We start from the raw sequence: 461,373 nt of genomic DNA on the forward strand, positions 1-461,373 counted from the left end.
CGCCCTTCTGGCGCAGCGCCTCGGTGAACTTCTGCGAAATGAGCAGCACGCCCGAACGCAGCGCCTCCACGTCGTCGCTCTTCTCCATCGCCGCCAGCGCCCGCTGCACGTCGTCGCGCACGGGGAGCATGGCCAGCAGCACGTCGCGGCCCCCGGTCTGCACCAGGTCCATCTTCTCCCGGAGCGTCCGTTTGCGGTAGTTGTCGAACTCGGCCTGCAACCGCAGATACTTGTCCTGCCATTCGGCCACTACCGCCTCCAGCTCCACGGCCGCCTCGGGTTCGGACGTCTCGCCTCCGACTGCCATTGTGGCAGTCGCATCCTCCGCATCGTCTGCCACATTGGCACACGGCTCGCCGTCGCACGACGGATAACCGTCGCCGGCCGAGAATCCTTCGTCACCGCTAACGGCCTCATTATAAACTTCTTTCTTTTTCATATTTTCGTATTTTTCCGGTTTTTCCGCCCTATACGGCGCAAATTGCATACCAACCGCCCGCCGGAAGCTATCCGATCGCAAAAATCGCCGGACGCCTGTTCAGTTCGGGCAGCGGCCGGCTGCGCCACTCCCCCGCCGTATGCGTCTCGACCCAGCCGCCGGGCGCCGTCAGATCGACGGCCACCGTAAGACGCGTCTCCGCCCCGAGTGTCCGGAGCAGTTGCCCGAAGAGCTTCTCGTTGCGGTAGGGAGCCTCAATGAAGAGCTGCGACTGCCCTTCGCTCAGGGCGCGGCGCTCGAAAAAGCGGATCGCTTTCGCCCGCTCGGGCGGCTTCACGGGCAGGTAGCCGTTGAAGGCGAACGACTGCCCGTTCAGTCCCGAAGCCATCACGGCCAGGATGATCGACGAAGGCCCCACGAGCGGCACGACGCGGATGCCCCGCCTATGGCAGGCCTCGGCGACGAGCGCCCCGGGATCGGCCACGCCCGGCACGCCGGCCTCGGAGATCACCCCCGCCGAACGCCCTTCGGCGATCGGGCGCACCAGTTCCTCCACCTCGCGGCCCGCCACGGTGTGTTCGTTCAGCTCACGGAACTCCAGCCCGTCGATCGGCCGCGCGATGCCGGCCTTCGCCAGGAACCGCCGCGCCGAACGCGTGTTCTCGACGATGAAGTAGTCGAGCGAATCCATCACCGCCCGGTTGGCCGCGGGAAGCACCTCCCACGGCGCCGTTTCGTCCGAAATCGGACAGGGAATCAGATAAAGCGTTCCTTTCGTCGTCATGCGCCGTCACTCCTTGAGATAAATCCGTTTCACCCGGCCCGATACGGAGGTCATCACCTCGTAGGGAATCGTACCGAGCACGCGGGCCATCGCCTCGGGGTCGTTGCCCGCCGCGGGCGAGAAGATCAGCACCTCGTCGCCCTCCGCGACGCCGTGCACATCGGTTATGTCGATCATGCAACTGTCCATGCAGATACGTCCCACGACGGGAGCCGCCTCCCCGCCCACGCGCACCGACCAGCGGCCGCACCCCAGGCGGCGGTCCAGCCCGTCGGCATAGCCCACGGGGATCGTGGCCACGACGCTCGGCCGCGTCAGGCGTCCGGCCCGGCCGTAGCCCACCGTCTCGCCCGCAGCCAGACGCCGGATCTGCACGATCCGCGTTCGGAGCGTCGAGACGGGCCGCAGGGCGTCGTTGTGCCGCCAGCCGAAGCCGTAAAGCCCCAGTCCGAGGCGGCACATGTCATACTGCGCCTCGGGGAAGCGCTCGATGGCCGCCGAATTGGCCGTATGGCGGAGCACCGGGTAAGGCAGCGACGCCGCGACGGCGCCGCTCATGCGGTCGAAACGGGCGATCTGCGCCCGCGTATAGGCATCCTCCTCGGGCATGTCGGCGCAGTTGAGGTGCGAGAACACCGAGGCCACCTTCACCTCCGGCCGGGTCGGCAGCACCTCGCAGAGACGGCCGATCTCCTCCTCCATGAATCCCAGCCGGTGCATGCCCGTATCGAGTTTGAGATGGATCGGATAGCGCGCCTCGCCCGCATGCGACACGGCCGCCGCGAAGTCGTCGAGCGAGCGGAAGCCGTAGATTTCGGGTTCGAGCCGGTTGGCGATCATCAGATCGAAGCTGTCGGCGTCGGCGTTGAGCACGACGATCGGCATGGCGATCCCCCGCTCGCGCAGCAGCACCCCCTCGTCGGCGAAGGCCACGGCCAGGTAGTCCACGCCCTCGTGCTGGAGCATCTGAGCCACCTCGAAATCGCCCGCGCCGTACGACCCCGCCTTGACCATCGCCACCAGCTTCGTCCGCGGCGACAACTGCGCACGGAAATAGTTCAGGTTGTGTATCATAGCATCCAGATCGACCTCCAGCACCGTCGTATGGCTCTTGCGCGCGAGGGCGTGGGCAAGCCGTTCGAAACGGAACTCCCGCGCCCCCTTGAGCAGCACGGCGCGGCCCGCCACGGCGTCGCGTCCGATGCGGGCGATGCACTCGCCCGTCGAGGCGAAGAACTCCCGCTCGCAGGCGAAGAGCGAAGCGTAGCGTTTCAGCTTCGGCCCGATGCCGATGAACGTGTCGATGCCCGCCCGGGCGACCATTCCGGCCACGCGGCCGTACAGTTCGTCGTCCGAAAGCCCGCTTTGGGCGATGTCCGACAGGACGAGCGTCCGGCGGCGCGACAGCGCCACGTTGTGCAGGTAGTCCAGCGCCAGCGCCAGCGAATTGAGGTCGAGGTTGTAGGCGTCGTTGATGAGCACCGAATCGTTGATGCCCTCCTTCACCTCGAGGCGCATCGCCACCTCGGGAGCCGACGAGAAGGCCGGTTCGGGAAAATCCATCGCGGCGCAGAACGCCTCGACGATCTGCGCGTTGCGGCGCGAAGCCTCGTTGCCGACGACCGCCTCCGGCACGCGGGGGAACGCCGCCGCGTCGTAGAGCTTCCGCCCGGCGAAATGCGCGGCGATCATACGCCCCAGCGGCTCGTAATGGCTATGATAGACGATCCGCGAGGCGCCGCGCGCCAGAATCATCTTTTCCAGGCACTTCTGGTCCAGATTGAGGAAATTCTCCTGGTGGGCGTCCCCGATCGAGGTGAAGACGACCACGTCAGGACGGATGATGCGCTCCAGCCGCTCCATCTCCCCCGGCTTCGAAATGCCCGCCTCGAAGATCGCCAGCCGCTCGTCGCCCTCGAGCATCAGCACCGACAGCGGCACGCCCAACTGCGAATTGTAACTCTTCGGCGAACGGTAGCACTTCATCCCCGCGGGCAGTTCCTCGGCGATCCATTCCTTGATGACCGTCTTGCCGTTCGACCCGGTGATGCCCACCACCGTCCCGCGGAACTGCGCCCGGTGGTAGGAGGCCAGCCGCTGCAACGCCTCGATGGCGTTCCGCACCACGACATAGCCGCACCCGGGAGCCGCATCGACGGCGCGCTCGGTCAGGAAGGCGCGGACCCCGCGGGCGCGCATCTCCCCGATGAAATCGTGCGAATCGTGGTTGGCGCCGCACATGGCCACGAACATCGGGCCGGTTCCCAGCTCGCACGTCAGCGAGCGGCTGTCGGTGACGACCGACTGCACCGTGGAGTCCGTACCCGAAAACCCGCCGCCCACGATGGCGGCGATCTGCGATAGCTGATATTCCATAGGAATAGCTGTTTTTATTCCGGCAATCCTGTTTTCATGCGGCGAAAACCGGCAGGCCGTATCCGTCGGTGCCGTCGGTATGTTCCAAAATCCCGGTTCCCGGGGTCTTTCCCGGAACCGTCATGCGGAAAAATGCGTTTCCCCGGCCCGCCCCGCGATTCCGGTTCGTTCCGCGTTTCCGGCCCGTTCCGCGCGACGGCTCCGGAGCGGAGCGCCGCGAAATCACGACAGGTCGAACGTCACGACCGTAATGCCCGCACCGCCCCGGTCGGCATGCTCGTCCGCAGCCGAGACCACCTCGGGAACCGAACGGAGGTAGCGCCGTATCTCCTCCTTCAGTGCGCCCGTGCCCTTGCCGTGGAGGATCGAGACCGAACCGACACCCACCATCAGCGCATCGTCGATGAAGTCACGCACCTCCTCCAGCGCCTCGGCGGCGCGCATCCCGCGCACGTCGATATGGTCCCGGAAACGGAGCTTGCGGGCCGAAATGTCGGCCGACAGGACCGTGCGGGCCGTCGCCGGACGCGTCGCCTCGCGGTATTCGCTGTTCGAAACGACCGTGAGCAGCGTCTTGTCCACCGTCGTCAGAATCTGCCCGAAGGCCACCTGCGCCCGTTTGCCCTTGACCGACTGCACCACGCCGACCATCTCCTGCCCGGCCATGCGCACCTTCGAGCCCTCGACGACTTCGCGCGGCTTCTCCGGCACAGGAACCGCCTCCGCCTTCGTCTCGGCCCCTTCGCGGGCCTTCCGTTCGGCGCGCCGCTGCCGCCGCCGTTCGATGCGCTCGATCTCGCGGGCCACCGCGGCTTCGCGCTCCGCCGAACCGGCCGCATCCACCTTCCCGCGGAAATCGTCCAGTTCGCGCCGCGCCAGCCGCGTCAGCTCCTTTTCGGCCTGTGCCTCGCGGATGGTGCGGATCGTGTTCTCGATCTGCCGGTTGGCGTCGGCGATGAGCTGCTGCGCCTCCTGCTTGGCCCGCTTGAGAATCTCCTGCCGCTCGGCGCGGATTTTCGCCAACTGCTCGGCGTAGGTCTGCTCCAGTTCCTCCACCTTGCGGTCCGTCAGGCGTATGCGGTCGCGCTTCTGCTCCCAGTAGTGCTTGTCGCGGGCGATCTCGCGCAACTGTTTCTCGATATTGATATGGTCCGACCCGGCCTTCTCGCTCGCCGCGCGGATGATCTCCTCCGGAAGCCCGATCTTGCGGGCGATCTCCACGGCGAACGAACTGCCCGGCTTGCCCGTCTCGAGCCGGAAAAGCGGCCGGATACGCTGCACGTCGAAGGTCATCGCGCCGTTGGCGATGCCTTCGGTGTTCGAGGCGTAATACTTGATATTGGCATAGTGGGTCGTGATCACCCCGTAGCACCCCCTGGCCAGCAGCCGCTCGAGGATGGCCTCGGCGATGGCCCCGCCGATCGTGGGTTCCGTGCCCGAGCCGAACTCGTCGATGAGCACCAGCGTACGGTCCGAAGCCCCGGCGAGCATGTGCTTCATGTTGAGCAGGTGCGAAGAGTAGGTCGAAAGGTCGTTGTCGATGGACTGCTCGTCGCCGATGTCGAGGAAGATGCTCCGGAACACGGGCAGCTCCGAGACCTCCGACGCGGGGACGGGAAAACCGCATTGGAACATGTATTGCACGATGCCCGTGGTCTTCAGGCAGACCGACTTGCCGCCGGCGTTGGGGCCCGAAATGACGAGGATGTGCTTGCGGCGGTCGAGCTGCAGGTCGAGCGGCACGATCTCGCGCCCCGCGGCGCGGAGGGTCTGTTGCAGCAGCGGGTGGCGGGCGTTTTTCAGCACCAGCCGGTCGTCGGTCGAGAGGATCGGCCGCACGCATCCGTTCTCCGAGGCCCAGCGCCCCTTGGCACGCAGCATGTCGATCTCGGCCAGGTAGTCGCCCGAGGCGGCGATCAGCTCCGCATCGGGCCGGATCGAGGCCGTGAATTCGGTGAGGATGCGGACGATCTCGCGCCGCTCGGCATACTCCAGTTCGCGCAGTTCGTTGTTGATCTCCACCACCTCCACCGGCTCGATGTAGAAGGTCTTGCCCGTGGCCGACTCGTCGTGTATGAATCCGTTGAGCTTGCGTTTGTTGGCCGCGGCGACGGGAATCACGGCCCGCCCGTCGCGGATCGAGATCTGCGCGTCGGCCTCGACGATGCCCGCTCCCTTGGCCGAAGCCAACACGGCCTGCAACCGCTTGGCGGCCTGCCCTTCCCGCTCGCGGATCGCCCGCCGGATCTCCAGCAGCGCGGGCGACGCATCGTCCCTCACCTCGCCCAGCCGGTCCACGATCCCGTCGATGCGCCGCACGATCTCCGGAAAGGACTCGACGCCGCGCGTCCGGTCGTACAGCGCCGGATAGCGCTCCTCGCGGGCGAGGATGAACGAAACGACGCCGCCCAGAGCGGACAGCGCCCGACGGAGCGTCGCCACCTCCTCCACGTCGAGGAACGATCCCTCGACGCGCAGCTTGGCGATCAAAACGTCCGTATCGGGGTATTCGCCCCCGGGAAATTCGTGCTCCATATCGAGCAGCAGGCGCATCTCGTCGGCGAGCGCCTGCCGCCGCTCGATCTCGCGCGGCGAGGTCGAGAAATCCTCCGCGGCGATCCGTTCGCGGGCGGCGCGCATGGTGCAACGCGCGGCGACCTGCTCGCGGAGCCGGTCGAAACCTATCTTTTGCTCGAAAGAGGCAGGGTAAATCATGGTATCGAAATCTCGTTAAACACCGTCGGCTCCGCTCCCCCGGAACGGCCGAGCCGGTGTGCCGGCGGCCGGGCCGCTATTTCAACTGCCGGAGCGAATCCCGCTCGGCCTTTTCGGCGGCCCTGGCGGCCTTGCGGTCGGCCTTCGCCTTCATCTTTTCGGGATCGCGGCCGAAGAGCGAGAAGTGAACGTAACGTCCGGGATACCGCTGCAAGTCCGCGAGCAGCGACGCCAGATTGCCGCCCGCCGCGGTCAGCGAGTCGTAGAGCGCCGGATCGTTCATCAGCCGGCCCAGCGTACCCTCGCCGTCGTCGATCTTCGCCAGCAGGCCGTCGAACCGCTCCACGGCGTCGGAGAGCTTCCGTGCGAACTCCGCTTCGGAAAGCTGCGCCGTCACGTCGTTCAGATTGCCCACGATGCTGTCCACGCGGGGGGCATTCTCGCCCAGCATGTCGGCGAAGGCCGCGAGACTGCCGACGGCCGATTGCAGGCGTCCCTTCTCGGCGTCGAGAAGCCGGGCCAGATCGCCCGAGGCGGCGTTCAGGTTGCCGAGCGTTCCGGTGATATTTTCCTCATTGGCCTCCAGCAGCCGGTTCACGTTGTCCAGCGTCCGCGAGAGGTCGTCGGTCAGCCGCGATACCCTCTGCTTGAAAAACTCCAGCTCCGAGCCGGCCACGTCCATCAGATCGCGGTTGCGGCCCGAACGGAGCGTATCGCCCTTCGCGAGGCAGACGTCGGAATCACCGTAGGTGATCTCGATCGCCTTCGAACCCATCAGACTGCTGCTGACGATCTTCGCCTCGGAATCCTCGGGAATGCGGTACTGCCGCTTGATCGTGAGTTGCAGCACGACCTTGTCGCTCAGTTGCGGATCGAACGCGATGCCGGTCACCGTGCCGATCTTGACGCCCCGCATCATCACGGGCGACGCCGACTGCACGCCCCCGATCTGATCGTAGGCGGCGTAATAGACCGTATTGCGGCCGAAGATGTCGAAACCTTTCAGAAACCGGATTCCGGCCCACGCGGCGACGATCATCGCCACGGCGAAAATCCCGATCTTAACCTCTCTTTTCATATCCTGACAAATCTTGCTTTCCTCATTTCGCAACGGTTCCGGAACCTGCACGCCCCGGCGGCACGGCTCCGCGTCCGGTCCTTCCCGGTCCGGCTCCGGCAAGCGGACGTCATTTCACGATCCGCGAACCCCGGCAGCCCACCACGAAGGCATCGGGAAAAACCCGCCGCACCTCGCGCAGCCGCCGCTGGGCAGCGGCCCGGTCGTCATACTCCCCCACACAATATTTATAGGGGAACCGACCTTCGGAGGTGTACTGCTTCACCTTCCCGCGGTAGGAGCGGAACTGCGACGAACGCAGCGGCAGCGGCTTCGCGCTGGCCAGCACCTGAATCGTATAACGCAGGGGGTCCGACACCCGACGCGCCGCGGCCTGCTTCGTCCCGCCATCCTTCGCAGCCGCTTTCGCCCCGGCTCCGGAAGCCGCAGCGGCATCTTTTCCGGAGGGTTTCGACGCGGAGCCGCCTCCCGATGCGGCCGCCTCCTTCGCAGCCGTCCCGGAAGCGGCGGCCGAAGCCTCCTCCGGCCGCTCCCGCTCCGTCCGGGCCGCTTCGGCCTCCCCGGCCCGGCGCGTTCGGAGCACGTAGTCCGAATAGTCCCGGATACCCTGATATATATTGCGCGCGATCTCCTGCTGCCCCTTTTCCGACTTCATGTAGGCCATCTCCTGCGAGTTGGTCATGAAACCGATCTCGGTCAGCACGCCCGGCATGTCCGTGGCGTAGAGCACCCGGAGCAACTGCGGCTTCACGCCGCGCGAACGGCGTCCGCTCTTGATGTAGTTGTTCTGTATGCAGCGGGCCAGCGCCATGCTGTACTCGCCGTAGGTGAACTGCAAATTCTGGATGTAGGCCCGGACGATGGCCGCCGTCCGCTCGTCGGACATGTCGATCAGATCCTCCCGGTTGCTCTCGTAGAGGGCGTTCTCGTTGTAACGCTGTTCCTTGGGACTTTCGCCCATGATGAGCGTCTCGACGCCCCGCGCCGCCGCGGCCTTCGCCGCATTCACGTGGATCGACACGAACAGGTCGCCGCCCGCCCCGTTGGCGATGTCGGCACGCGCCTGCAGGTCGTCGGCCAGCGTCGCGCCCAGCGCCTTGTCCGTCTTGCGCGTATAAACGACCTTCACGCCCGGCATTCCCTCCTCGATCAGCCGCCCGAGCTTCAGGGCCACCTTCAGCGTGAGGTCCTTTTCATAGACTCCGCCGTAATGCGCCCCGGGGAATTTTCCGCCGTGGCCGGCGTCGATCACGACGACCTCCACGCCGTGCGCAATATTTCCGGCCCGTAACACGTTCGTAAGGAGCGTCGCAGCCGCGATGGCGAGAAACAGCAGGGACCGAGTGCGCATATTTGACGGTAAATGTGAGCTTTCTGTAAATTTTTGCCTATCTTTGTCGGGCCGAAAATCGCCGCGAGGAGCCCTCCGGGGGCCGTTCCGGGCGGTTTTGCCGACTCGTCGGCAAAGGTATGGATTTTTTTTGTAATTTTGGACAGGTCGAAGGTAAAATATCTCTTGTCGGCGGCGGCGCTCCTGCTTTTCGCCCAGGTCCTGCTGGGTTCGGCGGCGCCCCGTGCCCTGCTGCCGGCGCCTCTGTCCGACACCGCCCGCACCCATCGGATCGCCCCGAACGGCCCGGAGACCGCCGACTCGGCGGCACGCCCCCTGACCCGCCGCGAACGCCGCATGCAGGCGCGCGCCGCACGCGAGGAGGCCCGCCGCGCCGCAGCCTTCAACGCCCTGCCGCAGGAGGAGCGCGACTCGCTTTTCGCGGCGCATATCGACTCGCTGGTGGCCAGCCAGGCCGACTCGCTGTCCGCGGCGGACGGGACTCCGCCCGCCGCGGACAGCCTGCAGCGCGACACGGTCCGCAAACCGCGCGCCGCGAAGGGATTTCTCGACGACCCGCTCGACGGAAAGAGCACCGACTCGCTGGTTTACGACGTGCGCAACAAACTCGTTTACATCTACAACGAAGGCGACGTGACGTACCAGAGCCGCAACCTCAAGGCCGACTACATGCAGATCGACATGAATACGAAGCTGGTGTACGCCTACGGCAAGCCCGACTCGGTGGACGGCGTATGGACGGTCACCAAGCCCGAATTCACCGAAGGGAGCGCCGCGTACCAGATGGATACGATCACCTACAACCTCGATTCGCAGAAGGCCAAGATCAAGGGCGTGGCCACGCAGCAGGGCGACGGCTGGCTGGTGGGCGGCAGCGTGAAGAAGATGCCCGACAACACCTTCAACATCGAACACGGCAAGTACACCACCTGCGAAGAGACCGATCACCCGCACTTCTACCTGGCGATGACCAAGGCGAAGGTCATCCCCGGCAAAAAGGTCGTCACCGGTCCGGCCTATCTGGTCATGGAGGACGTGCCGATCTACTTCCTCGGCATCCCCGAAGGCTTCTTCCCGATCAATATGGGCCCCAAATCGGGCCTGCTGATGCCGACCTACGGCGAGGAGTACTCCAAAGGTTTCTTCCTGCGCGATCTGGGCTACTACTTCACGCTGGGTGAGTACGCCGACCTAGCCGTGCGCGGCGGATTCTACACGCTCGGCTCGTGGGAAGCCTCGGCCGCCTCGCGCTACATCAAGCGCTACAAGTACAGCGGCAGCTTCAACCTCCAGTACTCGAACATCAAGACGGGCGAAAAGGGCGAACCGGACTACATCAAGCAAAGCAATTTCCGCATCCAGTGGACCCACTCGCAGGACGCCAAGGCCAACCCGGGATCGACCTTCTCGGCCTCGGTGAACTTCGCCACCAGCGGCTACAACCGCTATTCGGCCACCAATATCGACGACATTCTCTCGACGCAGACCAACTCGTCGATCTCCTACTCGAAGAACTGGGCCGGAACCCCCTTCTCGCTCTCGGCCAACATGGCCATCTCGCAGAACTCGCAGAACAAGTCCATCTCGGTCACGCTGCCCACGGTGGTTTTCAACGTCTCGCGCCTCTACCCCTTCAAACGCAAGGAGCGCATGGGCAAGGAGCGCTGGTACGAGAAAATCTCGATGCAGTACACGGGCAAGATGACCAACTCGGTGACCACCACCGAATCGGAAATCTTCTCCCAGAAGACGCTCGACAACATGAAGAACGGCATCGAGCACTCGATCCCCGTCTCGGCGTCGTTCAACCTGTTCAACTACATCAACATCTCGCCGTCGTTCAACTACACCGAGAAGTGGTATTTCAAGAAACAGGAATACCAGTGGAACCCCACGACGAACCAGACCGACACGCTCGCCTCGGACTACGGATTCTACCGCCTCTACAACTACACGGCGAGCGTCTCGGCCTCGACGACCCTCTACGGCATGTACGACTTCACGAAGAAGCGCCGCGACCGCAAGATCCAGGCCATCCGCCACACGATCACCCCGTCGATCGGCTTCTCCTTCGCCCCGGACTTCAGCGATCCCCGCTACGGATACTACCTCACGCGGCAGACCGACTCCACGGGCCGCTTCACGACCTATTCGCCCTATGCGGTCAATGCCTACGGCGTTCCCTCGTCGGGAAAGTCCATGTCGATGAACTTCTCGCTGTCGCAGAACCTCGAAATGAAGGTGCTCTCCAAACGCGACACGTCGGGCGTCAAGAAAATCAAGCTCATCGACGAACTGCGCCTGAGCGGATCGTACAACTTCCTGGCCGACTCGATGAAGCTCTCGACGATCTCGCTGTCGTTCCGCACGACGCTCTTCAACAACTTCGGCATCAACCTCTCGGCCACGATCGACCCCTACCGCGTGACGCCCGAGGGCATCCGCTACGACAAACTCTTCTTCCCGGGGCGCATCACCTCCACGGGCTGGTCGTTCGGCTACACCTTCAAATCGCGCGACGACCGTTCGCAGCCGGCCATCAACGACATCACGAGTCTCCCGCCGGACTATGCGAACCCCTTCCACGACCCCTACGGAACGATGGACCCCGTGCTGCGAAGGCAGTACATGGCCCAATCCTACTACGACTTCTCGCTGCCGTGGAACTTCGGCTTCAACTACGCGGTGAACTACTCGATCTCCTATGTCAATAACGGCACGACGGGCTATCGGAAGAACGTCACGCAGACCGTGAGCTTCAACGGTTCGCTCAACCTCACGCCCAAGACCGGCATCACGTTTCAGGGCGGTTACGACATCAAGGCCAACAAGCTCACCACCTCGTCGATTTCCATTTCACGGGACCTCCACTGCTGGCAAATGTCCTTCTCGTGGATTCCCTTCGGCTACCACAAGAGCTGGAGTTTCAACATCGGCGTCAAGGCCGCATCGCTCGCGGACCTGAAATACGACAAGAGCCAGTCCATGTACGACAACATGTACTGACCGCCGGTCCGCCACCTTACACCTCATAATCGGTTTCGGCCCGGCCAGGACGGTGCGGGCCGTGCCGAAAGACGGCCGCAGCCCTTCCGGCACGGAGAACAAAAGGCATCGCCCCTGCCGCATGAAAGCGGCAGGGGCGATGCGACAAGAAAATGCCCGGAAAGAAGCGGCCGCCATCCGGCCGCCCCTCCCCGGCAATCAGCGGCTCTCTCCGGCCAACGCCGCCGGATCGTGCCTGTATCTGAAAACCAGCGCGAAGACAAGGGTCACGACGAGCGCATACCCGGCGAAGATCAGCCACGATTCGGACCATCCCCCCACCATCGCCTCGGGCGTGGACTGCGAATAGACGCAGCGATTGACGACGGCCTGCGCCCCGAGCGTTCCGATCGTCGCCCCGACGCCGTTGGTCATGATCATGAACAGGCCCTGCGCCGAAGAGCGGATCGCCACGTCGGTCTCCTTATTGACGAAGAGCGATCCCGAGATATTGAAGAAGTCGAATGCCACGCCATAGACGATCATCGACAGCACGAACATCCACACGCCCGACCCGGGATTCCCCAGTCCGAACAACCCGAAGCGCAGCACCCAGGCGAACATGGCCATCAGCATCACGTTCTTGATTCCGAAACGCTTCAGGAAGAAGGGAATGAGCAGGATGCAGAGCGTCTCGGAGACCTGCGACAGCGAAATGAGCGCGTTGGCGTGGTTGGCGCCGAAGGTCGAGGCGTACTGCGGAATGTCGCGGAAGCTGGTGATGAACGGGTTGGCGAAACCGTTGGTGATTTGCAGCGAGACGCCCAGCAGCATCGAGAAGACGAAGAAGAGCGCCATGCGCCTCTGTCTGAACAGCGTGAAGGCGCGCAGTCCGAGCGCCTCGACCAGACTCTTCTTGTTCCCCGCACGGCTGACGGGGCATCCGGGCAGCGTCATGGCGTAGAGACCCAGCGCAAGCCCCAGCACGGCGCACTGGACGAACTGCATGCAGGTCGTCTGGAATCCGGCGGCATCGCACACGAGCATCGAGCAGATGAAACCCACCGTGCCCCACACGCGGATCGGCGGAAAGGATTTGACCGTGTCCAGCCCGGCCCCTTCGAGCACGCAGTAGGCCACCGAATTCGAGAGCGCGATGGTCGGCATGTAGAACGCCACGCTCAGCGAATAGAGCGTGAACAGCACCCCGAACGACACCTCCGCGCCCGACGAGAAGGCGTAATATCCGGCCGCGCCCATGAAGAGGGCCGCCAGCAGGTGGCAGACGCCCAGCAACCGCTGCGCCGGAACCCAGCGGTCGGCGACGATGCCGATCACCGCCGGCATGAAGAGCGACACGATGCCCTGCATGGCATAGAAGATGCCGATATGCGACGCCAGGCCGACGCCGACCAGATACGACCCCATCGAGGTCAGATAGGCGCCCCAGATCGCATATTGGAGAAAGTTCATGACGACGAGACGCAGCTTGATTCCCATAACAGGCTGATTTTAGGCTGAATTTATTCTATCCGTTCATTTCCGCCGGAGCGGTGAAAACAAATGTACGAATTTTTTTTCGGAATTTTCTTTGAAATTGCGAAATAAAGTTCTACTTTTGCATCACCAAAACGTCATTGAGCTATGGTGTAATGGTAACACAACAGATTCTGGTCCTGTTATTCTTGGTTCGAATCCAGGTAGCTCAACTCGAAATTCGCGACCTTTCAAGGTTGCGGATTTTCGTTTTTCACTCCGCCCGCATCTCGCACATCCGTCCGCCGGCACGATTTCCGCAACACCGCCGGACGGACGACACGATAATCGCAAAACGGCACGGCCGGCAGCCCCGATTTGCGAAAATCGCACGAAGCCGCTCCGATCGTGTCAAAAACAGGACCCTTTCCGCCATGTCTTTTGCGATTTCCGTCTTGCGCCGAACGAAAATTCCCGCTATATTTGTAATACACAAAACAAGAAGAATTCAACAGTTTCAAAAACTTTTTGTGTAACGCGCGAAGCTTCGCAACGGCAACGCACGGATGGAGAATCCCCGGGAGAGGATTCGAAGGACGAGGTTTGACAACGGTGACGCAACAACGTTTTTCACAGAACCGACTTCGGGGGAGGGCTTACAGGCCCTCCCTTTCCTATTCCGCATCCAGCTCCGACACCACGGCGCGCTGCTCCTTGAAGAAGCGGAGCCGCTGCAACTCCCCGCTCCGTGAGACGAGCGTCGAAAGGCGCCGCATGGCCAGTACCCACTGTTTGATACGTGCGAACATGTCCGGATCGGAGGTCCGCAGCGAATTGACCGAAAAGACCGCCATCCCGCTGCTCTGCACCGCCTGCGAGACGAAATAGCTGTACGTCCCCTCCAGATCGACGTCCGATATGTAAAGGAACACCCGCCGTCCGTCCGGGAACCGGCCCGTGAGGGCGATCTCCTCCAGTTCGTCGAGCATCCGCAGCAGCTCCTCCCTGAGCTCCCGGACACACCCCTCCGAAATCAGACGCATGGCGCGGAACGACCGGATCGCATTGACCCAATGTTTGAAACAACTGTGGTCCAGGACATAGTAGGTCGTGTCGATCTGCCGCACCGCCTGCCGGAGCCGCCGGCTGAGATCGAACACGTGCGGAGGCAACTGCATATCATCGAAACGGTTGTTCGCTCCGTCGAGCATCCCGTGCTGGAAAAAACATTTGAAGAACCGGAACCGCACGAGTCCTTCGTAACCGAGATACAGCGCTGCCGGCAGCGAACTCCCGGCAAGCGAAAACTCCGACTGCTCGTCCGAAGCGATCTCCTCCATCTTACCGATCCAGGACTCCACCTTGCCGGGATAGTCCTCGAGCAGCGTCTGGCCGTCGGAAAAGTCGAGGCGGAAAAGCACGCAGTCCGGATCGTCCGTCCCCATGATGCGGTCGAGCGAGAAACTGAGCCGCGCGGCGACGAGCGCCGCTTCGCCGAACGTGAAGGGCACCTCCCCGCGCATCCGGCGGTAGGCGGCCTCGCGGCCTATGTTGAGGATTTCGGCCACCGTAGCGGCCGGGTTGGAATTTTTGGGCGTATTTTCGAGAACAGCGCCGATCAGCGCCGCATTCAAAGCGTTCACTGGCATTTTTTCGGGTTTAACGTCTCCGGTTTACAAAAATAAAAAATAAATCCGCTACGGACAACGGCCCTGTCGCTTTCGACCTCGAATCCGTCCTTACGGAATACTCCCGCCGAAAACCGAGAAAGCCGCGGTCGTCGTGACCGCGGTTCTCCATTCCTAACGGACGTCGTTACGTCCTATTTTCCGAGCTGCATCTTCTCGATCAGCGCCTTCGTCTCGGGCTTGTGGCCGCGGAAACGCACGTAAAGCTCCATCGGATCTTCCGTACCGCCCTTCGAAAGGATGTTGTCGCGGAACGACGCGGCGACCTCGGGGCTGAAGATGCCCTTCTCCTCGAAGAGCGAGAAGGCATCGGCCTCCAGCACCTCGGCCCACTTGTAACCGTAGTACCCCGAGGCGTACCCTCCGGCGAAGATATGCCCGAAGGCCGGCGACATGGCCGTACCCTCGACCGCGGGCAGCACCTGCGCCGGAGCCATCGCCTCGCGCTCGAAGGCCTCCACGTCGCCCTCGAACGGCTCGGTGAGCGTATGCCACGCCATGTCGGTCAGGCCGAACGACAGTTGCCGCACGTTGGCATAGGCCGCCAGGTAGTTCTGCGCCGCGACGATGCGCTCCACGATCTGCGCGGGAATCTTCTCCCCCGTCTCGTAGTGCCCGGCCCAGAGGTCGAGGAACTCCTTCTGCGTGGCCCAGTTCTCCATGATCTGCGACGGCAGCTCCACGAAGTCGCGCGAAACGTTCGTGCCGGTCAGCGACTCGTAGGAGCCCTCGCCCAGCATGCCGTGGAGCGAATGCCCGAATTCGTGGAGGAAGGTCTCCACCTCGTCGAAGGTCAGCAGCGAGGGCGACTTTTCGGTGGGCTTCGTGAAGTTCATCACCAGCGACACCAGCGGGCGGGTCTCCTTCCCGTCCACGCACTTCGCACCGCGGAATTCGGTCATCCACGCCCCCGAGTTTTTCGACGCGCGGGGGAAGAAGTCGAGGTAGAGGACGGCCATGAAACGCCCCTCGGCGTCCGTCACGTCGTAGGCCGTCACGTCGGGATGATAGACGGCCACGGCCGGATTGGGGGTGAAATGCAGTCCGTAGAGCTTTTCGGCCAGCAGGAAGACACCCTTTTTGACCCGCTCCAGCTCGAAATAGGGCTTGACCGTCTCGGCGTCGAGCGCATACTTCTCGCGCTTGTATTTCTCGCTGTAATAGGCCCAGTCCCACGGCATCAGCGTCCCTTCGAAGCCCTGCGAGGCGGCATAGCCGGCGATCGTGCGGTAATCGGCGTCGGCATACCGCTTCGTCTCGTCGAGCAGCTCCCCGAGGAACGCACGGACGGTCGGCGTGTTCTTGGCCATGCGCTCCTCGAGCACATAGTCCGCATAGCATTCATAGCCCAGCAGGTTGGCCAGCCGGAGGCGCGTATTGGCGATCCGCTTGACGATCTCCGTGTTGTCGAACTTGCCGCCCAGCGCGCACGAACCGTTCGCCCGCCACAGCTTCTCCTTGAGCGCGCGGTTCGAGGAGTAGGTCATGAAGGGCAGGTAGCTGGGGTACTGCAACGTCACGGTCCACCCCTTCTCCCCGCGCGAACGGGCCTCAGCGGCCATCCCTTCGCGGACGAATTCCGGCAGTTCGGAGACTGTCGCCGGATCGGTGATGTTGAGCGTGAAGGCGTTGGTCGCGGCCAGCGAATTGCGGTCGAACTCCAGCGAAAGGGCCGACAGTTCGGTGGTGTACTGCCGGTAGAGCTCCTTGTCGGCGTCCGACAGCGCCGCGCCGTTGCGGGCGAAGCTCTTGTAGGTCTTCTCCAGCAGGCGCCTGTCCTCGGCCGAAAGGCCCCGTCCGGGATGCTCATAGACGGCCTTCACGCGCGCGAACAGTTCGGGATCGAGCGAAATGTCGTTGGACAGCTCCGTCAGGCGGGGCTGGACGCGCATGGCGATCTGCTGCATCTCCTCCGACGTATCGGCGCTCAGCAGGTTGAAGAAGACGCCCGATATCCGGTTCAGCAGCTCGCCCTGGCGCTCCAGCGCCACGATCGTGTTGCCGAAGGTCGGCTTCTTCGGGTTCTTCACGATCGCTTCGATCTCGGCGCGCGAGCAGGCGATCGCGGCGTCGAACGCCGGTTCGTAGTCCGCCGGTTCGATCCGGTCGAACGGCGGCGTGGCATGGGGCGTCTTCCACTCCGCCAGCAGCGGATTCGAGGTGTCCAGTTCGGGCAGATCGGCCCGGGGAATCGAATTGTCGGCGCATCCGGCCGCAAGTGTCGAAAGGGTCATAATCAACAGGGCTTTTTTCATCGTATCCTCAAATAAATAAGAAGGTTTCTTCAACGGGTTGCGAAATCGGAGCCGGGCCGTCATTCCCGGACGGTGCGGGGACTTTCCGCCGCCCCGTCCGCACGCTTGTCCGCAGCTTCCTCCGCACGGAGGGGCTGCGCGCCGGTCCGCACCGCGGCGGCCTTCAGAGGCGTCTTGCCGGAGAGGGCCGCAGGAGAGAGCGTCCCCGCATCCGCATGTTCCGGCACGGCGGCTGCCGGAACCATGCCGGAAACCGGCGCGGGACTTTCCGCCGCGGCGAGCGAATCCGCCGGGTCGGGGCCGTTCCAGAGACCCCGGCTGCGCAGCATCGCCCGCTTGTCGGGGTCCTTGCCGCGAAAGGCGCGGTAGAGGCTCATGCCGTCCTGCTCGCCGCCGCGGGCGAGCACCTTGCGGCGGAAATCGGCGGCAATGCGCCGGTCGAACAGGTCGCCGCTCTCGCGGAACGCCTCGAAGGCGTCCTTGTCCAGCACCTCGGCCCACGTATAGAAATAGTACCCGGCCGAGTAGCCGCCGTCGAAGATGTGGCTGAAATAGGGGTAACGATAACGCGGCTCGATCTGCGGAATCAGCCCCCGCTTCTCGGTCAGCGCCTGCCGCTCGAAGGCCACGGGATCGAACGGCTCGTACTCCCGGACCGAATGGATGTCCATGTCGGAGAGCGCGGCGGCGGTCTGCTCGGTGGTCATGAATCCCTGGTTGAACAGCTCGCTGCGACGGATCTTGTCGATCATCGCCTGCGGAATGACGTCGCCCGTGCGGTAGTGCACGGCGTACTGCCGCAGCACTTCGGGATCGAAGGCCCAGTTCTCCATCAGCTGCGAAGGCAGCTCCACGAAATCGCCCTCGACCTCCGAGAGGCCGCGGTACTTCACGTCGTGGAAGAGGAAATGCAGCGCATGGCCGAATTCGTGGAAGAGCGTCTCCGCCTCGTCGAGCGTCAGCAGCGACGGCGAGCTGCCCACCGGCCGCGTAAAGTTGCAGACGATCGACACCACGGGCGCCACGCGCCTCCCTTCGGCGTCGTAGGTCTGCTCCACGTAGTTGCCACACCACGCACCCTGGCTCTTGCCCTCGCGCGGGAAGAAATCGAAATAGAGCACGCCGAGGTGCGTCTCGTCGGCATCGAGCACCTCGTAGGCCGTCACGTCGGGATGATAGACCGGCACGATGACGGGCCGGAAGGTAATGCCGTACAGCCTGTTGGCCAGGAAGAAGACGCCGCTCCGGACGTTCTCCAGCGAGAAGTAGGGACGCAGCATCGCCTCGTCGAGCGAATACTTCTGACGGCGGAGCTTCTCGGCGTAGTACCACCAGTCCCACGAGGCGAACTCCCCTTCGGGCACGTCCTTGCGGAACAGCTCCTCCAGCTCGCTCAGCTCGCCCTTCGCCCGTTCCAGCGCCGGAGTCCAGACGCCTTCGAGCAGCTCATAGACCGCGTCGGTCGTACCGGCCATCTCGTCGTCCACGACATAGGCCGCATAGGAAGGGTAGCCCAGCAGGTGCGCCTTCTCCGTGCGCAGGCGGATGAAGTCGTTGATCAGCTGTTTGTTGTCGTACTCGTCGCCGTTATTTCCGCGGTTCAGGTAGGCCTTGTAGATCCGCTCGCGCAGCCCCCGGTCGGACGAGTAGGTGAGGAACGGGATGAGGCTGGGTTTGTGGAGCGTGAAGATGCCCGTGTCCTTCTTTTTTCCCCGCTCGCGGGCCTTCTCGCGCGCGAGCTCCTGCACGTCGGAGGGCAGACCGGCCATCTCGTCGGCCGTGAGCTCCATCTCGAAGCGGTTGTTCTCGGCGAGCAGGTTGTTGCCGAACTTCACCGCAGCGAGCGCCAGCTCGCCGTTGATCTCCTTCAGGCGGGCCTTCCGCCCGGCGTCGAGCAGCGCCCCGGCGCGCACGAAGCGCCGGTAGGTCTTCTCCAGCAGGCGCAGCTGCACGTCGTCCAGATCCAGCGCTCCGCGCCGGTCGTACAGCTCCTTCACGCGGGCGAAAAGCCGTTCGTCGAGCAGAATCCGGTCGTAATGCGCCGCCAGCAGCGGCATCGCCCGCTCCTGTAGGGCCTGCAGCTCGGGGGTGTTCTCCGCAGCGCAGAGCATACCGAAAACCAGCTCCGTCCGGGCGAGCATCCCTCCCGCGGCGTCGTACGCTTCGATGACGTTCCCGAACGTCGGGTCGTCGTTGTTCGACGCGATGGCGTCGATCTCGGCATCGTGCAGCGACATGCCCCGCTCGAGGGCGGGCAGGAAGTGTTCGGCACGGATCTTATCGAAGGGAGGCACGCCGTAGGGCGTCTCCCAGGCGGAGAAAAAGGGATTCTCCCCCTCCGTCTTTTCGGATTTGCAGGATACGCAGGCCATAACCAGAAAAAGTGTCAATAATCCAGCGATAGGTTTCATCTGTCGGCTTATTTGTGTAACTTTGCGGCTCGGGATTTCCCGCACGGCGCGTCATGCCCCCGGGAAGCCGTTGCAAAGTTAGTAAATTATAACAGGTATGCAACTTTTTTACGACCCCGACGCCGCACCTCCCCGCCATACGCTGGGCGAGGAGGAGTCGAAGCACTGCGTGCGCGTCCTCCGGCTCGGCCGGGGCGACACGCTCCACCTCACCGACGGCCGGGGCAACCTCTACCGCTGTTGCATCACGGACGACGACCCCAAACATTGTACCGTGCGGATCGACGACGTGCAGTCCGGGTTCGGGAAACTGCCCTACTCGCTGACGATGGCCGTCGCGCCGACCAAGAACACCGAGCGCTTCGAATGGTTTCTCGAAAAGGCCACGGAGGTGGGCATCGACGCGATCGTACCGCTCGGCACCGAACACAGCGAGCGCCGGATATTCAGGACCGAACGGGGCGGGAAGGTCATAACGGCGGCGATGAAGCAGTCGCTCAAGGCCTACCGGCCCGAACTGCGGGAGCTCACGCCCTTCCGCGAGGAGGTGCTGCGCCCCTTCCCCGGACAGCGCTTCATCGCCCACTGCGGCGCGGCGCACGCTCCCGAAGGCAAGGCGTACCTGCCGCAGGCGGTGCAGGCCGGAACGCCTGTCGAGATATTCATCGGCCCCGAAGGGGACTTCTCGCCCGCGGAGATCGACTTCGCCCTGGCCCACGGATTCCGCGAGATCACCCTCGGCGACCAACGGCTGCGCACCGAGACGGCCGCCCTGACAGCCGTCGTGATGGTCTCCGTCGCGAACGGACCGAAACAGACGAATTAATCTTCCGATATGTTTTTTCTCTGCACACTACTCGCGCTGGCGGCCGTAACGGCCATCCTGTTCGCCGCGCCGCTGCGCTGCAAGGCGCCGGCCGCGCTGGCGATCGTCGGCGCCGGCGCCCTGTGGGGCTGTACGCAGGCCGTCGCCACGCTCGCCGGAGTCCCGGAGCGACTGCTGTGGCTGCTCCCAGGCACGCTCTTCGGCGGCGATTCGGGTTCGATGGACTCCCTGTCGGCACTCTTCGTGCTGATCGTCTCCGTCGGTTCGCTGGCCGCGACGGCCTATTCGCGCGGATACCTCGCCCGCTACCTTCCGCTCAAGTCCCCGGCCCACATCTCGCTGCACTACACGGCGCTCGTCGTGCTGTTCTACGCCATGCTGGGCGTCGTGCTCTCCGACGGCGGCTACTCGTTCCTCTTCTTCTGGGAGCTGATGACCGTGGCCTCGTTCCTGCTGATCCTTTTCGACGCCGAACGCCGCGAGGTGCGCCGCGCCGCGCTCTCCTACCTTATCATGATGCACATAGGCTTCGTGCTGCTCGTCGTGGGATTCGTGCGCCTCGAAGCCGTCACCGGCTCGGCCGCGTTCGGCGCGCTGGCCGAATACTTCCGCACGCAGCCCGCGCTGCCGCTGTTCGCCGTCTTCCTCGCCGGCTTCGGCATGAAGGCGGGGCTCTTCCCGATGCATGTCTGGCTGCCGGAGGCGCATCCCGCCGCCCCGTCGCACGTTTCGGCGCTGATGTCGGGCGTGATGATCAAGACGGGCGTCTATGGCATCCTCCGCACGACGGCCGCGCTGGGCGAGCTGCCCGCGCTGCGCACCGCGGGATACATCCTGCTCGCCGCCGGCATCCTCACCGGACTCTGGGGCGTCGTGCTGGCCGCGGCGCAGAACGACGTGAAACGCCTGCTGGCCTACTCCTCGATCGAGAACGTCGGCGTCATCCTCATCGGCATCGGCATCGCCGCGCTGGGCAAGGCCTCGGGCAACCAGTTCGTCGCGCTGGCGGGCATCGCCGGGGCGCTGCTCCACACGGCCAACCACTCGTTTTTCAAGCCGCTCCTCTTCTTCGGCGCGGGCAACATCCTCTCGGCGACGCACACCACCTCGCTCGACAGCCTCGGCGGACTGGGCCGCCACATGCCCCTGACGGCGCTGCTCTTCCTCGCCGGCACGGCGGCCATCTGCGCCCTGCCGCCCCTGAACGGCTTCGTCTCGGAGCTGCTCATCTACCTCGGGCTGTTCGACGGCATCGCCTCGGGCAGCGACACCCTCGCCTCGGCGGCCGCGCTGACGGCGCTGGCCCTCATCGGCGGCGTGGTGGTGCTGGCCTTCACCAAGCTCTACGGCACGGTGTTCCTCGGCTCGCCCCGCACACACGAGGTGGCCGAAGCCTCCGAGGCCGACAACCACCGCATCGCCGCCATGGCGCTGCCGCTGGCGGGCATCCTCTTCGTCGGGTTGTTCCCCCGCGCGGCCGTGGCCGCCGTGACACGCGCCGCGGACTTCTTCCTCCGCACTCCGGCCGACGCCGCCGACTGGCTCCTGTCGCCCTCGCTGGCCGCCGCCGGACGCACGGCCTGGCTACTGGCCGCCGTCGTGGCGCTGCTGCTCTGGCTCCGGCGCCGCCTACTCCGCGGCCGCCGCATCGCCCGCGGCCCCACGTGGGGCTGCGGCTTCACCTCGCCCAACGTGAAGATGCAGTACACGGGCGAATCCTTCTCCGAAGGGTTGCAGTCCATCGCCACCTCCCTGACGCAGAACAGCGGCGAAGGCTCCCCCGTGCCGAAGAGCGAAATCTTCCCCGGCGCGCACTCCTTCGACGTCGGCCACCGCGACCGCATCGGACGGCTCTTCTCGGCCTGGTGGGTCGAACTGCTGCGCCGCATCAACGCCCGCGTCATGCGGCTGCGCACGGGCAAGATCAACCACTACGTCCTCTTCGCGCTGGCCTTCCTGGCGCTGGTATTCCTGTTGTCCGTCCTCAATCTGATCTGACGTATGGCCCTTTTCAACACGCTGCTCCTGCTGCTCGCGGCCCTTGCGATTCCGGGGCTCATCAACCGCACGCGGGCCCGCCTGGCCGGACGCCGGGGCATCCGCTTCACGCAGCACCTCCGCGACTTCCGCCTGCTGCTCCGCAAGGGAGCCGTCTATTCGACGACCGTGTCGCCGCTCTTCCGCGCCGCACCGTCCGTCTGCCTGGGCTCGGCGCTGCTGGCCGCGCTCTTCATCCCCGTGGGCGACCTGCCGCCGCTGCTCTCGTTCGACGGCGACCTGGTGGCCTTCGCCTACCTGCTGGCCCTGGGCCGCACGGCGCTCATCCTCGCGGCGATGGACACCGGCAGTTCGTTCGAAGGGATGGGAGCCAGCCGCGAAGCGCTCTACGGCGCGCTCGCCGAACCGGCGCTGATGCTCGTTTTCGGCACGCTGGCGCTCCTCTCGGGCCACACCTCCTTCGCCGCGCTCTTCACCGGCGACACCGCGGGCGACGCGCAGCAGGCCGTCGTACTGCTGCTCGCGGCCTACCTGCTGCTGAAGCTCGTCTTCACCGAGAGCGGCCGCATCCCGGTGGACGATCCCCGCACGCACCTCGAGCTGACGATGATCCACGAGGTCATGTGCCTCGACTACTGCGGCGTCGATCTGGCCTTCGTCAAGGCGGCCGGATGGCTCAAGACCGCCGCGCTGGCGGTGCTCGCCGCCGATGCGGCGGCGGCAGCCGTCGCCGCACCCCGCTGGTGGATCGCAGCACCGCTCGCCGTGCTGCTGACCGGTCTCTCGGTGGGCGTCGTCGAATCGACGCAGGCCCGCAACAAGCTCGCCCGCAACACCACCTTCATCCTCACCATCGCCGCGCTGGCCGCCCTGGTCTTCTTCACGGGCTACCTGCTGCGGTTCAACATCGCCGTCCAATGATTCTTCCGCTCGTCATACTCTACGTCGTGACGCTCGTCTATCTCCCGATCACCGAGCGTTTCCGCAACTTCGCTTCGCTCATCGGCCTGCAAGGATGGCTGCTGTTCGCCGTCGCGCTGGTGCGCCTGCACGCCATCAACCCCGCCGAACTGGCCTTCATCGCCGTCGAGACCCTCCTGTTCAAGGGCATCCTCGTCCCGTGGATGCTCTTCGCCGTCATCCGCCGCACGAAGATCAACCGCGTGCGCCGCTCCGGCTCGTCGCAGTCGGGGGCGCTGCTGCTGTCGCTCACGGCGCTCGTCGTCAGCGCCTCGATCACCTACTACATCGCCGATTCGGCCGTCGATCTGATCTTCTTCGGCGTGGCGCTCTACTCGCTGCTGAGCGGACTGATCCTCATCACGCTGCGCCAGCGCATCTTCTCGCACATGGTGGGATTCCTCGTCATCGAGAACGGCGTGTTCCTCTTCTCGACGGCCATCGGCGTCGAAATGCCGCTGGTCATCAACTTCGCCATCCTGCTTGACATCCTCATCTCGGTGCTCATGCTGGGCATCTTCTTCACGAAGATCGACGGCAAACTGCACGCCGACGACGCCGATTCGCTCACCAACGTAAAGGACTGACGCCATGATGCTCTTCTACCTGATCGCAAGCATTCTGGCCGCCTCGGCGGCCTTCGCGGCCCGCAACGAGCGGCAGATCGCCGCCGCGGGCGCCGCATTCTACGCCGTTCAGGCCGTCTTCGTCCTCTGCATCTTCGCCGGAGGACTCTACGGCACCGACTCGCTCGGCGTCTTCTCCTTCGACGCCGCCGGCACGCTTTTCCACATCCTGCTCGTCGTGGTCTCGGCCTTCGCCTTCGCCCACTCCGAAGCCTACCTGCACGGCAGCGACCTGAGGCAGACGCGCACCTACTCGGCGCTCCTGATGCTCCTCACCACGGCCATCTCCGGAGCCTATTTCGCCTCGAACCTGGCCGTGACGTGGATCTTCCTCGAAGCCACGACGCTCTGCTCGGCAGGCATCATCTACCACCGCCGCACGGCGCAGACGCTCGAAGCGGCGTGGAAATACGTCTTCGTCTGCTCGACGGGCATCGCCATGGCCTATCTGGGCATCCTGCTGCTGGCCGCCGCCACCAAATGCGAATCGCTCTCCTACGAAGCGGTCGCCGCCGCGGCCGCGGGCGGCAACGCCCTCTACCTGAAGACCGCCTTCCTGCTGATCCTCTGCGGATACAGTTGCAAGGTCGAGCTTTTCCCGCTCTACACCGTGGGCGTCGATGCCAACTTCGCCGCGCCGTCGCCCGCCTCGGCGCTCATCTCCACGGGGCTGGTCAATGCCGGCTTCCTGGCCGTGCTGCGCGTCTATAGGATTCTCGCCGCCACGGAGGTCTTCCCGTGGGTCCGCTCCGTGCTGCTCGTCGTCGGCGTGCTGTCGCTCGCGATCGGCGCGCTCTTCCTGCGCCGCACGAACAACTACAAGCGTTTCCTCTCCTACTCCACGGTCGAGAACATGGGTATCGCGGCCATCGGACTGGGCATCGGCGGCGCGGGCGTCTGGGCCGCCGTGTTCCACGTCGTCTGCCACACGCTCATCAAGAGCAGCCTCTTCCTGCAAATGGCCGTCGTGCGGCAGGTTTACAACGGCTACCGCATCAACCGCATCGGCGACTACATCCACATCAACCGCGTGGGGGCCGTCGGCCTGCTCGCCGGCATGGTCGTCGTGATGGCCTTCCCGCCCTCGCCGCTCTTCGTCTCCGAGCTGGCGATCCTCCGCGAGGTGATCGCCGCCGGCAAATGGTGGCTCGTGGGCGTCATGCTGCTGCTGCTCTGCATCGTCATCTACTCCTTCTGCGTGCGGATGCTCCGGCTCTGCTACCAGCCCAACCAGGACGAGCTGCACCCCTCGAAAGCCGACCGCAAACTCTCGTGGTCGGCCCTCACGCTGCTGCTGGCCGCGATCGTCGTCGGCGTGTGGCAGCCCGCATTCCTCGAACGTCTGATCGCTCAAATCGTATCGCTATGAACTGGTATTCGACCGACAACCGCTCCCTGCACGTCCCGCTGAGCGAGATTCCCGAGGTCGCCTACGCCGAATTCCACGACGAGCTGGCCGCGCGCCTCGCCCGGCCGCAGTACCACGTGGCGCACTATTTCGCCCTTCCCGCGGGCGACCGGATGCGCTTCTTCTGCCTGCTGCTCGACGACGCCCGGAGCCGCGTGCTCATCGCCTCGCACGCCACGGAGTACTACGACGACGGAGCTCTGCCGTCGCTCACGGCCCTGCACCCGCAGATGCACCCCTTCGAACGCGACATCGCGGAGCGCTACGGCATCCGGTTCGACGCCATGCCGTGGCCCAAACCGCTGCGGTTCCCCGCCGACGGCTACGACCGCCGCAGCTCGATCGACAACTACCCCTTCTACACGATGGAGGGACGCTCGCTGCACGAAGTGAACGTCGGACCGATCCACGCCGGAATCATCGAACCGGGGGCCTTCCGCTTCATCTGCAACGGCGAGCAAGTCCTCCACCTCGAAATCGCGCTGGGCTACCAGCACCGCGGCGCGGAAGCCGAGTTCGCCGCCACGGAGAACCGGCTGCGGCAGGCGTGTCTGGCCGAAACCGTCGCGGGCGACAGCGCCGTGGCCCATGCCTCGGCGTTCGCCGCCGCCGTCGAACGCCTCGCGGGATTCCGCGCTCCGGAGCGTCTGGAGACCGAGCGCGGCATCGCCCTCGAACTCGAACGGATGGCCATGCAGATCGCCGACACGGGGGCGCTCTCCATGGACGTCGGCTACCAGCTCGGGCAGGTGGCCTGCGAGGCGTTGCGCACCATGACGATCAACACCACGCAGGCGTGGTGCGGCAACCGCTTCGGCAAGGGCCTCGTCCGCCCCGGCGGCACGGACCATCCGCTCGACGCCGGGACGGCCGGCACGATCCGCCGCAACGTCCGCGAAATCGCCCGCCGCTACGACGAGGTGCGCCGCGACATCAAGTCCTCGCCCTCGCTGCTGGCCCGTTTCGAACAGTGCGGCATCGTGCCGCGCGAGGAGATGCTGCGCATCGGCGGCGTGGGACAGGCGGCCCGCGCGAGCGGCCTTGCGCGCGACGTCCGCGCCTCGCACCCGTGGGGCGTCTATGCCGAAACGCTGCGCCACGAACCCATCGTCAGGACGCAGGGCGACGTGATGGCCCGCCTGATGGTCCGCTGCCGCGAGGTGCTGCAATCGGCCGCCTACATCGACCGCCTGCTCGACGCGTGGGAGCGGCAGACGCCTCCGGCCGTCCCGCAGCCCGACTACACGGTGCCGCTGGCCCCCGAGGCGCTGTCGTTCGGACTGGTCGAAGGATGGCGCGGCGAGACATGCCACGTCGCGGTGACCGACGCCGCGGGGCGCATCGCGGCCTGCCGCATCAAGGACCCGAGCCTGCACAACTGGCTGGCCCTCGCGCTGGCCGTGCGCGGCGAAGGCATCTCCGATTTCCCGATCTGCAACAAGAGTTTCAACCTCTCCTACTGCGGGCACGACCTTTGACGCGGCCCGCCCGGAGAAGAGGCCCGGCAGGGCGCACCGCCACCGCGGACCGTCCGCCGGAACGAACCGAAAAAAAATAGACCGAACATGCTGTTTCCCAAGATACGCGTTCTACGCAGCCACGGCCGGCAGGCCATTCCGGATCTCGACACCGTGGAGCTGACCCCCAAATTCCGGGGACGTCCCGTCCTGACGGCTCCCTGCGACGACCAGACGGCGGAAGCAGTCGGACGCGCCGCGCAGCGGTGTCCCACGGGCGCGCTCTCCGCGCAGCCCTTCGCGCTCGACCTGGGGCGCTGCCTCTTCTGCGGCGAGTGCGCCCGCATCGCGCAAAGCGCGATACGCTTCACGAATGACTACCGCATCGGATCGCCCGTGCGCGAGGGTCTCGTCGTCCGCCCGGGGCAGGAGCGCATCCCGTTCGACGCCGCACAAGTGCGGCCCGAGATCCGCCGGTTTTTCGCCGAAGCGCTCCAGTTGCGCGAAGTCTCGGCCGGCGGCGACGCCTCGGTGGAGATGGAGCTGGGAGCCACGGGCAACGTCAATTTCGACCTCGGCCGCCACGGCATCGGATTCACCGCCTCGCCGCGCCACGCCGACGGCGTGGTCGTCTCGGGACCCGTCACGCGGAACATGGCCGAGGCGCTCGAGATCTGCTACGACGCCGTCGCCGAACCGAAGGTGCTCGTCGCCTGCGGCACGGAGGCCTGCTCGGGCGGGCTGTTCGCCGCGAGCCGCGCCATAGACCGCTCGTTCTTCGACCGTCACCGGGTCGATCTCTGGCTGCCCGGCGCACCGACTCACCCGATGGTCTTCATCGACGGCATCCGCACGCTGCTGGGCAGAAAAAAACGGGAATAAGTCATGGAGCGGACCACTCTTTTCGAACTCTTCCGCAGCTTTTTCAAGATCGGACTGTTCACCTTCGGGGGCGGCTACGCGATGGTTCCGCTCATCGAGGCCGAGATCATCGAACGGCGCCGCTGGCTGCCGCAGGGGGAATTCCTGGACCTGCTGACGCTGGCGCAATCCTCGCCCGGACCCATCGCCGTCAATACGTCGGTCTTCATCGGCTACAAGGTCCGCGGACTGCGGGGCGCCGTGGCGGCCTCGCTGGGGGCCGTGCTGCCGTCGTTCCTCATCATCCTGATCGTGGCGATCTTCTTCGCGGGCATCCGCCACAACCCGGTGGTGGACGCCGCCTTCAAGGGGATGCGCCCGGCCGTCGTGGCGCTGATCGTCGTGCCGGTCTTCTCGCTGGCCCGGGGCATGCACCCGGCGCTCATGGCCGTCGCGGTCCTCGCGGCGCTGGCCGTCTGGGGCCTGGGCTGGTCGCCCGTGCTGCTCATCGCCGCCGGAGCCGCGGCCGGCATCGGATGGACGCTCACAATCGGTAAACGCCTGCACAAATGATCTACCTGCAACTCTTCCTATCGTACCTCAAGATCGGGTTCTTCGGATTCGGCGGCGGCTACGCCATGCTGGCGCTGATCCAGAACGAGGTGGTCGTCCGCCACGCGTGGATGACCAACACCGAATTTACGGATATCGTGGCCGTGAGCCAGATGACCCCCGGCCCCATCGCCATCAACTCGGCGACCTACGTGGGCTACACGGTCGGGGCGCAGGCGGGCGACAACCCGTTCTTCGGCATCCTCGGCTCTGCGATCGCCACCTTCGCCGTCTGCCTGCCGTCGCTGACGGTCATGCTCGTCCTGACACGCTTCTTCCTGCGCCTGAAGGGCAATGCCGTCCTGGCGGGAGCCATGTCGGGCATGAAACCCGTCGTCATCGGCATGATCGCTTCGGCGGCCCTGCTGCTCATGTTCCCCGCCTCGCACGAGGGCGAGAGCTTCATCGACGGCTGGAGCTGGGCGATCTTCGGCCTCTGCATCGTCGCCTCGGCCCGCAAGGTCAATCCCATCCTGCTGATCCTTCTCTCGGCCGCCGCGGGCATCGTGATCTACCATCCTTTCTGCTAACACCCGTCGCCATACTTCCCGAGAGATCGCGATACGTATGCCGTATTGCGGTCGTTGTCATGCATCACAGCCATATCAAAAATATCAATCTATTGCTTAATAAGCAACGCCCATAATAATAAAATATTAACCTTTTTTGCTTGTCAGATATATTTTATATATCTTTACTGCAAACCATTCGGTACAATAGCGCCAAACAGTTCACAACTTAACCCTAATTTTACTTAAAATTTCATTCTTATAAAAAACACTTATTTTTGCGGGTATCGCATTGCTAACAGCCGCAACTCTCGTTACCGGACACATGATCATTATTCCTTATAATGCCAAAGTGCCGGCCAACAACGAATACGGCTCAACAACAGTAACCTGTTATTGCTCCTACAATAATTGCCGGTTCTGGAATTGCAATACTGTTTATCACTGCAACTATCCTATATGCGAAGAGGTATCATCCGATGAAGCCTTCGACAAAGGACAATGTACACTCTATTCAATGTAATCAACAGGCCCGACCTATGTCTATATATCCGAACAAATTGACAATATACCTGTCAATTATATCCATCTTCGCAGGATGTTCTCGCAATTCCGAACTGATCCGGCATACTCCGATTCCTGCCCCCATCCTCTTGGCGCACGAATCGCGGACTGTCGGTACAGATCTGCTTCTGCCGACCAAAATATTCCTTCACAAGGACAAGTTGATCATTTTCGAACAAGTTAAAAACGACATGTTCAAAGTTTTCGATCCGCAGACATTCGAGCACCTCTATTCATTCGGAAACATAGGCCGGGCCAATAACGAAATATCCGTCCGTCCAAACAATGATGCCGTTATCGTGTCGGATCGACAGGTCGAAATATACGACGTCGGAAAACTCAAAACAATCGAGTTCGGGGATTCTTCTGCCTCAATCATAAAAACAATTCCCATTCCGTTCCAAAAAGACGACTATCCGATCAACCGACTCAAGAAAATCAATGATTCGCTATATTATTTTGACCGAATGTATCGGGAAAAGGATCGGAGCGAATTCGTAAAACTGAATATCGCAACACGAGATCGACACTATTTCGGTTACTATCCGAATTGGTGCACGAATCGTCTCTCCGATACGGACAAATACAGGTTGTATTTAAAATCAACCCAATACAATGAAAAACAAGACAAAATAGCAGCTTTCTACTATCTGTATCCAGTTCTTAAAATCATCGACGCTTCCACCGGAATCTGCTCTGCGGAGATTCACATCGACGGTCTGTCGGATTTTTCATTCCGTAATGCCGACAAAGAAAAGATACTTTTCACCGAACCATTCGTCACAGACGACCGCATTTACGTAATGTGGGCCAACATCGTAAAAAACGAAGTCGGAAAAAAAGGGACCGACTTCACCCCTTCCATTTTCGTATTCGACTGGAAAGGGAACCTGACAGCCAATTATCAACTTGACAAACCGGTTATCGCTTTCACCGTCTCGGAGGAACTCGGCAAGATTTACTGTACTTCACTCGAAGAAGGCAACATCATCTACGAATATAATCTTCCACCCTTAGACAACAGTAACTTCGCGCCGCAAACGACAGAACATGTAGAAACGGCCTATTACACGATCGAGTTGCCCGATACTTACGCCACGACGTCAAAGCAACCCGATGCAATCACTCTATTCAAGGGTTATTACGGAAACGTCAATTATTTCGCGCCCCAACGAACTCAGGAAGGATTGACCGAAGGCCGATTCTCGGGAACGGTTTGTATCGGTCTTTTCGAACCCTCGGAGAAAGCAGACCCGAATGCGACGCCATTCGACCACGAGGATGGAACAATCGGGAAAAGCACGTTCTTCGTCAATGACATCGAAACGGAACGACTCATTCAGACGACAACGGTCGAAGAGAATGGAAACATTCAAGCAATTTACCATGCAACATACCGATTTTCAATCGAAAATACTCGCATCCGTCTAACCGTAACACACATGCGAAACGATTTCGAGGAACCCGAGCAAAAACAGATGATACGACATATACTCGAATCGTTCCGGCTAAAGCAACACCTCAATCATTGATTACAAAAATATACGACTATGCAATATAAAACTATTTTATTGGGAATATTGCTTTTAGCGACCAGTTGCACCCGTTTAAAATTGGAAAAAGAGCTTGAACTTTTTACTCAAACAGAAATTCAGCTTCCGAAAAATCTGGCTATTGTACAAAACGGAGCATTCCAGGATTTATCTTTTGACATACCGAAGCATCCCATCAAACTCATAATCTACTACAGTCCCGAAAGTTGTTCATCCTGCCAAGCCGCTCATTTATACAAGTTAGAGCAATTGTTCTGTTATAAATCAGACAAACATCTTTTTACACCAATGATTATTATGTCTCCCGATGAACAACAATACGCATTAACATTAAAATTACTCAAAAGTCAAACAAATTCATTTCCTGTATACCTTGATCGAAAAGACGAATTTCGTCAATTGAACCCCAATTTACCTAAAGATACCCGCTTTCATACATTCCTATTGGATCGGCATAATCATATCGTTCTCATCGGAGATCCGCTTCTTAATACCGACATGTGGAAACTATTCGAATCAACTCTAAACAATATGCTTTCCCATAATGGCGAATATATTCCGGAAAAGTAATATTTCATCAAAATACGACAAACTCAGCATGCCCCAAGCACGAGCGCGCCGCCCGTGAGCAGCAGCAGGAGGAACGCCGCGAGGAAGACCAGGCCCAGAATGGCCAATAGCGTGCCGATACAGCCCCAGCGGCGGTCGTCGCCCGACAGCGGATCGGTCAGCAGAGCGACGATAAGCCCCACGAGGGGCGTGAAGATCAGACTGATGAGAAAGGCCCAGCCGAAACCGATCCTGCGGCTGCTGCCGATGATGCCCACCAGCACAGAGAGCAGGCATCCGCTCAGGATGCCGAATACCACGGTAAGTATGCCCATATCGCAATCGTTTTAGTCGTTTTCAAATCCCGGCGGCAATTCCCGGCCGCCCCTCTTCGCCTGTCAGACGAACGCCCGATGCAGCAACACCCAGAAAAGAAACCGGGCGAACGAGCCGGCAAGCGCCATGAACGCCGTCGTGCGGGGCCGCACGCGGTAGATTCCCAGCGCGATCATGAAGACCACACCGATCACCGGAGCCCAGAAAAACGGCGCGAGCCACACACCGAAACGATCTACGCGCACCTTCTGCTTCTCCAGCGTCTCCGGCCGCACCCCGAACCAGCGCCCGAGCCACTCCCACCGGGCGTACCATCCGAGCCAGTAGGAGGTCATGGCTCCGAGCCAGTTGCCCACCGCCGCCACGACGAGGCACACCGCCGGGTCGGCCTTCGCGGCGAGCATTCCGATCAGCAGCACGTCCGAACTGAGCGGCAGCACCGTCCCTGCCAGAAACGTGCCGAGAAAAAGGCCCAGATAGCCCAGATCGAGCAGCCACTCCATCGCTATCGCACGAAACGGTAATAGGTTCCCAGCGGCAACTGCTTCCCGCCGCGGTCCGTGAAACACAACTCGCCCCACTGCTCCTCGCCGGGCGCGCCGAACGCCTGCCGGACGGTCGTCCGGGCCAGCGTCGGGGAGAGCCCCATCGAGTAGAGGTTGAGTACGAGAAACGCCCCCGCGGGCTCCAGCAGCCGCGCACAATGCTCCAGCATCTCGCAGATACCCTCCTCGAGCACCCATTTCTCGCCGTTCGCGCCGCGTCCGTAGGCCGGCGGGTCGAGGACGATGCCGGCATAGCGGTTGCCGCGGCGCACCTCGCGCTGCACGAATTTCAGCGCGTCCTCCACGATCCAGCGCACCCCGTCCAGCCCGCTCCGCTCCATGTTCTCGCGCGCCCAGGTCACCACCTGCCGCACCGAATCCACGTGCGTCACCTCGGCCCCGGCCGCCCGGGCCGCGAGCGTCGCGCCGCCCGTATAGGCGAACAGGTTCAGCACCTTCGGCGCGCCTTCCGCCCGCTCGCCGCTCCCCGCGGACGCACCGCCGCCGGCCAGCGCCCGGCATCGGTCGTAGATGAAATCCCAGTTGGCGGCCTGCTCGGGAAAAATCCCGACGTGCTTGAACGACGTCAGCGCCAGCCGCATCCGGAGGCGCATCCCCCGGCCGGCATACTCCACCGTCCAGCGGTCGGGCATACCGGGCGCAAGGCGCCATTCGCCGCGCTCCTCGCTGCGTCCGTCGCGTCTGAACGAAGCGTCGGCCCGCCGCCACTCCGCCTCCGGCAGCGACCGCCGCCAGATGGCCTGCGGCTCCGGACGGCGCGTGACGAAGCGGCCGAAACGCTCCAGCTTCTCGAAATCGCCCGTATCAAGCAGTTCGTAATCCCCGAATGCGGGGGTCAGTTGCATTTGCATAGTTTCCGAAAATCAAAAAACACCCTCCGCCCCGCAAGGCGGAAGCTTCCGCCCGCTCTCCGCCCCGGCGGACGGAGGAGGCAAACGGAGGAAGAGAGGGCCGTACCGCGGCATGCGGCCGGACGAGGAAAACGCCCGGCCGCACCGCACCGGCCTATTTCACCACCGGCTTCAGCCGGAACCGGAACGTATAGTCCCCGTAGGGAAGCCTGTACCGCTCTTCGGGCAGGCGGCCCCACGAATCGACGCAGCCCAGTCCCGACTGGCGCAGTTCGAAGTTCACATGCGTCCGGCCGTCCGGCTGAAGCGGTCCGGAGTGCTGCTGCGGCGGAAAATTCGAGACGTCGAGCGCGGCCGTCGAATAGGGCAGCGCCGAAGCCGAGAAGGGTGCGTCGGAGACGATCTCCAGCCCCGATCCCGACGAATCGAGCACCTGCCACCAGCGCACGTCGCACTTCGTGCCCGACTCCTGCGGCCGCACGTACTCGTCGTGGTACTGGTCGGCCACCCGCTGCGCGTACAGTCCCAGGTCGGCCGACGAGAGGCGGTCCGCATAGTTCTCGTGCGCCCCGCGGCCGTAATAGCGGATGCGGTCGTAACGCGCCGGCATCTCCATCGTCATTCCGAACCGGAAGAGGTGCGGAGCCTCCTCCGCCCCGGCCTCCATCCGCTCCTCGACGGTCATCGCGCCCGCACCGTCGATCCGGTACACGAGCGTCAGCGAAGCGCCGGTCCCGGGCAGCGAGTAGCGCGCCGTCACGACGGCCCCGGCCTCCGCCTGCCGCGCCTCGAACGATTCGAGCTTCATCTCCGGATTCTTCCACACGCCCTGCCTGCGGTCGAGCGCGGCCCCGAGGTCGTTCTCCGTCGGTGCGCGCCAGAACTGCGGACGCAGCGAGGCGCCTTCGGCCAGCAGCTCGCGGCCGTCCGTGCAGTAGCGCGAGAGGAACCCGTCGCGCGAGAAGAAGGCCGTCCAGCGGTCGCCCTCGACGCGCGTGCCGCGCTCCCACCGGGACACCCGCACGGTCCCCTCCGAAACCGTATCCGAACCGAAATGCGCTCCGAAATCGTACCCTCGCACGACGAACTGCTGCCGCGCCACCGCGAATCCGGCGTCGAGCAGCGGTTCGGAGTTCTTGAGCCGGTAGGCCACGTTCACCAGCACCTCGCCGGCTCCGGCGGGGAAATCCGCCGCCGAGAAGCCCAGCGCGTATTCGCGGCGCTGCTGCGGCGCCACATCGAGATCGGACACACGCCCCTGCCGGACCGTGCGGCCGTCGGCCACCACCTGCCACTCCAGCTCGCAGTTCTCCAGCGAGCGGAAGAAATTCTCGTTATAGACCCCGACACGGCCCTGCTCCAGCGCGACGGGCTCGGTCCACACCGACTGATACTGCCGCTGCACCTCGCGGGCATGCGGATGCCACGTGCGGTCGGGCGCGACGATGCCGTTGCAGTTGAACGAATTGTCCGTCGCGTCGTAATCGTTGAAGTCGCCGCCGTAACGGAACGACACGCGGCCGTCCGGCTCGTAGTGCGCCAGACCCTGGTCCACGAAGTCCCAGATGAATCCGCCCTGGTAGGCGGGGTATTTGCGCACGAGGTCCCAGTAGAGGTCGAACCCGCCCAGCGAGTTCCCCATGGCGTGCGCGTATTCGCACTGGATGAGCGGTTTGTCCGGATTCGACTCGCAGTACTCCCGGCAGCGCCCGTAATCCCAGTACATCGGGCAGACAATGTCCGTATAGGGCGAACCCTCCTCCGTCTTGTAGCCGATCGCCTGCTCGTACTGCACCGGACGCGACGCGTCATACTCCTTCACCCAGCGGTAGGAGGCCTCGAAATTGGGCCCCATGCCCGCCTCGTTGCCCAGCGACCAGACGATCACCGAGGGATGGTTCTTGTCGCGCAGCACCATCCGGCTGCTGCGCTCCACGTGCGCCTTCGCATAGGCCGGGTTCTTCGCCAGCGTGCTTTCGCCGTATCCCATGCCGTGCGACTCGACGTTGGCCTCGTCCACGACATAGAGCCCGTAACGGTCGCAGAGGTCGTACCACTGCGGGTCGTTCGGGTAGTGACATGTGCGCACCGCGTTGATATTCAACTCCTTCATGATGCGTATATCCTCGATCATCCGCTCACGGCTCACGGCATATCCCTTCAGGGGATCCATCTCGTGACGGTCGGCGCCCTTGATCAGCACGGGCTGCCCGTTCACGAGCAGTTGCCCGCCGCGAATCTCCACCGAGCGGAATCCGACGCACTGCGTGACGGTCTCGGTCACCCGGCGGCCGTCCGACACGGCGATTTCGAGCGTATAGAGGTTCGGCTCCTCGGCCGACCATTTCGCGGGACCGGCCACGTCCAGCTCCGCGGAGGCTGCGCCGTCGCGGGGTTTCAGCGTTCCGGAAGCCACCTCCGCACCCGCCGCGTCGCGCAGCGTCAGCGCGAGGGATTTCACCTGCGGCGTGGTCCGCGTCTCCACGGCCAGCACGGCGTCGCGGTAGTCGGCGTCGAGCGCGGTCGTGATGCGCACGTCCTCGAGGTGCGCCCTGTCGCGCGCCACCAGCTCCACGCTGCGGGCGATGCCCGACAGCCGCCAGAAGTCCTGATCCTCCAGATACGTGCCGTCCGACCAGCGGTAGATCTGCAGCGCGACGAGGTTCTCGCCCGGCCGGAGGTACTTCGTCACGTCGAACTGCGCCGCCAGCTTGCTGTCCTCGCTGTAACCGACGAAGCGGCCGTTGATCCAGACGTAAACGTTCGACGTGGCGGAGCCGATCGAAAGCGTGACCTGCTTTCCGGCCCAGCCGGCCGGCACGTCGAACGTGCGGCGGTAGGAACCCACGTGATTCTCGGTGTCGGGGACGTGCGGCGGATCGTTCCGGAAGTTGCCGCGCCATGCGTAGCCCACATTGACATAGACCGGATCGCCGTATCCGTTCAGCTCCCAGATTCCCGGCACGGGCATCGTGTCCCATGCGCTGTCGTCGTAATCCGTGCGCCAGATGCCGTCGGGCCGCTCCGTCGCGTGGCGCACCCATTTGAAACGCCACACGCCGTCGAGCGACAGCCGCTCGCCCGCCTCGAACGAGGAGCGCATCGGCAGCCGGTTCACGGCATTGACCTCCGGATCGCGCCATTCGGTCCACGTCTGCGCCGCAGCGCCCCATGCAAAGCCCGTCAGGAACCACGCCGTCAGGGCCAGGATTCGTCTTTTCATGACTTTTCGGTTTTATTCGGTTTCAGGTTCGTTCCGTCCGTATCGGAGGTGCAGTCCACGAGGCTCATCTCGCACCGCCGGCAGTCGAAATCGAGCCGGTAGCGGTGCCGGCCGCGTTCGAGCCACAACCCGCCCCGCAGGCGGGGATTTTCGCGCAGGCATTCGCCGATCTCGCGGCGGATGCAGTAGGCCGAGCGCAGCACCGTACGGCCCGCGGTCGTCGGCGCCAGGTCCAGCCCCCGCTCGATCCGCAGCACCCCGTGGTCGCGGTAAAAGGCCTCGGCCAGACGGTTGGTCACGTTCTCCTCGGCCGTGAGGCATTCCGAAGGGTAACGCGCCGCGGGATCCTCGGCGAGAATCCGGTGTTCGGGAACCCGGGCCCGCCGCATCTCCGCGAGCCGTCCGAGCGCCTCGCGGCGCAACCCGGCCACGAGCGACGCGGGGGCGAATCGTTCCGCGCCCCGCACCTCGACCCCGCGCACGGAGAAGATCGTGTCGCCGCTGCGGGCGGCCTGCCGCCGCAGCGCCTCGGCATTGGCCTCCGGATCGTGCGCCGGGCCGAGCTCCACGCGCCGCGACGCCGAGGCCGCGATCCCCTCGCAGTCCGTATAGGTCAGGCGCAGCTCCCCGGCCGAGACCTCCGCGAGCGCCGTGACGGGAATCACCCGCCGCGTGCGGCTGCGCTCGACCCGGAGCGTGAAGGCCCTGTCGTAGTTGCGGAAAACCTCCGCGCCCGGAACGATTCCCTTCATGCGGCGGGGCACGATGCGTCCGCCCTCCGCCGCATTGACGTTCGTGCCGACGAGGCCTCCGGGCGTAACGAAACAGATGCCGTCCCCGGCCGCCAGCGTCCGGCCCTCCGCCGCGTCGAGCCGAAAAGCGCCCCGCTCGACCCGGACGACACGGCCGATGCGCTCGCCCACGGCCTTCGGCGTGTCGAACGACGCCACGCCGGCGCACCGTCCCGCGAAGAAGTATTCGGATTCGCCGCGCGTGAAGCTCTTGGCCGTGTCGGGCGTGAAGTCCGGGACGCTCTCGCCCACGGAGGCCCGTCCGAGACGGGGCCGGGCGGCCAGCGCCTCGTCCGTCGCCCGGCGGTAGAAGGCCACCACGTTGCGGATGTAGTTCACGTCCTTGAGGCGCCCCTCAATCTTGAACGACGTGACGCCCGCATCGAGCAGTTCGCCCAGATGCGCCGACAGATTCATGTCGCGCACCGAGAGCAGGTGCTTCCCCGCGATATAGGTGTGTCCGCGGCCGTCCGTCAGGTCGTAGGTGAGCCGGCAGGGCTGGCTGCATGCGCCGCGGTTGCCGCTGCGTGCGGACATCGACCGCGACAGGAAGCAGCGGCCGCTGTACCCCACGCAGATCGCCCCGTGCACGAAGCACTCCACCTCGGCCCGCGTCGCGCGGCAGATCGCGCGGATTTCGTCGAGCGAAAGGTTCCGCTCCAGAATGACGCGCGCGAACCCCGCCTCGCCCAGGAACCGCGCCCCTTCGGGCGTGCGGTTCGACACCTGCGTCGAGGCATGCAGCTCGACCGGAAGATCCATCCGCCGCAGGGCCATGTCCTGCACGATGAGCGCATCGACCCCCGCGGCGATCAGCTCGCGCGCCTGCCGTTCGGCCTCCTCCAGCTCGTCGTCCCAGAGGAGCGTGTTGAGCGTGGCGTGCACCCGCACGCCGAAGCGGTGGGCATACGCCGCGACGCGGGCGATTTCCTCCGCGGTGTTCCCGGCGGCCTGCCGCGCCCCGAAGCGCGCGCCGCCGATATAGACGGCATCGGCGCCCGCATCGACGGCCACGACGGCCGAGGCGTAATCTTTGGCCGGAGCCAGCAGTTCGACGGTTTTCACAGCGGTGGAATTTTGCACAAAAATACGAAACTATCCGCAATAAACGCCCTCATCCACAAAAATCCATCGCCAACATCCTCGGTAAAAGTCTACGGTCGTTTTTTTGCCCCATATTGCAAAGCCATGGATTCCAGATCCCGGAATTTTGCGGCAAGTTTGCTCATACTATCCTTATCCACCCATGTTTTTGGTTCTCTTTGAGCCATATCCACAAATGCTAGAAACGATAACTTAAATTCATCATATGCATTCTGCAAATCATCTACTAATAGACTTAAATCACTGTTATCCAATGTATTTATACTAATAATCTCATGTATATTTCTTTCAATTTCTTCTCCACATTGATTTAATATCAAAATATCCCAACTGGGACTAACATGAGCCGGGAGAATCATCCGTGTAGGATTCTGCCGCAAATCTATATTCTGACAAAATTCTTCTATCTGTTTGCTATCAGGAATCTTTTTTTCAAATATAGTAGTATATCGTCGAGGATCGTCAATAGAGAACTGCGCTACTTGAATATTTTCAAATAAATATTCTCCCATATTTATCAACCGTTCCATCCGCTTCAACAAAAGTCCATTTATATACCTCATATTACGATACCGCGGTAGAATCACCGTCACAACATATACAATTGTGGCAGAAATAACGGACCAGCAAAGCGAAGACAACCAGCCCGGAATACACAAAGACAGCAATATAACTACTATCGCACACAGTCCAAACAAAAACACACTATCCCATCCTAACAAAAATAAATACTTCCTCATTGTTTATAAAGAATTATCTTTTCTGTTGTTTTTATTTGATTGGTAATTGTTCCACTTTCATCATAATACACATATGTCGTTGTTCCATATCGAATATTATCCGAGTCCGCGTAGGTATAATCTGTTTCTATTTCACTGGACAAAAATCTTTTCCCGGATATATTTACATAATTCACATTTTTTACGCTAATTACCCGACCGATATTATCATATTCATATTCAATATGAGTAGATTCCAATCCATTCTCATCATAAATAATCTGACTGCTAAATTTCTGACTACTCCACGCACAGTTGCACGGCGTACAGTTGCACGACGCATCCGAATCATTTCCCGAAGATGGAATATCGCCGGTTGTAACATCATTTCCAGATTCGATCTTACTTTCGTTTCCGCATGCTTGGATGGCAAGGCTGATAACGGCACCCAAAACAAAGGCCGCAAACAACAAACTCAATTTTTTCAACATAACGCTTCATTAATTTAAATTAAACAAATCTTTCCGCAAAATGGATCGTATGAATGCAAAAAGCGTGGGACAACGTCTGATTCGTTTCTGAGGTATCGCCAAACACCCTTACCCAAATAGACAAAGCCCACGCCATCAGACGCGAGCATCAACCTATTCCCGGGTATTCTTCAATTTGGCGATTTTCAGAAACGAGAATAAAAGCCAACGCTTTTCATATGTCAATCAAACAACGATTCCTTATACCATAGGCATGAATACGTTTCCTTTTTACAAAGATAGTGAAATTCATCGGACCGACAACCGCCGGGGAGTTTTTACCCGATGAAAAAGATACACTTTCACGCATTTTTTGTAATTTTGTTGCTCGTAATGCGAAAACACAAAAAACTTCCGATACCATGCTTACGATCAAGCAAATCCGCGACGACCGCGACGCTGCCGTCCGTAAACTCGCCAAGAAGGGTGTCGACGCCGCACAGGCCATCGACCGGATCCTCGCACTCGACGACCGCCGCAAAGCCATCCAGGTCGAGCTGGACACGACGCTCGCCGCCCAGAACAAGGCCGCCAAGGAGATCGGCGCGCTGATGGGCCAGGGCCGCCGCGACGAGGCCGAGGAGCGCAAGCGCTTCGTGGCCGACCTCAAGGAGAAATCCTCGCGCCTGCAAGCCGAATCGACCGACGTGCAGCAGGAGTTGCAGGCGGCGCTGGTGACGCTCCCGAACTTCCCCGCCGACATCGTGCCCGAAGGCCGGACGGCCGAGGACAACCTCGTGGTGAAGCTCGTGGAGAACTACACCGCCCTGCCCGAGAATCCGCTGCCCCACTGGGAGCTGGCGAAGAAATACGACATCATCGACTTCGATCTGGGCGTGAAGCTCACCGGCGCGGGATTCCCCGTTTACAAGGGCAAGGGCGCACGGTTGCAGCGCGCGCTGATAAACTACTTCCTCGACTGCAACACGCGAGCGGGGTATCTCGAGGTCGAGCCGCCGATCATGGTGAACGAAGCCTCGGGCTTCGGCACGGGCCAACTGCCCGACAAGGAGGGCCAGATGTACCACGCCACGGTCGATAACTTCTACATGATCCCCACGGCCGAAGTTCCCGTGACGAACATCTACCGCGACGTGATCCTCGACGAGAAGGATTTTCCCGTGAAGATGACCGCCTACACGCCCTGCTTCCGCCGCGAAGCCGGTTCCTACGGCAAGGACGTGCGCGGCCTGAACCGCCTGCACCAGTTCGACAAGGTGGAGATCGTGCAACTGTCGCTGCCGGAGCGTTCGTACGAGGCGCTCGACGGCATGGTGGCCCATGTCGAGGGCATCGTCCGCTCGCTCGGCCTGCCGTACCGCATCCTGCGGCTGTGCGGCGGCGACATGTCCTTCACCTCGGCGCTCACCTACGATTTCGAGGTCTACTCCGAGGCGCAGAAGCGCTGGCTGGAAGTCTCCTCGGTCTCCAACTTCGAGTCGTTCCAGGCCAACCGCCTGAAGCTCCGCTACCGCGACGCCGAGAAGAAGATCCGTCTGGCGCACACGCTCAACGGCTCCTCGCTGGCCCTGCCGCGCATCGTGGCCGCGCTGCTCGAAAACTTCCAGACGCCCGAAGGCATCCGCATTCCCGAAGCGCTGGTTCCCTACACGGGATTTGATATTATCGAATAAGTTTCATATATTTGTCGGACACAAACACACACTTTAACAATAAATCTTTACAGCAATGGCTTACAAAATCACCGACACCTGCGTCGCTTGCGGAACCTGCATCGGCGAATGCCCCGTCGAGGCCATCTCGGCCGGCGATATCTACGTGATCGACCCGGACAAGTGCATCGACTGCGGCACGTGCGCAGGCGTCTGCCCGAGCGAGGCGATCTATCGGAGTAACGACGACGACGTAAAATCCGACAACAGCCGCTCCGGGGACCTTCCGGAGCGGCTGTTTTTACGGTCCGCCCCGAAAAACACCGCCATGATCCGCACGATCTGCCTCGCGGCCGCCCTGCTCGCGGCGGCCTGCACCCGCCCGACGGATGACCTGGAACACCGCCTCGACGAGGCGCTGGAGGGCCGCCGCGCCCGGATCGGCGTCGCCGTCCGCACACCCGACGGCCGCACGATCCGCCGCGGAGACGTTCCGCTGCCGCTGCTGAGCGTCTTCAAGGTTCCCGTGGCCCTGGCCGCCCTCGACCGTGCCGCACGCGAACGCATGCCCCTTTCGGCTCCGTTCGACGTAGGTCCCGAACGGCTCGACGGCAATACGTACAGCCCGATGCGCGACTCGCTGCCGCCCGAAGGAGGCACGGTGACGCTCGCCGGCCTGATCCGGTACAGCATTTCGCTGAGCGACAACATCGCCTGCGACCGGCTGCTCGATTTCGCCGGAGGCCCCGCAGCCGTGGAGGAGTACCTCCGCGGGGCGGGCATCGGAGGATTCCGCATCGCGGCCTCCGAACGCACGATGCACCGCGCGACGGAAAACCAGCGCCTCAACACGGCCCCGCCGTCGGCCGTCTGCGAACTCTTCGCCCGCCTGCTGCGGGGCGGACTGCTCCCCGCGGAATACGACGCACTGCTCCGCAGCGCACTGGAGGAGGCCCCGACCGGAGCGAACAAGCTCCGTGCGGGACTGCCCGGCAACGTCCGCCTCGGCCACAAGACCGGCTCCTCAGACCGCACGGCCGAAGGCGTGCGCATCGCCGACAACGACGCGGGCTACGTCCTGCTGCCCGACGGCCGGAGCTACTGTGTCGCGGTCTTCGTCACCGACTCCCGCGAGACGGACGGAACGAATGCCGCCATCGCCGCCGAAATCTCCCGTGCGGCCTACGAATGTTTCACCCGAAACGACCCGTAACGAAATGAACGAACTCGAAAAGATGCGGGCGGGATTCTGGCTACACGCCGTCTGTCCGCCCATCGGCGAGGCCCTGCGCCGGACCGAGGAACTGGTCTTCACACTCAACGCCCTGCCGCCCTCGCGGCGCGAGGAGCGCGAAGCGATTCTGAAACGGCTTTTCGGCCGGGTCGGCCGGAACTGCTGTCTGCACAGCCCGTTCCATTGCGACTTCGGGGAGAGCATCTCCATCGGCGACGACTTCGTGGGGAACTTCGGCCTCACGATCCTCGACGAAGCGCCCGTCACGATCGGCGACCGGGTGCTGATCGGCCCCAACGTGGGCATCTACACCGTGAACCACGCCCTGCTGCCCGACCAGCGGGCCGAAGGGATCATGCGCTCGCTGCCCGTCACGATCGGCAACGACGTCTGGATCGGCGGCCATACGGTCGTAACGCAGGGAGTAGCCATCGGCGACGGCACGGTGATCGGCGCAGGAAGCGTCGTGACGCGCGACATCCCCGCCGGGGTCGTCGCCGTGGGCAACCCCTGCCGCGTCGTGCGGCCCGTCACCGAGGCGGACCGCATCGCTGAAGTCTTTTAGGGCAGGCCGCCTATTCGTACAACAGATACTTCGCCCGCAGTGCGGTAAAACGCGCGACGTCCTCCTGCCAGCGGGCGCGGATCTCCTCGTCGGAAGCTCCGGCGCGGATCATCGGGCGCACCCACCCCACGCCGACGAGCTTCTCGAACATCGGGGTGAAGAACTCCTCGCCCAGCGCCTCCAGATCGCGGTAGGCGTCGATCACATAGCGCAGCGAGAAACCCACCCCGCGCGACTCGCCGAGCGGCATGCCGCTCAGATCGACGCCCCGGCACACGCGCCCTTCGAGCGGCGGGTGCTTGGCCCCGTCCGTCGGACGGGGCGTGAAGGAGAACTCCCGCCCGCGCATATCCGGATGGCCGTAAACCTCGAACGGCCGGTCCGTGCCGCGCCCGAGGCTCACGACCGTCCCCTCGAAGGGGCACAGCGAGGCATAGAGGTAAACGGCGCGCTGCGTCGGCAGGTTGGGCGACGGCGCCACGGGCAGCCGGTATTCGGTGGCATGGGTATAGCCGCGGCACGGGACGACGATCAGATCGCACGGCGCGGCCCAGCCCTCTCCCACGGCCATGCGGGCGATCTCGCCGAGCGTCATGCCGTGCAGCACGGGGATCGGCAGCGCCCCGACGCCCGAACGGTACTTCATGTCGAGCACGGGACCGTCCACTCGCCCGCCGTTGGGATTCGGACGGTCCAGCACGATCACCCTGCGCCCGGCGGCGGCACAGGCGTCCATCATCCGCAGCATGGTGATATGGTAGGTGTAGAACCGCAGCCCCACGTCCTGCATATCGACCACCAGGACGTCGAACGTGCGCATCGTCTCTCCGGAAGGACGGCCCGACCCGCCGTCGTAGAGCGACCGGATCGGAATGCCCGTCCGCGGGTCCTCCGAATCGTCCACACGCTCCCCGGCGTCGGCAGCGCCGCGGAACCCGTGCTCGGGCGAGAAGATGCCCGTCACGCGGAATCCCCTCCCGTGCAGCAGATCGACCAGATGGACCCTCCCGGAGGCGTCGGCGCCCGGCGCACCGGGCATGTCGGCCACGGAGGTCTGATTGGCCAGCACCGCCACGCGGCGCCCTTCGAGCAACGGGAAATAGGCCGTGGTGTCGGTCATCCCGACCCGCGGCTGCGCCAGAACGGCCGGTGCGGCCAGCAGCGCACACACGGCCAGACAACAGAATATCCGACGTTTCATAGGCTTTTACGGATTTTTCGCTCTTCGCTAATACAACGGTCTCCGGGGGACAGCCGCCCGGAGATCAGGGATTCTCCACGAAATGAACCGGATGCCGGTCCCAGTATTTCCGGTAGGTCTCATTCTCCCGGCCGTTCAGATCGAGCTGGTACATCCGGAAGGTCACCGGACGGTTCTTCGGCTGCCACAGCTCCTCGTACGAGTAGCGGTAGGTCATGCCGACGGCCCGCATCACGGCTCCGCTCCGCGGATTGTTCACGTCGTGCGTCGCCGTGACATACGGCGCGCCCGTCCGCTTCAGCCGTGCGATCACCGCCCGGCAGGCCTCGGTGCAGATGCCACGGTTCCAGAACGCCCGTCCGAGGGCGTATCCCAGATCGCGGCTGTCGTCGCCGCTCACATGCACGCAGCCGACAGGCTCCGGCCTTCCTTTCAGGCAGACCGCATAGTAAAGCCCGCCCTGCCGGACCCAGTCGCCGATATACCGCAGGTAGCGCTCCGCCTCCGCCGCATCCCGCAACGAAAACATCGGCAGGAACTCATTGACCTCCGGATCGCCCAAGAAGGCGAGCAGCGCCTCCGCATCCTCCCCGGAAAAACGCCGCAGCAGCAGCCGATCCGTCTCCATGCGATCCGTATCTCCCGCAACCGGCTCCATATTCCTCTTCTTATTACGCCTGCCCGCCGAACTCCATCAGGTAGGCCTTGATGAAGGCGTCCAGGTCGCCGTCCATGACCGCCTCCACGGCCGAGGTCTGCACGCCCGTGCGGTGGTCCTTCACGCGGCGGTCGTCGAAGACGTAGGAGCGTATCTGCGAGCCCCACTCGATCTTCTTCTTCGACGCCTCGAGCGCCTGCTGCGTGGCCATGCGCTTGTCCAGCTCGCGCTGGTAGAGCTTCGACCGGAGGATGCGCATGGCATTCTCGCGGTTCATCAGCTGCGAACGGGTCTCCATGTTCTCGATCAGGAACTCCACCGCCTCGCCCGTGTCGGGGTCCTTGCCGTGGTAACGCAGCCGCACGGCCGTCTCGACCTTATTGACGTTCTGGCCGCCCGCACCCGACGAGCGGAAGGTGTCCCACTCGATGTCGGCCGGGTTGATCCGTATCTCGATCGTATCGTCCACCGCGGGCGAGACGAAGACCGACGCGAAGGTCGTCTGTCGCTTGTTGTTGGCGTTGAAGGGCGACAGGCGCACCATGCGGTGCACGCCGTTCTCGCTCTTGAGGTAGCCGTAGGCGTACTCGCCCTCGAACTCGAGCGTGCAGGACTTCACCCCCACCTCGTCGCCGGCCTGGTAATCCAGCACCTTGACCTTGTAGCCGTGCGCCTCGCCCCAGCGGGTATACATGCGCAGGAGCATCGACGCCCAGTCGAGCGCCTCCGTGCCTCCGGCTCCGGCGTTGATGTCCAGAATCGCCCCCAGCTTGTCCTCGTCGCGGCGCAGCATGTTGCGCATCTCGAGCTGTTCGATACGTTCCAGCGTCCGGGCATACTGCTCGTCGAGTTCGGCCTCCGTCACCACGCCCTCCTTCACGAAGTCGGGCATCAGCTGCAGGTCCTCGACCTCCTTGCACACGGCGTCGTAGTCCTCGACCCACGCCTTGATCCCCGCCACCTTGCGCAACTGCTCGCGCGCCTTGTCGGGATTCTCCCAAAAATCCGGCTCCTGGGTCTTCTCCTCCTCGTTGCGGAGGTCGATGCGTTTCTGCTCGATGCCCAGACACCGCTCCAGCGCCGCACGGCGCCGCTCCATCTCCTTGATCTGCTCTGCAAGTACCATACGTCAGAATTTCATGTTCAGTTTCCGCGACGCGAACTCCAGGATGAAATCCGCCGTTCCCTCGTCGCCGAAGACCGAGGAGTCGATGCAGAGGTGGTAGGTCGCCGCCGCCCCCCAGGTCTTCGAGCTGTAATAATTGTAGTAACCGGCCCTGCGGGCGTCGCCGCGCTCCATCTGCGCACGCGCCTCGTCGGCCGTGCAGCCCGTGCGCGCGCAGATGCGGCGGATGCGATCCGCCTCGGAGGCCGAAATGAAGACATCGACCCGCCGCGGGTGCTCGCGCAGAATGTAATCGGCGCACCGGCCGACGAAGATGCACGACTCGTGCTCGGCCACATCGCGTATCACGTCGCTCTGGATCTTGAACAGCGCGTCGTTCGACAGCACGCTGGTCACCCCGCCGCAGTCGCCCGCGAAGGGCGAGCGCAGGTAGCCGATCATGGTCGAAAGCACGCTGCGCGACTCCTTCTCGTCGGCCTTCTCGAAGAACTCGGCGCACAGGCCGCTCTGCCTGGCCGCCAGCGTCAGCAGCTCCTTGTCGTAGAGCCGGACGCCCAGCCGCCGGGCGATGATCTCCCCGATGTCCTTGCCGCCGCTGCCCAGCTGGCGGCCTATGTTGATTACGAACAGCTCTTTCATGGTCGTCGTTCTGTTTTATTCGTTGGCGGAGCGGGCCGCGATCGCGGCCCGGAATTTCCGCAGTTGATACGTCAGCATGAAGAAGGCCACCACCGTAGCCAGCAGGTCCGACAGGGGCATGGCGCACCACACGCCCCAGCCGCCGCCCCAATCGGTATGGGCCTCGAAGACGCGGGGCAGGAACAGCAGGCCCGGCAGCAGGAAGACCAGCTGGCGCGACAGCGACATGAAGATCGCCTTGCCGGCCATGCCGATACTCTGGAAAAAGTTCGTCGCCACCATCTGGAACCCGATGATCGGGAAGCAGAGGAAGACGATGCGCATGCCGTCCGCGGCCAGCCGCACCAGCTCCTCGTCGGTCGTGAAGAGCGACACGGCCAGATGGGGCATGAACTCCCCGACGACGAAGCCCGAGGAGGTGACGCACACGGCGCATACGATCGTCAGCCGCAGCACCTTGAGCACGCGGTCGTACTGCTGCGCGCCGAAATTGTACCCGGCGATGGGCTGCATGCCCTGGTTGATGCCCATGACGATCATGACGAAGATGAACGCCAGGCGGTTCACGATGCCGTAGGCGCCGATCATCAGATCGCCGCCGTAGGTCTTCAGCCCCTTGTTGATCAGGATGACGATGAAACACGCCGTGAGGTTCATCAGAAAGGGCGACATGCCGATAGCCAGCATGTCGCGGACGAGCCGCCGGCGCAGCCGGTAGATGCCCGGCTGGAAGTGCATCAGCTCGCGGCGGTCCGACAGGATGCGGAACTGCCAGACGAGCGACACGACCTGCGCGATCACCGTGGCGATGGCCGAGCCGCGGATGCCCCAGCCGAAGCCGTAGATGAACAGCGGGTTGAGCGCGGTGTTGATGAGCACCGTGTTGATCGTGGCGTACATCGCCTTGCGGGGATTGCCCGAGGCGCGCAGCACGGCGTTCAGCCCCAGATACATGTGCGTCACGACATTGCCCGCGAGGATCACCGACATGTATTCGCGGGCGTAGCCGATCGTGGCATCGCTCGCGCCGAAGAAGTAGAGTATCGGGTCGAGGAACGCCAGCGCGAGCAGGCCGAAGACGGTTCCGATAATCAGATTGAGCACCAGCACGTTGCCCAGCACCAGGCGGGCCGTGTCGTAGTCGCGCTGTCCCAGACGCATCGACACGAGCGTCGCGGCGCCCACGCCCACGAGCGACCCGAAGGCCGCGGCGAGGTTCATCAGCGGGAAAGTCAGCGCCAGTCCCGAGATGGCCAGAGGTCCCACGCCGTGACCGATGAAGATGCTGTCCACCATGTTGTAGAGCGACGAGGCGGTCATGGCGACCACCGCCGGCACGGCGTATTGCACGAGCAGCTTCCGGATACGCTCGGTCCCGAGCTCCATCGCCGCCGATTTGAGTTCTGTTGTCGGCATAATTCCTCTTTCGTTTTCTCCTTACCGCGGCACGGCCCGGTCGAGCCGGCCGAACCACTCCCCGTAGAGCTCCGGATCGGTCGCCAGCCCCAGCTCCTCGGTGCAGAACGCCTGCGCCGAAGAGGAGTACCACTGCCGCGAGACGTAGATCGTAAGGCACACCTCGCTGGTCTGCTGCGCCGGGGCGACGAGGAAGCTCATGCGGCGGATTTCGCCCGCCACGGGAACCGCGGCTCCGTCATAGGGCAGCACCTGCCGCGCCACGACCAGCCCCGAGCTCCGGTCCGCCGTCTCGACGAAGCACCCCTCGGCGCGCAGGACCCCGAGCAGCAGCGAGAAGGTCTCCTCCGCGCCGACGGTCATGCGGTGGCGCGTCAGCGAGTCGATTTCCTGCGGCGCCGGCATTCCCGAGCCGACGGCCGTGCCCTGACGCGACTGCATGTAGAACGGGGCCGTGCAGCCGCACGCCCCGACCGCTACGACGGCGGCCGCGAGGTATTTGATCCATCCTCCCATTTCCGAACGACTTTCGCATACGGCGGCCGCGGAAATCCCCGGCCGCCCCTTTCCTACTCCAGTTCCCAGTCCGAACCGTCCTTGCGGTCCTTGACGCGGATTCCGGCCGCCGTGAGTCCGTCGCGGATGCGGTCCGACGCGGCCCAGTCCTTCGCGGCCTTCGCCTCCTGCCGCATGGAGAGCAGCATCTCCACCAGCGGCGTCACGTAGTCGCGCCCGGCGGCCGCACCGGCGGCCTTCTCGTCGCGCAGGCCCAGAATGTCGAACGCATAGCGGTGCACGGTGCGCTTCAGCGCGTCGAGGTCGGCCTCCGAGATCGTCTCCCGCCCGTCGGCGATCTGGTTGATCGTCCGCACCCAGTCGAAGAGCGCCGAAATGACCATCGGCGAGTTCAGGTCGTCGTCCATCGCCGCACGGCACCGCTCCTCCAGCTCCGCGGGATTCACCGTCGAAGCGGCCGCAGGGCGGAGCTTCTCCAGCGCCTCGATGCCCTTCATCAGGCGGTCCAGCCCCTTCTCGGCGGCCTGCAAGGCCTCGTTCGAGAAGTCGAGCGTCGAGCGGTAGTGGGCCTGCAGGACGAAGAAGCGGATCGTCATGGGCGAATAGGCCTGCGCGAGCAGCTCGTGCGTCCCCGCGAACAGTTCCCCGAGGGTGATGAAGTTGCCCAGCGACTTGCCCATCTTCTGCCCGTTGATCGTAATCATGTTGTTGTGCACCCAATAGCGTGCCGAATCGTGCCCGAGCGCCGCCGTGGACTGCGCGATCTCGCACTCGTGGTGCGGGAACATCAGGTCCATGCCGCCGCCGTGAATGTCGAACCGCTCGCCCAGGTAGCGCATCGACATGGCCGAGCACTCCATGTGCCAGCCGGGGAATCCTTCGCTCCACGGCGAGGGCCAGCGCATGATGTGTTCGGGCGAGGCCTTCTTCCACAGCGCGAAGTCGTAGGAGTGGCGCTTGTCCGACTGCCCGTCCAGTTCGCGCGTGTTGGCCACGATATCCTCCAGATTGCGGCCCGAGAGGCGGCCGTAGCGGTATTTCCCGTTGTACTTCTCGACGTCGAAATAGACCGACCCGTTCGAGACGTAGGCGAACCCGTCGTCGAGAATGCGCCGGATCAGCTCGATCTGCTCGATGATATGGCCCGAGGCGTAGGGCTCGATCGAGGGCGTCTCGACGTTGAGCGCATCCATCGCCCTGTGGTAGCGCTCCGTGTAGTAGTGCGCCACCTCCATCGGTTCGAGCTGCTCGAGCCGTGCCTTCTTGGCGATCTTGTCCTCGCCCTCGTCAGCGTCGTGCTCCAGATGGCCCACGTCCGTCACGTTGCGCACGTAGCGCACCTTGTAGCCCGAAGCCTTCAGGTAGCGGAACAGGAGGTCGAACGTCACCGCCGGCCGGGCATGCCCCAGGTGGGGATCGCCGTAAACGGTCGGTCCGCAGACATACATGCCGACGCGCCCGGCCACGAGCGGCTCGAAGGTCTCCTTGCGGCGGGTGAGCGTATTGTAAAGTACGAGTTTGGAATCCATAGCGCTTTTTGAAAAAAATCGTTTCGAACGGGTAAAGTTACGACTTTTTCGCCACATATCGGCCATTTCCCGCCGAAAAAATCCCCTGCGGCGGAGTTTTCCGCACGCACCGCGTAATAAGAATTGGAAGTCCGGCGTTAAATAGCTATATTTGCCGAGATAAACCCGTATCATATACTGTATATGACATTTTTCAAACGCTGGAACAACATCGTCGGATGGGCCGTCTTCGCCATCGCCGCGATGGTTTACCTTCTGACGATGGAACCCGTTTCGAGTCTCTGGGACTGCTCGGAGTTCATCGCCACCTCCTACAAACTCGAAGTGGGCCACCCGCCCGGAGCGCCGCTGTTCATGATGCTGGCGCGTCTGGCCACGCTCTTCGCCTTCGGCAACCCCGACTACGTGGGCATCGCCGTCAATACGATGAACTCCCTGGCCAGCGCCTTCTGCATCCTCTTCCTCTTCTGGACGATCACCCACCTGGCGCGGCGCATGATGACCCGCGGCGGCGCCCCCTCGCCCGCACAGACATGGGCCGCGCTGGGCGCCGGAGCCGTCGGCGCGCTGGCCTACACCTTCACCGACACCTTCTGGTTCTCGGCCATCGAGGGCGAGGTCTATGCCCTCTCGTCCATGTTCACGGCCCTCGTGGTCTGGCTCATGCTCAAATGGGAGGAGCAGGCCGACCAGCCCCACGCCTCGCGCTGGATCGTGCTGATCGCCTACCTGATGGGCCTCTCGATCGGCGTGCACATCCTCAACCTGCTGACCATCCCCACGCTGGCGTTCATCTACTACTTCCGCACGACCGACCGCGTGACGTGGCGCGGCGTCGCGTGGACGACGCTCGCGGCCGGGGCCGTGCTCGTGTTCATCAACAACATCATCATCCCCTACACGGTCTGGATCGGCGCGCAGATCGACACGCTGGCGGTCAATACGCTGGGGCTTCCGGTCAATTCGGGCATGGTGGTCTTCGCGCTGGCGCTCATCCTCGGACTGGGCTGGGCCTCGTGGAAGGCCCACCGCCGGGGGCGCGTCGTCCTGAACATCCTGCTGCTCTCGACGACGATGATCCTCGTGGGCTTCTCCTCCTACGCCTCGATGACCATCCGCGCCGCGGCCAACCCGCCGATGAACTCCAACAACCCGAACAATCCGCACGCGCTGCTGGCGGTGCTCAACCGCGACCAGTACGGCAGCCGCCCGCTGCTCTACGGCCCCTACTTCTCGGCGCCTCCCGAGGCGCTCGTGGAGAAGGAGGTCACCTACCTCGACGAGGACGGGCGCTACAAGACGGCGCGTATCCCCTCGCACTACACCCACGCCCCGGAATTCATGCACCTCTTCCCCCGCATGTGGGACGCTAACAAGGACGAACGGGAGTACAAACAGTGGGGCGCCTACCGCACCCGCACCGAGATCGCACGCGACGAAAACGGCGAGGCGGTCCGCGACGAGCAGGGGCGTCCGGTGCGGCAGGAGGTGCTCGACTTCGGCCGCAGGCGCACCTATACGGACTCCTACGGCGACACGCGCGCCGTGACCGAACCCACCTTCGGGGAGAACCTCCACTACTTCTTCAACTACCAGCTCTCGTACATGTACTGGCGCTACTTCCTCTGGAACTTCGTGGGGCGCCAGAGCGACATACAACCCACGCGCACGACGATCACCGACGGCAACTGGCTCTCGGGCATCAAATGGATCGACGAGAAGTACCTCGGACCGCAGGAGAACCTGCCGCGCGAGGTGGCCGGCAACAAGGGCCGCAACACCTACTACTTCCTGCCGTTCCTGCTGGGACTCGTCGGGCTGCTCTACCAGCTCAACCGCGACCCGCGCAACTTCTCGATCGTCATGTGGCTATTCATCATGACGGGTATCGCGCTAGTCTTCTACTTCAACACCTCGCCGGGCGAACCCCGCGAACGCGACTACGTCTATGCCGGCTCGTTCTACGCCTTCTCGATCTGGATCGGCTTCGGCGTGCTGGCCCTGCGCGAACTCTTCGCACGGCTGACCGGGCGCGACACGGCGGCGACCGTCGCCGCAACGGCCGTCTGCATGGCCGTGCCCGCGATTCTGGCGGCCCAGAACTGGGACGACCACGACCGGTCGGGCCGCTACATGGCGCGCGACATCGGCTGGAACTACCTCCAGTCCACGCTGCCCAACTCCATCATCATCAACTACGGCGACAACGACACCTTCCCGCTCTGGAACAATCAGGAGGTCTATGGCGTGCGTCCCGACGTGCGGATCATGAACACCTCCTATCTGGGCGGCGAATGGTACATCGACGAGATGAAGACCCGCGCCAACGACGCTCCGGGCGTGCCCTTCTCGCTGCCCAAGAGCAAATACACCCATACGAACGACTACATCCCGGTATATGACATCGTTGACCATCCGGTGGACATCCGCGAGGTGATCGACTTCGTGCGCAGCGAGGATCCGCGGAGCAAGACCGCGCTCTCCGACGGCACGCCGACCGATTACATTCCCTGCAAGCGCATCGCGCTGCCGGTGAACAAGGAGAACGCCATCGCCTCGGGCATCGTGGCCGAGAAGGACCGCGACCAGATGGTGGACACGGTTTACATCAACCTCAAGAAGAACGCGCTGGCCAAGAACGAGCTGATGCTGCTCGACATGCTGGCCAATTTCGACTGGAAACGCCCGATCTACCTCACGCAGGTCTATATCCTGCAGAACTTCGGACTGATGGACTACCTCCAGTTCGACGGCTACGCCTACCGTTTCGTGCCGATCCTCACCCCGGTACGGAACGCCTACGAAATCGGCCGCATCGACCCCGACTACGCCGCGCCGCTGCTGCGCGACAAGTTCCGCTACGGCAACCTCTCGGACCCGGACATCTACTGCGACTACTTCATCCAGTACAACCTCTCGGCCTCGCACGCCCGGGAAGCCTTCGCCCGCGTGGCCAAGGAGCTGTTGCGGCAGAACCGCGTGGAGGAGGGCGTCGAGCTGCTCGACCTGGGGCTCGAACGGCTCCCGACCTCGCAGATCCGCTTCACGGACGCCAACACCTACCCGTTCCTCGAGGCCTACTACGCCGCTTCGGCGCTCGGTGCGCCGGATGCCGCCGGGAAGGGCGACGCCCTGCTGCGCGAATACGCCCGGACGCTCATCGAGTACATCGAGTACTACCTGCAATTCGAGGGAGCGCAGGGCGACATGATCTCGGGTGCGCTCGACGAGAAGCTCGACCAGTTGGGCGACGTTTACTACCTGGCCAGCTACGCCGGACGCCGCGACGTGGTGGCCGAGCTGAACGACTACTACCGTTCGCTGGGCGTCTCGGAGGAGAACCTGCTCGACGCAGGCGACAAGCCCCACGGCGACACGGTGCAGATAGTGACCGCCGGGGAGTGACCGCCGGGGCGAAACGCCCGGCGGACAGGGCCAGCCGGCCAAGCCGGAAAAAGGTTGCAGCCAAAACTGCAACCTTTTTTCATTACGGCCTTTCTGCACCGCCTGCCGCCGGACGGCCGGTCCGGACGCCGGATGCTCCGGACTCCGGACCGGGCCGAAAACAGGACGGTCCCGGATTCCCGGGACCGTCCTGTCTGTCGTCACCGCCCTCGCGGGCACGGAGCACGCGCACGACTACCGCGCTCCGGAACCGGAGGGACCGCCCTGCGGACCTTCCTCCCCGCCGGAGGCCTTGCCGCGCTTATTGTAGAGGAAACGCTTGATCTTGTGCGTCGGGGTCTTGACGAACTCCTCCTTCTCCTCGACGACCTCCGAGATGCGCGAGAAGCGGCTCACCTTGGCATTCACGAAATCCATGATCTCCTTCTTGAGCTGCTCGGTCTTGGCCTCCCACGCCTCCTTCTGCGTCGCCCACTCCTCGCGCCAGTCGTCGAGCATCGCCTCGATCTCCTCGCGGTTGAAATGCACCAGCGCCACCAGACGCCCCTCGTGCTCGGTGACGATCGAATCGGCGATGCAGACGTGCGAGTTGAGCACGCTCTCGATGTCCTCGGGATAGATGTTCTCTCCGCCCGGGCCGACGATCATGTTCTTCAGGCGGCCTTTGATATAGAGCCACCCGTCCTTGTCGAACTCGCCCAGGTCGCCCGTGCGGAACCAGCCGTCGGGAGTAAACGCTTCGGCCGTGGCTTCGGGATTCTTGTAATAGCCCAGCATGACGCTCGGCGTGAGCGCCACAATCTCGCCCTGGCGCGTCCGGGCATCGACGTTCTCGAGCCGCAGCTCGACGCCCGGCGCCTGCGGTCCGGTCGATCCGAGGCGCACCTGCGCCGGCGCGGCCCCGGCCAGCAGCGGCGCGGTCTCGGTCAGTCCGTAACCGATGGCATAGGGCACGCGGGCCTCCAGAAGGAACTGCTCGGCCCCCCGGTCGAGCTTCGCGCCGCCGATTCCGAGGAAACGCAGCCGGCGCCCGAAGAGCTTCATCAGCTTCTTGCCCGCCACGCGGTGCAGGTAGCGGCGCATGAACCCCACGCGGTAGAGCGTGCGCCAGAAGCCGTTGGAATTGAATTTGGCCAGCACCTGGTGGCGGTAGATCTTTTCGATGATGAGCGGCACGATGAGCATGACCGTGGGCCGTACCGACCGCAGGGCCGGCATCAGCGCCGAGGCCGTGGGCGGACGGTCCAGATAGACCACCCGCGCGCCCATCGAGAAGGGGTAGATCATGCCGATCGAGCATTCGTAGGTATGCGACAGCGGCAGCACCGAGAGAAACGTGTCCTCGCCGCCGATGGGGAAGATCGCGGACGACATGTCCACCTGCGCGCAGAGCGCCCGGTGGGTGAGCATCACCCCCTTGGGCTTCGAGGTCGTGCCCGAGGTGTAGATGATGACGGCCAGATCGTCCGGCGCGGGCACGGCCGTCGTCCCCTCGCCGCGCACACGCTGCGAGATGACGCCGAGGTTTTTCGTGCGCACCACGACGTTCAGCCGCTCGATGGTCCGTTTCGAAAGGCGGGTGAACAGACGGTCGGAGACCAGCAGCGCCCGAGCCTCCGAGTGCTCGATGATCATGTCCAGCTCCTCGCCCGAGAAATCGGGCAGAATGGGCACGGCGACCATCCCCGCGGATGTCACGGCCAGGTAGCAGACGCCCCAGTTGGGCATGTTGCTGCTCAGCAGGGCCACCTTGTCGCCGGGACCGAGCCCCGCTCCGGTAAGCGTCTCCTGCACCCGGGCGATACGGCGGCCCACTTCGGCGTAGGTCAGCTCCTCGCCCTCGTACATGGAAAAGGCGATCCGCGACGCGAACCGCTCCGTGCTCTGACGGACCAGTCCGTACAGTGTATTGATCGTCATGTCAAATTTCGAATTAACGTCGTATGAATAACGCGGAATTTGTGGCGAAATTACTAATTTTCGCCTGAAAATCCCTATTTTTGGGCTAAAATATCAAAATGCTCGACCATCGGAACATCAAACGGCTCGCCGCCGGGGAGGGGTTCGACCTCTGCGGCATCGCGCCGTGCCGCCATCTGGCCGAGAACGAAGCCCGTTTCCGCGAATGGCTGGCGGCGGGCTATCAGTCGTCGCTGGACTATCTGGAACGCAACGCCGACAAGCGGTTCGACCCGCGGCGGCTGGTCGAGCGGGCCCGGACGGCGGTGGTCTGCGCCGTGGCCTACAAGAACCGCGCGAGCGAAGGCTACCCGCCCGGCTGCCGCACCCGCATCGCCTCCTATGCCTGCGCGGCGGATTACCACACGACGATCCGCGACCGCCTCCGCCGGATGCTCGCCGCGCTGAAGGCCGCCCACCCCGCACTCGAGGGGCGCGCCTTCGTCGATACGGCTCCGCTCTGCGAGAAACAACTGGCCGTGGAGGCCGGGCTGGGGTGGATCGGACGGCAGTCGCTGCTCGTCACGCCGCAATACGGATCGTTCGTACTGCTGGGAGAGCTGATCCTGACGGACGAAGCCGACGCCTACGACGCCCCGTTCGAGGGGGAGGGCTGCGGCCGTTGCCGCCGCTGTCTCGAGAGCTGCCCCACGGGGGCTCTCGTCCGCTCTCGGATGCTCGACACGGGGCGCTGCATCGCCTGCCACACCATCGAAAAGGAACCCGGCACGGAGGTGGATCTCCACGGCTGGATATTCGGCTGCGACGCCTGCCAGAGCTGCTGTCCCCACAACCTCCGCGCACCGCTCCACCGCGACCCGGCGTTCGATCCCCTCTTCGATCCCCTCGCCATGGACGAGGCGGCGTGGCTCGCGCTGGACGAAGCGCGCTTCGGGGAGCTTTTCGGCCGCACGCCCCTCACCCGCAGCGGCCTGCGGCGCATCCAGCGAAACATCCGCCGGAAATGATTCCACAACGGCCAGAGCGGAACGGTCCAGGGCTTCCGCCGCTCCCGCCCGGCCTCCGTCAAACGGAAAGCGGACTTTCCCCCTTCGGGAAAGTCCGCTTTCTCATATATCTCCGAACGGCCCTGCGGCCGACCGGTCTTCTCCGGGGTTCCGGGCCCCTTACTTCGTCAGCTCGGTCAGCGCGGCCTTGGCATTCTCGGCGGCCGGGCCGTCGGTCACCTTCCGGAAGGCGGCGATGGCCTGGTCCTTCATCTCCTTGGCGTTGTAGGCGGCGCCCAGCAGGTAGTACATCAGGCTCTTGTCGGCTGCCTCGGTCTGCGCGGCGGCAGCGGCCTCGCCCAGCTCGATCACCTTGGCGTAATCCTTCTTGCCGGCATAGGCCTGCAGACGGATATTCTGCGCCAGCGCGCTCTCGGGATTCTTCTCCAGCATCTTGTCCGCAGCGGCGATGATGCCGTCGTTGTCGCCCGCGGCCTGCAGCTTGGCTACCATGTTGTTGGTATAGAGCGTAATCATCTCCCGGGCCTTGGCGGCATCCTCCGCATACTTGGGATGCGTCTTGGCCGCTACGGCCTCATAGACGTCCATGCCCTTCTCGTACTGGGCCATGTCGCCGCTGGCCATGAACATCTCGCAGTAGCTCATCGCCAGGTTCAAAGCCATGCCCGTATTGTCGGGATCGGCCTTGTAGCCCTTCTCGAAGATGCCGGCGGCCGTCGCATAGTCCTTGCTGTTGAAGGCGTCGCCGCCCTGTATCTGGTAAATCTTGGCCACCCAGCCGTTCGACTTGCCCATCTGGGTCATGTCGCCGTAAAGCTCGGCCAGCTCGGCCGACTTCTCGAAGTTCTTCAGCGCCTCGGCGTAGTTCTTCGTCTTCAGCGAGCCGCCGCCCAGCATGAAGTAGCACTTCGGAAGCGTCGTCTTGGCCGTGGCGACCATCGAAGCGGCGTCGGGATTGTCGAGTCCCTGATCGATCACCTGTTCGAACTTGGCGGCCGCTCCCGCGAAATCCTTGGCGCCGTAAGCGGCGGCCGCTTCGTTGTAAAGCGCCGTGACGTCCTGCGCCGAGAGCGACGCGGCGGCAAACAGCGCGATTGCCGATACAAATAACTTTTTCATGTCGTGTGTTTTTCTTTAAAGTTTTTCAGTTCTTTTCTCGCTCCACACGCCCTGCCTGGTCGGACGCGTCGTTCGCAAAAGTATAAAATTTTTCTTTCTCTTCAAATACTACCCGCGCAAAAGGGCGAAAAACGAAGTCATCAGCTCTTCGCACTCCGCGGCGAGAATCCCCCGCGTCACGGAGGTCCTGGGATGGAGGACCGATTCCGAATAACGGCGGTAGCCCCTCTTCGGATCGTCGGCGCCCCACACCACGCGCCCCGTCTGCGCCCACGCGATCGCCCCGGCGCACATGACGCACGGCTCGACCGTCACGTAGAGCGTGCACTCGGGCAGGTACTTGCCCCCGACGGTCGCCGCAGCGGCCGTCAGGGCCTGCATTTCGGCATGCGCCGTGGGGTCCGAAAGCGTCTCGACGAGGTTGTGCCCCCGCCCCACGACCGCCCCGCGCGAGACGACCACCGCCCCGATCGGGACCTCCTCCGCCGCCAGCGCCTTGCGGGCCTCGTTCAGCGCCAGCCGCATGAATTTTTCGTCCATCGACCGCTGCTCCTCCTCCGTTCCGTTCGTCATATCCTCATTTTTTGGTTTTCCGGCGCGTTATTCCCGTTAAAATTGCTAACTTTGCGGGTTGCGAAGACAAAGGTAACGAATCGGAACAAAAATACAAAATACGATACCATGTACAGAACCCATACGTGCGGCTGCCTGAGAGCCTGCAACGTGAACGAGACCGTGACCCTGGCCGGGTGGGTGCAGAAAGTGCGAAACCTCGGCGCCATGACCTTCATCGACCTGCGCGACCGCTACGGGCTGACGCAGATCACGGTCGAGGAGCATTCGGCGGCGGAGGTGCGCGAAGCGGCTTCGCGCGTGGGCCGCGAATGGGTGCTCCGCGTCACGGGGCGCGTCGTCGAGCGCGAGGCGAAGAACCCCAAGATGCCCACGGGCGACATCGAAGTGGTCGCCGAGCGGATCGAGGTACTCAACGAGGCGCAGACCCCGCCCTTCACCATCGAAGAACAGTCGGACGGCGGCGACGACCTGCGTATGAAATACCGCTACCTCGACCTGCGCCGCCCGCCCCTGCAGCGCAACATGATCCTGCGGCACAAGATGGCGCAGGAGATCCGCCGCTTCCTCGACAGCGAGGGATTCCTCGAGATCGAAACCCCCTATCTGATCAAATCCACGCCCGAAGGGGCGCGCGACTTCGTCGTGCCGAGCCGCATGAACCCCAACCAGTTCTACGCCCTGCCGCAGTCGCCGCAGACGCTCAAGCAACTGCTCATGGTGGCCGGCTACGACCGTTATTTCCAGATCGTGCGCTGCTTCCGCGACGAGGACCTGCGCGCCGACCGCCAGCCCGAGTTCACGCAGATCGACTGCGAGATGTCGTTCGTCGAGCAGGAGGACGTGCTCGAAATCTTCGAGCGCTGGGCCAAGCACATGTTCCGCGAGGTGCTGGGCGTCGAGTTCGCCGAGCCGCTGCGCCGCATGCCGTGGATCGAGGCGATGGAGAAGTACGGTTCGGACAAGCCCGACCTGCGCTTCGGCATGGAGTTCGCCGACCTGACGGAGGCCGCGAAAGGGCACGGGTTCCCCGTCTTCGACGAGGCGGAATACGTCGTCGGATTCGCCGCCCCGGGCTGCGCCTCCTATACGCGCAAGCAGATCGACGCCCTCACCGAGTTCGTCAAGCGGCCGCAGGTGGGCGCCAAGGGGCTGGTCTGGATCCGCGTCGAGGCCGATGCCGTGAAGTCGTCGGCGGACAAGTTCTACACGCCCGACGAGGTGCGCGCGCTGGCCGATCGCTGCGGCGCGAAGACCGGCGACATGGTCTTCATCCTCTGCGGACGGAAGTTCAGGGCGCTGACGCAGCTCTGCGCCCTGCGCCTCGAGGTGGCCCAGCGGCTCGGACTGCGCGACCCGAAGAAGTTCGCCCCGCTGTGGGTCGTGGACTTCCCCATGTTCGAGTGGGACGACGAGACGCAGCGCTTCTACGCCATGCACCACCCCTTCACCTCGCCCAAGCCCGAAGACGTGCAGTACCTCCGGAGCGACCCGGGACGCGTGCGCGCCAACGCCTACGACTTCGTATGCAACGGCACGGAGCTGGGCGGCGGTTCGATCCGTATCCACGACCAGCAGTTGCAGGCGCAGATCTTCGAGTGCCTGGGCTTCACGCCCGAGGCGGCCGAGGAGCAGTTCGGCTTCCTGATGAACGCCTTCAGATACGGCGCGCCCCCTCACGGCGGCCTGGCCTTCGGCTTCGACCGGCTCTGCTCGCTCTTCGGCGGTTCGGACTCGATACGCGACTACATCGCCTTCCCGAAGAACAACGCCGGCCGCGACGTGATGCTCGACGCTCCCTCGGCCGTCGCGCAGGCGCAGCTCGACGAGCTCTGTCTGGAATTGAGGAATCCGGAGGCATAGAGCCGAAGTCGTCCGACACAGGTCCACCGACCGATTGTGTATGCACCCCTGCCGCAGTGGCGGCAGGGGTGCATACATAAAAACGGCTCGGTTCTCGAGACCTACATGGCGGCGATGAGCGAGCCTATCGCTCCTGCCACAACGATTAAAATAATCAGCGCGATACACGACATTACCAATCCGGCGATCGCCAAACCGCGCGGAACCCGGAAAATGCCCACGAACGAGAAAATCAGTCCCAACAGCCACAACACCCAGCCCAAACCGGGCATCCAACTGAAAATCAATCCGAGTAAAGCCAGCACGAAACCGGCGGTTCCCAGTCCATTGGACCGTTTTCCCTCCGATTGGTTGACGATAACAGTCTGTCCTCCACGATCATAAGGATAACTCCCTTCCTTCTTTTCCATAAATGCAGTCGATTTATCCGCCGCCCGCACCCCGGCAGCAAAAAACAAAAAAGAAAGCGTGGTGCCGAAGCCTATTTCAGAATCGTAGGTCGTAGGATACCCTGCAAGATAAAATAAGCGACAGCTCCCACGCCTATACCCGCGAAATACGGATACGACGCGGCAAGATGTTTGCCTATTCCTCTCTTGCAATGAATTTCCTACGTTCACGATTCGGGAACAGACTTACACTCTCCGTGTTTGTCAGTATGTCCGGCAAATATAGGATTATTTTTTGAAAAATCGCTATCTTTGTTCCCGTAAACCGAAAGCACCATGTCCGCACCCCTTGCCGAACGGCTCCGCCCCCGAACGATCGACGAATACATCGGTCAGGAACACCTCGTGGGACGGAACGGCGTGTTCCGCAAGTTCTTCGAGACGGGCAACGTCCCCTCGTTCATCCTCTGGGGTCCGCCGGGCGTGGGCAAGACCACCCTCGCGCGGATCGTCGCCACGCAGCTCGAACGTCCCTTCTTCACCCTCTCGGCCGTGACGTCGGGCGTGAAGGAGGTGCGCGAAGTGATCGAGTCGGCCCGCAAGAGCCGTTTCTTCGACCAGCGGCCCCCGTTCCTGTTCATCGACGAGATACACCGCTTCAACAAGTCGCAGCAGGACTCGCTGCTGGGGGCCGTCGAACAGGGTGTCGTGACGCTCATCGGCGCGACGACCGAGAACCCGTCGTTCGAGGTGATCTCGCCGCTGCTGAGCCGCTGCCAGGTCTACATTCTCCGCCCGATGGAGGACAAGGACCTGCAAACGCTGCTCGACCGGGCGCTGACCGCCGACGCGGAACTCCGGGAGCGGGAAATCGAGGTCCGGGAGACGGGCGCGCTGTTCCGTTTCTCGGGAGGCGACGCACGCAAGCTGCTCAACATCCTCGACATCGTCACAGGCGCCACCGAGGGCAAGGTCACGATCACCGACCGCTATGTCACGGACTGCCTCCAGCAGAACATCGCCCTCTACGACAAGAACGGCGAGCAGCACTACGACATCATCTCGGCCTTCATCAAGTCGGTCCGGGGCAGCGATCCCAACGCGGCGATCTACTACCTCGCGCGGATGCTCGCCGGAGGCGAGGAGCCGCGCTTCATCGCCCGGCGGCTCGTGATCCTCACCTCGGAGGACATCGGACTGGCCAATCCCAACGCCCTGCTGCTGGCCAACGCCTGCTTCGACACGGTGCACAAGATCGGCATGCCCGAGGCGCGCATCACGCTGGCCGAGACGACCATCTACCTGGCCACCAGCCCCAAGAGCAACTCGGCCTACGCGGCCATCAACAAGGCCCTCGCGCTCGTGGAGCACGACACGACCAACCGCCCCGTGCCGCTGCACCTGCGCAACGCCCCGACCAAGCTGATGGACAAGGCCGGCTACGGCAAGGGCTACAAATACGCCCACGACTACGCGGGCAACTTCGCCGAACAGGAGTTTCTGCCCGAAAGCCTCGCGGGCACGAAGTTCTACGAACCCAACACCGGAAACGCCGCCGAAGCGAAGATCGCCGAACGGATGGCGCAGTTGTGGAAAGAGAAATACAAATGAAACGCATAGGGATCATCTCCGACACGCACGGCACGTTCGACGACACGCTGCGGGAGTTCCTCCGCGACGTGGACGAAATCTGGCACGCGGGCGACATCGGTTCGCTCGAGGTCTCGGACCGCATCGCAGCCTTCAAGCCCCTGCGGGCCGTGGCCGGAAACATCGACGACGCGCTCACGCGCCGCATCTACTCCGACTTCAACGTCTTCGACTGCGAAGGCGTGCGGGTGCTGATGACCCACATCGGCGGCTACCCCCGCCGCTACGACCCGCGGGCGCTGGCCCGAATCCGCAGCGTGCACCCCAAACTCTTCGTCTCGGGGCACTCCCATATACTCAAGGTCATGTACGATCCGATCTACGACCTGCTGCACATCAACCCCGGCGCAGCGGGCGAATACGGCTTCCACAAGGTCCGCACGGCCGTGCGCCTTACGATCGACGGCGCGCAGATGCGCGACATGGAGGTCGGCGAGTGGTCCCGGCGGTAGGAAGTCACGCCCCGGGAGGGAAAATCCTTTTCCGCAAAAAGCCGGGAAAATACGCCGAAGCGGCCGTCGCAATGCGCCGGAACGCATTCCGCATACCGTCTCCGGATGCGGCGCTAAACGGTCATGCGCTACACATATCCGCCCGACAACATCCCGACACGCATTATATAATACTGTATATAAGCAATTTAATCGCACATAAGAACATGCACGATCCGGAGAGAATCCGGCTTCAGCCCGGCTACGGGACAATCCGCAAAGGCCACGCACCAAACAAATACGTCCATATAATATTCACATAAGCCCCCGCGTTAGTCTGTCGAAACCAAAAAGACGACGCAACGATGCAACTGAAAATTTCGAAAACGCTCGAGGGGCTTATCGCCCGTTCGGCATTCAACACGACGAAGGCGGGCATCACCCACTCGCTCAAGGATTTTCTCGCGCTGGAGCTGCTCCGCGAGGAGGGCTCGCTCGCCTTTCAGCTTTTGTCAGCACGGCTCCGCGACTGGGAGCTTTACCAGATACGTCTGCGCATCGAGCGCGAAGTCGCCTCCGCCAAGGCGAAGGCGGACGACCGCTCGTCCGAGGAGTTCTACCGCAACTTCTCCGCCGAACTGCTCGCCACGTCGGACGCTCCGCGGAGCGTCACGACGGGTCACGCCCTGCTGTCCATCGCCGGCGACCGCACGACGGCCACCGCACGCGTACTGGAAATGTACGGCATCACGCCGGAGACGATCGCCGAGGAGCTGCGCAAATTCGCCGCAGGCGGCGACTTCCGCACGGAGATCGAGGTGCACCGCCTCGACTTCAACGAGGAGAACCGCCCCGCCGAACAGCGCTCCGCCGCGCATCCGCTCGACAAGTTCGGCGTGAACCTCACGCGGCTGGCCCGCGAAGGGCGCATCGACCCGGTCATCGGACGCGACCGGGAGATCGAGCGCGTGGTGCAGATTCTCTCGCGCCGCAAGAAGAACAACCCCATCCTGATCGGCGAGGCGGGCGTGGGCAAGAGCGCCATCGTCGAGGGGCTGGCGCTGCGCATCGCGCGGGGCGAAGTGCCCTACACCATCGCCGGAAAGACGCTTTTCTCGCTCGACGTCTCGTCGCTCGTGGCGGGCACGAAGTTCCGCGGCGAGTTCGAGGAGCGGATGCAGCAACTGCTCGACGGGCTGCGCCGGGCGCAGGACACGATCGTGTTCATCGACGAGATCCACACCATCGTGGGCGCAGGCTCCACGCAGGGGAGCCTCGACACGGCCAACATCCTCAAGCCGGCCCTCGCCCGGGGCGAGTTGCAGACCATCGGCGCCACGACGCTCGACGAATACCGCGAGAACATCGAGACCGACGCCGCGCTCGAACGCCGCTTCCAGAAGGTGCTCGTCGAGCCGACGACGCCCGAGGTGACGCTCCAGATTCTGCGCAACATCGCTCCCGGCTACGAACGGCACCACAAGGTGCGCTACTCCGACGAGGCCCTGCGCGCCTGCGTGACGCTCACCGGACGCTACGTCGCCGACCGCTACTTTCCCGACAAGGCGATCGACGTGCTGGACGAGGCCGGATCGCGCGCGCACCTGCGCTCGGCCCGGGAGCCGGATTCGCTCCGCTCGATGGAGGCCGAACTCGACGAGGTCCGCCGCGAACGGCGCGAAGCGGTCGAAACGCTGGTTTACGAAAAGGCCGCCGCGGCGCGGATGCGCGAGCTCGCGCTCCGTTCCAAGCTGGACGAGCGCCGCGCCGAATGGCGGCACACGCTCGAACACAACCCCGTGCAGATCACCGAGGAGGACATCCGGCAGGTGCTGACCGACATGACGGGCATTCCGGCCGAACGCATCTCGGACGGGGAGGCCAACCGCCTGCGGAACCTCGGCGACTACCTCGCACGGCGCGTGGTGGGCCAGCAGGAGGCCGTGGAGAAGATCGCACGCACGATCCGCCGCTCGCGCACCGGGCTCAAGGACGAGAACCGCCCGACCGGCGTCTTCCTCTTCGTCGGCCCGACGGGCGTGGGCAAGACGCTGCTGGCCAAGGAGGTTTCGAAGTGGCTCTTCGACGAGCAGCGCGGCCTGATCCGGATCGACATGTCCGAATACGGCGAGAAACACAACGTCTCGCGCCTGATCGGATCGCCGCCGGGGTATGTCGGATACGGCGAGGGCGGCCAGCTCACGGAGGCCGTGCGGCGCCGGCCCTACTCGGTGGTGCTCTTCGACGAGATCGAGAAGGCGCATCCCGAGGTCTTCAACACGATGCTGCAAATTTTCGACGAGGGACACCTCACCGACGGCGCGGGCCGGAGGGTCGATTTCCGCAACACGATCCTCATCATGACCTCCAACGTCGGCTCGCGCGCCGCCGTGCGGCGATCCGCGCAGGTGGGTTACAGCACCCCCTCGAAAAGCTCCTGCACCGCCGCCGCGCCGCAGGGCGAGTACCGCAAGGCGCTGGAAAGCGTCTTCGCGCCGGAGTTCCTCAACCGCATCGACGAGATCGTCGTCTTCCGCACGCTCGACGAGGGCGACGTGGAGCGGATCGTCGAGCTGGAGCTCGAAGGGCTTTTCGCCCGCACCTGCCGGCTGGGCTACAAGGTCAAGATCACCGACGGCGCCAAACGACGCCTGGCGGCGATGGGCTACGAACCGCGCTACGGCGTGCGGTCGCTCAAACGGACGCTGACGGACAACGTCGAGGAGCCGCTCTCGTCGCTCATCCTCGACGGCAAGCTCCGCATGGGCGACACGGTGGTCGTCGAGTCGGACAAGGCCCGCGGCGTGAGGCTGCGCGTCGCCTGACGGGGCGCACGGCGGCAGCCGGCCCCGTTCCGAGCAGACAGTCCCGACGGGTTGTCTGCTCTTTTGCGTCCGGAAGGTGTCCCGAAAGCATTTTTCTCCGCCCCTTTCGGCTCCGCACGAGGTTATTCGGGCCAAAATTCGTACCTTTGCCGCCCCGAACCGAATCGCAACCGAAACATATTATGTACAGATTTTCGCTATACAGGGAGCAGTACCGGCAAAACCTGCGGCTGGCGCTGCCGATCGTGCTGACGCAGGTGGGACAGATTCTCACGCAGGTGGCCGACAACCTCATGGTCGGCCGCTACGGAGGCGACGACCCCACGCCGCTGGCCGCCGTGTCGTTCGGCGGCGCCGTGTTCTTCATCCTCTTCGTCGCCGCCATCGGCATGGCGCTGGGCCTCACGCCCCTCGTGGGGGAGCTTTACGCCCAGAAGGACCGGATCCGCTCGGCCGCCCTGCTCCAGAACGGCATCCTCTTCTACACGCTGCTGGGACTGATCATGGCCGGCGTGCAGTATGCCGTCATCCCGCTGATGTACCACCTCAAACAACCCGTCGAGGTGGTCGAAATGGCCATTCCCTACTACCGGATGCTCGTCTTCAGCATGCCTTTCATGATGCTGTTCTTCTCCTTCAAGCAATTTCTCGAGGGCGTCGGCAACACGAAGGTCGAAATGGTCGTGACGATCCTGGCCAACCTGGCGAACATCGGCTTCAACTCGGTCTTCATCTACGGACGTTTCGGTCTTCCGGAGATGGGCGCCGAGGGCGCCGGACTGGGCACGCTGCTCTCGCGCGTGCTGGCCGCCGCCCTGATCATCGGCTACTTCTGCCGCCACAGGGGCTACCGCCGCTACCTCGACGGATTCTCGCACCGCGTGCTCTCGGCCGAGGTCGTGCGGCGGCTCGTGCACATGGGCCTGCCGATCGCCATGCAGATGTTCCTCGAATCCTCGGCCTTCGTCGGCACGGGAATCATGATGGGCTGGTTCGGCAAGATCGCCATGAGCGCCAACCAGATCGCCATCACGCTGGGCAACTGCGCCTTCATGATCGTCATGTCGATCGGCGCGGCGACGACCATCCGCGTCTCGCACTGCTACGGCGCACGCAACGTCGGCGAACTGACGCTGGCGGCCAAAGCCTCCTATCACCTCGTGCTGGCATGGAACGCCCTCGCGGCGCTGGTGTTCATCTCGCTGCGCCACCTCATCCCGACCTTCTTCACCACGAACGCCGAGGTCATCGCCACGACCTCCTCGCTGCTCGTCTTCGCCGCCCTCTATCAGCTCTCGGACGGCATCCAGAACGTCTCGGTGGGCGTGCTGCGCGGCATCCAGGACGTGAAGGTCATCATGCCCATCGCGCTGGTCTCCTACTGGCTGCTCAACCTCCCGGTGGGCTACCTGCTCGGCTTCACGCTCGGCATGGGCCCCACGGGACTTTATCTGGGCTTCGCCGTGGGGTTGTCGTCGGCCGCCGTGCTGCTCATCCGCCGCATCCGCCGCAGCGTCCGGAAACTCCGTGCGGGCAATTGAAATTTTTTTCGTATCTTTACGCAAATTATGCCTACGATGGATACCGAAAAACCGCATAACAACAGATTCAAACCCGAAATAGGCCGCGGCTGCGCCTTCTGCGACTGCGGCTCCGAAGTCGAAGCGAAGCCCTGCGACGGCTGCTTCAAACTCCACGAGACGGCGTGGCTCGAGGAGTACCCCGTCAATGTCCCGAGCGACATCGTCGAGGTGCGCTTCAAGAACACCCGCCGCTCGTTCTACCAGAATGTCAACAACCTGCCGCTCAAACGGGGCGACATCGTGGCCGTGGAGGCTTCGCCCGGCCACGACATCGGCATCGTCTCGCTCACGGGCGACCTGGTCGCGCGGCAGATGCGCCGCACGGGCTTCAACCCCTACAACGGCGAGTTCAGGAAGATCTACCGCAAGGCCAAGCCCTACGACATCGAACGCTGGCAGGAGGCCATCGCCCTCGAACACGAGACGATGATCGCCTCGCGGCAGATCGCCGCCGACATGGGACTGAACATGAAGATCGGCGACGTGGAGTACCAGGGCGACAAGATCAAGGCCATCTTCTACTATATCGCCGACGAGCGCGTGGACTTCCGCGAGCTGATCAAGGTCTTCGCCGAGCGGTTCCACATACGGATCGAGATGAAGCAGATCGGCGCGCGGCAGGAGGCGGGCCGCATCGGCGGGCTCGGCGCCTGCGGCCGCGAGCTGTGCTGCGCCTCGTGGATGTCGAGCTTCTCGAGCGTCACGACGGGCGCCGCGCGCGTGCAGGACATTTCGCTCAACCCGCAGAAGCTGGCCGGGCAGTGCTCGAAACTCAAGTGCTGCATGATGTACGAATACGACGCCTATGTGGACGCCCGCAAGGAGTTCCCGCGCCTGCGCGAACCCCTGCAGACGATCGACGGCGAGTGGTTCCTCGTCAAGAGCGACGTGCTGGCCGGCACGATGACCTTCTCCTCGTCGAAGGAGGCGATGGTCAATGCCACGACGCTTCCCGTCTCCCGCGTCAGGGAGATTCTCGCCCTGAACCGTCAGGGCAAGAAGCCCGACCGGCTGCAACACGCCGACTCGCTGCGCGACGAGCCCGAGGAGCCGACCTACCGCGCCGAGGAGGACAGCATCACCCGTTTCGACCAGGCCAAACGCCGCAAACGGGGCGGACGCAACCGCGGCCGCGGCGAGAAGACGCCCCAGGGCGAAACGCAGAGCGCCGCTCCGCAGCAGCAGCGCCGCGACGGCGGCGAAAACGCCGGAGAGCGCAGCGACCGCAGCCGTCCCGCACGCGAAGGGGGCCGCGGGGAGCGCCGCAGCCGCCGAGGAGAGCGTCCGCGCAACGGCGAGGAGCGTCCGAACGACGACGCCGGAAACACCCCGCGCAGCGAAGGCCGCGAGCCGAAGGCTGCCGACCGCGACGACAACCGCGCACAGCGCACCGAATCCCGCACGAACGACGCCCCGCGCGATCGGGGTGAGGGCAACCGCTCCCGCCACAACCGCAACCGGCGGCGCGGCGGAGGCAATGCGCCGGGCGGGAGCGGCGGCAATCCGGACGGGGGACGCTCCGGAAAGGGCGACGCCCCGGCCGGCGGAGGAGGCAATAACGGCGGCGGGCGCGACAATGGCGGCGGCACACCGGGCGGCAACGGTCCGGTATCCGGAGGCAACGGCAACAACGGCGGCACGCCGCCGCAGAACGCATAACACCCGCAGGCCGTGAAACGCATCGTCCGGCGTATCGCTTCTCCGGCGGCCGCGATTGCGGCGGTCGCTGCGGCCGGAGGCTGCACGCAGCCCTTCCGGTCGAACGCCGCGGACACCGATCCGGTCTCGTGGAAGGACCCGGCCGGAATCGTGCTGGCGAACGCCGACACGACGTCGCTGCGCGACCTGACCCTGTTCCTGCGCTGCAACGACCGCTTCGGCGAGGATACGCTGACACTGCGCATCGCCACGACGACACCCGATTCGCTGCGCTTCGAGGAGTTTTTCCGCATAACGTCTCCGCGCACGAACGGTCCGGCAGCCATCGCCCGCGAAATCGCCGTACCCTACCGCCGCCGCGTCCGTTTCGCACGGGAGGGCGACTACCGCATGACGATCGCACCGACACGGCCCGTGCGCGGGATCGAAGCCGTCGGGATCGGAACCTCCGACAGCCAATGACAGAATTTCAACCCCGGTCCGCCCGTCAAGGCGGCAGATTCATCCGGTTATGGGAAAAGACAAACTCCGCAAATTCCGCGAAAACCTGACTTTCGACTGTTTCGTACAACCCGAATTCGACGAGGTGTTCCGCCGCGACCACCCGCTCAAGGGACATTGGCACGACTCGTTCTTCCGCAACGACAACCCGATCGTCCTGGAGCTGGGCTGCGGCAAGGGCGAATACACCGTGGCGCTGGCCGAACGCGACCCGTCGCGCAACTACATAGGCATCGACATCAAGGGCGCCCGCATGTGGCGCGGAGCCAAGACCGCGACCGAACGGGGTATGCGGAACGTGGGATTCCTGCGCACGCGCATCGAGTTCATCAACGGGCTCTTCGGCGAAGGGGAGGTCTCGGAGATCTGGATCACCTTCCCCGATCCGCAGCTCAAAACGCGCCGCGCCAAGAAGCGGCTCACCTCGCCGCTCTTCCTCGAATACTACGCCCGCCTGCTCCGGGCCGACGGGACGATCCACCTCAAAACCGACTCCAAGCACCTCTACGCCTACACGAACGAGGTCATCCGCCGCTTCGGTCTGCCCTGCGCGGTCTCGAACCCCGACATCTACGGCTCGGGGTATGCCGACGAGGTGCTTTCGGTGAAAACGGCCTACGAACAGTTGTTCCTCGGCATGGGGCTGCCGATCACCTACACGCGCTTCTCGCTCGGCGGCCGGCGCGAATTCCCTTGGTTCGACTGGGAGGAGGACGAAAAGTCGGAGAAGGACAACGAAGCCGAACGCGGAAACCGCTGACCCGGAACAAAAACGCCGTTTCCGATCTCCGGCCGGCCGCCATGCAGCCGGATTCCCCGTCCGGGGCGGAACCCGTCCGCCTCGCCGATCTTGCCCGACACGATCGAGAAGGTCGCCGCCGGATCCGGAACGCGCTGACGGCAAGGCCTCCAAACGGCGAATCGGCGCCGCCCTGGAACGGGCGGCGCCGATTCGCATTCCGACAGACATGTCCCGCTTCGGACTACTCCAGACCGAGCAGCTCCATGATCCGGCGGGCCAGTTCCGTGTTGTCCATCACGCCGCGGATGGCATCGGCTCCCGCACCGTAGAGATAGACCGGCACGAGCGTTCCGGTATGTCCCTTCGTCGAGAAGCGGTAGTCGATGCCGCTCTCCGCACGGGTGAAATCGGCATTGCCGCTGGGAATCGTCAGACCGCCCGTCTCGTGGTCGGCCGTCACGACGACCAGCGTTCCGGGCGTGCGGTCGGCGAAGTCCATCGCCGCGGCCACCGTCCGGTCGAAATCGCGCATCTCGGCCAGCAGCCGTTCGGCGTCGTTGCCGTGGCATGCGCCGTCGATCAGCGAACCTTCGATCATCAGCAGGAATCCCCCGCCGCGCTCGCCGGCAATCCCTTCGAGCAATTCCATCGCCTTGCGTGACGCGCGCGGCAGGAAATCGCCCCGCTCGGAGACCGCGAATCCGTCGAACTCCTTCTCGTCCACGGCGCAAAGCAACCGCCCCGACGAGACCTCCTCGGCCTCGTCGAGCGACTGCACGACCCGGTATCCGCGCCGGGCGAACGCCTCGGCATAGGTTCCGCCCTCGTCGCAGGGCTTTTGCAGATTCCGCCAGCCGCCGCCCAGCATCACGTCGATCCCCGACGAAAGCATGTCGCGCGTGATGGCCTCCGTCTCCCCGCGGTTTCCGACATGCGCGTAGAACGCCGCGGGTGTCGCATGCTGAAGGTAGGTCACCACGGCCAGGCCCGTGGCCATATCCCGCTCCGCGGCGCGTTCCATCATCGAATGCAGCGCATTCCCTTCGGGATCGAGCCCCAGCACGCTGTTGTTCGTCTTCCCGCCCGTCGCCAGCGCCGTACCGGCCGCCGCCGAATCGGTGACGCGGTTGTTGGCCGAGTAGGTCGAGATGAGCGCCACGCCCTCGGCCCGGTCGAAGGCCGTGGGTTCATAGCCGTTTTCGATCTTGAGCATCGACACCTGCGCCAGCCCCATGCCGTCGCCGATCAGATAAATCACATTGCGCACGCCTTCCGCGGAGGTCTGCGCCGCCAGGCTCCCCGCCGAAAGCAGAAAAGCCGCCAGAAAAAGTATCGTTTTCTTCATAACGGAAACAAAGTTAGCGATATTGAGCGAACTTTTTACTACATTTACGCAACTTTAACCGCATCGTAACTCCTATGGATGTAAAGATCGCACCCGACTGGAAAGAGCTGCTAGCTCCCGAATTCGAGAAACCCTATTTCGTCGCCCTGACCGATTTCGTCCGGCAGGAATACGCCACGCGACGCATCTACCCGCGCGGCAGCAACATCTTCCGGGCTTTCGACAAATGCCCGTTCGACCGTCTGAAGGTGGTCATCATCGGGCAGGACCCCTACCACGGCCCCGGGCAGGCCAACGGCCTCTGCTTCTCGGTGGCGGACGGCATTCCCTTCCCGCCGTCGCTGCAAAATATCTTCAAGGAGGTCTCCGACGACACCGGAACGCCCGTCCCCGCCTCGGGCAACCTCGACCGCTGGGCCGAACAGGGCGTGCTGCTGCTGAACTCCGTGCTGACGGTCCGCGCCCACGAGGCGGCCTCGCACGCAGGCCGCGGCTGGGAGACCTTCACCGACGCCGTGGTCCGCGCCATCGCCGAACGCAAGGAGGGCATCGTCTATATGCTCTGGGGCAGTTACGCCCAGCGCAAGGGCGCCATCGCCGACCCGCAGCGCAACCTCATCCTCAAGGCCGTGCACCCCTCGCCGCTCTCGGTTTACCGGGGATTCTTCGGCTGCCGCCACTTCTCGCGCGCCAACGACTACCTGCGCTCGGCGGGCAAGGAGCCGATCGTCTGGTAGCCCGCTCCGCGACAGGCCGTCCCGCGAAGGGATGCCGCCCGCCGTGCGGTCCGATTCCGGAAACAGCGTCCCGGCGTTTCCGCACCTTCCGACGCCCCCGCATCCGCTCTCCGCGATGCGGGGGCATCGCACAAAGACGGTATCGGTCCCGCCGCAAAAATCCCGGAATCTCGGTATTGCCCGACTTGCGGAAATGCCGTTTCTTTGCATAGAACCAAAAACACATCAGAGACTATGACCGGAATTTTTTACGGCAGCACGACCGGATCGACCGAGGCCGTCGCACAGGACATCGCCAAACAGCTCGGCATCGCGGATGCCGACGTACACAACGTGGCCGACGCTTCGGCCGACGAAACCGACAAATACGACCTGCTGGTCCTCGGCTCCCCGACCTGGGGCAACGGCGACCTGCAGGACGACTGGTACAGGTTCCTCGACCGGCTGAAGACCCGCGACCTGACCGGCAGGAAGGTCGCCCTGTTCGGCTGCGGCGACAGCGGCTCCTACCCCGACACCTTCTGCGACGCCGTAGGGCTGCTCTACGAGGAGCTGCAACCGACCGGATGCATTTTCGTCGGCTCCTACGAACCCGTGGGATACGACGTCACGGACTCGCTCGTCTGCGCCGACGGCAGGTTCGTAGGGCTGGCCATCGACGAAAGCGCCCCGGACAAGACCGAAGAACGCGTCGCGGCATGGTGCCGGCTGCTCAGAACCGAAGAATAGCCATGAGCGCCGAAGAGTTCCACCGCTACGACTCGATGAAGCTGTTCCTGCACCAGATCTACGAGTTCCGGAAGGGCGTGCGCAACCTCGTGCTCTGCACCATGTGCCGCACGTGCGCCTCGCTGCTCGCCGAACGGCTCGAACGTCAGGGCATCGGCTACCTCATTCAGGAGGTGGCGGGCAGCAAGGTGAACCTCTATTTCGGCAACCGCCGCTGCCTCGATGCCGTAGCGACATTCATCCACAAACCGCTCAACCGGCTCTCGCCCGAGGAGGATTTCATGCTCGGCACCATGCTCGGCTACGACATCGCGGGACAGTGCGAACGCTACTGCAAGCGTCTCCGGGAACAGGCATAGGAATCCGGGTATCCGGACACAAGTCCCGGATGCGGACATACATACGCCCCGCCGCGAGGAACGCTCCGTCCGCCGGAGCCTCTCCCGCACGACGAAACGGCCCCGGAGCGAATCGCTCCGGGGCCGTCTTCTCGCTCCGATCCGGGGTTATCCCAGATAGGACTTCAGGAGCTTCGACCGCGACGAATGACGCAGGCGGCGGATCGCCTTCTCCTTGATCTGACGCACGCGCTCGCGCGTGAGGTCGAACTTCTCGCCGATCTCCTCGAGGGTCATCTCCGAGCAGCCGATGCCGAAGAAATACTTGATGATGTCGCGCTCGCGCTCGGTGAGCGTCTCCAGCGCGCGGTCCACCTCCGTCGAAAGCGACTCGTTAATCAGCCCGCGGTCCGCATTGGGCGAATCGGGATTCACCAGCACGTCGAGCAGCGAGTTGTCCTCGCCGTCGGCGAACGGGGCATCTACCGAGACATGACGGCCGGCGACACGCAGCGTGTCGGTCACCTTCTCCTTCGGAAGCTCCAGCTCCGAGGCCAGCTCCTCGGGCGACGGCGTGCGCTCGTGCTCCTGCTCGAAGCGGGCGAACGCCTTGTTGATCTTGTTGAGCGAGCCGACCTGGTTCAGCGGCAGACGCACGATGCGCGACTGCTCGGCCAGAGCCTGTAGAATCGACTGGCGGATCCACCACACAGCGTAGGAAATGAACTTGAAACCGCGGGTTTCGTCGAACTTCTCGGCGGCCTTGATAAGCCCCAGGTTACCCTCGTTGATGAGGTCCGGAAGGCTCAGGCCCTGATTCTGGTATTGTTTGGCGACGGAGACCACGAACCGCAGGTTCGCCTTGGTGAGTTTCTCCAGCGCCTCCTGGTCTCCTTTCTTGATCCGTTGGGCGAGTTCCACCTCCTCCTCGACCGTGATGAGCTCCTCCTTGCCGATCTCCTGCAAGTACTTGTCCAGCGACGCGCTCTCGCGGTTGGTGATGGATTTCGTGATTTTTAACTGACGCATCTTCTTATCTGTACTCCAAAAAAGTTAATCTTCCGCATGAAAAACCCGCCCGGACCGCCGCCGGCTACTCCACAAGCATATAGCTTGCCGAGCGGCCGTTGGGATAGATGCCGTCGATCGAGCGGATCTTCTCGGTCATGCGCTCCATGTCCGAGAGCGAGTAAACCGGCGCGTCGTTGATGTGCGTAATCACGAATCCCTGCTTGACACGGGCACGGGAGAGGATTCCGCCCTGCTTGACGCCGACCACCTGCACGCCGCCCCGAATGTCGAGCTCGCGGCAGAGTTTCGTGCCCGCGTCGGCGAATTTGCCGCCCAAAGCCTCGACCACATCGACGTCCTCCTTGGTGATCAGTTCCGTTTTACCTGCCTTATTACGCAAAGTGACGTCGATTTGTTTCACGTCGCCGTCTCTTTTTACCGACAATTTCACCTTGTCGTTGGGACGGTGGCGTGCGATCTGCTCCTGCAGCGTCGCGGCATCGTTGATTTTCAGACCGTCGATCTCCACGATCACGTCGCCCTTGCGGATGCCCGCCTCCGAAGCCGAGCCGCCCTCGGTCACGCCGGCCACATAGACGCCGCCGATCTCCTTGATGCCGAGTTCCTCGCCCTCGCTGTCGATGAAGTCCTGATCCACGGGACGGAACATGATGCCCAGCATGGCGCGCTGCACGACGCCGTACTCCTTCAGATCGACCACTACCTTGCGCACGATCGACTCCGGAATGGCGAACGAATAGCCGATGTAACTGCCTGTCTGCGATTTGATGAGCGTATTGATGCCCACCAGCTCGCCGTGCGTGTTCACCAGCGCGCCGCCCGAGTTGCCGGGATTCACCGCGGCATCGGTCTGGATGAACGACTCGATGCGGAAATCGTTGGGAATGGCCCCCAGATTACGCGCCTTGGCGCTCACGATGCCGGCCGTGATGGTCGATTGCAGGTCGAAGGGCGAACCGATGGCCAGCACCCACTCGCCCAGCCGCAGCGCATCGGACGAACCGAACGGCAGCGTCGGCAGGTCGTCGGCGTCGATCTTCAGCAGCGCCACGTCCGTCGCCGAATCCGTGCCGACGAGCCTGGCGTCGAACGTCCGCCCGTCGTTGAGCTTCACGCGCAGTTTCGAGGCGCCGTCCACCACGTGGTTGTTCGTCACCACATAGCCGTCCTTCGAAATGATGACGCCCGAGCCTCCGGCCCGCTGTTCGCGGTAACGCGGCCGTCCGTCGCCGTAACCGTAGTCCTGCGGAATGCCGAAGAACTCGAGGAACGGGTCGTAGCCGCGGCGCTGCGGCATCTCGACCTGCTGGATGGCCTCGATATTGACCACGGCCTTCACCGCGTTCTCGGCGGCATACGTCAGGTCGGGATACTTGTCGCTTTGGTACGACGTGAAATGCGTGCCCAGCGCCGGGGTACGCTCCACTTCGCGTTCGATATACTTCACCTCGCCGCCGCGCCCGCCGCTCACGGCCCAGGCCGTCACGCCGCCCGCCGCAGCCGCGACGGCGATAGCTCCCAAAAACAAAAATGCCTTTTTCATAATGAATCGAAATGTTTAGGTTCTAATTATCATTCGGAGGCAACTTCATCCATAAGCGAATCGTTTTTCAAGCCGGGTTTGCAGGACAAACGCACCCGCCCGGCCGGTTAGTATGTCCGTCCGGCACAAAAATCGGGGCATCCCCGACGGACGCCCCGATTCCATTGCCTTACAGACCGTTACAGGCCGAACTCTTTTTTGATGGCATCCACCGCGTCGAGTTTCTCCCAGCCGAAGTACTCGATCTCGCGCTCGGTCTCCGCACCGTTCTCCCAGACCTTCTCCACCCGTTTGTAGGGACGGTTTCCGAAGTGTCCGTAGGAGGCCGTGGCCTCGAAGATCGGGTTTTTCAGCCCGAACCGCTTCACGATGGCCGCCGGACGCAGGTCGAAGAGCCGGCCGACGCGGCGCGCGATCTCGCCGTCGGTCATCCCCGCGATGGCCGCCGGGCGCTCCGAACGGTAGGTATCGACATAGACCGAGAGCGGCTCGGCGATGCCGATGGCGTAGGAAAGTTCCACGAGCACCTCGTCGGCGACGCCCGCCGCCACGAGGTTCTTGGCGATATGCCGCGCGGCGTAGGCCGCCGAACGGTCCACCTTCGAGGAATCCTTGCCCGAGAAGGCGCCGCCGCCGTGCGCGCCCCGGCCGCCGTAGGTATCGACGATGATCTTGCGGCCCGTGAGGCCCGTATCGCCGTGAGGGCCGCCGATGACGAACTTGCCCGTGGGATTCACGTGCAGGATGTAGTCGCCCGTCAGCAGCTCGGAGAGCTTGTCGCCGGCCCGCTCCAGACGCGCCTTGACGCGCGGGATGAGGATCGTGCGCACGTCCTCGCGGATCGTCTCCTGCATCCTGCGCTCGGCCTCCTTCTCCGTGAGGCCCCCGCCCGGAAGGATGAACTCGTCGTGCTGCGTCGAGACGACGATCGTATGCACGCGCAGCGGCTTGCGCGTCCGCTCGTCGTATTCGATGGTCACCTGCGACTTCGAGTCGGGCCGCAGGTAACGCATCACCTCGCCCTCGCGGCGGATCGCCGCCAGCTCCTTGAGAATGACATGCGAGAGGATCAGCGTCGCGGGCATCATCTCGCGCGTCTCGTTGCAGGCGTAGCCGAACATGATCCCCTGGTCGCCGGCCCCCTGCTCCTCCTCGGCCTCGCGCACGACGCCCCGGTTGATGTCGGGCGACTGCTCGTGAATGGCAGACACCACGCCGCACGAGTTGCCGTCGAAGCGGTACTCGCCCTTCGTGTAGCCGATGCGGTTGATGACGCGACGCGCCACGCCCTGCACGTCCACGTACGCCTCCGAGCGCACCTCGCCCGCCACGACCACCAGTCCCGTGGTGCAGAGCGTCTCGCACGCCACCTTCGAGTTGGCATCGTGACGCAGGAATTCGTCCAGGATGGCGTCGGAAATCTGATCGGAGACTTTATCGGGATGCCCCTCGGACACCGATTCCGATGTAAACAAAAAGCCCATTGTTATCCGTTTTTTAGGGTTAAACGTATAAAATGGGAAAAATTGGCTGTTGGAATAAAAAACGTGCTGTTTTAGCGATTTTTTATTGTGGTTGCAAGCAGTCCAAATCTTTCCACATTCCCCCGCCCGACAGACGGGAGGACAAAGGTACGCATTTTTTCCGGAACCGCAAAATCCGGCCGCTGTTTTCCGCGAAAACGGGAATCCGGAGGAACGGGTCCTCCCCCGTTTCCGTCGCCGCGCACCGGCATCCGGACCGGCCATGAAACGCCGCCTGCCGACCGCGCCCGGGTTCGCAGAACGAAAAAGCCACCGCTTCCGCGGTGGCTTTCATCATTCATATCGAGGTGCGCCAAAACTACCGCCCCAGCATCTTCTTCACTTCGGCCGCCACGGTCTCGCCGTTGTAACCGAACTTCTCGTCGAGGACCTTGAAGGGGGCCGAATAGCCGAAATGGTTCAGACCGTGGATCGTCCCCGCATCGCCCACGAGGCCCCGCAGGTTCACCTCGAGCCCCGACGTCATGCCGTAACGCGGCAGTCCCGCAGGCAGCACGCTCTCCTGGTAGGATTTGGGCTGGTCGCGGAAAAGCCCCTCGCTCGGAACGCTCACCACACGCACGGGGATTCCCTCCGCCGCGAGCAGCCCGGCGCCCTCGGCGAGCGTCGAGACCTCCGAACCCGACGCGATGAGCACGGCGGCGGGCTTGGCGGCGTCCATCACCACGTATCCGCCCTTGGCTATCTGCGCGGCCTCCTCGCGGCGGCTCGTGGCGAGCGTCTTCAGACTCCGGATATTCTGACGCGACAGCACGAGCGCCACGGGACGCTGCTCCTCGAGCGCGAGCTTCCACGCCATGACGGTCTCGTCGCCGTCGGCCGGACGCAGCACGAGCATCGACCGCTCGCCGCGGTGGTTGCGCACGTGTTCCATCAGCCGGATCTGCGCCTCCTGCTCGACGGGCTGGTGCGTCGGGCCGTCCTCGCCCACGCGGAACGAGTCGTGCGACCAGACGTAGATGACATGCAGGCGCATCAGCGCCGAGAGGCGGACGGCCGGCTTCATGTAGTCCGAGAAGACGAAGAACGTGCCGCACACCGGAATCACGCCGCCGTGCAGCGCCATGCCGTTCATCACGCACGCCATCGTCAGCTCCGAAACGCCGGCCTGGAAAAACTGCCCCGAGAAATCGCCCTTCACGAAGGCCCGGGTCTTCTTGAGGAACCCGTCCGTCTTGTCCGAATTGGACAGGTCGGCCGACGAGACGATCATGTTCCCTACCTTCTCAGCGTAAACGCCCAGCACCGCGGCCGAAGCCGCGCGCGTCGCCACGTCGGGCTTCACCTCGATCGTCTTGTAGTCGATCTCGGGAAGTTCGCCCGAGAAGAACCGGTCCATCCTGCGCGCCAGCTCCTTATGCTCCGCGCGCCACGACTTCTCGACGGCGGCCTGCTGCGCGGCCCATGCCCGCAGCGCCTCGCGCCGCTCGGCGAACACCTCGCGGCTCTCGTCGAAGACGGCGAACGGATGTTCGGGATCGCCCCCCAGATTGCGGATCGTGGCCCCGATGTCCGCCCCGGCGGCCGTGAGCGGCTGGCCGTGCGTCGAGACCTTGTCCTCGAAGCTCTCTCCGGCGGGCCCCCGGGCCCCCTTGCCCATCACCGTCCGGCCGATGATGAGCGTCGGCCGCTCCGTCTCGCTCTCGGCGGCGACCAGCGCCTCGCGGATCGCGTTGATGTTGTTGCCGTCGATCGAGAGCACGTTCCAGCCCCACGCCTCGTACTTCATGGCGACGTTCTCGGTGTCCACCTCGTCCACCTTGGTCGAGAGCTGCACGTTGTTCGCATCGTAGTACATGACGAAATTCGAAAGCCCCAGATGCCCCGCGATGCGGCCCACGCCCTGCGAAATCTCCTCCTCGACGCTGCCGTCCGAAATGTAGGCATAGGTCCGGTGCGCCGTCCACTCGCCGAAGCGCGCCGCAAGGAACCGTTCGGCGATCGCGGCGCCCAGCGCCATGGCGTGCCCCTGTCCCAGCGGGCCCGAGGTGTTCTCCACGCCGCGCAGCACGTCCACCTCGGGGTGGCCGGGCGTCACGCTGCCCCACTGCCGGAGCGACTGCAAGTCCTCGGTCGTATAGTGTCCGGCCAGCGACAGCGTCGCATAGAGCATCGGCGACATGTGCCCCGGATCGAGGAAGAAGCGGTCGCGGTGCGGATAGGCCATGTTGTCGGGATCGTATCGCAGGAATTCGGCGAAGAGGACCGTGATGAAGTCGGCGCCGCCCATCGCGCCGCCCGGGTGTCCCGATTTCGCCTTTTCGACCATCGCGGCCGACAGGATGCGGACGTTGTCGGCGACGCGCGTAAGTTTGGAATTTGTAGAAGACATGAAGTTAGCGTTTTATAAGTTCTGTATATCTTGTCGGTCCGTTCGGCGGAGCGGCGTCGGGGACCGGCCGGGGTCTCTCCGGCCGGACCGTCCCCGGGGCGTCATCCCACCTGCTTGAGCTCCCGCATGTTCGCCTTCTCGACCTTCTTCCGGGCGTAAGGCAGCGAAACGGTGAATTTCCGCGTGTCGGTCGAAGGCAGCTCGAACATGGTGTCCATCATGATCGCCTCGCAGATCGAACGCAGGCCGCGGGCGCCGAGCTTGAACTCGACGGCCTTGTCCACGATGTAGTCGAGCACCTCCTCGTCGAAGGTAAGCTCCACGCCGTCCAGCTCGAAGAGCCGCACGTACTGCTTGACGATGGCGTTCTTCGGCTCCGTGAGGATCGAACGCAGCGCCGCCTTGTCGAGCGGCTGCATGTAGGTCAGCACCGGAAGACGGCCCACCAGCTCGGGAATCAGCCCGAACGACCGGAGGTCCTGCGGCGTGACGTACTGCATCAGGTTGCCGCGGTCGATCGGATCGGCATTGAGCCGTCCGTAGCCCATGGCGCGCGTATTGAGCCGCTGGGCGATGCGTTTCTCGATCCCGTCGAACGCGCCGCCGCAGATGAAGAGGATGTTGCGCGTATCGACCTGGACGAATTTCTGCTCGGGATGCTTGCGGCCGCCCTGGGGCGGGACGTTCACCACCGTGCCTTCGAGAATCTTGAGCAGCGCCTGCTGCACGCCTTCGCCCGAGACGTCGCGCGTGATGGAGGGGTTGTCGCCCTTGCGGGCGATCTTGTCGATCTCGTCGATGAAGACGATGCCGCGCTCGGCCTGCGCCACGTCGTAGTCGGCCACCTGCAACAGCCGCGAGAGGATGCTCTCGACGTCCTCGCCCACATAGCCCGCCTCCGTGAGGACCGTCGCATCGACGATCGTGAAGGGAACCTTCAGCAGCCGGGCGATCGTGCGGGCCATGAGCGTCTTGCCCGTGCCCGTGGGCCCCACCAGGACGATATTCGACTTGTCGAGCTCCACCTCGTTCTCCTTCGGGGCGTACATGAGCCGCTTGTAGTGGTTGTAAACCGCCACGGACATGTAGCGCTTCGCCGCGTCCTGCCCGATGACGTACTGGTCGAGGAACGCCTTGATCTCGGCCGGTTTGAGCAGCTCCTCCATCCTGAGCGGAGCCGCGGCGGCGCGCTGCCGTCCCGGAACGATGTCGTTGTCGAGCATGATCTTGTAGCCGTTCTCGATGCACTTGTTGCAGATCGAGGCGCCGTTCGCTCCCTGGAACATGATCTCCACCTCCGAGCGCCGGGCGCCGCAGAACGAGCAGTTGTCGCCGCCGCGGGAGGCATTGTTGTTGCCGTTTTTATTCTGTGCCATGCAAGGTTACTTTTCGCGTTTGGAGAGCACTTCGTCGATCAGGCCGTACTCCTTGGCCTCCCTGGCCGACAGCCAGTGGTCGCGGTCGGCGTCCTTCTCGATCTTGCGGATCGAGACACCCGAATGCGCCGCGAGGATCTCATACAGCTCGCGTTTGGTCTTCAGGATTTCGCGGGCCGTGATCTCGATGTCCGAGGCCTGCCCCTGCGCCCCGCCCAGCGGCTGATGGATCATCACCCGCGAGTGCGGCAGCGCCGAACGCTTGCCCTTGGCGCCCGCCGCGAGCAACACGGCGCCCATCGAAGCCGCGAGGCCCGTGCAGATGGTCGCCACGTCGGAGCTGACCAACTGCATCGTGTCGTAGATGCCCAGCCCGGCCGAGACGGACCCGCCGGGCGAGTTGATATAGATCTGGATGTCCTTCTCCGGATCGACCGACTCGAGGAACAGCAACTGCGCCTGAATGATATTGGCCGCATCGTCGTAGATCGGGGCGCCGAGGAAGATGATGCGGTCCATCATCAGACGCGAGAAGACGTCCATCGTGGCGACGTTGAGCTGCCGCTCCTCGATGATCGTCGGCGAGACGTATGCGGCGCTCGCCGAGCGGAAATCGTGCAGCCTGAGCGAGCCGATGCCGCAGTGCAGCCGGGCGTATTTTTCAAATTCGGAAGTCATGTCAATTTCGTTTTCAGTCAAAAAAAGGACTTTGCAAACTTCAAGCCTGCAAAGTCCAAAGATAGGTATTTTTTCGCAGAGTTCCGAGCCTTTTTGCGAATGCAGTCATCATTCCGCCGTTTTATCGCTGTTTTTCCGGCCCGGAAAGAGGGCGGAAACCGCCCTGTCGCCGGGTATCCCCCCCCCGAAAGCACGGCTCCGGCAGCCTGTTTCCGGCCGCGGGAGAGACCGGCGGCCCCGTGCTAAAGCGCCTGCGCCAGCTTGGCGAAATCGTCGGCGGAGACGGACTTCTCCGTCACCTTGACCTTCGACTTCACGTCCTCGACGACCTTCGTCTCGTAGAGCTTCTCGTAAATCTTCTGCCCCTGCTCCTTGTCGGCGAGAATCTTCCCTGCGTAGCCGGCGAGCATGTCCTCGGGAGCCGACGGCATGCCGTACTGCGCGAACTGCGCGGCGGCCAGCGCCTTGGCTTCGGCCTCGGCCTCCTCCTTGCTCACTGAGAGGTTGTCGGCCTTGATGAAGTGCTTCTGGAGGTAATTCCACGTGAACATCTTGAGGAACTGGTCGAAATCCTTCTCGATCTCCTCCATCGTGAACTTGCCCTCGTTGATGGTGTAGAGCCAGCGCTTGAGGAACGCCTCGGGCATCTTCAGGTCGGCCTTCTTGACCAGGTAGTTGCGCACCTCGAGCGTAAAGAGGTAGTCGCTCTCGCGGCGCAGCTCCGACTCGATTTGGGCGTCGATGAACTTCTCGAACTCCTCGGCCGTCTTGACGTTGCCCGCGGGGAAAGCCATCTTGAAGAACTCCTCGTTGAGCTCCGGCTCGGCGAACTTGCGGATCTTGGTGATCTCCAGTTCGAACTCGGGGTTGATGCCCTCCAGCTCGTGCTCCTTGACCTGAAGGCAGGCGGCGCGCTGCGAAGGGTTCTTGTAGAGCTCATTGACGTTCACCTTCGTCTTGAAGCCCACCTTCTTGCCGACGAAGGGCTTGCGCTCCTCCTCCGACATGGAGATCAGCCCCACGTAAGCGTCCTCGACCTTCATTTCGCCGTTGTCGAGCGTCACGGTCAGCGCCTCGTCCGAAGAGACCTTCTCGGCGTCCACCAGACGGCCGAAGCGGCGCAGGAAGTTCGAGCGGTAGTCCTCGTGCATCTTCTTGTCCACCTTGATCTTATGGTAGGTCAGCTTGTCCTTGTCCGAAAGCTCCAGCTTGATCTCGGGAGCCTCGCCGATCTCGAACACGAACTCGAACTCGGTTCCGTTCTCGAAATCGAAGTCGCCCTGCTCCTCGGAAGGGATGACGTCGCCCAGGTAGTCGATGTTCTCCTTCTGGAGGTATTCGAAGACGGAGTTCGACGCCTTGCGGTACGACTGCTCGGCCAGCACGCCCTTGCCGTACATTTTCCTGATGAGGCTCATCGGAACCATGCCCGGACGGAAACCCGGGACGTTGGCCTTGCGCTTGTACTCGCGCAGCGCCTTGTCGACCTCCTGCGCATAATCCTGCTCGCCCACCGTAACCTTGATGAGCGAGGTGTTCTGCTCGCGTTGTTCTCTTACGATATTCATATTGAATCGGTTGTTATTTTGTTTCTTACCTCTCGGAATCGGCCTGCAAAGATACAAAATAAAGAATTAACGGCAATGCGAATCCGACAAATATTTTCCTCCGCCTCTCCGCGCCGCGCACCGGGCGGAAGGCCGCTGCGGGGAATCCCCGCCGGGGGCGACGGCGCGCCGCTACTCCGCGAGCCAGCCGCGCAGCGTGGCGACAGCCTCGCGGCGCATCGAGTCGGGCAGCGTGGCGATCCGCGTGCGGTGACTGCCGCCGGGCTGCACGAAGGCCTTCATGTTGCGCTTGCCGGGCGTCGCGGCCCACGCCGCGCCGGGAGCCGTCCACGGATCGTCGCCGCCGTAAATGAAGATCATCCGCGGGTCGTTCCTCTTCAGGTAGCGGGTGATCTTGCGGCCGAGTTTCTTCGAGAACTTCGTACCCCGCAGTTCCTCGGGCAGAAACAGCCGGCGCAGGTAGTCCCGCGTATCGACCGACGTGTACTCGCGGAACGGCTCGGCATCGTAGGGATAGTAGCCCAGCTCGCGGGCCGCCTGCACGAAGAAGGGCGCCTGCGCGTTGCCGGAGGAGAAGTAGTCGGGTCCGGCATTGGCCACGAGGAAATCGAGCACCTCCTCGTCGGAAGCCTCCGCCGAAGGGAGCTTCTCCGGATCGAATCCCCACTGCCACAGGGAGAACCCCAGCTCCAGGGTGCAGTAGTCGAAAATCTCCTCCACGGGGACCCGGAACGCGTAACCCTTCTGCTCGCAGACCGCGCGGAAACCGGGCATCAGGTCGGCCTTGCGGCGGAAAACCTCCCGCTGAAACTCCCGGACAGCGGCGCGGCTCTCCGCCGTGCCGACCTGCGCGAGGAACGGCGCGAAGCGCTTGTCCTCCACGGCATGGCACACCGGGCCCACGTAGGGCACGTAAATATCCACGTCACCGGGGAAATAGGCCGCATAGAGCATCGTCGTCGTGCCGCCCTTGCTGATGCCCGAGGCGATCCACTTGCCGGGGTACAGCTCGCCGAAGAGCGTCCGGATGCGATGCAGGTCGCAGGCCGAATTCTCGGCCGTCAGGTAGCGCCAGTCCAGCGGCTCGGGAGTCGAGCGGTCGAAATAGCGGTGCTCGACGAAGACGATGTTCGTATCGAAAAGCTCCGACAGCTCGTCGCGGTACTTCTCGGGCAGCGCGAAGTTGGCGTCGTAACCCTGCGTGATGAGCACCGTGGGACGGTCCCATCCGACGTGCATCACCACCACGCGCTGCAGGAAGCTCCCCCGCTCGGGATGGCGCCAGTCGAGCGGCTGCGTCAGCATCACCTCGTACTTCCCGGCGAACTCGCCCGCCGGCAGGGCTTTCGTCTCCTCGACGCCTTCGAGCGCGGCGATGCGCTGCCCGACCCGGCCGCCGTCGGCTCCCGACGCCGCGAGGGAGACCGTCGCGAACAGGAGACACAAAAGAGTCAGTCGTTTCCACATAGTATCGTTCGGATCAAAGGTTTGAACGGACAAAGATAGGTAAAATTCACCGCTTCGCAATACAAATATGCAGCTCCGGCGCGGAACTATGCCGCAAAAAACGTATCTTTGCACGATTATTCTCCATCGCATACATGAACAGAACCGCATATCTGCTCGCCGCCGCGCTGCTGCTGGCTTCCTGCGGCGGCTCCGCGGCCCGCACCGGACGCGCCGGGGACGCGACGCGCACGGCCGCGGCGGCCGAACCCGTCCACTACACCTACCGCGTGAAGGCGGTCCATCCCCATTCGACCTCGGCCTACACGCAGGGGCTGTTCTTCGCCGAAGGACTGCTGTGGGAAGGCATGGGGCAGTACGGGCAGTCGGTCGTGCAGCGGACCGACCTGGCGACGGGACACACGGAGGTGCTCTTCCGGCTCCCCCGCTCGGAGTTCGGCGAAGGCATCGCGCTCGTCGGCGGCGAACTGTTCCAGCTCACCTGGCAGTCGAACACGGCCCACGTTTACGACCCGGAGAAACGCACCGGGCTACGCGACCACCGCTACGCCGGCGAGGGGTGGGGGCTGACGACCGACGGCGAGAAACTCTACATGACCGACGGCACGGCGAATCTCTACACGATCGACCCGGCGACGTTCCGCCGCGAAAGGCGCACGACCGTCACGCTCCGGGGCGAACCCGTGGAGCTGCTCAACGAGCTGGAGTGGATCGACGGCCGCATCTGGGCCAACGTTTACACGACCGACCAGATCGTCATCATCGACCCGGCGACGGGCCGCGTGGAGGGGATCGTCGATCTGCGGGGACTGCTGCCCGACGAAGACCGCACGCCCGGAACCGACGTGCTGAACGGCATCGCCTACGACGCTGCCACGGGCCGCATCTTCCTCACGGGCAAGAACTGGAGCAAACTCTTCGAGATCGAGCTCGTCCGCCAATAGGCCGCACGGATGCGGCCGCGGACGGCCGCCGCTGCGGAGAGCCGATGCGCACGGACGCCGCCGGACAGCGAAAAAAACACGGAAACGGAACATGACAAGCAACAAACTATACGACTGCCTCGACGAGCGCATCCTGCTGCTCGACGGCGGATTCGGCACGATGGTGCAGAGCTACGGCCTCGGCGAGGAGGAGTACCGCGGAGAGCGGTTCCGCCGCTGGGAGGTGCAGCTCAAGGGGTGCAACGACCTGCTTGCGCTGACCCGCCCCGACACGGTGCGCGAGATTCACGAAAAATACCTTCGGGCCGGGGCCGACATCATCACGACCGACTCGTTCAACGCCAACGCCGTGTCGCTGGCCGACTACCGCCTGGAGGGACTGGCCTACGAGATTTCGAAGGCCGCGGCCGCCGTGGCCCGCCGGGCGGCGGACGCCTTCACGGAGCGCAACCCGCTCAAGCCGCGGTTCGTGGCCGGCTCGATGGGCCCGACGAACCGCACCGCCTCGATGTCGGCCGACGTGGCGGACCCCGCGGCGCGCGAAGTGACGTTCCGCCGGCTCGCCGAAGCCTACACGGAGCAGGCGCGGGGCCTGCTGGACGGCGGCGCGGACATCCTGCTGATCGAGACCGTCTTCGACACGCTCAACGCCAAGGCGGCCCTCTACGCCATCGACACCCTCTGCGCCGAACGGGGGCAACGGGTTCCCGTCATGGTCTCCGGCACGCTGGCCGACGCCAGCGGCCGCACCCTCTCGGGACAGACCGTCGAAGCCTTCGCCGTCTCCGTGTCGCACGCGCACCTGCTCTCCGTGGGGCTCAACTGCGCCTACGGAGCCAGACAACTGCTCCCCTACCTCGAACGGCTCGCCGCCGTGGCCGGCGTGCGCGTCTCGGCGCACCCCAACGCCGGCCTGCCGAACGTCATGGGCGGCTACGACGAGACCCCCGCGATGTTCGCCGAGGACGTGGGCGAATACATGCGCCGCGGGCTGGTCAATATCGTGGGAGGCTGCTGCGGCACGACGCCGGCGCACATTTTCGAACTGTCGAAGATCGTCGGCGGCTACGCCCCGCGGCCGCTGCCCGCACCGCGGCACGAAACGGTGCTGAGCGGTCTGGAGCCGCTGCGGATCGTCCCCGAGGCGAACTTCATCAACGTCGGCGAACGCACGAACGTCGCCGGATCGGCCCGCTTCGCCCGCCTCGTGCGCGAAGGCAACTACGAGGAGGCGCTCTCGGTGGCCCGCGCGCAGGTCGAGGCCGGGGCGCAGATCGTGGACGTCTGCATGGACGACGGCCTGATCGACGGTCCGCAGGCCATGCGTACGTTCCTCAACCTGATGGCCTCGGAGCCCGAGATCGCCCGCGTGCCGGTGATGATCGACTCGTCGAAGTGGGAGGTGTTGCAGGCCGGGCTGGAGGCGACGCAGGGCAAGGCCGTGGTGAACTCCATCTCGCTCAAGGAGGGCGAGGCGGAATTTCTGCGCCGCGCCCGGGAGATCCGCCGCTACGGCGCCGCCGCGGTGGTGATGCTTTTCGACGAGCGGGGGCAGGCCGACACCTTCGAGCGCAAGACGGAAGTGGCCGAACGGGCCTACGCGCTGCTCACCGGCGACGGATTCCCGCCCGAAGACATCGTATTCGACCCCAACGTGCTGGCCGTGGCCACGGGAATCCCCGAACACGACGGCTATGCCAAAGCCTTCATCGACGCGACGCGCTGGATCAAGGAGCACCTCCCCCACGCGAAGGTCTCGGGCGGGGTGTCGAACCTCTCGTTCGCCTTCCGCGGCAACAACGCCGTGCGCGAGGCGATGCACTCGGCGTTCCTCTACCACGCCATCCGGGCCGGAATGGACATGGGCATCGTCAATCCGCAGATGCTCCGCGTTTACAGCGAGATCGAACCCGAACTGCTCTGCCGCGTCGAGGACGTGATCCTCTGCCGCCGGGCCGACGCCGCGGAGCGGCTCACGGAGTACGCCCACGAGGTGCAGCAGACGGCCCAGGCACAGCCGCAGGCTCCCGACGCATGGCGTGCGGGGACGCTCGAGGAGCGTATCGGGCACGCGATGCTCAAGGGCGTGGCCGACTACGTGGAACAGGACGCACTGGAGGGTTACGAAACGCTGGGAAGCCCGATGGCGGTGATCGACACGCTGCTGATGCCCGCGATGGAGCGGGTCGGAGCCCTCTTCGGCGAGGGGAAAATGTTCCTGCCGCAGGTAGTGAAGACCGCCCGCGTGATGAAGCGCGCCGTGGCGGCGCTGACGCCCTACATCGAACGAGGAGCGGAACAGACGCCGCACAGCGCCGGCAAGGTGCTCATCGCCACGGTCAAGGGCGACGTGCACGACATCGGCAAGAACATCGTCTCGGTGGTGATGGCCTGCAACGGCTACGAAATCCGCGACCTGGGCGTGATGGTCGAATCGGAACGCATCGTGGACGAAGCCGTGGCATGGGGCGCGCAGTGCATCTGCCTGAGCGGACTGATCACCCCGTCGCTCGACGAAATGGCGCACGTCTGCGAGGAGCTGGAGCGCCGCAGGCTGCGCATTCCGGTCATCATCGGCGGCGCGACGACCTCGGACCTCCACACGGCGGTCCGGATCGCCCCGGTCTATTCGGGCGTCGTGGTCCACTCGGCGAACGCCAGCCGCAACAGCCAGATCCTCGCACGGCTGCTCGGTCCCGGCGGCGAGCGGTATGCCGCCGTCGTGAAGGCCGGGCAGGAGACCCTGCGCGGCGAATACCTCCGGCGGGAGGCCGCGCGCGAACTCATTCCGATCGCCGAGGCGCGCAGGAACGCCCGCCGCACCGCGCCGCACCGTCCCGTGCGGCCGCTCCACCCGGGGCGGATGGTCTTCCCCGACTACGACGTGGCCGACGTCGAACCCTACATCGACTGGAACTTCTTCTTCCCCGCCTGGGGCATGAAGGGCCGCTACCCGGAGATTCTGGACCACCCCGAACAGGGGCCCGAGGCGCGCAGGCTCTTCGACGACGCGCAGGCGCTGCTGGCGCGCATCCGCGACGAACGGCTGCTGACGTTGCAGGCCGTCGCGGGCATCTTCCCCGCCCGTGCGGAGGGCGACGACATCCGGGTGACGGACAGCAAGGGGCGCGAACGGACCCTGGCGATGCTCCGCAACCAGACGCGCGGCGAGGAGAACCGCTCGCTGGCGGACTTCATCGCTCCGGAAGGGGACTGGATCGGCTGTTTCGCCGTGACGGCCGGCATCGGGCTGAAAGAGCTCGCGGAGCGGTTCCGCGCGGAGGGCGACGACTATTCGGCGATCATGGCCAAGCTGCTGGCCGACCGCCTGACGGAGGCTTTCGCCGAGGCCGTGCACGCCTTCGTGCGGCGGCAAATGTGGGGCTACGAACAGGGCGACCCGCTCCCTCCCGGGCAGATCGTCCGCGGCGAATACCGGGGCCGCCGCATGGCCTTCGGCTATCCCGCCTCGCCCGACCACTCGCTCAAACGGGAGGTCTTCGACCTGCTCGCGGTGGAGATCACGACGGGGATGCGCCTGACGGAGAACTGGATGATCTCCCCGGGCGAGGCGCTCTGCGGACTGTTCTTCGCCGACGCGGAGTACTTCTCCGTGGGCCGGATCGACGCAGAACAACTCCTGGACTACGCCCGCCGCAGGGGCATGGAGGCCGGGGAAGTGAAAAAAATCATTCCGAACAACATCCGATGAACGTACCAGAGATCATAAACGAAGCCATCGCCGCCGGACGCACCCGGTTCGCCTTCGAGCTGCTGCCGCCGCTCAAGGGGGACGGGATGCAGAAGATTTTCGCGGCCATCGACCCGCTGATGCCCTTCGACCCGGCCTATATCAACATCACCTACCACCGCGAGGGTATCAAGGAGACCGCGCTCCCGGACGGCGGCATCGAATGGCACGTCGTGCGCCGCCGTCCCGGCACGGTGGGTATCTCGGCCGCCATCCAGCACCGTTACGGCGTGGAGGTGGTCCCGCACCTGATCTGCGGGGGCCTCTCGAAATACGACATCGAGGACACGCTCATCGACATGGATTTCCTCGGGCTGCACAACGTGCTGGCGCTGCGCGGCGACCGGTCGCAGAACGAACGGCGGTTCATGCCCCACCCGCAGGGACACGCCCACGCGGCGGACCTCGTGCGGCAGATCGCGGCGATGAACCGCGGGGAGTTCGTGGACGGCGAAGTGGAGGAGTGCCACCACTCGAAATTCTCGATCGGCGTGGCCGGCTACCCCGAAGTGCATTTCGAGGCCCGCGACGTGACGAGCGACATCCGCCACCTCAGGGAGAAGATCGACGCCGGGGCGGAGTACGTCATAACGCAGATGTTCTTCGACAACAGCCGCTACTTCGACTTCGTGCGCCGCTGCCGCGAGGCGGGCATCGCCGTGCCGATCATCCCGGGCCTCAAGCCGATCTCGACGCTGCGTCACCTGGAGGTGCTGCCCGAAACCTTCGCCGTGACGCTGCCCGAGGAGCTGGTCCGCGAAGCGAAGGCGCACCCGGAGCACGTGCGCGAAGTGGGCGTGGAGTGGACCGTCGCCCAAAGCCGCGAACTGATGGCCGCAGGCGTCCCCGTGCTCCACTACTATACGATGAGCCGCACGACCAACATCCAGCAGATCGTGAAGGCCCTCTTCTGAGAGGGTCCGGCCGCAAAAGAGACGACAGACCAAACCGATACGAAATGACACCCGTCGAATTCCGCCGCCGGCTGCACGCGCATCCCGAACTCTCGTTCCGGGAGGACGGCACGGCGGCATTCATCGCAGAACAGCTCGCAGAGCTGGGCATCGAACACCGCACGATAGCCCGGACGGGCATTCTGGCACGCATCCCGGGACGCAGGACGACGCCGGGCGACCGGCGGGCCGTGGTGCTGCGCGCCGACATCGACGCCCTGCCGATCGCCGAGCGGACCGGATTGGCGTACAGCTCCCGGAACGCAGGAGTGATGCACGCCTGCGGACACGACGTGCACGCGGCGGTGCTCTTCGGCGTCCTGCAACGCCTGGCCGCCGATCCCGACTTCAGCGGCACGCTCCTCGGGCTGTTCCAGCCCGGCGAGGAGTGCAACCCCGGGGGCGCCTCGCTGGTGCTGGCCGAGGACCCGTTCGGGGAGTACGACATCCGGGCGGTGATCGGCGAGCACGTGGAGCCGCAGCTCGAAGTCGGCACGCTGGGATTCCGCGCCGGGAAGTACATGGCCGCGAGCGACGAGCTGCGCCTCCGGGTCCGCGGCACGGGCGGCCACGGCGCGCTGCGCAGCCAGCTCAGGGACCCCGTGGCGGCGGGCGCCGAGCTGCTGACGCGCCTCGTCGCGCTCAACGGCGAGGAGTGCGTGCTTTCGGTGGGCCGCGTGCAGGCCGACGGGGCGACGAACGTCGTGCCCGACGAACTGTACATGGAGGGCACGCTGCGCACCTTCGACGAACGCGAGCGCGAAATCATCCACCGCCGCATCGCCAACATCGCCGCGGACATCGACAAACGCCACGGCGTGCGCACCGACGTCGGGATCGGCCGCGGCTATCCGTGCGTGGTGAACGACGAAATCCTCGTCAAACGGGCCGTGGCGCTGGCCCAAGAGACGGGGCTGAAGGTCGAGATGCTCCCGCTGCGCACCACGGCCGAGGATTTCGGGTTCTACTGCCGCGTCTATCCGTCGCTGTTCTACCGGCTGGGGGTGGGCGCCGCCGCAGGACGCCCTCACACGCCCTCATTTTCCCCCGACGAGGGGGCCATCGACGCGGGCATCGGCTTCATGGGCCGCCTGGCGTTGCAAATACTCAACAGACAATGAAAAAGCAAAACACCCGCCGCACTCAGCGAAGCGCGGCGAAGACGGACCGGACGTCCGTGATACTGAATCTTTTCCGCGAGGCTCCCAACAACAAGTTCTCGCTCAAGCACCTGGCCTCGGCCTCGGGAGGCGCCTCGAAGGAGGGCCGCCGCGAGACGCTCGAAATCCTCGGGCGGCTCTTCGAGGAGGGGATCGTCGAGGAGTGCGCACGGGAGAAGTACCGCCTCACGCAGAAGCACCTGCCCCACTACGAGGGCGTGGCCGACATGACCTCCTCGGGCGCGGTGTACGTGCGGGTCGAAGGGCTCGAAAACGATATTTTCGTCAATCAGCGCAACGCCTCCAACGCCCTCGACGGCGACCGCGTGGAGGTGGCCGTGATGCACCGCGGCCGCGACGGGAAACTCGAAGGCCAGGTCACGCGCATCGTCGAACGCAACCGCAAGCCCTACGTGGGTGTGGCGGAGGTGGGCGCGCACCAGATCTTCGTGCGCGCCGACTCGCGCCGGATGCCCATGGACATCTACCTGTCGAAACGCACGTGCCCCGACATCCGCGACGGCGAGAAGGTCGTGGTGCGCATCGCCGACTGGCAGCCGGGCAGCAAAAGCCCCGTGGGCGAGCTGGTCGAGCGGCTGGGCATGGCCGGCAACAACGATACGGAGATGCACGCCATTCTGGCCGAATACGAACTCCCCTACCGCTTCGAAGAGGAGGTCGAGCGGGCTGCCGGGGCCATCGACGCCCGGATCACGGCCGGGGAGATCGCCTCGCGGCGCGACTTCCGCGACACGGTGACCTTCACCGTGGACCCGGCCGACGCCAAGGACTTCGACGACGCGCTGTCGGTGCGCAGGGTGCGCGACGGCGTGTGGGAGATCGGCGTGCACATCGCCGACGTCACGCACTACGTCCGCCCGCACTCGACGATCGACGACGAAGCCGTAGAGCGCGGCACGTCGGTCTATCTGGTGGACCGCACCGTGCCGATGCTGCCCGAGCGGCTCTCGAACGAACTCTGCTCGCTGCGCCCCAACGAGACGAGTCTCTGTTTCTCGGCGGTCTTCACGCTCGACGAGAACCTCGAGATTCTCGACGAATGGTTCGGCCGCACGGTGATCCACTCCGACCGCCGCTTCACCTACGCCGAGGCGCAGGAGGTGATCGAGACGGGCCGCGGCGACTACGCCGAGGAGATTCTGACGCTCAACCGGCTGGCCCAGGGACTGCGCCGCCAGCGGTTCCGCAACGGCGCGATCTCGTTCGACCGCGAGGAGGTGAAATTCCGGCTCGACGAGAACGGCAGGCCGCTGGGCATCTACTTCAAGGAGCAGAAGGAATCGAACCAGATGATCGAGGAGTTCATGCTGCTGGCCAACCGCCGCGTGGCGGAGTTCTGCAGCCACCGCCGCAGCGAAAAGGGCCGCGCCGTGCCGCGCACGATGGTCTATCGCGTGCACGACACCCCGAGCGAGGAGAAGCTCGACCGGTTCCGGCAGTTCATCCTCCGCTTCGGCCACGTCTTCAAAGCCTCGAAAGGCCGCGCCGTCGCCAGGGAGATGAACAAGCTCTTCGCGCAGATCAAGGGTTCGACCGAGGAGAACGCCGTTTCGACGATGGCCGTGCGCGCCATGGCCAAAGCCTACTACTCGACCGACAACATCGGCCACTACGGACTGGCGTTTCCCTGCTACACGCACTTCACGTCGCCCATCCGCCGCTATCCCGACATGATGGTGCACCGCCTGCTGGCGCACTACCTCGCCGGGGGCAAATCGGCGGACAAGGCCGAAATCGACGCCCTGTGCGAACGGGCGTCGGACCGCGAGGTGATCGCCGCGGAGGCCGAACGCGCCTCGATCAAATACAAGATGGTCGAATTCATGAAGGAGCACATCGGCGAGGAGTTCGAGGGCCACATCTCGGGCCTCACGGAGTGGGGCGTCTATGTGGAGCTGGACGAGACGCACATCGAGGGCATGTCGTTCCTGCGGGACATCGAAGGCGACTACTTCTCCTTCGAGGAGACGACCTACGAGATCGTCGGCCGCGCCACGGGCCGCCGCCTCACGCTGGGCGACGCCGTGCGCATCCGCGTCAAGCGCGCCGACTTGCAGAAGCGGCAGCTCGACTTCGAGCTGCTGCTGCCCGGAGCCCCGGCCCGGCACAAGGGCGGAGACCCCGATTTCCACGGGTCGCGCGGCAGCCACACCGCCGGCGGGAACGGGGCCGGGTCACGCGGCCGGAACGGCAGCGGATCGCACCGCTCGTCGCGCCGGAAAGGGAGGTAGGCCTTCGGCCGGAAAGGCTTGAGGGAACGCCCCGAAGAACGCAGCGCATTCCGGAACCGCACGGCGTATGCCGGACAAATATCCGGATGTCCCGAAAACGGCGATCGCCCCTGCCACAATCGTGTGGCAGGGGCGATCGGTTTCCGGAGGACCCGGCCGCCCGGAGACCCGGCGGGCCTACTCGATCACGGCGGCCCAGCCGCCATTGCGCACCATCTTCACGGGAATCCGCGTCGAGGCATCGACGATGCGGACGCGGCGCCTGTAATCCATGGCCTGGAGATCGGCATTCACGCCGTCCTCGAACGAGGTCATGCGGAACTTGCGGCCCGCGGGCAGGAAATCCAGCGCGATCTCCGTCTCGAAAGGTTCGTTGTTCGTGAATCCGCCGACGTACCACTTCACCCCCTTGCGGCGCGCCACGACGAGCTGTTTGCCGCACACGGCATGCAGGACGCGCAGTTCGTCCCACGTCGTAGGAACCGAGGCGATGAACTCCGCCGAAGGCCGCTCGCGTTCATAGGCCATGGGGCTGTCGGCGAGCATCTGCAACGGAGCCTCGAAGAGCACGTACAGCGCCAACTGGTAGGCCCGGGTTCCCGATCCCATCGGATTGGAGTTGGTCGAACGGTTCTCCTCGGGCTGCGCGGAGAGCATCGCGCCGGGCGTGAAGTCCATCGGCCCCACGGCGTTGCGGATGAACGGCAGCAGGTTGCTGTTCTCGGGCTGGCAGCGCGCCCCCTGCTCCATGCCGAGCACACCCTCGTAATTGACGAGGTTGGGGTAGGTCCGGAAAAGCCCCTTCGGAGTGTAGGAGCCGTGCCAGTCCACCAGCAGGCGGTGTTCCGCGGCGCAGCGCGTCACGCGCTCGTAATAGGAGACCATCCACTGATCGCTGCGGTCCATGAAGTCGATCTTCACGCCCGCAATGCCCCACTCCTCGAGCTGCCCGAAGAGGCGCTCCATGTCGCGCTCGACGGCCAGCCACGTGAGCCAGAGTATGATCCGGACGCCGCGCTGCCCGCCGTAGGCGACCAGCTCCTCGAGGTCGAGGTTCGGATTGGGGCGGAACACGTCGGTCGTAGATGCCGACCACCCCTCGTCCATGATGATATAGGGAATGCCGTACTCGGCGGCGAAGTCGATGTAACGGCGGTAGGACTCCGTATTGCGTCCGGCGCGGAAATCGACGCCCGTAAGACGCATGCCGTTCCACCAGTCCCAGCTCACCAAACCGGGCTGCACCCAGCTCCAGTCCCGCTCGGCGGCCGGTTCGGCCAGCAGCCACACCAGCTCCTGCCGGACGAGATCGGCATCTTCGCGCGCCACGGCGGCCACCCGCCACGGGAACGTGCGTGCACCCTCCGTCCGGGCGATATAGGTCTCCTCCGAAAGGATTTCGAGGCTCCGGTCGTTTTTGGGCCCGTACTCCTTCGGCACGCGCGGGAAGGTCGCCGTGAAGCCTCCCCTGCCGTCGCCGCGGAGGAACATGCAGGGATAGTCGCGCAGATCGGACTCCGCGAGCAGCACCTTGCGGCCCGAAGGCTCGGCCGTCAGCACCGGAAGGTAGGTCATACGGCCGTCGGGACCGAAGGCGGAGAGTTGCCGGAGGGTGTAAGGCTCCTCGTACATCGAGTTGAACCCGCCGACCTCCGAAAGCCACGCCTCGCTGCCCTCGGGCAGCGTGAAGCGCACGCGCTCCTCCATGACGTCGATGCCGCCCGGGAGCGAGGTCACGAAACGGTAGGCCGCGCCCTCGTCGAAGAGGCGGAACTCCAGCGCGTAGCCGCCCGCGAAGTCGAGCCGCACGGCATTGTAGCGATTGCGCACCCCGGCGTTTTTCGTGGGGTTGATCCGTTGCAGCAGCTCGTCGGCCGACGAGCGCGACACACGGCGCAGGCGGGGCCGTTCGCCCAGCGTGCGGTCCGCGAGCCGGAGCGCGAGGCCCTCGCCGCCCAGCACCGCGTCGTCGCCGTCGCGCAGCGTGTAGTCGATCCGGTCGGTCACCTCGACCGTAAGGCGAAGCCGGCCGTCGGGCGACGCGACTTCGATGGGTTTCGCCTGCGCCGCACCGCCCAGAAGCAATGCGCAGCAGACTGACAACAGTTTCTTCATATCGTAAAATTTAGGTAGTCATACGGAATCTCACGCCGCCGGTCCGCACGGCGGCGCCGTCAGCCGCCCCGGCGCCGGGGAACGGTCCGGCAACGGGGTCTCACTCGATCTCGATCGAATTGAGCAGATCGGCCTTGCCTTCGTTCACCAGCTTGAGGATCAACTCGCCGAAGAGCGTGTTCTGCCAGGCGAACCACGCACGGGTGAAGTTCGCGGGATCGTCCTTGTGGAACGACTCGTGCATGAAGCCCGTGCCGGCGTCGGTGGTCATCAGCGACTCGATGCAGCGCTTGATCTCGGCGTCGTCCTGCGACGTGAAGGCCTTCATCATGATACTCATGGGCCACACCATGTCGTATCCTACGTGCGGACCGCCGATGCCCTCGCCCGCCGTGCCGCGGAAGAAATAGGGGTTCGATTCGCTCCAGACGAACCGGCGGGTATTCTGATAAACCGGGTCGTTCACGTCCACGTCGCCCAGATAGGGCATCGCCAGCAGCGACGGCACGTTGGCGTCGTCCATGAGGAAACGGTTGCCGTATCCGTCCACCTCGAAGGCGTAGATCTCGCCGAATTCGGGATGGTCGTAGGTGGCGTATTTCTTCAGGGCCGCCTCCACCTCGTCGGCCAGCGACCGGCACTCGGCGGCCATCTCCGGCCTGCGGTTCACCTCCGAGAGAATCTCGGCGGCCTTGCGCAGCGACGTCACGGCGAAGAAGTTCGACGGCACGAGGAACAGGAAGGTCGTCGCATCGTCCGACGGACGGAACACCGAAGCGATCAACCCCACGGGATTCACCGGATTGCCGTTGCCGACGTTGCACACCGTGTCGAGCTGGCGGTCCGTGACGCGCAGGAAGGTATAGGGTCCCACGCCCTCCTTGCGCTGCTGCTCGCGGAACGTCCGGAGGATATTCTCCATGGCCGTGAGCCAGTGTTCGTCGAAAACCGACGTGTCGCCCGTCCGTTTCCAGTATTCATAGGCCAGGCGGATCGGATAACAGAGCGAGTCGATCTCCCACTTGCGCTCGTAAACCTCGGGGCGCATCTGCGTCCCGTCGGTCTGCCAGTGCGTGTCGGGATCGGGATCGAGCGGATCGAGGAAGGCGTTGGCATAGGGATCCAGCCCGATATACTTGAACTGGCGGCGGATGACGCCCGCGATCATGCGGCGCAGCTTCTCGTCCTTCGGAGCCAGCTGCACGTAGGGCCACACCTGCGCTCCGGAGTCGCGGAGCCACATGGCATGAATGTCGCCCGTATAGATCACCGTGTCGTCCCTGCCCTGCTCGTCCTCGCGGGTCCAGCGCACCGTCGTATCGAGCGTATTGGGGAAGCAGTTCTCGAACATCCACGCCAGCCGGGCGTTGGTGAGCACGCCCTTGACGCGGGCGATTTCGGCCTCTACGGCCTCGGAGGTGAAGAGCCGCTCGGCCTCGGCGGGCCGGTTCGTCACGGCGTATTTCGATGCGGAGGCGGGCAGACGCGTATTGTCGGCCGCCGCAACGGGCACGTCGGCGCGGTTTCCGCATCGTTCATGGGCCGCGGCGGAAACGCCCAGCGACAGCGCGGCGAGCAGAGTGGTTACGGGAAAAAGTTTCATTGTCATAAATCGCATGTTTTGGTTGATGAATCGCAGTACAAAGATCGCAAAACGGATGCAAAGAAAAAAGAATCGGCGGAAAAAGAGTGCGGCGCGGAGCGAAAAAAAAGGGCGGACCCGCGGCCCGCCCCGAACGGAATCGCTTCCGCGGAGGATCAGATGGCGCCCGCGATCAGGAAGATGGCGGCCACCGTCAGAATGGCGTACAACTCGGGGAATGCGGCGAGGATCAGCGTCTTACCCATCACGTCGTGGCCGTTGCCGATGGCTGCGATGCCGTTGGCGCAGATCTTGGCCTGGTAGTACGACGAGAAGAGGCAGACGAGGCCCGTCAGCAGGCCCGCGCCGAAGATGGCCGCACCCTGCAGCATGGTCATCGACTCGGTGAGAAAGCCCTTGATGATGAAGTAGCCCACGAAACCGTAGAGGCCCTGCGAACCCGGAATGGCCGAGAGAATCATGTAGCTACCGAATGCGCCGCCGTTCTTCTTCATGGCGCCGACCGAAGCCTGGCCGGCGATCGAAGTGCCGATACAGCTCGCCGCGCCCGAAAGGCCCACCATCAGCGCTACGCCGATGTAGCCCATAATAATTGCAGTTGTTGTTCCCATAATCGTAAATTGTTTTTAGTTATTGATTTTCCGAATCATCCATTTTGCGCAGGGGCTCGAACGAACGCATCGACATTTCGAAGCCCGCATTCTTGTAAAACTCCACGAACGTCAGACGCATCGGGTGCACGAACGACGAGATGGTGGACATGAAGAGATTGATGCCGTGGCCCACGAGCAGAATCGGGACCATGACGAGCAGCCGCACGACGATGTTCGCCCCCTCGGGCACGAAGCCGTCGGCCAGCGCATTGAAGACCGTGGCGAGGATGCCGCCCGAGAGACCGATGGCGAACAGGCGGATGTACGACAGCACGTCCGAAAGGATACCCGTCAGGTTGTTGTAGGTGTCCCACAGCCCGAGGCCGAAATTGACGAAGGGATTCCTGCCCGGCGAGTTGAAGAAGAGCATCAGCACGGCTCCCGCGCCGAGCGTCGCGTAGAAGGCCGGCGAAGAGGGCGTATAGAAGGGAATCGTCCAGGCGGGATCGAGCATCGGAAGTCCGCCGGCCACGCTCGCGCCCAGCAGCACAAGCAGCCACCCCAGCGAGGCGAGCGAATGGCGGAAGCCCGCGGTCGAGGAGATCATCACGACCTTGAGCAACATGCCGAAGAGAATCTGCACCATGCCGATGGCCAGCGCGATGGAGAAGAACCTGCCCTGAAAATCGAAGAACGGAATCCCGGGGAACCACTCCTTCATGTTGATGCCGAAGAACGATCCGCACAGCAGGCCGAACGCGACGGTCATCGCGCCGCACAGCGTGGCGAACCACGCGGCCTGCCGCATCATGCCGGGCTTCCGGTTCCGCGAAAGCATCCACACGCCCAGCAACGTCAGGATGGCGCCGTAGCCGGCGTCGTTGAGACAGATGCCGAAGAAAAGCATGTAGAAGGGAGCGAAAAAGGGCGTGAGGTCCATCGTTCCGTATTTCGGCCGGGCGTACATGTCGCCCACCAGTTCGAACACGCGGGCGAACCGGTTGTTCTTCAGCTTCACGGGCGTATCGTCCCCGGGCTCGGGATCGCCCTTGAGATAGACCACGCCGGGATAGGCTTCGAGCAGGGCATCCACCCTGTCGGAGGTCTCCTTCTCGGCCCAGCCCTCCATGACCACCAGCCGGCCTTCGGCCTCGGCGTGCGCCGTGGCCTTCACGCGCGCGCCTTGCAGCCGTTCCCGGAGCGACGCGGCGTATCCGACGAGCAGCCGCTCCGATACGGCCACGCGCGAAAATTCGGCGTCGAGGCGCGCCAGTCCGGCCCGGGCCTCCGCGATGCGGCGCTCGGCCTCGCGGATGTCCATGCCGGGCGCCTTCATCTCCTGCGCATCGAGCGGAATCTCCTCGCCCGGAGCCGCCACGACGACGAACCACACGGCAGCGTCCGACCGGCCGATCTCGGCCAGGGCATACTGCGCGGACCATCCGGCCGCATTCTTGTCGAAAAGGTTGCGCTGCGTCGAGAAATAGCGCAGCACCACCCCGTCGGCGGCCAGCGCCCCGACACGCGCCGGGTCGAAAGCCCCCCACGGGCGCAGCTCCTCGGCAGCCTTCTCCAGCCGGCCGATCTCGGCCTGCAGGGCGGCGGCTTCGCGCTGCGCCGCGGCATAACGTGCATACGCCTCCTCGCCCGAAGCGAACGGCGCGGCCTGCGCGTCGAAGCGTCCTGCGTCCGCACGGAACGTCTTCAGGAACTCGGCGGCCCGGGCGCAGCCCTCAATGTCGAGCATCAGTTGGCGATCCTCCTCCGAAGGCTCCCAGCCCGTCGTGGTGATGTCCACCAGCCCCAGTTCGCGCAGCCGCCCGATGAAATCGTCGCTCTGCGCCGCATAGAGCACAAAAGCGTATTTGGACATTTTCGCGATCATAGCATTGCGCCCTCCCCGGCGGCCTGTTGCTTGGTTTTCACGATTTTCTGGGCGGATTTCGAGAGATTCTCCTCATCCTCCATGAAGCGCTTGATCTTCCGGATGGCATCCTCGTAGCCGGGAATCTGCACCTTCTCGTAGAGATTCACCTTCTGCGTGGTCTTGCGGCGCGCGAAGTCCAGCAGCTCCATCTTCCGACTGTAAACCTCGTACTCGATGCCCAGCCGGGCCATGCGTTTGAGCAGGTCGATCCCGGCGGCGAACCACACGGGCGACGAAAAGAGATCGTAGGGCTTTTCCTCGAAAAGCACCTCCCGCAATACGGGCGTACGCACGCCCGCGATCTTCTGCGTGTCGAGCTCCACGTCGTCCACCCGCAGCAGTCCGGCGTCGAATTCGCCCCAGAGCGCGGTCATGTAGTCGTACTCGGCCCTGAGGGCGTCGAGCCGGCGGCGCAGTTCGCCCGCCGCGTCCTTCGCCCGCTTGACCTCGGTACGCAGAGCCGATTCCTTGCTCTTGATCGTCGGGAGAGCCTTCTGCCGCATCTTCAGTTGCTTGCCCAGCTCGCCCAGCGAGGTTTTGTTATACTGAAATTTGATTGCCATAGCTTTCTATTTTTCCGAATCACGCTGCCGCCGCCCGACCGCGCCCGTCACGAGCGTCCCCACGCCGGGACTGACGGCCGCCGTCAGTGCGGACGTGCCGTGCGATCGTCCGGGCAGACCGTCCTCCGTCACGAGAAACGGCCCCCGGGCCGGCACCGGAATGACTGCCGACTGCGCCAGACCACAGGCCCGGCGGTTGCGTCTTCCTCCGCCCGTTCTCCCGTCCATCGCCGTGCCGCGTTGCATCCGCTCAGACGGTCTTCGGCCAGTACTTGGCCACCAGTTCGCTCTTGATCGCCACCTCCTCCTCGGAGAAGTACTCGGCGAAGAGCCTCCACGCCGTGTCGAGCATCTCCGTGATGCCGATATTGACGTCGATGGCCAGCAGTTTCTCCGAATAGTCGCGGGCGAAGTTGAGCGTGCGCTCGTCGTAGTCCGACAGGTCGAAGCCGTTCTCGAGTTTCGTCTTGGCATTGGCCGCATCGGCGTAGAGGCGCACGCAGGCGTTCATCACCTGCGGATGGTCCTCGCGGGTCTTCTTGCCGATGACCAACTGCTTCAGACGCGACAGCGAACGGAACGGGTCCACGATGACCTTGCCCGTATCGGAGTCGTTGCGCAGGAACAACTGGCCCTCGGTGATGTAACCCGTGTTGTCGGGGATGGCGTGCGTGATGTCGCCGCCCGAGAGGGTCGTCACGGCGATGATCGTGATCGAACCGCCGTTGGGCAACTGCACGGCCTTCTCGTAGATCTTCGCCAGATCCGAATAGAGCGAACCGGGCATCGAGTCCTTCGAGGGAATCTGATCCATACGGTTCGAGACGATGGCCAGCGCATCGGCATAGAGGGTCATGTCCGTGAGCAGCACCAGCACCTTCTCGCCCTTGTCCACGGCGAAGTACTCGGCGGCCGTGAGGGCCATGTCCGGCACGAGCAGCCGCTCGACGGGCGGGTTCTCGGTCGTATTGACGAACGAGACGATGCGGTCCAGCGCACCGGCGTTCTCGAAGACCGATTTGAAGTAGAGGAAGTCGTCGTTCGTGAGGCCCATGCCGCCCAGGATGATCTTGTCGGCCTTGGCGCGCAGCGCCACGTTGGCCATCACGGCGTTGTAGGGCTGGTCGGGATCGGCGAAGAAGGGAATCTTCTGCCCCGTGACGATCGTATTGTTCAGGTCGATGCCGGCGATGCCCGTGGCGATCAGCTCCGAAGGCTGGATGCGCTTGAAGGGATTGACCGTCGGGCCTCCGATCTCGCGCTCCTCGCCCTCGACGGTCTCCCCGCCTTCGAGCGGCTCGCCGTAGGCGTTGAAGAAGCGGCCGGCCAGGTTGTCCGAGACGCGCAGCTTCGGGGGCTCGCCGTGGAAGACGACCTCGGAGTCCGTAGCCACTCCCTCGGTCCCGGCGAAGACCTGAAGCGTCACGTTCTCGCCCATAATCTTCACCACCTGCGCCAGCTTGCCGCCCACGGTGGCCAGCTCGTCGTTGCCCACGCCCGAAGCGCGGAGCGTCACGGTCGCCTTGGTGATGTTGTCAATCTTGGTGTATATCTTCTGAAATGCTCGTGTTGTCATGGCTTATTTCGTTTTTGCGTCCACATACGCTTCGATCTGCTTGCGGTAGTCCTCGAATTTCTCGGACTTCCACTCCGAATAGTTCATCTGTCGGAAGAGGTTGATCAACCCCTTGAAGAACTGCGAGCACTCCTCGAAATCGGCGAAGCCGAACGATTTCCGGCAGACGTCCAGCACCATTTCGTACATCATCTTCTGGCGTTCGATCGGACAGTTGGCGTCGATGTCGTCGAAGGCGTCCTGCTGCAGGATCACGAAGTCGATCAGCTCCGACTTCCAGAACCGCTCGTGGTACTCGACCGGTACGCCGTCGTCGCCCAGAATGTTGATCTGGTCGTTGGCCTCCTTGCCGCGCTGCACGATGGTCTTGCCCGCATAGACCCGATCGACCCACTCCTTCTCGATATGCTCGTCGAGGTAGGCGCGGATCTCGGGGTATTCGAGGTATTTCGAGTAGGACTCCAGCGGATCGATGGCCGGGTAGCGCTTCGAGTCGGCGCGTCCCTGCGAGAGGGCGTAGAAACAGCGCGCGGCTTTCTTGGTCGATTCGGTCACAGGCTCCTTGAGGTTGCCGCCCGCGGGCGACACCGTTCCGAGGAAGGTCACCGAACCGGTCCGGCCGTTGTTGAGCGTCACCAGTCCGGCGCGCGAGTAGAAGTTCGAAATGATCGCCGAAAGGTCCATCGGGAAGGCGTCCTGACCGGGCAACTCCTCCAGGCGGTTCGACATTTCGCGCAGCGCCTGCGCCCAGCGCGACGTGGAGTCGGCCATGACGAGCACCTTGAGGCCCATCGCCCGGTAGTACTCTCCGATGGTCATGCCCGTATAGACCGACGCCTCGCGCGCGGCGACGGGCATGTTCGACGTGTTGCAGATGATGATCGTGCGCTCCATGAGCTTGTGCCCCGTGCGGGGATCGACCAGCTCGGGGAACTCCTTGAAGATCTCGACCACCTCGTTGGCGCGCTCGCCGCAGGCCACCATGATGATGATGTCGGCGTCGGCCTGTTTCGAAATGGCGTGCTGGAGCACCGTCTTGCCCGCGCCGAACGGTCCGGGAATGAAGCCCGTGCCGCCCTCGGCCATCGGGTTGAAGGTGTCGATGGCGCGCACGCCCGTCTCCATGACACGCGACGGACGCGGCTTTTCGCGGTAACAGCGCACGGCCTGCTTGACGGGCCACCGCTGCACCATCGTGATGTCGTGGTCGCACCCCTCGGCATCGGTCACGACGGCCACGATGTCGGTCACCCGGTACTTGCCGGCCGCGGCGACGCTCTTCACCGTGTAGGTGTCGGTCATCGCGAAGGGGACCATGATCTTGTGCATGACCCACTGCTCCTTGACCTCGCCCAGCCACGACGCGGCCGTGACCCGGTCGCCGGCGGCGGCCAGCGGCGTGAACTCCCATTCGGCCCCGAAGTCGATGGGGTCGGTGACCGAGCCGCGGGCGATGAACAGTCCGTCCATCTTCTCCAGGTCGTTCTGCAAACCGTCGTAATTGCGCGACAGCAGGCCCGGGGCGAGCGTCGCCTCGAGCATGTGGCCCTCGAACTCGACGCGGTCGCCGATCTTCAGGCCGCGGGTGCTGTCGAAAACCTGCACATAGGCCGCATCGCCTATGACCTTGATGACCTCGGCCATCATTCTGGTATCTCCCGTGTGAACGTAGCAGATCTCGTTCTGCGCCACGGCGCCGTCGGCCTTGACGATCACGATGTTGGAAATGATACCGTTTACGCTTCCCGTTGTTTTCATCGTATCTTTCATTGTTTATTTTCAATCAGTTTCCGCCCGTCGAGCGCCTCGACGAGCCGCGCGAACATTTCGCGTCCGTGCGCCGGGTCGAGCCGCGACCAGCGGGCCACCAGATTCACCCGCACCAGGTAGGAGAGGATGGCGTCGATGTCGAAATAGTCGAACGCGGCCAGCTCCTCGGCCTCCCGCCAGCGGATACGGTCGATCTTGCGCTCCTTCTCGACGAGGTTCGCCTCCTCGTTCACGGCGGCGATCACGGCGTCGATATAGGGAAGCTCGCCCCGCAGCCCGAAATCCGACGCGGAGCTGCGCTGCAACTGTTCGGCCACGTCGCCTCCGCCCACGACCGCCTCCCCGACATTGCGGCCAGCGGCCCGTGCCGAGACGGCTGCGGCGATGTTGCGCAGCGTCCGGTCGAACTCCGACCAGGCGCGCAGGAAGTCGCCCCCGGCGCGTTCGCAGGCGGCGTAATAGGCCCCGAAGAGCGCCCGTTCGAAACGCTGCGCCGTATCCACCTGTTCGGCATCCTCGCCTTCGGGATCGGCGTAGGCGCGCACGACGCGGGCGACGGCTTCGGGCAGGCGCTTCGGGGATTTCAGCTCCGCCGCCAGCTCCTCGCGCGTCAGCAGCCCCAGGGGGTTGTGCGCCGCGCGTCCCGCACGCAGGGCGGCGAGGTTCTCGCAGTCGTAGTAGCCGTAGAGCAGACGCACCTGCTTCGCATCGCGCGCCGACACTCCGTCGAGAATCTCGGCGACGATCGCGCGGGCGTCGAAGCCCTTCGTATCGGCGTCGAGCGCATACTCCCGCAGTCCGGCCACCAGGCAGTAATAATCGCTTCCGAACATGACCCTGCTATGCCTTGAACAACATGCGGGAAACCTTCTCGCGCAGGTACTCCGAAAGGAGCGCCTCGAGGTCGGCGTCGGAGAACGAAATGTAGTAGCCGCCCTCCTTCGGACCCACCTTGAAGCCCGTCTTCACCTGCTTCGACCAGCCCACTTCGACGCCTGCCGAGAGCAGCTCCTTCGCGCAGGCGTCGAACGCCTTGTCGAGCTGCGCACGCTCCGCCTCGGGCAGCAGGGCCGTCAGCTCCACCCTGCCCGACGCGTCGCCCGTCCAGTTCTTCGCCATCGAGAGCAGCATCCCGCGGATGAACTCCGGATCGAGAGCCGTGCGTTTCACCCCTTCGGACGTAGCTTCGGCGACGATCAGCGAAGCGATCTCCGACTTGATCTTCGCAACGGCCTGCCGGCCCGCCAGCGCGACCTCCGTCAGGATGTTCTTTCCCGCATCCTCGGCCTCGGCCCGGGCGCGACTGACGATCTCCGCGGCCTCGCTCCGGGCGTCGGAGACGATCTTTTCGGCTTCCCTGCGGGCGTCGGCCACCAGCTTGTCCGCCTCGGCGCGCCCCTTCTCCAGCCCCTCGTCGTAGAGTTTCCGGGTCAGTTCCTGAAGTTTGTTTTCCATAGCGTTATTTAGTTTTGATTATCGTTTCTCAAATTTCGCACACAAATATATAAAAGATTCCCGGATAACCTCGTTTTCGGGCGATAATTTATCTGATTTTGACAATTTTGCAGAACAAAATGCACCATCGGGGACACAAAACGGCCGGCGGAGAATCCCGCCGGCCGCACAGCGTCTCCCGGGCGCAGGGCTACTCCTCCGCGGCGATCACGACCGCCGTGGGAATCCGCCGCTCGACGATCGCCGCTCCCGCAGGATCGGTCCCCTCGGTGTCGCTCGGCATGTTGAGCACCTTTCCCTCCCTTCCGACGAAGGTCGAGGAGCCGCCGCCGTCGAGATTGACCGCCTCCGTACAGCCCAGCGAAATCAGTTTGTCGGCCAGTTCGGGCAGCGTGAATCCCTTGCTGCCCCGCTTGTTGCGGCCGTCGCACACCAACACGACCAGTTTGCCGTCCGCCGTCGCGCCGATCGCCGTGCGCGGCTGGCGCGAAAGGCCCGAGACACCGCCGTGGTCCAGCACCTCGCGCCAATAGCTCTCCTCGGCGACATTCTTCCCGTCGCGGACCAGCATCGGGCCCGCACCGACAGCCTGCCGCACCTCCCAGCGGCGGCCGCCTTCGGTGAGCGAGCTGGGCGGCGCGGACATGAACGTCCCGGTGCGCTCGTCGTTGCCCAGCGGCGAAGGAAAGGCATAGGGCTGTCCGCCCTCGTCCCGCACGCAATAGGCCCACACCGCCTCGAAAGAGCCGTCGGCCGACTGCCCGAAGGCAGCCCGCACGGGATAGTAAACCGTGGGAGGCTCCGTTTTCCGGTAGAGGTCCTCCTGCGCGGCGAGCGACCGGAGCTCCCCGTCGGCGACCAGCAGGCTCACGGAGGTCGTGCCGCCGAAGAAGCCGCCGTTCACCACGACACAGGGCACGCCCTTGCCCGACGCGGCGAAATCGGCGAAGTACTCCGTCGGTCTCTTGGCCGCGGAGAACTGCGGACAAAAGCGCAGTTTGGGATTGGCTTTCAGATCGGCCACGGCATAAAAGCCGAGACACTGTCCGCCGCCGGAAAGATCGTCCGCAAAAGCCTCGACCGTCAGTCCTGCGGGATAACCGTCCGATCCGGAGGGTTCGTCGCCTCCGTCCGGCTCGTTCCCGCCCGTCCCGCCGTTCCCGGACAGGGGCGGCGGAGTCTGGTGGTCGCCGCCTTCGCACGACACGAAGACGCCACCCGTCAAAACAGCCGCCAGCAACAGGCGGCAAAGCATGTGTTTTCGTTTCATTATCGGTATTCGAATTAGACGGGGTAAATATAATAAAATAATTTTTCGAATCTTTCCGATATTGTAAATAAATTTACTTGAGTTCGCTCCGCGGAAACCGACCGCCGAATCCCGCCCCGACGGCAGCGCGGCGGCAGAACACCGCCGCATACCGCTCTCTCCGGACACGGAACCGGGCCGGGCCGGAGAAACGGGCTCCGGAAGAACGGAACCCGGGCCGGACGGAAATCGGATGAGACCAAGACCGGAGAAAGTCCGGCAGGGCGCGGACGACGATTATAACATAGGTATCGGCACGCATTCGGCGCCCCGCATGACGGAAACGCCCCCGCTTTGCATGAAAGCGGGGGCGTCCGTATCGCAGAAGATGCGGATCAGTAGAATCCGAGGGCCTTGCTGCGGGCCAGCAGGCACGCACCGATAACCCCGGCGCGCTCGCCCAGCGTCGAAAGCTTGATCTGCGTATCCTTATAGACGAGCATCAACGAATACTTATTGACCGCCGTGCGCACGGGCAGCATCAGCGACTCCCCGGCCACAGAGAGCAGGCCGCCGATGACGATCATCTCGGGATTGAACATGTTGATAAGTCCGGCGATGGCCTTGCCCAGCGTATGCCCGACCGATTCGAGAATCTCGATGGCCAGCACGTCCTCCTTCAGCACGGCGTCGAGAATATCCTTCAGGGTGATCTCCTCGCCCTTGTTGAACTTCTCGGAGAGCATCGACACGCTGCCCGAACGCAGCTTCTCCAGGAAAAGGCGGTGCAGCGCCGAACCCGAAGCCCCCGTCTCGAGGCAGCCGCGCTTGCCGCAGCGGCAGATGATCTCGTTGTCGAGCAGCGGGAAATGGCCGAACTCGCCCGAGAAGCCCGACTTGCCGTAAAAGACCTTGCCGTCGAGAATCATGCCCAGCCCCAGGCCCCACGAGGCGTTGATATAGAGCATCGTCTTCTCGCTGTGCGCATCGCCGTACATGTATTCGCCGTAGGTGGCCGCGCGCGTGTCGTTCTCGATATAGACCGTGCAGCCCAGCCGCTCGCCGAGCAGCACCGTCAGCGGCTGCTCCTCGACGAAGAAGTAACTGTAACTGTACCCCGTCTGCGAATTGACGCGGCCCGAAATATTCACGCCGACGGCCAGCACCTTGTCGTGGGGAATCTTGTGCCCGTCGATGAAGCCGCGGATGATGTCGCAGAGCCGGTCGAGCGAATGGGGGTCGTTGTCCATCAGGAAATCGACGGTCGTATCGGCGAGCAACTGCCCCTTGAAATTGACGACCGCGAGCACCACCGAGTCGGTCCGTATCTCCACGCCGACGAAATAACCCGCATAGGGATTCAGGCCGTAGATGTTGGGTCTCCGGCCTCCGGCCGTGCCCTGCTCGCCGAAATTGTGGACGAAGCCCTCCTCGATCAACTCGCCGATGAGTTTCGTCACGGTCGGCACGCTCAGATTGACGGCCCGGCTCAGATCCGTAATGCTCGAATCGCCGCTGAAAATGTACTGCCGGATAATCTGTTGTTTGAGAATCGCGTTTTTGTTGCCTTCCGTAGCCTGCTTCAGAAACGAACTGGTCATATTTCCGTTTTGTTTAATTTGCGTTTTCCATGGTAAAGTTACCAATTAAAATGCAAACAGCCAAAAGAATCCGGCGAAAACGACGGCGAAACGAACCGGACCGGACACCCGGAAAGACTTTTTCCGGCAAATACGGAGGCGGAATCCGGAAAGATTCCGCCGGTCCGGGCAGTTCCGAACCGTATAATTTTATCACGAAGCGCTTTCAGAATAAAATTTATTACAATAATTATTTGCAGAAATAATATTTGTTGCTATTTTTGTTTCCGATTTACCCGGAGCGAGGGCCGAAAAATACCTCTGTCCCGACCGGAACGCCTATTTTTTATAAAGACACCGCGCATGAACCGTAAGGATTTTCACCGGCCCCGACCGGCCGGAACCGCCGCACGCACGGAGACGCCCCTGCCTCCGGCCGGCGCTGCGGAAACGGTCGGAGGCGTTCCGTCCCCGGAACGGAATCACGGAACGGACTCATACCAATCGACACGCAACAACTAACTAAAAAATCATCGGCAGACAGAAAAGACAGAAAAAACGGAACGAAGGCAAAGACGAAAGGGGAGCACGGCTCCCGGACAAGCAAATTCAAACCTATCTATTGACTTATGAGAAATGATTTACAACTGAGATTTTCCGGCCTGCGTCGTGCGACACGGCGTGCGGCGGCATTGTTCGCGGTGCTGCTCATGGGGACCGGAATCACTGTGGCTCAGCAACTTTCCGTATCCGGCCGGGTAACCGGCGCCGAGGGGGGGGGAATTGCGGGAGCTACGGTCGTAGTCAAGGGTGACAACACCCGGGGAACTACGACGGATTCGCAGGGCGCCTACACGCTCGAAGTGAAATCCGGCAACGATATCCTCGTATTCAGTTTCATCGGTTACAAGACCGTAGAAATCCCCGTAAACAACCGGACGACCGTAAACGCCAGCCTGAGCGAAGACGCCACGGAAATGGACGAGGTGGTGGTAGTCGGTTACGGCACGCAGAAGAAACAGTTCCTCGTGGGTTCGGTCTCGTCGGTATCGAACAAGGAGCTGCTCAAGGCCCCGATGACCAACGTGTCGAACATGATGACCGGCAAACTGCCCGGTGTCACGAGTATCCAGCGTTCGGGCCAGCCCGGCAGCGACCAGGCCTCGATCCTGGTCCGCGGCTCCTCCACGTTCAACGATTCGAGCCCGCTCTGTCTGGTGGACGGTGTGGAACGCATGATCAACACGGTCAATCCGAACGACATCGCCTCCATCTCGATTCTCAAGGACGCCGCCACATCGGCGATCTACGGCGTCCGCGGCGCCAACGGCGTCATTCTCATCACGACCAAAAGCGGTTCGGAAGGCGCCACGCAGATCTCCTACGACGGTTCGGTGACCTTCTCCACGAACACCGCGCTTCCCGAATTCCTCAACGCCCAAGACTACATCGGCTGGCACAACAAAGCCCGCGAAATGGACGGGCTCGCTCCCGTGTGGACCGACGAGGTGATCGCCAAGATGAAGGCCGACGGAACCTACGGCGAAACGGACTGGGTGGACCTGCTCTTCAAGAACTACGGCTTCACCCACCAGCACAACATCTCCGCGACGGGCGGCAACGACCGGATCAAGCACTACACGAGCGTCGGACTGATGAATCAGGACGGTATCGTGCCGAACACCTCCTACAAACGGTTCAACATCCGGTCGAACATCGACGCAAAGATCGCCCGCAACCTCAGCTTCTCGATGAACGTGAGCGGATTCCGTGAGAACAAGAATGCGCCGGGATACCCGATCACCAACCAGTACGACTTCAACCCGATCATGCAGGCCTTCTACGCCCTGCCGATCATCGCCCCCACCTACAAGGGACTGCCGCAGGGCTACATGAACGGCTCCTACACCCAGCAGCCGGTGGCCGCCGTGGAGCAGAGCGGTTATATCCGCGACACCCGCTGGCAGTTCGAGGGCAACGCCAAGCTGGAGTACGACTTCGGCAGCATCGAGGCGCTCCAGGGCCTGAAGGCCGGCGTATTCGTCGCCTACGACTACTCCAATTCGACGAACCGCAACTTCAACCGGTCGTTCAACCTCATGTCCTTCTCGTCCTCCACGTTCGAATCGACCCAAGTGACGGCATCGGGAATCAACCTGCTGAGTTCGTTCAGCAAATCCGCGTCGTGGGGCGACAGTTTCACGGTCCGTCCGACGATCACCTACGAGCGCGAGTTCGGCGGCAAGCACAACGTCAGCGCCCTGTTCCTCTACGAGCAGAAGAAGGGTTACTCGGATACGATGACCGGCCGCAAGAACGGCTACTACGCCGACTATCCGGTCGATCTCTCGCTCGGTTCGACCTGGGAAGGCATCGACGTTCCGGTCAGCGGCTCCTTCAGCGATACGGGCATCGCCAGCTTCGCGGGCCGCATCAGCTATGCCTACGACCGGAAATACCTCGCCGAGTTCACCTTCCGTGCCGACGGTTCGTACAAGTTCGCGCCGCATAACCGCTGGGGCTTCTTCCCCTCGGTCGCCCTCGGATGGGTCGTGTCCGAAGAGAATTTCTTCAAAAAGGCGCTGCCCAAGGTGGACTTCCTCAAACTCCGCGCATCGTACGGCGAACTGGGTGCGGACGACACGTCGGCATGGCTCTACATGCAGAGCTACTCGACGACGGCCCCCAGCTTCAGCTATATCGTGGGCGGCACGGGGCATACGGCCTACTACACGAGCAACTACGTCTATGACAACCTCACCTGGTCGCGCACGCACAGTTTCAACGTCGGCTTCGACTTGTCGGTATGGGAAGGCAAGCTGGGCGTGGAGTTCGACTGGTTCTACAAGCTGACGGACCACATCCTCGAACAGGTGGCCGGATCGTACGCTCCGTCGCTGGGCGGCAACGTCCCCTCGTACATGAACTCGGGTAAAATGGACAACCGCGGTTTCGAGCTGGTGCTCAAGCACAACAACCACTTCTCCAGCGGCTGGCGCTACTCGCTGACCGGAAGCCTCTCGTGGGCCCGCAACAAGGTGCTCGCCAAGCATATTTCGGACGACCACCCGATGTACCGCGCCATCCTCGGTCAGCCGATCGGCTCGGTCTACGGCTTCAAGGCGACGGGGCTCTTCCAGACCGAGGAGCAGATCGCCAATGCGCCGACGGCCCCCTCGGGCGAAAAACGGCTGGGCGACCTGATGTACGCCGACATCAACGGCGACGGCAAAATCGACTCGTCGAAGGACTTCGTGAAGATCGGACGCAGCTACACCCCGGAGATGAACTTCTCGCTGAACATGGAGGTAGCCTACAAGAACCTCTACCTGACGGCCCTCTGGCAGGGCGCGGCGCTCTGCTCCTACCAGTTGAGCGCGGCCTATAACAGCGGAACGTTCGACAACACGATGTACACCCGTCCGTTCTACTCCAGCGGCAACGCCCCCTACTATCTGGTGGAAGGCGCCTGGCGCGAAGACAACCGCGACGCCGAATACCCGCGTCTGAGCACGGTGGCCAACGGCAACAACGCATGGCCCTCGTCGTGGTGGGTGAAGAACGGCGCCTACCTGCGTCTGAAGAACCTGCAGATCGGCTACACGCTGCCGCAGCACCTGCTCAACAAGACGGGCATCGAGCGCGTGAACATCTATATCGCCGGCACGAACCTGCTTACGTTCAGCGCCTTCAAATACGTGGACCCCGAGATGCCTTCGGTGAACAACGGCTACTATCCGCAGCAGCGCACCTACAGCATCGGCGTCAATCTTTCCTTCTAAACCGCAAAAGCTACGAATACCATGAAAAAAACGATATTGACAATGGGTCTGGCCGCCGCCTTATGCGGCACGTCCTGCTCCGACGTCATCGACCTGAACCCGGGCGACCGCTTCTCTCCGGCCACGGTCTGGTCCTCGACGACGACCGTGGACAGCTATGTGCTCGGACTCTATTCGATCTTCAGCTCCAGTTGCGAATTCTACGGCACGGGATCGCCCAACCTGACGGATGCCTATTCGGACATACTGAAGAGCGGTTCGTGGGACCAGTACAACCACAGCTACAACCGCTCGCTGTTCCAGGAATCGGCGTTCAACAGCACCAGCGCCGGAGCGTTCGAGTGCTGGAGCACCCACTACGAACGTATCCGCCGCGAAAACGAGTTCCTGCGCGACGCCCCGAAATACCGGGAGAAGTTCGGCGAGAAATGGATGGACACCCGCATCGCCGAGGTGCGTTTCTGCCGCGCCTACGCCTACTACCTGCTCTGCCGCGTCTATGGCGGGGTGATTCTCCGCACGGAGGTCGATGGCCCCGAGCAGAACGACAAGGCCCGCTCGACCGAAGCCGACTGCTGGGATTTCATCATCGAGGAGCTGAAGGACCTCGCTCCGCAGCTTCCGCAGGGGAACAAAACGGAGAACGGAGATAACTGGGACGACGCCAACTACGGCCGCGCCACGCAGCAGGCCGCCTACGGACTGCTGAGCCGCGTCGCCCTCTTCGCGGAGCGCTGGGACGTGGCCGCCCAGGCCGCGCGCGACGTGGAGAAGTGCGGCGGAGCGCTCGACCTGACGGGCTATGCCAACGTCTTCAACGGCGACCTGAAGAGCAACAAGGAGATCCTCTTCGGAGTGGACTTCGAACAAGATGTCATCACGCACCGCTACGACGCGTACGTACGTCCCAGCGGCGATGCCAAGGCGCTGGGAACGTCGGCGCTCTATTCGGTGTTCTTCCCCACGAGCGAACTGGCGGACAGCTACGAAATGGCCGACGGCACGCCCTTCAGTTGGGAAACCCACGGCAGCGATCCCTACACGGGCCGCGAACCGCGCTTCTACGCCACGATTCTCTACAACGGCGCCTCGTGGATGGGCCGCACGATCGAAAGCTACGTGGGCGGCGCCGACGGATTCAAGGAGTACGAGAACTCCAAATCGGCCAACACGACCGTGACGGGCTACTACCTGCGCAAATACCTCAAGGACGGAGACAAGAGCTGGATCACCGCTTATTCGGCCCAGACGTGCATCCTGATCCGCTATGCCGAAGTGCTCCTGAACAAGGCCGAAGCGCTGGCCGAACTGAGCTGGGAACAGAACAGCGTCGAGGCGTTGCAGGCGCTCAACGACGTCCGCGGACGCGTCGGTCTGCCTTCGCGCCAGACCGCCAGCAAGGAGGAGTTCATGGAATTCGTCCGCCACGAGCGCATGGTCGAGCTGGCCGGCGAGGGCTTCCGCTACTGGGATCTGCGCCGCTGGAGGCTGGCCGAGGAGGTCATCAACGGCAAGAACGTGCACGGCGTGAAGATCACCAAGACGGACAGCGGATTCAACTACGAGCACGTGGACGCCGACAACGGCAACAAGCGCATCTTCTACGACCGTTACTACCATTTCGCCATTCCCGAGTCGGAGCGTTCGAAAAACCCGCTCTGCGACAACAACCAAGGATGGGTATAACGACAACCGAACCATAACAAAACAGCAACGACTATGAAACTCCGCAGATATTTTGCCGTCCTGGCAACGGCCGCACTCACCGCCTTCGCCGCGGGATCGTGCGCCGAGCCCGAGGACGAATTTCTCCACACCGACAGCCGGCTCCTCTCCATCGAGGTCCAGCCGGCCGGCGGCGGCGCCGGAATCGCGGGCGTCATCGACGAGACCACGGGCGAAGTTTACTTCCCGATTCCCAAGAAGGAGCGCGAGAAGTACGACATCACCAGCCTCATGGTACGCGCCGAGGTGGAATACGACACCTTCATCACCCCCTCGCTGACGGGGCTGAAGGACCTTTCGGACCGCGACAACCCCTTCACGATCACCCTCACGGCCGGGGACAAGGGGACGCGCACCTACACCTTATGGGCCTTCTACACGCGCCGCTAAAACAAAACCCATCACTAACGAAAAAACTTTGAGACGAATATGAAAACCTTCAAATCATTTGCTTTCGCCGTTGCGCTGGCAGGTCTTACGCTGCCGATGGCAGGCTGTTCGGACGACGACACCGCGCCCAAGGGCGAAGACGTGGAACGCGGCGACAAGGCGTGCCGCATCGAAACCTTCACGCTGAACTTCAGCGACGGCACGACGCTTTCGGGCGACGTCTATGACTACGACAAATCGGTGGACCTCTCCTACACGACCGCCGAATTCGAGATGATGAAGTCCGCAACGGCCACGCTGACGCTTTCGGAGGGCGCGACCGTGTCGCCCGATCCCTCGCAGACGGCGGACTACACGCAGCCTCTGTCGTTCACCGTGACGGCCAAGGACGGCAAGACCGCACGCACCTACACGACCAAACCCGTGGAGAAGGTACTGGAAGGCTATACGAAGGTCGAAGCGGCAACCTCCAAGACCGCGACGGAAATGGGTATCGGAACCGCCGCGGACTACAAGTTCGTCGGCGTGAGCGGCGACAAGCTCGTCGTCGGGAAAAAGGTCTTCGACTACAAGACCTTCGCGCCCGCAGGCGACCTGAACATGACGGGATACGAAGACCAGAAGATGACCGGCATGGCCAACGACGAGGCCGGACACCTGATCGCAGCCGTCAATGCCGACGGTGCGAGCGCCGTGCCGACGACGATCATCTGCTGGAAGGACGGCTGGGACAAGGCTCCGTCGGAGTACATCAAATCGGAGACGAGCTTTATCGGCAAACAGATCTCGGCCAGCGGCAACCTGCTGGAAGGCGCGGGTATCGTTTCCGCGATGAACGGCACGGGCCCCAAAGGCGCGCATTTCGCCTGGGCCCGCCTCGACGGCGCGTCGCATCCGGAGACTCCGTTCTACGGCGTGGAAACCAACGTACCCTCGAACGACGGCAACTGGTCGCAGACGATCTCGGCCTGCTCGGGCGACCCGCTGGGAACCTGGTTCGTCTATGATCCCGAAACAGGCAACGGAGGAAATGCCTACACCTGGACTGCCTGGACGGCCCACAACAACATCAACCTGACTCCGATTCCCGGAGTTCTTCCTTCAGACAAAGGGGCACACGGCTGGGGCAATCTGACGCTGGGTTCCGTACGCGCATTCACATTCAACGGCACGGCCTACGGCGCATATATCACGACCGGATGGCCCGAAACCTACGTCGCAATCGTGGACAACAACGGCGAATACCTGCTCAACCCCAACGACGCCATCATTCCTGTCTCTCACACCGGTTCGGAGCCGATCCCGCAGATCACCTACGTATATAACGAGTCCGAAGGCGCAGGCTATGTCTTCGCGCTCGAAGCGGGCCAGTTCGTGAAGAGCTGGAAGCTGACCGTCGTTTACGAATAGCCGCCCCGCCGGACCGCGCCCGCCCGGGCGGCGGTTACGGACACCGAACATCCGCGTTTTTCCGGCCCGGGGCCGTTCCCGGGCCGGGAAGATGCGGTTCTTTTGAAATCACAGTCATCACACACGAAAATTAGTTCAGGTTTATGAAAATTCGTACATGGATCGCAGCGGCGCTGGCAGGCACGGCCCTCTGCACGGCCTGCTGCGGAGGGGCCGGAAATCCGCCCCGCGCGCCGAAGAGCGGGCTGGCCAAATACCTCTGGTTCGACGCCGAGGCCAACTTCGCGCGCTTCGCCTCGCAGGATTCGATCCGCTACTGGCTCGACCGGGCCGTCGAGACGGGCTTCAACCGCATCGTCGTGGACGTCAAACCCGTCGAGGGCGACGTACTCTACAAGAGCGACTTTATGACCGAGCTGACGGACTTCCGCGGCACGAAGACCGACCGGACATGGGACTACCTGCAATTCTTCCTCGACGAGGCGGCCCGGCGCGATCTCGAAGTCACCGTCTCCACCACGATCTTCCCCGCAGGGCTCACGGCCACGCGGCAGGGCCCGGTCTTCCGCGACGCGGCATTCGACGGCCGCACCTGCATCGAATACATGCCCGACGGCACGCTGCTCGACATCCGCGACGACAAGGCGATCAACGTGGCGTTCCTCAACCCCGCCATGCCCGAGAACCAGGAGTGGGCGCTGCGCTTCATCCGCGAGATTCTCTCCAAGTACCGCTTCGACGGCTATGCGCTCGACTACTGCCGCTACCCCGGCGCCACGGCCGACTTCTCGGAGTTCTCCCGCAGGGAGTTCGAACGCTTCCTCGGCCACGCAGTCGAGCGTTTCCCCGAGGACATATTCACCTACGACGAGGAGGGCAACCGCATTCCCGGAAAATACTACAAGCCGTGGTGGGAGTACCGCGCGAAGGTGGTCCGCGACTTCATCGCCCGCGTCCGTGCCGCGGTGGACGAACTGCAGCCCGACGTGCGGCTCGAATACTGGGCCGGTTCGTGGCTCCACGCCATCTACGCCAACGGACAGAACTGGGGCAGCCCCCGCTCGACATTCTCGGACGAATACCTCGACACGTGGGCCACGCCCGGGTACAAGGAGGCCGGCTTCGCCGACCTGCTCGACGTCTTCATCACGGGAACCTACCTCGAACGCGTCTGGGGAGCCGACGACAACGAGTCGATCGAGTACGGGCTCAACCGCTCGCTGCGCGACGTGGCGGGCGACTGCACGGTTTACGGATCGCTCTACGCGCAGAATCACCTTGACCAATTCGACGATGCGGTGTATCTTTGTCTCAAGAAGACGAAGGGCGTGATGGTCTTCGACATCGTGCAGGTGATCGAACACGACCTCTGGGACTCCATCAAGCGGGGCATCGACCGCGCCGAGGCGGAGATCGCGAACGAAGGAAAATGACACGACCGAACGAAAAACAGGCGAACGAATGACAAGACGAATACTGCCGCTGCTATGTGCAGCGCTGCTGGCAATGCCCTTTACGGCCTGCTCGGAGGAGCATCAGGCCCCGCCCTCGCTCGACCAGGGCGGCGACGACGAAAACGACAAGCCGGTCGATCCCGGCGACGGCCCCGCGAGCGGGAAGGAGAAGATGCTCTGGTTCGACGCCGAGGCCAACTTCCAGCGCTTCTCCACGAAGGAGGGCATCACCGCGATGCTCGACAAGACCGTGGAGGCGGGATTCAACAAGATCGTCGTGGATGTCAAGCCCGTCGAGGGCGACGTGCTCTACGCGAGCGACTTCATGACGCAGGCCACCACGATCGGATCGGTCACCGTCCCCGCCCGCGGCTGGGACTACCTGCAATTCTTCCTCGACGAGGCGCACAAGCGCGGTCTGAAGGTCACCGTCTCCACGACGATCTTCCCGATGGGCATGCCCTCGACGCGGCAGGGGCCCGTCTATCGCGACAGCAAATGGAACGGCAAGACCTGCCTGCAAAACAAGCCCAAGGCGGGCGGCGGCAGCCAACTGACGGACATCAAGGACGATCCGACGAAAGTGGCCGCCTTCCTCAACCCCGTGCTTCCCGAAGTGCGCGAATTCGCCCTGAGCTTCATCCGCGAGATCGTCTCCAAATACGATTTCGATGCCTATGCGCTCGACTACTGCCGCTTCCCGGACAACCAGAGCGACTTCTCGGAGGCGTCGAAACGGGCCTTCGAGGACTACGTCAAGGGCAGCGTCGCGACGTGGCCCGACGACGTGTACACCTACGACGCGAACGGCGGCATCGTCGCAGGCCCCTACTACAAGCAGTGGTGGGAGTTCCGCTCGATGGTCATCCGCGACTTCGTGGCCGCCGTGCGGCAGGAGATCAAGGCCCTCAAACCCGACGTGAAGCTCGAATACTGGGCCGCCTCGTGGTGGGGCGCGCTCTACGCCAACGGCCAGAACTGGGCCAGCACCTCGTTCATGCCGCTCCAGGACATCGAAGCCCCGAATTTCCGCGCATGGTGCTCGAACAACTACAACCGAACGGGTTTCGCCGACCAGCTCGACACATTCCTGCTGGGAACCTACCTGCCGCGCGTTTACGGCCCCGAGGACGGCGAGTCGATCGAGTTCGGCATCAACCGCGCCGAGCGGATGCTCCTCAACGCCTGCACCTACTACGGCACGATCGAGTGCTCGCAGAAGAATTTCGACGTCGAGGAGGCCTGCTACTACTGCCTCAAACGCACGGCGGGACTGATGGTCTTCGACATCGTGCACGTCATCAACAATGACATGTGGGCGGCCATCAAGCGGGGCATCGACCGCGCCGAAGCGGAGGACGCCGCCGCACAGCAATGAACTCACAGACAACTATGCGAACCATGAAAAGACTCTTTCTGATCGCCGCCGCGCTGACGGCGGCGACAACGACCTCCGCCCGGGAATACACCGTCACCTCCCCCGACGGAAAGATCGAGGTGAAGGTATCGACGCAGCCCGAGCTGCGGTGGAGCCTCTCCCGCGCAGGCGAGCGGCTCCTCGAACCGAGCCGCATCGGCCTCACGCTGGCCGGCGAGGCGCCGCTGGGCGTCGCCCCCGCGGTGCGGAGCGTCCGCACCGAAGCCATCGACACGCGTTCGACGGCCGAGGTCCCGACGAAGTTCCGCGAGTTGCACGACCGCTGCAACGAACTGCTGATCGCCTTCCGCGGCGACTGGGCCGTGCGGCTGCGCGTCTATGACAACGGCGCGGCCTACCGCTTCGAGACCGCACGCCGGGGCGAGACGGTCGTCGAGGACGAGACCGCCGAGTTCAACTTCGCCTCCGACAACGACACCTACTGGACCCGCGAGCGGAACCCGGACTTCATCTCCCACTGCGAGGCGTTCTTCGAGCGCAAGCGGCTCTCGGAGCTGGAGCGCTCGGTCTACGCCTACCTGCCCGTCTATTTCGCCACGCCGGGCGGCACGCGCATGGTCGTCACCGAGACCGACCTGGAGGACTACCCCTGCATGTTCCTCTTCGGCGGCGAGGGCCGCAGGCTCCGCGCCGAATTTCCGCCCGTGGTGCTCGAAAGCCGCCTGAAGGAGGGTTCGGACCGCAACGAGGAGTTTCTCCGCAAGGCCGACTACATCGCCGTGACGGAAGGCACGCGCACCTACCCGTGGCGCGTGGTGACCGTCGATGAGGACGACCGCGCGCTGCTGGAGAACTACCTCCCCTACCAACTGGCCTCGAAGGCCGTCGAGGGCGACGCCTCGTGGGTGCGCCCCGGCAAGATCTCGTGGGACTGGTGGAACGGGCTGAACGTCTACGGCGTGGATTTCGAGGCCGGCGTGAACACGGCCACCTACAAGTACTTCATCGACTTCGCCGCCCGCTACGGACTGGAGTACATCCTGCTCGACGAGGGGTGGTCGGTGAGCACGCTCAACATCCGCGAGCCGCGCAAGGAGGTCGATCTGAAGGAGATCGTCCGCTACGGCAACGAAAAGGGCGTGGGCGTGATCCTCTGGACGCTCTGGAACCCGATGAAGAAGGACCTCACGGGCATTCTCGACACCTACCGCGACTGGGGCGTGAAGGGCATCAAGATCGACTTCATGCAGCGCTCCGACCAGGAAATGGTCAATTTCTACGAACAGATCGCCCGCGCGGCCTACGACCGCGGCCTGCTGGTCGATTTCCACGGCTCGTTCAAGCCCGCCGGACTGCAACGCAAATACCCCAACGTGCTGTCGTTCGAAGGCGTCTATGGCATGGAGAACGACAAGTGCTCGAAGGACATCACCCCGGCGCACGACTGCGTGCTGCCCTTCACGCGCATGGTGGCCGGACCGATGGACTACACGCCCGGCGCCACGGTGAACGCCACGGCCGCCGACTTCTCGGTCAGCTGGAGCCATCCGATGAGCCAGGGAACGCGCGCGCACCAGGCGGCGCTGTACGTCATCTACGAAAGCCCGCTCCAGATGCTCTGCGACTCGCCGTCGCACTACCTCCGCACGCCCGAGTTCACGGGCTTCATCGCCGCCGTGCCCACCGTCTGGGACCAGACCGCGGCGCTGCACGCCTCGGCCGGCGAATACGCCGCCGTGGCACGCCGCAACGGCGACCGGTGGTACATCGGCGCCATCACCGACTGGACGGGCCGCGACATGGAGATCGACCTCTCGTTCCTGGGCGAAGGCCGCTACCGCATGCAGTACTTCGCCGACGGCGTGAACGCCGACAGCTATGCGCAGGATTTCCGCACCGGGGAGCGCGAAGTGACCCGGGAGGACAAGCTGAACGTCCGGCTGGCCTCCGGAGGCGGCTGGGCAGCCATTCTGACCCCCGTAAAATGACGCCATGAAACGCAGGATTTTTCTGACCCTTATCCCGGCGCTCGCCGCCTGCTTCGCCCTCGCCGGGGCGGAGCGGACGGCGCAGCGGCCGACGGAGCCGCAGCCCGCCGAGCTGCGCGGCCGCGTGACGGCCGACGGCCGGGGCGTGGAAGGCGTGGCCGTGACCGACGGCCGGACCATCGTCCGGACCGACGCCAAAGGGCGCTACCGCCTCGCATCGGCCTCCGACGCGGAGTTCGTCTATCTGACCCTCCCCGACGGGTACGAAATCCCCGCCGAAGCGGGCGCGGCCGCATTTTACCGGCGCATCACCGGACAGGAGCGGCGGTACGACTTCGCGCTGCGGAGAGCCGGACGCGACATGACGCGCCACCGCCTCGTCCTCGTGGCCGATCCGCAGGTCTATTTCGAAGAGGAGCTCGACAGCGTGCGCCGCGCCTCTGCGGACATCCGCCGCACGGCATCGGACGGGGTGGAGACCTTCGGCGTGGCCTGCGGCGACATCATCGGCGACATCACGCGCCGCCCGACGCTCTTCGGGCCGGTGCGCGACGCGCTGGCCGAAAGCGGCGTGCCGTTCTTCTACGTCTTCGGCAATCACGACATGGATACCGACGTGCGCACGAACGACTACTCCAAACGCTCGTTCAAGGAGCGTTTCGGCCCCACCTACTACGCCTTCGACCGCGGGAAGATCCATTATGTAGTGCTCGACGACGTCTTCTTCCTGGCCCGCAGCTACCTCTACGCCGGTTACCTCGAGGAGCGGCAGCTCCGCTGGCTCGAACAGGACCTCGCCTCCGTGCCGGCCGGCTCGACCGTCGTCGTATGCCTCCACATCCCCACCTGGTCGTGCGCCGCACGGCGGGGCGAATGGGGCAAGGAGCAGACGAATAAGGTGCTCAACAACCGCCGGGCGCTCTACAAGCTGCTCGAGCCCTACCGGGCGCACATCCTCTCGGCGCACGAGCACTACAACGAGAACTACACTCCCGTGCCGCACGTCTTCGAGCATGTCCACGCCCCGCTGAGCACGCTCTTCTGGCAGACGCCGCTGAGCATGGACGGCATTCCGGCCGGATACGCCGTTTACGAAGCCGACGGCGGACGGATCGCGTCGTGGTACTGGAAGGCGGTCGATCACGACCGGGGACGCCAGTTCACGGCCTACGCCGCGGGCGCCGACCGCCACAAGCCCGACGCCGTGACGGTGAACGTATGGAACTACGACCCGGCGTGGAAGGTACGCTGGTACGAGGACGGCCGCTGCCGCGGCGAGATGACCCGCTACACGGGTTACGACGAGTCGATCTGCGACTACGTCGCACGCTACGGCGACCGCTTCAAATACAAATACATCGGCGCCGCACAGACCGAACACCTCTTCTACGCCGTTCCCTCGTCGCCCGACGCCGAGGTACGCGTGGAGGTGACCGACCGGTTCGGCAACGTCTATGAATGGTCCGCCGGGAAGGGGTACACCTCCCGTCCGGCCGCACAAACCGCAAAATAAACACCCGACACAATGCGAAGACAATTTGCGCTGCTCGCCGCGCTGGGGCTGTCGATGCTCCTCGGCACGGGATGCAGTCAGGATACGGCGGTCAGTTCGCCCGACGGCGGGCTGACGCTGCGCGTGGCCGAACGCGACGGCCGCATCGGATACACGCTAAGCCACGGGGAGACGCTCCTCCTCGACTTCTCGACACTCGGATTCGAACTCCGGGACGCCCCGGCGCTGCGCGACGGGCTGACGATCGACGCCACGGCCCGGACATCGTTCGACCAGACCTGGGAGCAGGTCTGGGGCGAAGAGCACTTTGTCCGCAACCGCTACAACGAGCTGCGCGTCACGGTACGCGAACGCGAAGCGCCCGGACGCCGCTTCGACGCGGTGTTCCGCCTGTTCGACGACGGCGTCGGATTCCGCTGCGAATTCCCCGAGCAGCCCGCACTGGGCGAGTTCGTCATCATGGACGAGCTGACCGAATTCCGCTTTCCGCAGGACCACATGGCCTGGTGGATGCCCACGCGCGAGCCCTACTACGAAAGCATCGCGCGCCACACGCCCCTCTCGCGGATGGACACGGTGAACACGCCGCTGACGCTCGAATGCGCCGACGGCACGTACCTCGCCCTGCACGAGGCCGACCTGACGGACTACGCCAAGATGAGCCTTCGCCCCGCCGGCGAGGAGGGCACGACGCTGCGCTGCTGCCTCACGCCGTGGTCGAACGGCGTGAAGGTTTACGCCCGGACGCCGTTCCGCACGCCGTGGCGCACGGTCGTCGTCGGCGACACTCCCGGCGACCTGGCCACCTCGCGCCTGATGCTCAACCTGAACGAACCCTCGAAGATCGAGGACACGTCGTGGATCCGGCCGGGCAAGTACATCGGCATCTGGTGGTCGATGCACCTCTTCCAGGAGACCTGGGCACAGGGGCCCGAACACGGCGCCACGACCGAAAACATGATGCGCTACATCGACTTCGCCGCCGAGAACGGCATCCGGGGCGTGCTGGCCGAGGGATGGAACGTCGGCTGGGACGGCGCATGGACCAAGAACACCGACAGGATCAGTTTCACGCAGCCCTATCCCGACTTCGACATCGCCCGGATCGCCGAATACGCCGCCAGCAAGGGCGTGGAGCTGATCGGCCACCACGAGACGGGCGCCAACACGAAAAACTACGAGGCGCAGATGGAGGAGGCCTTCGCCTTCTACCGCAAATACGGCGTGCGCGTCGTCAAGACGGGCTATGTCAACGTGCTCATGGACGGCAAGGAGCTGCACGACAGCCAGTACGGCGTGCGGCACTACCGCAGGGTGATCGAGACGGCGGCGCGCTACGGCATCTGCATCGACAACCACGAGCCGGTGATGCCGACGGGCCTCGAACGCACGTGGCCCAATCTGATGACGCAGGAGGGCGTCCGCGGGCAGGAGTACAACGCCTGGTCGCCCGACGGCGGCAACCCGCCCGAACACACGACCGTCCTCCCGTTCCTGCGCGGACTGGCCGGACCGATGGACTACACCTTCGGGACGTTCGACTTCTCGAACCCCGTGTCGCCTTTCGCGCGCGTGCAATCGACCGTAGCCCGCGAACTGGCCCACTACGTCGTGATATACAGCCCGTTGCAGATGGCTTCGGACCTGCCGGAGAACTACGCCGGAAAACCCGCCTTCGCCTTCATCCGCGACGTGCCGACCGACTGGGAGCGGACCGTCGTGCCGCAGGCCGTCATCGGCGACTACTGCGTCTTCGCGCGTCAGGAGCGCGACGGGGAGGACTGGTATCTGGGCGCCGTTACGGACGAGGAGCCGCGCACGGTCGAGGTCGCGCTGTCGTTCCTCACGCCCGGACGGAAATACACGGCGCAAATCTACGCCGACGGCGAGGGGGCCGACTGGAAGACGAATCCCTATGCCGTCGAAATCACGGAACGCGAGGTCGGGGCCGACGACAGGCTCACGATCCGCATGGCATCGGGCGGCGGCTGCGCCGTCCGGTTCAAGGCCCAAAAAACCGAATAGGACCATGAAACGAATCACACTGATCGCATGGGCGCTGCTCGCGGTCCTCACGGCCGGCGCCGGGGAGCGGGTCCGCCGCGGCACGGTCCGCTGCGAGGGCCGGGGCGTGGAAGGCGTCGTCGTGACCGACGGCACGCACTGCGTCCGGACCGACGCCCGGGGACGCTTCGCGCTGCCCCGGACGGAGGACGCCCGCTTCGTCTATCTCTCCACGCCCGCCGGCTACGACTCGCCCGTCGAGGAGCACGTCGTGCGGTTCTTTCTCCCCGTGGACGACGCGCGCCGCAGCTACGACTTCGAGCTGCGGCGCGAGGCCGCGGACCGGACGCGCCACGGCTTCGTCGTCGTGGCCGACCCGCAGGTCTTCGCCCGCGGGGAGTTCGCGCTGCTCGCCCGCGCCGCGGACGACATCCGCGCGACGGCCGAAGAGGCGGACAGGCCGTTCCACGGCATCTGCGTCGGCGACCTCATCGCGGGCGACCACACGTTCTACCCGCAGTACAACGAGACGATGGCCCGCACGGGACTGGCGTTCCGCAACGCGATGGGCAACCACGACATGAAGATCTGGGGCCGGTCGTACGAGAGCTCGCTCCGGGCGTTCGAGGACGTGTACGGCCCCAGCCACTACTCCTACAACGTGGGAAAGGTGCATTACGTCGTACTCAACGACAACTTCTTCATCGGCCGCGACTGGTACTACATCGGCTACCTCGAGGAGCGGCAACTGGCCTGGCTGGAACGCGACCTGGCCTGCGTCGCGCCCGGGAGCACGGTCGTCGTGGCGATCCACATCCCGACCGCGTTCCGCGGCAAGGAAGGACAGCCGTTCGACTACGCGAAGGCGGCCAAGACGCTGGCCAACTACAAGGCGCTCCACCGGCTGCTCGAACCCTACCGGGCGCACATCGTCTCGGGACACCTGCACACGACGGCCAACTGCGAGATCGGCGAACGGCTCTACGAACACAACGTCGCGGCGCTGAGCGGCGCGTGGTGGCAGGGCGCGATCTGCACCGACGGGACGCCCGCGGGTTACGCCGTCTTCGAAATCGACGGCGACCGGGTGAGCTGGTACTACAAATCCGTCGGCCTCCCGCGCGAAGTGCAGATGAAGCTCTACGACGGCGGGGACGATCCCGCATTCGCGGGACGGATCGTGGCGAACGTCTGGAACTGCGACGCGGCATGGCGCGTGGAAATGCGCGCCGACGGCGGCGAACCGGTCGCGATGGAGCGCACGACGGCCGCCGATCCCCAGGCGCGCACGCTCTACGCCGACCCGTCGCAACTCGTGCACAAATGGATCACGGTCGTCCCGTCCGACCACTACTACGCGGCACCGCTGCCCGCCGGAACGCGGCACGTCGAAGTGACCGCCCGCGACCGCTTCGGCAACGTCTGGCGCGCCGAAAAGAAAATCGAACAATAAAAAACCGAACACCTATGAAAAAACACCTGTTTACCGCGCTGCTCCTCCTCGCCGCCGCCGGATTCTCGGAGGCCCGGGAGACGCTGCCGCACGAATCCGCCGCCGCGGAAACGCTCCGATTCACTCCGGCGACAGCGCCGGAAATCCGATTCGTGGGACGCGCCGCACGCTCCGACGACGGCGCGCTCTCGTTCGACTGGAGCGGGTCCTACTTCTCATTCCGATTCGAGGGTACGCGGTGCGCCATGCGGGCCGCGGACTCGAAACGGAACTACTACAACGTATTCGTGGACGGCAAACCCCATGGAAAGGTCACCGCAGAGGGACCGGCGAAGACCATCGTGCTGGCCGAAGGACTCCCCCACGGTGTGCACACCGTACTCGTACAGAAACGAACCGAGGGCGAGCAGGGGCGCACGACGCTCTTCGCTGTCGGTTCCGACGGGCCCCTGCTCGAAGCGCCCCAGGCTCCGGGCCGGCACATCGAATTCATCGGCGACTCGCACACCTGCGGATACGGCACGGAGGGCAAATCCCCGAAGGAGCCATTCACGCCCGAGACCGAGAACTGCGACCTGGCGTGGGGTTGCATCATCGCACGCTACTTCGACGCAGACTACACGCTCATCGCACACTCCGGGCAGGGAATCGTACGCAACTGGGGCGACGAGAAGGAGGTCTCCGACTGCACCATGCGCGAGCGCATGATGCGCACCTTCGACATGGAGGAGACGCCCCTCTGGGACTTCGCGCAGTACCGGCCCGACATCGTGGTAATCAAACTCGGATCGAACGACTTCAGCGAGGGAGTCGCCCCCTCGGAGGAGGCTTTCAACGCCTCCTATGCGCAGGCGCTGCGGCAGATCCGCGCGGCCTACGGCGACGTGCCCGTGCTGTGCGTCGCCCCGGCCGAGAACACGACCGTCTATGGCTACCTGCAAACCTTCCTCCGGGAGCAGCAGGACCCCGCGCTGCACTGCACCGTGATGACCCCGGGAATCACCGACTGGGGCAACGACATGGGGGCCAACTTCCACCCCAACCACCGGGGCCACCGGAAGCTGGCTTCGGCCATCATCCCCTACATCGCCACCATAACGGGGTGGGAAATGCCGGAAAAAGTCGTATATTAGAGGCCGGAAAATCAAACCTACGCGATGAAAAACCTGAAAAAACTCCTCCTGCTCGCCGCCCTGACCCTCTCGGCGGCGACGGCAGCGGCCCAGGACCCCGAAACGGACTGGGCGAATTTCGGCCGCTTCGAAGCGGAAAACGCCGCCCTCGCCTCCTCGCCCGAGGTCGTGCTGATGGGCAACTCGATCACCGAAGGGTGGATCCGCCTCCGTCCCGGCTTCTTTGCCGAGAACGGCTACGTGAGCCGCGCCATCAGCGGCCAGACCACCTCGCAGATGCTCGTGCGCTTCCGCGCCGACGTCGTGGAGCTGCACCCGCGGATCGTGGTGATCTGCGCCGGAACGAACGACATCGCCCGGAACACGGGCCGCATTTCGCTCGAACACATTCTGGACAACCTCCAGTCGATGGTCGAACTGGCCCGCGCCAACGGCATCCGGCCGATCCTCTGCTCCGTGCCGCCCGCCGGAGCGTTCGGCTGGCGTCCGGAGCTGAAGCCGGCGCAGGATATCGTCCGCCTCAACGGAATGATCCGCGCCTATGCCGACGCGGAGGGCATCCCCTATGTCGATTACCATACCCCCATGGCCGCGGCCGACGGGTCGATGAACGCCGACTACACGAAAGACGGCGTGCACCCCACCGAAGCGGGCTATGCCGTGATGGAGCGCATCCTGCCGCCCGTCGTCAAGCGGGTGCAGGCCGAAATCGGGAAATAACGGCCCCGGCAGCGGGCATTTTCAGCCCCGGCGAAATGAACGGCCGGGCCCCGAACGAATCGGGGTCCGGCCGTTTTCCGTAGGAACCGGTCCCGGGCGTCAGGTCCGCCAGAACCACCCGCATTTCGAGAATCCGGCCGTGAGGAGCACCATCAGCGCCGTGATGAGCACGCCCCGGAAGAGACTCATCGCACAACCGCTGCCGCCCCACAGCCAGGGCAGCGGAACGACGCAGGCGAGGAGCGTCAGCAGCGGAACGATCACGTAGCCCGCCGCCACGTAGGCCGCCATCGGATTCTGGCCGCAGCGCACGAGCAACCCGGCCCGCGGACGCAGGCACTCGAACCAGACGGTGGCCGCCGTCACCACGAACGAAGCCAGCCCGACGGTCACGAAGAAATAGCTGATCGTGGCGTGGTCCTTCTTGATGCCGCCTTCGAACGCCTCGAACGCCAGCCCCAGCAGAAGCCAGAAGAATCCGGTCGAGACGAGACGCGCGAGCAGCCCTTCGGTCTCCGTCCGCGGACGGCGCAGCAGCAGCCACGCCGCACCTCCCAGCGCGACGGTCAGCAGCAGGTTCGCCGTCAGATGCCGCGTGAAAAGGCCCCACATATTGACCGGCACGGCCAGCAGGACGAGCCCCGCCGCGAGGTACGTGCGGACGGGGTTCGCCGGACGTTCGCCCGCCTCCGGCCGCCGCGCCAGCCAGCGGGCGACCAGATCGCCGGCGATGCTGCCCGGCAGGACGATGCAGAGGTATTTCATGAACTCGGCACGGTAGAGCCACGGCGCGAACGAGGCGTTCCACAACGTCTCGTTCCACGATCCCGGCACCGACGCGCCGATCTTCAGCGCCACGAGCAGCGCCACGACGCCCAACCTCGCCAGCGGACGGCGGCGCGTCGCCCACCAGACAAACGACCCGGCGACCACGACGTTGGCCAGCACCAGAATGATGATATCCGACCGCTCGACCGAAACCGGCACGCCGAGCCGGCGGTAGAGCAGCATCATCGCCACGAGCCACACGGCGCCGCAGGCGTTGAGCAGGTCGTTGCGCCTCTTCGACAAGGCCGGCAGACGGATGAACAGCGCGAAATAGCCGCCCCACACGGCGAGCGTCAGCAGGGCCCGCAGGGCCGGCTGCGGCAGCACCTCGTTGAGCCGCCACATGCTCAGATTGCCCAGCGCGACGGCGAAGAAGGCCAGCAGCACGCCCCGCCGGAGTATTCCCCCGACGATCGCGGCGGGCCGCACGCCCCGGTCCAGCTTCCGTCCGAGCGAGAACGGGAACGCCGCGCCCATCGAGAAGAGGAAGAAGGGAAAGACCAGGTCCACCCACGTGATGCCCGGCAGCGAAGGGTCGAACGTGAAGTCCGGAGGCGGGACCTGCGCATGGAAAAGCCATGCCGGAAGCGCGGGATTCCAGCCGAAGTTGCCCGAGAGAACCATCCCCACGATGGCCAGCCCGCGCAGCAGGTCGATAGCGTATGCACGTCCCTTCATCGGCTACCGGTGTTGGGGGCGCAGCAGGTCCTGCACCACTTTGACGGGAGAGAAGGTCGTGATCGGAACATCGACGAAGACGGTGTTCCACCGCGCCATCGCGCCGTTCCAGAGCCCCGGAAGCTCCTGCGCGCGCAGCAGCCGTCCGCCCGCGGATTTCGACGAGATGAAGCCCGTCGCGGGATCGGTATATCGGCGCAGGTCGAACTTGCGGCCCTTCGAGTCGCGGATGCCGCACACCAGATCGACCGGATTGAAATGCGTGGCCGCCTGCATGAGCGGCTGGTCGGCGGGAGCGATCTGGCTCGACTCGGCGATCTGCAACGACTCCGTGCCGTCGGGATTGGCCACCCAGAAGGGACCGCCGCCCGGCTCGCCCTCGTTGCGGACCATGCCGCAGACACGGATCGGACGGTCGAGCACGGCGCGCAACAGCGCCGAATCGTAGTCGGAGGGGAGCTTCACGCACAACCGCCGCTCGACGAACGCGGCGATCGGGGCCAGCTCGGCGCCCCCGACCTCGAGGGCCTTCAGGTATTCGAACGCCTGCTCCTGCAACCCGAGCAGCACGCCGGCCAGCGCCTTCTTCCAGCGGACCGTGTCGCCCCGGCGGGCGTCGGTGGTCACGTTGTCGATATTCTTGATGAACACCACGTCGGCGTCGATCTCGTTCAGGTTCTCGATCAGCGCGCCGTGCCCCGCGGGACGGAACAGCAGCGAGCCGTCCTCCTGCCGGAAGGGGGTGTTGTCGGGATTCACGGCGATGGTGTCGGTCGAGGGCTTCTGCACCGAGAAGGAGATGTCGTAGCGGACGCCGAAACGTTTCTCGTAGAGGGGGACACGCTCCGCGAGCAGCTCCTCGAATCCGGCCATGTGCTCGGGCGAGACGGTGAAGTGGATGCGCACCCCACCGCCTGACGCGGCATAGGCCGCGCCCTCGGCCAGATGCTCCTCGACGGCCTTGCGGCTCCCCTCGGGATAGGCATGGAAGGTCACCAGCCCCTTGGGTTTGCGGCCGTACTCCAGCCCGTCGTTCACGATGGCGTCCACCTTCGCCCGGTCGTCCGCCCCCGCGGGCAGCACGGCCCGCAGCTCGGGCCAGAAGGCGAACTCTTCGAGGTGCTCCAGCAGCGTATCGACGCCCTTGCCGCGCCGGCCCTCGTTCACGAATTCGAACAGCTCCTTGAACATGCGGGTCGCCGCGCCCGAGGCGGGGACGAATTTCACGACGCCCAGCCGGGCCGCATCGCGTTCGTAACGCGCCACGGCCGCATCGGCCGCCGCCGCGTCGAGCAGCGTCACACCGTCGCCGGGCGACGCGGCCCGCACGACCTTCAGGAAGGGGAATCCCCGTCGGAAATTTTCCAGCTGCGCCTCGACCTGTCCGAGCGTCAGGCCGCGGGCTTCGATCTGTCGTAAGTCTTTTTCGGTAAACATCGGATCGTTCGTTTTTTTAGGTTGTCGTATCGTCGGACCGGGGGCCGCGCGCCGCGGGCGGAGAGCGCCGCGCGGTACGGGAAAAAACCGCCGGAAGCGGAATGGTCCCCCGCGATCATTCAAAGTTACTAAATAATTCCTAACTTTGCACGTATGATCCGAGAATTTCACCACATCAGCCTGCGCGACCGCAACAGTTTCGGCGTCGAGCAGCAGGCCGCACGGCTCGCCGAGTTCGAAACGGCCGACGATCTGCGGGCGATCTTCGCCGGAGGCGCGCCCGCGGAGTGGTGCGTGCTGAGCGGCGGCAACAACATCCTCTTCACCCGGGACTACGACGGGCTGCTGCTGACCCCCGCGGCGCGCGGCATCGCCGTGACGAAGGACGAGGGCGATAGGGTGTACGTCCGGGCCGAGGCGGGCGTCGAATGGGACGACCTGGTGGAGTGGGCCGTCGGGCGGGGACTGTGGGGCATCGAGAACCTCTCGCTCATCCCCGGCAAGGCCGGAGCCGCGCCGGTGCAGAACATCGGAGCCTACGGCTGCGAGGCGAAGGACGTCATCGAACGGGTGGAAATGTTCTGCGTCGAAACGGGCACGATGCTCACGCTCGACGCGGCGCACTGCGGCTTCGGCTACCGCGAGAGCGTCTTCAAGCACACGCTCCGGGGGCGCGTGGTCATCACGGCCGTCGAGCTGCGCCTTTCGCGCACGCCGCAGCCCCGGCTGGACTACGGGGACGTCGCGCGCGAGGTCGAGGCCCGCGGGGGCGTGTCGCTGCGCAACATCCGCGAGGCGATCTCGGCGATCCGCCGCGCGAAACTCCCCGATCCGAAAGTCGCGGGTAACGCGGGCAGCTTCTTCAAGAACCCGGTGGTCGGAGCCTCCGAAGCAGCGCGGTTGCTGGCTGCCTGGCCCGACATGCCGCACTACCCCGCCCCGGACGGCGGCGTGAAGCTGGCCGCCGGATGGCTCATCGACCGCGCGGGGTGGAAAGGCCGCAGCGAAGGGCGCGTCGGCGTGCACGAGCGGCAGGCGCTGGTGCTCGTGAACCGCGGAGGCGCGACGGGCGCCGAAGTGATCGCCTTCGCCCGGCGGATCCAGCGGTCGGTCGTCGAACGGTTCGGCGTGGAAATCTCGACCGAAGTCAATATCCTCTGAACACTCCCGCCGCAGCCGGGCCCGCCCCGCCGGAAAGGGAACGAAACGAAAACATGTCGGAACGATGAATCTGCCGGAAGCCTTTCAACGCTATATCGACGAGAACCGCCTCGTCTCGCACGACGACCGCATCCTGCTGACCGTCTCGGGCGGCGTGGACTCGATGGTCATGCTGTCGCTGTTCACCCGCTGCGGATACTCCGTGGGTGTGGCGCACTGCAACTTCCAACTGCGGGGCGCCGAGAGCGACGAGGACGAGGTGTTAGTCGAAGAGGAGGCCGCCAAATACGGCGTGCCGTTCTACAACAAACGGTTCGAGACGGCCGCGGAGATGGAGCGCACGGGCGAGTCGATGGAGATGGCGGCCCGGCGGCTGCGCTACGCGTGGTTCGACCTTCTGAGCCGCGAACACGGCTATACGGCCGTGGCGATCGCCCACCATGCCGACGACTCGATCGAGACGTTCTTCATCAACCTGCTGCGCGGCACGGGGCTGCGCGGGCTGACGGGCATTTCGGCCCAGATCGGCAAGGTCGTCCGTCCGCTCATGTTCGCCTCGCGCAAGGAGATTCTCGAATACGCCGTCCAGCAGCGCATCCCCTTCCGGGAGGATTCGTCGAACCGCTCGACCAAATACCTGCGCAACAAGATCCGGCTGGGGCTGATTCCCCGCATCCGGGAGATCAACCCCAAATTCACCCTCCTGATGCGCCGCAACCTCGCGCGGCTCACCGACGCGCAGTTGTTCATCAACCACGGCATCGAACGCATCCGCGGAGAGGCCGTCGAGAGCCGCGACGGAATCGACACGATCCGTCCCGAGCGCATCGACCCGGCCTTCCCGCGCGAGTTCGTCATCTACGAGCTGCTCAGCTCGGCCTACGGCTTCAAGGGCGACACGGTCGATGCGCTGTGCCGCGCCCTGGAGCAGAACGCCACGGGAAAGCGCTTCTACGCCCGCGACCGCGTGGCCACGATCGACCGCGGAGCGATCCGCGTGGCTCCGATCGCCCCGGACGACGACTGCCTGACGACCGTCCGCCAGGGCGCCCTGCGCAGCTACTGCGGCAACTCGGCGCTCTACTACGAATACCTCTCCGTTGACGAGGTCAGGACGTTCGACACCCCTCCGAACGTCGCGCTGCTCGATGCCGACAGGCTGAGCTATCCGCTCACGCTGCGCCGCTGGCGCGAGGGCGACCGGTTCATCCCCTTCGGCATGACCGGCAGCAAGAAGGTCAGCGACTTCCTGGTGGACGCCAAGGTGTCGATGCCCGAGAAGCAGCGGCAGTTCGTGCTGCTCTCCGGCGACGAGATCGCATGGCTCGTCGGCCGCCGCATCGACGACCGCTACCGCCTGACGCGCGGCACGGAGAACGTGCTGCGGATCACCAAAGAGATTCTCTGAAAACATGGCAAAAAGCGCACTCAAATTCCGCGACTCGGTCGCCCGGTACGAACAGCTCGCCGCAGAGATCGCGGCCCGGAGGTTCGCTCCCGTTTACCTGCTCATGGGCGAGGAGGGCTACTTCATCGACGCGCTGGCCGAACGGCTCGCCACGACCGTCCTCGACGAGGCGTCGCGGGCCTTCAACCAGATCACCGTCTATGGCCGCGACACCGACGCCGGACAGGTGGTGAACCTCTGCCGGCAGATGCCCATGATGGGACAGTACCAGGTGGTGATCGTCAAGGAGGCGCAACAGTTGCGGGGCATCGAGAAACTCTCGTACTACACGCAGAAGCCCTCGCCCACGACCATTCTCGTCGTCTGCCACAAGGAGAAGAACGCCGACAAGCGTTCGGCCTTCTACAAAGGATGCGCCGCGAACGGCGCGGTGTTCGAATCGGTGCGGCCGCGCGACTACGAGATCGCCTCGTGGTTGCAGCAGTTCGTCAAGGGACGGGGGCTGACGATCGACCAGAAGGCGCTGTCGATGCTCACCGACCACCTGGGGACCGACATCGCCAAGATCTCGAACGAGCTGTGCAAGCTCACCGTCTCGCTGCCCGAGGGGACGAAGCGCATCACCGATGCGGATATCGAGGCCAACATCGGCATCTCGAAGGATTTCAACAACTTCGAGTTGTGCAAGGCCGTCCTCACGCGGGACATGGGCCGCGCGCTGATGATCGCCGACCACTTCGCCCGCAACCCCAAGGACAACCCGCTGCTGCTGACCGTCATGGCGCTGTTCGGGCAGTTCCGCGACCTGTTCGTGGTGAACTACCTGCGGTGGCTCGCACGCCACAAGGGCAAGCCCTTCCCGCCCGATCAGGAACTGATGCGCATCCTGCGCAAGAACAACACGTTCGTCCTCGCCGAAATCAAGCAGAACGCCGCGGCGTGGGACAACCGCAAAGTCTTCGGCATCCTCGGGCTGCTGCGCGAATACGACGCCAAGAGCAAGGGGCTCAATGCCGGCGGCGCGCCGGACGGGGAACTGCTGCGCGAACTGCTGCTGAAAATCTTCTTCGCTTGACGGAGCTCTGCCTATACCAGACCGTGCACGTCGCCCGCGGGCGCGCGCGGAACGTCGCAGCGCATGCGGCGCTGCTCGACGCAGCGTCGCGCGCCCTGTTCGGACGTTCCTATGCACCCGATCCGGCACGGCTCGCAGCCCGCATCGAAGCCCTCGCCGCAGCGGAACGCTACCCGGCAGGCGTCTCGGGTTTCGTACGCCTCGAGCTGACGCCCGAAGGCGGCGAACGGCTGCTCGCGGCCGGCATCTCCCTTTACGACGGATACGCCCTGCGGAGCCTCTCGCCCGCGGCCGTCACGCTCCGCTACGACCCGCTCTGCCCCGAAGCCCCCACCTCGGCCCGGGAGGCCGCGGAACTGCTGGCCGCACGGCTCGCCGCCCTCCGCGGCGCGGCGGCGGCCGTGCGTTGCGACGCGGAGGAGCGGCTGCTCACGGCCGACGGCGCCCCATTGTTCGCCGTGCGCGGACACACGGTGTACACCGCCCCCGCGCCCGCGAGCGTCGAGGGATGCCTGGCGCGCGAAGCAGTCCGGGCGGCCGGACTGACGCTCCGCGAGGAGCCGCTCCGACGCCGCGAGCTGCCCCGGGCCGAAGAGCTGTTCTACGCCGACCACCGGGGCATCACGGCCCTTTCACGCTGCGACGGGCAGCCGCTCATGACACTCGTCGCCGAACGCGTCGCGGAGGCGCTGGAGGGGCTGTTTCCGAAAAAATAGAAACCCGAACGCCCTCCGCCGCCCTATCTTCGGAGCGTCGAACCGGACCCTGCGCCGTGCGGAAAACCGTCCCGGCAGCAAGGTCGTAAAAACGCTTCAATCATGAAAAAATTCCTTCTCTGCTACGCCGTCCTGACGACGGCGCTGCTCGCCTGCGCCTGCCGCTCCTGCCGCCACGCCCGCGGAGAAAGCCGGCGTCTGGCCGACAACCAGACCGCCCTCGCCTCCGAAGTCGAACGCTACCGCACACGGCTGGGCGAGGAGGCCGCCTCGGTGCAGGCGCTCCGCCTCCGCTGCGCCGAGTTCGAGGAGCTGCGCGCGGCCGACGCCGCCCGCATCCGGCAGCTGGGAATCAGGCTGCGCCGGGTCGAAGCCGCGGCGAAGAGCTCGACGCAGACCGCCGTCGTACTCCGCGCGCCGCTGCGCGACACGCTCGTTCCCCGCCGGGCGGCGGTCCCCGCATGGGACACCCTGCGGCGGTTCCGCTGGCGCGATCCGTGGGTCACGGTCGAAGGGTCGATAGGCCGCGACTCGGCCGAATGCCGCATCCGCAGCGTCGATACCCTGCGCCAGGTCGTGCACCGCGTCCCGCGCCGGTTCCTCTTCATCCGCTGGGGCACGAAAGCCCTCCGGCAGCAGATCGTCTCGTCGAACCCCCACACGCGGATCGTCTACACGGAGTACGTCCGCATCGAGCGCTGACCCGCACGCAGCCGCAAGACACACCCGCCGAATAAAAAATCCGCCTGAACCCTTGCCCTTTTCACTTTGTTGCGTATCTTTGTCCGGTATGGAACGGACTGCAATCTTTCCGGGGTCGTTCGACCCTTTCACGCGCGGCCACGCCGCGCTGGTCGAGGAGGCGCTCAACCTGTTCGACCGCGTGGTGATCGGCATCGGCAACAACACGGCCAAGCAGGGGTTGCTGACCGTCGGAAACCGCAAGCGGCTCATCGACGACATCTACGCCCGCAATCCGCGCGTCGAGGCCCGGGTTTACACGGGGCTGACGGGCGAGTTCGCCGAGCAGATGGGCGCCTGCGCCATCATCCGCGGCGTGAGGAACACCACCGACTTCGAATACGAACGCACGATGGAGGCCACGAACCACCGCATCTACCCCGAGATCACGACCGTAATGCTCTTCACCCCTTCGCCCGTGGCGGACATCTCCTCCTCGACGGTCCGCGAGGTGCTCTCATTCGGCCGCACGGTAGAGGAGTTCATGCCCGAAGGAATCGACATAAACAACTACTTGCAATAAGCCTATGATGGAATTCACAGCCGAAATGATCGCCGGGTTTCTGGGCGGCGAAGTCATCGGCGACAAAAACGCCAAAGTGCACACCGTCTCCTCGATCGAGGAGGGGAAGGCCGGATCGCTGACCTATCTGACCAATCCCAAATACGAACCCTTCGTCTATACCACCGGAGCGTCGATCGTACTCGTGGACAGTTCGTTCACGCCTTCGCGCCCGGTCGCCGCCACGCTCGTCAGGGTGGCCGACGCCGGAGCCTGCGTGCTCCGCCTGCTCGAAATGTACAACGCCGCGAAGCCCCGCCGCACGGGGATCAGCCCCCGCGCCTCGGTGGCCGAAGAGGCCGTCGTGGGCGAGGAGTGCTACATCGGCGATTTCGCCGTCGTCGAAGCGGGCGTGCGGATCGGCAGGGGATGCCAGATTTACCCGCAGGTTTACCTCGGGCAGGGCACGACGGTGGGCGACGGCACGATTCTCTACCCAGGGGTCAAGGTCTATGAAGGCTGCACGATCGGCAGCCGCTGCATCCTCCACGCCGGCGCGGTGATCGGCGCCGACGGCTTCGGATTCCTTCCCAACGCCGAGGGGGGCTTCGACAAGATTCCCCAACTGGGCAACGTGGTGATCGAAGACGACGTGGAGATCGGAGCCAACACCTGCATCGACCGCGCCAAAACCGACTCGACCGTCATCCGCCGTGGCGTGAAACTTGATAACCTGATCCAGATAGGACACAACGTGCAGATCGGCGAGAACACCGTTTCGTCGGCGCAGACCGGCATCGCGGGGACTTCGAAGGTCGGGGCCAACTGCTTCCTCGCGGGGCAGGTGGGCATCGCCGACCACGTGACGATCGGCGACCGCGTGAAGATCGGCTCGAAGAGCGGTCTGGACAAGGACGTGCCCGACGGGGAGATCCGCTTCGGCTACCCGGCGCTGCCCGGCATGCAGTACCACCGCGCGGCCAATGTCTTCAAACGGCTTCCCGAGCTGGACAAACGGGTCCTGGCCCTGGAGAAAGAGATTACGGAACTTAAAAAATAACTGACGACCATGAAAAAGATTCTGACACTCGCAGCGGCCGCCGCCGTGCTGTGCAGCTGCGGCAATAACGAAAACCGGTATGTCGTCGAGGGCAATCTCGAAGGCATCAACGAGACGGTCTATCTGTTCGACCGGCAGCAGCAGCTGCTCGACTCGGCCAAGGTAGAGAACGGCGCATTCCGCATCGAAGGCGTGGCCGAAGCCCCCGCGAGCGCCATCCTGACCGACGCCCGCGACATGCGCGGAACGTTCGGCGTCATGCTGATCCTCGAACCGGGCACGATCACGGTGGCCCGCAGCGAGCAGGAGCAGAACGCCCTGTTTGCGACAGGCACCGTATCGAACGACGCCAACACGGCCTACATGACCGCCGGCAGCGAGCTGATCCGCGAATTCCGCGATCCGGAGACCACCGACGAGCGCCGCGAGGCCATCGAGGAGGAGTACGAGGAGCTGGGCAGCCAGGCCCTCGAGCAGAACCGCAACAACTATTTCGGCGTGGTGATGCTCTCGCAGCAGGCCTACGGACTTTCGGGCCAGGAGATTCTGGACGAGATCGCCCTCTTCCCTGCGGAGTTGCAGCAGACCGGGGAAATGACCAAAATCAGGGAGAATGCCGAGCAGAAGCTCAAGACCGACGTGGGACAGCCCTATATCGACGTCGTACAGCCCGACGCCGACGGCAAGGAGGTGTCGCTCAAATCCGTCGTAGAGAACCCGGCGACGAAATACGTCCTGCTCGACTTCTGGGCTTCGTGGTGCGGTCCCTGCATGGGCGAGGTTCCCCACCTGAAGAAGACCTACGGGGAGTTCCACGATAAGGGATTCGAGATCTACGGCGTGTCGTTCGACAACAACCGCGACAAGTGGCTCGCCGCCGTGAAGGACAACGGCATGGACTGGATCCACGTGAGCACGCTCGGCGGATTCGACAACCAGGCGGCCAAGGATTACGCCGTACAGGCCATTCCCACGAACCTGCTGATCGACCGCGAGGGCAGGATCATCGCCAAGAACCTGCGCGGCGAGGCGCTCTACGAGAAGATCGGGGAGCTGCTGAAATAGCCCGTTCCGCCCGACCCTGCGCCCCTCCGGTTCCGGTTCGCCGTCCGGAGGGGCGCTTTTCCGAATCCGTTTCACCGCAAACCGCGCACGCCGTTGGCTGACAAGACATCCTACCGCATCATGGGCATCGACCCCGGCACGAACTACATGGGTTACGGCGTGCTGGAGATCGAAGGGCGCACGCTGCGTCCGGTCGTGCTGGGCGACATCGACCTGCACCGGATCGCGGATCCCTACGCCAAGCTGCGCTACATCTTCGAACGCGTCGGCGCGCTGGTCGATACCTACCGTCCGCAGGAGGTGGCGCTCGAATCGCCCTTCTTCGGCGAGAACGTGCAGTCGATGCTCAAGCTCGGGCGGGCGCAGGGCGTGGCGATGGCCGCCGCGCTGAGCCGCGGCCTCGACGTATTCGAATACGCCCCCATGCGCATCAAACAATCCATCACCGGACGCGGCTCGGCCGCCAAGGAGCAGGTCGCCGCCATCGTCTGCCGCACGCTGGCCGTCGAACGGCCGCCGAAGCGGCTCGACGCCACGGACGGAATGGCCGTGGCCCTGTGCCACTACTTCACGACCTCCGGCCCGATGAACGCCCTGCTGGGAAACGACCGCGTCAAGGGCCTCGGCGGAGGCAAAAAGGCCGCCTCGAAGGGCGGATCGCAAAGCTGGGAACAGTTTCTGAAAAAACACCCCGACCGGGAGATCAAATAATCCGCACCGCAATGCAATAGCAATCAACGCATTGCACCACGGAGACAGAAATTCGGCAATTTTTTCCCGAAATTATTTGCGAGTTTCGGATTTCCGCCGTATATTTGCACTCGCAATTCGGCGCCGTAGCTTAATTGAATAGAGCATCTGACTACGGATCAGAAGGTTACAGGTTTGAGTCCTGTCGGCGTCACAGGAGAGAGAGAGTCCAAAAGGCTCTCTTTCTTGCATTTAGGGAGTGCCCGAAGAAGAAGGAATGGAAATCCGTCCCGCGGCGGACAGGATTCACATTCCGGAAAGGGCCGGAGCAAAAAAACGGAAAAACCGAAAACCGGGAAAGCCCCCGGGAACCGCGCTCAGAAAACCGGAAAGGCCCCGAAGCCGGACGAAGGAACCGGGAGGAAACCCGAAAAAAGGGGATGCCCGACAAAGTCTCCTCCGCAAGCAAAAATCACCCCTGTCGGAGATTGCTCCGACAGGGGTGAACACGTAAGGCCGAACTCGTCGGACTGCCTCTTGTACCGGCAGTTCCGGCCTCCGGCCGGGCTTCTCTACAGATTGCGGGACAAATCGCGGGCCTCCACTCCTTCGAATGTCAGCCGGACCGGCTCGATCCGGCCCTCGGCGTCGAACGTCATCCGTTCGATGCACACCTGCCGGTGAGCCCCCTCGCCGTCGCCCAGCGGATGACGGTGATAGACGATATAGTAGTCGTCCGTGCCCGGGATGCGGATCACGGAGTGATGTCCGGCTCCCGTAGCCACGGCGGGGTCCTGCCGCATGATCGTTCCGATGCGTTCGAACGGTCCGAGCGGCGAATCCGACACGGCGTAGGCCACCGAATAGTCGGGGCCCGTCCAGGCTCCCTCGGACCACATGAAATAGTATTTTCCCTTGCGTTCGAACAGGAACGGCCCCTCGGTATAGCGTTCGGGGGTGATCTCCTTGTAGAGCTCCCCGTCGTCGAAAGGTCGGATTCCCGTGAAGTCCTCCTTCAGCCGCACCACGTTGCAGTGGCCCCAGCCGCCGTAATACATGTAGTATTCGCCCCCGTGTTCGTAAACGAACTGGTCGATGGGCTGCGCGCCGTTCACGATCTCATTGATCAGCGGCTTGCCGAGCAGATCGCGGTAGGGTCCCTCGGGACGGTCGCTCACCGCCACGCCGATACCGCCGACCTCGCCTTCGTGCACGTCGTTGGCCGCGAAGAAGAAGTAGTAGCGGCCGTCCTTGCGGATGGCGGCCGGCGCCCACATGGCCCGCCGCGCCCACGCCACGTCGGCCTGCTTCAGGATGCCGGTGTGCTTCGTCCAGTGCACCAGGTCGTCGGAGGAGAAGCAGTCGAAGGAGAGCTGCTCGTCGTAGGGAAGGCTGCTCGTGGGATAGACCCAGCAGGTTCCGTCGTAAACGACGGCTTCGGGATCGGCATACCATCCCTCGAAAATGGGGTTGCCGCTCCGTTCCGGCGTTCCGGACCCGGCGCAGGAGACGCCGAATACCGTGCACCCCGCCAACGCGAGCAGGCTGAAAAAGCGGATGTTCATAACGTTTCAGTTGGAATTGACGACGCTAAAATACGAAAAATCCGCCACGGACCCGCAGATCCGCGGCGGAAAATTCGCCGGCGCACGCCCGCGCTCACTTCCGCCCGCCGTCGGGCATCGTCCAGCCGCCGCCCAGCGCCTTGTAAAGCTGCACGAGGGCTAGGTGCTCGTCGCGGACGGCATTGCTCAGCCCGATCTGCGCATCGAGGTAACGCCGCTGGGCGTCCAGCACGTCGATGTAGTTGATATTGCCGCCGCGGTACTGGATATTCGCCAGTTTGACGTATTTGCTGGCGGCATCGCGGAGCGTGACGTTCAGCTCGGCCGTCCGCCGGACGTTCCGGTAGGTCACGATGGCGTCGTCGGTCTCCTTGAAAACCTCCAGCACCTTCTTCTCGTAGGCCAGACGCGCCTCGTCGTAGGCCGCCAGCGCGGCACGGTACTTGGCCTGCCTACGGCCGAACCCGAAGACCGGGGCTGCGATCGCCCCCGCCACATAAGAGAAGGGCGAACGGAAAAAGCCCGTCAGCTCGCTGTTCTCCACGCCGCCCGTCAGCGTGAAGGTCAGCCGCGGGAAACGGTCGGCATAGGCCATGCCCGCCTCGGCCATCGCGGCCCGGAGCTGCTGCTCCGAAGAACGCACGTCGGGGCGCCGCTGCAACAGCCCCGAAGGCAACCCGACGGGCAGGCTGTCGGGCATGGTGATGTTCAGCGCCAGCCCGCTCCGCCGCACCTCCCCTCCGGGATAGCCGCCCGCGAGCAGCGAGATGCTGTTCTCCATCATCCGGATCCGCCGTTCGAGATCGGGGATGCGCGCCGCCGTGGTGGCGTACTCCACCTGTGCCTGCTGATAGACCGTCTCGGCCGTGAGGCCCCCTTCGAACCGCAGTTTGGCCTGATGCACGTCCTCGCGCCGCGTCTCGAGCGTCCGCCGCACGATCGCCAGTTCGTTGTCGAGCGCCATCAGTTCGAAATAGGCCGTGGCGACCTCCGCCACGAGCGTCATGCGCATCGCGCGCCAATCCTCCACCGACGCGAGGTATTCGGCCCCGCCCCGGCGTTTGGCCCAGCGCAGGTTGCCCCACAGGTCCAGCTCCCAGCTCACGGAGGCCTTGGCTCCCATTTCGGGGTCGTTGCTGAACGGCTTCTCGTAATAATCGTTCGTCTCGCGGTTGGCATAGACCGAAGCGGAGAAAACGGGCAGCCGGCTGGCCTTGTCGATCCGGTAGAGCTGCCGCATCCGCTCGACGCGCGCGGCGGCCGCCAGCATGTCCTTGTTGGCGGCGAGCGTCCGTTCGATCAGGTCGCACAACGCCGCATCGCCGTAGAACCGCCACCACGCGACGTCGGCGACGGTCGTCGAATCGGTCTGGTCCGGGGAGAGGGTCTCCGGCAGGTTCAGCTCGGGCGACTTGCAGTGCCTGACCGCCGAACAGCCGCAAAGGAAGGCCGCCGCAAGGGCGGCAAGGTATATCGGGATTCGTTTCATCGTTTCAGTTTGGCTTTAAGACGGTAAATCCAGACGAAGAAGAAGGGCACGAAGACGATGCCGGCGGAGATGGCCACGAGCATGCCGAAGAACACGCCGGTTCCGATGCCCTGGCGGCTCGCCGAACCCGGCCCCGACGCGAAGACCAGCGGCAGCAAGCCCAGAATGAAGGCCAGCGAGGTCATGACGATCGGGCGGAAGCGCAGATGCGCCGCCGTGACGGCCGCCTCGACGATGTCGCGTCCCTTCTCGACCTCCTCCTTGGCGAACTCCACGATCAGGATGGCGTTCTTGGCCACCAGCCCCACGAGCATCACCAGTCCGATCTGGAAATAGATGTTGTTCTCCAGTCCGCATATCCAGATGCCCAGATAGGCCCCGATGCCGGCCACCGGCAGCGACAGGATCACGGCCACGGGAACCGACCAGCTCTCGTACTGCGCCGCGAGGAAGAGGAAGACGAACAGGAAGGCCAGCGCCAGCACGACGCCCGTTTGCCCGCTCACCCGCTTCTCCTGATAGGAAAGGCCGCTCCATTCGACGCCTATATCCGCCGGAAGATGCTCGGCGACGATCCGCTCCAGCGCATCCATCGCCTGCCCCGAGCTGTAACCGTGGGCCGCCTCGCCGGAGATGGTCGCCGAGGTGAACATGTTGAACCGCTTGATGGTTCCGGGTCCCGTCGTGTAGTCGGTCGTGCCGAGGGCCGTGACGGGGATCATCGCCCCGTCGGCGCCGCGCACGAAGAACAGGTTCAGGTTGTCGCGGCTGGCCCGGTAGGGCGCTTCGGCCTGAATATAGACGCGGTAGATGCGGTTGAACAGGTTGAAGTCATTGACGTAGATCGACCCCGTGAAGGCCTTCATCGTCGAGAAGACGTCCGACATCGAGACGCCCAGCAACTGCGCCTTGTCGCGGTCCACGTCGAAGTAGAGCTGCGGAATGTCGCCCTGCATCGACGACGACAGCCCCGTCAGCTCGGGCGTCCGCCCGGCGTAGTACATCAGCGTATCGACCGCCTGTTGCAGCTCGCCGTAGGTCGTGTTGCCGCGCGCCTCGAGCACCATCTCGAAACCGCCCGACTGCCCCAGTCCGGGAATCACCGGCGGCGTCGAGAGGTAAACCCTGCTCTCGGGATAGCGCGACAGCTCGTCGCGCACGCGCCGCATCACCTCGCCGATATCCTCCGTCTCGCGCTCGTCCCACGGCTTGAGGATGACGGTGAGCTGACTGCGCGCCTGGTTCGTCCCCACACGGGGACTCGACCCCGTCACGTTGAGCACGTATTCGACGTCGGGGTCCTTCTTCAGGAAGCGCACGGCGCGGTCCGTGACCTCGCGCGTCCGCTCGATCGTGGCGCCCTCGGGCAGCTCCAGCTCCACGGTGAAGTATCCCTGATCCTCCTGCGGCATGAAGCTCTGGGGAACCAGCCGGTTCATCGCCCAGATGCCCACCAGCACGATGCCGAAGGCGGTCAGCATCCGCCGCGAACGGCCCAGCGCCCGCACGATCGTCCGGCCGTAGAGGAGATTGCCGCGGGCCAGAAAGAGGTTGATATAACGGAAAACGCGGTTTTTCTTTCCGGCGTTCTCGGGCCGCAGGAACAGCGAACACATCACCGGACTGAGCGTCAGCGCGACAACAGTGGAAATAATCACCGACACGGCGATCGTGATGGTGAACTGCCGGTAGAGCTGCCCCGTAATGCCCGAGAGGAAACTCACGGGCACGAACACGGCGCAGAGCACCAAGGACATGGCGATCAGCGCCCCGCCCAGGCTGCGCATCGCCTTCTTCGTCGCCTCGTAGGGCGACAGGTGCTCCTCGTGCATGATACGGTCCACGTTCTCCACCACGACGATGGCGTCGTCCACCACGATGCCGATGGCAAGGATCAGACCCAGCAGCGTCAGCAGGTTGAGCGAGAAGCCGAAGACAAGCATCACGCCGAACGTACCGACGAGCGAAATGGGCACGGCGACGATCGGGATGAGCGTCGCGCGCCAGCTCTGCAACGAGAGGAAGACCACGAGGATCACCAGCACCAGCGCTTCGAAGAGCGTGCGGTAAACGTGGTGGATCGATTCGGAAATATAGGTCGTCATGTCGAAGGGCACGTTGTAGGTGATGCCCTCCGGAAAGTTGCGGCTGATCTCGTCCATCGTGGCACGGACCGCACCGGCCACCTCGACGGCATTGGCCCCGGGCAGCATGTAGATATCCAGCACGGCGGCGTTGCCGCCGTTGATGCCGCTCTCGGTGTTGTAGGACTGCGCCTCGAGCGAAATGTTGGCCACGTCGCGCAAACGGATGATCGACCCGTCGGGATTGGCCCTGACGACGATGTCCTCGAACTGGCTCACCGACGACAGACGCCCCTGCGCCGTGATGGGAATCGTCACGTCCACGCCCTCCATCGGAGCCTGTCCCAGCACGCCGGCCGCCGATTCGCGGTTCTGGTCCTTCAGGGCGTTCTGCAAGTCCTTGACCGTCAGTCCCAGGTCGGCCAGCTTGTCCGGCTCGACCCATATCTGCATGGCGTAGTAGCGGCTGCCGACGTTCGAGACGCGCCCCACGCCCGGAATACGGCGCAACATGTCCAGCACGTTGAGCGTGGCGTAGTTCGAGAGGTAGATTTCGTCGAACTTCGGATCCGACGACAGCAGCGTGATGGTCAGCAGCTTGCTCGACGCCTGCTTCTCGACCGAGATGCCGTTCTGCACGACTTCGGCCGGCAGGCGCGCCTCGGCCTCCTTGATGCGGTTCTGAATATCGACGGCCGCCAGATCGGGGTTCGTCGAGATGTCGAAGGTCACCGTCACGGTGAAGCCGCCCGAGTTGGAACTCGACGACTCCATGTAGATCATGCCCGGCGTGCCGTTGAGCTCCTGCTCGATGGGCGTGGCCACGGCCTGCGTCACGGTCTGCGCGTCGGCGCCCGGATACGAGGCCGAAACCTTCACCACCGGAGGCACGATCTGCGGGTACTGATCGACGGGAAGCAGCGCCAGGCCGATCGCCCCCACGATCACGATCACGATGGACAGGACGGTCGAGAAGACGGGCCTGTCGATGAAAAAGTCGCTCTTCATGGCCTATTCCTCCCCGGTTGCGTTATCCTCCCGGCGGATCGGCGCCACCGGTTCGACCTTCATGCCATGCTGGAGCTTGTGATACCCCTCGACGACGATCCGCTCCTCGGGCGAAAGGCCGCGCTCGACGACCATCTTGTTGTCGGGAATTTCCGGTCCGGTCTCCACGAACCGCTTCTCCACGACGCTGTCGGGCCGCACGACATAGATATAGGCCCCGCCCTTCTCGATCACCAGCGCCTTCGTCGGCACGACCACGGCGTCCTCCCTGACGTCGAGCAGCAGCTTCACCTTCGTGAACTGCCCCGGCAGCAGGATGTGGTCCGGGTTGGCCATCTCGGCCCGCACGGAGAAGGTTCCCGTCTGGGGATCGACCTGCGGATCGGCGAAATCGACCAGTCCCCGGTAGGGATACTGCGAACCGTCGGCCAGCGTCACGGTGATATAGGGATTCCACTTGCGGGTGGTGTCCTTCTGTCCCAGATTGACATTGCGCGCTTTCGAGCGCAGGTAGTCCAGCGCCGTCATGCTGAAATCGACGCGCACCGTATCGCTCTTCACGACGGTCGCCAGCAGTGACTTGCCGCTCGGACCGACCAGCGTGCCGATGTCCACGTTGCGCTCGGAAATGTAACCCGAGACGGGCGACTGCACGGTGGTGTAACCCAGCGTCATCTCGGCCTGCGTGAGGTCGGCCTCGCACACCACCACGTCGGCCGCGGCGCTCTCGTAGGAGGCGATGGCGTTGTCCAGGTCGAGCTGGCTGGCGGCGTTCTGCTCGTAGAGCGGCCGGATGCGCTCCAGGTCGCGCTGCGCCTTGAGCGCCTGCGCCTTGGCCTTGTTGAGCTGCGCCTTGGCCTTGTTCACGCGCGCCCGATAGAGTTTGGGGTCGATGACGAAGAGCGTCTGCCCCTTCTTGATATACGTGCCTTCGGTGAAGAGCATCCGCTCGAGATAGCCCTCGACGCGGGCGCGGATCTCGACGAACTGCTGCGCGCGGATGCGCCCCACGTACTCGCCATAGACGCTCACGTCCTCGACCTCCACCGGTTCGGCCGCCACGACCGGCAGCACCTCCGGCACGGGACGCGGCCGCAGCCACCACCAGACACCGCCGCCGGCCGCCAGCAGCGCGCAGACCAGCACGATCCACCGTTTGCGGTTCATCTCGACCGACACATGCGGAATCCGTTCCGCCACTCCCCTCTTCAGTTTGTCCAGATCCAGGTTCTTCAGATCGGGTTTCATTCTTTCGAAATTCATCTTACTTTTTTGTCTGTTTTCGCCGCAGTACGGGCACGGCCGCACGCGGGCTTATCGTCGCGAAAGGGACAAACCGCGGACCAATCCGGCCGCCGCAAACGCAAAACGGTCATTTCCAACCCCCTAACGGAACGACGGGACAAAGATACGCAAAAAAAACGTGGAAACGTTCCACACCCGCCGGGGAGATATTCCACAACCGGCTGCCCGGCGGGGCGCGTTGTCCGGCCCGCCGGAGGCCGGAGGCGCTCCCCGGAAACGCCCGCCGGACGTTTCCGGGGAGCGGCGAAACCCGGAAAACGCATCCCCGGTACATTTTTCCGCCACTCCGGACACACTTTGGCCGGCTTTTTGCGACATTTATATATTTTTTTGTTCCGCAAAAGGTGAATTTTTGCGACGAAAGCTGCATTTTGTCGTATATTTGCATACGATTTCCGAACCTAAACCGCACTTTCGCACAATGAACAAAAAGAAGAGATGGATTACGACCGCCGCGATTCTCGCCGTATTCTGCGCTGCGCTGGGATATTACAATTTCCGTCATGACAGCCCCGACGCGGAAGCGGGACCGGAGGCGCTCCCCGCGCCGCGACAGAAGAACGTCCTGAACGTGAACGGAATGGTCATCCGCCCGCAGACGCTCACCGACGGCATCACGACCATCGGCAACCTGCTTCCCGACGAGGAGGTGGACCTCTCGTTCGAGACCTCGGGCAAGATCGTGGAGATCAATTTCCGGGAGGGAACCGCCGTGCGCAAGGGCGAGTTGCTGGCCAAGGTGAACGACAGGCCCCTGCAGGCGCAGCTCTCGCGCTACGAGGCGCAGCGCAAGCTGGCCGAAGACCGCGTCTATCGCCAGAGCGCCCTGCTCGAAAAGGACGCCGTGAGCCAGGAGGCCTACGAACAGGCCCGCACCGAACTGGCGATGCTCTACGCCGACATCGACATCGTGAAGTCGAACATCGCCCTCACGGAGCTGCACGCCCCCTTCGACGGGGTGATCGGCCTGCGCAACGTCAGCGAAGGCGCCTACGCCTCGCCCGACGTCGTGGTGGCCAAGCTCACGAAAATCTCGCCGCTGAAGATCGACTTCTTCGTTCCCGAACGGTACGCCAACCAGATCAAGCCCGGCACGCGCCTCACGTTCACCGTCGAGGGGCGCGACGAGCAGTTCCGCGCCGAGGTTTACGCCACCGAGTCGAAAGTGGACATCGAGACCCGCACTTTCGCCGTGCGCGCGCTCTTCCCCAACCGGCAGGGCAAACAGCTCCTCCCGGGACGCTTCGCCGACGTCAAAATCCGGATGCACGACATTCCGGACGCCATCGCCATCCCGACCGAGGCGATCGTCCCCGAAATGGGCGTGGACAAGGTTTATCTCTACAAGGGAGGCAAGGCGCGGGCCGTGACCGTCCGCACGGGGCTGCGCACCGACTCCTCGATCCAGATCATCGCGGGCCTCAATGTCGGCGACACGATCATCACCTCCGGCACGCTGCAACTGCGCACCGACCTGCCCGTGAAACTCGACACCGTAGAATAAACCCGCCGCCGCATGAACATCTCCGAATTGAGCATCCGGCGGCCCGTCATGGCCACGGTGCTGACTATCATCATCCTGCTGTTCGGCGTCATCGGATACACCTACCTCGGCGTGCGCGAATACCCGAGCGTGGACAACCCGATCATCTCCGTGACATGCTCCTACCCGGGCGCCAACGCCGACGTGATCGAGAACCAGATCACCGAGCCGCTCGAGCAGAATATCAACGGCATTCCGGGCATCCGCTCCATGTCGAGCACCAGCCAGCAGGGGCAGAGCCGCATCACCGTCGAGTTCGAGCTGTCGGTGGATCTCGAAACCGCGGCCAACGACGTGCGCGACAAGGTGTCGCGCGCGCAGCGCTACCTGCCGCGCGACTGCGACCCGCCGACCGTGGCGAAGGCCGACGCCGACGCCACGCCGATCCTCATGGCCACGATCCAGAGCGACAAACGTTCGCTGCTCGAGCTGAGCGAAATCGCCGACCTGACCGTCAAGGAGCAGTTGCAGACCATCAGCGACGTCAGCTCGGTCGAGATCTGGGGCGAGAAACGCTACTCGATGCGCCTGTGGCTCGACCCTGCGAAGATGGCCGGCTACGGCATCACGCCCGTGGACGTCAAGGAGGCGCTCGACCGCGAGAACGTCGAACTGCCGTCGGGCAGCATCGAGGGCAACACCACCGAGCTGACGATCCGCACGATGGGCCTGATGCACACCACGCAGGAGTTCAACGACCTGGTGATCCGCGCCGACGCGGGCCGCATCATCCGCCTGAGCGACATCGGCCGCGCCGAACTCGGTCCGCAAGACACGCGCAGCTACATGAAGATGAACGGCGTGCCGATGGTCGGCATCGTCGTCATCCCCCAGCCGGGCGCCAACCACATCGACATCGCCGACGAGGTTTACCGCCGCATGGAAACCATGCGCAAGGACCTCCCCGAGGACGTGGTGACGGGCTACGGATTCGACAACACGCGTTTCATCCGCGCCTCGATCGACGAGGTGAAGCAGACCGTTTACGAAGCCTTCGTGCTGGTCATCATCATCATCTTCCTCTTCCTGCGGAACTGGCGCGTGACGCTCATCCCCTGCATCGTGATCCCCGTCTCGCTCATCGGCACGTTCTTCCTCATGTACCTGGCGGGCTTCTCGATCAACGTCCTCTCGATGCTGGCCGTGGTGCTCTCGGTGGGTCTGGTCGTGGACGACGCGATCGTGATGACCGAGAACATCTACATCCGCATCGAACGCGGCATGACGCCTTTCGAGGCGGGCATCGACGGCGCGAAAGAGATCTTCTTCGCCGTGCTCTCCACCTCCGTGACGCTCATCGCCGTCTTCTTCCCGATCGTCTTCATGGAGGGCACGACCGGCCGCCTGTTCCGCGAGTTCAGCCTCGTGGTCTCCGGCTCGGTGCTCATTTCGACTTTCGCGGCCCTCACGGTGACCCCGATGCTCGCCACCAAGCTCCTCGTCCGGCAGGAGCGCAAGAGCTGGTTCTACAACAAGACCGAGCCGTTCTTCGTCGGCCTCAACAATTTCTACAGCCGTTCGCTGGCGGCCTTCCTGCGCCGCCGCTGGATCGCCCTGCCGCTGGTCGGCGCGATGGTCGTGCTGATCGGCCTGCTCTGGAGCACGATCCCCACGGAGATGGCCCCGCTCGAGGACCGCTCGCAGATCACGATCAACACCCGCGGCTCGGAGGGCGCGACCTACGAATACGTCCGCGACTACACCGAGGACATCAACCGCCTGGTCGATTCGCTCGTCCCCGAAGCCGAGGCCACGACGGCCCGCGTGTCGAGCGGCAGGGGCAATATCCGCATCGCCCTGAAGGACATTTCCGAACGCAGCCGCAGCCAGATGGAGATCGCCGAGGAGCTGTCGGCCGCCGTGCGCGCGAAGACCAAGGCACGCGCCTTCGTGCAACAGCAATCGACCTTCGGCGGACGCCGCGGCAACATGCCCGTGCAGTACGTGCTCCAGGCCACCTCGATCGAACGCCTGCAGGAGGTGCTGCCCGAGTTCATGAAACGCGTTTACGAAAGCCCTGTCTTCCAGATGGCCGACGTGGACCTGAAGTTCAGCAAGCCCGAGGCGCGCGTGACGATCAACCGGGACAAGGCCAACCTGCTCGGCGTCAGCGCGCAGGACATCGGCGAGACGTTGCAGTACGGACTGAGCGGTCAGCGCATGGGCTATTTCTACATGAACGGCAAGCAGTACGAGATTCTGGCCGAGATCAACCGCCAGCAGCGCAACAAGCCCGCCGACCTCAAGTCGATCTACGTGCGCGGCGACGACGGCAAGATGATCCAGCTCGACAACCTCATCACGCTCGTCGAGACGGTCGCCCCGCCGCAGCTCTACCACTACAACCGGTTCCTCTCGGCCACGATTTCGAGCGGACTGGCCAAGGGCAAGACCATCGGGCAGGGACTCGACGAAATGGACCGCATCGCCGCCGAGGTGCTCCACGACGACTTCCGCACGGCGCTGGCCGGCGACTCGAAGGAGTTCCGCGAAAGCTCGTCGAGCCTGATGTTCGCCTTCCTGCTGGCCATCCTGCTGATCTACCTCATCCTGGCCGCGCAGTTCGAGAGTTTCAAGGACCCGCTGGTCATCATGCTCACCGTGCCGCTGGCCATCGCCGGAGCGCTCGTCTTCATGTGGGGCACGGACCAGACGATGAACATCTTCAGCCAGATCGGAATCATCATGCTCATCGGTCTGGTGGCCAAGAACGGCATCCTGATCGTCGAATTCGCCAACCAGAAGCAGGAGGCCGGCGAGGAGAAGATGGCGGCCATCCGCGACGCGGCGCTGCAACGCCTCCGCCCGATCCTGATGACCAGCGCCTCGACGATCCTCGGCCTGCTGCCGCTGACCGTGGCCACGGGCGAGGGGGCCAACGGCCGTATCGCCATGGGTATCGCCGTGGTGGGCGGCATGCTCGTCTCGACGCTGCTGACCCTCTACATCGTGCCGGCGATCTACAGCTATGTCTCGACCGACCGGAGCAAACGAACGAAAAACGAAGCACTATGAATATGAAACGAGGATTGATTACGCTGCTGGCGGCCCTTCTCTGCATCGCGGCCGCCGCCCAGGAACGACAACCGCAGCCCGGACACGCGGAGACGACGCACGAAACGGGAACGGAACGGCCCGCAGCGGACGACGTGCGCCCGGAGGCGGCATCCGCCCCGCTGCGCTCCGGGAAACCCGGCTCCGGCGCGAAAGGCGGTCCGACGGACGGACGGATCGCCCCCGTACCGGCCGCCGCGCCGGCCGCCGGGGAGGTGCTTTCGCTGCGCGAATGCCTCGAAAAGGGGCTCGAACGCAACTACGACATCCGCATCGTCCGCAACGAGGAGCGCATCACGGACAACGACGCCACGGCGGCCAACGCCGGGATGCTCCCCACGATCGACCTCTCGGCCGGTTACGGAAGCAACGTGAACCGCATCCGCACGACGCCCCGCGAAGGCGACGTCACGACCGCAAAAGGCGTTTACGACGGAACGTTCGACGCCGGGGTGGCGCTCAACTGGACCCTCTTCGACGGGTTCCGCATCCGAGCCGACTACCGCAAGTTGCAGGAACTGAAAGAAAAAGGAGCCTTGCAGACCCGTCTCACGATCGAGGATTTCATCGCCTCGTTCACGGCCGAATACTACAATTTCGTGCAGCAGACCCTGCGCCTCGAGAATTTCCGCTACGCGATGGCGCTCTCGCGCGAACGGCTCCGCATCGCCGAGGCGTGGTATCACGTGGGCAGTTCGGCACAGCTCGACGTGTTGCAGGCCCGCGTGGACTTCAATGCCGACAGCTCGCAGTACATGTCGCAGCAGGAGGCCGTCGTGGCCTCGCGCATCCGGATCAACGAGCTGCTCGCCAACGAAGAGCTGGACCGCAGGTTCCTCGTGCGCGACACGGTCATCGCCATCGACGACGCCCTGCAATGGGACGTCCTCGTGGCTGAGACCCGCACGGCGAACGCCGAGCTGCTGATGGCCGACCGCGACAACGCGATCTCCGAGCTGGAGTTGCAGAGCATCCGCTCGCGCAACTACCCCTACCTGAACCTCACGGCCGGCTACGGCTACACACACAACCGCTACGGCAGCGGCACGACGCGGATGCGCGGCCAACTGGGACTGAACGCCGGATTGCAGGTGGGCTTCACGATCTTCGACGGCAACCGCCGCCGCGAACAGCGCAACGCCCGCCTCAACGTCGAGAACACGCAGCTCACGCGTCTGCGGCTCGAACAATCGCTCATGGCCGACCTGTCGAACTTCTGGCAGGCCTACCGCAACAACCTCGAAGTGATCCAGCTCGAACGGGAGAACCTCGTCGCGGCACGCGAAAACTACCGGATCGCCATGGACAGGTATCTGCTGGGCGACCTCTCGGGAATCGAGATGCGCGAGGCGCAGAAGAGCCTGCTCGACGCCGAAGAGCGTATCCTGACGGCGCAGTACAACACCAAGCTGTGCGAAATCTCGTTGCAGCAGATCAGCGGCAACGTCACGGCTTACATGCAATAACCGCACGGACGCGACCCACGCCCGTGTGCGGCCCGGGCCGGCGCATTCCGGCATCCGGTCCGAATCCCGTTACCACGTCCCGCCCCGGCCGCCGACCCCGTGCCGGGGCGGAACCGTTTTTCCAAGAGCCGATTCCACGAACGAGACCACGGCCCCCCCCCGTTACCGGCCCGGTTCGGGCACATCGCCCGCCCCGGGGACCATTCCACCCCTGCCGCAGCGCCTCTCCGGCTGCTGCCCTCCCCCCGCCAACCGCCCGCACATACGATGCCCCGCCCGGTCCTTATCCCCTCCGGCCACTGTCCCTGCCGCCTGCTGTCCCTGCCTCCCACACATACGGCGCCCGGTCCGGATCCAGCCCCGGTCCGCCCCATTTTCCCTATTCCCTTCGCTCCGTTCTCTCTTTATTCCGCTTATTCCGCCTCTTTTTCCCGCCTTCTCCTCCGCGCGTTTCCCTTTCTGTAAATATTTTCCATTGGAAATTTGTTTTATCGGAAAACAATTTCTACCTTTGTCTCGTTATCACTTACGAACAACGACGAGAACGCATGAAAAAACTGATGGCGGCCGCACTGGCCCTTCTGACGCTCACGGGCGTCTGCGAAGCGAAAGCGAATGACAACAAAAACCAGAAAACGAATATGAAAACGATCGCACTGAACAAGGCCGATTTCCTGAAGAAGGTGGCCGATTACGAAAACAATCCCGAAACGTGGAAATACCTCGGCGACAAGCCCGCGCTCATAGACTTCTACGCCACGTGGTGCGGCCCCTGCAAGGCGCTCGCTCCGGTGCTCGAGGAGCTGGCGGCCGAATACGGGGACCGGATCTACATCTACAAGGTCAATACCGAGGAGAGCCAGGACCTCGCCGCGGCCTTCGGCATCCGTTCGATTCCGACGCTGCTCTTCATCCCGCTCGAGGGCGATCCGCAGATGGCCGTCGGAGCCATGCCCAAAGCCACGCTGAAAGCCAATATCGACCGGATTCTGCTCGGCAAGTAACGATGGCGTTTACGATCGACCCCGGGCTATGCCCGCAGAACCACCGCTGCCCGCTCGTCGCGGCATGTCCCGCAGGGGCCATCTCGCAGGAAGGGTTCGCCCTTCCGGAGATCGACCCCGGGCGGTGCGTCGAATGCGGTCTGTGTGCGGCCGCCTGCGGCAGACAGGCCGTCCGCGAACGCAACTGACCCCGACCCAAGATGGAGCGACTTTGCAAGATACGCGACCTGCAACACGCCGTGGCCCGCTTCGAGGCGGCTTTCGAACGCCGCTACGGACTGTGCCTGAACGAAGGCATGACGCTCTGCACCCTCTCCAGAAGCGGGCGGCTCTGCCCCGGGGAGCTGGGCGAACGGCTGGGACTGACCCCCTCGAACACCTCGAAAGTGCTCCGCGCCGTCGAATCCAAAGGACTCGTGAAGCGCGAACCGGGCTGTGCGGACCGCCGGCAAATGTACTACTCGCTGACCGGGGAAGGGCGTGCGCTGCTGGCCGCGCTCGACTGCCGGGAGGTGGAGATTCCCCCGCTGCTGCGGGAGCTGCTCGGCGAGTGACCGCAGCCGCAAAGGCAGCTCCCTACCGCAGTCCGTCTCGGAACAATCCGCGAACGACGAAAAAAATCCGTACCTTTGCCGCATGGAACCGACCTCGCGCAAATACCTCTTTTTCGACCTCGACGGCACGCTGACCGACTCGATGCCGGGCATCGCGCGCGCCGTGCAGTACGCCCTGCGCCGTTTCGGAATCGACGTGCAGGACCTCGCCACGCTCAAACCGTTCCTCGGTCCCCCGCTGCGCGACTCCTTCATGGAGTTCTACGGCATGAGCCCGGAGGAGGCCGACCGGGCGGTGGCCGTCTCGCGCGAATATTTCGTCCCGCGGGGCATGTTCGAGAACGAACTCTATCCCGGCATTCCGGAGCTGCTCGCCGCCACGGCGGCCGCCGGACGGGTGAACGTCATCGCCACGTCGAAACCCCAGCCTTTCGCCGAACGGATCGCCGCGCATTTCGGCATCGACCGCCACTTCCGCCTCATCAGCGGCAGCACGTTCGACGGCCGGCGGAAGACCAAGGCCGACGTCATCCGCCACGCCCTCTCCGCGCTCGGCATCGCCCCCGGCGAGGCGGTGATGATCGGCGACCGCCGCCACGACGTCGAGGGAGCCGCCGAGGAGGGGCTCCCCGCCATTGCGGTGGAATGGGGTTACGCACCGCCGGGCGAGCTGGAGGCGGCCCGCCCGCTACGGATCGTCCCCGACGTCGAAACACTGCGCCGCCTGCTGCTCGGAAACGAATAAGCGATTGTTTTTCAGCGAGATATTCCGCACCGACTATAATCCGAAACCACTCCCGTTCGGGGGGGGGCGGCTTCTTATTGATTTTCGATAAAAAATAATTGTTTTTCATTTTTTATTCATTATCTTTGTTGCCGGGGATTCCGGGCGGAGTGACAAATCGTCACATTCGCCGCAAAACAGGACGACGAACAGCGCAAAGACGATGATCAAACTGGAAAACATCAACAAGACCTACAACAACGGCTCGCCGCTGCACGTGCTCAAGGGCATCGACCTCGAGGTGGAGCAGGGCGAACTGGTGTCGATCATGGGCGCCTCGGGATCGGGCAAATCGACCCTGCTGAACATTCTCGGCATTCTGGACGACTACGACAGCGGCAGCTACTACCTCGCCGGACGGCTCATCAAGGGACTGTCGGAGACGCAGGCCGCTGCCGCCCGCAACAACATGATCGGATATATCTTCCAGTCGTTCAACCTCATCAGCTACAAGAACGCCGTCGAGAACGTCGCCCTGCCGCTCTACTACCAGGGCGTCGCACGGCGCAAACGCAACGCCCTGGCGCTCGAATACCTCGACATGCTGGGACTGCGCGACTGGGCCGAACACATGCCCAACGAGATGTCGGGCGGGCAGAAGCAGCGCGTGGCCATCGCGCGGGCGCTCATCAACAAGCCGCAGATCATCCTGGCCGACGAGCCTACGGGCGCCCTCGACAGCAAGACCTCGCAGGAGGTGATGAACCTGCTGCGCAGGGTGAACGTCGATATGGGCATGACGATCATCTGCGTCACGCACGAACAGTCGATCGCCGACCAGACCGACAAGATCATCCGCCTGCGCGACGGCGTCATCAGCAGCATCACCGAAACCGGGCTGGGACAACGATGAGGGAGCTGCTGCTGGAAATATGGACTTCGGTGCGCCGGAACAAGCTGCGCACGTTCCTCACGGGCTTTTCGGTCGCGTGGGGCATTTTCATGCTCGTCATTCTGCTCGGATCGGGCAACGGGCTCAAGAACGGTGTCGAATCCAATTTCGGCGACTACGCCACCAACTCGATCGACCTCTACGGCGGCTGGACCTCGAAACCGTGGGAAGGCTACGACCGCAACCGCCGCATCCGCCTGACGAACCGGGACCTCGAAATCCTCGAACGGGAGTTCCCCGAAGTCGAGCAGGTCGCCGCCAACACGTGGCTCTCGTCGAAAAAGATCGCCTACGAGGGGGAGTTCATGGACGTCTCGCTGCGCGGTTCGCTCCCGGAAGTGGCCCGGATCGAAGGCATCAAGGTCGCCAGGGGGCGTTTCATCAACGACGCGGACATCCGCGACTACCGCAAGTCGGCGCTCATCGACGAGGCGACGTCGCTCGTGCTGTTCAAGGGAGCCGACCCGCTGGGCAAGTTCGTCCGCGTGGACAGCCTCACGTTCAAGATCGTCGGAGTCACGCAGGGCGACGCCATGCGCAACAACGCCGTCTGCATCATTCCCCTCTCCACCGGGCAGCTCATCTACAACGCCAACGAACCCTACGTGAACAACGCCATCATCACCGTGCGCGACATCCGCACCGACGCCGAGATGGAGGATTTCGAGAAGCGACTCACGGGCCGGCTGGCCGCCGAGCACCACTACGATCCGACGGACGAGAGCGCCATCTGGATCAATAACACGATGGAGCGGTACAAGGACATGATGATCGTCTTCGGCGGCATCAACCTCTTCGTCTGGATCATCGGCCTCGGCACGCTGCTCGCGGGCATCGTCGGCGTGAGCAACATCATGCTGGTAACGGTGACCGAACGCACGGCCGAGTTCGGCATCCGCAAGGCGCTCGGCGCCAGGCCCCGGTCGATCATCCGGCTGATCCTCACCGAATCGGTGATGATCACCGCGGCCTTCGGATACATGGGCATGGTGCTCGGCGTGGCCGTGATGGAGGCGGTGAACTACTACCTGACGCAAACTCCGGCCGACACGTCGGAGACGGGCTTCGCCCCGACGATCTTCCTCGATCCGACGCTCAATCTCGGCGTGGCGGTGAGCGCCACGGTCGTGCTCGTCATCGCGGGACTCATCGCCGGCTACGTCCCGGCCTACCGCGCCGCCCAACTGAAAACGATCGACGCCTTGCGCTATAACAAATAGAGAGACGATGGGATTCTTCGACACAGACCGCTGGAACGAAATCTGGCAGACGATCCGCCGGAACCGCAAGCGCAGCATCATGACGGCGCTGGGCGTCTTCTGGGGCATCTTCATGCTCACGGTGCTGCTGGGCGCCGGCATGGGGCTGGGGCGCCTGTTCCGTGCGCAGTTAGGCGAAACCTCGACCAACACGGTGCTGATGAACCCCGGCCGCACGTCGGTCCCCTACAAGGGAATGCCCACGGGCCGGTGGTGGAACCTCGAGAACGACGACATCGCGGCCGTGAAGGAGCTTCCCGAAGTGAAATACGCCACGGGCATGGTGTGGGCCAGCCAGTTCTACGCCAGCCGCGGCGACCGCAAGGGAGAGTACGCCGTGATGGGCCACATGCCCGACTATCAGAAGATCAATCCCGAGAGGCTCCTCTTCGGCCGCTACATCAACGAACTCGACATGGAGCGCAAGCGCAAGGTGTGCCTCATCGGCACGCAGATATGGAAAGACCTTTTCCCGGGCGGCGAAGACCCCACGGGCGAGGTCATCACGTTGCAGGGCACGCAGTTCACGGTCATCGGCGTCCAAAAACGCCAGAGCCAAATGATGTCCTTCAGCGACGTCGAACGCACGATCGTCCTCCCCGCCACGCTCGTGCAGCAGATGTTCGGCATGGGCAGAACGATCCACATGCTCGCCGCCGTGGGCGGCAACGACGTGCCGCCCCGCGTACTGGAACGCGCCGTCAAGGAACCCGTCTTCGCGCGCCACATCATCTCTCCGGACGACCCGAAGGCGGCCTGGGTGATGACCACCGCCGAGTTCATCACCAAGATCAACAGCCTCTTCCGGGGAATCGGTCTCCTGACGTGGATCGTCGGCCTCGGCACGCTGCTCGCAGGCATCGTCGGCGTGAGCAACATCATGCTGGTCCTCGTCAAGGAGCGCACGCAGGAAATCGGCATCCGCCGCGCGATCGGCGCGCCGCCGCGGGCCATCATTTCGCAGATACTCTCCGAAAGCTTCGTGCTGACCTTCATCGCCGGCGTGCTGGGCCTCACGGCCGCCGTGGGGCTGCTGTCGCTCGCCGACTCGATCTACTACCAGGCCGTCGTCGTCGCGCAGGACGGCACGAACGTCTCGTGGCAGATCTCCTTCCAGACGGGCATGCTCTCGCTGGCGATCCTCGTCGCGGGCAGCCTGCTGGCCGGAGTGATCCCCGCCAGCCGTGCGCTGAAGATCAAGGCCGTGGACGCCATCCGCGAAGAATAGGACGATACGAACGAAACAATACAATGCGATAAAGCTATGAAAAAAGTGCTGAAAATTCTCTCGGGCGTGCTCTTCGTCGCGCTGCTTGTCGGAACGTTCTGGTTCCTGTGGCGGAAAACCCGTCCGGTGAAGATCCTCTACGCCATCGTGCAGCCGGCGACGGACACGCTCAAACAGTACGTGGTGGCCACGGGCAAGGTCCAGCCCCGCGACGAGGTGGAGATCAAGCCCCAGATTTCGGGCATCATCTCCGACGTTTACAAGGAGGCCGGGGAGACGGTCCGCCAGGGCGAGGTGATCGCCACGGTGAAGGTCGTCCCGGAGATGGGCCAGTTGTCGAGCGCCGAATCGCGCGTCTCGGTGGCCGAAATATCGCTGGCGCAGGTGCGGCGCGAATACGACCGCACGGCGGCCCTGCACGAAAAGGGCATCGTCTCGGACGAGGAGACCGAGCAGAGCCGCACGGAGCTGGCGAAGGCCGAGGAGGAGCTGCGCAACGCACAGGAGAATCTCGAAATCGTCAAGGAGGGCATCGCCAGCCGCTTCGCCGAGCTGAGCAACACGCAGATCCGATCGACGATCGACGGCATGATCCTCGACGTGCCGATCAAGGTCGGCAACTCGGTGATCCAGGCCAACACGTTCAACGACGGCACGACGATCGCCACGGTGGCCGACATGTCGAACATGCAGTTCCAGGGCAACGTGGACGAGACGGACGTGGGCAAGCTGCACGAGGGAATGCCCGTGCAGTTGACCATCGGCGCCCTGCAGAACGTCGAGCTGGACGCCCGGCTCGAATACGTCGCCCCGAAATCCACCGAGAGCAACGGCGTGATCCTCTTCGAGGTGAAGGCCGCCGTCGAGATTCCCGAAGGGGTCTTCGTGCGCGCCGGGTACAGCGCCAACGCCAGCGTCGTGATCCGGAGCCGCGAAGGGGTGCTGACCCTGCCCGAAGGGTGCGTGGAGTTCGAGGAGGGCAAGACCTACGTGCAGGTGCTCACCGGCCCCGAGGACGCCGAAGAGCAGACCTTCGAACGGCGCGAAGTGAAGGTCGGGCTTTCGGACGGCGTGAACATCGAAATCACCGAGGGCGTGACCGCCGACGACAAGGTCCGCGGCGCACGCATCGACCAGAAATAACCGCGACCAAACGACTTTCCGCAAGATGAAAACAGGCATCATTCCCATACTCCCGCTCCGCAGCCGGCGCAGCGCATCCGGGCCGTTCCGCAGCGATCGCCGGAGTTCCGGCCGCGGACGGCTCCTGGCCCTCCTCGCACTGGGCCTCGCCGCCCTGCCGTCCGCGCCGCTCCGCGCGCAGACCGCCCCGGCGGAACCGGCCGGGCAGCCGGAAGCCGCCGTTCCGGCCCCGGGCGAACCGTGGACGCTCGAAGCGTGCATCCGCTACGCCCAGCAGCACAACACCGAGGTGCAGCAGCGCGCCCTCGAGGTCGAACGCAACGACATCGAGCTCTCGACGGCCCGTTACAGCCGGCTTCCCGACCTGAACGCCTCGCTGGGCGGCGACGCCTCGTTCGGCCGGGCGCTCACGAGCGACAACACCTACCGCGACAACAACCAGACCTCGGGATCGCTGAACGTCTCGGCCTCGATGCCGCTCTTCCAGGGCATGCGCATCAACCACCAGATCAAGGCCGGGAAATTAGACCTCGCGGCCGCCGTGCAGGACCTCGAACGCATCCGCGAGGACGTGGCGATCAACGTCATGACGCTTTACCTCCAGGTGCTCTACTACAAGGAGCTGGTCGGCGTCTCCCGGCGGCAGCTCGAACTGAGCACCCTCCAGGCCGAACGCAGCCGGGGGCTGGCTGCCGAGGGCAAAGAGCCCGAATCGGCCGTCTATGAAAGCGAAGCACTCGCCGCCAACGACCGCATGACCCTCACGCAGACGCGCAACGAACTGCAACTGGCACTGCTCGACCTGAGCCAGGCGCTCAACCGCGAAAGCGCCGCAGGCTTCGACGTCGTCTTCCCCGAGCTGGACAGCCTCACGATCGAGACGCTGCACCGCACGGCGGGGTCCGTCGATGCGGTTTACGCCTATGCGGCCGAGAACCGGCCCCACATCAAGGCCGAGCGGCTGCGCCTCGGCAGTTCGGAGCACGCCGTGGACATCGCCCGGTCGGCACTCTACCCGTCGCTCTCGCTCTCGGGCGGCTACGGCACGGGAGTTTACAGCGCCGACGACTCGAAATTCTGGGCCCAGATGCGCCACAACAGCCGCGAATACGTGGGGCTGTCGCTCGGCATTCCGATCTTCAACCGCCGCGCCTCGCGCAACAACGTCCGCACGGCGAAGATCGCCGTCCGCAACCAGCAACTGGCCGTGACGGCCGCCGAACAGGCCCTGCGCAAGGAGATCGAGCAGGCGTGGTACTACGCCGACGCCGCCTACGCCAAATACCTCTCGGCGGCCGCCGCGCTGGCTTCGGCCGAGGTGGCTTTCCGCTACGAGGAGCAGAAGGCCGCGGCGGGCCGCTCGACCGTCTTCGATTTCAGCGACGCCAAGACGCGCATGGAGAAGGCTGCCTCGGAAGCCGTGCAGGCCAAATACGAGTTCGTCTTCCGCGCCAAGATTCTGGACTACTACCGCGGCGAGCCGTTGCGGCTCTGACCCGGTGTCCGAACCCGGCTCCGGCGTCCGAACGGAACGGCGGCGGGAAGGCGCCCGAAGAGGCTTCCCGCCGCCGTCTTTACCGTTGCAGATCACCTGTCACCGACTGCGGCCGTATTCCTCCGCCCCCTGCTTCCGGCGGATCGCGGCACGTCCGGGAGGTCCGCGATACAAATTTCCGCGCCGAAAGGCGGCAATCCCGAAAATTTGACCTACTTTTGCAGCGGTTAGCACGCACAAGGTTAGGATGGAATGGCTTAAAGATCTGCTCGTCGAGCATTCGGCCCTGCAGGCCGTCGTGGTGATTTCGCTCATCTCGACAATCGGCATCGGACTGGGAAAAATCCGGTTCTTCGGCATCTCGCTCGGCACGGCCTTCATCTTCTTCGTGGGCATTCTGGCCGGGCACTTCGGACTGTCGCTCGACCCGGCGATGCTCACCTATGCCGAGGATTTCGGCCTCATCATCTTCGTCTATGCCCTCGGCCTGCAAGTCGGCCCGGGCTTTTTCAGCTCGATGCGCGCCGACGGACTGCGGCTGGTCTCCCCGGCCATCGCCGTCGTACTCGCAGGAACGGCGCTGGCCGTGGCCCTGAGCTACGCCTTCGGGATTCCGATGCCCGACATGTCGGGTATCCTCTGCGGCGCCACGACCAACACTCCGGCACTCGGCGCGGCGCAGCAGACCCTCCAGCAGGCGGGACTCGATGCCAACGGCGCGGCGCTGAGCTGCGCGGTGACCTATCCGCTGGGGGTCGTGGGCGTCATCCTGGCGATCGTCACCCTGCGCAAACTCTTCGTCCGCCCGGCGGACATGCCGGGACCCGACGCCGAGCACAAGAAGAACCTCTTCATCGCCAGCTACCACCTCACGAATCCCGCCGTCTTCGGCAAGAGCATCCACGACATCGCCGCCGAGAGCCACCACCACTTCGTCATCTCGCGCCTCTGGCGCAACGGACAGGTCTCGATTCCTACGTCGGACAGGCAGTTGCAACGCGACGACGTCATTCTGGTCATCACCAACCGCGACGAGGCCGACGCCCTGCGGCTCATCTTCGGCGAACAGGAGCAGAAGGACTGGAACACGGAGAACATCGACTGGAACTCGGTGGACGGGCAGCTCATGTCGCAGCGCATCCTGGTGACGCGCCCCGAAATCAACGGCAAGAAGCTCTCGGCACTGCGCCTGCGCAACAACTACGGCATCAACATCAGCCGCGTTTACCGTTCGGGCGTGCAGCTGCTCGCCACGCCCGACCTGAGACTGCAACTGGGCGACCGCCTGACGGTCGTGGGCGAGGCGCAGGCGATCCGCAACGTCGAGAAGATCCTCGGCAACGCCGTGAAGAGCCTCAACGAACCGAACCTCGCGGCGGTTTTCATCGGCCTGATCCTCGGCCTCACGCTCGGAAGCATCCCGATCGCCGTGCCGGGCGTCTCGATCCCCGTGAAACTGGGACTGGCGGGCGGCCCGATCATCGTGGGTATTCTCATCGGCACGTTCGGCCCCCGGATGCACATGATTACCTATACCACGCAGAGCGCCAACCTTATGCTGCGCGCGCTGGGGCTCTCGATGTACCTCGCCTGTCTGGGCCTCGACGCCGGGGCGCACTTCTTCGAAACCGTCATGCGGCCCGAAGGCATTCTCTGGCTGGGCGTGGGCTTCGTGCTGACGTTCGTCCCGGTCGTCATGGTGGGTCTGCCGGCGATGCGGCTGCTGAAGGTCGATTTCGGCTCCGTAGCGGGACTGCTGTGCGGCAGCATGGCCAACCCCATGGCCCTCAACTACGCCAACGACACTATCGAAGGCGACAATCCGTCGGTCTCCTACGCCACGGTCTATCCCGTCTGCATGTTCCTGCGCGTGATCGTCATCCAGATCACGCTCATGCTTTTCATCTGACCGCAGCAGAGCCGGGGTTTTCCGTCCCCGGAGCCGCCGCCGGTTCCGCATTCTCCGCAGCGGCCGGAGCCGCAAATCCCGGCCGGCCGAGCGCCGCCACGTCGTTGCCCGACGGATTCTGAAACACCCTCAGGTCGAAAGCCGGAATCACCGCCAGCACATGATCGAAGACGTCGGACTGAATCCCTTCGTAATCCTCCCACACCACGGTATCGGTAAAGAAATAGAGCTGCATCGGAAGCCCCGTCTCCGTGGGCTGCATCTGCCGCACCATCAGCGTCATGCTCCGGTTCACCGGAACCTCCTGCCGCAGGTAGCGGACCAGATAGGCGCGGAAAACGCCCAGATTGGTCTGGTGCAGGCCGTTGATCCTCCGCTCGCCCGGGCCGATGCCGTGCGCGGCGTTGTAGGCTTCGATGCGCCGCTCCGTTTCGTCGATATACTCCCGGACGAGGTCGATCTCCCGGTAACGCGCCAGCATCTCCGGCGTGCAGAACCTGACGCTCGTCATGTCGATCGACACCGAACGCATCACGCGGCGGCCGCCCGAGAGCTGCATGCCGCGCCAGTTCTGGAACGAATCGGAGGTGAGCAGGTAGGGAGGCAGCATGACGATCGTATTGTCCCAGTTGCGGATCTTCACGGTCGTAAGCGACACCTCCTCCACCGTGCCGTCCGCCCCGTACTTCGGCACGGAGATCCAGTCGCCGACCTGCAACATGTCGTTGGCCGAGAGCTGGATGCCCGACACGAATCCCAGGATGCTGTCGCGGAAGATCAGCATGACGATGGCCGCCGAAGCGCCCAGCCCGGTCAGCAGGATCGCCGGGGACTTGCCGATCAGGATGGACACGACGAGAATCGTACAGACCAGCAGCGCGATGCCCTGCGCCGTCTGCCGCAGTCCCTTGATGGGCTTGTTCTGCCAGGCAGGGCGCGATGCGGCGATACGGAAGGCGGCATAGAGCAGCGCGTCGATGAAGCGGAAGACCGAAATGACGACATAGGACTGCATGAGGCGCATCACGACGACGCGCGCGCCGGAACGCTCCTCGAACACGATCGGGAGTACGACGGCCAGCAGCACGGCGCTCAGAATGTGACAGGCGCAGCGCAGCACCCGGACGCTGAACAGCGTGTCGTCCCACACGGCGCGCGTACGCGCCACGAGCCGCCGCACGCCGCGGACGATGACCAGCCGGCAGGCGAAATCGAACAGTACGACGAAGAGCAGCACCAGCAGAAAGGCGATCCAGCGATCCCACCCTCCGGTGTCCGACGTGACCCCCAGCCACCCGAGCAGCAGGTCGGTCCAATGCTTGAGTAAGTTCCGCATACTGGAGGAACCCGCAAAATCCGGGCCGCCTCGTGCCGAGCTATCCGAGAATCAGCGCCGCCTCGCTCTCGAAATTGGGGGTGAAGACACCCTTGCCGAGCGAAGCGCGAATCTCCCCGGGCGTCCAGAAACGGCCGCCGTCCAGCTCGTCGCTGGGGAAGATCGCCCCGTCATACACCGCGCGGTGGACATAGACCAGCTCCCGCTCGCGGTCCGAACGGAACGGATAGACGGCGATGCGGAGCGGTGAGAACTCCGTAATGCCCAGCTCCTCGCGCACTTCGCGGCGCAAGGCCTCCTCCACCGTCTCGCCCCAGTCCACATGGCCCCCGACGGCCGTATCCCAGCGTCCGGGCTGAATGTCCTTCCACACCGGACGCCGCTGAAGGTAAAGTTCGCCGCGCGAATTGAACAGGTGCAGGTGCACCACCGGATGCAGCAGCATCGACCCGCCGTGGCACTCGCGGCGCGTGGCCCGGCCCACGACACGCCCCGTCTCGTCCACCACGGGAAAAAGCTCCCCGCCGTCGTCGCGGCGCGCGGCGGCTTCCGGCCGCACCCTGTCATCGCGCAGCATGACGGGGGTATTTTTTCAGGTAGATGAGCACGGTCAGCATACCGACGAAGACGAACGCCGCGCCGGGCAGCGCCGTATAACGGTAGTCAAGCCCCCGTTCGATCGGCAGTCCGCCGCAGTAGGCCCCGAGCGCATTGCCCAGGTTGAAGGCCACCTGCACGAGGGCCGCACCGAGCATCTCCCCGCCGCGCGAGTTCTCGAGAATCAACAACTGCTGCGGCGACGACACGCAGAAAAGGCAGGCGGCCGTCAGGCACATGAGCGCCAGCGAGAGGTCGCGGACCTGCGCGCCGAAGAAGATGGCGAGCAGCGCGAGGCACGCCACGCCGAGCGTGCAGCAGACGACCCGCTCGGGCGTGAAACGGTCGGCATAGCGGCCGCCCACGATATTGCCCGCGAACATGCCGAAACCCGCCAGCATGACGACGAGCGTCAGATCGTCCGCCGCGAAGCCCGAAGTGCGGACCATGAGCGGGCCGACATAGCTGTACCAGCAGAAGATGCCGCCGTTGCCGAGCATCACCGAGAGGAGCACCAGCCACGGCGCGAGGCTCCGCAGGAAGCGGAACTGCCCCCGCAGCCCCGTGTCGGGAAGCGCCGGCAGCGCAGGGACCCACATGCGGATCAGCAGCAGGGCGACGGCGCCCCACACGGCGACGATGGCGAACGTGGCGCGCCATGTCAGCGCATGGCTGATATAGGTTCCCAGCGGCACGCCGAAGAGATTGGCGACGGTCATGCCGACGATCATGACCGACACGGCCCCGGCGCGTTTCCCGGGGTCGGCGACCCGTTCGGCGACGATGGACCCCACGCCGAAGAAGGCGCCGTGGGGCAGTCCCGAGACGAAGCGCATGGCCATCAGCGTCCAATAGTTCGGGGCGGCGGCCGCGCAGAGGTTGCCCGCGACGATCAGCCCGGCGAGCACCAGCAGAATGTATTTCAGCGGACGCGTGCGGGCCACGAGCACCGTGAGCGGCGCCCCGAAGCAGACTCCCAGCGCATAGGCCGAGATCAGATGCCCCGCCTCGGGGATCGAGACGCCGAGGCTCAGGGCGATGTCGGGCAGAATGCCCATCATGACAAATTCGGACATACCGAGCGCCAGCGTACCGAACGCCAGCGCGACAAGACTTTTCTTCATCGGGAAAGAATCTGAAACCTGACTTTTCAACCGGCTGCAAAAGTAGTACAAAAACGGCGGAAAGCGCAACGCTTTCCGCCGTTTTTTCCCGGACCGCCACCGGAATACCCCGTCTCCTCAGGGACTCCCGCCCCGCAGGATCGGCACACCGGCCGCAGCCGGACGTCAGAGCCGCGGGCCCGATTCGCGGGGCTGCCCCACCTCGAAACCCAGCGCACGCATCCACTCCACGGTGGCCGCATCGACCTGGTCGTTCCGGTCGGCCCAGCGTCCGGCTTCGGTCAGCTCCCGTTTGCGCACCTCGAGCGCCTGCCGCAGCGGGAAATCCGGCCGCCGCAGCCGCGAACGCGCGGCACGCTCCGAGGGGCGCACCCGCCGGCCGAAGACCTCGCGCTGCGTCGGACGCCGGGCGCCCTCCCACTTGAATCCCTTCAGATAAAGTTCCCGGTCGGGCGCCAGCTTGGGCAGCGGCGTGATATGCCAGACGGGCTCCTGACGGTAGGTGATCTGCACCACCTGCTTGCCCTCGATATAGAACGAGCAGTCGCCGCTCTCGATGAAACCGACGTCGGTGATCTCGGGCGGCTCGCCGTCCTGCATGTAGTAGATCGTCTGCACGTTGCCGTTCACGTCGTTGCGGTAAATCTCGTTGTCGCGGAACCATGCGGTCATCTCCTTGCCCGCCACCTGGTTGTAGTGCAGCGTATCGAGCTGCGACGACATGATCGGGCTTCCCACGCACTCGGCGCGCGCGAGCTGCTGCCGCTCGGTATAGACGTCGATGACGTCGGACGTGATCTGATTGCCCTGATTCCACAGCACGGGGTTGATATAGAGGTGAATCGTCGAATCGGTGCTGATGGCCGTCATCGAGTCGCAGACCGCCTGGAAATCGGAACGGTAGATCCGCACGTCGCGGTAGCCCTTCAGCAGCCGGTAGATCGAATCCCGCAGCGGCTCCTGCCCGAGCGAATCGGCCGCCGCGAGCGAGTCGGCCCCGACGGCCAGCGAGTCGCGGGCGAGCGAATCGGCGGCCAGATGCAGCGAATCCTGCTCGACGGCATTGCGCCCCAGCAGCGAATCCAGCTCGCGCAGCTCAGTGGAATCGACCTCGATGCGTTTCCCCTTCCGCGCCGCACGGGCCTGCCGCGCCTTCAGTTTCGATTCGGCCTTGAGCCGCCGGGCCGCGAGGCGCTTCTCCTCGCGCTCCTTCTGCGCCAGCAGTTTGGCCGTCGCCTTCTCCTGCCGCGCCGCGGCGATCTCCTCGAGCTTCTTCTTCCGCGCTTCGGCCTTGGCCGCCTTCTCCCGGGCTTTGGCCTGCCGCGCCTGTTCCTTCAGATAGGCTTTCCGGGCATCCCCCGTCAGCGTGTCGAGCGGATTGACGGCCGGCGTCCGCAACGAATCCGGCGCGCTCCGCAGCGAGTCGGGCAGCGTCTCCGCCGCCAGCGAATCGGGCCGTCCGGCAACAGCCGCCGCAGATTCCGCGGCACGGCGCAACGAATCGCCGCCGATCCCCGCGGGATGCGCTCCGTCCGTCTGCCCGGCTTCGGGGTGCGGCGCGGCCGACACCGAATCGGCCGGCGGAATCTCCCCCGCCGCGCGGGCCAGCGAATCGGCGGCGCGCCGTTCGGCAGCACGCCGTTCGGCCGCCTCGTTGATCGTGAAAAGAAACATCGAATCGGAACGCATGAAGAGCGAGTCGCCCTGCGAAAGGTCGTAGCTCACCACCGCCGGATCGCGTGTCAGCAGCGCATTGCCCGGCTCCTTCCAGTATTCGCCGTAATCGCCGAAGGCCAGCACCTTGTGCTCCGTATCGTCGATCTGCACGTCCCGCCGCAAGATCACGTGGTTGCGCGGACGGTAGAAGTCGATGCTGTCGCTCCACATCTCCTGCTTTTCGGTCAGCACGTAGCCGTTGCGGGTGACCAAATAGAGCGTGTCGAGCTTCTCGTAGGCCCCGCGGTCGGCATAGAGGTAGTCGCCGTCGCGGTTCCAGATATTCGTGCGTTCGTAGAAAAAGGCGTTGTCGGTGGCCATGTTATAGACCACCGAGTCGCCCCTGAGTTCGTACTCGTCGTTGCGCATCTCCACCCGCTCCACGGCCACCAGCTCCTTCGCATCGGCATAGTAGTAGCCGCGGACCGCCTCGAGCAGATTCTCGCGGTTCGTGAGCACGCCGCCCCGGTCAAACCGCCCCACGTTGGTCTTCGTATTGAACCGGAAATCGTAGGTGTAGAGCGTGGCGTCGCCGTCGATGACCTTCACGATGTCGGAATAGACCCGCGCCTCGTTCAGGTCGCCGTCGTATTCGGCCCGGTCGCCGTAGATATAGGTCGTATTCTTGTTGATGAGCACGTTGCCGAAGAACTCGATGCGCATGTCCGAATAGCGCACCGCCGAGTCGCACGTGATGACGGCCCCGTTGTGCTGCGCGGCGAAATTCCCCACCAGGAAGACCACCGAATCGCCCGGGGCCACGGGCCCCATGAGGTCCGACTTGAGGTCGATGAGTTTCTTCCCGCCCTCCTCCGGGGCAGGCTGCCGCATACCGCTGCGCGCGGCGAACACCCCCGCGACGGCCAATGCCGCAACCGCTATGGAGACGATCCTGCGCACCGGACTACTTCACCCAGTGTTTGTTCTCGAACTCCCCGTCGCGGAACTCGGGGTCGATATAGACGTACATGCCGTCGATCTTCTTCGAAAGCCACTCCCTGAAGGCCCGCTCCTGCTTGTCATGCAGGGCCATCTCCTCCAGCCGCAGGTAGTCCTCGTTGAGCGAGGCCGTATGCGCGGGAATCACCTCCACGAGCTTGACGATCTTGCCCATCTGGTTGCTCAGCATGTCCTCCGTGAGGAAAGCCCCCGACACCTCGCCGGGCTCGAGCTGGATGAGCGCATTGTAGTCGGGCAGCCGGTTGAAATGGCCGAAATCCTCCTTGAGGAACTTCGTGACCGTCATCTTCGCGTCGGGCATGTAACGCTCCAGCACCTCGTGGTTCGACACCAGACCGCCGTTCATCTTCGACGAGGCATCGTCCGAATAGAGCAGCGCCGCCTTCTCGAAAGTGATCGAATCCTTGTGAATCAGGTCGGCGATGCTGTCCAGTTGCGTCAGCGTCTCGCTCAGCTCGTCGCTCGTGAAGACCGGATGCAGCAGGATATGGCGGAAATGGTAGAGCTGTCCGCGCTTGTCCAGCAACTGAATGATGTGGAATCCGAACTGCGACTCGACGACCTCGGAAATCTGGCCGGGCTTCAGCCCCTCCAGCGCCCGGCCGAACGCCTCGTCGAGACCCGACAGCGGCGTGGGGTCCATCTCGCCGCCACGAATGGCCGTACCGTCCTGCGAATACATGCGCGCGAGGCTCTCGAAACGGGCTTTGCCCGTGATGACGCGCTCGCGCATGTCCAGCAGCCGCTCGCGCGTGCGCTGCTTGGCCTCCTTCATCGACTTGGGGAACTTGGTGATCTGCGCATAGACGTACTGATCGGCGATCAGCGGCAGACTGTCCTTCGGGATCGACTTGTAGAAGCGCTCGACCTCGCCCGGGATCACCGACACCTTGTTGATCACCTCCTCCTGCATCCGACTGGCATAGGCCTGCTCCTCGTAGCGCTGGCGGAGTATCTCGCGGAGCGTGAAGATCGGCATGTGGTGCTTGGCCTCCAGTTTCGAGATCGAGCCCTCCAGATCGACCATCTGCTGCACCTGGTTCTCGACGCTCGTCAGAATGCCGCCCTGGTCGATCTCCACCGAGTCGATCTGCGCCTGGTTGTAAAGCAGTTTCTGCGTCATCAGCCCTTCGAGCGCCTCGTTCATCGGGTCGCGGTCGGAGGTGTAGCCCTCCTGCCGGCGCTGCTCGACGAGCTGCCGCGCGTACTCGTCCACCTCGGAGTAGAGGATCGACGACCCGCCCACCACGGCCACCACCTTGTCGAGCATCACCTGCCGCCGCTGGGCCGATGCGCCTGCGGCCGAAATGAGGATCAATGCCGCCAATATACCTTTTTTAAACATGCTCGTTTGCGTTTAGTTTCTATTTGGTCTCTTCGTTGTCCGTCTCCTCCAGACCATAGACGCTCACCTCGCCGTTCTCCGAGGCGCGGTCGAAAAGCTCCTCCTCGTGACGGCGGATCACCTCGCCCTGCCGCCGGTTGAACAGAATGCGGCGGATGGTCGGCCGCAGGCGTTCGAGCGGAATGGGTTCGCCCTCGCGGCGCACCTCGTCGATCTGGAAATAGTATTGCGAATGGCTGTCGCGCATCTCCTGCACGGCAGTCGTCGCCAGCATCGCGTCGTAATTCTGCGAGCGGAGCGTCGGCAGGTAGCTCAGGAATTCCGGGAAGTCGATCCACTGCTCGCGGAAATCATTGACCGCAAAATCGTTCTTCGCGCAGAGGTCGCTGAAATCCTGCTGCTGCGCCGCCGATCCGGAGGCCATGAGCGACTTGAGCTTCGCGGCCTGCCGGTAGTGCAGCCCCAACCGCACGATACGCCCCTTGACGATCGGCCGGTCAAGCCTGAAATCGGCCTTGTGGGCGTTGTAGTACGCCGCGATCTCGTCGTCGGTGAAGACCGTATCGACCGAACGGTCAACGTAATGCTGGTCCAGCTTGCGGATCAGCAACGCCTGCCGGTACTCCTCCACCATGCGGTCGATATCCCCGGCCGACTCAGAGAAGAGGATTTCGGCCTCCTGCAACTTCAACTGCTTGCGCACCCAGCGGTCCACGTACATCTTCACATAGGCGGCGCTGTCCCCGCCCGTCAGCCCCTGCGGAATGACTCTCCGCACGTCACGCATGCGAAGCTCCCGCCCTCCGGCGCGGGCGACGGTCTCGTCGCCCGAGAAATAGCGGGGCATCTCCCGGCAACCCGCCAGCAGCAACGCACCCGCCGCGACCGTTATTTTCGCTCGCAAATTCATATTCCGAAGGGCAAAGATAGGGTTTTTACCCGTAATTAACGCATCGGTGCGGGGGATTATTACGCCCCGGCCCGATTTTTCTCCGCCTCCTTCATGCGGCGCAGCGCGCGCCACATCATGTAGCCCGAGACGACGAGCACGGCCAGCGCGACGACATAGACCGCCACGTAGAGCGTCCGCCCCGGAATCAGGTCGATCAGCAGCGTGTTCGCATGGCCCGTGACGAGCATCAGGTAAGCCACGGCGTTGTTCAGCGCATGGAGGATCATCGCGGCCCACAGCGAATCGGTGGCGATGTAAACGTAACCGAGCACCAGCCCTACGACGAAGGCATTGACCACCTGTACGGGCTGTCCGTGGAGGATGCCGAAAAAGAGCGACGACACGAGCCACGCGATCGTCACGCCGTAACGCGAACGCAGCGAACCGAGCACCACGCCGCGGCAGATGAGCTCCTCGAAGACCGGCGCGAAGAGCACCAGCGAAAGAATCGTCCAGAAACCGCGTCCCACGTTGATCTGCAGCTCGGGCAGCAGGGCCAGCAGCGGTTCGAGCACCACGCCCACGGCGCACATCATCACGAAGGCCCACAACAGCAGCGCCGGATTGAGCCCCCGTGTCGAGAAACGGGCCCAGCGCCCGCGCCCGCCGCGCACGCGACGGTAATAGAGGAGTCCTCCGAGCGCCACGGCCATCGAAACGAAGTAGAGCGCGGCGACCAGCCGGCCCAAAGCCGCAGGCTCCATCGTGTTGTAGTTCGCCCCGTGTCCGGCGAAGAGCGAGAACAGCAGACCGAAAAGTCCCACGAGCGCCTGCGCGCCCAGCGCGATGCCCAGCATGGCGAACAGGTCGCCCGTCGTGGGAAACCGCCGCCGGACGGCGCTCTCCGGCCCCGCTCCGCCCGGTGCGGCGCTTCCGCCGGCGGCTGAAGCAGTCCCTTCCGTCCGCTCCGGTGCGGCATTCCCGTCCTTCCCGGAGGCGGTCTGTTTTCCCCCTCCGGAAGCGGCCGCCCCCGGCTCCGGAAAGACATGCGGCTCCCCTGCGGCGGCAGCGCCACCCTGTCCGGAGACGGGCTCCGGACCGTTTTCCCCGCGCGGCCCGCGGGCCGCGGCGGTCTCCTGCGACGGGTCTCCGGCATGCGGAGCGGCCGGCTCGGTTCGATTCTCTTCCATAAGCGATTCCGGTTACTTCTCTTTGCGACTTCAAAGATAGTGCAAGAGCGGCGCAATGCCAAATTTATTTGCGTTCCGCCGTCCTTATTTTCCGCCCCGCGTAAAGCGGTGCAGGTCTGCCGGAAGCCTCCGCCGCGGCCGGCCGCACGGAAGCGGGAAACGGGTAATTTTGCATGACGATTGCGGATTTCCGCAGAATTTCACTAAATTTGTCCGCTTATTATACGGTATCGAATCATTATGGCAAAGGTTATCGCATTAGCCAATCAGAAAGGCGGCGTGGGCAAAACCACGACGGCCATCAACTTAGCGGCGTCGCTGGCCCTGCTGGGCAAAAAGGTGCTGCTGCTCGACGCCGATCCGCAGGCCAACGCCACCTCCGGACTGGGCTTCGACATCAACCTGGAGGGCATCTACGAGTGCATCGCCGGGCAGAAGCGCGCCGAAGAGGTGATCCTCCAGAGCCCCGACGTCAAGAACCTCTGGCTGCTCCCCTCGTCGATCGACCTGGTGGCCGCCGACACCGAACTGCCGAAGATGGAGAACGCCCACCACGTGATGAAACGCATCGTGGACTCGGTGCGCGAACGGTTCGACTACGTTTTCATCGACTGCTCCCCCTCGCTGGGCTACACGACGGTCAATATCCTCACGGCCGCCGACACGGTGCTGATCCCCGTGCAATGCGAATACCTCGCGCTCGAAGGGCTTTCGAAGCTGCTCAACACGATCCGCAAGGTCAAGTCGGGGCTGAACCCCGCGCTCGACATCGAAGGCTTCCTGCTCACGATGTACATGCGCAACCGCCTGAACAATCAGGTCGTCACCGAAGTCCGCGAACACTTCGGCGAACTGGCCTACGACACAATAATCCAGCGCAATATCCGTTTGGGTGAAGCGCCCTCGCACGGAAAGCCCGTCATGCTGTACGACGCGGGCGCCGTGGGTTCGGAGAACTACCTGAACCTGGCCCGGGAGTTCCTCAAGCGCAACCGCAAAAGCCGCAGCAAATAAAAAAAACACGACGATATGAAACAGAAGGGATTAGGCCGCGGACTCGACGCCATCTTCGGCAGCGATCCGATCGACGCCCGGCTCAAGCCGATGAGCCAGATGGCCGAAATCGCAATCGGCGACATCATACCCAACCCCACCCAGCCGCGCACGCAGTTCGACGAGGAGGCCCTCGACGAGCTGGCCGACTCGATCCGCCAGTTGGGCGTCATCCAGCCCGTGACGGTCAAGAAGGCCGCCGACGGCAAATACGTCATCATCAGCGGCGAACGCCGCTGGCGGGCCGCGCAGCGCGCCGATCTCGAAACCCTCCCGGCCTACATCCGCGAGGTGGACGACGAGAACCTGCACGCCATGGCGCTCGTGGAAAACATCCAGCGGCAGGACCTCAACGCCATCGAAATCGCGCTGGGGATGCAGCGCCTGATCGACGAGTGCCACCTCACGCAGGACGCACTCTCGGAGAAGGTGGGCAAGAAACGCTCGTCGGTGTCGAACTACCTGCGGCTCCTGAAGCTGCCCGACGAGGTGCAGCTCGCCCTGAAGGAGGGGCTGATCTCGATGGGGCACGCCAAGGCCATCGCGGGCGCACCCGCGGAGGAGCAGTTGCGCGTGCTGAAGCGGTGCGTCAAGAAGGGGCTTTCGGTCCGTCAGGCCGAGGAGCTGGTGCGCTCGCTCGCCGAAGCGCCCGCCAAGGGGGCGACGGCCGCCGAGGACGAGGAGTACCCCGAGAGCTATTCGCGGCTGGTCGAGCTGCTGGAGCCCTGCTTCTCGCAGGAGATCGCGATCAAGCGCTCGAAAAACGGCGGCGGACGCATCGTGATCGGCTTCAACGACGACAAGGACATCGAACGTTTCATCGAACGTTTCACGAAACGCTCCTGAGCCGGCACGATGGCAAGCCTCCGGACCAGACTCCTGCTTCTCGCGGCGGCCCTCCTGCTGGGGCTGCCCGCCGCAGCGCAGCTCCATCGCGGCGCCCGGACGCTCGTGCGGAGCGGTCTGATGCCGAAACCGGACTCGCTGCGCGCCGAACGCGACTCGCTGCGGCTGGCCGGACTGCTGCTCGAAATGGACTCCGTCGCCGCTCCCGACTACGCCGCGGACTCGGCGGCGGTCGCCGCCCTGCGCACCGACGACCGCCGCACGCTCGACTCCCTCGCCGCGGCCCGCTATGCCGCGGCCTTGCAGGGACTCGACACCACCGCCAAACGCCCCCGGCTCAAGAAGGGCTGGTTCATGAGCGACTCCATGTCGCTCTCGAAGGTGTGCTGGCTCTCGACCGTGCTGCCCGGCTACGGACAGGTTTACAACCGGCAATACTGGAAACTGCCGGTGCTCTACGGCACGGTGGGCGCCGGACTGGCCCTCTTCCTCCACGAAAACAAGACCTACAAGCCCCTCAAACGGGCCTACGAATCCTACACGAACACGAGTCTCGCACGCACGCCCGAACTGGATGCCCTGCAAACCAAGATGATCCGCAGCAACACCCGGCGGCAGATCTACCTGGGCATCACCATCGCCTCGTACGTCTATTTCATCGGCGACGCGGCGGTGAACTACTCGACCAACGAGGTCTCCTCGGTCAAGAAGGCCACCACGCTGGCCTGCATCTTCCCCGGCGCGGGACAGATCTACAACAAGAGCTACTGGAAAGTGCCGTTCGTCGTGGGCGGATTCGCCTCGATGATCTACTGCATCGACTGGAACAACCGCGGCTACCAACGCTTCAAGAAAGCCTACAACCAGATCAGCGACTACGAGCAACACCCGGAAAAGTACCCCGACGGCCCGGTGGACGAGTTCGGGGGCCGCTACTCGGCCTCGTACATCCTCAACCTGCGCAACAACTTCCGGCGCAACCGCGACCTCTGCATCATCATCTCGGGTGCGCTCTACGTCCTGCAGATCATCGACGCGCACGTGGACGCGCACCTGAAGGACTACGACATTTCGGACGACCTCTCGATGAATCTCGAACCGCTGGTGGACTACACCTACGTCCCCACGCTGGGCGGCAACCGCCCCGTGTTCGGGTTCAACATGAGTCTCAAATTTTAGACGATGAAAAAACTCCTCACCCTCGCGCTGCTCCTCGCCGTGGCCGCCTCGGCTGCGGCCGCGGACCGCAATCCCCGCAAGAAAAAACGCAACCGCAGAAAGGCGAAGACCGAGCAGGTAGCGGCTCCCGCCCCCGCGCCGGACACTGCGAAGCCCGCGGAAGAGGAGAAACCCGCCGAGGCGGTTCCCGTCGCCGAAGAGGAGCCGCTCAACGACCTCACGCTGGGCCTCTCGGCCGAGCAGGCCGACTCGCTGGTGGCCGTCTGGCGCGAGCGGCAGCAGGCGGATTCCTTCACGGAGTTCTTCGACCGCTTCGTGCTCGAAGACTCCACGGCCGTGGCCGACGCCCCGGCGACCGACGCGGCGACCGATTCGCTCTACGCCGGACGGCTGCGGGCCCTCGTCTCGCCGATCCCGATGCCGTACAACTACATCGTCAAAGGGTACATAAACCGCTACGTCAATCCCCGCTACGGGACGATCGGGCGCATCCTGGGCTCGTCGCAGTACTACTTCCCGATGATCGAGGACGAGCTGCTCAAGGAGAACCTCCCGATCGAGCTGCGCGCGCTGCCGATCATCGAGTCGGCGCTATCCCCCACGGCCGTGTCGCCCGTCGGAGCCGTCGGTCTGTGGCAGTTCATGCCCTCGACGGGCAAGAGTTACGGACTGGAGGTCAATTCGCTCGTGGACGAACGCCGCGACCCGGTCCGCGCCACGCAGGCCGCCTGCCGCTACCTGAAAGACCTCTACGCCATCTACAACGACTGGACGCTGGCCATCGCCGCCTACAACTGCGGCCCGGGCAACGTCAATAAGGCCATGGCCCGCTCGGGAGGCAAGACCTTCTGGGAGATCTACGACTACCTCCCGCGCGAGACGCGCGGCTACGTCCCGGCCTTCATCGGCGCCACCTATGCCTACGCCTACCACCGCCAGCACGACATCGAACCCCAGCCGGCTCCGATCCCCCTGTCGGTCGATACGATCCGCATCGACCGCCTGCTGCACCTGCAACAGATCGCCTCGACGATCGACCTGCCGCTGGAGACCCTACGGCTGCTCAATCCGCAATACAAGCTGGACATCGTCCCCGCGACGACCAAAAGCTACACGCTGGTACTGCCGCAGCGCAGCGTCTCGCAGTACATCGCCCACGAAAAGGAGATCATGGCCAAGGACTCCATGTACCTCAAGGAGTACATCAACCCGGCCAACATCGAAAAGAAACGCCAGCAGCGCAGCGGCACGGTCTATGTCGTGAAGAGCGGCGACACGCTCGGCGCCATCGCACGCCGCTACCGCGTGACGGTTTCGCAACTGATGCGCTGGAACCGCCTCAAGAGCGCCCACAAACTCCGCATCGGACAGCGGCTCCGCATCGAGGGCCGTTAAACGACATCCGCGCATGACCGCCGACCACGATACCATCGTCGCCCCGGCGACCGCCCCGGGCGGCGCCATCGCCGTCGTCCGCGTCAGCGGCGCACGGGCGCTGGCACTCTGCGACACCCTCTTCCGGGGCCGGACGCCGCTCGCCGAAGCGGCCGGATATACGGTGCACTACGGCCGTATCGCGGACGGAGATCGCACGGTGGACGACGTGCTGGCCGCCGTCTTCCGCGCCCCGCACTCCTATACGGGCGAAGATGCGGTCGAGATCTCCTGCCACGGCTCCTCCTACATCGTCTCCGAAATCCTGCGGCTGCTCATCGCCGCCGGGGCCCGCATGGCATCGCCGGGCGAGTTCACCGTCCGCGCCTACCTGGCCGGCAAGCTGGACCTCGCGCAGGCGGAAGCCGTCGGGGACCTCGTCGCCGCCTCGTCGCAGGCCGCCCACGCGCTGGCCTCGAACCAGATGCGCGGCGGCTATTCGGCGGCTCTCGCGGCGCTGCGCGACCGGCTGCTGCACCTGACCGCCCTGCTGGAGCTGGAGCTCGACTTCGCCGAGGAAGAGGTGGAGTTCGCCGACCGCCGGGAACTGCGCCAAACGATGCGGGACATCGCCCGGGAGATCGACCGCCTGCGGGAATCGTTCGCCTTGGGCAACGCCATCAAGGAGGGTGTCCCGGTGGCCATAGCCGGCGCGCCGAACGTCGGCAAATCGACGCTCCTGAACCGCCTGCTCGGCGAGGAGCGCGCCATGGTGTCGGAGATCGCCGGCACGACGCGCGACGTCATCGAGGAGTGCGCCAACATCGGCGGGGTCCTCTTCCGGTTCCTCGACACGGCCGGCATCCGCACGACCGACGACCATCTGGAGCGAATGGGCATCGAGCGCACGATGGCAAGCATCCGCCGGGCCCGGATCGTCATCCGCCTGACCGACGCGACCGCCCCGGAACCGCCGGAGCAATTCGCGCTGCGGCCGGATCAGACGCTGCTCCGGGCCGTCAACAAACTCGACCTACGCCCCGACGCACCGCTGCCCGAAGGCGCGGTCGGCCTCTCGGCCCGAAACGGCGAAGGCATCGACCGCCTCTGCCGGGCGCTGCGCGGAGCGGTGGACACTTCGGCGCTCTATCACGGCGACGCCGTCGTATCGAACAGCCGCCACTACGCGGCGCTCACCCAAGCCCGCGAAGCCCTCTACCGCGCCATCGAAGGGCTCGACGAGGGCCTGCCGACCGACCTGCTGAGCGAAGAGATCCGTCAGGTGATCCGCCACCTCGGCTCGATTACCGGAGGCGACATTTCCGCCCCCGAAGTGCTCTCGCACATCTTTTCGAATTTTTGCATCGGCAAATGACCGCCGCAAGCGATCCCGGCCGAAACTTCGCCTTATAATCCACAACAACGGGCTGGTACAGAATCATATAAAAGGCATAAAAATTTCGAGTGAAGAAAAAGTAGCCGGATATAACGGCGGAATTCGGAGAATTATCGCTATTTTTGATGTCTCCGATATACGAATCAATATGGGCAAGACGATTACCACCTATCTGATAGACGGAAATCCGCAAGGAACACAATCCGTTTTCATAAGCAATAAAATATGCAAAATGCTGGTCATTCCACGGGCTGCCCTCTCGATAATCAACGAAAGGGAGGAGTTGCACAGCCCCGCATTTTACATACTCTTGGGCGAAGACGACGGAATCACCTCCAAAGCGTATCTGGGAGAAACGGAGAATTTCCGGGAGCGCATCAAGAACCACGAATACAACAAGGCTTTCTGGCAAAAAACGCTGGTTTTCATCTCCAAGGACGGCGCCATGACAAAAGCCGATGTCCAGTATCTGGAATATCTGGCCGTAAAAACCGCAAACAAGGCCAAACGCTTTGACCTGTGCGACAACAAACAAATCCCGAAAGAGCCGAATCTGCCGGAGCATCAGAAAGATTCCATGAATGAATTTTTCGACGATATCCGATTACTGACATCATTCATCGGTTGTCCCATATTCGACGTGATCGATCCCAGGGACCGCCATATATTTTTCAGTAAAAGCAAAGGGGCAAACATCAGGGGATTTTACGACGAAAACGGGTTTACCGTACTGAAAGGCAGCACATTGGCAAAAGGAAGCGCACCGTTATTCAAAATGAAAGAAAAACGGGACGATTTCATCAAGAAGTATACGGCCCCGCAGGACGGAAACATCGTTTTGGAAACAGACTACACTTTCAACAGCCCGAGTATGGCAGCAAGCATCTGTCTGGGCAGACATACGAACGGCTGGAACGAATGGAAAGACAAAAGCGGACAGACGCTCGACGAGGTATACCGGAAAAAGCTGGAATAGCCTCCGTCCTACCGGCTCGCTCCGCTTCCCGTCCGCATTCCGCAAGATACATCCTATCGAAACGAATCCGCCTTTCCGACGATCATGGAAACCGTCACGCAATTCTTCATCGACTGGGGCTACTGGGGCCTCTTCGTCTCGGCGCTGGTGGCCGGAAGCATCCTGCCGTTCAGCTCCGAAGCGGTGATGGTCATTCTGGTCGGCATGGGGCTCGATCCGGCGTGGTGTCTCGTCGCCGCATCGGCGGGCAATACGCTGGGAGGCATGACCTGCTACTGGATCGGGACGCTCGGACGCACCGAGTGGATCACCCGGCTGGGCGTCTCGACCCGCCAGTTGGCCCGGGCCCGGAAGTTTCTCGCCGGACGCGGCGCCCTGATGGGATTCTTCGCCTTTCTGCCGACCATCGGCGAGGCGCTGGCCATCGTGCTGGGGCTGATGCGCAGCAACGCGTGGCTCACCGGCGTCTCGATGCTCGCCGGAAAGGCCCTGCGCTACGCCGTCATTCTGGCCTCTTTCGAAGGGGTCGCCACCCTCTTTTAATCCCGGACACCATGCAACTGACAATTGAACGGACAAACGCCCCTTCGCACGAACTGCTCCTGCTGGCCGACGAATCGGAAGCCTCCGTGGCCGACTACATCGGCCGCGGGGCCTGCTATGCCGCCCGCTGCGGCGATACGCTCGCCGGGCAGTACGTACTGCTCCACACCCGCCCCTTCACGGCCGAGGTGGTGAATATCGCCGTCGTTCCCCGGTTCCAGCGGCAGGGCGTCGGCACGGCCCTTCTCGCCCATGCCGTCCGAACGGCCCGGGAGGCGGGCTTCCGCCGTCTCGAAATCGGTACGGGAGATTCGGGTACGGGGCAGATCGCCCTCTATCTGCGCTGCGGGTTCGTACGCTGCGGCATCGACGAGGACTACTTCCGCAAATACTATCCCGCCCCGATCTTCGAAAACGGCGTCGAATGCCGCCACATGATACGGATGAGCATGGAGCTGTAACCCCTCGCCGCAACCGGCATCCGCCCCGGCCCGGACGCCGATCCCGCCGGGCGGTAAAATCCCGACAAGAACCCGAACACCGCACACCCGCACAAATCCGAAAACCATGTCCGTCTCGTGGAATCCCTGGCACGGCTGCCGCAAGATCAGCGAAGGATGCCGCCATTGCTACGTCTATCGGCAGGATGCGCTGCACGAACGGGACAGCCGCGAGGTGGTGCGGACCGCCGCCTTCGGGCTTCCCGTGCGCCGCAGCCGCGCCGGGCGGTTCAGAATCCCGCCCGGCGAACGGGTCTATACCTGTTTCACGTCGGACTTCCTCGTCGAGGAGGCGGACGGCTGGCGCGCCGAAGCCTGGGAGATGATGCGGCTACGCCGCGATCTGGAGTTTTTCTTCATCACCAAGCGGATCGGACGGCTTCGGGAACAACTGCCGCCCGACTGGGGCGACGGCTACGAGAACGTCACGGTCGGCTGCACGGTGGAGAACCAGACGGCTGCCGACCTGCGGCTGCCGCTTTTCCTCGAAACGCCCCTGCGCCACCGGGTGATCGTCTGTGCGCCGCTGCTCGAACGGATCGACCTCACGCCCTGGCTCGGGCCCGCGGTCGGGGAGGTCTCCGCAGGCGGCGAGTCGGGCAACGACGCACGGCCATGCGACTTCGCATGGGTCCTCGCGCTCCGCGGGCAGTGCGCGGCCGCCGGAGTTCCCTTCACCTTCCACCAGACCGGCGCCCGGTTCGTCAAGGAGGGGCGCCTCTACCGCATTCGCCGGGAACACCAGCACGCCCAGGCCCGCAAGGCGGGTATCGACTACCGCCCGGAACGATAGCCCCGAAGCGGTGTCCGGAACCGGAATGCGGCCGCAACGGGAACCGCACGGAGAGAACCGCCCGAAAGAAGCCGCCTCCGGACAGCGCACGGCAACAGAAAAATCCGGCCCTCCGCCCGAAAAAGCGGAAGAGCCGGAAGCTTAACGGCTATGGCAACCGTTATCAGTCGTTCGACGAAGCCAGCGGTGCGGCCTGCGAATAGGTGCGGGCGGCCAGCTCCTTGTCGAGCATGTACATCCCGAACTTGTTGCCCTCGACAGCCTCGCAGGCGGTAATCATCCCGCGTGCGGACTCCTCCTCCTCGACCTGCTCGTCGATGAACCATACGAGCATGTTCGACGAAGCGTAGTCCTTGTCCTCGGCGGCGATGGCCGCGAGGTCGTTGATCAGGGCCGTCACCTTCTTTTCGTGCTCGAGCGTATCCCGGAACATCTCCAGCGGCGAAGCCCACGACGTGCGGACCTCGGCGATGGGCCGAAGCGTCACCTCGGCATCGCGCGAAAGAATGTAGTTCATGAAGATCCGGGCGTGATCCTGCTCCTCCTGGAACTGAATGTAGAACCAGTTGGCGACGCCCTTGAGTCCTTTGGCCTCGGCGTCCATCGACATCGAAAGATAGAGGTACGCCGACCACAGCTCGGCATTGATCTGCGCATTGAGCGCCTCGTGCAGTTTTTTACTCAACATAGCTATTACGGATTTTAAGTCTTGCACTTTCCTTTCTTAGGACAAAGGTACACAAGTTTTCGGAAAATCGTATCGGAAAATCCGGCTATTTTATCGCACGAAACCGCACCGGAGCCTCCGCGGCCGACCGGTCCACCGACCGAGTCCCGCACATCCGGCCGGCGCGCGCATCCGGTTCGCCGGGCTGCACCGCACCCCGGAATCCGCAGCGGAAATACGGGCCCTGCCGTCCCGAATGACCGGAACGCGGCTTTCCGGCGCCGCCGGGTATGCATCCGCACGCCGCTCCGACACGCCATGCCGGAATCCCGGGCCGCGCAGAGGCGTCAGTCGTCGAAATCGACGAGCCGGAAATCGAGGTCGAACTTCAGCTCGAAGCCGTTGTCCAGCTCGATCTCGTAGTCGCGGCGGTCGCGCTCGAGGCACGCGATGCGGCGCCCCGGGAAATGCTTCTCCACATAGGCGCGGATCGGCTGCGGCACGATGCCGGACGGAACCTCGCCGTATTTGCAGTCGATCTCCTTCCATGCGCCCCGGCGGTCGAACTCGACCTTCGAGCCGGTGACGAATACCACCTTGTACTCCTTGTCGAAAAGTTCCGTGTCCACCTTGGCGAAGGAAATCTCCACCCCGGGGAAATGTTCGGAAAGAAATCGCTGCGAGGCTGCCGGGAGTTCGGCCTCCGTCAGGGGGCGGCTGTTCTCGCAGGCCGTCGTCAGACCGGCGGCCAGCAATGCGATCAGCGGCAGGATCGGGAATTTTCTCATACGTTTTTTTTCGGTTTAAGGCTGAATGTTTTTTCTCGGTACAAAAGTAGGGGCCGAAACTGAAAGGAATCTGAAAAGGCGGCGGCTATTCCGGCGGCAGACGGCATCCTTCCGGGAAAAGGATCGAAAAACAGTGCCTTCCCGCCGCATAGGCATACTCCGCCCGCAGGCCGTAGAGGCGGCAGACGGCATCCACGATCGCCAGTCCCAGTCCGGTCGAACCCTCCTTTTTCGTCCCCTGGTAGAACCGGTCGAAGATATGCCCGGCATCGAGCGGCCCCGCCGCTCCGCCGTTCGAAATCCGCAGTGCGTCCGGCGCGATCTCCACGGTCACCTCTCCCGGCACGTCGCCGTGCACGAAGGCGTTCTTGAGCAGATTGCCCACGACGCTCTCGGCCAGCGAGGGATTCATCCGCACGACGAGCCGCCCCCGGTCGCTCACCGTGCACCGCATCCCGCGGTACGCATAGATCTCCTCCAGCTCCCCGGCCGTCCGCCTCACCAGCGCATTCACGTCCACGGGACCGGTTTCGGGGAACTGCCCGTTCTCGATCTTCGAGAGCAGCAGCAGCGACCGGTTCAGCCGCACGAGGTGGCCCAGCGTCCGCTGCACCTTGGCTATCTCGGCCAGCTGCTCCCCGGTGAGCGTCCGGGCGTCGTCCACGAGCATCTCCAGCCGGTTGCGGCACACCGCCAGCGGGGTCTGCATCTCGTGCGAAGCGTTGCCGATGAACTGCTTCTGCCGCTCGAACAGCGACTCGGCCCGGGCGGCATAGCGCCGTGCGGCATCGTTCAGACGGCGGAACTCCGCCACGGCCGTATCGTCGGCCAGCGGCGGGTTGGGCTTTCCCACCGTATAGTCGTCGAGCCACCGCAGCAGGGCGTAGAGCGGCCGCATGGTGCGGTGAAGCACCCAGGCCGTCACCACGAGCAGCAGGAGCAGCAGGACGAGGTAGAGCGACACGACCCACCGCAGCAGGGCCCGCGTGAGTTCGTTCTTCTCGATCGCGGGCGCCATCACCGTCAGTTCGTGCCATCCGCCCCCGCCGTCGCGGAAAAGCATCCGGAGCACGCGCGCCGGCTCCCGGGCATCGCGCTCGGGAATATAAATCCGTTCGTCGGTGTAAACCTCCTGCGGCCGCACGGCGGCGTACTCGTCCGGAATAGAGCGCAGCAGGCAGCCGTCGTTGCCGCTCCCGGAGTCGGGAAGCGCCCGTCCCGAAAGGAACTGCTTGATGGCCGTCTCGGCCCGGGCCTCGAGCGCGTCGTCCGTCTCGCGGTCGATCCGGTCGGTCAGGGCGAAGTAGAAGAGCACGGCCCATGCCGCCAGCAGCAGCGACAGCACCCATGCCAGGTGGAGCACGATGCGATAGACCAGCTTCATGGCCGGACGAGCTTGTAGCCGAAGCCGTAAACGGCCCGTATCTCGATGTCGGCACCCGCCTTTTCCAGCTTGCGCCGCAGGTTCTTCATCTGCGCATAGACGAAATCGAAGTTGTCCGCCTGGTCGATATGGTCGCCCCAGACCCCTTCGGCCAGCGCGGCCTTGTCGATCGTATGGTTCGGCCGGCTCATGAAATAGTGCAGGATGTCGTACTCCTTGCGCAGCAGCTCCACCTCGCGGCCCGCGACCTCCACGCGGCGGCTGTCGGGCCACAGGCGGACATTGCCCGCATCGAGGCTCTGCCGGCCGTCGTGCCGGTGCCGCCGCAGCACGCTGCGTATGCGGGCGCTCAGTTCGGCCAGATGGAACGGCTTGGGCAGGTAGTCGTCGGCTCCCAGCTCCAGCCCGCCGATCTTGTCGTCGAGCGAGTCGCGTGCCGAGATGATGATGACCCCCGCACGCAGCCCGCGGCGCTTGAGCTCCTCGAGCAGTTTCAGCCCGCTGCCGTCCGGCAACATGATGTCCAGCAGGATGCAGTCGTAGTCGTAGGCCGCGATCTTGTCGAGCCCCGAGGTGTAATCGGCCGCCTCCTCGACCACGTACTGCTCCCGGCGCAATGTCTGCGCCATGATCTCCCGAAGGGAGGGTTCGTCCTCGACGATCAGAATCTTCATAACTCCATTCAATTATCGTTTCCCGCACGACGCCGGGTCTCCGGCGCCGGACCGGGGCGAAGTTACGCCCCGAATCCGAAAGGAAACCGAAATCGCCCGGCCCGTCAGGCCAGAACGCACACCATCACATACTCCTCCGGATGCTCCCGGACGACCCGGAACCCCAGCCTCCGGTACAGCCGCACGGCGGGATTCGCCTTCTGCACCGAGAGCGAGACGGCCGGATAGCCCTCGTCGGCCAGCGACCGCAGCATCGCCCGCAGCAGCCGCGTCCCGACACCCCTTCCCCGGCAGGCCGGATCGAGTGCCACCGCAAGCTCCGGAACCCCCTCCGCGACACGGCCGAACCCCGCGCCGCAGCGGACCCAGACGGCCCCGACGACACGCCCCGCCGCCTCGGCGACGAGCGCCCGGTCGTCCCGCCGCGAGCCGAACCCGGCGACATAGTCCCGCAGCGGCGGCGACAGGAGCACCGTCCGCGGAGGCGGAGCCGCGCCCTCCGGAATAAAGATCGCCTCGTACAGGAAGCCGGACAGCAGCGGGAACTCCGCCCGCGTCATCGGCCTTATCGTCGCATCCATCTCTCAAAGATACGAATTTCCGGCCGGAAACGAAAAAGCGATACGCCCTTTGAGACGTATCGCTTTCCGCCCGGACCTCCGAAGTCCGGTCATACCGTTCGAGGCTATGCCTTCTCGCCGTCGTAGGCCCACTTCACGTAGATGGCGCCCCAGGTATATCCGCCGCCGAAGGCCGACAGGATGAGGTTGTCGCCCCGGCGGAGTTCCTTTTCGTAGTCGTAGAGGCACGAAGGAATCGTCGCGGCCGTGGTGTTGCCGTTCCGGTCGATGTTGATCATGCACTTGTCCGAGGTGATGCCCATGCGGCGCGCCGTGGCGTCGATGATGCGCAGGTTGGCCTGATGCGGCACGAGGTAGCGGATGTCGTCCGACGACAGGTGGTGGCGCTCCATCATCTCGACCGACACGTCGGCCATCTTCGACACGGCGGCCTTGAAGACGGCATGGCCGTCCCACATGATCGTGTGCCAGTTGTTCTGCACCGTCTCGATCGACGCCGGGTAGCGCGAACCTCCCGCCTTCATGTAGAGTTGCAGCTCGCCCGAGCCGTCAGAACGCAGGATCGAGTCGATCACGCCGTAACCCTCCGTATCGGGTTCCAGCAGCACGGCAGCCGCACCGTCGCCGAAAATCGGGCAGGTCGAACGGTCCGTATAATCGACGATCGAGGACATTTTGTCCGCGCCGACGACGATCACCTTCTTGCTCGTACCGGCCTCGATGAACTTGGCGCCCGTCGTGAGGGCGAAGAGGAAGCCGCTGCAAGCCGCCGACACGTCGTAGGCGAAGGCGTTCTTGCAGCCGGCCTGGTCGGCGATCAGGTTGCCCGTCGAAGGGAAGAACATGTCGGGCGTCACCGTGGCGCAGATCACCACGTCGATATCCATCGGGTCCACGCCCGTCTTATCCAGCAGGTTGATGACCGCGCGGGCTCCCATGTAGGAGGTTCCCACGCCTTCGCCCTTGAGGATATGACGCGTCTTGACGCCGATATGCGACATGATCCACTCGTCGCTCGTATCGACCATCCGGCTCAATTCGTCGTTCGTCAGGATGTAATCGGGAAGGTACTCCCCCACACCCGTAATCGCTGCTGTTATCTTGCTCATTAACTTCTTGTTTACCTTGGTTAGTCACTAATTTTGAAACGCGCGCTGCAACTTGGCCGTCAAGCCGGCCTTCACCACCTGCTCGGTCGAGAGGATCATGCTGCGGATCGCCGCGGGCGACGAGCAGCCGTGGCCGATGATGACGGGCGCATTGACGCCCAGCACGGGCGTGCCGCCCACGTTTTCATAGTTCATGGCGTCCCAGAAGGCATTGCCGCCTCCCAGCGCCTTGTTGATCCGGTAGAGACCCTCGGCCATCTTCAGCACCGTGTTGCCCACGAAGCCGTCGCAAACGATCACGTCGGCGACCTTGCCCGAGAAGATGTGCGAACCCTCGACGTTGCCGACGAAGTTGATGCGCGGCTCGGCCTTCAGCAATTCGTAAGTCGCTTTCGACAGGGCGTTGCCCTTGGTCTCCTCCTCGCCGATATTGAGCACCGCGACGCGGGGCGATCCGATCCCCAGCACCGCTTCGGCATAGATCGACCCGATCACGCCGTACTGCGCCAGCACCTCGGGCTTGCAGTCCACGTTCAGCCCGACGTCGAGCAACAGCGCGGGGCGTCCCGCGACGGTGGGCACGATCGACGAAATCGTGGGGCGGATAACCCCCTCGATCGGCTTGACGGCGTACATGGAGCCGACCATCATGGCGCCCGTGGAGCCGGCGCTCGCAAAACCGTCGATGCCGCCTTTGGCCAGGTAGCCGAAGCCCACCGTGATACTCGAATCGGCCTTGGCCTGGAAGGCTTTGGCCGGATGGTCGCCCATCTCGATAACCTCCGAGGTGGCCACGATGCCGAACCGTTCGGCCGGACACCCTTCGGCCTCCAGCACCTCGCGTATCCTCCGTTCGTCACCGAACAGCACGATACGGCTGTCCGGCCCGATCGCGTCGAGCGCCATGACGGCTCCCTTGACAGCCGCTTCGGGAGCGAAATCGCCCCCCATGGCATCCACACCTATTCTTAACATACTCGAATGCGATTTGGTTTAATTCCGGTTCCGCACGACCGGATTCCGGAACGGATGGCTCCATCCCGTCCCGCGCCTACGGAACCTCCCGTAAAAAGTAAAAAAGAGGCATTCCCGGGGGATGCACTCTTCGGAGCGCCGAGCTTATTCGGCGGCCTTCTTCTCGATGGCGAGCTTGCCGCGGTAGAAACCGCACTCGGGGCATACGCGGTGGTACAGCACGGCTGCACCGCAGTTCGAACAGGTCACCACCGTCGGAACGACAGCCTTGTAATGAGTTCTGCGCTTGTCGCGTCGCGTCGACGAGACTTTGTGTTTAGGATGTGCCATTTTACAGTGTAATTATAAGTTTAACGTATTTCGTTTCAGTCTTTCGCGTCATCCCCGGAGGAGCGGCCGCCCGGCTCCATGCGTTCGCGCAGCTCCGCCAGCTTGGCCCATTCGCCGCCCCGGCGCTCCTCGCCTCCGGCCCCGGCCTCGATCGAGGCGAACTCCTCGTCCGAGACGATGCGGAACCGTCCGAGCATGTCGGGATCGCACTCCCCCTCGGGATGCACCCGCTGGTAGGGCAGCGACAGGACGATGCTCTCGTAGATATACTGCGCGAGGTCCACTTCGTCCTCTCCGGGCACGAGCCACAGCACTTCGCCGTCGTATTCGTGCTCTTCCTCGGAGAAGCGGACCATGAGCCGCCCCTCGAAATCGACCGGAATGCGGCAGTCCTCCAGACAGCGATCGCACGCGACGACCACATGACCCGTGATCCGGACATCGAACACGAGCAGCGTCTCCGCACGTTCCAGCCCTACCGACACCTCGCAGGCGCAGTCCCGGACCTCGGTGTTCCCGAAAGCATCGAAGAGCGGCTTCCCGACTTCGAACCGGAAATCGTGATGCCCGTTCTTCAGCCCTTTGAAGGCTATGGAATATCCCTGAGCCACCTCCATTTGTGCACATTTAGTGCGCAAAGTTACTAAAAAATAGGACAAGTGCAAAGAAAACGGCGAGTTTTAGCACCCGCGGTCCATCCCGCAGGGCTCGAATTTGGCATTGCACGCAAGTTGTATTATATTTGCCGAATATGGCAGCACACAAGGGATTCACCATCGAAGTCACGAGCCGCTACGAGGAGTGGTGGCGCTACAACGTCGCGCTCATGTGCGGCTGTTTCGACGCCGAAGAGCGCCGCACGGGATTCGCCTCGGCCGCCTCGGAGGTCGCCGGCGTGGGTTCGAACCTCCCGGAGCGGCCCGCGGAAATTCCCGCGTTCCGCACGGCAAGGCTCACGACCGGACCGTGCGACCATCTGGTGCTCTATATCTACATCGTACCCCACACGCTGCCCGCGGGCAACGACATCGACGCGACGCGTCCCTTCGAGATCGACCTGAAGATCGCCTGCGACGGCCGCCGCATCCGTTCCGAGAAACGGCGGATCAACCAGTGGTCGGGGGCGTCGATCGAACTGCGCGTGGATTCGCACGAATAGTCCGCCGCTGCCGGATCCCGCCACCCCTTCCGGTCCCGTGGCGGACGGTTCCGGAAGAAACCCGGCCCTTTTTGCCGCCATCCCCGCCCCCGGAGAAATCCGCTCCCGAAATCCGCTATCCGGCAGGTCCGGACAAAAAAGAAGGACTCCTCGCGGAGTCCTTCCCGTTCATAACCGGAGTGTCCGATTACTTGTTGTAAGCCTTCATCACCGAGATGAGGTCGAGCACCTTGTTCGAGTAACCCCACTCGTTGTCGTACCAAGCAACGACCTTTACGAAGGTATCGGTCAGTGCGATACCGGCAGCCTTGTCGAAGATCGACGTGCGGGCGTCGCCCAGGAAGTCCGACGAAACGACAGCCTCCTCGGTGTAACCCAGCACACCCTTCAGCTCGCCTTCCGAAGCCTCCTTCATGGCAGCGCAGATCTCGTCGTACTTGGCCGGCTTGGCCAGGTTCACCGTCAGGTCCACAACCGATACGTCGAGGGTCGGAACGCGCATCGACATACCCGTCAGCTTGCCGTTCAGGGCGGGGATCACCTTACCTACGGCCTTGGCAGCGCCGGTCGAGGAGGGGATGATGTTGCCCGAAGCGGCACGGCCGCCGCGCCAGTCCTTCATCGAGGGACCGTCCACGGTCTTCTGCGTGGCGGTGGTCGAGTGAACCGTGGTCATCAGACCGTCGGTGATGCCGAACTTGTCGTTGAGCACCTTGGCGATGGGAGCCAGGCAGTTCGTGGTGCACGAAGCGTTCGAAACGATCTTCTGGCCTGCATAGGTATCGGTGTTCACGCCGCATACGAACATCGGCGTAGCGTCCTTCGAGGGAGCCGACATGACGACATACTTGGCGCCGGCTGCGATGTGAGCCTGAGCCTTCTCCTCGGTGAGGAACAGACCCGTGGACTCCACGACGTACTCGGCCTCCACCTCGTTCCACTTCAGGTTCGCGGGATCCTTCTCGGCGGTCACGCGGATGGCGTGGCCGTTCACGATCAGCTGGCTCTTCTCGACGTTGTAGTCGATCGTGCCCTTGAACTGGCCGTGCATCGTGTCGTACTTGAGCATATAAGCCAGGTAGTCCACCGGGCAGAGGTCGTTGATGCCTACGATCTCGTACTTGTCAGTCTGCGTGCAGGCGGCACGGAAAACCATACGGCCGATACGACCGAATCCGTTGATACCAATCTTGATAGTTGCCATAACGTTTTGAATTATTTGTTAGTAAAAAACTCGCTCTGTTTTTTCCAGCGCAAAAGTACGCACTTTCTATAATTTACGCAAATAAAAATTTAACTATTTTAAAAATCCCCGCGCCGCGCTTTCCGGAGCCCGGGCTCTTCCTCCGCAGCGTCCCGGAAGCCCGTTCGGGTCTCTCCGGGAGCCTCGCACGCCGTGCGGCTACCGTGCGGCCAGCTTGGCGCGCTTGGCCATGGCCGAGGCGAAGACGAAGTCGTTCAGCTCGCGGTTGTCGGCATGGAGAATCTCCTCCTTCGTGCCTTCCCACCACTTGAGCCCGTCGTGTATATATACAATCTTCTCGCCGATCTCCATCACGGAGTTCATGTCGTGCGTATTGATGATCGTCGTGATGCCGTATTCCCGCGTGATTTCGTGAATCAGGTTGTCGATCACGATCGAGGTCTGCGGGTCCAGCCCCGAGTTGGGCTCGTCGCAGAACAGGTAGCGGGGATTCATCACGATCGCGCGGGCGATGGCCACGCGCTTGATCATGCCGCCCGACAGCTCGGCCGGATAGAGCCGGTTGGCGTTCTCGAGCCGCACGCGCTGGAGGCAGAAGTTCACGCGCTCCATCTTCTCGCGCTCGCTCTTCGAGGTGAACAGGTCGAGCGGCAGCTTGACGTTCTCCTCGACCGTCGAGGAGTCGAGCAGCGCCCCGCCCTGGAAGATCATGCCTATATCCTTGCGGATCTCCTTGCGCTCGCGGAATCCCAGCCGCGTGAAGTTCACTTCGTCGTACCACACGTCGCCCGAATCGGGTTCGTGCAGTCCCACGAGTGTCTTCAGCAGCACGGTCTTGCCCGAACCGCTGCGGCCGATGATGAGGTTCGTCTTGCCGGTCTCGAATTCGATCGAAATGTCGTCGAGCACCCGGCGGCCGTCGAACGACTTGACGATGTGTTCGGTGCGTATCATATCAGCAGCACTTGTGTCAGGATCAGGTCGAAAAGCAGGATCACCACCGAGCAGGCCACCACGGCGCGCGTCGAGGCCGTGCCCACTTCGAGCGAATTGCCCTTGGCGTAATAGCCGTAGAAGGCCGAGATCGAGGTGATGATGTAGGCGAAGAAAACGGTCTTGATGAGCGTGTAGGTGATCGAATAGGGCTTGAAGTCCATCAGCAGGCCGTCCACGTAGTCCGCGGGGATCATGATGCCCGTCACGGCGGCTATCAGCCAGCCTCCGACCACGCCGATGAGGATCGAAAGGATCGTCAGGAACGGGAAGAAGATCATCGAGGCCACGATCTTCGGGAGAATGAGGTACGAGGCGGAATTGACGCCCATGATCTCCAGCGCGTCGATCTGCTCGGTAATGCGCATCGTGCCGATCTCGGAGGCGATGCTCGATCCGACCTTGCCGGCCAGGATCAGCGCCACGACGGCCGACGAAAATTCGAGGATCATCGTCTCGCGCGTGGCATACCCCACCAGCGAGCGCGGGATGAACGGCGAGTCGAGGTTGATGCACATCTGGAGGGTGATCACCGCGCCGATGAAGACCGAAATGATGGCCGTCAGTCCGATCGAATCGACCCCCAGCGCCTCCATCTCGTAAACGATGCGTCGGCGGTAGATCCCCGCCTTCTCGGGACGGGAAAAGACCTTTCCCATCAGCATGAAGTAGCGCCCTATCAGTCCGAATACCTTCAGCATCGTTCACCTGTTTTCTTTTGTCTCCTCGAAATCGACGTAGTCGCCCACGTCCTCCGCCACCCGTTTCTCGGGGGCTCCGGAGGTTCTGCGGACCTTCACCTCGCCCTCGCGCGGAGTCCGCGGCGCCCCGCCGCCGAAGCCCTGCCGGAATCCGCCCGGCCGCTCCGGTCCGAATTCCCGGCCGAACCGCTCCTCCATCTCGCGGCGCATCTTGCAGACGCGCCAGCGGAAGAACAGCAGCCCCGCCACGACCAACAGCAGAAGTCCCATAAAGAAATAAAGTATGAAAAGCGCGATGCCCTTCAGCAGCGCCGGAGCGCCTACGGCCAGCACGACGATCAGGAGCACGGTCAGCGGATTGCGCTGCACGAACCCCGCGAGGGCATCGACTATTTCGGTTAGAAATCTCATTTTCGTTTTTCGGTTTACGCCCTTACAAAGGTAGGGAAAATTATGCGGATTTCAATAAATGTCGTAAATTTGGGGCCCGAACAAATCTCATAACCGCTATGCTGACCCCCCTTACCGCCATTTCGCCCATAGACGGGCGCTACCGGAACAAAACGGAAAAACTCGCCGATTATTTTTCGGAGCAGGCACTGATCCGCTACCGCATCCGCGTCGAAGTGGAGTATTTCATCGCCCTGTGCGAGCTCCCGCTGCCGCAGCTCGCGGGCATCGACCGGGCGCAATCCGAAGCCCTGCGCTCGCTCTACACGGACTTCACGGAAGCCGACGCGCAGCGCGTCAAGGAGATCGAGGCGGTGACGAACCACGACGTCAAGGCCGTCGAATACGTCATCAAGGAGAAGATGGACGCGCTGGGACTGTCCGCATACAAGGAATTCGTACACTTCGGCCTCACGTCGCAGGACATCAACAACACGGCCATCCCGCTCTCGCTCAAGGAGGCCCTCGCAGGCGTTTACTACCCCGCCGCGGAGGAGGTCCGCGACCGTCTGGCGGCTTTCGCCGAGCAGTGGCGCGGCGTGCCGATGCTTGCCCGCACGCACGGGCAGCCCGCTTCGCCCACGACCCTCGGCAAGGAGTTCATGGTCTTCGTCGAGCGGCTCGAACGGCAACTGGCCATGCTGCACGACATCGCCGTTCCGGCCAAGTTCGGAGGCGCCACGGGCAACTTCAACGCCCATCACGCGGCCTACCCCTCGATCGACTGGGCGGACTTCGCCAACCGTTTCGTGAACGAACGGCTGGGCCTCTGCCGGTCGCAGTACACCACGCAGATCGAGCACTACGACAACCTGGCGGCGATCTTCGACTGCATGAAACGCATCGACACCATCCTGATCGACCTCTCGCGCGACATGTGGACCTACATTTCGATGGAGTATTTCAAGCAGCAGATCAAGGCCGGCGAGGTGGGATCGAGCGCCATGCCCCACAAGGTCAATCCGATCGACTTCGAGAATGCCGAGGGCAACTTCGGCATCGCCAGCGCCCTGTTCGAGCACCTCGCCTCGAAACTCCCCGTCTCGCGCCTGCAGCGCGACCTGACGGACTCGACCGTGCTGCGCAACGTCGGCGTGCCCGTGGCCCACGCCGTAATCGCCTTCCAGTCCCTGCTCAAGGGGCTGAACAAAGTGATCCTCAACCGCGAGGCCCTCGAAAGAGACCTGGAGCAGAACTGGGCCGTCGTGGCCGAAGGCATCCAGACCGTCCTGCGCCGCGAGGGCTATCCGAAACCCTACGAGGCGCTGAAGGCCCTGACGCGCACCAACGCCCACATCACGCGCGAGGCGATCGCGGCCTTCATCGAGACGCTCGACGTGCCGGAAGCCGTGAAGGAGGAGCTGCGCGCCCTCTCGCCCGCGACCTATACGGGCGTGTTCGGCCGCTGACGGACGCCGGACACGACATCCCGCCCCGACTCCGCGACGCCCGCGGGAGGCGAATACGCCCCGCAGGCGCAAGGATACCCCGAAACGACGAGAGCCGGCGATCCGCGGATCGCCGGCTCTCGTTTTGGCACCGACTTTGCGAATGACTACGACAGCTGCGGCAAGGAACCGCAGTGAGGTTTCTTCATTTATTTAAGTTTGGGTTAGTAGTTTAGGAGGGCAACCTCCGGGGACAGCAGGCAATCGGGAGATTCCCTGCTGTTTTTTTCATGCCCGTGCGGCTCCCGCCGCGCCGCCGCGTCAGAACTCCACCGTCACGCCGATCGACGGCAGCAGCGTCCCGCTCTCCTGCCGGAGGTACTTCATCCGGTAGCGCTGCTCGGACGCCGGGGCTTCGGGATTCACGATCTCGCCCGTGGACATCGCCACGTCGGGCTGCCGCAGCTTGCTCACCGTGACGTTCTGCAGGTCGATATAAAGCCCCAGCATGCAGCCGCGAAAATAGAACACCTTGTCGATGCGCAGGTCCAGCTGCGCAAAGGCGTCGAGCCGTCCTTCGTTGTAGCGCGAATAGTCGTAATAGGGGCGTCCCTGCGCATTCCATGCCTCGACGAGCGACGACTTGTCCAGATCGTAGGGCGTATAGGGCGCTCCGCCCACGGCGCTCAGCTTCGCGCCGACGCTCCAGCCGCGCGGCAGGTCGTACGTCCCGCTGACGTTCGCCACGAACCGGTTGTCCCACGCCGAGGCGACCCACGGCGAGGCGCCGTCGCTGCGGTATTCGCTGCGGAAGAGGGTCACCGACCCCACGACGTTCACCCGTCCGGGAATCTGCCAGCGGGCCATCGCCTCGACGCCGTACGCGCGTCCTTCGGCCGAGGAGCGCAGGGCCTCGTTGCCCACCACGCCGTAGTCGTTTCCCTTGCACGAGAGCGGAATGCCGTCGGCGAGCGAAAGCGGTACGTCGCCGTACCCCTTCCAGAACCCCTCGACCGAGACGATCAGCCGGTCGCGCAGCCGCCACGAAGCTCCCGCGCTCACCTCGCCCACGCGCATATAGCGCAGGTCCCGGTTCACGAAGGCGCCCTCCTCCTTGAATCCCAGCGCCGTATAGGGCGGCAGCTGGTAGTAGAGCCCCGCGCTGCCGCTCACCGTCCAGCCGGGGGCGACGACATACGATACCGAGGCGCGCGGCGAAAGCTGGTGCCACGGCCGGGCCATGCGCGCGGAGTAGTCGCACCCGTCGGCCCGCAGGCCCGCCGAGGCGGTGAAGCGCCGGTCGCCCGACGCATAGTCGGCTCCGGCGAAAAGCCCCCAGCCGACGATTCCCAGCCGCGTCCGGTAATCCGAAAGGCGCACGCCGCCGGCGTAGAGCCGCTGCAACGTGCGGTTCGTATAGTGCGAATAGTTCAGCTCGACGCCCCCGCGCAGCGTCCACCGCCCCGCATAGGTGCGGTTCTCGGCCCGCAGCGAAGTTTTCTGCTCGACGGAACGCAGCCGGAGCGTCAGGTTCTCCTCCGACGAGGCGTCGTTGTTGCGGTATTTCAGGTTGCGGTTGTTCAGGTAGTTGTGGCTCAGCGTCACGGTCTGCACGTGACGCCCGGCGTAGTGCCGCCACGAGGCCCCGACGGTGAAGGTCTCCTGCCGGATGCGCGGCAGGTAGCTCAGCAGGTACTCGGCGTCCTCGCCCTTCTCATCGACGTTGAGCTTCATGTTGTCGATGCCGGCGAGCGCCAGCACCGTGAGTTCGTCGCGCTCCGTGAGGCGCGTCTTGACCTTCACCTGCCCGTCGATGTAGTTGGGCAGGAACGGCAGCCCCAGCATTTTGAAAAGCAACTGGAGGTACGACTGACGGAGCGAGAAGACGTAGGTCGTGCGGCCGCCGATATGCCCGCTGCCGCTGACACCGGCATCCGATGCGCCGAGCGTCGCCTTGAAGGTCTGCTTCTCGGCATTGCCGTCGCGCAGCCGGAAATCCAGCACGGAGCTCAGCGCCCCGGCCCGGTCGGCGGGAAACGCCCCGGTGTAGAAGCTGATCTCCTGGATCAGGTCGGCATTGACGATGCTCACCGGACCGCCCGTCGCGCCCTGCGTGGCGAAGTGGTTGATGTTCGGAATCTCGATCCCGTCCATGAAGAACTTGTTCTCCGAAGGTCCGCCGCCCCGCACGATCAGGTCGTTGCGGTAGCCCACCGGTGAAAAGGCCACGCCGGGATAGGAGCGCACGATGCGCGAAATGTCGCGGTTCGAGCCGGGGCTCTTCTCGATCTCCCGGATGCCGATGACGTTCAGCCCCACGGGGCTTTCGACCGTGGCCCGGAACGGCGAAGGCCGCACCGTCACGGCCTCGACCCGCGTGGCATCCTCCTCCAGCTCGATTTCGACGAAGGGCGTGGCGGCCGAGACGAGGTATTCGGACGTCAGCAGGCTCTTGTAGCCCACCGACGACGCGGCGAAGCGGCAGATGCCGGGCGGCACGCGCTCGATGACGAAACGTCCGGTCGAATCCGACGAGGCGCCTTTCCGCTCGTCGCCCGCCACCACGACGGAGACGTAGGGTACGGGCTGCCGCGTCAGGCGGTCGATGACCCGCCCCGCGACGGAATAGGTCTCCCGCTGCTGCGCCCGGACCGGCATGCAGCACGCCGCAAACAGCAGGAACGGAAGTATGCGGTTCACGATTCTCATGCGGCAAAGATACGAAAAGTGCGGGAAAACCGGCGGCGACGGCTTCCTGCCGGAGGGAAACGGCAAAATCCGTACCCCTCCCGCCGCGCCGCAGCCGGAACGCCCGGCCGAGCGGCTACCACCTCACTTCGAGCAGCACCGGCAGATGGTCCGAGGCCCGGGAGACGTCGCCCGTCCCGAAGCGGCTCAGCACGCGCGCGTCGGTCACTTCGCAGCGCACCCCGTTGCGCAACTGCAACAGGTAGTCGATGCACTGTTCCGGCTCGTCCGAAGGGTAGGTCCCCCCGTCGGTCGGGGTGAGCACCCGCCACGTCCGTTCCAGCAGCCGGAGGGTCTCGGAACCGGGCTCGGCATTCAGATCGCCCCCGAGAAAGACGGGCTTCGGAGAGTCGCCGTACCGCCGCATCATTTCGCGGTTGATCGTCCGCACCTGCTCCAGTTGCGCTTCGGGCGAAACATGGTCGAGGTGCGTCGTGGCGATCACGTAGTCGGGCAGCTCCACGACGACCAGCACGCGCGGCTCGGCCCCGCCGGCCTCGGGCAGCGCCACCGCCTCCTTCCTCACGGCCCGCTCGCGCGTCATGACTCCCTCGCCGTAGGAGCCGCCGTCGAAGGGCATCGCGGCCCCGAAACGGAAGTCCCAGCCGCCCATCATCCCGGCGATGCGCTCCAACTGGAAGACGCCGCGCGTGCGTGCCGTGCAACTGTCCAGCTCGTTCAGGCACACGGCGTCGGGACGGACCTCCCGCAGCAGGCCGGCCACAAGCCGGTAGTCGTCCCTGACATACTTGTTGAACACGCCGACATTATAGGTCACCAGACGCACCGTCCGGCCCCCGTCGTCCGCCGCCGCATCCCGCGACGGCTCCGCGCATACGGCGGCGCGCCCCGCGAGGAGGCACAGCGCCAGCGCCATCAGTCCTTTTTTCATCGTTCTCCGTCTTTTCCGTTCCCGGCGGCCGGCCCGGTCCTCCGCAGCGGGCCGCCGCGCCCCGGCACGCACCGGGGCCTCCGCGAAGATACGAAAAATCCGCCGCACGGCGTCCCTTTCCGGCGGAAAAACGGCAGGAGGGACGGAAAACCCGTCCGGGCGGCTGCCGCCGGCTGCACGAGGCCCTTCGGAAACCGTCCGCGGTCACCGTTCCGCCCCGAAGCGCACAGCCCGGCACGAAAACTGCTGTCGGAGAGGGAAACGTCAAGCAAACGAAACTATGGCAAAAAGCAAAAACATCTCGACCTCGCAGCTCGCGCTGATGACCGCGGCCGCGGTCATCAGCCTGCGCGGCCTTCCGATGATGGCCCAGGAGGAGCTCACCATGTTCTTCTACATCTTCTTCGCCACGTTCCTCTTCCTCATCCCCGCGGCGCTCGTGGGCGCCGAGCTGGGCAGCGCCTTCGCGGCGAAGGGCGGAGGCGTCTACACCTGGGTGAAGGAGGCGTTCAACCCCCACCTCGGGTTCACGGCCATCTTCCTGCAATGGATTCAGAACGTGGTCTGGTATCCCACCGTGCTGGGATTCGCCGCCGCGTCGATCGCCTACACGATCGGGCTTCCGGCGCTGGCGCAGAACGGCCCGTTCGTCGGACTCTTCTCGATCGCCATGTACTGGTTCGCCACGTGGGTCACGCTGCGCGGCACGTCGGCCATCTCGGGCATCACCAGCCGGGGCTTTCTCATAGGCACGGTGCTTCCGGGCATCGTCATCGTCCTGGCGGCCGCGGCCTGGCTCGCGGGCGGCAACGGCGTGGAGTTCGAACACATTCCCGCGTCCGTCTCGCAGGTGGTCGATCTGGATGCGGCGCACCACGCCCATCCGCGGCTCTTTCCCCACATCACCGGCATGAGCGACATCGCCTTCCTGGCGGGGATTCTGCTGCTGTTCGCCGGCGTCGAGGTGCACGCCGTACACGCCCCGGAGCTGAAAAACCCGCAGAAACAGTTCCCGCGCGCCATGTTCCTCGCGGCACTCATTTCGTTCGGCCTCTTCACGCTGGGCGCGCTGGCCGTGGCCGTAATCACGCCCTACGACCGGATCAACCTCCAGTCAGGACTCTTCACCACGTTCCAGATCGTCTTCGAACACTACCGCGTCGGATGGCTCACCAACGTCATGAGCCTGCTCGTGGCGTTCGGCGCATTGGCGGGCGTGCTGTCGTGGATCTCGGGTCCCAGCCGCGGCCTGCTCTGGACGGCCAACGAAGGGCGGCTGCCGCGCCTGTTGCAGAAGACCAACCGCAACGGCGTGCAGATCAACATCCTCATCATCCAGGGCTGCATCGTGACGGCGCTTTCGTCGCTCTACATCTTCATGAAGGACGTGAGCGTCGCCTTCTTCCTGCTGAGCGCCCTCACGATCGGACTGTACCTGATCATGTATATGATGATGTACGCCGCCGCCATCCGCCTGCGCTACACGCAGCCCGGCCTGCAGCGCGACTACCGCGTTCCGGGAGGCAACGCCGGCATGTGGGCCGTCGGCGGCATCGGCTTCCTCGCCGTGCTCTTCTCGTTCGCCGTCACCTTCTTCCCGCCGTCGCAGTTGCCCGTCGGCAGCCCCGCCATATATACGACGCTCGTCGTCTGCGGCACGGCGCTGTTCCTCGCCGTCCCCATCGTCATCAGCATCGCGATGGACCGCCGGCGCGGCAGAGGCCCCCGTACCTGAAAAGCGATGCGGGCGGGTCCTGTCGGACCCGCCCGCATCGCTTTCCGACCCTTGCCTCAACGCTTCAGGATCGCACCTTCGGCCGTCACGCGAAGCGTCACCTCACGGTCCCGGTCATCCTCCAGTTCGACCTCGTACCAGTCGCCGTCGGGCGTCTCCACGAAATCCGCCCCGTCGATCCCGAACGCCGCGTAATCCGAACGGCGGATCGCATCGGTCACGGCCGCGGGCAGCTCGCGGACGCGCACCTCCCACGAGGTCTTCACCCACTCGCCCGCACCGTTGAACAGCAGCTCCTTCTCGCGGCCGTCGTGACGAATCTCCACCTCCAGGAAACCGTCGTCGGAGTCCTTCTCCAGCACGACCGCGCCGGGGTAGTTCGTGCGGATGAAGGCTTCGACATCCGCACCGACCGCCGCGCCGTCGCCGCCCTCCTGCGGGGTGTAGAGCGACAGCTCGCCCTCGGGAGTGACCTTCACCTTCACGTCGCCGCGGCGCGACTCCAGTTCCAGACGGTAGAACGTCCCTTCGGAGGCCGTCTCGTACAGATCGGCATCGTCGAGCCGGTAGCCCTTCGCCTCGGAGTAGTCGGAGGCCTCCCACGCAGCCGTCACCGCCTGCGGCAGTTCCGAGCGGCGCAGCTCGGTTTTGGTGTACTGCCAGGCGTCGCTGCGGTCGAAGAAGAGTTCGCGCTTGACGCGGTCGGCGTCGATCAGTTCGACCTCCGTACCCTCGTACTCCGCATCCACGTCGATCACGCGCGCCCCGGGATAACGGCTCGCGATGAAGTCCCCGATCCCGTCGGAGGGACGCGAAGGGATGAAATCCCCGTAGTCGTAATCGTCGCCCGCGTCGGCCACGCTCTTCACGAGCACGCCGTCCGCCGAGTAGTAAAGATCCATCTCGCGGCCGTCGCGCTCGACCTCGATCACATAGACGACCTCCACGCCGTCACGGTCCAGCATATCGACCTCATCGACCCGCCAGTCGGCATACTCGCCCTCCGCGAAGGCTCTCTTAACCGCTTCGGGCAACTGGTCGAACCGGATGTCCGTTTCGGTCATCGACCATGCGCCGTCGCCGTTCTCGAACCATGCGGCGCGATTCGCCGCGACACCCGCCGCACGCACGCCGCTCCAGTAGAAATTCGCCACGGCATAGTCGCCCTTCACCTCCCAGCGCACCTGCTCGGCGCCCGGATAGAGCGCTTCGAAAGCCGCCAGCACGGCCGGGGAAACCCGGTCCGGTCCGCTTCCCTGCGAGCCGCTCTCCTTTTCGCATCCGACGGCAAGCAACCCAACGGCCGCCGCACCCAACATATTCCAAACGATTCTTTTCATTTTCATTTTCTTTTTCCGATAAGACTTCGATTCAATTTCGGGAACAAATGTCGCAACCGATTCTGAACGGAAACTGAAATCCGCAATTTTTTCCGCAGCCCCCTCGGAAACCCGGCGCGCGACGGCCGCCCCCCCGGAACGGAAACGGGCCCCGCTTGCCAGCGGGGCCCGGAGAGACGATCGGCCGACGGGGTGTCTCAGCGCAGCCTCGGACGCACGTAATTGTCGGTCGCGGAAGTGAAGCTCAGGCCGGGGACGTGCCGGTCGGAGAGCGGGAAGACGAGCGTGTCGAGCTGCGACAGGTCATCGGCCGACACGGCGTAGTAACGCTCCGCGGCCGCCCCTTCCACGCAGACCGTCCAGTTGAGCAGCGTGCCGACGATCGACATCGCCTCGCGCCGCGGATCGAACTCGACGGTCCCGACGCGGCGCACCCCGTAGCCGGGCATCGTCACGGCGTAGAGGCGGTTCTCCGCATCGGTCAGGAGCGCCAGCGTGCGGCGGCTGTGGAACTCCGTGATGAAGAGGTGCTCCGGACGGACGCCCTCCGGAAGACCGACGGCCCGCACGTAAGGACGCCCCTGCACCATCTTGAGATGGAACAGCCGCCGGTCGGCGTCGAGCAGCACATACCCCTCGTCGTACTCCTTGCGTGCGGAGGGGTTGCCCGAAATCTCCGCCACCGGGAAGCGCACTCCCTTGCGGCGCATCGTCCCGGTGAACAGGGCGCTCTTCGCGGTATCGACCGTATTCGAGGCCATGTCGATGAATTCGATGCCGGAGGCGGTCAGGCGGAAGGCATCGTCGGGCATCGCCAGATCGACGCGGCCCGACATCGACTCCAGCAGGAAGCGGATGCCGGAAACCGGGGTATTGACATCCTGCGGCGTGGAGCGGAACACGAAGGTGGCGGCCTGCGCCTCGCGGGGCGAGACGGCGCGGCCCGCGATCGAATCGGGGAAACGGCCGTCGGCCACGAGCTGCCGGGCGTAGAAGAGCGGCAGCAGCGAATCGAACTGGCGCTGTCCGTACCGGTTGCCCCGGCGATCGAGATACTCGAGCTCCTTCCCGCCGCGGCGGATCATCGCGAAATCGCCCAGCACTTCGCTGTAAAGGGTGAACGGCGTGCCCTCGCTCTTCACCGTGAGGTAATTGACGCCCCACGGCAACTGCCAGACGAGCAGCACGGCGACGAGCAGTCCGAAGAATATTCTGCTGAATCGGGTCATGGATTTTCGGGATTTACGGAAGGAATCAGTCTTGTCTGCCGGCCATGAACCGCACGACCGAGAGCCATGCGAGCGAGGCCGAGAGCAGTGTCAGCGCCAGCAGTACGGGCAGGAAGCCGGCATAGGCCCGCGGAACGGGCGCGAGGAAGAAGATGCGCAGCAGGAGCACGGCCATCAGGATATTCACCGTCCGGCGCTTCCACGTCGGTTCGAGAATCACCCATGCGGCGAACAGGTAGGCCGCCAGTCCGGCCGCATACCACGGCATGAGCGTCCCCACGATATTGGCGACGAGCTCGTGCGGCAGCACCGGCGATGCGGCTCCCGCGACGAGGGCGAGGCTCGTGCCGGAGACGACGGTCAGCGCCGCGACGCCGAACAGCAGCATGGTCCCCGTCGCCCGCAGCGCCGACACGGGCAGGTGCAGCGTCAGCTTGAGGCATTTGCGGTGCATCTCGGGGGCGAACTGCACGACGGCGAGCAGCAGCCCCGCCAGCAGCGGCACATACTCCATCTGCTCGACGAAAACGGCGTTGCGCGTCACCATCACCTCCCAGATATGTCCGGCGCCCATCATTCCCAGCGCGCGGTACAGCCGCAGCATGGCGTAGCCCGCGAAGGCGCACGTCACCGCGAAGGCGACCGCCAGATACCAGCGGGACTTGATCCACTCCTTGTACAATATGGCTTTCAACATGGCGTTTTTCAGTATTTTCCGGTCAGACCGATGAAGGCGTCCTCCAGCGAGACGCGCTCCTCGTGCAGCTCTTCGGCGGGAATCCCCGCCTCCGCGAGCCTGCGCGCCACCTCCCCGTACGGCAGGAACGAGCAGAATTCGAGCGTCGAACGCACCACCGAGGGGTGGTAGAACTCCCCGTCGCCGGGCAGCGGAGCCCCCTCGGGCACACGGCACGTATAGCGCCGCACGCGGTCGAGAATCTCCCCGACGGGGCGTTGCAGCAGAATGCGGCCGTAGTCCATGATGATGCAGTCGTCTATCAGGCGCTCCATGTCCTGAATGATGTGCGAGGTGAGGAAGACCGTCTTCCCCTCGGCCTTGGCGTACTCGCGCAGGTAGTCCGCGAACAGCCGCCGGTAGCCGGGATCGAGCCCCAGCGAGAAGTCGTCCAGCACCAGCAGGTCGGGGTCCTGGGCCAGAATGAGCCCCAGCGCCACCTGCGACCGCTGTCCGCACGACATGCGCGAGATGCGCTGCCCGGGGCCGACGTGCAGCTTGCGCATCAGCTCGTAATAGGCTTCGCGCCGCCACTTCGGGTAGAAGGCCGCATAGAACCGTTCGATCTGCTCGATCGACATGAACTGGTACTGCACGTGCCCCTCGATCAGCAGGCCGATGCGCCGCCGCGTGAGGGGCCGCATCCGGCGGATGTTCTCGCCGAAGATGCGGCACTCGCCGCTGCGGGGTTCGAGATACCCGCTCAGAATGTTGATCGTCGTGGTCTTGCCCGTGCCGTTCTTGCCCAGCAGGCCGAGGATGCGGCCCTCGGGGACGTCGAACGAGAGGTTTTCGTAGATTTTGCGCCGCCCGTAGCAATGCGTCAGGTTGCGGCATTCGATAACGGATTCCATGGCGGTGTCAGATGAGGAGGAACAGCAGCGGAAGGAGGATGCCTGCGGCCAGCTCCACGCCGCCGCGGCCCCGCAGCCCCTTGGGGCCCTTCACGATGACCAGTCCCGTGAGCGTGATGAGTATGAGCCCTCCGCCGAAAATGTCGGCGAAGGCGGTCCACCACGACCCCGGATTGTAGTGCAGTTTCGTCAGCGCGCTCCACACGGGCCGCCGCGTCAGCCGTTCGACGACCGCCTCGCCGCTCCGGATGTCGGCCACGAGCGACGAACCGCCTTCGAGGAAGATTTTGAGCGTATGCCCGTCGGGAAAGTAGTGCTTCACGTACCCCTCCCCGACGCCGGCGCGTTCGAGCAGCGCCTCGGCGTCGGCGCGCGAGAACGCCTCCCTCTCCGGAAGCGGGGCCGGGAGCGTCAGACGCGTCTGCGAGACCGAATAGTTCGGATTGAAGGTGTCGCGGTGGTTCATCGCGATGCCCGACAGGGCGTAGATGAGCACCATCCCCGCGAAGAAATACGAAAGGTCGCGGTGCAGCGTGCGGCTCCAGCGCCGCAGCGCGCTACTGTTCAATTTCATACGAGGTCGCCGTCACGTAGTAGAACGAGAGGTAGTCCTTGCCCTCGGCGGCCTTGCGGGCGGCGATCTTCGCGCGGAAGTCGGCAATGCGCTCCGCGACGGTGGCGCCCGTCTCCTGCCGTGCGGCCTTCTCGGCGTCGCATCCGGCCTCGGTCGTGCCGTGCCGTTCGCCGGTCTGCGCCTTCGTCTGCTCCTCCCAGGCCGCGAGGTAGGCCTCGTCCACGCGCTGTTCGTCGAGCGTACCCGTAACGCGCACGATACGGTTCACGCACTGCGGATCGAAGCTGCCCAGCTCGCCGCTCTCGACACGAACGGTCTGCGTGTCGTCGCTGCCCATGAGGAAGATCTTGCGCGCGCCGTGCCTGCACGTATGGGTGCAGACGCCCTCGATCGTGACGGTCTTGCCGGCGAGCGAGTCGGCCGAAGCCAGCAGCTCGTCGATCTCCAGCGCGGCCGGCCGCGCGACCTCCGTCTGCCGGGTCTTGGCTTTCGTCGAAGCGTTGCCGCCGCAGGATACCGATGCGCAGGCGCCGCATGCGAGGGCGACGGCCAGGGCGCGTAACAGAATGTGTTTCATGACAAATTAGGTATTTTGGTTCGTTCCATTTCCGGCGGCAAAAATAGGAAAAACGGGCGGTCCCCGCCATACCTAAAAATAGGGATTTTCGACCGTTAATTGACGTTCCGGTACTCGTTGGGCGTCTGTCCGGTCAGCTTCTTGAACATGCGCGTAAAGTGCTGCGGGTACTGGAATCCCAGTCCGTAGGCCACCTCGCCGATCGTGAGCGAGGGATCCAGAATCCGCTCCTTGGCCACCTCCAGCAGCTTGAGCTGGATATACTCCTGCGCCGTGCGGCCCGTCTCCTTCTTCACCAGGTCGCCGAAATAGTTGGGCGACAGGCAAAGCTCCCCGGCACAGTACTTCACCGACGGAAGCCCTTCGCGCCGGGCCCGGCCGTCGGAGAAATAGCCGTCCAGCAGCTCCTCGAAACGGGTCAGCACGTCGCGGTTCACGTTCGACCGCGTGATGAACTGCCGCTCGTAGAAACGCAGGCAGTAGTCCAGCAGCATCTCGATATTGATGGCGATGAGCCGTCTGCTGTGGCGGTCGATGGCGTGCTCCAGCTCATGACGGATCTTCCCGAAACAGTCCACGACCATCCCGCGCTCGCGCTCCGAGAGGTGCAGCGCCTCGTTCACCTCGTACGAAAAGAAGCCGTATTCCTTCATGTTGCGGCCCAGCGACGTGCCGCGGATGAGGTCCGGATGGAAAACCAGCGCCCAGCCCTTCGGCTGGAACTCCCGTCCGTCGTCCTCGAATCCGATCACCTGCCCGGGCGCCAGACAGACGAGCGTCCCCTCCTGATAGTCGTAATAGTGCCGGCCGTAGATCATGTCGCCGCACTTGATCTCCTTGAGAAAGACCGCATAGAAACCGTAGGTCTGCCGGAAATGCCGCATCGGATGCGCCTCGGACAAATCGACGACGCTCACCAGCGGGTGCAGCGTTTCGACGCCCAGCATCGCATTGTACTCGGCGACGGACTCCAGATGATGAATTTTCTGTTCCATGACAAGGTTCGTTTTCCGCAAATATACGGCTTTTATCGGCTTTGCGCACGGCCGGCGGACGAAATCCGGAATCGGGGTAAAAGAATCCGTAATCCATCTACCCTCCGGGCCGGTCCCGGCATGCATTAGCACTGCGCCCCGGCACGGCCGGAGGACGAACCCGGAGCGATATGCATGCAACGACGACACCGGCGATCCCGCCCGCAACGCCAGCCGCCCCCGCCCTCACGCGGCAGCCGCTGCGTGAAGCGCCGCGGAACGAACAGGGGCGGCCCGGCGGGATTCGCGCGACAACGGCCCGCCCCACCTGAACGCACCGCGGCGGCCGGTCAGAACTTCCGGGGATAACGCAGCAGAACGGCCAGCAGGGCCGCGCCGCCCAGAATGACCGGATAGTAAAGATAGCGCATGATCCCCAGCGGCGAAAGCCCCGTGAGCCCCGCCGCCATCAGCAACTGCGCCCCATAGGGCAGCAGGCCCTGCGTGAAGCAGGAGAAGGTGTCGAGCAGGCTGGCGCTGCGGCGCCGGTCCACGCCGAAACGGTCGGCGATCTTGCGGGCGATCGGTCCCACGGTCAGAATGGCGATCGTATTGTTGGCCGTACAGAGGTTCGCCAGACAGACCAGCCCCGCGATGGTCCCCTCGGCCCCGCGCCGCCCCGAGATACGGCGCGTCATGCGGTCGATGATGTAGTCGATGCCGCCGTTCAGCCGGATCATTTCGAGCAGGCCGCCGGCCATGAGCGTAATGATGATCAGCTCGCCCATCCCCGTAATGCCGCGCCCCATGCCGCCGCACCACGCCATGAGGCCGAAACTCCCGGTCGCCAGCCCGATCGCCCCCGAAGCGGCGATACCCAGCAGCAGCACCTTCATCACGTTCATCCCCGCGAGGGCCGTCACCAGCACCAGCAGGTAAGGCACGACCCGGATCCACTCGATCCGGTCGGGCTGCGCGGGGACCGCCGCTGCGCTGCCCGTCACGAGGTAAATCCCGAGCGTCAGCAGGGCCGCCGGGGCGACGATGCGGACATTGACGCGGAACTTGTCGCGCAGGTTGCACTCCTGCGTGCGCGTCGCGGCGATCGTCGTATCGGAGATGAAGGAGAGGTTGTCGCCGAAGAAGGCCCCGCCGACCACGATCGCCGTGAGCCACGCCTCGCCGAGCCCGGTCTGTTCGGCGAGCCCGGCGGCCACGGGGACTAGCGCGACGACCGTGCCGACCGACGTGCCGACCGACAGCGAAACGAAGCAGGCCGCCAGAAACAGCCCCGCCGGGAGCAGGCTCCCGGGAAGCAGGTGCATCGTCAGCGCCACGGTGGCGTCCACGGCCCCCATGCTCCGCGCCGACTCGGCGAAAGCCCCGGCCAGCACGAAGATCCAGATCATCAGCATCACGTTGGGATCGGACGCTCCGGACGAGAAGCGGCCGATACGCTCGGCGAAGGGCATGCCCCGCATCAGGGCCACGGCATAGACCGAGGCGGCGACGAAAGCCACCGAAATCGGCATCTTGTAGAAATCGCCTGCCAGAAGCGACACGGAGAGATAGCTCACCAGAAAAACCAGCAGCGGCGTCAGCGCCAGGAACCCGCCGCGGCGAACGGAAGTCGGAGACATATAATATATAGTGAGATTCGGAGCGCAAAAATAAGTCAAATTTTCCACCCGGGCAATCCGTCGCCCGGATATCCCGGTATCCGGAAGCGACGTCCGGGCCGCCGAATCCGGGAACAGCGGCGAACAGTTTAAATGCCTATTCCCGAACGCCTCCGGAATAATAATTTTTTCTTCAAAAAATTGCTTTCATAAATTTTATTACTACATTTGTGTTAAAATAATGTTACATTTTTGTTTCGGACCGAATTTTCGGGCCGCAGGAAATACGCAACAAGCTCCTAACATATAAACACATGAGATAGCAACACCCTGAAAATACCGAACAACGAAACAATTAACGAACCTAAACCACACATTTTACAAATCTTAAAATTTTAACTATGAAACGACTTTTTAGCTTAATGACGCTGCTCCTGGCCGGGGGGGGGTTATTCCTGGCATCCTGCTCGGATGACGACAACGGAGAAAACGACGGTCCTTCCGGAGGCTCGACGCCTTTCGCATCCGTAACGGCCAAGGACGGAAGCAGCACGATGACCGCGACCGTCAATGACACGGACAAGACGATCAAGTTCGGGGAATTCCAGAACACGACCGATCTGACGGCCGTCGAAGTGACCTTCAAGATGAACAAGGGGCATATCCTCAAGACGCCCGCCAATCTGACCTCGACCGTCAATCTGAACAATCCGGTCAATGTCGTGGTGCTGATGAACGGCAAGACGGAGGAAACCTACAAGATGACCGCCGACACTCCCGAGACCCCCGAAGCCATTCTGGGCGCCAAAGTCGGCGACGTGGAAGCCGCAGTCGGCGAAGACAAGAGCATCACGGTCAAATGGCAGGAAGGCATGGAGATCAACCACATGGTCTTCACGCTCGATCTGGTCGAAGGCGCCACGGTGAAATCGCCCGAAAACCTGACCTTCGATCTGGAGTTCGGCGACGGCACGCTGGTAGTGAACTACCAGGGTTCGGACATCACCTACACGGTCAAAGCGACCGACTACGTGGACCCGATGCCTGCGCTGGGCTGGACCGACGTAACGACCGAGTTCGCTCCGCTGCCCGCCTATATCAAGGTGTACAAGACGACCAAAGCCGGCGGTATCGACAACAACGTCGCCTACGTTGCCATGATGGGCAGCCAAGCCACTATGGCGATAGTCGGCGACGGCACCAATCCCAAAACCATCGACGAATACGAAACCAACGGCGAGTACAAAGTTTATGTCGTAGGAGTGAACTCCACCGTACAGAACATCATCATCCAGGACGGAAAGGTCGTCAGGTCGGATGCCAACAGCCACGTCACCGGCGCCATCTATCGCGACGCAGACGGCAACTACGGCGCCGCATACGTTCGGGGAATCGAAGACAAACTGTACTCCTTCCCGTTCCGCGCTTCGGGCGAGTACGAAGAGCCCAAGGCGGCCGAAGGCAAAGCATGGGCTCCGCAAACCGCTGTCAATGGCGTTCATATGATCCTGTTCGATAACAATGTACTGACGCCCGACCAGGTCAAGAGCAACGAAAACACCTGCTTCAATTACGGAGACACGGACTTCTACGCTCATTCGGCTATCGGCGTGACGAAATACAACAAGGTTTTCGCTTTCTGCGGACAAATGGTGGAGGGTAGCAAAGGCGTGACGATCCCCAGCATGGCCCAGAGCCTGAAAGACATGGGATGCGTCTCGGCCATCGCATTCGAGGCCTCCGGTTCGCCCGACATGCACATCAACAAGAAAAAAACGGTAATCAACAAATACGCCCAACAGGGAAAGCCGAAAGTCGTACAGTGCGCCGTGGCATTCAAATAGCCATAAGACCGGTCTGCCGGGAAAGCGATGCAAAGACACGGCAGATTCCGATAACGAAGTTCACCCCTGCCGTAATGCTATTACGGCAGGGGTGAAATCGTAAAATCCGCGATCGGTGCGGCGCGCGGAAGGAGAGGGATTCGAACCCCCGGAGCCTTGCGGCTCAACGGTTTTCAAGACCGCCGCGATCGACCGCTCCGCCATCCTTCCGGAGACAAAAGTAGCACGGATTTTCCATTCTGCCAAATCCCGCCGTCTTTTTGTTCCGGAACGTCCGTACGGCATCCGATACGAAAGACGGGATTTCCGACTTCTCCGGAATTTTCGTATCTTTGTTACCGGCTGAAACCGAGCCTCCCCACACACTACGTCTCCTGCCATGAACAAAACGCAGCTTGTCGAGGCGATAGCCCTCGACGCCAATATCTCGAAAATCGAAGCCCGCAAGGCCGTGGACGCTCTGATCCGCGTCACGGTACAGGCCCTGCGCGAAGAGGAACGAATCACCCTGACCGGTCTGGGAACCTTCAGCGTGCAGCACAAGGCCGCCCGCACGGGACGCAATCCCCGTACGGGCGCAACGGTCAAGATTCCGCCGCGCAAGAGCGTCAAATTCCGCCTCTCGGCCGAGATCGAATGACAGGACCGAACGCACGCCGGCGATAAGAGGCGCCGGACGGAAACGGCCGCGGAGAAAAGGATGGTCCCGGACGGAATCCGGTTCTCGTCCGGACAGGAAACCGGAACCGGCCATATCGGCCAATGCTCTACCGTTTACTCCAATTTTCAAGACTTTTCGACCAAAAAGTTTGGGCCGAGGGGATAGTTTTTATACTTTTGCACCCGATTTTGCGTGCCGCAAGGCACACCGTATAGAAACTAAACCAACAAGTTATGAAAAAAACACTTCTCCTGCTCGCCGCCGTCGCAACCGCCTCGGGCGCATTCGCCGAAGGTTACCAGGTAAACAACTTCTCGGCCCGTCAGGCCGGCATGGCCAATGTCGGCACGGCGATGAAACTCGGTGCGGAGTCGATCTACTTCAACCCGGCGGCCACGGCATTCCAGGAGTCGAAATTCAACATCTCCGTCGGTGCGACGGGTATCCTTTCCTACGTGTCAGCCTCGACGCTCCCCTCGATGGAAAACGGCTACGAGAGCTCGCTCACGGAGGATTCGGACAACAAAATGTCCACCCCGCTGCACATGTACATCAACTACAAACCCGCCGAGCGCTGGGCCGTGGGCCTGGGTTTCTACACCCCGAACGGCTCCTCGATGAACTGGGGCGACAACTGGTCGGGATCGCACCTCATCCAGCAGATCAACCTCGCGGCCTACACCTTCCAGCCCACCGTCTCGTTCAGGATCTGCGACCGTCTCTCCGTCGGCGCGGGACTGATGCTCACGTGGGGCAACTTCGACCTGTCGCGCGCCATGCTGCCCATCGGCGCCGGCAACAAGACCCTCGCCCAGGGATTCAACACGATCGGCAAGCTGCTGCCCGCGCTGGGTGCGGGCGCCGGCCTCTCGCCCGAGGAGATCGCCCGATACCAGGCCATGGCCCAGCAGGGCGAGACCTACTTCACCGACAACCTGCAGGACAAATCCATCGTCTCGGCCAAGCTGGAGGGCAACGCCAACCTCGCCGTGGGCGTGAACGCCGGCATTCTCTGGGACGTGACCGACGAATGGTCGATCGCCATGAGCTACCGTTCGCGGATGGACATGAAGGTCGATAAGGGCACGGCGCAGCTCATCTACGCCTCGCAGGAATCGCAGCAGTTGCTTTCGTTCCTCAACCAGATGCTCCAGACGGCCGGTCAGCCCTCCGCGATTCCGGCACTGGACAAGGGTACGTTCCACACCCAACTGGCGCTCCCGACGACCGTGACGTGGGGCGTCTCCTACCGTCCGAACGACAAGTGGCGCATGGGCGTCGATCTGCAGTGGATCGGCTGGTCGGCCTACAAGGACCTGAACGTGTCGTTCAACGAGAAGGAGCTGGGCATCAAGGACATCTACTCGGTGAAGAACTATTCGAACACGCTTTCGGCCCGCTTCGGCGCCGAATACGACGCCCTCGACTGGCTGGCGGCCCGCGTGGGCATCTACTACGACGAAAGCCCCGTGGACAGCAACTACCTCAATCCCGAAACGCCGTCGATGACCAAGATCAGCTACTCGCTGGGTATGTCGTTCCGGCTGGCCGCCTGCGCAGCGCTCGACGTGGCCTACTGCTACGTCTCGTCGGCCGACCCCGAGCGCACGGGTTCCTACCCGGTCTATGACTACACGTCGGGAGACCTCGCATCGGTCTTCACGCGCAACTACAAGCTCCACGCCCACGTACTGTCATTCGGCATGCGTTTCAATTTCTGAAACCGGGAAAATTTACTATCTTTGCGGTGCGCTTCCCTGACGGAGACGCACCGCAATGTTTTCGGCCCTATAGTTCAAGGGATAGAACGAGGGTTTCCTAAACCCTAAATCCGCGTTCGAGTCGCGGTGGGGCTACGAGACGCCGGAACGGATCGCTCCGTTCCGGCGTTTCTCCTCCGCCCCCGAAAAGAGGCGCCGCCACATGGCGCATTGCCGAATTTGCACTATCTTTGCCGCGTCAAACCGCACGAACGATGGAATCACTCAAAGAGTTATACAAAATCGGGAACGGCCCGTCGAGCAGCCACACGATGGGCCCCAAACGGGCTGCGGAACGTTTCGCCGACCGCTGCCGCGACGCGGACGCCTACCGTGTGACGCTCTACGGCTCGCTGGCCGCCACGGGCAAAGGCCACCTGACGGACGTGGCGATCCTCTCGGTGCTGCAACCCGTAGCGCCGACCGAAATCGTCTGGAAACCCGAGACCGTACTACCCTTCCACCCCAACGGCATGCTGTTCGAAGGGCTGAAGGGAGAGCAGGTCGTCGATTCGTGGAAGATTTACAGCATCGGCGGCGGCGCACTGGCCAACGAAACCTCGCGGCTCGAAGTGCCCCGCAGCATCTACCCCCTGACCACCGTCACGGAGATCAAGGAGTGGTGCTACAACGAAGGCAAAACCTACTGGGAGTACGTGAACGACTGCGAGGGCCCCGAAATATGGGACTACCTCGACCGGATCTGGACCGTCATGTGCGAGACGATCCAGCGCGGACTGAACAACGACGGCGTACTGCCCGGAGGACTGAAGGTCGCCCGCAAGGCCAGCACCTACTGGGTCAAGTCGAAGAGCTACAACGATTCGCTCAAGTCGCGGGCCAAGATCTACGCCTATGCGCTGGCGACCTCCGAGGAGAACGCCTCGGGAGGCGTGGTCGTCACCGCCCCGACGTGCGGTTCGTGCGGCGTCGTGCCGGCCGTGCTCTACCACCTGGCCACCTCGCGCGACTTCCTGCGCATCCGCATCCTGCGGGCCCTCGCCACGGCGGGCCTGTTCGGCAACATCGCCAAGACGAACTCTTCGATTTCGGGCGCCGAGGTAGGCTGCCAGGGCGAGGTGGGCGTGGCCTGCGCCATGGCCGCCGCCGCGGCCTGTCAGCTCTTCGGCGGCACGCCTTCGCAGATCGAATACGCCGCCGAAATGGGCCTCGAACACCATCTGGGACTGACGTGCGACCCCGTCTGCGGCCTCGTGCAGGTCCCCTGCATCGAACGCAACGCCGTGGCCGCCGCCCGCGCCCTCGACGCCAATATCTACGCCACGCTGTCGGACGGCTCGCACCTGGTGTCGTACGACAAGGTGGTGGAGGTGATGAACGAGACGGGGCACAACCTCCCGAGCCTCTACCGCGAAACCTCGGAGGGCGGTCTGGCGAAGCGCTACGAGCGGAAATAGCCCGCGCTCCGACGCGACGATTCCCGTTTTTCCGTCCGCTCCCGCCGACAACGAAAAACCTCCCCGGTCTTGCGACCGGGGAGGTTTTTCATAAGAAGTTGCGTCACGCGGCTACTGCGCCTGCTGGAGCGTTTCCAGCTCGGTCTTCGCAGCGACGACCAGATCGTCGTATTCGCGCAGACCCGTACCGCCGGGGATCAGGTGACCGCAGATCACGTTCTCCTTGAGGTTCTCCAGCGGATCGACCTTGGCCTGGATGGCCGCCTCGTTGAGCACCTTGGTCGTCTCCTGGAACGAAGCCGCCGAAATGAAGCTCGAGGTCTGCAAAGCCGCACGGGTGATACCCTGCAGGACCTGCGTCGAAGTCGCGGGAACGATATCGCGCACCTGTACGGGCCGCAGATCACGGCGCTTGAGGCTCGAATTCTCGTCGCGCAGCTTGCGCAGCGAAACGATCTGTCCGGGCTGCAACACGGTCGAGTCGCCGGCATCCGTCACGACGACCTTGTCGTAAAGCTCGTCGTTCACGTCCATGAACTCCCACTTGTCCACGATCTGATCCTCGAAGAAACGGGTGTCCCCCGGATCCTCGATCTTCACCTTCGACATCATCTGGCGCACGATCACCTCGAAATGCTTGTCGTTGATCTTCACGCCCTGCATACGGTACACCTCCTGCACCTCGTTCACGATATACTCCTGAACGCGCGTCGGGCCGAGGATGTTGAGGATGTCCGAAGGCGTGATGGCTCCGTCCGACAGCGGGTCGCCGGCCTTCACGTAGTCGTTCTCCTGCACGATGATCTGACGCGACAGGGGCACGAGGTAACGCTTCACGTCGCCCTGCTTCGAGGTGATGATGATCTCGCGGTTGCCGCGCTTGATCTTGCCGAACGTCACCTCGCCGTCGATCTCCGAGACGATGGCCGGATTCGACGGGTTGCGGGCCTCGAATAGCTCCGTAACGCGCGGCAGACCGCCGGTGATGTCGCCGCCCGACTTGCCGACGGCGCGCGGAATCTTGATGAGGATGTCGCCGGCCTTGATCCGGGCGTTGTCCTTCACCACGATATGGGCCGAAACGGGCAGGTTGTACTGCTTGACCTCTTCGCCCTCCTTGTTCTGAATCTTGATGACGGGGTTCTTGGTCTTGTCCTTCGACTCGATCACCACCTTCTCCGAAAGTCCCGTCTGCTCGTCGCGCTCGTCGCGGTAGGTCACACCCTCGATGATGTTCTCGTAGGCGACGCGGCCCTCGTACTCCGAGATGATCACGGCGTTGTAGGGATCCCATTCGCAGACGAGGTCGCCCTTCCTCACTTCGGCGCCGTCCTCCATGAAGAGCGTCGCGCCGTAAGGCAGGTTGTGCGTGTAGAGCACGATGCCGGTCTTGGGATCGACGATGCGGAACTCCGACTGGCGCGAAATGACGATGTCGATCGCCTCGCCGGCGGCGTTCTTGCCCTTCACGGTGCGGAGTTCGTCGATCTCCAGGCGGCCTTCGTACTTCGATACGACATTCGTTTCGACGGCCGTGCCGCCGGCCACGCCGCCGACGTGGAACGTACGGAGCGTCAACTGCGTACCCGGCTCGCCGATGGACTGCGCGGCGATCACGCCGACCACCTCGCCCTTCTGCACCATGCGCGCCGTGGCCAGGTTGCGGCCGTAGCACTTCGCGCAGACGCCGTGGCGCGCCTCGCAGGTCAGCACCGAACGGATCTCGACGGACTCCAGCGGCGACTTCTCGATGGCCTCGGCGATCGACTCGGTGATCTCCTCGCCGGCCTTGCAGAGCACCTCGCCCGTCAGCGGGTGGATCACGTCGTTCAGCGCGACGCGGCCCAGGATGCGGTCGTAGAGCGTCTGCACGACATCGTCGTTGCGCTTGATGGCCGTAGCCGTCAGGCCGCGCAGCGTGCCGCAGTCCTCCTCGTTGATGATGACGTCCTGCGCCACGTCCACCAGACGGCGCGTCAGGTAACCGGCGTCGGCCGTCTTCAGGGCGGTGTCGGCAAGACCCTTGCGGGCGCCGTGCGTCGAGATGAAGTACTCGAGCACCGAAAGTCCCTCCTTGAAGTTCGAGAGAATCGGGTTCTCGATCACCTGCTGACCGCCCTCGACGCCCGACTTCTGCGGCTTGGCCATCAGACCTCGCATACCGCTCAGCTGACGGATCTGCTCCTTCGAGCCGCGGGCTCCGGAGTCGAGCATCATGTACACCGGGTTGAAGCCGTCGTCGTCCTTGATCAGCGTGTCGATCACGGCCTTCGTCAGCTTCGTATTGATATTGGTCCAGACGTCGATGATCTGGTTATAACGCTCGTTGTTGGTGATAAGACCCATGTTGTAGTCGTCCATGATCGCATCGGCGCGCTCGTAGCCCTCCTGCACGAGTTTCTCCTTCTCGTCGGGAATGATCACGGCGTCGAGGTTGAACGACAGACCGCCCTGGAATGCCATGCGGTAACCCATGTTCTTGATATCGTCGAGGAAGGCGGCCACCTTGTCGGCTCCTGCCTTCTTCATCACCACGGCGATGATGTCGCGCAGCGAACGCTTCGTCAGCACCTCGTTGATATAACCCACCTCCCGGGGAACCACCTGGTTGAAGAGGATGCGGCCGATGGTCGTCTCCTTCAGGACGCGCACGGGATTGCCCTCCTCGTCCAAATCGTCCACCAGACACTTCACGATGGCGTGCAGGTCGGCACGCTTCTCGTTGTAGGCGATGATCGCCTCCTCGGGACCGTAGAACGTGTGGCCTTCGCCCTTCACGCCCTTGCGGGGCTTGGTGATATAGTACAGTCCGAGGACCATGTCCTGCGAAGGCACGGTGATCGGAGCGCCGTTGGCGGGGTTGAGGACGTTGTGCGAACCGAGCATGAGCAACTGCGCCTCCAGAATGGCGGCGTTGCCCAGCGGCAGGTGCACGGCCATCTGGTCGCCGTCGAAGTCGGCGTTGAAGGCCGTACAGGCCAGCGGATGCAGCTGCATGGCCTTGCCCTCGATCAGTTTGGGCTGGAACGCCTGGATACCGAGACGGTGCAGCGTCGGGGCACGGTTCATCAGCACGGGGTGGCCCTTGATGACATTCTCCAGAATGCCCCAGATCACGGGGTCCTTGCGGTCGATGATCTTCTTGGCCGACTTCACCGTCTTGACGATGCCGCGCTCGATGAGCTTGCGGATCACGAACGGCTTGTAAAGTTCGGCGGCCATATCCTTCGGAATACCCATCTCGTGCATCTTCAGCTCGGGACCCACGACGATCACCGAACGGGCCGAGTAGTCCACGCGCTTACCGAGCAGGTTCTGGCGGAAACGGCCCTGCTTGCCCTTGAGCGAATCGGAGAGCGACTTCAGGGGACGGTTCGACTCGTTCTTCACGGCGTTCGACTTGCGCGAGTTGTCGAAGAGCGAATCGACGGCCTCCTGCAACATGCGCTTCTCGTTGCGCAGAATCACCTCCGGAGCCTTGATCTCGATCAGACGCTTCAGACGGTTGTTGCGGATGATGACGCGGCGGTAGAGGTCGTTCAGGTCCGACGTGGCGAAACGGCCGCCGTCGAGCGGAACCAGCGGACGCAGCTCGGGCGGAATCACCGGAATCACGCTCAGCACCATCCACTCGGGCTTGTTCTTGCCCTCCGAAGCACGGAACGACTCGATGACGTTCAGGCACTTCAGCGCCTCGGACTTACGCTGCTGCGAGGTCTCGGTCGAAGCCTTGTGGCGCAGCGCATAGGACATCGAGTCGAGGTCCACCTGCTTGAGCAGCGTGTAGATCGCCTCGGCGCCCATCTGGGCGACGAACTTGTTGGGGTCCGCATCGTCGAGCGCCTGGTTGCCCTTCGGCAGCGCGGCCACGACGTCGAGGTACTCCTTCTCCGAGAGGGTCTGCAACCGCTCGATGCCCTGCTCCGAGGCCGCGCCGGCATTGATGACGACGTAACGCTCGTAGTAGATGATCGCCTCGAGCTTCTTCGACGGAATGCCCAGCAGATAACCGATCTTCGAGGGAAGCGACCGAAAATACCAGATGTGCACCACCGGCACGACCAGCGAGATGTGGCCCATGCGCTCGCGGCGCACCTTCTTCTCGGTCACCTCCACGCCGCAGCGGTCGCAGACGATGCCCTTGTAGCGGATGCGCTTGTACTTGCCGCAATGGCACTCGTAGTCCTTCACCGGACCGAAGATGCGCTCGCAGAACAGACCGTCGCGCTCGGGCTTGTAGGTGCGGTAGTTAATGGTCTCAGGCTTCAGCACCTCGCCGCTCGACTGGGCCAGAATCTCCTCGGGAGAGGCCAGGCCGATCGAAATGCGGCTGTAACCATTGTTCGGTTTATTGTCTTTGGTAATTGACATATTTATTGCTTTTTTCTTTCCTCAGTTAAACACACACCTTACTCGAGTTTGACCGAAAGGGCCAGACCGCGAAGCTCGTGCAGCAGCACGTTCATCGCCTCCGGGATACCCGGCTTGGGCAGGTTCTCTCCCTTGACGATCGCCTCGTAAGCCTTGGCGCGGCCCATCACGTCGTCGGACTTGATGGTCAGAATCTCCTGCAGGATATTGGCGGCGCCGAAGCCCTCGAGCGCCCAGACCTCCATCTCGCCGAAACGCTGGCCGCCGAACTGCGCCTTACCGCCGAGCGGCTGCTGCGTGATGAGCGAGTAGGGACCGATCGAACGCGCGTGCATCTTGTCGTCGATCATGTGGCCCAGCTTGAGCATGTAGGTGACGCCCACCGTGGCAGGCTGGTCGAAACGCTCGCCCGTGCCGCCGTCGTAGAGGTACGTGCGGCCGCTGTGCGGCAGTCCGGCCTGGGCCGTGTACTCGTTGATCTGGTCGAGCGAGGCGCCGTCGAAGATCGGCGTGGCGAATTTCACGCCCAGCTCGCGGCCGGCCCAGCCGAGCACGGCCTCGTAGATCTGCCCGAGGTTCATTCGCGAAGGCACGCCCAGCGGGTTGAGGCAGATATCGACGATCGTTCCGTCCTCGAGGAACGGCATGTCCTCGTCGCGCACGATCTTGGCCACGATACCCTTGTTGCCGTGGCGTCCGGCCATCTTGTCGCCCACCTTCAGCTTGCGCTTCTTGGCGATATAGACCTTGGCCATCTGGATAACGCCCGTCTGCGGCAGCTCGTCGCCGTTCGTGAGGTTGTACTTCTCGCGCTTGATGGCGGCGTCGGCCTTCTTCCACTCGATCGTGTAGTTGTTGATCGTGGCCTCGATCAGGGCGTCCGTATGCGCGTCGCCCGTCCAGTTGCACGAGCCGAGGTTCAGGTAGCCCATCACCACGCCCGTCTTCTCGTCCGAGGACTTGCGGGCGATCTCCTCCAGCAACTTCTGCGAGAACTTCGTACCGGCGGGATAGAGCTCCACGCCGAAGTAGTCGGTGATGCCCGTGGTAGTCTTGCCCTGCAACAGCGTCCAGAGCTTGGACACGAGCCGCTTGGTCAGCTCGGCGATCTCGGCCGAGAACTTCTCGTCGAGCTTGTCGAGCTGCATCTTCTCGGCACTCTTGCCCTTCTTGCCCTCCTTGCTGGCGCGGCTGTAGAGCTTCGTGTCGATCACCACGCCGTGCAGCGAAGGCTGCGCCTTGAGCGAAGCGTCCTTCACGTCGCCGGCCTTGTCGCCGAAGATCGCGCGCAGGAGCTTCTCCTCGGGCGACGGATCGCTCTCGCCCTTCGGGGTGATCTTGCCGATGAGGATGTCGCCCGGGTGGATGTTGGCGCCGATGCGGACGATACCGTTGGCGTCGAGGTCCTTCGTGGCGTCCTCCGAAACGTTCGGGATGTCCGAGGTCAGCTCCTCGACGCCGCGCTTCGTGTCGCGCACCTCCATGATGTACTCGTCCACGTGCACCGACGTGAAGATGTCCTCGCGCTGGATGCGCTCCGAGATCACGATGGCGTCCTCGAAGTTGTACCCCTTCCAGGGCATGTAGGCCACCTTCAGGTTGCGGCCCAGCGCCAGCTCGCCGTTCTGCGTCGAGTATCCCTCCGTAAGGATCTGCCCCTTCGTGACCTTGTCGCCCGTCAGGACGGTGGGACGCAGCGTGATCGAGGTGTTCTGGTTCGTGCGGCGGTAACGCGGCAGCGTATAGGTCGTGACCTCCGGATCGAACGACGCGAGGATCTCGTCCTCCGTGCGCTCGTACTTGATCTGGATCTTCGTGGCGTCGGCAAAAACCACCTCGCCGTCGCCCTCGGCCACGATCTGAATCCGGCTGTCCGAAATCATGTCCTTCTCGATACCCGTGCCGACGATCGGGGCTTCGGTGGTCACCAGGGGCACGGCCTGGCGCATCATGTTCGAGCCCATCAGCGCACGGTTGGCGTCGTCGTGCTCGAGGAACGGGATGAGGCTCGCGGCGATCGAGGCGATCTGGTTCGGAGCCACGTCCATCAGATGCACCTCGGAAGCCGTCACCACGGGGAAGTCGGCGCCTTCGCGCGCCTTGATGCGGTCCGGCTCCAGGAAGTTGCCCTCCTCGTCGATGGGGGTGTTCGCCTGCGCGGCGACCAGATCCTCCTCCTCTTCGGCCGAATAGTAGCGGATATGCGCATTGTCCATATCCACCTTTCCGTTCTCCACCGTACGGTAGGGCGTCTCGATGAAGCCCATGGGCGAAATCTTCGCATAGACGCACAACGACGAGATCAGACCGATGTTCGGGCCTTCCGGCGACTCGATCGGGCAGAGACGTCCGTAGTGCGTATAGTGCACGTCGCGCACCTCGAAACCGGCGCGGTCGCGCGACAGACCGCCGGGACCGAGGGCCGACAGACGGCGCTTGTGCGTGATTTCGGCCAGCGGGTTGATCTGGTCCATGAACTGCGAGAGCTGCGAAGTGCCGAAGAAGGAGTTGATCACCGACGAAAGGGTCTTGGCGTTGATCAGGTCCACCGGCGTGAACACCTCGTTGTCACGCACGTTCATGCGCTCGCGGATCGTGCGCGCCATGCGCACGAAGCCCACCGAGAACTGGTTCGACAACTGTTCGCCCACGGTGCGGACGCGGCGGTTCGACAGGTGGTCGATATCGTCCACGTCGGCCTTCGAGTTGATCAGCTGGATCAGGTATTTGATGATGGCGATGATGTCCTCCCGCGTCAGGGTTCGGATAGCCGGATCGATGTCCAGGTCCAGCTTCTTATTGATGCGGAAACGGCCCACGTCGCCCAGGTCGTAACGCTTGTCCGAGAAGAAGAGCTTCTCGATGACGTCGCGCGCCGTGGCCTCATCGGGCGGCTCCGAGGCGCGCAACTGCCTGTAGATGTAAACCACGGCCTCCTTCTCGGAGTTACAGGGGTCTTTTTGCAGCGTGTTGTAGATGATCGAGAAGTCGATGCCCGAGAGGTTCTCCTTGTGCAGCAGGATCGTCTTGGCGCCGCTCTCGATGATCTGGTCGATATGTTCCTCCTCGAGGACCGTCTCACGGTCCACGATCACGTTGTTGCGCTCGATCGACACCACCTCGCCCGTGTCCTCGTCCACGAAGTCCTCGACCCACGTCGAGAGGACGCGTGCGGCGAGCTTGCGGCCCACGGCCTTTTTCAGGGTGGCCTTCGACACCTTCACCTCGTCCGCGAGATCGAAAATCTCGAGAATCTGCTGGTCCGCCTCGTAACCTATCGCACGCAGCAGCGTGGTGACGGGCAGCTTCTTCTTCCGGTCGATGTAGGCGTACATGACGTTGTTGATGTCCGTAGCGAACTCGATCCACGAACCCTTGAAGGGGATGATACGCGCCGAATAGAGCTTGGTGCCGTTGGTGTGCATGCTCTGTCCGAAGAACACACCCGGCGAACGGTGCAACTGGGATACGATGACACGCTCCGCACCGTTGATGACGAACGTTCCACGTTCGGTCATATAGGGGATCGTCCCGAAGTACACGTCCTGAACGACGACGCCGAAATCCTCGTGCTCGTCGTCCGTGCAATAGAGTTTCAGCTTGGCTTTCAGCGGAACGCTGTACGTCAGACCGCGCTCCAGGCACTCTTCGATCGAATAGCGCGGCGGGTCGATATAGTAGTCGATAAACTCCAGAACAAAGTTGTTCCGGGTATCGGTGATGGGGAAATTCTCCTGAAACACCTTGTACAGCCCCTCGTTTTTGCGATTCTCGGCCGTGGTGTCCATCTGGAAAAAGTCCCGGAATGATTTAAGCTGTACCTCCAGCAGATCCGGGTAAGGAACCCGGTTCTTGACTGTCGAAAAGCTGATTCTTTGTTGTGTTTTTGCTGTGGACATCGTAAAATCCGAATTAGTTGAAGTGTAATTGGGTGGGTTACGCTCCCCAAAATGCGCGGGTCCCTATCCCGCCAATGCCCCCGTATGCGGGCATACTATGCCCCGGGAGCATTCGACTTCCAAAGAGTGGACACAGCTCCTGCTCGGCACTTCCAGTCTTTAGACCAAGAAAAGGCATAGAGCTTACACGCCGGTAAGCCCTATACCTGATCGTCTGATGCAGCGTTAAGCAGCAATGCTACTTAAGCTCAACTTCAGCACCTGCCTCCTCGAGCTGGCCTTTGATCTGCTCGGCCTCCTCCTTGGAAACACCCTCCTTGACAGCCTTGGGAGCGCCGTCCACGAGAGCCTTGGCGTCACCCAGCGACAGGCCGGCAACATCCTTCACAACCTTGATGACCTGGAGCTTGGCCTGGCCTGCGCTCTTCAGGATCACGTCGAACGACGTCTTCTCGGCAGCGGCAGCCTCGCCTGCGCCTGCAGCGGGGGCTGCAACGGCAACAGCGGCAGCGGCCGGCTCAATGCCATACTCCTCCTTGAGGATCTGTGCGAGTTCGTTTACCTCGGTCACCTTCAGGTTAACCAGTTCTTCAGCAAGTTTCTTTACGTCTGCCATAGTTGTAAGCTTATTAATTTGTTTTTAATTTCGGTTTGTGATTAGTTGTTTCTCGATTCGAGCGTCTTCACGAGGCCCGCAATCTTTTGGCCTGCATTAGCCTGCAATGCAGAGATAACATTCTTCGCCGGGGACTGCAACAGGGCGATGATGTCGCCGATGAGCTCTTCCTTCGACTTGATGTTACACAGAGTGTCCAGCTGATTGTCGCCGATATAGACGCCCCCTTCGGCAAAAGCCGCCTTCAGAACGGGTTTGTCCGACGTCTTGCGGAACTCCTTGATCAGAACGGCCGGAGCTTTCGCAACGTGGGCGAACATGACCGAGGTGGGACCCTCCAATACTTTCACCAGTTCAGCGTCCGCCTTCTCCGCCTTCTCGAGCGCCTTCGCAAGCAGGGTGTTCTTCACGACCACCAGCTTCACGTCGCTCTCGAAGCACTTGCGGCGCAGGGCAGCGGTCTGCTCGGCGTTCAGCGCCTCGATGTCGGCGACATAGAAGTGAGGATAAGCCTGGAGCTGCTCGGCGAGGCTGTTAATAACAACCAGTTTTTCTTCCTTTGTCATCTCTATCTATCCTCCCTCTTATTTGGTTTCTACTGATTTGGAATCAATCTGCACGCCGGGGCTCATGGTGGTCGAGAGATATACGCTCTTCACATACGAACCTTTGGCAGCAGCCGGTTTCAACTTGAGAATCATGTTCAGGACCTCCTTCGCGTTTTCCACGATCTGGTCCGCAGAGAACGAGATCTTGCCGACGGTGGTGTGGATGATGCCGAACTTATCGACCTTGAAGTCGATCTTACCGGCCTTCACCTCGCCGACGGCCTTGCCGACCTCCATCGTCACCGTACCGGTCTTGGGGTTCGGCATCAGGCCGCGCGGACCCAGAATACGGCCCAGCGCGCCGACCTTGCCCATCACGTTCGGCGTACAGATGATGACGTCCACGTCGGTCCATCCGCCCTTGATCTTGTCCACGAACTCGTCCAGACCCACGTAATCGGCGCCGGCGGCTTTGGCCTCGGCCTCCTTCTCGGGCGTGCAGAGCACCAGCACGCGCACCGTCTTGCCGGTTCCGTGCGGAAGCGTCACCACGCCGCGGACCATCTGGTTCGCCTTGCGCGGATCGACGCCCAGACGGACGTCGATATCAACCGAAGCGTCGAATTTCGTGAACGTAATTTCCTTCAGAAGAGCGGCTGCCTCGGGAAGTTTGTAAGCCTTACCGGCTTCCACCTTTGCGTAGGCGATCTTTTGATTTTTTGTCAATTTACTCATCTCTTCAAGAATTACAAGTTAGGAAATTCACCGACAACGTTGATACCCATGCTGCGAGCCGTACCGGCAACCATGCGCATAGCGGCCTCCAGCGTAAAGCAGTTCATGTCGGCCATCTTGTCCTTGGCGATCTCCTGAATCTGCTCCCACGTCACCTGACCGACCTTGTCGCGGTTGGGCTGCGCGGAGCCTTTCTGTACCTTGGCTGCTTCCTTGAGCTGAACGGCTACAGGCGGCTGCTTTACGACGAAGTCGAACGACTTGTCGCTGTAAACCGTGATGATGACCGGAAGAACTTTTCCCGCCTTGTCCTGCGTACGTGCATTGAACTGCTTGCAGAAGTCCATGATATTGACTCCCTTAGAACCCAATGCGGGACCAACCGGGGGCGAAGGATTGGCGGCACCACCTTTGATCTGCAATTTAATAAATGCAGCAATCTCTTTTGCCATAGTTTTCCTTGGTTAATTATTCTTTTTCAACTTGTGTGAAACTCAACTCCATGGGAGTCTTGCGCCCGAATATCTTCACCGATACCGTGAGTTTCTTGCGCTCGTTATCGACGGCTTCGATGGTACCCTGGAAGCTTGAGAAAGGACCATCGGTGACCTTGACGGTCTCGCCGACGAAGAATGGGACTTCGTTTTCCTCCTCCATGGCGTTCATTTCATCGACGCGGCCGAGAATGCGGGCCACCTCCTGCGGACGCAGGGGCGTGGCGATCATCTTGCGGCTGTCCTCTTTGGTGTCGCCGAGGAAACCCAGCACATTGGGAGTATTGCGAATGATCATCGGAATCTGACCTACGAAAGCAGCCTCCACCAGCACGTACCCCGGATAGGAAACCTTCTCTTTCGAGACTTTCTTTCCGTTGCGGATGGTGTACACCTTCTCGGTGGGAATCAGGACCTGGGAAATGTAGTCCTCGAGGTGGTTGTGACGGATTTCGGCCTCGATATACTCCTTGACCTTACCCTCCTTGCCGCCGACGGCGCGGACCACATACCACTGTTTCTTAATCTCGCTCATCGTTCCGGTTCGAAATTAACGGCCAAGATTACCCAGGGTCTTATAGATGAAGGCCATCATGTTCTCGAACGTCAGGTCCATGGCAAGCACGATCACGGCGAAGATGACCGAAGCCACCATCACGACGATCGTGGAACTCTGGAGCTGCGGGAACGTGGGCCACGTCACCTTGTTTACAAGCTCGTTGTAAGATTCTTTTACGTAATTGAACATACTTCCGTCTTTTATTCTCTGGCAGGAGCAGAGAGATTCGAACTCCCATCAACGGTTTTGGAGACCGCTATTCTACCCTTGAACTATGCTCCTAAAAAAGAGGCGGTGCGGTGACACCGCCTCGGGACATAACCGTCCGGATTACTTCAGAACCTTCAGGATCTGGCCGGCACCTACCGTACGGCCGCCCTCGCGGATCGCGAAACGCAGACCCTCGTTCAGGGCTACCGGGTAGATCAGCTTCACGGTGATCGTCACGTGGTCGCCCGGCATCACCATATCCACGCCTGCGGGCAGGTGAACCTCACCCGTCACGTCCATCGTACGCAGATAGAACTGGGGACGGTAGTTGTTGTGGAACGGCGTGTGACGGCCGCCCTCCTCCTTCTTCAGGATATAGACCTCGGCCTCGAACTCGGTGTGCGGGGTGATCGAACCCGGCTTGGCGACTACCATACCGCGCTTAACCTCCTTCTTGTCGATACCGCGGAGCAGCAGACCCACGTTGTCGCCGGCCTCGCCCTCGTCGAGCAGCTTGCGGAACATCTCGACGCCCGTGCAGGTCGAAGTCAGCGTCTTCTCCTCCAGACCGATGATCTCGACGGGATCGCCGACATGGATGATACCGGTCTCGATACGGCCCGTTACGACGGTACCGCGGCCGGTGATCGAGAACACGTCCTCGATAGGCATCAGGAACGGCTTCTCGTTGTCGCGCTGGGGCAGCGGAATGTAGCTATCTACGGCATCCATCAGCTCCATCACCTTCTCTTCCCATTTAGCCTCGCCGTTCAGGGCGCCCAGAGCGGAACCGCGGATGATGGGGGCGTTGTCGCCGTCATAGTCGTATTTCGAAAGCAGGTCGCGAACCTCCATCTCGACCAGGTCGAGCATCTCGGGATCGTCCACCATGTCGCACTTGTTCAGGAAAACGACGATCTTCGGCACGTTCACCTGACGGGCGAGCAGCACGTGCTCGTTGGTCTGGGGCATCGGACCGTCCGTTGCGGCAACCACCAGAATCGCACCGTCCATCTGAGCGGCACCCGTTACCATGTTCTTCACATAGTCGGCGTGTCCCGGGCAGTCTACGTGCGCATAGTGGCGGTTGGCGGTCTGGTACTCCACGTGCGAGGTGTTGATCGTGATACCGCGCTCCTTCTCCTCGGGAGCGTTGTCGATCGAGTCGAACGAACGGAGTTCCGACAGACCCTTCTTGGCCAGAACGGTCGTGATAGCTGCGGTAAGGGTGGTCTTACCGTGGTCAACGTGACCGATGGTACCGATGTTCACATGCGGTTTGGAACGGTCGAATTTTTCTTTTGCCATAGTATTAAGTATTTAAAGTATTGTTAAAAATTGCCCTAAAGTTTTAAAATTCATTTCATTTTCATTCCGCAGAACGAGCGGGCGACACAAACGCTTCCTCCCCGGAGGGACGGAATGCATTCGCATCACACGCTGCTGCGTTCTGGAGCGGAAGACGAGGCTCAAACTCGCGACCCTCAGCTTGGAAGGCTGATGCTCTATCAACTGAGCTACTTCCGCAAAAACATACCGTATCAGAGTCAGCCTCCCCCGCTCCGATGCCCGACTGCCGCGCATCGTCCGGATCTTGCAACTCCGACCGGCTCTTTTTCTCGTGGGAAGTGATGGATTCGAACCACCGAAGGCGTACGCCAGCAGATTTACAGTCTGCCCCATTTGGCCACTCTGGTAACTTCCCTTATCTCTTTTTCCTCTGCCGCTGCCGAAAACCCGTCTCCGGCGTTCCCCGCTCCTTTCCGCATCATCGGCTTCGCGAGCCGATGGAGGGATTCGAACCCACGACCAGCTGATTACAAATCAGCTGCTCTGGCCAACTGAGCTACATCGGCAAATTCCTCCGTTTTGGATTGCAAAAGTAGGCATAAAAAATTTATCGGCCAAATAAATCGGGATAAATTTTTCACTTTTTCACTCTTCTCAAAGAACCCCGTCCGACTGTCCGGGAACACGGACGAAATCGGGTGCAAAGATAGGAAAAGTTTTGAATAACACAACAGTTTGCGCGAAAAATATCATCTCCGGCATCCGGGAACGCCATCCGGCAGGCGGATCGCACCCCGGGCGACCGCCCCCGGAAACCGACACCTTATAATATAGGCAGCCTCCGTCCGACGGAAAACCCTGTCCGCTCCCCGTCACAGCTCCCCGGCGGTCCCGCCCTGCCGCTCCCGGACCCGGGCGATCAGTTGCGCGGGCGTGGCCCGCAGGTAATTCTTGCAGAACCGGCTGAACTGCGTGTAATAGCGGAATCCGTATTTCTGCATCAGCGCCTTCGTGCTGCCCTCCCCGTCGCGGATATCCGCCAGAATCCGGTGCGCCTTCTGCTCCATCATCCAATGGTAAACGCTGTCATTGAAGCAGGCGGCGAACCGGCGCTTGAAGGCCGAAAGGCTCATTCCCGCCATCGCGGCCAGCTCGGCGACGCTCCGCGCCCGTTCGTGATTGTTGCTGACGAAGACGCGGAAGTTGTCCTGCGGCAGAATCATCGACTGAAAGAAACAGGCCTGCTCGGTAGGCGTGTAAAGCACCTTGATGAGCATGAACAGCTCGGCGGTCTTCATTTTGTGGTATCGCTCGCAATCGGCCATCCCGTGCACCAGGAAGAACGAGGAGAGCAACTGTTCGACCACCGGATGCAACGTGAGCACCGGCATCTGCACCGCGGGGATCGCCGTCCCGGGAAGAGGTCCTTCCCCGAAAATATCCTGCTCGCAGAACTCCATGTGGTGCAGCAACGACAGCACGACGACGCACGTTCCGCCGTCCTGCGCCGTCACCTGACAGACCGCATCGCGCTCCAGGCAGACACACTGCTTCGAGGTCACGAGGCGCGCCGGCTGTTCCGGCTGTTCCAGCATCAGCGATCCCGACAGGACGAACAGCACGTACACCTTGCCGTCGGACGGAAAACGGACGCCCTCTCCGGCATCGAACTCGATGCGGGTAAAGCGGCAATAGGAGGCGTCGCCGATGCGACGGAACGGAGCGGGAAAGGTAGGACACCTACTACAATCCGCAGTGCAACGCTCTCTCAATGCCGACTCCTCAAACTGCGGTTTGGGTTGATAATCCATAAATAAGACCGTATTGGAGATACAAAAATACAAAAAAAATCGGAACCGCCAACCCAGGCACATCCGAAAAACGCCCCGGCGACGGACGGCCCGGACAAACGAAAAACGGCCGCGGGAGTTCGCGACCGTTCGACGGGTGGACCCAGAGGGGCATGATCCCACGACCTTCGGATTATGAGTCCGCTGCTCTGACCAACTGAGCTATGGGTCCTCGGACGGGCCGGCGCACGGCCCGTTTCCGGGGGACAAAGATACGAAAACAATTCAGATTGCGCAACCGTTCCGGCCGCCGGACGGGGAAAAAGTGCGATAAAATGCCGGAAGCACTCTTCCGGAAGCGGAAAAAACGGCCGCCGGGCTTGTTTGTTGAAAATAAATTCGTACCTTTGTCCCGCTTAAGCACTAATTAAAACAAAAACAACGAAATGAAAAAGGGTATCCATCCGGAAAATTATCGTTTGGTGGCGTTCAAGGACATGTCCAACGACCACGTGTTTTTGTGTCGGTCCGCCGTTTCGACAAAAGAGACCATCGAAGTGAACGGCGAAACCTATCCCGTGTATAAGATGGAAATTTCCAACACGTCGCACCCGTTCTACACGGGCAAGATGAAGTTGGTGGACACCGCCGGTCGCGTCGATAAGTTTATGAGCCGCTACGCAAAACGCTACGATAAGAAAAACGCTGCGAAGTAAGACCTGCTCCGCAAAGCGAGGAAAACGGACTGCAAAGAATTGCGGTCCGTTTTTTTTCGTCCTTTTCGTCCGGAATCCGCTCACCGGAGAAAATTTTCCGTACACGGTATCTTTTTTATCCATATATTTGCGCCACGGGACAACCCGATCGGAATCAAACGGAAAGAGACATGAAAAAGACATTCGCAGTCCGTACGGCGACGGTTCTCGCCGCAGCGGTCCTCGCGGTCTCCTGCGGCAACGCGCAGCGGCAGCAGGTCGTCGCGGAATCCCGGCGGCAGCGCGATTCGCTGACGACGGTCATCGGCGCCAAGGATTCGCTCATCAACGCCGTCTTCGCGGACATCAACGCCATCTCGGAGAACCTCGCGCTCATCAAATCGCGCGAGAACCTGATCACCGTGGCCAGCGGAGCCGAAAACGGCCGCCGCCCCGTCGAGGAGATCAACAACGACATCGCGGCCATCGACCGCCTGCTGCGGGAGAACCGCGAAAAGATCGCCTCGCTGCAACGCTCGGCGGCGCTGCTGCGCAAGGCCGACCTGCGCATCGAAGGACTGGAGAAGATGATCGCGGAGCTGAACCGCCAGCTCGCGGAGAAGAAGACGGAGGTGGAGCAGTTGCGGGACGAACTGACCCGGATGGGCTCCGAAGTGGAGACCCTGGCGGAGACGGTCGCCGAGCGGACCGCCGAGGTGGAGGACCTGAGCGGCGAGAAGTTGGAACTGGAGAACCGCCTGCACACGGTTTACTACATCGTCGGGGCCGAAAAGGAGCTGCGCGACGCACAGATCGTCAATAAACAGGGATTCATCGGCCGGACACTCACCGTGGGCCAGCACGGCAGCATGGAGAGCTTCACGCAGGCCGATTCGCGGCTGCTGTCGGAAATTCCCGTCGGACACCGGAAGGTGACCGTCGTCTCGACCCATCCGGAAGGCTCCTACGAACTGGTGACCGACGGCAGCAAGTCGGTCGAAAAGCTCCTCATCACCGATCCGGTCCGGTTCTGGGAATCCTCGAAGGTGCTGGTCGTAAGCTACAAATAGTCCGCTGCCGTCCCGGTATTCGTCCTGCGGGGCATGCACGTCCCGCCTTCGTCTCCGCTCCTGCCGCGGCATGCCGTGACGGGGGCGGAGACGCCGTTTTCCGGAACGCATCGTCGGAACGCGTCCGGATCGCCGTCCGGATCATCGCCGGAGCCGCACTACCACCGAAGTTCCAGGACGGAACCGGCACACGGCGGGGCGCATTGCCGGAATCCGGCGTTGTCCGTTCCGATTTTTTTTGTATTTTTGCAGAAACAAAACAAAAAGCCGAAATATGGAATTCGAAGGAACCGTCTACAAAATAATGCCCGTGACGAAGGGAACCTCGGCACGCGGCGAATGGCAGCGTCAGGACGTGGTTTTCGAGATGAACGAAGGTTCGTTCACCCGCAAGATCTGCGTGACGTTCTTCAACAAGCCCGACGACGTGGCCCGGCTGCGGGAGGGCGCGGCCTACACCGTCTCCGTGAACATCGAGTCGCGCGAGTACAACGGCCGCTGGTACACCGACATCCGCGCATGGCGCATCCAGCCCAAACAGGAGACGCCCGCCGGGGCTCCGATGCCCGACATGCCGCCCATCGCCGAAGAGCCCGCCTACGCCTCCGCTCCGGCCGAGGCCGACGACCTGCCGTTCTGACGCACCGAAAAATACCGGGTCCGGTTCCCTCCCGTCCGGGAGAGGATCGGGCGGCCCGGGAAAAGCAGATGCCGCCGACGACCTGCGCCGTATTCCGTCGAGAATACCCGGCGCAGGTCGTTGCGTACCGGGAGCCGCCGTCCGAACGGCCCCGAACCGCCTCCGGTCATCCGCCAACGCTCCGGGACCGGAAAATCCTGCTTCCTGAATCCGGCCGCCCTGAACCCGGCCGCCCGTTCACGTATTCCCGACAAGCCCGGGCGACACGCACCCTCCACGGTCGCCTGCCGTCCCCCGGACACATCCCTGCTCCGCCGACCGGACTGCCGCACAGCTACCGCCCCCGGGCACAACGCTGCCGCCGAAAAACGATTCGTCCCTGCCGCACGAATGCGGCAGGGACGAATTCCTGATCTCCGGAAGATCCCGGCGCCCGGGACGTTCCGTCCGGTCCGGCATTCCGGACCCGGATCCCGGAGAACTTATTTTCCGGCTGCGGGAGCCTCGGCCCTGGCGGTCGAATCGGCGGGAGCCGGCTCTACATAGGGCGTCACATCCACCAGCTCGACCTCGAACTCCAGTGCCTCGTTGGGACCGATGTCGCGGCCCTGTCCCGTGGGACCGTAAGCCAGCTCGGCGGGAATCCAGAGCTTGATCGTACCGCCTTTGCCCACCAGCTGCATGCCTTCGGTCCAGCCGCGGATCACCCGGTTGAGCGGGAACTCGATCGGCTCGTCCTTGTCATAGCTGTCGGGGCGCTGCTTCTTGAGCATCTCCTGCTGCTCCTTGGAACGCTCCGAGAAGTGCGTCGTGTCGAACACCTTGCCCTTGCGCGTGCGGCCCGTGTAGTGCACCTTCACCACGTCGCGCGGATCCTTGGCCATCACCGAAGCGTCGCCCTCCTCGACCACCTTGTAGAGCAGACCCGACTCGGTCTTCTTCACGCCCGACTGCTTCTCGATCTTCGAGAGCCACTCCTCCGAAGCCTTGGCGTTCTGCATCGGCATCGTCACCATGAAGTAGTGCTGCAAATACTGGCCCACCTCCTTCTCGGGCATCTTGGCCGTATTGTCGAACACGTCCTGAATCGCCTGGCCGATCCAAACCACCTGGAGCGGCAGTCCGGCGTTGGCGATCGTGAAGCCGATGTCGTTGCCCAGCGCATAGGAGAGGCTGTCGCGCTCCTCCTCGGTGGCGAACATGGCCGGATCGGCCGCAGGATACTCCACCTTGGTCGTATCGCCGCCCGCACGGCGTACGCTGTCGGCCTCGGCGCGCTGCTTGGCGATGGCCTGCGCACGCTCGCCGCGCTTGGTCATGAAGTAGGTGCGCAGCGTCTCCAGCGCGTCGTCGTGCGAGAGCGAGGACTTGCCCAGCGCGGTCTCCTCGACCCCCTTGCGAATCAGTTGGGCGTCGAACGGAATGTCCTTCATCTGATAACCGAGGCTGTACCCGATATTGGCGCCCAGCGCATACGACAGCGAGTCGAATTTCGACAGGCTGCCCTTCTGCACCCCGTCCGCATTGCCGCCTCCGCAGGAGGCCAGCATCGCAGCGCCCGCGAGCGCCGCTGCAAAAAAGATTTTTTTCATCGTTTTCGAATTATTACGTTTTTACATCGAAGTTTCTCTTCGGCCGCGGCCTCCCGCATCCGTCCGGGACGGGAAGGCTCAAATTCGCACAAAGATAGTAAAATAATACTACAATGCACCCGGTCAGCGGCGTAATTTGTTGCGCCGCGACCATTCGGCGTACTTATCGACACCGACCAGCTCGATTTCGTAGAACAGCGTGGCGTTCGGCCCGATTCCCAGCGTCTTGTCGCCCTCGGCGCCGTAGGCCGCCGCCGCGGGAATCCACGCTTCGATCCGGCCGCCCCGTCCGATGAGTTTCACGCTCTCGCGCACGCCCCGGCGCAGGGAGCCCAGCGCGTCGCGCAGCGTGTCGCCCCGCTCGTAGGAGGAGTAGAGCTGTCGGCCGTCGGCCGTGCGAATCACGCAGCGCAGCGCCACGCTGTCCCGGTCGGTGGCCGGGATCCGCTCCTGGTCGCCGACCGCCGTGACCGTATAGGTCACGCCCGAACCGGTGCGGGCATACGAGCGGTTCGACTTGGCGATATCCTCCAGAAACCGCTCCTCGTATTCGCGCGCCTTCTCGGGAAGCATGTAATTGACATATCCGAGGTAGAAGGTGCGGGCCTCCTCCCCGCTCAGGCGCGTCTTCTCCCGGAAGACGTCGCGGATGCCCTCGCAGACGGCCTCCACGTTGATCGTCGAGTCCATCCGTTGCAGGTTCAGCCCCACGTTCATTCCGATCACGTAAGCCACCGAATCGGTGTCCTTCGCCAGCTTCAAGCTTCCGCCCGTCTTTTTCGAGCAGGCCCCGGCCAGCAGCAGCGCGAGGGCCGGAAAAATCCACAATCTCCTGTCCATATTCATCGAATCCGTTTTTTGCCGAACAACACGATCAGCAGCGACCCCGCGAGGGCCGCGGCCGCCGAACCCATCAGAATGGCGATTTTGCCGCGATCGACCAGCCCGGGATCGGAGAAGGCCAGCGAATCGACGAACAGCGACATCGTGAACCCGATGCCGCCCAGACACGCCACGGCCAGCAGCATGCGCCACGTCGCCCCTTCGGGCATCGCGGCAAGACCCGTGCGCACGGCGCACCAACTGGCGAGAAAAATGCCCAGCGGCTTGCCCGCCAGCAGTCCGAAAAAGACGCCCATGCCCACCGCCCCGGTCCCGGGCGCACGGTGGAAGATGTCGAAATAGGCCGCCGACTCGATCACGACGCCGGCATTGGCCAGCGCGAAGATCGGCATGACGAGGAACGTGACATAGGGCGCAAGGGCGTGCTCCAGCCGGTCGCTCATACCCACCGCCTCGGTCGAAAGGCCGCCGACACGGCGCAGGCAGGCCCGCTGGGCCTCGTCGGGAAAATCCTCCCCTGCGGTTTCTATCCCGTCGAAACACCCTTTGAGCCGGCGCATCTTCCGCACGAAATACTCGCGGCCGTAACGCGGTTCCATCGGGATCAGCAGCGCCATCGCCACGCCCGAAATGGTCGAGTGGACGCCCGAATAGTAGAACAGGCTCCAGACGGCCACGGCGGGAACGAGATAGAAGGCCATGCGTTTCTCCCCGAGCCGCTTCATCGCATAGACGCCGAGCATGATCGCCAGCGCCAGCACGAGGCAGCCCAGCCGGACCTCGCCGCCGTAAAAGAACGCGATCACCAGAATGGCCCCCAGGTCGTCGGCGACGGCCAGCGCCATGAGGAATATCTTGAGCGATACGGGAATGCGCCGTTCCAGCATCGAGAGGATGCCGACGGCGAAGGCGATGTCCGTGGCCGTCGGAATTCCCCACCCGGAAGCCGCGGGCGTGCCGTGGTTGAAGAGCGTGAAGACGACCGCCGGAGCGATCATGCCTCCCGCGGCGGCCACCACCGGAAGGATCGCCTGCCGGAACGAGGAGAGCTGTCCGCGCACCACCTCCCGCTTGATCTCCAGCCCCACGGCGAAGAAGAAGACCACCATCAGGCCGTCGTTGATGAGCTTCTCGACGTTCATCCCCCGCGGAAAGATCCAGTCGATCACCCCCGTCGGCGAATGCACCATCACCGAAAGCTCGGTCTCGAGCAGATGGCGGTAATAGATCTTCGTGGCGGGCAGGTTCGCCAGCAGCATGGCCGCCACGACGCACGCCAGCAGCACGACGCCGCCGGCCCACGGGGCGCGCATGAACGCCTTCGCGCGGAGCGTCGCCACATGCAGCGTCCTGATCCACCCGTATTTGGATATGAGCCGCATCTACTTCCCGGCTTTTTCCGCGTTCGACGCCAGCGTCAGTCCGCAGAGTTTCCAAAGGATGCGGGCGCCCGTGATGGCGTCGATCCGCTGGTCGGGCGCGGGGCACACCTCCACCACGTCGAACCCGATGATCCGGCGCCCCGAACGGGCGAGCACGGCCAGCAGCCACACGGCCTCGTTGAAGGTCAGGCCGCCCGACACGGGTGTTCCGGTGTGGGGGCAGTTCTCAAAGGTCAGGCCGTCGATGTCGAAGCTGACGTACACCTCCCGGGGCAGCGTCCCGACGATCCGCCGGCACTGGTCGTCCCACGTCTCGCCCCGGAAACGGGCCGCGGCGAGCGAGAGGTCGTCGAAGGTCGCAATGCGCTCCGACGAGGCGGCCAGCGCGGCCTCCCCCTCGCTGAAATCGCGCACCCCGACCTGGGCGATCCGCACCGCCTGCGGCACGTCGCGCAGCACGTTGAACATGATCGAGGCGTGCGAAAATTCGAACCCTTCGTAGGCGTCGCGCAGGTCGCAATGGGCGTCGATATGAAGAATGCCGAACTCGGCGTGGCGCGCCCCGAGCGCCCGGATCAGTCCGTAGGGGGTCGAATGGTCGCCGCCCACGAGGCCCACGATCCGGCCTGCGTCGAGCCAGCGCGCCGCCTGCGACTCGATATTGGCGTTCATGGCCGCGCAACCCTCGTTCACGCGGCGCACCTTGCGCACGACGTACTCGTCGTCGGGCGAACCGCCTCCCTCGAGGTGGTCGATCACCCGCGCCGCATCGGTCCGCAGCCGCTGCGACGCCTCCTGCAGCGAGTAGTCCACGTCGGCCGTGGCGATTCCCCGGCGCCATGCGCCCGGAGCCAGCGGATCGTGGAAATCGAGCTGCGTCGAGGCTTCGATGATTGCATCGGGGGCATAGGCCGCGCCGGCCCCGTAGGAAACCGTCACGTCCCACGGCGCGGAGACGAGCACCAGTTCCGCCGTCGCGGGATCGAACGGCAGCCCGAAATAGGTTCCGTTGTCCACGCCGACGCCGTCGGGATCGAATGTCTTACATTCCATATCGTTCGTTTTAATGAGCAAAGGTATAAATTTTTTATTTTTTCGCTATATTTGTTACCCCGAAAGCAAAAATATAAAACCATGAAAATCGTCGCCGACAGCGCCATTCCCTTCCTGCGGGACGTCCTGGAGCCTTTCGCCGAGGTGCGGTATCTCCCCGGTGCGGACATCTCGGCAGCCGACGTCCGCGACGCCGACGCCCTCGTGATCCGCACCCGCACGCGGTGCGGCGCCGCCCTGCTGGAAGGTTCGCGCGTGCGGATGATCGCCACGGCGACCATCGGATTCGACCACATCGACACGGCGTGGTGCGCGGCGCACGGCATCGAGGTCTCGACGGCCGCCGGCTGCAACGCCCGGGGCGTGCTGCAATGGGTGGGGGCCGTGCTCGCCGACCTCTCCCGCCGGCAGGGGTGGCAGCCCGCGCAGCGGACGCTGGGCATCGTCGGCGTGGGGCACGTCGGATCGCTCGTGCGGCGTTACGCCGAAGCGTGGGGATTCCGCGTCCTCTGCTGCGACCCGCCCCGCGAGGAGCGGGAGCGCTGCGGGTTCCTGCCGCTCGGGGAGGTGGCCCGCGAGGCCGACCTCATAACCTTCCACACGCCGCTCGACGCCACGACGCACCACCTGGCCGACGCCGCCCTGCTGGCGCGGACGAAACCCCGTGCGGTCATCATCAACTCCTCGCGCGGCGAGGTCGTGGACGGCGAAGCGCTGAAAGCGAGCGGCCGGGAATGGGTGCTCGACGTCTGGGAGCACGAGCCGCACATCGACCGGGAACTGCTCGGAAAGGCGCTGCTCGCCACGCCCCACATCGCCGGCTACTCCGAGCAGGGCAAAGCCAATGCCACGGCGCTCTCCGTCGCCGCGCTGGCGCGCCGTTTCGGCCTGCCCCTCGCGGGGTGGTATCCCCCGCAGGCGGCCGCCTCCTCTCCGCGCCCCATCGCCTGGCAGGAGCTTTGCGATACCGTCCGCGGCATCTACGACATCGGGGCCGAAAGCCGCCGCCTGAAGGCGCACCCCGAAGATTTCGAGGCCCTGCGCGACGGCTACGCCTACCGGCGCGAATATTTTTAGCCGAATTCCGCACTTTTTTCGTATTTTTGTCCGAACGATCCGCCTTCCATGTACCGGAAACTCATAAAACCCCTGCTTTTCTCGCTCACCATCGAGCGGGCCCACCGCGTCGCGCTGCTACTGCTGCGCGGCATCGGGCTGATTCCCGGGGGGCTCTGGCTGCTGCGCAAATGCTATGCGGTGAAGCATTCGGCGCTCGAACGCGAGGTTTTCGGCATCCGGTTTCCCAATCCGGTCGGGCTGGCCGCGGGATTCGACCGCAACGGCGAGGCGCTGCGTCCGCTCTCCGCACTGGGATTCGGATTCGTCGAAATCGGGACCGTGACGCCCCGTCCGCAGGCCGGAAACCCCCGCCCGCGGGTCTTCCGCCTGCCCAAAGACCGGGCCATCGTGAACCGCATCGGCATCGCCAACCGGGGTCTCGACGCCACGGTCCGCCACCTGCGCCGGGGACACGAGGGCATCCTCGTCGGCTGCAACATCGGCAAGAACACCGACACCCCGCCCGAAAACGCCCCGGCCGACTACCTCAGACTCTTCCGCAACCTCTACCAGTATGCGGACTACTTCACCGTCAATATCAGTTGCGACAACGCCTGCCACGACGAAAAGACCTACACGCGCGGGCATCTGCTGAGCATTCTCGACCCGCTGTTCGACTTCCGCCGCGGCCAGAGCGAATACCGCCCCGTGATGCTCAAGATTTCGCCCGACCTCTCGGACGAGGAGATCGACCGCGTCACCGACGTGCTCATGTCCACGCCGCTCGACGGCATCGTGGCCTCGAACGGCAGCCACGGCAGCCGGCAGGGGCTGCGCACGAGCCGCACGAGCCTCGACAAGATCGGCAGCGGCCGCCTGAGCGGCGCGCCGCTGACCCGCCGTGCCGCGGAGATCGTCCGCCGCATCCGCACCCGCTCGGGCGGCACCTACCCGATCATCGGCGCGGGCGGCCTGATGAGTCCCGACGACGTGCGGGCGATGCTCGACGCCGGAGCCGACCTCGTGCAGATCTACACCGGCTTCGTTTACGAAGGACCGGGATTCGCCGGCGACATCTGCCGGGCGCTCATCGCCGATGCGGAGCGCGCCGCGCAAGCGCAGGCGGCCGTTCCGGTTCAGAACACGGCATCGGACGCACCCGCCGGCCCGAATTCCTCCGCCGGACCGGACACCCCGTCCGGCACGGACGCCGCAGCCGGCATGACGACAGAACAACAGGCCCGCCTCCCGCAAGAGCCCGCCACCAAAGCCTGAAACTCGGAATAAATATGAAAGCGACCATTCTCACGATCGGCGACGAAATCCTCATAGGCCAGATCGTGGACACGAACTCCGTATCCATCGCCAAGCACCTCAACGCCGCGGGCATCGTCGTCCGCGAAAAAATCTCGATCGGCGACGACCGCGCGCAGATTACCGGCGCCGTGGAGCGGGCGCTCCGCATGTCGGAGGTGACGATCGTCACGGGCGGCCTGGGCCCCACGAAGGACGACATCACCAAAAAGACGCTCGCCGAACTGTTCCGCAGCGACATGCGCTACGACGAACGGGTGGCCGCGCACGTCGAGCGGATGCTCGCCGAACGCGGCATCGACTTCAACGAGCTGAACCGCTCGCAGGCGATGGTCCCCGCGTGCTGCACGGTGCTCTTCAACGCCTACGGCACAGCCCCGGGCATGTGGTTCGAACGCGACGGACACGTCGTCGTCTCGCTCCCGGGCGTTCCCTTCGAAATGGAGCACCTGATGCAGGACGAGGTGATGCCGCGTCTGAAGGCCCGTTTCGCCCTGCGGCAGATCGTCCACCGCACGATGATTACGGCCGGACTGCCCGAGTCGATGCTCGCCGAGCGGATCGCGGCGTGGGAAAGCGCCCTGCCTCCCTACCTGAAGCTGGCCTACCTGCCCAACCCCGGGGCCGTGCGGCTGCGGCTGTCGGCCTACGAAGTCGAAGGCGACGCGGCGGCCCGCGAAATCGAGCGGCAGTTCGAAGCCCTCCGCCGCATCATCCCCCGCAACGTCATCGGCTACGAGACGGCCACGATGCAGGAGCTCGTCCACGGGATCCTCACCCGGCGCGGCCTCACCCTCGCCACGGCCGAAAGCTGCACGGGCGGGACGATCGCCTCGCGGTTCACGGCCATGCCCGGCGCATCGGCCTACTTCCTCTGCGGCGTGGTGTCGTACAGCAACGAAGCGAAGACGAAACTGCTGGGCGTCGATCCCGATGCCATCGCCCGCCACGGAGCCGTCAGCGAGGAGGTCGCCCGCCAGATGGCCGAAGGAGCCCGCCGCACGGCGTCGGCCGACTATGCCGTGGCCACCACGGGCATCGCGGGCCCCGCGGGAGGCTCGGCCGAAAAGCCCGTCGGCACGGTCTGGATCGCCGTGGCCTCGCCCTCCGGAACCGTTGCGGTCCGCAGGCAGTGCGGCTCCGACCGGGGACAGATCATCGACCGCGCCTCGGCCTTCGCCATCGCGCTGCTGCGCGACTGCCTGAACGGCAATTAGCGGCCGAAAGGTCCGGACGACCCCGCGGAAAAGCGCCGCCCGGCGGGCGCCCGCCCCGCCCTGCCCGAAAAAAACGGCGGGGGCTTTTGCTATTTGCCGAAAAGATTGTATATTTGCACTCCCTTAAAAGGGTTTTAACTTAAACCATTACAACGAAAATGAAAGTTTGCGAAATCACAGGCAAGGTGGCGATCGTGGGCAACAACGTCTCGCACTCGCACCACAAGACCAAGCGCAAATTCAGTCCCAATCTGAAAACCAAGCGCTTCTGGTCGGAGCAGGAGGGCCGCTGGATCACCCTGAAGGTATCGGCCGCCGGCATGAAAACTATCAACAAGAAGGGTCTTGCAGTCGCCCTGCGCGAAGCTGCCGCCCCCAAAAGCGTGTACTAAAATCGAGTAACAAATGGCAAAGAAAGGCAACAGAGTCCAGGTCATCCTGGAGTGCACCGAGCAGAAAGAGAGCGGCGTTGCGGGAATGTCCCGTTACATCACCACCAAGAACAAGAAGAACACCCCCGACCGTCTGGAGCGCAAGAAGTACAACCCGTTCCTCAAGCGTGTCACCGTTCACCGTGAAATCAAATAGTTAGAAGAGCACTATGGCAAAGAAAGTAGTCGCAACACTGAAAACCGGCACGGGTAAGCAGTTTACCAAGTGTATCAAGATGGTCAAGTCGGAGAAGACCGGCGCCTATATGTTCAAGGAAGGCATCGTTCCCAACGACCAGGTCAAAGATTTCTTCGAGGAGAAGAAGTAAGTATTTTAAGGGTCCCGGACTCTTAAATACAAAGGGCATCCGCGCATGGATGCCCTTTGTATTTTTCCGGCGCATGCTGAATCCGGCTGCGATATTTTTACTAATTTTATCCGGAAATTGCGATCGCGATGAAGAAAAAAGTGGCTTTTGTCATCATCCGCTACGGCGCGGAGGTGAACGGCGGCGCGGAGGCGCACTGCCGCATGCTGGCCGAACGGCTCGTCCCCTACTACGACGTCGAGGTGCTGACGACGACCGTGCGGGTGTTCGGCTCGCCCGCGGAGGACTATCCCGAGGGCGTGAGCACGGACCACGGCGTGACGGTGCGGCGGTTCCGTCCGGAACCCGTCGAAGGCGACCGGCACAAGCGGATCGAGAAACGGTGCAGGACGGCCCGCCGCATCCGCCGCTACCTGGACCGGCTGCACCTGCTCGGAGCGATCTCCTCGTTCCGCCCCGAATGGCGGCTGGGCGCCGGGAAGGAGCGCCGTTACTTCGAGTCGCAGCGCGAACACACCCCCGCGATGCTGCGCTTCATCGAGGAGCACCGGGAGGAGTACGCCGCCTTCGTCTTCCTGAACTTCTACTTCAGCCAGACCGTACTGGGCTGCACGATCGCTCCGGAAAAGACCATCCTCATTCCGCTGGCCCATCCCGACCGGCGGCTCTATTGGGCCATCAACGCCCGCATGTTCACCCGCGTCCGGCATATCGCCTTCAACACGGAGGCCGAACGGAGGACCGTCCGCCGGATTTTCGGAACCTCGCTGGCCCCGAACAGCCTGCTCGGCTGCGGCATCGACGCCTCGCCCGAAGCGGAGTGGGGGGGGGTGAAGCGCCGCTACGCGCTTCCGGACGAGTACGTGCTCTATCTGGGACGCATCACCCGGCCGAAAATCCACGACCTCATCCCGCTCTTCCTGCGTTACAAGCGGCGCTACGGCGGCCGCACGAAACTCGTGCTGACGGGCGGCGCGGACCCGGAGCTCGCCGACGAGATCGCCTCCTCTCCGGAGATCGTCGCGACGGGATTCGTCAGCGACGCCGAGAAGGCGGCGATCGTCCGCCACGCGACGGTGATGGTGAACCCTTCGCACCTCGAAAGCCTCTCGCTGCTGATGCTCGAGGCGATGGCCAGCCGTGTGCCGGTCCTCGTGAACGGACGGAGCGAGGTGATGGCGGACCACTGCCGCCGAAGCGGCGCGGCCCTCGCCTACCGCGGCGGCCGCGATTTCCTCCGCAAACTCCGCCGGCTGCTCTCCTCGCCGCAGCTACGGCGCGAACTGGGCGAGAAAGGCCCCGCCTACGTCCGCGAGCAGTACGGCTGGGAGGTCATCATCCCGAAACTGCGCCGTCTGATCGACTCGCTCTGACCCTCCGCCCGGAAAACGGCGCGGCGGCATTTCTGAACGGCTCCGAACCCGGACCGGGCCCGGACCAAAGCCGGAAATCCCGGGTAACCGCCGGAAGCCCCCGATCGACCGCTCCCGCCGCGGCCGGTCCGCAACGAGGGGGGGGCCACTGCAACCGTCCGCCGTCTTCGGGAATCCGTTTTCTCCGGAAAAAAGGAAACTCCGGATTCGGGATTTTCCGAATCCGGAGCCTTCAGCTCTTCGCAAACCGCCGGAGCGGGGCGCCCGCCACCGGCCCCGCGCCCGGCCTCACGCGTCAGAACGCGTGCACGGCGCGCACGAGGAATTTGTTGTACTTGGGAATCTCCACCACGTAGGGCGGCTCGATATTCATGTGCGAGGTGTAGGCGCTCTTCTCGTCGAGCTCGGTCGAGGAGAAGTAGTACACCAGCCGGTCCATACGCTTGCCGCCGGCCTCCTGCAAAGCTCCGTTGAACGCCTTGTGGGCACGGCGGTTGTTCACCGCCCGCGAGCCGCCGTTGTAGTTGTGTCCGATGTTGAGCAGTTCGTCGATGGCAGGCAGATACCACCCCTCGCCCTTCTCGCGGCACCACTTGAAGGCCGGGAAATCGTCCCACGACAGACCGTTCGCCGCGATGTACTCTTCGACGATCTTCATGTTCTCCCGGCCGTCGGAACGGTTCGTCGTCCCCACCGTCCGCAGGTCGGGCTTGCGGAATCCGCTCCAGGGGAGGTAAATCTGGTCCAGCGAGACGACCAGCCCGTGCCGCCCGTCTTCCGAAAGGCAGCAGACGATGCCCCGCACGCCGTTCCGGTCGTACAGCTCGCCGATCTCGTAGCGCTTGACGACATACTCCTCGCCGCCGCGGGTCTCCGTACCCTCCGCCGGTTCGGCCGGCGTCAGTTCCGCCGCAGGGACGCTTTCGGCATAATACTCCGTCTCGCCGTTGGCATAGCGGATGTAGGCGATCTGTTTCACGGGCAGCACGTAGGTCGGACCTGCGGGATACGAAAATTTCTTATAGCGGACCGCATCGGTCGTGATTTCGACCACCTTGGCCTCGATCCGCGAAGCGTCGGTCTTGACGATCAGATCCTGCGCAGCGGCCGTCAGCACGCCGCAAAACGCTGCGAGCAGCAGCAAGAGTGTTTTTTTCATCTTCAATTCGAATAAGTCTGAAACCGTAAAAAAACCGGACGCACCCGTGCTCCGGACGTTCCCGGGCTCCCGGGAACCGATTTATATACCACAAATGTAACGTTTTTTTTGAAACTTTCTTGCTATCTTTGCGGTATATATCACAAGTATGGGATTTTTCGATATTTTCCGCAAAAAACAGGATACGCCGCCCTCCGAAGAACAGGTGCGGCAGCAGCGGCAGGAGCTCGACGCCGGGCTGGAGAAGACCAAGACGGGGCTCTTCTCGAAACTCGCCCGGGCCGTGGCGGGCCGCTCGACCGTCGATGCCGCGGTGCTGGACGACCTCGAGGAGGTGCTCATCTCGTCGGACGTGGGCGTGGAGACGACCGTGAAGATCATCCGCCGCATCGAGGAGCGCGCGGCGCGCGACAAATACATGAACGCTTCGGAGTTGCAGTCGATCCTGCGCGAGGAGGTCGCGGCGCTCATGGAGGAGGCGCACGGCTCGTCCGGCCACTTCGGACTCGACGCCACGGAGGGCACGCCCTACGTGGTGATGGTCGTGGGCGTGAACGGCGCGGGCAAGACCACCACGATCGGCAAGCTCGCCGCGCAGCTCACCAAGGCGGGCCGCAAGGTCTGGATCGGCGCCGCCGACACCTTCCGCGCCGCGGCCATCGACCAGTTGCAGGTGTGGGCCGACCGCGCCGGAGCGACGATGATCCGCCAGCAGATGGGGTCCGACCCCGCATCGGTGGCGTTCGACACGCTCTCCTCGGCCAAGGCCAACGGCGCCGACGTGGTGCTCATCGACACGGCGGGCCGCCTGCACAACAAAGTGAACCTGATGAACGAGCTGACGAAGATCCGCAACGTCATGGCGAAGGTGATCCCCGGAGCGCCGCACGAGGTGATGCTCGTGCTGGACGGCTCCACGGGACAGAACGCCTTCGAGCAGGCGCGTCAGTTCACGCAGGCCACGCAGGTCACCTCGCTCACGATCACCAAGCTCGACGGCACGGCCAAAGGCGGCGTCGTGATCGGCATCAGCGACCAGTTCCGCATCCCGGTCCGCTACATCGGCATCGGCGAGGGAATCGACCAGCTACGGATCTTCGACCGCCGCGAATTCGTCAATGCACTCTTCGGCGATGCGGAAAATTAACGTCATCACGCTCGGCTGTTCGAAGAACACCGTGGATTCGGAGCATCTCATGGCGCGCCTCGCCGCGGCGGGCTACTCCGTCGTGCACGACAGCGACCGCACCGACGCCAAGACGGTGGTCATCAACACCTGCGGCTTCATCGGCGACGCCAAGCAGGAGTCGATCGACATGATCCTGCGCGCGGCGGCGGCCAAGCAGGCCGGGCGCATCGAACGGCTCTTCGTCGTGGGCTGCCTCTCGGAGCGCTACGCCGACGAGCTGCGGCAGGAGATTCCCGAGGTGGACGAATATTTCGGGGCCCGCACGTGGGACGGCATCGTGCGGGCGCTGGGCGCCGCCGGGGATCCGGAACTGGCCACCGAACGCCGCCTGACGACCCCGAAGCATTACGCCTACCTGAAGATCGCCGAAGGCTGCAACTGGAAGTGCGGCTACTGCGCCATCCCCCTCATCCGCGGCGAACACCGTTCCGTGCCGATGGAGGAGCTGGAGGAGGAGGCCCGCAAACTCGCGGCGCAGGGGGTCCGCGAACTCATGGTCATCGCCCAGGACACGACCTACTACGGAATAGACCTCTACGGACGGCGCGCGCTCGGTGAACTGCTGCAACGGCTTTGCCGCATCGACGGCATCGAGTGGATACGCCTCCACTACGCCTACCCCGCGGCATTCCCCGCCGACGTGATTGACACGATGGCTTCGGAGCCGAAAATCTGCAAATACCTCGACATCCCGTTCCAGCACATCTCCGACGCGCAGCTCCGGTCGATGCGGCGGCGCCACACGAAGGCCGAGGCGATGGAGCTGATCCGCCGCCTGCGGGAGGCGGTCCCCGACCTCGCGCTGCGCACGACGCTGCTCGTGGGCTACCCCGGCGAGACGGAGGACGACTTCGCCCAACTGCTCGATTTCGTCCGCGAGGTGCGCTTCGAACGTCTCGGCGTCTTCGCCTACTCGGAGGAGGAGGGGACCTATTCGGCCCGGGAACTGCGCGACGACGTGCCCGAAGCCGTGAAACAGGAGCGCGTCGAACGCGTCATGGCCTTGCAGAACGGGATTTCGCTCGAGAACAACCGCCGCCGCGTCGGCCGGACCGAACGCGTCATCATCGACTCGCGGCAGGGCGACTTCTACGTGGGCCGCACGCAGTACGACTCGCCCGAGGTGGACCAGGAGATCCTCATCCCGGCAGCGGACCGGCGGCTCCTGCGCGGCCGGTTCTACGACGTGCGGATCACCTCGGCGGCCGACTACGATCTCTACGGCGAAACAAGCCGGTAAGCCATTCCCCGCGGTCGCAGGCCGGAGACGCCGCATCCGAAGCCCGGCGACGAAGCCGGCGGAGACGTCCGAAACCGGAGGGATTGCGGAACGTAAAATAATATTTGCGTTTTTCCGTTTTTGTTCGTACCTTTGAAATGTAAAAAGGATTCTTTCCGCACTCCGATGGCTGACAAAGGCGTGATCTCAAATATCGAAGGCCGCGTGCGGCAGCTCATGGACGACCACCGGCGGGTGTCGGAGTTGTGTGCGTCGCTGACGGCGCAGCGGGACGCGCTGCGGGCCGAGAAGCGCTCGCTCGAAGAGCGGGTCCGGGAATTGGACGCCGAACTGGCGCGGATGCAACTGGCCGAAGGGCTTGCGGGAGGATCCCGAAACCGGGAGAAGGCACGGGCACGCGTAAACCGTCTTATGCGGGAGGTGGACAAGTGCATCGCGCTGGCGGAACAGCCGTTCGACGCATCGTCGGCCCCGGAGACGCGGACGGCCGAATAGGCGCACGGAGGAAGGCAGAAAAACGAAACGGACGAAAAAATGGCGAAGCAGGCGATCACTCTCAAGATAGCGGGAAAGAGCTATCCGTTCCAGATCGAGAGCGGGAAAGAGGAGATGTACCGGCTGGCCGAACGGGAGGTGAACCAATACCTCGCACTGATAAAACAACAGAATATCCGCAACTGGACCGACCAGGATTACCTGTCGATGGCCGCATTGAAATTCGCCATCGCGAACGTCGGGATGAGGCAGAGCCGCGAGTTGGACAACGAAGACCTCCGGCGGCTCGAGGCGGTCGGGGCCGAAATCGACGCCTACCTCAACGACCCGACACGGTAAGCGCCCCGGCCCTCCTCCGCAGCGAAAAGCGGAAAGGCGGAAAAGAAGGAAGAGACGAAGGTTCTTTTACATATAATAAAAGGAATAATCTACCCGCATAGATTCCTTAAAGCTTTGCGAAACTGAACACTTTTTATATTGGGGTAACTCGCGGCGCTTCAAAATCAGGCCTTACCACCCTTCGGGGGAGTGCGCTGCGGCGCACCGTTGGAAGATTGCGATTGTCGGAGCCCCCACACATGACAATCTTGCAGATTCGTCAAACAAGAATAAGGAATCCTATGCGGTTTTTTTATGACCATGAATAAACCCTATTAATAACAAAAAACACGCAAAGACCAAATGGATATCATTTTGACAGCCTGCATCTCTGCCGTGGTCTCCGTCGCAATCTACGCGGTCGTAACGAACCTCGTGGTCAAGACGTCGATCCGCAAGCGCCGGGAGACCGCCATCAAGGAGGCCGAGGCCGAAGGCGAGATGATCAAGAAGGAGCGCATCCTGCAGGCGAAAGAGAAGTTCATACAGCTCAAGAGCGAGTACGACCGCCAGGTCAATGAACGCAACCAGAAGATCGCCCAGAGCGAACAGCGGGCCAAGCAGATCGAACAGAACCTGCAAAACAAGGAACGCGACCTGGAGAACCGGCTCCGCGAGAACGAGCGGCTGAAGGAGCAGATGCAGAACCAGTTGCAGATCCTCGAACACAAGAAGGAGGAGATCGACCAGATGAAACGCGAACAGAACGTGCGTCTGGAGCAGATTTCGGGCATGAGTTCGGAAGACGCCAAGAACATCCTCGTCGAGAACATGAAGGCCGAGGCCAAGACCGAAGCCGCCGCCTACATCAACGAGACGATCGAAGAGGCGAAGATGACCGCCACGAAGGAGGCCAAACGGATCATCGTGGCGTCGATCCAGCGCGTAGCCACGGAGACGGCCATCGAGAACGCCGTGACGGTCTTCAACATCGAGAGCGACGAAGTCAAGGGCCGCATCATCGGCCGCGAAGGCCGCAACATCCGCGCCCTCGAGGCCGCCACGGGCATCGAGATCATCGTGGACGACACCCCCGAGGCGATCATCCTCTCGGGCTTCGATCCCGTGCGCCGCGAAATCGCCCGGCTGGCCCTGCACCAGCTCGTGACCGACGGCCGCATCCATCCCGCACGCATCGAGGAGGTGGTGTCGAAGGTCCAGAAACAGATCGAGGAGGAGATCGTCGAGGTCGGCAAACGCACGGCGATCGACTTGGGCATCCACGGCCTGCACCCCGAACTGATCCGCATGATCGGAAAGATGAAATACCGCTCCTCCTACGGCCAGAACCTTCTGCAACACGCCCGGGAGACGGCGAACCTCGCAGGCATCATGGCCGCCGAGCTGGGCCTCAACCCCAAGATCGCCCGCCGTGCGGGACTGCTGCACGACATCGGCAAGGTGCCCGACGACGAACCGGAACTGCCGCACGCAATCATCGGCATGAAGCTGGCCGAGAAGTACAAGGAGAAGCCCGAGGTCTGCAACGCCATCGGCGCGCACCACGACGAGGTGGAGATGACCTCGCTCATCGCCCCGATCATCCAGGTCTGCGACGCCATCTCGGGAGCGCGCCCCGGAGCACGCCGCGAAGTGGTGGAGAGCTACATCAAGCGTCTGAAGGAGATGGAGGACATCGCCCTCTCGTATCCCGGCGTGCTGAAGACCTACGCCATCCAGGCCGGCCGCGAACTGCGCGTGATCGTCGGCGCGGACAAGCTCTCGGATCAGGAGTCGGAGGGGCTGTCGCACGACATCGCCAAGAAGATCCAGGACGAAATGACCTACCCGGGACAGGTGAAGATCACCGTGATCCGCGAAACCCGGGCCGTAGCCTACGCGAAATAGCACCGAAGAACCGGAAACGGCCGGACGATCCGGCTCCGCGGCAATGCGGTGTCCCGATCCCTCCTTTTTCCAAAGGAGGGATTTTTATTTCCGGGCATTCGCAGCGGCGGCCTCGCAACGAGCGGCCGCCGGAAGATCTTTCCGTATAGGGCCGCACAGGCGGAGCCACTCCGGCCGCACAGCCACTCCCGGCCGGGAAAAGTGCGAAAGTGCGTCGGACGGAATCGGCCCACAAGGAGCGTCTTGCCGGAAATCCCCGGAGGAATCACATCACGGAGAATATACCGAAACGTATGTTTCGGAAAAATTTCGCAGAGCCTCCGACGGATACGTTCCGGGCAGGGACGCGTGCGTCGGGCAAGGACGCCCCGGGGAAACCGGTCGGCGTGCGAACCGACGACACTGCACCGGTCCGTTTTCCCCGTTCTCCGATGCCCGAAACCGCTCCGTTCAGAACAGAGCCGAGAGCTGCTGCCAGATGGTCGCCGTAAAGAAAACCCCGAGTGCCGTGCACACGGCCAGCAGCAGCAGGTTCATCACCCGCAGATCGGGTTTCGTATCGCTGCGGAAATTGACGTCGATATACTCCTTGAAAAAGAGGTAGAGCGCCGGAACCAGCGCGCCGGAGAGGAGCAGGTCCTCGGGAATGCCGAAAAAGTAGATCTTCGGAAACCCCACCAGCGCCCAATGGCAGAGGAAGAGTATCACGAAGAGATTCACCCGCTTCGGGAAGGCGAGCAGCAGGCCGATCGTGAACACCGCCACCGAACAGGGCATGACGGGCGAGGTCATCATCGGAAACTCCAGCCCCCGGAGCAGCGAGAGGAGCGGATAGACGAAGGGCATGGCCAGGAGGACGAACGCGAAGCGGTCGTGCCGCCGCGTCCGCTCGAAGGAGGTGTACCCCACCGCCGCGTCGTAGATCCAGACGGCGGCCATCACGCCCCAGAACAGCGCCATCACGCCGTTGTAGGCCCGCGCGTCGCAGGCGACGAGGTAGTACGCCACGGCGATCCAGGCGTTCAGCAGCGCCAGATAGAGTTTCATCGCCACCTTCGTTCCCGGCGTCGGCCGCCGGTAGAGCCGCCGCGTAAGCAACGCCCCTGCCGCAATCAGCAGCGCCTGCACGGGCCACGTCACGCGGTTGTAGTCCGCGATCGTCTGCCAGAAAACCTCGCTCGTCATTTCGAAACTCGCTTTTTGGCGCGCGTCAGCGAATGCGCGCGCTTGTTGAACAGGAAAATCGGCGCCGCGGCCCCCGCCGCGAGCATGAAGATCACGCTGAAGGTCACGAACCCGTTGCGGACGATGGCCTGCATGTACTCCGACCCCAGCACGGGATCGTCGAGATGTTGCATGAACATGATCATCGAAAAGATCGTCTTGTAGGCGTACATGCCGGGAATCATCGGCAGCAGCGCCGGAATGAACAGGACCGTCATCGGGCAGCGGATGCGGCCGCCCAGCAGCAGGCTGCCCACGCCGATCGTCACCGAGGCGCACAACGATGCCGAAGCGATGTCCACGCCCCACTGCATCAGCGCGAAACGCAGGGCGTGCCCGACGGCGGCCAGCAGGGCGATGACCGGGAAGGCCCGCATCGGCGGGTCGGAAATCGCCCCGAAACCGATGGCGGCCACGGCGGCGAACAGTCCGTCGGAGAGCATGTCGAACGCGATCATAGCAGAGCGGATTTTACGATCATCAGCGTCCCGGAGAGACCGACGGCGATGCAGACGATGAGCATCAGCGCCGACGTGAGGCGGGCGATGCCGTTCAGGATGTGCCCCTCGACAATGTCGATCACGCCGTTGATGAGCGGCACGCCGGGAATGAGGAACAGGACGCTCGTGGCGATGGCGACGTCCGACGTGGTGTCGAACGTGAGCGCCACCGAAGCGTACATCGAGGCGACGAACGCCGAGGCGATGAAGATCACGTAGTGGTTGAAGCCGCGCGCCTGCATTCCCTGCTTGAGGAAAAAGCCGATGAGCGTCGCCGTGAAGACGATGCTCACGGCGAACCAGTCGCCGCCGAACAGCCGGCAGAACGATGCGTTGGCCAGCCCGACGAGTACGAGCGTGAAGATCGGATCGAGGCGCGGCCGGGCGACGATCTCCCGGTAGCGGCGTTCGATCTCCCCGAGCGGCAGGCGCTCGTCGTAGGCCTCCCAGCTCAGGGCGCTCAGCTCGGCGTTGAGCTCGAAACTGATCGGCAGCGGCGGAATGTCCGCGGCCTCGGTGCACACCTCGCCGCTCTCGTCGTCCACCACCGAAAAATTCACGACCTTCTGGAATGCAGAGACGATCACCCGCACTCCGAGCGCCTCGCCCAGCCGCTTGGTGTTGCGCACCACGCGCGAGGTATGCACGCCCGACCCCATGAGACGGGTGGCGTACTCCGCGACGAACCGTGCGATCGCCTTCAGTTCGGCTTGCGTCTTCATCTTCTCCGTGCCCGATTTTCGGCAAAAGTACGAAAAATTTGCATATCTTCGTTCCATGAAAGAAATCGACCCCAGCCTCGAGGCCTACGTCGAGGCCGAAATCATCCCCCGCTACGCGCATTTCGACCGCGCGCACTCCACGGACCACGTCCGCTCGGTCATCGACCGGAGCCTCGCGCTGGCCCGCCGCTACGACGTGGAGCCCGACATGGTCTATGTCATAGCCGCCTACCACGACACGGGGCTCGCCTTCGGCCGCGAACGCCACCACATCGACGCCGGACGCATCCTGGCCGAAGACGCCGAACTGCGCCGCCGCTTCGACAGCGAGCGGATCGCGACGATGCGCGAGGCTGTCGAGGACCACCGCGCCTCGTCCGGGCACGCGCCCCGTTCGATCTACGGCCGCATCGTCGCCGAAGCCGACCGCTGCATCGACACGCAAACGATTCTCCGCCGCACGGTGCAGTACGGGCTGGCGCACTGCCCGGCGCTGACGCGCGAGGAGCACTTCACCCGCTGCCGGGAACACCTCCAGCGCAAATACGCCGAAGGAGGCTACCTCCGCCTCTGGCTGCCCGAATCGGACAATGCCCGGCGGCTCGCGGAGCTGCGGGAGGCGATCCGCGACGGGGAACGGCTGCGCCGCCTCTTCGACGCAATCTTCGACGCCGAGACATCCGGCCCCGCAGGCGGAACCCCCGACCGGACCGAAGCCGGAGAGGCGGCGGAGGCACGGTAGGCCTCCGCAACCGACGGCCCGGATACGAAAAATCCGGCGAAGGATCGCTTCGCGGCACCGCCGCCCGCCGTCCTTCGCCGGAAAGCCGGACCGACCGGACATCCACGAATCACGAGGACGCCGCGCCGGTCCCGAAACCGTCACTCCACCCCGTGGGGGAAATACTTCATGTACTGCACGCGCTGGTAATGGTCGCCCTCGGCCGACCCGTAGTCCATCCGCCCGCGGAACTCGTCGAGCGAGGCGAAGCCCTGACGACCGGCCCACTCGTCGATGAAACGGCCGATCCGCGAAATCGCCTCGTAGCCGTAACGGTGGATCGCCGTGCAGACCTGCACCGCCGAAGCACCGCACAGCAACGCCTTCACGGCAGCCTCGCCGTCGTGCACGCCCGTCGAAACGGCCACGTCGAGCTGCGGCAGCGCATGGGAGCACAACGCCGTGCTGCGCAGCACGTTGCGCAGCTCCGACGGTTCGCTGAACGGATCGCCCGCGACGAAACACATCTTCTCCACGTCGATATCCGGCTCGAAGAAGCGGTTGTAGAGCACCACGCCGCGCGCTCCGCGGGCCAGCAGCGCATCGCCCACCGACAGCACGTTCGTCAGACGCATCGGCAACTTGACCGACACGGGGACCGTCACCGCCGCAGCGACCTTCCGCACGATGTCGGCATAGGCCTGTTCGAGCTCCTGCGCCCCCGCATGGCGGTCGGTAGGCAGCAGGAAGACATTCAGTTCCAGCGCCGCGGCGCCCGCAGCCTGCATGGCCTCGGCGTATTCGATCCACGCGTCGCCCGCGCCGATGCAGTTGATGCTGGCGATCGCCGGGACGCCCGTCGCGGCCGCGCCCTGCACGAGTTGCAGGAACTCGCCCTTGTAGGCGTCGCCGAGGTAACGTTCGAGGTACTCGCCGGCATCGCCGTAGCCCTCCATCCTGTCCAGCGAGGCCGCCTCGCGGAGAATCTGCTCTTCGAAGATCGACTTCAGCACCACGGCGCCCGCGCCCTCACGGACGCACCGCTCGATGTTCTGTACGCTGGCCGTATAGGGCGAGCTGCTGACGATGACGGGACTCGCAAGTTCGAGTCCGAGGTATTTCGCTTTCATGAAACTATTCCGGTATAGGTTATCCATTTTTTTCTCTCCGGCGCGGCTCCGTTACACGAACGGGAGCTTCACCACCTCGGCCTTCACGCACTTCTCGCGGATCATCACGGCGATCTGCGTGCCGGGTTTGGCATAGGCCGTCTGCACGTAGCCCAGCGCCACGCCCTGTTTCAGGCAGGGGGACATCGTGCCCGAGGTCACGCGGCCGATCTCCGTACCGTCCGGCGCGGCGATCGGGTAGCCGTGACGCGGAATGCCGCGCTCGACCATCTTCAGTCCCACGAGCCGGCGCACGGGGCCTTCGGCCTTCTGGCGCTCCATCAGCGCACGGTCGATGAACTCCTTGCCCTCGGCGAACTTGGTGATCCACCCCAGCCCGGCCTCGATCGGCGACGTCGTGTCGTCGATGTCGTTGCCGTAGAGGCAGAAACCCTTCTCCAGCCGCAGCGTGTCGCGCGCTCCGAGGCCGATATTTTGCAGGCCGTACTCCCCGCCGACCTTCCACAGCGCCTCCCACAGCCTGTCGCCGTCTTCGTTGGCCGCATAGATCTCGCAGCCGCCCGCGCCCGTGTAGCCCGTGATCGAAAGGATGGCGTCGCACCCGGCCACCCGCATCTTCCGGAAGGTGTAATACTCCATCTCCTCCACCGGCTCGTCGCACATCCGCTGCACGATCTTCATCGCCAGCGGTCCCTGTACGGCGAGCTGGCAGATCTCGTCCGACGCGTTGTAAAGCTCCTTGCCCGGGCCGGCCTCCATGCCCATCTTCGCCCCTTCGGCGCAGATATGCGCCCAGTCCTTCCCGATATTGGCGGCGTTCACGCAGAGCATGTAGGTCCGCTCGTCGATGCGGTAAACCAGAATATCGTCCACGATGCCGCCGCGGCCGTTGGGCATGCACGAATACTGCACCTTCCCGTCGTAGAGCTTCGCCACGTCGTTGGTGGTGATCCGCTGCAACAGGTCGAGCGCCCGGGGTCCCTTGACCCAGATTTCGCCCATGTGGCTCACGTCGAAGACGCCGGCCTTCCCGCGGACGGCCATGTGTTCGTCGTTGATGCCCGTGAATTCGATCGGCATATTGTATCCCGCGAATTCGGCCATCCTGGCTCCCGCGGCGATATGGTACTTGGTGAATACGGTGGTTTTCATAGCAGTTATGCGGTTTTCGGTTTCGGTTTCCCTTTTTCGCCACGCGCTACTCGCGGCGCTTCACGCCCAGCCGGGGACAGCGACGGAACTCCTTCTCGCGGTCGAACAGATAGCGGTACGTGGTGTGCATCTTGTGCTTCGTGGCGCAGACGTAGGTCTCAATCATGCGGTTCATCACCGGATTGAAGTCGCCGATCCACGCCAGCTCCATCGACTTGTACTGGTTTTTGGTCATCTCGAGGAACTCGTAGTACTTGACCATGATGGCCGACTCGACGCCCTTGCCGTGGAACTCGGGCGCGATGCCGAAGATGATGCCGAAGATGCGGTCGCACGAGCGGCGCACCTTCAGGTCCCACATCAGGCGCAGCTTCTGCCAAAGGCCGAATTTGCCGTTGAACTTGCCGATCAGGCGGTTCAGGTCCGGCACGGTGATGAAGAACCCGATCGGCTCCTCGTTGAAATAGGCGAAGAAGATGATCCGCGGGTCGATGATCGGCTTCATCTCGCGCACCATCTCCAGCGCCTCCTCGCGCGTCATGGGTTTCACGCCCGAGAAGAGCGCCCACGCCTTGTTGTAGATGACGCGGAAGTTCTCGGCGGCCTCCTCGAGGTTGTTCATGTCGATGTTCTCGACGTGGTAGCTCGCATCGAGCCGCCCGGCGCGGGCGAAGATCGACTTGTTGGCCTCCGAGGCGTTCACCCGCCAGATATAGCTGTTCTGGTTGAAGTAGTTCCGGAACCCGTAACCTTCGAACAGCTCCTTGTAGTAGGGCGGGTTGTAGGGGTTCTTGTAGAGGGGCTGGAATTCGTACCCCTCGACCAGCAGGCCCCACCAGTCGCGCCGCTGCCCGAAGTTGATCGGGCCGTCCATCGCCTCCATGCCGCGGCTGGCGAGCCACATGCGCGCGGCGTCGAAGAGCAGATCGGCCGCCTGCCGGTCGTCGATCGACTCGAAGAAGCCGCAGCCGCCCGTGGGCTGCTCTTCGAGGGCCGCCTTCTCGCGGTTGTAGAAAGCCGCGATGCGGCCCACGACCTCGCCGCGGCCGTCGCGCGCCACCCAGCGGATCGCCTCGCCGTCGGCGAACAGCTCGTTGCGCGCCGGGTCGAAGACCTCCTCGACGTCCTGATCCAGCGGGCAGACCCAGTTGCGGTTACCTTTGTATATCCGTTTGGGCAGGTCGAGCCACTCGCGCACCAGCGCCGGCGTCGTGACCTCCTGCAAGACGTATTTCTCCTTATTCATCGACTGTGTTTTTGTCTTTTCCGATTTCAAAGGTAAGAATTTTTTCCTTATTTTTGTTCACGGATCAAACTATTGTCGAAACGATGAACGAAACGATCGAAGGGTACATGCCCGACGGCGGCCGGCTCCCCTACCGGTTCATGAAATACCGGATTCACAAAATCCTGCTCGTGTGCTGCAGCTACGACGGCTACATCCTCGAGGAGGACGGGCACATCGAATCGCAGATCAACCAGGAGTATATCGACCTGAACCTCTCGAATCCCCCCTCGTTCACACGCGTCAGCTCGACGGCCGAAGCGCTCGAGGCGCTCGCCGGCGACGATTCGTTCGACTTCATCCTCACCATGTACAACGTGGGCGAGCCCGACGTCTTCGCCTTCGCCCGCATCGTCAAGGAGCGCCATCGGAATATCCCCGTGGCGCTGCTGACCTCCTTTTCGAAGGACATCTACCGCCGGATAGAGGAGCAGGACCGCTCGGGACTGGACTACATCTTCTGCTGGCACGGCAACACGGAGCTCATCATCGCCATCATCAAGCTCGTCGAGGACAAGATGAACGCCGCCGAGGACATCGGCGAAGGAGGCGTGCAGGCCATCCTGCTCGTCGAGGACTCGATCCGCTTCTACTCGACCTACCTGCCCGAGCTCTACAAACTCATCCTGCTGCAAAACACCGAGTTCCTCAAGGACGCCTTCAATGAGCAGCAGCAGATCCTCCGCAAGCGCGCCCGGCCCAAGATCCTGCTGGCCCGCTGCTACGAGGAGGCCGCGGAGCTGTACGAACGCTACAAGAAGAACCTGCTGGGCGTCATCTCCGACGTGGGGTTCGTCCTGCACCGCGACGATCCGCCCGAGAGCGAGAAGCTCGACGCCGGCATCGACCTCTGCCGCCGCATCCGCGAGGACAACCCGCTGATGCCCGTGCTGCTGCAATCCTCCCAGACGGCCTTCGGCGAGCAGGCCGCGGCACTCGGGGCGGGGTTCGTCGCCAAGAACTCCAAGACGCTCCTCTCGCAGTTGCACGACTTCATCGACCGCGAGTTCGCCTTCGGCGACTTCGTATTCGAGGACCCCGAGACGGGCGCCGAGATCGGCCGTGCCCGGGACCTCACGCAGATGCAGGAGATGATCGCCACGATTCCCGACGGGGCGTTCGAATACCACACCTCGCAGAACCACCTTTCGAAGTGGCTCTACTCGCGGGGACTCTTTCCCCTGGCGGCCTCCATCCGCCGGTACAACAAGAGCCATTTCGCCACGGTCGCCGAACACCGCCGCGTGCTGGTGAACCTCATCAGCGACTACCGCCGTCTGCTGGGCCAGGGCGTCGTGGCGCGCTTCGACCCTGCGACATACAGCGACGCCGTGGCCTTCGCACGCATCGGCGAGGGCTCGCTCGGCGGCAAGGCCCGCGGGCTGGCCTTCATGAACTCCATGCTCATCAAGCACCGCCAGTACGACATGCACGAGGGGGTGCGCATCATGATTCCCCGCTCGGTGGTGATCGCCACGGAGTACTTCGACGAGTTCATCCGCCTCAACGGGCTGAAATACATCATCTCGCAGGAGTTCTCGGACGAGGAGATCCTCTCGGAGTTCGTCTCCTCGTACGTCCCGCCGCGGCTGCAACAGGAGCTCAAGGCCTACATCCGCACGGTCCGCACGCCGCTGGCCGTGCGCTCGTCGTCGAAACTCGAAGACTCGCACTACCAGCCCTTCGCCGGCATCTACTCGACCTACATGATCCCCTACACGGACAACGAGGACCAGATGCTGCGCCTGCTGCTGCGCGCCGTCAAGAGCGTCTACGCCTCGGTCTACTTCGCCGCCTCGCGGGCCTACATCCAGTCCTCGCAGAATCTCATCTCGGAGGAGAAGATGGCCGTCATCATCCAGGAAGTGTGCGGCACGGAGCAGGACGGACTCTTCTTCCCCACCTGCTCGGGCGTGGCCCGTTCGATCAACTACTACCCCATCGGCGACGAACGGCCCGAAGACGGCGTCTGCAACGTGGCGATGGGGCTGGGCAAACTCGTCGTGGACGGAGGACGCACGCTGCGCTTCTCGCCCCGCTACCCGCAGAAGGTGCTCCAGACCTCGACCCCCGAGCTGGCGCTGCGCGACACGCAGAACGAGGTGCTGGCCCTGAGCCTCCGCCCCGAGGAGTTCCGCACGTCGATCGACGACGCCGTGAACCTGCGCCGCCTGAGCCTCCAGCAGATCGCGCCGCTGCGCAACGCGCGCTTCGTCTGCTCGGTCTGGGACCGCGAGAACGAACGCATCTCGGACAGCCCCTTCGACCGGGGCCGCAAAGTCATCACGTTCAACAACATATTGAAGTACAACACCTTCCCTCTGGCCGAAATCGTCTCGGACATCCTGCGCATGGGCGCCGAGGAGATGCGATGCCCCGTGGAGGTGGAGTTCGCCGTGAACATGGACGTCGCGCCGGGTCAGCAGCGGATATTCAACCTGCTGCAAATCCGCCCGATCATCGACAACCAGGACAACCGCCCGATCGACTGGAGCGCGGAGGACCCCGCGCGGGCGCTCGTCTATGGCGAGCAGGCCCTCGGCATCGGCCGCATGACCGACATCGCCGACATCGTCTATGTGAAGTCCGGGGCCTTCGACTCGCTCTCGACCGAACGGATCGCCGACGAGCTGCTCGCGCTCAACACCCGGATGCGCGACGAAAGTCGCTCCTACGTGCTCGTGGGGCCGGGCCGCTGGGGCTCCTCGGACCCGTTCCTCGGGGTTCCGGTCAAGTGGACGCACATTTCGGAGGCGAAGGTGATCGTCGAATGCGGCCTCGAACGCTTCGAGGTCGAGCCTTCGCAGGGCACGCACTTCTTCCAGAACGTCACCTCGCTCGGCGTGGGGTATCTGACGATCAACCCCTTCCGCGGCGAAGGCATCTTCCGCGAGGAGCTGCTCGACGCCCGCACGGCCGTTTACGAAGGAACGTTCCTGCGGCAGGTGCGGTTCGGCCGTCCGCTCTGGGTCTGCGTGGACGGCCGTTCGAACCGGGGAATGATCCGCGAGGCGGACGGAGACGGGGCGTAACCCGGCGGGCGGTCTCCCGTCCCCGCCCCGCACGGACGCCGCCCCGCCCCGGCGGACAGCCTGCTCGGAACCGGCGGACGAAGCAGGCGCCGGACAACCGGGCGGCAGGGAGCCTGCGGGGCGCTGCGGCCGGTTTTCATGCCGGATTAAAATTATTTCCGTCCGGAAAGTTACAATCTATAAGAAATATTTTTATATTTGTAAACGGATAGAACAACCTTTCAAAACTTCAACGATATGAACGTAAACAAACTCATGGCGGAACTCGAACGCCGCCATCCCGGCGAAAGCGAGTATCTGCAGGCCGTGCGCGAGGTGCTCATGACCGTGGAGGAAACCTACAACCAGCACCCCGAATTCGAGGCCAACCGCATCGCGGAACGCATCGTGGAGCCCGACCGCTCGTTCACCTTCAAGGTGGTCTGGGTGGACGACCGGGGCGAGGTGCAGGTCAATACCGGCTACCGCGTCCAGTTCAACAACGCCATCGGCCCCTACAAGGGCGGTCTGCGTTTCCACCCCTCGGTGAACCCCTCGATCCTGAAGTTCCTGGGCTTCGAGCAGATCTTCAAGAACGCCCTGACGACCCTCCCGATGGGCGGTGCGAAGGGCGGCTCGGACTTCAACCCCAAAGGCAAGTCGGACCGCGAGGTGATGCGCTTCTGCCAGGCCTTCATGACCGAACTGTGGCGTCATATCGGCCCGGAGACGGACGTTCCGGCGGGCGACATCGGCGTGGGCGGCCGTGAAATCGGCTACCTCTACGGCATGTACCGCAAGCTGGCGCGCGAAAACACGGGCGTGCTGACGGGCAAGGGCATGACCTACGGCGGTTCGCTGATCCGCCCCGAGGCCACGGGCTTCGGCGCCGTTTACTTCCTGCGCCAGATGCTCGAAAAGGCCGGCATGGACATCAAGGGACAGACGATCGCCATCTCGGGCTTCGGCAACGTGGCCTGGGGCGCCGCGACGAAGGCCACGGAACTGGGCGCCAAGGTCGTGACGATCTCGGGTCCCGACGGATACGTTTACGACCCGGCGGGTCTCGACAAGGAGAAGATCGCCTACATGCTCGAGCTGCGCGCGTCGAACAACGACGTCGTGGCTCCCTACGCCGACAAGTTCCCCGGCGCGCAATTCTTCCCGGGCCGCAAACCGTGGGAGGTGAAGGTCGATATCGCCATGCCGTGCGCCACGCAGAACGAGCTGGACGGCGAAGATGCCAAGAAGCTGCTGGCCAACGGCGTGAAGATCGTGGCCGAGGTTTCGAACATGGGCTGCCGCCCGGAGGCCATCGACGCCTTCATCGCGGCGAAGATTCCCTACGGGCCGGGCAAGGCCGTGAATGCCGGCGGCGTGGCCACCTCGGGACTCGAAATGACGCAGAACGCCCAGAAACTCAACTGGACGGCCGAGGAGGTCGATGCCAAGCTGCATCAGATCATGTCGTCGATCCACCACGCCTGCCTCGAGTACGGCACGGAGAAGGACGGCTATATCAACTACATGAAGGGCGCCAACATCGCCGGCTTCATGAAGGTCGCCAAGTCGATGGTCGAGCAGGGCATCCTGTAATCCGGCCGGAAGGACCGAAGAAGGAGACTTGTCTCCACGGACGAAAATCACCCCTGCCAGAGACACTGGCAGGGGTGAAATCGTAAGGTCCGGACCCGTCGGGCGTCCTCCTTTTCCGGAAACCCGTGCGCTCCCCCGGAAAATCCGTCCCGGCAGCGGCCGAAACTCGCCCTGCGGTTCGCGGGAACGGGATATTTTCGCTATATTTGCAGGACAATCCGTTTCACGAACCCCGAACAGACAAGAGATCCACATGCCGCTTTTCATTCCCGACGACTATACGGCCAAACTCGCCCCCGAGACGATGGAGCAGGCCATCTCGCACCTCAAGGAAATCTTCCCCGACAAGCTCGCCCGCTCGCTCCGGCTGCGGCGCGTCACCGCCCCGCTCTTCGTGCTCTCGGGCACGGGCATCAACGACGACCTGAACGGCGTGGAGCGCGCCGTGTCGTTTCCCGTCCGCGACCTGGGCGACCGGCGGGCCGAAGTGGTGCACTCGCTCGCCAAGTGGAAGCGCATGAAGCTCGGCGCCTACAAAATCGCCCCCGGATACGGGCTGTACACCGACATGAACGCCATCCGCGCCGACGAGGAGCTGGACAACACCCATTCGCTCTACGTGGACCAGTGGGACTGGGAGCGCACGATCCGTCCCGAGGAGCGCAACCTCGGCTTCCTCAAGCAGATCGTCGAAAAGATCTACGACGCGATGAAGGCCGTCGAGGAGGAGGTTTACGAGCTCTTCCCGCACATCACCCCGATCCTGCCCGAGCGCATCGCGTTCATCCAGGCCGAGGAGCTGCTGCGGGAGTTCCCCGGGCTCACGCCGAAGGAGCGGGAGCAGGCGGCCGCCCGGAAATACGGCGCGCTGTTCCTCATCGGCATCGGCGGCGCGCTGTCGAACGGCGAGCCGCACGACGGCCGCGCCCCGGACTACGACGACTGGAGCACCCCGACCGAAGAGGGCTGCAAGGGCCTCAACGGCGATATCATCGTATGGAATCCGGTGCTCGAAAGCGCCTTCGAACTCTCCAGCATGGGCATCCGCGTCGATCCGGAGGCCCTCGAACGCCAGCTCGCCCTCCGCGGATGCGAACAGCGGCGCGAAATGGAGTTCCACCGCCTGCTGCTCGAAGGACGGCTGCCGCTCTCGATCGGCGGCGGCATCGGACAGTCGCGGCTCTGCATGTTCTACCTGCGCTGCGCCCATATCGGCGAAGTGCAGGTCAGCATCTGGCCCGAGCGGATGGTCGCCGAGTGCGCCGCCCACGGCATCCACCTGAAATAACGGCCCGGCAGACGTACCCCCGCCCCGGCCTCACACCGAAAAACTTCAATCCCCATGAAAAATTTCCTGTGCCTGCTAATCGCCCTGTTCCTTACGGCTTGCACCCCCTCCGATACATGGCTGCGCCACACCGAATGCCTCATCACCGGAACGATTCCGGGCGATGCGCCCGAAGAGGTACTCCTCTCACTACCCGGCACGCGATTCGAATACAGCACGAAGCTCTGGGAACAATACGGCCTCAGCAGCGCCGCCGGGCAGACCTACCTGATCGACCGGGACGGCACGATTCTCGCAATCAACCCCATGGCCGACGAGCTGGAGCGACTCCTGCGGGAAAAACTCTGACATCCTTTCCGGACGGCATGCGGAAACGCCGCCGCACGCATGCTCGGACACCCGGATACACGGCCGCCCCGCCGTCAGAACATGGCGCACACGCTCAAACCCAGCGTCAGCTTGTGCAGCCGGGAGCGCGAACCGTCCACGACGGGCGGCGCCATGTCGTAGTCGGTCGAAAAGCGCACGCCGAGATTCTGCGTGGCGAAATAGGTGGTCGAAATTCCCGTACCCAGCGAAAAGCCGCTCCGGTCGCCCAGCGTGCGCATATCCGTCCCGCACGCCTTGTAGATCTCGCAGCCGCCTTGCAGGCGCGCCCCGACGAGCCACCGTGTCGAGAACGGATAGGAGACATAAGGTCCGACATAGATCGACGACGCCTCCAGATCGTTGCGCTGCGAGACGCCATTGACCGCCACGCGCAGGTTCGCGACCGCCAGCCGGCCTCCGACACCCCAATAGGGCGAAGCGAACCACGCCCCCTCGACCCCGACCGAGGGACCCGAGAAAAACTCCGTCCGCATCCCCGGCGCCGTCGTATAACGTCCCGGCACGACGGTCATGCCGAGGTTGAAGCCGAGAAACGACGGCCGGCGGTAACGGTCGTAAATCACCATCGTCTGCGAGACGTTCAGCCCCCGCTCCTTGAAAATCAGGTCGGCGAGGAAATAGCCCAGCTCCGTGGCGAGAATGCCGATGCCGGCGCCCACCATGACGTCGCTCATCCAGTGCCGGTTGTTCAACTGCCGCGCCACGCCCGTCACGGTGGCCAGCGTATAGCCGCCGATACTGTACCACGGACTGCGGTGGCCGTATTCCTTGTGCAGCATCGTCGCGGTCATGAAGGCCGTGGCCGTATGCCCCGAGGGGAACGAGTTGCGGGACGATCCGTCGGGACGCATCACCCGGCAGGAATACTTGAGCGAATTGACCGCAATGGCCATCAGCCCCACCGAAAAGGCGTCCGACGTGAGCATCCGTCCCCACGAGCTGCGGCTCCGGACTCCGGCGGCCTTCATGCCGACCATCACCGCCGCCGGGGCGTATTGCAGGTAGTCGTCGAAATCGTGGTGGAACGACGGCGCATACCCGTTGCGCAACCGCCTGAAATCGGCGTCATAGGACTGCATGACGACGCCACCCACCACCAGCGGCACGCCGACATACAGCATCCGGTAGGCCTTCGACGAAGTGTGCAGGTCGATCCGCCGCGCCAGGACGCTCTCGCCCGCCGGCACGCGCCGCACCTTCGCGAGGCTGTCGGCCGGCGGCGCGGCAGATGCGAGGGGGGGGTCGCCGGAAGCGACAACAGACAGATCAACAGAAACCGCCGCATCTCCCTATGCGTTTTTCCGGCGGCGCAGCGCGCGCACCGCTTCACCGCCTGCGGCCAGCAGCGACGTGAGACAAATCACCTCCGCCCATTCGCGCCACGTAAGCGGCACGGTGCGGAACACTTCGCCGCCCAGCTCCACGATCAACACCTGCCCCACGGCGATGGCCAGCAGAATGAGGAAAAATTCGCGGCAGCCCTTCAGGCAGGTGAACACCGAATGCCGCGTCTCGAATCCTTTGGCGTTGAACATGTTCCAGAACTGGAAGAATACGAAGGTCGAGAAGAAGAGCGTCAGACGCCGCACGGTCATCCCCTCCTCGGAGAAGGTCCAGCCGAAGAGCATCCCCAGCAGCGCCAGAACCATCACGCCGCCGCACGTGAAGATCGTGCGCGCCATGGCGGGCGTGATGATGAACTCGTCGCGCGGACGGGGCCTGTCGCCCATCACCTCGGCGCTGGGAGGCAGCGAGGCCATCGCCATCGCCGCGAAGGTGTCCATGATGATATTGACCCAGAGAATCTGCACGACGGTCAGCGGCATGTCCGTTCCGAACACCGCCCCCACGAAGCAGATGAGGATCGCCGCGAAGTTGATCGTCAACTGGAAAAGCACGAAACGCTGGATGTTGCGGTAAAGCGAACGCCCCCACATGACGGCCGTGGCGATCGAGGCGAACGAATCGTCGAGCAGCGTGATGTCCGAGGCGTCCTTCGCCACCGACGTGCCCGAACCCATCGAGAGCCCCACGTTGGCGAAGTTGAGCGCCGGGGCGTCGTTCGTGCCGTCGCCCGTGACGGCCACCACCTCGCCCTTCTGCTGGAGCAGCCGCACCAGCCGCTGCTTGTCGAGCGGCCGCGCGCGGGACATGATCTTGAGCTCCTGCACGCGGTCGAGCAGCTCCTCGTCGCCCGCCGCCGCGAACTCCGCGCCGGTGATGTGGTTGCGGTCCGTGTCGTGCGCGTCGTCCCACAGGCCGATCTGCCGGGCGATCTCGCGCGCCGTGGCGGGCGTGTCGCCCGTCACGATCTTGACACCGATCCCGGCGTTCAGGCACTGCCGCACAGCCGCGGGCACGTCCTCGCGCACGGGGTCCAGAATGGCGGCCACGGCCGAGAAGCGCAACCCGCCGGCAGCCACCGCCCCGAGGCACTCCGAAGCCTGCGTCTCGGCCCACGCCACGGCCAGCGTCCGCATGGCGTGGTTCTGGAACCCGAGCAGTTGCGCGGCGATCCGCTCGTCGCAGCCGTCCGCGGCGCACATGGCCCGCACGATCTCCGGAGCACCCTTCACGCAGAGGATGCGGCGGCCCGAAACGCCGCTCTCGATGATCGTCGCCATGTACTTGCGCTCGGTCGAGAAGGTCAGCCGGTCCACGATCTTCGCCCCGGCCCGCAACGGTTCGTAATCTTCGCCCCGGCCGCGCAGCCATTCGAGCAGCGCACCCTCGGTCGGATTGCCGATGATATGTCCTCCGGCATCGAGGAACGCCGTGGAGTTGAGCGCCACGATCTCGGCGAAATCCCGTTCCGGCAGGTCGTCGTAACGCACCAGCTCCTGCACGTGCATCCGGTTCTGCGTGAGGGTTCCGGTCTTGTCGGTGCAGATCACCGTCACCGCCCCCATCGTCTCGCAGGCGTGCATCTTGCGCACGAGGTTGTTGGTCCTGAGCATCCGCCGCATGGACATGGCCAGCGACAGCGTGATCGACATGGGCAGTCCCTCGGGAACGGCCATCACGATGATGGCCACCGAAACCATGAAGATATGGAGCACCTGCTGCGAAACGGTCAGCCAGTCCTGTTCGAGCAGGTCGCCCAGAAAGAGCGCCTTGCCCAGCATGACGCAGAAGATCAGAACCGAAAGCGCGATGCCCACCCGGCCGATGAGCTGCGAGAGCCGCGTCAACTGCCGGTCGAGCGGCGTCTGCTCGTCGTTCTGCACGGTGGCCTGCTCCGTGACGCGCCCCGCCTCCGAGGCGTCGCCCACGGCCGTGACGACCATCACGCCGTAACCGTCCGCGACGGTCGTGCCGCGCATCACGACATTCGACGGATAGGTGGCCTCCGGATCGAAATGCGCCTCGTCCACGGTCTTGTCCACCTCGGGTTCGCCCGTCAGGGTCGATTCGTTGATCTTCAGCGACACGGCCTCCACCAGCTCGCCGTCGGCGGGGACCGTCTCGCCGCTCTCGACGTAAACCACGTCGCCCACGACCACCTCGCGGCGCGGAATCTCGCGGATCGCACCGTCGCGCATCACCTTCACCGCCACGTCGTCATTGACCCGGTTGAGCCGCCGGAAACGCCGCTGGGCGTCCCATTCGAACCAGAATCCGACGCAGGTGGCCAGAATGATGGCGCAGATAATGCCGATCGACTCGGTGAAGTCCTTGTGCACGAATCCGATGGCGAGCGACAGCACGGCCGCCAGCAGCAGGATGCGAATGATCGGATCGCGGAATTTCTCGGCGAGCAGCCGCCAGGCCGAATCGTCCTTCGGCGGCGTGATGACGTTGTCGCCGTGCCGTTCGCGGCTCTCGGCGACCTCTCGGGAAGTCAGTCCTTCGGGATTGTAACGGATCATTTTTCGGGTCAGATTTTATTCATGGAAAACTGCCGCGTCGAGGCGTCGAGCCGCACGGCGATAAACAACAGGATCGTAAAGGCGATGAGCGACGAACCTCCGTAGCTCATGAAGGGCAGCGGAATGCCCATGACGGGCATCAGCCCGACGGTCATGCCCACATTGACCAGCACGTGAAAGAGCAGGATGGCCGCCACGCTGTAACAGTAGATGCGGCCGAAAGGCTCCTCCTGCCGCTCGCCCATCCGCATCAGGCGCAGGATGAGCAGGCAGAGCAGCGACAGGATGACCGCCGCTCCCGCGAAGCCCCACTCCTCGCCCACCGTGCAGAAGATGAAGTCGGTGTGCCGCTCGGGCACGAAGCCGTACTTGATCTGGGTTCCCTCGAGGAACCCCTTGCCCCAGAGGCCGCCCGAGCCGATGGCTATTTTCGACTGGTTCACGTTGTAATCGACCCCCTGCGGGTCGTTGATGATGCCCAGAAAACTCAGGATGCGGTTCTGCTGGTGCTCCTTGAGGATCGAATTGAAGATGTAGTCCGTCGTCGGAAGGAAGACGAGCGACCCGACGAACAGCCCCAGCGTGATGAAGACATTGGACAGGTTCGCCCGGAAGGCGTAGACGGCCACCGCTGCGAGCGACAGCACCGTGACGATCAGCAGCGCATGGTAGAGGTCCAGCACGCCCGGCGCGACGAGCTGCGAGACGAGGCACAGCAAAATGCCCGCCAGCGCCAGCGAGGCCAGATAGACGATCCGCGAACGCCACAGACCGTTCATCATCGCCTCCGACAGCGTGCAGACCAGGATGAGCGACACGAGGAGCGTCATCGGCGAGAGCAGGAACGAAAAGATGAACAGCGCGGCGATGAGCAGCACCGGAATACAGAGCCACTTGTTGAGCCCCTCGCGGTAGAGTACGAAGAGGAACGAGCCGAGGACGATGCCCGAGCCGGTGTCGTTCTGCAGGACGATGATGAGCAGCGGCGCGCAGACGACCATGCCGACCTTGAACAGATCCCCGGGCCGGCCGATCGAGAACGAGTAGTTGCTCATCACGCGGGCCAGCGCCAGCGCCGTGGCGATCTTGGCGAACTCGACGGGCTGCACGCGGAACGAGCCGAACTCGAACCACGCCTTCGCGCCGTTCACCTCGCGGCCGAAGAGCAGCGCGGCGGCGAGCATCGCCAGTCCGGCGAAATAGGCCGGATAGGCGAACATGTGATAGACGCGCGCGTCGAGCAGCAGGACCACCACGGCGACGATCCACGCCGCGCCGATCCACACCAGCTGCTTCATGTAGAAATGCGAGAAGGAGAAGAAGTCGGCCGCCCCCTCGTCGTAGGAGGCCGAGGTGATCGACAGCCACCCCGCGGCCACGATCAGCACGTAAAGCAGCACCGTGACGAAATCGACGCCTTCGAAAATACCGTTATGGCGGTTACTTGTCATAGGCGGGATAGTGGATTTGCATGTTCCGGACCCGTTCGAGCAGTTCCGGACGGCGGATCGTATCCGTCAGGTAGTACTCCTCGAGCAGGCTGGCGATCGGCAGCGCGGCCGAAGCGCCGAATCCGCCGTTCTCGACATAGACCGAGATCGCGATCTTCGGGTTGTCCTTCGGGGCGAACGAGAGGAAGGTCGAATGGTCGCGGCCGCGCGGATTCTGCGCCGTGCCCGTCTTGCCGCAGACGTCCCAACCGTCGAGCCGCGCCATGCGGGAGGTTCCGTCCACGTTCACGCTCCGCCACATGCCCTCGACGATCGGTTCGAAGTGCTTGGGCTCGACCATCGTGTAGTGCCGTTCGTAGAAGCGCGCGTCAAGCGAATCGCGCCCCTCGATCCGCTTGACGATATGCGGAATATAGTAGTAGCCCCGGTTGGCGATGATGGCCGCCAGGTTGGCCAGTTGCAGCGGCGTGCAGCCCAGAGCGTCCTGCCCGATCGAGAGCGAAAGCACCGTCAGCGCGTTCCACGACTTGCGGTAGCGCTTGTCGTAGTAGGCCCGGTCGGGCACGTACCCGTTGCCCTCGTCGAGGAAGTCCGAACCCAGCTTGCGGCCGAACCCGAAGCTCTCGACGTACCGCTCCCACACTTCGTACCCCTCCTTGACGCTTCCGTATTCCGGATTCTCGAGGATGTCGCGGAAGACGTAGCAGAAATAGGCGTTGCACGAGGTCGAGACGGCATAGCGCAGGTCGAGCGGCGAGGCGTGCTCGTGGCACTTCATCTTGAGCCGCCCGGCCTGGTAGCCGCCGCGGCACACGTGCCGGTCCGAAGGGCGCAGCACGCCCTCCTGAAGCCCGATCAGCCCCTGCACCAGCTTGAAGGTCGAACCCGGCGGATACCGGGACTTCACGGCGCGGTTGTAGAGCGGCTGCCGCTTGTTGCGGAGCATCTCCATATAATGATTGCCGCGCTCGCGGCCCACCAGCTCGTCGGGATCGTAGGAGGGCGAGGAGACCATCATCAGGATTTCGCCCGTCGCGGGCTCGATGGCCACCGCCGCGCCGACCTTGCCGCGCATCAGCTCCTCGCCGAGCAGTTGCAGGCGTGCGTCGATCGTGCTGACGAGGTAACGCCCCGGCTCGGGCAGCGAATCGTAGAGTCCGTTCATGTAGGAGCCCTTGATCGCCCCGTGGGTGTCGCGCTCGAGCACCTTCACGCCCTTCCGGCCCTTCAGCTCGGATTCGTAGGCCGACTCCACGCCGCTGATTCCCACATAGTCGCCCGCCTTGTAGGAGGTGTAGCGCTTGAGCATCTCCTGCGTCACCTCCCCCACATAGCCCAGCAGGTTGCCTCCGATCTGGCGGGGGTAGTGGCGCACGGTGCGGTAGACCGTATAGAAACCGCGGAAATTGCACTCGTCGAACCGGAGCTTCTCCTCCTTGGAAAGGTAGTTGGCCACCAGCCGCGGCGCACGGGGATAGGCCCGGGCGTTGGCCAGCTCCCGGTCGAGCTTCTGCCGCGAAATGCCGGCCACGTCGCAGAGCCGCGCCGTGTCGAATCCGCCGCGGTCGAGGTCGTGGTAAATCACCATCAGGTCGTAGCACTCGCGGCTCTGCACCAGATACTCGCCGTTGCGGTCATAGACCTCGCCGCGGGGCGGGTACTGCACCTCGGGGCGCAGGACGTTGCCGCGCGCCAGCTCGTCGTAGCGCGAATCGACGAGCTGGATATAGGCCAGCCGTCCCAGGATGAGCGCGAAGACCAGCAGCACGACGGCCTGCAAGGTCCGCATCCGGACGAAACCTTCGGAGCCGTTCATACGCGCACGGGAAATTTGACGGTGAAGATACGGGCGATGATCCAGACGAAAAGCGCCGTGACGGCCGAGCTGACGGCGATGCGCGCCAGCGTATGCAGCGCATGGCTCCACGAAAGGGTCTCCAGCACGAAGAAGACGGCGTGGTGGAGCAGCGTCAGGAGCAGCAGGTAGTCGGTGAACACGCGGCGGCCGAGGCGTTCGGGCGACGGGACTCCCCCCTCGCGCAGATTCTCGCGGTCGCAGAACAGGGAGAGCAGCGCCGGACGCAGGAAGGCGACGAGCAGCGTGGCGATGGTGTTGATCCCGGCGGCCCCCATCGCACCGTCCATCGTCACGCCCAGCGCCAGCCCCGCCCCGAGCAGCACGACGGGCGGCGTGTCGAGCGGCAGCAGCACGATGAAGGCGATATAGACGAGCGGATTGAGGTAAACGCTGATCGACAGGTTGTCGAACAGGAACACCTGCAGCAGCACCGTGGCTGCGAAGAGGGCGAGGTATGGTAAGGTGCGATACATGCTATTTCAACCGCGTATGTTGTTCGATCTGTTCGCTCTGCTGCAATTCCCGGATTTCGTACAGGTCGCGGTTGCCCACCAGCACCACGTCCGTCAGGCGCGACATTTCGGCCGCCAGACGGACCCGCACCGTATAGGCCGTGCGCGTTTCGTTCAGCTCGGCGCTCTCGACCTCCCCGATGAGCACGTCCTCGGGGAAATACTGCGAGAATCCGGTCGTCACGACCTCGTCGCCCGGCTGCGGATCGGCGTATTTCGACAGTTCGCCCAGCACGACGACGTGCGGATCCACGCCGTCCCAGTAGATCGAACCGAAGTAATCGGACCCGGCGAGCCTGCCGCTGACGCGGAACGAGGTGTTGAGCACCGACATGGCCACCGCATACCGGTCCGAGCAATCGACCACATAGCCCACCATCGCGCCGGCGGGCGAAAGGAGGGCCATCTCGGGCTGTACGCCGTCCCGCAGGCCGCGGTTGAGCGTGATGAGGTTCTGCTGCCGGTTGATCGAGTTGGCCACCACCGAGGCGACGGCGAAGCGGTATTTCGACTCGCCGATCCCCTGCAGGCAACTGTCCAGACGGCTCGCCGCCACGACCTCCTCGTACCGGGCCAGCCGCTCCTCGAGCTGCGCGACGCGGTCGAGCAGCACGCGGTTCTCGCTGCCCAGCGTGAAATAGCGGTGTACGCCGGCCATCAGGCCGTGCACGCCGCCGGCCAGTTGGTTCGAGCGAGCCAGCAGCCGCGCCTGCGTATAATGGGTCGAGTGCGCATAGTAACTGACGGCCAACGCCTCCAGCACCACGAACAGCACCGCCACATACACGCTGCGAATGAACTCGATCAGTTTGCGCAAAGTCTCTTCCCTTTAATTCAGATTGCGGACCGAGGCCCGCAATTCCGTTTTGTTTGTGCTTCGAATCCGGCGCGTCCGTTCCGGCCGCGCCGCCCCGCCCGAAAAGGCGAAGGAACACACCGCCGCTCCGGCAGCTATTTCATGAGGAACGAGAAGCGGTTGATGTTCTTCAGCGCGATTCCGGTTCCGCGCGCGATGGCCCGCAGGGGGTCTTCGGCGATATGGAACGGAATGCCGGTCTTCTCGTTCAGCCGCCGGTCCAGCCCCTTTATCAGTGCGCCGCCGCCGGCCAGGTAGATGCCGTTCTTCACGATGTCGGCATACAGCTCGGGAGGCATCGACTCGAGGACCTTCATCAGCGCCGCGTCGATCTTGGCCAGCGACTTCTCGAGCGCATAGGCGATCTCGCTGTACGACAGCGAGACGGTCTGCGGCAGCGCCGTGAGCATGTTGGGGCCCGTCACGACGAAGTCCTCGGGCTCCTCCTCCAGACTGGAGCCCGCCGCGCCGATCGAACATTTGATCGCTTCGGCCGTACGCTCGCCGATGCGGATGTTGTGCTGCTGACGGACATAGCTCTGGATGTCGCTCGTGAAGACGTCGCCCGCGATGTTGATCGACTCCGAGCAGACGATGCCGCCCAGCGAGATGCAGGCGATCTCCGACGTGCCGCCGCCGATGTCGATGACCATGTTGCCTTCGGGGGCCTCGACGTCCAGCCCGGCGCCGAGCGCCGCGGCCATGGGTTCGTAGATCATGTAAACCTCGCGGCCGCCGGCGTGTTCGGCCGAGTCGCGCACGGCGCGGATCTCCACGTTGGTCGAACCCGACGGAATGCAGATCACCATCCGGAGCGAGGGGGCGAACAGGCTGCCCGAGGTCTTGACCTTCTTGATCATCCCGCGCAGCATCAGTTCGGTGGCATTGAAGTCGGCGATCACGCCGTCCTTGAGCGGACGGATCGTCTTGATGTTCGGATTGGTCTTCTCGTGCATCTGGCGCGCCTGATGGCCGATGGCCACGAGTTTGCCCGTATGCACGTCGAGCGCCACGATCGACGGTTCGTCCACGACGACCTTGCCGTTGTAAATTATCAGCGTGTTGGCCGTCCCGAGGTCGATGGCCAGCTCCTGTGTCAATGAAAAGATCCCCATAATCAGCTCCCCTGCAATTCTATATCTCAATTATCCAAGCGAATGGCACGTCCGCCGCGCATCCCGTTCCCTCCGGCGGGAACCGGCGGCCGAACATGCGCACAAAGATAAGAAAAAGCCCCGGATAAATTCCTATATTTTTTTCATTTTTTTATTTACATTTGTATCCCGAAACTGAATCGCTCCGCATGGAATACAAAATCGGAACAGACGCCCGCTGCGCCGTCATCGGCCACGGCAGTTGGGCGACGGCGCTCGTCAAACTGCTCACCGCGGGAGGACGGCGCGTGGGCTGGTACGTCCGCAACGGCGAGGTGCTCGAAAGCCTCCGCGCCGAAGGCCGCAACTCCCGCTACCTCGACGACACGGAATTCGACCGCGACCGCATCGCCCCGTCGGACGACCTCGACGCCGTGGTGCGCGAGGCCGAGGTGGTCATCCTGGCCGCCCCGTCGGCCTACCTGAAAACCTTCCTCGAACCGCTCCGCACGCCGCTCCGCGACAAATTCGTGGTCTCGGCCATCAAGGGCATCGTCCCGGGCGACTACCAGACCGTCGTGGAGTACATCCACGACCGCTACGAACTGTCGTACAAGCAGATCGGGCTCATCTCCGGCCCGTCGCACGCCGAGGAGGTCTCGCGCGGCAAGCTCTCCTACCTGACCGTCGCCTGCACCGACCCGGAGAACGCCCGCCTGATCGGCAGCCGCTTCGCCACGGACTCCGTGCGCATAAGCTGTTCGACGGACCTCTACGGCATCGAATACGCCGCGATTCTGAAAAACATCTACGCCATCTCGGTCGGCATGGCCGTCGGGCTGGGCTACGGCGACAACTTCCTGGCGGTGCTGATCGCCAACTGCGCCGCGGAAATGACGCGTTTCCTCGACGGAAGCTACCCCGCGCAGCGCAACACGCAGGTGTCGGCCTATCTGGGCGACCTGCTGGTGACCTGCTACTCGACCTACAGCCGCAACCGCCGGCTGGGGCTGCTCATCGGTCACGGCTGCACGGTGCGCAGCGCGCTGAACGAGATGACGATGGTGGCCGAAGGGTACTTCGCCGCCGACTGCATCCGCCACATCAACTTCCGCCACCGGGTCGAAATGCCCATCGCGGAGATGGTCTATGACGTCCTCTACCGGGGCGCGTCGGCCCGTCTCAGGATGAAGGAACTGACAACCAAATTAATCTGAAAGGATATGAAAACCGTAACACTGGACATTGCCAAAACGGGCATCGGGATTCCGGCCGACATGAAGACCAAAGCGCAGCAGGCCAACGCCCTGCTCCATTCGGGCGAAGGCGAGGGCAACGACTTCCTGGGGTGGGTGCATCTGCCCTCGTCGATTTCGGAGGCCGACCTCGGGGCCATCGAGGCCGAGGCGGCGAAGCTGCGCGCCCGGGCCGACGCGGTCGTCTGCATCGGCATCGGCGGCTCGTATCTCGGCGCCAAAGCCGTGCTGGAGGCCCTGAGCGACCCCTTCAAGCTGCTGCACAAGGAGCAGACGCAGCCGACGGTCCTCTTCGCCGGACAGAACATTTCGGAAGACTATATCCATGAACTGCTCGACGCACTGAAGGAGCACTCGTTCGCCGCCATCGTGATCTCCAAGTCGGGCACGACGACCGAGCCGGCCATCGCCTTCCGCCTCATCAAGGCCGAACTCGAACGGCGCTACGGCAAGCAGGAGGCCGCGCAGCGCATCGTCGCCGTGACGGACAAGGCCCGCGGCGCGCTGAAGACGCTCGCGACGCAGGAGGGATACCCCACGTTCGTCATCCCCGACGACGTCGGCGGACGCTTCTCGGTGCTCACCCCCGTAGGGCTGCTGCCGCTGGCCGTGGCCGGCGTGGACATCCGCGCGCTCGTGGCCGGAGCCCAGGAGATGGAGCGCGCCACCGACCGCAGCGTGCCGTTCGAGGAGAATCCCGCGGCCGTTTACGCAGCCGTGCGCAACCTGCTCTACGCCGGCGGCAAAAAGATCGAGATTCTCGGCTCCTACGAACCGAAACTCCAGTATATCAACGAGTGGTGGAAGCAGCTCTACGGCGAGAGCGAGGGCAAGCAGGGCAAGGGCATCTTCCCGGCGAGCGTCACGCTGACGGCCGATCTGCACTCGATGGGCCAATACATCCAGGAGGGCGAGCGCACGCTCTTCGAGACGATCATTTCGGTCGAAAAGCCCGCCCGCGAGGTCCGGATCGAAGCCGATGCGGAAAACCTCGACGGACTGAACTTCCTGGCCGGCAAACGCGTCTCGGAGGTGAACCGCATGGCCGAACTGGGCGTGCAGCTGGCCCACATGGACGGCGGCGTGCCGAACATCCGCATCGCCATTCCCGAAATCTCGGCCCGCGTGATCGGCGGCCTGCTCTACTTCTTCGAGAAGGCGTGCGGCATCAGCGGCTACCTCCTCGGCGTGAACCCGTTCAACCAGCCGGGCGTGGAGGCCTACAAGAAGAACATGTTCGCCCTGCTGGACAAACCCGGCTACGAAGAGGCTTCGAAAGCCATCAAGGCCCGCCTCTGAATCCTTCCGGAACGGCAGAGAGCCGTCCGACGACAAAACGAAAAGCCGAAGGCGGGTACAGACCGTCCCGCCCGCAGGAGACCGCGGGATCCGGCCCACAAGCCGGGCCCCGCGCCGTTTATCCTTCGCGCCGGACCGCCCCCTCCGGAAGCGAAAAAACCGCGGATAATACGCGGCCGCGGACCGTGTTTTCCGGAAATAATTATACCTTTGCGACGAGAGACCCCCCGCGCCGTACCGGCCCTCCGGACGACCGCGGCGACCGCCCCGGCGGCCGGACCGCCAGCCGGACGGAGGGCGATCCGCCGGAAAGCCCCGGACCGCGGTACGCCTCCGGGCGGAAGAGCTCTCGGCCCCAAGGAGCAATGAACCTACGCAGACACGCATACCGGATGGGCGAATGCCTCGCGGTGCTGTTCTCGCTGTCGGCGCTGCCGGCCTGCGAACAGCCCGAAACCCGCACTCTCGCGGGAGAGCTCGACTACGTGCTCGAAAACAAGGGCGTCTTCGACCGGAAACGCGAGGAGCGGATCGACGAGCTCCGCCGGACGCTGCACGTCACCGGACTCTCCCCCCGGCAGGAGTATGAAATCAACGCCCGGCTGTGCGACGAGTTCTGGAAATACAAACTCGACTCAGCCATCCGCTACGCCGAACGGAACCTCGCCATCGCCCGGCAACTGCACGACACGCCGGAGACCTACACCTCGGGGCTGCGGCTGGCACAGCTCTACTCCTTTTCCGGAAAGAGCGTCGAGGCGAAACGCATTTTGGACACTACCCGGCGGAAAACGCTGCCGACGCCTCTTCTGCCGCTCTATTACGAGACCTACAACCGTCTTTTCGGCCACTACGCCGCCATCAGCTACCAGAAGAAATACGACCGACAGGCGGCCCTGTACGGCGATTCGCTGATGATGGTGCTCGATCCCGCCTCCTACGCCTACCGCTCCAACCGGGCCGGACGGCTCATCGGCCAGGGCAGGCTCGACGAGGCGCAGTCGCTGCTTACCGAGTTGCTGGGAGAGATCGAGACGAACACGCCCCATTACGCCGAGATCACCTATGCGTTCGGCAGCCTCTTCCAGAAACGGCACGACGACCGGCTCGCCCTGAAATACTACCGTCTCTCGGCGATCGCCGACATCCGCAACGCCACCAAGGAGAACGCCTCCCTGCAAGCGCTCGCCCGGATGAGCTATGCCGCCGGCGACCTCTCCGACGCCTTCAAGTACGCGCAGGCCGCCATCGACGACGCACTGTTCAGCAACGTACAGTTCCGCACGGCGCAGATGGCCGAGTTCTACTCGATCATCAACGCCTCCTACCAGGCCAAGGAGGCGCGTTCGAAATCCACGCTGCAACACTACATGCTGCTCATCAGCCTTCTCTCGGTCGTCCTGGCCCTGCTGTTCGCCTACCTCTACAAGCAGCTCCGCAAACTGTCGCGGACCAAGGAGGAGCTTTCGCAGGCGAACCTCCGGCTGACGCAGCTCAACGACGAGCTGAACGACAAGAACGCACAGCTCTCGGACTCGAACGACCTCAAGGAGCAGTACATCGCCCGTTTCTTCGACCTCTGCTCGCTCTATATCGACAAGATGGACAGCTACCGGAAGACGCTGAACCGGCTGGCCCAGAACCGGCAGTTCGACGAGCTGTTCAAACGGCTGAAATCGACCTCGATGATGGAGAACGAGCTGGACGAACTCTACAAGAACTTCGACGCCATCTTCCTGAACCTCTACCCGACCTTCGTGGCGGATTTCAACTCGCTGCTCATCCCCGAGGAGCGGATCGCGCTCCGCCCGGGCGACCTGCTCAACAAGGAGCTGCGCATCTACGCCCTGCTGCGCATGGGAATCACCGACAGCGCCAAGATCGCCTCGTTCCTGCGCTGCTCGCTGAGCACCGTCTATAACTACCGGACCAAGATGCGCAACAAGGCCGCCCTGTCGCGGGAAAAATTCGAAAAAATGGTCTCGGAGATTGGAAACACGCCTGTCAAAGAGCCGCAATGAATCACAAATGATCTACATTTTCACGACATGATTTTTATATAAAAAACTTACAGTCAAAAATTTAATAAAACGAACAATCTACATTTTACGCTCCAATTTTCAAAACCTATACGGATTCGGATTAATTTTGTAAACGCGCGAAGCCCGGGAGGAACCCCGACCCTCTCCGAAAGCATCGCTCCGACGACTACTTATATTTAAATAAACCTTAAACCTACAAAATGAATCCTGTTAAGATCGGCCTGATCGGTTTCGGAAGAATGGGAGGTTTCTACCTCGACGAAATGCAGAAAAGCGGAAAATGGGATGTCGTATATATCTGCGACCTTTCGCCCGAATCCCGGGAGTTGGCGCATAAACTGGCTCCCGGAGCGAAAATCGTCTCCGACGAACAGGTGATTTTCGACGATCCCGAGGTCGAGGTCGTGGGGCTTTTCGCCCTGGCCGACTCCCGCAAGGAACAGATCGAAAAGGCCGTCGCCGCCGGGAAACACATCATTTCGGAAAAACCGATCGCCGAAAGCCCCGAAAAGGAGTGGCAGGCCGTGGAGCTGGCCGAAAAATCGCCCCTGCTCTCGACGGTGAACCTCTATCTGCGCAATTCCTGGTATCACAAGACCATCCGCAACTTCATCGCGCAGGGCGAGATCGGCGAGCTGGCGATCATCCGCGTCTGCCACATGACCCCGGGACTCGCACCCGGCGAGGGACACGAATACGAAGGTCCGGCCTTCCACGACTGCGGCATGCACTACGTGGACATCGCCCGCTGGTACGCCCGCTCGGAATACAAGACATGGAACGCGCAGGCGGTCCGCATGTGGAACTACAAGGACCCGTGGTGGCTCCAGTGCCACGGCACGTTCGAAAACGGCGTGGTGTTCGACATCACGCAGGGCCACGTCTACGGACAGCTGGCCAAGGACCAGACCCACAACTCCTACATCGACATCATCGGCACGAAGGGCATCGCCCGCATGACGCACGACTTCAAGACGGCCGTGGTCGAGCTGCACGGCGTGACGCAGACCCACCGGATCGAACGTCCGTTCGGAGGCAAGAACATCGACGTGCTGTGCGACCTGTTCGCCCAGTCGCTCGAAACGGGCGTGCGCAACGAGTCGCTGCCCTCCTTCCGCGACGCCGCGATCGCCTCGGAATACGCCTGGCGTTTCCTGCAGGACGCACGGACGCACGACATGCCGGCCATCGGCGACCTCGGCGAACTGGAGGAGATCCGCGACCGGCGGAGGACGATGAAAAACGGCTACGGACTGCTCCGCAAACGTGCCTGAAAGGCGAAGGCGGGGAGGCCCCGGGAATCCCGGCACGATTGACACAAAACGAGTATAAACCCCTAAAATTACAATTATGAACAATCTACTGTTTCTCGGCAACCTGGGCGCGGGTGAGATCATCGTCATCGCTCTGATCGTACTGCTGCTTTTCGGCGGCAAGAAGATTCCGGAACTGATGAAGGGCCTGGGCAAGGGCGTCCGCAGCTTCAAGGAGGGAGTGAACAATATCGAGAAGGATATTGAGAACACGACGGCCGACCAGGACAAGAAATAGGAGTCATCCCCAAATAACTAACTTAAACTCAAAAACCATGGCAAAGGAAATCTCAAGACGCAACTTCCTCAAAACGGGAGCTGCCGCCGCTCTCGGGCTGGCCGTCGTGCCCAGCACGGTATTAGGTAAGAAATTCGGCTACACCGCTCCCAGCGACAAGCTCAACATTCTGGGCGTCGGCATCGGCGGCCGCGGCGCGGCCGACCTGCAGGAAATGGAGAGCCAGAACATCATAGGTCTCTGCGACGTGGACTGGAAGTACGCCGACCACGTCTTCAAGCGCTATCCCGCAGCCAAGAAATACAACGACTACCGCCGCATGTACGACGAGCTGCTCAAGTCGGCCGATGCGGTGATGGTGGCCACGGCCGACCACACGCACGCGATCATCGCCGCCGAGGCCATGACCGCAGGCAAGCACGTTTACGTCGAGAAGCCGCTGACGCACTCGGTGTACGAGTCGCGCCTGCTGACCAAGCTGGCCGCCAAGCACAAGATCGCCACGCAGATGGGTAACCAGGGCGCGTCAGGCGAGGGCGTCCGCAAGGTCTGCGAGTGGATCTGGAACGGCGAGATCGGCGAAGTGACGCGTGTCGAAACCTTCACCGACCGTCCGATCTGGCCGCAGGGTCTGGCCCGTCCCGAGGGCGACATGCGCGTTCCGAAGACGATGAACTGGGAGGCATTCATCGGTCCGGCCGCCTTCCGCCCCTACAACGCCGCCTACACGCCGTGGAACTTCCGCGGATGGTGGGACTTCGGCACGGGCGCTTTGGGCGACATGGCCTGCCACATCCTGCACCCGGTGTTCAAGGCGCTCAAGCTGGGCTACCCGACGAAGGTCGAGGGCAGCTCGACGCTGCTTCTCTCGGATTCGGCCCCCTCGGCTCAGCGCGTGAAACTCACCTTCCCGGCCCGCGACAACATGCCGAAGGTCGGCATGCCCGAGGTGGAGGTGCACTGGTACGACGGCGGCCTGATGCCGACGCGTCCCGCAGGGCTGCCCGCAGGCAAGAACCTCAACGACGCCGGCGGCGCCGTGATCTTCTACGGTACGAAGGATACGCTCATCTGCGGCTGCTACGGCGTGAACCCCTATCTGGTTTCGGGCCGCGTGCCCAACGCCCCGAAGGTTTGCCGCGAAATCAAGGAGTCGCACCAGATGGACTGGGTGCGCGCCTGCAAGGAAGATCCCGAGGACCGCATCCCGTGCGCTTCGGACTTCAGCGAGGCCGGACCGTTCAACGAAATGGTCGCCATGGGCGTACTGGCCATCCGTCTGCAAGGCCTCAACCAGGTCCTCGACTGGGACGGCGAGAACATGCGCTTCACGAACATCCCGTCCGACGCCAAGGTGCGGTCGGTCATCAAGGACGGCTTCCACATCAAGGACGGACACCCGACCTTCGACAAGACGTGGACCGATCCGGTGGACGCCAACCAGTTCGCCGAGGAGCTCATCAAGCACACCTACCACAACGGCTACAAACTGCCCGACATGCCCCGCTAACGGCACGAAAACGAACGACAACACTAAAAATCAACCGAATATGAAAAAGATCATCTTATCTTCGACATGCGCAGCGCTCGCCCTGACGCTGGCATCCTGCGGTGGCAACGCCGGCAAGGCGAAGACCGCCGGCAACGACTCGGCCGCCGAGACCAAGGCCGCTCCCGCGGTTCCCGAATACACCGTGCTCAACAACCCGACGGTAGATCTCTCGACCTATCCCAAGGATAAGGACGGCTACTACGTGATCTTCGACGGCAAGACCTTCAACGGCTGGCGCGGCTACGGCAAGGACAAGGTGCCTTCGCGCTGGACGATCGACGACGGAGCCATCAAGTTCAACGGCTCGGGCGGCGGCGAAGCCCAGACGGGCGACGGCGGCGACCTGATCTTCGCGCACAAGTTCAAGAATTTCGAGCTCGAGCTCGAGTGGAAGGTGTCGAAGGGCGGTAACTCGGGCATTCTCTACCTCGCCCAGGAGGTCGCCACGACGAAGGACGGCAAGCAGCAGATCGAGCCGATCTACATCTCCAGCCCCGAGTATCAGGTGCTCGACAACGAGAACCATCCCGACGCCAAGCTGGGCGTGGACGGCAACCGCAAGTCGGCGTCGCTCTACGACATGATCCCGGCCGTTCCGCAGAACGCGAAGCCCTACGGCGAGTGGAACAAGGCCAAGATCATGGTCTATAAAGGCACCGTCGTACACGGACAGAACGACAAGAACGTCGTGGAGTACCACCTCTGGACTCCCCAGTGGACCGAGATGCTCGAGAACAGCAAGTTCAGCCCCGAGAAGTGGCCGCTGGCATTCGAGCTGCTGAACAACTGCGGAGGCGACAACCACGAGGGTTACATCGGATTCCAGGATCACGGCGACGACGTCTGGTTCCGCAACATCCGCGTAAAGATTCTCGACTAAAACCGCGAACGGCAGCCGCCAGCCGTCTCCCGTCCGCGGAACATTCCGGACGGGAGACGGCCCGGCGACCGCTTCCCGAAAACCGACCCGAACGATGAAAACGCAATTCATGGCACTCGGCCTGCTCGCGTGCGTCGCAGCCTTCGCGCCCGACGCCGCATCGGCCAAAAAGGCCCCCAAGAAAGACATAGCCATCCAGCTCTACTCCGTCCGCGACCTGATCGGCAGTTTTGGACAGAACCAGCACGACTACAAGAAGGTGCTGAAAGACCTCGCCGACATGGGCTACTCCTCCGTGGAGGCCGCCAGCTACAACGACGGCAAATTCTACGGACAGACGCCCGAACAGTTCAAGGCCGACGTCGAGGCCGTCGGCATGAAGGTACTCTCGTCGCACTGCACGCGCAACCTCTCGGACGAGGAGCTGGCGAGCGGCGACTTCTCGGAGTCCCTCAAGTGGTGGGACGAGTGCATCGCCGCCCACAAGGCCGCAGGCATGAAGTACCTCGTAACCCCCTCGATGCCCTTCCTCAAATCGCTCAAGGAGCTGCAGGTTTACTGCGACTACTTCAACGAGATCGGCAAGCGCTGCCGCGAGAACGGCATCAAGTACGGCTACCACAACCACGCCTTCGAATTCCAGAAGATCGAGGACCAGGTGATGCTGGAGTACATGATCCGGCACACCGATCCGGAGAACGTCCTCTTCGAGATGGACGTATATTGGGTGGTTATCGGCCAGAACAGCCCGGTGGACCTGTTCCACAAATACCCCGGACGGTTCAAGATGCTCCACATCAAGGACCTCCGTGAGATCGGACAGAGCGGCATGGTCGGTTTCGACGCCATCTTCCGCAATGCCGACGTCGCCGGCGTGGAGCAGATCGTCGTCGAAGTCGAGCAGTACAGCTACGACGTCGAGAAGAGCGTCAGGATGAGTCTGGACTACCTGATGGAGGCTCCCTTCGTCAAGGCATCCTACAGCAAGTAAATCCGGTCCGGCAGAGCGCATCTCCGGCTATCGGTCGGATAGCCGGAGATGTTGTTTTTCCGCCCGGAGTGTCCGCAGCGGCCCGCAAACGGGCGTGCAGACACCGCAAAAAACGCAATTTCCGCCGCCCGGAACCGGCCGGCGGAGCCAACCGAAACCCGCAAGAAAAGAATGGAAGACAAGGATATGACGTTCTGGGGACACCTCGAAGCGCTGCGCTGGGTGCTGATCCGCGTGGTGGCCGTCCTGTTCCTGTTCATGGTCGTCTGCTTCTGCGCCATGCCCTACCTGTTCGATCACATCGTACTGGCACCGACGACCGCCGATTTCCCGTTGTACCGCTGGCTCTCGAAACTGGGCAGTCTGGGCCCCTTCTTCCCCGACTTCAGCGACGACAACTACCATGTGGAGATCATCAACATCAACGTCGCCTCGCAATTCCTGACCCATATCAGCACGTCGTTCTGGTTCGCGCTGGTGCTCATGTTCCCCTACCTGGTCTTCGAAATCTGGCGGTTCGTGCAGCCCGCGCTGTTCGACGACGAGAAAAAGAACGTCGGCTGGGCCTTCGTCTTCGGCACGGGCATGTTCTTCCTGGGATGCGCCGTGGGCTACTGTCTGGTTTTCCCCTTCACGTTCCGCTTCCTCACGGAATACCAGCTCAGCACGACGATCGTCAATCAGATTTCGCTGACTTCCTATATGGGCAACTTCCTGATGCTCATATTCATCATGGGAATCGTCTTCGAACTGCCGCTGCTGGCGTGGCTTCTCTCCAAGATGGGACTCGTCACCAAGTCGTTCTTCAAGAAATACCGGCGGCACGCCGTCGTCGTCCTGCTGGTGCTCTCGGCCATCATCACCCCTTCGGGCGATCCGTTCACGCTGATGATCGTCTTCCTGCCGCTGTACCTGCTCTACGAGCTGGGCATCAAGTTCTCGCGGGACAAGGCGCCCGACGAGGCCTGACGCGGAATCCGTACATCGCGCCAAACGGCATGCCGCCGTGCACACGCACGGACGGCAGATCCCGGCCCGGACAACTATCCCGCCCGGCATGAAACACCCCCGCAGCCGTCATGGCTGCGGGGGTGTTCCGTCATCATATCATCGTCTTGTACTGCGAAGGCGACATGCCGGTATTGCGTTTGAAATAGCTGCCGAAGAAGGACTGGTTCGGAAAATTCAGATAGTAGGAGATCTCCTGTACGCTCATGTTCGAGTATTTGAGCAGCGTCTTGGCCTCGAGAATCACGTAGCTGTCGATCCATTCCGAGACGGATTTGCCGCTGATCTGCTTGATGAGCGTCGTGAGGTACTTGGGCGTGATGCAGAGCTTCCGGGCATAGAATCCGACGCTGCGCTCCTCCTTGTAGTGTTCGCCGAGCAACTGCATGAACTGCCGGAAATACTCCTCGGCCCGGCTGTGCACGGGGTTCTCGACCTCGGGATGCTCGGCCAGATAATGCGCCAGAATATCCCCGACCTTGTAGATCGTGGCGCCGATCAGCCCGCCGACGACCTCCATTCCGAACGGAGTCTCCGGCCCGTCGGTCACCCGTTCGATCAACGAAATGAACTCCCGCACGGTCCGGGCTTCTTCAGGCGTCAGCCCCAGGCAGGGATGCATCGCGATCTTCAGGAAAAGCGGCATCATACGCTTGGTATCGACGCTGATCTGTTCCAGCAGACCGGGAGAGACATGGACGATATGACACCGGAAATGCCCCGAAGAATGGACCTGGACTATGTTTTTCGGAGTCGATACGAACAGGGTGTCTTTCTGGAGCTTGTATTCGCGCAGGTTGAACGACACGGTCGCTTCGCCTTCGGTTCCCACGCCGATAATGAAGGCATCGATCCGGCACGGATAGCGGAAAGTCTGCATCACCGAAGCGCTGTTCGCCGCGAGGCAGGAGCTCATCAGCCCGAGCCGGCTCCGGCTGCCGGACATCGAAAGCAAATCGTTCAGGGTGAAACTCGTGATCGGAGTCTCTTCGTTTATCTTGTTCATCTCACTGTTCGCTGACATTTCGACAAATATAGCAATAATCCGCATAAATAGGGTCGAAAAGAACTGTTTTAGGACAATTCGAAGAATTACGGACCACTTTCGAACCAATGAAAAACCGGACCCCCGAAAGGGTCCGGCCATGCGGTCCGCCGCCGGGCGGAAAAATCCTCCGCCCCGCGTGCGGAATTATTTCGAAGCGGCTGCCGGGGCTGCCGGAGCGGCTGCCGGGGCGTCGGTAATGCCCAGCTCCTTGCGCACCTCGGGAGCGAGGTCCGTCAGCGCGGCCTCGTCGAAATAGGCCAGCGAACCGGCCGAGGTGTCGAACACGAAGAGATAGCCGCCCGCAGCGGCGATCTTGTCGATGGCAGCCTTGGCTTTCTCGATAATCGGCTGGAGCAATTCCTCCTGCTTCTTCGCATAGTCGCGCTGGGCCATCTGCTGGAACTCCTGGCTGCGACGCTGCAAATCCTCCAGCTCCTTGGCCTTCATCTCGCGGACGGCATCGGTCAGCGTATTGGCTGTCTTCTGGTACTCCTGCAACTTGTTGTTGAACTCGACGTTGATCGTCTCGATATTCTCATTCAACTCCTTCCCGAAGGTCTCCAGATTGGTCTGCATCTCCTTGGTCTCAGGCATCGCCATGACGATTTCCTGGGAATTGATCCGTCCGAATTTCTGTGCGTAAAGCGATGTTGCGCCCATCATCAGCGCAACGGCAAGGGTCAGTTTAAGTGCCTTTTTCATAAAATTTTATCGGTTAATTGTTTTGATGTCGGATTTTCATTTCAGTGCCTCGATCACCTGCTGCGTACGCTCCACCGAAGGGTTGTTGTAAAGCAGCGTGGGGTTATTCGACGAATCGAGCACCAGATCGGCGCCCGCCTGCCCGGCATACGCCTCGATGGCCGCGAACACCCGTTTCTGAATCGGCTGGATCAGCTCGAGCCGTTTCTGCATCAGGACGCCCTCCTGCCCGAAAAGGCTCTCCTGGAACTGCTGCGCCTCCTTCTCGCGGGCCAGGATCAGCGCCTCGCGGGCCTGACGGGCCGAAGCCGAAAGCGAAGCTTTCTGCGCCATGTAGTTGTTGTAGAGCGTCTCCACCTCGTCGAACTTGGCATCGACCTGCTCCTGGTACTGCTTGGCGAGCGAATCCAGATCGGAAATCGCCGTATTGTAGGCCTCGACGGATTTGAAGACCTTCTCGCTGTTCACGATTATGTAGTTCTGCGCCGAAAGCGCGCCGGCGGTCAGCAGGAACGCCGCAATCAAAATCAGCCGTTTCATAGTCTTTGGTCTTTTTAGTCGTTTCCCGGGACCGGATTCTCCGGAACCGTACCATAAATATAACTCTTTTCTTCCAAATTTATTGCCACGCCGCAGATTTTAGAACTGCTGGCCCATGACAAAGTGGAACTGACTGCCGCTCTTCTTGGTCGAATTGGCGGGGGGATCGAATCCGTAACCCCAGTCGATGCCGAGCATACCCACCACCGGCAGGTAGAGCCGCACGCCGAAACCGGCCGCACGCTTGATCTTGAACGGCGAGAAACTCTTCCACGAGTCGAACGCGTTACCGCCCTCGAGGAAGCCCAGCACGTAGATCTGCGACGAAGGCTTCAGGATGACCGGGTAGCGCAGTTCGGCCGTATATTTGTTGTATCCGCGCGAATAGTAGCTCGACGGATCGAGCGCGCCGTCCTCGTAACCGCGCATCGAGATGATGTCGATACCGTAGATATTGTAGCCCGACATGCCGTCGCCGCCGACCTCGTAACGGTTGAACGGCGACACCTTGTGTTTGTTGTAGCTGCCGAGGTAACCCATTTCGGCCTTGAGCATCAGCACGAGATTCGAGTTGCCCGAGAGCGCCTGGAACCACTGCGCCTTGAACTGCCACTTGTGGAACTCGATCCAGCGGTAACGCTCCTGATCGCTCATCGAGTCGTCGCTGTAATCCTTGCCGTCCCAAAGCGAATAGGGCAGCGTGGCCTGCACCGAGGCGGTGAATTCCGAACCGCGGCGCGGGTAGATCGGCTGATCGACCGAGTTGCGCGAGAGGACTAACTTGAGCGACAGCAGGTTCGAATTGCCGTTCTCGACGACGAATCCGGTCCAGTTCTTCAGCGAATAGCGCTCGTAGCTCGCTTCGGCATAGAAGGTGAAGTAGGGGTCGGGCCACGTCAGACGCTTGCCCAGACCGGCGGCGACGCCGTACGTCCGGAAATAGCGCGTGGCGCTCTGCCAGATATAGTAGGCGTCGTTCTGTTCGGAGATGTGCCCCGAGATGGTGAACGAGTTGGGTTTCCGGCCGCCCATCCAGGGGTCGGTGAAACTCAGCGCGAGCGCCTTGTAATAGGTTCCGTTGGTCTGGGCCGAGATCGAAAGCCGCTGGTTCTGTCCCATCGGGTAGGGCCTCCAGGCCCCCTTCTTGAAGAAGTTGCGCACCGAGAGGTTGTTCAGCGTGATGCCCACCGAGCCCACGAACGTTCCGGAGCCCCAGCCGCCGGCGATGTTGAACTGGTCGGAAGCCTGCTCCTCGAGGGGCCAGTTCACGTTCACCAGCTCGTTCGACACGGGCTTGATGTCGGGCATGATGGCCTCGGGGTTGAAGTGTCCCATCGAACCGAGCGTGCGGATGGTCTGCATCAGCAGCGAACGGTCGTACAGTTCGCCCGGGCGGACGTACAACTCGCGGCGGATCACCTCGTCATCGACCCGCTGGTTGCCCGTGATCCCCACCTCGTTGATGGTGAACTGCTTGCCCTCGAACACCTTGACCTCGACATCGATCGAGTCCGCGCCGATGATCGTCTCGGCGGGTTCGATCTGCGACATGAGGTAGCCGTTGTTCTGGTAGAGCGACTTGATCTGGTTCATGTCCTCGGGGTTCTCCTCCTTGCCGATGCCCAGCCGCTTGTGCATCGTCTTCTTGTCGTAGATGTCGCCCTTCCGGACGCCGAACAGTTCCTGTAACTGCTCGGTCGGATAGACCGAGTTGCCGACCCACGAGACGTTGCGGATGTAGTATTTGTTACCCTCCGACACCTCGACGTCGATGCCCATGCGCTTCTCGTTGATCGGATAGATCGAGTCGCGCACGATGGTCGCGTTGCGGTATCCCTTCGAGTTGTAGAAGTCGATCAGCAGCCCCTTGTCCTCGCCGTAGTCCTCCTCCTTGAACTTGGCGCTCTTGAAGAAGTTGATCGACTTCTGGTGCGTCTTCTTGAAGGTGCGGCGCAGGCGCTTGTCCTTGAACTGCTCGTTGCCGAGGAAGTTGATCCGGCCGATCTTCACCCGCTCCTTGCGGTCGATCAGGAAGGTCACCGACACGGCCTGTCCCGCCGGACGGAGCGTGTCGTTGTCGATGCGCACGTCCACCGTGGCGTTGCGGAAACCCTTCTCGGCCCAGTATTTCTTGATGAGTTTCTGGTTCTTGTCGATGACGTAGTCCGAAAGCTCGCTGTTGGGCTTGAGTTTGAGCTTCTCGGTCAGGTCCTTCTTCTTGCCCTTCGAAATACCCTCGAAATTCCAGTGATAGACGCGCGGCCGCTCCTTGAGGAACACCTCCAGGTCGATGCTGTCCCCGTCGATCTCGGCCCCGATCTTCACGTCCGAGAAGAAGCGCTGGCTCCACAGGCGGGAAATGGCGTTTCCGATGAAGTTGCTCGGCAGGTAGATCGAATCGCCCGCGACCAGACCCGCCGACGACTTGAGAATCTCCTCGTTCAGATACTTCACGCCGCGGATGTTGATGTCGCGGATATAATAGCGGCAGGGCGCGCCGTCGTTGCGCAGCATGGGAGCGTCTTCGGGAAATGCGGTCGTCGCGGCCGCCGTCGTATCCTGCGGATTCGGCTCCTGAGCCGATAGATTCGGGCAGCCCAGCACGAGGGCCGCGACTGCGGCGAATATCTTACCGGAATAGTTCATTCTCTGTGTATGTCTCTAAACTTACTTCATTTATTTAACCAGCCCGAAACGCCTGTCGCGCCGCGCATACTCCTCCATCGCCCGGTCGAAATCCGCCTCCGTGAAATCGGGCCACAGCACCTCGGGGAACCACAGTTCGGCGTAGGAGGACTGCCACAGGAGGAAATTGCTCAGCCGCTGCTCGCCGCTGGTGCGGACCACCAGATCGGGATCGGGCCACGGGGCCGTGTCGAGCGCCGCGGAGAGGGTCTCCTCCCCGATCTCCCCGGGTGCGATCTCCCCCGCCGCCGCACGGGCGGCGATCCGACGCACGGCCCGCACGATCTCGCTGCGCGAGGAGTAGTTGAGCGCCAGAATCAGCGTCAGCCTCTCCCCTCCGGCCGTTTCCCGCTCGGCCCGGGCCAGGTAGCTCCGCACCTTCTCCGGGAAGCGGCTGCGGTCGCCGATCATCGCGATCCGCACCCCCTGCCGTTTCAGCTCGGGGGTCTCGTTCACGACGCTGCGGCAGAAAAGCTCCATGAGCGCGGAGACCTCCCCGGCGGGACGCCCCCAGTTTTCGGTCGAAAAGGCATACAGCGTGAGGTACTTCACCCCCCAGCGTACGGCAGCGCGCAACGAAGCCCGCACGGGTTCCACACCCGCGGCATGGCCTTCGTAACGCTCCTTGCCGTGCAACCCGGCCCACCGGCCGTTCCCGTCCATGATGATGGCGACGTGCTGCGGTATGCGTTTCGGCTCGCTCATATTAGGGCACAAATATAAAAATATAAATTGAAAAATCCGTAAATTCCCGCCAATTTCCCTCGCGCTCCGCCTCCGCGGCGCTGCGGAGGACCCGGCGGAACGCAGGGGCGGGGAGAGGCTCTCCGGAACGAATCAACTGCGGATATCCACTCCCCACATCATCTTATTGCGTAACGTGTCGTAAAATGAGATATTGTGCGGAACGGCCAAAAAAATCCGCTCTTCGGCCCGCCGGACCGTAAAGGAGGCCTCCGGAGGAATCGGGTAGGTGCGGTTGTCGAGCGTGACGAACGCCTCCGAATGGCGGACGCGGACGCGCAGCGAGATCACGCTCCCGTCGGGAATCACCACGGGGCGCATCGTGAGGTTGTGCGGCGCGAGCGGCGACAGCACCAGACAGCGGCACGCCGGGGCGATCACCGGTCCTCCGGCGCTGAGCGAATAGGCCGTCGAACCCGTAGGGGTCGAGACGATCAGCCCGTCGCCGTGGTACGTGGCCACCATCTGCCCGTCCACATACGTCTCGACGGCGATCATCCCCGCGCCGTGGCGCTGCACGGTGAACTCGTTGAGAGCCAGCAGCGAGTCGGGCTGCCGGGCGAAGTCGCCCCCGACCGAGAGCATCGCCCGCGGCTCGACGGAGAGCCGTCCTCCGGCGATCTGCCCGAAAAGCCGGTCCAGCCCGTCGCTCGGCGCGCCCGTGAGAAATCCCAGATGCCCGGCGTTGATGCCCAGCACCGGCATCGGCGCGCCGCACAGCCGGTGCACGCCTTCGAGCAGCGTGCCGTCGCCTCCGTAGCAGACCATGACGGTCCCCTCAGGCTGCTCCCCGACGCAGCCGCCGTAGATCCGCTCCGGCCCGGGGTCGATGCCCGCCAGCTCCCGCATCGTCGGGACGAACTCCTCATTGACCGCATAGTCGAAGCCGAAGGCGCCGAGCGCGTCGAACAGCCGGCGCAGCTCCCCGGCGGTGCGGGGAACCTGCGGGCGGGAAAAAAGTATGATTTTCATCGGCGGAAATTTCGAAAAAATAAGTAACTTTACCACGCCGAAACGCCTGCGGAACGGGATTCCGGACCCGGACGGCGAACGGCGGCGCGGATTTCCCCGCAAATATAGCGTTTTTTATGACAAAGTTGAGCGTAAACATCAATAAGATCGCCGTGGTGCGCAACTCGCGCGGCGGCAATCTCCCCGACGTGGTCCGCGCGGCCACGGACATCGAACGCTTCGGCGCGGACGGCATCACGGTCCACCCGCGGCCCGACGCGCGCCACATCCGCTACGACGACGTGCGGAACCTCGCACGGGTGCTGACCACCGAATTCAACATCGAGGGCAATCCGATTCCGGACTTCGTCGCGCTGGTGCTGGAGGTGCGGCCCGCACAGGTCACGCTCGTGCCCGACGCACCCGACGCCATCACCTCCAACGCCGGGTGGAACACCGTGGCGCACCGCGAATTTCTCACCGGCATCGCCGCCCGCTTCCGCGAACGGGGCATCCGCGTCTCGATCTTCGTCGATCCCGTGCCCGAAATGGTCGCCGGAGCGAAGGCCTGCGGCGCCGACCGCGTGGAGCTCTACACCGAGGCCTACGCCCGGGAGTACGCCGCGGATCCCGCAGCGGCGATCGCCCCCTACCTGGCCGCCGCCGAGGAGGCCCGCCGGCAGGGACTCGGGCTCAACGCCGGGCACGACCTCTCGCTGGAGAACCTGCGCTACTTCGTCGGCCGGATTCCCGGCACCGACGAGGTGTCGATCGGCCACGCGCTGATCTGCGACGCGCTCTATTACGGACTGGAGAACACCGTGCAGCTCTACAAACGGGAACTCAAATAACGCGAAGACCATGAAACGGATTCTGATTCTCGCCGCCGCGCTTCTCGCCGCCGGCACGGCCTGCGCCCAGGAGGCGTACAGGGAGCAGCGGCGCAGCCTGTTCGAGCTGCTGCCGATCCGCTCGAGCGACATCGTCTTTCTGGGCAACAGCCTCACCGACGGCTGCGAGTGGAGCGAACTCTTCGACAACCGCCACATCCGCAACCGCGGCATCAGCTCCGACCGGGCGTGCGAACTGGCCGAACGGCTCGATCCGATCGTCGAAGGGCATCCCAAGCGGCTGTTCCTGATGATCGGCATCAACGACCTGGCGGGCGGAGCCGCCCCCGGGGAGGTCGTCGCCGACATCGCCCGGGTCATCGACCGGTTCCAGACCGATTCGCGCTGGACGCGGATCTTCGTGCAGAGCATCCTCCCGGTGAACGGGAGGGATTTCGACGCCTACAGGAACCATTACGCGCACGCCGACCGCATCGTGCCGACGAACGAGCTCCTGAAGGCCCTGTGCGAAGAGAAGGGCGTGACGTACATCGACGTCTGGAGCGCCCTGGCCGACGGCGAAGGGTTGCTCGACAAACGCTATACGAACGACGGCGTGCACCTCGTGGGCGAGGGCTACCTGGTGTGGCGCGACGTGCTGAAACCCTACGTCAAGTAACCCGTGCCGCTCTCGAATCCGATATTCCGCCGCATTTCGCGCCTGGCCGACGCCCAGGGCGTCCGCGCCTTCGTCGTCGGCGGCTACGTCCGCGACCACTACCTGCGGCGCCCCTCGACCGACATCGACGTCGTGGTCGTGGGCAGCGGCATCGCGCTGGCCGAGGCGCTGGGGCGCGAGCTCGGCGCGAAGGTCTCGGTCTTCAGGACCTTCGGGACGGCGATGGTGCGCGCCGGAGGCATCGAGGTGGAGTTCGTCGGCGCCCGCAAGGAGTCCTACACGCACGATTCGCGCAAACCGCAGGTCGAAGCCGGCACGCTCGAGGACGACCAGCGGCGGCGCGACTTCACGATCAATGCCATGGCGTGGTCGCTCAACGGCGACACGTTCGGCGAGCTGGTCGATCCGTTCGACGGCATGTCCGACCTGGAGGAGTGCACGATCCGCACGCCGTGCGATCCCGACGTCACCTTCTCGGACGATCCGCTGCGCATGATGCGCGCCGTGCGGTTCGCCGCGCAGTTGGGCTTCACGATCGAGGGGGAGACCTTCGAGGCGATCCGCCGCAACGCCGCCCGCATCCGCATCGTCTCGCGCGAACGCATCGCTACGGAACTCAACAAGATCGTCCTCTCGCCCGTGCCGTCGATCGGCTTCGAACTGCTGGAGCTCACCGGACTGCTGGAGCTGATCTTCCCCGAGATGCACCGCCTCAAAGGGATCGAGCGGCGCGGCAAACACGCCCACAAGGACAACTTCATCCATACGCTCAAGGTGCTCGACAACGTGGCGCGCCGCTCCGGCGACCTCTGGCTCCGCTGGGCCGCCGTGCTGCACGACATCGCCAAACCGCTCACGAAGGCCTACGACCCGCGCACGGGCTGGACCTTCCACGGCCACGAGGTCCTGGGATCGAAAATGGTTCCGGCGATCTTCCGCCAGCTGAAGCTGCCGCTCAACGAGCACATGAAGTTCGTGCAGAAGCTGGTCTTCCTCCACCTGCGGCCGATCATCCTCTCGGAGGAGATGGTGACCGACTCGGCCGTCCGGCGGCTGCTGTTCGAGGCGGGCAACGACATCGAGGCGCTGATGACCCTCTGCGAGGCGGACATCACCTCGGGCATCGACGCCAAGGTGAAGCGCTACATGGCCAACTTCGAGCTGGTGCGCCGCAAAATGAAGGACCTCGAGGAGCGCGACCGCATCCGCAACTTCCAGCCCCCGGTGACGGGCGAACTCATCATGCAGACCTACGGCATCGGCCCCTGCCGCCTGATCGGCGAGATCAAGGAGGTCATCAAGAACGCCATCCTCGACGGCGAGATTCCCAACGACTACGAGGCGGCCCGCGCCCTGATGGAGCGGCTGGCCGCGGAAAAAGGGCTGAAGGCCCGTTAGCCTCCGGCCCGCGGCCCCCGCATGCGGCGGGAACGGGTCAGACGATGCCCAGTTGCCGCCTGAATCCCTCGAGCAGCGCCGTGCGGACCTTCCGGTCGATCAGCTGCTCCTCCGAGACGTTCAGTCCCGTGAACCGGGGCACGGCGCCCTGCGCCTGCCTGTAAGCGAGGTTGCCGGTCGGCTCGCAGGCGAAGTATTCGCGGACGAAATAGTTGGTCGCCCGGTCGCTGCTCGTCGGGACCTTGTCGTATTCGTGAATGCGGAACCGGGGATAGCCTTCGGCCAGACCGCCGTTCGGAACCTCCATCCGGACCGTCCCGCCCTTGTAGTCGAACGAGAAGGTCCGCGGTTCGAGCCGGGCACGGCGGATCTCCCCGGCGGCGTACACCTCATTGAGGAAACACCTCTCGCCGTCGAATCCCAACAGGTGAAGTCCGTCGTCGGCCGCGACGAAATAATAGTGGCCGAGGTCCGTTTCGCGGGTGAAGGTGACGGCGCCGACGATCCCCTTCCCGATCCGCTCGCCCAACCCCTGTTTCGGGGCGGACGTCGAAATCAGCCCCCGGACCGGAGTCTCCCCGAGCACCTCCGCGATCTTGCCGAACCGGTCCGGATCGCGCAGATACTCGCCGACGATCGCCTCCCCGCGTTCCCGCCACACCGCCTCCGCCCGGTCGGCGGCGGCTTCGCACCGCTGTCTGAACCGGGGATAAAAGCATTTCATATAGACGAAATAGCCGATCAGAACGGCCGCAAGGACGACAACGGGAACCAGGTTGGCAATCATAAGCGATATCGTATTATTCGAGGTAAGACTTTTCTCCGGTCATTTGTATTTCGGTCTGGCATGGCCCCGCTCGTCGGTCTCGTAACGGGCGCGGGGGCGGCAACGCCTCTCCAGCACGTCGAACAGCGGGTAGAGCACCGCACCGCCCGCCAGCGCACCCGCTCCCCAGCGCCACTCCCCGGCGAGCAGCAGCGCGACGCCGGCGAGGGGCAGGCCGGAAGCGGCATACCTGAGCCGGAGGAAAATGCGGTGCAGCAACATGGCGGGCGTCGTTCGTCGGGGTTTGAAGCAAAGATAGCAAAAACCCGGCGACGGACCTCATGAAAAGCCGAAAAATTTATACGACCGTACAGTTTTTTTCACAAAAGACAAGAGAGGAAGCCGGAGCGGGCGGACAAGGGCCGCAACCGGCAAAGGACGCCCCGGGACAGTCCGGAACGGAACGCCCGCCCTCTTCCTCCGGACGACCGTCCTGCCGAACGGCCGCCCTGCCGGGAAACCGGACGGCTCACTCCGCCGTAAGCCGCGCCCGCCACGCATCGGGCACGGGGCGGCTCTCCTGCCGGACGAAGTCGAAGACGACCAACACCGACCTGCTTTCGCTGCGCACCTCCCCGTCCACGACGAGCCGCTGGAAGAGCGTCATCGACTTGTTGCCCACCTTTTCGCAGGTCGTCGTCACCCGCACGTCGTCGTGCATGCGCACCTGTCCCATGTAGGAGGTCGAGGTCGAGACGGTCACCACGCGCAGGTCGCCCAACAGCACCTCCTCGCCCAGCACCCGCGCATAGAAATCGGTCTTGCCCACGTCGAAATAGGACTGCTGCGCCACATTGTTCACATGCCGGAACGGGTCCAGATCCGAGAACCGCTTCTGCACCGGCGTTTCCAACACCCTGCCCATGCTACTCCCGGATGATTTTCACCTCGCCGCCTTCGCCGAACGCGATGATCGAAGAAGCCTTGCGGGTGGGTTTGCCCTCGAAACGGGGATTGACGACGAAATCCACGCCGTCCACGATCTCGCGCGCGACCTCCTCCAGCCCCGCGGGCGTCGCCTCGCCCGAAAGGTTGGCCGACGTCGAGACCAGGGGGCGGCGCAGTCCGCGCAGCAGCAGGCGGCAGAATTCGTGGTCGGGGACCCGCACGCCGAGCGTCCCCTCCTCGGGAATCAGGTTCCCGGCCACCCCGACGGCTCCCGGCAGGATGAGCGTCAGCGGCTTGGTGGCCATCTCCATCACGTCGAAGGCGATCCCCGGCGCCTTGTTCACATAGCGCACGGTCATCTCGGCCGAGGCGCACAGCACGAGCATCGACTTCTTGTTCTCGCTCCGCTTGAGCCGGTAGATCCGCTCCACGGCCGCGGCGTTCGTGGCGTCGCACCCGATACCCCAGACCGTATCGGTCGGATAGAGGATCAGTCCCCCCTCGCGCAGGACACGGACGGCCTCGTCGGCCTCGCGCTGCATTTCGGCCGCAGCGGCGTTTCGCACGGCGGTCATTTCAACGGAAGTATTTCGATCCAGTAGTCGTCCGGATCGTTGATGAAATAAAGCCCCATGTCGTAGTTTTCGAAACACACCCACCCGCGGGAACGGTGGTATTCGCGCACGGCGTCGTAATCGCCCGCCACGCGCATGCAGAGATGGCTCTCGTTCTCGCCCAGTTCGTAGGGCGCGGCGGCGTGGTCGCGGAGCCACGTCAGCTCCAGCCGGAAGGGCGACTCCCCGTCGCCCAGATAGACCAGCACGAACGAGCCGTCGGCGGCCTGCTTCCGACCGATCTCCTTGAGTCCCAATGCTTCGGCGTAAAATTTCAGGCTGCGGTCGAGATCGGTCACATTGACGTTGAAATGGTCGAATCTGCTCTTTATTTCCATAATCTTCGAGAGTTTGTCGTGCACAAATTTAGGCAAAGATTGTGAAAATCTGCCGGAAATATTTACCTTTGCGTCACAAAAGAAAAAAACAGACAAACGAGAATCGTATGGGAAGAGCCTTTGAGTATCGCAAAGCGAGAAAGCTGAAGCGCTGGGGACACATGGCCCGCACTTTCACGAAACTGGGCAAGGAGATCGAAATCGCCGTCAAGGCCGGCGGCTCCGACCCTTCGGGCAACACCCGCCTGCGTATTCTGATCCAGAACGCCAAGGCCGAGAACATGCCCAAAGAGAATATCGAACGCGCCATCAAGCGCGCCACCGAAAAGGACGCCGCCGACTACAAGGAGGTCATCTACGAGGGATACGGCCCCCACGGCATCGCGTTCCTGGTGGAGACGGCCACCGACAACACGAACCGCACGGTGGCCAACGTGCGCATGCACTTCAACAAGTGCGGCGGCACGCTGGGCAACAGCGGCTCGGTGGGCTTCCTCTTCGAGCACAAGTGCGTCTTCAAGTTCCGTCCCGCCGCCGGCGCCGATCCCGAGGAGCTGGAGCTGGAGATGATCGACCTGGGTGTGGACGAGTTCTACCCCGAAGAGGACGGCATCACGGTTTACGCCCCCTACGAGTCGTTCGGCGCCATCCAGAAGTGGCTCGACGACAAGGGATTCGAAATCGTATCGGGCGAATCGGTCCGCATCCCGACCGACACGAAGGAGCTCGACGCCGAAGGCCGCGAATCGGTCGAGAAACTCGTCGAAAAACTCGAGGAGGACGACGACGTGGTGAACGTTTACCACACGATGAAGGAGCCCGAGGAGGAGTAGGCCTCTCCGGACAATTAAAAAGGGGACGAGCAGAGAAAATCCGCTCGTCCCCTTTTAATTATCGGGCTGCGGCCCCTTCCGGCCGCCGGTCCGCAGCGCCCCTCCCCGTGCCCGTCATTCCATGCGTCAGAAGGGATAGCCCACACCGAAGTTCAGCGCCGTATTCTTCCACTTGAAGTCGTGAATCCACCGCTCGCCCGCGGGATTGTTGGGATTGTGGAGCTGGATGCCCCAGTCCAGACGCAGCACGGCGAACTTGATGTCGAAACGCAGACCGAGCCCCGTGTTGAATCCCAGTTGTTTGTAGAACCGGTCGAAATGGAACACGGCGTCGTCGGAGTACTCCGAAGGATTCTGCCGGATGTACCAGACATTGCCCAGATCGAAGAACGTGGCGCCGTGCACGATGCCCCAGACGGGGAAGCGCAGCTCGAGGTTGGCCTCCAGCTTCACGTCGCCCGTCTGCACGGGGAACGAGCCGTGCGGGTCGGGCACGGAGCCCTGTCCGAGCGTCCGGGGCGTCCAGCCGCGCATGCCGTTGCTGCCGCCGCAGTAGAACTGGCGGTCGAACGGCACGGAGGAGGAGTTGCCGTAGGCCATCGCCACGCCGCCGTAGATATGCCCCACGAGCGCCGTCACCCCGCCCAGCATGATCTTCCGGCTCACGCTCAGGTCGGTGCGGAAATACTGCGCGTAGGGAATGCCGAAAATCGTATAATAGGGTTTGTCCGACTTCGACGGCGAGAAGAAGAGGTGCTCCACCCCGTCGATCAGGTTGCCCGCCGTCTCCAGATTGAACCGGATGTTCGTGGCGTTTCCGTTCAGGTTCCGGCGCTGGTTGTTATAGCTGTATCCGAACGACAGTCCGCCGATGAACTGCGTGTTGAAACTCTCGAGCAGGTAACGGTTCGGCGTCAGCTCCTCCCCTTCCGAATCGGGATTGTCCACCATCAGGAACGACACGTCCAGGTCCCGTACATTCACCACGTTGATATCGACCGGCCGCAGCGAGAACGACGAATAGCGGTTGTTGCTCCACATGTAGGCGATGCCGGCGCTCGACAGCGTGCGGCGGTAGTAGGGACGGTCCTGGAAATTGACCGACAGCTCCACCTTGGTCCGGGGCTGGACCACCGAACGCTGCCGCCCCGTGCGCCACGGAAGCAGGAAGCGCGGGAAGGTCAGTCCGGTGGTGATGCCGAATTCCGTGGCGCGCTTCTTCTTCGCATCGGGCGCCTTCATGAACTCGTATCCCGCCGTGAAGGAGACGTCGAACGACTCGGCGCCGCGGAAGATGTTGCGGTTCTGGTAGCCGAGCGTCGCCTTCAGTCCGTAGAAGCTCGACGTCGTGCTCCCTTCCAGATCGACCTTGAAACTCTGCCGCAGCGTCGGCGTGCAGAGGATGTTGCACGTCAGATACCCCTCCCGCACGGAGCTCCGGGCCGCCGTATCGGTCGGCGAAGCCGCAGGGAAGGGAACGAAGTCCGCCGAATCGGCTCCCTGCGGCCGCTCCTCGAAGGAGATCTTCGCGCTCCTGAAATACCCGAGCGCCATCAGATCGGAATAGGTCCTGTTCACCTGCGACGCGTCGTAGAGGTAGCCCGGATAGAGCGGAATGGCCTGCCGCAGCACGGCCGGGCGCAGGGCGGGCCGCTTCTCGCTGACGACGTTCAGCCCCCGGTAATGGATCGTGTCGAGCCGCGAGAGGAGCGCCGTATCGGTCCTGAACGCCGCAGGATCGTAATCCGGGAAGACGTTGATCCGGTCGATCCTATACACCCGGTTGTCCTCCGTCCGGGGCCGTCCGCGGTCGTCGTATCCCGTCAGATTCTGCCGCACGACCATCCTCAGCTTCACGCGGTTGTCGCCCGTCAGCGTATCGGCGCGGAAGAGGATGTTACTGACCGAAAAGTTGTAGTACCCCTGCTCGCGCAGACGGGCCGTGATGCGTTCGCGTTCGGCGTCGAGCACCGAAACGTCGAACACGTCGCCCGCATGCAGCAGCGTCCCGGCCGTGTCGGACAGGATGAGCGGAGAGAGGGAATGGTCCTGGAACTCGTAAGAGACCGTGTCTATGCGGTAGGGCGCCCCCTGAAAGTTCCGGAAGGTCACCTTCGCCCGCCGTCGCCGCGACACGGTGTCCACCTCGCACGTCGCGCGCGAGGAGAAGAAGCCTTTCGAATCCATATAGACCTTCAGGTTCTGCACGCTCCGCTCCGTGAGCGACAGATCGAACAGCACGGGGGCCTCGCCGACGCGGCGTTTCCAGTTGTTCCAGCCGTTATCCCGTGCGGAATCGGCCTGCTCGTAGAGCCAGACGTAGAAGTTGGTCCCCAGCAGCCGCTTGTTGGGCGTCTGCCGCACGTACTTCTCGAGCTCCGAGGCCGCGATGCGTTCGCGGCGCGGCGTCGCCTTGTCGTCCTCGATGCGGACCCGCTGCAAGAAATACCCGCCCTCAGGGATATGCCGCGTGACGCTGCACGCCGAACCGGCAAGGCTCAGCGCGACGGCGACCAGACAGCGACACGCCCTCCGCACGGGACGTCAGTTGTTGAAGAACCCCTTCTCCTTGAGCAGGGCGAAATAGGACCGCGAAATGGCCAGGTTGTCCCGCCGCACATACCGCCGCTCGGTGAACACCTGCGCTAGATTCGGCAGTCCGTTCTCCTCGAGCAGGCGCCGGGTCAGCTCCGACTCCTCGCGTTCGGCCCACAGCTCGTCGATCTCCGCGGCCGTGTAGTCGGTGTACTTCTCGTAGTGGACCACGGCCTCCAGCGGCAGGCGGTCGGTCAGCTCCGGCGACTCGTCGGGGTATCCCGTCACGACGGTCGTCACCGGAATCACCCCTTTGGGCAGGGAGAGCACCCGGGAGATCTCGGCGGCCGTGTAGATCGTCGTGCCGAGGTAGCAGATGCCCAGCCCGTGCGACTCGGCCGCGACGCAGAAGTTCTGCGCGGCCAGCAGCGCATCGGTCGAGGCGTTCAGAAACCAGGCGAAGTTGTCGTAGGCCGGATCGGCGTCGCGCTGCTCGCACCACATCGTGAAGCGGTGCACGTCGGCGCAGACGGTCACCACGCACGGCGCCTCGCGGACCATCGGCTGGTCGAAATGGCAGGGCGAAAGCCGCTCGCGCAGCGCGGCATCGCGGGTCACCACCAGCGAATAGAGCTGCATGTTGCCGCACGTCGAGGCGCGCGATGCCGCTTCGAGACATTCGCGGAGCACCTCCTCGGGAATCGGCTCCGGACGGAACTTACGGATCGAACGATGCTTGAAAAGCACACTTTTCATGGACCGGTATCTTTTAGAATTTCGCGTTGGACCAATGCTCCGCCGCGGCATGAGAGGGCCCGGCGGATATTTTCCGCAAAATTAGCAAAACTTTTAGAAGTTTTATTATTTTTGCCGTAACATAACTTTCTCACGCACGTGCGAACGGAATTTGCCAAATACGAAGGCGCAGGCAACGACTTCATCCTCATAGACAACCGCGGCGAAGGATTCACGCCCGACCCGCGGCTGATCGCCCGCCTCTGCGACCGCCACTTCGGCATCGGCGCCGACGGAGTGATGACGCTCTCCCGCAGCGCCGGGACCGACTGCGCGATGCGTTACTTCAACGCCGACGGTTCGGAAGGCGAAATGTGCGGCAACGGAGCCCGCTGCTTCGCCCTTTTCGCCGAGCACCTGGGCATCGGCGGCGAACGCAAACGCTTCACCGCCGCGGACGGGCTGCACACGGCCCGCATCCTCCGCACGGAGGGGACGGGCGGCCTGGTCGAACTGGGCATGACGGAGGTCGCGGAGATCCGCCGCGGCGACGGGTGGTGGTTCCTCAACACGGGCGTTCCCCACTACGTCGAATTCGTCAGGGACCTCGACACGGCGGACGTCTGCGGCCGGGGCCGGGCGATCCGCCGCGACACGGCGCGGTTCCCGCAGGGCACGAACGTCAATTTCGTCCGCATCCTGCGCGACGGCGCGATCGCCGTCCGCACCTACGAACGGGGCGTCGAGGCTGAGACGCTGGCCTGCGGCACGGGCGCGACGGCGGCGGCCATCGTCACGAACTTCGCCTGCCAGCCCGCCGTCCTCCGCTACGACGTCGCGGTTCCCGGCGGGACGCTTTCGGTACGGTTTTCGCGGGAGGCCGCTACGGAACACTACTCGGACATCCGCCTCACGGGGCCCGCGCGGCGGGTCTTCGCCGGGGAGTTCGGGACCGAAGATTTCTGAAACACCATTCAACCGTTTTTCACCCATGAAAACACAAAAGGGAGTCCGCGAGCAGCATTCGGACGAACTTCGGAAGGCCCGGCGCCTCGAACCGCTCCGCAAGAGCGGCAAGGAGCGCCACACGCTCTACAACAGCCTCGGCGACGAAGACGACGAGGAGCTTACGCCCTATCCCCGGCGGGAGTCGGCCCTCGACTACCTCGACGACGACCAGCGATAAAGGCCGCGCGGCAGACGCATCCCGGCGGCACGACATACCCGGCGGAGGCCCCTCCGGCCCCGTCGCAAGAACCTCGCGCCCTTCCGAAGGAGAAGGGCGCGGAAAAAGAACGCATATGACCGAAAAATTCATCATGGCGGGGCGGACGGCCCTGCACGTCTGCGACTCGGAACGGGGCGACCGGTGCGTCGTGCTGTTGCACGGCTACCTCGAATCGCTGCTGGTCTGGGAGGAGTTCGTACCTTATCTTTACAAGCACGTCCGCGTGGTGATGCTCGACCTGCCGGGCCACGGCATCTCGGTCGTCGCGGGAGAGGTTCACACGATGGAGTATCTGGCCGACACGGTGGCCGACGGACTCCGGGCGCTGGGCATCGCCCGCTGCACGGCGGTCGGGCATTCGATGGGCGGCTACGTCGCCCTGGCCCTCTGCGAACGCCATCCCGAACTGCTCGACGGCGTGGTGCTGCTCAGCTCCACGCCCAACCCCGACACGCCGGAGAAGGCCGAAAACCGCCGCCGCGAAATCGCCCTCGTCCGGGCCGGCAGGAAGGACGCGCTGGCCCGGGTGGCCCCGGAAGCCGGATTCGCCGAGGAGAACCGCCCGCGGATGAAAGACGCCATAGAGGATCTCGCCGAGCAGGTGTTCGTCACCGAAGACGAGGGCATCGTCGCCCTGCTCAACGGCATGATCGCCCGCAAGGACCAGAACGACATGCTGCGCGCCTCGAAGGTCCCGCAGCTCTTCATCCTCGGACGCCGGGACGGCTACATTCCCGTCGAGACCGCCGAAAGGATGGCGGCCGCCCATCCGCAGGCACGGGTCGCCTGGCTCGAACACAGCGGACACATGGGCTTCCTCGAAGAGCCGGAGGCCACGGCGCAGGCGATCCTCGGCTTCGTACGCGAAACGGGCGGCCCGGCCGAATAAACGCCGCACGCCCGGCGCCGGCGGAGACCGCTTCGGAGGCGCCCGAGACCGCCGCCCCGGCACGGCGGCATCTTCTCCGCTTCTGCAACGGACGACCCTTCGGGGCCGTCCGTTTTCGTATCCCGGGGTCTGCGTTCCGCCTTCCGCACGTCTCCGGAAGAGCCTTTCGGCCGCTTTCCGGACCTCCCAAGGATTTACTTCGCCGGCACACGGCATAATTTACAATCAGTTATCGAGCAACGCATTACGATAACAATCCGATTGAAAAAACCTACTTTCCGGTTTAATATCCATCGTGAAAAGAAATATTATGGTGAAATTTGTGTGACAACCTGACCGACCTTATGAGAAACCTCTGCTCGCTGACGACTTCGTTCCCGGCCGACCGGCTGCGGCCTCTTCCGCCGCGCACGGAGCATACCCGTCCGGCATGCGCGAAGAGTTTCCCCGCCTTGCGAGGGGGGGGGAATTTCCACCGCGGGAAATAGTCCGCAAAACCGGTAAACCGACGTGCGTCTTCCAAACATCCGACGCACGATCCACACCTGATATTATAATCATAGCCGATCCCGACGGCGGAGCGTACTCCGGCGCCGGTCCGTCGTGCGCCCTGCGCATCCGTTCCTCCGCCGGGAACGGACGCCCCGCCATGCCCGGCAAATCCGATTTCAAATCCATAACCCAACAGAAAAAGCCTATGAAACACAACCGACTCCGTTTTTCCGGCTCCCCTCCGGACGCCGCTCTCCACGCCGGGTTCCGGCACGCAGCAAACGAAAAATCCATCAATTAAATCAAACGTTCCCACATGGACCAAAAACGAAGCATAGAAACACGCCTCAAGGGCGTGGGTATCCTGCGCAGAACCACACGGTATCTGCTTGTCACGATGCTGGCCGTCCTGGCATCGGCGACCGCGCTGCAGGCGCAAAACACCGTCATCAAAGGCGTCGTCACGGACAAGGGCGGCGCCCCCATCGCCGGCGTGACCGTCGTGGCGAAAGGCACGACCGCAGGCGAAGTGACCTCGAGCGACGGCTCCTACACACTCAGCGTTCCGGCCGGAGCGGAGGTGCTCCAGTTCTCGTTCATCGGCATGGAGACCCAGGAGGTCGCCATCGGCTCGCGGACGGAGATCAACGTCACGATGGCCCCCGGCTCGCTCGGCATCGACGAGGTGGTGGTGGTCGGCTACGGTACGCTGGCCAAACGCGACCTCTCCTCGTCGGTGGCTTCCGTGAAGAACGAAGACCTCACCGAACGCACCACGGCCTTCAACATCATGCAGGGCATCGCGGGCAAGGTCGCCGGCGTGAAGAACGTCTCGTTCTCCGGACGTCCGGGCGGCTCCTCGGCGCTGCGTATCCGCGGTATGGGTTCGATCAACGCCGGCAGCGACCCGATCTACGTCATGGACGGCGTGGTGGGCGTCGATCCCTCGCTCATCAACCCCGAAAACGTGGAGTCGATCGACGTGCTGAAGGACGCCGCCGCAACCTCCATGTACGGTGCGCAGGGCGCCAACGGCGTGGTCATCATCACCACCAAGTCGGGCAAGAAGGGACAGGGAACCGTGACCTACAACGGCAAGGTGGGCTTCGGCTTCCTCAACCGCAAGCTCGACCTGCTCGACGCCGACGAATACATGGAGGTGCAGCGCCGCGCCTACGCTTACAGCGGCAAGGTGATGCCCCACCTCGAGACCCCTTACGAGAACCTCTTCTACTACGCCAAGGACCCCGCCGGCAACTTCCAGCGCGACGAGAACGGCTACCTGATCGCCTCGCCCAAATACGACACCGACTGGCAGGAGGCGCTGACGCAGACGGCCATCACCAACGACCACACCGTTTCGTTCGCTTCGGGCAACGACAAGACGTCGGTCTATTCGAGCATCGCCTATCAGAACTTCGAAGGTCTGGTCAAATACACCAACTCGGAGCGCATGACGGGAACGGTGAACGTGAAGAGCGACATCACCGACTGGCTCAACGTGCAGACCGTCGTGACGGCCGGCACGGACAAGACCAACGCCGCCGACGGCGAGAGCGGATTCGGACAGGGTCCGGTGCGCAACATGCTCGAGATGCCACCCATCGTTCCGGTGCGCTACGAGGACGGCACGTGGGGCCGCAAGGACGACTACCCGCTGGGCGAGCTGGCCGAAAACCCGCTGCGCCTGCTCCAGGAGAAGAAGAGCGTCACCGAGACCGACTACGCGATCTTCAACGTCATCGCCGACATCCACCTGACCAAGAAGCTGACCTTCACGGCCAAGGGCGACTATCAGATGACCAACCGCCGGACGCTGAGCTACGCCAAGGCCGGCCTGCACGGCGAGACCGACACCAACGGCGGCTACGCCGACATCGGCAACACCAAGTCGCGCCGCTGGTCGAACGAGGACTACTTCACCTATGCCGACTCGTGGTTCGACGACCAGCTCAAGTCGAACTTCGTGCTGGGCGCCAGTTGGTACTACAACCACTCGGAGAACTCGTCGGCGGGTTCGGAGCAGTTCTTCGACGACTTCTTCGGCTACCACAACCTCGGCGCCGGCACGGTCTATCACAAGCCCACGTCGGGCATGAGCCAGCAGACGATGAACTCCTACTACTTCCGCATGAACCACACCTTCCGCGACAAGTACCTGCTGGGCTTCACGCTGCGCGCCGACGGCGCCTCGAACTTCGGCGCCAACAACAAGTACGGCTGGTTCCCCTCGGCCTCGGCGGCGTGGATCATCTCCGAGGAGCCCTTCTTCGACGCGGCCCGCAAATGGGTGAGCAACCTGAAGCTGCGCGCCAGCTACGGTACGGTGGGCAACGCCTCGATCCCCAACTACAGCACGATCTCGCAGTACAGCAACGACCAGATGATCCTCAACGGCGCGCTGAACCCCTACGTCGTGCTCTCGAACCTCGGCAACGCCGACCTGAAGTGGGAGACCTCGAAGCAGTTCAACGTCGGTCTCGACGTCTCGCTGTTCGACAACCGGCTGGAGCTGATCATGGACTACTACAACAAGACCACCACCGACCTGCTTTTCCAGAAACAGGTTCCCTACACGACGGGATACGCCACGACGTGGACCAACCTGGGCAAGATCCGCAACAAGGGTTTCGAGCTCACGATCTCGTCGCGCAATATCAGCCACAAGAATTTCCAGTGGACGACCGACCTCGTCTTCTCGACCAACCGGCTCATGGTGATCGACGTCGGCGGCGAGCGCATCGACCTGGGCAACAACGCCATCGCCGAGGCCGGCAAGCCGTGGGGCTCGTTCTTCGTGCTGAACCGTCTGGGAACCTGGGGCCTCGACGAGGTGGACGAAGCCCGCAAATACGGCAAGAAACCCGGCGACCTGAAGTTCGAGGACCGCAACCACGACTACGTGATCGACGACAACGACCGCCGGATCATGGGCAACGGAACCCCCAAGGGCGACATCACGCTGGTGAACACCTTCCGCTACAAGGGCTTCTCGCTCATGGTGGACCTGAACGCCGCCTACGGCTTCAAGATCATGGGCATCACCACGACGATGATGGAGAACCGCCAGCTCTACGGCAACTCCATGAAGTCGGTGCTCAACGCCTGGACGCCGGAGAACCAGAACTCGATGATCGCCGCACTGCGCCTCCCGTCGGACGTGAACTTCGGCGAGAACGAGAAGGACTCGCGGATGCTCTACGACGGCGACTTCCTGCGCATCCGCAACATCTCGCTCTCGTACGACTTCAAGCCGGAGCTGCTCCGCAAGCTGCGCGTCATCAAGGGCCTGAGCATCGGCGTCAATGTCGAGAACCTGCACGTATTCACCGAATATCCGGGCTACGACCCCGAGGTGGGCGCCTTCAACACGGACCGCGGCCAGAGCATCGACTTCTACTCCTACCCGCACCCGACGACCGTCTCGGCCAACATCAAGATCACCTTCTAACAACCGAATCCCTATGAAAAGAGAGATATTGAACATCGGCTGGGCGCTCGCCGCGACGGCGGCGCTGTCGTCGTGCGACTCGTTCCTCGAGGAGTCGCCCAAGACCTTCCTTTCGCCGAAATACTACTTCCAGACGGAAAACCAGATCACCGCCGGCGTGAACGGCCTCTACACCTTCGTGGACGACATCTTCGACGGCGACATCGAGGTGGGCACGCAGAACTTCATCTTCCTGGACTACCTGCCCGGCTACGGCATCCGCCCGCGCGCCGCGAGCAGCCTCTACCTCTCGCAGGCGCTCAACCTCTCCGTCACCGAGGAGAGCACCCACGTCGAGAACCTCTGGAAGTCCTCCTATTTCGCCATCGAGAACTGCAACGGCGTGATCGCCGGCATCGAGGCGGCCAAGAACGTGGAGATCGCCGAGGACACCCGCAACAAGCTGCTGGGCGAAGCCTACTTCCTCCGCGCGTACAACTACTTCAACCTCGTGCGGCTCTACGGCCCCGTGCCCCTGAAGAAGAAGACCACCTCCGACCTGTCGCAGGCGCAACTGCCCCTGTCGTCCGAGGAGGCGATCTACGAAGTGATCGTCACGGACCTCACGCAGGCCGAGAAACTGATGGAGAACGCCCCCTGGACGAGCACCGACGGCCGCGTGACGAAGGGAGCCGTGAAGTCGATGCTGGCCAAGGTCTATCTCACGATGGCCGGCTATCCCCTGCAGAAGGGCGGCGAATACTACCGTATGGCCTACGAGAAGGCGCACGAGGTGTACGAGAGCGGGCAGTTCCGCCTGTTCGACACCTACGCCGAGATGCGCGACCCGGCGAACGCCAATTCGGGCGAGTTCATCTGGATGATCCAGCGCGAAGCGGACCGGGCCGGCTCCCCCGTGCACAACGACATGCTGCCCTATCCCGAACCCTCGAAGGCGATCTCGCAGAACGGCGCGTACGGCGGAGCGCTGGCTCCCGCACAGGCCTTCTACGAGTCCTACCCCGCCGGCGACCTGCGCACGGCCGAGAAGGGCTACTATTACACCGAGCACGAGGCGCAGGACGGCTCGGGCGTCGTGGAGCTGGGCGCTCCCTTCATCTACAAGTACTGGGACGCCAGCGCCGCCGAAACGGGCAAGTCGGGCATGAACTACGCCCTGCTGCGCTATGCCGACGTCCTGCTGATGATGGCCGAGGCGAAGGCGCAGGCCGACGGCGGCTCCACCACCGACACGGACGCCGTGGAAGCCTACTACATGGTCCGCCACCGCGCCCTGCCCGACGAGGAGAAGCCCTCGAAGATCGACGTGAATCAGGTGCTCAAGGAGCGTTTCTGGGAGATCTGCTTCGAGACCCAGACATGGTACGACATGCTGCGCACGCGCAAGGCACTGAATCCCACGACAGGTCAGATCGTGGACCTCATCGGCTGCCAGACCCCCGGCCACACCGAGGGCGCACGCTTCGAGGAGGCCGACCTGCTGCTGCCCTACCCGCTCCGCGAGAAACGTCTGAACCCCAACCTGGTACGGAAATAACCGGCCGGGAACGTCAAAAAAACGTGAGATGAAATTCCGATTCAGATATGCGGTCCTCCCGTGCCTGCTGCCGGCCTTCGCGGCGGCATGCAGCACCGAGGCCACACACCGCAGACCCAACATCTTCGACGACGAGGAGTCGTTCGCGGCCGTGACGTTCTCGTCGAACGCCGACTCGCTCTTCCTCTCGTGGGAGCTGACCGACGACCGCATCCAGTTCGACAGCTACCGGATCACGGACAACAAGTCGCAGCAGGTACTGACGGTCGGCCGCGACGAGACCTCGTGCCTGCTGACGCACGTGCCGTACAACGAACCCGTAGCAGTCTACCTGTCGCTCGTCGCCGGCGGCGAGGTGGTGAAGACGGCCAAGACGGACGTCGTGATCGACGGCCTCGACAAGACGACCGCCGCGACGCTGATCCCCGACCGGGGCAGCGTCACGGGCGGCGACGGGACCTACTCGATCCCCCTGCCCGACGGCCGGAGCATCTTCCTCATGGGAGACTCCTACATCGGGCCGGTGACCAACGGCCAGCGCCCGACCTCCGACCACATGTTCCGCAACACCTACATTCTCTACGACGAGGGGCGGGTGAGCGCGATCTACGGCGCCGGAGGCGACGGGAACGCCTCGGCGGCCGTACCGCCGGGCGTATCGGACGAGAGCAGGAAATGGTACTGGCCCGGCCACGGATTCGTCGAGGGCAACACGCTCTACGTCTTCCAGACGGTCATGTACCAGGGAGCCGAGGGCATGTGGGGATTCCGCTACGAGACGACCGACATTCTGGAGTACGAGCTGCCCTCGCTGACGCTGCGGCGCACGACCCGCATTCCCTTCCGCGGTTCGGAGGACATCCACTACGGCATGGCCGCGCTCAACGACGGCGACTACGTTTACGTCTATGCCCAGGTGGACGTCACCAACGACGCCGATCCGATCTCCGAGGTGCTGGTCGCCCGCACCACCCCCGCGAAACTCTGCACCGACTGGGAGTACTACACCGGTTCGGGCTGGAGCACGGACCCATCGGCCGCCGAGCGGCTCGAAGGGCTGGCGAGCGTGCCGGTCTCCTCGCAGTTCAACGTCTTCCGCCTGCGCGACAAGTACGTGCTGCTGACGCAGAACAAGCGTTACAACAGCGGCGAGATCTACACCTTCACGTCGGACAGCCCCGCGGGACCGTGGCGCAACAAGCAGCTGATCTACAGGATTCCCGCCATGGAGAACAGGAAACTGTTCACCTACAACGCCATGGCGCACCCCCAGTTCGAAAAGGACGGCATGATCCTCGTCAGCTACAACGTCAATACCGAAGAGTTCTCACAACAGTTCAGCGACGTCAGCACCTACCGGCCCCGTTTCTTCTGGATCGGAATCGACCGGATATTGAACAGCAAGCGATAACCACAAAAAACAGAAACCATGAAAAAATACGCATTGATACTCACGTGCGCGGCGGCCTGCGCGGCGCTCACGGGTTGCGAGGATGTCTCGGACCGTATGTCGTCCGACTACCCGAGCACCTACGACATAAAATACGGCATCCGCCAGGTCCTCCAGTACGACCCTATGAACATCAACGGAATCGACGTGGCGGAGAAGTTCGACTTCTTCGGCACGCTGCGCTTCACGATCCACGTCAAGGACAACCGGATGGCCAGCCTCGAGTTTTCGAACGGCGACGTGCCCTTCTCGCCCTACGCCTTCGAGATTCCCTCGGGCGAGGTCGAATGCTACCTGGACACCGAGGCGCTGCCCAACGAGCTGCGGATCAAGGGGACGGACAACGTCGTCGCCTACTTCCAGAACGGCGAGTTCTCGGTCCCGTTCCAGCTCGACTGCGAGGAGCTCAACTACAAGTACACTTTCAAGGAGATTGTCGAATAATTTAACCCGGAACGCGTTATGAAACCTCTGAACAGATTCAAATATTGGATAATGACCGCCGTCGCGTTGCCGCTCATCGGCATCGGCTGCATGGAGATCGTGGAGATCATCCATCCCGAGGATGCGAAGGTGAACAGCGACATAGACATTTCGGTGAAGATCAAGTTCACGGCCGAGACCGACCACCGCTCGGAGATCGCCTTCGCGATTCTCGCGCCGAAGGCCTGGAACATCCGGGAGAACGCCTCGCTGACGCTGACCACCGAAGGGTACGTCAATCAGGGATTCGCCGAGGTCGTGGACGAACAGATGACGCCGATCCCCGAGGGCGCCATCGAGCCCGGCACGGGCCTGCCCTGGCCGGACGCCTACCAGAGCCAGATCGGCCTGATGGGCAACACCGGCCCGATGGAATGGGTGATCTTCCAGTCGAAGACGTCGTTCGACGTGAACGACCAGCGCGAAAACGGCAAGGAACCGATCGTCGGCACGGTGAAAATCCGCCTCAAGACCGGCCCGCAGGCCATCAAATGCTTCATGGGCTACGGCTGGTGCAGCCTGAACAAGGGCTTCGACGTGGGCGGCGACGACGGCAAGGGCAGCAACCGGCGCTACAAGGAGAACGAGAAGTCGAAGGTGCTGACCGTGACGGGCGGCGACCTGCCGATGCTCGACTACACGGTGGAGAGCCTGGTATCGACCGTCCCGTCGGTATTCGGCTACGGCGACATCTTCTCGGTGAAATTCTCCGCCGTATCCGGCTCGACGGAGACCGCCCTGAACGGCCAGGAGAAGGTCTATCTCTGGGGCAAGGCCGTGTACGACGGCGGCAAGGAGGTGATCGTCGATGAAATCAGCGACAAGACCCTCATGGAGAAGATCAGCGAAACGGCCTACCAGAAATACATCTACCCGCGGCACTTCTTCGGCCTGCCGGCCGACGCCGAGATCGAAGCCACCTACTTCCACTTCACCAACGAGGACCGGAGCATCGTCGTGACGGACCCTGCCTCGGGCGAGGACTTCCTCGTCTCGGAGACCGTGGAATAATCCCACCCCACACACGACCGAAGGGACCGGCCGGGAAATACCCGGGCACGGTCCCTTCGGCCGTTTTTCGAGCGTTCTCCTCATCATGACGCCCCGACCGATCCGGGAATCGTTCCGGAACGAACGGCCGGTTCCGTCCGGCGCAGCCGCACAACCGAAACCGGCCCGAATTTTCCCGATTCGAACACGCGGCGCAATTCACCCCCCCCGCCTCGCGCCCCGCCCGGGCCGCAGTACCGTCCCGACCCGGTCCGCCGTCGCTCCGACCCGCCGGATTTCCGCAGCCTGCCATTCGATTTTTCCTCCGGTCCCACACGGACATTCCGCAGACCGGGCACCGAACGCCGCATCGTCTTTCCCCGCAAACCAGCCCCGTCATCGTCCGGCGCGATTCCGATATCCATCCGACATGGATCGGTCCTGAAGAACAATAAATGCGTCCTGCATCAATTTTTTATTCTAAAATTTGGATAATATCTACAATATTCGCTATATTTGAAATACGAACATACCCGAAAGTATGTTTGGCTGTTCAATCAAACGAAACTACCAAAGCAACTCACCCACAAAGAACAGCCAAGGACGTATTATGCACGGTTCTTGGCTATTTGTGGGAGTATTGGTAGTACTCGTTTGAAAGTCAGGAATCCGTGCATGTCCTTGGAACCATTTGAAACCGAATGAGGATATGCCGAATGGAAACGATTCGAATGCAGGCGGGAAAACGCTCTCCAAGCCCCTGACCGGTCACCGGACAGATTCCGGATAAAGTTTCGTCGTTTTCGGACGGATTGTCCCCTCAAAGCGCAATGCCCGGCATCCATGATTCGCCCCGGAATTTTTCCGGAGCCGTCCGGACATCCGTCGCTCTGCGGGACCGTACGCTCCCCGCTTATCCATTTCGACCCTCGAGACTGCGGCGCAGCAGCCTCATACACACACCCTGCGGATCCGCGACGGAGAAGAATTCGTCGTACAGTGACGCAACACACACGCAGGAGGGGCCGTCCGGTTCGTGCCGGCGGCCCCGTTTTTTCGGCCGAAACCGCAGTCTCCATGTCCCGTGTTCCCGAATCATCCCGAATATGCCCACCCACGCAAACCGGAATCGGAATCCAACGAACCGGCCGACAGCAAAAGAAAAAGGCCCGACGGTCTTCGACCGTCAAGCCTTTCCATCAGTCGGGGTGACTGGATTCGAACCAGCGACCACACGCCCCCCAGACGTGTACTCTAACCGGACTGAGCTACGCCCCGATTCCGCCACCGAAGCCGTTAGCTCCGGTTTGGGACTGCAAATATAAGGACAATTTTCAAAAAAACATATTTCTGTCCCATTTTTTTCTACTTTTGTGCTGATGAATCGCCGTATTCGATATTCCGAAATCTCTGCCGCAGCAGCCATCCGGCCAGTCAATCAACTGACAAACAGACGGATAATATGCGAATTCACAGCTCGCGCATCTACCGGAACAAAGACGGAGACGAAAAATGAAAACGGAAAAGAAGACCTCCATAACTCTTTCGAATAACCGATGACCCGAACCGCCCTGCTCTTCACGCTGCTCGCGCTGCTCACCGCCGCGCTGTTCGTGGCCGACCTCGCCGTGGGATCGGTGTACGTCTCCCCGGGCGAGATATGGGGGGCGCTGACCGGCAAGGCGGGCGACCCCGCCCTTCAGGACATCGTTCTCAAAATCCGGCTGCTGAAAGCCGTCACGGCCCTCGCCGCCGGGGCCGCCCTTGCCGCCAGCGGCCTGGAGATGCAGACGCTTTTCCGCAACCCGCTGGCCGGTCCCTACGTGCTGGGCGTCAGTTCGGGGGCTTCGCTGGGCGTCGCACTCTTCCTGTTGGGCGCCCCGCTGCTGGGAGTCTCGGGACACACCTTCGTCCAGTCGCTCGGAATCGCCGGCGCGGCCTGGCTGGGCGCGGCGCTCGTGCTGGCGGCAATTCTGGCCGTCAGCCGCCGGATCAAGGATATCATGGTCATCCTGATCCTCGGCATGATGTTCGGTTCGGGCGTCGCCTCGGTCGTCGAGATCCTGCAATACCTCTCCGACGAAGCCGCCCTCAAGTCGTTCGTCGTCTGGACGATGGGATCGCTGGGCGACGTCACGGGCAGCCAGCTCGCCCTGCTGCTTCCCGTCGTCTCGGCGGGCCTCGTACTCGCCGTCGCCGTCATCAAACCGCTCAACCTGCTGCTGCTGGGCGAAAATTACGCCCGGACGATGGGACTGAACATCCGGCGCACGCGCCTGCTGATCTTCCTCTCCACCGTGCTGCTCGCCGGAACCGTCACGGCGTTCTGCGGTCCCGTGGGATTCATCGGGCTGGCCGTTCCGCACCTCGCGCGCATGGCGTTCGCCTCGGCCGACCACCGGATCCTGATGCCCGCCTCGATGCTCGCCGGCGCCGCGCTGCTGCTCGTCTGCGACCTCGCGGCCAAACACTTCGCCCTGCCGATCAACACCATCACGGCCCTGATGGGCATTCCGGTCGTGATCTTCGTCGTAACCCGTAACCGCAACCTGTTCTGAATGAGCATCGCACTACGACATATCACGCTCGCCTACGGCGACCGCCGCCTGCTGGAGGACGTCTCCGCCGACTTCGCCCCGCAGACCCTCACCGCCCTGATCGGCCGCAACGGCACGGGCAAGAGCACCCTGCTGCGGGCCATCGCGGGACTGGGACCCGTCGCCGGGGGCAGCGTGGAGCTGTGCGGCCGCCCGCTCGCAGAGCTCCCGCCCCGGCAGCGGGCAGGGACCGTCGGCTTCGTCACCACCGACAAGGTCCGGATCGCCAACCTTCCCTGCCGCGACGTCGTGGCGCTGGGGCGCGCGCCCTACACCGACTGGATCGGCCGGATGCAGGCGGCCGACCGCGCCGCCGTGGACCGCGCGCTGGAACTGGTCGGCATGAGCGCCTTCGCCCGCAAGACGATGGACCGGATGTCCGACGGCGAATGCCAGCGCGTGATGATCGCCCGGGCGCTGGCGCAGGACACGCCCGTCATCCTGCTCGACGAACCCACGGCGTTCCTCGACCTCCCGAACCGCTACGAGCTGGCCTCGCTCCTGCGGCGGCTGGCCCGCGACGAGGGCAAGTGCATTCTCTTCTCGACGCACGACCTCGACATAGCGCTGTCGCTCTGCGACGCCGTCGCGCTCATCGACACCCCGTCCCTGCACCTGCTCCCGGCCGGGGCGATGGCTCGCAGCGGCCTCATCGAACGCCTCTTCGCGGGCGAAAGCGCCCGTTTCGACCCCGAGACCCGCACCGTGAAGCTCCGCTGATCCCGCGGAAATGCGTTCCGGCGCATCCCGAAGCGGGTCTTCAGGCAAAAAAACGGATTTTTTCGACATATTTTTTGCACCGTACGCTTTTTTGCTTACCTTTGCACCGCTAAAGCCTCCCCTTGCGGGGTCGGCGATAGTGGTAAAGGCCCATTCGTCTATCGGTTAGGACGCAAGATTTTCATTCTTGAAAGAGCAGTTCGATTCTGCTATGGGCTACACGAGGGATGCCGGAACGACCGGCGCATCCGTATCGGGGGGGGGCAGGCTGCGAAGCCGGCGCGCGAAAGAGGCGGACCCGCGAACGGAACGCGACGGAAGGAAGGGCGTCCGACGGGTATTATTCATTACAGGAGCGGACCCCGGGTCCATCCGCAAGCAGCCACGGCTGTCGCAGGGATAAAGATTGAAGTAAAAAATAAACACACAACGAATTATGGCAAACCATAAGTCATCGAAGAAAAGAATCCGTCAGACGGTGACCAAGCGTGCGCACAACCGCTTGTATCACAAGACGGCCCGCAACGCCGTGAAGGCTCTGCGCGCGACGACCGAGAAGAGCGCCGCCGAGGCCCTGCTTCCGAAGGTAACGGCTATGCTCGACAAGCTGGCCAAACACAACATCATGCACAAGAACAAGGCCGCCAACCTCAAGAGCGCCATCCAGCTTCACGTGAACGCCCTCTGACGGGCCGGGAAGGGGAGGACGGCCGAATGCCGGTCCGAATCGTTCCCGCAACCAAGAAAAGAAAAAGCTGTCCTTTCGGGACAGCTTTTTTCGTGGCGGAAGAGCGCCGGATCACTTCAGCCCGTCGATCACCGCGGCAATGCGGCCGAACACCTCGTCCATCGTGCCGACGCCGTCCACCGACGCATACTTGTTCTGCGAAGCGTAGTAATCCGCCACCACGGCCGTCTGCTTGCGATAGACGTCCAGCCGTCCGCGGATCACCTCCTCCGAAGCGTCGTCGGCACGGCCCGAATCCTTGCCGCGCAGCAGGATACGCTTCACCAGCTCCTCCTCGGGAACGTGGATGTCCACCATGATATCCACCTTCAGTCCGTGCCCGGCCAGAATCCTGTCGAACTCCTCGGCCTGCACCGTGGTGCGCGGGAACCCGTCGAAAATGCACCCTTTGGCCTCCTTGTGGCCGGCGACGTAGTTGGCTATCATGCCGATCACGATCTCGTCGGGAGCCAGCCGGCCCTCCCTGATGTACTGCTCCATGCTGCGGCCCAGCTCCGTGCCGCGGCGAATCTCGTCGCGGATCACCTCGCCCGTCGAAACATGGTCGATGCCGTAGTGCTCCTTCAGCCGCTGCGCCTGCGTACCCTTGCCGCAGCCCGGAGCGCCGAATAAGACAATGTTTATCATATCCGAATCCGTTTTTGTGATTGAACGGACAAAATTACGCTAATTTTTGAGAAACGGCAAAGAATCGTTAGTTTTGTCGAAAATTCGACTCGCACATGGAGACCAAGAAACGCACCGAGATCGCCGCGCTCGGACAGTTCGGACTGATCGACCGCCTGACGCACGGCTTTTCGCCGAAGAACCCTTCGACCCTGCGGGGCGTCGGCGACGACGCCGCCGTCATCGCGCCCCCCGCGGGCGAGGAGCTGCTCTGCTCGACCGACTCCTTCTTCGAAGGCGTGGATTTCGACCTCACCTACTTCCCGCTCAAACACCTGGGCTACAAGGTCGTGACGGCCGGAGTGAGCGACATTCTGGCCATGAACGCCCGCCCGTCGCAGATCGTCCTGTCGCTCGGCGTCTCCGCGAAACTGCCCGTCGAGGCGCTCGACGACCTCTACGAAGGCGTCCGCTTCGCCTGCGACGAGCTGGGCGTGGACCTCGCGGGCGGCGACACGCGCGCCTCGATGACCGGCCTTGCGGTCACCGTCACGACGCTGGGACACGCCCCGAAGGAGCGGATCGTTTACCGCAGCGGGGCCCGACTGCACGACCTCATCTGCATCACGGGCAATCTCGGGGCCGCCTTCATGGGGCTGCGCCTGCTCGAACGCGAGAAGCGCGTGCTCTCCGACGTGACGAATCCCGAGCCGCAGTTCAAGGGATACGAATACCTGCTCGAAAAATACCTCAAGCCCCGCCCCCGCACCGACATCCTCGACGCGCTGGCCGAGGAGGGGATCGTCCCCACGGCGATGATCGACCTCACGGACGGTCTGGCCGGCGATCTGATGCAGCTCTGCAAGGCCTCCTCCTGCGGCGCCCGCATCTATCTCGAACGCATCCCCATCGCGCAGCAGACTTCGGCGCTCTGCGAGGAGATGCACGCCGATCCGGTCGTTGCGGCGCTCAACGGCGGCGAGGACTACGAGCTGCTCTTCACCGTGCCCCTTTCGATGCAGGAGCAGGTGATGCGCCTCGGACTGGTGGACGTGATCGGCCACATCACGCCCGACCCGACGGGCTGCTTCCTCGTCACGCCCGACGGGCAGGAGATCGCACTGAAGGCGCAGGGATTCCCGGAGAAATAGCCCCTCCGCGCGCCGTTTCCGGCAAGACGCCCGTCCCGGACGGGCTCCGCACGGGGCGGACGGACCGGGAGATCGGAAACCGAAGTGCGAAAAAAGCGCGAAAAGTTTGATATTTCCCGATTTATACCTATCTTTGCGGTCCCGAAAAGGGAACGAAAACAATTAATTAAAAACGTCATGAACAATTACGAAACCGTTTTCATTGTCACGCCGGTCCTCTCCGATCAGCAGGTGCAGGAGGTCGCTGACAAATTCCAGGGTGTCATCACCGAGAACGGCGGTCAGATCGTGAACAAGGAGTCGTGGGGCCTCAAGAAGCTCGCCTACCCCATTCAGAAGAAGACCACCGGTTTCTACTTCCTCGTGGAGTTCACGGGCGAGGGTTCCATCGTGAACGCCCTCGAAACGCAGTACCGCCGCGACGAGCGCGTGATCCGTTTCTTAACTTTCAAGCAGGACAAGTATGCCGTAGAGTACTCGGAGAAACGTCGTGCGAAACTTTCTAACAAGCAGGAGGAGTAAACCATGGCACAGGAGAACAAACCGCAATCCGAAATCCGTTACCTCAACCCCGTTTCGGTAGACGTCAAGAAGAAGAAGTACTGCCGCTTCAAGAAGCTCGGCATCAAATACGTCGATTACAAGGACGGCGAATTTCTCAAGAAGTTCCTCAACGAGCAGGGCAAGATTCTGCCCCGCCGCCTGACGGGAACCTCGCAGAAGTTCCAGAAGAAGGTGGCACAGGCCGTGAAGCGCGCCCGTCATCTGGCCATTCTGCCCTTCGTAACCGATTGCATGAAATAATTAAAGGGAGGAGACGACCATGGAAGTAATTCTGATCAAAGATATGGAGAAGCTGGGCTACGCCAACGACATCGTGAACGTGAAGCCCGGTTATGCGAACAACTACCTGATCCCGCAGGGCTACGCGAAGGCCGCCACGGCTTCCGCGAAGAAGGTCCTCGCAGAGAACCTCCGCCAGCGCGCCCACAAGGATGCCAAGATTCTGGCCGACGCCCAGGCGCTGGCCGAGACGATCGCCAACCTGCCGCTGTCGCTGGCCGTCAAGGCCGAGGAGGGCAAGCTCTTCGGTACGGTCACCGCCACCGACCTGGCAGAGGCTCTCGCAGCCAAAGGCATCACCGTGGACCGCAAGCAGATCACGGTGGACGCCATCAAGACCGTCGGCGAGTACGAGGCTACGGCCCGTCTGCACAAGGAGGTCAAGGCTACGATCAAATTCTCGGTTACCGCAGCCGAATAAGGTTCCGGAATCCGCAAACGAAAAAGGGAGGGCGATGTTTCGCCCTCCCTTTTTTTCGTCGTGTCCGGAGACACCGGAACACCTCCGGCACGACCGCTCCGGATGCCGGGCCCCGTCTCCGTCCGGAGATCAGTGCGGCCCGGCATCCGGTCCCTCCGCCGCACGGGACTTCCCGGCATAGGAGCGGAGCACCAGTCCGACGCCCGTGAAGATCACTGCGGCGAAGACCAGCGTGTCGAAATGGAGGCGGTCCAGCCCCATGGCCACGGAGACGGCGATCGCCAGCACGGGCTGCAGGTAGGTGTATATGCTCGTCACGGTCGGCTCGACCGACTTGAGGGCGTAGTTGAGCAGCAGATTGGGCACATAGGTCGGCACGAAGAGCACGAAAAGAGTCGGCAGCAACGCATGGCGCGCGATCCGGCCGAAATCGGTATGCACGATCTCCCCGAATCCGAACGGCAGCGCCATGACCGCCGCGATGCAATAGAGCCAGCGCAGCACGGTGGTGATGCGGTATTTGCCGACCAGCCGCTTGAACCAGACCATATAGAAAGCCGTGGCGCACGCGCTCGCAAAGACCAGCAGGTTCCCCCAAAGCTGCGAATGCGCATGAACCGGGGCGGCCCCCGTGAGCACCACGGCCACGGCTCCCGCCATGCCGAGCACGAGACCCGCGACCTTCGGCCGTGTAAACCGGTCGATCCCCAATGCCACCGAGAGCAGCAGCACCAGCAGCGGAACGACGGTGTCGATGATCGAGCCGTCGATCGGCGAGGTTTTCGACAGTCCGTACATGAGAAACACCTTGCGCAGCACGCCGATCAGCAGCGCGGCGCCGATCAGCCTGCGGATATCCGCCCGTTCGACCCGCTCCGCCCGCTCCCAAAGCAGCGGGATCAGCGACAACAGCGCCGTAGCGATCAGCGAAGCCGAGATCATGGCCATCGGATGCACGTAATACGGCAGCACGATATTGTAAAAGGGATAATCCAGGGCCCAGACCACGTTGCACGTCAAAAGGGCCAGATGCGGTTTCAAGCGGTTCATGCGTTCCGAGTTTCCCTGCGGAAAGCAAAAACGATGCCCGCGGATGTCTCCGTCCGCCCCGGGGACGCCGAAAGGGCGGGCATCCCGTCGCCCGCAAAGGCCCCGTCCCGAAGGGCAGTTCCCGAAACCGCCCGGCAGGACACCGCTTCACCCCGGCAGGACGTCATTCCGTTCCGGCAAGACACCGCCCCGCCCCGGCGGCACGGCGAGCGAAAAGCGGGGAACAGGGCGCGGAGGGATACACAGGACAGAAAGCGGGAATTCCGGGACCGACCGTGCGGACAGAGGATAGCGGACAAATAGGGCAAGGCGGATAAGCGGACAGCCATACGCGGGGAACGGGCACGAAGCGGACACAGCGGCAACGGAACACAGAACAAAACGGGACATACGCAGACGACATACGCACGAAAAAGCCGCGGACGCTTGCGCGTCCGCGGCTTACCGTGCGGCGGAAGCGATTCCGCCGAGTCAGTCGGGATTACTTCCCTTCCTCCTCCTTCTTGGCGGCGGCCTCCATGGCGCTCTTCAGAGCGGCCAGACCGGCGATGTCGCCCAGCGTCGTTTTCTCGACCGAAGCGTTGATCTTCTTCACCGTCGATTTCGTAGCGTCGGCGGCGGCACGCTTCTCGGCCTTCTCGGCGGCGACGGCCTCCTTACGTGCGTCATCGTACGTACGCAGGTGCGAAAGGGTGATGCGCTTGGTGGCCTTCGAGAACTCGAGCACCTTGAAGTCGAGCTTGTCGCCCGCCTTCGGGGTCGTGCCGTCCGCCTTCACGAGCTGACGTGCGGGGCAGAAGCCCTCGACGTTCTCGCCCAGCGATACGACGGCGCCCTTGTCGGTCATCTCGGTGATCGTGCCCTCGTGGATGCTGTCCACGGGGAAGCGGGTCTCGAACTCGTTCCAGGGGTTCTCCTCCAACTGCTTGTGACCCAGCGACAGACGGCGGTTCTCCTTGTCGATCTCGAGCACAACGACCTCGATGTCGGCGCCCACCTGCGTGAACTCGCCCGGGTGCTTCACCTTCTTCGTCCAGCTCAGGTCCGAAATGTGGATCAGACCGTCGATGCCCTCCTCGATCTCGACGAACACGCCGAAGTTCGTGAAGTTGCGCACCTTGGCATTGCACTTCGTGCCGACGGGATACTTAACCTCGATATTCTCCCACGGATCGGGCGTCAGTTGCTTGATGCCCAGCGACATTTTGCGCTCCGAACGGTCGAGCGTCAGGATGACGGCCTCGACCTCGTCGCCGACCTTCATGAACTCCTGAGCCGAACGCAGGTGCTGGCTCCACGACATTTCCGAAACGTGGATCAGACCCTCCACGCCGGGAGCGATCTCCACGAACGCACCGTAGTCGGCCATCACGACCACGCGGCCGCGAACCTTGTCGCCGACCTTCAGATCGGGATCCAGAGCCTCCCACGGATGCGGGGTGAGCTGCTTCAGACCCAGCGCGATGCGCTTCTTCTGATCGTCGAAGTCGAGGATCACGACACGGATCTTCTCGTCGAGCTTGACGATCTCCTCGGGATGGTTCACGCGGCCCCACGAGAGGTCCGTGATGTGAATCAGACCGTCCACGCCGCCCAGATCGACGAACACGCCGTAGGAGGTGATGTTCTTGACGGTTCCCTCGAGGATCTGCCCCTTCTCGAGCTTCGACATGATGATCTGCTTCTGCGCCTCGAGTTCGGCCTCGATCAGCGCCTTGTGCGACACGACCACGTTGCGGAACTCCTGGTTGATCTTCACCACCTTGAACTCCATGGTCTTGTCCACATATACGTCGTAGTCGCGGATCGGCTTCACGTCGATCTGCGAACCGGGCAGGAAGGCTTCGATGCCGAAGACGTCCACGATCATGCCGCCCTTCGTGCGGCACTTGATGTAACCCTTGATGATCTCGTCCTTCTCCAGCGCCTCGTTCACGCGGTCCCACGACTTGAGCTGGCGGGCCTTCTTGTGCGACAGCGACAGCTGGCCGTTCTTGTCCTCGGCCGACTCGACGTACACTTCGATCCTGTCGCCCACCTTCAGGTCGGGGTTGTAGCGGAACTCCGATACGGGGATCACGCCCTCGCTCTTATAGCCGATGTTCACCATCACCTCGCGTTTGGTGATGGCCGTCACCGTGCCCTCGACCACCTCTCCGACGGCGACGTTCGACAGCGTCTTGTCATACTCCTCGGCGATCTGCTCCTTCGGCTGGTCGTACACGCCCAGATCGTTCTCGAAGGCGTTCCAGTCGAAATCCGCGTTTGCGACTACATTCTTTACTTCTTCCATTGTGGAATTTTTTTGCGATACAATCGCTCGTTAAATGGTTAATAATTAATATTTTACTCCCCGAAGTGCATGTCTTTCGCACACACGCGGGAGGTGCAAAGATACGCTTTTTCCGCTGAAAATCAAAATATCAGAACTTTTTCGCCTCCGTGCGGACCACTTTCTGCCGCGGCGCATTGTCGGCCTCCAGCGGACTGTCCTCGCGCAACTCTCCGATAAGGATGTCGGCGACCTTTTCGCCGGTGATCTCCCCTTCGGTACAATGCAGGTCGTGGTAATTCCTGTAAACGTAATCGCTCACGGCCACCTTGTAGCGGCGATCCTCGCGCAACTCCGGAAAACGGACGTCGAAGGCCCTGTCCTCGGCATCGACCAAAATCGCATAGGGCGTCGTCGAAACCAGGTCGATGCGGTGTCCCTCGCGCGTCGGTTCGTTGTACTTCGTCACGATCATCCGGCGCATTTCGGCCGGAGTCATCTCCATCCGGGCGACCTGCGTTCCGAACGGCTCCAGGTCGTACACCCGCGCCACGCCCACGCCGCCTGCGGCGATCGAATCGAGCCGCACGCCGCCGATATGGTAGAATCCCACTTCGGCGTCGGCCTCGTCGGCCACGGCCGCCGCCATCCAGTTGGCCAGTCCCTGCTTGTCCATCGTCGCGGCGAACGCGCCCACGGGGCGGTTCAGCTCCGGCGAGGCATAATAGCGCTCCACCTCGGCCGCGAACCCGGCGTCCGGCCCGTAACCGTCCAGCGGCACGAGGCGGAAATCCGCCGACTGCACCTTCCCGCCGCGCAGGCGGATCTCCGTCACGCCCACATACCGGAGATCCTTGCCCGTCTGCGTCAGCAGCGTGCCGTTCACCACCGTATCGCGCAAGACGTGCGTATGGCCGCCGATCACCAGGTCGAACAGCCGCGTCCTGCCGAGCAGTTCCTCGTCGCGGTCGTCGCCCATGTGGGAGACGAGCACCAGCACGTCCACCCGGCCCCGCAGCTCTTCGGCCCGGCGGATCGCCTCGGCCTGCGGATCGGGAAACTCCAGCCCGGCGAAGCTCGCGGCATTGCCCGCCGGATGGCCCGGCCCCTCGTAGTTCGTCACCGCACCGACGAATCCGATCTTCACGCCGCCGCGTTCGACGATCGTCGCAGCCGGCAGTTGAGGGAAGGTGCAGGTGTCGCTCAGTACGTTGGCGCAGACGACCTCGAAATCCATGCTGTCGATCATCCGTCCCAGAAACGCCTGCCCGTGGTCGAATTCGTGGTTGCCGAGCGTGGCCACGTCGTAGCGGAGCCGGTTCATCAGCTCGATGACCGGCTTGCCCGGCACGGCGGTCTTATCGACATAGGCGTTGCCCGTCCAGCGGTCGCCGGCATCGACCAGCAACGCATCGGGGACCGTATCGCGGCACGCCTCGACGGCGGCGGCCAGGCGGGGGAAATGCTGGATCTTGGCGTGCATGTCGTTCGTGGACAGCACGACGATCGTGCGCTCGCGGGGAGCGCAGGCCGCAGCGGCCGCGACGGCGGCGAACAAGGCCAGACGGGTCCATCTTTTCATGGTGCGAATCCGAATTTGAGTTGCCAAAGTTACAAATTATTTCTACCTTTACCCTGCATTAAACGCAAAAATCATTCATGACCGATCCGATCAAAGTCATCTGCGAAAACCTCGGCGGCGAGCTGGAGGTCCCGATGGGAACCACGCTGCTCGAGGTCGCGGAACGCCTGACTCCCGGGCCGCGCCCCTTCCTGGCCGCGCTCGTGAACAACCGCATCAAAGAGCTCAGTTACCGCATATACACCCCCGTCACGGTCCGCTTCGTGGACATCACCTCGTTCGAGGGCATCCGCGTCTATCAGCGCACGGCGTGGTTCCTGTTGCAAAAGGCCGTGCGCGACCTCTACCCCGGGCGGACGCTGCACATCCGCCATTCGATGGGTCAGAACGGCTTCTACTGCGAGATCGACGGCATCGACTCCTTCTCCGACCGCCAGACCGGGGCGCTGAAGGCCCGCATCCGGGAGCTGGTGGAGCGCGACCTGCCGATCCGCCGCACGAAGGCCCTCACCAGCGAGGTGCGCGCCCGCTACGCCGAGGAGGGTTTCACCGACAAGATCGCCCTGCTCGACTCGCGGCCCCGGCTTTACAGCGACCTCTACACGCTCGACGACACGGCCGGCTATTTCTACGGCTCGCTGGCCCCCTCGACGGGATACGTCCGCCACTTCGACATCGAACCCTACTACAACGGCTTCTACCTCGCCCTGCCGCTGCGCACCGATCCCGACCGGATCGTCCGGACGGTCCATCAGGACAAAATGTTCGGCATCTTCCGCGAATACCAGTCGTGGGTCCGCATCATGGGGGTCCCCACCGTGGGCGACGTCAATGCCAAGGTCCTCGCGGGCGACGCCGGAGGCATGATAAAACTCGCCGAGGCGTTCCACGAACGCAAGTTCGCCGAGGTGGCCGACGCCATTCTCCAGGCCAACCTGCTGCGCGGCACGCGCGTCGTGCTGATCTCCGGCCCCTCGTCGAGCGGCAAGACCACCTCGGCCAAGCGGCTGGGCATCCAGCTCGGCGTGCTGGGGCTGAACCCCGTGCTCATCTCGCTCGACGACTACTTCGTGGACCGCGAGAAAACCCCGAAGGACGCCGATGGGGAGTACGACTACGAGGCGCTGGAAGCCATCGACCTCGACCTGTTCAACGACCATCTGGGCCGGCTCATGCGCGGCGAGAGCGTCGATATTCCGCGCTACGACTTCATCACGGGCCGCCGCACGTGGCACAACGCCCCGCTCACGCTCGACGAGCGTTCGATTCTGGTCATCGAAGGTATCCACGGACTGAATCCGCGGCTGACGCCCTCGATTCCCGAAGAGCAGAAGTTCCGCATCTACATCTCGTGCTTCACGTCCGTGGCGATGGACAACCTCTCGCGCATCGCCACCACCGACAACCGCCTTCTGCGCCGTCTGACCCGCGACTACACGCAGCGGGGCGCCGACGCGCTGGCCACGCTCTCGCGCTGGGCCTCCGTGCGCCGCGGCGAGGAGCGGCACATCTTCCCCTATCAGGAGAACGCCGACGTGATGCTCAACTCGTCGCTCTTCTACGAAATCTCCGTGCTGCGGCCCTACGCCGAAAAGATTCTGCGCGAGGTTCCCGACACGGTTCCCGAATACGACGAGGCGCGCCGCATCCTCAAGTTCCTCGACAACTTCATTCCGATTCCGCCCGACGAAATCCCTCCGACGTCGATCCTCCGGGAGTTCATCGGCGGCAGCAGCTTCAAATACTGAATACCGACACGCATACGACCCAAAATAATTACAAACCACCCGTACACAACGCTATGTTCGATCAATTTTCCGAACGCCACATCGGCGTCAGCAACCCCGCCGAGCTGCAAAAGATGCTCGACGTGATCGGCGTCAGGTCGATCGACGAACTCCTCTCGCAGGTCATTCCGCAGTCGATCCGCCTCAAGAAACCGCTGGCTCTGCCCGAAAAGGGGATGAGCGAATACGAATTCGCCGCCCACATCCGCGGGCTGGCCGCACGCAACCGCTGCCTGCGCTCGTTCATAGGCATGGGCTACTATCCGTGCGCCGTGCCGGCCGCCGTCTCGCGCAACGTCTTCGAGAATCCCGCGTGGTACACCTCCTACACCCCCTACCAGGCCGAAATATCGCAGGGCCGCCTCGAGGCGTTGCTGAACTTCCAGACCGCGGTCATCTCGCTCACGGGCATGGAGATCGGCAACTGTTCGCTGCTGGACGAAGGCACGGCCGCGGCCGAGGCGATGCTGATGATGTTCTCGCTGCGTTCGCGCGAAGCCGTCAGGGAGGGCCGCAACCAGCTCTTCGTGGACCGCAACCTCTTCCCGCAGACGCTCGACGTGCTGCTCACGCGCAGCGAGCCGTTCGGCATCGAACTGATCGTGGACGACTACGAAGAATACGAATTCACGGGCCGGGAGTTCGGCGCCGTCGTGCAGTATCCGGCCGCCGACGGCGCCGTGCGCGACTACGCCGACTTCACCGCCGCGGCGCACGCCCGCGGCGCGCTCGTCACGGCCGTCTGCGACCTGCTGGCGCTGGCGCTGCTGAAGGCGCCGGGCGAGTGGGGGGCCGACATCGCCGTCGGCACGGCGCAGCGGCTCGGGACGCCGATGAGCTTCGGCGGCCCGGCGGCGGGCTACATGACCACGCGCGAAGCCTACAAGCGCAACATGCCGGGACGCATCATCGGCGTCTCGGTGGACCGGCTGGGCAACCGCGCGCTGCGCATGGCGCTCCAGATGCGCGAGCAGCACATCAAGCGCGAACGCGCCACGTCGAACATCTGCACCGCTTCGGCGTTGATGGCCTCGATGACGGGTTTCTACTGCGTTTACAACGGTCCCGAAGGATTGCGGCGCGCCGCACGCACGGCACACCGCGCCGCCGTGACGACAGCCCGCGCGCTGGAGGCGATGGATTACCGCCTCGCGTCGGAGGCATTCTTCGACACGCTCGAGGTGGAGGCCGAGGCCGCCGTCGTGCAGTCGCTGGCCCTCGACGAAGGCATCAACTTCTACTATCCCTCGGAGGGTACGGTCCGCCTGTCGTTCGACGAGGTGACCACCCCCGCCGAGATCGAGACCGTCATCGGCATCTTCCGCGCCGCGAAGGGCCGCAAGGCGAAGGCCGTGAAACACGCCGCCGAGGACGCCATCCCCGCCGCGCTGCGCCGCGAATCGGCCTTCCTCACCGAACCGGTCTTCAACCGCTACCGCTCCGAGAGCGCCCTGATGCGCTACATCAAGACGCTGGAACTACGCGACATTTCGCTGGCCAACTCGATGATCCCGCTCGGCTCGTGCACCATGAAGCTCAACGCCGCGGCGCTCATGCAGCCGCTCTCGCTGGCCGGGTTCCAGGCCATGCACCCCTTTGCACCGGCCGACCAGGCCGAAGGCTACCTGGAGCTGATCGCCGGACTGGAAAAGGACCTGGCCACGATCACCGGACTGGCGGCCTGCTCGTTGCAGCCCAACTCGGGCGCCGCGGGCGAGTACACGGGCCTGATGGTGATCCGCGCCTATCACCAGAGCCGCGGACAGGGCTACCGCAACGTGGTGCTCATCCCCGCCTCGGCACACGGCACGAACCCCGCGTCGGCCGCCATGGCGGGCATGAAGATCGTGACGGTGGCGTGCGACGAACGCGGCAATATCGACGTGGAGGACCTCGAGGTCAAGGCCCGCGAGCACGCCTCGGAGCTGTGCGGGCTGATGGTCACCTACCCCTCGACACACGGCGTCTTCGAGAGCCGCATCCGCGAGATCGTGGACGCCGTCCACGACGCGGGCGGACAGGTCTATATGGACGGCGCGAACATGAACGCGCAGGTGGGGCTGACGAACCCGGGCTACATCGGCGCCGACGTCTGCCACCTGAACCTCCACAAGACCTTCGCCATGCCGCACGGCGGCGGCGGTCCGGGCGTGGGTCCGATCTGCGTGGCCGAACACCTCCGGGCGTTCCTGCCGTCGCATCCCGTCGTGGCGACGGGCGGCGACGAGGGCATCACGGCCGTCGCCTCCGCACCGTGGGGCTCGGCCCTGCTGCTGCCGATCACCTACGGCTACATCAAGATGCTGGGCGAGGAGGGGCTGCGCCGCGCCACCGAAATGGCCATCGTGAACGCCAACTACATGTCCTCGGCACTCAAGTCGGAGTACCGCACCTATTATTCGGGCGAGACGGGCCGCGTGGGCCACGAGATGATACTCGACCTGACGCATTTCAAGAAGGAGTACGGCATCGACTGCGGCGACATCGCCCACCGCCTGATGGACTACGGATTCCACGCCCCGACGCTCTCGTTCCCCGTGCACGAGACGCTCATGGTCGAACCCACGGAGTCGGAGCCGAAGGAGGAGATGGACCGCTTCATCGAGGCGCTCGTGGCCATCAAGCGCGAATGCGAGGCCGCGGCGGCCGCCGGCACGGCGGACAACGTCGTGGCGAACGCCCCCCACACGGCCGTCGAGCTGGCCGGGGAGTGGCCGCACCCCTACTCGCGCATGGAGGCCGCCTTCCCGCTCGAATGGGTCCGCCGCGCGAAGTTCTTCCCCTACGTGACGAAGATCGACAACGGCTACGGCGACCGCAACCTCTGCTGCCGCAACTGCGACTGATCCTCCGCGGGTCCGGACCCGCGACGACCCTGCCGCGGCGGCGGGGAGCCATTGCGCTCCCCGCCGCCGCCCGTTTTTCCGACGGAGAGCGATAAAATCCGCCCATTATTTGGCAACTCGCCCCGAAGTGCTTACCTTTGTCTGATTCCGGCCGGGTCCGGGCGCACGCGCGGCGACGGCCCGGCGGAAGCAGGCCCCGAAAAGGGAAACAACCGAAACAGTACAAGACGACATGAAAGCAGAAAAGAACAAAATGGTCGGTGTGGATTACAAACTCACCGTAGACGGACAGATCGCGGACCAGTCGCGTCCGGGACAGCCCCTCGAATTCATCTTCGGGACGGGCATGCTGCTGCCCAAATTCGAAGAGGCCATCGAGGGCAGGGAGCCCGGCGAGAAGGTCTCGTTCACGCTCTCTCCGAAGGACGGCTACGGCGAGCTGATCGCCGAGGCGGTGGTCGATCTGCCGAAGAACCTCTTCATGGTGGACGGCAAACTCGCCGAGGACATCCTCTTCGTCGGGTCGCAGGTCCCGATGAGCGACTCGCAGGGCAACCGCATGACGGGCATCGTCAAGGAGGTCGGCGACGAGCACGTGAAGATGGACTTCAACCACCCGATGGCGGGCAAGACGCTCAACTTCGACGTGGAGGTGGTCTCGGTGCGCGACGTCACGCCCGAAGACCTGCAGGGCCGCTGCTCGTGCGGTTCGTGCGGCGACGGCGGATGCGGCGACGGATGCTGCGAAGGCCACGACCACAACCACTGCGACTGCCACTGATCCGAACGGAACGCAGACCGGACCCGCCGGGTCCGGAACAGGCAGGCGCGGGGCCTTTCCTTTCCGGAAGGTCCCGCGTCTGCGTCGGAAGCCGCCCCATGCACACGCTGCGACAATATCTTTTCACCCTCTCCGACCTGCGCGGGCTGGCCCGCACGCTGGGCGAGGCGGAGGTGTGCCGCGACGCTGCGGGACGCCCCGAATACGCGGTAGGGAACTCCGCCGCCGTCTTCCGCATCCGCCACGCCGGCCGCATCCGGTCGCTGCGGTGCTTCCTGCGCCCGATGCGCCACCTGCGGGAGATTTACGGCGAACGGCTGCTCGAACGGGAGCTCTTCCTCTACGACTCGGTCGGCCCGGCGGCTTCGGGAGAATGGGTCGATGTCGTGCTGGACGAATGGATCGAGGGCGAAACGCTCCGCGAAGCGGTCCGCCGGGCCGCCGGAGCCGACGACCGGATGCGCCTGGCCGGGCTCTCCGCGGCATTCGACACGCTGGCCGCCGCGATGGTCTCTGACCGGACGGCCCACGGCGACCTGAAGCCCGAGAACCTCATCGTCGATCCCGCAGGAGCGCTGCACCCGATCGACTTCGACGCCGCCTTCCTCCCCGCCTTCGCCGGGGAGCAGAGTCCCGAGCTGGGCACGGCGGCCTACCAGCATCCGGCCCGCACGGCGGCCGATTTCGACGCTTCGCTGGACGACTATCCGGCCGCGCTGATCTCCACGGCGCTGCACGCGCTCCGCGTCGATCCGACGCTACACGACCGTTACGGCACGGCGGACGGGCTGCTCTTCACCCCGCGGCGGATTCCGGACGAAGCACCCTACCGCGAGGCGCTGGCGCTGTTCGAACGGCACGGCATGGCGGCCGAATACCGGATCGCCCGCCTGCTCGCCTCCCCTTCGCTGCGGCTCTTCGGTCTGGGCGAGCTGCTCGCCGCCGTCCGGCACGAACCGCCGGAGACCGCCGAAACGGACGGAGCGGACCGCGGATCCCCCGCTCCGGAGACGCGCCCCGCGCCGGAGCTTTTCGCCGCAAACGGACTGTGGGGCTACCGCACGGCGGAACGGGTCGTCGTCCCGCCGCTCTACGACAACGGCTTCGACTTCTCCGAGGGGCTGGCCGCCGTCTGCCTCGGCCGCACTTGGCACTACATCGACCCCGAAGGCCGCATACGCCTCAGTTGCCCCGGATGCGAGGCCGCGAAACCCTTCCGCGGCGGGCGGGCGCGGATCGTGCGCGACGGCCGCCGGCTGGAGATCGACCGCACAGGCCGCGAGTTTGCGATTTAACCGCAAATCGTTATATTTGCATCTGCATAACCTTTCCCGAACGATGACGACGCACCGCAAACTGACCCCCGACGAAATCTCCGCACTCGAACGCCTCGGCAACTCGGCCGAGAACTGGGACGCGGTGGAGGTCCCGGAGACGTTCTCGCCGTCCGGGATTCTGCAAAGCCGGCTGGAGGGACGCGTCGTCCTCGACCCGGGAGCCCGCATCGTCCGTTCGCGCGTCAGGAACTACCGCATCGGCGAGGGCTCGTCCGTCGAGGGCGTCACGGCGCTCGAATGCCGCTCGCGCTCGGCCTTCGGCAACGGCACGGCGGTGGCCGCGATGAACGAATGCGGCGGCCGCACGGTCCCCGTCTTCGACCGTCTGTCGGCACAGGTCGCCTACGTGCTGGCCATCTACCGCCACCGCCCGCAGACCATCGCGGCGCTGGAGGCGATGATCCGCACCTACGCCGAGGAGCGCTCCTCGGAACTGGGCGAGGTGGGACGCGGCTGCCGGATCGTCGGGGCGCGCTTCATCCGCGAGGTCCGCATCGGCGACGACTGCCGGATCGACGGCGCCTCGATGCTCTGCAACGGCACGCTCTGCGACGGCTGCCGCGTCGGCGTGGACGTCAAGGCCTACGACTTCATCGCCGCCGAGCAGGCGCGCCTCGACAACGGCGCGACCGTCGAGCGGTGTTTCGTGGGCGAGAGCTGCCGGCTGGACAAGGGTTTCACGGCCGTCGATTCGCTCTTCTTCGCCAATTCGCACTGCGAGAACGGCGAGGCGGCCTCGATCTTCGCCGGGCCCTACACCGTCTCGCACCACAAGTCGTCGCTGCTCATCGCCGGCATGTTCTCGTTCTTCAACGCCGGGAGCGGTTCGAACCAGAGCAACCACCTCTTCAAGAGCGGCCCCGTGCACCAGGCCGTCCATCTGCGCGGATGCAAGTTCGCCAGCGGGACCTACGTCATGTCCCCGGCACTCGAAGGGGCCTTCACGATGGTCATGGGACACCACTCCTACCACCACGACACCGCGATCTTCCCCTACTCCTACCTCATCGAGAAGGAGGACCGCTCGGTGCTGATGCCCGGGGCGAACCTCACGAGCTACGGCGCCGTGCGCGACATCGAGAAATGGCCGGCCCGCGACCGCCGCGAGGTGCGGCGCGACACGATCAACTTCGAGGAATACAACCCCTACGTCACGGGGGCGATGCTCCGGGCCGTGGACACGCTCCACTCGCTCGAAGAGGGCGATCCCGACGCCGCGGAGTACGGCTACAACAAGACGATGATCCGGGCCGCGGCCCTGCGGCGGGGCCTGAAGCTCTACAACAAGGCGATCGTCGCGGCGCTGGGCGCGATGCTCGGCCGGGGCGCCTCGTCGGAACGCTACGACGGCGGCGGACGCTGGATCGACGCGGCGGGACAGTACATCACCCTGCGCGAGACCGAGGCGATTCTGGACGCGATCGACCGCGGGGAGCTCCCGACGACCGACGCCGTGGACAACCGGTTCCGCGTCTTCTTCGTCCACTACGACGACTACGCCCACAGTTGGGCCGAGCAGGTCTGCGCCGCGATGCTGGGACACGCACCGACGGCCGAAGAACTCAACGACGTGATCGCCGCGGGCCGCAACGCGCACGAGGCGATGCGCCGCACGACCGACGCCGACCGCGAGCGCGACTGCTCGCCCGAGATGGCCGTCGGCTACGGCCTCGACGGCGACGGGACGACACGCATGGAGGACTACCGCGCGGTGCGGGGTCTCCGATAACGCACAAGACGCAACTTTCACCGGAATATGTACACGCAAAGCATCACTCGCAGCCGTCGCACGGCCTTCTTCCTGGCCATCGACTGTTCGGGTTCCATGGCCGAACCGATCCGCTTCCGCGGACGGCCGACGACCAAGGCCGAGGCCGTGGCGTCGGTCGCCAACGGACTGTTGTTCGAACTGATCGAACGGGCGCGCCGCAGCGACGGCGTACGGAACTATTACGACATCGCCGTATTGGGCTACTCGGGCGACGACGAGGTTTCGTCGCTGCTCCCCGGCGACCGCGACACGCTGTCCGTCACGGAGCTGGCGGCCGTGCGGCCCGACGTCCGGCGCGAGACGGTCGAATGCCGCCTGCCCGACGGAGGCATCGCCCTGCGCGAACTGCCCGTGCCGGTCTGGATCGAACCCCGCGCCGCGGGACAGACGCCCATGTGCGAGGCGCTGCGGCGCATCCGCGACCTCGCGGCGGCGTGGTGCGCCGACCCCTCCCACGCGGAGAGCTTCCCGCCGACCGTGTTCAACATCACCGACGGCGAGGCCACCGACTGCGACGAGGAGGAGCTGCGCGCCGTGGCCGAGGAGATCAAGGCGCTCCGCACGGCCGACGGCAACGTGCTGGTGGTGAACATCCACATCGCCGCGGCGGACACCTCCGCAGCGTCGTTCTTCCCCTCGGAGGAGGAGCCGCGCTACCCGAACCGCTACGCGGCGCTGCTCTACGACTGTTCGAGCGTCATGCCCGCCGTCTTCGACGAGGCGATCCGCGCGGCGAAAGGGCCGGGCGCCGTCCCGCCCTTCCGGGGCGTGAGCTACAACGCCTCGGCCGACGAACTGGTAGCCATGCTCAACATCGGGTCCATCAGCGTCAAAACCGAATAGCCATGACACCTACCCTGCAAACCTTCGCCCGGGCGCTGCTGACGCCCGACCTCTCGTTCCGGACGCTCGCCGACGCCCGCGTCGCGGCCGGTCCCGACGGACTGCCCCGCCTGATGCGCACGACCCGTTTCGCCGAGGCCGAAATCGCCTGGCGCGGCGAACGGTGGCTGCTGTTCCTGCCCCTCTCTCCCGCGGCGCTGCACACGGTGGAGCGCACGGCCTCGCAACTGCGGCGGATCGACACGGACCGCCTCGCGGAGTACCGGACGCTGCCCGGGGAGCTTCTCTGGCAGGACGCCGCGGGATCGCCGCAGCGCACGACGCTGGTGCTCCAGCACCTGCCCGCAGGGAGGAGCTTCGACGAGGCGCTGTGCTCGGAACCGGGACAGCGGCTGCTCGATGCGCTCGACGAACTGCGGCAGGCGCTCCGCGAAATCGGGTTCTCGCACAACAACCTCCGCCCCGAAAACCTGTGCTGGGCGGGCGGACGCTTCATCCCGCTGCGCTACCACGACGCGCGGTTCGGTCCGACGGGCAGCGACGACGAAGCGTTCGAGGCGCTGCGGGAACGGATTTTGCAGCACTCCGGACCGCCGACCCTCTCCGACACGACGGCCTCCTACTCGCCCCGGCGCCGCCTCACGGGCCACCGCTGGACGAGCCATGCCTTCGAAGGGCTGGTCTGCGTCGAAGACGAAGGCGGGTACGGATTCGTCGATACGGACAACCGCCCCGTCATCCCGGCACGGTTCCGCTGGGCGGGCGATTTCCGCGAGGGACGCGCCGAGGTCGAGACCGAGACCGGCATGGGGCTCATCGACCGCGAGGGACGCTATGTCATCCGGCCCGAATACGAGATCGTCGATTACGATCCGGCGCAAAGCGTCGCCCGCGTGCGGCAGCACGGGCGCTGGGCCCTGTTCGACTACCTCGGGCGACGCCTCACGGAGTTCGGCGAGGCGGACGACCGGGAGGAAACCGACTGAAACACGACACGAAAAAAATAACACGAAACCACCATGGAAACAACGAAAGTCCTCATCATCGGCAGCGGCCCGGCCGGGTACACCGCCGCCATCTACGCTTCGCGCGCCAACCTGCAACCGATCCTCTACGAAGGCATCGAGCCGGGCGGACAGCTCACGACGACCACCGAAATCGAGAATTTCCCCGGCTACCCCGACGGCGTGGACGGCAACCGGATGATGGCCGACCTCAGACGTCAGGCCGAGCGGTTCGGAGCCGATCTCCGCACGGGAACCGTCACGAAGATCGACCTGTCGTCGCGGCCCTTCCACGTCATCGTGGACGGAACGACGGAGCTGGCGGCAGAGGCGGTCATCATCGCCACGGGCGCCTCGGCCAAATACCTCGGGCTGCCCTCCGAGACGAAATTCCGCGGCCAGGGCGTGAGCGCCTGCGCCACCTGCGACGGCTTCTTCTACCGGAAGAAGGATGTGGCCGTAGTGGGCGGCGGCGACACGGCCTGCGAGGAGGCCACCTACCTCGCCTCGCTCTGCCGCAAGGTTTACATGATCGTCCGCAAGCCCTTCCTGCGCGCCTCGAAGGCGATGCAGCAGCGCGTCATGCAGACCCCCAACATCGAAGTGCTGTTCGAACACAACACGGCCGAGGTGCTGGGCGACGAGACGGGCGTGACGGGCGCCCTGCTGCGCAAGACCGACGGATCGGAGCGGCGGATCGAAATCTCGGGCTTCTTCCTCGCCATCGGACACCACCCCAACACGGAGCTTTTCGCCGACCAGCTGGAGCTCGACGCCGAAGGGTATATCCGCACCGAACCCGGAACCTCGAAAACCAGCGTCGAAGGGGTCTTCGCCGCGGGCGACGTGCAGGATCCGCACTACCGGCAGGCCATCACCGCCGCCGGATCGGGCTGCATCGCGGCGCTCGACTGCGAACGATTCCTGCTGCGATAATCCCCTCGATATCCGATTCGATGAAACATATTCCGATCCTCGCATGCACCTTGTGTGCCGCCTGCGCGATGAGTTCCTGCGCCGTAGAGACCACCTACATCGGCAAGACCTATCCGGTCACCGACAATCCCGAACTCTTTTTCAGTTGGAACGACGTGCCCGGAAGCTACGAAACGATGGGGCGCATCATAGCCACGCCCCAACCCTTCAGCGACCTCGAGGAGGCACAAAAGGCCATCGAAAAGTGCGCCCGCGAAAAGGGCGCCGACGCCGTGGTCTTCGAAGGAATCAGCCACACGGTTTCCGAGCCGACCTTCACGACGACCGAGCATATCGAAAAGAGCGACGACGGCAGCAGCACCCGCACCGCCACGACCCAGCGCAACGTCATGGTTACGAACCGGCTCGAAGCGACCTTCATCAAATTCCGGCGATAATCCCATGAGTTTCGCGGTCACCATCCTCGGCTGCTCCTCGGCCAAACCCACGCCCGACAGGCATCCGTCGGCGCAGGCGGTGAACGTCCACGAACAGTATTACCTCGTGGACGCGGGCGAGGGCGTGCAGCAGCAGCTCGTCCGCTACGGCATCAACCCGCTGAAACTGCGGGCCGCATTCATCTCGCACCTGCACGGCGACCACGTCTTCGGACTTTTCCCGCTGCTCTCGACGCTGGGGCTTTACGGCCGCCGCACCCCGCTGGAGGTCTTCGCCCCGGCGCCCTTCGGGGAGCTGCTGGCCTGCCACCTGCGCCATTTCGACACGGAGCTCCCCTACGAGGTCGTGTGGCACGAGGTGCGGACGACCGAACACGCACTGCTGTACGAGAACCGCACGCTGGAGGTGTGGAGCATCCCGCTGCGCCACCGCGTGCCGTGCGCCGGATTCCTCTTCCGCGAGAAGGAGCCGCCGCTGAACGTAAACAAGTCCAAGATCGCGAAATACGGGCTGTCGATCGCCCAGATCGCCGCAGCCAAACGGGGCGAGGCGGTGCGGCTCGACGACGGCACGCTCCTCGGAAACGGCGAACTGACCTACCGGCCCTACGCCCCGCGTTCGTACGCCTACCTCTCGGACACGAACTTCTCGGCCAGGGCCGCGGAGCTGTGCCGGGGCGCGGACCTGATGTACCACGAGGCGACCTACGCCGCCGCCGAGCGGAAAATCGCCCGCGAACGCGGCCACTCGACCACCGAGGACGCCGCGAAGGCCGCCCTCAGGGCGGAGGCCCGGCGGCTCGTGATCGGCCACTACTCGTCGCGCTACAAGGACGCCGAGGCGCTGGCCGGGGAGGCCCGGCGGCTCTTCCCGGAGAGTTACGCGGCGCAGGAAGGAGCTACCTTTACGATCGAAAAACGACCATGACGAAAGCCGAAATACAACTCGTCCGCGCGCTGGCCGACAAACGCGGCCGCGCGGAGCACGGACTGTTCGTCGCCGAGGGCGCGAAGCTCATCGGCGAACTGCGCGCCTCGCACCTCCGCGTGCGCCGGATCTATGCGCTGGAGGGCGTCTTCGACGGTCCCGGCGTGGAGACCGTCTCGCCGCGCGAGATGGAGCGCCTGTCGCTGCTCAAAACGCCGTCCAACTCGCTGGCGACGGTCGAAATCCCCCGCTACCGGCTCGACGCCGAACGACTGGGCGACCGGCTCGCGCTGGCGCTCGACGAGGTGCAGAACCCCGGGAATCTGGGCACGATCATCCGCCTGGCCGACTGGTTCGGCATCGGGGAGATCGTCTGCTCGCCCGGATCGGCCGACTGCTTCAACCCCAAGGTCGTGCAGGCCACGATGGGGGCCATCCTCCGCGTCCGGGTCCACTACGCCGAACTCGCGCCGCTCCTGGCCCGGGCGGCCGGGCGGGGCGCGCCCGTCTATGGCACGTTCCTCGAGGGGGAGAACATCCACACGGCCCGCATCGACGGACGGAGGGGAATCGTCGTGATGGGGAACGAGGGCCGCGGCGTCACCGGCGCCGTGGCGCACACCGTCACGCACAAACTCTTCATCCCGCCCTACCCCGCCGACCGCCGCAGCTCCGAATCGCTCAACGTGGCGATGGCCACGGGCATCGTCTGCGCAGAGTTCCGCCGACGGGCCGCGGACAACGGCTGAAACAGCCGCAGACGGGCGCCCCGCGGCCGAAGGAAGACACCGCCCGGGAAAAGGCCGCGGGCCCGACGCCGGAGAGCGGACGCGGAACGCGGAAAAGCCGAATTTTTCAAGGAAATACCCCCGCGGAGTATTGGTTATTCTGAATATTTTATACCTTTGTAGGTTGAAACACACCTGTCTATGTCAGAACAGAAACTCAAAATAGGCATCACGCAGGGCGACCCGAACGGCATCGGCTGGGAGGTCATCCTCAAGGCGCTCGCCGATCCGCGCATGACGGAGCTTTTCACCCCCGTCATCTACGGATCGCCGAAAGCCGCCGCCTATTACCGAAATACGCTCCGGGAGACCGAACCCGTGCAGTTCGCACCCGCGGCCTCGGCCGCCGAGGCGCGGCGCGGGAAGATCGCGCTCGTCGCGGCCGGCGAGGTGGAACAGCCCGAACCGGGCCGTGCGACGGCCGAAGCGGGCCGCGCCGCCGTCGAAGCGCTGCGCGCCGCCGTGCGCGACCTCAAGGCGGGCGAGCTGGACGCCGTCGTCACGGGACCTTTCGACAAGGAGACGGTCCAGAGCGACGAATTCGGCTACACGGGCCACACCGAATACTTCGGGGCCGAACTGGAGGGCGAACCCATGATGATCATGTGCAGCGACCGGCTGCGCGTGGGCCTCGTGACGAAACACATCCCCGTCTCGGAGATCGCCCGCAGCATCTCCAAAGAGAAGATCGTCCGCGACCTGGCGACGCTGCGCCGCTCGCTCGTCGAGGACTTCGGAGTGGTCGAGCCGCGCATCGCCGTCATGGCCCTGAATCCCCACGCCGGAGACGGCGGACTCGTGGGCCGCGAGGAGGAGGAGACGATCCGTCCGGCCATCGTCGAGGCGTTCGGGCAGGGCATCCTGGCCTTCGGTCCCTTCGCCGCCGACGGGCTTTTCGCCGGAGGCGGATACACCCGCTACGACGGCATTCTGGCCATGTACCACGACCAGGGACTGGCGCCGTTCAAGACCCTTTCGCCCGACGGGGTGAACTTCACGGCCGGACTCGCGGCCGTAAGGACATCGCCCGATCACGGCGTGGCGTTCGACATCGCCGGAAAGGACCAGGCCGACCCGCAGTCGATGCGCAACGCGATCTACGCGGCCATCGACATCGTGCGGCACCGCCGCGCACGGGCCGAGTGGACGGCCAACCCGCTGCAACGGGCCGAACGCGAGAAGTCGAACCGCGACGTGTCGGTGAAGGACCTGCCGCAGACCGACAAGGAGTAACCCCTCCGACGCGCGACGGGAATGAAGCCGCGGATATTGTGGCGGACGGGCGTGTCGCTGGCGGCGGGCTGGACGGCCGTGGGAATCCGGAACCTCTGCCGGCTGTCGGCCGGCGGCGGGAACGACACCGGCGAGGTCGTCTCCGATCTCGTTCTCGACGCCGCCTGGATCGTCTGGTCGCTCGTCCTCGCCCGCAGGGCACGACGGGCGATGATGCGGGAGAAGGCGCTCGAAGCCGCGGCGGACGATCCCGAAGCGGAGCATCCCGGCGGACGGGCAAAGGCCCGCCGGCGAAGATACGAAAAACCGTAAGGACAAAAACCGGGCAACCCGGAGGCGTATTCCGTCTCGTAATTGTGGAAGCGCCGAAGGCCCCGAAACTTTAATATTCGATCTTATGATTAAAATTACATTTCCCGATGGCTCGGTAAAGGAGTACGCCAAAGGGACGACTGCGTACCGGATCGCGGAGAGCATCAGCCCTCGTTTAGCTGCTGACTCGCTGGCGGCCTCGGTAAACGGCGCGACGGTGGACATGACGCGCCCGATCGAAACGGACGCTTCGGTCAAGTTCTACAAATGGGACGACGACGAGGGCAAGCACGCCTTCTGGCACACTTCGTCGCACCTGCTGGCCGAGGCCCTCGAGGCGCTCTACCCGGGCATCAAGTTCGGCATCGGCCCCGCCATCGAAAACGGCTTCTACTACGACGTCGATTCCCCGACGCCGATCACCGAGGCCGACCTTCCGCGAATCGAACAGAAGATGCAGGAGCTCTCCCGCAACAAGGAGCAGCTCGTCCGCCGCGAGGTCCCCAAGGCCGAAGCGCTCAGGACCTTCACCGAAAAGGGCGACCAGTACAAGGTCGAGCTGATCTCGGACCTCGAGGACGGCACCATCTCCTTCTATACCAACGGCGCGTTCACGGACCTCTGCCGCGGACCGCACATCCCCAATACGGGTTACATCAAGGCGCTGAAGCTCACCTCCGTAGCGGGAGCCTACTGGCGCGGCAACGAGAAGAACAAGATGCTGACGCGCATCTACGGCATCTCGTTCCCCAAGAAATCGATGCTCGACGAGTACCTCAAGATGATGGAGGAGGCCAAGAAGCGCGACCACCGCAAGCTGGGCAAGGACCTCGAGCTGTTCTGCTTCTCGCAGCGCGTGGGGCAGGGCCTGCCGCTGTGGCTGCCCAAGGGCGCCGCGCTGCGCGACCGGCTGGAGCAGTTCCTGCGCAACGTGCAGAAGGAGTACGGCTACCAGCAGGTCATCACCCCGCACATCGGCAACAAGGAGCTCTACGTCACCTCGGGCCATTACGCCAAATACGGCAAGGACTCGTTCCAGCCCATCCACACCCCGATCGAGGGCGAGGAGTACCTGCTCAAACCGATGAACTGTCCGCACCACTGCGAAATCTACCGCTCGAAGCCCCGTTCGTACAAGGAGCTGCCCGTGCGTCTGGCGGAGTTCGGCACGGTTTACCGTTACGAGCAGTCGGGCGAGCTGCACGGACTGACGCGCGTGCGCGGCTTCACGCAGGACGACGCGCACCTGTTCGTACGGCCGGACCAGCTGCTCGAGGAGTTCGAGCGGGTGATCGACATCGTGCTCTATATCTTCAAGACGCTGAAGTTCGACAACTATACGGCACAGATTTCGCTGCGCGACCCCAACAACCGCGAGAAGTACATCGGTTCGGACGAGAACTGGGAGAAGGCCGAGTCGGCCATCATCCGGGCGGCCGAGGAGAAGGGGTTGCAGACGGTCGTGGAGTACGGCGAAGCCGCCTTCTACGGCCCGAAGCTCGACTTCATGGTAAAGGACGCCATCGGCCGCAAATGGCAACTGGGAACGATCCAGGTGGACTACAACCTCCCGGAGCGCTTCGACCTGACGTACAAGGGCGCCGACGACAAGCTGCACCGCCCGATCATGATCCACCGCGCACCGTTCGGCTCGATGGAGCGCTTCGTGGCCGTGCTGCTCGAACACACCGGCGGCAAGTTCCCGCTGTGGCTCTCGCCCGAACAGGTCGTGGTGCTTCCCATCTCGGAGAAGTTCAACGACTACGCCCGCAAGGTCTCGGAATACCTCAACGCCAACGACGTCCGCGCGGAGGTGGACGACCGCAACGAGAAGATCGGCCGCAAGATCCGCGACAACGAGCTCAAGCGCATCCCCTACCTGCTGATCGTCGGCGAGAAGGAGGAGGCCGAAGGACTGGTTTCCGTCCGCGCGCAGGGCGAGGGAGACAAGGGTCAGATGACCACCGAAGCCTTCCGCGATTTCCTCACGGGACTCGTCCGGGAGGAGGTCGAGGCCAACAGGCTGAAAAAGAAATAAACCGATTCATCAACTAATACTTTTACAACTATCGCAGCACCGAAACCATTCCCGCCGAGGCCGTTCAACCCCGGGAATAACAGACCGAAACCGGACAACCGCTTCGGACGCAGATTGCCCGAAAAGGAGAATCCGCACCGCATCAACCAGCAGATCACCGCACCCGAGGTGCGCGTGGTGGGCGACAACGTGGAGCAGCCGCAGGTCATGTCGATCCGCGACGCCCTGCGTCTGGCGGACGAGATGGAGCTCGACCTGATCGAAATTTCGCCCAAGGCCGATCCCCCCGTCTGCCGCATCGCCGACTACCAGAAGTTCCTCTACCAGCAGAAGAAAAAGGCCAAGGAGCTGAAGGCCAACCAGGTGAAAGTGACCGTCAAGGAGATCCGGTTCGGACCCCAGACCGACGACCACGACTACAACTTCAAGCTCAAGCACGCCATGAACTTCCTCAAGGAGGGTTCGAAGGTGAAGGCCTACGTCTTCTTCCGCGGCCGCTCGATCGTCTTCAAGGAGCAGGGCGAAATCCTGCTGCTGCGCTTCGCCACCGACCTCGAGGAGGTGGCCAAGGTGGAGATGATGCCCAAGCTCGACGGCAAGAAGATGAACATGATGCTGGCTCCCAAGAGCAAGAAGTAAGGATTCCCGGCAGCGGGTGCGGCACGCGGCAGAACCGCGCGCCGCACCGCACAAGGGCCTGTACGACGCACGGAAACGGCGGCTACGGAACGGAACGATCCGGACCGCAGCCGCCGTTTCTCTTTCCGCCGATGCGGGCCCGGACCGAATTTCCGAAACCCGCCCCTGCGGCAGGGCCTCTGCCGGAACGGCGGAACGTCCCGCCCGCCGCGGCTCCGCGGCCGATGTCCTTCCCCGCGGATGCAAAACCCGGCGGCAGGACTTGGTCGTGCGCCCGGTTTGCACTATCTTTGCACTCGATGATTCCCTCCGACGACATATTCCGTATCGCGGACGACGCGGCTTTCGAACGGGCCGCCCTGGCGCTGTTCCGGCGGCAGGCCGCGGAGTGCGCCCCCTACCGCGAGTACCTCGCGCTCATCGGTGCGGACCCCGCCCGGGTGCGGCGCGCCGCGGAGATTCCCTGTCTGCCGATCGGACTTTTCAAAACGCACGAGATCTACTGCGGCGACGCGGAGCCCGAAGCCGTCTTCACGTCGAGCGCCACGACGGGCATGACCTCCTCGCGCCACCCGATGCGGTCGCTGGCGCTCTACGAGGAGACGTTCCGCCGCGCATTCCGCACCTTCTACGGCGACCCGGCCCGGTGGAGCCTCTACGCCCTGCTGCCCAACTACCTGCGCCGCAAAGGCTCGTCGCTGATCTACATGGCCGACCGCCTGATCGGCGACTGCGGCTCGGGCGGCTTCTACCTCGACGACTACGACGCGCTGCTGGCGGCGATGCGCGCGGACCCGAAGCCGAAGATCCTGCTGGGAGTGAGCTATGCGCTCTGGGACCTCGCGGAGCGTTACGCCCCGAAGCTGGAGAACACGGTCGTAATGGAGACGGGCGGCATGAAGGGCTACCGCGAAGAGATTCCCAAAGAGGAGTTCCACCGGATCCTCTGCCGGGCATTCGGCGTCGGGGCGATCCACTCGGAATACGGCATGGCGGAACTGACCTCGCAGGCCTACTCCGCAGGCGGCAACCGCTTCCGCTGCCCGGCCTGGATGCGCGTGGCGGCGCGCGACGTCAATGACCCGTTCTGCACGCTTCCGGCAGGCGCACGCGGCGGACTGAACATCACGGACCTGGCGAACCGCTGGTCGTGCGCCTTCATCCAGACCGAGGACGTCGGACATGTCGGAGCCGACGGCTCGTTCGTCGTCGAGGGGCGCATCGACCGCGCGGACATCCGGGGCTGCAACCTGCTGGTGCAGGAATAACCGAACAACCGAACCAACGCATGAAAACCGTAGCTTTCGTACCGATCCGGCTCAACAGCCAGCGCGTCGCGGGCAAGAACCTGCGCCTGCTGGGCGGCGAGCCGCTCATGTGCCACATCCTCCGGACGCTGACCCGCACGGAGGGCATCGACGAAGTGTGGGTTTACTGCAGCGACGAGAGCATCCGTCCGCTGCTGCCCGAGGGCGTCCGCTTCCGGCGGCGCAGCGAGGAGCTGGACCGCGACACCACGCTGGGCCGCGAGATTTACGACAGCTTCACCTCCGAGGTCGATGCCGACCTTTACGTGCTCGCGCACGCCACCTCGCCCTTCATCCGCGCGGAGACCGTCGCCGCGGCGCTCGGCAAGGTCCGCTCGGGAGCGTACGACTCGGCCTTCAGCGCCGAACGGATCCAGACCTTCGCCTGGTACGGGGGCCGGCCGCTGAACTACTCGCCCGACGCGATTCCCCGCACGCAGACGATCGAACCGATCTACATCGAGACCAGCGCCTTCTTCATCTTCCCGCGCGCGTTGTGGCGCGAACGCCACCGCCGCATCGGCGACCGCCCCTACATGGCCGTCGTGGACCGGATCGAGGGCATGGACATCGACTATCCCGAGGATTTCACGATGGCCGAAATCATCGCCGCCAGCCGGACCCTGCCCCGGTAGCGGCCAAAGAGGCCTTCCGACGAGTCGGAGCCTTACGATTCGCCCCCGTCGGAGGTAGCTCCGACGGGGGCGATTTTCGTTCGCGGAGACATCTCGGGCGGCTTTTCCCCACATCCGCCCGCCGTCCCGCAACGGCCGGCATCACTCCGCGGCCCGTTCGTAGGCGTCGATCATCGACCCCCGGGTGCAGTTCACGATCCGCGCCCCGAGCGAGGCGGCGTAGTCGCGCAGCACCTCGTGGCCGCGGAACAGTTCGGCCACCTCGGCCAGATACGATGCCATCGTATAGGGTACGGGCGGAACCTTCCGGAAAACCGGCTGCGGCGCCGCGGGCGCTCCCGCATCGTAATAGTGCCGGTCGGCACGGCAAAGACGGTTCCAGCCGTCCACGCACAGCCCTTCGAGCAGCGTATGGTCCACGCCGTACAGCTCCACGCGCCTGTACCCCAGCAACAGCGCGACATACTCCCCGACCTGCACCACCGTCCCGAAATTGGCGCTTCCCAGCCCGCGGCGGAAGAGCCAAAACTCCACGCTGCGGAATCCGCGGTACATGTAGGTATGGAACGGCACGATGCGGATGAGCGGATTGGGCAGCACGGCCCGATAGTCGAACCGCTCGGGGTTGTAATACTGCACGTAGAGCGTCATCGGCCAGGAGACCCGCTCGTTCATCGCCCGGTAAAGCCCGGCCACACGGTCGCGGAAGGCACTCTCGCGGAAGAACATCGGGTCCGAAAGCACGTAGTAGGCCGGACGCAGGAGGGTGAAACGTTCGTCGAGCGCGAAAAAATTGACCGCCATGAAGTCGCGGTCCCCGGTCCGCTCCAGCAGGCCGGGCAATTCGCGGGCGAGCGACGGGCCGTTGCCCAGAACGGCCATCGTCTCCCGCGGCCGTCCGGTCTGGACGCCGCCCGGAACGCCGACGGAATCCTCCGCGGCCGGACCGCCGCCCTTCGCGCTCCCGGACCGACCCGGCCCGGCCTGCCCGGCGCCCGCCCCGGGCGTCCGTCCCGCCCGCCCGACATAGTTGCGGAAATCCTCCTTCACGGCCATCACGGCAAAATACAGCACCGTGTCGAACGTATTGCGGATCAGACGGATTATCTTCTCGGAAAAGGTCATGCGCGCGTTTTATTTGCAAAAATAGCAAAAGATCGGTATCTTCGCAATAAAACCGCCCAACACATGCCGGAACCCCTCATCTCGGTGGTCATCCCCCTCTACGACAAGGAGCGCGAAATCGAAGCGGCCTTGCGTTCCGTGCTCGCGCAGACACGCCTTCCGGCCGAAATCATCGTCGTGGACGACGGTTCGACGGACCGCGGCGCCGAGCGGGCCGAAGCGGTCGGATCGCCGCTCGTACGTCTCGTCCGGCAGTCCAACGCGGGGGTTTCCGCCGCCCGGAACCGCGGCATCGCCGAGGCACGGGGCGAATACGTCGCCCTGCTCGACGCCGACGACGCGTGGCGCCCGGGATTCCTCGAAGAGATCGCCGCCATGATCCGCGAATTTCCCGGCTGCGGAATGTACTGCACGGCCTTCGACATCCTAAGCCGCGACGGCCTGTTCCCGGCGCCGACACTCCGGACGCGGGGCGTCGTGGAGAATTTCTTCCGCGACTCGGCCCACCGCTACATCGCCATCCCCTCGGCCGTGTGCATCCCCAAAGCGGTGTTCGGCGCCGTAGGCGGCTTTCCCGAGGGCATGAAGATCGCCGAGGACCTCCACATGTGGATCCGGATCGCCTCGCGCTATCCGGTCTGCTTCTCGCCCGAACGGCTGGCATGCTACTCGAAGGTGGCGTCGAACCGCTCCGCGGCCGGCTACACCCCCGAACGGACCCGCCATTCGTTCGAGGAGCTGTACGACCCTTCGGCTCCCGCCGAGAAACGCGAATTCATCGCCCGCGCCGCGCTGGGCAAGGCGCTGATCCTCTCGGCCAAGGGCGATACGGAGGCCGCGGCGCGCGCCGCACGCGCGTTCTCCTACACGAAAACCTACCGCCGCACGCTGCACAAAGTGCAGGTGCTGAACGCCCTGCCCGTCGCATGGCGGAGCCCCTTACTCGGACTCTACGACGCGCTGGCCTGGCGGCTGGCCCGCCGGGGTCTCTGAGCGGTCCCGGCACGCCGCCGCGAGGATGCGCCCCGCCGCCCGGCGGACAGGACTACTCCAACGCCGTATAGACGACCATCGACCCGGGATCTATGCGGATCCGGTCGCCGGAACGCAGCGCAATCCGCTCATCCACAGGAAGCAGACGTTCTTCATCCAGCTTCAGTCCTCCTTCGGCATAGAGATAACGATCCAGGCCGGCCAGCGACGAATCCGCCCCTTCCAGAGTCAGCTCGACGGCCCGGTCCCGACTCGTGTTGACGATCGCCAACGTAGGCTTGCCGTCAGAACGTCCCCACATGGTCCGAACCCCCGGCACACCGCGAACCGTGCTCTCCAGAATCTGCGATCCGGCCGGGAAATAACGGCTCAACAGTGCAACGGCATAATACCACGGACGAATCCGCTCTGCGGATGCTCCGTAACGCTCCTCGCCGAGAATATTCCAAAAGCCCCAGATCTTGAGTCGGCCGGGTTCATTGACATGCATGGCATCGTCGAGCATCCAGACGATACAGCCCGAATAGCCATTGGCCGCCGTCTGCATGATCGCATCGGCCATATCCGTTCCGTACATGTGATCGAAGACCGACATCTGCGAATCGGCAGGCGAAGCATACGGGCATCGCGCCGCACGGCGCTCGTTCTCGGCAGCGTAAGCCGCATCGCGTTCGTCGATAAACTTGATGCCGATCTCACCCACGATCATCCGGCGCTCCGCCGGAGCCGCCGCCCGATAGGCCGCAATCATTTCACCGTATTCGCCGGCGTTGATTTCCGCCTTGGAAGGATAGGTATGTATATCGTACAGGCCGACGGCATCGCCCAGCTCATCAGCCGTCCGGCTCACCCAATGCGTCTCGGCCGTCGTCCAGACCGCCGCGTCGGGACCGACCAACGTCACCCGATCGCCCAACCCGCATCGCCGGAGCGAAGCGTGCATCGCCCGGGCCGCCCGGACCCACAGATCGCAGTCGCCCTGCGTGGAGGACCAGGACCCGTTGGGTTCATTTACCATATTGAAATAGCGGATGCAGGTATAACCGCAATCCTCCAGCAAATAGCGGACCAGCTTCGCACTCTGCTCCATGCGGTTCTCGTCCACCGTCTTCGCCGCCACATCCACGAAGCCGCCGCCCCAATCACCGAAGACCACCGGGATGGAGCGCCCCGTACAATAACCCAAAATCATGTGCAGGTCCTCCATGTCCGACGCGGGATCAAACCTGCCATCGGTCAGATACGAGCCAATACTCACCATAACGCGGATGATCCGCGGCGAAAGGTAATCGAGGCGTTTTTCCAGCCGAATCCGGTCCGCGGCCGAAAGACGGCCGCCGTCGCCGTGGACGTCATAGGGATCCCATTGCACCCCGCACCCCATATAAGCGTCGTCGAGAATCCGGCTGCCAAGTATCAGCGTGCCTTGCCGGACCGGAACGGAAGGCCGCGGCGACGGAGAAGCACCGGAATTCGCACATGTCGCAGGCAGCGACAGCAAAACGGACAGCCACCACAGCCGACAAAGACAAAGGTTCATCGCATTTTCCATACTATCGGAATTTCAGAGCGCCTTTAAATTTAGGAAATGAACCTCAGTCCCGAATAATATTATTCCGCCGAAAACCGATCTTCTTCGGACCCCCTGTTCCGAAGAGGGACCGACGAGAATAAAAAAGTACTATCTTCTGTCGGAATATCATATTTCTTATCTCGTCCAAACAGCTACCTTTGTCTGAAAATCAATCCGCATTATGAACCGTTTGCCCGCATTCGCCGCTTTGGCGCTGTTCGGCCTCGGCGGTTGCTCCTCCGGAGCGAACACGGCCGAATTCGCCCGCGTCGAAAACGCCCGATTCGTCATCCCCTACGCCTCCTCCTATTTCGTGGGGGCAAATTTCTGGTACGGAGCCCTGCTGGCCGCCGAAGGCCCCAATGCGGACCGCGACCGCCTGTGCCGGGAACTCGACCGGATGAAACGGTCCGGTATCACGAACCTCCGGATCCTGGTAGGATCCGAAGGCAGCGAAGGCGTCGTTTCGAAAGTCGAACCCATCCTGCAAACCGCACCGGGCATCTACAACGAAAAAGCGCTCGACGGTTTGGATTTCCTACTGGCCGAACTCGGGAAACGGCGGATGTACGCCGTACTTTACCTGACCAACTCATGGGAGTGGAGCGGCGGCTATTCACAATACCTCGAATGGAGCGGCTGCGGCACCTATCCCGTTCCGGGACGCGACGGCTGGGAAACCTTCCTCGAATACGTGTCCCAATACCATCAAAGAGAACTGACAGACAGATGCAAGCAACTTTTCTTCGATCACGTGCGCCGCATCGTAACCCGCACGAACCGCTATACGGGCCGGCCCTATGCCGAGGATCCGGCCATCTTCTCGTGGCAGATCGCCAACGAACCCCGCGCCTTCACGGAAGACAACAAAGAGCGCTTCTTCGAATGGATCGAAGCCACGGCACGGCTGTTGAAAGAGTTGGACCCCAACCACATGGTCTCGACAGGCAGCGAAGGCGCAAACGGCTGCGAAGGCGATCTGGGACTTTGGGAGCGCATCCATGCCATTCCCGAAATAGATTATGCCAACATCCATATCTGGCCCTATAACTGGGGATGGATCCAGCGCGAAAGCGTCGCCGGGGCATGCGATACGGCCTGCCGCAATGCACTCGACTACATCGACCGCCACGCCGCCGTGGCACAGCGTCTGGGCAAACCGCTGGTTATCGAGGAATTCGGCTATCCCCGCGACGGATTCAGCTTCGCCCCCGGCTCTCCGACCCTTTCCCGCGACCGTTTCTATCGCACGATCTTCTCCCGCCTGCTGCGCGACGCCGCGAGGGGAGGAATCATCGCCGGTTGCAACTTCTGGGGCTGGGGCGGCTACGCAAAACCGGCGCATCTGCGCTGGCAGCAGGGAGACGACTATTGCGGCGACCCGGCACAGGAGGAGCAGGGGCTCAACTCGGTCTTCGCATCCGATACGACAACGTTGCGCGAGATCGCGCAGGCAAACCGCACATTGCAGCTTCACGCCGCTTCATCGGCATGCGGCGGCGGAAACCGGAATCCTGCGGAAGTACTCCGCACGCTGCGCGCCGCAGCCGCTTCGGGGCGCTTCTTTTTCGGTCAGCAGGACTACCCCTTCTACGGCGTATCCTGGTCTTACGAGCCGGAACGCAGCGACGTGAGCGATGTCTGCGGCGACCGTCCGGCCGTACTGGGTTGCGACCTGGGCGAACTGGAGCTGGCAAAGGGACGCAATCTTGACGGCGTGCCCTTCGAAACGATGCGGCGCATGATCGTCGATCACCACCGGCACGAAGGGCTTGTCACGCTGAGCTGGCATCCGCGGAATCCGCTGACCGGAGGCGATGCGTGGGATGTCTCACAACGGAATGTCGTGCACGAAGTGCTGCCGGGCGGAAGCTGTCACGACCGCTTTATGGGATGGCTCGACGATGTCGCGGCATTCATCACCTCGCTCCGCACGGCAGAAGGCGAAACCATTCCGGTCCTTTTCCGGCCCTGGCACGAGCACACCGGAAGCTGGTTCTGGTGGGGAGAGGATCTATGCACTTCCGACGAGTACAAGGAGTTGTGGCGAATGACCGTGGATCGGCTCCGTATGCGGGGAGCGCAAATCGTGACCGTCTATTCGCCGAATCCCTGTATGTCCTCCTCAGAATACCTCGAACGCTGGCCCGGCGACGCATGGGTCGATGTACTCGGCCTGGATGCCTACGACGGAGACGGTTCGGAGCGTTTCGTCTCCGGCCTGAACCGGTCGCTGGCCGTGATGGACTCCCTTTCGCGGGATACGGGTAAGCCCTACGCGGTGTCGGAAACAGGGCGCGAGGGGATTCCTGAAGCAAAATGGTGGAGCGGCAGTCTGCTACGCGGCATCGGAACATACACCCCGTCCTATGTCTTGGTATGGCGCAATGCTCCGGACGACGCAAAACCCGGCCATTTCTATGCGCCCTGGCCCGGACAAGCCTCCGAGGAGGATTTCCTGCGCTTTCACGCCGACGCCCGGACTCTCTTTCTCCGGGACGGACTCCCTGCGGAGGAGAGCAGGTGAGCCGGCGCACTCCCGACAACGATGATTCAGAAGACAACTCATAACGAAACCGAAAACGCAACAAGATCGACATGGAATCGTTTCAGAAACGCATAGCCGAGCTGGAAGCCGGCTACGAAGCCCTCGTTACCCGTCCCAATGTACCCGATCCGGCCTATAACGGCATCTATACCCGCTACCGTTATCCGATCCTGACAGCCGCTCACGCGCCGCTCTTCTGGCGCTATGACCTCGACCCGCGGAGCAATCCCTACTGCATGGAACGGATCGGCGTCAATGCCGTGATGAACTCCGGCGCCATCAAGTTCAACGGCCGCTATCTGATCATGGCACGAGTGGAGGGCGCCGACCGCAAATCGTTTTTCGCCGTGGCCGAATCGCCGAACGGCATCGACAACTTCCGTTTCTGGGACTACCCCGTGACGATGCCCGAGTACGGCGAACCGGCGACCAATGTTTACGACATGCGTCTGACGGCTCACGAAGACGGCTGGATCTACGGTGTTTTCTGCGTCGAGCGCAAGGATCCCGCAGCCCGTCCGGGCGATCTCTCGTCGGCCGTGGCTTCGGCCGGCATAGCCCGTACGAAAGACCTCGTGAACTGGGAACGCCTGCCGGACCTGAAAAGCCGCCACCAACAGCGCAATGCGGTGCTGCACCCCGAATTCATCGACGGCAAGTACGCGTTCTATACCCGTCCGCAGGAGGGTTTCATCGAGGCCGGCAACGGCGGCGGAATCGGCTGGGCGCTCATCGACGACATTACGCATGCCGAGGTACGCGAAGAGCGTATCATCAACTGCCGCTACTACCACACCATCAAGGAGGTCAAGAACGGCGAAGGCCCTCATCCGATCCGAACACCGCAGGGATGGCTGCACCTGGCTCACGGCGTCCGGGGGTGTGCCGCAGGCCTGCGCTACGTACTCTATCTTTACATGACCGAACTGGAACGTCCCTGGATACCGATCGCCGAGCCGGGCGGTCTGCTGATGGGTCCGGCAGGAGAAGAGCGGGTGGGCGACGTTTCGAACGTGCTCTTTTCGAACGGATGGATTGCCGATCCCGACGGGCGCGTGTTCATCTACTACGCCTCGAGCGACACCCGCATGCACGTGGCCACCTCGACCGTCGATCGGCTGGTGGACTACTGCCTGCACACGCCGGCCGACGGACTGACTACGGGCCACAGCGTCGAAACGCTCAAAAAGCTGATCGGCAAAAACCTCAAACGCTGACGATATGGCTGCCCCGCTTTCCGAAAAGATCGGCTACGGACTCGGTGACATGTCATCGAGCATGTTCTGGAAGATTTTCTCCTACTACCTGCCCTTTTTCTATTCGAACATTTTCGGCCTGTCGCTCGAGCATGCCGCCATGATGCTGCTCATCACGAAACTGGCCGATGCGGTCATCGACCCGGTCATGGGGATCGTTTGCGACCGCACTACCTCGCGTTGGGGACGTTATCGCCCCTATCTGCTCTGGATCGCCATGCCGTTCGCGGCCGCGGGTGTGCTGACCTTCACGACGCCCGATTTAGGTTATACGGGCAAGCTGATATGGGCCTATGCGACCTACATGCTGATGATGATCGTTTACACGGCCATCAACGTCCCCTATGGCGCCATGCTCGGCGTAGTGACCGCCGACTCCCAGGAGCGTACGGTCTTCTCCTCCTACCGCATGTTCTTCGCCTACGGCGGATCTTTTCTGGCTTTGGCCCTCTTCGAGCCCCTCTGCACGCTCTTCACCCCGCCGTTCGTCGGGACCGACGGTGCGGCGAAGATCGCAGCCGAAGCCCGGGGCTGGCAAACGGCCACGGCCGTCATCGGAGTGCTCTGCGCCGTGCTCTTCTTCCTTTGCTTCCGCATGACGCGGGAGCGCGTGAAGGCCTCCTCCGAGACGAAAAGCACGCATCACAGCGTGGCCGGCGACATTCGTTCGCTGATGACCAACGGCCCGTGGTGGATCCTGCTCGGCGTGGCCATCTGCGTACTGCTTTTCAATTCGATACGCGGCGGCGTGGCGGCCTACTATTTCAAGGACTATCTGGGCGAGGACAATTCGCTCGGCGGCAACCTGCTGCTCTCATGCGGCGCTTTCCTGGCCATCGGCGAGGTCGCCAACATGCTGGGCGTGACTCTCGCGTCGCCCGTCGCCCGCCGTATCGGGAAGAAGCAGACCTACATGCTGGCGCTCATCGGCTCAGGGGTCCTGAGCGTCGTATTCTTCCACATGCCCCTCTCGGTGGCGGGCTGCTGGGCAATCGTCGTACTGCAAGTGCTCATTTCAGCCTTCGCGGGGATGACCTTCCCGCTGCTGTGGAGCATGTTCGCCGACGTGGCCGACTACTCCGAACTGAAACACGGGCACAGTTCAACAGGACTGATCTTTTCCTCATCGTCAATGGCCCAAAAGTTCGGCGGTGCATTTGGCAGCGCCCTCATCCTTTGGCTGCTGGCGGCCTACGGATACAATACGGAGGCCGATGCCGTGCAGTCCGGGCAGACGCTCTTCGGACTGCGACTGCTCATGAGCTATCTGCCCGCCGCAGGGTGTGCGCTGGCCTCCCTGCTGCTGGTCTTTTATCCACTGACCGACCGCCGCATGAAGCATATTGCCGGCAAGCTGTCGATACGCAGAAAAACCGAGGATCATGAATGACTTACTGAAAACCTTCCGGCAGGAACTGCTCGATGAGTTAGAGCACGATATCCTGCCCTTTTGGACCGAACGGGTGATGGCTCCCGCCGAACGCCGTTTCTACGGACGCATAGCCGGCGACGGCACGCTCTATCCCGACGCCGATCAGAGCGCCGTACTTTACGGCCGCCTGATATGGACCTTCTCGGCCGCCTATCGGATGACAGGACGCCGGGAGCTGCTCCTGCCAGCGACCTGCGCGCGCAACTACCTCCTCGACCACTTCATCGACCCGGAATTCGGCGGAGTCTATTGGTCGGTACGTGCCGACGGTACGCCGGCCGATACGCGCAAGCAATTCTATGCGTTGGGATTCGCCATTTACGGATTGAGCGAATACGCACGCGCGACGGATGACGCGCGTGCGGCGAAGGAGGCATGGCGGCTCTTCGAAACCATTGAGGCCCATTCGTTCGATCTGCAGAACGACGGCTACCTCGAGGCGGCGGCCCGCGACTGGTCCCCCCTGGAGGATGTCCGCCTGAGCGACAAGGACGCCAACGAGCACAAAACGATGAACACGCATCTGCATATCCTCGAAGGGTATGCCAATCTGCTGCGGCTTTACCCCTCGGAGGAGCGGCTGCGCAGTCAGACACGTCATCTGCTCGAACTCTTCTTCACGCGCATCATGACTCCGGACGGGCATCTCGGGCTCTTTTTCGACGAAACATGGCACGACCGCCATCCGGGCGACATATCGTTCGGTCACGACATCGAAGCATCGTGGCTCCTTTTCCGAACGGCTCAAACATTGGGCGACGACGAACTGCTCGGACGCGCGCGGAGTTGCTGCGCACGGATCGCCGAAGCGGCACTCGAAGGCTACCGGCCCGACGGCAGCATGATCTACGAACGTCATGCCGACGGCTCGATCGACGGCGAGCGCCATTGGTGGGTGCAGGCCGAAACGGTCATCGGGCTCTATTACCTCTACCGTTACTTCGGGCGGGCCGAAGCGATCGAAGACTCGATGCGAACATGGAAATACATCCGAACGCACCTGATCGACCGTGAAGGCGGCGAATGGTGGTGGAGCATTCTTCCGGACGGTACGGTCAATCGGCGCAACGACAAGGCCGGATTTTGGAAATGCCCCTACCACAACGCACGTATGTGCATGGAGGTCACAACTCTCATCGAAAGGGAGGACGGCCGTCCGCCGCACCGGGCGACGCCGATCGGATGAAACGCACGAAAGGGACGCCCGCAGGATAGGGACCGCACGATCACCGGTCATACGCGAGCCGAGGGGATGATCTCCCCTCGGCTCGCGTTTTCCCGCCGGCATGTCTGATCCAGCGCTTGTTCGGTTCCGGCCCGGCAGGAGCCGATCCCGCGGTCACCGGGACGCAAAGGCCTTACAGGGACAACAGCGTTTTCCTATCGAAATTGTATCCTTCAGCCGAGAAGACCGTATCATCCGCAGCCGGGAATTCGGCCTCCACGATCCGCCTTTCGCCGGGCAGCAGGTGGATGTATCCTTCCGAGATATAAGCCGGCAGCACAGCCTCTCCGCTCTCCGCCTTCCGGATATTGAACTTGACGGCGACGGCCGTAGTCGAAGCCGTATTGGCCACCTCGACCCGTACGCAACGGCTGCCGGCCTCGTCATGCGATTCGAGCAGCCGGGCTTTCAGCTCCGGAGCCGCCACTCCGTTCAACGCGGTGAAATTCCGGTCCGCGCTGCGCAAGTAGTCATTGACCGATACCCGTTTCCCCTCGACAAAGAGCTCCAGACGCAGCAGATGGCACGGATCGCCCGGAAGCGGCTGCAAAACGGTAACCGGCGTCACACCGTTGGCAGCGATCACGGCGACGTTTTCCGACAGTCCGTCCAGCCGCTTCCCGTCGAACGTATATCTCGAGACCACGACCCGCGCCCGGCGACAGTCGTTGCGCGTGGTATTGACCACCAAGACCTGTCCATCGTGAGGATTGGCCTGCACGTGAAGCTTCTCGCAAGCCTTACGGCAACCATAGAACGAACCGTGGGTCTCGAAATCCCACGAATAGGTCTGCCACTCGAGGCTCGGCCAGGCCGGATGGCTCATCCACAGCAGGACACCCGACGCGGAATTCCACATGCGGCTGTTCCACGCCTCGAGCATCGCCCGGTGACTGTCGTAGTTGATCAACTGGGCCTTGCGGCAGAAATCGTCGAGCGATTCGGCTTTACCGTACAGATCGTCCACGGCCTGACAGTACTCCGGCAATCCGAAATGCAAATCGTGATAATACCATGTATCGCTGATAGGCCACCGTTCCGATTCGGGAATAAACTTGCGCATCGACTCGGCCGTAGGAACCGACGGCGATCCCAGTTCGGTCGTGAATCCGCAGGCCTGGACGGCGAAGTACTCCTTCTCGTCGATATAATGCCACGGACCGCTTGTGCGGAGATTCATATAACGCGAATTGGGGCTGTAAAAGCGAGTCCCGTCCTCCCCGGCAATCAACCGCTCGAGTCTCGGCGCCATCGTCGGGGTAGCGTAACCTTCATTGCGCGGGCACCAGACCGCAATCGAGGGGTGGTTACGGAAGCGCTTAACGGTCTGCCGGGCATTCTCGATGAAAAGGTCCTCGTCATTGACGTTCAGATTGCTGCCCTCGGTCGAGATCCAGAAGTCGTTCCACACCAGCATGCCGTACTCGTCGCACAGCGTATAGAAGATCTCCTCCGTCGATTCGCCGGTCCAGTTGCGCACCATGTTGAAACCCTCTTCACGGTGCAGCCGGAAAGCCGGTTCGAGCCGTTCCCGCGACACCCGCTTCATGCCGTCGTCCATGCCCCAGTTGCCGCCGCGGCAGAAGATCCGCACTCCGTTGCAGCGGAGTACCAGATAGGGCGACGTCGCATCCTTCCCGATACGTCGCAGACGAGAGACATCAACCCCCTCGCGGAGGGCCGGAACCACGACATCCTGCTGCACGACACGCCGATGAAACGTATCGAACAACGGTTCACCATCGCGTACGTCGTTCGTGGGCTGAAACTCGAAACGAATCTCTTCGCCCCGGGGCGTATCGGCCGTCAGTTCGTAGGAAAACTCCCGGACGCCGAAGCGAACTCGCCGGACGTCGGACTCCGCACCGCCGCACTTCACCCGCAGATCGAGGTCGTACATCGCCTGATCGCCATAACCGTTCGGCCACCACAACCGCGGATTTTCCAGATGCAGTCCCGGAATCTCAGCGGGCGAGACGCTCACCGTGCGGGACTCGCCGGCCGCCAGTTCGACCGGATACTCGAATTCGGTCACGCCGTCGATCCGGCCACACAGCACGACATGCCGCCCGACGGCGGCATGGTTGGTCATCTCCATGCGGACCGTCACGTCGGCCGACGACGTGTCGGGCAGAGGCAGGTCGGTCACCACCTGCGGGTAGGCCAACGTAACGTCGCCCGTATATGCGAGGGTCACGTCCTGCCAGATGCCGATGTTGCGGTCGCGGATGCCGGGAATCCAGTCCCACCCCTCAGAACTGATAAATGTAGGACCGTCCAGACACAATTGCCCGCCGTTTGGGCCCCGCCCGGCGGCTTTCGACTGCTCGTGCGGAATGCCCGGATTATAGGGCGGATAGATCTTCACGGCCAACACGTTATGGTCGGAGAAACATTCCGTCACGTCGAACAGTCCTTCGACGAAGGCTCCGCGGATATCGCCGAGTTTCCGGCCGTTGAGCCATACGTCCGCCCGATAGTTAATGCCTTCGAAATTCAGCCACACACGACGCCCGGCGACATCGGCAGGCTTGTCGAAACGGATCCGATACCACCACTCCGTGCGACAGAGGCTTTCGGGAATGGCCATGTTGTTCAGCCCGTAGTAAGGATCGGGATAGACGCCGGCATCGACCAGTGTGGTCAGCACCGTTCCCGGCACCACCGCATTATACCACCCGGAAGTATCGTATGCAGGGCTGAAGAGCGAGCCTCCCTCGGCCACGACCCGATCGGCATCGGTCATTTCCCAACCGCCGGCCAATGTCCAGGTGGCGTCATCCGACTTTTCGAGACGCACTTCAACAGGCCGCTTGGCTTTGGGAACCGCCTGTTGGGGCGGCGTCTCGGATTTCGGAAGCTCCGACTCGGGTTGCGGAACGACCAGTCCGAAATTGGTAGGAGGCAACGGCTGCGCCGTCTTCTGCGCCTCCGCATCCTCGGCAAAGGACAGCAACGACAGGGAAAGCATGGCAAGTCCGATGTTCAAACGCATGACTTATTGTTTTTCAGGAGTAAATACATAAATCCGTTCGCCGTAAGGCTCTATCTCGATATCATCGACCCGCAGTTCGCCGGAACGGCCCCCAACGGGATCCATCCACGCGTATTTCTGCGGATCGAGGCATTCGACCGCATAAACGCCGCCGATGTCCGCCCCGACCGTCAGCTCGGCACCCTCGATCCGCCTGTCCGAGTTGTTGTACAGATAGACGAAAAGCGTCCGGTCGCATTTGACGCTCATGGCTTCGAGCGGCGTGCAGTCGGCCTTCACCGTCTCAAAGGCTCCGTTGCCGGCAGCCAGCATCCGGTCCGAAATTTCACGCACACCCCGGAAATAGGTCATCATGCCACGGTTCTCGAAATACTCCCACCACCAGCTCATCGGAGTGACAGGCGTCGGCGAAAAGAGCCCGTACCAGAGTCCGCGCCGAAAATCACGATCCATGTCATCGGCGAAATCGTCGAAATTCAGCGACCAATCCCACTCGTAGCCGAACTCTCCGATGACGTAGGGCTTTCCGAAACGCTCCTCATAGTCGCGGATGGTCGAAGGGATGATCGCCGTATTGCGGTAGATATGCTTCTGATTGATATCCAACGAGGGCACTTCGTTCAACCCGGCTAGATCACGATGCGAAATCGAGGTCGTGACGGGATGTCCGAACGGATCGATCTCCTTCAGGTATTTGCCCATGCGGGCGTGCCACGCCACAATCTCTTCGGCCGGGATCGGCCCGCCCGGATTTCGGTGTTGTATGTTGTCGATCTCGTTGAAGAACTCCCACATGCCAATTGCCGGACTGTATCCCCAACGGGCTACGATGTAACGCAACCGGTTCATGTAGCGCCGCGCCTGCGGCTCTCCGTTGAAGAACTCCCGGTCAGCAGGCACGGCCCCCTGGCCCATGCAGAGCATAACGTGGATACCCAACCGCTCGCACAAATCCACAAAACAGTCCAAGCGCTCCACGGCGCTCGGATTATAATATTCGTCGGAGGGCGTATAGCGCAAATTGTTAAAATGGTCGTGCTGATCGATCGGGAAATTGAACGAACACATCCATACGCGGATGAAATTGCCTCCGTTTTCGGCGAAAAGCGGCAGCATGCGGTCATAGTTGTAACGGTCGTGCTGCTCGTGCAGCTCCTTGAAAAACTTCGAATCGTCGTTCGCACGCGATTCCCAGCAAATATTTTCGGCCACACCCCGGAAAGGCGTTCCGTCGTCGTAAACCAGCGTCCAGTTGTCACGGACATGGAGAATGCCCCGCTCGCCCTCTGCGGCAGGCTGTACGCTGAGTTCGACCGCCCTGGAGCGTGCGACCTCCTCGCCCTGCTCGCTCAATCGGAACCGGCAAAAATAACGGCCGGGCTCCTGGGGCGTGAAACGGGCCTCCCAGCGCGACTCCGCTCCGGATTTGCCCTCGACCCAGAAGCACGGCAACAGGCGCTCCTCGCCCGAAGGAGTTTCGATCAGCATGTCCAGCGCCACCTCTTCCTGCAGGTAGGCATTCCGGTAATCGGCGGTCAGCAGCACCGTAAAATCCGTGCGTTCATACAATTTCGGAGTGCGAGTGGATGGTTCGATCGAATGGAAGCGGCCGCTGCAACCGCCCGACAGCAACAGGCTGAAAAAAATTGACAGGAATCTCATACGCGCAAGTCTGATTCAGGGAAACGGCATGCCCCGACCCGGGACACACCGTTTCCATCGGGTTAATTATTCAAGATGATACTAAAGCGCCTCGACCGCATCGTTCAGGGCATCGACATCGACAATCACCGCGGTCACCGTACCGGTTTCGGCGAGTTCATAAGCCGTGGGATCGGAAATGCCCACTGCCAGCACATACTTTTTGCCGGCATTGGCCGGATCGGAAAGCCCGCTCCGAGGAATCTCCAGGTAGAAGACTTCCCCCGACTTGCCGGACGGAACCGTGACCGACCGGGGAAGCGGCTCGTAGAAGTCGGAGGGCATCGGTTCGCCGCCGAACTGCGACACCGCGGCCGCCGTCTCCTCTTCCGACGTGTAAACCGACACCGAAAATCCCCTTGCATCGGACAGTTTTCCCGATCGCGTCACGCCCAGAACGGCCTTCACATAGCCCGCGGTCACCCGGAAATTATAGGTGTATTCACCGTCGCCGGAGGGCACCGCATAGGAGTTGTTCAACCCTCCCGACTGCATGGCCTGGGGCATGTATATCTTGCCGAATCCGTAATCGGCATCCCCGTCTCCGTCACAGGCGGCAAACCCCATCATGCAGACGGACGCCAGGAACAGCACAAATTTCTTTCCCATATTCATAATAGTTGTTCTCTTTTAAGATTTGCTCATCGACTGATATTAATAACCGGGGTTCTGCTCCAGCGTGTGATTCGAATTCTCGACCTCCGAACGGGAGAAAGGCATGTAATAGTTCCGTTCGAGGAAAGTGCGCTTCGCCACCTCCACCTCTTCGTACGACCAGCCGTTCCCATCCGTTTTGGCGACCTTCACGCCGTAAACCGGCTCATTGAGGACCTCCATCGCATCTTTCCAGCGCAGCAGGTCCCAATAACGGTGATCCTCGAAAGCCAGTTCGATCCGGCGCTCGTGCCTGACGGCCTCGCGGAAGTCATCCTTATTCTCCGCCGTTACTTCGGGCAGCAGCATGCTGGCACGGTCACGGACTATTTGCAGGGCTTCGCGTGCGGTCAGCGTGTATCCGTTGTTGTCGTCGGGGCCGTAGGCCTCGTTCATCGCCTCGGCATAGTTGAGAAGAATCTCCGCGTAGCGGAACACCACCCAGTTGTGCTGAGCCGTAGCGCCCTGCGTCAGATTCAGGTTGTCGGTCAGGAATTTCTTGAGATAGTAGCCGGTCCGGCTCGCATTGGGCTGCGCCATGTCGTCCATGGCCCCCGCCGACTGATCGATCGTCCGGCCGTTCCACGTGCTGCCGTTGGTCACGATGCTCGCCTCCAGACGGGGATCGCGGTTGGCATAGGGATTCGCAGGATCCACCTCTCCAATCCACTCGTAAGCCTTGACCAGATTATGCGTCGGAGTCACTCCCGAAGCGCCGCCCTGCGTCGCAATGGGATAGTTGTTCTTCTCCATGTCGTTCGACATCCCGCGGCGGACCACGTAGATCGTTTCCGGACTGCTCAGGCTGCGGTTGCCGACGAAATAGGAGCCGTAATCGCTGTCCAGCGAATAGTTCAGCTCGCTGTTGCTGATCAAATCGTAGGCAGCCGCCGCAGCCGCCTCCCACTTCGCCAGGTCGCCATCCGGATTGTTCCGCAACGAGGCGGCATAAAGCAAAGTCCGCGATTTGATGGCCAATGCGGCGCCCAGCGTGAAGCGGCCGTTACGCTCGGTGTAGTCGTTCCAATCGACCGCCAACCGGTCCTTGCAGTTATCGATCTCCGAGACGATGTAATCGACCACCTCGTCATACGACGACCGACTCACGAACTGACCGTCCGCATACGGGCTCTCCACGATGGGAACCCCGCCGTACTGCTTGATCAACTCGCTGTAATAGTAAGCCCGGGCGACGTGCGCTTCAGCCTGGTAGTAATGCAGCGAAGCCAGATCCCGTTCATAGTTGGGACGATCATTGATCGTATCGCGGTTCATGCCGATCATATACTCGCCTTTGCCGTCGGCCGTATAATCCAGGAAAAAATTGGCAGCGCGAATTCCCTCGTAACAGTCGGTATAGAGGTTGGAGATCGGATTCAGGTTGGCGTTGATGACCCCCTGGTTGAAATAGCTGGCATCGCACAGCGCCTTGGTCTGTTGCGCCTCGTCCGACGCCGCGGCAAAAAGGTTCGAATCGAGCACCGTATATCCGTCCGTGATGGGCGTATAGAAAGCATTGCCGAACTTCCACAGCGTTCCGAGGGTCGTCTCGATAGACTCTCCCGTTTCATTCTGATCGAGACTCGTATCGAGGAAATCGTCGCACCCCTCCATCGTGCCGACGCACAGTATTGCGAGAATGGCTCTGAATATCAAGTTTTTCATAATATGCTCCATGATTGATTAGAAAGTGATGCTGACTCCGATATTGTACGACTTGAGAACCGGATAACGGTACGACAGCAGTTCGGGATCGAGATCGTAGTCCGACATCAGCTTGCTGATCGTGAAGGGGTTGGTCACGTTCAGATAGATCCTGAACTCGCCGATGCCCGCCTCGCGGAACTTGGGATGGTCCTTGAAGCTGTAACCGAGTTCGATATTCCGTACACGCAGAAAATCGCGGTCCTTCACCCAGAAAGAGCTCAGCCGGTAATTGTTTTCATTACTTTGGGTCGTCAAACGCGGATAGGTCGCCGTCCGGCGGGTGTCGATCCCTTGTTCGGGATAATAGGCCCATGCACCACGCGCCAGCGGGTAAACATTGCCGTTGTCCACGAACGCCATCGTCTGCACCGAATTGTCGAGCAGATTGTACGAAGCTCCGGCGATGCCGTCAAGCAGGAAACTGAAATCGAACCCCTTGTAGCGGAACATCGCGCCAACGGAGTAGGTCCACTCCGGATAGGGTGACTTGCCGATCTTGGTCACGTCGTTCTGATCGACATAGCCGCTGTTGTCCAGATCGAGATACTTGATGTCTCCCGGCTGTACGCTGCCGAACATCGGCTGCGGCAACCCGTCCCTGAGCGAACCGTCGTCATTGAAGTCGCTCACGTCGTAGAATCCGTCAGCCACCAGTCCGATCAGCGTGCCGTAGGGACGACCGGTTTCGGCGTTGTAATCGTAAGCAGGAGCCACTTCGGCCATGTAGTCGATCGTATTGCGGTTGAACGAAACAGCGGCATTGATCGAATAGCCCCAATCCCTGCGCTGATCGGACCATAGGGCCGAAATCTCGAAACCGCGGTTGGTCATTTTGCCGATGTTGTTGAAATAGTTGTTCTTGCCGTAGTAACCCATGATCGAATTGTCGAGCGTCAGGATGCCGGTCCGCTTGTCCAGAAAAGCGTCGGCCGTCACAAAGAGTTTGCCCCAAAGCGAAGCATCGACACCGATATTGTATTTGTTGCTACGCTCGGAGTGTATGGCGCTGTTGGGCACGAACATATTGACCAGCGAACTCTGCCATACCCCCTCGGTAGCCCCCGTGTAGAAGGACCCGATGTAGGAGTTGGTATAGTAGTCCTTGAAGAGGAAGCGTCCGTTGGACGAATAGCCGGACAATACGCTGGTCGCGTCCGAATCGGCGAACCCGCTACGTCCGTAGGAAAGACGGAGCTTCAGCAGGTCGATCACTTTCGAATCCCTGAGGAAAGACTCGTTGGAGAGAACCCACGCTGCGGAGATCGAAGGATAGAACGACCAGCGGTTACCGGGAGCAAAAGCGTCGTTGCCGAAGTAGGAGAATCCGAATTCGGCCACATAACGATCGTCATAACTGTAATTGACCCGGCCGTTATAGTTCAGGTAGTGGTACTGATAGGAGAAAATACCGTCGCCGTTGTAAGCCGAGATGTGGAGATTGACCGCGGCATCGACGGCATGCCTGCCGAACTGGCGGTCATAGCCCAGCGAGATATGCCCCTGCTTCCAGTCCTCCATGCCGTCCGAACCGTAACCGCTGGCCTGTAGCGACGTATCTTCGTCGGTAGTGGTACGCACCCCGTTGTGGTAACGGGCATAGTTACGGGTCTTCGAATAGCCGCTCGTCGTATACGTATTGAACGAGAAGGCCTCGCGCAAATAGAGTCCTTCGGTGATGAAGTCGAGTCGCTCGACGAGCTGGAAATTACCCTGCAACACCCGAGACTGCGCCTGACGCCACCCAAGGGCATTGATCGAAGCGACCGGATTGCTGTTGTAGGTTGACGTACCGGAATAATGGGTATGGGCCTCGTCGTCCCATATCTCGTAGATGTTCGACGGATAGCGAGCCATGTTATAGAAGAGATCGTCGATCGTGATGTTCGGGCGTTTGCCCCGTTCGATGCGTCCGCCCAGATCGACCCGGGCCTCGATGAACTTGAACATCGTGAAGTCGAGATTGGCGCGCAGTCCATAGCGCTCGTAGGTGCGGTTCGAGCGCGAATCGCTGTTGCTGACGTCGAACAGCCCCTGCTGGTTGAGGTAGTTCAGCACGACGTTGTAACGGGCCGTCTGCGTACCGCCGCGGAACGTGACGTCGCCGTCAATCACATAGCCCGAATCGCGCAGCACCTCGTCATACCAATCGACATTCGTCGCGGAACCGTTCCGGTAGGCTTCGAGTGCGGCGGCATCGTAGGCGGGCGACCAACTGCCGTTGTCGTTGCTGACAGCCTGATTATAGAGGGTGGCATAACCGTATGAATCGAGCGGCTTGGCATAGGTCGTAGCCCGCTGAATCCCGTAGTGTACCGAAGCTGAAACCGAGGCGGGTCCGATCTCGCCGCGTTTGGTCTCGATCCAAATGACACCGTTGGCACCGCGGTCGCCGAAGATCGAAAGGGCGGCACCGTCTTTCAGAATGGAGACCTTGTCGATCTCCGCGGGAGAAAGGTAGGCGATATAGTCGGCATTGACCTCGAAACCGTCCACGAAGATCTTGGCCGTGTTATAACCGGTTTTTCCGTAAGACCCAATGCCGCGAATGAGCCAGCTGGCCATATCGTTGCTCGGCTCTCCGGAACCCTGGAAAAGAGTCAGGCCCGTGAACTGTCCGGCAAAGGAGTTGGTCAGGTTCGTCTGTCGGTTTTTAGCCAGCGCCGGCCCATCGGCCGTGGATATGGCCGCCGTAGAGCGGAGCTGCGAGGTTTCGAAGAGAAGCCCGGGCGTCACCGGCCCCTTCGCCTGTGTCGAATCGGCCGTAACTGCAGATTCCTGCCCGGCGGCCATTGCGACAGCGGTCGAAACGAACCCCGCAATGAAAAGCAGCGGTATAATGATATGTCTGTTCATAATCGAAATGTTTTACGGTAGGGTTAGCCAATATTAATATCCGGGATTCTGTACCAGCGTACCCTTGTTGATCTCCGACTGGGGCAGCGGCTCCAGATACATGCGGGGGTTCCAGTAGGACGTATAGGTGACCGCATTCCAATAAGATTCGAGACCTTCCGGCAGGTTGAGACTGCCCGAAGCGTCGGCCTTGACCTTGAACTGGAGCTCACGCATGTCACCGCCGATGATCCCCTTATCTATATTCTCATCCTTCCAGTGCTTCACGTCGTAGTAACGCAGATTCTCCCGATAGAACTCGACGGCGCGTTCTCGGCGGATAATCTCACGCAACGCATCCCGATCCGTTTCCGTAATGGCAGGCAGACCGGCACGGTTGTGCACCATATTGAGGTTTTCAAGGGCCTTGGTGGGATTTCCATACTCGTTATAGGCTTCGGCCAGATTGAGGTAGATTTCGGCCATACGGAACAGCGGGAACTCAAACCAGACGCGCGAACCCGCATTATAGTAGAACTTGGTCGGAGCCGCACAACCCTTGTCCGTGCCGAGCACCTCGGGGAACTCGCCCGTCTTGGCGGCATTGCCCGTCTGACGGCCCCAACTGTTGGCCGTCCAGTTCGAGTTGCCCGGATTGTTGAAGGCGTCGAAACCGATGAAGATATTGTCGGCCTTGGCACGAGGCTCAATGCCGTTGATCTTTTCCAGCCAGTCCGAAGCATCTCGCGGAGCGGAATCCCCGACTTTCGGCCAGTCGATGTCATCGCCGTTCTCGTCGTAGTAGAGTTCGAGGAAATTGCTCAACAGACCGCTCATATCCGTATCGTACCGATTGTTGGTCCAGTAATTCGAATAATTGTTGTAGTAGAAGATCGCACTGCCGGGCCACGTCCATAGATTGGTCTCGTTGCACTTGTAGGCCAGCAGCACCTCGCGATTGGCCGGCGTGGAGGTCGCCGTGGCGTAGTCGGCGAAGGCGTTGGGGTTGGGCTGACCGACACCGGCTCCGCCCGTATTGAGAAGCTGGTAATTGTACTCAAGGGCCCACTCCAGCACATCCTCGTTGGCCTCGATGGCCGTATTCCAGCGGTCTGGATCGGACGAGCCGAAGCATACCAGGTCGTTATGGGCGCTCTCGATATAAGGCGTTGCGGAATTGAAGAGCGGACGGGCAGCGAAGAGCAGCGCCCGGGCTTTGATGGCCAGTACGGCGCCGCGCGTCATGCGGCCCTGATCGGCAGCGCTCCAGTCGCCTTCGGGCAGCCCGTCATAGGCTTTCTGGCACAGTTCGAGGATATAATCGAGCGTCTCGGAGAGCGACGAACGGCCCATCGAGACTTCGGGATCGGCCGGCGAGGTGAACGACTTGCGGACGATGGGCAAACCGCCGTAACGGTAGAACATGCCCATGTAACGGTAGGCTATCAGTGCCAAAGCCTCGGCCTTGACGTAGTTCTTCTCCTCGGGAGTCATGTCGGGCACCCTGTCGATATTTTCGTACACGGTCCAGCAATGACGGATGTAGGCCCAGTTGTTGCCGAAGTGGTCCGCCCCGGCATCGGAACCGTCGGTTCCGTTGACGTTCAGGCCGGAATTGACAATCATGTAGGTCCCGTGCCAGGAGTATCCGCGTGCGACCTCGCCGCTGATAGCACCGAGCGTACCATGGCCTACGCCCCATCCGCCCGGCAGACCGTGGAGCAGGATTTCGCGGTAACAGGTCATCAGGGCACTTTTTGCATTCTTGGCCGACCCGTAGACTTCGTTCAGATCGACGGTTCCGGTCGTATCGGGCATCTGCAGGAAGGTATCCTGACAGCCGGTCATCCCCAACGACACGGTCACGAGCAATGTTATGAGTGTTTTTTTCATTGTGATTCCAGTATTGAGCATTAGAAAGTCAGGTTCACACCGAAACTGAATACGCGGGTCAGCGGATAGATATAGGTGCTTCCGTCCACCGTCTCGGGATCTATACCGATATCGGTAAGTTCGTTCTTGAAAGTATACACATTGTTCGCATTGAAGTATATCCGGATGGCGCTGATCCGGCTGCGGGCCAGAGCCCCACGGGTCATATCGAACGTATAGCCGAGCTCGATATTCTTGATTTTAAAATAATTGCTCGACTTCATCCAATAGTCGCTCGTCAGGTAGTTGTTGTCCGAAGAGGTCGGATCGAACGTCGCGCGCGGAAAAGTGATCTTCTCGCCGGCGGCATAACGTTCGGCAGTCCAGCGGTTGTCGTACATCCACTTCCAGGCATTGCCCGCCTTCTTGTAGAACGGCATGACCATACCGGGCGTCAGGTAGTAGGACCCGTTGGCCGTACCCATGAACAGCACGCGCAGATCGAGGCCTTTCCAGCCTACCGAGGCTTTCACATTGAAGTGGTACTCGGGATAGTTCGGGAAACCGATGGGCGCCACATCCTTGTTGTCAATCAAGCCATCGCCGTTGAGGTCCACATAGCGGATATCACCCAGCGAAGCCCGGTTGGCCGTATAGGTGTTGTACGGCCTGTTGGCCAGCTCTTCGTTCGTATTGTAGAGCCCGTCGCTCACCAGACCGAGGCGCTGGCCGATGGAAAAGCCCGTCTCATTCATCCAATAGTAGGGATTCGGAGCCTCTGCCTTGTAAACGACCTTGTTGCGGGCATAGCTGATATCGCCGCTCAACGAGTAGCGCCAATCTCCGACCTGATCGGCCCACGAAACCAGCAATTCATAGCCCTGGTTCTTGGTCACACCCACATTGACCGGCGGCACCGAGCTGGTTGCCACGCCGTAAATACCCGGAATCGTACCGAGCGTGGTAAGGATGTTGCGGCGGTCTTCACGGAACCAATCGGCCGTAATCGAGAGCCTATCGCGGAACATACGGGCCTCAATACCCACGTCATACTTCTTGGCCCGCTCCCACGTGATGTCCGGATTACCGAGCGTTCCCTCCGTGGCGCCGGTCCAATAGGGATTGGGCGAAGAACCGTCGGAGTTGCCGAGCCAATATCCGCCTTGACTGAGGTTGTAGGTGTTGGGCAGGTAATAGAAGCGGCGGTTACCGCCCAACTGATCGTTACCCACCTCACCGTAAGAGGCGCGGATTTTCAGGAATGTCAGGATGTCGTTCTCGGGAAAGAAGTCCTCGGCCGTCGGCACCCACCCGATCGAATAGGCCGGGAACCAGCCGAAACGCCGGCCCTCGGCGAATTGCTCGGTACCGTTGTAACCGACGTTCACTTCGGCCATGTAGCGGTCCTCGTAGTTGTAGGTCACGCGACCGACGAAGCCCATCACGCCCGAAGGCACGTTGTACGAGTCTCCCGGCATCGTATAACGCGAAGCCTTGCCCAGCACGAGCGCCGAGACGTTGTGACCGTTGAAGCTGTCGTGCCAGTCGATACCGGCGTCCAGATAGAGCTTGTTCCAGTTGCTGTAACCCCACGATTCGAAAGTTCCGGCCCCCATGCCGCCGCCGAAGAAGTCGAGGCGGGTCGGGTCGGTCGGATTGCGCTGTACCGTGTAGGTCGGAATCGACGGCGTGTACTTCACAATCCGGTTGTAGTTGTCCTGGTAATTGACCGTACCGTAAACACGCAGGCCCTCGAGCAGGTAATCCATCGTATGCTCGAGTTTGATCGTGTTGTCCAGCAGCGAGTTGAAAATGCTGTTCGTACCGGCCCTCAACAAACTGACGATGGCATTCTGGTTGCCGATCGTACTGGCGGTCTTATTGGCCAGCGGGTTCTGCTCGGTTCCGGCGACACCGGCGAAACCTTCGATCAAATGGCCGTCAATCATACCGGGCGAGATGAACGGATTGGCATCGTAGATATACTGCATGATGCCCTTGTATCGCGACGAAAGATCGTAGGGGTCGCTGCCGCTGCCCAAACCCTGCGATTTGCCGAACTGGCCGGCCACATTGACCGACACCTTAAAATTCTTGGCCACCTGAATGTCGAAATTCGAACGGAAGTTGTAGCGATTGAAGTTCGAACCCGTATCGGCATCGTAATACCGGATGTCCGTCGTGATGCCCTGCTGTGAGAAATAGCCGAAAGAAACAAAATACTTCACGCGCTCCGTACCTCCCGAGACATTCAGGTTGATCTGCATCTGCGGAGCCACCCTATCGAACATTTCCTTGTAAAGATCGCGGCTGGCATAATAAAGAGCGGGCTGGTTCTTCAACAGTTCCTTCTGCGCGGCCGTCAAGTCGCCGCGGGCATCCAGCTCGACGGGCGTATAGTCACGGTTGTTCCTGAATTTCCACAGATCGTAGTCGTCGTAGATGTAGGTCGAAAGGCTCTCCGTACCGGAGAAGCTCCGCTGGTCGTGGCGGATGGCCTCATTACGCATCAGGGCGTATTCGTAAGCCGAAGTACCCTTCTGCAAGCTCGACGCCGACGTAAAGCCGTAATTCATCGAGAGATTGACTTTCGGCGCCCCGGTCTGGCCCCGGCGGGTCGTGACGATGATTACACCGTTGGCGCCGCGGATACCATAGACGGCGGTCGATGAAGCGTCCTTCAGGACGCTGATACCCTGGATTTCATTGGCATCCATGGCATTCAGTTCGGCCATGGCCTGTTCCGAGGGCTGCTCAACGCCGTCGATGACAATCAGCGGGTTGGCCGAGCCGTAAGTCGAAATACCGCGGATACGTATTGATGCATCGTTGTGTCCGGGCTCGCCCGAAGTCTGAAGACCGCTTACACCCGGCGTATTGCCGAGCAGGGCATTCGAGATGTTGGCCACGGGCGTGGCGACCAGATCCGTACCCTTGACCTGCGAGATGGCGCCCGTGACATTGACCTTCTTCTGCACCGCGTAGGCTGTGACGACTACCTCCTCGGCCAGCAGCGAGGACTCTTTCAGGACAATGTCAATCACGGTCTGCGAAGCGATCCGGACCGTTTGGGAGGTATAACCGAGGAACGAGAACTCGAGCTCGTTTCCCGGTGAGACTTCGACGGAGTATCGGCCGTCGGCCATGGAGGTCGTACCGGTAGTCGTGCCCTTCACCATGATGGTCACACCCGGCAGAACAGCCCCTTTCTCATCTTTCACGACGCCCGTAACCGTGTGAGTCTGAGCGCTCGCCACGAGGGGGGGGGAGCAACGCAACCCAACACCATTACCAGCGCATACAGCAATGACGTTTTAAAGCTTTTCACCATAGGTTTCGTATTCTTAAAGGTTTTCGTTCAGTTCTCGATCACCGGACCGTGACATGCTCGGCCATCGTGTACATATCGGGCAGGTCGCCGCTGAAAAGCGAGCGGGAACGCCCATACATGATGTTGAAGTCATCCGCCGAAACATGCCCGGGATAGACCGAATAGAAATGTCTGTCCGATTCGTTGCCGGCCACATACTTGTTGCGCCACATGACCACCATCGACACCCGCTGTCCCATCAGAGGAGCAAGGATGCAACCGGTCCAGTAATCGGCCTTCTCGAAAGACTCCTGGCCGGTTTCAGTGACGCCGCAGGGTTTGAGCTTTTCCTGCGAGAGAGCACTCAAGGTACGGAGGTTGGAAGTGAAGGCTTCCGTATTCAGACCGTGATAGCAGTCCATCCCGATGAAATCGACCCATTCGTCTCCGGGCCAGCGGAACAGCAGCCTGTCCCGCGTGTTGCCATAGACGGCATCCATCTGCGGCGAAATGGCGTAAATGAAGTTGTGCACGCCTTTCGTATCGCGCAGGTAACGAACGGTCATACGCCAGAACCCGACGAACTCCTCTTCGGTCGTACACTTCGACCCCCACCAGGACCACTCCTGCGTATGTTCGTGATAAGGACGGAAGATGACGGGAATCAGCCTGCCGTCCGACCCGCGAAGATTGTTGGCGAAGTCGGCCACGCGATCGAGCCACTCCATATACTTCGCATGTGCGGCGGTCGATTCGTCGAGAATGGCCTTCACCACCCCCGCATGGCTGTTGTCCCACGAGTCCCCGCCCGTCAGCGGGTTGTTCAAGTGGCAGCAGGCCGTGACGACTTCACCCCGTTCATAGGCCTCGAGGATCACCCGGCGACGGATTTCGTTTTCACGCATGTCCGCCTCACGGTCGAACCGGTCGTCCATCAACGGGCCGAAATCGACGCTGAATACGGCAGGATAGTCGCCGCAAACGGCCTTCGTATCGGAGCCTCCCGGCTCGTCGTACCAGTAACGGCCGTACCAAAGGTCGTCGTGGTGGCCGAACATAAAGCCTCTGGAGGCAATGGTCCACAGATTCGAATAAAGCGCCTGCGTTTCGGCCGTCGCGGCAGGATCGACCATCGTCAGCGTGACCTGCTCCGGATCCGGGTCTGGATCAGGATTCGGGTCCGGGTCCGGGTCCGGATCCGGGTCAGGATCGGAGCCGGAACCCGGATTCCGGTCGGGAGCCGTCTGTCCGTACGAGTCGGGAATATCTATATCGCTGCCACCGCACGAGACGGCCGTCAGCAGAAATCCGGTCCACCCGGCAAAAAGGAAAGATACCCGCAGAATGCGAGCAATACATGCAGTTGTCATGACAATATCCGTGTTCGTGTGTGAAAAAGGGAAGATCAATACTCCGCTTCAAGCAGTTCGGTGTGATTTTCAAGCGCCGAATCAGAACTCTTGAGCATGGTCCAGAACGTATTTCGGATATTGTGAACGAGCCAACGATCATCATCCCAGTTGGTATTCACCTCCCAGTCGTAGGGACCGGGAAAACCGCGGCCGAAAGCCGTATCGTTCACGGTAAAGGTTTTACCGCCCGCGAGACCGTGCGTACCGGCTTCCAAGACCGTCATCGTATAGAGCGGCTCGGCGTACTCCGCGTCCTCCCATTCATAGAAGGAGACGGTCCCCGAAGAATCTTTCGACCACCGGCTTTTGCCTTTGGGAACGATGCGATAGTAGCCATTGACATCCTTCTCGGCGTTGTTCTGGAAGAGGTAGTTGGCCCACTTGCCGTCGTCGCCCGCCAGATTGAGGCAGGTGCCGTAGCTCGTGCCCGAAGTCTCGTCAACGCGCGAAAGCCGGATACTGACAATGTTGTCCTCCTCATCGGCAGGCGTGTATCCGTCGCCCCAGTGCCACGACTTGTCCATAGCCGTCGAGATGATTTCACCGCCGTCCCAGCCGCCGAAAACGACCATCGAACTCTTGGGGGCGGTGCCGTCGAGAATACCGGCGATCGGATCGTGGACATAAACCCCCTCGAAAGGCTCTTTGAAAACGGTATAGGTAACCGTATAGGTGCGCTGCTCGCCGTTCTCGGCCGTCACGACGAACGAATCCCCGCCCGACGACAGATCGAGCGTGCTGCCGGGCCGGACCGAAGCGGTCGCGTTGTAGGCAAATTCGATTTCGGTGACCTGCACGCGGCTCATGTCGGCGATACTGCCAAGAACGAGTTGCACGGAAATGGCGCCGGAATCGTCGTGGCGCCAGTCATCGGTAATGACCGCCGCTCCGATCTGGGACTCCAGCCGGAAACTGACAGGAGTCCGTTCACGCAGCCAGGGGTCCACCATGTCCGGTGCCGACGAGTCGTTTTCGTAACAACCGGTCAAAAGCAAACCCAGCAGGCACGACAAAACATAAGAGACGATTTTTTGCATAGAGTTGGTTGATTTGGGTTAGTTTACAATTTCAGACAAGACAGCCGCACCGACCTGTTCTCCCGGCGATCAGGCCATCGGACAGCTTGCATCTTACCGTTGTACAAACTTACTCAAAAACCGACTATTGCGATTAATATTTTTTTAACAAAATACAATGCAAAACAATCCTGCTCCGATTGCAGGAGCGGCCGCAGGTCAGACGTATATTTTTTTGTTGATGTACAATGTACGGAACCGGTGAGGAGGCATTCCCTTCTTGCGTTTGAAAATGCGATTGAAGTTGGCCATGTTGTTGAATCCGCAGCAGAAAGCGATCTCGGCAATGGTCATGTCCGTATCAATGAGCATCCGCGAGACATGCCCCAGGCGGATTTCGGCCAACGTGTCGATGAAATTCTGCCCGGTAGCCTTCTTGATGAAGCGGCTGAACGAAACTTCGGACATGTTGACCGTTTCGGCGACGTCACGCAGGGAGATCTGCCGGCTGAAGTTGCGGTTCATGTAGGCGAAAACGGTCTCGAGACGCTGCGAATAGGACATGTCCTTCTCCTGGACAAAGGTCAGATCGGAGAGCAGTTTCCGTTCGGAGGCGAACGAGAGGGTATTGAAAACGGCAAGCACATCGAGCAACGGCTGCATGCCTCCGGCCGATCCCCGCTCGTAGATACGCCGAAGAGCGGGAGCCACTTCGAGAGCTGTCTGTTCCGTAAAGAGCACTCCGCGCCGCGACTCCTCGAAAAGCCGTTTAAGGGCCGTCAGCGAGTTGCGGTTCAATAATTTGTCGTCGATCAGATCGGGGGCGAACTGAAGCGTCACCTCCTGGATGCGCTGGGAGCGGCAACCATCCGTGAACCAGGCGTGAGGCGTTTCTCCGTTGACGAAGACCAGTTCCGCGTCGCCGATCGTGCCCATGTGGTTGCCTATTACGCGAGATGCCCCCGCCCCGTTGAGCACCAAGTTCAGCTCCAGCTCCTTATGGGTATGGAGCGGGAAGTCGAAACAACTTTTTTCACGGGAAAAGATCACGAAGCAATCGTTGTCGGTCAGCGGCGTATTTTCGCAGAAGATCTTCATCGCCATATTATAATAAGGTATTTTGCGTCATCTGACAGAGGCGTCAGAACAAAATTATAAAAAATATCCGACGAAACAAAATAATACCGAAATACGCTTCCCCTCATTTCGCCTGCAATAAGGTCGGCGCAATACGATGGCCGGTATTCAATACCCTGAAAGGAAGTCCCGGGACACATGCGCCTATCCGCCGTATTCCCGACCCGCGACGGGAGCGCTTTCGGACCGGACGGTCGTAAAAGGATTGGATTATGGCAAAAAAGTATGATTGAAAACCGACCCGGCGTATTATTTTTGTTACGAACGAAACGATTCTCCGGAATTGATACTAAACGGACTTGAAACTGATATTTTTTTAACCATGAAACGACGTTCGCTCCTTTTGCAAGGGTTCTTTCTGCTACTTGCGGGCACGCATCCCGCTGCGGCCGCATCTCCCTCCCCCCAATCCGACGACCAGCAACTCTTCATCGGCGAACAGATCGCCGTCGCTCCGACCCGCTACGGCAAGGTGCGCGGTTTCATCCTGCGCGGAATCTACAATTTCCGGGGCATTCCCTACGGCGCGCCTGCTTCGGGAGAAAACCGCTTCATGCCGCCTCAGCCGCCCCGACCGTGGAAAGGCGTCCGCCCTGCCGTGGCCTTCGGCGATTCGGCTCCCCAGAGTTTCTACGACCGCCGTCCGGAGTCCTACTCGATGTTCGTCGATCATTGGAACTACGACGGCATGAGCGAGGACTGCCTGCGCCTGAACGTCTGGACGCCGGGACTCGACGGCAAACGCCGCCCGGTCCTCGTCTGGCTGCACGGCGGCGGCTTCGCACGGGGCAACGGCATCGAACAGGACGGCTACGACGGCGAGAATATCGCCCGCTACGGAGACATCGTCTTCTGTTCGGTCAATCATCGCCTCGGTCCGCTGGGCTTCTCGGATTTCGCCGGGGTCGGCGGAAAAAAGTACGTCTCATCGGGCAACGCAGGGATGCTCGACATCGTGGCAGCCCTCGAGTGGGTGCGCGACAATATCGAAGCTTTCGGCGGCGACCCGCAGAATGTCACGATCATGGGCCAGTCGGGCGGCGGTGCGAAAGTGTGCAACCTCTGCGCCATGCCGGCGGCCAAAGGGCTTTTCCACAAGGCCGTGGCCTTGAGCGGGAATGCGACCCGGGCCAATTCGAAACAGTACGCCGAAGCGCTCGGCTCCGCCATTCTCCGCGAGGCGGGTCTCGATGCCTCGCAGATCGATTCGCTGCAACACATGCCCTGGGAGGAGTATATGCTTCTCGCCGAGCGTGCCGCACAGCATCTGAACGGGATTCAGGGTGTCGGGCAGCGGGGCGGCTTCGCCCCCGTCGGCGACGGCCGCGACCTGCCCGACGGAGAGTTCTACACGGGGCGCTACAGCACGTGGGGTACAGATGTGCCGATGCTGCTCTGTTCGACATTTCACGAGTGGAATCCCGACCGCGACGACCCCGAACTGGAATCGGTCACAACGGAAGGCGTGGTCGGGCATCTGACACCCGTCTTCGGAGAGCGGGCCGGCGCCATTGTCGAAGCCTATGCGAAGAGTTTTCCCGAACTGCGTCCCATCGAACTGTGGAGCGTCATCGTCTCGAACCGCCGGGGCGTCGTCCACACGGCCGACGTAAAGTGCCGGGAGCAGCAATCGCCCGTCTATATGGCGTGGTTCGGCTGGGAATCCCCGCTCTTCGACGGACGCCACCGCGCCTTCCACTGTCTCGACATCTGTTTCTGGTTTCTGAACACCGACCGCATGGTGACCCATACGGGAGGCGGCAAGGCCCCGCGGGACCTCTCGTACCGCATGGCCGACGCATTGCTCGCCTTCATGCGCACGGGCGACCCCAATTGTCCGTCGTTGCCCTCATGGCCCCGCTACACGCCCCGCAAAGGAGAGGTGATGATCCTCGACGACCGCTGTCGAACGGCGGAAGATCCCGATCGGGAGGCCCGACGGGCCTTCGGGGATTGATCGACAAAGCAGAACACTATAAACCCAACCGAATCATGAACCGCAAACTGTTACTTCTGGCCGGCGCTCTGTCGGGCATGGCCGTCACGGCATCCGCACAGACCGTCCGTTCCTACATTACGCTTCCCGACCGCTCCGCGCTTTACTCCGAATCCGAAGAGTACGAGTTTTCCGACGTGCGCGACGACCGCGGCGGTCGCAGTTCCTATATCGTCATCGACCCGCGGCAAAGTTTCCAGCCGGTCGATGGTTTCGGCTTCGCCCTGACGGGCGGCAGCGCCGAGATGCTCATGCGAATGTCGCCCGAAGCCCGTGCAGCGACTCTCCGCGACGTATTCGATCCAGCGAAAGGCGCCGGCGTGAGCTGCGTGCGTCTGACGGTCGGGGCCTCCGATCTGAACCGTTTCGTTTTCTTCTACGACGACATGCCCGAAGGCCAGGAGGATTTCAGGCTGGAACACTTCTCGCTCTCACAGGATCTCCGGGACGTAATTCCGGTCATGAACGAGATTCTGGAGATCAATCCCGACATCTGCGTGCTGGCATCTCCCTGGTCGGCTCCGTCGTGGATGAAGACCGTCTATGACGTGCGCGGCGGACAACTGCGCAAAGAGTGTTATGGAGTCTATGCCGACTACCTGGTGCGCTATGTGCAGGAGATGGAGGTCCACGGCATCACGGTCAATGCCCTGACAGTCCAGAACGAGCCGCTGCGTTCGACCAATACACCCAGCATGTTCTGGTTCGCCTGGGAGCAGGCCGACTTCGTCAAAAACCACCTCGGACCGAAATTCCGCAAGGCGGGGCTCGATACGGAAATCATCGTTTTCGACCACAACTGCGACCGCCCCGACTACGCCTTGGCCATCTACGACGACCCCGAAGCGGCACAATACGTGTCCGGAGCGGCGTTCCATCACTATGCCGGCGACATGAGCGCCATGACCTACGTGCACGAAGCCCGCCCCGACAAGGACATTCTCTTCACCGAGCAGATGACCACCGAACGCCCCGGGACCTCCCGCATCGACATCGCCGCATCGACCAAACGACTCATTGTCGGCCCCATGCGCAACTGGAGCCGCACCGTCGTGCTGTGGAACCTGGCGGCCGATCCCCTGAACGATCCCCACACCGACAACGGCGGATGTCCTTCCTGCCAGGGAGCGCTGACCATCGACGGCGATTCGGCGACCCGCAACCTGGCCTATTATGTCATTGCGCACGCCTCGCAGTTCGTTCGTCCCGGTTCGGTACGCATCGCCTCGACAGCGCCGGGCGACCGGACGGTAACGCTCGGCGAGGACGAACAACGTCCGAAGGTCTATCGGGCACAGATCACCGAACACGCCGACGTGGCGCCCAATGCGGCCTTCCGCACGCCCGACGGAAAGATCGTGTTGATCGTGGCCAATGACTCGTGGTCGCGCCGCTCCATATCCGTACAGTACAACGGCCGGTATGCAGAGTTGAACCTCGCTCCCGGCGCCACGGGGACCTTCGTATGGGACGAATAGCGAGCATCGTCTGCTGTCTGTCGCTGGCGGCGGGCAGCGTCCGGACACAGGCCCAGGATACCGTGCGGCATGCGGAGCGGACACGGAATACCTTTTCGACCGAAGGATGGTGGAAACCCGCCGGGCCGAAATTCTCCCCGGAGGTGCACGACGACCGGACGATTACGTTCCGCCTCCGGGCCCCGCAGGCGGAACGAGTCGAGCTGCTTTTCGACGAATGGGATGTCGTTCCGCAGACGATGCAGCGCGATACGGGTGGAATATGGAGCCTGACGATCGGCCCGGTCGAGCCGCGAATCTATCAGTACAAATTCCGGATCGACGGACTCGAGACCGTCGATCCGGTCAATCCCGACGTAAAGGCCGGGACCACGATCTACGGCAGCGTCGTCGAGGTTCGCGGCGGCGAGGAGCCCCGCTTCGACGAACGTCGCCGTGTCGGCGGCGAGGTGCACCTGCTCCCCTACCGCTCTTCATCGCTCGGGCAGTTGCGTACGGCGTGGATCTATGTTCCGCGTGAGGCTGTCGAGCACCCCGCACGCCGTCTTCCGGTTCTCTATCTGCGCCACGGTGGCGGCGACTTCGAAGGCAGTTGGGTGCGCGAAGGCCGCGTGGCCGCAATCATGGACAATCTGATCGCCGAGAAGGCCGCCGTGCCGATGTACGTCGTCATGACGAACGGTCTTACGGACGGTTCATGGGCCGGAGGCAGCACCCCCGAGGGCATACGACTGCTCGAAAGGGAGCTGATCGGGGATGTCATCCCGCTTGTCGAAAACCGTTATCCGGTGCGTAGAGACAAGCGCTGCCGGGCGATCGCCGGGCTTTCGATGGGAGGCGGTCAGGCTTTCGTCATCGGTTTGCGCAATCTGGATCTGTTCTCGGCGATCGGCCAGTTCAGCGCAGGGATCCTGAGCGACGGGACTTTCGACTACGAACGCTATATCCCGGGGGTAATGGAGGATCCGGAACGAATCAACCGCGAACTGGCCCTGCTGTGGATCGCCTGCGGAACGAAAGATCCGCGTCATGCCGGCCACCTCGATACGGTAGAAGAGCTGCACCGGCGGGGTGTGCGGTGCGAGTTCCACGATGCCCCGTGGGGACACGAGTGGCAATTCTGGCGCCTCCAGCTCCACGATTTCGCACAACGGCTGTTCCGAAACAACCATCAATAAAACTACTTGCTTATGAAAAGACTTCTGCTGTTGGGGCTTTGCCTCCTGCTCTGTCCGACCGGATACGCTTCCGGCAAAGGGAAACGCCTCAAAGCTCCCGAAAAGACAATTCTGAAGATGGTCGATCCCGATGCGACCCCCGAAACCAAAGCGCTCTACGCCAATCTGTGGTGTATCGGACTGGACGGCGTCATGTTCGGCCACCACGACTACCCGTCGTACGGTATCGGCTGGAAGGGCGACAAGGACCGCTCCGATGTCAAGGATATCGTCGGATCGCATCCGGCCGTTTACAGCCTGGACATGGCCGGAATCGACGACACCAAGATCCGCCATATCCAGGAGGCCTACAAGCGGGGCGGCGTCTGCATGCTCGTCTGGCACCAAAGCAATCCGCTGACGGAAGGTCCGGGAAAGAAATATCCCGTCGGTACGGCCTGGGACAACACCAAAGTCGTCGATCGGATTCTCCAAGAGGGTTCGCCCATGAACCTCAAATACAAGGCCCGGCTGGACGATGTAGCCGAAGCGTTCCGCAAGATGGTCGATGAAAAGGGCCGCCCCATTCCCGTCATCTTCCGCCCGCTGCACGAACATACCCAGACCTGGAACTGGTGGGGACGTTCCGCTACGACGGACAGGGAGTTCATCGCCTTCTGGCGCTTCATCGTCAGCTACCTGCGAGATACGAAGGACGTGCATAACGTCATCTACGCCATCTCGCCGCAGATGGATGCCGTCTATGACGATCCCGTCGGACGCATCCTGTTCCGCTGGCCGGGCGACCAATGGGTCGATTTCATCGGCATGGATTGCTATCACGGCCGCAACACCGCGGCCTTCGAGTCGAACGTGCAGGCAATGGTCGAAGTGCGCGGACTCAGGCACAAACCCGTCGGCATCACCGAAACGGGGCTCGAAAACGACCACAAAGCCGACTATTGGACACAGGATGTGCTGCGCGTGCTGCGCGGCGAACCATGCGCGATGGTCGTGGCATGGCGCAACGACAATCCCCGGCACGCCTACGGCCCCTATCCGTCGGATGCGTCGGCCGAAGACTTCAAACTGTTCGATGCCGACGAGTGGACCCTTTTGGAGCGCGATCTGCCCGACATGTATTCCATGCCCAAGAACGTCACCGTAAAATAACCGGCCATGAAACGTCTGATAACCGCCCTGATGACGGCCGCCCTGCTGTACGGCTGCACATCGGGACGCCGAACCGTCGCTCCGGTCAATCCGGAAGCCTCGCCCGAAGCGCGCCAGCTTCTCGAATTCCTCTACTCGATCCGCGGCAAATACACGCTCGCCGGACAGCACAATTTCATCAGCGATCCCCGCCGCTACGATTCCGTGGTCTATTCCGTCACGGGCAAACGTCCCGTTGTCTGGGGCAGCGATTTCAGCTTCAACGCGCTCGGCGGGAACATCGCGGATTATCACCACTGCGGACCGATGAACCTGACCTCGCCCTGGGGCGAGTGCCGGATCAACAGCCTCTCGACCGAAACTTTGCGACAGAACCTGGTCGATGAAATCAAGCAACGCCATGCCGAAGGGCGCATCATCACGCTGATGTGGCACTGCTGCTTCCCGTCAGAATGCAACGACTGCGACGGGGCTTCGATCTGGACTTGGCAGAACCGCCCGTCGAACGAGGTTTGGAAAGAACTCACGACCGAAGGGACACGACTCAATACGCAGTGGAAAAAACAGATGGACACCGTTATACCCTATCTCGAACAACTGCGTGATGCAGGCATCCCGATCCTTTGGCGCCCGTATCACGAAATGAACGGCGTCTGGTTCTGGTGGTGCAACAAGCCGGGCGAGAACGGCTTCAAGAAATTGTGGATCATGACCTACAATTATTTCACCAAAGTTCACAAGCTCAACAACCTGCTGTGGGTTTGGAACACCAACGCCCCGCGCGACAAGAAAGGGGACGAAGCCGGGCCCTATGCCGACTTCTATCCCGGTCCGGAGTATGTCGATGTGCTGGCCGCCGATGTCTATCACCGCGATTACAAACAGTCGCATCATGACGATCTGCAAGCCCTGGCGGGCGATAAGCTGCTTGCGCTGGGCGAAGTCGGGCAGTTGCCGGATCCGGACTCCTACCACAGTCAGCCCAACTGGTCCTGGTTTATGGTATGGGGCTATTTCATCAACAGCCAGAAAACCGACAGCCTCCCGTCCGAGACGGCCGTCCGGCGGATCTACGACGATCCCCGGACACTGACGCTCGACGAAATCGACTTCTCGGACGGAAAATACCGTCTCAAATAAAACAGCCGCGAAAAAGAGTGCCGGATCGATCCGGCACTCTTCCGGCAACGCCTCGCGCGAAGCCGTCCGGAGGACAGCCTGTCGCCGGCTCCTCCGGCAGCCATTCGCGGACCGCCCGGCCGCAGCGTTTCGGCGGGCATGCGGCGGAGCCGCCTTCCGAAAAAGAATCCTGCCTCCCAGGGCGGTGCGGGGAACGACATCGGCAATCCGGAGATCATAGCCTCACTCAAAAAAAAACGGCGCTGTACCCTTTTCGGGTACAGCGCCGTCCGAGAAAGGCGGACACCGGACACGGCACTCCGCTCCCCAACGGGTCCGCGTCAGTTGGCGAAAGTCAGTCCCTCGTCCGTGGCGTCGATCGCGATCGGTTTCGACCGGTCCACGTCGCCCGCCAGAATCCGCTTCGACAGGTCGTTCACCACGTAACGCTGGATCGTCCGCTTCACGGGACGTGCGCCGTAGAGCGGATCGTAACCCGCCGAGGCGATCCACTCGCGCGCCTTGTCGCTGTACTCCAGCCGGATGCCGTTCTCGGCGAGCATCCGTCGCACGATTCCCAACTGGATGTCCACGATGCGTTCGATCTCCCTGCGGGTCAGCGGCTCGAACATCACGATCTCGTCGATACGGTTCAGGAACTCGGGTTTCAGTTGCTGTTTCAGCAGGTCGATCACCTCGCGGCGCGTCCGCTCCACCACCTCCGACGGCAGCTTTTTGCCGTCGAACGCCTCGGCGAAGTTCTCCTGAATCACCTGCGACCCCATGTTCGAGGTCATGATGATGATCGTATTGCGGAAATCCACCGTGCGGCCCTTGTTGTCCGTCAGACGCCCGTCGTCGAGCACCTGCAACAGGATGTTGAACACGTCGGGATGCGCCTTCTCGATCTCGTCGAGCAGCACGACCGAGTAGGGCTTGCGGCGCACGGCCTCGGTGAGCTGGCCGCCCTCGTCGTATCCGACGTATCCCGGAGGCGCGCCGACCAGCCGCGAGACGCTGTGCCGCTCCTGATACTCGCTCATGTCGATACGCGTCATCATCTGGTCGTCGTTGAAGAGGAATTCCGCGAGCGCCTTCGCCAGTTCGGTCTTGCCCACGCCCGTCGTACCGAGGAAGATGAACGATCCGATCGGCTTGCGGGGATCGTTCAGCCCGGCGCGCGAACGGCGCACGGCATCCGAAATGGCCGCTATGGCCTGTTCCTGCCCGACGACGCGCTTGTGCAGCTCCTCCTCCATGTGCAGGAGCTTCTCGCGCTCCGAGGCGAGCATCCGCTGCACGGGAATCCCCGTCCAGCGCGATACGACCTCGGCCACGTCCTGCGCATCGACCTCCTCCTTGATCATCGACCCGCCGGCCGATGCGAGGCGGTACTCCTCCTGAAAGGCGGCGATCTCCTTCTCGGCCTCCTGAATCTTGCCGTAGCGGATTTCGGCCACCCTGCCGTAGTCGCCCTGCCGCTCGGCCTGCTGCGCCTCGACCTTCAGCCGTTCGATCCGGTCCTTGTTGGTCTGTATCTTCTTCAGCAGATCGCGCTGCCCCTGCCATTTGGCGCGCATTTCGGCGTCCCTGGCCTTCAGCTCCTCGATCTCCCTGGTCAGTTGTCCGATGCGCTCCTCGTCCTTCTCGCGGCGGATCGCCTCGCGCTCGATCTCGAGCTGCCGCACGCGGCGGTCCAGCGTGTCGATCTCCTCGGGCACGGAGTTCATCTCCAAACGCAGCCGCGAAGCGGCCTCGTCCACCAGGTCGATGGCCTTGTCGGGCAGGAAACGCGAGGTGATGTAGCGCGTCGAAAGCTCCACGGCGGCCACGATCGCCTCGTCCTTGATCCGCACCTGGTGGTGGTTCTCGTAGCGCTCCTTCAGGCCGCGGAGGATCGATATGGCGTCCTCCTGCGTCGGCTCATCGACCATCACCTTCTGGAAACGGCGTTCGAGGGCCTTGTCCTGCTCGAAGTACTTCTGGAACTCGTCGAGCGTCGTGGCGCCGATGGTCCGCAGCTCGCCGCGCGCGAGAGCCGGCTTGAGGATGTTCGCGGCATCCATCGCCCCCGACGACTTGCCGGCGCCGACCAGCGTATGTATCTCGTCGATGAAGAGCAGGATCTCGCCGTCGCTGGCCGTAACCTCCTGCACCACGGCCTTCAGCCGCTCCTCGAACTCGCCCTGATACTTGGCGCCTGCGATCAGCGCGCCCATGTCGAGCGAGTAGATGACCTTCGATTTCAGGTTCTCGGGCACGTCGCCGTCGATGATCCGCCGGGCGATGCCTTCGGCGATGGCCGTCTTGCCGACGCCCGCCTCGCCCACGAGGATCGGATTGTTCTTCGTGCGCCGCGAAAGGATTTGCAGCACGCGGCGGATCTCCTCGTCGCGCCCGATGACCGGGTCGAGTTTTCCCGAGCGCGCCTGCTCGTTCAGGTTGATGGCATACTTGCCCAGCGCGTCGAACTCCTGCGACGAGGTCTGCGAATCGACCGTGGCCCCCTTGCGGAAGGTGCGGATCGCCTCGACGAGCTCCTTCTCCGTCGCTCCGGCCCGCTTGAGCAGGTCGGCGGCCGCACCGCGCTCGGCCACCAGGCCCAGCAACAGGTGCTCGACCGAGGCATACTTGTCGCCGAAGGTCTTCGTGAAATCCACGGCGCGCTGCACGACGCGCGAAGCGTCCTGCGAGAAGAACTGCTCGCCGCCCCCTTCGACCCGCGGCAGCGACGCCACGGCACGGGCGGCCTCCTCGCGCAGGCCGCGCACGTTCACGCCGACGCGTCCCAGAAGGAACGCCCCGAGCGAATCGTCCTCGCGGACGAGGACGCTCAGCAGATGGAGCGGCTCGACAGCCTGCTGTCCGCGCTCCCGGGCCAGGGCAAGCGCCGCTTGCAGCGCCTCCTGCGCCTTGATGGTTAATGTGTTAATGTTCATATCCGTTTGTGTTTATTCGTTTCGTGTTTCATTCCTTCGTTCAGCAAAACGCCTGCCAACCTCCGCCGTCGGCCATCGTGTCATGTTTTGTCACCCAATGGCACGGCCGTCTGACACGGAACCGCCAAATTGGCGAAAAAAGGAGTCCTCCTCCGCTCCGGAATATTATAATTATTTCCTACCTTTGCAAAATCATGAGTGATTTCATCGTCAGCGCACGCAAATACCGCCCGGCGACGTTCCGTTCGGTCGTCGGGCAGAAGCATATCACCTCGACGCTCCAGAACGCCATCGAGCGCGGTCAGCTGGCCCACGCCTACCTCTTCTGCGGCCCCCGCGGCGTAGGCAAGACCACCTGCGCCCGCATCTTCGCCAAGGCGATCAACTGCCTCGCGCCCCACGGCGCCGAGGCGTGCAACGAGTGCGAATCGTGCCGCTCGTTCAACGAGGGAAGGTCGCTCAACATCCACGAGCTGGACGCCGCGTCGAACAACTCCGTGGAGGACATCCGCACGCTCATCGAACAAGTGCGCATCATCCCGCAGGTGGGCCGCTACTCGGTGTTCATCATCGACGAGGTCCACATGCTCTCGGCCGCGGCCTTCAACGCCTTCCTCAAGACGCTCGAAGAGCCGCCCGCACACGCGATCTTCATCCTCGCCACCACCGAGAAACACAAGATCATCCCCACGATCCTCTCGCGCTGCCAGATTTACGACTTCAACCGCATCCGTGTCGAGGATTCGGTGGAATACCTCCGCTACATCGCATCCGAGGAGGGCGTCGCCGCCGACGAGGAGTCGCTCAACCTCATCGCGCAGAAAGCCGACGGCGGCATGCGCGACGCCCTCTCCATGTTCGACAAGGCCGTGTCGTTCTGCGGCACGACGCTCGACTACCGCAACGTGGCCCAAACGCTGAACGTGCTCGACTACGACACCTATTTCGGCGTGACGGAGATGCTTCTGCGGGGCGACTACGCCGAGGCGCTCGTCACCTTCGACGCGGTGCTTTCGAAAGGCTTCTCGGGCCAGACCTTCATGGCCGGCCTGAACCGCCACATGCGCGACCTGCTGATGGCCGAACGCCCCGAGACGCTGCGGCTGATCGAAATGACCGGCACGCTGCTGGAACGATACCGGACGCAGGCGGGCGCCTGCAGTGTCGAGTTCCTGTTCGGTGCGATCTCCGTGCTGACGGAGCTCGACGGGAAAATCCGGCAGTCGTCCAACCAACGGCTGCTCGTGGAGCTGGGACTGATGAAGATCGCCGGTCTCGGCCAAAAAAAAAATGATCTCCTGACCCCATCCGGGGAGTATCCGCTCCCCGAACTGACGCCCCGCACGGCAGCCCCGGCGGCCCGCGCGGAAACGCAACCCGCGCCCCCGCCCCCTGCCTCCGGCACGGAAGGCGCGGCTAACGCCGCAAGGCTCCGGCCGGAACCCGCCCCGGCGGCGGAAGGCCCGCGTCCCGAACCTTCGGGCCGTGCGGCGCCGTCCCCGGAACCGGCCGCGGCATCCGGAATGCGTCCGGACGGAAACGTTCCGCCCGCGGCAGCTCCCGCGACGGCATCCGGAACGGCCCCGGCGACACGCCCCGGCCCGGCCGCACCGATCGGCACGGAGGTTCCGGCAGCGGACACCCGCCCCGCGGCAGCTCCGCAACCGGTCCCGCAACCCGAGGCAAGGCCCGCAGGGACGGCCCGGCGGCCGCTGATCTCCGGAACGTCGCTCTCGGACCTGCTGGCCTCGGCCGGCAATCCGGCGGCGCAGTCCGAGAAGACGCAGGACCCCGAACCGGCCGCCGCAACGGTCGATCCGGAGTGCGCGGCGAAGCTGGAACGGGCGCGGGAACGCATCCTGGCGCTGATCCGCGAACGGCGGCCGCGCTTCGTCCCGGCCTTCGAGCAGATGCTCTTCCGCGGCGACACGATCGCGGTGAGCGTCCCGACGACGGAGTTGCGCGACGAAATCCTGCGCAGCAAGACCGGAATGCTCATGCGGATCGCCGAGCTGGCCGGAGTGACGGGACGGATCGAGCTGGAGATCACGGTCAATGAACAGATACGGGCCGCGCGCCCGATCAGACTCGAGGACCGGGTGAAGTACATCACGGAGAAAAACCCGCTGGTGGCGGAACTCCGGAAAGCCCTGGACCTGGAGGTGGAATAAAACGAAAAAAAGCACCAAAGAAATAAAATGGCAATCAAGAATTTCATCGAAGAACTCGAATGGCGCGGCATGATCCACACGATCATGCCCGGCGCGAAGGAACAACTCGAAAAGGAGATGACGACGGCCTACCTGGGCATCGACCCCACGGCCGACTCGCTGCATATCGGCCACCTGGTAGGCGTGATGATTCTCAAGCATTTCCAGATGTGCGGCCACCGTCCGCTGGCCCTCGTGGGCGGCGCGACGGGCATGATCGGCGACCCCTCGGGCAAGTCGCAGGAGCGCAACCTGCTCGACGAGCGGACCCTCCGGCACAACCAGGAGGCGATCAAGCGGCAACTGGCCAAACTGCTCGACTTCGACTCCGACGCCCCGAACGCCGCGCGCATGGTGAACAACTACGACTGGATGAAGGACTTCACGTTCCTCGATTTCATCCGCGACATCGGCAAGTGCATCACCGTCAATTACATGATGGCCAAGGATTCGGTCAAGAAGCGCTTCAACGGCGAAGGCGACGGCATGTCGTTCACCGAATTCACCTACCAGCTCGTGCAGGGCTACGACTTCCTGCACCTCTACCAGACGATGGGCTGCAAGATCCAGCTCGGCGGCGCCGACCAGTGGGGCAACATCACCACCGGCACGGAGCTGATCCGCCGCAAGCTGGGCTCCGAAGCCGAAGCCTTCGCCATCACCTGCCCGCTCATCACCAAGGCCGACGGCACGAAGTTCGGCAAGACCGAGAGCGGCAACGTCTGGCTCGACCCGCGCTATACGTCGCCCTACAAGTTCTACCAGTTCTGGCTCAACGTGAGCGACGAGGACGCCAAACGCTACATCAAGATCTTCACGCTGCTCGACCGGGAAACGATCGGCGCGCTCATCGCCGAGCACGACGCCGCCCCGCACCTGCGCGTGTTGCAGAAACGCCTGGCGCAGGAGATCACCACGATGATCCACTCCCGGGAAGAGTACGAGAAGGCCGTCGAGGCCTCGGCCATCCTCTTCGGCGGCACGACCTCCGAGGCGCTGCGCCGGATAGACGAGCAGACGCTGCTGCAGGTCTTCGAGGGCGTGCCGCAGTTCCGCATCGCCCGCGCCGGACTGGGCCTGCCGTTCGTGGAGCTGGCGGCCGAAAAGACGCAGGTGTTCCCCTCGAAGGGCGAGTGCCGCAAGCTGGTGCAGGGCGGCGGCGTGTCCCTCAACAAGGAGAAGGTGACCGATCCGATGCGCGAGGTGACCGACGCGGACCTCATCGCCGGCAAATACCTCCTCGTGCAGCGCGGCAAGAAGAACTACTACCTCGTAATCGCCGAATAGGCCATGGAGTACCGCATCGCACTCGACCGCATGGAGTTCCGGGCGCTGCACGGCTGCTACGAACTGGAACGGAAGGTGGGCAACCGCTTCACGGTCGATTTGGAACTTACGGCCCTGCTGGGCGAAGCGGCCGCGGAGGACAACGTGGAGAAGACGGTCAATTACCTCACCGTCTATCAGATCGTCCGGGAACGGATGGGACAGACGCAGCGGACCATCGAACGCGTGGCCCTGAACATCATCGAGGCGCTGTACGCCGCCTTTCCGCAACTGCGGCACGTGAAATGCACCGTCTCGAAGCTGGCGCCGCCGCTGGGCGGAAAACTCGACCGCGTGAGCGTCACGCTGGAGAGGTAACGGATACGACCGGCGGGCAGGCTGCGGCCTGCCCGCCGGTTTCACACTCAAAGCAACGGACATGAAACACCATTCGCACGCCCGGGTCACGCTGGGCGGAAAACTGAGCGCCGTACTGGTCGCCGCCGGAAGTTCGGTGGGGCTGGGCAACATCTGGCGGTTTCCCTATGTGGCCGGCGACAACGGCGGAGGGGCCTTTCTGGCGATCTACATCCTCTGCGTCCTGCTGCTGGGACTGCCGCTCATGCTGGCCGAATTCACCGTGGGACGCGCCTCGCACCGCAACGCCGTGGGGGCCTTCCGGGCACTCGATTCCCGCTGGAGCTTCCTGGGATACAACGGCGTGCTGGCGGCGTTCCTGATCCTCGGCTTTTACCTCGTGGTCTCGGGCTGGACGGCCGGCTACATGGTCCGCTCCCTCACGGGCGAACTCGCACGCCTCTTCTCCGCCGCGGAGTACGAAGCGCTGTTCGCGGAGTTCATCCGCGACCCGTGGCGGCCGCTCGTTTACACCGGACTGATCGCGCTGGCCACCCACTCCGTGATCGCGCTGGGCGTCCGGAAGGGCATCGAACGCTCGGCCAAGGTGCTCATGCCGCTGCTGTTCGTCGTTCTCATCGCCCTCTCCGTCCACTCGCTGCTGCTGCCGGGCGGCGGCGAAGGGCTGCGTTTCTTCTTCCGGCCCGACTTCTCGCAGGTCACCCCCTCGACCGTGCTCGTGGCCCTGGGACAGGCCTTCTTCTCGCTCTCGATCAGCATCGGCACGATGGTCACCTACGCCTCCTACTTCAAACCCGACACCGACCTGCGCCACACGGCGCTGAATGTCACGATCCTCGACACGCTGGTCGCCGTGCTGGCCGGCGTGGTGGTCTTCCCGGCGGTCTTCAGCGTCGGAATCGCCCCCTCGTCGGGACCTTCGCTGGTCTTCATCACCCTGCCGGGCATCTTCAACGGTATGCCGCTGAGCATGGTCTGGTCGTCGGTGTTCTTCCTGCTGCTCATCGTGGCGGCCCTCACCTCGACCATCTCGCTGCACGAGGTCGTCACGGCCTACCTGCACGAAGAGTGGCACCTGAGCCGCCGCGCGGCGGCGTGGACCACCACCCTTTCGACCGGGGCGTTAGGAGCCGTGGCTTCGCTCTCGATGGGGGTGCTGGGCGGCTGGACGATCTGCGGTCTGAATATCTTCGACTCGCTCGACTACCTCACGGCCAACATCATGCTCCCCGTGGGCGGACTGCTCACCTGCCTGTTCGTGGGCTGGCGGCTCGACCGGCAGGTGCTCCGCGCGCAGCTCACCAACGACGGAACCCTGCCCTTCCGCATCTACCGGCTCTTTCTGGTGTTGCTGCGCTACTTCTGCCCGGTGATCCTGCTGCTCGTCTTCCTCGACAACCTGGGTGTCTTCTAAAGCGGGGAACAGTCCCCGCGGCAGACGCGGCGGGGACACAGAACACTCCCGGAAAGGCACAAAAAAAGGTACGGCCCCGAAAAGCCGTACCTTTTTCTTCTCCTCCCGCAACGTCAGTTGATGTTCCGCCGGTCGGGTTCGTGGTCGGGCGAAGCCGCCTCCATGTCGATCTGCAACTTGACCATGTTGATGGCCGTCGCCGCCGCCTCGTCGCCCTTGTTGCCGTGGCGGCCGCCGCAGCGGTCCAGCGCCTGCTGCATATCATTCACGGTCAGCACGCCGAACGCGATCGGCATGTTCCACTGGATCTGCAGTTGTGTGATGCCCTGCGTCACGCCCTGACAGATGAAGTCGAAGTGCCGCGTATCGCCCTGAATGACGCATCCGAGCGCGATCACGGCGTCCACGTCGGTATATTCCGCGAAGAACTGCGCACCGAGCGACAGCTCGAACGTACCGGGGACATACTTGATCTGAATGTTCATGTCGGGGCATCCGGCGGCGCGCAGCGTGCGCACGGCACCTTCCAGCAACGCCTCCGTCACCTCCCGGTTCCACTCGGCCACGACGATTCCGAACCGCATGTCCGCAGCCGACGGCAGCGGCGAATCGAATTTGGAAAGGTTATGGTTTCTGGTCGCCATCTCGCCGCACTCCTTATTTAGCGCTTCCGAGCAGCTTCTCGGCCTCGCGGGCCTCCATCGAAGCGGGATACGTGTCGAGAATCTGCTGGTAGAATCCGGCAGCGGCCGCAGCGTCGCCCTGGGCCTGCGCCGCCAGTCCGGCCTTACGCAGGTACATCGGGGCGGTCAGGTTGTTGTCGGCGGCCTTCACGGCCTTGCGGTAGAAATCCACGGCCTTGGCGTAGTCCTGCCGCTCGACGGCCACATCGCCCTGCAACCCGTAGTTCTGGGCATTGACGAGTGCGCCGGGCAGTCCCTTGACAGGCGAATACTTCGCCAGACAGGCGGCGGCATTCTCCAGATCGCCCGTACGCAGGTAGCAGATGCCGGCGTAGTGCCTGGCCAGATTGCCCGAGGGAGTCGAACCGTACTGCTCGATCACGTCGAGGAACCCGGCGCCGTTGGCATCGCCCTGCAACGCCAGCTCGAAGTCGGGATTCTCCGCCTCGAAACGCGACTGCGCCTCGGCGATCATCTCCGCGGCCTTCTCGGCGCGCGGCGCCACGATCAGCGCCCGGTAGCCGTAAACCAACGCGGCGAGAACCAGCAGCCCCAGAAAAACGTAGGTGAGCTTGCGCCCGTTCTTTTCGAAAAAGAGTTCCGTTCTGTTCATTGCCTCGCCGAGGCTTTCCGGCTCGGCGACGTTCTGCTTCGTCATAGATCCAAACGTATTTTTTAGTTTATAATTTGCACGGTAGGCAGCAAAGATACAAAACTATTCACAATGTGCAATGTCGTGTCCGGATTTTTTGTACTTTTGTTCCATGTATCTGAAGAAAATCGCACTGCTGAATTTCAAAAACATCGAACAGGAGGAGCTGACGTTTTGCCCCGGCATCAACTGTCTGGTGGGCGACAACGGCGCGGGCAAAACCAACATCGTGGATGCGGTCCACTACCTCTCCATGTGCAAGTCGTCGCTTCAGATGACCGACGGGCAGAGCATCCGCCACGGGGCGGATTTCTTCCTCGTCGAAGGGCAGTACGCGACCGACGGCGGCAAGAGCGAGAACGTCGTCTGCTCCTTCTCGCGCAAGGGCGGCAAGGTGCTCAAACGCAACGGCAAGGAGTACGACCGGCTTTCGGACCACGTGGGACTGATCCCCGCCGTGATCGTGTCGCCGGCCGACGGGGCCCTGATCTCCGACGCGGCCGACGAGCGGCGCCGCTACCTCAACGCCTTCATCTCGCAGCTCGACCGGGCCTACCTCAGCTCGGTCATGCGCTACAACGCCGTCCTGGCCGAACGGAACCGGCTGCTGAAGATGCAGCCCGACGAGGTGATGCTGCAAATCTACGACCGCCAGCTCGTCGAACACGGCGAGGCGATCCACGCCCGGCGGCGCGAGGCGGCGGAACTGTTGCAGCCCGTCGTCGAAGCCTATTACCGCACGCTCTCGGGCGACCGCGAGCAGGTCGGGCTGCACTACCGCTCGGAGCTGAACGAGCGGCCGTTCGGCGAGATCCTGCTCGCCGCGCGGCAGAAGGACCTGGCCAACGAGTTCACCACCGCGGGCATTCACCGCGACGACCTGGTGCTCCGCATCGGCGGCTACCCCCTGCGCAAATACGGCTCGCAGGGACAGCAGAAATCCTTCCTGATCGCCCTCAAGCTGGCGCAGTACGCCATCGTGGCCCGCAGCAAGGGCGAACGGCCGCTGCTGCTGCTCGACGATCTGTTCGACAAACTCGACGCCGGCCGCGTCGAACAGCTCATCCGGCTGGTTTCGGACGAGACGTTCGGGCAGATCCTCATCACGGACTGCAACCCCACCCGTCTGAGAACGATACTCGACAAGGCCGGCGGGGAGTATCTGCTCTACACCGTCGAAAACGGAAAGGCCCGGCGATGAGACGCACGAAAACAATGCTGATGGGCGACCTGCTGGAGGAGTTCTTCAAACGCCCCTACGTCGCCGCCAAGGTCGCCGAAGGAAAGCTGCCCGACACGTGGCGCGAAATCGTCGGCGACCGTGCCGCGGACGCCACCACCGAGTTGCGGCTCGAACGGCATATTCTCCACGTGCGCATCCAATCGAGCGTGCTGCGCTCCGAACTCTTCTACCAGCGCGACCTGCTCTGCGAGGAGATCAACCGCCGCTCGGGCCTCAGGCTGGTCCATGCGGTCATCATCCGGTGACACGCCGTCCGCACACGAAAAGAGCCGGGAGCGTTCCGAAACGCTCCCGGCTCTTCGTCGGAGTCCGCACGGATCACTTGATGATCGCGGCGCGGTTGGCCTTCTGGACGTTGAAGATGTCCTTCTCGTCGCCCAGGCCCTTGTAGGTCAGTTGCTCGGGACGCACGCCCTGTTTCACGAGGTAGTCGTAAACCCGCTTGGCGCGGTTTTCGGCGACGCGCCTGTTCCCGGCCTTCGAACCCGTCTGCTGGTCGGCATGGCCCTGAATGGTATAGACGCGGTCCCGCGGGCCGGCCTTGATCTGCTCGGCGATCAGGTCGAGACGGGTCTTCTCCTGCGGCGTCAGCGTGGACATGCTGTAATTGTAGAGGATGATCGAGTTGGAGACGATGGCGGCCTCCTCGCGCACCTCGGCACGCTGTGCGGCGGCAGCCTTCGCGGCAGCGTCCGCAGCGGCGGCCCTGGCGGCCTTCGCCTCGGCGCGGGCAGTCTGCAACTGGTTCTCCAGCATGTCGTTGTCGGCTTCGACGGCTGCCACGGCTGCGGCACTCGCAGCCACCATCTCCTGAAACGCCTCGATGTCCTCGGCGGTATAACCCGGCAGCCCGCGAACCCAGCCGCGGTTGTTGAAGCGGTACGAGAATCCGGCCGTGGCGCTGAACCCGAAGAGGTAGCTGCCGTCCATCGGCGACGGCGAGAGGGTCGATTTGGCCAGCATGCCCTTCAGCTCGATATTGAAGTCGAACGACGGGGAGAGGCGGAACTTGTTCAACAGACCGTAGGTGAATCCGAAGTTCTGGCGCGAACCCGTGCCGTTGTCCTTCTGGCTCTTGTCCGTGAAGTTCGAGGCCACGTAACCGAAGCCCACGAACGGCACGCCGTACCAGGCGCGGTCGTCACGATAGCCGCCGAACCAGTTGGAGGCGTTCAGCATGAAGTCGATATGCGCGAACATATAGGGCCAGGTCTTCTTGGCGTCGAGCGCATCGTAGTTGTTGAACCAGCCGCCCTGCAACTGCGCGCGGACACCGGCCACGGGATGCACCCATTTCAACAGCGAGAAGTTGCCCTCGAATCCGATGCGGTCGCCGAACTTGCCGTGGTTCGTGCCGTTCGAAAGGGCCGTGCCGGCTCCGGCTCCGACCGAGATTTCCCAGTTGTCCCAGAATCCGTTGGAAACGAAGCCGGACCAGCTCGGCCTCTTCGGGGTTTCTTGCGCCCAGGCGGCGGATACGAGCGCCAGGAGCAGGATCGTAGAATAGATTTTTTTCATAATCGGTTTATAATAAAATACGTTATCCTGCTCTCTGCAAATTCCGTTCTCATTTGCCCGAAAACGCGCAAAGCGGCGAATCGCCGTCAAAAAAGGCCCGAAACGAACATTTCGGGCCTTTTTACGAAAACATCGCTGCGCGCGGGGATCATCCGCACTTGGAATAGCCGCACGACATGCACGTAAGGCAGCCGTTCTGGTAGGCCATGTTCTCCTGGCCGCAGCTCGGACACTTGCCCTTGGCCTGCGTGCCATCGACGATATACTGTTTCAGCGCCCGGCAGACACCCGTCTTCCACGTGTTGATCGACTCGCTGTCCAGATGCAGCGACTCGATGAGCGACACGGTCTTCTCGATCGGCATTCCGTAGCGCAGCACGCCCGAGATGAGCTTCGCGTAGTTCCAGAACTCCTCGTTGAACAGGCGCGAGATGCCGCCGATGGTGTTCGTATAGCCGTAGCGGTCCGTGTACTGGAAATCGTAGCGCTTCGTGCCGTCCTCCTCGCGGACCTTGATGATGAATCCCTTGGTGATCTTGCGCGGAATATACATGGCGTCCTCCTCGATCTTGCCGGTGAAGACCTCGTAAGGCCGTCCCTCCTGCAGGCCGACGAAGGCGATCCAGTCCTCCGAACCGTTCTTGAAACGCACGATGTCGGCGGGAATCGACTTCGGACGCTTCGGAACCTGTCCGGGATGCTCCTCGCACTTCCTCTTTTTGGAGCTCTTCTCCAGCAGCACGCCGTCGCGGCAGCCGTCGCGATAGACCGTGACGCCCTTGCAGCCGCACTCCCACGCCGTACGATAGACGTCGGCCACGAGCGCCTCCGAGACGTTGTTCGGCAGGTTCACCGTCACCGAAATCGAATGATCGACCCACTTCTGGATCGCCCCCTGCATCTTGACCTTGGCTACCCAGTCGATGTCGTTGGCCGTGGCCTTGTAGTAGGGCGACGCCTTGACCCATCCGTCCAGCTCGGCGTCGGAGATCGTCGCCAGCTTCGACGTGTCGTAGCCGTTCGCCTCCAGCCATTTGACGAAATTGTGGTGGTAAACGTTGTACTCCTGGAACTTCTCGCCCGTTTCGTCCTCGAAGTCCACATGCGTGTCGTGGTCCGAGGGGTTGATCTTGCGGCGGCGCTTATAGACCGTGCGGAAGACCGGCTCGATGCCCGACGTGGTCTGCGACATGAGCGACGTCGTACCCGTCGGAGCGATCGTCAGCATGGCGATATTGCGGCGTCCCACCCGGCACATCTCCTCGTAGAGCGCCGGATCGGCCTCGCGGATGCGGGCGATCATCGGATTCGCGGCCTCCTTCGCCGCGTCGTAGATCGGGAACGCCCCGCGTTCGGCGGCCATCTTCACCGAGGCCCGGTAAGCCTCCACGGCCAGCGTCTTCTGCACCTCGACGGCGAAGTCGATCGCCTCCTGCGTACCGTAACGCAGCCCCAGCGCGGCGAGCATGTCGCCTTCGGCCGTGATGCCGAGCCCCGTGCGGCGGCCCTTCTGCGCCATCGTGCGGATCTTCTTCCACAGCTCCAGCTCCACGCTGCGCACGTCCTCGTCCTCGGGATCGGCGGCGATCTTGCCGATGATCTGCTCGACCTTCTCCAGCTCCAGGTCGATAATGTCGTCCATCATGTGCATCGCCTTACCCACGTGGTCGCGGAACAGGTCGAAGTCGAACTTCGCATCGGCCCGGAAGGGGTTGTTCACGTAGCTGAACAGATTGAGCGCCAGCAGGCGGCACGAATCGTAGGGACAGAGCGGAATCTCGCCGCAGGGGTTGGTCGAAACCGTGCGGAAGCCCTCGTCGGCATAGCAGTCGGGCACGCTCTCGCGCAGGATCGTGTCCCAGAACAGCACGCCCGGCTCGGCCGACTTCCAGGCGTTGTGGATGATCTTCTCCCAGAGTTTCTTCGCGTCGATGTCCTGCGCGTATTTCGGATGGTCCGCGCCGATCGGGAACTGCTGGTGGTATTTCTTGCCGGACAGCGCCGCACGCATGAATTCGTCGTCGATCTTGATCGAGACGTTGGCGCCCGTCACCTTGCCCGTGTCCACCTTGGCGTCGATGAACCGCTCGGCGTCGGGGTGCTTGATCGAGAGCGAGAGCATCAGCGCGCCGCGGCGGCCGTCCTGCGCCACCTCGCGCGTCGAGTTCGAATACCGCTCCATGAAGGGCACGATGCCGGTCGAGGTGAGCGCCGAGTTGAGCACCGGACTGCCCGTGGGACGGATGTGCGAGAGGTCGTGTCCCACGCCGCCGCGCCGTTTCATCAACTGCACCTGCTCCTCGTCCATGCGGAAAATGCCGCCGTACGAGTCTGCCGGATGCTTGTGGCCGATGACGAAGCAGTTCGAGAGCGAGGCCACCTGGAAATTGTTGCCGATGCCCGTCATCGGGCCGCCCTGCGGAATGACGTAGCGGAAATGGTCGAGCAGGGCGAACGCCTCCTCCTTCGACATCGGGGAGGGATACTTGCGCTCGATACGCTCGATCTCGGCGGCGATGCGCTCGTGCATCTCCCGGGGCGACTTCTCGTAGATATTGCCGAAAGAGTCCTTCAGGGCGTACTTGCTGACCCACACCGTAGCGGCCAGTTCGTCCCCGTCGAAATACCTCTTCGATTCGGCGACCGCATCGTTGTACTCGACCTTGCTCGGTGCCTTTTCCTGGGTGTTTTTTGACATATCCTATCTATTTTTCAGATTTTTACGTATTCGGACAGACCGAAGCCCGTTCTACAAAATTGGTGCTTTTCCTCCGGAAAAACCAATTCCGCGAACCAAACTTATCCACAAATTATCTACAACAGCGCCGAAAGGCGCGTCCCGCAGCATCGGAACGCGCCCCGGGTCCCGTCCGTGCGCGTCACTTCACCGCGACGGCGTCGATTTCGACCAGCGCCCCCATCGGCAGCGCAGCCACCTCGTAGCACATGCGGGCCGGCATGTCGGCGGTGAAGAACTCCGCATAGACGGCGTTCATGGCCGCGAAATCGCCGATCGACTGCAACAGCACGGTGGTTTTCGCCACATCGCCGTAACCGTATCCCGCCTCGCGGAGGATATGCCCCAGATTCACCAGCGACTGACGCGTCTGGGCCTCGATGCCCTCGGCCATCCGACCCGTCGAGGCGTCGATGGGCAACTGCCCCGAAACATACAGCGTTCCGCCGGCCTCCACGGCCTGCGAATAAGGTCCCACGGCCTTCGGAGCCCCGGGCGATGCGATGATCTTTTTCATAATCTCTGTTTTTCGGACATTCGGTACTTTTGCCATACATGCGCACTCCGGTCCTTCCTCCTCCGCCCCGCGGCGCCGGACGCCGCCGAAACGGCTGAACGTGAAGCGTTCCGTCCCGGAAGCGGCGAAAGTCCGCCCCGGAGCGCGATACAAAGATACGATTTATTCGTATATTTGCGAAACGACAAAAACGGAAAACCGATGAGAATGATCCCGAAGATCGCGGCCGTCGCGGCCGCAGCGATACTCGCCGCATCCTGCTGCCCCTGCCGGTCCTACCAGAAAAAGACCCGCCGGCCCCTCGTGGGAACCGAGTGGCAGCTCGTCCATCTCGGCGGACGGAGCGTACAGCCACAGGCGGACCGGTTCCACATCACCTTCCAGAGCGAAGAGGGCCGCATAACGGGCGTCGGAGCCTGCAACCGGGTGTTCGGCCCCTTCGAAGAGGGCGAGAAGCGCGCCCTCCGGATCGGCCCGCTGGCCTCCACGATGATGGCCTGCCCGGACATGAAGACCGAACGCGAATTCACCGAAGCGCTCGAAGCCACGACCCACTACGACATGGACGGTCCGATGCTCCTGCTGCTCTCGAACGGCGAACTGCGGGCCGTGTTCCAGGCCAAACCGGAGACGGAACGATAGCCCGCCGTCCGAACTCCGGCCGGGGATCCGACGCAAGACGGTCCGGAGTTCCCGAAAAGAATCACCCCTGCCGCAAACTCCGTTGCAGCAGGGGTGAAATCGTTCCGGACCGCTGTCCGGAGGCTACTTCAGGTTCGGATTGAGCCCGCCCCACTCCGAAACGGGCGGGATAATGCCCATCGAGATCACCTCGTCGCGCAGCTTGCAGAGGTGCTCGTAGCTCTCCCGGAGCGTCTTGTGCTCCTCGGGGGTTCCCTGCACGTCCTTGCAGGTCACGCCGTCCTTCGTGATCTCGGTCTCCATCGCCATCAGGATATGGTCGAACTCGCCGTTATGCACATACACGCCGGCGGGGTACTCGAACGGCTTGCCGCCCATGGCCGCAGCGATCATGCAGATCGACACGTAAGCCGGGCTCTGGAACGACGAACGGCCGCGCAGGTCGATGATGTGCTTGCCGCCCTGGATGACCCGCTGTTGCAGCGCATGCCAGTCCTCGACGGGCATCTTCGTACCGATCAGTTCCGAGAGGGGCTTGCCGTCCACGAGCGTCGTCGAAGCGAAGACGGCCATCTGCTCCCCGTGGCCGCCGTAGGTGCGGCAGTTCTTCACCTCGTCGGGCGAAATTCCGAAATATCTGGCCAGCTCCGAACGCAGACGCGTGGAGTCGAGGGCCGCGAGGGTCGAGACCTGCGAGGGTTTCAGCCCCGAATAGATCAGCGTCACCAGCCCCGTGATGTCGGCCGGGTTGAAGATCACCACCACGTGCTTCACGTCGGGACAATAGGTCCGGAGGTTCTTGCCGAACTCCGCGGCGATCTCGGTGTTGCCTTTGAGCAGGTCCTCGCGCGTCATGCCGGCCTTGCGGGCGGCGCCGCCCGACGATACGACGTACGAAGCGCCCCTCAGCGCCTCCCCGACGTCGGTGGTCCACGTGATGTTCACCCCTTCGAAACCGCAGTGGTACAACTCTTCGGCCACGCCTTCGAGCGCCGGACCGAACGGGTCGTAAAGGCAGATGTTGGGCGTCAGGCGCATCATCAGCGCCGTCTGGGCCATGTTCGAGCCGATCATGCCGGCCGCACCCACAATGGTAAGCTTTTCAGTTGTTACGAAATTCATGACTTTATCGTTTAAAAGGTCTTGTTCATTCTATCTCCCGCCGGTTCAGCAGCGCGTGGGTGATCGTCAGCTCATCGACGTACTCCAGCTCGTCGCCGAATCCGATCCCCCGGGCGATGGAGGTGATTTTCAATCCGGGGAACTGCCTGAGGCGGTTCATCAGGTAGAACAGCGTCGTTTCGCCCTCGACCGAGGTCGAAATGGCGATGATGACCTCCCGGACGCCGCCCCGCGCGATGCGCTCGCACAGCAGGTCGATCTTCAGGTCCGAGGGCGAAATGCCCTGCATGGGCGAAATGACGCCACCCAGCACATGATACAGCCCCCTGTACTGGTGCGTGTTCTCGATCGAAAGCACGTCGGCCACCTGCTCCACGACGCAGATCGTCGAGTGGTCCCGCTCCCGGTCGGCGCAGATCGGGCATACCTCCTCGTCGGAGAGGTTGTTGCACTGCGAGCAATACCGGACCTCGTTGCGGAACCGGTCGATGCTGCGCGTCATGTCGGCCACCGACTCCCGCTCCATGCGCAGGATGTGGATGGCCAGCCGGAGCGCCGTGCGGCGTCCCACGCCCGGAAGTTTCGACAACTCCCCGACAACGTCCTGCAAAAGCCTCGACATCAGATCCTCTCGATCGTCCTACACTCCAGCCACCCCTTCTTGCCGTCGGCGATGGTGATTTCGCACCACCCCTCGAGCCGGTCGGAAATCTTCACGAGCGTCCCTTCGTGCAGCACGAAGAGGTCCGTCGCCGACTTGTCGGGCGAACTCTTCACGGCCGTCGAGGCGGCCATCACCACGGCCTGCGAGTCGTCGAGCATCTCGCGGCGTTCGCCCGCGGCGAACCACGTCGTCAGGACGAACAGCGCCGCAGCGACCGCCGTGCCGTAGAACCCCGCCTTGCGCAGCGACAGGCGCGGCGCGAGCAGGTAGAGGAGAAACAGCCCCAGCGCGAAGGCCAGCGCGGCGAGCGACAGCACGCTCCAGGCCGTGCAGCTCATCGTGCGGCGCACGGCGCGCGCCCACTCCGTGAGGAAAAACGCGGGAATCTCCTCGATGCGGTCCTTCGTCCGGGCCTCGGCCACCGAGAGGTTGTAACGGATGTCGTCGCTGCCGGGAGCCAGCCGCAGGGCGCGGTGGTAAAAGAGAATCGCACGACCGGTCTGGCCCTCTTTGAAGCAGGCGTTGGCCAGGTTGTAGTAGAGTTTCGCCGACCCCATCCCGCCGGCGAGGATCCGCTCGTACATCTCCAGCGCGGCGTGGTAATCGCCGTTGATATAGGCCGTATTGGCCCGGTCCCAGAGCGACCCGGCGGAGGATTCGGCCCCGGAGTCGTCCGCCCGTTCCCCGGCGGCCGTCGCCGCATCGCCGGACGCCGCGACGGAATCCGTCCGCGGCTCCCCGGCCGGTGCGGCCCCCTCCTGCGCGGACAGGGCCGAGAGGCCGAACAGCAGGACAAGAGTGATTATCAATCGCTTCATGACACTATCGTTTTATGACCGCCTCGATGCGGGAGATCAGGTCCACGCCCTCCGAATAGACGTCGCTCATCTGCGCCGACGCCGCGGGCGAATACTGCGCCTCGTCGCACTGCGTGATGATGGCCGTGAAGCGCTGCGACTCCTCGGCCGACACGCCCCGCTTGTGCAGCTCCTCGCGGACGTTCTCCTTCGTGAGGTTGGCCACCGGAATGTTGAACTTGTCGCTCATGTAGCCCCACAACGCGCGGAGCATCTCCTCGTAGAAGGCGTGGCGGTTCTGTTCCTCCATGTAGCGACGAGCGGCGCGGAAACGCTGCACGGCGACCTTGTTGGCCCGCTTGCCGCGGACCAACGCGGCGTTCTGCGACTCGCGGATCTGCCGGCGCAGCGCGACGTAGATCGCGGCGAACAGCGCCAGCACGGCGCACAGCACGCCCCAGTAGGCCGCCCCGAAGAGGAACGGAGCGCCCGTCGCACGCAACTGCGGAGCCCCCAGCTTGATGAAGCGGATGTCCTGCCCGAGCATCTTCACCTCCTCCTTCGACATGCCGCGGCCCTGCATCACCACCGCGTCGCCTCCGCCTCCGCGGACGTCGGGCGTGACCTCGAGCGTCATGGGCTTCGACTGCAAGGTGACGTACTGTCTGCGTTCGAGGTCGAAATAGGTGAACTCGATCGGATCGACCTCATAGGTTCCCTCGGCGCGAGCGATGAAGGGGTACTCGAACTGCCGGTATCCCGAGATGCCCGAGGCCGAGGTGTTGATCGACTCGGTCGTCTTGACGTTGTACTGTTCGAACGACGCGGGCAGCGCCAGTTTGGGCGCCTGCACGAAGGTCAGGTTACCCGTACCGGAAATCTTCACCGTGCACGTCGCGCCCGAGTTGGCCGCGAAGCGGTCCGACGGCAGGTCGGTATCCATGCGGAACGACCCGACGGCTCCGCTGAAGCTCGAGGGCGCACCCTCGGGCAGCGGCCGGACCTCGATCGCCGCCCGCTGGCTCTTCACCTTGCGCGGAACGTTGAAAACCTCGTGACCGCCTCCGAAGAAGGGGTCCACGTGGCGGCTCTGCACCATCACCTGCGCCACGACGGTCATCTCCACCGGGTCGATCGAGAGCGTGCCCACCTGCTGCGGATAGAGCAGGTAGTCGAACAGCACCCGCGTCTCGTACACCTTGCCGTTGTAGCTCTCCCGGCCGATGCGGGCCGATCCCGGGGCCGAAAGGTCCTGCGACCAGAAGCCGTTGAACGAGGGGGCCGATTCGGGGACGATGTTCACATAGGGAACGCGCGTGTAGAGCTTGAAGGCCACGTGCAGCGGCTCGTTCTTATAGACCGACGACTTCGACACGACGGCCCGCAGCAGGATGTCGTCCTTGCCGATCTGCTGCTGCACGTCGCGCTGTCCGCCGCCGTCGGGTCCGCCGGGTCCGCCCCTCTGCGGACGCTGCTGCGCCCGCGAGGCGTCGCCCTCGTTCACGATCTCGATCGGCAGCGGCTCGGTGCGGTAGGTCTTGCCCTCCACGTCGATCCGTGCCGGGCCGATCGTGACGTTGCCCGCGCTCTGCGGCAGCAGGACATAGGTGATCGTGTAGTTGATGCTCTTGGTCATCGAGTTGCCCACGATCTGCACCGAATGCCCGCGCGACTCCGCCGGACCGGCGATCACGTCGAACCCCTCGAACGACGGAGCCTGGAAACTCCCTTCGTCGGGATCGGCGTTGAGCGCGAACTCCACGCGGAACGCCTCGCCGACGGCCACCGTCAGCGGCGAACTGGCCTCGAAGGTGACCTCCCCGGCGGCGAACGCCCGGAAAGCCGACAGCAGGAGAAGCGCCGTTCCCGTTATTCTCGCAATAAAACCTTTCATCAGTTCTACAACGTGCCATCCCGCCCGGTTAGTATCCGGACGGGATGGAAATTAATGTTTGAAATCGGCGAAAAAGTCGTTCCCCTTGTCATCGACGATGATGAAGGCGGGGAAGTTCTCGACGTAGATCTTGCGCACGGCCTCCATGCCCAGCTCGGGGAAGTCCACGACCTCGACCGACTTGATGGAGTTCTTGGCCAGAATGGCCGCCGGGCCGCCGATCGAACCGAGGTAGAAACCGCCGTTGGCCTTGCAGGCGTCCGTCACGGCCTGCGAGCGGTTGCCCTTGGCCACCATCACCATCGAACCGCCGTGCTTCTGGAACAGGTCCACGTAGGGGTCCATACGTCCGGCCGTCGTCGGGCCGAACGAACCCGAAGCCATGCCCTGCGGCGTCTTGGCCGGACCGGCGTAATACACCGGGTGCTTTCTGAAGTATTCGGGCATGGGCTTGCCCTCGTCGAGCATCTGCTTGATGCGGGCATGGGCGATGTCGCGGGCCACGATGAGCGTGCCGCGGAGGTTCAGGCGCGTCTTGATCGGGTATTTCGTCAGGATGGCGCGCACCTTGTCCATGCCCTCGTCAAGGTCGATGTCCACGGCGGGCGACATGGCCGGCGCCTCCGCAGGCAGGAACCGCGCGGGGTTCTTCTCCAGCTTCTCGAGGAAGATGCCCTCGGGGGTGATCTTCGCCCTGATGTTGCGGTCCGCCGAGCAGCTTACGCCGATGGCCACGGGGCACGAGGCCGCATGGCGCGGAGCGCGGATCACGCGCACGTCGTGCACGAGATACTTGCCGCCGAACTGGGCGCCGACGCCGCTCTCGCGGCAGATTTTCAGCACCTTCTCCTCCCATTCCAGATCGCGGAAGCAGCGGCCGCCCTCGTTGCCCGAAGTGGGAAGCTCGTCGAGGTAGCCGGCCGAAGCCTTCTTCACCGTCGAGAGGCACATCTCGGCCGACGTGCCGCCGATGCAGAGGGCCAGGTGGTACGGCGGGCAGGCCGACGTGCCGAGGTCGAAGATATGCTGTCGGATGAAATTCGTGAGCGACTCCTCGTTCAGCAGCGCCTTGGTCTGCTGGTAGAGGAAGGTCTTGTTGGCCGAGCCGCCGCCCTTGGTGATGAAGAGGAACTCGTACTCCATGCCGGGCTTGCCGCCGTAGATGTCGATCTGCGCCGGAAGGTTCGTGCCCGAGTTCTTCTCGTCGGTCATCGTGAAGGGCACGACCTGCGAATAGCGGAGGTTGCGCTCCTTGTAGGTCTCGTAAACTCCCCTGGCGATGCACTCGGCGTCGTCGGCTCCCGTCCAGACGTCCTCGCCCTTGTGCCCGATGCAGATGGCCGTGCCGGTGTCCTGGCAGGTCGGCAGCTCGCCCTCGGCGGCCACGCACTGGTTGAGCAACATCGTGTAGGCCACGAACTTGTCGTTGTCGGTGGCCTCCGCATCGTTGAGGATGTCGCGCAGCTTTTGCAGATGCGCCGCACGCAGATAGAACGACACGTCCGAATAGGCCGCCTTCGACAGCAGCTCGAGGCCCGCGGGGTCCACTTTCAAGATTTTACGCCCGTCGCACTCGACGACCTTCACGTAATCCTTCGTCAAAAGACGGTACTCGGTTTTGTCCTCCCCGACGGGGAACGGCTCCTGGTAGATGAACTCAGCCATAATCTATCGTTGTTGTTTGTGTGTTTTCCTTGCCGGCGGATCCGAAGGCCGCGCACGCTTTCCCGGAGGCGGAACAGCCTTTAGACCCGCACAAAAATAGTAAAAAAATAATGATTGCGCAGCATACCCGTCCAAATATTGAGCGCTCCGCACATTCCGGCAGCTCGCCTCAGTCCGAGGCGTTCTTATCGCCCGACGAACCGAATTTTCCTTATTTTTCTTGCAATATGCAATATTGTTTATTATTTTTGGATACCAACTAAAACTTTAACCTAAAATTCATTATTATGAAACGAACCATTTTCACTATTGCGTGTAGTTTATGCGCTTTGGCAATCTATTTCTACTCCTTGAGTGCAAAAACAACAACGGACACATTTTCTTCCGCATTAAGAGCTTCCGACATCGAAGCTCTAACTCAAGATGAAGGTGGAATATCGATCGTTTGCAGATGTGCTGGTTTTTTAGGGAACAGCCAGTGCAAAGCAAGCAATAGAAAAGCCATTTGTGCATCTGGATACAATATTCAATGCCAAGAATGGAATGGAAATTGTTAGCAATTAAAATCCACACAATCCTAATGCCCCATTAAGAGATGTATTCATCGCCTTAATGGGGCACAAAACATTCGAATATGAAGTACCTCTTCTTAACAATTCCCATACTACTTTTGACGGCATGCCGATCCGACCGATCGGCCTATCCGATCGAGGGCGACAGAGACATCCTGTTTACCGAAATCGTCCTGGACACGATTCCCGTCCGGCTCGAAAACACCTCGTACAGCGGTCATTCGGGCGTCGATGACGGACGCATCTACTTTCTGGATCAATTTTTCAGCTATCTGTATCTGATCGCCCCGGACGGAACCCCGATCAGCCGGAGCATGGGAATGGGACGGGGGCCCAACGAAATTCCGCTGAAACAAACTTCAGCAGCCACCGTCAGAGACCGGGAACTGCTGATTCTGGGAAGCTCCTACGATTACTACATCAGCGAAGATTTCGGTACCCCGCAGCGAAAGGAGATACGAGTTTCTCCCGAAGACTCCTCTCTGGAAGATGCCCGCGCCTACACTTCCTTCTCCGAGATTCTGCGATCGGGCAACGGCAAATTCTATTACAACATCTACTCCGAATCGCCCTATGCGAACCCCGTCGAACACAGCGCCGACTACTTCCGCAACGCCCATATTCTGATGGAAATCGACTCAGAAACGGGCACAGCCCGCCCGATCGGCAGATTTTCGGACTACTATACGGAGAACCATTCGCGTCTGAAGCACCTGTTCGGAACCGTATACGACCTGACCGAGAACGGCGACTTCGTCGTATCCCACCAAGCCGATTCGATGATCTACGTATCGGACCGGGATTTCAGACCGGTCCGGGCATTCGGATTCCAGGGAACGGGGATGAATACGGATTACGCGCAAGCGGCTCCCGGCTGGGACGGCTTCAACGACGCCTACCTCGAAGATACCACCCATAAGGGCTACTATTACTGGCTGGAATACGTAGACGAGACCGATACGACATTCCGCAGCTACCAGAAGGGGAGCCATACGGACAGGGACGGGTTGCAGATCTACCGAGGCAGTACGCTCATCGCGGATGTAGAGGTCCCCAAAGGATTTTGCGTCGCCGGATACATCGCGCCCTACTATTTTTCCCGCATGAATTGCGATATAGATAACAAAACGATACATTTTTATCGCTTCAAATTAACACAACCATAGTTTATGCAAAAACGTACATTAAATGTATTGAGTACTATCATTATAATTATATCGGCAATAGTTATCATCAAATCCATTGTCTCGATTTATAAAAATAAAACGAGTCCATCCCTTTTCATCCAAACAGAAAAGCCCAACAACGACCCATTAACAGAAATAGCTTTCAATGAAGAATTAAGGGACGCGGGAGATCTATCCCGAGATACTATTATATATCAAAACTATACTATCCGAAATATTGGAAATAACCCGTTAATAGTTTATAATGTCAGTCCAGACTGCAACTGTACTGACTACGATCTTTCTCAAAGAATCGCACTTCCTGGAGATAGTACGATAGTTCGTTTGACTATAAGCACTAAAGGGAAACAGGTAGGAATGTTCATGTTGAATACCGTTATTAAAGTAAACACAAATAAACAATTCTATCGGCTCCGATTAATAGGCAATGTTACTTCTGGCAAATAATGACATACGATATCATTCTATCACTCTTTCTAAAACAATCCGGATTGCGCAACTATTTTCCGCGCTCTGTTATTTTTCTCACAAAATGAAATCTTTATTTAGTTTTTTTAGTAAATTTGCAAGGTCAAAAACAGCCAGTAATTTCACTTAAACTCTAATAGTATGGTATCGTACAAAGATCTGGGCCTCGTGAACACCCGCGAAATGTTCGCCAAGGCCATCAAGGGCGGTTACGCCGTACCGGCATTCAACTTCAACAACATGGAGCAGCTCCAGGCCATCATCCAGGCTGCCGCCGAGACCAAGTCGCCCGTCATCCTGCAGGTGTCGAAGGGCGCGCGCAACTACGCCAACCAGACCCTGCTGCGCTACATGGCCGAAGGTGCCGTGGAGTACGCCAAGGAGCTGGGCTGGGCAAAGCCCCAGATCGTGCTGCACCTCGACCACGGCGACTCGTTCGAGCTCTGCAAGAGCTGCGTGGACATGGGCTTCTCGTCGGTGATGATCGACGGCTCGGCGCTTCCCTACGATGAGAACGTCGCCCTGACGAAGAAGGTCGTAGAGTACGCCCACCAGTTCGACGTGACGGTAGAGGGCGAGCTGGGCGTGCTGGCCGGCGTCGAGGACGAGGTCGTAGCCGAGGAGAGCCACTACACCAAGCCCGAGGAGGTCGTGGACTTCGTGACCAAGACGGGCGTGGATTCGCTGGCCATCTCGATCGGCACGTCGCACGGCGCCTACAAGTTCACCCCCGAGCAGTGCACCGTGGATCCCAAGACGGGCCGTCTGGTTCCGCCCCCCCTGGCATTCGACGTGCTGGCAGCTATCGAGAAGGAGCTTCCGGGCTTCCCCATCGTGCTCCACGGATCGTCGTCGGTTCCCCAGGAGGAGGTCGATACGATCAACAAGTACGGCGGTGCGCTGAAGGCTGCCGTGGGCATTCCCGAGGAGGAGCTCCGCAAGGCCGCCAAGAGCGCAGTCTGCAAGATCAACATCGACTCCGACTCGCGTCTGGCCATGACGGCCGCCATCCGCGAGGTCTTCGCCACGAAGCCCGCGGAGTTCGACCCCCGCAAGTACCTGGGTCCGGCCCGCGACAACATGAAGAAGCTCTACATCCACAAGATCAAGGAGGTTCTCGGCTCGGACGGCAAGGCCGAGTAAGACATCCGCATCCGGGGAGCGATCCCCGGACACCGAAAGAAAAACGGAGGCTCACGCCTCCGTTTTTTTCATCTCCTCCGCTCCGGACGCCGACCCGAACGGCCTCCGGCCGGGATGCCGCATACCGAGACACAACCGGCCGGAATGCCGTTGTCCGCCGGGCCCCTGCCTCCCGGGAGCTCTCACCCGGAATGTCGCAACCCGGAACCCAGCCTCCCGGGAGCTCTCGCCCGGAACGTCGCAACCCGGTACTCAGCCTCCCGAGAACTCTCATCCGGAACGTCGCAGCCCTTCGCTGGCGCAGCCGTCCCGGCGAAGGATTCCTCCGGAATCATCCGACAGTCACCCGGAAACGGCACTCACCGCCGCCCGAAAGCACGGTCCGCAGCGTCTCCACCCGGATCCGCCTCCCGGGCAACAACTCCCGCAGGACGTACAGAATGCTCTGGCGGGAGCATTCGCAATGCGCCGGCGTCTCCACGAATCCCGCCGCGACCTGCGGACACAGGCAGCGCGGGTAGCCCATTTCGTAAACCCGGCCCGGCTCCACGACGTCCGCGAAGAAATACGCCGAACGACCGTACCGGGCGTACTGCCGGTCGAGGTCGCCGCCGCACTCCAGGAACTGCCGTCGCTGCTCCTCCAGCACGGATCCTTTCACGCACGCCTCGGCACACGGCCGGTAGAGGGCCGCACGCACGTCGTCCGGAAGGTTCGCCGCGGCCCCCTCCAGCGTCCGGCAGAACTCCCGCACCCGCAGCAGTTCGGCCGCATCCGGCCCGTTTTTCTTTTCCGATTCCATGACGGGTACGGTCAATCCGTTCGCACGGCCCGTGCGGGACCGTCCCCGACATACCGTCCGACGAACTCCGCGACACGCCGCGTATATTCCGCGCGGTTGTCCCGGTAGGACATGGCGTGCGCCGCACCGGGAACCACCCACAGCTCCTTCTCGCCCGGCTTGGCCTCGTAGAGCGGATAGACCATCCGCGTCGGCACGAAGTCGTCCGCATCGCCGTGGATGAAGAGCATCGGCAGCTCGCATTTGGCCACCTGCCGGAGCGCCGAAGCCTCGCGGAACGACCAGCCGTACTTCAGGTCGCACAACCAACTGGCCGTGTAGAGCAGCGGGAAGGCGGGCAGCGAGAACTGCTCCCGGAGCTCCTTGCGGAACTCGTCCCAGACGCTCGTATAACCGCAGTCCTCCACGAAACACTTCACATAGGGCCGCTGCGGCTCGCCCGAGACCATCATCGTCGTCGCGGCCCCCATCGAGATGCCGTGCACGACCATCCGTGTACGGCCTCCGAAAAGCCCGTTGGCGATATCCATCCACCGCAGCACATCGAGACGGTCCTTCCACCCCATGCGGATGGCCCGCCCCTCGCTCTCGCCGTGGTAATGGAGATCGGGCAGCAGGATATTGCAGCCCAGGTCGTGATTGTAAAGGTAGCCGATCATCAGCATCCGCACGGCGTTGTCCGTGTAGCCGTGGACGATGACCGCCGTCCGGTCGGTCGGTTCGGGCGCCGCGGCGTAAACGGCATGGAGCCGCTCGCCCCCGTCGCCGACGATCACCGTGTCGCGCAGCGCCCCCGAACTGCGGAGGCTGTCGGCCCATTCCGCCAGAAACGGATATTCGGCATACATATATTCATAGGAGGAGGCATTCTTCTCGGCCATCACCGCGTCGGGACGCAGGGCGTAGGAGAGCATGTAGAAACTGCCACCCGCAAGGAGGCCGCCGACCGCGACCAGCGCGGCGAGCACGATCCCGATACTCTTTTTCAGACTCTTTTTCATACGTCAGGGTTCGGATTTCACCGACAGCGGCACGCCCTCCGCCCCGGCATAAAACATCACCAGTTCGACCTCGTCGTCGCCCCGGTTCTCGCCGTAATGCAAAGTCCCTACCATTTCGACGATCCCCTCCCCGGGGCGGAACGTCCGCTCCGTCCCGTTCCCGGCGACCACGGTCAACTCGCCCCGCAGCACCACCCCCGCATTGACGACCGGATGGAAATGCTCCTCCAGCCGCGCATGCGGCGGAATCAGGATGCGCAGAAGCGACACGAGGGGCCGTCCCGCCGGGTAGGCGGGCAACGGCTCCCCGTTCCAGCTCGACGACGATGCGGCGATGCGCTCCGCCGTCGGTCCCTTTCCGTCCGACACGGCTCCGGCTATTTCGCCAGCTTGGCGCGGATATGCGCCAGCATGTCGTCGGTCATGCGCGAAAGGTCCCATTCGGGTTTCCACCCCCACTCCTCGCGGGCACAGGTGTCGTCCAGCGAATTGGGCCAGCTCTCGGCGATCTCCCGCTTCACGGGGTCGATGTCGTAGGTCATCTCGAACGCGGGCATCCGCTTCCGGATCTCGGCGCAGATGATCTCGGGCGTGAAGCTCATCGAGGCGATATTGAAACTGTTGCGGTGCACGAGTTTCGAGGGATCGGCCTCCATCAGCTCGACGCAGGCGCGCAGGGCGTCGGGCATGTAGATCATGTCCATATAGACGTCCGCGGGAACGGGACAGGTGAAACGGCCGCTGCGGATCGCCTCGTAGTAGATCTCCACGGCGTAGTCGGTCGTGCCGCCGCCGGGCAGCGTGACGTTCGAAATGATGCCCGGAAAGCGGACCGAACGGGTATCGACCCCGTACTTGTGGTGGTAATAGTTGCCCAGCAGCTCGCCCGTGACCTTGCAGACCCCGTAGATCGTCGTCGGCTGCATGATCGTATCCTGCGGGGTCTTGTCCTTGGGCGACGAGGGGCCGAAAGCGCCGATCGACGAGGGGGTGAAGAGCGCGCAGTGGTGCTGCCGCGCCACCTCGAGCGAGTTGTTCAGCGCACCCATATTGACGTTCCAGGCCATCTGGGGATTCCGCTCTCCCACGGCCGAAAGCAGCGCCACGAGGTTGAAGATCGTGTCGATCCGGTGACGGGCCACCACCGACGCCATCGCCGTGGCATCGAGGGCATTCAGCACCTCGAAGGGACCGTCCTCGCCCAGGGACTTGCACTCGCGCATGTCGGTGGCCACCACATTGTGCCCGCCGTAGATTTTGCGCAGATAAACTGTCAGCTCGGAACCGATCTGGCCTCCGGCGCCTACTATCAGAATACGTTTCATCTGTTTTTGGTTGTAATTCGTCAGTAAAGATAGAAAATAATCGGGAAAATCGCACATTTTTTTGGTCTTTTCATTTTTCTTGCGTACTTTTGCACCACTCGAAAGAGCAAAAGGCTGTCTTAGCTCAGTGGTAGAGCACTTCCTTGGTAAGGAAGAGGTCGTGAGTTCAAGTCTCATAGACAGCTCGGCGACAAGAGGGAGGGAAGAGGATTTCTTCCCTCCCTCTTTTTTGTATGCAGTCTTGCCTGCCCCCGGGAACGGAATGAGGAGAGGCCGCCGGCAGGTTACGATTTCCGGCATCCGGAGTATCGCTTCCGGCAACGGAAAAGTCCGGAAATGCACGTCGCAAAGCCGCAAATAACATGATAAAATAAAAGACGCGCATTTTGCTTACGATCAGACTCCATTTTACCTGCAAACGGCCGAAAACACCCCGGAAAAACTCGACACAGACCGGATCAAGAAGCATATAATATCACTAAATAACTACTATACAATATAATACAAAATATTAGCCGATAAGCCGTTTTTAATTACGATTTATCGAATCACGAGCGATCCGGCCCGAAAAACGCTTCCGGCACGACAAAAAAACAGGGTTTCGGGCACTTTTACAGTAAATTCAGATTATTAAATAATTTTACGAATATACCGCCCCGCCATTTCTCAAATCCGCCTGTGCAAAATTTAAATTTACATAAAAACAAACCGCGATTACCGTATTTATTTTACAAATAAATAAAAACGAGACGCCGCTTCCGACAGAATCGAATAAAATGCACGGCAGACAATTCATTAAAATTGCATGTCGATCCGAAACAGGATATAACACACCTTATTTTCAGATTATTTTCAGAAGAATACCCTCGGCGTCCGCCCGCACTGCACTATCAAAAAAGACGGTTTTTCAATGATTTTACTTACAATCCGATATTAAAAAACATTTTGTTCGTAAAATTTAATTTCGTACGTTTGCGGCGTAAGAAAGTCAGTTTCCTTATGCAAAAAACTATTCTACTCACTCTTCTCGCACTCTCCATGTGCGCGCTGTCTGTCGCGGCCCCGTCTAAGGGGGGGGGAATCTGGTCACCGTTAGCGGTGTCGTAACCTCCGCAGAAGACAAGCAACCCCTGATCGGGGTAAACGTGATTTCCGGCTCGGCGAGCGGCGTCTCGACCCTCGCGGACGGAAGCTATTCCATTCAGGTCGCACCCGGGACCACGCTGACCTTCCAGTACATCGGTTACAAGGCCGTGGAGTACACGGTCCCCGACGGACGGACGCAGGTGACCTGCAACCTCGAAATGCAGAGCGATACGCAGGCGCTCGAGGACGTGGTGGTCATCGCCTACGGCGTGCGTAAAAAGGGAACCATCGCCGGATCGGTCTCGACCGTAAAGGCGGAAAAGATCGAGACCACGCCCACGGCCGCCTTCGACCAGGCGCTGCAAGGGCAGGTTCCGGGCCTCACGGTACTCTCCAGCTCGGGCGAGCCGAGCAAGTCGGCGGAGCTGACCATCCGCGGCACGAACTCGATCAACGCCGGCACGGACCCGCTCTTCGTCCTCGACGGCATCGTGATCTCGGCGTCGGATTTCAATGCGATCAATCCGGCCGACATCGAAAGCCTCTCCGTCCTCAAGGACGCCTCCTCGACCTCGATCTACGGCGCACGCGCCGCCAACGGCGTGGTGGTCATCACGACCAAACGCGGGCGCATGGCCGACCGTCCGGTCATCAACTACCGCATGCAGCTCGGTATCTCGCAGCTCGCCCACGGCAACTGGGACCTGATGAACACCGCCGAGCGCATCCAGTACGAAAAGGAGATCGGGCTGACCGAAGGCAAGAACTACTCCCTGCTGAGCCAGACCGACGTGAACTGGCTCGACGAGGTTTTCAGCGACAACGCCCTGCTCCAGAACTACGAACTCTCGGTCTCGGGAGCCACCGAAAAGACGAACTACTACGTTTCGGGAGGCTACTACGACCAGGAAGGCATCGCCCCCGGTTCGGACTTCAGCCGCTATTCGCTCCGCGCCAACATCGAACAGCGCGCCGCCAAGTGGCTCAAGGTGGGGACCAACACCCTGCTCAACTACCAGCAGATCGAACTGGCGCAGTCGGGCGAATACACGGTCGTGACGCCGATTTCGGCAGCCCGCTTCATGATGCCCTACTGGAATCCCCGCCGTCCGGACGGTTCGATCGCCTCGATGGAGGACGGCAGCTGGAAAGGCGAAGGCCAGAACCCGCTGGAGTGGATCGAGAACAACCCCGTGCACTACAAGAAGTACAAGGTCATCTCCTCGCTCTTCGCCGAGGCCACGCCAATCGAAGGACTGACGATCAAATCGCAGTTCAGCGCGGACTACTCCCACTCCACGGGCTTCGGAATCTCCTACCCCGAATACTATCCCAACCTGGGCATCGGAACCGCCGCCCGGAACACCTCCGACGGCCTGACGCTCTCGGTCACCAATACGGTGAACTACCGCTTCCGCGTCCATGAGGACCATTCGTTCAACTTCCTCGTCGGACAGGAAGGCATCGACTACCACTACGAATCGTTCGGCGTGACCACGCAGGGACAGAACAACGACAAGCTGACCAGCATCACGACCGGAACCCGCGCCACGACGTGGGAGGACGAGCCGGACGACGACTACGGCTTCCTCTCCTTCTTCGGCCGCGGCGAATACAACTACGCGGACCGCTACTACGCCGACTTCTCGCTCCGCGCCGACGCCTCGTCGCGCTTCGGAGCCTCGAACCGCTGGGGCGTATTCTGGTCGGCGGGCTTCATGTGGAACATGCGCAACGAGCGTTTCCTGGAGAACGCCCGCGAATGGCTGACCAACGCCCAGATCACGATTTCGACCGGTACGTCGGGCAACTCCTCGATCCCCAACTACGAGCACCTCGCGCTGGTCAAGGGCGGTCTGGAATACGTGGGGACCGCCGGCATAGCCCCCTACACGCAGGGCAACGAGGAGCTGAGCTGGGAAACCACGTGGACCACGAACCTCGGCCTGCACTTCGGATTCTGGAACCGCCTCACCGCCGATCTGGAGTTCTACCACAAGAAGACGAGCGACATGCTCATGTCCGTCCCGCAGTCGTACACGAACGGCGGCTTCGGATTCCGCTGGGACAACATCGGCGCGATGGTGAACCGCGGCGTCGAGCTGAACCTGACGGGCACGGTCATTTCGACCCGTGACTTCGCCTGGTCGCTCAATGCGAACGTCTCCTACAACCACAACGAAATCACCGAACTTTACAACGGCGTCCGCGAATACGAGATCGCCTCGTCCGACCTGAAGTACGTCGTCGGCCACAGCATCGGCGAGTTCTACATGAACCGCTACGCCGGCGTGAACCCCGCCAACGGCGACGCCCTCTGGTACACGAAGGATGGCAAGCTGACGAACGAGCTCCGCGACGAGGACAAGGTGATGATCGGCAAGAGCTTCATCGCACCCTGGCAGGGCGGCTTCGGCACGAACCTGAGCTGGAAGGGCATCGCGCTCTCGGCCCAGTTCTCCTGGATCGCCGACCGCTGGGTGATGAACAACGACCGCTACTTCGACGAGTCGAACGGCCGCTTCGCCTCCTACAACCAGTCGAAACGGCTGCTCCACCGCTGGAAACAGCCGGGCGACGTCACCGACATTCCGCGCCACGGCGTTTACACCGAATTCGACACGCGGCTGCTCGAAGACGCCTCGTTCCTGCGTCTGAAAAACCTCATGCTCAGCTACACCTTCCCCCGGGAGCTGTTGCGCAAGACGCGTTTCATCAGCGGAGTCAGAATCTATGCACAGGCGCAGAACCTGCTGACCTTCACCAACTTCTCCGGGCTCGACCCCGAGGGCAACGGAAACACTTACGCGGCGGAGTACCCGATGACGCGCCAGTTCACCTTCGGTCTCGACTTAACCTTCTAAAGAAAATCCACGCAATATGTTATTACGACACATAAAACTCGGCCTCGTCGCCCTGACGGCGCTCGTCGGCGCGACCTCGTGTCTGGACAAATACCCCGACAGCGCCATTCCCGAAAAAGATGCCATGCAGACGTTCGCCGACGCCGAACAGCACCTGATCGGCATCTACGGACACCTGATGAACAGCGCTCTCTACAGCGGCTACCTCACGCTGCTGCCCGACATCCAGTGCGACCTGGCCTATGCCGTCGAAGGCAACTCGAACACCTACGGCGATTTCTGGCTCTGGAAGATCCGTCCCACGGACCTGCTCATTCAGGACGTTTACGCCCAGCTCTACGCCGTGATCGGCGCCTGCAATTTCTACCTCGACCGGATCGACGCGGTGATGGCCCGCGAGACCAGCGACGCCAACCTCGAAACGCTCGACCAGTACACGGGCGAGGTTTACGCCATCCGCGCGCTCTGCTATTCGGAGCTGCTCAAATGCTTCTGCGAGGCGTACGATCCCGCCACGGCCGAACAGCAGCAGGGCGTCGTGCTCCGCACGAAGTATTTCGAGAAGGAGCCCGTACGCCGCGCCTCCCTCTACGATTCCTACAAGTTCGTGCTCGACGACCTGACGCGCGCCGACGAGCTGCTCGACGACGCGGAGGACACGCCCAACAACTACTACATGTCCGAAGCCGCCGTGCAGGCCATCCGTGCCCGCGTGGCCCTCTACATGCAGGACTGGGACGCCGCCATCGAGTACTCGAGCATCCTGCTCGACGACAAGAAAGACACGTTCCACCTCGCCTCGTTCCAGGAGACCGCGGCCGACGGGGCCAGCACGTTCGACTACATGTGGGCTTACGACGAAGGACCGGAGGTGATCTGGCGCATCGGCTTCACCAGCACCTCCTACGGCGGCGCGCTGGGAACCGTGTTCCTCAACTTCAACCGCGACTACACCTACTTCTATCCCGACTACGTGCCGGCGCAGTGGGTGCTCGACGCCTACGAGGAGAGCGACCTGCGTTCGACCAGCTACTTCGCGGATTCGGAATCCGGCATCACGATCGGCTATGCCAACGGACTGGACTGGCCGCTGCTGGTGAAGTACTACGGCAACCGCGCGATCTTCATCCCGCAGCGCATCTTCCAGGTTTCCATGCCCAAGCCGCTGCGCCTGGCCGAGCAATACTTAATCCGCGCCGAAGCCTACTGCCGGAAGGCTTCGCCCGACCCGGCGCGGGCCCAAAAGGATCTGGAGGCGCTGCGCAAGACCCGTTTCGCATCCGGCGGCACGATTTCCCTCACGGGCGACTGGGCCACCGACGTGAAGACCTTCTCCGAGGAGCGCGTCCGCGAACTCTACATGGAAGGCTTCCGCCTGCAGGATCTCAAGCGCTGGGGGCTGGGCTTCGAGCGCACGCCGCAGTCCTGCACCCAGGACGAGGGCAACGACCTGAAGATCGAAGCCGGCGACCCGCTCTTCGTATGGCCGATTCCCCAGCACGAACTGGAGGCTCCGGGTTCGGAGATCACCCCCAACGAAAGCAACAAATAGTAACCTCATAGCAGACAAACCATGAAACGAATCATAACGTTCATTTTAGCGACGGGACTTTGCGCCTTCCTCGCAACGGGTTGCCAGGAGGAATACACGACCTATTCCGATGCGGAATACGTCATGTTCTCCGACTCCGTATCGCTCAACATGGTGCTGGAGAACCAGGACTATTTTACGGTTCCCGTCGCCTCGACCACGGCATGCGACTACGACCGCACGTTCGGCGTCGAGATCGTAGATCAGGGCAGCACGGCCATCGAAGGCGTGCACTACCGGCTGGCTTCCAACACGGTGACCATTCCGGCCGGCAAACGGACCGCCTACGTGCAGGTGCACGGCTATTACGACCGCATCGAACCTTCGGACACGTTGCAGTTCTCGCTCCGGCTGGTCATGCCCGAACAGCTCGAATGGGACCTCTACAAGGACCGGACCCGCGTCCGGATGCTGAAAGGATGCACGTTCCATGTCGAAGACTTCACCGGCTGGTGCGTCGTGACCTCGACCTTCCTGCAGGACTATCCCGGCGTGGAGAACACCAGCATCCAGCGCCTGATCCGCACGGAGCGGGATCCGAACGACCCGAACACGGTCATCATGCACAGCTGGCTCTTCTCGGGATACGACGTCCGGATACGGTTCGACACGAGCGATCCGGCCAAACCGCTGACGACGATGCCCGAGGACCAGGTGATGAGCGACGAGATGTCCGTGTTCGGCAAGATCAACGGCGACAACAAGATACTGGTCACCGACAACGCCAACTACTACTCCTTCTACGACGCGTGCGCGGGGAACGTCAAGCTCTGGACGCAGGTCTATGTCAAGAACATGGGCACGATGGTCGGCACGGTGGGTTCCTACTACAATATCATGGAGTGGATCAGCGACGAGGAAGCCGACCGCCTCGAGAGGGAGGAGGGCATGAAAAAATACGAATAACCGACCTGACAAACAAGTAAAAAACAAACGACTATGAAACGGTATTTACTCAATCTCCTTACGGTGGCCTTAGCAGGTGCGGGGCTTGCGTCGAGTTCGTGTTCCGACGAGGAAACGGGGGAAAAGGTTCCGGCTCCGAACTTTCCGGAAAAGACCGCTCTCGGCATCGAAGTCGGAGGGACTTGTTCGATTCCCATAGAGCCGAATCAGGACTGGTCGGTAAGCATAGACCAGAACGAGGCCGGCGAATGGTTCTGGATCGACGACGACGGCATGACCGCCTACACCGTGCGCGGCAAGGCCGGCAAACACGAAGTCGTCATCCGCGTCTCCGACAAGGAGGAGAACGACACGGACCGCAGCATCGACGTTTCGATGACGATGGGCGGCCAAACCCAGGTGATCGCCACGGTGACCCGCGGCAAGGTGGAGCGCACGTTCGACCTCTACCTGGGCAAGAAGAACGAAAGCGGCGACTTCACGCCCGACAGCGACGGCAAGTTCGCCTACGAGGAGACGGCGGCCGACGCCGCGACGGCCGTCATCGACCTCAAATGGCCGGCCGAGGGACAGAGCGGCCTGCGCTATCCCGTCAGGATCGCGGCCAATTTCCAGTGGCGCCTCGACTCGAAGCCCGCGTGGGTATCGGAGCTGTCGCCCTCGGAAGGCAAGGCCGGCGAGACGGTGGATATCCTGCTCACGGGCGATCCGACGGCCTATCCGCTCGACGACGAAGAGGGGGAGCTCGTATTCTGCGACTACAATAACACGGCAGAGAAATACACCTACAAAATGTCGATTCCGGGCTGCCGCGACAAGGGTTCGGTCGGCATCGACAAGGGCACGGTCTATACCTTCAACGCCGCCGGCGAGTACGGCAATCCGGCCTCCGGCACGACGACCTGGACCTACATGGGTCCCGAGTTCGACGTCGTGGCTCCCGAAATCCCGTTCGAGGACGGCACCCGCAACGGCAGCAAGGTCTACGTCGTGGAGAAGTCCGAACTCGCTCCGGGCAGCGGCATGTACATGTACGGCGCCTGCGACTGGCTGACGCTCGACGGTAACGTCATATCGGGCGAGAACGTGCTGGTGGAGACCGAGTACACCCTGAAGGCCGGAAGCAACCCGGACAGCGGCCTGCGGTCCGGTGCGCGAACGGCCGAAATTCTCATTCTCCCGGCCGACATCGCGCACGGCGTCTCGTCCGTGGAAGACCTGTTCGAGGAGGGTTCGTTCGGCGCGGCGGACCTGAAGGCCGAATACCGGGATTACATCACGGCGACGGTGAACCAGGACGCCCCGAGCGGCGTCTTCTCGGCACGCGACCTGGCATCGGCGGCCAAGAACGGCGATGCGTTCCGGACAATGGAATATTCGAACCCGGAGGATCAGACGGCCATGGACGCCATTGATCCGGACGGTACGATCCGGTACCTCTACCGCATGACCTACACGACCGAGTGGTCGAATGTCGAACTGAACTACGATCCGTCTTACGAGTCGTGCTTCACGAAGGAGAACCTTCCGAAGTGCGTCAGGGCCTTCACCAGCGAGGGCATCGGACATCCGATGGACGACCCGTGGGCATCCGTCGAGGCCATCGAGGCCGTTTCCGGCGGTGACGGCGAACCCATGACGGCTCCCGCCTTCCGAATCTCGATGGGCTCGGCGGAGAGCGCCAAAAGCTGCTTCCTCGTCTTCTACGACACGAACCAGACGCCCTATGCGGCCATCTGCTGCGAAGTCGATCCCGACAACGGCGGCCAGAGCGGCGGTTTCGAAGCGGCCTTCACGAATCCCGATCTGACGGAGGACGCCACGCTGGAACGGATCACCGAGGAGAACATGAACCGGATCGCCGGCGAATTCGCCGAGAAAGACGGAACGGCGGAGTCCTGGACGAGCACTTTCGCGGAGGCCCTCGGCATGGGACAGACGATCTACGCCCTGACCTACACCTCGGCCGCCCCGAAGAACACGGAACTGACCGTATCGGCCTACTCGAACGTGATGTGCATGCCGTGGGGCATCGCCTGGCTGAGCGCCGAGCCGACGGGCGACACGGGAATCGACATCACGATGAGCCGTCCCGGAGCCGAAGACCCCGCAACGGGCATGGTCAATTTCATGGACGCCTCGGGCGAAACCGCATGTATCATCTACTGCAATCCCGCATTCTAACAGACAACCACCGAACCCGTCCGGCAGCCCCGCGGCATGCGGGGCCCGCCGCGGGCAAACCAATTACCGAAAACAACGTTTACATGAAACTATTCAAATCCGCCGTAATGCTGACCGCCGGGCTGGCGATGGGATTTCTCGCCGGATGCTCCGACGATGACGGGATCGACAACCGGGACCGGGATTACGGGTACGTACAGTTCAGATTATACAAGGAGGCGTCCTACGACTCCTCCCGAACGGACGAGCCGCAGGCGGACGCGTTCCGGACGGCCGGGACCCGGGCCGTCAAACCGCAGCTCGACTACCTCGCCGAAGCCAGCAAGGTGCAGGTGACCCTCACCTGCGGCGAGCAGACCATCATCCAGACCCTCACCCTTTCGGCGGCCGACAAGGAGAGCGCCGAATACGGGATGCGCAGCGACAAGCTCAAACTGCTGACCGGCGAATACGAAATCGCCCGTTTCACGCTCTTCGACAGCAACGACGAAGAGCTCTACAACGGCAACGCCGCCGACACCCGCCTGACGGTCGTGTCGGGCGGTCTCACGACGCACGACCTGACGGTGAACGTCCTCCCGCGCGGCTCGGTGCGCTTCACGCTGACCAAGGACATGTCGGGATTCAACCCGCCCGCCAGGACCCGCAGCGACATTCCGCGCCAGTACATCTTCGAAGAGATCGGGAAGTTCGACGTCACGGTGAAGAACACCGAGACCAACAACCTGGTGACGTTCGAGCAACTGCCCGTCACCTTCTCGATCCACTTCGACGACGAAGAGAACGCGGAAACCCCTCCCGGATACCAGACCTCGACCTGCGCCTGCGACTCGCTCCTCTCGCTGCCCGCCGGCAACTACGTCGTGCTCAGATACCTGACCTACGACAGCGACGGCATCCTGCTCGAGACGAACAACAGTCCGGTCGAATCGCCCTTCACCGTCGAAGACAACCGCACGACCGAAGCCGACGTGGCCGTAACGCTCTACGAAGCAGACGAGTACATGAAGGATCACTATGCCCTCTATGCCATCTGGAAAGCGCTGCACGGCGAGGAATGGTCCTATCAGGGAGAGAACTACCCCATCGGTTCGAACTGGGACTTCAACAAGGATCCGGACCTGTGGAGCTACCAGCCCGGCGTCGAAGTCCACACCAACGGACGCGTGGCCAAAATCGACCTCAGCGGCTTCGGATTCTACGGCGACATGCCCAAGGAGATCGGCCAGCTCACGGAGCTCGTGGAGCTGTACCTCGGCACGCACAACGACGTGACGCAAGGTTTCGAGGACCCGACGCTGGACCCGAACCAAAGTATCGCGGAGCGCACGCGCAACCGGCTCGAGAATCACAAGAAATACCTGCACCTGCTGCATCCGGCGCAGCAAATGTCGTGGCCGTGCGCCTTCGCGCTGCGCGAACACAACATCCACATCCGCGCCACGGAGCTTTACGATCAGGGCTACACCGAGGATGAGATATTCGAAGCGGCGACGGGCCGCCAGCGCGACATCCGCCCGCTGGACACCTCGCACGGCAAACTCTGCAACGGCCTCAAATCGCTGCCCGCGGAGATCGGCAACCTGAAGAAACTCGAATACCTCTACATCGCCAACAGCGCGATCGAATCGCTGCCCGACTACGAGGGCGAAGGCAAGGAGGGCATGCAGGGGCTGGAATCCTGCACGGACTTCGAAGTCTATAACTGCCCGAAGATGGAGAAGTTCCCGATAGCCATAACCAAGATGCCGCGCCTCGTGGCCGCGAATCTCTCGAACAACAGGCAGTGGCAGGCACAGGACCTCCACGACGGACTCAAGGCGTTGGCCGAAGGACCGTCGAAGGAGTACATCCAGTTGCTTTACCTGGTGAACAACAGCCTCGAGGAACTGCCGGCGGAGTTCAGGAACATGAAGAGACTGAGCATGCTCGACCTCACCCAGAACCGGCTGCGCGTACTTCATCCGCTGGGTAGTGAGGTGGCGCTCGTGCAGTTGTTTCTCGACAACAACCGGCTCGAAGAGATTCCGACCGACGAAAACGGCATATTCTGCAACATAGCCGACATGACCGACCTCTCGGCGAGCTACAACAAGCTCCGGAAATTCCCCAACATCTTCAAGGAAGCGAAAAGCGCCATCGCCAACATCGACTTATCGTACAACCAGATAGCGAACTTCACCGAAGAGGAGACCGCGGCTTTTCACGGCGTCTTCGTCGAAACGCTGACGCTGACCGGCAACACCGGCATCACGAAGTTCCCCAAATGGCTGGCCGACAGCGAATCGCAGGTGGCCTACATCATCCTCCGGGGCTGCGGTATCACGGAAATCCCCGAAGGCAGCTTCAAGGGCAAGTATTCGAACCAGTTCGTCTCGCTGGACCTGACCTACAACCGGCTGTCGAAACTGCCCGACGAGTTCAACGCCCTCCAGTTGCCCAACCTCTACGGACTGGACATCTCGCAGAACGCCTTCTCGAAATTCCCCACCGGTCCGCTGACCTGCAAGGGCCTGACCATCCTCGGCATCCGCGGTCAGCGCGACGCCGACGGCGAACGCTGCCTGCGGGAGTGGCCCACGGGGCTTTACAACCATGTGGGACTGCGCGGCTTCTACATCGGCTCGAACGACCTGCGCAAGATCGACGACACGATCTCGACGGCGATCTGGACGCTCGACATCAGCGACAACCCCAACATCACGTTCGATGCGTCGGGCGTATGCAGCGCCTGGCAGAGCGGAGCCTACGTGCTCATCTACGACAAGACGCAGAATATCGTCAATTGCGACGCGATGCTTGAATAACCATTAAGAACACGAAGGAATCATGAAACTGAAAAGCTACATAGCCGTATCCCTCTGCGCCTTCGCACTCGCCGGCTGCTCCGACGACGACAGGAAGATCGGCGTTACGGTCGATGGCGACGCGATCGAAATCGGCGCCGAAGGAGGAACGCGGAATATCAAGGTGACGGCCGACGACGCCTGGATCGCCACGACCAACGATCCCTGGATCACCATTTCTCCGGCCAACGGCCGCGGATCGGCCCAGTGCCGGATCATCATCGACTCGGCGCTGCGCAACGAACCCCGGCAGGGCATCGTGCGCATCCAGAACCAGAACGACTGGGAGGAGCGCCGGGATATCACCGTCTCGCAGGACGGATACGATTACGCCATCACGCTCGACGACAAGGAGATCAACGTCTCGAACTACGCGGCCTACGACGACCGTTCGTTCGACGTGCGGGTGAAGACCAACGTGGACTTCGACATCGAAATCCCCGAAGAGGCCCAGGCATGGCTCACCGCCGGCGACTACAAAGTGGAACTCGATCGGGGCCTCCGTCCGCGCGAAGTGACCGTCCGCTTCAATTGGGGCATCAATTCGCGCGACATCGAACGGAACGCCGTAGTGAAGTTCAGGCCGAAGGACGAAGTGACGCTGGCCCGTCAGGACGAACTCTCCGTAAACCAGAACGCCGCGGAACCGATCGAAGAGGACACCCGCGCCGGCGACTCGGTGGCCCTGCTGGCCATCGCCCGCTCGCTCAACATGTGGGAGTCGTGGGAGACCAACGAAAAGATGGACAACTGGGACAACGTCGTCCTCTGGGAGGAAGGCATGGACGGATACACGCCCGAAAAGGCCGGACGCGTGAAGTTCGCCAGATTCTCCACGTTCGGGACCAAAGAGGGCCTGCCTTTCGAAGTGCAGTACCTCACCGCCGCCGACGAACTGGTCTTCTTCTCGAACACCAACTGGACGACCTTCGACCTCTCCACGGGCGAGTACATCACCAAACTCGGACAGTTGCGGCGTCTGACCATCAGCGGCTACGGACTGGTGGACCTCGACCCGGACTTCAAGAACCTGAAGAACCTCGAGTCGCTGGACATCTCCGTCAATAACTTCGAGAAAATCCCCGAAGTGCTCACCAAGGAGAACTTCCCCAAGTTGCATGCCCTCTACCTGAACACCTGCCAGAGAGGGGTCATCTACGATCTGTCCAACACCACGACGACCCATTTCGGCGGTCTGTTCGAGGAGACCGACCAGACGCGCGAGTTCCCGCGCCGTCTGCTGGAGTGGGACAACCTCGACACGCTGACGCTCTCGGTGAACTACCTGCAAGGACGCATTCCCGACATGAAGGACTACGCCCAAAAATACACGCAGGCGGACATCAGCGCCGCCGACTCGCTGCCGCAGGCGCTCGTCGGAACGCCCAAGGTGCTGCCGAACATAAAGAGGTTTTCGATCAACCTGAACCGGCTCACGGGCGAGTTGCCCGAATGGCTGCTCCACCACCCGGCGCTCGACTGGATGGATCCCTTCACGCTGGTCTTCACGCAGGAGGGCAAGGACCAAGACGGCAAGCTGGCAGGCTTCACCAACGAGCCGGTCAATCTGGACGAATACTATCGGTTCTACGAAGGAAAGAAATACCTCGATCCGAACAAAAAGGAGGAGTAACGGAATACCCCGACACCTAATAAACACGACAGGAAAATGAAAAGATCCATATACGGCATTTGCACCGCGGCGCTGCTCGCCCTCGGTGCCTGTACGACCGACGAACTCCCTGCGCCCGACAAAACGCAGCCCGACGGGACGGAGCAGACGAAGCCCGTCTCGGGCGAGGTGCTCGTGAAATTCAAGAGCTATGTCAGCGACATCCTCGACCAGACCGCGGCACGGACCCGCAGCGGCGGACCCGCGACCCGCTCGGGCATCCTCTCCGTGGACGAGGTGCTCGACCTGGTGGGCGGCTACGAGATCGAGCGCGTCTTCCCGGTGGACCCCCGCACGGAGGCCCGGACCCGCGAAGCGGGGCTGAATCTCTGGTACGTGGTACGGTTCGACAAGGAATATACCGTGGAGGAGGTCGTCGAGCGGCTCTCGCAACTGGGCGAGGTGCAGTACGCCAACCCCAACCGGACGATCAAACGCGCCTACAACCCTCAAAAGAAGGCCGTACCCCTCACCAGGGAGCGACTCAGCGCGCTCACGCGGCAGACCCGCGCCGCAGCCGCGGAATACGGCTTCAACGACGCGCTGCTGCCCCAGCAGTGGCACCTGGTCAATCGCGGGACGATGTTCACCGGCACGGAGGCCTGCGGGGAGACGAAATCCGTCGTCGGCGCCGACGTGCAGTGCGAGGAGGCGTGGAAACTCTCGACGGGCGACCCGTCGATCATCGTCGCGGTGCTCGACGAAGGCGTCTGCCTGACCCACCCCGACCTGCAGGCGAATATCTGGACGAACGAGGACGAGGTGGACGGCTCGCGGGAAGACAACGACGGCAACGGCTATGCGGGCGACGTCCACGGCTATAATTTCGTGACCGACACGGGCGTCATCTCCTGGGACGACATCTCCGACACGGGCCACGGCACGCACGTGGCCGGCGTGATAGCGGCCCAGAACGACAACGGCGAAGGCATCTCCTCGATCGCCGGCGGCACGTCCTCGCAGCCGGGCGTGAAGATCATGTCGTGCCAGATCTTCTCGGGCGACAAGGGCGGCAACTCGATGACCTCGGTGAAGGCGATCAAATACGCGGCGGACAACGGCGCCGTCGTCCTCCAGTGCAGTTGGGGATATGTCTCCGGCACGGCCAACAGCTACGAATGGGGCACGCCGGGCTACGCGACCGAGGAGGAATGGGAGACGATGGATCCGCTCCAGAAGGAGGCGCTGGACTACTTCATCCACAACGCCGGATCGCCCAACGGCCCGATCGAGGGCGGTATCGCCGTCTTCGCCTCGGGCAACGAGTACGCCAACTCGGCAGGCTTCCCCGGTGCGGCCGAAATGTGCGTTTCGGTATCCGCCACGGCGGCCGACTTCACGCCCGCCACATACACCAACTACGGGCCGGGCACGAAGATCGCGGCCCCGGGAGGAGACCGGGACTACTACTGGGACTATTGGACGGAAGGCGACAACGCCACGCGCGGCGAAACGGGCTGTGTGCTCTCGACGCTGCCGTTCAATGTCAGCGAAACGGGATACGGTTACATGGAGGGCACCTCGATGGCCTGCCCGCACGTCTCGGGCGTCGCGGCGCTGGGCCTCTCCTACGCCGCACAGTTGCGCCGCCACTTCACGGCCGACGAATTCAAGGCGCTGCTCTACGAAACGACGACCCCGATCGACGACCGCATGAAGGGCTCCAAGCTGTACTACCGCTACGCCTATGAAATGGGGCTCACCCACCCCACGCACCTCCTGCTCTCAGACTATGCCGGGAACAGGATGGGCGCGGGACAGGTGAACGCCGCCCGGCTGCTCGACGCGATCGGACAGAACGGCCGTCAGATGACCTTCCCGAACCTCTACATTCCGCTCGAAGGCGAGGTGACGGCCATCCCCGCCAACTACTTCCTCGGCGGAGAGACGCTCTCCTACACCGTGAAGATCGACGACGAGTCGGTCGCCTCGGCCTCGATGGACGGTTCCCGTCTGACGGTCCGCGGACTGAAATCGGGCGTCACGAAGGCGTCGATCACCGCCAGCAACAACGAGACCCAGACGTTCAACATCACCGTCCGCAAGTCGGCGAGCGGCGACGGCTGGCTCTGACGGATTCCGACGGATGAGACCCGGCTGGAAAACCACGGCACTTTGCCTCGGAGCCTTGTGCGCGGCATCGGCCGCCGCACCGCTCCGGGCGCAGGTTCCGCCCGTTCCGCAGGCGCTGCGGGACAGCGTGGCCAATCCCCCGAAAGCGCAGGGGAGCGGTGCGATGCGTTTCCTCGAAACGCACATCGACGCCGGACGGATCGGCGAGGACGACCTGCCGCCGAGCTACACGTTCCGCTGGACGAACGACGGCGACGCCCCGCTCGTCATCACCCGCGTGGAGACCACCTGCGGATGCGCGGTTCCGTCCTTCGACCGACAACCCGTACTCCGGGGCGGCGAGGGATCGGTGACGGTCACCTACCACCCCAGGCGGCACCCGGGGAACTTCCACCGCCGGATTTTCGTCTTCACGCAGCTCTCCGCACAACGGCCCACGGCGATTCTGGACCTCACGGGACATGTCACGCCCTCGTCGGCCCTGCCCGCGGCGGACTACCCCTACGCGATGAACGGACTGCGGCTCAAGCAGCGGGAGGTTCGCATGGACGGAACGCAGCGCCGGACCGAACGGATCGCGTGTCTCAACGCCGGGCGGCAACCGCTGCGCATCTCGGCCGACAGCCTGCTGCTGCCGCCCTATGTGCGCTTCGAGTGCGAAGCCGCGACGCTGGAGCCGGGCGCGACCTGCGACCTGATCTTCCGCTTCGATCCCGCGAAGGCTCCGGAACGCCTGCCCGAACAGGTTCCCGTGATCCTGCGGGGACTGGGGCTTCCGCCCGTGCAAAGCACGGTGCGCATCCTCTTCGGCGAAAGGCCGCGGCCGGAGACCGAATACATGAAACAGACAGAAAAACAAAAAAGAATACCATGAAAAACTTTCTGAAATCCACCGTTCTCTCGCTGGCCGTCCTCTGCCTCTGCGCCTGCGACGACGACAAAAGTTACGAAGACCCCGGGCTGGAGGTGACCCCGCACAACATCGCGGGAACGTGGCAGCTCGCCGAATGGAACGGCGCGCCGCTGGCCGAAGGCAGCTTCGTTTACATCGAATTCACGCGCAAGGACAAACTCTTCACCATGTACCAGAATCTCGACAGTTTCGGCACGCGCAAACTGACGGGACGCTACGACATCACGACCGACGTCGAGCTGGGAGCGATCATCATGGGACAGTACGACTACGGCACGGGCGACTGGGAGCACCGGTACATCGTGTCGGACCTCGACGCCGACACAATGACCTGGACGGCACAGGACGATCCGTCGGACATCTCGATCTACGAACGCTGCGCCTCGATTCCCGACGAGATCACCGGCGCGACCGGCGAGGAGCCGGACACGGAACCGGACGGGGAGTGATTCCCGGCGGTCCCGGCGGCTTCATCGAAAAGCATTCGCCGGAAGGAGGCTCCCGGCTCCGCGGACCGGAAGCGTCCGGAGGCACTTCCCGACAGAGCCATCCCGGCCGCGGCCGTCCGCAGCCGGGATGACCTTATATATATGGGAAAGGAGGTCGTTTTCCGTCCAATCCGCCAACATTGCGCCCGAAAAAGTCTTACGCGAACGGCGCGAAAGGGATACCTTTGCCGGAAACGAACCCGAACCATGCGCATTCACCTCAATCCCGCTTCGGAGGCCCTGCGGGCATTCGCGGAAGGGCTTCCCGGATCCTTCGACCGAAGCGGAGAGACGCTCCATGAAGGACGCAACACGATCAAGGCATTCGAAGCAGACGGGAACAAGCTGGCCGTCAAGCGATTTCAGCGCCCCGACCCGCTGCGGGCCGTGATCTACACCTTCTTCCGCCGCAGCAAGGCGCGCCGCTCCTACGAACACGCCGAGCGGCTGCGCGCCCTGGGCATCGACTCCCCGGAACCGGTCGCCTGGAGCGAATACCGCCGCCACGGCCTGCTGTGCGACAGCTACTACGTCTGCCGCCGTTCCGACTACGCCCCGCTCTCGCAGGCCACGACCCGGTTCCCGGCTCCCGACACGCTTCCCGTGCTGGAGGCCTTCGCCCGCTTCGCAGCCGAGCTGCACGCGAAAGGAATCGAACACGAGGATTTCAATCACGGCAACATCCTCTGGCAGCGCGACCCCGCCACGGACCGGTTCCGGTTCCAGCTCATCGACATCAACCGGATGCGCTTCTCGGCGCGGGCATTGCGTCCGCGCCGGTGCATGATAAACCTGCGACGCCTGGCCTGCCCGGCCGCGGCGTTCCTCTTCATCCTGGACCGTTACGCCGAGGCGCGCGGCTGGAACGGGGACGACACCCTCCTGCGGGGCACTTTCTTCCGGCTCGTGTTCGGCCGTCGCCGCGCATTGCGCAAACGCTTTCGGCAGCGGATCTCGGCCCGCCGGAACGGAAAAACACGCCGAAAATTTGGATTCCCGGAATAATTCGCTACATTTGTCCTTCGATAAAACGATCCGGACGATGCGTTCATACGGCTTTGCATATTATTTCCATTACTTTTTCTTTTATCGCAAGAGAAAAAGCGGGACCGTATGCGTTTGATCCGACGAGGCGAAAAGCATAAGACGAATGAGACACGAAAATCCCGCTCCCGAAAGAGCGGGATTTTCCGATTTTTACACACCCGACATGAAACGAGTAGCGATACAGGGCATCGCAGGATGTTTCCACGAAACGGCGGCGCGCCGTTATTTCCGGGACGAGGCGATAGAGGTCGTCCCCTGCCGGAGTTTCGGCGCACTGTTCGCCCGGATGGCCGGCGACCCCGCGCTGCTGGGCATCGCCGCCATCGAGAACACCATCGCGGGCAGCCTGCTTCCCAACCACGAACTGCTGCGGCAAAGCCGCGCGCGGATCGTCGGCGAGCAGAAGCTCCGCATTTCGCACGTCGCCGCGGCGCTGCCCGGACAGGGACTCGACGCCGTGAGTGAGGTGCGCTCGCATCCGATCGCCCTGATGCAGTGCGGCGACTTCCTGAAAGCCCATCCGGCGCTGAAGGTCGTCGAGCGGGACGACACGGCGGGCAGCGCCCGCGAAATCGCTGAAGGCCTCCTATGCGGCACGGCGGCCATCTGCGGCGCCGACGCGGCCGAACTGTACGGACTGGAGATACTCGAACGGGAGATCGAGACCACGAAACACAACTTCACCCGCTTCCTGCTGCTCGCCGACGAAAGCCGCGCCGAAGCCTTTTCCGAACCGGAACGCATCGACAAGGCATCGCTGCTCTTCACCCTTCCCCACACGCAGGGCAGTCTGTCGAAGGTACTCACCGTACTCTCGTTCTACGACATCAACCTGACGAAAATCCAGTCGCTGCCGATCGTCGGCCGCGAATGGGAGTACCGCTTCTACGCGGACGTCACCTTCGACCGTCGCCGGCGCTTCCGCCAGGCCGTCGGCGCGGTCCGCCCGCTCACGAGCGGCTTCCGCATCCTGGGCGAATACGCCGAATGCACGGATCCGGCCCTCTGAATCACGAAACGACAAAACGAAAAACATACTTCAGACCATGAACGACATTCAACCCATCGCACTCCCCGGAGTGGATCCCCGGCGACCGCTGGTCATCGCAGGCCCCTGCAGCGCCGAAACCGAAGAACAGGTGATCGAAACGGCCCGCCTGCTGGCCGCCGAAGGCTTCCGTATCTACCGCGCGGGGCTGTGGAAACCCCGCACCAAGCCGGGCGGATTCGAGGGCGTCGGCGCGGCGGGCATCCCGTGGCTGCAACGCGTCAGGCGCGAAACGGGCATGTACGTCTCAACGGAGGTCGCCACGCGCGAGCACGTCGCCGCGGCGCTGGCGGGCGGCATCGACCTGCTGTGGATCGGCGCCCGCACGGCCGCCAACCCCTTCGCCATGCAGGAGATCGCCGACGCGCTCCGGGGACAGGACATCCCCGTGCTGGTGAAAAACCCCGTCAGCCCCGACCTCGAGCTGTGGATCGGCGCCATCGAACGCATCCGCAACGCCGGCATCCGCCGCATCGGAGCCATCCACCGCGGCTTCACCTCGATCGACAAGAGCCTCTACCGCAATCACCCCATGTGGGCCATTCCGATCGAGCTGCACCGCCGTCTGCCGTCGCTGCCCATCTTCTGCGACCCGAGCCACATCGGCGGCAAGCGCGAACTGATCGCCCCCCTTTCGCAGCAGGCCATGGACCTCGGCTTCGGCGGCCTGATCGTCGAGGCGCACTGCTCGCCCGACTGCGCCTGGAGCGACAAGGCGCAGCAGGTGACGCCCGAAGCGCTGGCCTACATCGTCCGCAACCTGACGATCCGCGAACAGACCTCCACGACCGAGAACCTCAACGAACTGCGGGCGCAGATCGACAAGCTCGACGACGAGCTGCTCGAACTGCTGGCGCGGCGGATGCGCGTCTCGCACGAAATCGGGCAGTACAAGAAAGAGCACGACATGCCCGTCCTGCAGGCGCAGCGCTACGAGGAGCTGCTCGCACGCCGCGCCGCACAGGCCGTCGAGATGGGCATGGACCGCGAATTCATGCGCACGGTGATGCAGGCCATCCACGAGGAGTCCGTCCGGCAGCAGATGCAGGTGCTCGGGAAGTGACGCCGGGTGCGGGTTACATTTCCGTTAAAAATCGGCGCACGGCATGCAACATCGGCGAATGTTGCGTAATTTTGGGGCGAAATCCGATCCGCAAACTCCGACAGCTATGGCAAAACACAAGATTCTGGTGGTGGACGACGAAGAGTCGCTGTGCGAAATCCTGCAATTCAATCTCGAGGTCGAGGGTTACGAAGTGGATGTGGCGTACAGCGCCGAACAGGCCCTCGGGATGCACCCCGAACGCTATTCGCTCATCCTGCTCGACGTGATGATGGGCGAAATCAGCGGATTCCGGATGGCGCAGATGCTCAAGACGAACCCCGAGACGGCGAATATCCCGGTGATCTTCTGCACGGCCCGGGACAACGAAGACGACACCGTGGCGGGGCTCAACCTCGGGGCCGACGACTACATAGCCAAACCCTTCTCCGTGCGCGAGGTGCTGGCCCGCGTGCGCAGCGTGCTGCGACGCACCGCCGCGGCGCAGCCGGCCGAAGACCGCATCGGGTTCGAAGAGCTGGAGATGGACCTCCGGCGCAAGGTCTGCACGCTCGGCGGCGAGGAGATCCCGCTCACCAAGAAGGAGTTCGAGATCCTGGCGCTGCTCATCGCCCACCGGGGCACGATCTTCTCGCGCGAGGAGATCCTGCACCGCATCTGGAGCGACGAGGTGGTCGTGCTGGACCGCACCATCGACGTCAATATCACGCGCCTGCGCCGCAAGATAGGCCCTTACGGCGAATACATCGTAACCCGTCAGGGCTATGGCTACGGGTTCAAGGGTTAGGCTCTCCTACCACCGCCGCCTCTTCCTCGGGCTGCTCCTCTTCCTCTGGACGCTCGTGGGGAGTTTCGTGCTGTTCCAGTACGGCCGCGAAAAACGGTTCAAGGTCGAACGGCTCGACGACCGCCTGCAACTCGTCAATCTGCGGGTGCTCGACGCCTACGCCGCCGGAGAGGCCCCCGAACGGATCGCGGCCCGCTGCGGGGGGCCGTTCGACGACCTCCGCATCACGCTCATCGACCGCTCGGGACGCGTATTGTTCGACAACTCGCTCGACACGCTGCCGGACGAGAACCACCTCGGCCGCCCCGAAGTGGCCGCCGCCCTGCGCGACGGCACGGGTTACACCATCCGCCGCCACTCGGAGAGCACGCACCGCAACTACTTCTATTCCGCCATGGCCGACGACCGCTGGATCGTCCGCACGGCCGTACCCTATTCCGTGCCGCTCGCCGAAATCCTCTCGGCCGATCCGGCCTATCTGTGGTTCATGCTGGGCATGACGCTGCTGATGAGCGTGGCGGGCTACTTCGCCACCCGGCGGCTGGGGCAGAACATCACGCGGCTGAGCGACTTCGCCCGCCGCGCCGAACGGGGCGAACGGATCGACCAGACCGCCAGTTTCCCGCACGACGAGCTGGGCGACATCTCGCGCCACATCGTGCAACTCTACGCCGACCTCCAGCGCACGGCCGCCGACCGCGACCGGGAACATGCGCTGGCGCTGCACGAGGAGCAGGAGAAGATCCGCATCAAGAAACAGCTCACGAACAACATCAACCACGAACTGAAAACCCCCGTGGCGGCGATCCAGGGGTATCTGGAGACCCTGCTCGCCTCCCCGCGGATCGCGCCCGAACGCCGCACGGCCTTCCTCGAGAAGAGCCTCGCGCAGACCGAACGGCTGCGCCGCCTGCTCTCCGACGTATCGACCGTGACGCGCATGGACGAGGCGAGCCAGCTGATCCGGAAGGAACCGGTCGTGCTGAACGACCTGATAGCCGAAACGGCCGCCGACATGGAGCTGCGCCCGGCCGACCAGCGGCTCCGCGTCCACGTCGATTTCCCGCGGCGGGTCGAGGTCTTCGGCAACCCCTCGCTGCTCGCCTCCGTCTTCCGCAACCTCGCGGACAACGCCGCCGCCTACTCGGGCGGGCGCGACATCTTCATCCGCCTCGCGGAGGACACGCCCGAGGAGTGCACGGTGCTCTTCGCCGACAACGGAATCGGCGTGGACGAAGAGCACCTCCCGCACCTGTTCGAGCGCTTCTACCGCGTGGACAAGGGACGCTCGCGCAAACTCGGCGGCACGGGGCTCGGGCTGGCGATCGTCCGCAACGCCGTGGCGTTCCACGGCGGCACGATCTCGGTCCGCAACCGCGACGAAGGCGGACTGGAATTCCGCTTCACCCTGCGCAAAGTTTCATAGGAGAGCAACGTCCCCGTAACGGAATTGTAACATCCGTTTCGGAACTTTGCACCGTACAAACGTAAAAATACGGTTCCCCTATGTCCCCTCTCTTCATCGCGATCGTCGTCATCATGGCCGTTCTGGCCATTCTGGGCATCGTCGTGGGCGTCGCCAACGACGCCATCAACTTCCTCAACTCGGCCATCGGCTCGAAGGTCGCCCCGCGCCGCGTGATCCTCTGGATCGCCGCCGCCGGCATCCTGATCGGCACGCTCACCTCGAGCGGCATGATGGAGGTCGCCCGCAGCGGAGTCTTCTATCCCGGGCAGTTCTCCTTCTCCGAAATCATGATGCTCTTCCTGGGCATGATGCTGGGCAACGTGCTGCTGCTCGACCTCTACAACACGCTGGGACTTCCGACCTCGACCACCGTGTCGATGGTATTCGGGCTGCTGGGCGCCGCCGTGGCCACCGCGCTGTTCCGCATCGCGGCCGACCCCTCCTTCTCGCTGCACGACCTCTCGCAGTTCATCAACACGGGCAAGGCCATGGTCATCATCGCCGCCATTCTGGTCTCCGTGGTCTTCGCCTTCGCGGCCGGCACGCTGTTCATGTACATCTCACGGCTCATCTTCTCGTTCCGCTACCACCCCGCATTCCGCCGCTGGGGCGCGTTCTGGTGCGGCATATCGCTCTCGGGCATCCTCTACTTCGCCCTTTTCAAGGGTCTCAAGAGTTCGGGACTGATCCCCTCCGACATCACGCAGTATGTCGGCGAGCACGTCCTGCTGACGCTCTTCGCCTTCTGGGCCGCGGCGTCGCTCATCCTGTGGATACTCCAGCGGATGCGGTTCAACATCATGCGGATCACGATCCTCTCGGGAACCTTCGCCCTGGCGCTGGCCTTCGCCGGCAACGACCTGGTGAACTTCATCGGCGTGCCGATGGCCAGCTACGACGCCCTGCAAATCGCCCGCGACGCAGGCAGCGAGTCGATCATGATGGACGGACTGGCCCATCCCGCCCGCGCGAACTTCCTCATTCTGCTCGCCTCGGGTCTGATCATGGTGCTGACGCTCTTCTTCTCGAAAAAGTCGCGCCACGTCGCCGAAACCGAGCTTTCGCTCGCCTCGCAGCACGAGGAGTCGGAGCGCTTCGGCTCGACCTACGTGTCGCGCAGCCTCGTGCGCGCCACGCTGCTGCTCAACAACCTCTGGTCGGGCATGATTCCCGCACGCGTTCAGAAGGCCATCGACCGCCGCTTCGAGCCGCTGCCCGCCGAAGAACGCACCACGGCCCAGTACGACATGATCCGCGCCGTGGTGAACCTCACCGCCGCATCGATCCTCATCGCGATCGGAACCTCCTACAAACTGCCCCTCTCGACGACCTACGTGGTCTTCATGGTGGCGATGGGTTCGTCGCTGGCCGACCGTTCGTGGGGACGCGACAGCGCCGTTTACCGCATCACGGGCGTCATGGCCGTCATATCGGGCTGGTTCATCACCGCGCTCGGAGGCTTCCTCATCGCCCTGGCCACGACGGCCCTGCTGCTCTGGGGCGGATGGATCGCCGTCGCCGCGCTCACGGTCCTCTGCGCCTGGCTGCTCGTCCGCAGCCACCGCAAGACCCCGGAAGAGAAGGAAGCCGAAGCGGCCCGGCAGCCGCTCGACGACGCCGGAACGCCCGACGAAGTGATGCACGCCTGCATCGGCGAGGTGTGCACGACGATGCAGGAGGTGACGCGCATCTACAACCGCACGCTGGTCGCCGTCTTCAAGGAGAACCGCAAGGTGCTCAAGGAGATGGTGCAGACCTCGGACAAACTCTTCACCGAAGCTCGCGACCGCAAGTACGGCATCGTGACGACGCTGCGCCGCCTGCAGGAGTGCGACATCAACACGGGCCACTTCTACGTGCAAGTGACCGACTACCTTTCGGAGGTGACCAAGGCGCTCATCCACATCACGCGCCCGGCCTTCGAGCACATCGACAACAACCACAAGGGACTGTCGAAGGAGCAGATCGTGGACCTGATGCGCGTGAACGACGAGGTGGAGGCCATCTTCGACAAGATCAACGACATGCTCTCCTCCGAGAACTTCGCCGACCTGGATCTGGTGCTCGAAATGCGCGACAGGCTCTTCGATACCATCGTCGGGGCGATCAAGAACCAGTTGCGCCGCATCCACGAGGACCCATCGGGCAGCACGCGTGCCAGCGTACTCTACCTGACGATCCTCAACGAGACGAAGACGATGGTGCTCCAGGCCCGCAACCTGCTCAAATCGCAGCGTTATTTCCTCGACGTCGCCGGACAGAAATGATCCCGCGGTTTCCCGCCGCGACAACGCGAGCCCTCCTTTCCGTGCGACGGAAAGGAGGGCTTTTCCGTCCGCGCTCCTTTAGGAAAGCACGGGCGGGCGGGGGCAGCCCGCACCGGAAACGGCGCACGACACGGAAACGCAACGGGACCGTCATCCGGATGAAACGACGGTCCCGTATATTTGCAGCGTGAAACCCGGAAACAGGGATTCACCGAGTTGGTTTTAGGTTACATAAGTTGGTGGGAAGATGCCGCGACGCGAGGTTGCCGCATCTTCGTTTTTTTTGCGGCGCTCCGGCCGGCCTACCGTTCCATGTCCTTCAGATGGATTTCGAGGGCCCGGACCGAAATCTGAATCTCCCGGATCGACACCCCGAGCGATCCGATCAGCAACAGCAGCGCAGCGCCGAAAACATAGGCCGAAAGCACGAGCAGACCTACATAGATCAGAAACATCGTCACGACGCACAGGAAAAGGCTCGACACCCCCAGCGCCTGCATCGTGCGCGTGAGGTGCAGCCGGCGGCGCAGGTTGTCGATCTGCGCCCGCGTCACGTTCGAAGGGTGTTCCAGGTGCTGTTCCTTGAGGGTGCGCACCAGTTGCGCATAGGAGAGGAAACGGTTGGTGTAGGCTAGAAGGATCAGCGACACGGCCGAAAACAGCAGTGCCGGAGTGGTAAGCGTCAGTTCTTCCATCGGAATCGGTTTTTCTCGGCGGCAAAATTACGAATTATTTCCGGAACGCCCTCGCCCCCGCCCGCCGGGAATGTTCCGCCGGAGCCGCCGTCCGCCCGGCGCCCCTTCTTCGGAACGTCGCAATCTTCCTTCGCCCCGTCCGTCGCCGGCTGCGCAAAAACGGGCGGGCAAAATACCGGATTGCAGGTATTCTGACGGCTGTTTCATACGAAATGCAAGCGACTGTCCCGTTTTCCCGAAAAATTCGCTTATCTTTGCACGCCGAAATACGACAATTTAAATCTCAAAAAGAACAATATCTTCTATGGAACCGAACAAAACCTTCATCGACGGGCTTTGGAGCAAAGAGATCAACGTCACGAGCTTCGTACAGACGAACATCACCCCCTATCTGGGCGACGCTTCGTTCCTGCAGGGCCCGACCGAGCGTACCAAACACATCTGGAATCTCTGCCTCGAGGCCCTCGAAGAGGAGCGTCGGAACAACGGCATCCGTTCGCTGGACAACAAGACCGTCTCGACCATCACCTCGCACAAGGCCGGCTACATCGACCGCGAGCAGGAACTGATCGTGGGCCTGCAGACCGACGAGTTGCTCAAGCGCGCCATCAAGCCTTTCGGCGGCATCAACGTCGTCTCGCGCGCCTGCAAGGAGAACGGGACGGACGTGGACGAGAAGGTGAAGGACATCTTCACCCACTACCGCAAGACGCACAACGACGGCGTGTTCGACGTTTACACCGAAGAGATCCGCTCGTTCCGTTCGCTGGGCTTCCTGACGGGCCTTCCGGACAACTACGCCCGCGGCCGCATCATCGGCGACTACCGCCGTCTGGCGCTCTACGGAACCGACCGCCTGATCGAGGCCAAGCAGCAGGACCTCCGCAACCTCACCGGCCCGATGACCGAGGCCCGCATCCGCCTGCGCGAGGAGGTCGCCGAGCAGATCAAGGCCCTGAAGGAGATCCGCACGCTGGGCGAGTACTACGGCCTGGACCTGAGCCGTCCGGCCCATTCGGCGCAGGAAGCCGTGCAGTGGGTTTACATGGCCTACCTCGCGGCCGTCAAGGAGCAGGACGGCGCCGCCATGTCGCTGGGCAACGTCTCGTCGTTCCTCGACATCTTCATCGAGTACGACCTCGCGCACGGCCTGATCGACGAAACGTTCGCACAGGAGCTCATCGACCAGTTCGTCATCAAGCTCCGCATGGTCCGCCACCTGAGAATGCAGTCCTACAACGACATCTTCGCCGGCGACCCGACGTGGGTGACCGAGGCCATCGGCGGCCGCTTCAACGACGGCCGGACGAAGGTGACGAAGACCTCGTTCCGCTTCCTGCAAACGCTCTACAACCTCGGTCCCTCGCCCGAGCCCAACATGACGGTGCTCTGGAGCCCCGAGCTGCCGCAGGGCTTCAAGGAGTTCTGCGCCAAGGTGTCGGCCGACACCAGCTCGATCCAGTACGAGAACGACGAGCTGATGCGCGAGGTGCGCGGCTCGGACGACTACGGCATCGCCTGCTGCGTGTCGTATCAGGACATCGGCCGTCAGATCCAGTTCTTCGGCGCCCGCGCCAACCTGGCCAAGGCACTGCTGCTGGCCATCAACGGCGGCCGCTGCGAGAACACCGGCACGCTGATGGTCAAGGGCATTCCGGCTCTCTCGGAGGGGCCGCTGCGCTTCGAGGAGGTGATGCAGAACTACAAGAAGGTGCTGCACGAGATCGCCCGCATCTACAACGAGGCCATGAACATCATCCACTACATGCACGACAAGTATTACTACGAGAAGGCGCAGATGGCCTTCGTGGATACCGACCCGCGCATCAACCTCGCCTACGGCGTGGCCGGACTGTCGATCGCCATCGACTCGCTGTCGGCCATCAAGTACGCCACGGTGACGCCCCGCCGCAACGCCGAGGGGCTGACCGAAGGCTTCGACATCGAGGGCGACTTCCCCTGCTTCGGCAACAACGACGACAGGGTGGACCACCTCGGCGTCGATCTGGTCTACTACTTCAGCGAGGAACTCAAGAAGCTGCCCGTTTACAAGAACGCGCGCCCCACGCTGTCGCTGCTGACGATCACCTCGAACGTCATGTACGGCAAGAAGACCGGCGCGACGCCCGACGGACGCGCCAAGGGCGTGGCTTTCGCTCCGGGCGCCAACCCGATGCACGGACGCGACAAGAGCGGCGCGATCGCCTCGCTCGCCTCGGTGGCCAAACTCCGCTACCGCGACTCGCAGGACGGCATCTCGAACACCTTCTCGATCGTGCCGAAGTCGCTGGGCCCCACCGATCAGGACCGCGTGGACAACCTGGTGACGATGCTCGACGGCTACTTCACCAAAGGGGCGCACCACCTGAACGTGAACGTGCTGAACCGCTCGATGCTCGAGGACGCGATGGAGCACCCCGAGAAGTATCCGCAACTGACGATCCGCGTGTCGGGCTACGCCGTGAACTTCACGAAGCTGAGCCGCGAACACCAACTGGAGGTCATCAGCCGCAGCTTCCACGAACGCATGTAGGACGACGCCATGCTACGCGTACACTCCTACGAATCCATGGGAACTTTCGACGGGCCGGGACTCCGGCTCGTCGTTTTCCTGCAAGGCTGCAACTTCCGCTGCCTTTACTGCGCCAATCCCGACACGATCGAAGCCTGCGGCGGCACGCCGACCGAAGCCGCGGAGATTCTCCGCATGGCCCGGGACCAGAAACCCTTCTTCGGCCGGCGGGGCGGCGTCACCTTCTCGGGCGGCGAGCCGACGTTCCAGGCCGCGGAGCTGATTCCGCTCGTCCGGGCGCTGCGGGCCGAAGGGATCCACGTCTGCCTCGACTCGAACGGCGGGGTGTGGAATCCCGCCGTCGAGGAGCTGCTGGGGCTGGCGGACCTCGTGCTGCTCGACGTCAAGCAGGCCGTCCCGGAACGCCACCGGGCGCTCACCGGGCGCGACAACACCCCCACGCTGCGCACCGCGGCGTGGCTCGAGGAGCACGACAGGCCCTTCTGGCTGCGCTACGTGCTCGTTCCGGGATACAGCGACGCCGAGGAGGACATCCGCGCCCTCGGAGAGCGCCTCGGCGGATACCGGATGATCGAACGGGTCGAACTGCTGCCCTATCACACCCTCGGCGTACACAAATACGAAGCGATGGGGCTGGAGTATCCGCTGCGCGACGTGCGCGAAAACACCCCCGAGCAGCTCGACCGCGCCGCGGCCCTGCTCAGGGAGTACTTTCGGACGGTGGTGGTGAACTGATCCCGAAAAGGGGAGGGAACGCAAAGCGGCCGTTCGGACGGAAAAATACGGAACCGCGGCGCAGCCGGCCGCCATCGCCATTCGGGAAAGCGCCGCATCGGGAAAGTCCGCGCACGGGATCCGGTCCCGGGCGAGCCCGTCCGGGCAACGCGACGGAACATCCCCGGAAAGCGCGGAGGGACTCACACCGGAAAAACAGGGTTCCGGAAAAATCGTTCGGGCAATCCGGCTTTTCCCATGATAAATCCGGAACCGGCCGCACTGACGTGGCGGCCGGTTCCGGATTTTTTCGTATCTTCGCCGGAAATCAACCCGAAACTGCCATGAGCGAACGACTGCCCGACCTGAAAACCGCCTCCCGCGAGCGCATCGGCTGGATCGACCTGCTGCGCGTCCTCGCCTGTTTCCTGGTGGTGTTCTCCCACTGCTGCGATCCCTTCGTCGCCGTCTTCGACAGCGACCGTCCGACCTTCCTCTACGGCTGTTTCTCGGGCAGCCTGGTCCGCTGCTGCGTCCCGCTGTTCGTCATGATGACGGGCGTGCTGCTGCTTCCCGTGCGCACCGACACGGCGGTCTTCTACCGCAAACGCATCGGACGCATCCTGCTGGCGCTCATCTTCTGGTCCGTGGCGCTGCCCCTGCTCTACCTCCTTTACACCCGGATCGCTCCGGAGACGTCGCTCGACGCCGGGAACTACACCTGGGAGGCCACGCTTCCCAAACTTTGGAACTTCATATTCAACTTCACCTACGAAACCACGCCGCTGTGGTATCTCTACATGCTCGCAGGGCTTTACCTCGTCATGCCCGTCCTGAGCGCATGGCTCGAGCGGGCCTCGCGGCGCGACCTGCGCATCCTGCTCGGCATCTGGGGCATCACGCTGCTGCTGCCCTACGTCAAACTCCTCGCGCCGCTGGCGGGATACGCCGGAAACTACGGCAACATGGGCCTCTACGGCATCTGCGACTGGAACGAATTCGGCACCTTCCACTACGTCTCGGGCTTCGCCGGATACCTCGTGCTGGCCCACTACCTCGTCAAATTCCCGCCCGCCTGGAGCTGGCGTCGGACGCTCGGCGTCTGCATCCCGCTCTTCGCCGTCGGCTACCTCGTCACGGCCTTCGGCTACGTGCTGCTGCAAAAGCTCTTCCCGGGCAACTACGCCTACCTCGAAATCGTCTGGTACTTCGCGGGCATCAACGTCTTCATGATGACCCTTCCGGTCTTCCTCGTCGTGCAGAAACTCGCCTCGCGGCCCCGGGCATGGCTCGCGCGGATCGCGGGCGCGACGTTCGGCATCTACCTCTGCCACTTCGTCTTCGTACAGGCGGGCTACGACCTCATCGGCCGGATCCCGGGACTGCCCGTGCCGGTGCGCATCGTCCTGAACGCCTGCGCGGCCTTCGCCGTGAGCTACGGCGCGGTATGGCTCATGCAGCGCAGCCGCATCACGCGGCGGCTGGTGGAGTGAACCGTTGCGCCGCCCTCTCAAAATGAAAGGGAGGGTCTCATTTTGAGAGAGCCGAACGATTCTCCGGCACGCCCTTAATCGCTTGCTGTCAATACGGTATATTCCGGACGGGCGCTTTGTACGCAAATTGCGGCCGTCGGGAGCATGAAACTTTACATCGTATCGAACCGCTTGCCCGTGAAGGTCTCCGAGCAGGAGGGGCGTCTGCTTTTCGCGCGCAGCGAGGGCGGCCTCGCCACCGGACTGGACTCCCTGCACACCGATTACGAAAAACACTGGATCGGCTGGCCGGGATTCTGCCCCGACGGGGAAGAGTGCCGCCGGAAGACGGCCGACGAACTGGAGGCCCTGCGTTTCCATCCGGTCTTCCTCACCGCCGGCCAGATCGCCGACTACTACGAAGGTTACAGCAACAGCACGATCTGGCCCCTGTGCCACTACTTCTTCGCCTATACCCGCTACAAGGCGAGCTACCGCGAGGCCTACCGCGCCGTGAACCGTCTTTTCTGCGAGACGGTCTGCCGGCTGGCCGAGCCGGGCGATATCGTATGGGTGCAGGACTACCAACTGATGCTCCTGCCGGGCATGCTGCGGGAAGCCCGCCCCGAACTGGAGATCGGCTACTTCCACCACATTCCCTTCCCCTCCTACGAACTGTTCCGCATCCTGCCCGAACGCGCCGAAGTGCTGCGGGGGCTGCTGGGCGCCGACCTCGTGGCCTTCCACACGCACGACTACATGCGCCATTTCATCAGCACGGTGGAACGGGTTCTGCACCTCGATTTCCGGCTCGACGAGGTGCAGCTCGGCGACCGCGTGGTCCGCGTGAACGCCCTGCCCATGGGGATCAACTACGACCTCTACCACGGCGCCTCGCAGAAGCCCGAGGTCCGCGCCGCCGTCGAACGCACCCGCCGCCTCTTCGGATCGCACAAGCTGGTGCTCGCCGTGGACCGGCTCGATTACAGCAAGGGCATCCTCCACCGGCTCTGGGGCTTCGCCGCATTTCTGGAGCACCATCCCGAATACCGCGGTCAGGTGACCTTGGCCATGGTGATCGTCCCCTCGCGCGACCACGTGGGAAGCTACGCCGAACTGAAGACGCACATCGACGAGGAGATCGGCTCGATCAACGGCAAGTACTCCACGATGGACTGGACGCCGGTGTGCTACTTCTACCACGGCTTCGCCTTCGAGGAGCTGGCCGCCATGTACTGCGTCGCCGACGTGGCGCTCGTCACGCCTCTGCGCGACGGCATGAACCTCGTGGCCAAGGAGTACATAGCCACCAAGACCGACAATCCGGGCGTACTGATACTGAGCGAAATGGCCGGTGCTGCCGTCGAACTGTCCGAGGCCCTGCAGATCAATCCCAACGACATCGGACAGATCGAGCGGAGCCTCGTCGAGGCATTGACCATGCCGGTCGGGGAACAGCGGCGGCGCATCCGCGACATGCAGCGGACGATCTGCACGCAGACCGTGGACAAATGGGCCGCCGATTTCCTCGAAGAACTGGACGCCACCCGGCGGAAAAACGAACGCCTGCGCCGCAAACGCATCTCCGTCGGAACGACGGCGGCCGTCAGGGCGGCCTACGGCCGGGCGAAGCGGCGGCTGCTCCTGTTCGACTACGACGGAACGCTGGCCGCCCTGCGTCCCCGTCCCGAGGACGCCGCGCCGACGCCCGAACTGCTCGACCTGCTGCGCAGACTCTCCGGGGACCCGGCCAACCGGGTCGTCATCAACAGCGGCCGCGACCACGAGACGCTCGAACGGTGGTTCGGCTCAATGCCCCTGTCGCTCGCGGCCGAGCACGGCGGATTCTACAAGGAGGCGGGAGTCTGGCACAAGAACCTCCGCTCCGCGGAGTGGGACGGCGAGCTGCTGACGCTCCTGCAACGGTTCGTCGCCAAGACGCCCCGCGCCCGGCTGGAGACGAAGCAGACGGCGCTGGCATGGCACTACCGCCAGAGCGACGCCTGGCTCGGCTCGCTCCGGGCGCAGCAGCTCGTCAATCACCTCGCGCCGCTCTGCTCCCGGCTCAGACTGCAAATCATGCAGGGAGACAAGGTCGTGGAGATCAAGTCCCCCGACTGCACGAAAGGCTCGGAGGTCGAACGGCTCCTCGCCTCCGAACGGTACGACTTCATCCTGGCCCTCGGCGACGACACGACCGACGACGACATGTTCCGTGCGCTGTCGCCCGAAGCCGTGACCGTCAAGGTGGGCAACGTCTCCGAATGTGCCACCCACAACCTCGCGGCGCAGGCCGAGGTGCTGCCCTTCCTGCGCGAAGTGACGCGCGGCGAAGCCGGCCCGCGAACGGCGGCCTCCGAAGGCCGGAAGGGGCTGCGGCTGCCGCTCGGATTCCTGAAAGGACTGCTGAAAAACAACAAGACACGCCATGAATAACCTCAACTACGGCATCATCGGCAACAGCCGCACCGCCGCGCTCATCTCCGACCGGGGCCGCATCGAATGGCTCTGCTTCCCCGACTTCGACTCGCCCTCGGTATTCGCCGCCCTGCTCGACCGTGCGAAAGGCGGCTCGTTCGGCTTCGAGGTCTCCGGCAGTTATGCGGTCCGGCAGAGCTACGTCCCCCACACGAATATCCTCTCGACCCGCTTTTCGGCCGACGAGGGGGAGTTCGAGGTGCTCGACTACATGCCCTGCTACCGCTCCTTCGAGAAGGAGCACTACCTGCCGGCCGAGCTTTACCGCTACATACGCCTCGTGCGGGGCCGTCCCCGCCTCGCCATCGACTACGCTCCAGCTCCGAACTACGCCCGGGGCGAGGTGAGCCTCCGCGTCACGCCCGAGTATGTCGAAACGTGCAGCTCGTACGACCGGAAAGACCGCCAGTACCTCTACTCCTCCCTCCCGCTCGACGCGATCGTCGAACGGCGCGAAATCACGCTCGAGAAGGACGAATTCCTGCTGCTCTCCTACAACGAGAAGGCCATCCCGATCGACATCGAACGCGAGAAGATCGAATACTGCCGCACGCTGGTCTATTGGCTCAACTGGACGAACCGCACGAAGAAGTACAACTGCTACAACGACGTCATCGAGAGGAGCATGCTCGTGCTGAAGCTCCTCTCCTACTACAACGGCGCCATGCTCGCGGCCGTCACCACGAGCCTGCCCGAAACGATCGGCGAGGAACGCAACTGGGACTACCGATTCTGCTGGCTGCGCGACGCCTCCATGTCCATCGAAACGATGTTCCGCGTGGGGCACGTCGGGGCCGCCCGCCGCTTCATGAAATTCATCCAATCCACGCTCTCCGCCAGCCACGACTTCCAGATCATGTACGGCATCCGCGGCGAACGGACGCTAACCGAGACGACGCTCGACCACCTCGCGGGCTACGCCGGGTCGCGCCCCGTACGCATCGGCAACGACGCCTACCGCCAGCGGCAGAACGACTCGTTCGGCTACCTCATGGACCTGATCTACCAATACTACCGGCTGATGCCCGGCACGCTCGACGAGATCGAGGACATGTGGGAGCTGGTCAAGAGCATTCTGGACAACGTTTCGGAGAACTGGCGCAACCCCGACAAGGGCATCTGGGAGATCCGGGGCGAAGGGCAGCACTTCGTCTCCTCGAAGGTCATGTGCTGGGTGGCGCTCGACCGCGGAGCGCGCATCGCCGCGATGCTGCGCAAACACGCCTGCGCCGAGAGCTGGCGCGAGGAGGCCGAGGCGATCCGCCGTGACGTGCTGGAACACGGCTGGAAGGAGGAGATACAGAGTTTCTCGCAGAGCTACGGCAACCTGGCCCTCGACTCGTCGCTGCTGCTCATGGAGCCCTACGGATTCATCCCGGCCGCCGACCCGCGCTACCGCAAGACCGTGCTGGCCGTCCGCAAGGCCCTCTTCCACAAAGGACTGATGTACCGCTACAACAACGAGGACGACTTCGGCGTTCCCTCCTCGGCCTTCACGATGTGCACCTTCTGGCTCATCCGCGCCCTCTACGTCATCGGGCAGCACAACGAGGCCAAGACGCTGTTCAACCAGATGCTCCGCAACGGCAACCACCTCGGACTTTTCAGCGAACACCTCGACTTCGACACGAAGGAACAGTCGGGCAACTTCCCGCAGGCCTACTCGCACCTCGCCGTGGTCAATACCGCCCTGCTCTTCGCCGAGGAGGACGACCGGCTGGGATTCATCCGTCCGTAATCCGGACCGGAGCCGCCGCCCCGGGCGAAACGGGCGCGCCGGACATCCCGGAGAAAACGCAGGCCGGGAAGAGCCGGTTCCGAAGACGGCGCAGGCCGGGAACGGCATACCGAAGGCTCGGTACGGCGGGAACAGCGTACCGGCAGCAACATGCCGGAGACGCGGCCGCCGTAAAAAGATGCGGCCGGGCTTCCCGCCCGGCCGCATCCGTTTTCATGCCGCCGCTACTGCACGACGATCTCATCGACGAAGAGCCAGCCGCCGGGGATGCCGCCGCTGCGCGCGACATAGCGCACGTAACGCGCCCGCGTCTCCCCCGTATAGGCGAAGGTCTTGAAAAGCAGGTAGGGGCACGCGGGCGGGACGTCGTTGTGCACCGTCGCGAGCAGCGTGAACCGCTCACCGTCCTCCGATCCGTAGATCTCCGCCTCGCGCGGCATCCAGACATAGGGTCCCGCCGACTGCATGAACGTCGCACCGACATACCGTACCGGCATCGTGCGCCCGAGGTCCACCGTGACATCCATGTCGGAATCGAGAAATCCCTGCCACCGCCTGTCGCCGTAGGTCCAGCCGCCCAGCACCCCGTCCGTGAGGGTCGCCGCCCCGGAGGCCGGATAATTTCCGTGCCACGGCGTAGCGTAGCTCACCGGGCACCCTTCGGCCAGATGGTGTTTCGGCGCGAGGCTCTCGGGCCGTTCGCCGTACTCGGTACGCAGGTCGAAAGGCGCGTATCCGCGTCCGCGCAACTGTTCGGAAGCCTGCAACGCCCGCTGCCGGAACGCCTCGTAATCCTTCCGCCCGGGGCGGCTCCACGCCACCTCCGCGAGGGCCATCAGCCGCGGCCACATCATGTATTCGTAATGGGAGTCCGTCGGAATCCACTCGGCCCAGAGGTTCGCCTGCACGCCCAGCAGCAGCCGCTCCTCGTCGGGCGTCATCTCCGCCGGAACCGGCTCGAACGAATAGACCTTCCGCAGCGGCGTATAGCCGCCGATCGAGAGGGGCTGCGTGAAAGGAGCGTCCTGCGTATAGTCGAGGTAGCAGAACTCCCCGGGAACGAAAACCGCCTGCTGACCCGCACGGATCGCCTTCAGGCCCCCCTCCGTGCCGCGCCACGACATCACCGTGGCGCCGGGCGCCAGCCCGCCGTCGAGAATCTCGTCCCAGCCCAGCAGCCGGCGGCCGTGCGCGTTCAGGAAGCGTTCGATGCGGTGGATCAGGTAGCTCTGCAACTCGTCCACGTCCTTCAGCCCTTCGCTCCGCATCCGCTCGCGGCACTTCGCACAGTCGCGCCACGCCGATTTTCCGGCCTCGTCGCCGCCGATGTGAATGTACTCCGAAGGGAACAGCTCCATGACCTCCAGGAGCACGTTCTCCAGGAACTCGAACGTCCGTTCGTTGCCCGGGCAGAGGTCGCCGTCGCGGTACGGCTCTCCGTGGCATCCCAGCTCGGGATAGGCTGCCGTCACCTCCTCCGAATGGCCCGGCATCTCGATCTCGGGAATCACCTCGATATGCCGCAGCCGGGCGTACTCCACGATCTCGCGGATCTCCTCCTTCGTATAGAAGCCGCCCCGGGCGCGCGGATCGTCCGCCTCGCAGTAGCTGCGGTCGCCTTCCCACCAGCTCTGCCAGTCCTCGTAGGGCCGCCACGCCGCGAACTCCGTCAGGCGGGGGTAACGGTCAATCTCGATGCGCCATCCGGCGCCGTCGGTCAGGTGCATGTGCAGGCGGTTGAGCTTGAAGAGCGCCATGGCGTCGATCTGACGCTTGACGAACTCCACCGACCGGAAATGGCGGCTCACGTCGATCATGAAGCCGCGGTAGGCGAAACGCGGCGCATCCTCGATCGTGCGGCAGGCGATCTCCTCCGCGCGTCCGTCGTCCGTGAGCTGCAACAGGGTCTGCACGGCGTAGAAGGCGCCCGCCGCCGTCCGCGCCGACACCGCGATCCCGCGCGGCGCGATCTCCAGCCGGTAGGCCTCCTCCGAGGCGATGCCGCGCGCCGCGGGGTCGATCCCAATTTCGAGATCGGGACGCCCCTTTCCGGCCTGCCGCCAGCCCAGCCCGTCGAGGCAGGCGGCCAGTTCCGCCGCCGGAACATCGCCGTGCGGCGCCCGGACCGCATAGGTAAACGGCTCTCCCGGACGGAAGGTTCCCTCCCGCCGAACGTCGGAGACGGGAACGGGAATCACGCCCCGCGGGGCGGCGGCTTCCGGCGTTCCCTCCCCGACCGTCTCCGGCCGCATTGTCTCCGGCTGCGCCGGAGCGGAGACCGCCGCCACCGAAAGCAGGACGGCGAGTCCCCTGCCGAGTATCCGTCTCATGGTTAATTCACGCAGATTTCATCCACGAAGAGAAATCCCTTCTTCCCGCGCGCGCCGTGCCATTCGGGAATCGGGTTCACCGTCCGGGCCTCCACGCGCAGGTAGCGGGCCGAAGTCTCGGGGAACGACACCGTATAGCTCTTCAGCGCATCGGGATCGGCCGAAGTCTCCATCGGGATCTCGATACGCCCCGCCTCGGTGAAGTGCTCCCCGTCCTCCGAGGTGCTCGCCACGAGCGTCAGCGGCGGGAAGATGTCCTCGTCCTTGAGCACCAGCGTCCCGAGCCGCACCTCGCCGTACGACGCGCCCGCCATGTCGATGTCCACGACCATCGGATCGCCGAACCAGCCCGCCCAGTCGCCGTTGGCATAGCTGAAATAGCTCTCGATGCCGTCCACGAGGCTTTCGGGCGCACCGAAGCGGTACTTGCCCAGCGGTTCGGTCACGAGCGTCACCGGATGCCCCATAGCCTTGTTATCCGAGAAATTGCGCACCAGCACCCGCGACCGCACGCCGTCGCGCAGCGCCGCGGCCTTGAGCGTGCAGCCCTTCCGGATCTCGATCGGAGCCGCATAGCGCGGACTTTCGGCCGTCGGCTCCGAACCGTCGAGCGTGTAGTGGATCGGCGCGTCGCCCAGCGTCGAGAGCGTCACCTCGACGCACTTCTTCTCCGGCAGGCTGCGCACACGGCAGTTCACGCCGAAGACCACGGGTGAGTAGTTGTACCCCATGCGTTCGTAAATGTCCACGATATGCGGCAGCGCCCCGGCGAAACGCGTCCACTCGCGGCTGCCGCGGTCGCACCACTGCACCTCGCTCAGCGCCGCCATGCGCGGCAGCAGCATGTACTCCTGATGCTCGGGGGTCTTGATGTATTCGGCCCAGAGATTCGCCTGCACGCCGAGGATATGCGCCCCCAGCTCCTGCGACAGCGTGTCGGGAATCGGCTCGTAGGCATAGACCTTCTCGACGGGCACGTACCCGCCGATGCCGAACGGTTCGTTCTCGATGTCGCGGGCCTGGTAATAGTCGAAGTAGAAATGCGAGGTGGGGGTCATGATGGCGTCGTGTCCCAGCCGGGCCGCGGCGATGCCGCCCTCCGAACCGCGCCACGACATGACCGTAGCGTCCGGAGCCAGCTCGCCCTCCAGAATCTCGTCCCAGCCGATGATCCGCCGGCCGTGCTCGTTGAGGAACTTCTCCACGCGGGCCGTCACATAGCTCTGGAGGTAGTACTCCGCGGCGTGCTTGTCGTCGCCCTCGATGCCCAGCTCGCGGATCTTCGCCTGGCACACGGGGCACTTCTCCCAGCGCACCTTCGGACACTCGTCGCCGCCGATGTGGATATACTCCGAAGGGAACAGCTCCATGACCTCCAGGAGCACGTTCTCCAGAAACTCGAACGTCTTCTCCTTGCCGACGCACAGCACTTCGTCGGCCACGCCCCAGCGCCCCCATACTTCGTAGGGACCGCCCGTGCAGCCCAGCTCGGGGTAGCAGGCCAGCGCCGCCAGCATGTGGCCCGGGAGGTCGATCTCCGGAATCACCGTGATCCCGCGCGAAGCCGCATAGGCCACCACGTCGCGAATCTCCTCCTGCGTGTAGTAACCGCCGTAAGGCACGCCGTCGTACTGGTCCCAGTTCTTCTTCACGACCGTTCCCTTGCGAATGCTGCCGTACTCCGTCAGACGGGGATAGCGCTTGATCTCGATGCGCCAGCCCTGATCGTCCGTCAGATGCCAGTGCAGCGTGTTGAGCTTGTGGAACGCCATGAGGTCGATGATCTTCTTCACCTGCACGGCATCGAAGAAGTGGCGCGCCACGTCGAGCATCAGCCCGCGGTAGCCGAAGCGCGGCGCATCGTCGATTTCGACGCACGGCAGCGTCCACTCGCTCTCTACGGCGGGCGCACCGCCGTAGAGGGCCGCCGGAAGCAGCTGCTTGATCGTCTGCACGGCATAGAGGAATCCGCGGAGCGACGACGCGCGCACCTCGGCGCCGTCCGTCGTCACGTCGAGCCTGTAACGCTCCGGAGCGAGCGACTCGTCCATGAGGAAGCGGAATCCGCCCGCCGCCGGAAGGGCCTCATAGGTCACCGCGCTCTCGGCCCCCGAGGCTTCCGAGAGCCGGACCGCGAACTCTTCGACCACGGCGCGCGAGGCTTCGTCGAGCCGTTCGTCGCACGCGACGGCGGCGCCCGCCGCCGCGAATTCGCCCGCACGGGGCGTCAGATGGTTGGGATAGGGAATCAGCTCGTAGGAGCCGGTTTTCCCGGCGCAGGAGGCCAGCAACAGCCCCGATGCACACAAAGCGAACAATCTATTCATCGTAAAAATGGTTTGGTCCGTAATCCGGCGGTCCGGCCCGGAGCCGTCCGCAGCGCGCAGACGCCGCATCGTCCGCGGCGGCCGCTTTGCAAATATACGAGTTTCCCGGGAAAGACCCGCCTGCGAAAGCCGATTCCGGGCCGCACGGCCCGAAAAAAACGAAAAAGGGGGCCCGCCTTCGTCGGCGGGTCCCCCGAATCAGTCCGTCGGCAGGGATCAGAAGTTGCCCTTGTCGGCGCGGTCCCACCAGAGGCGGGTTCCGGCGTTGTCGCCGCTCGTGCCGCCCGAAGCCTCCGAGTTGAGCAGTTCCACGCCCTTGTTATACTCGGCGGTGTTGGCGTTGATCTCCGTATCGCTGTAAGGCAAACGACGCGGGCCGAGCTCCGTGGAAATCACGCCGTTGCTGGCGTTCTGCTTCACCTGGAAGAGTTTGGGATAGCCCGTACGGCGGTACTCGGCCCATGCCTCGGTCGAAAGCGGGAACACGGCGATCCACTTCTGCGTGATGATGCGCTGGAGCTGCTCCTCCTTCGAAGCACCGCTGTCCCACTTCACGGACAACAGGTTCAGCGCCTTCGAATTGTAAGCTCCGTTCAATGCGGTGTTGGGATCGGTATAATCCGTCTGCACCGTCTCACCGGCGATATAGGCGTTGATCGTGGCATCGTCGGCGAGCGTATTCCAGTCCTCAGGCAGCGACTGCTTGAACTCCGAATACCCTTGTTCGGCGTACGACTTGCGGTAGGCGTACTGGTTCTTGATCGAAGTCCGGATACCGTTCTCGTAGAGCGTCTTCACGTCTTCGGAGCCGATACCGGGCCACCGGAGCTCCGCCTCGGCGCGAAGGAACCAGCCCTCGGCCGCGAACATGATCGGCTGCGGCATGGAGAAGGTTCCGGCCCAGCCCGAATAGTTGCTGTACTGGTTGGGCTTGCCGCCGATAGCGCAGCCGGCGGGAATGCCGATATACGCCGTGCCGGGCTTCAGCTTCTCGCCCGTTTCGGGATCGGTGAGGTAGTCCTCCTCGGCATAGACCAGGAATCCGTCGTCGTCCTTCTTGTCCACCATCTTGCCGTCCTTGTCAGGCACCTGCAGCGGCTTGGCGCCCGGCTTGACGATGGGTTGCGTGTTCTTCGTGAAGTACAGCTTCAGACGCGGGTCCTTGAAGCCCTTGAGCATCGTGACGAGCGAGGCGTTCGCACCGCAGTCGCCCCAGTTGAACATGAGCCACATTTCGTTCTCGAAGCCCTTCGAGATCAGAATGTCCTTGTCCTCGAGCACCCCGGCCGAAATCGCCGCCCGGGCCACCGTCTCGGCTTGCGCGGGATCGACCTTCACCATGCGCAGCGCGATGCGCAGCTTGAGCTGGTTGGCCACCTTCGCCCACAGCGCACGGTCGCCGCCGCACCAGATGTCGTAGGTGTTCATGCCGGCCGTCTCGGTCTTCAGACCCTGGAGCGCCGTATCCAGATCCTCCAGCATGGCCTCGTACACGGCCTTCTGCGTGTCGTAGGCGAACGAACTGGGCTGGACGGGGTCGCCCGCCGTCTTGAACACCGACAAGAAGGGGACCGGTCCGTAGGCATCGGTGAAGTCGAGCAGGTTGTAGGTCTGCACGATACGCATCGTGGCGGAGAAGTCGAACTTGCCTTCGGCGTCGCACTGCTTGATCAGGCGGCCCGTATTGTTGATGATATGCAGCATGAAGTTCTCGTACATGCCGCCGCAGTGGCCGCGATTGATGTCGTAGCGCTGGTTCGTGAAGTTTCCGTTGGGGCTCTCGAAGTACCCGCCGAAAATGTCGATCTGCAGGTTCGTCCAGTACTGGAACAGGTTCTGCTGGTTCGGGTAGCTGTAACTCATCGGCTCCAGGAACTGCGCCTCGAAGGGCAGATCGGAGGGATTCACTTCGATGGGATTGGTGTTCAGCTCCTCGAAATCGCCGGTACAGCCTCCCAACAGAGCGACCGGGAGAGCCAGAGCGGCGGTGTATCGGATAATATTCTTGAATTTCATAGCGATCTATCTCTTTTTGTTAGAAGTTAAGTTTGACATTCAGACCGAAGCTGCGGGTGGTGGGCAGGTTGAAGATGTCGAAGCCCTGCACGCCGTTGGCCGTACCCATCGACACGTCGGGGTCCATCGGCGCATCCTTGTAGAAGAAGAAGAGGTTGCGGGCGATGAGCGACAGCGTCAGATTCTTCGACTGTCCGAACAGGTCGCGGAAGGTGTAGCCGAACGAGATTTCGCGCATACGGACGTTCGTGGCATCGTAAACGTAATCCTCGTTGTTGTACTGCGCGTTGTAGTTCAGCGCGCCCATGGCCTTGTAATACTCCTCGACGTTGTCGAACCGGACGCCCTCGCGTACCACGTAACCCTTGTCGCGGGCGTCTGCCGTGCGCTGCGAGACGCCCCAGGCGTCGAGACCGGCCTCGGTCATCGAGAGCACCTTGCCGCCGAAGCGGAAGTCGATGAGGAAGCTCAGGGAGAAGTCCTTGTAGCGGAACGTGTTGTTCCAGCCCATGTTCACCTTCGAGTTCATGTCGCCGACATATTTCAGGTCCGTGATACCCTCGCCCGAGAGCGTCGGAACCGAATAGAGTACGTTGCCCTTGTCGTCCTTGACGTCCGTCACGAGCATCTTGCCGGTCTTCTCGTCGTGCATGACGTGGCGCACGTAGAGGTCGCCGAAGTGGCCGCCCTCCTTCAGCACGACCTGCGCGCCGCCGAAGTTCGAGAGCGAGAGGCCGTCCTGCAGGCCGTCCACCAGCTCGATGATCTTGTTGTCGTTGTAGGAGAGATTCAGGTCGGTGGACCACGTGAACTCGTTGCCGAAGTCCTGGAACCAGCCCAGCGACAGTTCGAAGCCCTGGTTCTGCACGTTACCGGCGTTCACGTACTGCTGGCGGTATCCCGTGCCCCACGGCGTGGTGATGGCGAAGAACTGGTTCTTGGTGTTGGTCTTGTAATAGGTGGCGTTCACATGCAGCCGGTGCTGGAAGAATTCGCCGTCGAAACCGGCCTCGAACGAGTGGGTCTTCTCGGGTTCGAGCGTCCGGAACGGAGCCTTCTCGGGAGGCGTGATGGCGCCCTGCGAGCCCAGCGTGTAGAGCGGGTTGGTCATGTAGGCCGGCACGTCGTTACCCACGATCGAATAGGATGCGCGGAACTTGAACAGGTCGATGTTGCTGCCCATGTCCACGAAGCGGTCGAGCAACAGGCTGGCGCCTACCGAAGGATAGAAGAACGAATAGCTGTCGGTGAAGGCCAGCGTCGAGGACCAGTCGTTGCGCGCCGTCACGTCGAGGAACAGGCCGTCCTTGTAGCCGAACGTGGCCGTTGCGAAGACCGCGTTCAGACGCTTGCGCGTCAGTCCCTGCTTGGCCATGTTGGCATAGTAGTTGGCCGGATTGAAGATATTGGGATACATGACGTTGCCGTTGGGCTTGCCGTCGGTCATCGAGAATTTCGTACCCTCGGCCCACAGATCCACGTTGCTCGACTGCGTGCGCATCATGCTGGCGCCGGCCGTGGCGTTGAGCGAGAAATCGCCCCACGTGTGGTTGTACTGCACCAGCGCGTCGGCATAGAGCTGCTCGCTGAAGTAGCGGTTGTCCTTCATGCGGCCCATCGGATAGCGGTTGGCCGTCGAAGAGGCGTAGAGATTGTGCTTGAAGTTGTCGTCGGAACGCTCGTAGCGCATACGGCCCGTCACCGAGAGGCCGTCGATGATCTGGTACTTGATCTGTCCGCCGAATTCGTAGCGGTTACGCTCCGAGATGGGCTTCTGCCGGTTGAGAATCCAGTAGGGGTTGTCGAACTGTTCGAGCGACGTGTTCACCCAGTTGTGCACGTTGGCGTTGAGCGTGGGATCGTACACCTCGTAGTTGTTCTTGTAGTAGTTCCAGTCCTCGCCGCGCGGGAAGAGGTAGGCGCCCGTCATCGGGTTGAAGAGCCAACCGGCGGCCGGCTGGTTCGCCACGTGCTGATTGACGTACTTGGCCGTGAAATCCACCTTCACATGGTCGTTGAACAGGTCGAAGCCCACCTTCGAGTTGAGCGTGTGCTGCGAATAGTCGTTCTCCGGGGTGATGCCGCCCGACGACACGTTGCCGTAGGAGAAGTAGGCGCGCAGGTTCTCCGAACCGCCGTTGATCGACACCGAGTTGTTGGTCGTCCAGCCCGTCTGGTAGAATTCCTTGGCATAGTTGGGGGCCTTGGACGAGAGTTTGCCGCCCCAACTGTAGGTCTGGTCGGCCGAGCCGTAGGTGTTCTGGAAATCGGGCAGCGAGATCGGGGTGTCGATCGTCGTGTTGCTCGACACGCTCACCGAAATGCGTCCCGCCGAAGCCGACTTGGTCGTAATCATGATGGCGCCGTTGGCGGCCACGGCTCCGTAGAGCGCGGCGGCCGATGCGCCCTTCAGCAGCGAGATCGACGCGATGTCGTCGGGGTTGATCGTGGACATGGCGTCGCCGCCGTCGCGGTCGCCGCCGTAGTTGCTCTTCACCTGGCTCGCCAGACCGTCCTCACCGAAGGAGGTGTTCATCATCAGGGGCACGCCGTCCACGACCACCAGCGGCTGGTTCGAGCCGCTGATCGACTTGTTACCGCGGAAGAGGATCTTCGAGGAGCCGCCCGCACCCGTCGAGTTGGGGGTGATCTGCAAACCGGCCGACTTGCCCTGCAACGAGTTGATCATGTTGATCGACTTGATGTCGGCCACGTCGTCGCCGCCCACCGTTTCGGCCGCATAGGTCAGCGTCTTCGACTGACGCTCGATGCCCATGGCGGTCACGACCACGGCGTTGAGCTGGTTGGCGGTCTCCTGCATCAGAATCTCCAGCGCCGTCTGCCCCGCATAGGCCACCTCGTAGGGATCGTATCCCACGTAGGTCACCTGGAGCACGTCGCCGTTCTGAAGACCGTCCAGGAAGAACTTGCCGTCCATGTCGGTCGTCGTTCCGCGCGTGGTGTTCTTCACGATCACCGTGGCCCCGAGCAGCGGGCCGGAGGCGTCCTTGACCACACCTTCGAGGGTTCCGTTACCCCCCCCCTGCGCATTCGCCCGCAAAGCGGTAGCAGGCTCCACGATGCACATTGCCATTAAAAAAGCAACGCAGCTAAAGAGCATTCGTTTTGTAAATTTCCACATAAGTAATCAGGTTTTGGTTGAACATAAATTAAAACTCGTAATTTGACACAAACGGGGCGCCCGGCCCCTTTTTTATACTATCCGCGCCTTTCATTCTAAACGGAATGTCTCAAAGCGCCATTCATTCTAAAATCACATGATACGATACGTTTTACAGTTCAAATGTAACATTTTTTCCTTAAACCAAAAAAAATACGTAAAATTTATCGTTTTTTACTTACGAATCGGGAGCCTCCGAAAAGAGCGGATTCCGCGTTTCCCGGCGCCGGACCGCTCCGCCGGAAAGCGGGGCCGTCGGCCGCATACCTATTATTTAATAGTCCGAAACGCCCCGAAACAGGACGCGGAGGCTCTTTTCGGTTTCGAATCCGCAGCCTATATTTATAAATTATTTAATAATACACTCCGAAGACGGCGTTTCCGGGAAATACGGAAAAACAGTATTTTTCCGCGCGGAATGTCCGACACCGGCTTCCGGTCCGGAAAAGCCCGGCCGCCGACAAGCGGGGGGGGGCTCGCCCGCACCGGGACCGGGAGGCGAAAAGCCCGCGACCGCACCGCAAGGTCTTTCGCAAGGGAGGCGGGGAGAGAGGTGCAGGCCGGAACACGAAAGGCCCCGTCCGCACCGCAGGCCCCTCAACGGCAGGGCATCCGCGGCCGCCCGCGGACAGGCCGCCGCGAAGTCATTTCTTCGGGCATTAGTATCAAAACCGCCCCCTGCGGAAAGGAGCCGTCCGTGTAAATTTGCCGTGAAAAGATCCGACACGATGAAATCCAAGGCATTCAAGATGTACCTCAAACCGGGCATGGAGGAGGAATACCGCCGCCGACACGCCGAGATATGGCCCGAACTGGTACACCAGCTCCGCGAAGAGGGCGTGTACGACTACTCGATCTTCCTCGACCGGGCCACCGACACGCTGTTCGCCGTGCAGAAAACCCGCGGCGGGACCGGTTCGCAGGAGATGACCGACAACGCGCTGGTGCGCCGCTGGTGGGACTACATGGCCGACGTCATTGTCGTCGAGGCGGACAATGCACCCGTCAGCGAGGAACTTCCCGAGTTGTTTTACATGGAGTAGCCGGCGTCCCGCCCTGCGCCGCGCCGGAGATGCATCCGGCCCTGTACTCGGAGGGCGAGCAGCCGACGTACTTCTTGAAGATCGCCGAGAAGTAGGCCGAATCCTCGTAACGCAGCTCGTAGGCGATCTCCTTGACGCTCAGCGACGAGTTGAGCAGCATGAGCTTCGCCTTCCGCAGCCGCAACTGCATGATGTAGTGCGCCGGGGAGACGTTGGTGTACTCCTTGAAGGTCTTGCGGAACCACGAATAGCTCATGTTGATGCGCCCGGCCACCTCTTCGGGCGTGATGCCGGCGAGCATGTTCTCGCGCATGATGCTCCGCGCCCGGTCCATCTTCTCGGCCACGATGTCGCGGCCCGTGTCGTTGAGATCGTAATAGATGACGTACGAAAGGATGATGTTGGCGATCGACGCCAGCACCTGCTGACTGCCGGTCTTCTCCCGAAGGGCGATGTCGAGCGCCTCGCGGTACTGGTCGATGATGTGCTCGCGGAGCCCGATCGGATGGATGATCCGCCCGCGGCTGAAAAATCCGTTGTTGTAGCGGTCGTCCACATGCTCGCCGCGGAATCCGATCCAGTACTCGTGCCAGCCGGTCCGGTGATCGGGACAGTAGCTATGCCACGTGTAGGGCGGAATGATAAGCATGGTTCCGGCCCGGATCTCGAGCGCCTCGCCGCCCGGGGTGTCCCTGTACCATCCGCGGCCCTGCGTAATGTAGATCAACTGGTAGTTGTCCAGTATCCGGCCCCGGTCCACGTTGAAATAGTAATCGTCGGGATGCCCCGCCGAAGGGGGAGGGTAAACCGTGTATCCGGGTTCGACGGAGTACTCCCCCACGGTGTCTACGGTGATTCCCCACAACCGGTCGGGACCGCTGCACACGAGGTATTTGAAAGAGGTCTGTTTCGGCATGTCGGTGTCGTTTTCCGGCGAGCGTTCCGCCGGTATTCCGGGGTAAATATACGCAATTTTCCGAAAAACCCGGCAAGAAACGTTCCGCCGCACCGGCCCGCCGCGCCGCCGTGCGGCGACAGACCGGCCCGGACCGTCCCCGGCGCGGCGCGATCCGAACAGATTGCCCGGCGGAAAGATCAAATTCCGCACGCCGGAAAGGACCTTCCGGCGGCAACTTTGTGAAAACTTTCAAACCACGAAGCCGTATGAAAAAAACCTGTCTCGTCCTGCTCGGACTGCTCTGGTGCGCCGCGCTGCCGGCCAAGAACTTCGAACTCAAATCGCCCGACGGGCGGATAGCCCTCGCGATCGACGTCGGAGAACGGATCGCCTACACCGTCCGCGGCGACGGAATCCCGCTGCTGGAAGAGTGCCGCCTGGGCCTGCGGCTCGACCGCGGCGGCACGGCGGGCCCGCTCCACCTCGTGCGCCACCGGAGCGGCTCGATCGACCGCACGTTCCGCCCCGCCGTGGCTTACAAGTTCTCCGAAATCCGCGACCGCTGCAATACGCTGCGGCTCGACTTCCGCGGCGGCTGGTCCGTGGAGTTCCGGGCCTACGACGACGGCGTGGCCTACCGTTTCCTCTCCGACACGGAGGGCCCCGTCGAGGTGCTCGGCGAGGAGTTCGCCCTCCGCCTGCCGGACGCCTCGACGGCGGTCCTGCAACAGCCCGGCAGTTTCCGGACCGGCTACGAGGAGGCCTACGAGGAGGTCGGAACCCGCTCTTGGGGCACGGCCGGCCGGCTGGCCGTACTCCCGGCGCTGTTCGACACGAAACGGGGCTACAAAATCCTCGTCAGCGAATCCTCCCTCACGGACTATCCCTGCCTCTTCCTGACGGGCGACGGCGCCAACGGCATGCGGGGCGTCTTCCCCAAAATGCCGCTCCGCACCGAGGAGACGGGCGACCGGAGCGTACGCATCCTCGAAGAGGCCGGCTGCATCGCCGCCACGACGGGCGAACGAGCCTTCCCGTGGCGTTATTTCGTCCTCGCGGACGAGGACGGCGACCTGGTCGAAACCACGATGACGGCCCGGCTGGCCGAGCCGTGCGCACTCGGCGACACGTCGTGGATCGAGCCGGGGCAGGTCAGCTGGGAGTTCTGGAACGCCGCGTCGCCCTACGGCCCCGACGTCGATTTCGTGGCCGGATTCAACACCGCTACCTACAAATACTTCATCGACTTCGCCGCCCGCTTCGGCATTCCCTACATCATCATGGACGAAGGGTGGGCCGAGGACACGCGCGATCCCTACACCCCCAATCCGGAGGTCGATCTGCACGAACTGATCCGCTACGGCGAGGAACGCGGTGTCGGCGTCATCCTCTGGCTCACGTGGCTGACCGTCGAGAAACACTTCGACCTGTTCGAACGGCTGAGCGAATGGGGCGTCCGGGGCGTGAAGATCGACTTCATGGACCGCAGCGACCAGTGGATGGTGAACTACTACGAACGCGTGGCCGCCGAGGCGGCGCGGCACCGGATGGTCGTGGCGTTCCACGGAGCCTTCAAGCCGGCGGGGCTGGAGTACAAATACCCCAACGTCCTGGCCTACGAAGGGGTGCGCGGCATGGAGAACATGGGCGGCTGCACGCCGGCCAACTCGCTCTGGCTGCCCTTCATCCGCAACGCCGTAGGCCCGATGGACTACACCCCGGGCGCGATGATCAGCATGCAGCCCGAAGCCTACTGCGGCAACCGCCCCAACGCGGCGAGCATCGGGACACGGGCCTACCAGATGGCGCTGTTCGTGCTGTTCGAAACCGGCCTCCAGATGCTGGCCGACAACCCGACGCTTTACTACCGCGAAGAGGAGTGCACGCGCTTCATCAGCCAAGTGCCCGTCACGTGGGACGAGACCCGCGCGCTGCGGGCCGAAGCCGGGAAACATGTCGTCGTCGCCAAACGCAAGGGCGCGAAGTGGTATCTCGGGGCCATCCGTGCGGGCGACGATCCGCAGGACGCGGAGTTCGAAATTCCCCTCGACTTCCTCGCCGGGGACCGAGACTACCGCATGACCAGCTTCGAAGACGGCATCAACGCCTTCCGGCAGGCGATGGACTACCGGAAAAAGGAGCAGCAGGTGCGCCGCGGCGACACGATCGCCGTCCGGATGGCCCGCAACGGCGGCTGGACGGCCGTGATCGAATAACTGCGCCCCGCAGTCAGACGACGGCCCCGGACTTTCCGAAAAGTCCGGGGCCGGTTTTTACCGGCACGGACGCTCCGAAACGCCATCCTTCCACCCGGCCGGAAAGCTGTCCCGCAAGCTCTACCGGAAGCCGCCGCGAATGCGGGACATAATCGGACCGTCCTCTGCCAAAAACACCGTGCGCACGCACCGCACGCCGCACGGCCGGAACTCAACCCCGCCCGTCTCCGGAAAATACGGTCCTGGCCGGAGACCTTCCGACGCCGGGACGAAAAATCCCCCGGAACCGAAACTCCGGGGGATGCACACGTCCGTCCGACAGGACGGATCACTCGGCCGTCTTCACGTATCCATCGTTCTGTTCGAGCGTATTGAGGCTCTTCTCGATCTCCGTCCGCGGGATCGGCAGCAGGAGTTGATAGGACCGGAATTCACGGTTCTTCAGTATTTGGATGTCATAGTTCTTAGTCCCGCTGGTCTCGTCCTTCGTGATGACCATCTTCTGCAACGGGAACGTTTCGGTCCGCTCGGCGACCTTCCACCGGCGCACGTCGAAGAAACGGTGGTGCTCGAAGGCCAGTTCCACGCGCCGCTCGTTGTGGATGCGCTCCCGGAGCGCATCGCCCGAATCCTTGACCTCGGGCATGTTCACGCCCGGCCGCTGACGCACCTGTTTGAGGTAAAACCGCGCCGTCGGTTCGTCGCCCTCCTCGAATTTCGCCTCTGCGTAATTGAGCAACACCTCCGCATAGCGCATGAAAATCCATGGCGAGGTCATCTTGACGCTCGATCCTGTGGGCGGAATCGACTCGTCGAGGAACTTGCGCAGATAGTACCCCGTCTGCGTGGCGTTCCACGGCTGCGAAGAGACCTTGCTATTCGCCTCGTCCAGACCGCCGTAGAAGATCTCGGTCTCACGGCCCATCCACACGCTGCCGTCGTAAAGCACCGAGGCATAGAAACGCGGGTCTCGGCCTGCATAGGGATTGGCGGGATCGTACCCCGAACCGGCGTTGAGTGTCAGCGTGCCGTCCGCCTGCTCAACGTAGGGACGCAGTCCGGTGGCCTGCATTTCGTAGGCATTCACCATGTTCTGCGTCGGCGTGATCACACCCTGGCCGTTGTCACCGCTGCGGCCCGCCCAAGTAGCGAACTCGGTCGAATTGGCCTGCGAGAAGGCACGTGCGAAGATCACCTCGTCGTTCCACGAGAGGAAGACGTCGCCATAGTCGTCGATCAGACGGTAGTGCTTGTCGATCAATGCCCAGGCCGCATTCGCGGCATCGGTCCAGCGTTGCCTGTCGTTCGTCGGGTTGTTCAGCGGACTGGCCCAATAGAGCAGCACGCGGGCCAGTAAAGCCTGGCAGGCATCGCCCGAAGCACGGCCCTGCTCCGATGCCGGCTGCTGCTCGGGCAGCATCCTCTGCGCCTCGATCAGTTCATTCCGGATGAACTCCACGCACTTGTCGTAGGAGGCGCGCTCAACGCCGAAATCGTCGTTCAGGCCATAGACCTTCTCGATGATGGGCACGCCGCCGTAGCGCCAGATCAGCTCGGCATAGATATAGGCCCGGATGAACTTCATTTCCCCGATCATCGGACGTTTCACCTCCTCGGGAACGGAACCGGCCTCGGCCTTTTCAAGGAAGGTGTTGATCTTGCGGATATAGGAATAGGCCGTGGACCAGTAGTTAAGAATGCCCATGCCGGTAATGTTGTCTGCATCCATGGTCCCGGCGAGATACTCGACGACGCGGCCGTCGTTCGAACGGGTATACATCTCATCGCAGTAAATGCCCATCATGTCCGTATAGCGGTAGCCGTGTTGCAGGGCGTTGTAACATCCGTTCACGTAGAGTTGCAATAACTCCTCGTCGTTCCAGACATCCTCCTCGGAAAGCTGGTCGAGCGGCTTGAGGTCCATCAGGTCGCACGACGAGAAGCCGAGGACCAGAGCCGACACGAAACAAATCATGTATTTTTTCATGGCTGTGTCTGTTTAGAAGGTTAGATTGATGCCCACATTGATCGTCCGGCAGATCGAATAGTTCCAGAACGAGGAGGCCTCGCCGTCGTATCCCAGATCCTTCAGTCCGTCGTAGAGGAAGCAGATATTATTAGCACTCAGCGAAATCCGAATACCTCCCATACGCAGTTTCTCGGCAATCCGGCTCGGCAGCGTATAGCCCAGCTCGGCGTTCTTGAAACGCAGGAAGTTTCCGCTGAACATGAAGTGCGTGTTGCGATCCGTGGTGTTCACGCCGCTTTGGCCGCCGCGAGGCTGCGTGGCATGCGTATTGTCCGCCCCGGGAATCCAGCGGCCGTCGGCACGCCATTGCAGGAAGTTACCCCACTGGTCGTCCATGTATTTGAAGAAGTCCTCGTTGCCTTCCATGTAGAACTTCGAGTTCTGCTGACCCTGGAAAAGCAGCGAAAGGTCGAAGTTTTTCCAATTGAACGTGAAATTCAGGCCGAAAGTGATCTCCGGAATCTTCGTCTGTGTGACGAGGATGCGGTCTTTCGAGTCGAGCACGCCGTCCTTATTGACATCGCGGAACTTCAGGTCGCCCGGTTGCGCACCGCCCATGTGCGGATAGCTGTCCAGATCGGCCTGGTCCTGGAAAATACCGATCGCCTCGTAGAAGAGCGTCGAACCGATCGGATTGCCCGTCAGCATCTGGTAAGGCTCCGCCGCAGGGGCCTCGTCAATGAAGAGCACCTTATTGCGGGCGAAGTTGAGGTTGCCCGTGACCGAATAGCCAAACTCGCCGACCCGGTTGCGGTGGCCGATGACCAGCTCGAAACCGCGGTTGAGCACCTTACCGATATTCTCGTTCGGGAGCGTCATGCCCGTATATTCGGGCACGCTCTTGTTACGCGTCGTCAGCAGGTGATCGCGCACCGAACGGAAGAAGTCGAACTCCATCCAAAGTCTGCTGTTCCAAAACGACGCCTCGAGGCCGAAGTTCCAGGTCTTGGACACTTCCCACGTGATGCCGGGATTGGGTACGCGGGTCTCCTGCAGGCCCTGCACGTCGGAACCGCCGATTACGTAGTTGTTGCCGTAATTGTAGGTCATCATGTGCTGGAAGGCCGCTACCCGGTCGTTTCCCATCATACCCCACGAGGCGCGCAGCTTCAGATTGTCGATGAAATCCGCGGACTTCATGAAAGTCTCCTCGGAAATGCGCCAGCCGGCCGAAAAGCTCGGGAAGTATCCGAAGCGGTCCTCTTCGGGGAAGATCGCCGAACCGTCGATACGCATGGTCACCTGCGCCATATACTTGCCTTTGTAGTCGTAATTGACGCGGGCGAAAACATTCTGGCGGGCGTTTTCGCTGCTGTAACCACCCAATCCCCACTTGGTCTGGTCCGCGGGGCCAACGTTGAGCACCGGCAGCGACGGCGACGCGAAGTCGGTTTTCGAACCCTCGAGATACCAGCCGTCAGTGGTGGTCTGTTCGTAGCCGAGCAACGCATCGAGGTTGTGGTCGCCGAAGGAGCGTTTGTAGGAGACCTTGGCGAAGAAGTAGGTCTGCGAGGACATTTCACTGCGGTCGGTGAGCTGCGCCTTCGCAGGGCCCATGCCGTCGAGTTTCTTCACGTAACCGCCCTCGCCGTCCTCATGGTAGACATAAGAGGGTGTACGAAAGGTCTTCCAGTACTCGTGCAACGTGTCGTAGCTGCCGCTGGCCTCCAGCATCAGCCCCTTGACCCAGGGCACTTCCCACTTGAGAAAGAGCGTTCCCTGGAACTTCTTGTTCTCCAAGTCGTGATATCCGGCGTTGTCGCTCACCATGTTCACCCAGTTCTGGTCTCCGCGCAACGGCTTGAGATAATTCGTTCCGGGCCAGTAGGTCTCCCAATAAGGATGATAGAGGAAGATATGGCTTGCCATCTCGGTACTCGAAAAATAGGGTACGTGGCGCTTGTCGAACGTTCCGGCCAGATTCAGTCCCATGGTCAGGCTCCGGGCGATCTTCACGTCTATATTCGAACGGACATTGTACTGGCGGTACTTGCCGCTCGATTCCTTGAAACGGTCGCGCTGCATCAGCTCACCGACCGAAAAGAAGTAATTGATGCGGTCCGAACCGCCCGACACCGAAACATTCGTGCGGTGCTGCGGAACCCACTTGTGCATGGTCCTGCGATACCAGTCGGTCGTGCGATATCCCGGCTCCTTACCGGCCTTGAATTTGGCCAGGTCCTCGGGCGTATAAGGCAGTACAGGATCGCTGTTGGGGTCGGAATGGCGCAGAACGGCCATCTCGTTCGCCACGCTGGCGAAGGTGTACGAATCGGCCATCTTCGGAGTTCGCGTCGGCTGCTGGAAGCCCTGGTCGTAGGAGAAATTGACGACAGCCCGGCCTTTCGCACCGCGCTTGGTGGTCACGAGAATCACTCCGTTGGCCGCACGCGAACCGTAGATAGCCGCCTCGGCATCCTTCAGCACGTTGATACTCTCGATGTCATTGGGGTTGATCTTGCTGATGTCTCCCCGTTCGACGCCGTCCACGATGATCAGCGCCGAGTTGTCGCCCGTCGTGCCCCGGCCGCGGACGAATATCTGCGTGTCGGGAGCACCCGGATCACCCGCACGGGCGTTCACGATCAGGCCCGGAAGACGTCCCGCCAGCGAGGAAGCGACATCAATGGCCGGGCTGGAGGCGATCTCTTCACCTTTGACCGAAACCACCGAACCGGTCAGCGTCGTCTTTTTGCGCGTACCGTAGCCCACCACCATCACTTCGTCGATGGCTGTCGCGGACTCCTCCAGCACGATTTCGAAACGGCTTCGCACCCCTACGGGAACGCTTTGCGAAGCATATCCGATGAAATTCACCAGCAGCACGTCCTCAGGTGCGGCATCAATCGAAAAGCCGCCCTCGGAATCGGTCGTCACACCGAGCGTCGTACCTTCTATAACGATCGTCGCACCGCCGACGGCATTGCCCCGGCTGTCCTTGACCGTTCCGGTCCTCGGCGTTCGTCCGTCGTCCGCAGATGCGGAACTGCCCGCCGTCGCGGGTCCGCCGGTCAGCAGCAGTCCGAACGCGAACAGCGCCGCGAACAGACGCGTCCGCCCCGGAAGGCGGAACCGGCAAATCAGAGTCAGAATTTCTTGCATAGGATCAATAATTTAGGTTAATGGGGTTTCGAAGATATCCGGAATTCCGGTGACGGCCGGACCGGAATCCGGCGTGCCGACGATGCGCCTCGGCGGAAAAAGCGTGGAGGAGGAAAAGCATTTATAAAGATTCATTTCACTGGTTTTCAACATATTGATACATGAATCAAAAGCACAGGGGTTCCGGATCCGGTCGTAGTATAAAAGTAGATGTTTTTCGGATTTTTCCGGAAGGGGAAAATGATTGAACGATATGGAAATTTGACCGAACGGAATAAAAAAACGCCGAGACGATCCCTTCGAAAAGACCGTCTCGGAATATTTTTCAGCCTTATTCCGGCAAACTTCCGTCCCGGCAGACGGAAAAGCATCACCGCGTCCCGTACAGCCGGACCGGACCGAGCAGCCCGCTGTCACGCAGCGGCTCGTCGGGCGACGGCCACCGGATCACCCACGTCTTCCGCTCCCCGGGATCGCGTCCGGCATCGTAAACCAGCCGGTTGAACCACGTGCCCGTGACCTCGATCCGCAGCCGGTTTTCGCCCTCGCGGAGATACTCCGCGATCTCCGTCCGGTAGGGCGGCGCCCAGAGCGTCTGCACCTGCCGGCCGTTCACCGTCACGGCGGCGATCATCTCGACCCGTCCCAGATCGAGCGTGCAGCTCTTCAGCGGCTCGCTCAGATCGAAGGTCGTCTCGTAAACAGCCGTACCCGAGAAGGCCCTCCCCTCGTCCGGCATCCGCAACGCCCGCCAGGGCAGCAGTTCCGTCAGTTCCATCCGCCCGGGAGCGCCCCAGCCCGCAGGGAAGCGGAGCGTCCAGTCGTCCAGCTCCCTCTCAACGGTCGCGCCCGCGGCCGTCTCCGGCAACGGCAGATCGGATTCCGGGCGGAAGACGACGTAGCACGATCCCGACTGCGGGAGCTCCAGTTCCACGCGGGTCCGGCCTTCCGCCGTCTTTGCCGCGAGGCGGGTGCGACGCCCCGTCGCGGGATCCCACAGCTCGACATCGCCCGCGCAGCGGAAATCCAGCATCCCGGAGAATCCTCCGCCGCGCTGCGGACAGACGAAATACCAGTCGGCCCCTTCCGTCCGGCGGTGCGCCCACAGCACATCGCCCCGCAGGTCGGGAGCGATCCCCGCCGCGGCGAGCGCCTTCTCCACCGGCAGGCCCGAGATCACGCGTCCGCGTCCGACGCGCCGGACGCCTGCCTGCCCCCGGCCCCAGATCGTCCGCACGGCCCGGTCGAAACGCCGCTGCGCCTCCTTTCCGCCGTTGAGCGTCGCCAACCCTTCGGGGGCATCGCCGACGACGGTCGCGCCCTCGCGCAGGAAACCGAGTATCCTTTCGAGCGTCTCGGGCAGCATCCGGCAGTTGTCGGGCAACCACAGCACGCGGTATTCGATCCCCTCCGGCGTCAGCAGCCGTCCGTTCTCCACACGCAGCCGGTGCAGCAGCGCGTCGGGATTGCAGTAGTCGTACTTGTATCCCGCCAGGAAAGCGGGATTCTGGTCGGGCTTGCCGTTCAGCTCGTCGCCCAGATACCAGAGCACGTCCGACACGGGCCATCCCCGCTCCTGCATGTAGCTGCACCGGGCGAAATAGTCGTTGATTGCGCGCATGTGGCGCCACCAGGTCTGTCCGCGCAGGAAGGGCGTACCGATCCCCGGGCCGCCGAACGACGTGCCGGGCGGCAGGAAGGGCCGCTGCGGGTTGTGCGTATAGGTATGATAGACCAAATGCGTCACCCCTTCCGACAGATGGAGGTTGGCGATCTCCTTGAGCATCGTCCAGTGTTCGTCCCACGTATGGGAGAACGACGTGAAGGCCTCGGCCGCGACGCGCGGCTTGCCGTAGAGCCGGGCCGCCGAGGCGGTCGGCTTGACCGGCTTGAAGTTCAGCGACCCCACATACCCTTCGGTGAACGGCTGCCAGAACTCGCACATCGGCACGTCGGCGTACTTGAAATATTCCAGGATGTCGGCCGGGAAGACGTCCCCGGCGGCCGTCTCGTAGGTGACGGACAGCCCGTTCCCGCGGGCCAGGCGGGCCATCGTGCCGTAGAAGTTCTCCGTGAAAAGCGCCGAGATCGTCCCGCGCCAGTCGCGCAGGAAGCGGGCCGAAACCTCCGGATCGTCCACGACATAACCCAGCACGGCCGGCAGCCACCGCCGCAGCGCATAATCGTTCCGCCGGGCGAACTCGCGCTCCATCGCCGGGGTCCAGGTCTGCGTCTCGCACTCCCAACTGTCGAGCAGTATGCCGCCCAGCAGTCCGCCAGACAGCGGTCCGTCGTGCAGCCGGCCGATATACCCGGCGAACTGCGCCTCGGCCCCCGCGGGATCGAGTTTGTTGCACTCCCAGCCCGTGCCTTCGGGAGGCGCGGGCGAATTTCTCCGACCCGTATTGACATGTCCGATGCGCAGCACGGTCCAGCGCCCTGCGGGAGGCGTCCACGCCAGCCCGCCGTCGGGCCGCATCCTGTCCGTCAGGTCCTCGATACGGCCGGGGTCGATCCACGCCGCGGGGTTCTGCTTCGGACAGGCGTTCTCCCGGTCCAGATTGCGGAGGGTCCAGCCCGCCTCCGACTCCCAGCAGTTCTTCCGCGCGGCGGTATAGAATTTCAGCGACCCGAGGGTCATGTGATGGCGGTTCGAAAGCGCCACCCGGTAGCGGGTCGCGGGAAAGGCGTCGGCGCAGGCGAACGAAACCGGCGTGTTGTCCTGCGAGTTGCTCGCCGGAACCTCGGCGTGCAGCACCCGCCTCCGCGAACCGTCCGGCGCCACGGCCTCCACCGTCAGCCCGATCCCCGGCTCGTAGCAGCGGGGATGGTTGATGCTGTTCATGCTCGGCAGCTCGACGGTGCGGACCACGACCGCCTCGGGGAACGTGATCTCGAGCCGCACGGAGTCGCCCGCCGCGCAGGGCGGAAGTCGCAGCGGTTCGCGGTTCGTTCCTGCGATCACTTCGCGCCAGGGCAGGTCGTCCCCGCTCTCCACGGCCACGGGCCGGAGCCGCTCGCCCGTGTCGTCGAGCGGCGTCGGGAAGGCCAGCACCGCAATGTCGCGGTAGTCGCGCCACGCCTCGCCGTCCGACACGGGCCGCGGCAGGACGACCGGGCCTTCCCCCGCCGACAAATCCGTGCGGCTCCATGCCAGATGCCGCATGGCGTTCGACGGTTCGATCCACGGACCGCCCGAGGTCGCCCAGCCCGAACAGTTCTGCATCGTGAAGCGCAAACCCAGCCGCCGAGCTTCCCGGGCCGCATGACGCACCAGCGCGTCCCACCCCGGACTGAGCGCCGAAATCTGCGGATCGACACCCGGCCAGGGGCCGCCGAACTGGCCGTGGAAAAGTTGCACCCCGGAAATGCCCGTCCGGGCGATCGCCTCGAAATCCTCCGTGATTCCCTCGGCCGAGACATTGCCGCCAATGAGGTGGAACCACGTCTGGGGATAGTTGATCCGGGGCGGAGCGACGAACGCCGCCGCGTCCTCCGCGCCGAACGGCCGGCGCAGCGCCGCCGTATCGGGCACCGCGGCGACCTGTCCCTGCGCCGCCGGAAAGGTCAGCAGGACCAGCAGCGCCGTGCAGATCCGCCGTTTCGCATTCATGGCCGTCATCGCGTCACGTCCTTACCATACGACCGGAAATTCGGAAACGCGCAGCGTCGAGCAGCCGTAGGGAATCAGCTCGACCTCCTCCTCGGGGCACGGCGTCGTGCCGACCGAATAGGGCAGCGGCCCGGTCATCTCGTTATAAAGTCCCCAGGCAGGCATCCTTTTGGCTTTCATCCGGATCCGGACCGGAGCGTTCTCGTAGTTCCAGAAATAGCGGCTCCGGGCCTTCGCCGCATCGACCTCGACCCGGCTGTTCTCCGCCGGTTTGTCCGCCACGCGGACCGGCAGACCGTAGTTCCACGCATCGGGCGAGGTCACCTCGTAATACTCCCGGCCGAACTGCCGCACTTCGGCGTCGGGGAACCGCTTCAGCTCCCACTCCTCGCGCATGGCCAGCGCATAGACCAGCGGACCGCGCTCCACGGAGACCGAGTTTTCGTACCAGCGGCTCGTCGCGACGCGCATCGGCAGGCGCAGCACGAGGCTGTCCCCGTCGCGCCACTCCCGCTCGACGACGGCGATCGTACCGCCGCCGGGCGACTGCACCCGCTCGCCGTTCACCTCCACTTCGGCGCCTTCGCACCACCCGGGAATGCGGAGGTGGAAAGGAAAGCGCTCGCCGCCGCGGCCCGTCATCCGGACCGAGAAGCGGATCTCCTCCTCCATCGGGTAGGCGGTCTGCTCGGCGATCGTGACCGTCCGGCCGTCGCCCACGCGCAGCGTCACCTCCGAAGGCGAGTAGATCAGCGCGGCGACCCCGTTGTCGGGCGTGGCGAACCAGAGGTGCTGCGCGAATTTCGGCCATCCCTGGTGCATGTTCGAATAGCAGCAGGGGAATCCCGAGAGCGTGCCGAAGACCACGTCGGTCTGCGCGTGCACGGCATCTTCGTAGAAATTGCGCGTGTGGCGCGTCGCCATCACCTGATTAGGCTGCTGGAAATACTGCTTGTACATGAAGTCGTCGGTCACCTGCGTCGGCAGGGCGTTGAAGGCGACCCGTTCGAGGCGGTCGGCGAAAGCCACGTCGCCCGTTATGCCCATCATCTGTTCGAGCGAGAACATCATCTCGACCGCGGCGCACAGCTCCGAGCCCTGCGTCGGATCGCCGCCGTGCAGCCCCTCGTCGGCGCCGTACATCCCCTGCGGCTGGCCGTGGAGCAGCGCCAAATCCGAGAATCCCTTCTTCACGGCGTCGAGATAGCGCCGCTCGGGCCGGCGCTGATAGTAGATCACCGGCTCCTTGAAACCCTGCGCCAGATTGACGCAGTGGATGGAGTTGAAGCGTTTCAGGTCGTCCGATTCGAGGAACATCCCCGTATAGTCGTGCCCCTGCCGGTGAAGCAGATCGCCCAGTTCGAGCAGAAACCCGTCGCCCGTGAGATTGTAAAGCCAATAGACCGCCTGCAGGTTGTCGCACGCACGGTAAACGGCCCAGTGCGACCAGTGTCCCAGCGGCTTGTCGGGCAGCGTCTTCAACTGATACCGGAAATAGCGCGTCATGAAGTCGATCACCCGCCGGTCGTTCGTCGCGGAGTAGTACTGTTGCAGGATTTTCAGCACCACCATCCGCGGCCACCAGTCGGCCGAATTGTTCCGCTGGAGGCCGAATTCGCCCGGATAGTCCGTCGCCGGGCCGAAATAGCCGTCCTCGCGCTGACTTCGCAGAATCCACTCGATCCACGGCCGGACCTTCGCCTTGAGCTCCGCGTCGTCGAGCAGCCAGGCCAGCGGCAGCAGTCCGTCGATCCAGTACGGGCCGCGCTCCCACTGGTCGCCGTCGCCGCCCAGCCAGCCGTTGCGCGGCCCCATCACCTCGGGGTAGAGCTCGTCCATGCGGCCCGTGGCGCCCGAACGCTGCCGTTCGAGCATCTCCCCGAGCCACCCCTTCGCCCTGACGGCGCCCAGCGGCAGTTCGACATAGGCTTTCGGCGCCAGCGGCGCCCGGTTGTTCGGATAGTTCGGCGCGGAAGCCCCGGCCGCCGACCCCGGAACGGAGGCGGCGAAGGCGCACGCCAGCAAAATGCAGAAAGGTCTGTTCATATTTCGGAAAAATTATTTTGAGCCGTCGATTCTCACCCGCTCGAAGCATCTGATGCGCACGGGCCCGAGCAGGCCCGAAACGCGCAGGTATTTCTCGGCGTCCGCGGCGTCGTACTTCGAGACATTGCTCCGCGTGCGGCGCTCCCCGGGCGGCAGTTTGCCGTCGCCGATGAGCCGGTTGGGCCAGAGATTGACCACGTCCACCGACAGGCGGTTCGTCCCGGGCCGCACCCAGCGCGTAATGTCCGCCTCGCAGGGATCGCTCCACGACACGGGAAATTCGTGCCCGTTGAGCCGGATCACCGCCACCTCCTGCACGTTGCCCAGATCGAGCAGCACTTTCCGCCCGCGGAGCTGCTCACGGTCCATGGTGAACTCCTTTTCGTAGGTCGCCGTACCGGAGTAATAGCGGATCTGCGGATCGTCGAACTCCGTCCACGACCGCAGCGAATCGAACCGCACCGGACAGGCGGGCCCCCACGCCGGATCGAAGCGCACGGTCCACGGACCGGTCAGTTCCGTCTCGGCGGGGAGCCGCTCCGCGGCGACATGCGAAACGCCGCCGTCGGACCAGTAAAGCGTATATTCGCCCGGCTCGTACAGGTCGGCGCAGAGCGTCCCGCCGTCATCGGCGAACCCGATCGCCGGGTAACGCGGCACGACGGACTGCGACGGGAAGAGCGGCTCCGTGCGGCGGTCCGCCCGGACGATGTGGCGGACGGGCGGCACATCCTTCGGAAAGACCACGAAACAGGAGCCCTCGGGCGCGAAATGCATCGGAATGCAGGTATAGCCGTCCCGCTCGCAATAGTAGCGCACCGGTTCGATCTCGCCCGTCAGCGGATTCCAAAACTGCGGCGCACGGCCCGTCACACGGAACCGGCATTCGACCTGCTCGAAGCGGTCGTAAGGCCGGGGCACGTAGCGGTAGAAATAGTCGTCGATCCCCTGCCGGGCGAAGCGGTTCGCCACGAAATAGATCTCCTGGTCGTCGGTGGTGCGGTGGATGAAATCGAGCCGCGTGCGGGGATCGGCCCCCGTGTAGGCGAAGTCGGGCGGCGCGCCGAGCGCCGTCAGCACGTTGCCGAGCTCCTGTCCGCGAATCACCCGGCCCCGGCCGTAGCGGTTCTCGGTCCGGTTCACGCCGTCCATCCAGCCGCCCATGTCGCACCGCCACATGCGGTCGGTTATTTCTTTCAGCTCGCGGTCCCCGTCGGGGTAATGCGCCAACCCGGTGGTCCGCTTCGGAGGATCGCCCACGAGCGTCATGCCGTCGAGCACCATCCGTTCGATCCTGCGCATCACGTCGAGGTCGATCGTCTCGAGCGGCGG

Annotated in this window: 360 protein-coding genes, 12 tRNA genes and 1 pseudogene (2 of these 373 only partly in view); 198 read left to right on the forward strand and 175 right to left on the reverse strand. The window is 63.0% G+C overall.

Features of this window, described 5'->3' with window-relative positions; all coding sequences use genetic code 11:
* The 6 genes from FME97_RS03250 to FME97_RS03275 form a co-directional block, all read right to left on the reverse strand.
* Window positions 1-439 carry the 5' portion of a nucleotide exchange factor GrpE gene (locus FME97_RS03250; protein WP_141427849.1) on the reverse strand. The gene continues 170 nt to the left of window position 1, outside the view, so the window shows 439 of its 609 coding nt (coding positions 1-439); it begins with the start codon at window positions 437-439; its stop codon lies beyond the left edge, outside the window.
* A gap of 67 nt (window positions 440-506) precedes the next feature.
* Window positions 507-1,223 (reverse strand): SAM-dependent methyltransferase, encoded by a 717-nt coding sequence (locus tag FME97_RS03255; RefSeq protein ID WP_141427850.1) that lies wholly within the window; start codon window positions 1,221-1,223, stop codon window positions 507-509.
* A gap of 6 nt (window positions 1,224-1,229) precedes the next feature.
* Window positions 1,230-3,599 (reverse strand): alanine racemase, encoded by a 2,370-nt coding sequence (gene alr / locus FME97_RS03260; RefSeq protein ID WP_141427851.1) that lies wholly within the window; start codon window positions 3,597-3,599, stop codon window positions 1,230-1,232.
* A 222-nt stretch (window positions 3,600-3,821) separates the two neighbouring features.
* Window positions 3,822-6,314, reverse strand: coding sequence for an endonuclease MutS2 (locus FME97_RS03265; protein ID WP_141427852.1), 2,493 nt, complete (start codon window positions 6,312-6,314; stop codon window positions 3,822-3,824).
* A gap of 76 nt (window positions 6,315-6,390) precedes the next feature.
* Complete coding sequence (locus tag FME97_RS03270) at window positions 6,391-7,392, reverse strand: MlaD family protein (protein ID WP_141427853.1); 1,002 nt, start codon at window positions 7,390-7,392, stop codon at window positions 6,391-6,393.
* A gap of 109 nt (window positions 7,393-7,501) precedes the next feature.
* A complete protein-coding gene (locus FME97_RS03275; RefSeq protein WP_141427854.1) occupies window positions 7,502-8,743 on the reverse strand; it encodes an N-acetylmuramoyl-L-alanine amidase family protein in 1,242 nt (413 codons plus the stop codon).
* 138 nt (window positions 8,744-8,881) lie between these two features.
* Between FME97_RS03275 and FME97_RS03280 the strand changes: the two genes are divergently transcribed.
* Window positions 8,882-11,749, forward strand: a complete 2,868-nt coding sequence (locus tag FME97_RS03280; protein WP_141427855.1) for a putative LPS assembly protein LptD — start codon at window positions 8,882-8,884, stop codon at window positions 11,747-11,749.
* Window positions 11,750-11,947: 198 nt separating this feature from the next.
* Here the strand turns inward: FME97_RS03280 and FME97_RS03285 are convergent, their stop codons facing one another.
* Window positions 11,948-13,228, reverse strand: a complete 1,281-nt coding sequence (locus tag FME97_RS03285) for an MFS transporter (protein ID WP_141427856.1) — start codon at window positions 13,226-13,228, stop codon at window positions 11,948-11,950.
* A 138-nt stretch (window positions 13,229-13,366) separates the two neighbouring features.
* Between FME97_RS03285 and FME97_RS03290 the strand changes: the two genes are divergently transcribed.
* Window positions 13,367-13,437: transfer RNA gene (locus tag FME97_RS03290), tRNA-Gln, on the forward strand.
* 441 nt (window positions 13,438-13,878) lie between these two features.
* Here the strand turns inward: FME97_RS03290 and FME97_RS03295 are convergent.
* The 3 genes from FME97_RS03295 to FME97_RS03305 all read right to left on the reverse strand — a co-directional run bounded on the left by FME97_RS03295 (window position 13,879) and on the right by FME97_RS03305 (window position 19,558).
* On the reverse strand, window positions 13,879-14,847 hold the full coding sequence (locus FME97_RS03295; protein ID WP_394344256.1) for a hypothetical protein: 969 nt from the start codon (window positions 14,845-14,847) through the stop codon (window positions 13,879-13,881).
* A gap of 179 nt (window positions 14,848-15,026) precedes the next feature.
* A complete protein-coding gene (locus tag FME97_RS03300; RefSeq protein WP_179954822.1) occupies window positions 15,027-17,147 on the reverse strand; it encodes a M3 family metallopeptidase in 2,121 nt (706 codons plus the stop codon).
* Window positions 17,148-17,206: 59 nt separating this feature from the next.
* Entirely contained in the window at window positions 17,207-19,558 is a 2,352-nt protein-coding gene (locus FME97_RS03305) for a M3 family metallopeptidase (RefSeq protein ID WP_141427858.1), read from the reverse strand.
* Window positions 19,559-19,655: 97 nt separating this feature from the next.
* Between FME97_RS03305 and FME97_RS03310 the strand changes: the two genes are divergently transcribed.
* The 11 genes from FME97_RS03310 (at window position 19,656) to FME97_RS03360 (ending at window position 31,502) form a co-directional block, all read left to right on the forward strand.
* Window positions 19,656-20,384 (forward strand): RsmE family RNA methyltransferase, encoded by a 729-nt coding sequence (locus FME97_RS03310; protein ID WP_141427859.1) that lies wholly within the window; start codon window positions 19,656-19,658, stop codon window positions 20,382-20,384.
* A gap of 9 nt (window positions 20,385-20,393) precedes the next feature.
* Window positions 20,394-22,382 carry a proton-conducting transporter transmembrane domain-containing protein gene (locus FME97_RS03315; protein WP_141427860.1) on the forward strand — a complete coding sequence of 663 codons (1,989 nt, stop codon included), beginning with the start codon at window positions 20,394-20,396 and terminating at the stop codon, window positions 22,380-22,382.
* 3 nt (window positions 22,383-22,385) lie between these two features.
* The gene (locus tag FME97_RS03320) at window positions 22,386-23,303 is read left to right on the forward strand and encodes a respiratory chain complex I subunit 1 family protein (RefSeq protein ID WP_141427861.1); all 918 of its coding nucleotides are present in this window, start codon (window positions 22,386-22,388) and stop codon (window positions 23,301-23,303) included.
* Window positions 23,300-23,929 (forward strand): hypothetical protein, encoded by a 630-nt coding sequence (locus FME97_RS03325; protein ID WP_141427862.1) that lies wholly within the window; start codon window positions 23,300-23,302, stop codon window positions 23,927-23,929. The genes FME97_RS03320 and FME97_RS03325 overlap by 4 nt, the downstream gene beginning before the upstream one ends.
* A 4-nt stretch (window positions 23,930-23,933) precedes the next feature.
* Window positions 23,934-25,337, forward strand: a complete 1,404-nt coding sequence (locus FME97_RS03330; protein ID WP_232522922.1) for a complex I subunit 5 family protein — start codon at window positions 23,934-23,936, stop codon at window positions 25,335-25,337.
* A complete protein-coding gene (locus FME97_RS03335) occupies window positions 25,334-26,854 on the forward strand; it encodes a hydrogenase large subunit (protein ID WP_141427863.1) in 1,521 nt (506 codons plus the stop codon). The genes FME97_RS03330 and FME97_RS03335 overlap by 4 nt, the downstream gene beginning before the upstream one ends.
* 87 nt (window positions 26,855-26,941) lie before the next feature.
* Window positions 26,942-27,715: an NADH-quinone oxidoreductase subunit B family protein gene (locus FME97_RS03340; RefSeq protein ID WP_141427864.1), complete on the forward strand. Its 774-nt coding sequence runs from the start codon at window positions 26,942-26,944 to the stop codon at window positions 27,713-27,715.
* Window positions 27,716-27,718: 3 nt separating this feature from the next.
* The gene (locus tag FME97_RS03345; RefSeq protein WP_141427865.1) at window positions 27,719-28,267 is read left to right on the forward strand and encodes a chromate transporter; all 549 of its coding nucleotides are present in this window, start codon (window positions 27,719-27,721) and stop codon (window positions 28,265-28,267) included.
* On the forward strand, window positions 28,264-28,836 hold the full coding sequence (locus tag FME97_RS03350) for a chromate transporter (RefSeq protein ID WP_141427866.1): 573 nt from the start codon (window positions 28,264-28,266) through the stop codon (window positions 28,834-28,836). The genes FME97_RS03345 and FME97_RS03350 overlap by 4 nt, the downstream gene beginning before the upstream one ends.
* A 518-nt stretch (window positions 28,837-29,354) precedes the next feature.
* A complete protein-coding gene (locus FME97_RS03355) occupies window positions 29,355-30,911 on the forward strand; it encodes a BF3164 family lipoprotein (RefSeq protein WP_232522923.1) in 1,557 nt (518 codons plus the stop codon).
* An 18-nt stretch (window positions 30,912-30,929) separates the two neighbouring features.
* Window positions 30,930-31,502, forward strand: a complete 573-nt coding sequence (locus FME97_RS03360; protein WP_141427868.1) for a hypothetical protein — start codon at window positions 30,930-30,932, stop codon at window positions 31,500-31,502.
* Window positions 31,503-31,525: 23 nt separating this feature from the next.
* Here the strand turns inward: FME97_RS03360 and FME97_RS03365 are convergent, their stop codons facing one another.
* The 7 genes from FME97_RS03365 to FME97_RS03395 form a co-directional block, all read right to left on the reverse strand.
* Window positions 31,526-31,816, reverse strand: coding sequence for a hypothetical protein (locus FME97_RS03365; RefSeq protein WP_141427869.1), 291 nt, complete (start codon window positions 31,814-31,816; stop codon window positions 31,526-31,528).
* Window positions 31,817-31,879: 63 nt separating this feature from the next.
* Window positions 31,880-32,320: a YqaA family protein gene (locus tag FME97_RS03370; protein ID WP_141427870.1), complete on the reverse strand. Its 441-nt coding sequence runs from the start codon at window positions 32,318-32,320 to the stop codon at window positions 31,880-31,882.
* A 2-nt stretch (window positions 32,321-32,322) separates the two neighbouring features.
* Window positions 32,323-33,234 carry a class I SAM-dependent methyltransferase gene (locus FME97_RS03375; RefSeq protein ID WP_141427871.1) on the reverse strand — a complete coding sequence of 304 codons (912 nt, stop codon included), beginning with the start codon at window positions 33,232-33,234 and terminating at the stop codon, window positions 32,323-32,325.
* Window positions 33,235-33,388: 154 nt separating this feature from the next.
* Window positions 33,389-36,457 carry a glycoside hydrolase family 2 TIM barrel-domain containing protein gene (locus tag FME97_RS03380; RefSeq protein WP_141427872.1) on the reverse strand — a complete coding sequence of 1,023 codons (3,069 nt, stop codon included), beginning with the start codon at window positions 36,455-36,457 and terminating at the stop codon, window positions 33,389-33,391.
* Window positions 36,454-38,313 carry a peptidase U32 family protein gene (locus tag FME97_RS03385; protein ID WP_141427873.1) on the reverse strand — a complete coding sequence of 620 codons (1,860 nt, stop codon included), beginning with the start codon at window positions 38,311-38,313 and terminating at the stop codon, window positions 36,454-36,456. Before FME97_RS03385 ends, FME97_RS03380 begins: the two co-directional genes overlap by 4 nt.
* 89 nt (window positions 38,314-38,402) lie before the next feature.
* On the reverse strand, window positions 38,403-38,864 hold the full coding sequence (locus tag FME97_RS03390; protein WP_141427874.1) for a hypothetical protein: 462 nt from the start codon (window positions 38,862-38,864) through the stop codon (window positions 38,403-38,405).
* A gap of 224 nt (window positions 38,865-39,088) precedes the next feature.
* Window positions 39,089-39,562, reverse strand: a complete 474-nt coding sequence (locus FME97_RS03395; RefSeq protein ID WP_141427875.1) for a hypothetical protein — start codon at window positions 39,560-39,562, stop codon at window positions 39,089-39,091.
* A gap of 401 nt (window positions 39,563-39,963) precedes the next feature.
* Between FME97_RS03395 and serS the strand changes: the two genes are divergently transcribed.
* From serS to FME97_RS03410, 3 genes are read left to right on the forward strand one after another with little or no spacing between them, the layout of a single operon-like run.
* A complete protein-coding gene (gene serS / locus FME97_RS03400; RefSeq protein WP_141427876.1) occupies window positions 39,964-41,235 on the forward strand; it encodes a serine--tRNA ligase in 1,272 nt (423 codons plus the stop codon).
* Between the two features lie 55 nt (window positions 41,236-41,290).
* Window positions 41,291-42,427, forward strand: coding sequence for a class A beta-lactamase (gene bla, locus FME97_RS03405; protein ID WP_141427877.1), 1,137 nt, complete (start codon window positions 41,291-41,293; stop codon window positions 42,425-42,427).
* Window positions 42,428-42,431: 4 nt separating this feature from the next.
* Window positions 42,432-43,013: a sugar O-acetyltransferase gene (locus FME97_RS03410; protein WP_141427878.1), complete on the forward strand. Its 582-nt coding sequence runs from the start codon at window positions 42,432-42,434 to the stop codon at window positions 43,011-43,013.
* 10 nt (window positions 43,014-43,023) lie between these two features.
* Here the strand turns inward: FME97_RS03410 and FME97_RS03415 are convergent, their stop codons facing one another.
* From FME97_RS03415 to cysS, 7 genes are all read right to left on the reverse strand, one after another.
* Window positions 43,024-44,214, reverse strand: a complete 1,191-nt coding sequence (locus tag FME97_RS03415) for an exo-beta-N-acetylmuramidase NamZ family protein (protein ID WP_141427879.1) — start codon at window positions 44,212-44,214, stop codon at window positions 43,024-43,026.
* Window positions 44,215-44,278: 64 nt separating this feature from the next.
* Complete coding sequence (locus FME97_RS03420) at window positions 44,279-44,872, reverse strand: GNAT family N-acetyltransferase (protein ID WP_141427880.1); 594 nt, start codon at window positions 44,870-44,872, stop codon at window positions 44,279-44,281.
* 13 nt (window positions 44,873-44,885) lie between these two features.
* On the reverse strand, window positions 44,886-45,998 hold the full coding sequence (prfB, locus tag FME97_RS03425; RefSeq protein ID WP_141427881.1) for a peptide chain release factor 2: 1,113 nt from the start codon (window positions 45,996-45,998) through the stop codon (window positions 44,886-44,888).
* 3 nt (window positions 45,999-46,001) lie between these two features.
* Window positions 46,002-46,637 carry a cytidylate kinase-like family protein gene (locus tag FME97_RS03430; protein WP_141427882.1) on the reverse strand — a complete coding sequence of 212 codons (636 nt, stop codon included), beginning with the start codon at window positions 46,635-46,637 and terminating at the stop codon, window positions 46,002-46,004.
* Between the two features lie 15 nt (window positions 46,638-46,652).
* Entirely contained in the window at window positions 46,653-48,053 is a 1,401-nt protein-coding gene (locus FME97_RS03435; RefSeq protein ID WP_141427883.1) for an MATE family efflux transporter, read from the reverse strand.
* A 21-nt stretch (window positions 48,054-48,074) separates the two neighbouring features.
* Complete coding sequence (locus tag FME97_RS03440) at window positions 48,075-48,569, reverse strand: hypothetical protein (RefSeq protein WP_141427884.1); 495 nt, start codon at window positions 48,567-48,569, stop codon at window positions 48,075-48,077.
* Window positions 48,570-48,622: 53 nt separating this feature from the next.
* The gene (cysS, locus tag FME97_RS03445; RefSeq protein WP_141427885.1) at window positions 48,623-50,098 is read right to left on the reverse strand and encodes a cysteine--tRNA ligase; all 1,476 of its coding nucleotides are present in this window, start codon (window positions 50,096-50,098) and stop codon (window positions 48,623-48,625) included.
* A gap of 183 nt (window positions 50,099-50,281) precedes the next feature.
* Here cysS and FME97_RS03450 point away from each other — a divergent pair, with 183 nt between their 5' ends.
* Window positions 50,282-53,503, forward strand: coding sequence for a glycosyltransferase family 117 protein (locus tag FME97_RS03450; protein ID WP_141427886.1), 3,222 nt, complete (start codon window positions 50,282-50,284; stop codon window positions 53,501-53,503).
* A 234-nt stretch (window positions 53,504-53,737) separates the two neighbouring features.
* Here FME97_RS03450 and FME97_RS03455 read toward each other — a convergent pair whose 3' ends face one another.
* On the reverse strand, window positions 53,738-55,423 hold the full coding sequence (locus FME97_RS03455; protein ID WP_141427887.1) for an AMP-binding protein: 1,686 nt from the start codon (window positions 55,421-55,423) through the stop codon (window positions 53,738-53,740).
* 98 nt (window positions 55,424-55,521) lie between these two features.
* Here FME97_RS03455 and queG point away from each other — a divergent pair, with 98 nt between their 5' ends.
* Complete coding sequence (queG, locus tag FME97_RS03460; RefSeq protein WP_141427888.1) at window positions 55,522-56,430, forward strand: tRNA epoxyqueuosine(34) reductase QueG; 909 nt, start codon at window positions 55,522-55,524, stop codon at window positions 56,428-56,430.
* Between the two features lie 159 nt (window positions 56,431-56,589).
* Here queG and FME97_RS03465 read toward each other — a convergent pair whose 3' ends face one another.
* Complete coding sequence (locus FME97_RS03465) at window positions 56,590-57,549, reverse strand: tetratricopeptide repeat protein (RefSeq protein ID WP_141427889.1); 960 nt, start codon at window positions 57,547-57,549, stop codon at window positions 56,590-56,592.
* 108 nt (window positions 57,550-57,657) lie between these two features.
* Complete coding sequence (locus FME97_RS03470) at window positions 57,658-58,122, reverse strand: nucleoside deaminase (protein WP_141427890.1); 465 nt, start codon at window positions 58,120-58,122, stop codon at window positions 57,658-57,660.
* Between the two features lie 108 nt (window positions 58,123-58,230).
* On the opposite strand from FME97_RS03470, the gene aspS reads away from it, so the two are divergent.
* Entirely contained in the window at window positions 58,231-59,985 is a 1,755-nt protein-coding gene (gene aspS / locus FME97_RS03475; protein ID WP_141427891.1) for an aspartate--tRNA ligase, read from the forward strand.
* 101 nt (window positions 59,986-60,086) lie between these two features.
* Here aspS and FME97_RS03480 read toward each other — a convergent pair whose 3' ends face one another.
* Window positions 60,087-60,395, reverse strand: coding sequence for a hypothetical protein (locus FME97_RS03480; RefSeq protein ID WP_141427892.1), 309 nt, complete (start codon window positions 60,393-60,395; stop codon window positions 60,087-60,089).
* A 315-nt stretch (window positions 60,396-60,710) separates the two neighbouring features.
* Here FME97_RS03480 and FME97_RS03485 point away from each other — a divergent pair, with 315 nt between their 5' ends.
* The 7 genes from FME97_RS03485 to trmB all read left to right on the forward strand — a co-directional run bounded on the left by FME97_RS03485 (window position 60,711) and on the right by trmB (window position 69,783).
* Window positions 60,711-61,985, forward strand: coding sequence for a replication-associated recombination protein A (locus FME97_RS03485; protein WP_141427893.1), 1,275 nt, complete (start codon window positions 60,711-60,713; stop codon window positions 61,983-61,985).
* Window positions 61,982-62,476, forward strand: coding sequence for a metallophosphoesterase family protein (locus FME97_RS03490; protein WP_141427894.1), 495 nt, complete (start codon window positions 61,982-61,984; stop codon window positions 62,474-62,476). The genes FME97_RS03485 and FME97_RS03490 overlap by 4 nt, the downstream gene beginning before the upstream one ends.
* A gap of 344 nt (window positions 62,477-62,820) precedes the next feature.
* Window positions 62,821-65,280, forward strand: a complete 2,460-nt coding sequence (locus FME97_RS03495) for an ATP-dependent Clp protease ATP-binding subunit (RefSeq protein ID WP_141427895.1) — start codon at window positions 62,821-62,823, stop codon at window positions 65,278-65,280.
* Window positions 65,281-65,462: 182 nt separating this feature from the next.
* Window positions 65,463-66,821: an MATE family efflux transporter gene (locus tag FME97_RS03500; protein ID WP_141427896.1), complete on the forward strand. Its 1,359-nt coding sequence runs from the start codon at window positions 65,463-65,465 to the stop codon at window positions 66,819-66,821.
* Between the two features lie 36 nt (window positions 66,822-66,857).
* Window positions 66,858-68,522, forward strand: a complete 1,665-nt coding sequence (locus tag FME97_RS03505) for a regulatory iron-sulfur-containing complex subunit RicT (protein ID WP_141427897.1) — start codon at window positions 66,858-66,860, stop codon at window positions 68,520-68,522.
* 12 nt (window positions 68,523-68,534) lie between these two features.
* A complete protein-coding gene (locus tag FME97_RS03510) occupies window positions 68,535-68,984 on the forward strand; it encodes a hypothetical protein (protein ID WP_232522924.1) in 450 nt (149 codons plus the stop codon).
* Window positions 68,985-69,033: 49 nt separating this feature from the next.
* Window positions 69,034-69,783 (forward strand): tRNA (guanosine(46)-N7)-methyltransferase TrmB, encoded by a 750-nt coding sequence (trmB, locus tag FME97_RS03515; RefSeq protein WP_141427898.1) that lies wholly within the window; start codon window positions 69,034-69,036, stop codon window positions 69,781-69,783.
* Between the two features lie 223 nt (window positions 69,784-70,006).
* Here trmB and FME97_RS03520 read toward each other — a convergent pair whose 3' ends face one another.
* Window positions 70,007-71,110, reverse strand: a complete 1,104-nt coding sequence (locus FME97_RS03520; RefSeq protein ID WP_141427899.1) for an alkaline phosphatase — start codon at window positions 71,108-71,110, stop codon at window positions 70,007-70,009.
* Window positions 71,111-71,184: 74 nt separating this feature from the next.
* Between FME97_RS03520 and ung the strand changes: the two genes are divergently transcribed.
* The 3 genes from ung to FME97_RS03535 all read left to right on the forward strand — a co-directional run bounded on the left by ung (window position 71,185) and on the right by FME97_RS03535 (window position 72,935).
* A complete protein-coding gene (gene ung, locus FME97_RS03525) occupies window positions 71,185-71,847 on the forward strand; it encodes a uracil-DNA glycosylase (protein WP_141427900.1) in 663 nt (220 codons plus the stop codon).
* 234 nt (window positions 71,848-72,081) lie between these two features.
* Window positions 72,082-72,576: a flavodoxin gene (locus FME97_RS03530; protein WP_141427901.1), complete on the forward strand. Its 495-nt coding sequence runs from the start codon at window positions 72,082-72,084 to the stop codon at window positions 72,574-72,576.
* Window positions 72,577-72,578: 2 nt separating this feature from the next.
* Entirely contained in the window at window positions 72,579-72,935 is a 357-nt protein-coding gene (locus FME97_RS03535) for a DUF2023 family protein (protein ID WP_141427902.1), read from the forward strand.
* Window positions 72,936-73,082: 147 nt separating this feature from the next.
* Here the strand turns inward: FME97_RS03535 and FME97_RS03540 are convergent, their stop codons facing one another.
* From FME97_RS03540 to FME97_RS03575, 8 genes are all read right to left on the reverse strand, one after another.
* The gene (locus tag FME97_RS03540; protein WP_141427903.1) at window positions 73,083-73,943 is read right to left on the reverse strand and encodes a sigma-70 family RNA polymerase sigma factor; all 861 of its coding nucleotides are present in this window, start codon (window positions 73,941-73,943) and stop codon (window positions 73,083-73,085) included.
* Between the two features lie 64 nt (window positions 73,944-74,007).
* A complete protein-coding gene (locus tag FME97_RS03545) occupies window positions 74,008-75,489 on the reverse strand; it encodes a Do family serine endopeptidase (protein ID WP_141427904.1) in 1,482 nt (493 codons plus the stop codon).
* 179 nt (window positions 75,490-75,668) lie between these two features.
* Window positions 75,669-76,973 carry a methionine adenosyltransferase gene (gene metK, locus FME97_RS03550; protein ID WP_141427905.1) on the reverse strand — a complete coding sequence of 435 codons (1,305 nt, stop codon included), beginning with the start codon at window positions 76,971-76,973 and terminating at the stop codon, window positions 75,669-75,671.
* A gap of 358 nt (window positions 76,974-77,331) precedes the next feature.
* On the reverse strand, window positions 77,332-79,365 hold the full coding sequence (locus FME97_RS03555; RefSeq protein ID WP_141427906.1) for a transketolase family protein: 2,034 nt from the start codon (window positions 79,363-79,365) through the stop codon (window positions 77,332-77,334).
* 101 nt (window positions 79,366-79,466) lie between these two features.
* A complete protein-coding gene (clpX, locus tag FME97_RS03560) occupies window positions 79,467-80,741 on the reverse strand; it encodes an ATP-dependent Clp protease ATP-binding subunit ClpX (RefSeq protein ID WP_141427907.1) in 1,275 nt (424 codons plus the stop codon).
* Window positions 80,742-80,747: 6 nt separating this feature from the next.
* On the reverse strand, window positions 80,748-81,419 hold the full coding sequence (gene clpP / locus FME97_RS03565) for an ATP-dependent Clp endopeptidase proteolytic subunit ClpP (protein ID WP_141427908.1): 672 nt from the start codon (window positions 81,417-81,419) through the stop codon (window positions 80,748-80,750).
* 242 nt (window positions 81,420-81,661) lie between these two features.
* Window positions 81,662-82,987, reverse strand: coding sequence for a trigger factor (locus FME97_RS03570; RefSeq protein ID WP_141427909.1), 1,326 nt, complete (start codon window positions 82,985-82,987; stop codon window positions 81,662-81,664).
* Window positions 82,988-83,158: 171 nt separating this feature from the next.
* On the reverse strand, window positions 83,159-84,454 hold the full coding sequence (locus tag FME97_RS03575; RefSeq protein ID WP_141427910.1) for an alpha/beta hydrolase family protein: 1,296 nt from the start codon (window positions 84,452-84,454) through the stop codon (window positions 83,159-83,161).
* Between the two features lie 134 nt (window positions 84,455-84,588).
* On the opposite strand from FME97_RS03575, the gene FME97_RS03580 reads away from it, so the two are divergent.
* The 5 genes from FME97_RS03580 (at window position 84,589) to rnr (ending at window position 93,514) form a co-directional block, all read left to right on the forward strand.
* On the forward strand, window positions 84,589-85,398 hold the full coding sequence (locus FME97_RS03580; protein WP_141427911.1) for a glutaminyl-peptide cyclotransferase: 810 nt from the start codon (window positions 84,589-84,591) through the stop codon (window positions 85,396-85,398).
* Between the two features lie 91 nt (window positions 85,399-85,489).
* The gene (gene metH / locus FME97_RS03585) at window positions 85,490-89,110 is read left to right on the forward strand and encodes a methionine synthase (RefSeq protein ID WP_141427912.1); all 3,621 of its coding nucleotides are present in this window, start codon (window positions 85,490-85,492) and stop codon (window positions 89,108-89,110) included.
* Entirely contained in the window at window positions 89,107-90,063 is a 957-nt protein-coding gene (locus FME97_RS03590) for a methylenetetrahydrofolate reductase (protein ID WP_141427913.1), read from the forward strand. Before metH ends, FME97_RS03590 begins: the two co-directional genes overlap by 4 nt.
* Before the next feature lie 44 nt (window positions 90,064-90,107).
* Window positions 90,108-91,223 (forward strand): M20 family metallopeptidase, encoded by a 1,116-nt coding sequence (locus FME97_RS03595; RefSeq protein ID WP_141427914.1) that lies wholly within the window; start codon window positions 90,108-90,110, stop codon window positions 91,221-91,223.
* Window positions 91,220-93,514, forward strand: a complete 2,295-nt coding sequence (rnr, locus tag FME97_RS03600; RefSeq protein ID WP_141427915.1) for a ribonuclease R — start codon at window positions 91,220-91,222, stop codon at window positions 93,512-93,514. Before FME97_RS03595 ends, rnr begins: the two co-directional genes overlap by 4 nt.
* A 177-nt stretch (window positions 93,515-93,691) precedes the next feature.
* Here rnr and FME97_RS03605 read toward each other — a convergent pair whose 3' ends face one another.
* From FME97_RS03605 to FME97_RS03655, 11 genes are all read right to left on the reverse strand, one after another.
* Complete coding sequence (locus FME97_RS03605) at window positions 93,692-95,629, reverse strand: glycoside hydrolase family 97 protein (RefSeq protein WP_141427916.1); 1,938 nt, start codon at window positions 95,627-95,629, stop codon at window positions 93,692-93,694.
* A 100-nt stretch (window positions 95,630-95,729) separates the two neighbouring features.
* Complete coding sequence (locus tag FME97_RS03610; protein WP_394344257.1) at window positions 95,730-97,238, reverse strand: glycoside hydrolase family 125 protein; 1,509 nt, start codon at window positions 97,236-97,238, stop codon at window positions 95,730-95,732.
* A gap of 149 nt (window positions 97,239-97,387) precedes the next feature.
* Window positions 97,388-97,819: an ATPase gene (locus FME97_RS03615; RefSeq protein ID WP_198418195.1), complete on the reverse strand. Its 432-nt coding sequence runs from the start codon at window positions 97,817-97,819 to the stop codon at window positions 97,388-97,390.
* A 43-nt stretch (window positions 97,820-97,862) separates the two neighbouring features.
* Entirely contained in the window at window positions 97,863-99,710 is a 1,848-nt protein-coding gene (locus FME97_RS03620; protein ID WP_232522925.1) for a V-type ATP synthase subunit I, read from the reverse strand.
* Window positions 99,707-100,315: a V-type ATP synthase subunit D gene (locus FME97_RS03625; protein WP_141427918.1), complete on the reverse strand. Its 609-nt coding sequence runs from the start codon at window positions 100,313-100,315 to the stop codon at window positions 99,707-99,709. The genes FME97_RS03620 and FME97_RS03625 overlap by 4 nt, the downstream gene beginning before the upstream one ends.
* Before the next feature lie 250 nt (window positions 100,316-100,565).
* A complete protein-coding gene (locus FME97_RS03630; RefSeq protein WP_141427919.1) occupies window positions 100,566-101,891 on the reverse strand; it encodes a V-type ATP synthase subunit B in 1,326 nt (441 codons plus the stop codon).
* A 3-nt stretch (window positions 101,892-101,894) separates the two neighbouring features.
* Complete coding sequence (locus FME97_RS03635) at window positions 101,895-103,649, reverse strand: V-type ATP synthase subunit A (RefSeq protein ID WP_141427920.1); 1,755 nt, start codon at window positions 103,647-103,649, stop codon at window positions 101,895-101,897.
* Window positions 103,650-103,657: 8 nt separating this feature from the next.
* On the reverse strand, window positions 103,658-104,494 hold the full coding sequence (locus FME97_RS03640) for a DUF2764 family protein (protein WP_141427921.1): 837 nt from the start codon (window positions 104,492-104,494) through the stop codon (window positions 103,658-103,660).
* 7 nt (window positions 104,495-104,501) lie between these two features.
* Window positions 104,502-105,116: a hypothetical protein gene (locus FME97_RS03645; RefSeq protein WP_141427922.1), complete on the reverse strand. Its 615-nt coding sequence runs from the start codon at window positions 105,114-105,116 to the stop codon at window positions 104,502-104,504.
* Window positions 105,117-105,306: 190 nt separating this feature from the next.
* The gene (locus FME97_RS03650) at window positions 105,307-106,386 is read right to left on the reverse strand and encodes a phosphodiester glycosidase family protein (protein WP_141427923.1); all 1,080 of its coding nucleotides are present in this window, start codon (window positions 106,384-106,386) and stop codon (window positions 105,307-105,309) included.
* A 374-nt stretch (window positions 106,387-106,760) separates the two neighbouring features.
* Window positions 106,761-107,966, reverse strand: a complete 1,206-nt coding sequence (locus FME97_RS03655) for an ROK family transcriptional regulator (RefSeq protein ID WP_141427924.1) — start codon at window positions 107,964-107,966, stop codon at window positions 106,761-106,763.
* Between the two features lie 608 nt (window positions 107,967-108,574).
* Between FME97_RS03655 and FME97_RS03660 the strand changes: the two genes are divergently transcribed.
* From FME97_RS03660 to FME97_RS03715, 12 genes are all read left to right on the forward strand, one after another.
* Complete coding sequence (locus tag FME97_RS03660; protein ID WP_232522926.1) at window positions 108,575-111,727, forward strand: SusC/RagA family TonB-linked outer membrane protein; 3,153 nt, start codon at window positions 108,575-108,577, stop codon at window positions 111,725-111,727.
* A gap of 21 nt (window positions 111,728-111,748) precedes the next feature.
* Window positions 111,749-113,413, forward strand: coding sequence for a RagB/SusD family nutrient uptake outer membrane protein (locus FME97_RS03665; RefSeq protein ID WP_141427925.1), 1,665 nt, complete (start codon window positions 111,749-111,751; stop codon window positions 113,411-113,413).
* Window positions 113,414-113,446: 33 nt separating this feature from the next.
* The gene (locus FME97_RS03670; protein ID WP_141427926.1) at window positions 113,447-113,842 is read left to right on the forward strand and encodes a hypothetical protein; all 396 of its coding nucleotides are present in this window, start codon (window positions 113,447-113,449) and stop codon (window positions 113,840-113,842) included.
* Between the two features lie 39 nt (window positions 113,843-113,881).
* Window positions 113,882-115,252, forward strand: a complete 1,371-nt coding sequence (locus FME97_RS03675) for a DUF5018 domain-containing protein (protein ID WP_141427927.1) — start codon at window positions 113,882-113,884, stop codon at window positions 115,250-115,252.
* Window positions 115,253-115,395: 143 nt separating this feature from the next.
* Window positions 115,396-116,685, forward strand: a complete 1,290-nt coding sequence (locus FME97_RS03680; RefSeq protein WP_141427928.1) for an alpha amylase family protein — start codon at window positions 115,396-115,398, stop codon at window positions 116,683-116,685.
* A gap of 28 nt (window positions 116,686-116,713) precedes the next feature.
* Window positions 116,714-118,084: a family 10 glycosylhydrolase gene (locus FME97_RS03685; RefSeq protein WP_179954823.1), complete on the forward strand. Its 1,371-nt coding sequence runs from the start codon at window positions 116,714-116,716 to the stop codon at window positions 118,082-118,084.
* Between the two features lie 23 nt (window positions 118,085-118,107).
* Window positions 118,108-120,072, forward strand: a complete 1,965-nt coding sequence (locus FME97_RS03690) for a glycoside hydrolase family 97 protein (RefSeq protein WP_141427929.1) — start codon at window positions 118,108-118,110, stop codon at window positions 120,070-120,072.
* A gap of 4 nt (window positions 120,073-120,076) precedes the next feature.
* Window positions 120,077-121,585 (forward strand): calcineurin-like phosphoesterase C-terminal domain-containing protein, encoded by a 1,509-nt coding sequence (locus tag FME97_RS03695; protein ID WP_141427930.1) that lies wholly within the window; start codon window positions 120,077-120,079, stop codon window positions 121,583-121,585.
* A gap of 12 nt (window positions 121,586-121,597) precedes the next feature.
* Window positions 121,598-123,610 (forward strand): glycoside hydrolase family 97 protein, encoded by a 2,013-nt coding sequence (locus tag FME97_RS03700; RefSeq protein ID WP_141427931.1) that lies wholly within the window; start codon window positions 121,598-121,600, stop codon window positions 123,608-123,610.
* Window positions 123,611-123,614: 4 nt separating this feature from the next.
* On the forward strand, window positions 123,615-125,042 hold the full coding sequence (locus FME97_RS03705) for a calcineurin-like phosphoesterase C-terminal domain-containing protein (protein ID WP_232522927.1): 1,428 nt from the start codon (window positions 123,615-123,617) through the stop codon (window positions 125,040-125,042).
* 14 nt (window positions 125,043-125,056) lie between these two features.
* Entirely contained in the window at window positions 125,057-126,175 is a 1,119-nt protein-coding gene (locus FME97_RS03710; protein ID WP_141427933.1) for an SGNH/GDSL hydrolase family protein, read from the forward strand.
* 24 nt (window positions 126,176-126,199) lie between these two features.
* Complete coding sequence (locus FME97_RS03715; protein WP_141427934.1) at window positions 126,200-126,895, forward strand: SGNH/GDSL hydrolase family protein; 696 nt, start codon at window positions 126,200-126,202, stop codon at window positions 126,893-126,895.
* 99 nt (window positions 126,896-126,994) lie between these two features.
* Here the strand turns inward: FME97_RS03715 and FME97_RS03720 are convergent, their stop codons facing one another.
* Window positions 126,995-128,401, reverse strand: coding sequence for a DUF5009 domain-containing protein (locus tag FME97_RS03720; RefSeq protein ID WP_141427935.1), 1,407 nt, complete (start codon window positions 128,399-128,401; stop codon window positions 126,995-126,997).
* A 3-nt stretch (window positions 128,402-128,404) separates the two neighbouring features.
* Window positions 128,405-129,838: a DUF4301 family protein gene (locus tag FME97_RS03725; RefSeq protein WP_141427936.1), complete on the reverse strand. Its 1,434-nt coding sequence runs from the start codon at window positions 129,836-129,838 to the stop codon at window positions 128,405-128,407.
* 153 nt (window positions 129,839-129,991) lie between these two features.
* Here FME97_RS03725 and murB point away from each other — a divergent pair, with 153 nt between their 5' ends.
* The 10 genes from murB to FME97_RS03775 all read left to right on the forward strand — a co-directional run bounded on the left by murB (window position 129,992) and on the right by FME97_RS03775 (window position 138,470).
* A complete protein-coding gene (gene murB, locus FME97_RS03730; protein WP_141427937.1) occupies window positions 129,992-130,999 on the forward strand; it encodes a UDP-N-acetylmuramate dehydrogenase in 1,008 nt (335 codons plus the stop codon).
* 64 nt (window positions 131,000-131,063) lie between these two features.
* Entirely contained in the window at window positions 131,064-132,407 is a 1,344-nt protein-coding gene (gene tilS, locus FME97_RS03735; protein WP_141427938.1) for a tRNA lysidine(34) synthetase TilS, read from the forward strand.
* 4 nt (window positions 132,408-132,411) lie between these two features.
* On the forward strand, window positions 132,412-133,482 hold the full coding sequence (gene holA, locus FME97_RS03740) for a DNA polymerase III subunit delta (protein WP_141427939.1): 1,071 nt from the start codon (window positions 132,412-132,414) through the stop codon (window positions 133,480-133,482).
* On the forward strand, window positions 133,479-134,198 hold the full coding sequence (locus FME97_RS03745) for an aminotransferase class IV (protein ID WP_141427940.1): 720 nt from the start codon (window positions 133,479-133,481) through the stop codon (window positions 134,196-134,198). The genes holA and FME97_RS03745 overlap by 4 nt, the downstream gene beginning before the upstream one ends.
* A gap of 102 nt (window positions 134,199-134,300) precedes the next feature.
* Window positions 134,301-134,900, forward strand: coding sequence for a DUF6549 family protein (locus tag FME97_RS03750; protein ID WP_141427941.1), 600 nt, complete (start codon window positions 134,301-134,303; stop codon window positions 134,898-134,900).
* An 88-nt stretch (window positions 134,901-134,988) separates the two neighbouring features.
* Window positions 134,989-135,462 (forward strand): pantetheine-phosphate adenylyltransferase, encoded by a 474-nt coding sequence (gene coaD / locus FME97_RS03755; protein WP_141427942.1) that lies wholly within the window; start codon window positions 134,989-134,991, stop codon window positions 135,460-135,462.
* 4 nt (window positions 135,463-135,466) lie between these two features.
* Complete coding sequence (gene lpxD, locus FME97_RS03760; protein WP_141427943.1) at window positions 135,467-136,501, forward strand: UDP-3-O-(3-hydroxymyristoyl)glucosamine N-acyltransferase; 1,035 nt, start codon at window positions 135,467-135,469, stop codon at window positions 136,499-136,501.
* A 9-nt stretch (window positions 136,502-136,510) separates the two neighbouring features.
* Window positions 136,511-137,566 carry a TlpA disulfide reductase family protein gene (locus tag FME97_RS03765; protein ID WP_141427944.1) on the forward strand — a complete coding sequence of 352 codons (1,056 nt, stop codon included), beginning with the start codon at window positions 136,511-136,513 and terminating at the stop codon, window positions 137,564-137,566.
* Between the two features lie 120 nt (window positions 137,567-137,686).
* Window positions 137,687-138,277, forward strand: coding sequence for a crossover junction endodeoxyribonuclease RuvC (ruvC, locus tag FME97_RS03770; RefSeq protein WP_141429937.1), 591 nt, complete (start codon window positions 137,687-137,689; stop codon window positions 138,275-138,277).
* Window positions 138,278-138,396: 119 nt separating this feature from the next.
* Window positions 138,397-138,470: transfer RNA gene (locus tag FME97_RS03775), tRNA-Arg, on the forward strand.
* 358 nt (window positions 138,471-138,828) lie between these two features.
* Here FME97_RS03775 and FME97_RS03780 read toward each other — a convergent pair.
* The 4 genes from FME97_RS03780 to FME97_RS03795 all read right to left on the reverse strand — a co-directional run bounded on the left by FME97_RS03780 (window position 138,829) and on the right by FME97_RS03795 (window position 145,665).
* Window positions 138,829-139,821 carry a glycoside hydrolase family 43 protein gene (locus FME97_RS03780; RefSeq protein WP_141427945.1) on the reverse strand — a complete coding sequence of 331 codons (993 nt, stop codon included), beginning with the start codon at window positions 139,819-139,821 and terminating at the stop codon, window positions 138,829-138,831.
* 94 nt (window positions 139,822-139,915) lie between these two features.
* Window positions 139,916-141,310, reverse strand: coding sequence for an efflux transporter outer membrane subunit (locus FME97_RS03785; protein WP_141427946.1), 1,395 nt, complete (start codon window positions 141,308-141,310; stop codon window positions 139,916-139,918).
* Window positions 141,307-144,402 carry an efflux RND transporter permease subunit gene (locus FME97_RS03790; protein WP_141427947.1) on the reverse strand — a complete coding sequence of 1,032 codons (3,096 nt, stop codon included), beginning with the start codon at window positions 144,400-144,402 and terminating at the stop codon, window positions 141,307-141,309. The genes FME97_RS03785 and FME97_RS03790 overlap by 4 nt, the downstream gene beginning before the upstream one ends.
* Before the next feature lie 3 nt (window positions 144,403-144,405).
* Entirely contained in the window at window positions 144,406-145,665 is a 1,260-nt protein-coding gene (locus FME97_RS03795; RefSeq protein ID WP_141427948.1) for an efflux RND transporter periplasmic adaptor subunit, read from the reverse strand.
* A gap of 463 nt (window positions 145,666-146,128) precedes the next feature.
* Here FME97_RS03795 and FME97_RS03800 point away from each other — a divergent pair, with 463 nt between their 5' ends.
* From FME97_RS03800 to FME97_RS03860, 13 genes are all read left to right on the forward strand, one after another.
* Entirely contained in the window at window positions 146,129-147,211 is a 1,083-nt protein-coding gene (locus FME97_RS03800; protein WP_141427949.1) for an efflux RND transporter periplasmic adaptor subunit, read from the forward strand.
* A gap of 12 nt (window positions 147,212-147,223) precedes the next feature.
* Window positions 147,224-150,265, forward strand: a complete 3,042-nt coding sequence (locus FME97_RS03805) for an efflux RND transporter permease subunit (protein WP_141427950.1) — start codon at window positions 147,224-147,226, stop codon at window positions 150,263-150,265.
* Window positions 150,262-151,770, forward strand: a complete 1,509-nt coding sequence (locus FME97_RS03810; protein ID WP_232522928.1) for a TolC family protein — start codon at window positions 150,262-150,264, stop codon at window positions 151,768-151,770. The genes FME97_RS03805 and FME97_RS03810 overlap by 4 nt, the downstream gene beginning before the upstream one ends.
* Window positions 151,771-152,318: 548 nt before the next feature.
* Window positions 152,319-152,774, forward strand: coding sequence for a thioredoxin (trxA, locus tag FME97_RS03815; RefSeq protein ID WP_141427951.1), 456 nt, complete (start codon window positions 152,319-152,321; stop codon window positions 152,772-152,774).
* A 2-nt stretch (window positions 152,775-152,776) separates the two neighbouring features.
* A complete protein-coding gene (locus FME97_RS03820) occupies window positions 152,777-152,962 on the forward strand; it encodes a 4Fe-4S binding protein (protein ID WP_141427952.1) in 186 nt (61 codons plus the stop codon).
* Between the two features lie 12 nt (window positions 152,963-152,974).
* Window positions 152,975-153,328, forward strand: a complete 354-nt coding sequence (locus FME97_RS03825; RefSeq protein ID WP_141427953.1) for a MarR family transcriptional regulator — start codon at window positions 152,975-152,977, stop codon at window positions 153,326-153,328.
* An 82-nt stretch (window positions 153,329-153,410) separates the two neighbouring features.
* Window positions 153,411-154,073 carry an HAD family hydrolase gene (locus FME97_RS03830; RefSeq protein WP_141427954.1) on the forward strand — a complete coding sequence of 221 codons (663 nt, stop codon included), beginning with the start codon at window positions 153,411-153,413 and terminating at the stop codon, window positions 154,071-154,073.
* A gap of 202 nt (window positions 154,074-154,275) precedes the next feature.
* The gene (locus tag FME97_RS03835; protein ID WP_141427955.1) at window positions 154,276-154,965 is read left to right on the forward strand and encodes an ABC transporter ATP-binding protein; all 690 of its coding nucleotides are present in this window, start codon (window positions 154,276-154,278) and stop codon (window positions 154,963-154,965) included.
* Complete coding sequence (locus tag FME97_RS03840; RefSeq protein ID WP_141427956.1) at window positions 154,962-156,224, forward strand: ABC transporter permease; 1,263 nt, start codon at window positions 154,962-154,964, stop codon at window positions 156,222-156,224. The genes FME97_RS03835 and FME97_RS03840 overlap by 4 nt, the downstream gene beginning before the upstream one ends.
* 7 nt (window positions 156,225-156,231) lie before the next feature.
* Window positions 156,232-157,491 carry an ABC transporter permease gene (locus FME97_RS03845; RefSeq protein ID WP_141427957.1) on the forward strand — a complete coding sequence of 420 codons (1,260 nt, stop codon included), beginning with the start codon at window positions 156,232-156,234 and terminating at the stop codon, window positions 157,489-157,491.
* A gap of 36 nt (window positions 157,492-157,527) precedes the next feature.
* On the forward strand, window positions 157,528-158,634 hold the full coding sequence (locus FME97_RS03850) for an efflux RND transporter periplasmic adaptor subunit (protein ID WP_141427958.1): 1,107 nt from the start codon (window positions 157,528-157,530) through the stop codon (window positions 158,632-158,634).
* A 25-nt stretch (window positions 158,635-158,659) separates the two neighbouring features.
* Complete coding sequence (locus FME97_RS03855) at window positions 158,660-160,129, forward strand: TolC family protein (protein WP_141427959.1); 1,470 nt, start codon at window positions 158,660-158,662, stop codon at window positions 160,127-160,129.
* 247 nt (window positions 160,130-160,376) lie between these two features.
* Window positions 160,377-162,038, forward strand: coding sequence for a putative transporter (locus FME97_RS03860; protein ID WP_141427960.1), 1,662 nt, complete (start codon window positions 160,377-160,379; stop codon window positions 162,036-162,038).
* Here FME97_RS03860 and FME97_RS03865 read toward each other — a convergent pair.
* From FME97_RS03865 to FME97_RS03895, 7 genes are all read right to left on the reverse strand, one after another.
* A complete protein-coding gene (locus FME97_RS03865; RefSeq protein ID WP_141427961.1) occupies window positions 162,031-163,374 on the reverse strand; it encodes a mechanosensitive ion channel domain-containing protein in 1,344 nt (447 codons plus the stop codon). The two genes, FME97_RS03860 and FME97_RS03865, sit on opposite strands and share 8 nt — an antisense overlap.
* Window positions 163,375-163,414: 40 nt before the next feature.
* Window positions 163,415-163,951, reverse strand: coding sequence for an NUDIX hydrolase (locus FME97_RS03870; protein WP_141427962.1), 537 nt, complete (start codon window positions 163,949-163,951; stop codon window positions 163,415-163,417).
* Window positions 163,938-165,095: an MFS transporter AraJ gene (gene araJ / locus FME97_RS03875; protein WP_141427963.1), complete on the reverse strand. Its 1,158-nt coding sequence runs from the start codon at window positions 165,093-165,095 to the stop codon at window positions 163,938-163,940. The genes FME97_RS03870 and araJ overlap by 14 nt, the downstream gene beginning before the upstream one ends.
* 165 nt (window positions 165,096-165,260) lie before the next feature.
* Window positions 165,261-167,711 carry an OstA-like protein gene (locus FME97_RS03880; protein ID WP_141427964.1) on the reverse strand — a complete coding sequence of 817 codons (2,451 nt, stop codon included), beginning with the start codon at window positions 167,709-167,711 and terminating at the stop codon, window positions 165,261-165,263.
* A gap of 4 nt (window positions 167,712-167,715) precedes the next feature.
* A complete protein-coding gene (locus FME97_RS03885; protein ID WP_141427965.1) occupies window positions 167,716-169,116 on the reverse strand; it encodes a peptidylprolyl isomerase in 1,401 nt (466 codons plus the stop codon).
* 19 nt (window positions 169,117-169,135) lie between these two features.
* Window positions 169,136-170,026 carry a hypothetical protein gene (locus FME97_RS03890; protein ID WP_141427966.1) on the reverse strand — a complete coding sequence of 297 codons (891 nt, stop codon included), beginning with the start codon at window positions 170,024-170,026 and terminating at the stop codon, window positions 169,136-169,138.
* A gap of 59 nt (window positions 170,027-170,085) precedes the next feature.
* Window positions 170,086-171,198 (reverse strand): CPBP family intramembrane glutamic endopeptidase, encoded by a 1,113-nt coding sequence (locus FME97_RS03895; RefSeq protein WP_232522929.1) that lies wholly within the window; start codon window positions 171,196-171,198, stop codon window positions 170,086-170,088.
* A gap of 240 nt (window positions 171,199-171,438) precedes the next feature.
* Between FME97_RS03895 and FME97_RS03900 the strand changes: the two genes are divergently transcribed.
* The 9 genes from FME97_RS03900 to FME97_RS03940 all read left to right on the forward strand — a co-directional run bounded on the left by FME97_RS03900 (window position 171,439) and on the right by FME97_RS03940 (window position 179,858).
* Window positions 171,439-172,212 carry a ParA family protein gene (locus tag FME97_RS03900; protein ID WP_141427967.1) on the forward strand — a complete coding sequence of 258 codons (774 nt, stop codon included), beginning with the start codon at window positions 171,439-171,441 and terminating at the stop codon, window positions 172,210-172,212.
* 15 nt (window positions 172,213-172,227) lie between these two features.
* The gene (locus FME97_RS03905; RefSeq protein ID WP_141427968.1) at window positions 172,228-173,097 is read left to right on the forward strand and encodes a ParB/RepB/Spo0J family partition protein; all 870 of its coding nucleotides are present in this window, start codon (window positions 172,228-172,230) and stop codon (window positions 173,095-173,097) included.
* A 9-nt stretch (window positions 173,098-173,106) separates the two neighbouring features.
* A complete protein-coding gene (locus tag FME97_RS03910; RefSeq protein WP_141427969.1) occupies window positions 173,107-174,276 on the forward strand; it encodes a DUF5683 domain-containing protein in 1,170 nt (389 codons plus the stop codon).
* A gap of 3 nt (window positions 174,277-174,279) precedes the next feature.
* On the forward strand, window positions 174,280-175,671 hold the full coding sequence (locus tag FME97_RS03915; RefSeq protein ID WP_141427970.1) for a lytic transglycosylase domain-containing protein: 1,392 nt from the start codon (window positions 174,280-174,282) through the stop codon (window positions 175,669-175,671).
* A 13-nt stretch (window positions 175,672-175,684) separates the two neighbouring features.
* Complete coding sequence (gene mnmE / locus FME97_RS03920; RefSeq protein ID WP_141427971.1) at window positions 175,685-177,025, forward strand: tRNA uridine-5-carboxymethylaminomethyl(34) synthesis GTPase MnmE; 1,341 nt, start codon at window positions 175,685-175,687, stop codon at window positions 177,023-177,025.
* Between the two features lie 169 nt (window positions 177,026-177,194).
* The gene (locus FME97_RS03925; RefSeq protein WP_141427972.1) at window positions 177,195-178,022 is read left to right on the forward strand and encodes a GIY-YIG nuclease family protein; all 828 of its coding nucleotides are present in this window, start codon (window positions 177,195-177,197) and stop codon (window positions 178,020-178,022) included.
* A gap of 84 nt (window positions 178,023-178,106) precedes the next feature.
* Window positions 178,107-178,565 (forward strand): YqaA family protein, encoded by a 459-nt coding sequence (locus tag FME97_RS03930; protein WP_141427973.1) that lies wholly within the window; start codon window positions 178,107-178,109, stop codon window positions 178,563-178,565.
* An 11-nt stretch (window positions 178,566-178,576) separates the two neighbouring features.
* On the forward strand, window positions 178,577-179,026 hold the full coding sequence (locus FME97_RS03935; RefSeq protein ID WP_179954824.1) for a GNAT family N-acetyltransferase: 450 nt from the start codon (window positions 178,577-178,579) through the stop codon (window positions 179,024-179,026).
* Between the two features lie 106 nt (window positions 179,027-179,132).
* Window positions 179,133-179,858, forward strand: a complete 726-nt coding sequence (locus FME97_RS03940; RefSeq protein WP_141427974.1) for a DUF5131 family protein — start codon at window positions 179,133-179,135, stop codon at window positions 179,856-179,858.
* 163 nt (window positions 179,859-180,021) lie between these two features.
* Here FME97_RS03940 and FME97_RS03945 read toward each other — a convergent pair whose 3' ends face one another.
* From FME97_RS03945 to FME97_RS03985, 9 genes are all read right to left on the reverse strand, one after another.
* On the reverse strand, window positions 180,022-180,546 hold the full coding sequence (locus FME97_RS03945) for a ferritin (RefSeq protein ID WP_141427975.1): 525 nt from the start codon (window positions 180,544-180,546) through the stop codon (window positions 180,022-180,024).
* Between the two features lie 326 nt (window positions 180,547-180,872).
* A complete protein-coding gene (locus FME97_RS03950; protein WP_141427976.1) occupies window positions 180,873-181,313 on the reverse strand; it encodes a PepSY-like domain-containing protein in 441 nt (146 codons plus the stop codon).
* A gap of 85 nt (window positions 181,314-181,398) precedes the next feature.
* The gene (locus FME97_RS03955; protein ID WP_141427977.1) at window positions 181,399-182,697 is read right to left on the reverse strand and encodes a sensor histidine kinase; all 1,299 of its coding nucleotides are present in this window, start codon (window positions 182,695-182,697) and stop codon (window positions 181,399-181,401) included.
* On the reverse strand, window positions 182,694-183,371 hold the full coding sequence (locus FME97_RS03960; protein ID WP_141427978.1) for a response regulator transcription factor: 678 nt from the start codon (window positions 183,369-183,371) through the stop codon (window positions 182,694-182,696). Before FME97_RS03960 ends, FME97_RS03955 begins: the two co-directional genes overlap by 4 nt.
* A gap of 104 nt (window positions 183,372-183,475) precedes the next feature.
* Window positions 183,476-183,952, reverse strand: coding sequence for a GNAT family N-acetyltransferase (locus tag FME97_RS03965; protein WP_141427979.1), 477 nt, complete (start codon window positions 183,950-183,952; stop codon window positions 183,476-183,478).
* A gap of 104 nt (window positions 183,953-184,056) precedes the next feature.
* Window positions 184,057-185,061 carry a beta-ketoacyl-ACP synthase III gene (locus FME97_RS03970; RefSeq protein WP_141427980.1) on the reverse strand — a complete coding sequence of 335 codons (1,005 nt, stop codon included), beginning with the start codon at window positions 185,059-185,061 and terminating at the stop codon, window positions 184,057-184,059.
* Window positions 185,062-185,088: 27 nt separating this feature from the next.
* Window positions 185,089-186,036: a phosphate acyltransferase PlsX gene (gene plsX / locus FME97_RS03975; RefSeq protein ID WP_141427981.1), complete on the reverse strand. Its 948-nt coding sequence runs from the start codon at window positions 186,034-186,036 to the stop codon at window positions 185,089-185,091.
* A 144-nt stretch (window positions 186,037-186,180) separates the two neighbouring features.
* Window positions 186,181-186,366, reverse strand: coding sequence for a 50S ribosomal protein L32 (rpmF, locus tag FME97_RS03980; protein ID WP_141427982.1), 186 nt, complete (start codon window positions 186,364-186,366; stop codon window positions 186,181-186,183).
* Window positions 186,367-186,401: 35 nt separating this feature from the next.
* Complete coding sequence (locus FME97_RS03985) at window positions 186,402-186,983, reverse strand: YceD family protein (RefSeq protein ID WP_141427983.1); 582 nt, start codon at window positions 186,981-186,983, stop codon at window positions 186,402-186,404.
* 134 nt (window positions 186,984-187,117) lie between these two features.
* On the opposite strand from FME97_RS03985, the gene FME97_RS03990 reads away from it, so the two are divergent.
* Complete coding sequence (locus FME97_RS03990) at window positions 187,118-187,525, forward strand: hypothetical protein (RefSeq protein ID WP_141427984.1); 408 nt, start codon at window positions 187,118-187,120, stop codon at window positions 187,523-187,525.
* Window positions 187,526-187,712: 187 nt separating this feature from the next.
* Here FME97_RS03990 and gap read toward each other — a convergent pair whose 3' ends face one another.
* From gap to FME97_RS04010, 4 genes are all read right to left on the reverse strand, one after another.
* Complete coding sequence (gene gap, locus FME97_RS03995) at window positions 187,713-188,729, reverse strand: type I glyceraldehyde-3-phosphate dehydrogenase (protein ID WP_141427985.1); 1,017 nt, start codon at window positions 188,727-188,729, stop codon at window positions 187,713-187,715.
* Window positions 188,730-188,927: 198 nt separating this feature from the next.
* A complete protein-coding gene (locus FME97_RS04000; RefSeq protein WP_141427986.1) occupies window positions 188,928-189,683 on the reverse strand; it encodes an ABC transporter ATP-binding protein in 756 nt (251 codons plus the stop codon).
* Window positions 189,680-190,423, reverse strand: a complete 744-nt coding sequence (locus tag FME97_RS04005; protein ID WP_141427987.1) for an MlaE family ABC transporter permease — start codon at window positions 190,421-190,423, stop codon at window positions 189,680-189,682. Before FME97_RS04005 ends, FME97_RS04000 begins: the two co-directional genes overlap by 4 nt.
* 3 nt (window positions 190,424-190,426) lie before the next feature.
* Window positions 190,427-190,834 carry a DUF4834 family protein gene (locus tag FME97_RS04010; RefSeq protein ID WP_141427988.1) on the reverse strand — a complete coding sequence of 136 codons (408 nt, stop codon included), beginning with the start codon at window positions 190,832-190,834 and terminating at the stop codon, window positions 190,427-190,429.
* Window positions 190,835-190,932: 98 nt separating this feature from the next.
* Here FME97_RS04010 and purB point away from each other — a divergent pair, with 98 nt between their 5' ends.
* Window positions 190,933-192,282, forward strand: a complete 1,350-nt coding sequence (gene purB, locus FME97_RS04015; RefSeq protein ID WP_141427989.1) for an adenylosuccinate lyase — start codon at window positions 190,933-190,935, stop codon at window positions 192,280-192,282.
* Window positions 192,283-192,582: 300 nt separating this feature from the next.
* Here the strand turns inward: purB and FME97_RS04020 are convergent, their stop codons facing one another.
* Window positions 192,583-194,970, reverse strand: coding sequence for a TonB-dependent receptor (locus FME97_RS04020; RefSeq protein WP_141427990.1), 2,388 nt, complete (start codon window positions 194,968-194,970; stop codon window positions 192,583-192,585).
* 115 nt (window positions 194,971-195,085) lie between these two features.
* Window positions 195,086-195,901, reverse strand: a complete 816-nt coding sequence (locus FME97_RS04025) for an endonuclease/exonuclease/phosphatase family protein (RefSeq protein WP_141427991.1) — start codon at window positions 195,899-195,901, stop codon at window positions 195,086-195,088.
* Window positions 195,902-196,181: 280 nt separating this feature from the next.
* On the opposite strand from FME97_RS04025, the gene FME97_RS04030 reads away from it, so the two are divergent.
* Window positions 196,182-197,636, forward strand: coding sequence for an amino acid permease (locus FME97_RS04030; protein ID WP_141427992.1), 1,455 nt, complete (start codon window positions 196,182-196,184; stop codon window positions 197,634-197,636).
* 56 nt (window positions 197,637-197,692) lie between these two features.
* On the opposite strand, the gene FME97_RS04035 is transcribed toward FME97_RS04030, so the two are convergent.
* The 8 genes from FME97_RS04035 to FME97_RS04070 form a co-directional block, all read right to left on the reverse strand.
* A complete protein-coding gene (locus FME97_RS04035) occupies window positions 197,693-198,976 on the reverse strand; it encodes a PepSY-like domain-containing protein (RefSeq protein WP_232522930.1) in 1,284 nt (427 codons plus the stop codon).
* Window positions 198,977-199,173: 197 nt separating this feature from the next.
* Window positions 199,174-200,205, reverse strand: coding sequence for a DUF4857 domain-containing protein (locus FME97_RS04040; RefSeq protein ID WP_141427994.1), 1,032 nt, complete (start codon window positions 200,203-200,205; stop codon window positions 199,174-199,176).
* A gap of 25 nt (window positions 200,206-200,230) precedes the next feature.
* Window positions 200,231-200,899 carry a hypothetical protein gene (locus tag FME97_RS04045; RefSeq protein WP_141429941.1) on the reverse strand — a complete coding sequence of 223 codons (669 nt, stop codon included), beginning with the start codon at window positions 200,897-200,899 and terminating at the stop codon, window positions 200,231-200,233.
* A gap of 11 nt (window positions 200,900-200,910) precedes the next feature.
* Window positions 200,911-201,795, reverse strand: a complete 885-nt coding sequence (locus FME97_RS04050; protein ID WP_141427995.1) for an ABC transporter ATP-binding protein — start codon at window positions 201,793-201,795, stop codon at window positions 200,911-200,913.
* A gap of 7 nt (window positions 201,796-201,802) precedes the next feature.
* On the reverse strand, window positions 201,803-202,369 hold the full coding sequence (locus tag FME97_RS04055) for a PepSY-associated TM helix domain-containing protein (RefSeq protein ID WP_141427996.1): 567 nt from the start codon (window positions 202,367-202,369) through the stop codon (window positions 201,803-201,805).
* Window positions 202,353-202,946, reverse strand: a complete 594-nt coding sequence (locus FME97_RS04060) for a hypothetical protein (protein WP_141427997.1) — start codon at window positions 202,944-202,946, stop codon at window positions 202,353-202,355. Before FME97_RS04060 ends, FME97_RS04055 begins: the two co-directional genes overlap by 17 nt.
* 95 nt (window positions 202,947-203,041) lie before the next feature.
* Window positions 203,042-203,941, reverse strand: coding sequence for a helix-turn-helix domain-containing protein (locus FME97_RS04065; RefSeq protein ID WP_141427998.1), 900 nt, complete (start codon window positions 203,939-203,941; stop codon window positions 203,042-203,044).
* A gap of 329 nt (window positions 203,942-204,270) precedes the next feature.
* Window positions 204,271-205,560: a Na+/H+ antiporter NhaC family protein gene (locus FME97_RS04070; RefSeq protein ID WP_141427999.1), complete on the reverse strand. Its 1,290-nt coding sequence runs from the start codon at window positions 205,558-205,560 to the stop codon at window positions 204,271-204,273.
* A gap of 380 nt (window positions 205,561-205,940) precedes the next feature.
* Between FME97_RS04070 and FME97_RS04075 the strand changes: the two genes are divergently transcribed.
* Window positions 205,941-207,383, forward strand: coding sequence for a phosphodiester glycosidase family protein (locus tag FME97_RS04075; protein WP_141428000.1), 1,443 nt, complete (start codon window positions 205,941-205,943; stop codon window positions 207,381-207,383).
* Window positions 207,384-207,508: 125 nt separating this feature from the next.
* Here the strand turns inward: FME97_RS04075 and FME97_RS04080 are convergent.
* Window positions 207,509-207,593: transfer RNA gene (locus FME97_RS04080), tRNA-Ser, on the reverse strand.
* A 169-nt stretch (window positions 207,594-207,762) separates the two neighbouring features.
* Between FME97_RS04080 and FME97_RS04085 the strand changes: the two genes are divergently transcribed.
* From FME97_RS04085 to FME97_RS04100, 4 genes are all read left to right on the forward strand, one after another.
* Window positions 207,763-208,023 (forward strand): HU family DNA-binding protein, encoded by a 261-nt coding sequence (locus FME97_RS04085; protein ID WP_141428001.1) that lies wholly within the window; start codon window positions 207,763-207,765, stop codon window positions 208,021-208,023.
* A 254-nt stretch (window positions 208,024-208,277) separates the two neighbouring features.
* The gene (locus FME97_RS04090; protein ID WP_141428002.1) at window positions 208,278-209,765 is read left to right on the forward strand and encodes an OmpP1/FadL family transporter; all 1,488 of its coding nucleotides are present in this window, start codon (window positions 208,278-208,280) and stop codon (window positions 209,763-209,765) included.
* 63 nt (window positions 209,766-209,828) lie between these two features.
* Window positions 209,829-209,900, forward strand: a tRNA-Arg gene (locus FME97_RS04095).
* 119 nt (window positions 209,901-210,019) lie between these two features.
* Window positions 210,020-211,222, forward strand: a complete 1,203-nt coding sequence (locus FME97_RS04100) for an L-serine ammonia-lyase, iron-sulfur-dependent, subunit alpha (RefSeq protein WP_141428003.1) — start codon at window positions 210,020-210,022, stop codon at window positions 211,220-211,222.
* Between the two features lie 111 nt (window positions 211,223-211,333).
* Here FME97_RS04100 and rpoC read toward each other — a convergent pair whose 3' ends face one another.
* From rpoC to FME97_RS04175, 15 genes are all read right to left on the reverse strand, one after another.
* Entirely contained in the window at window positions 211,334-215,593 is a 4,260-nt protein-coding gene (gene rpoC, locus FME97_RS04105; protein ID WP_141428004.1) for a DNA-directed RNA polymerase subunit beta', read from the reverse strand.
* Window positions 215,594-215,631: 38 nt separating this feature from the next.
* Window positions 215,632-219,492: a DNA-directed RNA polymerase subunit beta gene (rpoB, locus tag FME97_RS04110; protein ID WP_141428005.1), complete on the reverse strand. Its 3,861-nt coding sequence runs from the start codon at window positions 219,490-219,492 to the stop codon at window positions 215,632-215,634.
* 238 nt (window positions 219,493-219,730) lie between these two features.
* Window positions 219,731-220,108, reverse strand: coding sequence for a 50S ribosomal protein L7/L12 (gene rplL / locus FME97_RS04115; RefSeq protein WP_141428006.1), 378 nt, complete (start codon window positions 220,106-220,108; stop codon window positions 219,731-219,733).
* 41 nt (window positions 220,109-220,149) lie between these two features.
* Window positions 220,150-220,674 (reverse strand): 50S ribosomal protein L10, encoded by a 525-nt coding sequence (gene rplJ / locus FME97_RS04120; protein WP_141428007.1) that lies wholly within the window; start codon window positions 220,672-220,674, stop codon window positions 220,150-220,152.
* A gap of 18 nt (window positions 220,675-220,692) precedes the next feature.
* A complete protein-coding gene (rplA, locus tag FME97_RS04125; RefSeq protein WP_141428008.1) occupies window positions 220,693-221,391 on the reverse strand; it encodes a 50S ribosomal protein L1 in 699 nt (232 codons plus the stop codon).
* 11 nt (window positions 221,392-221,402) lie between these two features.
* Window positions 221,403-221,843, reverse strand: a complete 441-nt coding sequence (gene rplK, locus FME97_RS04130; RefSeq protein ID WP_141428009.1) for a 50S ribosomal protein L11 — start codon at window positions 221,841-221,843, stop codon at window positions 221,403-221,405.
* A 16-nt stretch (window positions 221,844-221,859) separates the two neighbouring features.
* The gene (gene nusG / locus FME97_RS04135; protein WP_141428010.1) at window positions 221,860-222,420 is read right to left on the reverse strand and encodes a transcription termination/antitermination protein NusG; all 561 of its coding nucleotides are present in this window, start codon (window positions 222,418-222,420) and stop codon (window positions 221,860-221,862) included.
* Window positions 222,421-222,435: 15 nt separating this feature from the next.
* Window positions 222,436-222,633, reverse strand: a complete 198-nt coding sequence (gene secE / locus FME97_RS04140) for a preprotein translocase subunit SecE (protein WP_141428011.1) — start codon at window positions 222,631-222,633, stop codon at window positions 222,436-222,438.
* A gap of 19 nt (window positions 222,634-222,652) precedes the next feature.
* Window positions 222,653-222,726: transfer RNA gene (locus tag FME97_RS04145), tRNA-Trp, on the reverse strand.
* Window positions 222,727-222,774: 48 nt separating this feature from the next.
* Complete coding sequence (gene tuf / locus FME97_RS04150; protein WP_141428012.1) at window positions 222,775-223,962, reverse strand: elongation factor Tu; 1,188 nt, start codon at window positions 223,960-223,962, stop codon at window positions 222,775-222,777.
* Between the two features lie 143 nt (window positions 223,963-224,105).
* Window positions 224,106-224,181 (reverse strand) — tRNA-Gly (locus tag FME97_RS04155).
* A gap of 95 nt (window positions 224,182-224,276) precedes the next feature.
* A tRNA-Tyr gene (locus FME97_RS04160) sits at window positions 224,277-224,359 on the reverse strand.
* Window positions 224,360-224,436: 77 nt separating this feature from the next.
* A tRNA-Thr gene (locus FME97_RS04165) sits at window positions 224,437-224,510 on the reverse strand.
* Window positions 224,511-224,816: 306 nt separating this feature from the next.
* Complete coding sequence (locus FME97_RS04170) at window positions 224,817-225,755, reverse strand: helix-turn-helix domain-containing protein (protein ID WP_141428013.1); 939 nt, start codon at window positions 225,753-225,755, stop codon at window positions 224,817-224,819.
* Window positions 225,756-225,892: 137 nt separating this feature from the next.
* Window positions 225,893-225,966 (reverse strand) — tRNA-Ile (locus FME97_RS04175).
* A gap of 214 nt (window positions 225,967-226,180) precedes the next feature.
* On the opposite strand from FME97_RS04175, the gene FME97_RS04180 reads away from it, so the two are divergent.
* From FME97_RS04180 to FME97_RS04190, 3 genes are all read left to right on the forward strand, one after another.
* Window positions 226,181-226,450: a type B 50S ribosomal protein L31 gene (locus FME97_RS04180; RefSeq protein ID WP_022307565.1), complete on the forward strand. Its 270-nt coding sequence runs from the start codon at window positions 226,181-226,183 to the stop codon at window positions 226,448-226,450.
* A gap of 170 nt (window positions 226,451-226,620) precedes the next feature.
* Window positions 226,621-227,499, forward strand: coding sequence for a Cbp1 family collagen-binding glycoprotein adhesin (locus tag FME97_RS04185; RefSeq protein WP_141428014.1), 879 nt, complete (start codon window positions 226,621-226,623; stop codon window positions 227,497-227,499).
* 274 nt (window positions 227,500-227,773) lie between these two features.
* A complete protein-coding gene (locus FME97_RS04190) occupies window positions 227,774-228,139 on the forward strand; it encodes a DUF3127 domain-containing protein (RefSeq protein WP_141428015.1) in 366 nt (121 codons plus the stop codon).
* A gap of 482 nt (window positions 228,140-228,621) precedes the next feature.
* Here FME97_RS04190 and FME97_RS04195 read toward each other — a convergent pair whose 3' ends face one another.
* The 4 genes from FME97_RS04195 to FME97_RS04210 all read right to left on the reverse strand — a co-directional run bounded on the left by FME97_RS04195 (window position 228,622) and on the right by FME97_RS04210 (window position 233,009).
* On the reverse strand, window positions 228,622-229,731 hold the full coding sequence (locus FME97_RS04195) for an FKBP-type peptidyl-prolyl cis-trans isomerase N-terminal domain-containing protein (protein WP_141428016.1): 1,110 nt from the start codon (window positions 229,729-229,731) through the stop codon (window positions 228,622-228,624).
* A 123-nt stretch (window positions 229,732-229,854) separates the two neighbouring features.
* Window positions 229,855-230,571 carry an FKBP-type peptidyl-prolyl cis-trans isomerase gene (locus FME97_RS04200; protein WP_141428017.1) on the reverse strand — a complete coding sequence of 239 codons (717 nt, stop codon included), beginning with the start codon at window positions 230,569-230,571 and terminating at the stop codon, window positions 229,855-229,857.
* Window positions 230,572-230,573: 2 nt separating this feature from the next.
* Window positions 230,574-231,956: a Na+/H+ antiporter NhaA gene (gene nhaA, locus FME97_RS04205; RefSeq protein ID WP_141428018.1), complete on the reverse strand. Its 1,383-nt coding sequence runs from the start codon at window positions 231,954-231,956 to the stop codon at window positions 230,574-230,576.
* Window positions 231,957-233,009, reverse strand: coding sequence for an agmatinase family protein (locus FME97_RS04210; protein ID WP_141428019.1), 1,053 nt, complete (start codon window positions 233,007-233,009; stop codon window positions 231,957-231,959).
* Window positions 233,010-233,090: 81 nt separating this feature from the next.
* On the opposite strand from FME97_RS04210, the gene FME97_RS04215 reads away from it, so the two are divergent.
* From FME97_RS04215 to FME97_RS04245, 7 genes are all read left to right on the forward strand, one after another.
* Window positions 233,091-234,086, forward strand: a complete 996-nt coding sequence (locus FME97_RS04215; RefSeq protein WP_141428020.1) for a 4-phosphoerythronate dehydrogenase — start codon at window positions 233,091-233,093, stop codon at window positions 234,084-234,086.
* A 48-nt stretch (window positions 234,087-234,134) separates the two neighbouring features.
* The gene (locus FME97_RS04220) at window positions 234,135-235,343 is read left to right on the forward strand and encodes a quinone-dependent dihydroorotate dehydrogenase (protein WP_141428021.1); all 1,209 of its coding nucleotides are present in this window, start codon (window positions 234,135-234,137) and stop codon (window positions 235,341-235,343) included.
* Between the two features lie 14 nt (window positions 235,344-235,357).
* Window positions 235,358-236,599: a competence/damage-inducible protein A gene (locus FME97_RS04225; protein WP_141428022.1), complete on the forward strand. Its 1,242-nt coding sequence runs from the start codon at window positions 235,358-235,360 to the stop codon at window positions 236,597-236,599.
* A 158-nt stretch (window positions 236,600-236,757) separates the two neighbouring features.
* Window positions 236,758-236,991: a 50S ribosomal protein L28 gene (gene rpmB / locus FME97_RS04230; RefSeq protein WP_009596398.1), complete on the forward strand. Its 234-nt coding sequence runs from the start codon at window positions 236,758-236,760 to the stop codon at window positions 236,989-236,991.
* Window positions 236,992-237,004: 13 nt separating this feature from the next.
* The gene (rpmG, locus tag FME97_RS04235) at window positions 237,005-237,187 is read left to right on the forward strand and encodes a 50S ribosomal protein L33 (protein ID WP_015547264.1); all 183 of its coding nucleotides are present in this window, start codon (window positions 237,005-237,007) and stop codon (window positions 237,185-237,187) included.
* A gap of 13 nt (window positions 237,188-237,200) precedes the next feature.
* The gene (locus FME97_RS04240) at window positions 237,201-237,359 is read left to right on the forward strand and encodes a DUF4295 domain-containing protein (protein WP_141428023.1); all 159 of its coding nucleotides are present in this window, start codon (window positions 237,201-237,203) and stop codon (window positions 237,357-237,359) included.
* Between the two features lie 128 nt (window positions 237,360-237,487).
* On the forward strand, window positions 237,488-238,732 hold the full coding sequence (locus tag FME97_RS04245) for a glycosyltransferase family 4 protein (protein ID WP_141428024.1): 1,245 nt from the start codon (window positions 237,488-237,490) through the stop codon (window positions 238,730-238,732).
* A gap of 295 nt (window positions 238,733-239,027) precedes the next feature.
* On the opposite strand, the gene FME97_RS04250 is transcribed toward FME97_RS04245, so the two are convergent.
* Window positions 239,028-239,891 carry a hypothetical protein gene (locus FME97_RS04250; protein ID WP_141428025.1) on the reverse strand — a complete coding sequence of 288 codons (864 nt, stop codon included), beginning with the start codon at window positions 239,889-239,891 and terminating at the stop codon, window positions 239,028-239,030.
* Between the two features lie 148 nt (window positions 239,892-240,039).
* On the opposite strand from FME97_RS04250, the gene ftsY reads away from it, so the two are divergent.
* From ftsY to rny, 5 genes are all read left to right on the forward strand, one after another.
* Window positions 240,040-241,038, forward strand: coding sequence for a signal recognition particle-docking protein FtsY (gene ftsY, locus FME97_RS04255; protein ID WP_141428026.1), 999 nt, complete (start codon window positions 240,040-240,042; stop codon window positions 241,036-241,038).
* Entirely contained in the window at window positions 241,025-242,320 is a 1,296-nt protein-coding gene (gene rimO / locus FME97_RS04260; RefSeq protein WP_141428027.1) for a 30S ribosomal protein S12 methylthiotransferase RimO, read from the forward strand. Before ftsY ends, rimO begins: the two co-directional genes overlap by 14 nt.
* Before the next feature lie 165 nt (window positions 242,321-242,485).
* A complete protein-coding gene (locus tag FME97_RS04265; RefSeq protein ID WP_141428028.1) occupies window positions 242,486-242,815 on the forward strand; it encodes a hypothetical protein in 330 nt (109 codons plus the stop codon).
* Window positions 242,816-242,854: 39 nt separating this feature from the next.
* Complete coding sequence (locus tag FME97_RS04270; protein ID WP_141428029.1) at window positions 242,855-243,154, forward strand: cell division protein ZapA; 300 nt, start codon at window positions 242,855-242,857, stop codon at window positions 243,152-243,154.
* A 342-nt stretch (window positions 243,155-243,496) separates the two neighbouring features.
* A complete protein-coding gene (rny, locus tag FME97_RS04275) occupies window positions 243,497-245,041 on the forward strand; it encodes a ribonuclease Y (RefSeq protein WP_141428030.1) in 1,545 nt (514 codons plus the stop codon).
* Between the two features lie 450 nt (window positions 245,042-245,491).
* On the opposite strand, the gene FME97_RS04280 is transcribed toward rny, so the two are convergent.
* Genes FME97_RS04280 through FME97_RS04290 form a run of 3 tightly spaced genes read right to left on the reverse strand, consistent with a single transcriptional unit; the run spans window position 245,492 to window position 247,487 of the window.
* Window positions 245,492-246,226, reverse strand: coding sequence for a DUF6064 family protein (locus FME97_RS04280; protein WP_141428031.1), 735 nt, complete (start codon window positions 246,224-246,226; stop codon window positions 245,492-245,494).
* Window positions 246,223-246,723, reverse strand: a complete 501-nt coding sequence (locus tag FME97_RS04285) for a threonine/serine exporter family protein (RefSeq protein ID WP_141428032.1) — start codon at window positions 246,721-246,723, stop codon at window positions 246,223-246,225. Before FME97_RS04285 ends, FME97_RS04280 begins: the two co-directional genes overlap by 4 nt.
* The gene (locus FME97_RS04290; RefSeq protein WP_141428033.1) at window positions 246,720-247,487 is read right to left on the reverse strand and encodes a threonine/serine exporter family protein; all 768 of its coding nucleotides are present in this window, start codon (window positions 247,485-247,487) and stop codon (window positions 246,720-246,722) included. Before FME97_RS04290 ends, FME97_RS04285 begins: the two co-directional genes overlap by 4 nt.
* 55 nt (window positions 247,488-247,542) lie before the next feature.
* Between FME97_RS04290 and FME97_RS04295 the strand changes: the two genes are divergently transcribed.
* Entirely contained in the window at window positions 247,543-248,229 is a 687-nt protein-coding gene (locus tag FME97_RS04295; RefSeq protein ID WP_141428034.1) for an HD domain-containing protein, read from the forward strand.
* Between the two features lie 140 nt (window positions 248,230-248,369).
* Here the strand turns inward: FME97_RS04295 and FME97_RS04300 are convergent, their stop codons facing one another.
* The 3 genes from FME97_RS04300 to FME97_RS04310 are packed head-to-tail and all read right to left on the reverse strand — an operon-like array spanning window position 248,370 to window position 251,736.
* The gene (locus tag FME97_RS04300) at window positions 248,370-249,338 is read right to left on the reverse strand and encodes a dihydroorotate dehydrogenase-like protein (protein WP_141428035.1); all 969 of its coding nucleotides are present in this window, start codon (window positions 249,336-249,338) and stop codon (window positions 248,370-248,372) included.
* A gap of 51 nt (window positions 249,339-249,389) precedes the next feature.
* Entirely contained in the window at window positions 249,390-250,490 is a 1,101-nt protein-coding gene (gene gcvT, locus FME97_RS04305; protein WP_141428036.1) for a glycine cleavage system aminomethyltransferase GcvT, read from the reverse strand.
* Window positions 250,491-250,536: 46 nt separating this feature from the next.
* The gene (locus tag FME97_RS04310) at window positions 250,537-251,736 is read right to left on the reverse strand and encodes a hypothetical protein (RefSeq protein WP_141428037.1); all 1,200 of its coding nucleotides are present in this window, start codon (window positions 251,734-251,736) and stop codon (window positions 250,537-250,539) included.
* Window positions 251,737-251,819: 83 nt separating this feature from the next.
* Between FME97_RS04310 and FME97_RS04315 the strand changes: the two genes are divergently transcribed.
* The 4 genes from FME97_RS04315 (at window position 251,820) to FME97_RS04330 (ending at window position 258,018) form a co-directional block, all read left to right on the forward strand.
* On the forward strand, window positions 251,820-254,807 hold the full coding sequence (locus tag FME97_RS04315) for a PEP/pyruvate-binding domain-containing protein (RefSeq protein WP_141428038.1): 2,988 nt from the start codon (window positions 251,820-251,822) through the stop codon (window positions 254,805-254,807).
* A 237-nt stretch (window positions 254,808-255,044) separates the two neighbouring features.
* Window positions 255,045-256,382 (forward strand): NADP-specific glutamate dehydrogenase, encoded by a 1,338-nt coding sequence (gene gdhA / locus FME97_RS04320; protein ID WP_141428039.1) that lies wholly within the window; start codon window positions 255,045-255,047, stop codon window positions 256,380-256,382.
* Window positions 256,383-256,635: 253 nt separating this feature from the next.
* Window positions 256,636-257,670 (forward strand): aspartate--ammonia ligase, encoded by a 1,035-nt coding sequence (gene asnA, locus FME97_RS04325; protein WP_141428040.1) that lies wholly within the window; start codon window positions 256,636-256,638, stop codon window positions 257,668-257,670.
* Between the two features lie 54 nt (window positions 257,671-257,724).
* The gene (locus FME97_RS04330) at window positions 257,725-258,018 is read left to right on the forward strand and encodes a hypothetical protein (protein WP_141428041.1); all 294 of its coding nucleotides are present in this window, start codon (window positions 257,725-257,727) and stop codon (window positions 258,016-258,018) included.
* A 74-nt stretch (window positions 258,019-258,092) separates the two neighbouring features.
* Here FME97_RS04330 and FME97_RS04335 read toward each other — a convergent pair whose 3' ends face one another.
* The 7 genes from FME97_RS04335 to FME97_RS04365 form a co-directional block, all read right to left on the reverse strand.
* Complete coding sequence (locus FME97_RS04335) at window positions 258,093-259,256, reverse strand: phosphatase PAP2 family protein (protein WP_232522931.1); 1,164 nt, start codon at window positions 259,254-259,256, stop codon at window positions 258,093-258,095.
* Between the two features lie 93 nt (window positions 259,257-259,349).
* On the reverse strand, window positions 259,350-261,929 hold the full coding sequence (locus FME97_RS04340; protein ID WP_141428042.1) for a calcium-translocating P-type ATPase, PMCA-type: 2,580 nt from the start codon (window positions 261,927-261,929) through the stop codon (window positions 259,350-259,352).
* Window positions 261,930-261,937: 8 nt separating this feature from the next.
* Window positions 261,938-263,380 carry a rod shape-determining protein RodA gene (gene rodA, locus FME97_RS04345; protein WP_141428043.1) on the reverse strand — a complete coding sequence of 481 codons (1,443 nt, stop codon included), beginning with the start codon at window positions 263,378-263,380 and terminating at the stop codon, window positions 261,938-261,940.
* Window positions 263,370-265,196, reverse strand: coding sequence for a peptidoglycan D,D-transpeptidase FtsI family protein (locus tag FME97_RS04350; protein ID WP_141428044.1), 1,827 nt, complete (start codon window positions 265,194-265,196; stop codon window positions 263,370-263,372). Before FME97_RS04350 ends, rodA begins: the two co-directional genes overlap by 11 nt.
* Window positions 265,193-265,711 (reverse strand): rod shape-determining protein MreD, encoded by a 519-nt coding sequence (locus FME97_RS04355; protein ID WP_141428045.1) that lies wholly within the window; start codon window positions 265,709-265,711, stop codon window positions 265,193-265,195. Before FME97_RS04355 ends, FME97_RS04350 begins: the two co-directional genes overlap by 4 nt.
* 1 nt (window position 265,712) lies before the next feature.
* Window positions 265,713-266,567, reverse strand: a complete 855-nt coding sequence (gene mreC, locus FME97_RS04360; protein ID WP_141428046.1) for a rod shape-determining protein MreC — start codon at window positions 266,565-266,567, stop codon at window positions 265,713-265,715.
* Window positions 266,568-266,701: 134 nt separating this feature from the next.
* Complete coding sequence (locus tag FME97_RS04365; protein WP_141428047.1) at window positions 266,702-267,721, reverse strand: rod shape-determining protein; 1,020 nt, start codon at window positions 267,719-267,721, stop codon at window positions 266,702-266,704.
* A gap of 188 nt (window positions 267,722-267,909) precedes the next feature.
* Here FME97_RS04365 and FME97_RS04370 point away from each other — a divergent pair, with 188 nt between their 5' ends.
* The 9 genes from FME97_RS04370 (at window position 267,910) to tatC (ending at window position 278,240) form a co-directional block, all read left to right on the forward strand.
* On the forward strand, window positions 267,910-268,917 hold the full coding sequence (locus tag FME97_RS04370) for an NAD(P)H-dependent glycerol-3-phosphate dehydrogenase (RefSeq protein WP_141428048.1): 1,008 nt from the start codon (window positions 267,910-267,912) through the stop codon (window positions 268,915-268,917).
* Window positions 268,918-268,923: 6 nt separating this feature from the next.
* A complete protein-coding gene (locus tag FME97_RS04375) occupies window positions 268,924-270,255 on the forward strand; it encodes a glucose-6-phosphate isomerase (protein ID WP_141428049.1) in 1,332 nt (443 codons plus the stop codon).
* 392 nt (window positions 270,256-270,647) lie between these two features.
* Window positions 270,648-272,276, forward strand: a complete 1,629-nt coding sequence (locus FME97_RS04380; RefSeq protein ID WP_141428050.1) for a DUF6377 domain-containing protein — start codon at window positions 270,648-270,650, stop codon at window positions 272,274-272,276.
* A gap of 221 nt (window positions 272,277-272,497) precedes the next feature.
* Window positions 272,498-273,571, forward strand: a complete 1,074-nt coding sequence (locus FME97_RS04385; protein WP_141428051.1) for a Gfo/Idh/MocA family protein — start codon at window positions 272,498-272,500, stop codon at window positions 273,569-273,571.
* Between the two features lie 76 nt (window positions 273,572-273,647).
* Complete coding sequence (locus tag FME97_RS04390; RefSeq protein ID WP_141428052.1) at window positions 273,648-273,848, forward strand: Sec-independent protein translocase subunit TatA/TatB; 201 nt, start codon at window positions 273,648-273,650, stop codon at window positions 273,846-273,848.
* Between the two features lie 37 nt (window positions 273,849-273,885).
* Entirely contained in the window at window positions 273,886-275,358 is a 1,473-nt protein-coding gene (locus FME97_RS04395; RefSeq protein WP_179954825.1) for a Gfo/Idh/MocA family protein, read from the forward strand.
* Window positions 275,359-275,398: 40 nt separating this feature from the next.
* The gene (locus tag FME97_RS04400) at window positions 275,399-276,280 is read left to right on the forward strand and encodes a 3-keto-disaccharide hydrolase (RefSeq protein WP_162502049.1); all 882 of its coding nucleotides are present in this window, start codon (window positions 275,399-275,401) and stop codon (window positions 276,278-276,280) included.
* Between the two features lie 94 nt (window positions 276,281-276,374).
* Window positions 276,375-277,271 carry a sugar phosphate isomerase/epimerase family protein gene (locus tag FME97_RS04405; RefSeq protein ID WP_141428053.1) on the forward strand — a complete coding sequence of 299 codons (897 nt, stop codon included), beginning with the start codon at window positions 276,375-276,377 and terminating at the stop codon, window positions 277,269-277,271.
* Window positions 277,272-277,442: 171 nt separating this feature from the next.
* Window positions 277,443-278,240: a twin-arginine translocase subunit TatC gene (tatC, locus tag FME97_RS04410; protein WP_141428054.1), complete on the forward strand. Its 798-nt coding sequence runs from the start codon at window positions 277,443-277,445 to the stop codon at window positions 278,238-278,240.
* 133 nt (window positions 278,241-278,373) lie between these two features.
* Here tatC and FME97_RS04415 read toward each other — a convergent pair whose 3' ends face one another.
* From FME97_RS04415 to FME97_RS04440, 6 genes are all read right to left on the reverse strand, one after another.
* Window positions 278,374-279,285, reverse strand: a complete 912-nt coding sequence (locus FME97_RS04415) for an AraC family transcriptional regulator (protein WP_141428055.1) — start codon at window positions 279,283-279,285, stop codon at window positions 278,374-278,376.
* Window positions 279,286-279,471: 186 nt separating this feature from the next.
* Window positions 279,472-280,029: an OmpH/Skp family outer membrane protein gene (locus tag FME97_RS04420; protein WP_141428056.1), complete on the reverse strand. Its 558-nt coding sequence runs from the start codon at window positions 280,027-280,029 to the stop codon at window positions 279,472-279,474.
* Between the two features lie 36 nt (window positions 280,030-280,065).
* Window positions 280,066-280,569, reverse strand: coding sequence for an OmpH/Skp family outer membrane protein (locus tag FME97_RS04425; protein WP_141428057.1), 504 nt, complete (start codon window positions 280,567-280,569; stop codon window positions 280,066-280,068).
* Between the two features lie 99 nt (window positions 280,570-280,668).
* On the reverse strand, window positions 280,669-283,215 hold the full coding sequence (bamA, locus tag FME97_RS04430; RefSeq protein ID WP_141428058.1) for an outer membrane protein assembly factor BamA: 2,547 nt from the start codon (window positions 283,213-283,215) through the stop codon (window positions 280,669-280,671).
* Window positions 283,216-283,245: 30 nt separating this feature from the next.
* The gene (uppS, locus tag FME97_RS04435; protein WP_141428059.1) at window positions 283,246-283,959 is read right to left on the reverse strand and encodes a polyprenyl diphosphate synthase; all 714 of its coding nucleotides are present in this window, start codon (window positions 283,957-283,959) and stop codon (window positions 283,246-283,248) included.
* A gap of 132 nt (window positions 283,960-284,091) precedes the next feature.
* The gene (locus FME97_RS04440; RefSeq protein ID WP_141428060.1) at window positions 284,092-284,970 is read right to left on the reverse strand and encodes an NAD(+)/NADH kinase; all 879 of its coding nucleotides are present in this window, start codon (window positions 284,968-284,970) and stop codon (window positions 284,092-284,094) included.
* Between FME97_RS04440 and FME97_RS12390 the strand changes: the two genes are divergently transcribed.
* Genes FME97_RS12390 through FME97_RS04455 form a run of 4 tightly spaced genes read left to right on the forward strand, consistent with a single transcriptional unit; the run spans window position 284,960 to window position 287,856 of the window.
* The gene (locus FME97_RS12390; RefSeq protein ID WP_162502050.1) at window positions 284,960-285,115 is read left to right on the forward strand and encodes a hypothetical protein; all 156 of its coding nucleotides are present in this window, start codon (window positions 284,960-284,962) and stop codon (window positions 285,113-285,115) included. The genes FME97_RS04440 and FME97_RS12390 overlap by 11 nt on opposite strands.
* A complete protein-coding gene (locus FME97_RS04445; RefSeq protein WP_141428061.1) occupies window positions 285,087-285,800 on the forward strand; it encodes a pyridoxine 5'-phosphate synthase in 714 nt (237 codons plus the stop codon). The genes FME97_RS12390 and FME97_RS04445 overlap by 29 nt, the downstream gene beginning before the upstream one ends.
* Window positions 285,801-285,810: 10 nt before the next feature.
* Window positions 285,811-286,458 (forward strand): GDSL-type esterase/lipase family protein, encoded by a 648-nt coding sequence (locus tag FME97_RS04450; protein ID WP_141428062.1) that lies wholly within the window; start codon window positions 285,811-285,813, stop codon window positions 286,456-286,458.
* A gap of 3 nt (window positions 286,459-286,461) precedes the next feature.
* Window positions 286,462-287,856: a CCA tRNA nucleotidyltransferase gene (locus FME97_RS04455; protein WP_141428063.1), complete on the forward strand. Its 1,395-nt coding sequence runs from the start codon at window positions 286,462-286,464 to the stop codon at window positions 287,854-287,856.
* Between the two features lie 37 nt (window positions 287,857-287,893).
* Here the strand turns inward: FME97_RS04455 and FME97_RS04460 are convergent, their stop codons facing one another.
* The 5 genes from FME97_RS04460 to FME97_RS04480 form a co-directional block, all read right to left on the reverse strand.
* Entirely contained in the window at window positions 287,894-288,643 is a 750-nt protein-coding gene (locus FME97_RS04460) for a hypothetical protein (RefSeq protein WP_141428064.1), read from the reverse strand.
* A 39-nt stretch (window positions 288,644-288,682) separates the two neighbouring features.
* Entirely contained in the window at window positions 288,683-288,904 is a 222-nt protein-coding gene (locus tag FME97_RS04465; protein WP_141428065.1) for a hypothetical protein, read from the reverse strand.
* A gap of 247 nt (window positions 288,905-289,151) precedes the next feature.
* On the reverse strand, window positions 289,152-289,547 hold the full coding sequence (locus FME97_RS04470) for an acyl-CoA thioesterase (protein ID WP_141428066.1): 396 nt from the start codon (window positions 289,545-289,547) through the stop codon (window positions 289,152-289,154).
* Between the two features lies 1 nt (window position 289,548).
* Window positions 289,549-290,145, reverse strand: a complete 597-nt coding sequence (locus tag FME97_RS04475; RefSeq protein WP_141428067.1) for an L-threonylcarbamoyladenylate synthase — start codon at window positions 290,143-290,145, stop codon at window positions 289,549-289,551.
* A complete protein-coding gene (locus FME97_RS04480; protein WP_141428068.1) occupies window positions 290,142-290,522 on the reverse strand; it encodes a VOC family protein in 381 nt (126 codons plus the stop codon). Before FME97_RS04480 ends, FME97_RS04475 begins: the two co-directional genes overlap by 4 nt.
* A 107-nt stretch (window positions 290,523-290,629) precedes the next feature.
* Here FME97_RS04480 and FME97_RS04485 point away from each other — a divergent pair, with 107 nt between their 5' ends.
* Entirely contained in the window at window positions 290,630-291,355 is a 726-nt protein-coding gene (locus tag FME97_RS04485; protein ID WP_141428069.1) for a YebC/PmpR family DNA-binding transcriptional regulator, read from the forward strand.
* A gap of 126 nt (window positions 291,356-291,481) precedes the next feature.
* On the opposite strand, the gene tamL is transcribed toward FME97_RS04485, so the two are convergent.
* On the reverse strand, window positions 291,482-293,893 hold the full coding sequence (gene tamL, locus FME97_RS04490; RefSeq protein WP_141428070.1) for a translocation and assembly module lipoprotein TamL: 2,412 nt from the start codon (window positions 293,891-293,893) through the stop codon (window positions 291,482-291,484).
* 6 nt (window positions 293,894-293,899) lie between these two features.
* On the reverse strand, window positions 293,900-294,646 hold the full coding sequence (locus FME97_RS04495; protein ID WP_141428071.1) for a nitroreductase family protein: 747 nt from the start codon (window positions 294,644-294,646) through the stop codon (window positions 293,900-293,902).
* Between the two features lie 138 nt (window positions 294,647-294,784).
* Here FME97_RS04495 and dapF point away from each other — a divergent pair, with 138 nt between their 5' ends.
* From dapF to FME97_RS04535, 8 genes are all read left to right on the forward strand, one after another.
* Window positions 294,785-295,591 carry a diaminopimelate epimerase gene (gene dapF / locus FME97_RS04500; RefSeq protein WP_141428072.1) on the forward strand — a complete coding sequence of 269 codons (807 nt, stop codon included), beginning with the start codon at window positions 294,785-294,787 and terminating at the stop codon, window positions 295,589-295,591.
* Window positions 295,592-295,616: 25 nt separating this feature from the next.
* A complete protein-coding gene (locus tag FME97_RS04505; RefSeq protein ID WP_141428073.1) occupies window positions 295,617-295,811 on the forward strand; it encodes a hypothetical protein in 195 nt (64 codons plus the stop codon).
* A gap of 115 nt (window positions 295,812-295,926) precedes the next feature.
* Complete coding sequence (locus FME97_RS04510; protein ID WP_141428074.1) at window positions 295,927-296,742, forward strand: alpha/beta fold hydrolase; 816 nt, start codon at window positions 295,927-295,929, stop codon at window positions 296,740-296,742.
* An 808-nt stretch (window positions 296,743-297,550) separates the two neighbouring features.
* Window positions 297,551-300,685, forward strand: coding sequence for a SusC/RagA family TonB-linked outer membrane protein (locus tag FME97_RS04515; RefSeq protein WP_141428075.1), 3,135 nt, complete (start codon window positions 297,551-297,553; stop codon window positions 300,683-300,685).
* Window positions 300,686-300,698: 13 nt separating this feature from the next.
* Entirely contained in the window at window positions 300,699-302,222 is a 1,524-nt protein-coding gene (locus FME97_RS04520; protein WP_141428076.1) for a RagB/SusD family nutrient uptake outer membrane protein, read from the forward strand.
* A 28-nt stretch (window positions 302,223-302,250) separates the two neighbouring features.
* A complete protein-coding gene (locus FME97_RS04525) occupies window positions 302,251-303,633 on the forward strand; it encodes a DUF5005 domain-containing protein (protein WP_141428077.1) in 1,383 nt (460 codons plus the stop codon).
* Window positions 303,634-303,651: 18 nt separating this feature from the next.
* Window positions 303,652-304,116, forward strand: a complete 465-nt coding sequence (locus tag FME97_RS04530) for a hypothetical protein (protein ID WP_141428078.1) — start codon at window positions 303,652-303,654, stop codon at window positions 304,114-304,116.
* Between the two features lie 18 nt (window positions 304,117-304,134).
* Window positions 304,135-305,166, forward strand: a complete 1,032-nt coding sequence (locus FME97_RS04535) for a DUF4961 domain-containing protein (protein WP_141428079.1) — start codon at window positions 304,135-304,137, stop codon at window positions 305,164-305,166.
* Window positions 305,167-306,348: 1,182 nt separating this feature from the next.
* Here the strand turns inward: FME97_RS04535 and FME97_RS04540 are convergent.
* Window positions 306,349-306,423: transfer RNA gene (locus FME97_RS04540), tRNA-Pro, on the reverse strand.
* A 278-nt stretch (window positions 306,424-306,701) separates the two neighbouring features.
* Here FME97_RS04540 and FME97_RS04545 point away from each other — a divergent pair.
* The 4 genes from FME97_RS04545 (at window position 306,702) to rpsT (ending at window position 309,150) form a co-directional block, all read left to right on the forward strand.
* On the forward strand, window positions 306,702-307,703 hold the full coding sequence (locus FME97_RS04545) for an iron ABC transporter permease (RefSeq protein WP_141428080.1): 1,002 nt from the start codon (window positions 306,702-306,704) through the stop codon (window positions 307,701-307,703).
* Window positions 307,704-308,462, forward strand: a complete 759-nt coding sequence (locus FME97_RS04550) for an ABC transporter ATP-binding protein (RefSeq protein ID WP_141428081.1) — start codon at window positions 307,704-307,706, stop codon at window positions 308,460-308,462.
* A gap of 147 nt (window positions 308,463-308,609) precedes the next feature.
* Window positions 308,610-308,681, forward strand: a tRNA-Glu gene (locus tag FME97_RS04555).
* 217 nt (window positions 308,682-308,898) lie between these two features.
* The gene (rpsT, locus tag FME97_RS04560; RefSeq protein ID WP_141428082.1) at window positions 308,899-309,150 is read left to right on the forward strand and encodes a 30S ribosomal protein S20; all 252 of its coding nucleotides are present in this window, start codon (window positions 308,899-308,901) and stop codon (window positions 309,148-309,150) included.
* A gap of 111 nt (window positions 309,151-309,261) precedes the next feature.
* Here rpsT and FME97_RS04565 read toward each other — a convergent pair whose 3' ends face one another.
* Window positions 309,262-309,837, reverse strand: coding sequence for an adenylate kinase (locus FME97_RS04565; protein WP_141428083.1), 576 nt, complete (start codon window positions 309,835-309,837; stop codon window positions 309,262-309,264).
* A gap of 95 nt (window positions 309,838-309,932) precedes the next feature.
* Here FME97_RS04565 and thiL point away from each other — a divergent pair, with 95 nt between their 5' ends.
* From thiL to rplI, 4 genes are all read left to right on the forward strand, one after another.
* Entirely contained in the window at window positions 309,933-310,967 is a 1,035-nt protein-coding gene (gene thiL / locus FME97_RS04570; RefSeq protein ID WP_141428084.1) for a thiamine-phosphate kinase, read from the forward strand.
* 177 nt (window positions 310,968-311,144) lie between these two features.
* The gene (gene rpsF / locus FME97_RS04575; protein ID WP_141428085.1) at window positions 311,145-311,489 is read left to right on the forward strand and encodes a 30S ribosomal protein S6; all 345 of its coding nucleotides are present in this window, start codon (window positions 311,145-311,147) and stop codon (window positions 311,487-311,489) included.
* 3 nt (window positions 311,490-311,492) lie between these two features.
* Complete coding sequence (gene rpsR, locus FME97_RS04580) at window positions 311,493-311,771, forward strand: 30S ribosomal protein S18 (protein WP_141428086.1); 279 nt, start codon at window positions 311,493-311,495, stop codon at window positions 311,769-311,771.
* A gap of 19 nt (window positions 311,772-311,790) precedes the next feature.
* Window positions 311,791-312,231, forward strand: a complete 441-nt coding sequence (gene rplI, locus FME97_RS04585) for a 50S ribosomal protein L9 (protein ID WP_141428087.1) — start codon at window positions 311,791-311,793, stop codon at window positions 312,229-312,231.
* A 129-nt stretch (window positions 312,232-312,360) separates the two neighbouring features.
* Here rplI and FME97_RS04590 read toward each other — a convergent pair whose 3' ends face one another.
* The 3 genes from FME97_RS04590 to FME97_RS04600 form a co-directional block, all read right to left on the reverse strand.
* Complete coding sequence (locus FME97_RS04590; RefSeq protein ID WP_141428088.1) at window positions 312,361-313,281, reverse strand: DMT family transporter; 921 nt, start codon at window positions 313,279-313,281, stop codon at window positions 312,361-312,363.
* 481 nt (window positions 313,282-313,762) lie between these two features.
* Window positions 313,763-315,574 carry a 30S ribosomal protein S1 gene (gene rpsA, locus FME97_RS04595; protein ID WP_141428089.1) on the reverse strand — a complete coding sequence of 604 codons (1,812 nt, stop codon included), beginning with the start codon at window positions 315,572-315,574 and terminating at the stop codon, window positions 313,763-313,765.
* A gap of 130 nt (window positions 315,575-315,704) precedes the next feature.
* On the reverse strand, window positions 315,705-317,135 hold the full coding sequence (locus FME97_RS04600) for a bifunctional metallophosphatase/5'-nucleotidase (RefSeq protein WP_141428090.1): 1,431 nt from the start codon (window positions 317,133-317,135) through the stop codon (window positions 315,705-315,707).
* Window positions 317,136-317,212: 77 nt separating this feature from the next.
* Between FME97_RS04600 and FME97_RS04605 the strand changes: the two genes are divergently transcribed.
* The 17 genes from FME97_RS04605 (at window position 317,213) to FME97_RS04685 (ending at window position 336,757) form a co-directional block, all read left to right on the forward strand.
* Window positions 317,213-318,883 carry a nucleoside kinase gene (locus tag FME97_RS04605; RefSeq protein WP_141428091.1) on the forward strand — a complete coding sequence of 557 codons (1,671 nt, stop codon included), beginning with the start codon at window positions 317,213-317,215 and terminating at the stop codon, window positions 318,881-318,883.
* Window positions 318,884-318,936: 53 nt separating this feature from the next.
* Window positions 318,937-321,768 carry an aminomethyl-transferring glycine dehydrogenase gene (gene gcvP / locus FME97_RS04610; RefSeq protein WP_141428092.1) on the forward strand — a complete coding sequence of 944 codons (2,832 nt, stop codon included), beginning with the start codon at window positions 318,937-318,939 and terminating at the stop codon, window positions 321,766-321,768.
* A 232-nt stretch (window positions 321,769-322,000) separates the two neighbouring features.
* Window positions 322,001-322,549, forward strand: a complete 549-nt coding sequence (locus FME97_RS04615; RefSeq protein ID WP_141428093.1) for an FKBP-type peptidyl-prolyl cis-trans isomerase — start codon at window positions 322,001-322,003, stop codon at window positions 322,547-322,549.
* A gap of 98 nt (window positions 322,550-322,647) precedes the next feature.
* The gene (locus FME97_RS04620) at window positions 322,648-323,844 is read left to right on the forward strand and encodes a WG repeat-containing protein (protein ID WP_141428094.1); all 1,197 of its coding nucleotides are present in this window, start codon (window positions 322,648-322,650) and stop codon (window positions 323,842-323,844) included.
* A gap of 43 nt (window positions 323,845-323,887) precedes the next feature.
* A complete protein-coding gene (locus FME97_RS04625; protein ID WP_141428095.1) occupies window positions 323,888-325,615 on the forward strand; it encodes a DUF4954 family protein in 1,728 nt (575 codons plus the stop codon).
* A 27-nt stretch (window positions 325,616-325,642) separates the two neighbouring features.
* Window positions 325,643-326,500, forward strand: a complete 858-nt coding sequence (locus FME97_RS04630; protein ID WP_141428096.1) for a vWA domain-containing protein — start codon at window positions 325,643-325,645, stop codon at window positions 326,498-326,500.
* Window positions 326,501-326,502: 2 nt separating this feature from the next.
* On the forward strand, window positions 326,503-327,486 hold the full coding sequence (locus tag FME97_RS04635) for a WG repeat-containing protein (RefSeq protein WP_141428097.1): 984 nt from the start codon (window positions 326,503-326,505) through the stop codon (window positions 327,484-327,486).
* A gap of 33 nt (window positions 327,487-327,519) precedes the next feature.
* Window positions 327,520-328,440, forward strand: coding sequence for a thioredoxin-disulfide reductase (gene trxB / locus FME97_RS04640; RefSeq protein ID WP_141428098.1), 921 nt, complete (start codon window positions 327,520-327,522; stop codon window positions 328,438-328,440).
* A 20-nt stretch (window positions 328,441-328,460) separates the two neighbouring features.
* Window positions 328,461-328,877, forward strand: a complete 417-nt coding sequence (locus FME97_RS04645; RefSeq protein WP_141428099.1) for a hypothetical protein — start codon at window positions 328,461-328,463, stop codon at window positions 328,875-328,877.
* 4 nt (window positions 328,878-328,881) lie between these two features.
* Window positions 328,882-329,805 (forward strand): ribonuclease Z, encoded by a 924-nt coding sequence (locus tag FME97_RS04650; protein WP_141428100.1) that lies wholly within the window; start codon window positions 328,882-328,884, stop codon window positions 329,803-329,805.
* The gene (locus tag FME97_RS04655) at window positions 329,802-330,554 is read left to right on the forward strand and encodes an RNA methyltransferase (protein ID WP_141428101.1); all 753 of its coding nucleotides are present in this window, start codon (window positions 329,802-329,804) and stop codon (window positions 330,552-330,554) included. The genes FME97_RS04650 and FME97_RS04655 overlap by 4 nt, the downstream gene beginning before the upstream one ends.
* Window positions 330,555-330,734: 180 nt before the next feature.
* Entirely contained in the window at window positions 330,735-331,826 is a 1,092-nt protein-coding gene (gene pdxA / locus FME97_RS04660) for a 4-hydroxythreonine-4-phosphate dehydrogenase PdxA (protein ID WP_141428102.1), read from the forward strand.
* Between the two features lie 21 nt (window positions 331,827-331,847).
* Window positions 331,848-332,138: a hypothetical protein gene (locus FME97_RS04665; RefSeq protein WP_141428103.1), complete on the forward strand. Its 291-nt coding sequence runs from the start codon at window positions 331,848-331,850 to the stop codon at window positions 332,136-332,138.
* Between the two features lie 85 nt (window positions 332,139-332,223).
* Entirely contained in the window at window positions 332,224-334,176 is a 1,953-nt protein-coding gene (thrS, locus tag FME97_RS04670; protein WP_141428104.1) for a threonine--tRNA ligase, read from the forward strand.
* A 114-nt stretch (window positions 334,177-334,290) separates the two neighbouring features.
* Window positions 334,291-334,815 carry a translation initiation factor IF-3 gene (gene infC, locus FME97_RS04675; RefSeq protein WP_141428105.1) on the forward strand — a complete coding sequence of 175 codons (525 nt, stop codon included), beginning with the start codon at window positions 334,291-334,293 and terminating at the stop codon, window positions 334,813-334,815.
* A gap of 299 nt (window positions 334,816-335,114) precedes the next feature.
* Window positions 335,115-336,083 carry a long-chain-fatty-acid--protein ligase gene (locus FME97_RS04680; protein WP_141428106.1) on the forward strand — a complete coding sequence of 323 codons (969 nt, stop codon included), beginning with the start codon at window positions 335,115-335,117 and terminating at the stop codon, window positions 336,081-336,083.
* A 20-nt stretch (window positions 336,084-336,103) separates the two neighbouring features.
* Window positions 336,104-336,757 carry an acylneuraminate cytidylyltransferase family protein gene (locus FME97_RS04685; protein ID WP_141428107.1) on the forward strand — a complete coding sequence of 218 codons (654 nt, stop codon included), beginning with the start codon at window positions 336,104-336,106 and terminating at the stop codon, window positions 336,755-336,757.
* A 141-nt stretch (window positions 336,758-336,898) separates the two neighbouring features.
* Here the strand turns inward: FME97_RS04685 and FME97_RS04690 are convergent, their stop codons facing one another.
* Window positions 336,899-337,882 carry a hypothetical protein gene (locus tag FME97_RS04690; protein ID WP_141428108.1) on the reverse strand — a complete coding sequence of 328 codons (984 nt, stop codon included), beginning with the start codon at window positions 337,880-337,882 and terminating at the stop codon, window positions 336,899-336,901.
* A 63-nt stretch (window positions 337,883-337,945) separates the two neighbouring features.
* Here FME97_RS04690 and FME97_RS04695 point away from each other — a divergent pair, with 63 nt between their 5' ends.
* A complete protein-coding gene (locus FME97_RS04695; RefSeq protein WP_141428109.1) occupies window positions 337,946-338,875 on the forward strand; it encodes a glycosyltransferase family 2 protein in 930 nt (309 codons plus the stop codon).
* A gap of 52 nt (window positions 338,876-338,927) precedes the next feature.
* On the opposite strand, the gene FME97_RS04700 is transcribed toward FME97_RS04695, so the two are convergent.
* A complete protein-coding gene (locus tag FME97_RS04700; RefSeq protein WP_141428110.1) occupies window positions 338,928-340,427 on the reverse strand; it encodes a hypothetical protein in 1,500 nt (499 codons plus the stop codon).
* 202 nt (window positions 340,428-340,629) lie between these two features.
* Here FME97_RS04700 and FME97_RS12695 point away from each other — a divergent pair.
* The 5 genes and pseudogenes from FME97_RS12695 to FME97_RS04725 form a co-directional block, all read left to right on the forward strand.
* A pseudogene (locus tag FME97_RS12695) lies at window positions 340,630-341,925 on the forward strand (glycoside hydrolase 5 family protein); the annotation flags it as partial.
* Window positions 341,914-342,975, forward strand: coding sequence for a glycoside hydrolase family 26 protein (locus tag FME97_RS12700; RefSeq protein WP_394344259.1), 1,062 nt, complete (start codon window positions 341,914-341,916; stop codon window positions 342,973-342,975). The pseudogene FME97_RS12695 and the gene FME97_RS12700, both read left to right, overlap by 12 nt.
* 71 nt (window positions 342,976-343,046) lie before the next feature.
* A complete protein-coding gene (locus FME97_RS04715) occupies window positions 343,047-344,213 on the forward strand; it encodes a glycoside hydrolase family 130 protein (RefSeq protein WP_141428111.1) in 1,167 nt (388 codons plus the stop codon).
* Between the two features lie 4 nt (window positions 344,214-344,217).
* Window positions 344,218-345,642, forward strand: a complete 1,425-nt coding sequence (locus FME97_RS04720) for an MFS transporter (RefSeq protein ID WP_141428112.1) — start codon at window positions 344,218-344,220, stop codon at window positions 345,640-345,642.
* A complete protein-coding gene (locus tag FME97_RS04725; RefSeq protein WP_141428113.1) occupies window positions 345,635-346,870 on the forward strand; it encodes an AGE family epimerase/isomerase in 1,236 nt (411 codons plus the stop codon). Before FME97_RS04720 ends, FME97_RS04725 begins: the two co-directional genes overlap by 8 nt.
* Window positions 346,871-347,042: 172 nt before the next feature.
* Here FME97_RS04725 and FME97_RS04730 read toward each other — a convergent pair whose 3' ends face one another.
* From FME97_RS04730 to FME97_RS04775, 10 genes are all read right to left on the reverse strand, one after another.
* Window positions 347,043-349,904 carry a glycoside hydrolase family 2 protein gene (locus FME97_RS04730; RefSeq protein ID WP_141428114.1) on the reverse strand — a complete coding sequence of 954 codons (2,862 nt, stop codon included), beginning with the start codon at window positions 349,902-349,904 and terminating at the stop codon, window positions 347,043-347,045.
* A gap of 3 nt (window positions 349,905-349,907) precedes the next feature.
* Entirely contained in the window at window positions 349,908-351,566 is a 1,659-nt protein-coding gene (locus FME97_RS04735; RefSeq protein ID WP_141428115.1) for a cellulase family glycosylhydrolase, read from the reverse strand.
* 81 nt (window positions 351,567-351,647) lie between these two features.
* Window positions 351,648-352,214, reverse strand: a complete 567-nt coding sequence (locus tag FME97_RS04740) for a DUF1735 domain-containing protein (RefSeq protein ID WP_162502051.1) — start codon at window positions 352,212-352,214, stop codon at window positions 351,648-351,650.
* Between the two features lie 45 nt (window positions 352,215-352,259).
* On the reverse strand, window positions 352,260-353,924 hold the full coding sequence (locus FME97_RS04745) for a RagB/SusD family nutrient uptake outer membrane protein (protein ID WP_198418192.1): 1,665 nt from the start codon (window positions 353,922-353,924) through the stop codon (window positions 352,260-352,262).
* Window positions 353,925-353,942: 18 nt separating this feature from the next.
* Complete coding sequence (locus FME97_RS04750; RefSeq protein WP_141428118.1) at window positions 353,943-356,819, reverse strand: SusC/RagA family TonB-linked outer membrane protein; 2,877 nt, start codon at window positions 356,817-356,819, stop codon at window positions 353,943-353,945.
* 33 nt (window positions 356,820-356,852) lie between these two features.
* Entirely contained in the window at window positions 356,853-358,691 is a 1,839-nt protein-coding gene (locus FME97_RS04755) for a RagB/SusD family nutrient uptake outer membrane protein (RefSeq protein ID WP_162502052.1), read from the reverse strand.
* 20 nt (window positions 358,692-358,711) lie between these two features.
* Window positions 358,712-361,927 carry a SusC/RagA family TonB-linked outer membrane protein gene (locus tag FME97_RS04760; RefSeq protein WP_262710148.1) on the reverse strand — a complete coding sequence of 1,072 codons (3,216 nt, stop codon included), beginning with the start codon at window positions 361,925-361,927 and terminating at the stop codon, window positions 358,712-358,714.
* A 112-nt stretch (window positions 361,928-362,039) separates the two neighbouring features.
* Window positions 362,040-363,113, reverse strand: a complete 1,074-nt coding sequence (locus tag FME97_RS04765; RefSeq protein ID WP_141428121.1) for a glycoside hydrolase family 26 protein — start codon at window positions 363,111-363,113, stop codon at window positions 362,040-362,042.
* A 272-nt stretch (window positions 363,114-363,385) separates the two neighbouring features.
* A complete protein-coding gene (locus tag FME97_RS04770; RefSeq protein WP_141428122.1) occupies window positions 363,386-364,429 on the reverse strand; it encodes a hypothetical protein in 1,044 nt (347 codons plus the stop codon).
* 198 nt (window positions 364,430-364,627) lie between these two features.
* The gene (locus tag FME97_RS04775) at window positions 364,628-365,512 is read right to left on the reverse strand and encodes an AraC family transcriptional regulator (RefSeq protein ID WP_198418193.1); all 885 of its coding nucleotides are present in this window, start codon (window positions 365,510-365,512) and stop codon (window positions 364,628-364,630) included.
* A 355-nt stretch (window positions 365,513-365,867) separates the two neighbouring features.
* On the opposite strand from FME97_RS04775, the gene FME97_RS04780 reads away from it, so the two are divergent.
* The 5 genes from FME97_RS04780 to FME97_RS04800 are packed head-to-tail and all read left to right on the forward strand — an operon-like array spanning window position 365,868 to window position 372,489.
* Entirely contained in the window at window positions 365,868-367,502 is a 1,635-nt protein-coding gene (locus FME97_RS04780) for a carboxylesterase/lipase family protein (protein ID WP_141428123.1), read from the forward strand.
* A 35-nt stretch (window positions 367,503-367,537) separates the two neighbouring features.
* Window positions 367,538-369,019 carry a glycoside hydrolase family 30 protein gene (locus FME97_RS04785; RefSeq protein WP_141428124.1) on the forward strand — a complete coding sequence of 494 codons (1,482 nt, stop codon included), beginning with the start codon at window positions 367,538-367,540 and terminating at the stop codon, window positions 369,017-369,019.
* Window positions 369,007-370,197: an esterase gene (locus FME97_RS04790; protein WP_141428125.1), complete on the forward strand. Its 1,191-nt coding sequence runs from the start codon at window positions 369,007-369,009 to the stop codon at window positions 370,195-370,197. The genes FME97_RS04785 and FME97_RS04790 overlap by 13 nt, the downstream gene beginning before the upstream one ends.
* Window positions 370,198-370,209: 12 nt before the next feature.
* A complete protein-coding gene (locus FME97_RS04795) occupies window positions 370,210-371,349 on the forward strand; it encodes a glycoside hydrolase family 26 protein (RefSeq protein ID WP_141428126.1) in 1,140 nt (379 codons plus the stop codon).
* Window positions 371,350-371,355: 6 nt separating this feature from the next.
* Window positions 371,356-372,489 (forward strand): glycosyl hydrolase, encoded by a 1,134-nt coding sequence (locus tag FME97_RS04800; protein WP_141428127.1) that lies wholly within the window; start codon window positions 371,356-371,358, stop codon window positions 372,487-372,489.
* 320 nt (window positions 372,490-372,809) lie between these two features.
* On the opposite strand, the gene clpB is transcribed toward FME97_RS04800, so the two are convergent.
* Window positions 372,810-375,407, reverse strand: a complete 2,598-nt coding sequence (clpB, locus tag FME97_RS04805; RefSeq protein WP_141428128.1) for an ATP-dependent chaperone ClpB — start codon at window positions 375,405-375,407, stop codon at window positions 372,810-372,812.
* Between the two features lie 194 nt (window positions 375,408-375,601).
* Here clpB and dnaX point away from each other — a divergent pair, with 194 nt between their 5' ends.
* From dnaX to FME97_RS04825, 4 genes are all read left to right on the forward strand, one after another.
* The gene (gene dnaX / locus FME97_RS04810) at window positions 375,602-377,578 is read left to right on the forward strand and encodes a DNA polymerase III subunit gamma/tau (RefSeq protein WP_141428129.1); all 1,977 of its coding nucleotides are present in this window, start codon (window positions 375,602-375,604) and stop codon (window positions 377,576-377,578) included.
* A gap of 27 nt (window positions 377,579-377,605) precedes the next feature.
* Window positions 377,606-378,904 carry a tyrosine--tRNA ligase gene (gene tyrS / locus FME97_RS04815; protein ID WP_141428130.1) on the forward strand — a complete coding sequence of 433 codons (1,299 nt, stop codon included), beginning with the start codon at window positions 377,606-377,608 and terminating at the stop codon, window positions 378,902-378,904.
* Window positions 378,905-378,907: 3 nt separating this feature from the next.
* The gene (folB, locus tag FME97_RS04820; RefSeq protein WP_141428131.1) at window positions 378,908-379,261 is read left to right on the forward strand and encodes a dihydroneopterin aldolase; all 354 of its coding nucleotides are present in this window, start codon (window positions 378,908-378,910) and stop codon (window positions 379,259-379,261) included.
* 61 nt (window positions 379,262-379,322) lie between these two features.
* A complete protein-coding gene (locus FME97_RS04825) occupies window positions 379,323-380,675 on the forward strand; it encodes a sodium-dependent transporter (protein WP_141428132.1) in 1,353 nt (450 codons plus the stop codon).
* A 113-nt stretch (window positions 380,676-380,788) separates the two neighbouring features.
* Here FME97_RS04825 and ribH read toward each other — a convergent pair whose 3' ends face one another.
* Window positions 380,789-381,319, reverse strand: a complete 531-nt coding sequence (gene ribH, locus FME97_RS04830) for a 6,7-dimethyl-8-ribityllumazine synthase (protein ID WP_141428133.1) — start codon at window positions 381,317-381,319, stop codon at window positions 380,789-380,791.
* Between the two features lie 13 nt (window positions 381,320-381,332).
* Window positions 381,333-382,016, reverse strand: coding sequence for a tetratricopeptide repeat protein (locus FME97_RS04835; RefSeq protein ID WP_141428134.1), 684 nt, complete (start codon window positions 382,014-382,016; stop codon window positions 381,333-381,335).
* Between the two features lie 106 nt (window positions 382,017-382,122).
* Here FME97_RS04835 and recF point away from each other — a divergent pair, with 106 nt between their 5' ends.
* On the forward strand, window positions 382,123-383,211 hold the full coding sequence (gene recF, locus FME97_RS04840; RefSeq protein ID WP_141428135.1) for a DNA replication/repair protein RecF: 1,089 nt from the start codon (window positions 382,123-382,125) through the stop codon (window positions 383,209-383,211).
* 14 nt (window positions 383,212-383,225) lie between these two features.
* Window positions 383,226-383,498, forward strand: coding sequence for a DciA family protein (locus FME97_RS04845; protein ID WP_141429947.1), 273 nt, complete (start codon window positions 383,226-383,228; stop codon window positions 383,496-383,498).
* 73 nt (window positions 383,499-383,571) lie between these two features.
* Here the strand turns inward: FME97_RS04845 and FME97_RS04850 are convergent, their stop codons facing one another.
* The 3 genes from FME97_RS04850 to FME97_RS04860 form a co-directional block, all read right to left on the reverse strand.
* Window positions 383,572-384,771 (reverse strand): OmpA family protein, encoded by a 1,200-nt coding sequence (locus FME97_RS04850; protein ID WP_141428136.1) that lies wholly within the window; start codon window positions 384,769-384,771, stop codon window positions 383,572-383,574.
* Between the two features lie 148 nt (window positions 384,772-384,919).
* Window positions 384,920-387,469 carry an adenosylcobalamin-dependent ribonucleoside-diphosphate reductase gene (locus FME97_RS04855; RefSeq protein WP_141428137.1) on the reverse strand — a complete coding sequence of 850 codons (2,550 nt, stop codon included), beginning with the start codon at window positions 387,467-387,469 and terminating at the stop codon, window positions 384,920-384,922.
* Between the two features lie 181 nt (window positions 387,470-387,650).
* On the reverse strand, window positions 387,651-388,025 hold the full coding sequence (locus FME97_RS04860; RefSeq protein ID WP_141428138.1) for a RidA family protein: 375 nt from the start codon (window positions 388,023-388,025) through the stop codon (window positions 387,651-387,653).
* A gap of 201 nt (window positions 388,026-388,226) precedes the next feature.
* On the opposite strand from FME97_RS04860, the gene FME97_RS04865 reads away from it, so the two are divergent.
* On the forward strand, window positions 388,227-388,667 hold the full coding sequence (locus FME97_RS04865; RefSeq protein WP_141428139.1) for an META domain-containing protein: 441 nt from the start codon (window positions 388,227-388,229) through the stop codon (window positions 388,665-388,667).
* Between the two features lie 123 nt (window positions 388,668-388,790).
* On the opposite strand, the gene FME97_RS04870 is transcribed toward FME97_RS04865, so the two are convergent.
* From FME97_RS04870 to FME97_RS04890, 5 genes are read right to left on the reverse strand one after another with little or no spacing between them, the layout of a single operon-like run.
* Window positions 388,791-389,789: a malate dehydrogenase gene (locus FME97_RS04870; RefSeq protein WP_141428140.1), complete on the reverse strand. Its 999-nt coding sequence runs from the start codon at window positions 389,787-389,789 to the stop codon at window positions 388,791-388,793.
* 25 nt (window positions 389,790-389,814) lie between these two features.
* On the reverse strand, window positions 389,815-390,411 hold the full coding sequence (gene recR, locus FME97_RS04875) for a recombination mediator RecR (RefSeq protein WP_141428141.1): 597 nt from the start codon (window positions 390,409-390,411) through the stop codon (window positions 389,815-389,817).
* Entirely contained in the window at window positions 390,411-391,271 is an 861-nt protein-coding gene (locus FME97_RS04880; protein WP_141428142.1) for a tetratricopeptide repeat protein, read from the reverse strand. The genes recR and FME97_RS04880 overlap by 1 nt, the downstream gene beginning before the upstream one ends.
* A 4-nt stretch (window positions 391,272-391,275) precedes the next feature.
* Entirely contained in the window at window positions 391,276-393,144 is a 1,869-nt protein-coding gene (locus FME97_RS04885; protein ID WP_141428143.1) for a BatD family protein, read from the reverse strand.
* 51 nt (window positions 393,145-393,195) lie between these two features.
* Window positions 393,196-394,809: a fumarate hydratase gene (locus FME97_RS04890; protein ID WP_141428144.1), complete on the reverse strand. Its 1,614-nt coding sequence runs from the start codon at window positions 394,807-394,809 to the stop codon at window positions 393,196-393,198.
* Between the two features lie 287 nt (window positions 394,810-395,096).
* On the opposite strand from FME97_RS04890, the gene FME97_RS04895 reads away from it, so the two are divergent.
* The 4 genes from FME97_RS04895 to FME97_RS04910 all read left to right on the forward strand — a co-directional run bounded on the left by FME97_RS04895 (window position 395,097) and on the right by FME97_RS04910 (window position 398,179).
* Window positions 395,097-395,366, forward strand: a complete 270-nt coding sequence (locus FME97_RS04895; protein ID WP_141428145.1) for a hypothetical protein — start codon at window positions 395,097-395,099, stop codon at window positions 395,364-395,366.
* Between the two features lie 77 nt (window positions 395,367-395,443).
* Window positions 395,444-396,547: a DUF4221 family protein gene (locus FME97_RS04900; protein WP_141428146.1), complete on the forward strand. Its 1,104-nt coding sequence runs from the start codon at window positions 395,444-395,446 to the stop codon at window positions 396,545-396,547.
* A 3-nt stretch (window positions 396,548-396,550) separates the two neighbouring features.
* Window positions 396,551-397,015: a DUF1573 domain-containing protein gene (locus tag FME97_RS12705; protein WP_141428147.1), complete on the forward strand. Its 465-nt coding sequence runs from the start codon at window positions 396,551-396,553 to the stop codon at window positions 397,013-397,015.
* A gap of 162 nt (window positions 397,016-397,177) precedes the next feature.
* Window positions 397,178-398,179 carry a class II fructose-bisphosphate aldolase gene (locus FME97_RS04910; RefSeq protein WP_141428148.1) on the forward strand — a complete coding sequence of 334 codons (1,002 nt, stop codon included), beginning with the start codon at window positions 397,178-397,180 and terminating at the stop codon, window positions 398,177-398,179.
* A 331-nt stretch (window positions 398,180-398,510) separates the two neighbouring features.
* On the opposite strand, the gene FME97_RS04915 is transcribed toward FME97_RS04910, so the two are convergent.
* From FME97_RS04915 to FME97_RS04930, 4 genes are read right to left on the reverse strand one after another with little or no spacing between them, the layout of a single operon-like run.
* A complete protein-coding gene (locus FME97_RS04915) occupies window positions 398,511-398,981 on the reverse strand; it encodes a hypothetical protein (RefSeq protein ID WP_198418194.1) in 471 nt (156 codons plus the stop codon).
* 11 nt (window positions 398,982-398,992) lie between these two features.
* A complete protein-coding gene (locus tag FME97_RS04920) occupies window positions 398,993-399,982 on the reverse strand; it encodes an alpha/beta hydrolase (protein WP_141428149.1) in 990 nt (329 codons plus the stop codon).
* Window positions 399,983-399,985: 3 nt separating this feature from the next.
* Complete coding sequence (locus tag FME97_RS04925; protein WP_232522934.1) at window positions 399,986-400,351, reverse strand: cupin domain-containing protein; 366 nt, start codon at window positions 400,349-400,351, stop codon at window positions 399,986-399,988.
* Between the two features lie 8 nt (window positions 400,352-400,359).
* Window positions 400,360-401,307, reverse strand: a complete 948-nt coding sequence (locus FME97_RS04930; protein ID WP_141428151.1) for an NAD-dependent epimerase/dehydratase family protein — start codon at window positions 401,305-401,307, stop codon at window positions 400,360-400,362.
* Between the two features lie 113 nt (window positions 401,308-401,420).
* On the opposite strand from FME97_RS04930, the gene FME97_RS04935 reads away from it, so the two are divergent.
* The 16 genes from FME97_RS04935 to FME97_RS05010 all read left to right on the forward strand — a co-directional run bounded on the left by FME97_RS04935 (window position 401,421) and on the right by FME97_RS05010 (window position 425,610).
* Window positions 401,421-401,492: transfer RNA gene (locus tag FME97_RS04935), tRNA-Thr, on the forward strand.
* 897 nt (window positions 401,493-402,389) lie between these two features.
* Window positions 402,390-405,257 (forward strand): SusC/RagA family TonB-linked outer membrane protein, encoded by a 2,868-nt coding sequence (locus FME97_RS04940; protein ID WP_162502093.1) that lies wholly within the window; start codon window positions 402,390-402,392, stop codon window positions 405,255-405,257.
* A 16-nt stretch (window positions 405,258-405,273) separates the two neighbouring features.
* Complete coding sequence (locus FME97_RS04945) at window positions 405,274-406,809, forward strand: RagB/SusD family nutrient uptake outer membrane protein (RefSeq protein ID WP_141428152.1); 1,536 nt, start codon at window positions 405,274-405,276, stop codon at window positions 406,807-406,809.
* Between the two features lie 21 nt (window positions 406,810-406,830).
* Entirely contained in the window at window positions 406,831-407,754 is a 924-nt protein-coding gene (locus FME97_RS04950) for a DUF4984 domain-containing protein (RefSeq protein ID WP_141428153.1), read from the forward strand.
* 33 nt (window positions 407,755-407,787) lie between these two features.
* Window positions 407,788-409,938: a hypothetical protein gene (locus FME97_RS04955; protein WP_141428154.1), complete on the forward strand. Its 2,151-nt coding sequence runs from the start codon at window positions 407,788-407,790 to the stop codon at window positions 409,936-409,938.
* Between the two features lie 83 nt (window positions 409,939-410,021).
* Complete coding sequence (locus tag FME97_RS04960; RefSeq protein ID WP_141428155.1) at window positions 410,022-412,745, forward strand: DUF4458 domain-containing protein; 2,724 nt, start codon at window positions 410,022-410,024, stop codon at window positions 412,743-412,745.
* Window positions 412,746-412,767: 22 nt separating this feature from the next.
* Window positions 412,768-414,417 (forward strand): BACON domain-containing protein, encoded by a 1,650-nt coding sequence (locus FME97_RS04965; RefSeq protein WP_141428156.1) that lies wholly within the window; start codon window positions 412,768-412,770, stop codon window positions 414,415-414,417.
* 36 nt (window positions 414,418-414,453) lie between these two features.
* Window positions 414,454-416,529, forward strand: a complete 2,076-nt coding sequence (locus FME97_RS04970) for a S8 family peptidase (protein ID WP_141428157.1) — start codon at window positions 414,454-414,456, stop codon at window positions 416,527-416,529.
* A 13-nt stretch (window positions 416,530-416,542) separates the two neighbouring features.
* Complete coding sequence (locus FME97_RS04975) at window positions 416,543-417,403, forward strand: DUF1573 domain-containing protein (protein WP_141428158.1); 861 nt, start codon at window positions 416,543-416,545, stop codon at window positions 417,401-417,403.
* Complete coding sequence (locus tag FME97_RS04980) at window positions 417,400-417,891, forward strand: lipocalin family protein (RefSeq protein WP_141428159.1); 492 nt, start codon at window positions 417,400-417,402, stop codon at window positions 417,889-417,891. Before FME97_RS04975 ends, FME97_RS04980 begins: the two co-directional genes overlap by 4 nt.
* Before the next feature lie 246 nt (window positions 417,892-418,137).
* Entirely contained in the window at window positions 418,138-418,935 is a 798-nt protein-coding gene (locus FME97_RS04985; RefSeq protein ID WP_141428160.1) for a lipopolysaccharide kinase InaA family protein, read from the forward strand.
* A gap of 205 nt (window positions 418,936-419,140) precedes the next feature.
* The gene (locus FME97_RS04990) at window positions 419,141-419,986 is read left to right on the forward strand and encodes a prephenate dehydratase (RefSeq protein ID WP_141428161.1); all 846 of its coding nucleotides are present in this window, start codon (window positions 419,141-419,143) and stop codon (window positions 419,984-419,986) included.
* A gap of 37 nt (window positions 419,987-420,023) precedes the next feature.
* Entirely contained in the window at window positions 420,024-421,088 is a 1,065-nt protein-coding gene (locus FME97_RS04995; protein ID WP_141428162.1) for a bifunctional 3-deoxy-7-phosphoheptulonate synthase/chorismate mutase type II, read from the forward strand.
* A gap of 106 nt (window positions 421,089-421,194) precedes the next feature.
* The gene (locus tag FME97_RS05000) at window positions 421,195-421,875 is read left to right on the forward strand and encodes a response regulator transcription factor (protein WP_141428163.1); all 681 of its coding nucleotides are present in this window, start codon (window positions 421,195-421,197) and stop codon (window positions 421,873-421,875) included.
* Entirely contained in the window at window positions 421,853-423,301 is a 1,449-nt protein-coding gene (locus FME97_RS05005) for a sensor histidine kinase (RefSeq protein ID WP_141428164.1), read from the forward strand. Before FME97_RS05000 ends, FME97_RS05005 begins: the two co-directional genes overlap by 23 nt.
* An 80-nt stretch (window positions 423,302-423,381) precedes the next feature.
* Window positions 423,382-425,610, forward strand: a complete 2,229-nt coding sequence (locus FME97_RS05010) for an inorganic phosphate transporter (RefSeq protein ID WP_141428165.1) — start codon at window positions 423,382-423,384, stop codon at window positions 425,608-425,610.
* Window positions 425,611-425,912: 302 nt separating this feature from the next.
* Here the strand turns inward: FME97_RS05010 and FME97_RS05015 are convergent, their stop codons facing one another.
* Window positions 425,913-426,305, reverse strand: coding sequence for a DUF2721 domain-containing protein (locus tag FME97_RS05015; protein ID WP_141428166.1), 393 nt, complete (start codon window positions 426,303-426,305; stop codon window positions 425,913-425,915).
* A gap of 304 nt (window positions 426,306-426,609) precedes the next feature.
* Here FME97_RS05015 and pflB point away from each other — a divergent pair, with 304 nt between their 5' ends.
* The 5 genes from pflB (at window position 426,610) to FME97_RS05040 (ending at window position 435,240) form a co-directional block, all read left to right on the forward strand.
* A complete protein-coding gene (pflB, locus tag FME97_RS05020) occupies window positions 426,610-428,838 on the forward strand; it encodes a formate C-acetyltransferase (protein ID WP_141428167.1) in 2,229 nt (742 codons plus the stop codon).
* A gap of 9 nt (window positions 428,839-428,847) precedes the next feature.
* Entirely contained in the window at window positions 428,848-429,573 is a 726-nt protein-coding gene (pflA, locus tag FME97_RS05025; protein ID WP_141428168.1) for a pyruvate formate-lyase-activating protein, read from the forward strand.
* Between the two features lie 323 nt (window positions 429,574-429,896).
* A complete protein-coding gene (locus tag FME97_RS05030) occupies window positions 429,897-431,045 on the forward strand; it encodes an acyltransferase (protein ID WP_141428169.1) in 1,149 nt (382 codons plus the stop codon).
* Window positions 431,046-431,189: 144 nt separating this feature from the next.
* Window positions 431,190-433,460 carry a bifunctional alpha,alpha-trehalose-phosphate synthase (UDP-forming)/trehalose-phosphatase gene (locus FME97_RS05035; RefSeq protein WP_141428170.1) on the forward strand — a complete coding sequence of 757 codons (2,271 nt, stop codon included), beginning with the start codon at window positions 431,190-431,192 and terminating at the stop codon, window positions 433,458-433,460.
* On the forward strand, window positions 433,453-435,240 hold the full coding sequence (locus FME97_RS05040) for a glycoside hydrolase family 15 protein (protein ID WP_141428171.1): 1,788 nt from the start codon (window positions 433,453-433,455) through the stop codon (window positions 435,238-435,240). The genes FME97_RS05035 and FME97_RS05040 overlap by 8 nt, the downstream gene beginning before the upstream one ends.
* Before the next feature lie 224 nt (window positions 435,241-435,464).
* Here the strand turns inward: FME97_RS05040 and FME97_RS05045 are convergent, their stop codons facing one another.
* From FME97_RS05045 to FME97_RS05060, 4 genes are all read right to left on the reverse strand, one after another.
* Window positions 435,465-437,570, reverse strand: a complete 2,106-nt coding sequence (locus FME97_RS05045; protein ID WP_232522936.1) for a glycoside hydrolase family 20 protein — start codon at window positions 437,568-437,570, stop codon at window positions 435,465-435,467.
* Window positions 437,571-437,572: 2 nt separating this feature from the next.
* The gene (locus FME97_RS05050; protein ID WP_141428172.1) at window positions 437,573-439,897 is read right to left on the reverse strand and encodes a glycoside hydrolase family 20 protein; all 2,325 of its coding nucleotides are present in this window, start codon (window positions 439,895-439,897) and stop codon (window positions 437,573-437,575) included.
* Between the two features lie 216 nt (window positions 439,898-440,113).
* The gene (locus tag FME97_RS05055; RefSeq protein ID WP_141428173.1) at window positions 440,114-441,913 is read right to left on the reverse strand and encodes a SusD/RagB family nutrient-binding outer membrane lipoprotein; all 1,800 of its coding nucleotides are present in this window, start codon (window positions 441,911-441,913) and stop codon (window positions 440,114-440,116) included.
* A 19-nt stretch (window positions 441,914-441,932) separates the two neighbouring features.
* Entirely contained in the window at window positions 441,933-445,001 is a 3,069-nt protein-coding gene (locus FME97_RS05060; RefSeq protein ID WP_232522957.1) for a SusC/RagA family TonB-linked outer membrane protein, read from the reverse strand.
* 821 nt (window positions 445,002-445,822) lie between these two features.
* Between FME97_RS05060 and rhaM the strand changes: the two genes are divergently transcribed.
* The gene (rhaM, locus tag FME97_RS05065) at window positions 445,823-446,137 is read left to right on the forward strand and encodes an L-rhamnose mutarotase (RefSeq protein WP_141428175.1); all 315 of its coding nucleotides are present in this window, start codon (window positions 445,823-445,825) and stop codon (window positions 446,135-446,137) included.
* Here the strand turns inward: rhaM and FME97_RS05070 are convergent.
* The gene (locus tag FME97_RS05070; protein ID WP_232522937.1) at window positions 446,100-447,053 is read right to left on the reverse strand and encodes a helix-turn-helix domain-containing protein; all 954 of its coding nucleotides are present in this window, start codon (window positions 447,051-447,053) and stop codon (window positions 446,100-446,102) included. The genes rhaM and FME97_RS05070 overlap by 38 nt on opposite strands.
* 248 nt (window positions 447,054-447,301) lie before the next feature.
* On the opposite strand from FME97_RS05070, the gene FME97_RS05075 reads away from it, so the two are divergent.
* Complete coding sequence (locus FME97_RS05075) at window positions 447,302-449,251, forward strand: glycoside hydrolase family 97 protein (protein ID WP_141428176.1); 1,950 nt, start codon at window positions 447,302-447,304, stop codon at window positions 449,249-449,251.
* Window positions 449,252-449,579: 328 nt separating this feature from the next.
* Here FME97_RS05075 and FME97_RS05080 read toward each other — a convergent pair whose 3' ends face one another.
* The 6 genes from FME97_RS05080 to FME97_RS05100 all read right to left on the reverse strand — a co-directional run.
* Window positions 449,580-451,238, reverse strand: coding sequence for a RagB/SusD family nutrient uptake outer membrane protein (locus tag FME97_RS05080; RefSeq protein ID WP_141428177.1), 1,659 nt, complete (start codon window positions 451,236-451,238; stop codon window positions 449,580-449,582).
* A gap of 12 nt (window positions 451,239-451,250) precedes the next feature.
* Complete coding sequence (locus FME97_RS05085) at window positions 451,251-454,382, reverse strand: SusC/RagA family TonB-linked outer membrane protein (protein ID WP_141428178.1); 3,132 nt, start codon at window positions 454,380-454,382, stop codon at window positions 451,251-451,253.
* Window positions 454,383-454,394: 12 nt separating this feature from the next.
* Window positions 454,395-454,535, reverse strand: coding sequence for a hypothetical protein (locus FME97_RS12395; RefSeq protein WP_162502054.1), 141 nt, complete (start codon window positions 454,533-454,535; stop codon window positions 454,395-454,397).
* A gap of 217 nt (window positions 454,536-454,752) precedes the next feature.
* Window positions 454,753-457,995: a glycosyl hydrolase gene (locus tag FME97_RS05090; protein ID WP_232522938.1), complete on the reverse strand. Its 3,243-nt coding sequence runs from the start codon at window positions 457,993-457,995 to the stop codon at window positions 454,753-454,755.
* Window positions 457,996-458,016: 21 nt separating this feature from the next.
* Window positions 458,017-460,041, reverse strand: coding sequence for a beta-L-arabinofuranosidase domain-containing protein (locus FME97_RS05095; protein WP_141428179.1), 2,025 nt, complete (start codon window positions 460,039-460,041; stop codon window positions 458,017-458,019).
* A 12-nt stretch (window positions 460,042-460,053) separates the two neighbouring features.
* Window positions 460,054-461,373: the final stretch of a glycosyl hydrolase gene (locus FME97_RS05100; protein ID WP_141428180.1), read on the reverse strand. 1,842 nt of this gene lie beyond the right edge of the window; the window shows 1,320 of its 3,162 coding nt (coding positions 1,843-3,162); the start codon falls outside the window, past its right edge; its stop codon occupies window positions 460,054-460,056.

The organism is Alistipes dispar (assembly GCF_006542685.1).
Lineage (GTDB): Bacteria > Bacteroidota > Bacteroidia > Bacteroidales > Rikenellaceae > Alistipes > Alistipes dispar.

Bases quoted from the DNA above. Each gene is read 5' to 3' on its own strand.
- FME97_RS03420 (WP_141427880.1), bottom strand. From the start codon at position 44,872: ATGGAGCCGGTTGCGGGAGATACGGATCGCATGGAGACGGATCGGCTG.
- rpoC (WP_141428004.1), bottom strand. From the start codon at position 215,593: ATGTCAATTACCAAAGACAATAAACCGAACAATGGTTACAGCCGCATT.
- FME97_RS03330 (WP_232522922.1), top strand. From the start codon at position 23,934: ATGATGCTCTTCTACCTGATCGCAAGCATTCTGGCCGCCTCGGCGGCC.
- FME97_RS04950 (WP_141428153.1), top strand. From the start codon at position 406,831: ATGAAACGAATCATAACGTTCATTTTAGCGACGGGACTTTGCGCCTTC.
- metK (WP_141427905.1), bottom strand. From the start codon at position 76,973: ATGGGCTTTTTGTTTACATCGGAATCGGTGTCCGAGGGGCATCCCGAT.
- FME97_RS03665 (WP_141427925.1), top strand. From the start codon at position 111,749: ATGAAAAAAACGATATTGACAATGGGTCTGGCCGCCGCCTTATGCGGC.
- nusG (WP_141428010.1), bottom strand. From the start codon at position 222,420: ATGAGCGAGATTAAGAAACAGTGGTATGTGGTCCGCGCCGTCGGCGGC.
- FME97_RS04085 (WP_141428001.1), top strand. From the start codon at position 207,763: ATGAACAAAACGCAGCTTGTCGAGGCGATAGCCCTCGACGCCAATATC.
- FME97_RS04550 (WP_141428081.1), top strand. From the start codon at position 307,704: ATGAGCATCGCACTACGACATATCACGCTCGCCTACGGCGACCGCCGC.
- FME97_RS04680 (WP_141428106.1), top strand. From the start codon at position 335,115: ATGATTCCCTCCGACGACATATTCCGTATCGCGGACGACGCGGCTTTC.
- FME97_RS04480 (WP_141428068.1), bottom strand. From the start codon at position 290,522: ATGGAAATAAAGAGCAGATTCGACCATTTCAACGTCAATGTGACCGAT.
- FME97_RS04510 (WP_141428074.1), top strand. From the start codon at position 295,927: ATGACCGAAAAATTCATCATGGCGGGGCGGACGGCCCTGCACGTCTGC.
- FME97_RS03325 (WP_141427862.1), top strand. From the start codon at position 23,300: ATGATTCTTCCGCTCGTCATACTCTACGTCGTGACGCTCGTCTATCTC.
- FME97_RS03955 (WP_141427977.1), bottom strand. From the start codon at position 182,697: ATGAAGCTGGTCTATCGCATCGTGCTCCACCTGGCATGGGTGCTGTCG.
- FME97_RS03415 (WP_141427879.1), bottom strand. From the start codon at position 44,214: ATGAAACGTCGGATATTCTGTTGTCTGGCCGTGTGTGCGCTGCTGGCC.
- FME97_RS04025 (WP_141427991.1), bottom strand. From the start codon at position 195,901: ATGAAAAAAGGACTGATGGCGCTGGCGCTGTGCCTCCTCGCGGGGCGC.
- FME97_RS04070 (WP_141427999.1), bottom strand. From the start codon at position 205,560: ATGTCTCCGACTTCCGTTCGCCGCGGCGGGTTCCTGGCGCTGACGCCG.
- clpX (WP_141427907.1), bottom strand. From the start codon at position 80,741: ATGGCACAGAATAAAAACGGCAACAACAATGCCTCCCGCGGCGGCGAC.
- FME97_RS04290 (WP_141428033.1), bottom strand. From the start codon at position 247,487: ATGAAGACGCAAGCCGAACTGAAGGCGATCGCACGGTTCGTCGCGGAG.
- FME97_RS03590 (WP_141427913.1), top strand. From the start codon at position 89,107: ATGAACGTACCAGAGATCATAAACGAAGCCATCGCCGCCGGACGCACC.
- dnaX (WP_141428129.1), top strand. From the start codon at position 375,602: ATGAGTGATTTCATCGTCAGCGCACGCAAATACCGCCCGGCGACGTTC.
- FME97_RS05055 (WP_141428173.1), bottom strand. From the start codon at position 441,913: ATGAAATTCAAGAATATTATCCGATACACCGCCGCTCTGGCTCTCCCG.
- FME97_RS03605 (WP_141427916.1), bottom strand. From the start codon at position 95,629: ATGAAGAAACTGTTGTCAGTCTGCTGCGCATTGCTTCTGGGCGGTGCG.
- FME97_RS03845 (WP_141427957.1), top strand. From the start codon at position 156,232: ATGGGATTCTTCGACACAGACCGCTGGAACGAAATCTGGCAGACGATC.
- alr (WP_141427851.1), bottom strand. From the start codon at position 3,599: ATGGAATATCAGCTATCGCAGATCGCCGCCATCGTGGGCGGCGGGTTT.
- FME97_RS04545 (WP_141428080.1), top strand. From the start codon at position 306,702: ATGACCCGAACCGCCCTGCTCTTCACGCTGCTCGCGCTGCTCACCGCC.
- FME97_RS04220 (WP_141428021.1), top strand. From the start codon at position 234,135: ATGTACCGGAAACTCATAAAACCCCTGCTTTTCTCGCTCACCATCGAG.
- FME97_RS03865 (WP_141427961.1), bottom strand. From the start codon at position 163,374: ATGCGGAACTTACTCAAGCATTGGACCGACCTGCTGCTCGGGTGGCTG.
- FME97_RS04010 (WP_141427988.1), bottom strand. From the start codon at position 190,834: ATGAGATTTCTAACCGAAATAGTCGATGCCCTCGCGGGGTTCGTGCAG.
- FME97_RS03490 (WP_141427894.1), top strand. From the start codon at position 61,982: ATGAAACGCATAGGGATCATCTCCGACACGCACGGCACGTTCGACGAC.
- FME97_RS04945 (WP_141428152.1), top strand. From the start codon at position 405,274: ATGTTATTACGACACATAAAACTCGGCCTCGTCGCCCTGACGGCGCTC.
- FME97_RS03395 (WP_141427875.1), bottom strand. From the start codon at position 39,562: ATGTTGAAAAAATTGAGTTTGTTGTTTGCGGCCTTTGTTTTGGGTGCC.
- FME97_RS04245 (WP_141428024.1), top strand. From the start codon at position 237,488: ATGAAGAAAAAAGTGGCTTTTGTCATCATCCGCTACGGCGCGGAGGTG.
- FME97_RS03660 (WP_232522926.1), top strand. From the start codon at position 108,575: ATGAGAAATGATTTACAACTGAGATTTTCCGGCCTGCGTCGTGCGACA.
- FME97_RS04445 (WP_141428061.1), top strand. From the start codon at position 285,087: ATGACAAAGTTGAGCGTAAACATCAATAAGATCGCCGTGGTGCGCAAC.
- FME97_RS03970 (WP_141427980.1), bottom strand. From the start codon at position 185,061: ATGAGCAAGATAACAGCAGCGATTACGGGTGTGGGGGAGTACCTTCCC.
- FME97_RS03785 (WP_141427946.1), bottom strand. From the start codon at position 141,310: ATGAAACGAATCCCGATATACCTTGCCGCCCTTGCGGCGGCCTTCCTT.
- FME97_RS04520 (WP_141428076.1), top strand. From the start codon at position 300,699: ATGAAAAGAGAGATATTGAACATCGGCTGGGCGCTCGCCGCGACGGCG.
- FME97_RS03965 (WP_141427979.1), bottom strand. From the start codon at position 183,952: ATGGATGCGACGATAAGGCCGATGACGCGGGCGGAGTTCCCGCTGCTG.
- rodA (WP_141428043.1), bottom strand. From the start codon at position 263,380: ATGACAAGTAACCGCCATAACGGTATTTTCGAAGGCGTCGATTTCGTC.
- FME97_RS03495 (WP_141427895.1), top strand. From the start codon at position 62,821: ATGCAACTGAAAATTTCGAAAACGCTCGAGGGGCTTATCGCCCGTTCG.
- FME97_RS04985 (WP_141428160.1), top strand. From the start codon at position 418,138: ATGCGCATTCACCTCAATCCCGCTTCGGAGGCCCTGCGGGCATTCGCG.
- FME97_RS04690 (WP_141428108.1), bottom strand. From the start codon at position 337,882: ATGACCTTTTCCGAGAAGATAATCCGTCTGATCCGCAATACGTTCGAC.
- FME97_RS03370 (WP_141427870.1), bottom strand. From the start codon at position 32,320: ATGGAGTGGCTGCTCGATCTGGGCTATCTGGGCCTTTTTCTCGGCACG.
- FME97_RS03350 (WP_141427866.1), top strand. From the start codon at position 28,264: ATGATCTACCTGCAACTCTTCCTATCGTACCTCAAGATCGGGTTCTTC.
- FME97_RS04785 (WP_141428124.1), top strand. From the start codon at position 367,538: ATGAACCGCAAACTGTTACTTCTGGCCGGCGCTCTGTCGGGCATGGCC.
- FME97_RS03450 (WP_141427886.1), top strand. From the start codon at position 50,282: ATGACATTTTTCAAACGCTGGAACAACATCGTCGGATGGGCCGTCTTC.
- FME97_RS04330 (WP_141428041.1), top strand. From the start codon at position 257,725: ATGAAAAATTTCCTGTGCCTGCTAATCGCCCTGTTCCTTACGGCTTGC.
- FME97_RS05085 (WP_141428178.1), bottom strand. From the start codon at position 454,382: ATGCAAGAAATTCTGACTCTGATTTGCCGGTTCCGCCTTCCGGGGCGG.
- FME97_RS03485 (WP_141427893.1), top strand. From the start codon at position 60,711: ATGTCCGCACCCCTTGCCGAACGGCTCCGCCCCCGAACGATCGACGAA.
- bamA (WP_141428058.1), bottom strand. From the start codon at position 283,215: ATGAACTATTCCGGTAAGATATTCGCCGCAGTCGCGGCCCTCGTGCTG.
- FME97_RS04035 (WP_232522930.1), bottom strand. From the start codon at position 198,976: ATGAAAAGAATCGTTTGGAATATGTTGGGTGCGGCGGCCGTTGGGTTG.
- FME97_RS03505 (WP_141427897.1), top strand. From the start codon at position 66,858: ATGGATACCGAAAAACCGCATAACAACAGATTCAAACCCGAAATAGGC.
- FME97_RS03655 (WP_141427924.1), bottom strand. From the start codon at position 107,966: ATGACCAGTTCGTTTCTGAAGCAGGCTACGGAAGGCAACAAAAACGCG.
- FME97_RS04850 (WP_141428136.1), bottom strand. From the start codon at position 384,771: ATGAAAAAAATCTATTCTACGATCCTGCTCCTGGCGCTCGTATCCGCC.
- FME97_RS03520 (WP_141427899.1), bottom strand. From the start codon at position 71,110: ATGAAGAAAACGATACTTTTTCTGGCGGCTTTTCTGCTTTCGGCGGGG.
- rpsT (WP_141428082.1), top strand. From the start codon at position 308,899: ATGGCAAACCATAAGTCATCGAAGAAAAGAATCCGTCAGACGGTGACC.
- FME97_RS04350 (WP_141428044.1), bottom strand. From the start codon at position 265,196: ATGAACGGCTCCGAAGGTTTCGTCCGGATGCGGACCTTGCAGGCCGTC.
- rhaM (WP_141428175.1), top strand. From the start codon at position 445,823: ATGAAATCCAAGGCATTCAAGATGTACCTCAAACCGGGCATGGAGGAG.
- FME97_RS04005 (WP_141427987.1), bottom strand. From the start codon at position 190,423: ATGCTGAAGGTATTCGGACTGATAGGGCGCTACTTCATGCTGATGGGA.
- FME97_RS05075 (WP_141428176.1), top strand. From the start codon at position 447,302: ATGAAAAAAACCTGTCTCGTCCTGCTCGGACTGCTCTGGTGCGCCGCG.
- purB (WP_141427989.1), top strand. From the start codon at position 190,933: ATGCTGACCCCCCTTACCGCCATTTCGCCCATAGACGGGCGCTACCGG.
- FME97_RS04065 (WP_141427998.1), bottom strand. From the start codon at position 203,941: ATGGAACAGAAAATTCATCATCTGGAGTCCGTCGCCGAGTACAATGCG.
- FME97_RS04060 (WP_141427997.1), bottom strand. From the start codon at position 202,946: ATGAAACACATTCTGTTACGCGCCCTGGCCGTCGCCCTCGCATGCGGC.
- FME97_RS05030 (WP_141428169.1), top strand. From the start codon at position 429,897: ATGAGCGAACGACTGCCCGACCTGAAAACCGCCTCCCGCGAGCGCATC.
- FME97_RS03885 (WP_141427965.1), bottom strand. From the start codon at position 169,116: ATGTTTAAAAAAGGTATATTGGCGGCATTGATCCTCATTTCGGCCGCA.
- coaD (WP_141427942.1), top strand. From the start codon at position 134,989: ATGGAACGGACTGCAATCTTTCCGGGGTCGTTCGACCCTTTCACGCGC.
- FME97_RS03675 (WP_141427927.1), top strand. From the start codon at position 113,882: ATGAAAACCTTCAAATCATTTGCTTTCGCCGTTGCGCTGGCAGGTCTT.
- FME97_RS04590 (WP_141428088.1), bottom strand. From the start codon at position 313,281: ATGAACCGCTTGAAACCGCATCTGGCCCTTTTGACGTGCAACGTGGTC.
- rpsR (WP_141428086.1), top strand. From the start codon at position 311,493: ATGGCACAGGAGAACAAACCGCAATCCGAAATCCGTTACCTCAACCCC.
- FME97_RS03985 (WP_141427983.1), bottom strand. From the start codon at position 186,983: ATGGAGGTGGCTCAGGGATATTCCATAGCCTTCAAAGGGCTGAAGAAC.
- FME97_RS04700 (WP_141428110.1), bottom strand. From the start codon at position 340,427: ATGGAAAATGCGATGAACCTTTGTCTTTGTCGGCTGTGGTGGCTGTCC.
- asnA (WP_141428040.1), top strand. From the start codon at position 256,636: ATGCCGCTTTTCATTCCCGACGACTATACGGCCAAACTCGCCCCCGAG.
- FME97_RS04030 (WP_141427992.1), top strand. From the start codon at position 196,182: ATGGCAAAAAGCAAAAACATCTCGACCTCGCAGCTCGCGCTGATGACC.
- uppS (WP_141428059.1), bottom strand. From the start codon at position 283,959: ATGAGCGAGCCGAAACGCATACCGCAGCACGTCGCCATCATCATGGAC.
- trxA (WP_141427951.1), top strand. From the start codon at position 152,319: ATGAAAAAACTGATGGCGGCCGCACTGGCCCTTCTGACGCTCACGGGC.
- FME97_RS03935 (WP_179954824.1), top strand. From the start codon at position 178,577: ATGCAACTGACAATTGAACGGACAAACGCCCCTTCGCACGAACTGCTC.
- metH (WP_141427912.1), top strand. From the start codon at position 85,490: ATGACAAGCAACAAACTATACGACTGCCTCGACGAGCGCATCCTGCTG.
- FME97_RS04390 (WP_141428052.1), top strand. From the start codon at position 273,648: ATGAACAATCTACTGTTTCTCGGCAACCTGGGCGCGGGTGAGATCATC.
- FME97_RS03690 (WP_141427929.1), top strand. From the start codon at position 118,108: ATGAAAAGACTCTTTCTGATCGCCGCCGCGCTGACGGCGGCGACAACG.
- FME97_RS04365 (WP_141428047.1), bottom strand. From the start codon at position 267,721: ATGGGGATCTTTTCATTGACACAGGAGCTGGCCATCGACCTCGGGACG.
- FME97_RS04050 (WP_141427995.1), bottom strand. From the start codon at position 201,795: ATGGAATCCGTTATCGAATGCCGCAACCTGACGCATTGCTACGGGCGG.
- FME97_RS03300 (WP_179954822.1), bottom strand. From the start codon at position 17,147: ATGAAAAAAGCCCTGTTGATTATGACCCTTTCGACACTTGCGGCCGGA.
- secE (WP_141428011.1), bottom strand. From the start codon at position 222,633: ATGTTCAATTACGTAAAAGAATCTTACAACGAGCTTGTAAACAAGGTG.
- FME97_RS04880 (WP_141428142.1), bottom strand. From the start codon at position 391,271: ATGAAGCGATTGATAATCACTCTTGTCCTGCTGTTCGGCCTCTCGGCC.
- FME97_RS03930 (WP_141427973.1), top strand. From the start codon at position 178,107: ATGGAAACCGTCACGCAATTCTTCATCGACTGGGGCTACTGGGGCCTC.
- FME97_RS03455 (WP_141427887.1), bottom strand. From the start codon at position 55,423: ATGACGATCAATACACTGTACGGACTGGTCCGTCAGAGCACGGAGCGG.
- rplL (WP_141428006.1), bottom strand. From the start codon at position 220,108: ATGGCAGACGTAAAGAAACTTGCTGAAGAACTGGTTAACCTGAAGGTG.
- FME97_RS04665 (WP_141428103.1), top strand. From the start codon at position 331,848: ATGAAGCCGCGGATATTGTGGCGGACGGGCGTGTCGCTGGCGGCGGGC.
- FME97_RS03860 (WP_141427960.1), top strand. From the start codon at position 160,377: ATGGAATGGCTTAAAGATCTGCTCGTCGAGCATTCGGCCCTGCAGGCC.
- FME97_RS03340 (WP_141427864.1), top strand. From the start codon at position 26,942: ATGCTGTTTCCCAAGATACGCGTTCTACGCAGCCACGGCCGGCAGGCC.
- clpB (WP_141428128.1), bottom strand. From the start codon at position 375,407: ATGAACATTAACACATTAACCATCAAGGCGCAGGAGGCGCTGCAAGCG.
- FME97_RS03570 (WP_141427909.1), bottom strand. From the start codon at position 82,987: ATGAATATCGTAAGAGAACAACGCGAGCAGAACACCTCGCTCATCAAG.
- FME97_RS04295 (WP_141428034.1), top strand. From the start codon at position 247,543: ATGAAAGAAATCGACCCCAGCCTCGAGGCCTACGTCGAGGCCGAAATC.
- folB (WP_141428131.1), top strand. From the start codon at position 378,908: ATGGAGTACCGCATCGCACTCGACCGCATGGAGTTCCGGGCGCTGCAC.
- FME97_RS03705 (WP_232522927.1), top strand. From the start codon at position 123,615: ATGAAACGAATCACACTGATCGCATGGGCGCTGCTCGCGGTCCTCACG.
- FME97_RS04100 (WP_141428003.1), top strand. From the start codon at position 210,020: ATGGAATCACTCAAAGAGTTATACAAAATCGGGAACGGCCCGTCGAGC.
- FME97_RS04915 (WP_198418194.1), bottom strand. From the start codon at position 398,981: ATGGAATCGGAAAAGAAAAACGGGCCGGATGCGGCCGAACTGCTGCGG.
- FME97_RS04855 (WP_141428137.1), bottom strand. From the start codon at position 387,469: ATGTCAAAAAACACCCAGGAAAAGGCACCGAGCAAGGTCGAGTACAAC.
- ribH (WP_141428133.1), bottom strand. From the start codon at position 381,319: ATGGCGACCAGAAACCATAACCTTTCCAAATTCGATTCGCCGCTGCCG.
- FME97_RS04190 (WP_141428015.1), top strand. From the start codon at position 227,774: ATGGAATTCGAAGGAACCGTCTACAAAATAATGCCCGTGACGAAGGGA.
- FME97_RS03315 (WP_141427860.1), top strand. From the start codon at position 20,394: ATGTTTTTTCTCTGCACACTACTCGCGCTGGCGGCCGTAACGGCCATC.
- FME97_RS04415 (WP_141428055.1), bottom strand. From the start codon at position 279,285: ATGAACAAGATAAACGAAGAGACTCCGATCACGAGTTTCACCCTGAAC.
- FME97_RS04920 (WP_141428149.1), bottom strand. From the start codon at position 399,982: ATGAAAAAGAGTCTGAAAAAGAGTATCGGGATCGTGCTCGCCGCGCTG.
- FME97_RS03440 (WP_141427884.1), bottom strand. From the start codon at position 48,569: ATGGGAGGATGGATCAAATACCTCGCGGCCGCCGTCGTAGCGGTCGGG.
- FME97_RS04525 (WP_141428077.1), top strand. From the start codon at position 302,251: ATGAAATTCCGATTCAGATATGCGGTCCTCCCGTGCCTGCTGCCGGCC.
- rpsF (WP_141428085.1), top strand. From the start codon at position 311,145: ATGAACAATTACGAAACCGTTTTCATTGTCACGCCGGTCCTCTCCGAT.
- thrS (WP_141428104.1), top strand. From the start codon at position 332,224: ATGATTAAAATTACATTTCCCGATGGCTCGGTAAAGGAGTACGCCAAA.
- FME97_RS04170 (WP_141428013.1), bottom strand. From the start codon at position 225,755: ATGGATTATCAACCCAAACCGCAGTTTGAGGAGTCGGCATTGAGAGAG.
- FME97_RS04605 (WP_141428091.1), top strand. From the start codon at position 317,213: ATGACCGATCCGATCAAAGTCATCTGCGAAAACCTCGGCGGCGAGCTG.
- FME97_RS12390 (WP_162502050.1), top strand. From the start codon at position 284,960: ATGATTTTCATCGGCGGAAATTTCGAAAAAATAAGTAACTTTACCACG.
- FME97_RS04730 (WP_141428114.1), bottom strand. From the start codon at position 349,904: ATGCGTTTGAACATCGGACTTGCCATGCTTTCCCTGTCGTTGCTGTCC.
- FME97_RS04310 (WP_141428037.1), bottom strand. From the start codon at position 251,736: ATGAATAAGGAGAAATACGTCTTGCAGGAGGTCACGACGCCGGCGCTG.
- FME97_RS03610 (WP_394344257.1), bottom strand. From the start codon at position 97,238: ATGACAATGAAACTTTTTCCCGTAACCACTCTGCTCGCCGCGCTGTCG.
- FME97_RS03285 (WP_141427856.1), bottom strand. From the start codon at position 13,228: ATGGGAATCAAGCTGCGTCTCGTCGTCATGAACTTTCTCCAATATGCG.
- FME97_RS04505 (WP_141428073.1), top strand. From the start codon at position 295,617: ATGAAAACACAAAAGGGAGTCCGCGAGCAGCATTCGGACGAACTTCGG.
- FME97_RS03640 (WP_141427921.1), bottom strand. From the start codon at position 104,494: ATGTTCGGAAGCGATTATTACTGCCTGGTGGCCGGACTGCGGGAGTAT.
- FME97_RS03390 (WP_141427874.1), bottom strand. From the start codon at position 38,864: ATGGGAGAATATTTATTTGAAAATATTCAAGTAGCGCAGTTCTCTATT.
- FME97_RS04215 (WP_141428020.1), top strand. From the start codon at position 233,091: ATGAAAATCGTCGCCGACAGCGCCATTCCCTTCCTGCGGGACGTCCTG.
- FME97_RS03305 (WP_141427858.1), bottom strand. From the start codon at position 19,558: ATGAAACCTATCGCTGGATTATTGACACTTTTTCTGGTTATGGCCTGC.
- FME97_RS03685 (WP_179954823.1), top strand. From the start codon at position 116,714: ATGACAAGACGAATACTGCCGCTGCTATGTGCAGCGCTGCTGGCAATG.
- FME97_RS04515 (WP_141428075.1), top strand. From the start codon at position 297,551: ATGGACCAAAAACGAAGCATAGAAACACGCCTCAAGGGCGTGGGTATC.
- FME97_RS04695 (WP_141428109.1), top strand. From the start codon at position 337,946: ATGCCGGAACCCCTCATCTCGGTGGTCATCCCCCTCTACGACAAGGAG.
- FME97_RS03380 (WP_141427872.1), bottom strand. From the start codon at position 36,457: ATGAAAAGACGAATCCTGGCCCTGACGGCGTGGTTCCTGACGGGCTTT.
- FME97_RS03310 (WP_141427859.1), top strand. From the start codon at position 19,656: ATGCAACTTTTTTACGACCCCGACGCCGCACCTCCCCGCCATACGCTG.
- araJ (WP_141427963.1), bottom strand. From the start codon at position 165,095: ATGAAGAAAAGTCTTGTCGCGCTGGCGTTCGGTACGCTGGCGCTCGGT.
- recF (WP_141428135.1), top strand. From the start codon at position 382,123: ATGTATCTGAAGAAAATCGCACTGCTGAATTTCAAAAACATCGAACAG.
- FME97_RS04845 (WP_141429947.1), top strand. From the start codon at position 383,226: ATGCTGATGGGCGACCTGCTGGAGGAGTTCTTCAAACGCCCCTACGTC.
- ung (WP_141427900.1), top strand. From the start codon at position 71,185: ATGGATGTAAAGATCGCACCCGACTGGAAAGAGCTGCTAGCTCCCGAA.
- FME97_RS03800 (WP_141427949.1), top strand. From the start codon at position 146,129: ATGAACAAAAAGAAGAGATGGATTACGACCGCCGCGATTCTCGCCGTA.
- FME97_RS05060 (WP_232522957.1), bottom strand. From the start codon at position 445,001: ATGTGCATCGTGGAGCCTGCTACCGCTTTGCGGGCGAATGCGCAGGGG.
- FME97_RS04250 (WP_141428025.1), bottom strand. From the start codon at position 239,891: ATGAAAAAAACACTCTTGCTGCTGCTCGCAGCGTTTTGCGGCGTGCTG.
- tuf (WP_141428012.1), bottom strand. From the start codon at position 223,962: ATGGCAAAAGAAAAATTCGACCGTTCCAAACCGCATGTGAACATCGGT.
- FME97_RS04475 (WP_141428067.1), bottom strand. From the start codon at position 290,145: ATGACCGCCGTGCGAAACGCCGCTGCGGCCGAAATGCAGCGCGAGGCC.
- mnmE (WP_141427971.1), top strand. From the start codon at position 175,685: ATGACCGCCGACCACGATACCATCGTCGCCCCGGCGACCGCCCCGGGC.
- FME97_RS04725 (WP_141428113.1), top strand. From the start codon at position 345,635: ATGAATGACTTACTGAAAACCTTCCGGCAGGAACTGCTCGATGAGTTA.
- FME97_RS04990 (WP_141428161.1), top strand. From the start codon at position 419,141: ATGAAACGAGTAGCGATACAGGGCATCGCAGGATGTTTCCACGAAACG.
- FME97_RS04055 (WP_141427996.1), bottom strand. From the start codon at position 202,369: ATGAAATTGAACAGTAGCGCGCTGCGGCGCTGGAGCCGCACGCTGCAC.
- FME97_RS04470 (WP_141428066.1), bottom strand. From the start codon at position 289,547: ATGGGCAGGGTGTTGGAAACGCCGGTGCAGAAGCGGTTCTCGGATCTG.
- FME97_RS04075 (WP_141428000.1), top strand. From the start codon at position 205,941: ATGAAACGACTTTTTAGCTTAATGACGCTGCTCCTGGCCGGGGGGGGG.
- FME97_RS04735 (WP_141428115.1), bottom strand. From the start codon at position 351,566: ATGAGATTCCTGTCAATTTTTTTCAGCCTGTTGCTGTCGGGCGGTTGC.
- rpmG (WP_015547264.1), top strand. From the start codon at position 237,005: ATGGCAAAGAAAGGCAACAGAGTCCAGGTCATCCTGGAGTGCACCGAG.
- FME97_RS03905 (WP_141427968.1), top strand. From the start codon at position 172,228: ATGAAACAGAAGGGATTAGGCCGCGGACTCGACGCCATCTTCGGCAGC.
- FME97_RS04210 (WP_141428019.1), bottom strand. From the start codon at position 233,009: ATGGAATGTAAGACATTCGATCCCGACGGCGTCGGCGTGGACAACGGA.
- FME97_RS04565 (WP_141428083.1), bottom strand. From the start codon at position 309,837: ATGATAAACATTGTCTTATTCGGCGCTCCGGGCTGCGGCAAGGGTACG.
- FME97_RS03535 (WP_141427902.1), top strand. From the start codon at position 72,579: ATGAGCGCCGAAGAGTTCCACCGCTACGACTCGATGAAGCTGTTCCTG.
- FME97_RS04450 (WP_141428062.1), top strand. From the start codon at position 285,811: ATGAAACGGATTCTGATTCTCGCCGCCGCGCTTCTCGCCGCCGGCACG.
- FME97_RS04420 (WP_141428056.1), bottom strand. From the start codon at position 280,029: ATGAAAAAGGCACTTAAACTGACCCTTGCCGTTGCGCTGATGATGGGC.
- FME97_RS03895 (WP_232522929.1), bottom strand. From the start codon at position 171,198: ATGGAAGAGAATCGAACCGAGCCGGCCGCTCCGCATGCCGGAGACCCG.
- FME97_RS04535 (WP_141428079.1), top strand. From the start codon at position 304,135: ATGAAACCTCTGAACAGATTCAAATATTGGATAATGACCGCCGTCGCG.
- gdhA (WP_141428039.1), top strand. From the start codon at position 255,045: ATGAACGTAAACAAACTCATGGCGGAACTCGAACGCCGCCATCCCGGC.
- FME97_RS04270 (WP_141428029.1), top strand. From the start codon at position 242,855: ATGGCGAAGCAGGCGATCACTCTCAAGATAGCGGGAAAGAGCTATCCG.
- FME97_RS04895 (WP_141428145.1), top strand. From the start codon at position 395,097: ATGAAACGAACCATTTTCACTATTGCGTGTAGTTTATGCGCTTTGGCA.
- recR (WP_141428141.1), bottom strand. From the start codon at position 390,411: ATGTCGAGGCTTTTGCAGGACGTTGTCGGGGAGTTGTCGAAACTTCCG.
- FME97_RS03910 (WP_141427969.1), top strand. From the start codon at position 173,107: ATGGCAAGCCTCCGGACCAGACTCCTGCTTCTCGCGGCGGCCCTCCTG.
- FME97_RS04355 (WP_141428045.1), bottom strand. From the start codon at position 265,711: ATGTATCGCACCTTACCATACCTCGCCCTCTTCGCAGCCACGGTGCTG.
- FME97_RS04745 (WP_198418192.1), bottom strand. From the start codon at position 353,924: ATGAAAAACTTGATATTCAGAGCCATTCTCGCAATACTGTGCGTCGGC.
- FME97_RS05015 (WP_141428166.1), bottom strand. From the start codon at position 426,305: ATGGAAGAACTGACGCTTACCACTCCGGCACTGCTGTTTTCGGCCGTG.
- FME97_RS03695 (WP_141427930.1), top strand. From the start codon at position 120,077: ATGAAACGCAGGATTTTTCTGACCCTTATCCCGGCGCTCGCCGCCTGC.
- FME97_RS03855 (WP_141427959.1), top strand. From the start codon at position 158,660: ATGAAAACAGGCATCATTCCCATACTCCCGCTCCGCAGCCGGCGCAGC.
- FME97_RS05050 (WP_141428172.1), bottom strand. From the start codon at position 439,897: ATGAATAGATTGTTCGCTTTGTGTGCATCGGGGCTGTTGCTGGCCTCC.
- FME97_RS04790 (WP_141428125.1), top strand. From the start codon at position 369,007: ATGGGACGAATAGCGAGCATCGTCTGCTGTCTGTCGCTGGCGGCGGGC.
- FME97_RS03365 (WP_141427869.1), bottom strand. From the start codon at position 31,816: ATGGGCATACTTACCGTGGTATTCGGCATCCTGAGCGGATGCCTGCTC.
- FME97_RS05040 (WP_141428171.1), top strand. From the start codon at position 433,453: ATGAATAACCTCAACTACGGCATCATCGGCAACAGCCGCACCGCCGCG.
- FME97_RS03710 (WP_141427933.1), top strand. From the start codon at position 125,057: ATGAAAAAACACCTGTTTACCGCGCTGCTCCTCCTCGCCGCCGCCGGA.
- FME97_RS04395 (WP_179954825.1), top strand. From the start codon at position 273,886: ATGGCAAAGGAAATCTCAAGACGCAACTTCCTCAAAACGGGAGCTGCC.
- FME97_RS03645 (WP_141427922.1), bottom strand. From the start codon at position 105,116: ATGGAAAACAAACTTCAGGAACTGACCCGGAAACTCTACGACGAGGGG.
- FME97_RS04780 (WP_141428123.1), top strand. From the start codon at position 365,868: ATGAAACGACGTTCGCTCCTTTTGCAAGGGTTCTTTCTGCTACTTGCG.
- FME97_RS03940 (WP_141427974.1), top strand. From the start codon at position 179,133: ATGTCCGTCTCGTGGAATCCCTGGCACGGCTGCCGCAAGATCAGCGAA.
- FME97_RS04615 (WP_141428093.1), top strand. From the start codon at position 322,001: ATGAAAGCAGAAAAGAACAAAATGGTCGGTGTGGATTACAAACTCACC.
- FME97_RS03870 (WP_141427962.1), bottom strand. From the start codon at position 163,951: ATGCTGCGCGATGACAGGGTGCGGCCGGAAGCCGCCGCGCGCCGCGAC.
- FME97_RS03950 (WP_141427976.1), bottom strand. From the start codon at position 181,313: ATGAGAAAATTCCCGATCCTGCCGCTGATCGCATTGCTGGCCGCCGGT.
- FME97_RS05005 (WP_141428164.1), top strand. From the start codon at position 421,853: ATGGCTACGGGTTCAAGGGTTAGGCTCTCCTACCACCGCCGCCTCTTC.
- aspS (WP_141427891.1), top strand. From the start codon at position 58,231: ATGTACAGAACCCATACGTGCGGCTGCCTGAGAGCCTGCAACGTGAAC.
- FME97_RS04860 (WP_141428138.1), bottom strand. From the start codon at position 388,025: ATGAAAAAGATCATCGCATCGCCCGGGGCTCCGAAGGCCGTGGGACCT.
- tyrS (WP_141428130.1), top strand. From the start codon at position 377,606: ATGGCAATCAAGAATTTCATCGAAGAACTCGAATGGCGCGGCATGATC.
- FME97_RS04755 (WP_162502052.1), bottom strand. From the start codon at position 358,691: ATGAAAAAAACACTCATAACATTGCTCGTGACCGTGTCGTTGGGGATG.
- FME97_RS04800 (WP_141428127.1), top strand. From the start codon at position 371,356: ATGAAACGTCTGATAACCGCCCTGATGACGGCCGCCCTGCTGTACGGC.
- FME97_RS03555 (WP_141427906.1), bottom strand. From the start codon at position 79,365: ATGTCTTCTACAAATTCCAAACTTACGCGCGTCGCCGACAACGTCCGC.
- FME97_RS03780 (WP_141427945.1), bottom strand. From the start codon at position 139,821: ATGAACATCCGCTTTTTCAGCCTGCTCGCGTTGGCGGGGTGCACGGTA.
- FME97_RS04375 (WP_141428049.1), top strand. From the start codon at position 268,924: ATGAAAACCGTAACACTGGACATTGCCAAAACGGGCATCGGGATTCCG.
- FME97_RS04890 (WP_141428144.1), bottom strand. From the start codon at position 394,809: ATGGCTGAGTTCATCTACCAGGAGCCGTTCCCCGTCGGGGAGGACAAA.
- FME97_RS04370 (WP_141428048.1), top strand. From the start codon at position 267,910: ATGGAATACAAAATCGGAACAGACGCCCGCTGCGCCGTCATCGGCCAC.
- FME97_RS03615 (WP_198418195.1), bottom strand. From the start codon at position 97,819: ATGGGCTACATCGGCGTAGCGCTGATGGTGGGCCTTTCGGGCGCGGCG.
- FME97_RS04995 (WP_141428162.1), top strand. From the start codon at position 420,024: ATGAACGACATTCAACCCATCGCACTCCCCGGAGTGGATCCCCGGCGA.
- FME97_RS04315 (WP_141428038.1), top strand. From the start codon at position 251,820: ATGAACGAAACGATCGAAGGGTACATGCCCGACGGCGGCCGGCTCCCC.
- gcvP (WP_141428092.1), top strand. From the start codon at position 318,937: ATGTTCGATCAATTTTCCGAACGCCACATCGGCGTCAGCAACCCCGCC.
- FME97_RS03345 (WP_141427865.1), top strand. From the start codon at position 27,719: ATGGAGCGGACCACTCTTTTCGAACTCTTCCGCAGCTTTTTCAAGATC.
- FME97_RS05070 (WP_232522937.1), bottom strand. From the start codon at position 447,053: ATGCCGAAACAGACCTCTTTCAAATACCTCGTGTGCAGCGGTCCCGAC.
- FME97_RS03820 (WP_141427952.1), top strand. From the start codon at position 152,777: ATGGCGTTTACGATCGACCCCGGGCTATGCCCGCAGAACCACCGCTGC.
- FME97_RS03680 (WP_141427928.1), top strand. From the start codon at position 115,396: ATGAAAATTCGTACATGGATCGCAGCGGCGCTGGCAGGCACGGCCCTC.
- FME97_RS04485 (WP_141428069.1), top strand. From the start codon at position 290,630: ATGGGAAGAGCCTTTGAGTATCGCAAAGCGAGAAAGCTGAAGCGCTGG.
- FME97_RS03670 (WP_141427926.1), top strand. From the start codon at position 113,447: ATGAAACTCCGCAGATATTTTGCCGTCCTGGCAACGGCCGCACTCACC.
- FME97_RS03840 (WP_141427956.1), top strand. From the start codon at position 154,962: ATGAGGGAGCTGCTGCTGGAAATATGGACTTCGGTGCGCCGGAACAAG.
- FME97_RS03435 (WP_141427883.1), bottom strand. From the start codon at position 48,053: ATGCCGACAACAGAACTCAAATCGGCGGCGATGGAGCTCGGGACCGAG.
- FME97_RS03720 (WP_141427935.1), bottom strand. From the start codon at position 128,401: ATGAAGGGACGTGCATACGCTATCGACCTGCTGCGCGGGCTGGCCATC.
- FME97_RS03825 (WP_141427953.1), top strand. From the start codon at position 152,975: ATGGAGCGACTTTGCAAGATACGCGACCTGCAACACGCCGTGGCCCGC.
- ruvC (WP_141429937.1), top strand. From the start codon at position 137,687: ATGGGCATCGACCCCGGCACGAACTACATGGGTTACGGCGTGCTGGAG.
- FME97_RS03375 (WP_141427871.1), bottom strand. From the start codon at position 33,234: ATGCAAATGCAACTGACCCCCGCATTCGGGGATTACGAACTGCTTGAT.
- FME97_RS04975 (WP_141428158.1), top strand. From the start codon at position 416,543: ATGAGACCCGGCTGGAAAACCACGGCACTTTGCCTCGGAGCCTTGTGC.
- rnr (WP_141427915.1), top strand. From the start codon at position 91,220: ATGAAAAAGCAAAACACCCGCCGCACTCAGCGAAGCGCGGCGAAGACG.
- FME97_RS04930 (WP_141428151.1), bottom strand. From the start codon at position 401,307: ATGAAACGTATTCTGATAGTAGGCGCCGGAGGCCAGATCGGTTCCGAG.
- ftsY (WP_141428026.1), top strand. From the start codon at position 240,040: ATGGGATTTTTCGATATTTTCCGCAAAAAACAGGATACGCCGCCCTCC.
- rpmB (WP_009596398.1), top strand. From the start codon at position 236,758: ATGAAAGTTTGCGAAATCACAGGCAAGGTGGCGATCGTGGGCAACAAC.
- bla (WP_141427877.1), top strand. From the start codon at position 41,291: ATGGCTTACAAAATCACCGACACCTGCGTCGCTTGCGGAACCTGCATC.
- rpmF (WP_141427982.1), bottom strand. From the start codon at position 186,366: ATGGCACATCCTAAACACAAAGTCTCGTCGACGCGACGCGACAAGCGC.
- rplI (WP_141428087.1), top strand. From the start codon at position 311,791: ATGGAAGTAATTCTGATCAAAGATATGGAGAAGCTGGGCTACGCCAAC.
- FME97_RS04625 (WP_141428095.1), top strand. From the start codon at position 323,888: ATGACGACGCACCGCAAACTGACCCCCGACGAAATCTCCGCACTCGAA.
- cysS (WP_141427885.1), bottom strand. From the start codon at position 50,098: ATGGATTCCAAACTCGTACTTTACAATACGCTCACCCGCCGCAAGGAG.
- FME97_RS03575 (WP_141427910.1), bottom strand. From the start codon at position 84,454: ATGTGGAAACGACTGACTCTTTTGTGTCTCCTGTTCGCGACGGTCTCC.
- murB (WP_141427937.1), top strand. From the start codon at position 129,992: ATGATCCGAGAATTTCACCACATCAGCCTGCGCGACCGCAACAGTTTC.
- FME97_RS03945 (WP_141427975.1), bottom strand. From the start codon at position 180,546: ATGTTGAGTAAAAAACTGCACGAGGCGCTCAATGCGCAGATCAATGCC.
- FME97_RS03480 (WP_141427892.1), bottom strand. From the start codon at position 60,395: ATGGAAAAGAAGGAAGGGAGTTATCCTTATGATCGTGGAGGACAGACT.
- rimO (WP_141428027.1), top strand. From the start codon at position 241,025: ATGCGGAAAATTAACGTCATCACGCTCGGCTGTTCGAAGAACACCGTG.
- gcvT (WP_141428036.1), bottom strand. From the start codon at position 250,490: ATGAAAACCACCGTATTCACCAAGTACCATATCGCCGCGGGAGCCAGG.
- FME97_RS04900 (WP_141428146.1), top strand. From the start codon at position 395,444: ATGAAGTACCTCTTCTTAACAATTCCCATACTACTTTTGACGGCATGC.
- FME97_RS03620 (WP_232522925.1), bottom strand. From the start codon at position 99,710: ATGATCGCGAAAATGTCCAAATACGCTTTTGTGCTCTATGCGGCGCAG.
- FME97_RS04645 (WP_141428099.1), top strand. From the start codon at position 328,461: ATGAAACATATTCCGATCCTCGCATGCACCTTGTGTGCCGCCTGCGCG.
- FME97_RS03830 (WP_141427954.1), top strand. From the start codon at position 153,411: ATGGAACCGACCTCGCGCAAATACCTCTTTTTCGACCTCGACGGCACG.
- FME97_RS05080 (WP_141428177.1), bottom strand. From the start codon at position 451,238: ATGAAAAAATACATGATTTGTTTCGTGTCGGCTCTGGTCCTCGGCTTC.
- rplJ (WP_141428007.1), bottom strand. From the start codon at position 220,674: ATGACAAAGGAAGAAAAACTGGTTGTTATTAACAGCCTCGCCGAGCAG.
- FME97_RS04225 (WP_141428022.1), top strand. From the start codon at position 235,358: ATGAAAGCGACCATTCTCACGATCGGCGACGAAATCCTCATAGGCCAG.
- FME97_RS05000 (WP_141428163.1), top strand. From the start codon at position 421,195: ATGGCAAAACACAAGATTCTGGTGGTGGACGACGAAGAGTCGCTGTGC.
- FME97_RS04775 (WP_198418193.1), bottom strand. From the start codon at position 365,512: ATGGCGATGAAGATCTTCTGCGAAAATACGCCGCTGACCGACAACGAT.
- FME97_RS04380 (WP_141428050.1), top strand. From the start codon at position 270,648: ATGGGCGAATGCCTCGCGGTGCTGTTCTCGCTGTCGGCGCTGCCGGCC.
- FME97_RS04240 (WP_141428023.1), top strand. From the start codon at position 237,201: ATGGCAAAGAAAGTAGTCGCAACACTGAAAACCGGCACGGGTAAGCAG.
- holA (WP_141427939.1), top strand. From the start codon at position 132,412: ATGGCAAAAAGCGCACTCAAATTCCGCGACTCGGTCGCCCGGTACGAA.
- FME97_RS03430 (WP_141427882.1), bottom strand. From the start codon at position 46,637: ATGAAAGAGCTGTTCGTAATCAACATAGGCCGCCAGCTGGGCAGCGGC.
- FME97_RS03530 (WP_141427901.1), top strand. From the start codon at position 72,082: ATGACCGGAATTTTTTACGGCAGCACGACCGGATCGACCGAGGCCGTC.
- tilS (WP_141427938.1), top strand. From the start codon at position 131,064: ATGAATCTGCCGGAAGCCTTTCAACGCTATATCGACGAGAACCGCCTC.
- prfB (WP_141427881.1), bottom strand. From the start codon at position 45,998: ATGGTACTTGCAGAGCAGATCAAGGAGATGGAGCGGCGCCGTGCGGCG.
- FME97_RS03725 (WP_141427936.1), bottom strand. From the start codon at position 129,838: ATGTTTACCGAAAAAGACTTACGACAGATCGAAGCCCGCGGCCTGACG.
- FME97_RS12705 (WP_141428147.1), top strand. From the start codon at position 396,551: ATGCAAAAACGTACATTAAATGTATTGAGTACTATCATTATAATTATA.
- tatC (WP_141428054.1), top strand. From the start codon at position 277,443: ATGGAAGACAAGGATATGACGTTCTGGGGACACCTCGAAGCGCTGCGC.
- FME97_RS04750 (WP_141428118.1), bottom strand. From the start codon at position 356,819: ATGAACAGACATATCATTATACCGCTGCTTTTCATTGCGGGGTTCGTT.
- FME97_RS03630 (WP_141427919.1), bottom strand. From the start codon at position 101,891: ATGACAACACGAGCATTTCAGAAGATATACACCAAGATTGACAACATC.
- FME97_RS04720 (WP_141428112.1), top strand. From the start codon at position 344,218: ATGGCTGCCCCGCTTTCCGAAAAGATCGGCTACGGACTCGGTGACATG.
- trmB (WP_141427898.1), top strand. From the start codon at position 69,034: ATGGGAAAAGACAAACTCCGCAAATTCCGCGAAAACCTGACTTTCGAC.
- FME97_RS03750 (WP_141427941.1), top strand. From the start codon at position 134,301: ATGAAAAAATTCCTTCTCTGCTACGCCGTCCTGACGACGGCGCTGCTC.
- FME97_RS03805 (WP_141427950.1), top strand. From the start codon at position 147,224: ATGAACATCTCCGAATTGAGCATCCGGCGGCCCGTCATGGCCACGGTG.
- FME97_RS03650 (WP_141427923.1), bottom strand. From the start codon at position 106,386: ATGAAACGAAAACACATGCTTTGCCGCCTGTTGCTGGCGGCTGTTTTG.
- FME97_RS05090 (WP_232522938.1), bottom strand. From the start codon at position 457,995: ATGAATGCGAAACGGCGGATCTGCACGGCGCTGCTGGTCCTGCTGACC.
- FME97_RS04685 (WP_141428107.1), top strand. From the start codon at position 336,104: ATGAAAACCGTAGCTTTCGTACCGATCCGGCTCAACAGCCAGCGCGTC.
- FME97_RS04885 (WP_141428143.1), bottom strand. From the start codon at position 393,144: ATGAAAGGTTTTATTGCGAGAATAACGGGAACGGCGCTTCTCCTGCTG.
- FME97_RS04965 (WP_141428156.1), top strand. From the start codon at position 412,768: ATGAAACTGAAAAGCTACATAGCCGTATCCCTCTGCGCCTTCGCACTC.
- FME97_RS04180 (WP_022307565.1), top strand. From the start codon at position 226,181: ATGAAAAAGGGTATCCATCCGGAAAATTATCGTTTGGTGGCGTTCAAG.
- pflA (WP_141428168.1), top strand. From the start codon at position 428,848: ATGCTACGCGTACACTCCTACGAATCCATGGGAACTTTCGACGGGCCG.
- FME97_RS03890 (WP_141427966.1), bottom strand. From the start codon at position 170,026: ATGAATTTGCGAGCGAAAATAACGGTCGCGGCGGGTGCGTTGCTGCTG.
- FME97_RS03715 (WP_141427934.1), top strand. From the start codon at position 126,200: ATGAAAAACCTGAAAAAACTCCTCCTGCTCGCCGCCCTGACCCTCTCG.
- FME97_RS04955 (WP_141428154.1), top strand. From the start codon at position 407,788: ATGAAACGGTATTTACTCAATCTCCTTACGGTGGCCTTAGCAGGTGCG.
- FME97_RS04715 (WP_141428111.1), top strand. From the start codon at position 343,047: ATGGAATCGTTTCAGAAACGCATAGCCGAGCTGGAAGCCGGCTACGAA.
- FME97_RS03275 (WP_141427854.1), bottom strand. From the start codon at position 8,743: ATGCGCACTCGGTCCCTGCTGTTTCTCGCCATCGCGGCTGCGACGCTC.
- FME97_RS04425 (WP_141428057.1), bottom strand. From the start codon at position 280,569: ATGAAACGGCTGATTTTGATTGCGGCGTTCCTGCTGACCGCCGGCGCG.
- FME97_RS04195 (WP_141428016.1), bottom strand. From the start codon at position 229,731: ATGAAAAAAATCTTTTTTGCAGCGGCGCTCGCGGGCGCTGCGATGCTG.
- FME97_RS03545 (WP_141427904.1), bottom strand. From the start codon at position 75,489: ATGAAAAAGGCATTTTTGTTTTTGGGAGCTATCGCCGTCGCGGCTGCG.
- FME97_RS04740 (WP_162502051.1), bottom strand. From the start codon at position 352,214: ATGGGAAAGAAATTTGTGCTGTTCCTGGCGTCCGTCTGCATGATGGGG.
- FME97_RS05010 (WP_141428165.1), top strand. From the start codon at position 423,382: ATGTCCCCTCTCTTCATCGCGATCGTCGTCATCATGGCCGTTCTGGCC.
- FME97_RS03925 (WP_141427972.1), top strand. From the start codon at position 177,195: ATGGGCAAGACGATTACCACCTATCTGATAGACGGAAATCCGCAAGGA.
- pdxA (WP_141428102.1), top strand. From the start codon at position 330,735: ATGTCAGAACAGAAACTCAAAATAGGCATCACGCAGGGCGACCCGAAC.
- thiL (WP_141428084.1), top strand. From the start codon at position 309,933: ATGGAGACCAAGAAACGCACCGAGATCGCCGCGCTCGGACAGTTCGGA.
- FME97_RS03790 (WP_141427947.1), bottom strand. From the start codon at position 144,402: ATGAAGAGCGACTTTTTCATCGACAGGCCCGTCTTCTCGACCGTCCTG.
- queG (WP_141427888.1), top strand. From the start codon at position 55,522: ATGCTCGACCATCGGAACATCAAACGGCTCGCCGCCGGGGAGGGGTTC.
- rpoB (WP_141428005.1), bottom strand. From the start codon at position 219,492: ATGTCCACAGCAAAAACACAACAAAGAATCAGCTTTTCGACAGTCAAG.
- FME97_RS04200 (WP_141428017.1), bottom strand. From the start codon at position 230,571: ATGGACAGGAGATTGTGGATTTTTCCGGCCCTCGCGCTGCTGCTGGCC.
- FME97_RS04910 (WP_141428148.1), top strand. From the start codon at position 397,178: ATGGTATCGTACAAAGATCTGGGCCTCGTGAACACCCGCGAAATGTTC.
- serS (WP_141427876.1), top strand. From the start codon at position 39,964: ATGCTTACGATCAAGCAAATCCGCGACGACCGCGACGCTGCCGTCCGT.
- FME97_RS03960 (WP_141427978.1), bottom strand. From the start codon at position 183,371: ATGAAGATTCTGATCGTCGAGGACGAACCCTCCCTTCGGGAGATCATG.
- FME97_RS04655 (WP_141428101.1), top strand. From the start codon at position 329,802: ATGACGAAAGCCGAAATACAACTCGTCCGCGCGCTGGCCGACAAACGC.
- FME97_RS05045 (WP_232522936.1), bottom strand. From the start codon at position 437,570: ATGAGACGGATACTCGGCAGGGGACTCGCCGTCCTGCTTTCGGTGGCG.
- plsX (WP_141427981.1), bottom strand. From the start codon at position 186,036: ATGTTAAGAATAGGTGTGGATGCCATGGGGGGCGATTTCGCTCCCGAA.
- FME97_RS04530 (WP_141428078.1), top strand. From the start codon at position 303,652: ATGAAAAAATACGCATTGATACTCACGTGCGCGGCGGCCTGCGCGGCG.
- FME97_RS04460 (WP_141428064.1), bottom strand. From the start codon at position 288,643: ATGATTGCCAACCTGGTTCCCGTTGTCGTCCTTGCGGCCGTTCTGATC.
- FME97_RS03255 (WP_141427850.1), bottom strand. From the start codon at position 1,223: ATGACGACGAAAGGAACGCTTTATCTGATTCCCTGTCCGATTTCGGAC.
- FME97_RS03795 (WP_141427948.1), bottom strand. From the start codon at position 145,665: ATGAATTTCGAAAGAATGAAACCCGATCTGAAGAACCTGGATCTGGAC.
- FME97_RS04020 (WP_141427990.1), bottom strand. From the start codon at position 194,970: ATGAGAATCGTGAACCGCATACTTCCGTTCCTGCTGTTTGCGGCGTGC.
- FME97_RS04090 (WP_141428002.1), top strand. From the start codon at position 208,278: ATGAAAAAAACACTTCTCCTGCTCGCCGCCGTCGCAACCGCCTCGGGC.
- FME97_RS03915 (WP_141427970.1), top strand. From the start codon at position 174,280: ATGAAAAAACTCCTCACCCTCGCGCTGCTCCTCGCCGTGGCCGCCTCG.
- FME97_RS03320 (WP_141427861.1), top strand. From the start codon at position 22,386: ATGGCCCTTTTCAACACGCTGCTCCTGCTGCTCGCGGCCCTTGCGATT.
- FME97_RS03540 (WP_141427903.1), bottom strand. From the start codon at position 73,943: ATGCGTCAGTTAAAAATCACGAAATCCATCACCAACCGCGAGAGCGCG.
- FME97_RS03625 (WP_141427918.1), bottom strand. From the start codon at position 100,315: ATGGCAATCAAATTTCAGTATAACAAAACCTCGCTGGGCGAGCTGGGC.
- trxB (WP_141428098.1), top strand. From the start codon at position 327,520: ATGGAAACAACGAAAGTCCTCATCATCGGCAGCGGCCCGGCCGGGTAC.
- FME97_RS04400 (WP_162502049.1), top strand. From the start codon at position 275,399: ATGAAAAAGATCATCTTATCTTCGACATGCGCAGCGCTCGCCCTGACG.
- FME97_RS03700 (WP_141427931.1), top strand. From the start codon at position 121,598: ATGCGAAGACAATTTGCGCTGCTCGCCGCGCTGGGGCTGTCGATGCTC.
- FME97_RS04835 (WP_141428134.1), bottom strand. From the start codon at position 382,016: ATGACGAAGCAGAACGTCGCCGAGCCGGAAAGCCTCGGCGAGGCAATG.
- FME97_RS03270 (WP_141427853.1), bottom strand. From the start codon at position 7,392: ATGAAAAGAGAGGTTAAGATCGGGATTTTCGCCGTGGCGATGATCGTC.
- FME97_RS04650 (WP_141428100.1), top strand. From the start codon at position 328,882: ATGAGTTTCGCGGTCACCATCCTCGGCTGCTCCTCGGCCAAACCCACG.
- rpsA (WP_141428089.1), bottom strand. From the start codon at position 315,574: ATGGAAGAAGTAAAGAATGTAGTCGCAAACGCGGATTTCGACTGGAAC.
- FME97_RS04265 (WP_141428028.1), top strand. From the start codon at position 242,486: ATGGCTGACAAAGGCGTGATCTCAAATATCGAAGGCCGCGTGCGGCAG.
- FME97_RS04865 (WP_141428139.1), top strand. From the start codon at position 388,227: ATGAGAATGATCCCGAAGATCGCGGCCGTCGCGGCCGCAGCGATACTC.
- FME97_RS03355 (WP_232522923.1), top strand. From the start codon at position 29,355: ATGTCTATATATCCGAACAAATTGACAATATACCTGTCAATTATATCC.
- FME97_RS03500 (WP_141427896.1), top strand. From the start codon at position 65,463: ATGTACAGATTTTCGCTATACAGGGAGCAGTACCGGCAAAACCTGCGG.
- FME97_RS04620 (WP_141428094.1), top strand. From the start codon at position 322,648: ATGCACACGCTGCGACAATATCTTTTCACCCTCTCCGACCTGCGCGGG.
- FME97_RS04465 (WP_141428065.1), bottom strand. From the start codon at position 288,904: ATGTTGCTGCACCGCATTTTCCTCCGGCTCAGGTATGCCGCTTCCGGC.
- FME97_RS03580 (WP_141427911.1), top strand. From the start codon at position 84,589: ATGAACAGAACCGCATATCTGCTCGCCGCCGCGCTGCTGCTGGCTTCC.
- gap (WP_141427985.1), bottom strand. From the start codon at position 188,729: ATGGCAACTATCAAGATTGGTATCAACGGATTCGGTCGTATCGGCCGT.
- FME97_RS03410 (WP_141427878.1), top strand. From the start codon at position 42,432: ATGAACGAACTCGAAAAGATGCGGGCGGGATTCTGGCTACACGCCGTC.
- nhaA (WP_141428018.1), bottom strand. From the start codon at position 231,956: ATGCGGCTCATATCCAAATACGGGTGGATCAGGACGCTGCATGTGGCG.
- FME97_RS04285 (WP_141428032.1), bottom strand. From the start codon at position 246,723: ATGATCGCGTTCGACATGCTCTCCGACGGACTGTTCGCCGCCGTGGCC.
- rplA (WP_141428008.1), bottom strand. From the start codon at position 221,391: ATGAGTAAATTGACAAAAAATCAAAAGATCGCCTACGCAAAGGTGGAA.
- FME97_RS03765 (WP_141427944.1), top strand. From the start codon at position 136,511: ATGAAAAAGATTCTGACACTCGCAGCGGCCGCCGCCGTGCTGTGCAGC.
- FME97_RS03595 (WP_141427914.1), top strand. From the start codon at position 90,108: ATGACACCCGTCGAATTCCGCCGCCGGCTGCACGCGCATCCCGAACTC.
- rny (WP_141428030.1), top strand. From the start codon at position 243,497: ATGGATATCATTTTGACAGCCTGCATCTCTGCCGTGGTCTCCGTCGCA.
- FME97_RS04635 (WP_141428097.1), top strand. From the start codon at position 326,503: ATGACACCTACCCTGCAAACCTTCGCCCGGGCGCTGCTGACGCCCGAC.
- FME97_RS04280 (WP_141428031.1), bottom strand. From the start codon at position 246,226: ATGACGAGCGAGGTTTTCTGGCAGACGATCGCGGACTACAACCGCGTG.
- FME97_RS04825 (WP_141428132.1), top strand. From the start codon at position 379,323: ATGAAACACCATTCGCACGCCCGGGTCACGCTGGGCGGAAAACTGAGC.
- FME97_RS04980 (WP_141428159.1), top strand. From the start codon at position 417,400: ATGAAAAACTTTCTGAAATCCACCGTTCTCTCGCTGGCCGTCCTCTGC.
- FME97_RS04765 (WP_141428121.1), bottom strand. From the start codon at position 363,113: ATGGTCGATCCTGCCGCGACGGCCGAAACGCAGGCGCTTTATTCGAAT.
- FME97_RS04870 (WP_141428140.1), bottom strand. From the start codon at position 389,789: ATGAATTTCGTAACAACTGAAAAGCTTACCATTGTGGGTGCGGCCGGC.
- FME97_RS05035 (WP_141428170.1), top strand. From the start codon at position 431,190: ATGAAACTTTACATCGTATCGAACCGCTTGCCCGTGAAGGTCTCCGAG.
- FME97_RS04440 (WP_141428060.1), bottom strand. From the start codon at position 284,970: ATGAAAATCATACTTTTTTCCCGCCCGCAGGTTCCCCGCACCGCCGGG.
- FME97_RS04385 (WP_141428051.1), top strand. From the start codon at position 272,498: ATGAATCCTGTTAAGATCGGCCTGATCGGTTTCGGAAGAATGGGAGGT.
- FME97_RS04495 (WP_141428071.1), bottom strand. From the start codon at position 294,646: ATGAAAAGTGTGCTTTTCAAGCATCGTTCGATCCGTAAGTTCCGTCCG.
- FME97_RS04960 (WP_141428155.1), top strand. From the start codon at position 410,022: ATGAAACTATTCAAATCCGCCGTAATGCTGACCGCCGGGCTGGCGATG.
- FME97_RS04405 (WP_141428053.1), top strand. From the start codon at position 276,375: ATGAAAACGCAATTCATGGCACTCGGCCTGCTCGCGTGCGTCGCAGCC.
- FME97_RS03835 (WP_141427955.1), top strand. From the start codon at position 154,276: ATGATCAAACTGGAAAACATCAACAAGACCTACAACAACGGCTCGCCG.
- FME97_RS04970 (WP_141428157.1), top strand. From the start codon at position 414,454: ATGAAAAGATCCATATACGGCATTTGCACCGCGGCGCTGCTCGCCCTC.
- FME97_RS03850 (WP_141427958.1), top strand. From the start codon at position 157,528: ATGAAAAAAGTGCTGAAAATTCTCTCGGGCGTGCTCTTCGTCGCGCTG.
- FME97_RS03465 (WP_141427889.1), bottom strand. From the start codon at position 57,549: ATGAAAAAGTTATTTGTATCGGCAATCGCGCTGTTTGCCGCCGCGTCG.
- FME97_RS03990 (WP_141427984.1), top strand. From the start codon at position 187,118: ATGGCAGCACACAAGGGATTCACCATCGAAGTCACGAGCCGCTACGAG.
- pflB (WP_141428167.1), top strand. From the start codon at position 426,610: ATGGAACCGAACAAAACCTTCATCGACGGGCTTTGGAGCAAAGAGATC.
- FME97_RS04795 (WP_141428126.1), top strand. From the start codon at position 370,210: ATGAAAAGACTTCTGCTGTTGGGGCTTTGCCTCCTGCTCTGTCCGACC.
- FME97_RS03900 (WP_141427967.1), top strand. From the start codon at position 171,439: ATGGCAAAGGTTATCGCATTAGCCAATCAGAAAGGCGGCGTGGGCAAA.
- FME97_RS12395 (WP_162502054.1), bottom strand. From the start codon at position 454,535: ATGTTGAAAACCAGTGAAATGAATCTTTATAAATGCTTTTCCTCCTCC.
- FME97_RS03470 (WP_141427890.1), bottom strand. From the start codon at position 58,122: ATGACGAACGGAACGGAGGAGGAGCAGCGGTCGATGGACGAAAAATTC.
- clpP (WP_141427908.1), bottom strand. From the start codon at position 81,419: ATGACTTCCGAATTTGAAAAATACGCCCGGCTGCACTGCGGCATCGGC.
- FME97_RS05095 (WP_141428179.1), bottom strand. From the start codon at position 460,041: ATGAACAGACCTTTCTGCATTTTGCTGGCGTGCGCCTTCGCCGCCTCC.
- FME97_RS03335 (WP_141427863.1), top strand. From the start codon at position 25,334: ATGAACTGGTATTCGACCGACAACCGCTCCCTGCACGTCCCGCTGAGC.
- FME97_RS04340 (WP_141428042.1), bottom strand. From the start codon at position 261,929: ATGATCCGTTACAATCCCGAAGGACTGACTTCCCGAGAGGTCGCCGAG.
- FME97_RS03810 (WP_232522928.1), top strand. From the start codon at position 150,262: ATGAATATGAAACGAGGATTGATTACGCTGCTGGCGGCCCTTCTCTGC.
- FME97_RS03265 (WP_141427852.1), bottom strand. From the start codon at position 6,314: ATGATTTACCCTGCCTCTTTCGAGCAAAAGATAGGTTTCGACCGGCTC.
- FME97_RS04770 (WP_141428122.1), bottom strand. From the start codon at position 364,429: ATGCAAAAAATCGTCTCTTATGTTTTGTCGTGCCTGCTGGGTTTGCTT.
- FME97_RS04040 (WP_141427994.1), bottom strand. From the start codon at position 200,205: ATGACCCGATTCAGCAGAATATTCTTCGGACTGCTCGTCGCCGTGCTG.
- FME97_RS03635 (WP_141427920.1), bottom strand. From the start codon at position 103,649: ATGAAAACAACGGGAAGCGTAAACGGTATCATTTCCAACATCGTGATC.
- FME97_RS04000 (WP_141427986.1), bottom strand. From the start codon at position 189,683: ATGATACGCACCGAACACATCGTCAAGTCGTTCGACGGCCGCCGGGTG.
- FME97_RS04600 (WP_141428090.1), bottom strand. From the start codon at position 317,135: ATGAAAAGATGGACCCGTCTGGCCTTGTTCGCCGCCGTCGCGGCCGCT.
- FME97_RS04185 (WP_141428014.1), top strand. From the start codon at position 226,621: ATGAAAAAGACATTCGCAGTCCGTACGGCGACGGTTCTCGCCGCAGCG.
- FME97_RS03360 (WP_141427868.1), top strand. From the start codon at position 30,930: ATGCAATATAAAACTATTTTATTGGGAATATTGCTTTTAGCGACCAGT.
- rplK (WP_141428009.1), bottom strand. From the start codon at position 221,843: ATGGCAAAAGAGATTGCTGCATTTATTAAATTGCAGATCAAAGGTGGT.
- FME97_RS04630 (WP_141428096.1), top strand. From the start codon at position 325,643: ATGTACACGCAAAGCATCACTCGCAGCCGTCGCACGGCCTTCTTCCTG.
- lpxD (WP_141427943.1), top strand. From the start codon at position 135,467: ATGATGGAATTCACAGCCGAAATGATCGCCGGGTTTCTGGGCGGCGAA.
- FME97_RS04300 (WP_141428035.1), bottom strand. From the start codon at position 249,338: ATGAAAGCGAAATACCTCGGACTCGAACTTGCGAGTCCCGTCATCGTC.